Raw genomic sequence first — 420,391 nt, 5'->3', positions numbered from 1 at the left:
GGTCGCCTTCGCCACTGGTGTTCCTTCCTATATCTACGCATTTCACCGCTACACAGGAAATTCCACCACCCTCTACCATACTCTAGCTTGTCAGTTTTGAATGCAGTTCCCAGGTTGAGCCCGGGGATTTCACATCCAACTTAACAAACCACCTACGCGCGCTTTACGCCCAGTAATTCCGATTAACGCTTGCACCCTCTGTATTACCGCGGCTGCTGGCACAGAGTTAGCCGGTGCTTATTCTGTCGGTAACGTCAAAACACTTACGTATTAGGTAAATGCCCTTCCTCCCAACTTAAAGTGCTTTACAATCCGAAGACCTTCTTCACACACGCGGCATGGCTGGATCAGGCTTTCGCCCATTGTCCAATATTCCCCACTGCTGCCTCCCGTAGGAGTCTGGACCGTGTCTCAGTTCCAGTGTGACTGATCATCCTCTCAGACCAGTTACGGATCGTCGCCTTGGTGAGCCATTACCTCACCAACTAGCTAATCCGACCTAGGCTCATCTGATAGCGCAAGGCCCGAAGGTCCCCTGCTTTCTCCCGTAGGACGTATGCGGTATTAGCGTCCGTTTCCGAGCGTTATCCCCCACTACCAGGCAGATTCCTAGGCATTACTCACCCGTCCGCCGCTCGCCACCAGGTACAAGTACCCGTGCTGCCGCTCGACTTGCATGTGTTAGGCCTGCCGCCAGCGTTCAATCTGAGCCATGATCAAACTCTTCAGTTCAAACATCTTTGGGTTTTTAAGAAACCCTAAACTTGGCTCAGCAATCGTTGGTTACATCTTTGATTTCTCGCGGAGTAACTTGTGATGCTGATAATCTTTTTGACTATCAGTCTGACTCCACAAGCACCCACACGAATTGCTTGATTCAGTTGTTAAAGAGCGGTTGGTTAAGATCTTTCGTCTCAACCGAGGCGCGCATTCTACAGCGCATCCTTTCATATTGCAACCTTAAAAGTTTCTGATTTTACTAGGAAAATCAATTACTTAAACCAGAACAAGCATCAATATGCTCGTTAGCGGGAGGCGAATAGTACAGCATTGAAATACGTGGTCAACCCCCTCATCTAAAAATTCTGTTTTTCTTCATCAAGTGAGTGGCGATCGAGATCTCAGGGGTCCAGTTGACCTGTCATGCTTCAACACGCGCACCATTACAGTGCAGTTCACTGGCGCAAAGCCGTTTCCTCGACTAGGGTTTCTACCGAATTGAATGGCCCTGTTACCCCGCGGGTGTGTGATCAAGGAGGATAAATGACATCGATTCACAAAGCCGAGAAAACCTATCGCACCTGGTCCAGCCCTATCCTCCTTGAGCTCAAGGAAAGAGAGCATCAGTTGGACCCTGACGCCCGCCAGGCACTTCATAACGTCCTGGCAGAACGAAGGCTGATAAACATCGGCAACTCTTCTGGCGCCGATCGCCGCCGCCCGAATTCCTGATGGCTTCCCAGCCAGCAACTGTTTAGCAGACCGGCCTGTTCATCGGATACTTCAAACGCTCCCTTGCGGTGATGGCCAGTAGCCGCTACACGTTAAGGTGAATTCGGAAGGAGTACGCGAGGATGATTCCAAGATTCGTTGTGGTTCCTGCAATTCCCACGGAAACGGGATCAACGCGTAACGGAACGCGCTTCTACTGCAAAACCGCCCCCATAGGGTTCAACCTCTATGACAATGAAGAAAAGCGCAGGCTGCCCACAACCTACCCGACACGGACAGAGGCCGAGGAAGAATGTTTGCAGCTCAATAACGAATGCCTTCAATGCATGCTGGCTGAGCGCCCCCGCGTCAACATGCCCTGAGCGCGTGCAAGACTGAATGAAGGCAAAACATCGCTTATTTATTGAAGCAGACAAAAGTCCGAAAACAGAAGGAACTGGCACTACGCCATTAATGTCGTAGTGGCAGCACCTGGAGATTCGGATGACCCGCCCTCGATATTTTCAAATCACGTATGGCTTCAACAAGACTCGGCATATTTTTATTCAACCCGACGCCCACATGACTGAGGCAGACGCTTGGTACTACGCCTGCCTGCATTCGGGGATAGGGCTTTCGTATGGGGACAATCACGATCAACAAGACTTTGATGCGCTACAAAGCCACGCACAGGAAAATGGCTTGATGCAGGTTAGGTGGGAGGAGTTGCCGTAAATAACAGTGTGCGGCCCAGCTAAGTGCCGCCGCCCACGCCCTCTATCGCTTTTGCGAACGCAGTACCCGCCTCCTTCACTAACTTGCGCCATTCCGAACTGTTGATCAGCCCGGTACGTTCCATCTCGTCGGCGGCCTTGAGCAACTCGTCGTACTGTCCTTCAGCATCCATGCGAATTTCCGGTTCGTTCAGGAGCTTGTACCAGGCCGCCAGGGCTTGCTTCTTTTGATCATCATTCATCGCCAAACTTCCAAAGACAATTTTCACTTGGAAGTTTTCCAGCGAATGGCCGTTCCTCGATTCCGACATACGGCGCTTACACGACATTCACGGAGTGAGCTTTACAAGCAGCTGCGAACCGCTTTACGCATCGCGTCCGACTTGGCCCACGGCGGCCCCTGATATAGCGATACTCGACTGCCGTCCTTGTATTTCACGATGTCCAGAATCTCGTCAGCCGTAATAATGCTGGGAGCGTTGATCCGGTAGCCATTGGAAATCGCAGTCTGAGTCGTTCTTGAAACCTCCTGCTGCCACAGCGGCAACAGACACGCGGCGTATTCTTTGGGCGCCTTGTTACTGTACTTGCTGACGTTAGGCTCACCTGGAACCAGGGATGCCGGCAATGAACAACCCGCCAGCATCGCCATCGCTACTCCCCCAATCAACATCCGCATGGCGCTTCCTTATCCTGAAAAAACGGGAATGTAACGCGTAGCGATCCAGACATCCATCTATAGAATCAGCCCTCAGAGGGTTACGTTGTGATCGCCGGAGTCAGGATAAGACCGTTCGTTCAAATACGTCATCCATCGCTCATGCGCTTCATGTTGCCATTGAGTGACCCGTTCCCACTCCGGCCCGCTCAACTGATGGGCCGAAATCAGCGTCATCATCTCCGTAGTTGCTGCGTCCAGTTCAACCATCAGCTCATGCGCATGGAATCTGAAATCATCGGTGCTGGTCATTTGAAGTTGCCTCGCCCTAGCGAACATTCGCCACTTCGGTACGACATCACACCCGTTCGTTCGCGCTCACTCTCCCGACAAGCGGCGCACCTCCCATGCATTGGACAGCAGATGAGCAAACGCCCCACCCGTTAATTGGGACTACTCTTTTGTAGCGGGGTATCAGCAGGAGGTCATCATGTGGCTCAACGAAGATGAAAACGAACTTCGGCGTGATCTGCAAGGACTTGCGTCGGACCTGAGGTGGTCGGCAGTGGAACTCTTGCGCATCGCAGAGCAGCTACGCTTGGCCGGCAATGATGTGGATGCGCAAGCGGCCATGAAGTTGTGCAATCTATTTCAAGGCGATGAAGAGCGACTGGCGGGTTATGCAGAAGAAGTGAAGGCCAAAATCATCAGTCGGACGAAATCTCCGAAAGCTCACTAACGGGAGCCTTGGCATGAACACGCCTCTATTGGCGCTGGTCGTCGTGCTGGCGGCGACGGGTGGTTGCAGCACTGATTCACACGTTTATCGGGACCAGCCGCTGGTCGCCAAAGTCGAGACCGGCATGAGCAAGGATCAGGTTCAGCAGATTGGCGGTCAGCCTTTAACGATAACGGAGCGCACGGTGGTGCCTGGCACGTGCTTTGACTACAAGTTGACCCAGGCAGGCCAACAGAAGCCCTACAACATCAGCTTCGATGACCGGGGTAAGGTCGACCACAAAAGCTTCATGACCTGCGCGGAATGGAGTCACGCACAACAGAAAGCCAGGGAACCCTCTCGCAGTACGGGTGGCGGAGGTTACTAGCCAACAATGGGTGGCAAGCTAGCCGGAAGCGGGTTTGTTACACGTGTCCCGCCATTTATCCGCGAACATGTTAATAGCTTGGCTTTTGAGTTCTGGAGAATCGAGGACCGGCTGGTTGTACGCTTCGTTGATCAACATGGCGCCCAACTTGTCGTGATCAGGATTACCCGACTTCACGGCCAGCAGACTTTCTTCCGATTCGCCATTTTGCCGAGACTGCATGATCGATCCGGCCAATGTACGGAAAACATCGCAGACCTTTTGATTGGTGTGGATTTCGCCCTGCGTCTGGGCTTGAACCTGACCGACACCGGCAAGGTAAAGAGCAGACAACATTGCCAGAGCAGTCCAGCGACCTTTCAACATGCTTTCTTCCTTGAATTGAAAGCGGCCACCCTATCATCCAAATGTCACGTTTAAAATCTTCCCGCCCCTGGTTTCAAGACAAAAAAAGCCCCGGCATCCCAGGGCTTCAAGCTTGCGTTCATTCTGGTTTCTGGCTTGGAGTCGATCGAACCGCTCTTGCTCTGTAGGCTGGAAGCGCTGCCGCAAACGCCAGTGCCTCCTCTTTGCTGCCAAAAGCACCGAGACGGTCGCCTTTGGTGCACACCCGCCAGGGGCCGTTGTTTACGCTGAGTACGTCATAACCGTTCATGTGCATTTTATTCAGCATCGGAACGCTCATAGTCACCTCCTTTTCGGCAGTGATAAGCCACGATTGACCTGGTTACCTTACACCCGACCCTTACCCAAGTGCCGACCAGACGTCGTGTCAGATTTTCGACGCTCCTTTGCACTTTCTAGCGCCTCCTTGGCTCCAACCCTTTGAAACAGAAGCCTGGGCCTGAATATTGCATTTTCATGACTGTTTTATGACAGACGGCGGTTTAGTAACACATGAAAGTACGGGCAACAGTCATTTGCGAGCAGGATCGGCATGTTCTCCTGGTGCGCAAACCCAGGTGTCGCTGGACCTTGCCCGGAGGAAAAGTCGAGCGCGGCGAAACCACTGCGGGCGCCGCCATGCGCGAACTCCAGGAAGAAACAGGGCTGGGCGTCGACGGTTTGTTGTACCTGATGGAACTGGAAACGGGCAGCACCCGGCACCATGTGTTCGAGGCATCGGTCCTCAACTCGGACGAAGCCCGGCCACAAAATGAAATTTTCGATTGCATGTGGTATCCGCTGGACGCAGTCCAGAACCTGAACACAAGCGACGCCACGCTCAAGATCGTCAAAGCCTTTCAGCGTCGGCTGTAAGTTTGCGCAGTCGTCTCAGCCCAGGTCGCCGCCGCCCACCGGCATGATCATTCCGGTGATGTACGACGCCTCGTCGCTGGCCAGAAACAGAATAGCGCCGGCCTGCTCATCCAGCGTGCCATAGCGTTTCATTAAACTGCTGTCGAGCGTCTGGCCAACAACTTGCTGATACCAGACTTTCTCTTCGGCGCTCTGCTCTGCGCTGTTTCGCGGGATGACCCGCTGCGGTGCTTCCGTGCCACCGGGCGCGGTGGCATTCACGCGAATCCCACGACCGGCAGTTTCAAACGCCAGGCATGCGGTCAGCGCATTGACACCGCCCTTCGCCGCGCCATACGGCACGCGATTGATGCTGCGGGTGGCAATGGATGAAACGTTGACGATGGCACCGCTGCCTTGTTCAAGCATGAACGGCAGCGCGGCATGGCAGCACCATAATGTCGGAAACAACGAACGACGGACTTCGGCCTCGATCTGCTGTTCTTCGTAGTGCTCGAAAGGCTTCGCCCAGATCGTGCCGCCCACGTTGTTGACCAGCACATCCAGACGCCCAAAACGCTCGACGGCAGTGCGCATTACGCGGCTGCATTCGCTGTAGTGCTCAAGGTCGGCGGTCAAGGCCAGCACCTGACTGCCTGCCCCAATTGTTGCTGCACCTCGAACACCAGGTCCGAGCGATCAACCAAAATCAACCGCGCACCCTCAGCGGCCATGCGCTCGGCCACCCGCCGGCCAATGCCTTGCGCCGCGCCGGTGATCAGTGCGACTTTGTCTGTGAATCTGTTCATGTGTACCTCGTGACGAAGGATGCCGCTCCCACATGGGATCTGTGTTCGCGCACCGGCTGGACTCAAGCCGCGCTGGCAGCGAATTTTTCGTAGTAGAAGTTCGCAGGCGCGACGCCTTGTTCGCGAATGAACTGACTGACCGCTTCAACCATCGGCGGTGGGCCGCACAAGTAGACATCGACGTCGCCCTCGTTCAAATGCCGAGGCTCGATGTGCTGGGTCACATAACCCTTGAGCGGATGCTGGCTGTCGGGGTTGGCGACGCAGGCACTGAAGCTGAAATTCGGGATGCGCGCGGCAAACGCTTCGAGGCGATCCAGTTCCACCAAATCAAAATCGTTGGTCACGCCATAGATCAGATGCAGCGGATGCTCGCTGCCCTGCTCGGCTATTTTCTCCAGCATCGCGGTGAACGGCGCCAGACCAGTTCCACCCGCCAGCAGCAACAACGGCCGGCGAATGTCGCGTAGATAAAAGCTACCCAGTGGCCCGGCCAGACGCATGCTGTCGCCCGCCTTGGCCATACCGGTAAGGAAGCTGCTCATCAAGTCGCCGGGCACGTTGCGGATCAAAAAACTGACTTCGCCGTCACGCTGCAGCGAGCTGAACGAATAAGCGCGGGTCTGCTCGCTGCCGGGAATCCCGAGGTTCACATACTGGCCCGGCAGAAACGCCAGTTTGCTCAGGGCTTCGCCCTTGATCGACAGCGCGATGGTGCTGTCGGACAACTGCCGCACGGCGCTGATGGTGGCGTCGTAACTGGCCTGCTGGGTACGGCAGACTTGCGATGAGGTCGGCACTCGCACCACGCAATCGCTCAAGGCACGCATCTGGCAGGTCAGAACAAAGCCCTGCCGCGCTTCATCAGCGCTGAGCGCGTCGTCGATGTATTCCTCACCCAAGTCGTAACGGCCGGCCTCGGCGAAACACTTGCAGGTCCCGCAGGCGCCGTCGCGGCAATCCAGTGGAATGTTGATGCCTTGGCGGTACGCGGCATCGGCCACGGTTTCGCCCACGTTGGCGTCGATAAACCGGGTGACGCCGTCTTCAAAATTGAATGCAATGGAATGAGTCATGACGGCCGCCTCAGAGGTGGTAGACATCGATGACCTGGCGAACGTAATCGTTCTTCAGGATCACTTTCTTGGCCTTGATCAGCGGGTTTTCACCGCGCACATCGAGGGTGTAGAAACTGCTGCCGAAATAGCTGTCGACGGTCTTGTAGCGAAAGCTCAGGGTGTGCCAGTTGAAGCGCACTTTGCACAGGCCGTCGGCCTGCTCAAGCAGTTCGATGTTGCTGATGTTGTGCGAAGTGCGGGTGTCTGGAACGCTGGCGCTGGAGCGTTCGGTCTTGATGCGGAAGATGCGGTCTTCCAGACCGGTGCGGTGGCCGTACCAGATCAGCGATATTTCCCGCTGCGGGTCTTTGGTCAACTCGTCGTTGTCGTCCCAGGACGGCATCCAGAACGAGGCATCGGCGGCGTACATCTCCAACCAGTCGTCCCATTGCTTGTCATCGAGGTAGCGCGCTTCGCGGTAGAGAAAATCGCGCACGGCGTCATAAGTGAGGATCATTACACGGCCTCCACAGCAATCAATTCGGGCTGTTCGGTGGCCAGGGCCCTGAGCATGGTTTGCTGCCAATACTTGTGTTGCAGCACGAACAGGCCTTCGTCTTCGGTACGCACGCCGCTGAGCAGCGGGTGCAGATCAATTTCCTTGGCCGCCTCATCGGCACCTTCGACCCAGTGCTCGGCGCCGCGGGACATGTCATTCCACGTCGTGACGCTGCCTTGATAGCTGGTCTGGCACGAGCGAAACTCTTCCAGATCGTCCGGGGTGGCCATGCCGCTGACGTTGAAGAAATCCTCGTACTGACGAATCCGGCTCGAACGGGCGTGGTCGCTTTCGCCTTTGGGGGCGATGCAATAAATGGTGATTTCCGTGCGGTCGACCGAGATCGGTCGGGCGATGCGGATCTGCGAGCTGAACTGGTCCATCAGGTAGACGTTCGGGTACAGGCACAGGTTGCGCGAATTTTCGATCATCCAGTCGGCGCGCGCCTGGCCGAAGTCCCGGGACAACTCGTCGCGGCGCTCGTACAGCGGGCGATCCTCGGGGTTGGACCAGCGGGTCCAGAGCAGCATGTGGCCCTTGTCGAACGAGTAGAACCCCCCGCCCTGCTTGGCCCAGGCCCCGGCGCTCATGGTCGGATTGCTGTCGCCGGCCTCACGCTGTTTGCGCTGGTTCTGGGTGGCGGCGTAGTTCCAGTGCACGGAGCTGACGTGATAGCCGTCGGCACCGTTTTCGGCGGTGAGTTTCCAGTTGCCTTCGTAGATGTAGCTTGAGGAGCCGCGCAGCACTTCGAGGCCATCGGTGGACTGGTCGACGATCATGTCGATGATCTTTGCCGACTCGCCCAGGTGCTCAACCAACGGCACGACATCGGAATTGAGGCTGCCGAACAGGAAGCCGCGATAGGACTCAAAACGCGCAACTTTGGTCAGGTCGTGAGAGCCTTCGCAATTGAAACTCGCCGGGTAACCCGCGCCCGCCGGGTCTTTGACCTTGAGCAGTTTGCCGGAGTTGTTGAAGGTCCAGCCGTGGAATGGGCAGGTGTAGGAGCTCTTGTTGCCGGTCTTGTGCCGGCACAGCGTCGCACCGCGATGGCTGCAGGCGTTGATGAAGGCGTTGAGCACACCCTCCTTGTTGCGCGCGATGAAGATCGACTGCCGCCCCATGGTGGTGGAGTAGAAATCGTTGACGTTGGGGATCTGGCTTTCGTGCGCCAGGTACAGCCAGTTGCCTTCGAAGATGTGTTTCATCTCCAGGTCGAACAGCCGTGGGTCAGTGAACATCTCGCGCTTGCAGCGGTAGATGCCCTGTTCTTTGTCATCTTCAAGCAGGGAGTGAAGGTATTCGGGTCGCAGGGACATGGCCGCCGCCTCCATTGTTGTTATTCAGGCAGGGCCATGCTAGGTCGGGGGGATGGGGTGGACTATCCGATGGGTGCAGACGTGTATCCGGTTACTGCAAACGGCCCACTTCCCTGCAGCAGCTGTCTAGCCTGCGAGGCTGCGTCCGAGTGCGCAGCGCTCGCCAACAGGACCAGCGCGGTCTGTCTGAAATACGGCGTAAACCATTCTGCGAGCGCTGCGCACTCGGACGCAGCCTCGCAGGCTCGACAGCTGCTACAGGGATTTGTGGTGGGTCAGTGGCGGCGCTTGAGGGTGTCGGACGGTAATTCGCCGAACTGTTTGCGGTAGTTGTCAGAAAAGCGTCCCAAGTGCAGGAAGCCGTAGTCCATGGCCACCTCCGTGACATTTCGCACGTTGCAGGTCGGGTCGTTCAAGCACCGGTTGATGCATTCGAGCTTCTTATGCCGGATGTAGTTTTGCGGCGAGGTGCCGGCGTTGCGCTCGAACAAGCCGTACAGCGAACGCAGGCTCATCCGCGCCTGGCGCGCCAGCTCTTCACTGTCAATGTCCTGCTTGAGGTTGCGCGCGATGTAATCGGCAATCCCCTCGAACGTCGTCGTCGGCGAGCCGAGGCTGCCGCGGATGACGTTGGTTTTCATCAGGCTGAGCATCTTGCTGACGATGATCTGCGCGTAGTGCTCCTGCACCCTTGGTACCTGCTCGGTGGCCTCGGCTTCCTGGCAAATCATCGCCAGCAGACCAACGAAACCTTCCAGCTCATCGAGCTGATAACGGTTATCCAGAAACCGCACGCCCTGCCCCGGATAGCGCCAGCGTTGCTCCTCGCATACCGACTCGAACAGCCGAGTGGGCACCTTGAGGATGAATTTTTCGCAATCGTCGGAGTACGTCAGGTCCACCGGATCGTCGGGGTTGATCAGCAGCAATTCACCCGGCGCAAAGTAATGTTCCTGACCGTGACCGCGCCACAGGCAGTTGCCGCGCAGCAGCACTTGCAGGTGATAGATCGTTTCCAGCGCGCCCGAGGTCACCCGCACGCTGGCGCCGTAGCTGATGCGGCACAGGTCAAGGCTGGCGAATTTGCGATGATCGAGGCTGGCCAGCGGACGGCCGACCCTGGGCATCAGGATGCAATGATTGCCGACATGCTGATTGACGTAACCCGACACCGCGTAAGGGTCGGCTTGGTCGAATACTCTGCTGCGCTGACTCAACAGTTGCGCGTGCATCATCGGGTCACTCTCGTTGTTATAGGTGTTGTCGGGCCATTCTAAGGCAGTACCTGCAACGGTGTGTCAGTGGGCTGACTTGTGGAAGGTTCTGGCCCTATCGCGAGCAGGCTCGCTCCTACACTTGACCGCCTTAGCCCTGAATAAACTCGGTCAACTGTAGGAGCGAGCCTGCTCGCGATAGGGCCATCAGCCTCAACATCAACGTTGAATGACACTCCGCTTCCGTCGGAACGCCGCCCGGAGCAGGCTCGCTCTCACATGGAGAGGCGATCAATCCTCGAGTGCGCGAACCCGCTCGTGGCGTTGCTGCTCGTCAGGTTGCGCGGAGGCCTGCAAGGTGAAATCGAAGTCGATTTCGGCAAACCGGCCGCTCACGCCATGGGCCGCTGCTCGCTGCGGGTCGTCGCTGAAGGTGATGTGGGCGATCAGCTCGTCGCGGGTGGCGTAGGCGAAATCGTCGTGCAGGTACTGATCGCCATCGAGATTGATCTGGGTGGTCAAGTGACGATGGTCCGGCGCAGAGATAAAGAAGTGAATGTGCGCCGGACGCTGGCCATGACGGCCCAGTTGATCGAGCAATTGCTGGGTCGGGCCGTCCGGCGGGCAGCCGTAGCCCGACGGCACGATGCTGCGAAAACGATATCGACCCTCGGCATCGGTGACGATGCGGCGGCGCAGGTTGAACTCCGATTGCGTGGTATCGAAGTAGGAATAAGTACCGCCTGTGTTGGCGTGCCAGACATCCACCACCGCACCGGCCAATGGCTCGCCAGCGGTGTTGCGCACCTGGCCTTGCATGAACAGGACCACGCCCGGATCGACGCCGTCGTCGAGGCGCGCCTCACCCTCGGACAGCGGCGCACCCGCCACATACAACGGGCCTTCGATGGTCCGCGGCGTACCGCCCGCCTTCCCCGCCTGCTCGTCTTCGGCGTCCATCAGCAAGTCCAGGTAGTGTTCCAGGCCGAGCCCGGCCACCAGCAAGCCGGCTTCCTGACGCGCGCCCAGCACGTTGAGGTAATTGACCGTTTTCCAGAACTCTCCCGGGGTCACGGCGAGGTCTTCGATGATGTTCACCGAATCACGCAGAATGCGGTAAACCAAGGCTTTGACCCGAGGGTCGCCTGCGTCGTTGAGCAAACCGCTGGCGTCTTCGAGAAACTTCTGGGCACTGGCAGTGTGGGAAATCTTGACGTTCATGTTTTGGGGTTCCTCATCTTGTAATTATGGGCGTAGCGAACTGAACAGACTCGGTTCAGCGGTCATCCTCGCGAATGGACGAAGGATGCCGGCACATCGCGTCGATCTCGATCGACATGTACGGAAACAGCGGCAATTGCATCAGCAAGTCGTGCAGCTCCTGAACACTGTCAACGTCGAAGACGCTGTAATTGGCATAGTGCCCGGCGATGCGCCACAGGTGACGCCACTTGCCTTGCTCTTGCAGGCGCTGGGCCAGTGCTTTTTCATCGGCCTTGAGCTGAGCGGCGAGCTCCGGGTTGATGTCGACCGGCAGGTTCACGGTCATTTTTACGTGGAATAGCATGATGCTCTCCTCAGGCTTGATGAACAGAAGTGGAGGTTTTGTCGCGCCGGAAAAACGCCACGCGGTCTTCATCCAGGCTCAGGCCAAGGCCCGGTGTTTGCGGCACATGCAGCGCAAAATCGCGATAGACCAGCGGCTCGCTGAGCACGTCTTCAGTCAGTAGCAACGGGCCGAACAGCTCGGTGTCCCAGGCCAGTTTATTCAGGGTGATAAAGGCATGGGCCGAGGCCAGCGTGCCGATCCCTCCTTCCAGCATAGTGCCGCCGTACAGGCCGATACCGGCGGCTTCGGCGATGGCGGCGGTCCTGAGCACGGCCCGTGGCCCGCCGTTCTTGGCGATCTTCAGGGCGAACACCGACGCGGCGCCTTCGCGCGCCAGATTGAAAGCGTCTTCCACGCACTCGATGGATTCATCGGCCATGATCGGCGCCGGGCTCATGGCGTTCAGGCGCACCATGCCGGCGCGGTTGTTGCGCGAGATCGGCTGTTCGATGAGGTCGATGCCGTTGCTGCCCAGTATCCGGCAGGCGCGCAGTGCGACTGCCTCGTCCCAGGCCTGATTGACGTCGACCCGCACACTGGCGCGATCGCCCAGGGCTTTCTTGATGGCAATGACATGGGCCAGGTCGCCGTTGACTTCGCCGGCACCGATTTTCAGCTTGAAGATCCGGTGGCGGCGCAGGTCGAGCATTTTTTCCGCTTCGGCGATGTCCTTGCCAGTGTCGCCGCTGGCCAGGGTCCAGGCCACCGGCAGCGCATCACGAACGCGACCACCCAGCAACTCGCTGACGGGCAGCCCAACGCGTTTGCCCTGGGCGTCGAGCAACGCGGTTTCAATACCTGATTTGGCAAACGTGTTGCCACGGATGCTGCGCTCCAGGCGCAACATCGCCGCATTGATATTGCCGCTGTCCTCACCGATCAGCAGCGGCGCGAAGTGCTTGTCGATGTTGGTCTTGATGCTGTCCGGGCTTTCATTGCCATAGGCCAGGCCACCGATGGTGGTGGACTCGCCGATGCCTTCGATGCCATCGGCGCAGCGCACGCGGATGATCACCAGGGTCTGTTTCTGCAGGGTGTGCATGGCCAGCTTGTGCGGGCGAATGGTCGGCAGATCGACGATGATCGTCTCGATCGATTCAATGGCAGTTGCACGCATGTCGATACCCGTCAGGTTCTTGAAGTTCTGAAACGGATTCTCATACGGCTTTTTGCCTAGGGCCAATATAGAATTGGTCTGGCTCGATACCTTAAAGGTATCCAACTACTCAATGCCTGGAGGCACCATGGAATTGCGTCACCTGCGGTATTTTCAGGTCGTGGCTCAAACCCTCAACTTCACCCGCGCCGCCGAACGGCTGCACATTGCCCAGCCGCCCCTGAGCCGGCAGATCCAGCAACTGGAAGATGAACTCGGGGTGTTACTGCTCGAACGCGGCCGCCCGCTGAAGTTGACCGAAGCCGGGCGTTTCTTCCATGAACGCTCCACCGCCCTGCTCGAACAACTGGCCAAGGTTTGCGACAACACCAAACGCATCGGTCTAGGGGAAAAAACCTGGCTGGGCATCGGTTTTGCGCCATCAACGCTGTATGGCGTGCTGCCGGAACTGATTCGTCGCCTGCGCAGTGGCGAGCCTCTGGAGCTTGAGCTCGGGCTTTCGGAAATGACCACGCTGCAACAGGTGCAGGCGCTCAAGGCCGGGCGCATCGACATCGGTTTCGGGCGGATCCGCATCGATGACCCGGCGATCATCCAGACGGTATTGACCGAAGACCGGCTGGTCGCCGCCCTGCCCGCCGGCCACCCGCTGCTGGCCGGGCCGATCAGCCTGCGCCAACTGGCCAAGGAACCCTTTGTGCTGTACCCCGGCAATCCGCGCCCCAGCTACGCCGATCATGTGATTGCACTGTTCGAGTCCTACGGCGTGAGCATCCAAGTGGCGCAATGGACCAACGAACTGCAAACAGCAATCGGTCTGGTGGGGGCCGGGATCGGGGTCACGCTGGTGCCCGCGTCGGTGCAGTTGCTGCACCGCGACGACATCGGGTTCACGCCGTTGCTGGAAGACAATGCGACCTCGCCGATCATTCTCAGCCGACGGGTGGGCGATGTGACGCCGGGGTTGAATCATTGCTTGAAGATGATTGATGAGTTGCTGCCCCGCTAACCGGCAAAGGCCCGACGCCCGGCACGCAGTTCGGTGCGTAATTCGCCAACAAAGTCGGAGATCGCGCGAACGCTGGTCAGCTTGGCGGGCGATACGCAGGGAATCAGCAAATCGATGCGCCCGGTGGCCCGGTCGTACACCTTGATCCGCAACAATCCATTGGGACTCACTGTGCAATCGCAGGAAAGCGGCTTAAAACCGGACTCTACTATGTTGCAAAGGACTGAAATGGGAACCATGACTGACGCCTCCGTGGCGTGGGATCGTATTCGACCCGTTCAGGATAGATCCACTTTCGCCCGCCTGCGTCAGCCTCACCTCACAATATGTGTTAGCTGCTTCTCATTTTGCTGAGGTTTTAATCAGCATCAGCGTCCCAGAGCCAGTTCCATATGCCCGGTAACTTCACGGTTTGGTCACTGTCGGTCACGGTACGCGCCAATGCCGCCCGTTGCAGCGCCGCCGTGTCATCGTAAAACGGCTTTTGTGCCACCGTCACCCCGGTGGCACGCGCGCTGTCGAGCAGGATTTGCAGGTATTCGCGGGCATGCCGGGCGGTATAACGATTCAGGTCGTGGAAGGTCACCACGACAGGCACCACACCTTCCACCGTCGGCAGTTCGCCCAGCGCAATGCGTTCGCGAACTTCCGACAGTTGCCGCAGCATGTTGGCCCGCCGCCGGGGGCTGGCGTTGAAGCCCCAGATTTTGCCGTCATTGGCGCTCAGGTCGGTCAGCAACAGGTGCATGCCGTGCCGCTGATAGGCGGCGAACACACGTTTGTCGTAATTCCAGAACGGCGGGCGCACCAGGGTGGGCGGTGCGCCAGTGATTGCGGCAATGTCAGCACTGCCCTTGCTCAACGATTGCTCAAGTTCTTCCGGGCTCAGCGAGCGGTGATTGGTGTGCGAGTGGGTCGCGGTGTGGAAACCCAGCACATGTCCTTCAGCCTGCTCCCGGTGCATGACCCCGCGTCCGATGTCACTGTCACCGGCCCGTGGCGCGCCTGTCTGCACGAAGAACACCGCTTTGATCCCCGGTTGCACCGGGTTCTGCGCGAGGCTGTCGAGCACCGTCATGCTCGGGTTCCAGAAACTTGACGCGCTGGGACCGTCGTCGAAGGTCAGCACAAAGCGGATCGGTGGCTGCGTGCGCAGACGCTGCTCGGTCTGCGGGGTCAGTTCGATCGGTGAAGCGATGCAGCCCACCAGCCCGACAGCGATGGCGAGCGCAGTGAGAACCTTGAACAACTGTTTCATGGTTTGCCTTGGGCCAGACCGTAATGGTCATCACGTTAAAACGGCAAAAACCCTTCGCCCATTGATCCCTTGTCAGCCCGCAGGTTGCTGAGGCCGAGGTTGGATCAGGGTACACAGTGTTTGGTTCCAGCGCTCACCCTCGTGGCTTACTGCGCCAGCGACTGCTGGAACGAGCTGTCGATAATCGGCGCTGTCGCTAATGCCGTTGGCAGCGCCTTGACCTTGAACAGGAAGTCCGCGGTGCTCTGCAGATCCTTGGCCGCCTGCGCATCGACCGGGCCGACGGTCATGTGGGCCTGACGCAGCCAATGGCGCGACACGTTCTGGTCGAGGTTGGCCTTTTTCGCCCAGAGATCGGCGTATTCGTCGGTGTGGTTGTCGACCCAGGCCCGGGCTTTTTTCAGGCGCACCAGGAAGTCGGCAATGGCTTCGCGCTTGCTGTCGATCGACGGCGTCGAAGCAGCGATGGCGCTCAGGCCGGGCATGAGGTTTTTCGCCGTGAGAATCGGTCGGGCGCCGGAGAACAGAATCTGCTGGGAAATGTACGGTTCCCACACCGGGAAGGCGTCGATGCTGCCTTGCGGTAGCGCGGCGGCGGCATCGATGGGCATCAGTTTGATGAAGTCGACGTAGTCTTCCGGTAGATCGGCTTTTTCCAATGCGCGCAGGGTCAGCTGCTGGCTCCAGGCACCCGGCCAGTAAGCGACTTTCTTGCCCTTTAGATCGGCAATGGTTTTGACCGGTGAGTCCTTGGGCACCAGCAAGGCGATGGTGTCGGGGTTCTGCCGTGACACGCCGATCAACTTTACCGGTGCCTGTTTGGCTGCCAGGAACAGGAAGCCGGAATCACCGAGAAAGCCCAGATCCAGGGCGCCAGTGTTGAGTGCTTCGGCCAGCGGAGCGGCGGCCTGGAAGTGCTTCCAGTCGACGGTATAAGGCGCCCCTTCCAGCACACCCGACGCTTCCACCGAAGCGCGAACGTTGTAGTAGTTCTGATCCCCGACGTGCAACACGACGGGTTCTGCGGCGTAGCTCAGTGGCGCGGCAAACAAGGCGCTGGTCAACAGACCGCGCAAGAATCGGGACAGGTTCATCGGGGGCTCCAGGAACGTTATTTGTATAGACCCTAACGCTCTTACAGCTCAGATTATAAATTCGATTTATGCATAAGCTCATGACCAGCAAACAGCGCTGTTGGCACAGCAACAGTGACTCATCAGACTGTTTTCACCCGTACAGCCAATCCCCTTGTCCTCGCCGCCAAAGCCCTGGAAAACCTGCAACTGCAAGACATGGCACAGAGCCTGCAATATTCCTTTTATGCAGGAAGCATTGGTAAAAAATAATTATTTGGACATAAGAATCTCACCGCCTTGCCCGGAGCTGTGCCATGAAACTGACCTTCCGATTTCCTGACTTTAGGTACCTGCTGGGTGCCTGCGCCTTGACCCTGAGCCTGCAACCCGTGGCGCAGGCCGCCGAAAGCGTACCGGCAGAAGTGCACTTGGACTACGCCTATTACTCGCCGGTGAGCCTGGTGCTCAAGCACTTCGGTTTCCTCGAAAAAGCCCTGCCACAGACCAAGGTCAGCTGGGTGTTGAGCCAGGGCAGCAATCGCTCGCTGGAATACCTTAACAGTGGCGGCGTCGACTTCGCGTCGTCCGCCAGCCTGGCTGCTGTGCTCAGCCGCGCCAACGGCAGCCCGATCAAATCGGTCTATGTGTACAGCCGCGCGGAATGGACCGCCTTGGTGGTGCGCAAGGATTCGCCATACAAAACCGTGGCGGACTTAAAGGGCAAGAAAATCGCCGCCACTAAAGGCACCGACCCGTACCTGTTCACCTTGCGCAGCCTGCAACAGGCAGGCCTGAGCAAGGACGATGTCGAGCTGGTGCATTTGCAGCATCCGGACGGTCGCACCGCATTGGAGAAAGGTGACGTCGACGCCTGGGCCGGCCTTGATCCGCACATGGCGGCCAGCGAAGTCCAGGCCGGTTCGCGCCTGTTGTATCGCAACACCCACTTCAACAGCTACGGCGTGGTCAGCGTCACCGACACCTACGCCAAAGAGCATCCGCAGACCATCGAAACCGTCTTGAGCGCCTATGAAAAGGCCCGGGACTGGGCGGTGAAAAATCCTGAGGAACTGGCGAAGTTGCTCGCGAGCGAATCCGGTCTGCCGCTGGAAGTGGCCAAGCTGCAATTGTCCCGCACCGACCTCAGCAGCCCGCAATTGACCGCCAGGGATGTGATTGCCTCCAAAGCCGCCGCACCGATTCTGGTCTCTGAAGAACTGGTCCGCCGTGGGGTGAATGTCGATCAGGTGATCGATCAGTTGATCGACACCGGCTTCAAGGAAACCGTGGCCCGTCAGTAACCATTGCCACTGTTGAAACCGAACCCGCGCCCGTCGCGGATTCGTCGTGACCGGAGAACCCCATGACCAGCAAAAGCAAAGAACTGCCCGCGAGCCTGACATTGCCTGCACCCCGCCGACTGAACGAAGCCTGGCAATTACGCCTCAAGGGCCTGGCGCTGCCGGTGCTGATCGTTCTGGTGCTGGAATTCGTCGTGCGTATCGGCTGGTTGCCGTCCTATCAGATGCCGGCCCCAAGTGAGATCGCGTTGACCCTCAGTGACCTGGCCGAGGGCGCATTGTGGAAACACATCAGCGCCAGTCTGTTGCGGGTGCTGCTCGGTTTCGCCATTGGCGCCAGCCTGGCCCTGGTGTTCGCCGCGTGGGTCGGTTTGAGCCGCGAAGCCGAAGCCTGGCTGGAACCGACGTTCGCCGGATTACGCTCGATTCCGAGCCTGGCTTGGGTGCCGCTGTTGCTGCTGTGGCTGGGCATCGACGAGACCTCAAAAATCGTCCTGATCGCCATCGGCGCATTCTTTCCGGTGTACCTCAACGGCGTCGCGGCGATCCGCGACATCGACCGCAAACTGGTGGAAGTCGGGCAAATGTACGGCTTCAGCCGGTGGCGCCTGATCCGGCGAATCCTGCTGCCCGCCGCCCTGCCCGGCCTGTTTACTGGACTGCGCAGCGGTATGAGCCTGGCCTGGATGTTTCTGGTGGCCGCCGAGCTGATCGCCGCCACCAAGGGCCTGGGCTATTTACTCAGTGACGGTCGCGAGACTTCCCGCCCGGACATCGTCCTCGCCGCGATCATCGTTTTGGCGCTGCTGGGAAAACTCAGCGACGGCATCCTCGCCGGCCTGGAGAAACGCTTCCTGTCCTGGCGCGACACTTTCAACGGCCAAAGCGCAGAGGATTGAGGCATGACCGACCACCTGCTGGACATTTGCGTCGAGCGCAAAACCTTCGCCGCCATTACGGTCCTCAAGAACGTCCATTTACAATTGCAGCCCAGGGAAACCGTCAGCCTGCTGGGTCCCAGCGGCTGCGGCAAAAGCACCTTGCTGCGGATCGTCGCCGGTCTGGAAAAGGACTTTCAAGGTGAGCTTCGCAACAACGCCGGGGAAGTCGCCTTTGTGTTTCAGGAACCCCGGCTGATGCCTTGGCTGACGGTTGAGCAAAACATCGGTTTCAGCGCCGACAGCCATTACGACAAGGCCTGGGTCGCGCAATTGATCGAAGAAGTCGGCCTCGGCGGTTTCGCTCATGCGTTGCCGAAAGCCTTGTCCGGCGGCATGGCGCAACGGGTGGCGATCGCCCGCGGCCTCTACTCGCGGCCACAGGTTTTGTTACTCGATGAACCCTTCAGCGCAGTGGACGCTTTCACGCGAATGAAACTCCAGGACCTGCTGCTGCAACTGGCCGAGCGTCACGCCATCGCCTTGCTGCTGGTGACGCACGACGTCGATGAAGCGCTGTACCTCAGTGATCGCGTCTTGGTGATGGACAATCGCCCGAGCAGCATTCGCCAGGAACTGGCTGTGGAGCTGTCACATCCTCGTGATCGGCGGCACCCGTTGCTCGCGCAATTGAAGGCGTTGTCGCTGACCGAGTTGCAGCGTGCCCATGTGATTTGAAGACTAAGCTGAACGCTCCAGCCAGCGCTTTCCAGCCAGAGGTCAGCCGATGTGCGGACGACTGTCGCAATACCGTGGCATTCACGACTTTGTCGCGGTGCTGAGCATCCCCGACGCGCTGATCAACCATGTCGGTGATGAACCCCTGGCCCGCTACAACGCCGCGCCCACCACTCAGCTCGCCCTGCTGCACCTTGAGCCTGACGGGTTGCACGCCGATTCGGTGCGCTGGGGATGGCGGCCGCACTGGGCGAAGGACCGGGCGCCGCCGATCAACGCCCGGGTCGAGAAAGTCGCTCATGGCCCGTTCTTCCGGGCGATCTGGCCGCACCGTGCGATCGTGCCGATCGACAACTGGTTCGAATGGGTGGATGCCGGCGACGCGACACGGCAGCCGTGGCTGATTCGCCGACGGGATCGGGCGCCGATCTGCTGCGCGGCGATCGGCCAGTTTCCCTCTGGTGGGAATGAGCAAAAGGAAGGCGACGGTTTCGTCATCATCACGGCGGACAGCGCTGGCGGCATGCTCGACATACATGACCGGCGTCCGGTGGTGTTGTCTGCAGAACTGGCACATGAATGGCTGGACCCGGCCACGCCCAAAGAGCGTGCCGAGCAGATGGTGCTAATGCAGGGTGAAGTCAGCGAAGTGTTCGAGTGGTATAGGGTCGATAAGGCAGTGGGAAATGTCAGGAACCAGGGTGCAATGTTGATTAATGAGCTAATTTAAATTGGATCCATTCCCGCAACTAAGTAACCGAACGACCTAAACGTTACACCGACTGTTTCACCGCAGAAACACTTGCCGGCATTCGGCAAAACGACGTATTAACCGCTTGTCTGACAAATGAATCATCGTACATACATTTAGTAACGCTAAAGTTAGCATGCGCGCCGCATTTCCCCTGGCATTACTCAATTGACCAAAGAGTCAATAAACAAGGAAATCCCTAAATCTAACAAGCATTGCAGAGAACTAAGTTGCGCGACGATCTTGTAATTAATCAAGTCAGCGGTCTGGACTGCGTGTACCTGTCGCTGACAGAACGCTATCAACTTGACTGTTTTATCGGGCAATACATAAAGACCCGAAACCTGCGTTCCATCCCCAATATCAACGACATCCTGCGTTCAACCCTCGCAACCTATTCCGGCAAGCCGCCGGTGATGGTCAACGAACTGAATGCCTGGATCGACAAGACGTTGGGCTATCGGGCCTCCCACCCGGATTTTCCGTCACTGGACGATCTTTGAAGTGATGCGCGGATCAGATCACCAATAGCTGAACGATTCGTACATCGCTGCACTCTGAAGAAGAGACCCATCAGGGTCTCTTTCTTTTTCAGCCTTCTCAATTCTGGACAGCGCCTGCACCGCAGATCTCTCTGAATCTCCTATTCAACGACTGAGCCAATGCCTTGGCTGACCTCAGGAGGAATACATGAGCGAACTCGTTCCCTATGCCGTGCACTATCTGCTCGGCGGCGTTCGTCAGCACTTTTTCAAGCTGGCCGAACAGTTCTCCGATGTGGACGCGATTCGTTCAGCCTCGGCGCATGCGTTTCCGCAATCCGACCGAAAGATCGCCGCACACGCCTCCCCCGAAACGGCTCGCTTGAGTGCTCAACGATTGGGTATCACGCAGATACGCTGGAATGAGGCGATCTGACGGCCTCACCTGCCCCGTTTGATCGCGAATTACTGTTCAATCAAGCACAGTACTTCAGGCACACCTGCTTTCGTGGCGAGGGAGCTTGCTCCCGCTGCGCTGCGTAGCGGCCCCAAGAATGTGGCAACTAATGCCGATTTTGTGAGTGCTTCGCACTCAAGCGGGAGCAAGCTCCCTCGCCACAGGTTTCTTGCTCGACTGAAGATCGTCTTGAGCTTGATAGCGGTGGGATATGCGGACCAGTCAGGGCTACAGCGGCGGCTCTTGGTCACGATCTGACAGTTCTTTACCATCGTCGGGGTGCTTCCAGTCCGGCGTCGAGCGCCTTTGCCGCTCAAGCTCGTCTTCGCTGGGCTCATCCTCATCATCCAGACCAGGACGTTTTGGTTCATTGGCCATACTCACCTCGCTTCCTGAAGAAATCCCCTATAAGCGTAGAACAGTTTCCAAAGCGCGACTCAAAGCCACCAACGCAGCCAAAAGAAAAAACCCATGCTCAACAACATGCTGAGCAAAGTGTTGCGGGTGTACAGCACCAACCCCACGGCCACCAGCGAACTGATCAGGTACGGGTTGTCCCACTGCAGATTCAGCTGTTTGTCCGGCATGAACACAATCGGTCCGCAGATCGCGGTCAACATCCCCGGCACGGCAAACCCGAGGAACTGCCGGGCATTGCTGCTCAAGCGCAGCGGCAGTCGAGGTTCAAGGAACACGTAGCGGTTCAGGAAGACGAGCACGCCCATCCCGAGAATCACAGCCCAGACCATCATGTGCGCCCCCCATGGAATTTGTTGCAGATGAAGCCGGCGGTCATGCCCGCCAACCCCGAGAGCACCAGCGCCGAGCCCCATTGCCAGTAGCTGAACAACACCGAACAAAACAGCGAAACCGCGACGCAGACCACTGTTGGGACGTTGCGCACCACCGGGGTGATCAGGGCAATGAAGGTCGCGGCGATGGAGAAGTCCAGCCCCAGGTGTTCGAGGCCAGGAATGCTGCTGCCCAGGACGATGCCGGCCAGTGTGAACAGATTCCAGGCGATGTAAAACGTCAGGCCCACGCCCAGGGCAAACCAGCGATTGAACTGCTGTTTGTCATGCTGGCTGGTCAGGGCGAACAGCTCGTCAGTGAGCAAAAAACCCAGCCCCACGCGCCAGCGGCCCGGCAGCGGTGAAATCACCGAGCGCATGCTCATCCCGTACAGCAAATGCTGGGAGGTCAGTAACAGCGTGGTCAGCAGAATCGAAAAGATCCCGGCGCCGCCCTTCAGCATGCCAATAGCGACCAATTGCGCGGCACCGGCAAACACGATGCTCGACAACCCTTGACCTTGCAGGGGCGTGAGATTGGCCTCAATGGCCATGGACCCGGCCAATAGCCCCCAAGGCGCAGTCGCCAGGGACAACGGCATGATCGCTACGGCGCCGCGAAGAAAGGCGTTGCGCGGCATGAGTGAGTTCGACATAACGCTCTACAACCAGGGGAAGACGCCACACTCTGCCAGCCGCGACGTTCAATGGCTTGAACAATCTTGCGCACTTGCGGGCAGCGCACGCCGAAGGGTTCTGAACCGCTGTAAATACAGAGAACCCGAGTACCATGGAGCCATTCGCCTAACGCGTCAGGGAGTCGACATGCTTTACCGGATCGCCGCCGATGGGCTGGTGCTGTTTCATTTGCTGTTCATTCTGTTCGTGCTGTTCGGCGGGCTGCTAGTGCTCAAATGGCGCCCGCTGATCTGGTGGCACCTGCCCGCCGCTGCGTGGGGCGTGAGCGTGGAAGTCTTCCACCTGATGTGTCCCCTGACTCAATGGGAAAACGTCATGCGCCAGGCCGCCGGGCAAACCGGTTACGGCGGTGGTTTCATCGAGCACTACGTGTGGCCGGTCATCTACCCCGCCGGCCTGACACCGGCGATTCAACTGGCGCTGGGCAGCGTGGTGCTGGCAATCAACGTCGTGGTCTATCTTCGGCTGATCAGGCGGTGGAAATTACGCCGGGCCGCCTGAAACACCCGCCGAGGATAGAAAATGCTGTCGATTGAAGACCTGACGTTGCTCGAAGCCATCCGCGAAACCGGCAGCCTGTCGCGGGCCGCCGCTCACTTGGGCAAAGCGCCTTCAACCGTGTCCTACGCCGCGCGGCAACTGGAGGAGCGCTTCGATGCGCTCCTATTCGATCGGCGTCGTTACCGTTTGCAGCTCACCCCCGCTGGCGAGTTGCTGGTGAACGAAGCGGCGCGACTGATGCAGGATGTCGCCCGGCTGACCCAACGGGTGCAACAAGTGGCCAATGGCTGGGAGAGTCGGCTGTGGATCGTCACCGACGAATTGCTCGAGTTCGAAGCCCTGATTCCGGTGATTCACGAGTTCGATGCGCTGGAGTCCGGCGTACCGCTGCGCATCACCCACGAAGTACTCAAAGGCGTATGGGAAGCCCTGCGCGAAGGCCGCGCGGACTTGATCATCGGCGCTACCAATGAGCCGCCGGCCATTCCCAGCCTGCGCTGGATGCAATTGGGGCAAATGGAATGGGTGTTCGCGGTCTCGCCCAAACACCCGCTGGCCAAGGCCAGGGAACCGATTTCACGGGCGATGGTGGCGCAGCACCGAGCGATTGTCGTGGCCGATTCATCCCGGGCCACGGAAGGCAGCACGTATGGAGTCTCCGGCGGCCAACCGGTCCTCGCGGTGCCGACCATGCGCGCGAAGATTCTCGCCCAGTGCGCTGGACTGGGCGTAGGCTGGTTGCCCCGGCATCGGGTCGGCGCGTTACTAAAAGACGGAACGCTGATGGAAAAACAGATGGCTGATCCGCGAGAGCCCAACATCCTGTACGCCGGCTGGCGCGGCGATCATGACGGCCGTGCGCTGGGCTGGTGGCTGGAAAAACTCAAGCAATCGTACCTGTCCACCCAATTGGTCCAGGGCAGTGACCGCTTCGTTTGAAGTCAGTTTGCGATGACGCTCATGTTGCGCCCACTGGCCTTGGCCACATACAACGCTTTGTCCGCAGCGCTGACCAGGTCGTCGGGCTGATCCTGCGAGGCCGGGTTGTAAGCGCAAACCCCCACGCTGACGGTCACCGTACCCTCCGCGCATTCGCTGTGTTCGATCCCGGCCTGCTGGACCGCACGACGAATTTTTTCGGCGACCAGAAACGCCCCCACATAGTCGGTGCCGGGCAGCACCACCGCGAACTCCTCGCCACCATAACGGGCGGCCAGATCGCCAGGGCGTTTGATGTTGTCCTTGATGATCGCGCTGATTTTGCGCAGACACTCATCACCCGCCACGTGCCCATAACGATCGTTGAAGCTCTTGAAGTGATCGACATCGATCATCAGCATGGCGAGGTGGGTCACCGTGCGCCGGGCCCGGCCCATTTCCGCGAGAATGAACAGATCGAACTGACGCCGGTTGGAGAGCCCGGTGAGTGCGTCTTCGAGCGCCAGCAATTCAAGGCTGCGGTTGACCTCGATGAGCTTTTCCTGGGCATCGAGCAACACGCTTTGAATGTGGTTCTGCTGCTTCATGAAGCGAATGAGGCGATAGCCGAGCCCTACCAGAAACACCAGCAGCAACAGCACGATGGCGGCACTGAGGATTGACTCCTCACGCCAGCCGGCAAGGACATCATCCTTGTCCAGCGCGGCAAAGATAATCAGCGGATAACCGTCGACCCGCCGAAACCCCACCACTCGCTCGACACCATCCACATAAGACTTGACGGTTGCCGTGCCGGAACTGCCCTTGGGCAACAGTTGCGTGAACAGCGGCCCCTTCGCGACGCTGGTGCCGACTTCTGCTTCGTTGAATGGCCGGCGAACGACGATGCTGGCGTCGTCGGCGATCAGGTTGATCACGCCGTTTTTGCCCATGTCGATGCTGTCGTACAGCCCGAGGAAATGGTTGAGGTAGATCGTTGCCAGCGCCACACCGGCGAAGCTGCCATCCGGATGATTGATCCTGCGTGACACGGTCATGATCCATTCGCTGGTCGAACGACTTTTGATCGACGGACCGATATGCGGGCCGCGGTCAGGATGATCGCGATGGTAAATGAAATATTCACGGTCGGAATTGTTCGCGCCGGGTATATCCGCACCGTTGGAATTGGCGATCCACCCCCCTTTTTCGTCAAATACGAACAAGCCATGGAGCTGAGTCAGCTCACTGCGCTGGGCGGCGAGCAAACGTCTGAATCTGGGCAACTGCGCCGGGGCCACGCCCTCGTTTTCGACGCGGTCCACCAAGGCAAACAGCAGCGTATCGGCTTGTTTGATCGACGACTGCGCTTGTGACGCCAAGGTCTGGGCGAGGTTGGACATCGTCACTGCTTTGTCATGCAAGTGGTACTGACGCGAGTTCCAGACTTCCCAGATCACAATGGCCGTCAAAGACAGGCACACGGCCACGAGCAAAACAACCGCGTAACGGACCCTGAGCCTGGACTCAATCTGCTCCGGCACCCAAGGCGCGGTGGGCCGGGTGTGTTCAATACGGTCGTTGATGGACGGGTGTCCCATGACGCTCCCTGAATCGTTATGACATGGCGAATTTTCCCGTTCGCCCTTTTAGCGCCATCCAGTCGTGTTTGACACTCGGACCGCTAGGCCCCACCAGAAACAAGATAGGCGATTCGCTCGCGTTCTGACGGGTTTGTGTGGGGGTGTCGAGGCCGCCCCACGGGATTTACTTCGGCGGCTGCTTCACCGCTTCAAGCCAGGCGGGATTCAACTGCGTCTGTTCGGTGTCGAGGCCCAGCGCTTCCATCCGCGCCTTGTGTTGCTCCATTTCCCGGCTCAATTGCCCATGGTCGCTGGAGTTGCCGTCCAGTTCGTGCATCTGGCTCAAGCCCAGATGGTAGAAACGCAGCAACTTCATGGCCGTCGGATCACCCGTCTCCACCGCCGCTGTCACCTGATGCATCACATTGGTGATGCTCATCAGGCTGCGCTTGAGTTGCCAGCCGTACACCGCTGGCGCCATCCAGGCCTGAGACCAGAATGTGCCGCGCATCAGCGCCGCCATCAGCAGCACCGCGACAAACACGCCGCCAACATTAAATCGCAGGTTGTCGCCCCCTGGCTCGCCAAACAACGCCACCGCCGCGGTGGACAGCACCATCGCCAGCGCCAGGAATATCAGCGCAATAATGACCGTGCTGCGCCGCGTCTGCTTTCGAAAGAGTTCGGCGTTCATCGGCTGGATTTCGAACATCGTGACGGGGTTCCTTGCATCAATGGTAAAAGGATCGGTGAGCGAAAAGACTGCGGGGCATTATCGCCCCTGTGCAGGATTTAGCTATGCTGGGTGTCTCTTCATCTTTTCATCGTCACCTTGGAACATGGCGATACAGCGCAGTTCGTGCCATCTTCTTTCATGGATACACACTATTCGGATGCCATTCGCCTGTATGAACAGCATCGTTTTAAGGATCATTGAATGACCCAACGACAAGTAATCAACGCCTCCGTCAGCCCTAAAGGCAGCCTGGAAACCCTTTCTCAATGTGAAGTACAGCAACTGAGCGAAGCCGGATCCGGCAGCACTTACACCTTATTCCGCCAGTGCGCCCTGGCCATCCTCAACACCGGCGCCCACGTTGATAACGCCAAGACCATCCTCGAAGCCTACAAAGATTTCGAAATCCGCATCCACCAGCAGGACCGCGGTGTACGCCTGGAACTGCTGAATGCCCCGGCCGACGCCTTCGTCGACGGTGAAATGATCGCCAGCACCCGGGAAATGCTGTTCAGCGCCCTGCGTGACATCGTCTACACCGAAAACGAACTCGATGCCCAGCGCATCGACCTGAGCACGTCCCAAGGCATCAGCGACTACGTCTTCCACCTGCTGCGCAACGCGCGCACCCTGCGCCCGGGTGTCGAGCCGAAGATCGTGGTGTGCTGGGGCGGTCACTCGATCAACACCGAAGAATACAAATACACCAAGAAAGTCGGCCACGAACTGGGCCTGCGCAGCCTCGACATCTGCACCGGTTGCGGCCCTGGCGTGATGAAAGGCCCGATGAAAGGCGCGACCATCGCCCACGCCAAGCAACGCATCCACGGTGGCCGCTACCTCGGCTTGACCGAGCCCGGCATCATCGCCGCCGAAGCGCCTAACCCGATCGTCAACGAACTGGTGATCCTGCCGGACATCGAGAAACGCCTGGAAGCCTTCGTCCGCGTGGGCCACGGCATCATCATTTTCCCGGGCGGCGCCGGCACGGCCGAAGAGTTCCTGTACCTGCTCGGCATCCTGATGCACCCGGACAATGCCGGCCTGCCCTTCCCCGTGGTCCTCACCGGGCCGAAACATGCCGCGCCGTATCTAGAGCAACTGGACGCGTTTGTCGGCGCAACGCTGGGTGACGCCGCGAAACAACACTACGAGATCATCATCGACGACCCCGCAGAAGTCGCGCGCCAGATGACTCAAGGCCTCAAAGCGGTCAAACAGTTCCGCCGCGAGCGCAATGACGCGTTCCATTTCAACTGGCTGCTGAAAATCGACGAAGGCTTCCAGCGCCCGTTCGACCCGACCCACGAAAACATGGCCAACCTGAAACTCAGCCGTAACCTGCCACCTCACGAACTGGCGGCCAACCTGCGCCGCGCGTTCTCCGGCATCGTCGCCGGCAACGTCAAGGACAAGGGCATCCGCCTGATCGAAGAACACGGGCCTTACCAGATCCGTGGCGATGCAGCGGTCATGCATCCTCTGGATCAACTGCTCAAGGCCTTCGTTGCGCAGCACCGGATGAAACTGCCGGGTGGCGCGGCTTATGTTCCGTGTTATCAGGTGGTTGCATAACAAAGCTAATGTGAGCCGTAACCTCGCGAGCCGGCCTTGTGGGAGCGAGGCTGCTCGCGATGAGGCTGGCACATCCAACATTGATGCTGCTTGATCGACCGCCATCGCGAGCAGGCTCGCTCCCACAGGTTGACGGGTACATCGGGGGTAAACCTGGTCAGCCCGAAGGCCGCCAAGGTCAACCGCCCTGATTGCCACACGCCGCAAACTTGCTGTAATCCAGTACCTTCTGCGTACCACTCGAATCCAGATACGTCATCCGCGCATTCACAATTCCGCAATTCGCCCCGCCGTCTTCTACAGTAGAAATCACCTTCTTGATATCCAGCTGGGTACTGTGGGCCTGAGCATCCGCATGGGCCGAAAACGCTGCAACGTTCAGGACAGCAAAGAAGCCAGCGGCAACCCGTTTGTTCCAGTTCATGATGATGTCCTCTAAGTCGATGGGCAGTGGAGCGAGGCAAGTCGTCCTGTCTCGATGGAACCCATTTAATCGGCCTGAGGTATCCGCCATGTGTCCTAAAACCGGGACTATTAAGGCGTAAGGTGTCACACAAGGCACCCGATACAGTGAGATACAAAGGCCGGCAGGCAGGCAGGCAGGCAGGCAGGCGCGGCGCGGCGCGGCGCCCTAGAATGCGCGACAGGCGAATAACAAGAGGGTTGAGCAATGGAACACGTGAACCACATCCTGATCGTCGATGACGATCGCGAGATCCGCGAACTGGTCGGTAATTACCTGAAAAAGAACGGCCTGCGCACCACGGTGGTCGCCGATGGCCGACAGATGCGCAGCTTTCTTGAAACCAACACCGTGGACCTGATCGTGCTCGACATCATGATGCCCGGTGATGACGGCCTGCTGCTGTGCCGCGAGCTGCGCTCGGGCAAGCACAAAGTCACGCCGATCCTGATGCTCACCGCACGCAACGACGAAACCGACCGCATCCTCGGCCTGGAAATGGGCGCCGACGACTACCTGACCAAACCGTTCGCCGCCCGCGAATTGCTGGCGCGGATCAATGCCGTGCTGCGCCGTACCCGGATGCTGCCGCCCAACCTGCTCATCACCGAAAGCGGCCGGTTGCTGGGTTTCGGCCGCTGGCGCCTGGACACCACCGCCCGCCACTTGCTGGACGAAGACGACACGATGGTTGCACTCAGTGGCGCCGAATACCGCTTGCTCCGGGTATTCCTCGATCACCCGCAGCGAGTGCTCAGTCGCGACCAGTTGCTCAACCTTACGCAGGGCCGCGACGCCGACCTGTTCGACCGCTCCATCGACTTATTGGTCAGCCGTCTGCGCCAACGGCTGATGGATGATTCCAGGGAGTCGACCTACATCAAAACCGTACGCAGCGAAGGCTACGTGTTCTCCTACCCCGTGGAGTTGCTCGGCGCGCCGTGAAATGCTCCCTTTGATGACCATAGGGGTTTTTGTATCCGTCTGTATAAGAACCCCGATCCGATACGTAGATGCCGATTTCAGCGCGTTCAAACACACATCACCGATACACCCGAGCGTTTAACTGTGTTCACCGGATAGCAGCTGCTACCGCCCCACACACACTCAAGCGCTCGGAGAATCACCCATGTTCAACTTCTCGAAAGTCTCGTCCCTGGCACTCGGTCTGGCACTGGTTGGCGGCCTCGGTCTGTCGAACCTGGCATCGGCCAATACCGTCAACGTTGCGTCCCACAGCCAGATCCAGCAACTGTTGGTGGAAGGTGGCTCGGACCGGTTGCAACAGAATCGTGTGGCTGAAGGTGGTTCCGATCGCCTGATCGAGAACCGCGTCGCGGAAGGCGGCGCTGATCGTCTGCAAGAACAGCGCGAACGTGTCGCGTCGATCAGCCCGAAGAATGCCGTACAAGGGGGTGTGGTGGTCGCGGAGAATCGCCCTGAGTTCGGTTCGAAATATCAGCGCTACTGATCAAGCTCTACGAACCGGCAGAGATCAAATGTGGGAGCAGGCTCGCTCCCGCAGTTATTTAGTGTTTACAACGCCCCTAAATCCTCAAGTTTGACGAAATGGTCCGACAAATTCTCGGGACAGTTGAATGAGCGCGTACTAAGATTTGCACCTCATTCGATCAAGGACGATTCATGAAGCGCATTGCCGGTTGCCTGCTGTCTTTCCTGACATTCACTGCGGTGGCGGCCGATTTGAACCTGCTCACCGACAACCATCCGCCCCTGCATTTCCAGCAAGGCAACACAATGGTGGGGTTTGGTGTCGATGTGGTGCAGGCGCTGGCCGAAAGCGCCGGAGACCGGGTGCATCTCCAACAAGTCCCTTTGCTGCGCGCCTTGCGTGTCGCCACCACAGAGCCTGCCACTGGCGTATTTACTGTGTTGCGCACCGCCGAGCGCGATGGCCAATACCAGTGGGTCGGCCCGTTGATGGAAGTGGAAACGGCGCTCTATTCCGCCAACGGCACCCAAAAACCGGTGCACAACTTGCAGGACGCCGGCAGCCTGGGGCGCATCGTCGTCCCGCGAAAATGGCTGGTTTACAGCTATTTGCAGAAACAGGGTTTGAACAATTTATACGGCGTGGAAACGCCCGAACAAATGATGCGCCTGGCGCGCCTGGGTCGTACCGAATTCGTGGTGGCGGACACCCTCTCCATCACCACCCTGGCGCGGGAAGAAGGCCTGGCGCCCAGTCAGTTGCATTATCAAATGCCACTGATGAAGCAAGGCACCTACATTGCGTTTTCCCCGCTCACCGATGCTCATCAGGTGGCGCGCTGGCAGCAGGCGCTGGATGAGATGAGACGCGACGGACGGCTCGAACAACTCAAGCAGCGTTGGCTCAGCGACACCACACCCCGCTGACAGTGGATCAACGCGCTCGATATCAACTATGCGCAAGGGTGTTTTTTCATCGCGACGCTCCAGCACTACAGTGGCCACATCTTCTCCCCACACTACTGGAGCAACATCATGAAAAGCATCATTGGTCTTGGTTTCGCCCTGTCGGTTCTTGGCGCAGCATCCGCCATCGCTGCCCCACATGCCACCTCGCAAGTCGTTGCGGCAGCCAAAGTCAGCCAACCGGCAACACTGAACGTGAACACTGTCGGCGCTGATCACAAAGACAGCCAGGCCAGCAAACTCTACGTCGCTGAAAACCGCCCTGAGTTTGGCTCGAAGTATCAGCGTTATTGATTAACAGCTTTGCGCTGCTTGAAACAGGAAACCCCGGGTAGATCCGATCTACCCGGGGTTTCTTCGTATCAGGTAATCACCGCTACGGACGGGGGATTCAATAAGGTGACGATCCAGCACCGAGGTTTGTGACGCGCCCGCAGAAATCGGGATCTTTCGTCGTAGGGTTTTCTCGCAAGCACTGCTCTAAGCTCAAGCAAGCGTGTGCTTGCAGGCTGATTTTTTTACCGGCCAGGAGAATGGCGATGATGCTCGATACGATTAACTTCACCCCGTGGTCCGCGTTGGCCGGTGGTGCGCTGATCGGCTTGGCGGCGAGCGTGATGATCGTAGCCAATGGACGGGTTGCCGGGATCAGCGGATTGCTGGGCAGCCTGATGTCACCCGACGATTCCGGTCGAGGTGAAAAAGCCTTGTTCATCCTCGGGCTACTGGTCGCCCCCCTGCTATGGGCGTTGTTTCAGGTATGGCCGACCATTGAATTCAAGACGGGCGCCGTGGGGCTGATCATCGCTGGATTGTGTGTCGGGATCGGCACCCGATATGGCTCGGGATGCACCAGTGGCCACGGGGTGTGCGGCATCTCGCGACTGTCGCCCCGTTCCATCGTCGCGACGTTGAGCTTCATGTTCACAGGCTTTGTGACCGTGTTTGTGATGCGTCATCTGTTGGGATTTTGAGCATGAAAAAACTGACCGCTTTCCTCGCCGGCCTGGTGTTCGGCATCGGCCTGCTATTGGCCGGTATGGCCAACCCGGCGAAGGTGCTGGGGTTTCTCGATATCACCGGTCGATGGGATCCCTCCCTGGCACTGGTGATGATCGCTGCCATTGCGGTGGCCTGGGCGCCGTTTCATTGGGCGATGAAACACCCCACCTCTTTGCTGGGCGCTCCGATGCAATTGCCGGTCAGTCGTGAACTGGATCGACGCTTGATCGCTGGCAGCCTGCTGTTCGGGGTCGGTTGGGGCATTGCGGGCATCTGCCCCGGGCCCGCGCTGGTGTTATTGCCAACCGGGCATTGGCAAGCCTGGGTATTTGTCATCGCAATGTTCGCGGGGATGCTGATCTTCAAAGTGCTGCAGGCGCGCCACTGAGTCACCGTAGATCGTAGACTTTGGCGGCGCAGGTGCTGCCAAAGTCTACGATCGTGTTCGCGCTTCAGGCCGCCAACTGGCCGCTGGCAATCGCCGCCGACGCTGCCAGCATGGCTCGCAACAACACCGCACACCCAGCTGCCAGATCATCCGGCGCGGCGTTTTCGATTTCGTTGTGGCTGATGCCGCCTTCGCACGGTACGAAGATCATCCCGGCCGGGCCGAGTTCGGCGAGGAAGATCGCGTCGTGCCCTGCTCCGCTGACGATGTCCATGTGCGACAGCCCCAGGCCTTGGGCAGCCCCACGTACCGCGTCGACGCAGCCCTTGTCGAAGTACAGCGGCGGGAAGTCCGCGGTGGGTGTCAGTTCGAAGGTCAGGCCGTGTTCCTCGCAGGTGGTTTCGATGACTTCATGGACTTCGGCGATCATCGAGTCCAGGCGCGCCGGTTCCAGATGACGGAAGTCCAGAGTCATGCGCACTTCGCCGGGGATGACGTTGCGTGAGCCGGGATAGGCTTGCAGGCAACCAACGGTGCCGCAGGCGTGCGGTTGATGGCCGAGGGCAGCGCGGTTCACTGCGCCGACGATCACTGCGGCGCCAACCAAGGCATCCTTACGCAGGTGCATCGGCGTCGGGCCGGCGTGGGCTTCGACGCCACGCAGTTTCAGATCGAACCATTTCTGGCCGAGGGCGCCCATGACGATACCGATGGTTTTGTGTTCGTCTTCGAGGATCGGGCCTTGCTCGATATGCGCCTCGAAATAGGCACCGACGGCATGGCCGCTGACCTTGCGTGGGCCGGCGTAGCCGATGGCATTCAACGCTTCGCCAACGGTGACGCCCTCGGCATCGACCTTGGCCAGGGTTTCTTCGAGGGTGAATTTTTCCGCGAACACGCCGGAGCCCATCATGCACGGGGCGAAGCGCGAGCCTTCTTCGTTGGTCCAGACCACCACTTCCAGCGGCGCCTCGGTTTCCACGCCGAGGTCGTTGAGGGTGCGCAGCACTTCGACGCCGGCCAGTACGCCGAAGCAGCCGTCGAACTTGCCGCCGGTGGGTTGGGTGTCGATGTGGCTGCCGGTCATTACCGGCGGCAGGTTCGGATTGCGCCCGGGGCGACGGGCGAAGATGTTGCCGACGGCGTCGATGCTGACGGTGCAACCGGCCTCTTCGCACCAGTTGACGAAGATGTCCCGAGCCTGACGGTCCAGATCGGTCAGGGCCAGGCGACAGACGCCACCCTTGACCGTGGCACCGAGTTTGGCCAGTTCCATGAGCGACTGCCACAAGCGGTCGCGGTTGATGTGCTGATGGGTGGACTGCAGAACGTCTACAGCAGCGTTCATGGTGATCTCCTCAGGCAGTTCTTAGGAATTTTTTCAGGCAATTTTTGGGGCGTCTGGAAGGCCGTCTTCGCGAGCAAGCCCGCTCCCACAGGGGAATGCATTCCCCTGTGGGAGCGGGCTTGCTCGCGAAGGGGCCATCCCTCACACCGGAGATTTCGCGATAGACGGGTTAGGCCGCATCGAGCACAACCCGTAATAAATCAGCCCCCCCAGCGCCGAACCGGTAAACCAGCCGTAACTGTAAAACCAGCTGAACGCATCGCTGCCCAATGACAGCAGCGTCAACGCCACCGGCACGCCAAACGCGATAAACCCGAACCAGTTCCACGCCGGGTACACGTCATCGCGATACAACCCAGCCAGGTCCAGTTGCTGTTTCTTGATCAGGAAATAGTCCACCACCATGATCCCGGCGATCGGGCCCAACAGGCTCGAATAGCCCAGCAGCCAATTGGAGTACACCGTCTCCAGGCTCAAATCCGAGACGATCAACCCGAGCTTCTTCAACAACTCATGGGCCATCAGCGCCAGGCCAACCAGTCCGGTGAGGATCACCGCTTTCGTGCGGTTGATAAGCTTGGGCGCAACGTTCTGGAAGTCATTGGTCGGCGACACGATGTTGGCCGCTGTGTTGGTCGACAACGTGGCAATGATGATCAGCGCCATGGCCAACGCGACCCAGACCGGGCTCTGGATATGGCCGATCAGGGTGACCGGATCGGAGACGGTAACGCCCACCAGTTTGACCGAGGCGGCCGTCATTACCACGCCCAGCGATGCGAACAGAAACATGGTCAGGGGCAAGCCGATGATCTGCCCGACGATCTGATCCTTCTGGCTTTTCGCATAACGGCTGAAGTCCGGAATATTCAGAGACAAGGTGGCCCAAAACCCGACCATCGCGGTCAGCCCGGCGGCAAAGTAACTGACCACGCTTGCCCCTTCTGGGCGCTTGGGCGGGATCGCCATCAGTTCGGTCATCGACACGTTCGGCATGGCCCACACCAGCAGCCCCACGCCCACCAGCACCAACAACGGCGCCGAGAGGGTTTCCAGCCATTTGATCGAGTCCGCACCGCGAATCACCACCCACAGGTTCAAGGCCCAGAACACCATGAAGCCAATCACTTCACCGGTCCCGCCGAGGGCTTTCCAGCCGTCGAACACCGAGCCGAGAAACAAGTGAATGGCCAGCCCGCCAAACATCGTCTGTATGCCGAACCAGCCACACGCCACCAGCGCACGAATCAGGCAAGGAACGTTGGAACCGAGGATGCCGAAGGACGAACGCAGCAGCACCGGAAACGGAATGCCGTACTTGGTTCCGGGGAAGGCGTTCAGGGTCAGCGGGATCAATACGATGATGTTGGCGAACAGAATCGCCAGCAACGCTTCGCCGACGCTCAAACCGAAATAAGCGGTGAGCACGCCGCCTAGCGTGTAGGTCGGCACGCAGATCGCCATGCCAACCCACAGGGCAGTGATGTGCCATTTGTTCCAGGTTCGTTCACGCACCTTGGTTGGTGCCATGTCGTGGTTGTAACGGGGACTGTCGAGGACGTCGCTGCCGGCTTCGAGCTCAAACAAGCCGTCGCGCTCGGTCACTTGCGATCTGATCTGTTGCATGGCCGCTCCACTGTTCTTTGAATTATTTTTTGCTCATCAGGGGCTGGTGGCATCAATAAGCGTGCCGGGCACCCCGTTTGCGCATCGGGCAGTTCCACAAAAACTTCGCAACCAACTGATGTTTATCAGTTTTTATATATCGCGCCGATAAGTCCCCGATTACTTGCCTGTTCACTCAGGCCGAATGCCAGGCAAGTTGTCCGAACCGTCAGGACTCAATCTGGTGCATGGGTCCTTTTTTCAAAGTCGCGCATCAACCATAGACCATCCTCAAGCAGCTGATTTCACATAAGAAATCTCGTTCATTTTAAGAACCTGTCAAGTGCGTCAAAATGGTTCGAGGCCACACCATTTTGGTGATTATCAGTTTTAATCGTTATTTATCAACATGTTAAAACAGAAATAAGCTTATAAAAAATATTCTTGCTCATTCCATAAACTCAGACTAGTTTCTATTCCTGACAGCGCTGACAGGAATACACCTGTTTGCGCAGGCTTCATATAAAACATTTAGAACCGACATAAGTCGGTCATTGCCTGCGAGGAACTCGGAATGTCTCTGTTGATCCGTGGCGCCACCGTTATTACCCATGATGAAAGTTATCGCGCCGACGTCTATTGCGCCGACGGCGTGATCAAAGCCATCGGCGACAATCTTGATGTACCGGCCGGAGCCGAAGTGCTCGACGGCAGCGGCCAATACTTGATGCCCGGCGGCATCGACCCGCACACGCACATGCAACTGCCCTTCATGGGCACCGTGGCCAGTGAAGACTTTTTCAGTGGCACCGCGGCAGGCCTTGCCGGTGGCACCACGTCGATCATCGACTTCGTGATTCCCAATCCGCAGCAATCCTTGATGGAAGCCTTTCATCAGTGGCGCGGCTGGGCCGAGAAGTCGGCATCGGATTACGGTTTCCATGTCGCCATTACCTGGTGGAGCGAACAGGTTCGCGAGGAAATGGCGGAGCTGGTCTGCCAGCACGGGGTCAACAGCTTCAAGCATTTCATGGCGTACAAGAACGCGATCATGGCGGCCGATGACACCTTGGTGGCGAGTTTCGAGCGCTGCCTGGAACTCGGCGCAGTGCCGACCGTGCACGCGGAGAACGGTGAGTTGGTGTATCACCTGCAACGCAAATTGATGGCCCAGGGCATGACCGGGCCCGAGGCGCATCCCCTCTCCCGGCCCTCCCAAGTGGAAGGCGAAGCCGCAAGCCGGGCGATCCGCATTGCCGAAACCCTGGGCACGCCGCTGTACCTGGTGCATGTCTCGACCAAGGAAGCGCTGGACGAAATCACTTACGCCCGCAGCAAGGGCCAGCAGGTCTACGGCGAAGTACTCGCCGGGCATCTGCTGCTGGACGACAGCGTCTACCAACACCCGGACTGGCAGACCGCCGCCGGTTACGTGATGAGCCCGCCCTTCCGTCCTCGCGGCCATCAAGAGGCGCTTTGGCATGGATTGCAATCAGGCAACCTGCACACCACCGCCACCGACCACTGCTGCTTCTGTGCCGAGCAAAAAGCCGCCGGCCGGGATGACTTCAGCAAGATCCCCAATGGCACCGCCGGTATCGAAGACCGCATGGCTGTGCTTTGGGATGAAGGGGTCAACACCGGCCGTCTGTCGATGCAGCATTTCGTAGCGCTGACCTCCACCAACACCGCAAAGATTTTCAACCTCTACCCGCGTAAAGGCGCGATTCGCGTGGGTGCGGATGCAGACCTGGTGCTGTGGGACCCAGAGGGGACGCGGACTATTTCGGCCAAGACCCACCACCAGCAGGTCGACTTCAACATCTTCGAAGGCAAGACCGTGCGCGGCGTGCCGAGCCATACCGTGAGCCAGGGCCGGGTGGTCTGGGCCGATGGTGATCTGCGCGCTGAGCGTGGCGCCGGGCGGTATGTCGAACGGCCGGCGTATCCGGCGGTGTTTGATTTGCTGAGTAAGCGGGCTGAGTTGAACAGGCCGACGGCTGTGAAGCGCTGAGATCGAGGCCTTCGGCCTTCGCGGGCAAGCCTCGCTCCTACAGGGGAATGCATTCCAAAAAGTAGGAGCGAGGCTTGCCCGCGAAGAGGCCGGCCCAGACAACACGAATACCAATGCCCATCAGAGGCAGCACCTCAATAACCGTGAGGAAAAAAAACCGTGATCAAATCCCTGAACCACCTCCCGCATCCCTATGAGAATGCGGCCGCCCTCGACGGCCATTTCACCGACCTGGCACCACCACTCAATGACCGTCAGGCGCATCTGGAAGCCTCGCGCTGCCTGTATTGCTACGACGCGCCGTGCGTGAATGCCTGCCCGAGCGAGATCGATATCCCGTCGTTTATCCGCAATATCCATCAGGAAAACGTTCAGGGCGCTGCGCAGAAAATCCTCTCGGCGAACATACTCGGTGGCAGCTGCGCCCGGGTGTGTCCGACGGAAATCCTCTGCCAGCAAGCCTGCGTGCGCAACAACGACCACGAGTGCGCACCGGTATTGATCGGCCTGTTGCAACGTTACGCCGTCGACAACGCGCACTTCAGCGAACACCCCTTCCAGCGCGCCGCCGCCACCGGCAAACGCATCGCCGTGGTCGGTGCCGGCCCGGCCGGTTTGTCCTGCGCTCACCGCAGTGCGATGCATGGCCATGACGTGGTGATTTTCGAGGCCCGGGAAAAGGCTGGCGGCCTCAACGAATACGGGATCGCCAAGTACAAACTGGTGGATGACTACGCGCAGAAGGAGCTTGAGTTCCTGCTGCAGATTGGCGGCATCGAAATCCGCCACGGCCAGAAACTCGGCGAGAACCTGACCCTCAGCGAACTGCATCAGCAATTCGACGCGGTGTTCCTTGGCCTCGGCCTGGCCGCCAGTAAACAACTCGGCTTGCCTCACGAAGACGCACCCGGCCTGCTCGCTGCCACCGACTACATCCGCGAACTGCGTCAGGCGGATGACCTGAGCCAACTGCCGCTGGCGGACCATTGCATCGTCCTCGGCGCCGGCAATACGGCCATCGACATGGCCGTGCAAATGGCCCGCCTGGGGGCTCACGACGTGAATCTGGTGTACCGCCGTGGTGTCGAGGAAATGGGCGCCACCGGCCACGAGCAAGACATCGCCAAGGCCAATCAAGTGCGCTTGCTGACATGGGCACAGCCCGAAGAAGTGCTGCTCAATGACCAAGGCAAGGTGCGCGGCATGCGCTTCGCCCGCACGCATCTGGTAGAAGGCCGCCTGCAAACCACCGGCGAAACCTTCGAGCTGGCCGCCGACGCGATCTTCAAAGCCATCGGCCAGGCTTTCGATTCCAGCGCCCTCGCCGACCCTCTGGCACGTGAACTCAAGCGCCAGGGCGACAGGATCCAGGTCGATGAACAGCTGCGCACCAGCATCCCCGGCGTGTATGCCGGCGGCGACTGCACCAGCCTCGATCAGGACCTCACCGTGCAAGCCGTGCAGCATGGCAAACGGGCTGCCGAGGCCATCAACGCTCAACTGATGCTCAACGTGGAGGCTGCGTAAATGGCCGATCTTTCGATTGTCTTCGCCGGCATCAAGTCCCCGAATCCGTTCTGGCTGGCCTCCGCGCCGCCGACCGACAAGGCCTACAACGTGGTCCGAGCCTTCGAGGCCGGCTGGGGTGGCGTGGTCTGGAAAACCCTGGGTGAAGACCCGGCGGCGGTCAACGTGTCGTCACGTTACTCGGCGCACTTCGGTGCCAACCGTGAAGTGGTGGGTTTCAACAATATCGAGCTGATCACCGACCGCTCGCTGGAGATCAACCTGCGGGAAATCACCCAGGTCAAAAAGGACTGGCCGGACCGCGCGCTGATCGTTTCGCTGATGGTGCCGTGCGTCGAAGAGTCGTGGAAATTCATCTTGCCGCTGGTGGAAGCCACCGGCGCCGACGGCATCGAGCTGAACTTCGGTTGCCCCCACGGCATGCCGGAACGGGGCATGGGCGCGGCGGTTGGTCAGGTGCCGGAGTACGTCGAGCAGGTCACCCGCTGGTGCAAGACGTATTGCTCGCTGCCGGTGATCGTCAAGCTCACGCCGAACATCACCGACATCCGCGTCGCCGCCCGCGCGGCCCATCGCGGCGGCGCGGATGCGGTGTCGCTGATCAACACCATCAACTCGATCACCAGCGTCAATCTGGAGCGCATGGTCGCCAACCCTGCCGTCGGCAGTCAAAGCACCCATGGCGGTTATTGCGGTTCGGCGGTGAAGCCGATTGCGCTGAACATGGTCGCCGAAATCGCCCGTGATCCGCAGACTCAGGGCCTGCCGATCTCCGGCATTGGCGGCATTGGCAGCTGGCGTGATGCCGCGGAATTCATCGCCCTGGGCAGCGGCTCGGTGCAGGTGTGCACCGCGGCGATGCTGCATGGCTTCCGCATTGTCGAAGAGATGAAGGACGGTCTGTCACGCTGGATGGACAGTCAGGGTTACGCCAGCATCCCGGAATTTTCCGGCAGCGCGGTGGGCAATACCACGGACTGGAAGTACCTGGACATCAACTATCAGGTGATTGCGAAGATTGATCAGGACGCGTGCATTGGCTGCGGACGCTGCCACATTGCTTGCGAAGATACCTCGCACCAGGCAGTCGCCAGCCTGAAACAGGCGGACGGGACGCATAAGTACGAAGTGATTGAGGATGAATGCGTCGGCTGCAACCTGTGCCAGATCACCTGCCCGGTGGAGGATTGCATCGAGATGGTGCCGATGGAGAACGGCAGGCCATTTCTGGATTGGAATCATGATCCGCGAAATCCCTACCATGTAGCCGTCTGAGATCTGCATCGCCTGAGCCTACGCCTTCGCGGGCAAGCCTCGCTCCTACAGGTTTTGTGTCGATCCACGATTAATTAATCGACGCTGGCCCTGTAGGAGCGAGGCTTGCCCGCGAAGAGGCCGTCAGCTGCACCGCAAACCTCAAGGCTCCAACCCGATCCCCCGCAATATCACACTCGTCACCGTCTGCACCGCCCGCTCGAACTGCATGTCCGACAGCGGCTGATGGTCATTGAGGATATTCACCTGATGATCAAAGTCCGCGTAATGCTGGGTCGACGCCCAGATCATGTACAGCAGGCTTGAAGGCTCCACCGGCAGGATCCGTTTGTCGTCCACCCACTGGCGGATTTTCGCTTCTTTCATCTTGGCCCAGTCGTACAGGCTCTCGTCCAGCGCCACGCCCAGGGTGGGGGCGCCGTGGATGATTTCATTGGCCCAGACTTTCGACCCATAAGGCCGGCTGCGGGAGTGGTTCATCTTGGCGCGGATGTAGCTGCTGAGCACCACGCGCGGATCGTCGAACAGCTCGAAGCACAACGCGTCCTGCTTCCAGACTTCCAGCAGATCGAACAGCACTGCGCTGTACAGTTCGGTCTTGGTGCTGAAGTAGTAATGCAGATTAGAGCGCGGCAGTTGCACTTGCGCGGCAATGTCGGCCATGGCGGTGCCGCCGAAGCCTTTTTCGGCGAAGACCTTTTCGGCCCCCAGCAGAATTTTCTCGACGTTACTGCGACGAATCTCGATCTTGTGATTGCCCATGAGGGCTCCCTGACAACAGCGTTGGCCAAGACTAGCATCCGCTCTACCACGCGGCGACAAGGGAAACGGAAACTTCGTACACCCAGGTGCTCGCAAGTAAACTGACGCGCCTTTCGACCTGCCTCCGAGGTATTTACGATGCTGCTCAAGAAAGCGCTGACCACCGCCGCCCTGCTCGGCTCGCTGCTCACCGCATCCTCGGTGTTTGCCCACGCCCATTTGAAAGACCGGACCCCGGCTGCTGACAGCACAGTGGCCTGGTTTTTTTCTGCATCAAACCCGGTGAACGCACACCACATACCCGGCCGGCCGGGGTTGCGCCTGCTGGAGCAAGGTCAATCTGCCGAACTGGGTTTCAGCCTGCACTACCGCAAACTTGACTAGCCCAACATCTGACTCAGCACCGCACGCAACTTGCCGGGCTTTACCGGTTTATTCAGCAGCGGCGCGCCAAGTCGCTGCAACGAGCGCCGACATTGGTCGGTGCGGTCGGCGGTGATAATCACCGCTGGAATCGTCTGGCTGAAATGCTCGCGCAAATGCCGCACCACATCACTCCCCACCACCCCGTGATCGAGGTGGTAGTCGGCCAGAATCAGTTCCGGCGCCCGTCCCTGCAAAGCCGCCAGCGCTGAGTGCTCATCCGTGGCAATGACCACCTCGCAGCCCCACTGCCCGAGCAGCGCGTTCATGCTTTCAAGAATGCTCACTTCGTTGTCCAGCACCAGCAGGCGCCGGCCCGGCAACGGATTGCCGGTGCCCGGCAGCGGCGCTGCCAGGCTGATCGGCAACGGAATCTCATGGGAAATCGGCACGTCGATGCTGAACATCGAACCGCGTCCCGGCCGCGAGAAAACTCCGATTTTATAGCCGAGGATCTGGGCGATACGCTCGACAATCGCCAGCCCGAGCCCCACGCCCTTGCGGTCGGCGGCGCGCCCGACATCCAGCTGGTTGAATTCGAGGAAGATCGAGTCCAGCCGGTCCGCCGCGATCCCGCGCCCGGTGTCCCACACTTCCAGGCGCAGCATGTCGCCGCGCCGTCTGGCCCCCAGCAGAATGCTGCCCTCATCGGTATAACGGCAGGCATTGCTGAGAAAGTTACGCAGGATGCGTGTCATCAAGCGCAAGTCGGTATGAATGGCGTAGTCGCCCATGTGAACCCGCAGGTTCAACCCGGCAGCCTCGGCCACCGACTGGAATTCCGAGACCAGCGGCGCGAGCAATTCGTCGAGGCGGTACAACGCGACGTCTGGCTTGACGGCGGCCTGGTCGAGCCGGGAAATGTCCAGCAAGTCGGTGAGCAAATCTTCCGCGCCTTCCAGGGCCTGGTGCGTGCGCTCCACCAACACCTGCTCGACATCCGGCAATTTGCGCTCGCGCAACGTCGATATCAGCAAACGGGCGGCGTTGAGTGGCTGCAGCAAGTCATGGCTGGCAGCAGCGAGGTATTTGTCCTTGCTGCGATTGGCGGCTTCGGCGGCATCCCGGGCGTCGCGCAAAGCTTCTGCGATCTGTTTACGCTGGGTGATCTGCTGTTGCAGGTTGCGATTGGCTTCCAGCAATTCGTCGGTGCGCGCGGTGACCCGCTGCTCCAGTTCGTCATTGAGTTGTAGCAGGCGCTGCTGGGCTAGTTTGCGTTCGGTGATATCGGCGACGAAGCCCTCCACCAGCCCTTCCTGATCGGGCTTGAGCAGCAGGTTCATCAGCACATCGAGGCTACTGCCGTCCTTGCGCCGCAACTGGGTTTCATAACCGTGCAGGCTGCCCTGATGCCGGAGGATCTCGCCGATGTTCTCCAACTCCCGGGCACCGCCGACAAACAGGTTGCTCGCCAGGTCCGCCAGTGAAAACAGCACCTCTTGCGGGTCCTGATAGCCAAGCATCCGCGCCAGGGCCGGGTTGGCGGCGCGCATGCCTTCCATGAGGCTGGCCTGGAAGATCCCGTGCACGGCGTTTTCGAACAGCCATTTATAGCGATTGCGCTCGGCTTCCAACTCGTCCAGCCGTGCGGCGAGTTCCGGGTAATGGCTCTTGCGCGCCGAGTGGCGGCCTAATCCCAGTAGCCCGGCGAGCGCGCGTTGCTGCTCGTCAGAGGGCTTCGCCATAGACGACCTCGACATCACGCTGGCTGGATTCGCGCGGGTTGGTGAGGATGCACGGGTCGTGCATGGCGTGTTGCGACAGGAACGGAATGTCCGCCATGCTGACCCCGTGCAAACCCAGGGTTTCATGGAAGCCGATCGCGTGTTTCAGGGCGATCAGGTGTTCGACCAGACGCCCGCAGATCTGCCGGTGATTGAGGCCACGGCAATCGATGCCGAAGGTCTCGGCGATCACCTTGAAGCGATCCGGCGCTGAACTGTAGTTGAACGCCACCACGTGTTCGACCAGCACCGCGTTGCACAAGCCGTGGGGCAAATCGAGGAAGCCACCGAGGCTGTGGGACATCGCGTGCACCGCGCCCAGAATCGCGTTGGAGAACGCCAGCCCGGCCTGCATGCTGCCGAGCATGATTTTCTCGCGCAGGGCAATGTCCGTCGGGTTGGCGATCATCTGCACCAGGTTGCCGTTGATCAGGCGCATCGCTTCCAGGGCGTGCGGGTCGGTCAGCGGCCCGTGACCGGTGGAAACGAACGCTTCGATGGCATGCACCAGCGCATCGATGCCGGTACAGGCCGACAGGAACGGGTCCATGCTCAGGGTGGTTTCCGGGTCGATCAACGACACGTCTGGCACCACGGCTTTGCTCACGATGGAGAATTTCATGCGTTCTTGCTGGTTGGAAATGATCACGAATTGCGAGACATCGGCCGAGGTGCCGGCGGTGGTCGGTATCAGGATCAGCGGCGGGCTGGGCACGCGGATGGTATCGACGCCTTCGAACTCAAGGATGTTGCGCCCGTGGGCGACGACGATGCCGATGCCTTTGCCGCAATCCATCGGACTGCCACCACCGACCGCGACGATCACATCGCAGTGGTTTTCCTTGTACAACTCGGCGCCGAGCATGACCTCCTCGACCCGAGGGTTGGGCGACACGTCGCTATAGAGAAAGTAATCGATGCCCTGGGCTTGCAGGCTGGCTTCAACATCGGCCACCCAACCGGCGGCAATCACACCGGGGTCGCTGACCACCAGCACCTTGCGCGCACCAAAGGTCTTGGCGCAGTTGCCGACGTTGTGCCGGCAACCGGCACCGAAGATGATTTCAGGCGAAACGAATTTACGCAGCTGGCTGAGACTCTGGCTCATTGGAAAGCCTGTTTTTATTGTTTTGAAGGTAGAACCACACTAACCCATCCCGCCGCGAATGCAATCAGACCAATGGGTAGCGTTTGCCCGGGGATTTTGTGTCCACCGCAGATCCCTTGTAGGAGTGAGCCTGCTCGCGAAAGCGGTGGGTCAGGCAATGTAGATGTTGAATGTGCAGGCCTCTTCGCGAGCAGGCTCACTCCTACGGGGGATGTGTGTCGTCCTTGATTCAGCCGCGATAGATCAGCCGCGAAGCCTTCTCGTTACGCAATGTCAGGTGTTCCATGCCCTGCCCCGGCGCGTCCGCTTCGTCGCGGGCCTTGAGGATCACCCCGTGGTGCGCGGACTTGCTGCACACCGGGTCGGCGTTTTCGGCATCGCCGGTCAGCATGAACGCCTGGCAGCGGCAGCCGCCCAGGTCCTTGTGCTTTTCATCGCAGGAGCGGCACGGCTCTTTCATCCAGTCATCACCACGAAAGCGATTGAAGCCGAAGGATTCGGTCCAGATGTGCGAGACGCTGTGCTCGCGCACGTTGGGGAACTCCACCGGTAACTGGCGGGCGCTGTGACAGGGCAACGCCGTGCCGTCCGGGGTGATGTCGAGAAACAGGTTGGCCCAGCCGTTCATGCAGGTCTTGGGGCGCTCTTCGTAGTAGTCCGGGGTGACGAAAATCAGCTTGCAGGGATGGCCCTGCGCCTCAAGCCGCTCGCGATATTCGTTGGTAATGCGCTCGGCACGCTGCAATTGCTCGCGGGTCGGCAGCAGGCCGACGCGGTTGAGCTCGGCCCAGCCGTAGAACTGACACGTGGCCAGTTCGACGAAATCCGCTTCCAGCTCCAGGCACAGGTCGATGATCTGCGCGATCTGGTCGATGTTGTGCCGGTGGGTGACGAAATTCAGCACCATCGGGTAACCCTGGGCTTTCACCGCCCGGGCCATGGCCAGCTTCTGGGCAAAGGCCTTGCGCGAACCGGCGAGCATGTTGTTGACCTGCTCGTCGGCCGCCTGAAAGCTGATCTGGATGTGGTCCAGCCCGGCGACCTTGAAGTCGCGGACTTTCTGCTCGGTCAGGCCGATGCCCGAGGTGATCAGGTTGGTGTAGTAACCCATATCCCGCGCCGCTTTGATCAGCTCGGCCAGGTCCTGACGCACCAACGGCTCACCCCCGGAAAAGCCAAGTTGCGCCGCGCCCATCTCCCGGGCTTCGCGGAACACCCGAATCCATTCTTCGGTGCTCAATTCCTCGCCTTGCTGGGCGAAATCCAGCGGGTTGGAGCAATACGGGCATTGCAACGGGCAGCGATAGGTCAGCTCGGCCAACAGCCAGAGCGGCGGACCGGGATGTGTCACGATCTGGTTCACAACGCGATCCCCCTGTGCCAGACGTTCTCGGCGGTGACGGTGTGATACGGCGCACGGCCCAACTCGTAGGCCATGCTCATTGCGTCGAGCATGCTCCACAGCACGTCGAGCTTGAACTGCAGAATCTCCAGCATACGTTGCTGACCTTCGACAGTGACGTAGTGCGCCAGGGTGATGCGCAAACCATGCTCGACATCGCGCCGCGCCTGGCTCAGGCGCGTGCGGAAATAGTCGTAACCGGCCGGGTCGATCCACGGGTAATGCGTGGGCCACGCGTCGAGACGGGACTGGTGGATCTGCGGCGCGAACAGTTCGGTGAGCGAACTGCTGGCCGCTTCCTGCCAACAGGCGCGACGGGCGAAATTGACGTAGGCGTCCACGGCGAAGCGCACGCCGGGCAGCACCAGTTCCTGGGAGAGGATTTGCTCACGGTCCAACCCCACCGCTTCACCCAGCCGCAGCCAGGCTTCGATGCCACCTTCGCTGCCGGGGACGCCGTCGTGGTCGAGGATGCGTTGCAGCCATTCACGGCGCACGTCGCGCTCCGGGCAGTTGGCGAGGATGGCGGCATCCTTGAGCGGGATGTTCACCTGGTAGTAGAAGCGATTGGCGACCCAGCCCTGAATCTGCTCGCGGGTAGCGCGGCCGGCGTACATGGCTTGGTGGAACGGGTGGTGGATGTGGTAATAGGCGCCTTTGGTGCGCAGGGCTTGTTCGAATTCGGCTGTGGACATTGGTTGGTCAGTCATTGCGGTTCTCCGGATTTCGCGGTGTTACGGCTGACGCCTTCGCGGGCAAGCCTCGCTCCTACAAGGTTTCGCCGACCGCAGAAGTGGCGCACGCCACAAAACCTGTAGGAACGAGGCTTGCCCGCGAAGAGGCCATGAGCTACAGCACAAGACTCATCCCATCAAAAGCCACTTCAATCCCCCGCCGCTCCAATAACGCCCGCTCAGCCGAGTCTTCATCGAGGATCGGATTGGTGTTGTTAATGTGGATCAGCACTTTGCGCTGGCGTGTAAACCCCTCCAGCACTTCAAGCATCCCGCCAGCACCGCTTTGCGGCAGATGCCCCATTTCACTGCCCAGGCTATGGCCGACTTCGCACACGCGCATTTCGTCGTCGCGCCACAAGGTGCCGTCCAGCAGCAGGCAATCGGCGCGTTGCATCCAGCTCAGCACTTCGTCGTCGATTTGCCCAAGGCCCGGGGCATAGAACACGCTGGCGCCGCTGCGCCGGTCTTCGATAAACAAACCGATGGTGTCGCCCGGTTGCGGATTGCCGCGATTGGGCGAATACGGCGGCGCGTTGCTCACCAAGGGAATCGCGCGAAACTGCAGGTGCTCGCAGGCCGCAATGCTGAACGGTTCACGGTCCAGCCCGACCGGTTGCCACTGCAAGCCACCGTTCCAGTGCTCAAGCATGGTGAACAAGGGAAAGCCACTGCTGAGGTCTTGATGAACGCGTTCCGTGCACCAGACCGAATGCGGACACCCTTCACGCAAGCTCAACAGGCCGGTGCAATGGTCGATCTGGCTGTCCAGCAGGACGACCGCGGCGATGGCCGTATCGCGCAAGCGGCGGGCCGGTTGCATTGCCGGGAAACTTTCAAGCTGAGCACGAATGTCCGGTGACGCATTGCACAGCACCCACTCCACACCGTCGTCGCTCAGGGCAATCGACGACTGCATGCGCCGTTGCGCCCGCAGGCTGCCATTGCGCATCCCGGCGCATTGGCGGCAGTTGCAGTTCCATTGCGGGAAACCGCCACCAGCGGCGGAACCGAGAACACGAATGTGCATGGGAGGCTCCAGAAGGCAGGCCCGGCCAACGCGACGGCTGGCCGGGTGGACAATCAACGGTTGGCGAAATACATCGTCACTTCAAAACCAATGCGCAGATCGGTAAACGCGGGTTTATTCCACATGGGTCAATCCTCTTCTTGTGCCGGGACATTCCGGTAAAGCCATTAATGCACGTGGCGCCAAGTGATCGAATGCTACTTTGGAACGAGGTGGCGGCGTGCGTTGGTAGGGGGTGTTAGAAGGCGTAGGCATTACACAAAACAGTGTGGCGAGGGAGCTTGCTCCCGCTGGGTCGCGGAGCGACCCCATTCCCGACAACCCGGTGCATCAGGCACACCGGGGGGGCCGGGATTGCGACGGCTTCGCCGCCGAGCGGGAGCCAGCTCCCTCGCCACAGGTACCCGTGTATGTCTAGAAGAACCCCATCGGGTTGATGTCGTAGCTCACCAGCAGGTTTTTGGTCTGCTGATAATGGTCGAGCATCATCTTGTGGTTTTCACGGCCGACACCGGACTTCTTGTAGCCACCGAACGCCGCATGCGCCGGGTACAGGTGGTAGCAGTTGGTCCACACACGACCGGCCTTGATCGCCCGGCCCATGCGGTAGGCGCGGTTGATGTCGCGGGTCCACAGACCGGCGCCGAGGCCGAACTCGCTGTCGTTGGCAATCGCCAGGGCTTCGGCTTCGTCCTTGAACGTGGTGACGCCTACTACCGGGCCAAAGATTTCCTCCTGGAACACGCGCATTTTGTTGTGGCCCTTGAGCAGGGTCGGCTGGATGTAATAACCGCTGGACAAGTCGCCCTCCAGACGCTCGGCCGCGCCGCCGGTGAGCAGCTCGGCACCCTCCTCCTGGGCAATTTTCAGGTACGAGAGGATCTTGTCGTATTGCTGCTCGGACGCCTGGGCGCCAACCATGGTTTCAGTGTCCAGCGGGTTGCCGCGCTTGATCTTGACGATCTTCGTCATCACCACTTTCATGAAGTCGTCGTAGATCGATTCCTGCACCAGAGCCCGGGATGGACAGGTACAGACTTCGCCCTGATTGAAGAACGCCAGCACCAGGCCTTCGGCGGCTTTCTCGATGAACTGCGGCTCGGCTTGCATGATGTCTTCGAAGAAGATGTTCGGCGACTTGCCGCCCAGCTCTACAGTACTTGGAATGATGTTCTCGGCCGCACATTTCATGATGTGCGCACCAATCGGCGTGGAACCGGTGAAGGCGATCTTGGCGATGCGCTTGCTGGTGGCCAGCGCCTCACCCGCTTCGCGACCGAAACCCTGGACGATGTTCAGCACGCCGGGTGGCAGCAAGTCGGCGATCAGCTCGGCGAAGACCATGATTGACAACGGTGTCTGTTCGGCGGGTTTGAGCACCACGCAGTTGCCGGCAGCCAGGGCCGGGGCGAGTTTCCACGCGGCCATCAGCAGCGGGAAGTTCCAAGGGATGATCTGCCCGACCACGCCCAGCGGCTCGTGAAAGTGATAGGCGGTGGTCAGCTCGTTGATCTCGGCGGCGCCGCCTTCTTGAGCGCGGATGCAACCGGCGAAGTAACGGAAGTGGTCGGCGGCCAGTGGAACGTCGGCATTCAGGGTTTCGCGCACGGCCTTGCCGTTGTCCCAGGTTTCGGTGACGGCGAGGATTTCCAGGTTCTGTTCGATGCGGTCGGCGATTTTCAGCAGCACCAACGAACGATCCTGGGCCGAGGTCTTGCCCCAGGCATCCGCCGCCGCATGGGCTGCGTCGAGGGCTTTTTCGATGTCGGCGGCGTTGGAGCGAGGGAATTCGGCGATCACTTCACCGGTGACCGGCGAGGTGTTGGTGAAGTACTCGCCATTGACCGGGGCAACGAACTCGCCGCCGATGAAATTGCCGTAGCGCGCTTTGAAGGAAACGACGGCGCCGGGTGTTCCAGGTTGTGCGTAAATCATGGTGGGCCTCTGTCTGGGTCGATGCCTGTCGGGCAAACAGGCGATGAACCGATAGTAGAGAGCCCCGCGTGCCAGACGAATGCGCCGTTGGCAGGGGGATTCTCGTTATTTGGTAGTAGGTTTCACACAAATCCCCATGTGGGAGCTGGCTTGCCAGCGATGAGGCCAGAACATCCAACATTGATGTCGACTGTCAGACCGCTATCGCGGGCAAGCCCGCTCCCACAGGGTTATGCGGCGGATTCAGGTTAATCAGTGCTTGGCGACGAGGTCTTTGGGCAATTTGAAGGTCCAGAGCATCCCGCCCTGGTTGAAGTCCTTGATGCGCTTGGCCACTTCACCGCCCCACAGCGGCACAGCACCGCCCCAGCCGGACAGCACCGAGACGTACTGTTCGCCGTCCATTTCCCAGGTCACAGGCGAGCCGAGTACGCCGGAGCCGGTCTGGAATTCCCAGACTTTCTCGCCGGTCTTGGCGTTGAACGCCTGCAGGAAACCTTCCGGCGTACCAGTGAACACCAGGTTGCCCTTGGTGGTCAGCACGCCGCCCCACAGCGGCGCGAAGTTCTTGTGGCGCCAGACTTCCTTGCCGGTTTTCGGGTCGATGGCGCGCAGCACGCCGATGTAGTCTTCATTCAACGGCTTGATGGTGAACCCGGCACCGAGGAACGCCGCGCCTTTCTTGTAGGCGATGCCTTCGTTCCAGATGTCCATGCCCCACTCGTTGGACGGCACGTAGAACAGCCCGGTGTCCTTGTTGTAGGCCATCGGCATCCAGTTTTTCGCGCCGAGGAACGCCGGGGCAACGAACACCGAACTGCCTTTGGCTTCGGTGCCTGGCGCACCAGGGCGGCTGGCTTCGTTGTAGATCGGCCGGCCCTCTTTATCCAGGCCGGTGGCCCAGGTGATCTTGTCCACGAACGGGAAGCCGCGAATGAATTTGCCGTTGGTGCGGTCCAGCACGTAGAAGAAACCGTTACGGTCGGCGGTCGCAGCGGCTTTGATTTCTTTGCCGCCTTCGGTGTAGTTGAACGACACCAGCTCGTTCACGCCGTCATAGTCCCAACCGTCGTGGGGCGTGCTCTGGAAGTGCCACTTGATGGTGCCGTCGTCCGGGTTGAGCGCCAGGCGCGACGATGAGTAGAGGTTGTCGCCAGGACGCAGGTACGAGTTCCACGGTGCCGGGTTGCCGGTGCCGAACAGCAGCAGATTGGTTTCCGGGTCGTAGTAACCGCCGAGCCAAGGTGCCGCGCCGCCGGTTTTCCACAGGTCACCCGGCCAGGTCTTGCCGGCTTCGCCGCCGGAGATGCCGTTCTCTACCGCTTTACCGTCCTTGTAGGTGTAACCCATGTGGCCTTCCACCGTGGGTCGGGTCCACAGCAGGTCGCCGTTTTTCGGGTCGTAGGCTTCGATCTTGCCGACCACGCCGAATTCACCACCGGCCACGCCAGTGATCAGTTTGCCGTTGATCACCAGCGGCGCGGCGCTGATTGAATAGCCTTCTTTGTGGTCGGCAACTTTCTTGCTCCAGACCACTTTGCCGGTGTCCTTGTTCAGGGCCACAAGCTTGGCGTCGAGGGTGCCGAAGAACACCAGGTCGCCGTACAGCGCGACGCCACGGTTGATCACGTCGCAGCAGGGACGGATGTCATCGGGCAGGCGCGCATCGTATTGCCAGAGCTTCTTGCCGGTGCGCGCATCCACCGCAAACACCCGCGAATAGGAACCGGTCATGTACATCACGCCGTCCTTGATCATCGGCTGTGCTTGCTGACCGCGCTGTTTTTCCCCGCCGAAGGAGAACGCCCAGACCGGGCGCAAGTCCTTCACGTTGTCGACGTTGAGGGTGTCCAGCGGGCTGTAGCGCTGACCCTGGACGCCCAGACCGTTGGTGACGATCTGCTCCGGGTTCTTGGGGTCCTGGAGAATGTCCTGGTCGGTGACGCCGGCCAGCGCGGTGGCGGACAACAGCATGGCGCTGAGCAGTAAGCTCAAGACGAAGGGTTGGCGACGTGCGGGTTCGGTCATGACGGCTGCCTCTGCGGTTTTTGTTATACCCGGGAAATTTTCCCGGTCTGGTGCAGATTCTTCGGCGCCGCCGCCTTTGGAACAATTGCCCGCAGTGTTGAGATTGCTAGTTCCTTAGTACCGGGTCGGAGGAGATCAACACCGAATTGGGTGATCGACACCAGTCCCCTGTGGGAGCGGGCTTGCTCGCGAAGGCGGTGTATCAGTTGATATTAATATTGCCTGACACGACGCCTTCGCGAGCAAGCCCGCTCCCACAGGGATTTGTGTGAGTCATTTGTCGGCGGTGGAATCGACTCGGGTCATCTGTGCGCGCTCATAGCGCGGATACAGATGACTGACGCTGCGAATCAGCTCATAGCGACTCAGGCTGATGCCAGCAAACCGCTCGGGAATGGGACTGCGGATCATCTCGCTCATGTCGCTGCCATTGGAGGCGCCGTCGCGCATGATCTGATCGAGCCAGCCAAGATAGTCGCGCATTTGCTCGAACGGTTGCGGATCGCTGACCACTGGTCCATGGCCGGGCACGATCAGCGTCCACGGCAGGCCTTGAAGTGTGGCGATGTCCGCCAGCCACACGGACAGCCCGGGACTGTTGGGCGTGGTCAGCGCCCGTTGGTAAAACACCAGGTCCCCGGCAAACAGCACGCCGGTTTTCTGGTCGAGAATAGCCAGATCCGCACCGGTGTGCCCACCCAGGCTCAGCAGGCGCAGATCGTGATTCCCAAAATTCAATACGCCGGGGTTCAGCGTCCGGGTCGGTAGCACCACTTCGGTGCCGCGCATCCAGTCCCCCACCAGTCGATACATATTCTCGGCCATGGCGTCGCCCTGCCAATGCAACAGCTCGGTGGTGCCGGCCAATGCACCGATCGGCACATCACTGAAGGCCTGGTTGCCCAGCACATGGTCCGGGTGGTGATGGGTCAGCAGTACCTCAATCACCGGCTTATCGGTGGTCGCGGCAATGGCTTTGCGCATCGCTTCGCCATAGCGTCTGGACGGCCCGGTGTCGATCACCACCACCCCGCGTTCAGTGACGATAAACGCGGTATTGACGATGTTGCCGCCGTTGGCCTTGGCGAAATTGTCGGTGCTGCCTTCTAGCAGCCAGGTATCTTGGGCGATCTTTCGGGGCTTGAGCACGTAGTCGAGGTCCGCCAGTGCCGGCAGGCTCAGGCTCATGAACAACAGCAGCATCCAGCGCATCACGCGCTCCTTGGGGTCAGGGTATGGCCGCATCGAATTGATTGCCGCTGTTGTCACGCAGCAACAGACGCGTCTGCCCTGCCCCTTCGATGTCGAAGGCCAGGTTGGGGTTTTCGCTGACGGCGGGAAACAGCTCCAGTCGGGCCAGCAGCTGATCGTTCCCGTCGCGCAGCTCGGCATGGTTGATGAAAAATTCCGGGATGCCGCTGACCATGCCGTTGTCCATCGGGTGCGCCACTTGCAAGCGCACCCGGCTGAACTCACCGCGCGGATAACGACCGCCCAATACTTCGCCGAAGTGGTCTTCCCAGCCTGGCTCGGTGCGCACGACGCTGGGCGCGGTGCATCCGCCGCCCGCCGCATCGATCAACGTAGAGCCGACATGCCAGAGCCCATCGCGGGTCAGCACCGCCGCGCGCAACGGCGTGGCTTGCTCGATACGGATGCGGATCGACAGCCACGGCAGCACGCGGTCTATCGGTTGGAAATCGACAATCTTCGGCAGCGGATTGAGTTCCGCCCAAGCGAGGATTTTCACCACCTCGCCTTTGAACGCCCGGGCGTCGATTTCCAGCGGCACTTGCCGGGCATCTTCGGCGAACGGCGGCGCCAGCAGCTTGACCCGGTTATCGAACACGAACGGCGCATTGCCAAGTATTTGCTTGTGGTAGAAGGCCCACATCACCGAGGGCACCGGGTCTTTGCCCGGTTCGATATCGCCAGCGTGCGCCGCCAGGGGCAACCAGCAGAGCAACAGGCAACTCGCTCGCCAGTTCACGGTTGGTACATCTCGGGCACGTCATAGCGCAGGCCGTAATGACCATAAATGGTCTTGACCACCTCCTCGCGGATCAAGCCCTCCAGCGCCTCTTCCACGGCGTAGGCCAGTTGCCGGTTGCTTTCGTGCACCGCCATGCCGATCTCCCAGAGTTGCTTGCCCATGTTCGGGTAGGCGTTTTCCGCCAGCGCCACTTGCGGATCGTGGGCTTCGTGCACTTGCCAGTCGATCTCGCCACGCATGGCCATCACCGCATCGACTTCACCGGCCTTCATCGCCGCGAAGGCTTGGGGTACACCGGGATAGTGGTGGGTTTTGCCGGCGAGCATGCCGTTGAACACCGAGGTCAGGTAGAACGACGGCACGCTGTCGACTTCGACGCCAATCGGGTGGTGCTCGAACACCGCGACGCTGCCCACCTTGTCGAGACGGCGGCGATCATAGGCGACTTGCCATTGTTCGTTCTGGTACGGCCCGAACATCACCACATGACCGTTTTCCAGCTCACCCAGTTCGTTGCGTTTTTGCGCGTAATCGCGATCGTAGGGCACGCGCATCATCAGGTCGGCCAACTGCAAATCGTGCAGCTGACTGGCCCGCCAGATGTAGTCCCGCAGGTCGTCATCGAGCTTCTCGCCGGCGGGCGCCCAGATCAGCGTCAGGCGCACGCCAAGCGCTTTGGCCAAGGCTTCGGCGAGTTCGACATCAACCCCGCGAGGCCGGCCGGCATCTTCAAAACTGTAGGGAGCGAAGTCCTTGTAGACCGCCACTTTCAGCTCCCCAGCAGCGATCATTTCGTCATAGGTACGGACCTGCGCCTGCACGGCCTGGCAGCACAGCAACACGGCGCTGATCAACACAGCGAGCAGGCGCATGGATTACTCCTCGACGTGAACGGTGTCCAGGTAGGTGCGCACAGCCCATAACGCTTCCTGGCTCAAGTAATCCGCCATCTTCGGCATGTAGACCCGGCCATCTCGTACCGCACCGTTACGCACGCGTTCGACGAACCATTCATCACCCGCTTCACCGACATCGAGCATGCGCAAATCGGGGGCGATGCCGCCGGACTTGGCTTCCAGGCCATGACACGCGGCGCAGTTCTGGTTGTACGCCGAAGAGCCGATTTCCACGGCCTTATCGTGTTCCGGGGAGCTGCGATACGGGTTCACCGCCGCCCAACCATCGGCATCCACCTGCAAGCCGGCGTCCTTGATCGGGGTCAGCCCCTTGGTTTCGATGGCCTGGGGCACCACGTTGCCATGGGCCCAGACGGAGCCTGCACTGATAAAACCGGCCAGCAGTCCGGCAACGAGCAAGGCGTTGCGTTTTGTTGTCATTGTTATGCCCTCAAGATTGCACGCAAAACCTCGTTGAAGAGGCTATGGCACCTATCTTGGTACCGGCCTCGGACAATCCCCATGCTGCTTTGGTGGCCGCCGTCTAATCCCTTGGTAGCAGGGCTTGCGACGCACACCCAAATCAGGTGCCGTTCGGGAAGTCTTCCCGGCCACAGCGGGACTTTTTCCGTATCCGGCAACCGGCCGGGCGCACCACCCTGTGCAGGCCAAAACCTCCACAGGGAACTGCAACCATGACAATAAGATCGTTACCCGCCCTTTCCCCTCTGTCTATCGCCGTGCAGGCTTTTCTGCTGGTGGGCAGCCTGTCCCTGAGTACTGCAAGTTACGCCGCAACCGCACCTGCCACGCCCACCCGAAACGTGACGTGGGAAGACATTGCCAACGATCACCTGACCACCAAGGACGTGCTGCAATACGGCATGGGCACCAACGCTCAGCGCTGGAGCCCGTTGGCGCAGGTCAACGACAAGAACGTGTTCAAGCTGACGCCGGCCTGGTCCTATTCGTTCGGCGATGAGAAGCAGCGCGGCCAGGAATCCCAAGCCATCGTCAGCGACGGCGTGGTCTACGTCACCGGTTCCTATTCGCGGGTTTTTGCCCTGGATGCCAAGACCGGCAAGCGCCTGTGGACCTACAACCACCGCCTGCCGGACAACATTCGTCCGTGCTGCGACGTGGTCAATCGCGGCGCGGCGATCTTTGGCGACAAGATCTACTTCGGCACCCTCGATGCGCGCCTGGTCGCCCTGGACAAGAACACCGGCAAAGTGGTGTGGAACAAGAAGTTCGGCGACCACGCCGCCGGCTACACCATGACCGGCGCCCCGGTGCTGATCAAAGACAAGATCACCGGCAAGGTGCTGCTGATTCACGGCAGCTCCGGCGATGAGTTTGGCGTAGTGGGCCAGCTGTTTGCTCGCGACCCCGACACGGGTGAAGAAGTCTGGATGCGGCCCTTCGTCGAAGGCCATATGGGCCGGCTGAACGGCAAGGACAGCACCACCACCGGCGACGTCAAGGCACCCTCTTGGCCGGATGACCCGACCACCGAAACCGGCAAGTTCGAAGCCTGGAGCCACGGCGGCGGTGCCCCTTGGCAGAGCGCCAGTTTCGATCCGGACACCAACACCATCATCGTCGGCGCCGGCAACCCCGGCCCGTGGAATACCTGGGCGCGCACCGCCAAGGACGGCAATCCTCACGACTACGATAGCCTCTACACCTCCGGCCAGGTCGGCGTCGACCCGAGCACCGGCGAGGTGAAATGGTTCTACCAGCACACGCCAAACGATGCCTGGGATTTCTCCGGCAACAACGAACTGGTGCTGTTCGATTACAAGGACAAGGACGGCAAAACGATCAAGGCCACCGGCCACGCGGACCGCAACGGTTTCTTCTACGTAGTCGATCGCAACAACGGCAAATTGCAGAACGCGTTCCCCTTCGTCGACAACATCACCTGGGCCAGTCACATCGACCTCAAGACCGGCAAACCGGTGGAAAATCCAGGCCAGCGTCCGGCCAAACCTTTGCCGGGCGAGACCAAGGGCAAGTCGGTGGAAGTGTCGCCGCCCTTCCTCGGCGGCAAGAACTGGAACCCGATGGCGTATAGCCAGGACACCGGGCTGTTCTACATCCCGGGCAACCAATGGAAAGAGGAATACTGGACCGAAGAGGTCAACTACAAAAAAGGCTCGGCCTATCTGGGCATGGGTTTTCGCATCAAGCGCATGTACGACGATCACGTCGGCTCCCTGCGCGCGATGAATCCCACCACCGGCAAAGTGATCTGGGAACACAAGGAAGCGCTGCCCCTGTGGGCCGGTGTGCTGGCGACCAAAGGCAACCTGGTGTTCACCGGGACCGGCGACGGTTTCCTCAAGGCTTTCGACGCGAAAACCGGCGCGGAACTATGGAAGTTCCAGACCGGCAGCGGCATCGTCTCGCCGCCAATCACCTGGGAACAGGATGGCGAGCAGTACGTCGGCGTGACTGTCGGTTATGGCGGCGCGGTGCCGTTGTGGGGCGGTGACATGGCCGAACTGACCAAGCCGGTGGCTCAGGGCGGGTCGTTCTGGGTGTTCAAGATTCCGAGTTGGGACAACAAGACTGCGCAGAAGTAATTCGCTTGCCCCCTGTGGTCACAGGGGGTTTTCTGTTGCTCAACAAGCTTTTCTGTGGCGAGGGAGCTTTTGTGGCGACGGGGTTTACCCCCGTTGGGTCGCGAAGCGGCCCCCTACATTTTCCAGGGACACCAAGTTGCCTGAACTAACGACTGCTTCGCAGCCGAACGGGGGTAAACCCCCTCGCCACAGGAACTCAATTAACCACAAGTTTTTTGTGTATCCAGTCGCCCTCCACCTTTCGAGGACCTGCCATGAAGTATCTGTCTCTATTGCTATTGCTAACGGCCCTTCCAATCTACGCCGCCGACAACGGCGAAGACACCCCACTCATCATCAACGGCTGCACCATCGCCGATCACAGCCAATGCCCCGGCGCCAATCTAAAAGGCGCGAACCTGAGCAATCAGGACTTGCGCAACATGAACCTCAGCGGCGCCGACCTGCGCGATGCCGACCTGCGGCACGCCCGACTTGACCTCGCCAACCTGGAAAAAGCCCAACTGCAAGGCGCCAACCTGACCCGCGCCAGCCTGCAACAAAGCAACCTGCGCCTGGCGGATTTCACCGGTTCAACGTTGATGGCGATTCAGGGTTGGGGAATGTTTGCCCAAGGTGCGCAATTCCAGGACGCCAACCTGAGCGGGGCTTGCCTGCAATTCGCCCGCCTCTCCGGCGCGAGAATGCACAACGCCAATCTGCGCGCCGCAGACCTGGAAATGACCTGGCTGAGCAAGGCAGACCTCAAGAGTGCAGACCTCAGTGATGCCAATCTGCAAGAAGCCAAATTGAGTGAAAGCAATCTGGAGCAGGCCAACCTCAGTGGTTCGCGGCAGCATTATGCGAATTTTCAGGATGCGAATATGGAGGGCTGCACGGGTTGCCCGACAACCTGGAACAAATAAACTGAACACCACCCCCCTGTGGGAGCGAGCCTGCTCGCGAAAGCGGTATAGCCGTCAACTGAGAGGTTGAATGTGCCGGCGTAATCGCGAGCAGGCTCACTCCCACATTGGATATGGGTTGGTCGCACGACCGAGTCAGCCCGCCTTGCGCACCACCCCCATATCAATCCCCAAATGCACCAGTTCGGCATGGGACGTGACCTGCAATTTGCTCTTGAGCAAGGTCAGGTGGTTGGAGACGGTCTTGCTGCTGATGCTCAACTGCTCGGCGATCATTCGCGCAGGGGTGCCTTTGGCGAGCATCACGAAAATCTCCAGTTCGCGCTGGGTCATGCTCTGCAATCGCGGGTCGCTGGCGTCCTGTTGCGGGTGGCACGCCAGTTGGGTGGCCAGGGGCTGTTCGATGTAAGCATGGCCGGCGAGGATCCGCTGCACCGCCTCGATCAGCACTTGCGGCGCCGAGCTCTTGGTCAAGTAACCCGAGGCACCCGCGTCCAGCGCCTGGCGTACCAAGGGCAGTTCATCGTGCATGCTGAAAAACAGCACCCGCAGTTGCGGCAGTCGTTGACGCAAACGCCGGGTGGTTTCCAGCCCGCTGATCCCCGGCAAGCCGAAATCCATGATCACCAGGTTCGGCACGGCTTCTTGAACCCGGATCAGCGCTTCTTCGCCGGTGGCGGCTTCACGCACTTCCATGGCCGGCAACAACGCCCGCAACAAACTCGCGTAGCCCTGACGGACCACCGCATGGTCATCGACCAGCAGAATATTCATGACGCCTCCAAAGGCATGCTCAAGGCCAGCGCCCATCCGGCGCCGGGGTGGCTGATGATCCGCAATTCGCCGCCGAGGCTGCGGGCGCGTTCGCACATCGAATACAAACCGACGCCGGGCCGCTGTGGCTGCATTGCGCCGCGCCCGTTATCGCGAATCAACAGGTGCAGGTGCGCGCCGCGATGTTGCAGGCGAACCCGCACCCGGGTGGCCTGCGCGTGCCGGGCGACGTTGGTCAGCGCTTCCTGCAAAAGGCGATAGAGATGGGTTTTGTCCGACGCGGACAATGGCGGCAACTGCACGCCGATCCGCAGCTGGCAATCAATGCCGTGCCGCCCCTGCCATTGCTCCACCAGCAGGCCGAAGGCTTCGGCCAACGGCAGGTGTTGCAGCACCACCGGATAGAGGTCATGCACCAGCGCCCGGAAGCCCTGTTGCAGGTGCTCGCAATTGTGTTCCAGCTCGCGCATCGTGCGCGCCACTACCACGGGTTGATCCGTCACCAGCCGCAACAGGCAGGCCTGCGCGCGAATCCCTGCCAGGTACTGGCCGAGATCATCGTGCAGGGTCTGCGCCAGATGAGTGCGCTCCTGTTCCTGCACCGCCAATAACGTCCGGGTCAGATGCGTATTGTCGGCACGGGCCTGCTCCAACGCCGCGGTCATGCGATTGAAATGCACCGCCAGTTGCCGCGCCTCCGGCACACCTTCCGCGCGCAATCGCACCTTGAGCTGGCCGCCCGAGACCTGCTGCAACGCGCGCAACAATTCGTCGAGCAACCCCATGCCCCGGCGCACGGCCCAGCGGATGGTGAACAGACTCAAGACCAAGGCGAGGCCACACAGGCCCAGCAATTGCTGCAGCGAATCCCAGACTTCGTCGATTTCATCCCGCGGATCGACCGCAATCTGTACGCGCCGGCCATCGTGCAAACCCAGGACTCGCGCACTGTGCCGGGCATCGGCGAACAACAGACGCCCGAGCCACGCATCGAGCCCGTCCTGAACCGGCAGCCGTGCCGCTTCGCCGGGTTCCAGCCAGCGCACCCGCACATGCCGCAAACTGCCCGTCAACCGTGGTTGCAAACTGGTGGGATCACGCTCGGCGGTTTCGCTCAGGTACTCGACCACCGCCTCGGCGGATTTCAGCTCGCGCTCCACATCCGCCAGCGCCTGATGCACCAGCAACCCCATGCACGCCAGGGTGACCAGGGCGAAAAATCCGCAGACCCAAAGGTTGATCCGCCACAGGGCCGACACGGTTAGCGCCCCGGTGTCGCGGGCAAGATCAGCAACGGCGCCGGGCGGGGGCCATGGAGCTTGTCGACACCGATCAGGGTCAGGATCAACAACAACGGCAGGAGCAGCGCTTTGAGAATTCGCATGGTCGATCTCCTCCAGTGTGATGCCCGTGATTGCCCATGCTAAAACCGCGCCGCCCCGGGCGAGCTACTACCTTGGTACTGCCTGACTGGTACTTTCTGCATATTTCATTCTGCCTCGCAGGCTTCCTATGCTGGCACTACCTGTAATGGAGTGCCGTTATGCGAAAGCTTGCCCCTTACGCCCTGATCTACCTGCTGGCGATTGCCTGCGCCGCCGGGCTCGCGACGCAGAGCCAGGCGGCGGATGCGCCGTTGCAGGTGCAGATCGGCTACCTGGGCTATCGGCCTGACCCCGGCCCGCTGCTGTCCAACGTGATTCCCGAGCCGGTCGATGCCGGGCTTCGCGGCGCCGAACTGGCGATCACCGACAGCAACAGCACCGGTCGTTTTCTCAATCAGAGTTACAGCCTCGTCACCGCCAATGCCGACAGCCCGGATGCCCTGATCGAAGCGGCCAAGGTCCAGCATGCACAGGGTCTGCGCCTGTTTGTGGTGAATGCGCCGGTGGAGACACTGCGCCGGCTCAGCGCCGTGCTGCCCGACAGCTTACTGTTCAACGCCGGTAGCCCGGATGACAGCCTGCGCACCACCGACTGCCTGCCAAACGTGCTGCACAGCCTGCCGAGCCGGGCGATGCTCGCCGATGCCCTGGCGCAGTTTCTGGTGGTGCGTAAATGGCAACGGGCGCTGCTGATCGTCGGCCCGACCCCGGACGATCAGGCCTATGCCGCCGCCCTGCGCCGCGCCGCCAAACGCTTCGGGCTGAAACTGGTGGCGGAAAAAGCCTGGAGTTTTAACAACGATCAGCGCCGCAGCGCCCAGGCCGACATGCCGCTGTTCACCCAGACCGCCGAATACGACGTGGTGCTGGTGGCGGACGAACGCGGCGATTTCGGCGAGTACGTGCCCTACCAGACCTGGTACCCACGGCCGGTCGCCGGCACGCAGGGCCTGACCCCGGTGGGATGGCACAAAACCGTGGAAACCTACGGCGCCGCTCAATTGCAGAAACGCTTCGAAGCCCTGGCCGGGCGCTGGATGAATGACCGCGACTTCGCTGCCTGGATCGCCGTGCGCAGCATCGCCAGTGCGGTGAGCAAACTGCGGCAGGTCGATCCGCTGGCGATCCGCACGCTGGAAATCAGCGATCAATTGCCGCTGGACGGATTCAAGGGTCGCAAGCTCAGTTATCGCCCGTGGAACGGCCAGTTGCGCCAACCGATTCCCATCGTTCAGCCCCGGGCCTTGGTCAGCACGTCGCCGCAAGACGGTTTTCTGCACCCCGTCAACGAAATGGACAGCCTCGGCTACGACAAGCCCGAGGTCAGCTGCCGCTTCCCCTGATCCGCCACAACAACTACAACAAAAAAAAGGAATCCATCATGCGCCGCACCCTGCTCTCTTGCGCCTTGCTGCTCGCCGCCGGGCACGCCGCCGCCTCTACCGCCTGGGTCTCCAACGAAAAAGACAACAGCCTGAGCCTGATCGACCTGCAAACCCTGCAAGTCACCGACACCCTGCCCGTCGGCCAGCGCCCGCGTGGTTTGCTGCTGTCCCACGACAACAAGCTGCTGTACATCTGCGCCAGCGACTCGGACCGGGTCCAGGTGATGGACGTCGCCACGCGCAAGATCATCAAGGAATTGCCATCGGGCAAGGACCCCGAGCAGTTCGCCCTGCATCCCAACAATCGCTGGTTGTACGTTTCCAACGAGGACGATGCGCTGGTGACGGTGATCGACACCGAAACTTCCAAGGTGCTGGGCCAGATCAGCGTCGGCGTCGAACCCGAAGGCATGGCCGTCAGCCCCGACGGTAAGTGGGCGGTGAACACCAGCGAAACCACCAACATGCTGCACTGGATCGACACCAGCACCCAGACCCTGGCTGACAGCACCCTGGTGGATCAGCGGCCGCGTTTCGTCGAGTTTTCACCTGAGGGGTCGCAACTCTGGGCCTCGGCGGAAATTGGCGGGACAGTGACGATTCTCGACGTCGCCACTCGCAAGGTCCTCAAGACCCTGACCTTCCAGATCAAGGGCGTGCACCCGGACAAAGTCCAGCCGGTGGGGATCAAACTCAGCGCCGACGGCAAGTACGGTTTCGTCGCGCTCGGGCCGGCCAATCATGTGGCGGTGATTGACGCCAAGACCTTCGAGATTCTTGATTACCTTTTGGTTGGCCGGCGCGTCTGGCAGATGTCGTTTACCCCCGATCAAAAGCAGTTGTTGGCCACCAACGGCGTCAGTGGCGATGTGTCGGTGATTGATGTCGACAGCCTCAAGGTCACCAAATCGGTAAAAGTCGGGCGCTATCCGTGGGGCGTGGTGGTGACGCCATGAACGCACTGGAAGTCAGCGAACTGAGCTTCGCCTATGGCGCGCGAGAGGCCTTGCGGCAGGTGAGTTTCAGCCTGGCTCCCGGGCGATTCGCGGCGTTGCTGGGGCCGAACGGCGCGGGCAAATCGACGCTGATTGCCCTGCTCACTCGGCTCTATGATTTGCAGCGCGGAGACATCCGGGTTGGCGGCTGTTCGTTGCGCAACGCGGCACGTCCGGCGCTCAAGCAATTGGGTGTGGTGTTTCAGCAAAGCACGTTGGACCTGGACCTCAGCGTCGAGCAGAACCTGCGTTATCACGCCGCGCTGCATGGCATGTCCCGGCGTCAGACCGGCCTGCGGGTCGACGCCGAGTTGGCCCGCCAGGCGCTGACCGATCGCCGTCGCGAACGGGTCCGCGAACTCAATGGCGGTCACCGTCGACGGGTGGAGATCGCCCGTGCCTTGCTGCATGAGCCACGGCTGTTGCTGCTCGACGAGGCCAGCGTAGGCCTCGACCCGGCCAGCCGGCTGGCGCTCAATCAACACATTCGCGGTCTGTGCCGCGAGCAGCACATCAGCGTGCTCTGGACCACCCATTTGCTGGATGAAGTGCAGCCGAGCGATGACTTGCTGATTCTTCATCAGGGCCGCCTGGTGGCCAGCGGGCGAGCTGATGCCTTGAGCCAGGAACATGGCGGCGACCTCAGTTCAGCCTTCACCCGCTTGACGACATCAGGAGCCGCCCGATGAATGCGTATTGGCAATGCTTCAGCGGCATCGTGCTGCGTGAATGGCTGCGTTTTGTGTTGCAGCGCACGCGGTTTCTCAGTGCCTTGGTGCGGCCACTGTTGTGGCTGCTGGTGTTCGCCGCCGGTTTTCGCGCGGCCCTCGGGATCGCGATCATCGAGCCCTACGACACTTACATCCCCTATGAGGTCTACATCATCCCGGGGCTGGCTTGCATGATCCTGCTGTTCAACGGCATGCAGGGTTCGCTGTCGATGGTTTACGACCGGGAGATGGGCAGCATGCGAGTGCTGCTGACCAGCCCCCTGCCCCGGACTTTCCTGCTGTGCAGCAAGCTGTTGGCCACTTCGCTGATTTCGCTGTTGCAGGTGTATGCCTTTCTGGCCATTGCCTGGGTGTACGGCGTGCAGCCACCGGCCATGGGGCTGTTGCTCGCCTTGCCGGCGTTGTTACTGGTGGCGTTGATGCTCAGTGCGCTGGGCCTGCTGCTGTCCAATGCGATCCGGCAACTGGAGAACTTTGCCGGGGTGATGAACTTCGTGATCTTCCCGCTGTTTTTCCTGTCGTCGGCGTTGTATCCGCTGTGGAAGATGCGCGAGTCCAGTGAGTGGCTGTACTGGCTGTGCGCGCTGAACCCGTTTACCCACGCGGTGGAGCTGGTGCGGTTTGCCTTGTATGAGCGCTTCAATCCGCTGGCGCTGGCGGTGTGCGTGGGGCTGACGTTGCTGTTCGCCCTGCTCGCCGTCCTCACCTTCAACCCGCAACACGCCGCCCTGCGCAAAACCAACTGACACCAAAACCCTCTGTAGGAGCCGGTTTGCTGGCGATCCAGACAATGCGGTGTATCTGTCACACCGCCATCGCCAGCAAGCCGGCTCCTACAGGAAATTTGTGTTGAACACGGGGGGAAATTACTACTTTAGTACTGGTTTTCCTGTCTATCGTCGCATTCCCAATGCCCCGAGACTGGCATGTAATGGGTTCATAACTATAAGGATTGAACCCCATGCCGCGTGCCCAACGTTGTCTGTTGCGCCCTTCCCTTGCTGTGCTATCGCTGAGCCTGTTGCTGGGCGTCGCGCACGCCGATACGCCGCTGTTCTCCGCCGACGGCTATCGGATCAACCTCTATCGCAGCCCGACCCCGAATCAGCTTCAAGGCGCGGCCATCATCGACACCGCCGCCCTGCAAACCCTGCTCACCCAGACACCTCGTCCGGTGTTGATCGACGTCTACCGCCGCCAATGGCTGCAAGGACGTTTCATCGAAGACCAACCCCACGAGAACCTGCCCGGCAGCCATTGGCTGGCCAATACCGGCGACGGCGACCTGACAGCTGACTGGCAGGGCTATTTTGCGCGTAACCTGAAGGCATTGACGGCAGGAGACCATGCGCAACCGCTGGTCTTCTACTGCCGCGCCGACTGCTGGCTGAGCTGGAATGCGGTAAAACGCGCCGCGGCCATGGGCTATAAGACACTGTATTGGTATCGCGACGGTCTGGATGCCTGGCAAGGCGCCAATCTGCCCGTGACGCCCGCCCAGCCCGAGCCCTTCCCCTGACCTTTACGCGTGCGTGTTGTTGCCACACCATAATGAAAATAATGAGGTGAAAGGCTATGTACAAAATTCTGATCGCCGACGATCACCCGCTGTTTCGCGAAGCCATTCATAACGTCATCAGCGATGGTTTTCCGGGCAGCGAGGTGATGGAAACCGCCGACCTGGACAGCGCCCTGCTGCTGACTCAGGAACACGACGACCTGGACCTGATCCTGCTCGACCTGAACATGCCCGGCATGCACGGCCTCAATGGCCTGATCAACCTGCGCAACGAGGCGCCGACCATTCCGGTGGTGATCGTTTCAGCCGAGCAGGACAAGCAGATCGTGCTGCAAGCCATCACCTATGGCGCGGTGGGTTTCATCACCAAATCCTCGCCCCGGGTGCAGATGACCGAGGCCATCCAGCAGATCCTCAATGGCAATGTGTACTTGCCGCCGGACATCATCCGCACGCAAAAATGCGGCACCCACCGGCGCATGAATGACAACCCGAGTTTCCCGCCGGAACTGCTACAGGCCTTGACCCGCAAGCAGTTGCTGGTGCTCGAACGCATGACCAAGGGCGAATCGAACAAGCAGATCGCCTACACCCTGGAAATCGCCGAAACCACGGTCAAGGCGCATGTTTCGGCGATTCTGCGCAAACTCAACGTGCACAACCGGGTGCAGGCGATTCTGAGTGCCGGGGATATTGATTTCGGGTCTTATCTGCGGCGTTGAAACCGCGTCGATTTCATCGCGAGCAGGCTCGCTCCCACATTGAACTGCATCGGTCACAGAATCTGTGTACGACGCAGATCCACTGTGGGAGCGAGCCTGCTCGCGATGAGGCCAGCACAATCACCAGAAAATTCAGGGCCGGCCTAGCAGATGACTCATCGCGGTCTTGAGCTTCATCGGCCTTACCGGTTTGTGCATCAACGTGTGCCCCAACTCACGAATCTGCTGCTTCAGCTCATTGCTGTAGTTGGCGGTAATCATCATCGCCGGGATTGCTGAACCGCGCCGGGCGTTGATCCGGGCCACGGCATCGACGCCGTTCTGCTCGTCATCCAGGTGATAGTCGGCGATCAGCAGGTCGGCTTCCTCGTGATAGTTGTCCACCTGCCGCGCCAAGTCTTGCTCCGACAGGGCCGTGACCACCCGGCATCCCCACCCTTCCAGCAACGTGCGCATGCCCGCGCATATTGCCGCGTCGTTATCCAGCACCCACACCCGCGCCCCGCGCAGGCGTTCCAGCATCGGCTCACTCATCAGCAATGCCGGTTGAGCCTTGGGAGCGGTGGCGCTCAACGGCACTTCGACGGAAAACATCGAGCCTTTGCCCGGCCACGACCGCACGTGTATGCGGTGACCGAGAATCCCGGCAATTTTTTCGACAATGGCCAGCCCCAGACCCAACCCACGGTCCTGGTCCGGGCGCTGCACATCGCCGCGCTTGAACTCCTGAAAAATCTCTTCCAGCCGATTTTCGGCAATGCCCATCCCACTGTCCCAGACCTCGATCGTCAACCGCTGATGATGACGCCGACACCCGAGCACCACGCGACCGCTGTAGGTATAACGAATGGCGTTGCTCAACAGATTGCGCAGGATCCGCGCGAGCAACTGGATGTCGCTGCGCACCAGCGCCGAACACGGAATGAAATGCAGCTCCAGCCCTTCACTGCTGGCCACCTGGGTGTACTCGGCCGCGAGGTTTTCCAGCAGTTCGCTCAGGGCGAACGGCGCGATGTCGGCCTTGATCACCCCGGCATCCAGTTTGGAAATGTCCACCAGCGTGCCCAACAGGTTTTCCACGTCCTCCAGCGAATTGCTGACATTGCGCACCAAAATCGCATTGGCCACCGGCTCGCGCCGTTCCAGCAAAGCGCTGGTGAACAGTCGTGCCGCGTTCAGCGGTTGCAGCAGGTCGTGGCTCACGGCGGCAAGAAACTTGGTCTTCGACAGGTTGGCCTGCTCCGCCTCAAGTTTGGCCTCGCGCAAACGCGATTCCACGCGTCGGCGCTCGTCGATTTCGCGCAGCAATTGGTCATTGAGGGTGGTCAGTTCGGTGGTGCGTTCGCGCACCCGCAACTCGAGATTCTGATAGGCCTGGTGCAGCGCCTCGGCCGTGCGGCGGCGCTCGGTGATGTCGCGGATCAACACGAAAATCCCCACCACTTCCCCGGTGGCCAGGCGATTGGGCACGTAGGAGCGCAGCATGTAGCGTTCCTGATTGTTGATGTTGGTTTCGGCGAACTCGAAGGTCACGCTCTCACCGGCCAGGGCCCTGGCCACGTAGGCCTCGAGGCGCTGGTAATGCTGCTCGCTGTGAACTTCGCGCAGGCTCTGCCCGAGCATCACGCCGCGAGGCCAGCAGTACCATTCTTCGTAGACCTTGTTGGTGAATTCATAGACCAGATCGGCATTGAGGTAGGCAATCAGCGCGGGGACATGGTCGGTGATCAGGCGAATCCAGCGCTCGCTTTCGCTGAGGGCTTCGGCGTGCTGGTAGCGTTCGGTGATGTCGGTGAAGGTGTTGACGAAGCCGCCTGTGGGCAGCGGATGCGTGCGAATTTCCAGCACCCGGCCATCGTAGAGGCGCTGCTCGCATTCCTGCACGTGCCGCCCGTTGGCATCGCGACTGGCCGGGGTCAGCAGGTTCAACTCGCTGTCGGCAATCACTTCGGCAAACGGCCGATGGGCCGCCACCGGAGCCAGCCCGCTGAGTTCGAGGAAACGCCGGTTCCACAGTTCCAGGATGCCTTCGGCATTGACCATGGCCACGCCTTGGGACAGGTTGTCGACCGCCCGTTGCAGCAAGTGCGATTTCTGCGCCACGGCTTGCTCGCGGCGCATGGTTTCGCTGAGTTTGACGTCGGTTATGTCGGTAAAGAGGATCACCCGCCCACCTTCCTGGGTGGGCCGTTCGCTGACTTGCAGCCAGCGGCCGTCCTGCAAGCGATAGATGAGGTTTTCGTCAGCATGCCCGCGCGGTTCTTCAGTGAACAACCCGGTGACGGACATCAGGCGCTTGACCTCGACCAGGCGCATGCCGGCGTTGATGCGCACCCGGCTGTTGCTCCAGAACGCCTTGAAACGGCTGTTGAACAAGACGATGCGCTGGTCGGCATCGAACAGCACAAAGGCATCGGAGATGCTCTCGATGGCATCGATCAAATGCTGATGCGCGGTTTCCGCCCGCAGGCGCGCTTCGCTGAGCAAGTGATTGCCCGACTTGAGTTCGGCCATGGCCTGGTTCAAGGCGTCGGTGCGCTCACGCACCTGTTCGGCCAGCACCACCGAATGCTGGAACGCCGCGTAGGGATCATTGCCGCGCGTGACGCCGGATTCGATCCGTTCGATCAGCGCGCCGTTGATGCGCTGCAGTTTCTGATTGTCGTGGCGCAGGCTGGCGAGCTGCGCCTGGAGCTCAGCGATGTCCAGGGGACCGGCCTCGGGCAATGGCAACCCCGGTGAAGGTCTGGTTGATGTGCATGCCATTGAACTGTTCTCCGTAGGTGTTGAAACCCATCACCCGTTGGTCACGCAAAAACGTGCCGATCTGCTCCAGGCTGCCGCCGTCTTCCAGTTCCAGACGCCTGAGAAAGCAGTCGCAGCCGATGGTCAGCAGTAGATCGCCAAGACGCTCCTGCAAGCCTTCAAACAGGGTTTGCAGGTTCGGCAGCATCGGGCCGGGAGTCATGACGGTGAGGACGATGCCGTTTTCCACGGCGCAGTAAAAACTCAGGCTCAGGTCTGGATGGACCTGCTGGATCGCCCGCACGTAATACTGATCGTTGATCCGCACCGCCAAGGGGTGTGCGGCAAAGACCCGGTGATCGAGTTCGGCCACCGGCACGCCGATGTGTCGGGCGTACTCCTCGGCAGCCGGCTCGGCGTTCAGTTCAAAGACCCGGCGCGAGGCGCTGTCGGCTCCGGTGACCACCAGTTTCTCGGCTCTCGGCAAGATGTGGTGAGTGGTGAACACCTCGAAATCCAGCCAGGTGTTAACCAGCACCACCACCGCCGCGCCGCTGTGGAACTCGCCATTAAAATAGACGTGGGTGTGGGTCAGGTAGTTGTCGTCGCCGGCCGAACCGCCGAAATGCGGGATGTCGCCCAACGCCGCGCTCAACGCAGCGAGGACCATTTCTTCACGGCTGGACAGACCATCGAGCAAGGTCAGGGCAAAGCTGTTGCCCTTGATCGGCGCCAGGGTGTTGCTGCGACAGCCACTGACCAGGCGCTCGACCATTTGCTGGGCGTCGATCAGGCTGAAGCGTTCCATCTCGCAGATCAGTTCGGCGTCGATGGAAAAATGCCGATGGTCGAACCCCACCGCCGTCACGCAATTGCGGCCGTAGCCCAAGGGCGTGATTTCCCCGGCGCTGGTGCAACCCACCAGGCGAATGCCGCCGAAGCTCTGTTGCAAGGCCTGGCCCAGCGCCTGCAAGTCGTACTCGGCGGAGCAGAAGAACAGCACGAAACCCAGATGCGGGTGCAATAACTGCCGCGCGAGCTCCTGAGCCACTTCTTGGGCATCGGTGGCCTGGGACATGCCGCTGACCACCCCTTCACTCTGGACCTGCTGCATGACCACCCCCGCAGGTGCGCGTGTATGAGACACGAGTGTACGAAGCCTGCGGGCTGCGACGTATGCTACTTGGGTAGCGGTCAGGCGCTTCGATGGGATGAGAGTCGGCGGGGCGGGCGCTTGATGGCTGATGCTTTTGTGGCGAGGGAGCTTGCTCCCGTTAGACTGCGCAGCAGTCCCCCAACCGGCCGATGCGCGACCAGAATAGGGACCGCTACGCGCTCCAGCGGGAGCAAGCTCCCTCGCCACAGGGGTAGGGTTCGCAGATCAGCTTGTTACCAGTTCAACACCGCCCCCACCGCAAAGGTATCGGTGTCTTCGTTCTGGGCGCTGGTGTCGTGGCCGTTGATTTCGAACTGGTTGTACTCGGCCACGAGTTTGAGGTTGTCATTGACGTCATGGAACAACGCAATGCCGCGGGTTTCATAGTCCGCGCCGCTGCCGACCACACCATTGCCGTCGTCATTGGTCTTGCCGTAAGACAAGGCCAGGCGGTTTTTGCCCAGTTTGTACGAGCCCTGCAGCAAGTAACCGTCGCTGTCGACGTTGCGCAGGGTCGGTTCGCCGGCGTTGTTGGTGAAGAACGGATTGATGCCCTTGGCCTGGAAACCGGAACCGGTCAGCGACAACCCACCCATCTTCGCCTGCACACCGTAGCCGACGCCTTTGGAGGTGACGGACTGGACGGTGGAGTCGGTGTTGTCCGAGGTCTGGTAGCTGCCGTTGACCCAGCTGTAAATCTTCGCGCCGGCGACGTCGAACTGATAGGTGACCTCGCTCTCGGTACGCGGGTTCTCCTGGTACGCCTTGCCCAACGAGCTGCTGTCGTTGGTGTCCACCGGATCGAGAATCCCCACGGCCACCCGCAAACCCTCCATCACTGGGGTGCGATAGGTGATCTGCGAGGTCGGGAACGGGTACGGATAACCGGTGCCGATATTGCCGAACGACACGCCGCCACCATCTACCAACCCCAGGGTATCGCTGACCTGGCCGTAACCGGCGAGCATTTCATCGAGCAGAATGTTGGAGCGGGCGAACAGGCCAAAGTCCTTGCCGATCAGCACCTCGCCCCATTGCGGATTGGCCACGGTGCCGTAGAACTGCCGCACGTCGATGGCGGTGTCGGTGCCGTTGGTCTGGCTGTCGTTGATGGTCACCCAGAAGGAGGCCCGGGCGCCGAGCTTGAGGTCATCGACCTGCTTGCCCATGTTGAAGCCCAGGTAGTTGGGCAGATAGCCCATTTTCACCCGTGCCTGACGACGATCGTACTGGTCGCCGGCACGGTCTACATCGCTGTTCACGTAGAAGGCGTTGATGTAACCGTCGGTCGAGAACGTGGTCTGGTCCTTGTCGTACAGCACGATCTCGGCCTCGGCCATCGTGCTCAAACCGAGGGTCGACAGGCTGACGATAAAGGCAGGCAAGTAGCGATGCTTGAAGTTCTTATTGTTGTGCATGACGCGCTCCGCAGCGGGGGACTGGATGTCGGAGGCGATTATCGAAAGGTGACCGGCGGCGGCATACGCTGCCTTGGGGGCGGTTTTGAAGTGCTTTGGAGTGGCCGGTGATGCGCGGAAAATTCGGTGTAAGACCGGGTCGCGCCAAGACCCGGAACTTAGGATGTACGCCTGCCCGGCAGACTGGCGGCCACAGGAACCGGTACTCCCTAGGCGCCCGCTCTGAACAGCATGTAAGCGGCGACCACGACACACACGCTGGCGAAACCGACTTGCAGGGCCCGCGCCGGGACGCGCGCGCTCAGTTGTCGGCCGACGATCATGCCGATCACGCTGGCAACAATGAACGTCGCACCCAATGCATCAATCCTGACCCCGGCATGAAACGCGCCGATCACCCCGATGGCGGAAATCAGGCTGATCACCATCAAGGACGTGGCGACGATGCCGCGCATCTGCACATCGGTCAGTTGCTTGAACGCCGGGACGATCAGGAAGCCGCCGCCCACCCCCAGCAGCCCTGAGACCACACCGGTCACCGCGCCCAATGCCGCGAGGGTCGCGGTGCATTTGGCGGTCCAGGAAAAGCGCCCGGTCTGCTGATCGAGCATGCAGTTCTTCTGGCCCCAGTTGGCGTGGCCGTGGTCGCTCGGTCCTTCTTCCTGGCGCTCGCGACGCAACATCCGCCAGGCCACCATGACCATCAGCAGACTGAACAGAATCATCAGGATTTTTTCCGATAACTGATGAGCGAAGTAGATGCCCACCGGCGAAAAAATCGCCCCCAGCAGTGCGATCAACAACGCGGCGCGATAGCGCACCAGGCCATGGCGCAAACCATCAATGGCCCCGACCGCCGCCGCACTGCCCACCGCAAACAACGCCACCGGAGCGGCCTGAGTCATGGTCAAACCCAGCCCCAGCACCAGGGCCGGCACCGCCAGAATGCCCCCCCCTGCCCCGGTCAATCCCAGGACCAGGCCCATCACCACCCCAAAAAAACTTGCCAACAACATAAAACGCTCGAGATCTGTGAAAAATAGCCGGGAACGCCCGGTATCGATGACTGACAGGATAGAGCCCGTGCGGCTTTTTTCCTTCATCAATTAACACGGGGGCTGGTCAGCGCAGGGAAAATGACACTACCCTCATGCCTTGTCCTGAAAGAAGCGGCCACCATGCCTGCCTTGATTGAAGCTTTTTTAGACCCTGCCTCGTCGACCTACAGCTACGTGATTTACGAAGGTGACGGCGGCCCATGCGCCATCGTCGACCCGGTCCTCGACTACGACCCCGCTGCCGGGCGCACCGCCACCACCCAGGCGGATAAAATCATCGCCTTCGTTCGCGAGCATCAGCTGCACGTGCAATGGCTGCTGGAAACCCACGCCCATGCCGATCACCTGTCCGCCGCACCATATCTGCGGCGTGAGCTGGGCGGCAAAATCGCTATTGGCCAGTCGATCAGCAAGGTTCAGGGCGTGTTTAAGACCCTGTTCAACCTTGAGCCGGAATTTCGCAGCGACGGTTCGCAGTTCGACCATCTGTTCGCGCCGGACGAATCGTTCATGATCGGCAACCTCAAGGCCACGGCCCTGCATGTGCCCGGCCACACTCCGGCGGACATGGCTTATCTGATCGACGGTGATGTGATTCTGGCGGGCGATACCTTGTTCATGCCGGACGTGGGCACTGCCCGTTGCGACTTCCCCGGCGGCAACGCCCACCAAATGTTCGCCTCGATCCACAAACTGCTGGCCTTCCCCGCCAACGTTCGGCTCTACGTCTGCCACGACTACCCGCCCGAAGGCCGCGAATCCCGCTGCATGACCACGGTGGGCGAGCAACGCAAAAGCAATATCCACGTCCATGACGGCATCGATGAAACGGCATTCGTCGCCATGCGCACCCAGCGCGATGCCGGGCTGGGCATGCCGACGCTGCTGCTGCCGGCGATTCAGGTGAATGTACGGGCGGGGAATCTGCCGCCGGCGGAGGACAATGGCGTGACCTACCTGAAAATCCCTCTGAATAAACTCTGACTTCCCCCTCTGCAGCAGCTGTCGTTGTGGTGAGGGGGATTTCGCTTAGTTGTTGAGGGTCAAGCCGTTGGCGGGTAATGGCAGCGCGGTTTTGTAGCGCACCTGCTTGAGCGCAAAGCTCGAGCGGATGTTGGCCACACCTGGCACTTTGGTCAGGAAGTCCATCATGAAGCGTTCCAGCGACTGAATGGTCGGCACCAGCACCCGGATCAGATAGTCCGGGTCCCCCGCCATCAAATAGCATTCCATCACTTCCGGGCGATCCGAAATCGCTTCCTCGAAATGCTGAAGCGCCTCCTCTACCTGTTTCTCCAGGCTGACATGAATAAACACGTTCACGTGCAGCCCCAGCAGGTCGGCGTCCAGCAGCGTCACTTGCTCGCGAATCAGGCCCAATTCTTCCATTGCCTTGACCCGGTTGAAGCACGGCGTTGGCGACAGGTTCACCGAGCGTGCGAGGTCGGCATTGGTGATACGGGCGTTCTCCTGAAGGCTGTTCAAAATGCCGATATCGGTACGGTCCAGTTTGCGCATGAGACAAAACCACCTGTTTTTTATGTTTATGCAGGTTTTTTATCCTCAAATGATCTCCGGCGCAACGAAACAGAGATAAATATTCTTCTGCGCCGGGCCTATGATTGTTGTAGGACAAGATTTCTTTTATCGAAGAATGACGGTCAGCTCACTACAAGAAATTCACAAGATCGAGCGTAGAAGCCATGAACCAAGCGTATGAACCGCTGCACCTGCACGTTCCCGAACCTTCGGGCCGTCCTGGCTGCAAAACCGACTTCTCCTACCTGCGTCTGACCGATGCAGGCACGGTGCGCAAACCCCCAATCGACGTTGAACCCGCCGACACCGCCGACCTGGCCAAGGGCCTGATTCGCGTGCTCGACGACCAGGGCAATGCCCTCGGCCCATGGGCTGAAGGCGTGCCGGCCGAGATCCTGCGTAAAGGCATGCGCGCCATGCTCAAGACGCGGATCTACGACAACCGCATGGTCGTCGCCCAGCGTCAGAAAAAAATGTCGTTCTACATGCAGAGCCTCGGCGAAGAAGCCATCGGCAGCGGCCAGGCCCTGGCCCTGAACGTCGATGACATGTGCTTCCCGACCTACCGTCAGCAAAGCATCCTGATGGCACGCGATGTACCGCTGGTAGACCTGATCTGCCAACTGCTGTCCAACGAGCGCGATCCGCTCAAGGGACGTCAATTGCCGATCATGTATTCGGTCAAGGACTATGGCTTCTTCACCATTTCCGGCAACCTCGCCACCCAATTCGTACAAGGTGTGGGCTGGGGCATGGCCTCGGCGATCAAGGGCGACACCAAAATCGCCTCGGCCTGGATCGGCGATGGCGCCACCGCTGAATCCGACTTCCACACCGCCCTCACCTTCGCTCACGTTTACCGTGCGCCAGTGATCCTCAACGTGGTCAACAACCAGTGGGCGATCTCGACCTTCCAGGCGATTGCCGGTGGTGAAGCCACCACGTTCGCCGGTCGTGGCGTCGGCTGCGGCATTGCCTCCCTGCGGGTCGACGGCAACGATTTCGTCGCGGTCTACGCCGCCTCTGCCTGGGCCGCCGAACGCGCCCGCCGCAACCTCGGCCCGACCATGATCGAATGGGTCACCTACCGCGCCGGTCCTCACTCCACTTCCGATGATCCGTCCAAATACCGTCCTGCCGACGACTGGAGCTACTTCCCGTTGGGCGACCCGATTGCGCGCCTCAAGCAGCACCTGATCAAGATCGGTCAGTGGTCCGAAGAGGAACACGTCGCCGTCAGCGCCGAACTGGAAGCCGAAGTGATTGCCGCGCAAAAAGAAGCCGAGCAGTACGGCACCCTGGCCGGTGGCCAGATTCCAAGCGCCGCGACCATGTTCGAAGACGTCTATAAAGAGATGCCGGAGCACTTGAAGCGCCAGCGTCAAGAGTTGGGGATCTGACATGAACGACCACAACACTAATATTGAGCTGGAAACCGCCATGACCACGACCACCATGACCATGATCCAGGCCCTGCGCTCGGCCATGGATGTGATGCTTGAGCGTGACGACAACGTGGTGGTGTTCGGCCAGGACGTCGGTTACTTCGGCGGCGTGTTCCGCTGCACCGAAGGCCTGCAGACCAAGTACGGCACTTCCCGGGTGTTCGACGCACCGATCTCAGAAAGCGGCATCGTCGGCGTTGCCGTGGGCATGGGTGCCTACGGTCTGCGTCCGGTGGCCGAGATTCAGTTCGCGGATTACGTTTACCCGGCCTCGGACCAGATCATTTCCGAAGCTGCGCGCCTGCGCTATCGCTCGGCCGGCGAGTTCACCGCACCGATGACCCTGCGCATGCCTTGCGGCGGCGGCATCTACGGCGGCCAGACCCACAGCCAAAGTATCGAAGCGATGTTCACCCAGGTCTGCGGCTTGCGCACGGTCATGCCGTCCAACCCTTACGACGCCAAAGGCTTGTTGATCGCCTCCATCGAAAACGATGACCCGGTGATCTTCCTCGAGCCAAAACGCCTGTACAACGGCCCGTTCGACGGCCACCACGACCGCCCGGTAACCCCGTGGTCGAAACACCCGGCCGCCCAGGTCCCGGACGGTTACTACACCGTGCCGCTGGACGTTGCCGCCATCGCCCGTCCCGGCAAGGACGTGACCATCCTGACCTACGGCACCACCGTTTACGTGTCGCAAGTCGCGGCGGAAGAAACCGGGATCGACGCTGAAGTCATCGACCTGCGCAGCCTTTGGCCGCTGGACCTGGACACCATCGTCAAGTCGGTGAAGAAAACCGGCCGCTGCGTGATCGTTCACGAAGCGACCCGCACTTGCGGCTTCGGCGCCGAACTGGTCGCCCTGGTGCAAGAGCATTGCTTCCATCACCTGGAAGCGCCGATCGAACGCGTCACCGGTTGGGACACCCCCTACCCGCACGCGCAAGAGTGGGCGTATTTCCCTGGTCCGTCCCGAGTGGGCGCGGCGTTGAAACGGGTTATGGAGGTCTGAATGGGCACGCACGTTATTAAAATGCCGGACATTGGTGAAGGCATTGCAGAAGTTGAATTGTCGGTGTGGCACGTCAAGGTCGGCGACATGGTCGTCGAAGATCAGGTGCTGGCCGATGTGATGACCGACAAGGCGATGGTCGACATCCCTTCGCCGGTGCATGGCAAGGTGATTGCGCTGGGCGGACAGCCAGGCGAAGTCATGGCGGTGGGCAGCATCCTGATCAGCATTGAAGTCGAAGGCGCAGGCAACGTTAAAGAGTCGGCTCAGCCGGCACCTGTTAGAGAAGCACCGGTTGCGACGCCGAAGGTTGCAGCGGTGGTGGAAAGCAAGCCAGTCGCTGCTGCAGCGCCACGAGCTGCCGTTTGCCAAGGCCCAATGGTGGCTCGCGAGGCCGACGAGCGCCCGCTGGCCTCCCCGGCCGTGCGCAAACATGCGCTGGACCTCGGCATCCAGTTGCGTCTGGTCCGTGGCACCGGCCCTGTCGGTCGCGTACTGCACGAAGACCTCGATGCTTATCTGGCCCAGGCTCAGCAGCCGCAATCGACCGTGGCCGCCGCTTACGCCCAGCGTAACGACGAAGAGCAAATCCAGGTGATCGGCATGCGCCGCAAGATCGCCCAGCGCATGCAGGACGCTACGCAACGCGCCGCTCACTTCAGTTATGTCGAAGAAATCGACGTCACCGCCGTAGAAGAACTGCGCGCACACCTCAACGAAAAACACGGTGCAACCCGTGGCAAGCTGACGTTGCTGCCGTTCCTGGTCCGTGCCCTGGTTGTCGCCCTGCGCGACTTCCCGCAGATCAATGCCCGTTACGACGACGAAGCTCAGGTCATCACCCGCCTCGGCGCGGTTCACGTGGGCATCGCCACCCAAGCCGACATCGGCTTGATGGTGCCGGTGGTGCGTCACGCCGAAGCCCGCAGCCTGTGGGACAACGCTGCCGAAATCTCCCGTTTGGCCACGGCCGCACGGAATGGCAAGGCCGCCCGTGATGAACTGTCTGGCTCGAGCATCACCCTGACCAGCCTCGGCGCCTTGGGCGGCATCGTCAGCACCCCGGTGCTGAACCTGCCGGAAGTGGCGATCGTCGGCGTCAACAAAATCGTCGAACGCCCGATGGTGGTCAAAGGCCAGATCGTGATTCGCAAGATGATGAACCTCTCCAGCTCCTTCGATCACCGCGTGGTCGATGGCATGGACGCGGCGCAATTCATCCAGGCCGTTCGTGGCCTGCTCGAACAACCCGCCACCCTGTTTGTGGACTAATTTTAATGGAGCAGGCATGCAAACCTTGAACACCACGCTGCTGATCATTGGCGGCGGCCCTGGCGGTTATGTGACGGCGATCCGTGCTGGCCAGCTGGGCATCTCGACCATTCTGGTGGAAGGCGAATCGTTGGGCGGTACGTGCCTGAACATCGGCTGCATTCCGTCGAAAGCGTTGATCCATGTCGCCGAACAGTTTCACCAGACACAACACCACAGCCAGCACTCGGCGCTGGGCATCAGCGTCTCCGCGCCAACTCTCGACATCAGCAAGAGCGTCGAGTGGAAGGACGGCATCGTTGATCGCCTGACCACCGGTGTCGCGGCGCTGCTGAAAAAGAACAAAGTCCAGGTCATTCAAGGCTGGGCGAAAGTGATCGACGGCAAAACCGTTGATGTGGGCGACACGCGAATCCAGTGCGAGCACCTGGTGCTGGCCACGGGCTCGAAAAGCGTGAACCTGCCGATGCTGCCGATTGGCGGACCGATCATCTCCTCCACCGAAGCCCTCGCGCCAACATCCGTGCCGAAACGCCTGGTCGTGGTCGGTGGCGGTTACATCGGCCTGGAGCTGGGGATTGCCTATCGCAAACTCGGCGCTGACGTGAGCGTGGTCGAGGCGCAAGAGCGCATTCTGCCGGCCTACGATGCCGAACTGACCCAGCCGGTACACGACGAACTGAAAAAGCTCGGCGTGAAGCTTTACTTGAAGCACAGCGTCCAAGGCTTTGATTCTGCTAGTAATACTCTGAAAGTTCTGCAGCCGGGTGGCGATACCCTGAACCTGGAAACGGATCAGGTGCTGGTGGCCGTCGGTCGCAAGCCGAACACCCAGGGCTGGAACCTTGAAGCGCTGAATCTGGACATGAACGGCTCGGCGATCAAGATCGACAACCGCTGCCAGACCAGCATGCGCAACGTGTACGCCATCGGCGACCTGAGCGGCGAACCGATGCTCGCGCACCGGGCCATGGCTCAGGGCGAGATGGTGGCCGAACTGATCAGCGGCAAATCCCGCGAGTTCAACCCGACCGCCATCGCTGCCGTATGCTTCACCGACCCGGAACTGGTGGTCGTCGGCAAGACCCCGGACGACGTCAAGGCGGCGGGCCTGGACTGCATCGTTTCCAGCTTCCCGTTCGCCGCCAATGGCCGGGCGATGACGCTGGAATCCAAAAGCGGCTTCGTGCGCGTCGTGGCGCGGCGTGACAATCATCTGATTGTCGGCTGGCAAGCGGTGGGTGTGGGCGTTTCGGAGTTGTCGACGGCGTTTGGCCAGAGCCTGGAAATGGGCGCTCGGCTGGAAGACATTGCCGGCACCATCCATGCGCATCCGACGTTGGGTGAAGCGGTGCAGGAAGCGGCGTTGCGTGCCCTTGGCCATGCGCTGCACTTGTAACTGCGATCAACTGTGGCGAGGGAGCTTGCTCCCGCTGGGTCGCGAAGCGGCCCCTCGCTGACTTCCTGACACACCGCGTCGTCCGGATTTGCGGCTGCTTCGCAGCCGAACGGGAGCAAGCTCCCTCGCCACAGGATTTCGAACAATGAAGGATCGGAGGCAAACTTCATGAGCAAGCTAAGAAATCTGCCAATGATCCGATAGTCCGGGCTGCGAAACAGGCCCGGAATGAAGTATTGTTGTCCCCATCCAGAAAAACGTCAGAAGCCTTGAACCGTTTCGGCGGTTGTTAAGTGATAGAGGGTGTCATGGGTAACGAAAGCATCAATTGGGACAAGTTGGGTTTTGACTACATCAAGACAGACAAGCGCTATCTGTCGCACTGGCGTAATGGCGAGTGGGACGCAGGCACCCTGACCGAAGACAACGTGCTGCACATCAGCGAAGGCTCCACTGCCCTTCACTATGGCCAGCAATGCTTCGAGGGCCTGAAGGCCTATCGTTGCAAGGACGGTTCGATCAATCTGTTCCGCCCGGATCAGAACGCCGCCCGCATGCAACGCAGCTGCGCCCGCCTGCTGATGCCGCAGGTGTCCACCGAGCAGTTCGTCGAAGCGTGCAAGGAAGTAGTTCGTGCCAACGAGCGTTTCATCCCGCCTTACGGCACAGGCGGCGCGCTGTACCTGCGGCCATTCGTGATCGGCGTGGGTGACAACATCGGCGTGCGTACTGCGCCCGAGTTCATCTTCTCGATCTTCGCCATTCCGGTCGGCGCCTACTTCAAGGGTGGCCTGACCCCGCACAACTTCCTGATCTCCAGCTACGACCGCGCGGCCCCACAAGGCACCGGTGCAGCCAAGGTCGGTGGCAACTACGCGGCCAGCCTGATGCCAGGTTCCCAGGCCAAGAAAGCCCACTTCGCCGACTGCATCTACCTGGACCCGATGACCCACACCAAAATCGAAGAAGTCGGCTCGGCCAACTTCTTCGGGATCACCCACGACAACAAGTTCGTCACGCCGAACTCGCCGTCGGTACTGCCGGGCATCACCCGTCTGTCGTTGATCGAACTGGCCAAATCGCGTCTGGGCCTGGAAGTGGTTGAAGGTGACGTGTTCATCGACAAGCTGTCCGACTTCAAGGAAGCCGGCGCTTGCGGTACCGCTGCCGTCATCACGCCTATCGGCGGCATCAGCTACAACGACCACCTGCACGTGTTCCATAGCGAAACCGAAGTCGGCCCGGTCACCCAGAAGCTCTACAAAGAGCTGACCGGTGTGCAGACGGGTGACGTCGAAGCGCCAGCGGGCTGGATCGTCAAGGTTTGATCTGACATCCGTGGCATCGAAGCCCTCCATTGCCTTGGCGATGGGGGGCTTTTCTATGAACGATCCCCGGCTTCTCCCCGCGCAATACGTTTGCCTCCCCTGCCCTTGATTCCGCTCGCCTGGCCGTCCTGTTGCTTACCCGTGCGTGCCTGGGTGATCAGCCCCGGAATCAGCGCGCCTTCCGGCAGGTTTTTCCAGAACCGTGCCGGCAAGTGACCTTGCATGACCTTCGGATTCAGACGCGCAGGATTGAAGATGTGGCTGTAATAGGTCAACCACATCTCGCTGTGTGGGTCGTCGACGTTCTGTGCCAGCTGCTGCCATCCCACCGGGCACTGGCGTTGGTGGATCAACTGCTCACCGTCGTAGTAGACCCCGTCCCTGGGCGTCGCAATCAGCCAGCGATGCCGGCCCATGCGCCCGATAAAATGTTCACTGGCACTGTGCAGGATGTCGTGGGCCGGTTCATGCCAGGCGACGTATTGAGGGCCCTCACTTTCAGGCATCGCTACAAAACGCACAAATGCATGTAAGTGATGAGCCTCACGCTGTACCTGTTTGACTCTTCTATGAAATTCACTGCCTAGCTTATCGCCGGCCAGCATCGCGGTACGGTCACCATGACTGACCCGCCACAGCACTTCGTACAGCAGACTCCAGCGTTGATCACCCCGATAACGAGCGGCGCGCTCAAGGGTGTCCAACAGCGTTCGCGGTATTCGGGCGTGAAACGGACCCTGGGTTTGAGGTGGCGCATCGTCGCTGACGAACAGATCGGAGACGCCTTCACTGGCCCAACTCACGCGGCTCGGGTCGACCTCATGACTGAGCAGCCAGCGTGCCTGCTGACGCCAGGTGTCGAACAGGTCATCGCAATCCAGACTGATCATCCCCATAACCCCATTTGTTGCGGCTGCGGCCGGTCGCGCAATTGCTGATACAGCAAATGACTGGTGACCTCGGCCTGCTGCGGGTGGTAATCGCTGGTGATGAAGAACGGCTTGGCTTTGGCCAGCACGCAGCGCATTCGGGCCAGGTCTTCGTAGCGAATACGGCGCTGACGGCGCAACTCCACCAGCCGCTCGGTGGTGCGCAGGCCGATACCGGGAATGCGCGCGATCAACGAGGCCTCGGCGCGATTGAGGTCGAGCGGGAAGACCTCGCGGTTCTCCAGTGCCCACGCCAGTTTCGGGTCGATGTCGAGCGCCAGGTGCCCGGGCCCCTTGAACAACTCGCCTGCGGTGAAGCCGTAGCTGCGCAACAGGAAGTCCGCCTGGTACAAACGGTGCTCGCGCATCAGCGGCGGCGCGGCCAGCGGCACACTTTTCGGGCTGTTGGGGATAGGGCTGAATGCCGAGTAATAGACTCGCCGCAAACTGAAATTGCCATACAGCGCCTGGGCGCTGTGGAGAATAGTGCTGTCATCGGTGTCATCGGCGCCGACAATCATCTGCGTGCTCTGCCCGGCCGGGGCAAATTTCGGTGCGCGGGGCTCATTGAGCACGGTCTGGACACCGGTGTAGATGGTTTTCATCGCTTGTTTGATCGAGCCCAACTGTTTCTCCGGCGCCAGGGTTTGCAGGCTGGCGTCAGTGGGCAGTTCAATATTCACGCTCAAGCGATCGGCGTAGCGCCCTGCTTCTTCGATCAACGCCGGATCGGCTTCGGGAATGGTCTTGAGATGGATATAACCCCGGAACTCATGGTCTTCGCGCAGCAGTTTGGCCACGCGGATCATCTGCTCCATCGTGTAATCGGCCGAGCGAATGATCCCGGAACTGAGAAACAACCCGCTGACACAGTTGCGTCGGTAGAAATCCAGGGTCAGCGTCACCACTTCTTCCGGCGTGAAGCGTGCGCGCGGCACGTCGCTGGAACGTCGATTGACGCAATACTGGCAGTCATAGAGACAGAAATTGGTCAGCAGAACCTTCAGCAACGACACGCAGCGCCCGTCTGGTGTGTAGCTGTGGCAAATGCCCATGCCGTCGGTCGAGCCCAGTCCGCTCTTGCCCTCGGAACTACGCTTCGGCGCGCCACTGCTGGCGCACGACGCGTCATACTTGGCGGCGTCGGCGAGAATGCTGAGCTTATCGATGAGTTCCATGGGTCACGCCTTTTACTGTGTGGATATACAGTATAGGGTCGACCTTCAAGGCACAAGCTGTCAACGAACCCTTGGTCGGGTCAGATCACATCCTGTGCAGGCAGCGGTTGGCGTTGATCGCGGACGGGTTGCACGGTTGGCTGTGCCAGCGTCAGGTCGAACCGTGCACCAAATTCCTTGCTCCCCAGCGCCGTCAATGCCAGCGCCCGGCTGTCCAGATCCTGCGTCACCCATTTGCGCTTGATCGCCGTTTGCAGCACCGCCGCCCCCAGCGAACCGCCCAGATGCGGGCGGCGCATGCTCCAGTCCAGGCACGGGCAAGCAAAGCGGCGACGCAAGGTGCTCAGGTCGTTGACTTCGATACCCAGCCCTTGCATCAACATCTCGCCACTCTCACTCAGGCGATAAGCCTGCTCGTCGGTTTCCAGCAACCAGCCTTTTTCAAGCATCCGGTCATGCAGCAACACCGCCAGCGTCCCGGCCATGTGATCGTAGCAAGTGCGGGCGAATTGCAGCCGATCCGGTGTACGCGAGTTGAACGTCGGGGCAGTGTTCTGGCCGATCACCATCAGCGCCTCCAGCGCTTGGGCCACTCGCTTGTCGGCGAGGCTGTAATAGCGATGGCGGCCCTGCACGTGCAAACGCAGCAGCGCCAGCTCCTTGAGCTTGGCCAGGTGCGCGCTGGCGGTGGAAGCGCTGACTTCAGCAATCGCCGCCAGCTCGGTGCTGGTGCGCGCGTGGCCATCCATCAGCGAACAGAGGATTTTCGTCCGGGCCGGTTCCGCGATGGCCGCAGCCACTTGAGAGACGCCGATGTCGTGTTGTTCTACGTTCATATTTCGCTCCCGGACGAATCGAGACCCTGTCGAGCGGGAGATAGTAGCAACACTTTCCCCACCACGAACAAGGCTGCGACCCATGGACCCGATCATCGCTGCGACTCATGCCGATCCCTATCCCTATTACGCCCGGCTGCGCGCCGAGGGTGGGCTGGTGTTTCACCAAGCACTGAAATTGTGGGTGGCGAGCAGCGCCCAGACCGTTGCTGCGGTGCTGGCGCATCCGGATTGTCATGTTCGGCCGGCCGCTGAGCCGGTGCCCAAAGCGATTGCCGACGGCATGGCCGGCAAGGTATTTGGGCAATTGATGCGGATGAATGAGGGCGAGCGTCAGCGTTGCCCGAGGTCGGCGATTCAGCCGGGTTTGGCGATGATTGATGTGGACGAGGTCAATGCGCTGGTGAGCGCGCGGCTGATCACGCCGGATGCCGATGGACTGTACAACGCCATGTTCCGCGGGCCGGTTTGCGTGGTGGCGGCGTTGTTGGGGTTTTCACCGGCGCAGGGCCGGACGATCAGCGAATTGACGGCGGATTTTGTCGCGTGCCTGTCGCCGCTCAGCGATTCGCTGCAATTGGAGACTGCCCACGCTGCAGCGGAGCAGTTAAGGGGGTGTTTCATTGAGTTGCTGGATAATTCGGGCAATAAAAGCTCACTGCTCGCCGGGATTCGGGCGCGCTTCGAAGGCGATCCGCAAACGTTGATTGCCAATCTGATTGGACTGTTTTCCCAGGCATATGAAGCCACTGCCGGGCTGATTGGCAATGCGATATTGACACTGATTCGAAACACATCGTTATTACGCGATTCGACGCACGTTGACGACTTGATCGCCGATGTTCAGCGTTTCGACCCTCCGATTCAGAACACCCGACGGTTTGTTGCGGCATCGTGTGAGATCGCGGGTGTGAGCCTCAGTTCGGGCGATGTAATTTTGGTGTTGTTGGCCTCGGCGAACCGGGATCCGCAGCTCAATGATGATCCCGACGCGTTCATTCTGGATCGCCCGCAACGGCGCAGCTTTACCTTTGGCGCCGGACGGCATCAATGTCCGGGGCGGCAGTTGGCGTCAAGCATTGCCAGCGCTACGTTACGGGAGATCCTGGCGCATCACCCTGCGCTGGATCGATTGACCTGGGAGTACCGGCCTTCGCTGAATGGGCGTATTCCGGTCTTTCGCGACTTGCCGTAAGACCGCGTCATCGTTCTTCGCGAGCAAGCCCGCGCCCACAGGATTCTCTGTCGTTCACAACTATTGAGTCACCGGAGATCCCCTGTGTGAGCGAGCCTGCTCGCGATGAGGGCCTAAAAACCGCTACATCATCTGGATCCGCAGTTCACCGCCCTGTCACCCAATCGATCCGCAACAAACTCGACAAACGCCTTCAGCTTCGGCAGTGACTTCCTCGAGCGTGGATACACCATCTGCACCGGCTTGGGCGGCGGAACATAGGCGCCCATGATTCGAACCAACTCACCGCTCGCCAACGCCGCCGCCACCAGAAAATCAGGCTGCATCAAAATCCCCTCCCCGGCCACGGCCGCCTGCAACAACACCTGACCGTCATTGCTCTTCAACACCGCGCCTTCAGGCCAGGGCACTTCGCTGGTGCCGTTCCTCAGGGGCCAGGCAAACCGGTTGTTCCAGGACGTATGAGTGAGAATTCGGTGCCGGTGCAAGTCCTCGGGGGACTTCGGTTCCTGCCATTTTTCCAGGTACCGGGGCGAGGCGCAGATCACCATGCGATACGGCGGCAACGGCGTGGCCAGCAGGTTGACGCCAATCAGCTCGGAAATCCTGAACGCCAGATCGAATGACGTCTCGTACAGATCGATCACTTCATTGCTCAAAATCAGCTCGACCTGAATCTGCGGATAACACTGCATGAATTCGGCCACCAGCGGCCCGACCAGGGAAACGCCGAGACTCATCGGCGCGGTGATGCGCAGCAGGCCGCTGGGCTCCAGGTTGGACGCTTCCACCCGACTGAACGCGTACTTCACCTGTTCCAGGGCCAGTTTGGCTTCTTCGTAAAACAGCCGCCCTTCGGCCGTGATGGATTGCCGCCGGGTGGTGCGTTTAATCAGCTGGGTAGGTCGGGGAACGTCGATCGTCAAATCGTATTCGGTCTTGTCTGATCGGGACACGTCAGCGGACAGCACCGTACGATTGACCCAGGACGCACTGACGTTATTGGGTAGCAACGCCGTCGTTCACGCGTCAGAGATTGTGATTGACGGCAGTCAGCTGGGTGACGGTTACGGACTGCCGACGCCCGCCATGCTCGACGCGGTGCGCCTGATGGCTCGCGCTGAAGGCGTGTTGATTGATCCGGTGTATTCCGGGAAGGCGTTTGCCGGGCTGTTGGGTGATCTCAGGCAAGGACGCTTCCAGCGCGGTGACAATCTGCTGTTTGTGATGACCGGAGGAACGCCAGGTTTGTATGCGTATCGGGAGACGTTTCAGCTCTGATCCGAAAGGCTAGCGGGAATCTGTGGTGAGGGAGCCCTCCCTCATCATAATTTGCAACACCAATCCAATATTTCAGAAAAAACCTACATCCATTTAATGCCCATTGCTATAGCGTCCGCATCGTTTACAAAAGTTGAAACAAGGACGCTCATGACTAGCAAGACAGACACACCTGCAGCTCAACTCCCAGCGTCAGGCGACGGGCACCAGGCTTGCAACACCTGCCAGGACCCATCGGGAATAGATCTGCAGACCCACTATGTTTTTTGGATCAGTGGATTCTCAAAAGGTGATGATGAGGGTGACTTCTTAAGGTACGAACTGACCGTTCTGCCTGAATTTGAAGACGTGATAATGAGTGTACTTGGCTGGAACTGGACGAGCCCCATGAAAGACAGGACACCGTTTCCCCCTTAAGATAAGAGATAGGCAAACGGTTATGTATATGACTAATAGTAGTGATAAGGGTGGGGAGCTGCTGGGCCAGGAGCGTCGTCGCCGTTGGAGCCCAGAGCAAAAGCTGGCGATGGTTCGCGAGAGTCTGCAACCAGGACAAAGTGTTTCGGTCGTGGCCCGGCGCCATGGCGTGAATGCCAACCAACTCTTCCAATGGCGCAAGCTTTATCAGAATGGCAGCCTCTCGGCGGTCAGTGCCGGAGAGACCGTAGTGCCGGCTTCTGAATTGGCCGACGCACTCAAACAGATCCGTGAGTTACAACGGATGCTGGGCAAGAAAACCATGCAAGTCGAGATCCTTCAGGAAGCCGTGGAGATTGCTCGGTCGCGAAAATGGATTGCGCACTCACCCTTGTTGCCGGGGGACGACCTGTGAAGCTGATCAGTGAAAGTCTCGGTGTAGCGCGCTCGCAATTAACGGTTCGACTCAAGCCAGCTGCACGGCCCGCAAGGCGTCGTCCAAGAATGGACGATGCCGCTTTGGTCAAAGAGATTCAGTCTGAAGTCAGTGAGTTGCCCAGCTATGGCTACCGCCGTGTGTGGGGTTTGCTCCGTCGTCGGCGCGAACAACAAAGTCAGGCGCCAATCAACGTCAAACGGGTCTATCGCGTGATGCGCGATCATCAGTTACTGCTGGAGCGTCGAATTAAACAGCCCGGAGTGGCGCGCCGCCATGAAGGCCGCATCGCAGTGGCCACCAGCGATACCCGCTGGTGCTCTGACGGGTTTGAGTTTCGCTGTGAAGACGGCGACAAGCTGAGCGTGACCTTCGCCCTGGACTGCTGCGACCGCGAAGCCATCGGCTGGGTGGCCAGCCCGACGGGGTACAGCGGCGACGATATCCGCGATCTGATGCTGGAAGCGGTGGAAACACGCTTCGGTGAAGAACCGCCTGCCACCCCGGTGCAATGGCTGAGCGATAACGGCTCGGCCTACATCGCTGAACAGACACGCCAGTTTGCCCGACAGATCGGTTTACAGCCGGTGACGACACCGGTGCGCAGCCCGCAGAGCAACGGCATGGCCGAGAGCTTCGTTAAAACGATGAAGCGCGACTACGTCGCGCACATGCCCAAACCTGACCGGGAAACCGCCTTGCGCAACCTGACGGTTGCCTTTGAGCATTACAACGAGGAGCATCCGCACAGCGCTCTAAAATACCGTTCACCGCGGGAGTTTAGGCGTTTGGCAGCGGCATCAATTTAACGGGGTATTGGTGTCCGGTTTAGCAGGGGCCAGTCCAGGAACAATCTTGATGAAAGCGCCTATGGAGATTGTTTACTGACTGCCGAACAAATTATAAAAATCGCCATAGCCATTGATGTGCAGCTACCGACTGACCTGGACCTGTTCATAGGCGTGCGGGAATAGTGGGGAAAGCTGTTTGATTGCGGCGAGGGGCTTGCCTCCTCGCTGCACATGCCATTTCTGCCCACGCGCCAATCAATCATCCCGCGTCAGCACTTCCAGCAATTCGATCTCAAAAATCAAATTCGAATTCGACGTGATCGCCCCCATCGTCCGCTCGCCGTAGGCCAAATGCGCCGGCACCAGCAACTTGCGCTTGCCGCCGACCTGCATGCCCATGATTCCCTGATCCCAGCCTTTGATCACCCTCCCCGTGCCAATCACGCACTGGAACGGTTTGCCACGGCTGTAGGACGAATCGAATTCGGTGCCGTCTTCCAGCCAGCCGCGGTATTGGGTGGTTATCATTGCGCCTTTGACGGCGGCTTTGCCGTCGCCCACTTCAAGATCGATTACCTGCAATTCATCATTCATCACGTTCACTCTATTGTTCCCTCACCCGACAGGGTGTAATGGGCGCCGTTTTCCCAGAATTGTGCGCCATTGGCAACCCATACGAGCGGTTCCCGGCATTAACCTCAACTAAGATAAGCAACACCACGGCACACGGACCAATACGACACGATGGCAATTTTTGAATGAATGACGTCTGGCCCAGTGCGGCCATCGGCTCAGTGATGCTTGCCCTGATCATTGCGCTGATCTGCCGCGAGCGCTCGCTGCGAAAGCAGTTGGCCGAGCATCGCGCGCTGATTGCCAGCCTGTCCGAAGGCCTGCACATCCGCCAGGACGGCGACGCCGAGCGTTTCAAGCGCAGCCAATACTTCGCCCGCATCGGCACCTGGGACTGGGATGTCGACACCGACAAACTCTACTGGTCGGACGCGATCTACGGAATGTTCGGTTTCAAGATCGGCGAGGTGACGCCCTCCTACGCACTGTTCTGCGCCTGCGTACACCCGGACGACCGGGCCAACGTCCGGGCCGGGGAGTTGCGATGCCTGGAAACCGGTGAAAACCATGACGAGGAATACCGCGTGGTCTGGCCCGACGGCAGCATTCGCTGGCTGCGGGAAACCGGCAACGTGGTCAAGAACGACCATGACGCCACCATCAAGATGATGGGTGTGGTACGCGACATCACCGAGGAAAAAGCCTCGGCCAGTTACCTGCAACACCTCGCTCATTACGACCCGTTGACCGGCCTGCCCAATCGCCTGGTGCTTGAAGAGCGCCTGTGCGAAGCGCTCGAACAGGCACGCGTCAGCGCCACACGGGTGGCGTTGGTGTTTGTCGATCTCAACGGGTTCAAGGCAATCAACGACCACTACGGTCATGCGGCCGGCGACCGGGTGCTGATCACTACCGCTACGCGGTTGAAGAAAATCCTGCGCTCAACCGACACCGTCGCCCGGATCGGCGGCGATGAATTCGTGGTCATTCTGCAAGGGTTGCCCCAAGGCGTCAGCCTGCAAGACGAGGCTCGCACCATCTGCCAGAAAATCTTCGTTGAACTGTCACCGCCGATCACCATCGGCAACGACCAGCGCCACATCGGCACCAGCCTGGGGGTCGCGGTGTTCCCGGACCACGCGCCGAGCATGGACCGGTTGATTCATATTGCCGATCTGGCGATGTATGAGGCTAAGCGGAGCGGGAATAATCAGTACCGGTTGGGCACTGAAAGCCCGGTGCGCGCTCACAGCGAATAGTCCGTTCGACCTAACGCTCCACCGGCGTGATGTCCACAATCGTGCCGTTGGTGACCATCACCATCATGTATTTGTCATTGATCTGCACCCACTGCGCCTGTTCCTTCGGTGCTTTCAGGCCTTTCGCTTTCCAGTTACGCAGTGCTTTTTCAGTGCGTTGGTAGACGTCCGGCGCGCGGTCGCCGACCACCAGTTCGCGGGTGTTATTGACACCGGGCTGGACGGTTTTTGCGGGTGGGTCATCCGCCTGAACGAGGGGGCTGATACCGGCGAGGCCTGCGACAAGGGCGAGGCTGGCGATAAGGGTCTTGTTGTTCATCGATGAACCTCCAGTAAATTCGTGGCACCTGTACTCCGACTGCGCCTGTGTTGAATCATTCCTTACTGTCGGGATGATTCTGCAGTGGACTGAGCGTATGTAGCTCGGGGGATGGCGCATATTGAGGGGTTTATCTGAGTCACTGGTTGTCCATTCGGCCGCTTTCGCGAGCGAGCCCGCTCCCACAGTCGACCGAGTTGTCCAGACGAACACGGTCAAAATGTGGGAGCGGGCTTGCTCGCGAAAGCGACCTATCAGTCAACATCAATTCATGCCCATGGCTGACGCCCGAAGCCTCACCCTTTATCCTTGGCACTCCGCCGTACCGAGTAGATGGAGTTTTGTCATGCCCCATGAAGGCAACCTGTTGCAAGCCGCTGTCGTGTTTCTGTTCGCAGCAGTGCTCACCGTGCCCTTGGCCAAACGTCTGCAATTGGGAGCCGTGCTGGGTTATCTGTTTGCCGGGGTCATTATCGGGCCGTCCGTACTGGGTTTGATCGGCAATCCACAAAGCGTCAGCCACATCTCCGAGCTCGGCGTGGTGTTGCTGCTATTCATCATCGGCCTGGAATTGTCGCCGCGTCGCTTGTGGGTGATGCGTAAATCGGTGTTTGGCGTGGGCCTGGCGCAGGTGTTGCTGACCGCTTCGGTGATCGGCGTGCTGGCGCTGTTTGTCTTCGGCCAGCCGCTGAACAGCGCCATCGTCCTCGGCCTTGGCCTGGCGCTGTCGTCCACCGCGTTTGGCCTGCAAAGCCTGGCCGAGCGCAAGGAACTGACCAGCCCTCATGGACGCTTGGCGTTCGCGATTCTGCTGTTCCAGGACATCGCCGCGATCCCGTTGATTGCCATGGTGCCGCTGCTGGCGGGCGGCGATCACACCACCACGGCGGCCGAGGATTTGAATCACGGCCTGCGGGTGTTGGGCAGCATCGCGGTGGTGGTGATCGGCGGGCGGTATCTGCTGCGTCCGGTGTTTCGCGTGGTGGCCAAGACCGGTTTGCCCGAAGTGTCCACTGCCACTGCGTTGCTGGTGGTGATCGGCACGGCGTGGCTGATGGACCTGGTGGGCGTGTCGATGGCGCTCGGGGCGTTCCTCGCCGGGTTGCTGCTGGCGGACTCTGAATACCGTCACGAACTGGAAGCGCAGATCGAACCGTTCAAGGGCCTGTTGCTGGGGCTGTTTTTCATCAGCGTCGGCATGGGCGCCAACCTGAGCCTGCTGCTCAGCGCGCCGATCACGGTGCTGGGCCTGACCCTGTTGCTGATCGCAATCAAACTGCCGCTGCTGTTTGTAGTGGGCCGATTGGCCGGCGGGTTGGGCAAAGTCAGCGCAATACGCTTGGGCATTGTGCTGGCGGCCGGTGGTGAATTCGCGTTTGTGGTGTTCAAGATTGGTCGCGACCAGGGTTTGTTCGAGGCGCGCCTGTACGATTTGCTGGTGCTGACGATCACCCTGTCCATGGCCGTCACACCGCTGTTGCTGCTGCTGTGCGCCCGCCTGTATTCGCCGAAGGTGCAGCCCGTGGTGGTGCCGGAGAAATTCCGCGAAATCGACACCGACACCCCGCGCGTGGTGATCGCCGGCATGGGCCGGATGGGGCAGATCGTGGCGCGGATTCTGCGGGCACAAAACATCAAGTTCGTGGCGCTGGACACCTCGGTGGAAACCATCGAACTGTCCCGCAGCTTCGGCGGCGTGCCGGTGTTCTACGGCGATCCGATGCGCCCGGAAATCCTCAGCGCGGCCAAGGTCGAGCAGGCGGAATACTTTGTCATCGCCACCGATGACCCGGACACCAACATCAAGACCGCCGAGGTGGTGCACAAGCTCTATCCGCACATCAAAATCATCGCCCGGGCCCGTAACCGTCAGCATGTGCACCGGTTGGTGGACCTCGGCGCCGAGGCGATTCGCGAAACCTATTATTCGAGCCTGGAAATGAGCCGCCGCACCCTGGTCGGACTGGGCCTGACCCAGGCGCAAGCCGACGCGCGGATCAAGCGCTTCAAGCATCACGATGAACAGGTGCTGGAGGCTCAGCATGCGGTTTATGACGATGCGGCGAAGGTGCTGCAGACCGCCCAGGAAGCCCGGGCGGAGTTGGCGCGGTTGTTTGAGGCGGATCAGATGGAGGAGCGGGAAGCGGGTAAGGTTTGAGTTATTGGGTGATGGTGATGCCGCCTTCGCGGGCAAGCCTCGCTCCTACAGGGGGCACCGGACCTGTAGGAGCGAGGCTTGCCCGCGAAGAACGATAACGCGGTCTAATGTCAGGCCAACTTCTTCAGCTCAACGGTCTGCACCTCAAACCGATCCGCCAAAAACGGTGAGATATCCAGCGGCAGCGATTCGTTGTTAACCAGCTTATCCAGCAACACCCCGGTAATCGCCGACGTCAGAATCCCCGTGCGGAAATGCCCACAGGCATTGAGATACCCCTCCACCCCGTTCATCGGACCCAAGATCGGCAACTCATCCGGCGACCCCGGCCGCAGCCCTGCCCAGGTCCGTTTGAGGTTGACGTCCGCCAACTCGGGAATACACCGCACCGCCCCCTGCACCAGCCCGGCAATTTCCGGGTAGGTGGTGGTCACGTCGAAGCCTTTATCCTCCGTGGTGCTTCCAATCAGGATCTCGCCATTGTCCTTCTGCGCCACATAACAATCGCTGGTGGTCAGGCAGCCGTTGAGGATTTTCGGCAGGCGCTCGGTCAGCAGAATCTGCCCCTTCACCGGTTTCACCGGAATCCGGATGCCGGTGGCCTGCTCACTCAAATCCGCCGCCCAGGCGCCCGCTGCGTTAATCAGGGTGTTGCAGTGAAACACCCCGGCCTCGGCCGTTTGCACACCGCTGACCCGGGATCCATGGTGCAAGACCCCAGTGACGTTGGTGTTGAAATACAGGTCCACGCCGTTCTGCCGCGCGCCTTCGGTGTAGGCATCGGCCAGTCGGAACGGACTGACTTGGTGGTCGCAGAGAAATTCCAGCGCCCCGCTCGCCTCATGGCTGACACTCGGCTCGGCCTCGCGCAGCGCCGCCTGATCGAGCCAGCGCACCTGATCGGCCAGGTGCGGAATGCAGGCGACGATGTGCTCGGCGTAGAGGCGGTCCTCTTCGTCATAGATGACGAATTTCAGGCCGGTCTTTTCGAACTTGAAATCCATCCCGTGATGGTCTTTCAACTCCTGGTGCAGCGCCGGGTACATCGCGTTGGACTGCAAGGCAAAATCGAAGAACGACGGCGGCAGGATGTGCGGCGTGTTGGAATCCACCACCACCGCCGAACCCTGGGCTTCGCGCTTGCGGCTGGCCGACATCATGCGAAAGAAAATCACCCCGCAGCCCAGCCCCACTGACTCGCCAATCGCCCATAAGCCGCCGGCTGATGCGCGGGTTGCGTTGCCCGGGCGCTTGCAGTCGATCAAGGCGACCTTGAGGTTTTGGCGCTTGGACAACTGATAGGCGCAGGACGCCCCGATCACACCGCCACCGGCGATGACCACGTCATAAAACTTACTCATGATTGGCGGCCTCCATGCCGACGCAGGTGAATGCAGAAAAGGGAATCGGATCGATCGGGAAGCGCGGCCGCAACCAGCCCACATCCTGGCGGCCAGTGACTTCGCGCAAGCGGTCGGTGCAATAGCCGACGCACATCCGCCCCTGGCAATCGCCCATGCTCACCCGAGTGCGCATTTTCAGGCTGGCCAGGTCTTGCACGCCCTGCTCCAACGCCCGGTCGATGTCGGCGCGGGTCGCGTGTTCGCAACGGCAAATCACCGTGTCGGCGGCTGGCAGCGCGGTTTGCCCGGCGCCGCGCTCGGTGTAGCGATCGACCGCCGCGCGAAAGCGCACGATGGCCTTGAGTTTCGACAAATAACGATTGCGCCGTACCAGGGCCAATTCCGCGTCCAGCACGTCCCGTTGAAGCAGGATCGATGTGGCCGCAATCCGTCCCGCGAGCATCGCCGCTTCGCCACCGCGAATCCCGCCCATGTCACCGGCCAAGTGCACGTGAGGCTCACTGCTTTGCTGCCAGATATTGGCACTGGCCCGCAGGTAACCGTCATCGCTGAAGCCATGGTTCAGGCCCATCTGCTGACTGAGTTGGGTGCGCGGAATGAAACCGTAACCGACCGCCAGGGTTTGCGCAGCAACCTGCTCGGCACGGCTCAGGTCTGGCACCCAGGTGCTGGAGTACGGCGCCACGGTCACACCATTCAGCTCTCCTTCGCCCTGCGCCGCCACCACGCCCCAGCCGTAATGCATCGGTATGCCATGCAGTTTGAGGAACGCAAGCATGCTCAAGCCATCGAGGAACAACTGCGGTTTGTTCAGCAGTGACAGGCTTTCCCGAGCGATCTTGCCGAACGCGCAGGCCTCGTAAACACCGGCGACGGTCACGCCGGACGCGTGCAGCTGACAGGCCACCAACGGCAATAAAGGCCCCGTGCCGGCAATCACCACCGGTCCCTGAGGCTTGACCACCCCGCTCTTGATTTGTAATTGCAGGCCGCCCAGCAGGATCACGCCGGGCAAGGTCCAGCCAGGAAACGGCACGCTGCGTTCATGGCAACCGGCGGCGAGCAGCAATTGCGGATAGTCGACTTCCTGCAGCTGCTCCTCGCTGTCCAGCACCACCAACGCGCGCGTGCCTTCGGCGCCGACCACGCGGTGATTCAGGCGCACATCGATCAGCGATGCGTGCGCCTGAAATTCCCCATGCAAACTGGCCAGTGCTTCCGAGTAGCGCGGCCCCAGATAGTCGAGTTGCACGCCATCGCGCAACGGTCCGCGATAGACCACGCCGCCCAGCCGCGACGCTTCTTCAAGCAACGTGCAACGCACGCCGTGCCGGGCCAGTTCAATGGCCGCCGCCATCCCTGCCGGCCCACCGCCGACGATCACCGGAAGCAGGCTCATACACCCTCCTGCTCAACGAGGCGGTTGACTTGGGTTTCGACCCGCATGCCGTCACGCACCACGGTCTGGCAGGCGCGACGTTTGTGCCGGCCATTGATTTTCACCAGGCAGCATTGGCACACGCCCATGCCGCAATAAGCGCCGCTGATTTGATCGTGATCGTTTCGGGCCACCTGGCGCAGGCCAAGGGATTGAATGACCGTGAGAACGGTTTCACCGAGGGCGGCGCTGACCGGCTGGCCATTGATGTGCACAGTCATATCCGCACGCGACAGCGGCTGGATATCGAAGGTTCTTTCTAAACGTGGCATTGCGATGTTCATCCATGAGAGTTCAGGTGAGGTTCCACAGCTCCTTGCTGCACTACACCTTGCGGGCCAACGGCTAGGCAAAAAGCTCGCTCCGGTACTTCGACAGCGCAACAGGGTGCGCGTCAAAGCAATGTAGTCGAAGCCGCAGAAGGGGCTTGGATCTTTTACGGTAGGAGATATCGCGCAAGGGAATATTGATCCAGGCCAGTGAAAGACGCCGCACCCCAACCTGTCGATCAGTTGGAGAACACGTACTCGCCCTTGACCTTTTTCGAGCCCACGAAGCCCAGGTCCGGGAACAACAGGTTTTTCACCCAGGCGACGAAGATCACCATGCCCAGGGTGATTGCGACGCTGACCACCGTCATCACCGGGTCTTCTTCATAGCCTTTGAACATCCGCGAAATCTGGCTGACGGTCAGAATCGCGTAAATGGTGTACGCCTGTGCCACGTTCTTGTGGAAACCCCAGGCAAACGCCAGCGGCACCAACGCCGCAAACAGGGTAAAGAACACCACGGCACCGGGGCCGATCATCGCGCCCAGGTAAAACCCGGAGACCGCACCCAGCAATGCCTGAATGCAGGTCAGCGCGATCAGAAGGGTGACCTTGCGTGAATGCTTTTCCCGCAGGGCCGGATCCGGCCGGGCACCAATCCAGTAAGCCAGCACCCGATCCTTGACTGCCCCACCTGAGAACGCCTTGAACGTCTCGGTTTTGGAGCGCCCGGCGTCGAGCATCGCCAGCAGTTGCCGTTTGATTTCCTTCTTGTCCAACGTCCTTCTCCCCTTCTTGAATCAATGCAAAATAAATGTGGGAGCGAGCCTGCTCACGAAAGCGGTGCATCAGGCGACATCATCATCGACTGAAAGTCCGCTATCGCGATCAGGCTCGCTCTCACAGTGGTGCATCTTCGCTTTATTGGACGCCAGAAAGCAAAACGCCGCTTCCACCAGAGGCGGAAGCGGCAGAGGCATGAGCCTCAGTCGATCAATGCATGAACAGGGCGATCAGGATGATGATCGGGATGGGCACGCCAAGAAAGAACAGCAGTAATGAGCGCATGGTAATTCTCCTGGGTTAGCGAACAGGGGGCACCGAGGTGGTGGTCACATAAGCGTCAGTTTCCACATACTCCACGGCATCCCGACGACGACCGCCGAAGGTCGCGGCAAGGCTGGCGAAAAACGCGCCGATCAGCAGCGCAATGAACATCCACAACGAAGTCCAGGCAGCGACTTTGGCGGCGGTGTCAGCCGCTTGTTGCGCAGCGAGCTTGGCGTCGGCCACGGCTTTCTGGGTGCGCGCATAGACTTCATCGACACGGCGTTCGGCATCGGCCTGGGTCAGGTTGGTGCGCTGGGCGACCAATTGCGCCAGGTAAGTCCGGTCTTCGGCAGACAGTTGACCGTCGTTGCTCAGGGAGCGGACGAAGATGCGAGTCACGGTGCTACGGGCGGCGTCATCGCTGACGGCAGCCGGACGATCATCGCGAAACAGGCTGTCAACGAAGTAGCCATACTGGTCGCTGTCGGTATTGCCCGCAGCGGTGCCAGCGGCCTGAGTCGCGGCACTCGCCGCGCCACCGACCACACTCGCCCCGGCTTGCACGCCGCCGCTGACAATGCTGCTGACCGAGCCGACGACCAGCGTTGCGGTCACCAGCGTGGCCACGCACCAGGCCAGGAAGCCATGGGCCGTGTCACGGAAATAAACTTCATCGCCGTGCATGTTGGCCCACTTCACCCGCAGTCGACCGGCAATGTAACCACCGAGCCCGGACGCCACGATTTGCGTCACCGCCAGCCACACGATCGTTGAAATGCCCAGGCCCTTGGCACTCACGCCTTCGTTGGCCCACGGAGAAACGGCCGAGAATCCCAGGCCAAATCCCAGCAGCACCAGAATCAGCGACAACGCCGCCGCTGCAGCGGCACCGGCGAAGATCGCGCCCCAGGACACACCCGAGAGCGTGCTTGATTCTTCTGCGGCAGGATAGAAACCATCAGAGGATCTATTCATTGTTGTATCGCTCCAGGCAGGAAAGATGGTGTTACAACTCTTCAAAGAAGGAAGTGCAGTCACCGTGCCAGTCGCGACAATCCAATAAATTGTTTAATTTCAATGCCTTACAAAGTTTGAACTTCCAGTTTTCATGCAAATTGCAAGGAACGGGCAATAGCAGCGGGTTTTCTGCATTGAAGATCAAAAGCTCGCAGCCTCGTTTCACTCGACAGCTGCCACATAGAAATGCGTATCCCTTGTAGCAGCTGTCGAGTGAAACGAGGCTGCGATCTCTTGTCTTTCCTTTACGTGAAGTTTTATTTAGAAAGTCGGCAAGCATTTATGGGCAAAATGCCCCCTCACTCCGCCATGAACTGACTATCAGGCACGCCCTATGACCCGCATCTTGACCATCGAAGACGACGCCGTGACCGCCCGGGAAATCGTCGCCGAACTCAGTAGCCACGGCCTCGACGTCGATTGGGTCAACAACGGACGCGAAGGCCTGGAGCGTGCGGTCAGCGGCAACTATGACCTGATCACCCTCGACCGCATGCTGCCGGAGCTCGATGGCCTGGCGATTGTCACCACCCTGCGGACCATGGGCGTGGCCACGCCGATCCTGATGATCAGCGCCCTCTCCGACGTCGATGAGCGGGTGCGCGGCTTGCGCGCTGGCGGCGATGATTACCTGACCAAGCCGTTCGCCACCGATGAAATGGCCGCCCGGGTCGAAGTGCTGCTACGTCGCCAGAACACCGTGACCGCTCAGGCGACTACGCTGCGAGTCGCCGATCTTGAGTTGAACCTGATCAGCCACGAAGCCAGCCGCGACGATCAGCTGCTGACGCTGTTGCCCACCGAATACAAGCTGCTGGAATTCCTCATGCGCAACACCGGGCAGATTCTGTCGCGGATGATGATTTTCGAAGAGGTCTGGGGGTATCACTTCGACCCCGGCACCAACCTCATCGATGTGCACATCGGCCGGCTGCGCAAGAAGATCGACCCGCCAGGCAAAGTCCCATTGATTCGGACCGTGCGAGGCTCGGGTTATGTCATTGCTGAACCCCTCTAACGGCTGGCGTTCATCCAGCAGCCGCCTGCTCGCGCTCTACAGTTCGCTGTTCGTGATCTGGAGCGGGATTCTGATGGGGGTCATGTACTACGAGGTGTCCGCCTACCTGGACAACCTGGCCAAGCACTCGCTGATGCAGCGTCAGCACCTGTTTTCGCACTTTCAGGGCGAACAATTGGCCGACGCCCTCGCCGTCAGCATGACCTTCGATATTCGCGGTATCGACGCCTATGGCCTGTTCGACGCTCAACACCGCTACCTCAGCGGTGCGCTGCAGCGCATGCCCGAGGGCTTGCCGCTGGATGGCAAGATCCACATGCTCGGCGACTGTGCTGAATCTGACAGCCCGAGCCTGCCCGCCGACAGTTGCGACGCGGTCGCGACCCAGACCAAGGACGGTCGCTGGCTGGTGCTGGTGCGCGACAACGGTTCGCTGTTTGCGGTGACCCGGATCATTCTGCACGCGTTGTTCTGGGGCGTGACGCTGACCATCCTGCCCGGCATCGCCGGTTGGCATTTGCTGCGACGGCGCCCATTGCGGCGGATTCGTGCGATTCAGGCGAGCGCCGAAGCCATCGTCGCGGGTGACCTGACCCGGCGTTTGCCGCTGTCCAACCGCCGCGATGAACTGGACATGCTCGCCGCCATCGTCAACGCCATGCTCGAACGCATTGAACGGTTGATGAACGAGGTCAAGGGCGTGTGCGACAACATCGCCCATGACCTGCGCACACCGCTGACGCGCTTGCGGGCGCAGTTGTACCGGATCCAGCAGCAGGCGGATGACGGCTCGACGCTGGCCGTGCAGCTGGACTCGGTGCTCGGTGAAGCCGATACCTTGATGGCGCGGTTTCGTGGATTGCTGCGGATTTCCGAACTGGAGGATCGCCAGCGGCGTTCGGGTTTTGTGCAGCTGGATCCGGTGCCGTTGTTGCAGGAGCTGCATGACTTTTACCTGCCGCTGGCGGAGGAAGGCGAGCTGGTGTTCAAGCTGCAATTGCCGGCATCGTTACCGATGTTGAACGGCGATCGGGCGCTGTTGTTTGAAGCCGTGGCGAACCTGCTGAGCAACTCGATCAAATTTACCCCGCCCGGTGGCGAGGTGATCTTGCGCGGGGTCAATGACGCTGGGCACTCGCGAATCGAAGTGCTCGACTCAGGACCCGGCATCCCGGAAAGCGAACGTGAAGCGGTGTTCCAGCGTTTTTACCGTGCCGAAGGTGGTAATCAGAAAAGCGGGTTCGGCTTGGGCCTGTCGATCGTCGCGGCGATTGTCAGCATGCACGGGTTTGCGCTGGAAGTGGGCACCAGTGAACTGGGCGGCGCGAAGTTGGTACTCGATTGTGGGGAGAACCTGATTCCACAGACCTGAAGCCCCGCACCATTGCGTAGCAGCTGCCGAGCCTGCGAGGCTGCGTTCGGCGACGCAGTCGTCGTGAAATCAAACCCTGCGGTGTATCAGGAAAACCGCGTTCGCAGGTTTTACGACGACTGCGTCGCCGAACGCAGCCTCGCAGGCTCGGCAGCTGCTACAAAGGTTGCGTTGTACTGCTAGGTTGGGTAGTTCGCCCGCAGGGCCTCGAGCCCGCCCTGATAAATCCCGGCAAACAACGCCTCAACCTCTGCCTCACTGACACCGACGGGCGCAAACCGCCCCGACCACGTCACCCGAGCCCCCTGCCCTTGTGCCTCGACCTTGATCGTCGCCAGGTACTCCGTCGCCGGAAACGGCGCCTGCAAAATCGAGTAGCTGTAAGTCTTTCCGGCGTTATCAAACGTCTCCAACCGCTCAACCACCACCGCCCCGTCGGACGTTTGCAGGCTGCGCACCCGCCCGCCTTCACTCAGTTCGCTTTTCGGGATAAACGGCAGCCAGTCCGGTAGCGTGTCGAAGCCGCCAATCAATTGCCACACCTCATCGGCCGAAGCCGGAATGTCGATAAACGCTGATGCCTTTGCCATGTAACCCTCTCTCTCAATCAATAAATTCAGATAGCCATGCTGTCGACGACGCCGCCGTCGACCCGCAATGCCGCGCCCGTCGTGGCCGAGGACAGCGGTGAGGCGATGTAGGCCACCAGGTTCGCGACTTCCTCGACATTCGCCACACGCTGGATGATCGACGTCGGCCGGGCCTTGCGCACAAACGCATCGGCTTCTTCCCGGACGCTGCGCCCCGATTCGGCGGTGGCGTCCTTGAGCATCTGCTCCAGGCCATCGGTCAGTGTCGGGCCGGGCAGGATCGCGTTGACCGTCACGCCAGTCCCCGCCAGCCGCTTGGCAAGGCCGTGGGACACCGCGAGGTTGGCGCTTTTGGTCACGCCATAATTGAGCATGTCGGCCGGGATTGCGATGCCGGATTCCGAGGACAGGAAAATCACCCGGCCCCAGCCCTGCTTGACCATGTCCGGCACGTAATGCCGGGACAGGCGCACGCCGGAGATCACGTTGACCTCATAGAAACGCGTCCACTCACTGTCTGGCGTGTCGAAAAAATCCACCTCGTTGAAGATCCCGAGGTTGTTCACCAGGATGTCCGCTCGCGGTTCAGCGGCGAACAACTGCTCGGCACCTTCGGCCGTGCCGAGGTCGGCGGTCAGGCCACGCAGTTGCGCGCCCGGCACGCTCTGGCGAATGCTCGCCAGCGCCTGTTCGACCTTGGCCGTCTCGCGGCCGATCACCACCACCGTGGCGCCGGATTCGGCCAGCGCCTTGCTGATGCCCAAGCCAATGCCGGCGGTGCTGCCGCTGACAATGGCGAGTTTTCCAGTCAGATCGATCTTCATGCTCAAACTCCTCAGATTGGCAATGGAGCGCGTTCGCTCACCAATTTCGCATCGCGCATCGCCTGCCAGAACGCAGTGGGAATCACCGCCGTCAGAGCGGCAACGTCTTCAGCAATCCGGTCCGGACGGCTGGAGCCCGGAATCACTGCCGCCACGGCCGGGTTGGCCAACGAGAATTGCAAAGCGGCGGCCTTGATGTCGACACCGTGGGCAGCCGCAATGCGTTTGATCTGCTCGACTTTGTTGACGATTGCCGGGCTGGCTTTCTGGTACTCGAAATGGGTGCCACCGGCCAGAATGCCCGAGCTGTAAGGACCGCCAACCACGATTTCGACATTCTGCGCCAGGGCCGCGTCCATCAGACGTTGCAAGGCCCGGTCGTGGTCGAGAAGAGTGTAGCGACCCGCGAGCAGAAAACCGTCCGGCTGCGCTTCGGTCAGATCAAGAGTCAGTTCGCAAGGTTCGACCTTGTTCACGCCCAGCCCCCAGCCCTTGATCACGCCTTCTTCGCGCAAACGGGTCAGCACTTTGAAGGCGCCAGTGCGGGCCTGGTTGAAGTATTCAAGCCACTGGTCGCCGTAGAAATCCTGGGCGATGTCGTGCACCCAGACGATGTCCAGGCGATCGGTCTGAAGGCGCTTGAGGCTGTCTTCGATGGAGCGCATCGTCGCGTCGGCGCTGTAGTCGTTGACGATCTTGTTCGGGCGGCCGTGTTCGAACACCCCACTCTTCTCGCCCAGGTCACGGGCCGAGGCGTCTTCTATTTCGTCCAGGATGACGCGGCCGACTTTGCTGCTCAGCACGTAGTCGTCGCGGTTGTAGCGGGCCAGCGCGGCGCCCAGGCGAATCTCCGACAGGCCCGAACCGTAAAACGGCGCGGTGTCGAAGTAACGCACGCCAGCCTCCCAGGCCGCGTGCACGGTGGCCTGAGCCTCATCTTCAGGAATGGCGCGAAACATGTTGCCCAACGGGGCGGTACCGAAACCCAGCGCGCCGGGCAGTTTGTCTTTCAAGCTCATGGTTCAAATCCTCGTCAGTTTCAGAGGTCAGTTGAGTGACCGTTGGGCAGATCCTAGATTGCGATGATCGGACCGTCCAAGACATAATGTGCAGTACTTAAGTCCTGACAGGTCTGACATGATCGACATCCGCCAATTGCGCTACTTCGTCGCCGTCGCCGAAGAAGAACACGTCGGTCGCGCCGCCGAACGTTTGCACATCTCCCAATCGCCCCTGAGCCGGCAGATCGCCCAGCTCGAAGAACGCCTGGGCCTGACCCTGTTCGAACGCAGCCAGCAGCGCATCCGCCTGACCTGCGACGGCCAGACCTTCCTCGCCGAAACCCGCGCCCTGCTGACCCATGCCAGCCGCCTCGAATCCCTGGGCAAACGCCTCGGTCGCGGCGAAGAAGGCGGCCTGTGCATCGGCTACATCGAAAACGCCATGCACGCCGGCGTCTTGCCCAATGCCCTGCGGGTGCTGCGCGTCGACCGGCCGAACGTGCACGTTGCGTTGTACAACCTGCGCTCCGCCGAACAGCTCGAAGGCTTGCGCCAGCGTAGTCTGGATATCGCTCTGGTCAGTGAGCCGCCTGTCGCCGACGATCCGGATTTGTTGGGTTTCCAGGTACTGGATGACCCGATGTTGCTGGCATTGCCTGAGCATCATCCACTGGCTAACCAGACAATATTGACCCCGGCCGACCTCGCCAATCAGGAGTGGATCGGTGTGCAGCACCACCAGAATGTCACCAACCGCCAAGACTTCGTCAGCGCCTGCATCCGCGCCGGATTCACCCCGGATATCCGCATGGAAGCCACCGGCCCCTTCACTGCATTGGCTCTGGTCGCCTCGGGACTGGGCATCGCCATGATTCAGAAAGGCTTGAGCCGCAATGCACCGCCGGGCGTGGTCCTGCGGGAAGTGCCGTGGATTTGCTTCACAAGACCGCTGTGGGCGGCGTGGCACCGGATCAATTTGCGGCCGCTGGTGGAGACGTTCAGGAAGGTGCTGACGGAATCGGAGCCGGTTCACAGCAGCTAAATTTGCGCTGGGTCGACGGGCCTCTTCGCGAGCAAGCCCGCTCCCACATTTGGAATGCGTCCCCCTGTGGGAGCGGGCTTGCTCGCGAAGGGTCCGGCCCGAACAGCGCAAATCCCACGCATGAGATTTGTTCATCGCGGTTTTGTGCTTTGACCCACAGATGAAGTGGTGGTGACCTCTCAATCTGTGCAACCCACAAAGCTGGGTGGATGAATAGATGCTGTCGCGTTCGTCTGTTTAAGCCAGAAACGGTGCTTGTTTAAACACCCTCAAAGATACTTCCTGAAAGCTACAAATCCTTGCGCCGTTGCCTACGGCTACGCCAGAATCCGCCGGCTTGTGCGCCTAGGGGCCGCTTGGTAACTTGATTCCCGTCACTGCTCATCAGTGATCGGGTTTAGTCGCCCGCGTTAACTCAGTTGTGCATGCATCTGTCATGCAGGTCTTCGTTCCTGCACTTGATGGTGGCTGTACGCAGGGCGCCCTCGGGCGCGCCGGATTGCTGAGTTTCCCGGTCGACTAACCTGCGTGCAGCTGCCTCCCCTTACGTTTAGTCGCAAGAGGGGTGGCACCCAACCTGGAAACTCAGCATATGTTCAAAGTAACGCCCAACCCACCTGAAACCGACCCGGTCTCCCCCTACGAACCCGATTCAAAAAACTCAACGAGGCCGCCGAGCGCGCGCTCGACTTCCATTTCCCATCAAACGCCGACATCAAAGCCACCCCGCGAACCCGCAGCACTTTGTTCTCCGTAGACCCCGAGGCCACGGCCGAAACCCTGGCGGTTTATCTGGTCGAAATACTCGCCTCGGTCGACGTGATGGTCCACCAGTTGGTGGATCACTTGGAGGGAGAGTCGCGCTACGCCCTGCTGGGTATTTCCAACAGCATCATGATGGCCGAGATCACGGCGAATCGGGTGTTGGATACGATTGATCTGCCCAAATAAGTGCCGCTTGCTGTGGTGAGTGAATAACTGACGTTGAATTGTGCAGCGGTCCCTTTTTTTGGGACCGCTTCGCGGCCCAGCGGACAGATAAATAGATGCGTCCCCTTTTCTCGTGGAACTCACAAAACCCTGTGGCGAGGGAGCTTGCTCCCGCTGGGTCGCGAAGCGGCCCCAAAACCTGTAACCGCGATCAATCAGGTACACAGCATGCACAGGATTTGCGACTGCTGCGCATTCGAGCGGGAGCAAGCTCCCTCGCCCCAGGCTTTGGTGCTTTACTGAAAAGACCCCAAAACCCTGCGAGTAACCCCACATGAACCGCAACGACCTGCGCCGCGTGGACATGAACCTGCTGGTGATTTTCGAAACGTTGATGTTCGAGAAGAACCTGACCCGGGCCGGGGAGAAACTGTTCCTCGGTCAGCCTGCGGTCAGTGCTTCGCTGGCCAAGTTGCGCGATCTGTTCGACGACCCGTTGCTGGTGCGCAATGGCCGGGTGTTGGAGCCGACGCAGCGCGCCCTGGTGATTCTCAAGGAATTGCAGCCGGCGATGGACACCATCTCCGGCGCGGTCAGCCGGGCCAAGGATTTCGATCCATCCACCAGCCGCGATGTGTTTCGTATCGGCTTGTCCGACGACGCCGAATTCGGCCTGTTTCCGCCGCTGCTCAAGCAAATCCGCGAAGAGGCGCAGAACGTCGTGGTGGTGGTGCGACGGGTGAATTACCTGCTGATGTCGCCGATGCTCGCCTCCGGGGAAATTTCCGTCGGGATCAGCTACACGACGGAACTGCCGGCCAATGCCAAGCGCAAGAAACTGCGGGATCTGAGCGTGAAGATTCTGCGTGGCGATAACCGTCCCGGTCCCCTGACCCTGGATGCGTATTGCGAACGCCCTCACGCGCTGGTGTCGTTTTCCGGGGATTTGACCGGTGCCATCGACAACGATCTTGCGCGCATCGGCCGTTCGCGGCGCGTGGTGCTGGCGGTGCCGCAGTTCGCCGGACTGCGCGCCTTGCTGGCCGGCACCGATATGCTGGCCACGGTGCCAGATTACGCGGCGTGTGCGCTGATCGAAGGCAGCAACCAGTTGCGGGCCGATGACCCGCCGTTTGACATCGTGCTGTCCGAACTGTCCATGGTCTGGAACGGGGTCAACGATAACGATCCGGCAGAACGTTGGTTGCGCTCGCGAATTGCGCAACACATGTCGGCTGAACTGCCGGTGCTCTGAGCGCGTTGAAATCCGGGTCGGTCTCGCGCAGGAAGATCGGCATGTCGGTCATCGGTGGCATCGCCGGGATGTCGAAATACATCTGGATCACCCAGCCACGGTGGTAACTGGCGTGATTGACCACGTGCAGCAGCATCGCGCCGGCGCTCATGGTGCCGCTCTCGCCCGAGACAAACGTGAACTCGACGGGCTTATCCAGCGACCTCTCGGTCTGTCGGGCACTCCAGTTGCAATACCAGTGATCGATCTCCTTTTGCGCCATGCGCAAACCAGCCAGGTCGGGATGCAGCAGATCGTGTGAGGTTTTGAAGCCGTGCCCTCGGCCTTCGAGGTGAGCCTGCCAGATGCAGTCCACGACGTAGATGTGGTTCAGGGTGCCGATCATGTTTTTGAACACCGACACCCGCTCTTTGTTGACCTCCCCCGGCGGCAGCGCGGCCAGGCTGTCAAAGAGGCGCTGATCGGCCCATTGCTGGTAATCGGCAAGCATGCGGGCAGTGCGTATGTTGATCATCAGAGTTCTCCCATTACGATGGGCGCACTGGCAAGCATAGACCGCTCGGCGGGTGGCAGCGTGAACGCTGATAACCGGCACTTCACCGCAACGCGGCGGGTGTAGCAGTTGCTGCGTTCGACTTGTAGCAGCTGTCGAGCCCCGGCGAGGCTGCGTTCGGCAGCGCAGCTGTCGTGAAATCAGGCGACGCGGTTTTTCAGGAAGTCCCCATTCGCAGGTTTTACGACGACTTCGTCGCCGAACGCAGCCTCGCCGGGGCTCGACAGCTGCTACAAGGATTGCGGTGTCAGGCGTTGCACCAGCCGATCAGCCAGCGCCAGGCCGACCACTCCGGTGCCGACCACCACGCATTCGATATCGACGCTCACCTGCTTGCGCTCCTTTCAAGCCAAACAATCAGAACGTTCCCGGGTAACTGCCGCCGTCCAGCAACAGGTTTTGCCCGGTGAGGAAACCGGCCTGGGCGCTGCAAATGAACGCGCAATACGCACCGAACTCATCAGGCTGGCCGAAGCGCTGGGCTGGTACGTTTTTGCGCCGCTGTTCGCTAACGCTCTCGACGCTGGCGCCATTGGCCTCGGCGGCCGCGCTCAAGGTCTTGTGCAAACGCTCGGTCTCGAACGGTCCGGGTAGCAGGTTGTTGAGGGTCACGTTGTGCCCGGCCAGCCGCGACTGCCGTGCGAGCCCGGCGATGAATCCGGTCAATCCGCTACGGGCGCCATTGGACAGCCCCAGCACATCAATCGGCGCTTTGACGGCGCCCGAGGTGATGTTGACGATGCGTCCGAACCCGCGCTCGGCCATGCCGTCGACGCACGCTTTGATCAGCTCAATGGGCGTGAGCATGTTGGCATCCAGCGCCTTCAGCCAGTCTTCGCGCTGCCAGTCGCGGAAGTCCCCCGGCGGCGGGCCACCGGCGTTGTTGATCAGGATGTCGACCTGCGGGCACGCCGCCAGCACCTGTTTTCGCACCTGCGGATCACTGATGTCGCCGGTCACCGTGCGCACGTCAATGGACGGCGCCAGGCTGCGCAATTGTTCGGCGGCGACCTGCAAGGCTTCGCTGCCGCGCGCGTTAATCACCAGGTTGACGCCCTCCTTCGCCAAGGCGCGCGCGCAAGCCAGACCCAGCCCTTTGCTGGAAGCGCAGACAATCGCCCAGCGCCCCGATATAGCCAAATCCATGAGGGTGCTCCTGTGGTGTTGAGTGAATAAGTTGGTGGACGTTTCTACGTTACCACTGCTGATGTCAGTGAATTGCGACCGGGTTGATGTTGACCTGGGTCGAGCCTTTGTACAGTGGCTGTCCGAGGACGAACATGAATTCCCAGGCCTTGTCCTTCACTAGCGCGCGGCTGTCGATCAGCTCAAGGTTGTAGATGCCGTTCTTGGCCAGCATGAACTGGTTGACCGGGAATTCCTGGCCGTCTTTCGCCGGATAGATTTCCGAAGCCCAGGTGTCGCCGCCGAACGCAACGATCTGTTTGTCCGCCAGCCATTTTGCCGCCGCCATGCCGATGCCCGGCTCCACGGCGAGGAATTTCTCGTTGTCCTTGCCCAGCAGTTCAAGCCAACCGGTGTTGAACAGCACCACGTCGCCTTTCTGGATGCTGATGCCTTGCAGGTCCAGTGCCTTCTGAATGTCGGCCACGCTGAACTCGGTTTTCTCCGGCACGATGGCGCTGCCGTATACGGCGGTCATGTCCAGCACCACGCCACGGGTGACGATGGGCGGGACTTTTTCGATGCCGAGTTTTTTCACGCCTTCAACGGTGACGAAGTCCGCAGCACGGTTGCCGTTGTAGTAGACGTTGTCGATGCCGATGTGGCCGATACCGTTGAGTTGGGTACCGACACCGGTCCAGCCGACCACCAGTTCATCGTTGAAGGTGAATTTGTTCGGCCCCATCGTGGTGCCGCCCGCTTCGCCCGGCTGGATGTTGGTCAGGTGGAAGCTGCGATGACGGAAGGCTGGCAGGGTTTTGTCGATGGGCACGGCCAGCGGATAGGTTTTGCCGGTCTTGATCAGTTTGGAGGCGTTGATCACCGACTCGGCGTTCAGCAGGTTCAGCGCGCCGATTTCGTCGTTGGCGCCGTATTTCGAGGGATACCATTTTTCGCTATCCGCCGCGTGGGCGGCATGGAGGGTGAACAACAGGGCAAACGGCAGTACCAATCGGGTGAGCATGAGCGGGTCCTTGTGAGGTTGCAGTGGACCCAAGGTACGCAGCCCGTCTGCGCCGAAACAGACAGCTATCGACAATACAATTGTTCTGGATAGTCACGAGTGACACCTGTGGGAGTGAGCCTGCTCGCGATAGCGGTGGGTCATTCAGCATCGACGTTGGCTGACCGATCGCTATCGCGAGCAGGCTCACTCCTACAGGGAATGTTGTAAGCAGGAGGGCATTTAGGGGGTTGGTGGCCATTTCGTCGTTTGAAGGTTGAACTCAGTGCGGATTTGGCGATGAAGAACGCATGCGTTTTACCTTTCAGCGCAATCTCGGAATTTCGCCGAGGGATTATCGCAAACGTTTCTCTCGTTAATCACAGGTTGCAACTAACTGTCATTTAGCTGAACCGCTTTCAACTTCAATATAAAGATTCGACGTTTTTCCATTCAACTCGGCATTTAGCGGGCATTGAAGGTTGACTTCACCGACCTCCCTGAGTAAATTGCCCGGGCCTTCGACGAAGGCCTTTTTTCAACTCACAAAAGAATCCAATGGACACAGTATCTAGTCGCTGTCGGGTCACTGCGAATTCGCGGAACCTGGCACATAATCCGGTCAATGACGGGACTCGACTTATCGGTCGGGTGAGCTGCGCCAGAGCTTGATGCTCCTCCGTAACTTGCCTCACCGGCGTCCGTCCGGTCCAGAGGCATGTTATGAACTTCAAAACCACCGTAATGCCGGGCGTGCGCGCCTTTGCATCGACCATGCGGGTCAAGCTGTGCCGTGAGCGTCTGTTGACGACACGGGTCAATGCCCCGTTTTCCACCCCTTCTGCCCCTGCCAAGGCACACCCTCGTGCCAACTGGCGCGTCTGCCCGATGACGGGCCGGCTTCAGCAACGCTGGAACTTCGACGACAGCCAGGAACCACCGAGTCGGCGCATTGCGCGAATGCTCGGCCTGACCCGCGGAGCCCGCACATTCAGTTGACCTGAAGGCACTTCAAAGTCCTTCCAACAACGTTTTCCTTAATAGGGAATTCGGCAACTTCTTATTGCCTGTTAAAACACTAAGTTATCGGAGTTAGTTATGGATGAAGCCAGTAGACGGTTCGCTGCGTATCAACTTTCCATTGATACGCAGCGAACGTTAAAACACAAGAAAACAACACTTTCGAAATTGATCGCCTGTTTGCGACTCGACATACATTCGCTCGCCTATGAATAGATGAGCGGCCCGTGTGTCGTGCCGCAAGACGGCGGCAGGAGCACACACAATGACGACTGTAAAAACGCCGGATACTCGCGCCAAAGGCGCCAGCAGCGACAACGCCAAACTGTCGATGCGCGCCGCTCGGGAAGCGCAAAACGGCCTGGCCGTGACCCTCTCCAATCTCAACGCCACCCCTGACGGTTTGACTGAACTCGAGGCCGAAGGCCGGCTGGCCCGCGCAGGCTTCAACGAAGTCGCCCACGACAAGCCGCCTCACGCCCTCGCCCAACTGCTCAAAGCCCTGAACAATCCCTTCATCTATGTCCTGCTGACCCTGGCCGGCATCAGTTTCTTCACCGATTACTGGCTGCCGATCAGCCAGGGCGAAGGTGACGAGGCGGACCTGACCAAGGTCATCATTATCATGACCATGGTCACCCTGAGCAGCCTGCTGCGGTTCTGGCAGGAATACCGCTCGGCCAAATCCGCCGAAGCCCTCAAAGCCATGGTCCGCACCACCGCGACCGTGCTGCGGCGCGGACAAAAAGGCAACGGCCCGGTGCTGCGCGAAGTGCCGATGCGCGAACTGGTGGCCGGCGACATCGTCCAGCTCAGCGCCGGCGACATGATCCCGGCGGACATCCGCCTGATCGAATCCCGCGACCTGTTCATCAGTCAGGCGGTGCTGACCGGCGAAGCCTTGCCCGTCGAGAAGTACGACACCCTGGGCGACGTCGCACAGAAGTCGGCGACCCGCAGCGCCGCCGATCAATCCAACCTGCTGGACCTGCCGAACATCTGCTTCATGGGCACCAACGTGGTCAGCGGCACCGCCAAAGCGGTGGTGGTCGCGACCGGGCCACGCACCTACTTTGGCTCGCTGGCCAAAGCGATTGTCGGGTCGCGGGTGCAAACGGCCTTCGACCGCGGGGTGAACAGCGTCAGCTGGTTGTTGATCCGCTTCATGCTGGTCATGGTGCCGATCGTGTTCCTGCTCAACGGCTTTTCCAAGGGCGACTGGAGTGACGCGTTCCTGTTTGCGCTGGCAGTCGCGGTCGGCCTGACCCCGGAAATGCTGCCGATGATTGTCAGCGCTAACCTGGCCAAAGGCGCGATGGCCATGGCCAAGCGCAAAGTGGTGGTCAAGCGCCTCAATGCGATCCAGAACTTCGGTTCGATGGATGTGCTGTGCACCGACAAGACCGGCACCCTGACTCAGGACAAGATCATTCTTGAGCACCACGTCGACAGCAACGGCCGGCGCGACGACACGATCCTCGAACTGGCGTGGCTCAACAGCCATCACCAGAGCGGTCTGAAAAACCTGATGGACCAGGCCGTGGTGCAGTTCGCCAACGCCAATCCAAAATTCAGAGTGCCGTTCGCCTACAGCAAGGTCGATGAGTTGCCGTTCGACTTCGTCCGTCGGCGCCTGTCGATCATCGTCAAGGACAGCCGCGACGATCACCTGATGGTGTGCAAAGGCGCGGTCGAGGAAATGCTCAGCATCGCCAGCCACATTCACGAAAACGGCACGGTCGTGGCACTCGATGCACAGCGCCGCAAAGACCTGCTGGCCCTGGCCAACGAGTACAACGAGGACGGTTTCCGGGTGCTGCTGGTCGCCACCCGCGAGATCCCGAAAGCACAGAGCAAAAACCAGTACAACACCGCGGATGAGCGCGAGCTGGTGATTCGTGGCTTCCTGACCTTTCTCGATCCACCGAAGGAAACCGCGGGCCCGGCGATTGCCGCGCTGCGCGACATGGGCGTGACCGTCAAGGTGCTGACCGGCGACAACGCCGTGGTGACTTGCAAGATCTGCCGCGAAGTCGGGCTGGAACCCGGCACGCCGCTGCTCGGGCCAGACATCGAGAACATGGACGACACCACCCTCAAGCTGCGGGTCGAGGAGCGCACGGTGTTCGCCAAGCTGACGCCGCTGCAAAAGTCCCGGGTGCTCAAGGCGTTGCAGGCCAACGGTCACACCGTGGGTTTCCTCGGTGACGGCATCAATGACGCCCCTGCCCTGCGCGATGCCGATGTCGGCATTTCGGTGGACAGCGGCACCGACATCGCCAAGGAATCGGCCGACATCATTCTGCTGGAGAAGAGCCTGATGGTGCTGGAGGAAGGCGTGCTCAAAGGCCGCGAGACCTTCGGCAATATCATGAAGTACCTGAACATGACCGCCAGCTCGAACTTCGGCAACGTGTTCTCGGTGCTGGTGGCCAGTGCGTTCATTCCGTTCCTGCCGATGCTGTCGATCCACTTGCTGCTGCAAAACCTCATGTACGACATCTCTCAGCTGTCGTTGCCGTGGGACAAGATGGACAAGGAATTCCTGCGCAAACCGCGTAAGTGGGACGCGAAAAACATTGGCCGTTTCATGCTGTGGATCGGGCCGACCTCGTCGGTGTTCGACATCACCACCTTCGCCCTGATGTGGTACGTGTTCGCCGCCAACAGCGTAGAAATGCAGAGCCTGTTCCAGTCCGGTTGGTTCATCGAAGGGCTGCTGTCGCAGACATTGGTGGTGCACATGTTGCGCACCCAGAAGATTCCGTTCTTCCAGAGCACGGCGGCGTTGCCGGTGATCCTGATGACTGGATTGGTGATGGCGCTGGGTATCTACATTCCGTTCTCGCCACTGGGCACCCTGGTCGGCCTGCAACCGTTGCCGTGGGCGTACTTCCCTTGGCTGGTGGGCACCCTGCTCAGCTACTGCGTGTTCGCGCAGATCATGAAGACGATCTACATCCGCCGCTTCAAGCAGTGGTTCTGATGGCCTGAGCCCCCGAAGTGCGGGGGCAAACCCAAATCACCTGAACACCACAATCCCATTGTGGGAGCGGGCTTGCTCGCGAATGCGGACTGTCAGTCAACATCGATGCTGAATGACCCACCGCATTCGCGAGCAAGCCCGCTCCCACAGGGAGACGCGCTTAACCCTACTGATAAGGGAGAGTCCTGATGTCGGGAACGACTCTACTGATCAACCTCGCAGGCTCCATCGCACTCTTGCTCTGGGGCACTCACATGATTTCTTCGGCGTTGTTGCGCGGCTTCGGCACGCCACTGCGTCAGTGGCTGGGCCACAACTTGAACAACCGCTGGATGGCGCTGCTTTCGGGTATCGGCATCACCGGCATCCTGCAAAGCAGCACCGCCGTCAGCCTGATGGCGACGTCGTTCACGGCCGCCGGCACCCTGGGTCTGGCGCCCGCGCTGGCGGTGATGCTCGGCGCCAATATCGGTTCGACCCTGGTGGTGCAACTGCTCAGCGTCGACGTTTCAATCCTCACACCCATCGTGTTGCTCGCGGGTTTGATGGTGTTCCGGCTGCGCGATGACTCACGCTACGAAAGCGTCGGTTGTGCGCTGATCGGTCTGGGGCTGATGTTGTTGGCCCTGCGCATGCTCGGTTCAACACTGGCGGATGTCGAAGGCACACCGGTCTTCCAACTGATCATGCAGAGCCTGGACGGCGATCTGCTGATTGCATTGCTGGTGGCGCTGATCCTCACGTGGCTGTGCCATTCCAGCGTCGCCGTGGTGTTGCTGATCGTCTCGCTGGCCGCTACCGGTTTGCTGTCGGCCACCACCCTCGTCGCGCTGGTCCTGGGCGTGAACATTGGCGGTGCGCTGCCTTCGGTGATCAATGCCGGTTCCAGCGTCGGCCGACGCTTGCCGCTGGGCAATCTGCTGGTGCGTGCGGTGGGTGCCCTGGTGGTGTTGCCGTTTGCCGGGCTGCTGGCCGAGTTGAAGCTGGAGCCGTCGGTGCTGGTGGTGTCACTGCACACGGGTTTCAATCTGCTGCTGGCGCTGGTGTTCATCGGCCTGACCGATGTGCTCGCCAAAGGGCTCACCCATCTGCTGCCGGCACCTGAGCGGGATGTCGATCCGGGCATGCCGCACTACCTGGACGAAGCGGGCCTGGAAGTGGCCAACATCGGCCTGTCCAACGCGGCTCGGGAAGCGCTGCGCATGGCCGACATGCTCTCGGCGATGCTCGGCCGACTGGTGCAGCTGTTCCACACCTCGGCGCCCGCCTGTGCCGATGAAGTGCGGCGCATCGATCAGTCCCTGGACCTGCTGGGCGCAGCCATTCGCGCTTACCTGGCGGACATCGGCAAGGAAGGCATCAGTGACAGCGATGCCGATCGCTCCCAGGAAATCCTGCTGTTCGTGATCAACCTCGAACATGCAGCGGACATTCTTTCCAGCAGCCTGACGCAGTTGGCCATGCGCCGCTTGCGCCGTGGCGAACAGTTCTCGGCGTTCGAGCTGGGCAACATCGCGCCGCTGCACGACGCGCTGCTGGAAAGCCTGAGCCTGGCGATCACCGTGTTCCTGCGTGAAGACATTCCCACCGCGCACCACTTGATCCATCGCAAGGAGGCCGTCAGAAGGCTCGAAGCGCACGCCAGCCGCGAGCACTTTCGCAAGTTGCAGGAGGACAAAAACACCTGGGCCGAATCCGGCGACATCTTCCAGCGGGTCTTGCGCGATTACCGCCGCGTGCATCACCACATCGCCGCCTTGGGCTATCCGCTGCTGGAGCGTGCCGGCGAGCAACCGGTCGAGAGCACCGACCTGACCAAGGAGAATCCCTCATGCGCCTCTTGATCTGCGCGGGCCGCTATTACGCCGACAGCCGTCTGTGCCGACGGGTCCTCGACGCCTTCCAGCGCCTGCACCCGGTGCGGGTGCTGATCCATGGCGGCAATCAATTCCTGGGCGGCGATATCGAAGAGTGGGCCCGGGAGCACGGTGCCGACATCGTGCGCTACCCGCCCAACTGGCAGCGCCACGGCAAGTCGGCTGAACGCCTGCGCAACCACTTCATGTTGCTCGACAGCCGACCTGACGTGGTGATCGCCCTGCCCGGCGGCGAAGACACCGAAGAGCTGGTCGCCCAGGCCCGGACGGCCGGTTTGCAAACCTTATCGGTAGCGGATCGGGGCTGACCATTCTCAGCCACAACGCGATCGTGTAGCAGCTGCCGAGCTGCGCGAGGCTGCGTTCGGCGACGAAGTCGTCGTGAAATCAGCCCCCGCGGTGCGCCAGTAAAACCGCGTCCGCAGGGTTTACGACGACTGCGTCGCCGAACGCAGCCTCGCGCTGCTCGGCAGCTGCTACAGGACCGCGTTACGGGCTGATCGCTAACCAAAAAACTTCGAGGTAACACTTATGCAAAAACCTACTCACCTGTTTGCATCCTTCGTGCGCAGTCTGCCAGCCCCTCAAGGCCGGCGTCTGCGACGCAATTTGTTGTTCGTCAGCGTCACCGTGGGTCTGATTGCGGTGCTCAGCGTCATCTCCCGCGCCAACGCTGCCGGCGGTGCGTATGCGGTGGATGACGCCGGAATCAACGCGCCCGGAGAATGCAACATCGATGCTTGGTATCAAAACGGTCGGCACGGTTCATCCAGCACCAGCGTGGTGTCACAGGATTGCACGTTCAAGGGCCTGCCCAACGTGCAACTCGGCGCCGCCGTGCAGCACAGCCGCGATGACGGGGACTCGGAAACCCAGTTGAGCCCACAATTCAAGGCGCAAATATTCTCACGGGAAGACCTTGGCCTTGCATTGGCGCTGGCGGGTTCGACTCACTTTGCCTTCAATCGGGCCCACGCCTTCGATGGCGCCGACCTGAACCTGCCCTTCACCTACCAACCGATCGAAACCCTGCGCCTGAACCTCAATGCCGGCTGGACCCATGCCTATGACGATGGCGAGCACAACCATCGCTGGACCTGGGGCACCGGCGTCGAATACGACCTGGCCCGTTCCCTGACGCTGATTGCTGAACGCTACGGCCAGCAAGGCGGCGAACAGGCGTGGCAGGCCGGGCCGAGGCTGCATGTCGGTGAACGCATCGACGTGGATCTGGTGGTGGGCCGCAACCTGACCGGGGAACGAGATCAGTGGCTGACCACCGGAGCAACGCTGCGTTTTTGAACGATAGGGCGCGCAGAACGGATCGACAGGGAACTCCTGACGATCGCCGGGCATCCTAAATGATGAGGTACTTCCTTTTTTGCTTCACGCTTCAGAGGACATCGCTATGCGCCGTCTGATTATCATCTCCTCATTCATGTTGTGTTTGCCCGTCGGTTCGGCCTTCGCCAAAGTGGACGCAGGCGATGTCGCCACCTCTGCCGGGGTTTCCGCATCGCTGTATTCGACGTTCAAGGATAACAAACTGGCGATTCCCGCCCGTGATGACGCCTCCAGCTTCGTGGCCAGTGGCGGTACGATTCGCGGTGTGTACTTGGAGTCGGTGTTGAATCAGATTCGCCAGGAAAATCCCGGACTCAAAGCCAGCGACGAAGAGCTGGCCAGAGCCATCCTCATCCAGGAAGGCGCTGCTGCGGGCCAATGAAGGTTGAAAAGGTAACGGTGGGGCTCGCGACAGCCGGATAGTGTGCAGCCCTGCCTTGCTTCACCCCGCGGACAAGCGCGCCCATCCGGCCACCAACTGCGCGCTGATGCTGACCCCGCCACACACCACAATCACCACGTCATGGGCTTCGGCGATCGCCGGATGGTCCAGATACGCCACCGCCAATGAAACACCGCACGCCGGTTCGACCAACTGGCGCAGGTCGTTGGCGTAACGCACCACGCCCATGATTGCCTCGTCATCACTGAGCACCACACATTCGTAAGAAAAGTCGAGGAGGTGCTGCACCGGCCACGCGGCCACTTTGGCAGCGCCCAGCGATGTCGCGACGGTGTCGATACGCGCCAGCCTGACGGGATGTCCGGCCTCGATGGCGGCTGCAAAGGATGCCGCACCCTGGGTTTCACAGGTGATGATCCGGCAGTCCATGCGATGGTGGCGAATCAATCCGGTCAGCAGACCCGCCAGCAAACCGCCGCCGCCCACCGACGTCACCAACGCATCGACTTGAGGGCAATCCTCGAGGACTTCATCGATCAGGGTGCTGTGCCCTTCCCACAGCACAGGATGATCGAAGGCAGGCACGTACTCGGTATCCGCATCCTGTGAAAGCGCTTTGGCCCGTTGATTGGCCTCGTCCCAGACCTTGCCGTGAACGATCACCTCGGCACCGGTTTTACTGATTCTGGCGCGGGTGGTTTCCGGGGTGGTGTGCGGCACAATAATGCAGGCTTTCAGGCCTAGGGCAGCAGCGGCCATGGCGGTGGCAAAACCGGCGTTGCCACCGGACGGACAGACAACTTTACGTTTGCCCTGGGCCTTTGCCTGACTGCACAAAAGGCCCATGCCGCGCAATTTGAACGAGCCGCTGGGTTGCAGGTTTTCCAGCTTGAGCCAGATGCGCCGGGTCGGCGTTGACAAGCCTGGGTGCAGAATCAAAGGCGTTCTGATGTGAAGCATTGTGTGCTCCCTTTGGCAGCACCGGCTTGTCGAGGTTTCGACGAGCCGGTGATGAACGATCCTTATCCAAGCTTAGTTCACCCTGCCCCAGGGTTATCGGTTTACCGGTAACGCGGTGCCGCCGATGAGTGGCCGAACGAGCCTGACAGCACTTGGCGCTGGGCCTCGTAAGCGTCCCATTTGTCGCCTTCGTGCAGGCCCGGAATGGTCACCACTTCACCCTTCGCCAGGCCGACCAGCGCGGCATCGACCATGTCCTCGGCGGACATCACGATCTCTTGCGGCAGGTTTTCCACCGGGTTGCCCGCCTCGCTCCAGAAGTCGGTGGCGGTCGCGCCAGGCAGCACCGCCTGAACGCGAATGCCCTTGTCGGCCAGTTCGTGATGCATCGACTGACTCAGGCCCAGCACGAAGGCCTTGGTCCCGCCGTAAACGCCGTTGAGGATTTCCGGAGCGACGGCGACGATGGAGGAAATGTTGATAACGGTGCCGGTGCCCCGGTCGACGAAACCAGGCACCACGGCATAGGACAGACGCATCAGCGCGGTGACGTTGAGGGTGATCATGTCTTCCATGTCGTCCACCGGGCTGCCGAGCAACGGCATCACGCCGCCAACACCGGCGTTGTTGACCAACAAGGTGATGCTCGCGTCGTTGCGCAGAATGCTTTCAACCCGCAGCAGGTCGGCCTTGTCTTTGAGGTCGGCAGCGACCACTTCCACGGCGCGGCCGGTTTCGTTGCTCAGGTGGTTGGCCAGGGCATTGAGTTTGCCCTGGCTGCGGGCGACCAGAATCAGGTCGTAACCCTGCCGGGCGAGACGGTCGGCGTACACTGCGCCGATACCCGAAGAGGCGCCCGTGATCAGGGCAGTGCCTTTGGTTGAGAGAGCCATGTTCAATTTCCTTCACAGTGAGGCGATAAGGTCGCCGGGTGTGATCATTTATAAATGGACTGACACTCGTCTCAAATGACGTTTAAAGTACGTTTTTCGGACATTGGCTTTTGAGGGCACCAACATGACTTCCGTGGCGTTCGTGGTTTTCGAGGGGTTCCAGTCCATGGCGCTGGCGGCGATGCCGGTGTTCGAATACGCCAACTTCAGCGCTGGCGAAGCGCTTTACGAGGTCAGCGTGATCTCTGAGGAGGGGCGTTCCCTGCGGGCTTCCGGCGGTTTGAGTGTCGGCACCCAGGCGTTCGATGAGCGGGTGTTCGACACGGTGATCGTGGTCGGCGGCGATTCTATCCTCGAGCAGGCGCCCGAGGCTGTGCTGGCGTACTTGCGCGACAACGTGAAAACCGCCCGGCGCACGGCGTCGATCTGTTCGGGGGCATTCGTGCTGGCCCAGGCCGGTCTGCTCGACGGACGGCGGGCGACCACGCATTGGGCCTATGCGCGAGATCTGCAAGCGCGGTTTCCATCGATCAAAGTGGAAGAGGACCGTATTTACGTGGTCGACGGTTCCATCTGGACCTCCGCCGGCATGACCGCTGGCATCGACCTGGCGCTGGCCATGGTTGAAAAGGACCACGGCGCCGACCTGGCCCGTGCCGTGGCGCAGAAACTGGTGATGTACCAGCGCCGCGCGGGCGGCCAGTCGCAGCATTCGGCCTTGCTGGAACTGGAGCCCAAATCCGACCGCATTCAGACCGTCCTCGGCTACGCCCGGGAACACCTGACATCGGCGTTATCGGTGGAGCAACTGGCGGAAGTGGCACGCCTCAGCCCACGGCAATTCAGCAGGACCTTTCGCGCCGAGACCGGGCAGTCCCCGGCCAAGGCCATCGAAAACCTGCGCCTGGAGGCGGCACGGCAAATGCTCGAGCGCGGACGGCTGACCCTCGACCAGATCGCCGCCGAGGCCGGCTTCACCGACCGTCGCCGCATGCGCGAAGCCTTCCTCCGGGCGTTCGGCCAACCGCCGCAGGTGATTCGGCGTAATGCCAGGTCGCCGATGACGGCGTGAGCATTAGCGGTCAGGGGGCGGACGAGGGATTTCTTGAACCCGTTAAATGGTGTTGAGGCGGATTTGACCGCCGGAATCTACGTGCACGGTCATCAAGTCATAATTGACCAGCGTGGCATGCACCGTCTGAATCGGATGGTCATGAGTCGAGGTCATTATCACAAGATCCGCCCCTGCCGCCTCTGCCGCAAGAATCCCAACGGCGGCATCTTCAAAGATCAGGCAGTCAGTCACCTCGACACCTAACCGTTGAGCCGCCAGTCGGTAGCCTGCAGGATCCGGTTTGCCGGCACTGACATCTTCGGCGGTAACCATGACATCAGGCTCGGGAATCCCCGCCGCCGACATCCGCCGCAACGCCAGCGCCTTCGGTGCAGAGGTCACGATCGCCCATTGCTTGGCTGGCAAGGATCTGAGGAAGTTCGCCGCGCCGGACACCTCGACAATCCCTTCCACGTCTTCGATTTCCGCTTCGGTAATCCAGTTGGCTTCTGCCTCGGCATCCACCCCGGGCAACGCCAGACGGTTGATGGTGTCGATGGCGCGGGCGCCGTGAATGGTCGGCAGGAAGGACTCGACATCCACGCCGTGGCGCAGGGCCCAGGTGGTCCAGATCCGCTCGGCGGCGGCAATGGAGTTGAGGACGGTGCCGTCCATGTCGAACAGGAACGCGCGATACGGCGTACTAAAAACGGATTCGTGGGCAGACAAGGATGAGCTTCCTTCGTGTGTCAGGCAGGTCCGTCAATGTACACGACCTACACCGACCGCCGCGACTTGAAGGCCCCTTCAACACAATCCAGCAGTTGCCCCAACGCCCAGGGTTTCTTGATGAACGACACCGCATGCCGCACCCCGGCGGATTCGGGGGTTTCAAAACCGGACATGATCATGATCGGCTTCTCGGGCCATCGATCGCCGAACTCATTGGCCAGATCCGCGCCGTTACGCTTTCCGGGCATGGTGATGTCCGTGAGCAACAGACCCACCTCGTTCGCGTGCAACTCCAGGTAAACCGATGCGGCGTCCGCGCTAGCGTGCGGTTCAACCTTGAAACCTTCCTCCTGAAGAATTTCGCAGAGAAATTCCAGAATCAGCGGGTCATCTTCAACCACCAGAATCAACCCATCAGGAAGCTGCTCGCCCGCCATCGATATTGGACACATGACCTTGCCACTCCCTGATCGCATAAATGATTTCGCGGGCTCAAATCCGCTGCCTACAGGTATGAGCAGCGGACTCGGCGGAAATTCATTTTTGATACAGGAAGGTGATGAAATCAGGCGTCCTGCAGAATCAGATCGGCTCCTTTCTCCGCCACCATCAACACCGCCGCGTGGGTATTGCCGGAGGTTACGTTGGGGAAAATCGATGCATCGACAATGCGCAAACCGTCCAGACCATGGACCTTGAGACGCTTGTCGACCACCGACCGCTGCTCGTCCGCGCCCATCGCGCAGGAGCCGCACAGGTGATAAATCGAACCGCTGTTCTCCCGAAAATACTGCAGCATCTGTTCATCGCTTTCGATGGCCGGGCCGGGCAGCACCTCATCGACGGTGATGCGTTTGAGCGCCGGCGCCTGCATGATCTTGCGCATCAGGCGGCTGCCCTGGATCACTTCGTCGATGTCCTTTTGCGTGCTCAGGTAATTGGGGTCAATCAGTGCGGCGTCCCGCGGGTTTTTCGAGGCGATCTCGATGTGCCCGCGACTGGTTGGCCGGCACGGGTTGAAGCACAGCAGGAAGCCTGAGTACGGTTCGGGCTTGAGGCTGGCTTTGTTGTTTTTCGGGATCTGGTAAGACAGCGGGTTGAAGTAAAGCTGCAGGTTCGGATGGTGCTGCTGCTCGTTACCCCGGAAGAACCCGCCGGCCTGGTTGACGCTCATCGCCAGTGCGCCCTTGCGGGTGAACAGGTATTTGAGGCCCAGTTTGAACTGACCGAACAGCGAGCTGAGTTGGTCATTGAGCGTCGGGATGTTGGCCTTGTAGTAATAACTGGCGCACAGGTGGTCTTGCAGGTTCTGCCCCACCGCCGGCAGGTGTTTGACCAACGGGATGCTGTGCCTGGCCAGCAGCGCCTGATCGGCGACACCGGACAATTGCAGAATCTTTGGCGTGTCCACGGCACCGGCACACAGAATGACTTCCTTGCTCGCGGCGAAGGTGCGCACCACGCCGTGCTGGGTGATGGAGATCCCGGTCGCACGACCATTGTCGAACAGCACCCGGTCCACCAGCGCGTAGTGCTCGACCGTCAGGTTCGGCCGGCTCAATGCCGGATGCAGGTGCGCAAAGCTGCTGGAACAGCGTTGGCCGTTGCGGGTGTTGACATCGTAGATCCCCGAACCTTCGAATTTCGGCCCGTTGAAGTCGTCGCTGTGCGGGTAGCCGAGTTCGTCGCAGCCTTTGAGGAACACATCGCAGATCGGATGGGTCTGGCCCTTCATCGGCGTGATGCTGATCGGGCCGCTGCCGCCGTGGTATTCGCTGTCGCCCAGCGGATGGTTTTCCAGTTTGCGGAAGTACGGCAGCACATCCTTGAAACCCCAGCCATCGTTGCCGTTGGCGGCCCAATCGTCGAAGTCATGGGCCTGGCCGCGAACGTAGATCATCGCGTTGATCGAACCCGAACCGCCCTGGACCTTGCCACGCGGGGCATAGATTTCGCGGTTGCCCAGCTGCTTTTGCGGCTGGCTGTAGTACATCCAATTGAAGGTCGGGTTGTAATACATTTTGGCAAAGCCGACCGGGATCTTGAACCACAGGGAACTGTCCTTGCCACCCGCCTCCAGCAGCAGCACCGAGTACTTCCCGGATGCCGAGAGCCGATTGGCGAGAATGCAGCCCGCGGCGCCAGCGCCAGCGATGATGTAGTCGTAAGTCATGCACGGTTACCGCGTAAGTCGTTGTACAAAAAAAACCGAGCGCCCCTCCTGTAGGAGCGAAGCTTGCTCGCGAAGGCGTCGCATCAGTCAACATTGATATTGGCTGACCCACCGCTTCCGCGAGCAAGCTTCGCTCCTACAGAGGGATTGAGCCCTCTCCCGTCAGCCTCTGGCTGGCGATGTGTCTTTGACGTCTGCCGGGGTCGGTGTCATTTGCAAATGCAACCGCTCACCGGTGTACGGCGAATGCCGGCGCACCACGTCCATATTCAGCTCTACACCCAGACCCGGTTCGGTGGACGGAATGATGTAGCCGTCCTCCCATTGCAACGGTTTTGTCAGGACTTCGGCATGGAAACCGCCCCAGGTCATGATGCTTTCCTGAATCAGGAAATTCGGCGTGCAGGTGGCCAATTGGAAACTCGCCGCCGCGCCAATCGGCCCGTTGTAGAGATGCGGCGCGATCTGCGCGTAATAAGCCTCGGCCATGCTGGCGATTTTTTTCGCCTCCAGCAGACCACCGCAACGAGCGACGTTCATTTGCAGAATCGACGCGCCGCCAGCCTGCAGTAATTTGAAAAATTCGTACTTTGTGGTCAGCCGTTCGCCGGTGGCAATCGGGATGCTGGTCTTGGCCGCGACTTGCGCCATGGCTTCTTCCTGTCCCGGCGGCACCGGTTCTTCGAACCACAACGGATCGTATTTCTCCAGGCGTTTGGCCAGGCGAATCGCCGAGGACGGCACCATCTGCCCGTGCGTGCCAAACAGCAAATCGCACTTGTCGCCCACCGCTTCGCGGATCTTGCGGCAGAAGGTTTCGCAACGTTCCAGCACTTCCAGGGAAATCTGGTGCCCGGAGTACGCGGTGTACGGTCCGGCCGGGTCGAACTTCACGGCAGTGAAGCCTTTGTTCATGTTCTCGATGGCGCACTCGGCCGCCAGGTCCGGGTCGTCGTAGTCGTACTCCCCCTTGCTGTTGACCGGGTACAAATAGGTGTAGGAACGCAGGCGTTCATTGACCTTGCCGCCCAGCAATTCGTAGACCGGCTTGTTCGCCGCTTTGCCGATGATGTCCCAGCAGGCCATCTCCAGGCCGCTGACCACGCCCATCATGGTCAGGTCCGGACGCTGGGTGAAACCGCTCGAATAGGCCTGACGGAAGAAGCGTTCGATGTGGTGCGGGTCGTGGTTGAGCAGGTAGCGTTCGAACACGTCTTCGATGATCGGCAGCATGGCTTTGGGGCCGAAGGTCGCGGCGTAGATCTCGCCCACGCCTTCGATGCCGCAATCGGTCTTGAGCTTGACGAACAGCCAGTACATGCCGCCGATGTGCGGTGGCGGTACGGCGACGATATGGGTTTCAAGGGCGACGATTTTCATCTCAGGCACCTGTCTTGTTCAAAGATTGACGATTGATTCGAGCGCGCAGGGTCAGGGCCGCCAGGGTCCCGAGCAGGCCGACGAAAGCGATGTAACCGAAATACAGCTTGTAACCAAAGGCCCCCGGGAAATGTTCGGTGAGGTAGCCGTTGATCAAGGGAATGAAAGCGTCCGGCAGGTACCCGACGACCGAGACAATGCCGATGGCCAGGCCGGTGATGCGCAGCGGAATGTTGCAGGTGTCGAGGATCGCCCAGTACAAGCCGCGAATGGCATAAGTCATCAAACCAATGAAAATCACCGTGCCGATCAACAAGCCCATGCTGTTGAGTGCCGGGAACACGATCAGGCCGACCATCGCCAATGTTGCCAGGAACAGCGCCACGATCAGCACCGAGATGTTCGAGAACTTGTCACCGAGCCAGCCACCGCCGATCCCGCCAATCGGGCGCATCCACAACTTGATGGTGGTGATGGTGCCGGCCATGACCGCGGTCATGCCACCGCCCTGCAAGTAATCGGAGAAGCTGTAAGTGGCCCAGAAGATGTGATAACCGCAGAACACAATGGCCGTCACCAGCCACAGTTCAGGGATTTTCACCAAGGTGGTCAGGTCGCTGAGCAGGTTGTACTTGCCCTTCTCCACCGCCGCCGTGTCTTCCATCGACTTCGGGTCCTTGATCAGCACCAGCACACAGCCGATGGCGATACAGGTGAAGGCGTAGAGGTAGACCACGTGCTTGAAGCCTTCAGCGGCGGACTCGCCACGGGTTTCGGTGGCGAAGGCAAACAGCCCCAGCGCGACGGTCGCCAGCAAGGCTTCGACCAGTCCGCGACCGCCATCGAGGATGCCGAAGAAACGCCCTTGTTCAGTGTGATGAGCGATCATTTTCACGCGTTTGAGCACCGAGGCCCAGAACGTCAGGCCGGTGGTCAGGCCCCAGCAACCGAAGATGATCATCAAACCGGTCATCGACGGCGCGGTGGAATACCAAAGGCCCAGGGCGCCAGTGGCGACCAGCGAGAAGAAAATCAGGAATCGTGGGGCAATGCGATCCGCCAACCAACCGCTGGGCAGATACGACAACAGGAAAATCGTGCCGAGCATCGAGTACAGATAACCCAGTTCGCTGTGGTTGATCTGGAACACTTCGAGCATGGTGGTCTGGTAGACCTGGCGCAGGTACAGGATCGGATAGATCGCACCGGCGGCCAGCACTAATAGCATCAGTTGGAAATAGCGACTTCCCTTGTCACTGTGGACTTTTGAACCCGCGTTCGAACCCTGAACAGCGGCAGCAGTGGATGCATGCTTGGACATCTAGGAGACCTCGGGCAGCCCGGTGGTCCGGGCGCCCCTGATAATTGTTTTTATGGGTGCAGCGTGAGGCGTGTTGCGGGTGGATCAATACTTCATCACCACAAGACGGGTCTGGGTGAATTCGAGCATGCCGTGCTTGCCGTCATCGCCGCCCAGGCCCGAGCGTTTCCAGCCGGCGTGGAAGCCTTGGTACGGGTCCGCCGGGGTGCGATTGACGTACAACTCGCCGGCCTCGATGGCGTTGGCGACTTTCATCGTGGTGCGGTAGTTCTCGGTGTACAGCACCGAAGACAGGCCGAACTGATGGTCGTTGGCCATGGCCAGCGCTTCGTCGATGTCGCGGTACTTGAGTACCGGCAACACGGGGCCGAAGATTTCTTCCTGGATGATTTCCATGTCCTGACGGCAACCGCTGAGCAGGGTCGGCGGGTAAAAATGGCCGGGGCCTTGCGGGATAAAGCCGCCTGTTTCCAGTACAGCACCGTCGGCGACGGCGCGCTCGACCATGGCGTGGATGTTCTGTTGCGAGCTGGCGTTGACCAACGGCCCCATCAGGCCGGCATCGGTGGCCCGGTCGCCGAATTTCACAGCGCTGATTTTGGCTTTGAGCAGGGCGAGGAATTTTTCGTAGACGCTTTCCTGAACATAGACCCGCTCCACCGCCGTGCACAACTGGCCACAGTGGGTGGTCTTGGAGGCGACTATCGCGCTGGCGGCGGCTTCAAGATCGGCATCGGCCTCGATGATTGCCGGGGTTTTTCCGCCCAGTTCCAGCGACGGCTTGGCGATGTTGGCCTTGCAGTAGTCGAGCACGATGCGCCCGGCGTTGACGCTGCCGGTCAGGGTGATCAAGCCGACGGCTTTGTGAGTGCACACCGCAGCGGCGGTGGCGTGGTCCATGGTCAGGATGTTGACCACGCCGGCCGGCAAACCGGATTGCTGCACGGCTTTGGCGATTTCGAACGCAGAGGTCGGGGTGTTGTTGCTCGGACGCACCACCACGGTGTTGCCGGCAATCAGCGCCGGGGCGATTTTGCGCAGCAAGGTGTAGACCGGGTAGTTGAACGGGATCAGGCAGGCGACCACACCGATTGGCTCACGGTGCAGAAAGAGGTTTTCGTTGGGGGAGTCGCTGGGAATGATCTCGCCTTCGATCCGCCGCGCCCATTCGGCGTGATATCGGGTGATCTGCGCCGCGTAGCGGGCTTCGTTGCTGGCATCAGCCACGCTCTTGCCGGATTCGGCGGCGAGGGCTGCACCGATACGATCGGCACAGGCATCGAGGGCGTCGGCGAAGGAGCGCAGGTGTTCGGCGCGTTCGATACTGGTGAGTTTGCCCCAGACTTTCTGGGCTGCGGCGGCGGCTTCGACCGCATTGACCGCTTCATCGGCGGTCGCGGCCGAGACGTGGCCTACCAGCGCTTCGGTCGCCGGGTTGAAGACTGCGATCAGCGCTTCGCCGGCAGGTTCTATGAAGTGACCATTAACAAAATTTCGCTCGAGTCGCATGTGCATCGCCCATCGTTGTTTTTATCCAGTGAGACGCAGTCTTGGCATCTGGCATGAGTTGAACAAACGATTTATTGAGCGATGTAACATTCGAAAAATACAGGTTACCCCTGCAGCGTCATGATCAAATGTGGGTTGGGCGTGGTCAGTTGGCGGCGGTCGAGGGCTCTAGCTGCCGTTGCGCCAGCCAGATCTCTTCCTGCAACCACTGACTGAACACCTGCAACTGCGGCATCAATGTCTGCTCCGGCCGGGTCACCAGCCAATAGGATTGATGCCCTTCGACATGTACGTTCAGCACTTGGGTCAACTGCCCGCTGGCCAGCTCCGGGGCGACCATGTGCCAGTCGGCGATGGTGATGCCCAACCCGTCGACGGCCGCACGGATCGCCAGGTCCAGCAGGTCGAACTCGTAGCCGCCCTGGGTATCGACGCCGGTAATGCGCGCCGCGCCCAGCCAGTGTTTCCAGGTCAGGTAGCGCTGGTCTTCCCGGGCCAGGACGTGCAACAACGTCAGGCGATTGAGATCTATGCCCTGCCCGCTCCACTCCCGCGCATACAAGGACGGCGCGCACACCGCAATGTGCCGTTCCTGGATCAGCAGCGAACTGTCCAGCCCGTCCCATTCGCCGTCGCCGAAACGGATCGCGCAATCGAGCGTGCTGGTTTCGGCCAGGCTGTCCTGCAACCGTGTGGTGATGCTCAGTTCCAGTTCCGGATGCTTTTCCCGCAATCGCCCCAGCCGCGGCATCAGCCAGCGATTGGTGAAGGTCGGCGGCGCGTTGATGTGCAGGCGATTGGAATGGGTTTTCTGCTGGATGCTGCGCACAGTCAGTTCGATCTTGTCGAAGGATTGATGCAGTGCCCGCAGCAGAATTCGCCCGGCGCTGGTCAGTTCGAGGTGATGGTGGCGGCGTTCCAGCAGCGTCTCGTCGAGCTGTTCTTCCAGCTGACGCACCTGGCGGCTGACGGCGCTCTGGGTCACGTTCAACAACTCGGCAGCGCGGGTGAAGCTGCCCGTGCTGCCAGCCACTTCAAAGGCTTTCAGCGCGTTGAGGCCGGGCATTTTGCGTTTCATGGAGGGCTCTCAATAGGGGTTACAAGGCACAAAGCATCCCACGCTCGCCGTGTATTGTCCTACAGGATTTTCTAACTAACATGCATTTGACGAAGGTTCTATCGCGCTTTTTATCGTTTGTTCAACGCATCGCTGATCGCAAGACTGGCCGGCATCTCTAATAAAAATAACCGAGAGCTGCCCCATGCACTTCCCTGCTTCCCTGCGCCTTAGTCCGTCTTGCCTCGCTTTACTCTGCACCTTCGCAGCGCCTGCCATGGCGGTACAAGTGACCGACAACCTGGACCTCGGCGGTGCCATTCGTGCCCGCTGGGATTACGATCCGGACCGTGACATCCAGAAGTTCGGCCTGGACACCGTGTTCCTCAGCGCCAAGTACAACTCCGACACGTGGATCGGTGAGGCTCAATACCGTTTCTACGGGCGGTCCTACCCTTACCAGTACACCAAGAACTACGGTGACATCCAGTTCGCCAAGTTCGCGTGGGCCGGCTACAAGTTCAACACCGATCAGCAGGTGCAAGTGGGCCTGAACACGGTGCCATTTGGTTTGCAGCCGTACTTCGGCAGCACGTTCTACGAAACCCTGGGCAACGTCATCGGCCTGGAAGATGTGCAACAGGTTGGCGCCAAGTACATCCAGCAATCGGGCGACTGGAACCTCCAGGCCGGTTACTACCTGCGCCCGGCGTGGCAAGGCAAAGGCACCAGCAACGGGGTCACCTACTCCAGTGTGGTGTCCGAAGCCGACAGTTACGTCGCCGACGGCAGCGACAACCAGGAGCGCAACACCGTGGTGCTGCGCGTGGCCAAGGCGCTGGACCTGGGACCATGGAAGTCTGAAATCGGCCTTTCTGGCCTGACGTCGTCGCTTCAGAACAGGGACACCAATGACGATGGCCGGCGTAACGCCGTGGCCGTTCACTATTTGGGCAAGAACGGTCCCTGGGGTGTTCAGCTGCAAGCGGCGCGGCAACAGATGTCGCCGCGCAACGCCGGCACTGATGAACTGGTGACGCTGGGCGGTTACGACGGCACGTACAACGTCGCCAGTCGCGGCAATCTGTATGTGGCGGATGTGAGTTATGACGTGGCCGGCAAATACCTGTTCGATCAGGTCAGCGGCGTGAAGCTGTACGTCAACTACAGCGCCTTCGATAAATCCGCCAACGACTTCAAGACCTCGCAACGGATGATCCTCGGCACCTCGTTCTCGTTGAGCAAACTGTGGATCGCGACAGAATGGATCTACGGCAAGAACGATCCGTACATCGGCGGGAGCAGCTATACCCAGAGTCTGGGTGCGGGTGGTAGTGACCAGTGGGAAAACCAGTTGTATATGAACATCGGCTATTACTTCTGATCCGGCATTTTTGGCGTCCTTGAGGACGCCATCGCGGGCAAGCTCGCTCCCACAGGATCACCGAACCTGTGGGAGCGGGTTGCCCGCGAAGACGCCCGTCCAGACAACACTTGCATCAGCCCCTTCCTGATAGTCAGATAGGCACCACAAACCCATCCAAAAACAATAAGCCGACCCGACGCAACACCCGAGGCCGGTGCGGAGCCATCCTCCCATGCGTCAACTGCCCTCGCTCAACATGCTGCGTGTCTTCGAGGAAGTCGCGCGGCATCGCAGCTTCAGCCAGGCCGCCCTGGGCCTGAACGTCACTCAGGGTGCCGTCAGTCGCCAGATCAAACAGCTCGAAGACTACCTCGGCGTGGCGCTCTTCATACGGACGCCCCAAGGCTTGTCACTGACCGAAACCGGCACCGCCCTCTCCCCGCATCTGGCGGAGGCCTTCGACCACATCGAACGCGCCCTGCAAGCCGTGCGCGTGCCGAACCTGCGTCAGCGCTTGCGCATTCTCGCGCCACCAACCTGGGCCACGCGCTGGTTGTCGGCGCACTTGCGCGTGTTCTGCCAACGTTACCCGGACATCAGCCTGAGCGTGACCAACCAGGCCAGCCACGACAACCTCGCGGAAATTGATTGCCACATCCGCTTCGGCCTCGAAGCCGCCAGCCATTGCAGCAGTCAGTTACTGGTGATGGAACGGCACATCGCGGTGGCCAGTCCGGAACTGTTCAACGATGGGCAACCACCGGACCTGAGGCAGTTTCCGTTGCTGCACATTTTGCACGACGGCAAGCGCTTGAAAGTCTGGGAAAACTGGCTGGCGGCGATGGACCGCGACGATGTGGATGCCGGGCAAGGGTTGGAATTCAGCACACTGGATCAGGTGATCCATACCGCGCTGGCGGGGGGTGGATTGGCAGTGATTGATCGGCAGATGATCGAGAAGGAACTGGCCAATGGCAGTTTGTTGCCGATCACCCCGGTGGAAGTGATCGGACCGTATGGCTATTGGCTGGATGTGGCGAACGACAAGCAAGGGTTGTCGAAAGTGCGGTTGTTTACCGATTGGTTGGCATTGGTCAGTAATCCCTGATCACCCGCACCTGTAGCAGCTGCCGAGCCCGCGAGGCTGCGTTCGGCTGCGAAGCAGTCGTAAGATCAGGTTACTCGGTCCTTCAGGTTGACCGGGTTGTCTGGACTACGACTGCTGCGCAGCCGAACGCAGCCACGGCAGCTGCTACAGAAGACGGTGGTGAGGCTTGATTAGATCGGTGCCGCGACTTTTACTGCCCCCGTTGCACTCCCCTCCACCGGACTCTGCGCCTTGCACGCCTGGCTCAACGTCAACGATTTAGTCTCCGGCGCCCAGGCCCAGGACAGCAACGCCCCCAGCGCCAGGATCGCCGCCAGAATGCCCATGGTCGGGCTCAAGCCGATACCCGCCACGCTCACCGGCAACAGAAACGTACTCACCGCCGAGCCCAAGCGACTGACGGCTGTCGCCAGGCCAATTCCGCTGGCCCGCACTTCGGTCGGGAAGCTCTCGGCCGGGAATACCCCCACAAGGTTGCTCACCGCCGACAACACCAGGGTAAACAAACCAAACACCAACACCATCAGGAACGCCGCGCTGCTCGGCAACACGGCCAACATGAACAACGCGACCGCCAGAATGATGAACGAGTTGATCAAGAACCCGCGGCGGGAGAATTTAATCGTGCACCAGATGCCGATCAGCGCCCCGAGGATCAGCAGCATGTTCAGCATCAGCTCCGTGCCAAAGCCTTCGGCCAACCCCATCTTTTGCAGGATCGACGGCAGGAAGGTGTAAATGGCGAAGTACGGCATCACGATGCAGACGAAGAACAGGCAATTGAACGCGGTGCGTTTGCGGTATTCACGGCTGAACAGCACGGCGTAGCCGGAACGGGTTTCGGTGGATTGGGTTTCGTCGAGCTCGACGTTGTCACCCAGGTGTTTCTTGACGATCGCTCGCGCCTCGGCGATTCGACCCTGGTTCACCAGCCAACGCGGCGACTCCGGCGTGCCAATGCGGGCAATCAGGATCAGCGCCGCCGGGATGGCCGACGAGGCCAGCATCCAGCGCCAGGCATCGTCGCCGAGGCTGAGCATGGCGGTGCCGACGAACGTAGCGGCAACGTAGCCGAAGGTCCAGATCACGCTGAACGAACCGAGCAGCACACCGCGATGTTTCTTCGGTGCAAACTCGGCCAGCATGGCGTGACCGACGCTGAAATCACCGCCCAACCCGATACCGATCAACACTCGGCACAGGAACAGTCCCATGGCTGTCTCGGCGTAGAACTGCATCACCGAGGCAATGGTAATCAGCACGAAGCTGACCAGGAAGATTTTCTGCCGGCCGACCTTATCGGAGATCCAGCCAAAAAACAGACTGCCGAGAAACAGGCCGATCAGTGCCGAAGCGCCAATCAAACCTTGCCAGAACGCATCCAGCTGCATTTGCGGACTGAGCAACGTGAACGCGATACCGATCAGGCCGAGGATGTAGCCGTCGGTGAAGTGTGCGCCGAAGGTCAGTCCGGCGATTTTGAGGTGAAAGCGCCCGATGGGCAGGTCGTCGATTTTTACCGGTTGTACGGACATGTAAGTCTCCAATTGTTGTTATTGACGGAGAAATGAAACCGATAGCTTTTTGTGGGAGCGGGCTTGCTCGCGAAGAGGAAGTGTCAGTCGACATTTATGTTGCCTGACACGCCGCTGTCGCGAGCAAGCCTTCCCCCACAAGGTTTGGCGCCGTTACAGGCCGCCCATTAACAGGTATTTGATTTCCAGGTAGTCATCCAGACCGTACTTCGAACCCTCACGACCGAGGCCCGATTCCTTGATGCCACCGAACGGTGCCACTTCCGTGGAAATGATCCCTTCGTTGATTCCGACCATGCCTGCTTCCAGGCCCTCGGCCATGCGCCAGACACGGCCGATGTCACGACTGTAAAAGTAAGCAGACAAACCGTAGGGCGTGTCGTTGGCCTTTTGCAGCACTTCGGCTTCGTCCTTGAAGCGGAAGCACGCCGCCACCGGCCCGAAGGTTTCGTCCTGGGCGATCAGCATGTCGCTGGTGGCTTCGGCGAGGATGGTCGGTTCATAAAACGTACCGCCGAGTGCGTGGCGACGACCACCGCACAACAGCTTGGCGCCCTTCTCCAGCGCATCGCCGACATGCAGTTCAACCTTGGCCAGCGCCGCCGCGTTGATCAGCGGACCTTGCTCGGTTTCACCGTCCAGCGCACTGCCGACGCGCATCGCCGCCACGGCTTCAGCGAGCTTGCCGGTGAATGCTTCGTACACGCCGTCCTGGATAAAGAAGCGGTTCACGCAGACGCAGGTTTGCCCGGTGTTGCGGAATTTCGAGGCCATGGCGCCTTTGACCGCAGCGTCCAGATCGGCGTCGTCGAAGACAATGAACGGCGCGTTGCCGCCCAGTTCCAGCGAGACTTTTTTCAGGGTGTCGGCGGCCTGACGCATCAGCAATTTGCCGGTGCGCGTGGAACCGGTGAACGACAGTTTGCGCACGATGCCCGAGGCTTGTAGCGCCCCGCCAATCGCCACGGCATCACCGGAAACGATGTTGAACACACCGGCCGGAATGCCCGCCTGCTCGGCCAGCACCGCCAAGGCGAACGCGGACAACGGCGTCTCTTCCGAAGGTTTGAGAATCATCGTACAACCGGCCGCCAGCGCCGGGCCGACCTTGCGGGTAACCATCGCCAGCGGGAAGTTCCAAGGGGTGATCGCCGCAACGACACCGATGGCTTCCTTGACCACGATGATCCGCGCGTCAGCCTTGTGGCTTGGGATCACGTCGCCGTAAGCGCGCTTGGCTTCTTCGGCGAACCACTCCAGAAAACTCGCGGCATAAACCACTTCGCCCATGGCTTCGGCCAGTGGCTTGCCCTGCTCGCGGCTGAGCAGCGTCGCCAGATCCTTCTGGTTGCTCAGCATCAGCTCGCTCCAGCGCTTGAGCTTCTGGCTGCGTTCCTTGGCGGTCAACTTGCGCCAGGATGGCAATGCACGGTTGGCGGCATCGATGGCGCGGTTGGTTTCTTCGGCGCCTGCCTTTTGCACGTCGGTAATCAACTCACCGTTAGCCGGGTTGAACACCGGGTAGGTCGAGCCGGCGCAGGACCACTGACCATCGATGAAATTGCCATTGCGGATCAGCGCGCTCATGCCACAGCCTCGGTCAGGTTGAAGCGTTCAAGACCTGGACGGGCCGAACGCAAGATTCGTTTGCCGGCGGTGTAATCGTTGATCACGTCGCACGGGGTGTAATTGCGTTCCAGTTCATGCAGTTCTTCGGCATCGAGTCGGGTTTCCAGCGCCGCCAGCGCACTGTCGAATTGCTCGGTGGTGTCAGCGCCGACCAGCATGCAATCCACGCCCGGATGATTGGCGACCCAGGCCTGGGCGATCTGCGCATTCGACACACCACGGGCACGGGCCACGCGCTGTACCGAATGCGCGATCTGGAACGAGGCTTCGTCGCTGTACATCTGCTGGGTAAAGAAGTCGGTCTGGTTGCGGGTCGACTGCACGTCACCGGTCAACAAGCCACGGGCCAGCGGGCTGAACACCGAGACGCCCAAACCCTGGTCGCGGCAGAACGGAATCATCTCGCGCTCTTCTTCGCGGTAGGCGCAGTTCAGTTGCAGCTGCATGTTGATCGGCTTGACCCAACCATTGCGTTCGCAGGCCATGAGAATCTTCGCCAACTGCCCGGTGAGCATGGTCGACACGCCAATGTAACGGGCCTTGCCGGAACGCACGATGTCGTTCATGGCGCTCATGGTTTCTTCAACCGGCGTGTTCACGTCGAAGTAATGCAGCATGAACACATCGACGTACTCCATGTTCAGGCGCTTCAGCGAGGCGTCGATGCTGTCCATGATGTGCTTGCGCGAATGGCCGCTGGCGTTGATCCCGGTGCGGGTGCCGTAGCCGACCTTGGTGGTGATCACCAGGTCCTCGCGACGGGCCAGGCGCTTGACGATGCGCCCGACCACTTCCTCGCCGACGCCGGCGGAATAGAAGTCGGCGAGGTCGATGAAGTTCACACCGTTATCCAACGCGTGCGCGACGATCGGCTCGCTCTTCTTCTCATTGAAGATCCACGGTTTCCAGTCCGGGGTGCCCATGTTCATGGTGCCCAGGCACAAGCGGGAGACTTGCAGGCCGGAGTGGCCAAGACGAATGTATTGCATGGCGCGGACCTCAGGCTTTTGGCGTGTAGAAAGGGTTGCTGATGTGATCGACCACATCCGCCAGTTGCGCGGTTTCCGGTTTGCCGGTCAGCGCGGCACGGATGGCCGTGCGGCAGGCGTTGTAGTTGTTCAGGTAGACCGCATCCAGGTCATCGCAGGCCGGGTTGACCCAGTTCGCGGTGACGATCGCCCACTCATCCTCGGCTTCCGGCGGCAAGGTGCCGTCGAGCAGCGCTTCCAGAACAGCCTTGGCGATCCCGGCCTGCGACGCGCCCCAGGTAGCGTTGCCATGCAAGTCGCTGCTGATCGCAGCCTTGTTGACATAAAGGGTCATCGGCTTCACCGGAATGTTCGGCTGGGCGATCACCATGAACGGACAATGGCCCTGGCTCGGCGACGCCAGGCTATTGGCAAACGCCTGTCCCGCCGGACCGTTACGCGGGCCGATCAGAATGTTGATATGCGCGGCGTTTATGCCCGGGCCTTCGAAACCTTCACCGATGTACAGGTCGAGTTCTTTCATGGGTCATTACTCTTCAGTGATTTTTTGGATGATCAGAAATGCACGCAGACTGTGGAGGTCGCATGGCAAATGTCAGGGGGCGAAGAGCGCGGGTCGTGGCGTAGAGATTCAGTCATAGGTGCAAACGCTCTTTTTTGTTGTTGATGAGCTGTGTTTGCAATTTTTTAACATTGGGGGATTGAGGGGCTGTAACCATTAAATGTCATGGGGGCATGAGGTTTGGTAATGCCCCGCAGAAACCCGGCGCAATTGTGTTTAAAATGCCGCCCCCATCAAACTGCTGGCCCTGCCCGATGAACGCTGACGCTCTCTCCACCCTTCACGACCATTTGCTGAAAGCCCTGGCCGATGCACCCGCAGAAACCCGTCGGTTGTTCCATGGCCGGGGCCGGTGCTGGCCTGGGCTGGAGCAGTTGACCGTCGACTGGCTGGAGGGTATGGTGCTGGTGTCGCTGTTCAAGGAACCTGAAGCGGCGCAGCTGGAAGATTTGAAGCGGTTGCTGATGGCGGTCACTGAATCGGCGCAGTGGCAACAGTCAGGGGCGCAGACGCTGTTGCTGCAACACCGCTACCTGCTGCAAAGCACCACCGAATGGCTGCTTGGGGACGTGATCGAGGAATTGATCATCACCGAGGGCGGTCTGCGTTATCGGGTGGATCTGGGTCGCAAGCAGAACACCGGGTTGTTCCTCGACATGCGCTACGGTCGCGACTGGGTGCGGGCCAATGCCGACGGCAAGCGCGTGTTGAATCTGTTCGCCTACACCTGCGGCTTTTCGGTCGCGGCCATCGAAGGTGGCGCCGAACACGTGGTCAACCTGGACATGTCCAGCCCGGCGCTGAACCGTGGTCGTGACAACCATCGGCTCAATGGCCATGCCATGAGCAAGGTGAGTTTTCTTGGCCATGACTTGTTCAAGTCCTGGGGCAAGGTGATCGGCAAGGGCCCTTACGACCTGGTGATCATCGATCCGCCGTCCTTTCAGAAAGGCAGTTTTCTGCTGACCAAGGATTACCAGCGCGTGTTGCGTCGGCTGCCGGAGTTGCTCAGTCCCCAAGGGACGGTGCTGGCGTGCATGAACGATCCGGCGTTCGGGGCGGACTTCCTGATTGATGGCGTGATGCGTGAAGCGCCGGGTTTGCGGTTCGAGCGGCGGCTGGAGAATCCACCGGAGTTTCCGGATGCTGATATTGAATGCGGGTTGAAGGCGTTGGTGTTCACGCTGAAGGACTGAGTGCTCCTACAAGGGTTCTGGTGTGTGGCCACTGTTTGGGTCAACGCGGCTGTAACCGTGTTTTGCCGGCGTCCATGTGCTCAACGGCAACACGCCAATTGAGCAAGGCCCAGGGCGGTTGGACCGTCGGTGCGATCGTCCAGGCCAACCATGGCATTCGCAATGAGCTGCGCGTCGACGGTTACCCGGTCGGTCGCTATATGGAACAGGCTGACTCACCGTTCCTCAAGGCATCGCTGCCTTATCCGGGGATGGGCTCGATCGTCGTTTGCCTGGCCACCGATGCGCCGCTGCTGCCGCATCAATGCACGCGCCTCGCACAGCGTGCCAGCCTCGGGCTTGCCCGTACCGGCGGCGGCAACGAAGACCACAGCGGCGACATTTTCATCGCCTTCGCCACCGGCAACCAACACGTGCCACCGGCCGCTTACGAAGGGAAAGGTGCGCCCACCTGCAACAACCTGAGCATGGTCAACAATGACCACATCAGCGAGTTGTTTTTGGCCGCGACTGAAGCGGTGGAGGAAGCGATCATCAACGCCCTGTTGGCGGCTGAAACGACGGAAGGTAACGGCCACACCGTGCCGGGTCTGGACGCGAAAACACTGCTCAAGGCATTGAGTCAGGCCGGTTGGCCGGGGGAAACAGTCGGGATCTGAATACGCTTTAACGAAGACGCCCGATGCAGTGCATCGGGCGGCTATCGCTTATTTTTCCAGGATCAACAGCGGTGTGTCTTTTTTCACGAGGTACGTCGCCAGCTCCGAGGCTTTGCCGTCACCGACGTTCTTCGCGACATGCGCAGTGCCTGCGGGGATGTACAAGGAGTCGCCGGCTTTGAGAGTGATCGGCGCCCGCCCTTCGAGTTGATACTCAAACGTGCCCGAGATGACGTAAGCGACTTCCACGCCAGGATGTGAATGCTTGGGGGAAGTGACGCCCGGGTCGAAATCGACACGCACCTGAATCACCTCACCCTTGGAAATATCGAGGTCCTGGCGCACCAGGTCCGTGCGGTGCAGGCCTGTCTGCCAGCTTTTTGCCGGAGTGGCTTGCGCCGGCGCTTTGGCTTCTTCAGCCGCGAATGCGTTAAGTGATACGGCGGCAGCCAGGGCGATGCCGAGCAGGCCTGCGGTGTGACGGGATTTGATACGGGACATCGCAATTCTCCAATGATTGCCGCGGTTGCGGTGGCTTCATTAAGAGGTCGCGGTGTATCGCGCAAGTGTCGAGAACAGCATGGTTTTGTATGCCCAGGTAACTACCGGCGCCGGGGATACGTTCAGATACAAGCACGTGGGTGCTTCAGTGCGATACGCCCAGTTTGGTCACGATGTCTTCTGGCTTGAGACGTCGTCCGTCCGTTGAAACCAACTGCAGTTTCTGGATCGGCTGACGATCCTGTGCGTCGACCATGACGGATCCCGCTTCGCCGGGTTCGTACAAAAACTCGTTGCCCCACTGCGACAAGGCAATCAGGACGGTTTGCAAGGCCCTGCCCTTTTCAGTCAGCACGTATTCCTTGTAGATGCTTCCATCAGCCGCCGGCGCCATCCGCAACACACCTTCTGCCACCAGTCCCTTGAGGCCGGTGCCTCGATTATTTTGAACGGATCGGTGCATGCGGTCATGGGATGGCCGGGTTACAGCGCCTACGCAGCAAGCAAGGGCGCCGTTCGTTCCATGACACGGGTGATGGCCGCAGAATTTGCGCCGCGTGGCATTCGCGTCAACCAGATTACACCCGGGGCTGCACGCACACCGGTATGGAACCCCCACACGGTGAAAGTGGGTATGGATGCACTGGAGGAAAAACTGAACACCACGATCCCGCTCGGTCGCATTGGCGAAGCTGAAGAAGTGGCCACCGTCGCCTTGTTCCTTGCCTCCAGCGACTCTTCAAACGTCGTAGGCGCAGAGATTGTCGTCGACGGCGGTGCAACCAGTTCGCCATTGGGCGCACCGGCTCACCGAAAAAACTGGCAGGCGTAACGGGTTTGTATCGATGTGTATGTTCGCTGGCGATCTTACACAGCGATACACAACCACCGGATCAGGACACACAGGCACTACATAAAGGTGGAAAAGTGGGGCCTCTCCCGCTCGTCCGTAACGCGGCGACATAAACGGTGAGGCCCCCAACCCTTTAGCAGGAACCCGTCATGATCAATGAAATCGACACCGTGCTGTATACCGGCAAGACCCACACCACCGGCGGCCGCGACGGCGAATCGAAGAGTTCGGATGGACGTCTGGACATCAAGCTTTCCCCGCCTGGCTCTTCAGGGGCTGGGACCAACCCGGAACAGCTGCTGGCTGCTGGCTGGTCGGCCTGTTTCATCGGCGCGATAGGTAAAGCGGCTGCTGCGCTGAAGGTGACCTTGCCAAGCGGCGTCGCCGTTGATGCCGAAGTGGACCTGGGCAAGTCCGACAACGCTTTTTTCCTCCAGGCACGCCTCAATGTCAGCCTTCCTGGTCTCGATCCTGTCGTCGCACGGGCGTTAGTGGATGCCGCGCATCAAACCTGCCCGTACTCCAAAGCGACCCGTGGCAACATCGACGTCACCCTCAATCTGGTTTAAGCCAGGCCCACATTACGGCCTGCCTTCCCAGCAGGCCGTACCGGGTTGTTCGCTATAGCATTTATCCATCCTGCCGCCCTTGACCAAGGACGAAATCGGTCTAAAAAGTCCGGTTTGCGTTTCGCAGGCTTTGCTATTCTAAAACCTGTAGGTGAAGACGCAGACTGATGCGCAAGAGGATAGCGAGGAAGCGTGGGGCGCGCTCCTAAGGGTACACGGTTAGAAAGATCTCCGAGGTGAGGTCCAGCCCTTATGCCGTGTGAAGCAGGACAGCACAAAACTGTTCTGTCAGAAGCCTGATAAACCTTGTAAGCCAGAGACCAGCGCTGGCCACCTACTCGATTTCGAAGCCCGCCCTGTGCGGGCTTTTTCGTTGTGCGAAGAACCGGGAGCCAATACCACTTCCTTCCCATCCGACCGTTCGTCGCCAAGCAGGCCTCTCCCCTATTGACTTCAATGGGCGGCTGCGCGAGTATTATTTCAATCGCATACGATACAAACGTATACGCCATACAATCAAACCCTACTGCACCTTTGAGGATTCATCCCATGAGCAAGATCGAAAAAGTCCTGGCCTCCGGCAAAACCCACACCACCATGAGCAGCACCGGTACCACTTCGCGCGGCCATAACGGCAGCCTCGACATCGTGCTTTCGTCGCCCGGCAGCGACAAGCCCGTTCATGAATTCAAAGGCACCCAGCCACACCCGAAAGCCGAGCAACTGTTTGCCGGTGCCTGGTCGGCCTGCTACATCGCCGCCGTCGGTCTTGCCGCCAAGCAGCGCAACGTTGAGCTTCCCTCCGATTTGTCCGTCGATATCGAAGTCGACCTGGGTCAGACCGGCGACGCTTACTTCCTCCAGGCACGCCTGACGCTGCGCGCTCCAGGTCTGGATCAGGCCGTCGCGACAGAAATCGCCCACGCCGCCGACCAAATCTGTCCGTACTCCAAAGCAACACGCGGCAACATTGACGTGGCCCTGAACGTTCTCACGGCCTGATACAGCGGGAAGCGTTGATAACAATTGGCTTTCTAGAAACACCATATATGTCGTATGCGACTAAAGCGCATACGAATACAAACCTTATTGAAACATTCAGGTAATCATCCATGAGCAAGATCGAAAAAGTACTGGCCACCGGCAAAACCCACACCACCGCCAGCAGCACCGGCAACACCTCGCGCGGTCACAACGGCAGCCTCGACATCGCCCTCTCGTCGCCCGGCAACGCCCAGCCTGCGCACGTGTTCGCCGCCACCCAGCCGCACCCGGCCGCCGAGCAATTGTTCGCCGGCGCATGGTCGGCCTGCTACACCGCCGCTGTCGGGCTGGTGGCCAATGACCTGAACGTGGTGCTGCCGGCGGACATGTCCGTCGACATCGAAGTCGACGTCGGTCAGACCGGTGCGGAATACTTCCTTCAAGCTCGTTTGACCCTGCGCGTGCCCGGCCTGGCGGACGACGTTGCAAAGACATTGGCGCACACCGCTGACCAGATCTGCCCGTACTCGAAGGCAACCCGTGGCAACATCGACGTGGACTTGAACGTCCTCACGGCGTGATGCACCGCACGGCGGGTTCGACGTTGCCCCGCACGTCGACCCGCCGGAAGGCAGAAACGAGGTTCTCGGGCGCGACCGGTCTGATGCAGAATGAGTTCACGCCACTGCAGACCTCGATCGAGCCCCTGCGCACCAACCTGATCACATCAATGAACACTGAGGAGTAAGCGATGACCACGCAAACTGAAACCGCCCTTCTGGCCGGCGGCTGCTTCTGGGGCATGCAGGATCTGCTGAGGAAACAAAAAGGCGTGCTGTCGACGCGCGTGGGTTACTCCGGCGGCGACGTGCCCAATGCCACGTACCGCAACCATGGCACCCACGCCGAAGCGATCGAGATCGTATTTGACCCGGCCATCACCAGCTTCCGCCAGATCCTTGAGTTTTTCTTTCAGATTCACGATCCGTCGACCGCCAATCGCCAAGGTAACGACATAGGCCTCAGCTACCGCTCGGCGATTTTCTATCTGAACGAAGAACAGAAGGCAGTGGCCAAGGACACCGTGGCCGATGTGGATGCATCCGGTCTCTGGCCCGGCAAGGCAGTCACCGAAATCGCGCCCGCCGGCCCATTCTGGGAAGCAGAGCCGGAGCATCAGGACTACCTCGAAAGACTGCCCACCGGTTACACCTGCCACTTCATTCGGCCGAACTGGACACTGCCCAAGCGCGCATGACGCGGTAAAGCCAGGGTTCCGGCAGCGGAACCCTGGCAGCAGGGCCGTCAGGTATTGGTTTTCAGTTTGGTCCACAACCGTGTGCTCAACCGTGCAATCGCGGCGGGCAGGTCCTCGACGGTGAACAACTTGTCCATCACGTTTTTCGGCGGGTAAATCGCCAGGTCCTGCTTCACCGCCGGATTGACCAGCGCATCCGCTGCCAGGTTCGGGTTGGCATAGTGGATGCTGTTGCTGATGTTGGCGATGACGTCAGGCTTCAACAGATAGTTCATGTAGGCGTAGCCATTTTTCTCGTGGGGCGCACTCTTGGGCATGACTACCATATCGAGCCACAGGGTCGAGCCTTCGTCCGGGATCGAATAGGCGATCTCGATGCCGTTGTTGGCTTCCTTGGCACTGGCGGCCGCTTGCACCACATCACCGTTAAAGCCGATCACTGCACAGACATTGCCATTGGCCAGGTCGCTGACGTACTTGGACGCATGGAAATACTGGACGTAAGGCCGGATCTTGAGCAGCGCCTGCTCGGCTTTCTTGTAATCCGCCGGCTCGTGGCTATGCGGCGGTAATCCGAGGTAGTTGAGAGTGATCGGCAGGATTTGCGTCGGGTTATCGATAATCGCCACGCCACATTCACTCAGCTTTTTGATGTTGTTCTCATCAAAAATCAGGCTCCAGGAATGGGTGACGTCGGTGGTGCCGAAGATCGCCTTGATCTTCTCGACGTTGTAACCAATTCCCGCCGTGCCCCACATGTACGGATAGCCGTACTGGTTGCCCGGGTCATTGACCTCGAGCTTTTTCAGCAGCGCCGGATCGAGGTTTTTCCAGTTGGGTAGTTGGCTTTTGTCGAGTTTCTGAATCGCACCGGCCTTGATCAAACGCGACAGAAAATGGTTCGAAGGGCTGACCACGTCATAACCGGTATTGCCGGTCATCAGTTTTGATTCCAGGACTTCGTTGCTGTCGTGAATGTCGTAAGTCGCCTTGATCCCGGTTGACTGGGTGAAGTTGCTCAAGGTGTCGTCGGCGATGTAGCCGTTCCAGTTGGAAATATTGACCTCTTCAGCCGCGTAGCTGGCGGCCGAAAACGTCGTGAGCGCAACCATCAGGGAAATAGTAGGGGCCTGCATGTTCAATCACCTTTTTGTTCTTTTGGGGTAACCGGAATCTAGATTTCTGTCCTGGCCCGGATGGCTTCGACGCGCATGCGAAACATCGCGCCGATGTCGAGCAACGGGCGCGGCGGGAGCCAGCCGGGTTGGGCTCTCTCCATCACGGAATCGAGCAACGGCGAGCCAGCACCCGAGGCCAGTTCGGCGAGCAGTCGGCCCCAAAGGGTGCCGCGCGCCACGCCCGAGCCGTTGCAGCCGGCCACGGCAAACACGCCCTCTTCCACCCTGGAAAAAAACGGCTGCCCGGAGCGTGACGCACTCAGGTGTCCGGTCCAGGTGTGCTGGATATCCTGCTCGGTCAGCCACGGGAAACGTCGCTGCAAACCCAGCACATGGTGCTGGCGACGGATAGCCAGTTCATGGCCGGACAAATCCCGCGAACGGTATTCTGCGGTGTTGCGGATCATCACCCGGCGATCGGGTGTCAGGCGCACCGTGGCACCGAGCGGACGGGTGGACAGCACGCCCCAGGGCTCGACACTGCCGATGTTGCGAAACTCTTCGTCACTCAACGGCCGCGTAAGGCTGGCGCTGAGTTCCATGGCAAAGGTGCCACTGTCCTGGATACCCGCGCGCGGCACAAAGGCGTTGAGGCAGATCAGCACCTGCTTCGCCTCAATGCTGCCATCGATGCCGCTGGCCCGCACACGCCCTTTACCCAGACGATCGAGGCCGGTGATGTCGGTGTTTTCGTAGACGGTCACGGTCTCTGGCAGCGCTTCCAGCAAGCCCTTCACATATTTCGCCGGTTGCAGCAACGCGTTGCCCTTGCCGCACCAGATCGCGGCGCGGTAATGCCGGGTGCCGAGTTTCTGCTTCAGCTGCTCGCCTTCGAAATACTCCGCCGATGCGCCGAGCGCCCGCAGGGTGTGCAGCTTGGCGTCGATGTGGGTGAGCTTGGCGGGATCGCTGACGGCGAAGAAATAGCCCGAGTCCCGGAAATCGCATTCGATGCTGTGCCGGGCAATTACCTTGCGCACTTCCGCACTGGCGGCACGGGAAATCGTGGTGTCCACTTCAAACCCGGCAAACCCGGAGTTGCCGATCAATTCATCGTTGGCGGGGTGTTCGTGGGCCACCACAAATCCGGAATTACGCGCCGAAGCGCCTTGCGCCGCGCGTTGCCTGTCGACCACCACGATGCGCGCCTGAGGGTGCATCTGCGCCAGTGCATGGGCGGCACTGAGGCCGGTAATGCCGGCACCGATGATCAGCCAATCGGCTTTTTGCGCGCCGATCAGACCATCACGCGCCGGGGCACTTCCTGCTTGCGCGATCCAGCCACATTCATTATTCATGCGTCACCTGCCTAGACTGTCGTTCTGCTCGCCGGCACATGCGGTAATTGCATAGGCAATGTCTGATGGCGGCGGCTAGGGCTAGAATCTATTAGGTCTTCGGTGCTACAACCAACGTTATAAACTCATTGAGCCATTCATAAAACGCATGGATAAGATTCGTCACGTTCCTTCCCTGCAAGCCATGCAGGCCTTGGTGGAAGTTGCTGATTCGGGCAGCTTCACCCAAGCGGCGCATAAGCTCTGCCTGACCCAAAGCGCCGTCAGCCGGCAAATACAGCAGCTGGAAAGCCACTTTGGTGTGCCAATGTTTGTCAGGAGCAGCCGCAGCATTCGCCTGACACCGGAGGGCGAACAGGTGTTGGCCTGCGCACGCACTATTCTCGATCAACTGAAAACCCTTGAGGATCGGCTGTCTCCGCAAAAACGCCCGTTCCGCATCCGCATGCATGTGTCGCTGGCGGTGCGTTGGTTGTTGCCGAAACTGAGCGATTTCTATCGCTGTCACCCGGACATTTCCCTGTCGATCGAAACCGTTGCGACCGAGATTGTCGAGCCGGCCAGCGACAGCGACGCCTACATCCTCTACCTGCCCGAACCGTCCAGCGATTCCGCCTGCCTGACCCTGTTCGAGGAAGCGCTGGTGCCGGTGTGTGCACCCGGCCTGGCCAGCGCAACCCGGCCGCTGGCGTCGGTGGAGGACCTTGTGCGCTTCCCGCTGCTGCACCGTTCGGCTGACCAACAGGCCTGGATCGAATGGCTGGCCGCCAATGACGGCAAGCCGCTGGAGGACTATCGGCACATTCCCTTCAACCTCGACGAGTTGGCGCTTGATGCGGCAGCGCGTGGGCTTGGGGTGGCGGTGACCGATCTGACCCTGGCGCAAGAATCGATTGATCGCGGGGTGCTGGTCGTTCCGTTCGGCAGCCCGTTGAAGACCCGAGGCGTCTATTCGCTATGCCTGCAACCTTCGGCGGCGACTCATCCGGCGTGCGCGCAGGTCATGCAGTGGTTCGCAACTCAGGCTGAATGATGCAGGTATGGATACCTGTGGGAGCCAACCTGCAGGCGATGAGGGTGTGTCAGTCAAAGAATTGGTGACTGTCAGACCGCTATCGCGAGCAGGCTCACTCCCACAGGGTTTTTGTGTTTATTCAGGTTTCTGGCTGTACTTCACCGCGCTCTTCCAGCAAGCGCACAAACATGGTCAGGCTCTGGGACACCGTCCCTCTGCGCCACACCAACCAAGTGCGCAAATACCGGAAGGACGGCGACAATGGCCAGACACTCACCGTGGTGCAGCCCGGCATGCTTTCGAGCATGCTGCGCGGCATCAGCGCCAGGCCGGCTCCGGCGCTGACGCAGGCCAGCATGCCGTGATACGACTCCATTTCGAAGATTTTGCCGGGTACTGCCGAGTCCTTGGCGAACCAGCTTTCGAAGTGGTGGCGGTAGGAGCAATTGGAGCGGAACGCATAGATGTTTTCGCCGTTGACCTCCCGCGCGCGGTGGATCGGGGCATGGTTGAGCGGCGCGATCAGCACCATTTCTTCCTCAAATGCCGGCACGCCTTCCAGTGCCGGATGCAACACCGGTCCGTCGACAAACGCAGCGGCCAGTCGGCCCGACAGCACACCGTCGATCATGGTCCCGGACGGTCCGGTGGACAGGTCCAGCTCGACCTTGGCGTGCTTTTGGTTATACGCGGCCAGCAGCTCGGGGATGCGCACCGCCGCCGTGCTTTCCAGCGACCCTAGCGCAAAGGTGCCCTGGGGTTCCTCACCGGCCACCGTCGCCCGGGCTTCCTGCACCAGATCGAGAATCCGCCGGGCGTAATCGAGAAAACTCCAGCCCGCCGGCGACAGGCGCAGGCGGCTTTTCTCGCGGATAAACAGGTCCACGCCCAAATCTTGCTCCAATTGCTTGATCCGTGTCGTCAGGTTCGACGGCACTCGGTGGATGTGTTGGGCGGCCACGCTGATGCTGCCGTGTTCGGCCACTGCTTTGAAAATTTCCAGCTGAACCAGATCCAACGTCATTCTCCAAACGTGAACGATATGCTCAGCATTATTCAGTTTCAAGAAAACAAACGCCACCGTAACCTGAGCGTATTCCCACCTAGCAGGACGGTGCCATGACCAACGTTTCCAACCTCACCCACGCCATTTCGATCAACCCCGCCACCGGCGAGCAGATCGGCCACTACCCGTTTGGATCCGATTCGGCGCTGCAGGCTGCACTGTCCCGTGCCGCTGCCGGATTCCGCGTCTGGCGCAGCACAGCGGTTGCGCAACGCTCACAGCTTTTGATCGCTCTGGCGCAAGCGTTACGCGGTAACGCCGCAGCGATGGCGAACATGATTACCCTGGAGATGGGCAAGCCAATCACCCAGGCCCGCGGTGAAATCGAAAAATGTGCCCAGCTCTGCGAGTGGTACGCCGAACACGGCCCGGCCATGCTGACCGCCGAGCCGACCCTGGTTGAAGGTGGCAAAGCACGCATTGAATATCGTCCGCTCGGCCCGATTCTCGCGGTGATGCCGTGGAATTTCCCGATCTGGCAAGTGCTGCGTGGCGCCGTTCCTGCGCTGATCGCCGGCAACACCTACGTGCTCAAACATGCGCCAAACGTGATGGGCAGCGCTTACCTGCTGCTGGAAGCCTTCAAACAAGCCGACTTCCCTGAAGGTGTGTTCGAGGTCATCAACGTCACGCCGGAGGGTGTTTCCACGGCGATCGCCGATCCGCGCATCGCAGCGGTGACCCTCACCGGCAGCGTGCGCGCCGGCATGGCCATCGGCGCGCAGGCCGGTGCTGCGTTGAAGAAATGCGTACTGGAACTGGGCGGTTCGGATCCTTTCATCGTGCTCGACGATGCCGACCTCGACGAAGCCGTCAAAGCCGCCGTGATTGGCCGTTATCAGAACACCGGGCAAGTCTGCGCAGCAGCGAAACGCTTGATCATCGAGCAAGGCATCGCCGAGGAATTCACGCGCAAGTTCGTCGAAGCCACGCGCAAACTGGTGGTCGGCGATCCACTGGCTGCCGACACCTACATCGGCCCGATGGCTCGCTTTGACCTGCGTGATGAACTGGATCAACAGGTGCGCGACACCCTGGAAGAAGGCGCGACGTTGTTGCTGGGTGGCAAAAAGGCTGACGGCCCGGGCAACTTCTACGAGCCTACGGTCTTCAAGGATGTCACCGACCAGATGACCTCGTTCAAGCAGGAACTGTTCGGCCCGGTGGCCTCGATCATCACCGCGCGCGATGCCGCCCATGCGCTGGAACTGGCCAACGACAGCGAATTCGGCCTCGCCGCAACGATCTACACCGGCAACGTGGAACGTGCCCAGCAGATGGCCGGCGAACTGGAAACCGGCGGCGTGTTCATCAATGGCTACTGCGCCAGCGATCCGCGCGTCACCTTCGGCGGCGTGAAGAAAAGCGGATTTGGCCGCGAGCTGTCGCACTTCGGCGTGCGCGAGTTCTGCAATGCGCAGACGGTGTGGCTGGATCGCCGCTGATCGTCTCCAGCGATAACTTGCGCCTAACCGACGATATCGATCAATTGCTCGCGCTGCGCACCGGTCAGCATCGGCCCGAAACCGGCGCCGGCGTTGTCCGCCATGTAGCGCGGGTTGCCGGTGCCGGGAATCACGCAGGTCACCGCTGAATGCGACAGCAAGAACTTCAGCGTCATCTGCGCCCAGCTGTTGACCCTCACGTCCGCCGCCCAGCGCGGCAAGGGTTTGTCCTTCAATCGGGTAAGCAGGTTGCCGCCGCCAAACGGCCGATTGCAGATCACCGCCACGCCGCGCTCGCGACATAGAGGCAGGATGCGTTTCTCGACGCCACGGTCATCCAGCGCATAGTTGATCTGCAAGAAATCCAACGGTTCAGCCTTGAGCACCGCTTCCACCTCGTCATAGGCCGAGGCCGTGTAATGGGTGATGCCGATGTAGCGGATGCGCCCTTCTTCCTTCCATTTGCGCAAGGTCGGCAGATGGGTTTGCCAGTCCAGAAGGTTGTGGATCTGCATCAGATCGATGCGATCGGTTTGCAGCAGTTTGAAGGACTGCTCCATCTGCGCGATGCCTTCTTCGCGGCCACGGGTCCAGACCTTGGTGGCCAGGAAGGCCGGCGAACGCGGCTCATAAATCGACAGTAACTCACCGGTCGTCTGTTCGGCCCGCCCGTACATCGGCGAGCTGTCGATCACCGTTGCGCCTTTCTCGAACAACGCACGCAGAACGGCGGGCAACTGCTTGTAGGCGGGGCTCGACGGCTCGACATCAAACCCGCGATAGGTACCCAACCCGACAATGGGCAATGGCTCGGAGCTGGAAGGAATGGCGCGGGTCAGCATGTTCTTGCCTCCTGTGTCCTTCGACGGCGTGGTTGCAGCAAAGGCTGGGCCGAAGGTGAAAACCGCCGAAGCACCGGCAGCCAGCGTGAGTATTTGGCGACGCGTGTATCCATCAGTGTGGCTCATGGAATGGCCCTTCCACCTTTTTGCTGTCAGCCCGTTGTTCCTGGCGCCTGGCGAGCCACAGGCATAACCAGCCCCACAGCCCGGCAAACGGCACGATCACCAGCGCCACCAGACCAAAACCGGCGCCCAGTGCCGTCAAGCCGACCGACAACCAGCCACTGGCGGCGTCTCCACCGCGGTACACCAGGGTTTCGATCACATTCTTGGCCTTGTACTTTTCCTCGCGGCTGACCACGGTCCACAACACCTCCCGTGCCGGCCGCACGATGGCGAACTCGACCGCACGACGCAGCCCCTGCGCCAGGGCGACGGTGGCGGGCACGGGCGCCAGGGCCATGGCGGTAAACGCCACGATGGTCGCCAGCGGCAATGCCACCAGCGCCCCGCCGACACCGACCAAACGAATCAACGGTGCTGTCAGCAGCAGTTGAAAGATCAAGGTCAGCGCCGACACGATCAAATCGACCACGGCGAAGAATTGCGTCCGGCTGGCCACATCAGCATAGCTACCCGCCACAATCCGTCCCTGCTCGAAATACAACAAGGTCGCGGCGCTGGTGTGCAGCAGCATGAACAACACCAGCCCCAGCAGATAAGGCGAACGCACAATCAACGTGATCCCGGCCAGAATGCTGCCGCCCATGCGTCGATCATCCAGCAAGCGGCTGCCGGACTGCGATCGGGTCCGAGAGAGCAGCGCCCGATAGCAGCGCACCGCGACTTCCAGCAGTAGCGCCGCCGCGACGGTCAACGCCACCGGGCCCAGGCGCGCGGCCATGGTTGCCGCGAGCAACGGCCCGATGAACGTGCCCAGGGTGCCACCCGCCGCGATGAACCCGAACAGCCGTCGTCCTTGTTCGCTGGAAAACCGGTCGACCAGCACGCTCCAGAAAATGCTGACGATGAACAGGTTGTAAATACTGATCCAGACAAAAAACACCCGCCCGACGGCGACCGGCGCGATGTGATTGGCGATCAACACACCAAACACCAGCATCGACGCGGCGATCACGCGATAGATCAACGGCACGAAACGCGTGGCCGGCAGCCGCGACGCCAGCGCACCAAACACCGGGACCATCAACAGCATCACCACGAAGGTCGCCGTGAACAGCCACTGTAATTTGTCGGCACCGCCCTCAAGGCCCAAGGCATCGCGCAGCGGTCGCACCAGGTAATAACTGGCCAACACGCAGAAATGGAACGCAAACCCCAGCATCAGGGCGGTTCCTTCGCCGGGCTGGACGTCGAGCCACTTTGCAGCGATGGGCATGGGCGCCCTCCTCTGTAGCCGGGCTCTGTGCCCCGCTACCGATGAACTAAACTCTGGCACCGATCCAGTGGATTGGGTTCCTGAGCCCAGAGCCGTCAATGTCGCCCACTAAAGTTAGCCGAATGCCACGAACCCTGGTGTTAATCGTCGTCATCCTGGCCGCGTTGTACCTGGCGCTCTGTGCGGCGCTGTTCGTGTTTCAGCGCGCGTTGATCTACTTCCCGCAGCCCAGTGCCATCGAGACACCCGAAACGCTGCTCAAGCTGACGGTAGACGACGCGGACGTGCGGGTGTCGGTCAGGCCCCACGACGGGCCGAAGGCGTTGATTTATTTCGGCGGCAATGCCGAAGATGTCTCTCGCAACCTGCCCGGGTTCGCCCAGGCTTTCCCGGACCATGCGATCTATTTGCTGCACTATCGAGGTTTCGGGGGAAGCTCCGGCTCGCCTTCGGAGGAGTCGATTCAGCGCGATGCCATGACCTTGTTTGACAAGGTCTACGACGCTCATCCGCACATCGCCGTGGTCGGGCGCAGCCTCGGTTCGGGGGTCGCTGTGCGCCTCGCCAGCCAGCGCCCGGCCTCGAGCCTGATCCTGATTACGCCTTACAACAGCCTGGAAGATCTCGCCGTGCGCCAGTTCCCGTGGTTCCCGGTGAAGTGGCTGCTACAGGAGCGCTTTGAATCCTGGAAGTACGCGACGCACATCACGATACCCACGCTGCTGATCGCAGCAGAGCACGACGAAGTCATACCGCGCTCAAGCACGGAACAGCTCTACTCGCATTTTGCCAAGGGCGTGGCCACGCTGCGGGTCATCCCGGGCGTGGGCCATAATTCCATTTCCGAGAGCCCCGAATACCTGAAATTACTCGGCGATGAGTTGTGAACCTCGTATCTGCGCAGGCGGAACACCATGATAGTCAGACCCAAACCGACTTTTCTCAACGTAGCGAGTGCGATAGCGCTGGGAGAAACACAGCGACCTCCGGCACTCGAACCGGTGGATTTCGTGTTGGGGTGAAGCAACGACTCAGACCTGATAGAAGTCGCGATACCACTGCACAAATTGCCTCACGCCTGCATCAACCTCCGTGTGGGGCGAGAAACCGACCCAGTCTGCCAGCGCCGACACATCGGCCCATGTCTTGATGACATCGCCCTGTTGCATCGGCAAATAATTGCGCTGCGCTGTTATGCCCAACACCGTTTCCAGGCATTCGACAAAATCGAGCAACGCGACCGGTTTTCCACGCCCGATGTTGAAAATACGGTTGACGCCAATAGCCTCGTTGTCCGGGACCGGCGGCTTCGGAAGCAACCGGGCGATGCTTTCGACAATGTCGTCGACATAGGTGAAGTCACGCGCCATCTGGCCATGGTTGAAGATATCAATCGGCCGGCCCTTGAGCATCGCTTCGGTGAACGTGAACAGCGCCATGTCAGGACGCCCCCAAGGACCGTACACAGTAAAAAAACGCAGGCCGCTGGCGCGAATCCCATAGAGATGGCAGTAGCTGTAGGCAAGTAATTCATTGGCGCGCTTGCTGGCGGCGTACAGCGAAACCGGTTGATCCACCGGGTCGTCGACGCTGAACGGGAGTTTGCTGTTGGCGCCATACACCGAACTGCTCGACGCATAGATCAGGTGCGCAGGCCGATAGTGTCGGCAGGTTTCGAGCACGTTCAGGAATCCCACCAGATTCGATTGCGCATACACATCCGGGTTGTCCAGCGAATAACGAACCCCCGCTTGCGCCGCCAGATGCACGACCTCGGTGAACCCACTGTCTTTGAATAACGCCATCAAAGCCGGTTTATCGACAATATCCATCGGCTGAAAACGGAAACCGTGCAATTCGCTCAGTTGCTTGAGCCGAGCGTGTTTCAATTCCACGCTGTAATAATCGTTGAGGTTGTCGATACCAACAACTTCTCGCCCATCCAGGCACAATCGTTTGACCGTGTGATACCCGATGAAACCTGCCGCGCCAGTCACGAGAATAGTCATAATGCCGCCCCCTTGCCCAACTACAGGTAGTTAGTTATAGCGTTGCAATTACAATGGATCCAGATTTCATAACAGGCCCCATTATTGGGGTATCATCCCGGACTGCCCTGCCCCTCTGACGACTATTAATAGCTAAAAAAGTTTAATCCGCCCGGCGGAAATTAAATTGGCTTTAAAAACAATTGGTTGCGCAATAGCGGCCGCACTATTGGATGGAAGGCATGTTTTTTGACAAGGAACGTTTGACAGTTTGTCGAGAGTGGTCAATAAATACACGGCGTGATGAAACAGGATACGCGTGCAGTTTGTTCGTTTATCGCTGATCATCAGACAACTTCTGAAGTCTTTGTTTTTTGCGGCCCCTTCGTATGGACCGTGCGGTAGCTTTGTCTTCAGATTACGATTCAAGCTATATATCCGACAGGCTGTCAGATATAGCGCATAGTCATTACCCCAGTGTTACGCCCATGTAACACACCCTGACTCATTATTGACACACACCCCCGCACTACACACAAAAAAAATAACGCTGCCTGACCTAACTACTTCTCGGGTCTTAATAGAGCCACTGCCTGCCTAAACTTTCGATCTTTACGGAGTTTACCAGCATGCTAGCAATCCGTTCCGAACGCTCTAACTGGTACCTTCTGCAATGCAAGCCTCACCAGGATGAACGTGCCCATCTCAACCTGCTTCAACAAAACTATGTCGTCTTTCACCCCCAACTGTTGAGTGAACGCGTGATTCGCGGCAAACAACAGCAGGTGCGGGAATCCCTCTTTCCTGGGTATCTGTTTATCCATCTTGGCGGTAATGACAACTGGGCGCCCATACGCTCTACTCGGGGCGTCAGTCGTTTCGTCGAATTCAATCATGGTCCTGCGACGGTGGCCGAGAACGTCATCGAGCATCTGCGTGCGCGCTGTTTCGATTCAACGATATCCCACGATGACCCACCCCTTACGCCCGGCGACCACCTGCAAATAATCCGCGGCCCACTGTCGACACTCGAGGGGGTTTTCATCACCTCCCACGGGACTGAGCGCGTCATGATCCTGCTGCAGTTTCTAAATCGGGACCAGGCGATCTGCATGCCGTTAATTGATCTCGAACGTCAGCACCCCTCGCTTCAACCCAATATCTGACTGATAGCTTATTCCAGGAGCCATGACATGGCCTTGAATTCACGCTGCCCTTTTGCACTGATCATGGCCTCCCTCTACCCTGGATTGGCCTGGAGTATTGATCCGGCACCTATTGATGTTTACGGGTTCGATTTCACTCCCACCTTTCTGTTTTCAGAAAGCTATGACGATAACTTTCGAGAATTGGAGAACAACAAACAGTCCTCGATGATCACGAAGCTGGCGCCCTCCTTCGAACTCAAGGCCGAAGATCGCAACAGCGCCACCCGACTGACCTGGCAACCCACCCGTTACATTTACCACGACGAGTCGGATGCCTCGAACACCGCACAACGGGTGCGGGCGGACAGCATCATGGAGTTCACCGACCGGCACCGTCTGAAGCTCGACGCCGAGTATCGAAAATACGAGCGCACGGAATCGACGGCGGTCGAAGGCGTCAATGACAAGATCAACAACAAACGGGTGGGTGGCCTTTACACCTATGGCGCCAAGAGCGCTGACAACCAGATCGATTTCGGCGCGAGTTACGCGGAACTTCGCTACGACAACGCCGACGGCGTCAATGACGACAAAGAGCGCAATACCACCGCCCTGACCAGTACCTGGTATCACCGCATCGGTAGCAATACCCGTGGCCTGCTCGAGTACGACCACACCAATTTTGACTATCTGGAACCCAACAGCCCGCGCAGCAGCAAATCCAACGCGGTACTTGCCGGTGCCGTCTGGGACATTACCGCAAAGACCACCGGTAAAGTCCGTGTCGGTTATGAGAAAAAGGACTTCGACAGCAGCGAATCCAAAGACCTCGACAACCCCACGTGGCAAGTGGACTTGCAATGGAAGCCCCGCACTTATTCAACGTTTACCTTTGTGGCCCGCCAGGCCCTCGCCGAGGGGGACGATGGTGCCGATGCCGTCAAGTCCACCTTCACCCAGGTCGGTTGGCGCCATGGCTGGACCGAACGGATCACCACGGTGGCACAAGCCGGGTACGGTCGTTATGTCTACGAAGGCCAAAGCCGCACGGACAACTTACAGGACTACAACCTGGCCGTGGTGTACGCGATGCGTCGGTGGCTGGATATCGAACTTGGCTATCGGTTCCGCGATAACGACTCCGATGCCGACAACGAAAGTTTTACCCGCAACGTGGTTCAGATCAGTTTTAACGTAAGCCTCTAAGAGGGTTTCGACATGAACTCACATACGCTTGGCTTGTTGTTCGCACTGGCGGTTGTACCCAATACGTATGCAGCAGACCCCGGCACTCAATACAAACTGGCCGCTGGCGATGTCTTGCGCATCATCGTGTTCGGCGAGCCGGAGCTGAGCATTAAAAAAATCCGCCTCAGCGATGCCGGCACATTTTCGTATCCGTTCCTGGGTGAGATTTCCGCCAAGGGACTCACACCCGGCCAGGTCGAAAAGATCATCGTCAACGGGCTTAAACAAGGCTATCTGAACGACCCGAAAGTCAGCTTGAGCCAGATCGAATACCGCTCGTTCTATATCAACGGCGAAGTGAAAAAACCCGGCAGCTATCCCTTCATACCCGGATTGACCCTGGAAAAAGCCATCGCTCTGGGTGGTGGACTGACCGAGCGAGCCTCCATCAAACGCGTGACCATCTTGCGCGGTGATGACGGCCCGACCCTCACCGATGAGGTCACGCGAAACACCACGATTGCCCCCGGCGACACCATTTCCATTGCACAAGGCTTTTTCTAATCATGGACAACAGCCCTAGCACCTACGTCGAACGTCCTCTTCAAACGCATCTGCATCAGCAGTACAGCGAAGACAAGGACACCATTGATCTTCTCAAACTCTGGAGGGTGATCTGGCGTGCCAAATGGAGCATCGGCTGGCTGGTCCTGCTGAGCGGTTTGCTGGCGGCCGTTGTGGTCTCGAACATCACGCCGCAATACGTCGGCAGCACCACCTTGCTGTTCAATGATAAAACACCGCCGCTGATGTCCTTCCAGCAAGTCAAGGACTCAGGCAGCAACGCCACTGATTACTTGCAGACACAACAAGCGCTCCTGCAGTCGCGGGACCTTGCCGAACGAGCGGTGAAAAAACTCGAACTGACGACCAACCCGGTCACCGACCCGCGCCAGCAACCGAAGCCATGGTTCACGCCGCGCCAATGGCTGGCCGACCTTGACCTTGATCAATGGATCCCGGGACTGGGCCTGTTGATGCCGGTGAAAGATACGCCAAGCGAAGAAGATGTCTTCAATCAGGTCACGCAGAACCTCATGCTGCACACCAGCGTCAAGTTCGTCGGCAAGAGCCAATTGCTCGAAATCGAGGTCGAACTGCCAGACCCTGTTCTGGCGGCTGGGGCGGCCAACGCGCTGGCTCATGGCTTTACCGACAGCCAGCTCGACACCAGCGAAAAGTCCTCGCAGACCACCACCGCGTGGATGAACACACGACTGGTCAAGCTGCGCGACAACCTGCGTATTGCCGAGAAAAAGCTTCAAGGCTATCGGGAGGAGCAAGGCCTGGTGGACGTTGGCGGGGTTGCCACCATCAGCGCCAACGAACTGGAAATGACCGGCAATCGCATGGTCGACGCCCGTCGCAACCGCGCCGAAGCCGAGAGTGAATACCGGCAGGCGAAAGCCCTGAGTAACGGCGACCTGAGCCGACTCTCTAGCGTACCGGCGGTTTTGAGTAACCCGCTGGTCCAGCAATTCCAGGCGGATCGGGCCAAGGCGCAAGCCAAGGTCGATGAACTGTCCGGACGCTATGGTCCGAAACACCCCAGCCTGATTTCCGCACAGTCGGAATTGCGCGCCGCCACCACCAGCCTGCAATTGCAGGTGCAGCAGGTCGTCGCCGGGATCGAACGGCAATACCAGCTGGCCTCGGCCAGTGAAGCTTCGCTGCGCCAATCCTTCAACAGCAACAAGGCTCAGATCCAGGACATCGCCCGCAAGGAATTCCAGTTGCGCGAGTTCCAACGTGAAGTCGACAGCACCCGCGCACTGTATGAAACCTTCGTCACCCGCTTGAAGGAAACCGCGGCCACCGCCGACATGGACTCCACCAAAGTGCGCATTGTCGACCCGGCGATTGTGCCTGTGGAAGCGAGCAAGCCCCGTAAAACATTGATTGTGGGGATCGTCGGGTTAGTGGCAGCGGTGATCGGTGTCGCGTTGGCGCTGCTCTTCGACAGCCTGAGCAACACCTTTAAAACCGACGAGACGATTGAAAGCACGCTTAACATTCCTCTGCTCAGCGTGGTGCCGTTGGTGATGAAGAAAAGTCGTCGGCAACTGGCGCGCTTGTTCGAAGACAACGACAACCCGCGCTTTTCCGAGACCATTCGCAACCTGCGCACCTGGCTGATGTTGCAGAGCAGTGATATGCCGTCGCAAGTGGTACTCGTGACATCGACCGTCGCCGGTGAGGGTAAAAGCACCATTGCCACCAACCTGGCCAGTTCCCTCACTTCGCTGGAGCGAGTGTTGCTGATCGATGCTGACATGCGCCAGCCAACCCTTTCGCTGAACTTCGATTTTCCGCCTGACAGCCCGGGGCTGGCCAATGTCATTGCGGGCACCGCCAGGCTTGAAGACTGCATCGTTTCGGTGGGCAATCTGGACATGCTCCCGGCCGGCATGGTCATGCCCCCTTCGCGGGATCTGTTCACCGCGCCGCGCCTGCCTTCCCCCGCCGAATCGCTTAACCCGTCACGCCAGCCTCCGCCGCAGGATCTGCTCAGCTCGCCGCGCATGGCGCGCATGCTTGAGGCGCTGAAGTCGCGTTACCGCCACATCATTATCGACTCACCGCCTGCGGAAATGATCAGCGATGCACTGTTGCTGGCCCAGCATTCGGATGCGGTGATCTATGTGGTCAAGGCCGACAGCACGCCGATCAGTCAGGTGCAGAGGGGCATTGCCATGTTGCAGCAGAGCCATGTGTCGGTATTTGGCACCGTGCTCAACCAGGTAGACCTGCGCAAGGCGCGCAAGTACGGCTACCACCATTCCAAGACGTTTTATAACTACGACTTCGCCCCCCGGTAACGGCCGACGTTCGAGCCTGTCGCTACCCCTCTTTCTGCCACCACAACACGTTGCTTCACCTCTGCCGAGCTACGGAAAAGCCTGCGGGAGCCACGCCGTGCGCGTCCATCAGCGCTGATGCATTAATTCTGCCTTGAGGTTAAGCCCATGACACCGCTCTATACCGCTCACATGACACACCGCCGAGGCCTGACGTTCTGGGGCCAGTGGGTGTGTGCGTTGACGCTGGCGACCTCGTTGCTGATGCTACTTGTGTATTGGCGCGTCGGCAGCCTGACCAGCGAATACCGCATCCTGTTGATTCTGACCGTGCTCGGCTCGGTGCCGATCTACAGCGTGATGCAGGTTTACCACAAGCGTCATGGCCTGGTGGTCGGGCTCGGCCGCTTACTGGCCGGCTGGTTGATCCTGCTAGCCGTTCTGGCGGCTATTGCGTTCATTACCCAGACCAGCGCGATTTACTCGCGTCAGGTCATCGTGGTCTGGGCGGTGCTGGGTTTCCTCGTCCAGGCGATGAGTTTTCTGCCACTGCATTACTTCGCCCGACTGCACTCGCGGATGGTCTGCAACGAGCGTCGTTCAGTGATCATCGGAACCTGCCCGACCGCCCATGAGCTGGCGAAAAAACTCTCCAGACCGAACCGCGCGCTGGCACTGGGGTTCATCGCCGCCGCCGATGACAGCGGCCCGGCCCCCAGCATTCTGCCGCTGCTCGGCCACGTTGACGCCATCCGCGAAATCATCACGCGCCTGGAGGTACGCCGCGTCTACATTGTCCTGACGATGGCGCATGCCGCCACCATCGAAGCGCTGTACATCGACCTGCTGGACATGAATGTCGATGTGGTGTGGATCCCGGATTTCGGCAGCATGGTATTGCTCAACCATTCGATCTCGGAAATCGAGCGAATGCCTGCGATTTACCTTAACGAGAGCCTGATCAGCTCGCACCCCGCCAGCCTGTTCTGCAAGGACCTGTTCGAACGCAGCCTGGCCGCCCTGGCCATTATTGTGCTCAGCCCGTTGCTGTTGGTGGTGGCGGCTACCGTCAAGCTGACCTCCGCAGGCCCTGTGCTGTTCAAGCAGAATCGTCACGGTTGCAACGGTGAAGTGATCAAGGTCTGGAAGTTTCGCTCGATGCGCGTCCATGACGATCTCGACGTGCATCAAGCCACCCGTGACGATGAACGCGTCACACCGTTCGGCCGCTTTCTGCGCCGCAGTTCCATCGACGAACTGCCACAACTGTTCAACGTATTACTCGGCCAGATGGCCCTGGTCGGGCCTCGCCCGCATGCCGTCACCCACAACGTTTACTACACCGGCAAGGTGCGCGCCTACATGGCCCGGCATCGCCTCAAGCCGGGCATCACCGGGTTGGCCCAGGTCACCGGGCATCGCGGGGAAACCGAGACGGTGGAAAAGATGCAGCTACGCGTCGCCCAGGACCTCAACTACATCAACCAATGGTCGCTCTGGCTCGACATCAAGATCCTCATCAAGACCCCCTTCACGTTGTTCTCGAAAAACATCTACTGACCCCTGCCCCATCGTTGATCACTGTCACGCCGACCCGAGGTTTGATCATGAATGTGAGCGTATTTGGTATTGGTTACGTGGGCCTTGTCCAAGGCGCCGCACTGGCAGAGGTCGGGCACAGCGTGCTCTGCGTCGATATCGACGCTGCCAAGGTAGAGGCCCTGAAGGAAGGGACGCTGCCCATTTACGAGCCCGGCCTGAAAAACCTGGTCCGCGACAATTACCACAGTGGACGACTGCAGTTCGGCACCGACCTGGCGAGCGCTGTTCACCACGGCGATGTGCTGCTGATCGCTGTCGGTACGCCGCCTGACGAAGACGGCTCGGCCGATCTCAAATACGTATTGAGCGTGGCAAAAACCATTGCCCTGAACATGGACCGTCACCACATCATCGTCGACAAATCCACCGTGCCGGTCGGCACCGGTGACCTGGTGCGCGCATGCATCGAGCAGGTGCTGGCCGACAACGATCGCAGCGACCTGACATTCGACGTGGTCTCCAATCCGGAGTTTCTCAAGGAAGGCTGCGCGGTCGACGACTGCATGCGCCCGGACCGGATCATCATCGGCACCGACAGCCCGCACGCCGAAAGCGTCATGCGGGAACTGTACGAACCGTTCAATCGCAGCCGCGAAAAAATCATCGTCATGGATGTTCGCAGCGCCGAACTGACCAAGTACGCCGCCAATTGCATGCTGGCGACCAAGATCAGCTTCATGAACGAAATGGCCTGCCTCGCCGAAAAACTCGGTGCTGATATCGAGCGGGTGCGCCACGGCATCGGCTCCGACCCACGCATCGGTTATCAATTTATCTACCCGGGCCTCGGCTATGGCGGTTCGTGCTTTCCCAAAGACGTGAAGGCCCTGATACATGCCGCCACCCACGTCGATTTTGACGCCAGGCTGCTCAAGGCCGTCGAAGCGCGCAACCACGAACAGAAAGCCAGCCTGTACAGCAAGATTTTCAATCACTTTGACGGTGACCTTCGCGGCAAAACCTTTGCCCTGTGGGGGTTGAGTTTCAAACCTAACACCGACGACATGCGCGAAGCCCCCAGCCGGGTATTGATGGAGGCTTTGTGGCAGGCCGGCGCCAGCGTGCAGGCGTTCGACCCCAAAGCCATGGAAGAGGCCCAGCGCATTTACGGTTCGCGCGATGACCTGACGTTGGCCGGCACCAAGGAGGCCGCCCTGAAAAATGCCGACGCATTGGTCATCGTCACCGAGTGGCAATCGTTTCGGGCGCCGGACTTCGACTTGCTGAGTCAGCGACTCAAGCAACCGCTGATTTTTGACGGACGCAACCTGTTCGATCCGCAGCGTATGAGCACACGTGGCTTCACCTACGTATCCGTGGGCCGAAAGACCCTTCCAGCCCTTTGAACGGAGCCGCGCCATGATCAGGCTGGAATTAGTCGGGCAATTCTCACCGAAGTTACTGGAGGCCAACCAGGCCTATTCCTTCATCAACTTTGCGTCCATCGGCAGTGTCTTCGAGCAGGCCCCGGGCGCCGTCACTTATTTTTGCGACGGCATGCTGATGTCGACATTCATGTCGCGTGTCACCGGCAGGAGGATCGGACGGGTCAGCTTTGACTTCACGTCTATTGCCGACCTTGTACTCAGGGGCGCTGAGCAACTGGACAAGCGCGTCTATTTCGTCGGCGCCCGGCAAGCGGAACTGGACCTGTTCGTCAGCAAGATCAAGGCCCTTTACCCGCGGCTGGTCATCGCCGGTTACCACAACGGTTACTTCACAGCGTCCCAGGCCGAGGGCATTCGGGCCGACATCTGCCGCAGCGAAGCGGACATCCTGATCGTTGGCCTGGGTGCCGGACTGCAAGAGCAATTCGAGCAGGACGCCTTGCGCGCGGGGTTTCGCGGAGTCGCATTCACCTGTGGCGGGTTCATTCGCCAGGAAGCCCTGGCCACACGCAACTATTACCCGGCGCTGATCAATCGCCTGCATCTGCGCGCGTTTTATCGCATGTATCGCGAGCCCCATACGATCAAGCGCTACCTCATCGACTACCCGAACAACTTTGTGCACCTGTTGGCGCTCATCGCGTCACGCAAAGTCGCCATCAGCGTTGAGGAGTGACCATGCATATCCTGTTTATTCTCAAGGATTTCAAGTCGGGCGGCGGTGTCGAGCGCGTCCAGCAACGGCTGTCCGAGCAATTTCTCAAGGATGGCCAGCGGGTGAGCTTTTTCGTCATGAACGGTGAGACGCCGGACACTGAAGGCGATCAACGCCACAACAACGGCGGTGGGAACGGTATCGTCGGTCTGCTCAGATCGATCGTCCTGTTGCGCCGGCTCATTCGTCGCGAGGACGTCACCCACCTCATTTCCGCCAAAGAACAGGCCAATGTCTGCACCTGGTTCGCAACCTTGGGCAGTGCCTGCAAAGTCATCTATAGCCGGCACATAACGCTTAATTGCACTGAGCAGAAAACCGGCCCTTCAAGCCTGCGCCTGCTCTATGCCTTGTACCTCTGCGGCAGCGGAAAAGTGGTGACGGTCTCCACGGCATTGCGCCAGTCTCTCGTCGACTTACTCCCATGGGGTCAGCAACGAGTTACCTATTGCCCCAACGCGGTCATCACCGAACAACTGTTTCAAGCCTCACAAGCGCCGCTGCCCGCCGGGTTACCCGGCGACTACTGGTTGGGGCTGGGTCGGCTGACGGAACAGAAGGGTTTTCACCTGTTGCTCGATGCTTACGCCATGGCGTTGCACCGCCAGGCGCTGCCGGATTTGGTGATCGCCGGCGACGGCCCGTTGCGCGACGCACTGACCGCTCAGGCGCATCGCCTGGGCATCGCGCACCGGGTGCACTTTACCGGTTTCCTGAGTAACCCCTATCCACTGCTCAGGCATGCACGCCTGTTCATTCTGAGTTCCCTCCATGAAGGCATGCCGACCGTACTGATCGAGGCGTTGGCGCTGGGTACGCCCGTGCTGGCATGCGACTGCGAGACAGGCCCCAGAGAACTGCTGGACAACGGCCAGCTTGGCCAACTGGTCAAGGCCAACGACATACCGGCGTTGGCCAATGGAATGCTGCGAAGCCTGACATCACGGGATCACGTTGCTCCAAGCGAAAAAATGGTCACTGACGCCCTCCGCCCGTACACCAGCCAGCACGCGGCGCAGGCGTATTACCAGGTATGGAACCAATGAAAAAATTGCTGATTATCCTGCATGACCTCAGCGCGGGCGGGGCTGAAAAAATGATGACGCGCCTGGCCGGAGCGCTGGTCGACGCGGGCAATGACGTGACGTTATTGATGCTTACCGGCGGCGGCATCAATGCGGCGCACCTCGACCCACGCGTCAAAAAGGTTGAATTGCGCAGCCCGCGCAGCTTTCGTGCGGTGCCGGCACTCGCGCGATTTCTTCGCGCCAATCGCTTTGATGCGCAACTGGCGGCCCTCACTCACGTCAACGTGGTGGCGATCGCCGCAGCCGTGCTGTCCGGCACGCTGGCACGGCTGCACGTCAGCGAGCGCAATGCCTTTTCCCATGACAAACACGTTAACCCCGACTTCATGGTGCGGGTCGCGTATCTGGTGGCACCGCTGCTGTATCGGCTTATTCCCAACCCGGTGATCTGCGTTTCGCGCGGTGTCGCCCAGGACCTGATCGATACCACCCTTGCGCGCCGTCAGGACGTGACCATTGCCGACAACCCGGTACTCGACAACGACTTCCGCGACAAGACGCCGGGGCTGCCAAGCCACCGCTGGCTGTTGGAAAAGTCCAGCTTGGTGATTGTCGCCGTGGGTCGCCTGGCGCCGCAAAAAGGCTTCGACACCTTGATCACAGCGTTCGCCGCGCTGCCGGATAGTGACGTCCGCTTGATCATTTTTGGTGAAGGCACACTCAGGGTTCGATTACTTGATCAGGCACGCACATTGGGCGTCGCCGATCGCGTCGACCTGCCGGGTTACACCCATGATCCCCTGGCAGAAGTGGCGGCGGCCGATTGCTTTGTGCTGTCGTCACGCTTCGAGGGCAGTCCCAATGCGCTGGTAGAGGCGTTGTCCACGGGCACGCCGGTGGTGGCGACCCGCTGCCCTCATGGTCCCCAGGAAATTTTGATCGGCGGCTTGGTTGCGCCGCTCGTCGCCGTCGACGACCCGCTCGCACTGGCGCAGGCGATTGCCCTGCAACTTTCCACACCGCGGAATTTGCAGCGTCATTCCCGCGTTGAGGCGGCCGCCCGATTCATGAATGCCAGCGCGGTGCAGACCTACCTCGCCGCGATGCTCGGGAGTCCAGCATCATGAAACCACTGGAGATTAGATATTCGACGTTACGCGATGGCTTCACCTTGTTCGGCGTGCTGTTTTACATCCAGGTGATCACGTTTGTCCTCGGACTGGGTGGCGCATCCAGCTTCGGCGACGTCGGTAAAGACCTCGAAGGCAGCGTCGCCAACCAAGTCTGCGGCCTCATCACGCTGTTGGTGCCCTTGTTCTTCTTCATCCGCAACAAGGTGTTCCTCAGCAAAACCTTTTACCGCAGCAACTTCTTTCTGCTGGTGTTCATGCTCTGTGTGATCGCCTCGATTGGCTGGTCCTACGACCCGATGCTGACGTTCAAGCGGATTATCGCGATGCTCAGCGTGGTATTTTTCGCCGGTTTCATTGCCTATAACTACCCGCTTGAAAAAATCACCTTCATGCTCGGCTGTGCCATCGGCGTGGCGGCGTTGATCGGGTTGATACTCGCCGTGGTCATGCCTGGCGTCGCGTTCTTATCCGGAGGTATTCGCGACGGCGCATTCAAGGGGATCTTTACCGAAAAGAACGCCGGCGCACGGCTCAACGCGATCGCCATCCTGCTGTTGCTGCCGATGATCCGCCAAGGCAACCGCTGGGCCCTCTTCTGCTCGTTTTTTTCACTGATCGCCATCCTGCTCGCCCAGTCGGCGACCGGCGTGGCATTGATAGTTTCCGGTACGGTGAGCTACTGGTACTTCCTCACCCTGATCCGCTTACGTATCAACCGCTCGCAGTGGCTGTTCTTCGGTTGCACGCTGGTGTTCCTGCTGGTTTGCCTGTTGCTGTACAACCACATTGCGTGGCTGCTGGAGATCGCCGGCCGCGACCCGTCACTCACTGACCGCACGTTGATCTGGGAACTGCTCGCGCCTTTTATCGACCAGCAGTGGCTCAAGGGGTACGGCTTCGGTGCCTTCTGGGCCAGCCCCGACGCCGACGCTTTCATCACTCGCTGGGGCTACATCGGCAACGCCCACAGCGGCTACATGGAGACCCTGCTCAACGGCGGCTTTATCCAGCTGACCGCGCTGGTGCTGCTGCTGGGCGAAGCGCTGTTCAAACAGTACCGCGCCGTGACGGCGAACCAGTCGGCACAGTTTCGCGCCAGCGCACTAGTGATCATCGGTTTGTTCGTCGTCACCAACTATGTGGCTTACGTGATCCCCAACTACCGCTCTGCCGAGTTTCTGGTGTTTTGCACCCTCGCCCTGTCCTTTCGGCGTCACCACGCGACCTACCCCGAATTATCACCGACAACCCTGCGCCAGCGTTCGTCTGGTGAGGGATTACCGCGCGACTCAGCCCAGGCGTAACAAAAGGAGAAACACCCGTGCCCAATCAAACCTCCCCTTCACCGAGTTCAGTGTGCGTCGTGATACCGATGTACAACGGCGCCGACAGCATTGAGCAAACGCTGGCATCCCTGGCCGATCAAACCCGATTGCCCGATCACGTCATCGTTATTGACGATGGTTCCACCGATGAGGGACCACAACGGGTCAAAGACTTCGCCGCGCCGTTTCGCCTGACGCTGTTGCAGCAAGCCAACGAAGGTCAGGCCAGCGCCCGAAACCACGGGATTCGGCACTCTCAAGAGACGTTTGTGGCGATGCTCGATGCCGATGACCAATGGCGTCCGCAAAAACTGGAGCTACAACTGGCACTGTATGACGAACTCAGTCGTCAGGGACGGCCGGTGGGGCTGATCGACTGCTACACGCAGGTCAACTACAGCGACGGCAGGCGACAACTGGACAACATCCGCAAGAGCGGCATGCATTTTTACGATTTCATCCACGCCAACGTCCTCAATGGCGTATCCGCCGCGCTGGTCAAGCGTGACGTGATGATGCAACTCGGCGGCTTCGATGCCGGCCTGCGTTACTGCGAAGACCGCTTCATGTGGACCCGAATCGCCGAACACTGGGAGATCCACACGGTGCCCCAGGTGCTGCTCGAGCGCACGGTCAACAGCGGCAACATGACCGCGCAACCGAAAAAGCACTACCAGAACAAGATCCGGTTCATCGAAGTCTATCTCGCCCGCTATGGCGCTCAGCTCAGCAAGCAGCAACAGATCGATTTCGTGCTGGGCAACCACACCGACTTTCTCAATACCTTTTCCCGAGGCGGCTGGCATGTCGAGGTGATCGATGTGTACCAGCGAATGCTGAGACATTCCTGGCAAACGCTGTTCTTCGACCACGGCAAACCGACCTTGCGCTACCTCTATGCCCGCGCCAGATCATTGCGCAAGCCAACGGTGTCCACCACCGCTCATTGAACCGGTATCCGCCATGGCCAATCGACGACTCATTTCCCTGGGCTGGATCTTCACCGAAAAATTCGGCCTGATTTTCCTGTCGATGATTACCTTTGTCGTGTATGCCAGGCTGCTGTCGCCCGCCGAACTGGGGGTGGGCACGATCATCATTGCCATCGTCGAGTTGGTCGGTCTCATCTACTCCTCGGTGCTCGAAGATCCGCTGGTACGGCTCGAACGACTGGAAGATAAACACATCTCTACCGCGTTCTGGGCCGCGGTACTGGTCAGCCTGGCCTCCATCGTCGTCATCTCGGGGGCGGTGATGCTGTATACGCCCGACCCGATGCTGCAATGGATGACGGCGGTGGCCTCGGTGAAAATCCTGTTCACCATGATGGCGCGTGTCTATGTGGCGCAAATGCGCCGTAGCGGCAACTTCAGGATGCTGGCGTCACGCACGTTAATGGGCAAGGTGTTCGGCGGAGTGGCCGGCATTGCTGTCGCACTCTGGGGATTCGGGGCATGGGCAGTGATTGCCCAGGCGGTGATCATGGAGTGGGTGTCCATCATCGTGTTGATGCGCGGTGACCGGCGCCGCATTGCCTTTCTTATCGACGGTCCAGTCTTGCGCGAACTGTTGAAGGCCGGCGCACCGGTTGCAATCAACGCACTGAGTTCTCAAACACTTCAGCGCGGGGTCAACGTGGTGCTTGGGATGACGGCCGGCGCGAACGCGGTCGGCATGTTCAACATGGCGATGCGCATCATCGATCTGCCACGCACTGCGATATATAACGGCCTGCTGAGCTATGCGCTGCCGGTGTTCGCCCGGCGCAGCGCAGAGCCGTTGCGACTGCTCGGGATCATTGGCGACTCAACCGCCGTGAGCGGCTTTCTGTTGACGCCGCTGTTCATGGGTATCGCGCTAACGGCGAACGACCTCATCCTGTTGATATTCGGCGCCAAGTGGGCCGAAGCCATTCCCCTGTTGCAAGTGCTGGCCTGCACGGCGGCCATTGGCAACACCGCCATGTACGCCACCACCGCACTGGTAGCGGTCAACCGCAGCCACCTCACGATCAGGGCTGAAGTGGTAACCACAGTGCTGGCGCTGGCGCTGGTCTACTGCTTCGGCAACGTTTATGGCGGCATGGCCGCGGCCCTCGCTCTACTGGCCCGGATGTTGATCATCACACCGCTGCAAGTCCGCGGACTTAATGCGGCCATCGGTTACGGCTGGCGCCGGTTCTTCGACTCCAATTACCGCAGCGTGATTGCCTCACTCGTCATGGCAGCAACCGTCTTGTATGTGTCACCGCAGCTAGGTTTTCAAGGCTACCTGCACCTGATCTGCAACATCGTGGTTGGCGCGCTGAGCTATGCCGTGGCGTATAGCGTCATGCACCCGCGCTGGCCGCAAGAATTCAAATCGGTTTTCACCACCCGCTGAATTCAATCCCTGAGACAGGAAGACCTCACCATGCGCAAAACTACGTTGATTACTGGCGGGGCCGGCTACATCGGCTCCCATACCGCTTTGGCGCTCATCAATGCCGGACACAATGTGCTGGTGCTCGACAACCTGTGTAACAGCTGTCGAGAGTGCATCGCGCGCCTTGAGCAACTGACCCTGACCCGGGTCGATTTCATCAATGGCGACATCCGTGATTCGATCCTGCTAGACGACATCTTCAGCCGCTATGACATCGATGCCGTGGTGCATTTTGCCAGCCTCAAATCCGTTGAAGAAAGCGTGCGCAAACCACTGGACTACTACGCCAACAATGTCGCCGGCACGCTTAACCTGTGCCGGGCAATGGCTCGCAACGACGTATTCCAATTGGTGTTCAGCTCATCAGCCACGGTGTACGGCGAGCCCACACGAACACCGATTGCCGAAGATTTCGGCACCGGCAAACCGGTCAATCCCTATGGCCGCACCAAGCTCATGATCGAAGAGTTGCTCACCGATTTGTGCCACTCCGATCCACGCTGGAGCATCGGGTTATTGCGCTACTTCAACCCGATTGGCGCTCACGAAAGCGGGATGATCGGCGAAGATCCCAGAGGCCGACCCAACAATCTGTTGCCATGCCTGACACAGGTCGCCATTGGCCGGATACCCGAACTCACGGTGTACGGCAGCGACTATCCCACCGTGGACGGGACCTGCGTGCGTGACTACATCCACGTGGTCGACCTTGCCATCGGCCACCTCAAGGCGCTTCAGGTGTTGCAGCACCACAACGGCATCAATTTCTGGAACCTGGGCACTGGCATTGGCTACAGCGTGCTGCAGATCATCCATAGCTTCGAGGACATCACCGGCATCACCATTCCCTACCGCTTCGCCCCGCGACGCGAAGGTGACATTGCCAAATGCTGGGCCGATCCCAGCAAGGCCGGGCGGGAACTGGGCTGGAGCGCACAACGCGATCTTCAACAGATGATTGTCGATACCTGGCGGTGGCAGTCGTGTAATCCGCAGGGGTATCAGTCTTCATTCGAAATTCCAGCGCTGATTGCGGTCAAATGATGTTTAAAGGATCGCTGCTGGTACTGCTGCTGTCGATTTCGATGGCTTGCAACGCAGCACAAGCGTCCCCCGGTGCACCCAACACCGGGCTCGTGCTGTGGCTGGACGCGGCCGATGCGTCAAGCATGACCCTGGATGCGCAGAACCGCGTCCAGCAATGGAAAGACAAATCAGGCAAGTCCAATCACGCCACAGTCGACGATGCCGCCTCGCAGCCACAGCGGATGGCAAACGCCGTGAATGGTCATTCGGTTGTGCGATTCAGTGGCGTGTCGGCGTTTCTGGGTAAAACCATCCGCAGCGCCAAAGGCCCTGTGACGGTATTGATCGTGTCCCGTCGACCGCCCGAACAAGCCGAGGTTGATCCCTGGCAACGCTTGTTCAGCTCAAGCCCGCAAAACGCCCACAACGATAACGTCTTGCCGAATTTCGCCATCAGCCTGCAACAGACCACCGCGTATGAACCGACCGTTTCCGTTCTGGAGCTTTACGATGTGCCGATTGGTCCGTATGCAGTCGGGCGCAATGCCGTCGGCAATTCCGATAACTTTCGCGGCGACATCGCGGAAGTGTTGGTGTACGACCGTGCGTTTGCCTCCCTCGCAGAACGCCAGCATGCATTTCAGTACCTGGCGGATAAGTGGTCCGTTGCCATTCCCAAACAAGCCGATACCTGGACCCGTGTCGGACCACTAGGCACATTGCCGACCCGGACCAACGCCAATCTGCCGTTGTCCGATCAGGCCAATGCCGGTCAGTGGACGCTCAACACGACACTGTCCGACGACTTCAATGGCACAACCCTCGACCGCACACGCTGGCACGTTAACAACGCCATCGGGAACGAGTCGCTCGGACGTAAACCGGCGCTTTACACGCCGAACAATGCCACCGTCAACAATGGCAACCTGAACATCGTCTTTCGCAAGGAAACCTTGCCGCAGAAGTACGTCAAACTCGGTTTCAAGGACTACACCTCAGCGATGGTCCGGACCCTTGAACGCGGCTTTTACGGATACTACGAAGCACGTGCCAAACCCATGAACTCGGCAGGCTCCAGCGCATTCTGGCTCGCGTGGACAGGCATGGCCGACAACGCCACCGAAATCGACATCTTTGAAATCGCCGGCAAGACCAAAGACGCGGCCCTGGACCGTTCGTACAACATGAATGCCCACCTGTGGGCCACGCCGCAAAGCACCGAGCACATCGCCGATGGCAGCGTCTGGATCAGTCCGTGGCGCCTGGCGGATGCGTTCCATATCTACGGCTTCGACTGGCAGCCCGACACCCTGCGTTGGTACGTCGATGGCGTGCTGGTCAGGGAATCGAAGAACAACCACTTCTTCTTCCCCATGGAGATCGTCTTTGACAGTGAGGCCATGTGGAAATGGTTCGGCGTGGTCGACGATGCTGACCTGCCCTCTACCTTTAGAGTCGACTACGTCAAGGTGTGGCAACGGCGTCGATAGCCGTCCAACCGTCGCCTGACTGACGTCGGCTCAGGTGATAGATACGACCTGTTTATGCTGGCAGCGTCACCGTCCTGAACTTTCGTTCGACCGTATGGGTCGACCGAGTTCCAGCCCCCTGCGTGCAACCGACGATTCCCGTACCGGGCGTCTCAAACGGCTCACGGACGGCGGTTAAAAAACAAAAAATGGATGATCACGATGAATTGCCTTATCTGTGTCGGCGTGGCGGAACGCATTCAGTGTCTAGGCCCGTGGGAGGAAAGGGATTGCCCGGACTGCGGTCGCTATCGGGTTTGCGATGAGCTCCTTTTGTCCTTGATGGATCAGGGCCAGATCTTCGATATAGACAAAACCAGGCGCTGGCTCGACAGCCGACGCAAAAAAGGCATGACACCTTCAATTGAAGTCCACGAGGCGCTACTGCTGCTGTAGCGGTCGGCCAGGGTCAAATTTCAATCGGCAGCGTGGTCAGTTTCCAATTCGCGCTAACACGTCTGGAGCGCATCGACATGATCCAACGCCGGCTGAAAGAACTGGATTTGCTGCGTTTCCTCGCGGCAATTGCAGTCGTGTTTTTTCACTATGCTTTTCGCGGGTATGCAAAGGGCGACCTGTCTGTAATGCCCTACCCGTTATTGGCCGAACCTGCGAAATATGGTTATCTGGGCGTAGAACTTTTTTTCATGATCAGCGGATTCGTTATTCTGATGACCGCATCGAGCAATAATCTCAGGGTATTTTTTATATCCCGTGTCGTTCGTCTCTGCCCTGCATTCTGGGTGTGCTGCACCCTCACATTCCTGATCACTCTTGCCATCGGACAGCCGAGATTCACGGCTGATTTTTACCAATACATTATTAACATGACATTCCTTGGCGACTTGATGGGTGTGCCGCCGATTGACGGGGTCTACTGGTCCCTGTTTGTAGAAATAAAGTTCTACGTGATGATATCCATTGTGTTGGGCTTCAAGAAAATAGAAAAAATAGAGACTTACCTCGTGCTTTGGCTATTGGTCTCAGCCACCGCAGAAGTGCTCGCTTTTGAAAAACTGCGCTCGATATTAATTACCGATTACGCGGCCTATTTCATCGCGGGTGCGACGTTCTACATTATTTGGGCCAAGGGATTCACGACGACACGTGTGCTCCTGTTGGCAGGTGCATTGGCATTGGCCAACTACACGGCCATTGTCTGGGCCAAACTGCTCGAATCAAAATATTCAACCGAATTCGATCTCCTGATCGTATCCAGCATGATTATCTTGTTCTTCATGACGTTTCTTTTGATCGCAACGAATAAAACGGCAGCCATCGGAGCATTGAACTGGACTGCATTAGGCGCGCTCACTTATCCACTTTACCTGCTCCATCAAATGATCGGCTTTATGATCTTTAACGTTGCTTATCCGGCGATGAACCCGCACCTACTACTGTGCGGCACCATCGCCTTGATGATAAGTGCGTCTTATGTCGTCCACAAAAAGATAGAAACCCCCATGGCCAGGTACCTTAAAAAAATCCTTTCAGTGTCCTTCAAACGTGTCGAGGCTGATTAGCGCCGCATCTGGACGGCAGACCATCAGGCGTCAGGACCTTGTTCCCTGACGCCAGCCAACGCCCTTAAATCATCGGCGAACTGCTCACCACGCGCAGTGCCAATCCTTCGTAGGCATCCAGCGTAATGGTGAAATCACCCTCAGGGGTGAGATCACCTTCGACTCGCTCGTTGATGATGTCGACCACCGGCCCCGGCGCGATATTGGGCAGGTGCAAGGTTTCGGTGATCGGCGTCGAGCCAAAGTTCAGCGCGGTGATTTGCGTGCCTTTGCCGGCCGGCAATTCATGGACCATGACCAGCAGCCCAGGGTGCTGGACATCCGGAATCAGAATCTGCCGACTGGCGGCGATATCGTAGGCGCGGCGCGCGGCGAGGATTTTTCTGAGTTGCGAGACGAACGAATCCGGGTCTTTCAATTGGCTGGGCAGGCTGCCATACAACGTCTTCGGACGTGGCATCAGACCCGCGGACAGCGGCGCATCCGGATTGAGGTCCACCAGATCGTAGGCGCCACGATGAATCCAGCGGGTGTCGCCATCACCCATCAAGTGCTCGACCTGTTCAGCCGGCAACGGCAGCGCGCCGACCAGGTCCCAACCCGACAGCGCAAACACGCCCGGTTGCATGGCGTTGTACATCACCAACAGCAAATGCACCTGGCGGATCTGTTGAATGTCCGCCGCCGTCATCGCGTCGAGATCACGAATCCCCAGCGCTGCCGTGATGATGCTGGCGGTGGTGCAAGACACGCCGTTGGTGACAAATTTCAGATTGTAGGGCGCGTGCTCGCCCGCCAGACGTTCGTACATCTGCTCGCGAATGTGTTCGCGCAAGATGTTGCCCGGAAAGGTCTGGCCCTGGTAGAGGTAGGTGTCATGGGCATGCAGCGTCCAGAAATGCACCAGCTCCAGGGTCAGTTCATCGTGGTTTTGCAAGGCATGGATCAGCGAACCCGGGTCGATACCGAGGGTATGCATCTGGCGCAGCATCAAGCGCAGGAACTCGGTGTCGCCCATCAGCAACGCGTGCTGGTAGGCCGGTCGGGTGATGAAGTCATACGAGAGGTCGGCGCCACCGTGGGACATGTTGGCAATGTCGTCGACGGTCAGGTTGAGCTCCTGAAAACTGAAACCACCGGCCTTGCGGATAGCACCGGCCAGCAACTGGTTACCGGTGATCGATAACGGATGGCTTTCAGACCAGGCCGTGCCGTCGAGCGTGCGCTCCACGCCGAGGAATCCGTTGGCGTCCAGGCGCAGGATTTTCGCGCCCATGACGTCAATGGCGTGCAGCGCATCACCGATGATCATCTGCTGCGCGGCGAAGGTCGGGTCCAGCCAGTTCAGTGACGGCTGACCTTCCTTGAAGTAATGCAGATAGACCCAGCGTCGCGGCTTGCCATCGACGCCGATCACGACCGGCGTCGCGCTCCAGTCGGTCTCCTTGACTCCGGGTTCGAAGAAGATCACCCGCTGCAACTGGCCGACAATATAGTGCTTGTCCCGGAGCACGTCGACCTGCAGCGGACTGAGGTTTTGCGCATCACGACCGTCGGCAATGTCCGGCAGCAACGGCCAGTCCTCTTCGCGGATTTCGACCATGTGGTAGAGACCCGGATAGTCTTCATAGGCCATCTCGGCCAGGCGGAAATCCGCGCCTTTGCCGGTGTGCGAAGGGATCACGTCATCGATGATCACCGCATTGTGCGCGGCGGCCATGCGCACCAGTGCCTGGAGCTGCACCTCGGTGCCCAGTTGCGGGTCGATCTCGAAACTGATGCGGTCAAAATTGCCGTCAATGGTCGGTGTGCGTTGGGTGCCCGTCAGGCCGCCCGACATTTTCAGCGGCCCATTGTGAATGCCTTGAATGCCGATTTTCGACAGGGCATGCCATAAGGTTTCATCGCCCAGGGCTTCCAGCACGCTGCCGTCTTCACGGGTGACGATGGACGCCGGGTAGGCGGTGAACCACACCGAGGCCAGGGCTGACGCATCACGGGGCCGGGTATGGGCGTAAGGCTGTTGCCACAGCCGACCTTGCCCCGAATAGAGTTTGGCCCGTTGCCTGGCGGCATGCAGCATCGATTGCTCAACCAGCCAGGTCACATGGTTTTTGTCAGCTGCGGTCATAAAAGCAGTCACCTGTTGTCGGGGTAAATGTGCGCGTGGCCATCCCATGCATACCTGCAGCGGTGGACCCGTCCTTTTCATATGAGGCCCTGAGGCGGCATTCGTTGCATTGACGCATGACGAAGCAGCACCCGCCCCCAGTGGCAAGCCATACCTGGGGATTGTTGAAGTTGTCTCATACGCTGTTGATCGGCGGGCTGATCATGCGAGTGGTCGGGATCATCCTGGCCTACGGCTTTGACGCCTGGATTTACGCCACCACGCGTTCACTTTTCAAGGCGGGCAACGCGATGGCGAGCGCCAGGCCAATCACCCCCGCCGCGACCGCAAAGGTGATTGCCATGCCATGGGCGAGCGCTTCCGGGGCTGCGCGGGTGACGTCGGTTGTCGATGCCGCCAGCGCAAACACCGCGCCCATCACCGAGGCGCCGGTGATGAGCCCGAGATTGCGTGACAGGCTGAGCAGTCCGGCAATAACGCCGCGCTGATCCTGGCTCACGCCGGTCATGATCAACGTGTTGTTGGCCGCCTGAAACAGCGCATAACTGGCGGTGATCACGGTGATGGGTGCGAGGTAGCCGAGGACACCGAAACGCGTCGGCATCATCGACAGCACACAAGCGCCGAACGCCATCGCGACGAGCCCCAAAACGGTCATGCGCTGTGCGCCAAAACGGTCCACCAGATGGCCGGCGGGCACGCCAGTCAACGCGGCAACCAGCGGGCCGACGGACAACGTGAGCCCGACCAACACGGCATTCAAACCGAGTGCGCCCGAGAGATAAAACGGCCCGACCACCAGCGTCGACATCATCACCGTCGAGACGAGCATGCTCATGGCCAGGCTCGCGCTCAATCCCCGATCACGCAACAGCGCCAGTTTGATCAGGGGCGATGCAACCGTCGCCTCGACGAACAGGAAAACGCCTGCCCCGGCAACAGCGATCAACAGTAACGCGAGGTTGAGCGAACCCCAATCGCCTTCACCCCCTGTCATTGCCAGCGCATACGCACCGAGCGTCAGGGCCAGAACCAACGTGCCCGCCAGGTCGAAACCGCCGCGCAGAGCCTTCGGCATTTGGCGATCCGCAGGCAAGTAGAGATACGCGAGCACACCGTTCAAAACGCCCAGCGGCAGGTTAATCAGAAAAATCGCCTGCCAGCCGAAACCAGAGATCAACACGCCGCCGAGCGATGGCCCTAGCGTGGTGCCGATCGCCGACACCGTGCCGAGCAATCCCATGGCGCTGCCGGTCTGCGCCTTGGGCACCGTCTCACCGACCATCGCCACGGTGAGCGCCAACATGATTGCCGCGCCGAGGCCTTGCACCGCTCGCGCTGCGACCAGCCACCCCAGCGAAGGCGCGAGACCACAGGCCAGTGAAGCCAAGGTAAAGATGCCGATCCCGCTCAACAGCAAGCGACGGCGACCGACGATGTCGCCCAAGCGTCCAACGCTGACGATCAACGTGGTGATTGCGAGCAGATACGCGAGGACGATCCACTGGATTTGCTGGAAAGAAGCGTCGAGTGCCTGGGACACGACCGGCAAGCCAGCATTGGCGATGCTGGTGTCGAGTGAAGGCATCAACATCGACAGCGACAGGCTGGCGAGCGCCCAGCGAGCCGAGCCGGATGGCGTGGTGAGTTTCATGGTTGGGCCCTTGATGAAGTGTCGGCCTTCAGCGTATGCCCGCGCCGGGCATGGCGGAAGACGCACCACTTGCACTTGATACCTGCACGCAACGCCATGTCATCGCCCTGCCGTGCTAACGTTGAACCATGACGACTCCCGACCTGAACCTGCTGATCACCCTCGATGCGCTGCTCACCGAAGGCAGTGTGGCGCGTGCCGCCCAACGACTGCGGCTGAGCCCTTCGGCGATGAGCCGGGCGCTGGCTCGACTGCGTGAAACCACTGGCGATCCCCTGCTGGTCCGCGCCGGACGCGGCCTGGTGCCGACACCCCGAGCACTGGAACTGCGCGAACACGTCGCCCAACTGGTGCAGCACGCCGAAGCGGTACTGCGCCCCGCCGAGCAGCTCGACCTCAAGCAACTGGCGCGTACCTTCACGTTGCGTACCAGCGACGGCTTTGTAGAGAACTTCGGACCGGCGCTGATTGCCCGGCTCAGCGAAGTAGCACCCGGGGTACGGTTGCACTTTTTGCAGAAACTGAACCAGGACAGCACGCTGCTGCGTGACGGCACGGTCGATCTGGAAACCGGCGTTGTGGCGGACACCACCAGCCCGGAAGTGCGCACCCGCGCGTTGTACCAGGACCGTTTTATCGGCGTGGTACGCCCGGGGCATGCACTGAGCAAGGGCAAGATCACGCCCGCCCGGTATGCGGGCGGCAGGCATGTTCTGGTCTCTCGGCGTGGACGGGACCAAGGGCCGATGGATGATGCGTTGAACACGCTTGGACTGACCCGTGAGATCGTCACCATCGTCGGCGGTTTTTCCGCCGCGCTGGCGCTGGCGCGGGCCTCAGACCTGATCGCTACGGTGCCCGAACGCCACACCCACACGCTGCGCGCCGGCCTGCACAGTTTTGCCCTTCCGGTCGCCACGCCAGTGATCACCATTTCAATGCTCTGGCACCCGCGAATGGACGCCGATGCCGCGCACCAGTGGTTGCGCGGATGTCTTCGGGAGGTGTGTGCGGGGTCGCTGGATTAGCAAACTGATTTTTGTCGCCGCCGGGTCTAGACTCTATGCGTTGCTTCGGGCCACACCGGTCGGGCCAGCGATCTGGATAGAAGGGAACGTCATGAGCGACAAAGACAATTTGCGTAAGTACTCCTCTCAAGTGGTCGACGGCGTGGAGCGCGCGCCCGGCCGTTCCATGCTGCGGGCCGTGGGCTTCACGGATGAGGACTTCAAGAAACCGCAGATCGGCATCGCCTCGACGTGGGCGATGGTCACGCCGTGCAACATGCACATCGACAAACTCGCTGTTGAAGCGGAAAAAGGCGCGAATGCCGCGGGCGCCAAGGGCGTCATTTTCAACACCATCACCATTTCCGACGGCATCGCCAACGGCACCGAAGGCATGAAGTATTCGCTGGTGTCGCGGGAAGTGATCGCCGATTCCATCGAGGTGGTGGCCGGTTGCGAGGGCTTTGACGGCCTGGTAACCGTAGGTGGTTGTGACAAGAACATGCCGGGGTGCCTGATCGGCATGGCGCGGCTCAATCGCCCGTCGATCTTCGTCTATGGCGGCACCATTCGCCCGGGCGCTGGCCATACCGACATCATTTCCGTGTTCGAGGCCGTGGGTCAGCACGCCCGCGGTGACATCAACGAGATTCAGGTCAAGCAGATCGAGGAAGTGGCGATCCCCGGCCCCGGCTCCTGCGGCGGTATGTACACGGCCAACACCATGGCCTCGGCCATTGAAGCGTTGGGCATGAGCCTGCCCGGTTCCAGTTCCCAGGACGCCGTCGGCAGCGATAAAGCCTCAGACAGTTTCCGCGCCGGTCAGCAGGTCATGGAGCTGCTCAAGCTGGACCTCAAGCCGCGCGACATCATGACTCGCAAAGCTTTCGAGAACGCCATCCGCGTGGTGATCGCCCTCGCCGGCTCGACCAATGCCGTGCTGCACCTTTTAGCCATGGCGCATGCAGTGGATGTCGAGCTCACGCTGGACGATTTTGTCGAGCTGGGCAAGATCTCCCCGGTGGTGGCCGACCTGCGCCCCAGCGGCAAGTACATGATGAGCGAGCTGGTGGCCATTGGCGGCATCCAGCCGTTGATGAAACGCATGCTCGCGGCCGGCATGCTGCACGGCGACGTGCTGACGGTGACCGGCAAGACCCTGGCAGAAAACCTGGAAAACGTGCCCGACTACCCCGAAGGCCAGGACGTGATTCTGCCGTTCGACCGCCCCGTCAAAAAGGACTCTCATCTGGTGGTGCTGCGCGGCAACCTCTCACCGACCGGCGCGGTGGCCAAGATCACTGGCAAGGAAGGTTTGCGCTTTGAAGGCACGGCGCGCGTGTATCACGGTGAAGAAGGCGCGTTGGCCGGAATTCTCAATGGCGAAGTCCAGGCCGGCGACGTCATCGTCATTCGTTACGAAGGGCCCAAGGGTGGGCCGGGCATGCGCGAAATGCTCTCGCCCACGTCGGCGGTCATGGGCAAAGGCCTGGGCAAGGAGGTCGCGCTGATCACCGACGGTCGCTTCTCCGGCGGCTCCCATGGATTCGTGGTGGGGCATATCACGCCGGAAGCCTTTGAAGGCGGGCCGATTGCGCTGATTGAAGACGGGGACAAGATCACCATTGATGCTGAAACCCGGCAGATCACCGTGGACGTCTCCGATGCCGAACTGGCCGAGCGCAAGACCCGCTGGGTGCGCCCGCAATCCAAGTACAAACGCGGGGTGCTGGCCAAGTATGCGAAGACCGTGTCCAGTGCGTCGGAGGGGGCGGTTACAGATAAATATCTTTAAGGAATGGGTTCTGCGTTGTCTGATCTGGCGCATTCGCGAGCAGGCTCGCGAAGAGGCCCTTACAAATACCGAAAATCAATGGATCAGCACACAAGCCTCAAAGCCGAAACCGATCCACCGACTGCGACAACTTGCCCGCCAGGCTCGATAGTTCATCGGTAGTCGAAGCCGTCTGGCCAATAATCTTGCTGTTGCCCTCCGACATCCCGGCAATCATGTCCACCTGATGGGCAATTTCGTTACTGGCCAGGCTCTGCTCGCCGATTGTGCGGGTGATGTCATTCACCAGCTCAGTGGTATTGAGCGTGGCCTCGAGGATTTCGCGGATCGCGCGTTCGACGTCGGCGGTTACGGCCATGCCTTTGTCGACCTGCGCAACGCCCGCCTCCATGCTGGTCACCGCCTCGCGGGTGCTTTGCTGGATGCGCGAAACCATGCTGGCAATTTCCTGCGTGGAGGCGCTGGTGCGTCCCGCGAGACTGCGGACTTCGTCGGCCACTACGGCAAAACCACGGCCCTGTTCACCGGCGCGAGCGGCCTCGATCGCGGCGTTGAGGGCCAGCAGGTTGGTTTGATCGGCGATGCCCTTGATCACCTGAATGATGCTGAAAATCCCCTCGGACTCCTTGTCCAGCGTGCGGATCACCTGGGCTGACTGCTGCGCCGAACGCGCAATGCCGTCCATGTCATTGACCACCTGATGAATCACGCGACCACCATCCTTGGCCAGTGCCTCGGCCTGGTTGGCCATGTTCAGTGCGCGTTCCGCGTGACGGGTGATCTCCTCGATGCTGGCAGTCATTTCGCTCGCGGCAGCGGCCATGGTGCTGGCGGCGACGCTTTGCTGCTGGCTGCTGTCGGCGACCTGATGGCAGCCACTGCTTAACTGCACGCTCATGCCGCTGACGCCATGCGCATTGCTGCGAACCACCTCGATCATGCCGCGCAAGTCGCGCTGCATGGTCGCCAGACTGCGGATCAATGCGCTCGCTTCGTCATTGTGGGTCGGTTCGACGATCGGCTCGCTGAGGTTGCCGTGGGCGATGCTTTGGGCGATGCGGCTGGCGGTCTGCAACGGCCCCATGATGCTCAGAATCACCCAGCGTCCCTGGATAAGCAGTAACAACAGGCTGCTGATCAGCACGATACCCAGGGTGAAGTTGGCGCTGCTGATGGCCTGCTCGGTGCTTTTACTGGTCTGCTGGGTGTTGGTTTCGATCACCTCGCTGAGGGCCGCCATCTGGTCCTCCAGTTGGCTGAACGCGGTATTGAACGTGCCGAGTTCCTTTTGCGCGGAATCCGGATTTTCCAGCGCCAGACCGACAATGCGCTCGGCCGCGCTGATGTAGGTGTCGAGGCTCGGCTTGACCTTGTTCAGGCCGGCCTTGATGGTGTCGTTGACCGGCAGCTTGAGGTTTTCACCCAGCACTTCACGAAAATGCGCCGCATGCTCCTCGATGGAACTGCGCACGTCGGCTTTGCTGCTGGTGCTTTTGCCCAGCCCGACCACCATCGCGGACAGCACATCGGCGCGCAGCGCGTCGTGCATCATGTCGGCTTCGAGGTGATTGCGCAGCGCGGTCATGCTGACCTCGTTGTCCTTCACCGCTTCGGCCATCCGGGTGTTTCCCACGTAACTGACCAGGCTCACGATCAGCGCGGTGAGCAAGCTCGTACCAATCAGCAGCAACAAGCGTAATTTTATAGACATGGGGTAGCCCTCTCGGTACGTCGCTTTTATGAACACGTTATCGGCTGCGCCGGCCACTCTTTGAAGCCTGACGTCGGACTTTCGGTGTTTTGCGACATGCGGTAGGTGCCGCTGGTCCTCGGTGTGATTGCGCGCCGCCGCTTTCTGATCGCTGCAGCCATCGCCAAACCTTGAGCCAGACCGCTACAGTATCGCGACGAAAATCAAGGAACCTATGAACATGGATGAGCTTCACCAAGGCAGCTGCCTGTGCGGCGCCGTTGAATATCACGTATCCACAGAGCTGAAAGCCGTCACCCATTGCCACTGCAAACAATGCCAGAAGGGCCACGGAGCGGCCTTCGCGACGTATGCGAGCGCGCCCAGGTCGGCGGTTTCTGTCGTGGCGGGAGCAACGGCGCTCAAGGGTTACGAATCGTCCAAAGGTGTCACACGTCAGTTCTGCTCCCACTGCGGCTCGTCGCTGTTCTGGTCTGATTCGAAGGGGAAGTTTTCGGAGTGGGTTTCGATAGCGATCGGTACGCTGGATACGCCTTTTACGGCGTTGAAGCAGAAACATACCTGTATTGAATCCAAAGCGTGCTGGTACGAAGCCGATTCGCTATAGGACTAGCGCTTGCGCGCCAGACGTTGCTGCCAATTGCCGCCATTGGCGCGCTGGCATTGCTCTTCAGAATCAAACTGCACGAGGGCTGGGACCGACCTGACGTGAACATCCGCTTCGCTTAACGCTGTAGCCGTCAGTTCGACCATACGCTCGCCCTGCCCGCTGGCCAGCGCCTGATCCTTATTCGCCTGCGTATCGAAGACCCAAATCACCCTCAGGCTGGAAGGAAAATCGTGGTAATCGACTTCGTGGGTCAGCCATTCGAATCCGACGATTTGCGCTTTGGCCGTTTCACACGCTTCTGTCAGGGTGGCCACCAAACGACGCTCGATGCGTGCCTGATCGCGTTTGCTTAAACCCATGGGGGATCCTTGTGATGGTCGAAATTCTGGACTGGTTTCAATCGAGCACGCCTTCGGGCACTTGATGCTCCCTGCAAATCAAACCGATTTCGCCGGACTCCAGGGGTTCCTGAGTCAGCCCACAAAAGGCCCCGCCAGCCACTGTCTGATGGAAGCGACAAGATCGGCAAAGCCCGAAACCCGGTACATTTTCCCCTTGTTGAATAGTCCTCAACAACTCCAGCAGCAGCCCTTCCAGATCCTCTGAACGAGCGCCCATGCGCTTGGCGGCAGCGACCAGAAACTCCGGCGGCAGTACGTCGTCCAGCAGGGCTCTGGCCAGCGCGGTCAATTCCAGGTGCACGCTGCGTTTGTCTTTGGCGTCCGGAGTCTTTATCAGCAGCCCATTGGATTCCAGCGCCTTGAGCGATTGCGACACGGTGCCCTTGGTCAGTCCCAGGTACTCGGTGACCGCCAATGGCGTGTTGGAGTAACGATTGCAGCGGCCCAGATACATCAGCGCGCTTAATTGAATCGGCTGCAGATCCGTCAGTTTCGGGTGCTCGCGAAACCAGACGCGCGTCAGGCTCGACAGTCTTTCCAGCAGATCGAACAACACGGCAAATTCCATAATCGACAGGGGCGATAAATAGTATCGAATAAAAACCATATTGACAAAAAGCGGCCTTGTCGTAGGCTTGGTATCGATTCGAAACAAACCCACCCCTGACATCTGGAAACCTGAAGGAGAGCAAATCATGAGCGTCAAAGTGTTCGATACCCACGTGCGTACCAAAGACGGCCGCTACTTGCATTTCGATGTATTGATCGACAGCCACGACCCTGAACTGGCGAAGTCCTATGCCCGCCGCTTCCTTGATGAACAGGGCGTTCAGGACGAAGATATTTCCCAGAATGAATGCCGGTTCTGCCACGTTGAACCGAGCAATCCGGTCGTCGCTGAGGCGATCAGCAAGCAAGGTCACTTCATCATCAAACTGCAAGGTTGCCAGGAGTAACGAAATGAACGCGTATCAGCCTTTGAACTGCGATCTGCACGACTACCTGGAGATCGCCTGCCTGCGCGGTTATCGACTGGATATCGAGCTGAACGACGGCACACGCCTGGTCGCCAAAGCGCTGACGACGCGGACCTCCAGCGACAAGGAAGAGTTTCTCTGCCTTGAAACGGCTGACGGCCCGCAGGACATCCGTCTGGATCAGTTGCTGGCCGTCACGCCGCTGGACGCCAATGCACAGTTTGGGCGGGTAGTGTTCCAAGGTGCGGTGTGCATGTTTTGAGCGCCCACACGAGTGTTTCAACACAGCACGGCCCCGCATCACCCATGAAAATTTCAATGGTTTTGGGCCCTACCCCATCGAACGCCGCCAAGCGTTTCTCGGACGCCTGGCGGTTTTCACTGGCGCGCTGAATGTTGCCGATTCTCCCGCGTGGTCAGATCTGTGGCACTGATGGTTTTGTTCATGCGAGTAGAGCCCGAATAAATCAGGCGCTCACCCTTTTCAAGCGCTCGGTGATAATCCTCACCCGCGATGGCTCGCAGATACGCTTGATCGGCCTCCACCCTGAGGTCCCGCCATTCCTGCCAACTCACGATTCCCAGGCGATCCATCTCGTCAGACTGACGAATCAGTTCTTCGTGATAGGCATCGGGACACTCCATGCGCAGCTTCAAGTCCTCAAGGACGAGATGCCAGGCGTTGAGCGCACGCAGCTTTTGCTCTTGCGCCGGAGTCAGCAGATTGGCAAACGAGTGCATGGCAGCGCCCCTCGAAAGTTCTTTCAGAATGGATCAATCCATCGTGAATGCGGTTCAGGTACACCGACCAAAGGCAGGTTCTTAAATGCGACGCCACCAATGACGAGGCGCATCGCGATGCTGACTGAGTTTTCGTCAAGCAGCTCAAGCGTTTGCGCGGCACTCCACAAGGCATTGGCGATGTAGCGACAGTTGATCAGCGCGGCCAGGTAGCCAGCTCTTTCGGGCGTCGTCGGGCTAGTGGCGTAAATCGTTGCAATGCCGCTTAGAACTGTCACCAGGGCCGCAAGCGCCACGTTTCACGAAGCCAACCCCAACAACCCCCGCTTCATCGGTCGCTGGACGGCCGACTCCAGCCTGCTTTCGTTCACATTGGCTGACATGAAATCGATTCCCAAGTCTTACGTAATCAACGGCACAGCCATTGCCCCCTCGCTGGTTGCCAAGTTTGCCGGGCCTTCCATGCCTACCTTTAGCGACGGCTTAGCGTCCGGCGCTTCCGACGAACTCAAAATCCTGATGATCAAGGACAATGAGATAACGCTTGAGGGTAAAAGCCCGGCAGGGAATGCCTTCACCCTAAAGACGTACAGACAGCACTAGGTTCCAGGTGGGTTCTGGTCTGAAAGCTTCTGTGTCTGTGCTGCCGTATTCGCGGGCAAGCCACGCTCCCACAGGGGGATTTTGTCGATCACTCCTCATGTGAACGACGCAAGTCCTGTGGGAGCGTGGCTTGCCCGCGAAGAGGCCCAAACAAACAACCCACACCCCAATGACTCGACAGTGACAGCCCCGGCCTTTGCGACCAACGGCAAAATGTCTTACAGCCCGCCTCAAACCCTCTAGTCCGGCAGTTTCAGATACCCAATCAAACTCCGCGCCTCGACATGGACACACGCTACAAATACCTGCTTACAATTTAGCCAGTCATAAAACCCGATCCTGTACTAACGAGTGGTACGTTGGGCGCCTTATCGGGCCCGAGATGCCAACGTAGTCATGCGCATCAATCTTCCTAGTTTTCCTGCCTTCTGTGCTTACCTTCTACTGTCCTGCCTGTTTGCGACCGCGTGGATCATCAATCCTGCCAATACGCACTCTTCCTTTGCCCAGATCAGTCCCGTGATGGCAGTGGCCGGAAAAGTGGCCAAGCCCATCTATACCAGCCGTTTCGCCTCCTCCGGGCTGGTGGATTTCGTGCATTCCTCAGCGGTCACCGCACTGCCCGACGGCAGTCTGATGACGGTCTGGTTCGCCGGCTCCCGAGAAGGCGCAGCCGATGTGCAGGTGCGCTCCGCCCGGTTCGACTCGAAAACCGGCGAATGGGGGGCGGAAAAGGTCCTGGCGACGCGGGATTCGACCCAACAGGGCACTCGAAAATACATTCGCAAGCTGGGCAACCCGGTGGTGGCCCTCGCGCCGGATAATCGGGTGTGGTTGTTCTACGTGTCCGTGTCCATGGGTGGCTGGGCCGGAAGCGCGGTCAATGTGATGGTGTCCGACGACTTCGGTGAACATTGGTCCGCTCCGCGCCAACTGATCACCTCGCCCTTTCTGAACATCAGCACCCTGGTCCGGTCGGCACCGGTGTTTCATGCCGACGGTTCCATCGGCCTGCCGGTCTATCACGAGTTCCTGGGCAAGTTTGCCGAGTACCTCTACCTGAGCGCAGACGGCGATGTGATCGATAAATTCCGCATCAGCCACGGCATGAATTCATTGCAACCCACGGTGGTGCCGCTGGACGGCCAGCGCGGCATCGCCTTGCTGCGTTATGCCGGCAACACCCACCACCGTGTTCTGGCGACCCGCACTGAAGACGCCGGGCAAACCTGGAGCGAGCCTTATCCGCTCGACCCCTCGAATCCGAATTCCTCGCTGGCCGCCGTCGCAACACCCGAACACGGGTTGCTGGTGGCGCTCAACGACCTGCGTGAGGGGCGCTTCAAGCTGAGCCTGTATGGAACCGACGCCAAAATGGACGATTGGCGCTCGTTGCGGGACCTGGACAAATCCCCGGATCCACTGGGCGCGCCATTTTCTCCCGAAGCCTACAAGGAGATCATTGGCAGAGAATTCTGCGGGTCCAGCGGCGCACACCGCCAATCACTGGAAGCGGAGTTCCTGGATAACCTCGACAACCGTGTCTGTAAAAACCAGGAATGTGAATTCGAATACGAATACCCCTACTTCATCCGCAGTCCTGACGGCATGTATCACTTGGTTTATTCCTGGAACAACACCTTCATCAAGCACGTTACCTTTAACGATGCATGGCTTAACGAGCGTCTCAAATGATCAGCCTGTGGCAAGCCCATGTCAGCTTCGCAATGATCATCTTTCTGGTGCTGCCTTCGTTCGGCCTGCCCAGGACCTGGCGGATCGCACTGCTGGCCGCGTTGCTGGCCGTCAGCTTCATCTCGCTGGACGGGTTGTCGTTGGCCGCCTATTTGCGCAGCTACATTGATGACCTTGCGATTACCACCCTGGTGTTCATGGCGTGGGGCTGCTTGCGTCGGCTGAAGATGCTGCCACCGGCACGGGGCAAGACCGGCGTATTGATCCTCTTCGCCGCGATGGCCGTGGTGTTGTACCCGGCCACTCTGGGCATGAGTGATGTGGACCCCTATCGGTTAGGCTACAGCCCGCGCCCCATGTTGATTTTCTTCGCCGTGCTTACGCTGGGCCTGTTTTACCTGCGCAATGGCCTGGCCGTCTTGATGCTGGCCAGCGCAACCCTGGCCTTCATCGCCGGGATCAAACCTTCGCAAAACTATTGGGATTACCTGGTTGATCCGCTGCTGGGTCTGTACTGCTGCGGGGCACTGCTGACGCTTTCCCTGCGCTGGACGTATCGCCGCTCAAGCAAGCGGCGTGGTGCGGTGGCCGACGAATTCAAATCCGTTTGAGATTTAACGACTTTTTAACAGGGGAACAGGGATGGGTTGGCTGCACTCGAGACGTTTACATTATTGGCTAGGCGCTACAGCGATTGCGTTTGTGCTGTTTGCACTGCTGAGGGTGGTGTTCTTCTTCGGCTTTTCCGGGTTCGAACCCAAAGCCCTGATCGACACAAAGAGCGTCTGGGAAACCCTGAGCATCGGCTTCAGTTTCGATCTGCGCCTGGCTATTCTGACGATGTTGCCGTTGGCGTTGCTGGCCTGGATCCCTCGCTGGAACCTGCTCGGCAGCCGTCTGCTGCGCCGCATCGCACGCGTCTACCTGATCGCAGCCCTGAGCGTGCTGTTGCTGATCTACATCATCGACTTTGGCCATTACGCCTACTTGGGCGTGAGGATCAACGCCACCGTGCTGCGCTTCATCGAGGATGCGCAGATCTCCCGCGACATGGTTTGGCAGACTTACCCGGTGATCTGGATTTCACTGGGTTGGCTGGCGACGGTCGCGCTGGTGACACTGGCCCTGGTGCGTCTGGAACGCGTCACGCTGGACCGCCCTCGCAAGGCCATTCGCAAGCTCTCCGCGACGTGGGGCGGTGCGTTGATGGTCGTCTTGGTGCTGCTGGGCATTTTGGGTCGTGTCGAAAACATGAACCTTGAAAACCCCGTTCCGTTGCGCTGGAGCGATGCGTTCTTCTCGGGTAATAACCAAATCGCCGCGCTGGGCCTGAACCCGGTGCTGTTTCTCTACGATACGGGCAAAGTCGGGCAGTCGCGTTATGACGAGGCGCAGGTGCGCGAACATTACGCGGTCATGGCCAACTACCTGGGCGTCGACAAGCCCGACCCGCAGACCCTTGATTTCGTGCGGCACCAGGCGCCCCAACCGTATAAGATCCCGGGCTCGCGTCCCCCGAACGTGATGTTCATCATGCTTGAATCGCTGGGCACCAGTGCCGTCGGCGCTTATGGAAACCCGATCAATCCGACGCCCAATCTCGATCGGCTGGCCACCCAGAGCTGGTTCTTCGAGCACTTCTACGTGCCAGTGACGGGGACCGCGAAAACCGTCTGGGCCAGCATCAGCGGGGTGCCTGATGTCACTCGCCAGGAAACCGCGACGCGTAATCCGCTGATCACCCAGCAAAACACGCTGATCAATGCGTTCACCGGTTACGAGAAGATCTACACCATCGGCGGCAACTCCGGCTGGGCCAATATGAATGCCCTGATCCGCCAGAGCATCGACGGCGTGCGTTTGTTCGAAGAGCGGGACTGGAAATCGCCGGTGGTGGATGTCTGGGGTATTTCCGATCTGGACCTGTTCAAGGAAACCGACCAGATCCTGCAAGCACTGCCCAAGGACAAACCGTTCTTTGCCTATGTGCAGACGGCCGGCAATCACCGCCCGTTCACGATTCCAAAAAGCAATGACGGCTTCGAGGTCAAGCACCCTACCCTGGCCGAAGTACAGGCCGCTGGATCGCGCAGTGTCGAGCAGTACAACGCCGTGCGCCTGCTGGACTTCAACCTCGGCCGCTTGATGGAAATCGCCAAGGCCGGCGGTTGGTACGAAAACACCATCTTCGTGATGTTTGGTGACCACAACACCCGGATCGCGCAGATCCCGTTCCTGGCTCCGGCCTACGAGCAACTGGGCCTGGAAAGCAACGCGGTGCCGATGATCATCCACGCACCAGGCCTGATCGGAACGCGCGAGGTCAAGGAAGCGGTCGGCCTGGTGGACTTGCTGCCTACCGTGGCGGGGATGGCCGGTCTTGAGTTTCGCAACAGCGGCATGGGCCGTGATATCCAGCAGCCCGCGCCCGAGGGCGAGCGCGTGGTGCCACTGGTGTTGCGTGAGGGCACGTTCCCGCTGATTGCCGGCGTAACTCAACACTACATGGTGCAGATGGAGCACGACGGCAGCTCGCCGACCCTTCACGACCTGGCCTCGATGACACCACGGGACAACGTTGCCGAGAAAAACCCTGAAGAGTTCAAACGCCTGTCAGCGCTGACCCGGGCCATGCATGAAACCTCACGGTTGATGCTGTACCAGAACGTTCGAAAGTAACCGCTCAAGCCTGCAAACCCGCGTCTATGCTCCAGATAGACGCGGGCCTCCCCGCGACATCCGTAAAAGACTCTGCCTATCACTCCCCAATACTCCACCTATTAGCTGACTTCCCGAGTGGGGTCTAACCTGTATCCAGCGCTGGCGGAACAAGCTGGCCGGTTTAGTGCTGATAAGGAGACAGGAATGAGTCCGAAGCTTGACTAGGCCATCCGTGGGCCACCGCCGCAGTACAGAATCCCGTGTGGTCCAGACAATCAGTTGATCCAACTGTGGGTCCTGCAGCCTATGTCATTGAGTTCGCTCGTTGCTATCTCACGCCCACCCCGGGCCGATAGCCGGATGAAACACGACCAAAGGTAGCTCACACATGGCAAATGAATCGAAATGCCCGTTCAATCACGCCGCTGGCGGTGGCACGACGAACCGCGATTGGTGGCCGAACCAACTGAATCTGAAGATCCTGCACCAGCACTCGTCCCTTTCCGACCCCACGGATGAGGGTTTCAACTACACCGAAGCATTCAAGACCCTGGACTTTGAGGCGGTCAAGCGCGACCTGACGGCGCTGATGACCGATTCACAAGACTGGTGGCCGGCGGACTTCGGTCACTATGGGCCGCTGTTCATACGCATGGCCTGGCACGCCGCCGGCACGTACCGCACGGGCGATGGTCGTGGCGGTGCCGGCTCGGGTCAGCAGCGCTTTGCACCGCTCAACAGCTGGCCGGATAACGTCAGCCTCGACAAGGCGCGCCGGCTGCTCTGGCCGATCAAGCAAAAGTACGGTCGTAAAATCTCCTGGGCCGACCTGATCGTCCTCACCGGCAACGTCGCGCTGGAGTCCATGGGCTTCAAGACCTTTGGTTTTTCCGGTGGCCGTGCGGACGTCTGGGAACCGGATGAAGACGTCTACTGGGGCTCGGAAAACAAATGGCTGGGCGGCGACACCCGCTACGGCAAAGAAAACGCTCCCGTGGAAGCTCCCGGTGACGGCCCTCTCGTCGCCGAACCCGGTAAAAACGAGGAGAGCCGTACCGAGCACGGCCGCAACCTCGAAAACCCGCTGGCCGCCGTGCAAATGGGCCTGATCTACGTCAACCCCGAAGGCCCGGAAGGCGAGCCAGACCCGGTCAGATCCGCCTTAGACATCCGTGAGACCTTCGGCCGCATGGCAATGAACGACGAAGAAACCGTGGCGCTGATTGCCGGCGGCCACGCCTTCGGCAAAACCCACGGCGCCGGACCTGCCGACAACGTCGGCGCCGAACCCGAAGCGGCGGGCCTCGAAGCCCAGGGCTTTGGCTGGAAGAACAGCTTCGGCACCGGCAAAGGCCCGGACACCATCACCAGCGGCCTGGAAGTGACCTGGACCACCACGCCCACCCGGTGGAGCAACAACTACCTGGAAAACCTGTTCGGCTTCGACTGGGAACTGAGTAAAAGCCCGGCCGGTGCGCACCAGTGGGTCGCCAAAAACGGCGCCGGTGCCGGTACCATCCCGGATGCTTTCGACCCGTCCAAACGGCGTAATCCGACCATGCTGACGTCGGACCTGGCCCTGCGATTCGACCCGATCTACGAACCGATCTCGCGGCGTTTCCTGGCCAATCCGGATCAGTTGGCCGACGCCTTCGCCCGTGCCTGGTTCAAACTGATCCACCGCGACATGGGCCCCCTCTCCCGCTACCTTGGGCCAGAAATGCCCAGCGAAGAACTGCTGTGGCAGGACCCGATCCCGGAAGTCGACCACGCGTTGGTCAACGACAGTGATGTCGCAGCGCTCAAGAACAAAGTGCTTGCTTCGGGCCTGAGCGTCTCGCAGCTGGTATCGACGGCTTGGGCGGCGGCGTCCACCTTCCGTGGCTCCGACAAACGTGGGGGCGCCAACGGCGGTCGCCTGCGTCTGGCGCCGCAGAAATCCTGGCAAGCCAACCAGCCTGAGCAACTGGCGAATGTGCTGGCGAAACTCGAGAGCATCCAGAGCGAGTTCAACAACAGCGGCAAGAAAATCTCGCTGGCCGACCTGATCGTGCTGGCGGGTAATGCAGGTGTCGAACAGGCGGCAAAAAATGCCGGTCACAGCGTCACGGTGCCGTTCACACCAGGGCGGATGGACGCCTCGCAAGAGCAGACGGATGTCGAGTCTTTCGGTTTCCTCGAACCCATCGCCGATGGCTTCCGTAACTACCTCAAATCCCGCTACACCGTGTCGGCCGAGCATCTGTTGATCGACAAGGCGCAACAGCTGACATTGACCGCGCCAGAAATGACCGCGCTTGTGGGTGGCCTTCGCGTGTTGAACACCACCGTCGGGCAATCAAAACACGGCGTGTTCACCCAGCAGCCAGAGGCGTTGACCAACGACTTCTTCAAGAACCTGCTGGACATGGGGGTGGAATGGAAACCGACCTCGGAGGCTAACGAGGCGTTTGAAGCACGCGATCGCAAAACCGGTGAAGTGAAGTGGACCGGCACGCGAGTTGATCTGGTCTTTGGCTCTCATGCGCAATTGAGGGCGCTGGCTGAGGTTTACGCGAGCAGTGATGCTAAAGAGAAGTTCGTGAAAGACTTCGTGGCGGCGTGGACCAAGGTGATGAACCTGGATCGGTTCGATGTGAAGTGATGCAAACGTTAAATCCATGAGGCCTGGAATGGGCCACCTTGATCCGGTGATTCGGATGGGGGTGGCCCATGGTTTTTTGACTGGACTAGACGCCCTTTGCTTCAAGCGACACCCACCACCAGATGACGGATCAAACTCCACCTTCAATCGAACCCCTCCCAACCTGAAAGGTCTGCTGATTAGTACCTCTCTGGAATCAGATCCCATGTCTGCGCACCATAGCCTTGTCGTACTCGCTCGGGGCGGATATGCCGCTCGAGGCGTTCTTTACCTGATCATTGGCATCTTCGCGCTGCTGGCGGCTCAAGACTCGACAAAACCAAAGGACAGTCACCGGAGCCTAGAGGCCGTGTTAAGCCAGCCTTTCGGTTACGTTTTAGTCGGATTAGTGGTGGCAGGCCTGCTCGCCTTCGCCTGTTGGCGAGTGTTGCAAGCCCTGCGCGACGTCGATCATCACGGTAACAATATGAAGGGGCTGGTCATTCGGGCAGGACTGTTTGCAGGAGGTTTGGTCAACGGCGCGCTGGCGTTTTTTGCGCTGGGCTTACTCATCAGCGGCATCCAAAGCTCGGGCAAATCCGGCGGTGGGCAAACCAAGGATTTGCTGGCGAATCTGTTGTCCTGGGAACACTCAAATGTATTGGTGTACCTCGTCGCACTCATCCCTCTTGGCGTAGGCATCGCTCACATCATCAAGGGCTGGAAGTCGTCGTTCGAGAAATATTTTGAAGCGGACGAAGACGTCATGCGCTACGTCCGCCCAGTGTCTCGGTTCGGCCTGATCGCCCGGGGCATCGTCTTTATCGAGATCGCGCTGCTGCTGATCATCAGCGGCTCCCGCTATAAAGCCATGGATCCGCCCGGCATGAAGGAGGCCCTCGATGCGCTGCAGAATCTACCGGCCGGCGGCGTCATCTTGATGGTGATGGCCCTGGGGTTGATCGCCTTTTCGGTGTACAGCTTGTCCGAAGCCGTCTGGCGCAAGATCAACATGGATGTGCCTGGCGTACCGGGCGCCTAGCGGCATGAACGGCCGACAGGGTTTTGCCCCCCCCACACAGCGGACCTCAACCAAGGACTGATGATGACTTTTCTGATTTTTCTTTTAGCCTGCGGTGCTGCGGCCAGTACAGGCCTTCTTTTCAAACCGGGCCAGTGGTACGAATCACTCGTCAAACCGAGCTTCACGCCACCCAACTGGCTGTTTCCAGTCGCCTGGTCGATTATCTATCTGCTGCTCGCCTGGGCCGGGTACCGGTTGTCCCTGATACCTGGAAGCCAGGTGGTGCTGGCGTTATGGGCGGCGCAGATTGCCCTGAATACGCTGTGGACACCGGTGTTCTTCGGCGCGCACCGCCTTTTCGCCGGTATGGTGATCCTGACGCTGCTTTGGCTGGTGGTCGCAGCCATGGTGGTGATGGCGATGCGGCTAGATGTGATCACAGGCTTGATCCTGTTCCCCTACCTTGTGTGGCTTTGTGTGGCGGCGGCGTTGAATTTTTCCATCTTGCGCAATAACCGCTGATGACGAACTCCGAGTGGCCAACTCGACCGCTGTCGATTCACGACTCGCCGTCGACAAGTCTCACCCGGTGGCAGTCTGAGGGTCCCAGTTTTTGTCCGCTTGATGAACGAACATCCATCGGCATCAGGGTCTGGCCGGACGCGTTGTCCAACAGCACAGAACGCGTCTCCTGCGGCTCGAACAGGAAACGTTCGCCCCATTGCCTCATGCTGATCACCACTGGAAAGATCTCACGTCCTTTGTCCGTCAGGACGTACTCCTTGTAGGCGCTGCCATCTGACGCCGGTCGAACGTCGAAGACCCCGACTTCAACCAACGCTTTCAGTCGTGAGGCCAGAATATTTTTGGCCACGCCCAAGCTCTTCTGAAATTCGCTGAACCGGCGAATGTCGTCAAATGCGTCGCGAAGGATCATGAGCGACCAGCGATCCCCAATAACCTCAAGTGTTCTTGCTACCGGGCATTCGCTGCTTTGCGGTGAAGTGCCTTCGACCATCGTATTGACCTTTTGGATAACGGTTGCCAAGTCTGCCGACCAAGCTGGTTGCAATTTGAAACTTGATTCAGCAATAATCGAATCCAGTTGTTAATTGCAACCAGCTTAACGCCATGGAGGCGTTCATGACAGCAGATGCCGACACAATAGCCAAACGTAGCACCGGGCAGCCTGCAGGATTGCCGCCTGCGGAAACCGGAGAAAACAGTAGGACTGACCCTTCTTCGGGGCTTTCTCCGTCACTCACGTTATTGTTTTCTGTCACCTGCGCGCTGGCCGTCGCCAATGTTTACTTTGCCCAACCTTTGCTCGCTTCCATGGCTGAGAGTTTTGGCGTCACCTCAGGATTGATCGGGGTCGTGGTGACGGCCACTCAGGCTGGATACGCGCTGGGGTTGCTGTTCATCGTACCGCTGGGCGACAGGGTCAACCGTAAACGGCTGATTTTGACTCAAGTGATGCTGTCTGCCCTTGCGCTGGCGGCCGTCGGCGCTTCACAGCAGTGGCTGGCACTTTTGGGCGCCATGATTGTGATGGGCTTACTCGCCGTGGTGGTTCAGGTGCTTGTCGCCTATGCCGCCGCGCTCGCAACGCCCTCACAACGCGGGCAGGCCGTTGGGACCATAACGAGCGGAGTTGTCCTGGGCATTCTGCTGGCGCGGTTTATCTCTGGGCTGATTGCAGATCTAGCGGGCTGGCGCGCCGTCTATTTCGTGTCCTCAGGATTGATGCTGACCCTCGCGGCGGTCCTGTGGAAAGTGGTGCCCGCCACGGCGTTGCCACGTAATCAAGACACCTACCCCGCGCTGATCCGGTCGCTCTTCAAGCTGTTCATGACCGAACCGGTTTTGCGGATCAGGGGCCTGTTGGCCTTGTTGATCTTTGCCGCTTTTTCCGTGCTGTGGACCTCCATGGTGCTGCCGCTGAGCGCTCCGCCACTGTCGCTTTCACACACGGCCATCGGCCTGTTTGGCTTGGCAGGCGTCGCCGGTGCCCTGGCTGCCAGAAGAGCCGGCCAGTGGGCCGATCGAGGTTTGGGACAACGGGTGACCGGCCTTTCGCTGGGGCTCCTGACGCTTTCCTGGTTGCCCATCAGTTTTGCCCAGACGTCCCTGATCGCGCTGGTCTGCGGTGTGATCTTGCTCGACTTCGCGGTGCAAGCCGTACACGTTACCAACCAGAGCCTTGTTTTTGCCGCACGACCCGACGCCCAGAGTCGCATGGTCGGCGCCTACATGTGCTTCTACTCGGTCGGCAGTGCGCTGGGGGCGGTCGCCGCGACCCAGGTTTATGCGCGCTGGGGCTGGACGGCTGTGAGCCTGCTGGGCACATTAATCAGCGCTGCTGCTTTGGCGCTTTGGGTTTTTACGAGTCATCTATCACCGACCAATCAAGGACGATCAACATGAAAGCCAGACACCTGCTACTCGCCATCTCGATTACGGCCATTTGGGGTGTGAATTTTTCAGTGATCAAACTGGGCCTCACCACCATTGACCCGCTGATTCTTGCCGGCATTCGCTTCACGCTTTGCGCACTTCCAGCGATCTTTTTCATTCCGAAACCTGATGTGCAGTGGCGCTACATCATTGGTTACGGCCTGGTCTTCGGCATAGGACTCTGGGGCGTTGTCAACCTTGGCATCAAGTCGGGCCTCTCCGCAGGCATCGCTTCGCTGGTGCTTCAGTTCAGCGCGTTTTTCACGATCCTGCTGGGCTCATGGGTATTCAAGGAAACCATTTCCCGCTACCAACTGGCGGGCATGGGCATCGCCTTCTGTGGCTTGTTGAGCATCATCTCGATTGTTGACGGGACAGTGACGACGGCCGGGCTGATCCTGGTGCTGCTGGGCGCGGTGGCCTGGAGTGCGGCCAACGTAATCAACAAAAAAGCCAGGACCACTCAGGTCTTTGCTTTCCTGGTGTGGTCCAGTGCGTTTTCGCCCATCCCTCTTTTCGCGCTTGATTACGCGGTCAACGGCTCGACGGGTTACAGCGCATTGGTGAATCAACTCGACTACCGTGCCGTCCTGTCGATCCTGTTCCAGGTCTACCCCAACACCCTGTTCGGCTACTGGGTGTGGAATTCACTCCTGAAACGATACCCAGTGTCTACCGTCGCGCCGTTATCGTTATTGGTGCCGGTATTCGGACTGCTGGGTTCAGTCATGATTTTCAATGAGCCCCTGTCATTCAACAAAATCGTTGCAGTCGTTCTCATCGTATCGGGGCTTGGCGTCGGCTTATACGGACAGCGTTTCCTCAGCGCCGTGCTCAGGCGAGCAGACCGATGCCCGTCGTGAGAGTTAGCCACGCGCCCGTCGACGGAGATCGACCGTACTCGTCGCTGTACCTGGCATCAACCGGGTTGATTCACGACCGTAATCTGTGTCAGTCCCACCCACCCAGCCTGCTCCAGAATCTGCGCCGGCGTCGCGTCCGCGGTGGGCATGATCAGGCTGTTCTCACCGTCCCCATAATGCAGCTGGAGCAAGTGCATCGCTGCCTCATGGACGGGTAACTGAGGCTGCTCCAGTTCGAACAGGTGTGTGCGGGGTTCGCCGTTGAACAGGTAATCCAGGGTCCATTCATGCATGGTGGGATCCTCTTATGGAAAAAAGAACTGCTGATTATCCTGATCCGTTGGACAGCTCATGGTTCAACTGTTCGTCCACGAAACAGCCACACGAAAATTCTTCTAATGCTGAGGCAGCGGTCGTTACCATGAACACCGGTTCAACAGGAGGAACGCAATGGAGCTGAAGTTCAGTCACGTCGATGTACTGGTCAAGAACCTCGAAGAAGCCTGTACTTACTACGCACAGATACTGCAAGCCAGGATCTCTAAAACCCTTGTCTGGGAACGCGGTGGCCTACACGTGCGCTACGCGATTGCGTTGATCGGTCAGGAGCGATTCATGCTGGTTCAACCGCTGGCGGGGAACCTGAAGGCGCTTCTGGATTGCGCGGGCGAAGGCATGATTTACCGCCACTGCTACTCCACACCGGACATCGAGAAGGCCTATGACGAATTGATAGCCGCAGGTGTTCAGCCAGAAGACGAGAATGGAAAACCACTCGCCCGCGCGAACCTGCAATCTCCGTCCGGGACTCGCATCATCTGGCTGCCAAAGCGCTTCGGGCACTTCTCCATCGAGATATTGGAAGACAAGGCGTTGGAGGCCTTTATCGAGGATGCGTTTGCCTGAATGGGGCTGCGGTGAATGTCCGGTTTCGCCCGGGCGGGGCCTCGATTGTCCTTTCCGAGTTGACAGTCAAACCGTTTTCACCCTCTTTTTCCCTTTCCTGTAGATCATTAATCTGAGCCCATGTTGAACGAAGCCACTTCCCCCTCCCGAGAAAGGATTTCATCATGAGCAAAGCCACTTACAACCGCCTGAACAAAGACGACGCCGTAGTCCTGATGATCGACCACCAGACCGGTCTGATCTCGCTGGTGCAAGACTTCTCGCCGAACGAGTTCAAAAACAATGTGCTGGCCCTGGCTGACGTCGCCAAATTCTTCGAACTGCCGACCATCCTGACCACCAGTTTCGAACAAGGTCCCAATGGTCCGCTGGTCCCGGAGCTCAAGGAAATGTTTCCGGACGCGCCCTACATTGCCCGTCCTGGTCAGATCAACGCCTGGGACAACGAAGACTTCGTCAAGGCGATCAAGGCGACCGGCCGCAAACAGCTGATCATTGCCGGTGTCGTGACCGACGTGTGCGTGACCTTCCCGACGCTGTCGGCCCTGGCTGAAGGGTTTGAAGTATTCGTGGTCACGGATTCTTCCGGCACCTTCAACACCACCGTGCAACAGGCTGCGTGGAACCGCATGACGCAAGCCGGTGCGCAAATGATGAACTGGTTCTCGGTCGCCTGCGAGTTGCAGGGCGACTGGCGCAACGACATCGAAGGCTTGGGTAACTTGCTGTCCCAGCGCATCCCGAACTATCGCAACCTGATGAACAGCTACTCGGCATTAGCCGCCCGTCAGGCGTAAGACCTGACACGCAAAAACCAAGGCCCGCTTTTGCGGGCTTTGGCAATCTTTTGATATTTCATATCCGAAAATCGTGTAGGAAACCACCCACTGTGGCGAGGGAGCTTGCTCCCGCTGGGCGACGAAGCCGCCCCAAACCCCGCCAAAATTTTAAACATGCCCACATCCCGTAGCCGCTGGCGAAGCCTGCGTTCGGTTGCGCAGCAGCCGCAAATCCGGCACGCAAGGTCTACCGGACACTAAACAACCGCTGACGATGCGAGTGCCACGCAATTGAACGGAGGTTCGTTTTAGCAGCTACAAATACCCTAGCTCTCGTCCTACAACCCCATTTGCAGACATCCAAGTCGCCCCTTATAGTTCGCCCCGTCGCTGACAGCCGTCGCGATGGGATTCGCAGCCCTAAAAGAAGATCACCAATACCGTCAGACATGACACGGCCGGTTTCCGTCTGTGAATTGGTTATGACGACTTTGATTCATTTTTTTTAGGACTAAATCATGTCAACCCAAAACCCTCCCCGCCGTTTCACCCCCATGTCCCAACTCGCCACCGACTACCCCGTCCTGCTCATCGACTACGACGCCCCGCTGCGCGAACTCCACAACTGCCTCAGCGAACGCCTCAACGCGGTCCTCAAATACCTCAACCTCATGGCCTGCACCAGCCTCCCCGACTACGCCGAACACGACATAAACACCGTCACCAACATCGCCCGGATCATGATCCAGGATGTGAGCGATGTGTTCCGGGTGATTGAGCAGCGTGGGTTTGATGCGCCCAAGGGCCAGTGATCAACGTTGAGTCGTAAAAAAACCCGCACTGAGTTGCGGGTTTTTTGTGTTGTTCAGGCCTGTCGAGTTGGCGAGAGGATTGTCTTCTCTATCAGCGCGGCGATGTCCTTCGCACCAAAACACCGGAATTTAACGCTGCCAGCACCGGTATCCAGACGGATGATCTTCGTCATGAACCCGCCTTCAATAGTGACCTTTCGGATGAATGCCAGTGGAAGTTCAATATCCAGCGTCCCGCCCTGAACGAGGCGGTTCATGGCATTGGCACTCTAACGAACCATCGATTGGGTCAGCTCCATCTTTCCGCCAACCCAAAGTCCTCCGTATGCTTCCTTGAAGGCCTCCAGCACATCGCCCAACGCGTCCACATTGCCAGCCTCAGCCATGGAATATAAATCGTCCACGTTGTCGTAATTCACCTCGGCATCGGCGACCAGAAAATTCACCAACTTCGATTTCAAAACCTGTCCAGTCATCTTTGCCTCTCCATTATTGGAAAAGGCGACAGGTCTATTTATTCAAATAGTTCTATCACCTTTTTCCTGTCACCTTTTTTCTTGCCTTTTCTGCCTGGAACTTTACTACAAAATGATGTCGATATGATGGCGCACCACGACATCTTGTCAGTGGGGCTACCAGAGTCAGGCTGATTCCTGGCAAACCATGGACGCGTGTAATGAGACTAATCATTGCTGTGCTGTTGATGCTTAGCGGGTATGCCTATGCGGGTTGTGCCAACATCGATGACAGTGACCAACGTAACTACTGTAATGCCAAACAAAGTGGCGGCAGCTGCGCGATTATCAACAACGCTGACTTGCGCAATACCTGCTACGCGGAAACCGACGGTCGTAGTTGCGCCCTCATCAGCGACAGTGACCAGCGCAACTATTGCTATGCAAAACAAGATGGCCGTAGCTGCGCGATTATCAATAACGCTGACTTGCGCAATACCTGCTACGCGGAAACTGACGGCCGTAGTTGCGCCCTCATCAGCGACAGTGACCAGCGCAACTATTGCTATGCAACACAAGATGACCGTAGCTGCTCGATTATCAGCAACAGCGACCTGCGCAAACAATGTGAAGCCACGAAGCCATGAAGCCCGGCTCACAGAGCGAGTCTTGAGCCTATTCTTCAGCCACATAAAACCCGCATCACTGCGGGTTTTTCATAACCTGTTTTTACCCCTGCCCGCCTTCCCCAATCAAAGTAAAAGTCCCTTCACCATTGGCACACACGCCAACTGGAGCCCTGAAGGTGAATGGTAAATAGCAGGTTCGTCACCCACGAAACCGCAGCGCCGGTAAAAATCAGCCGCGTTCAACGTAGCGTCCAGATTGACCGCCTTCAGGCCCAACTCCCGCGCCAGGCATTCCAGATGGCTGAGCATCTTCAAGCCGATGCCTTGTTGCATGAAACCCGGCAGCACAAAGATCGCGCCGATTTCGCTGTTCTCCAGATCAAGCATTCCAGTCGCCACCGGCTCACCCTGAATACAGCCCAGGTAAAAGTGTTTGTCCATCAGGTCGCTGTAACCGTCCTTGGCCGCGCCTGCCGTCCAGGCAAGCATCTGTTCTGCGGTATAGGCGCCGATGCATTGGTGCCGTATCGCTTGAAGACGAATATCGAATGCCATTTGGGCATCGCTTGGCTGAGCGCGTCTGATCTCGAACATTTCATTCTCCTTTAGCCATCGGTGGACGGAGAACTAAAAAGCCCCGTCCATCTCTGGCGGGGCTTTGGGTAACTACGTCAATTCCGGTGAACGCGTGACCTCACGGCCCGCCAGCGGCGGTCATGGAGGTGCACATCATGTTCAAGCGGGGGATGTAGGTCATGGGGCGATAGTGTTTTGGATGAACGGGGTTGTCAATTTTGATGGGGAAATAAATGCGTCCCCTTTTACGCTTTTACTTTTTACCTAGAAACCAGCCTCCGTGGCGAGGGAGCTTGCTCCCGCTGGACGGCGAAGCCGTCCCTGCCTCCCCACCTCACGAATTTGTACTATTTTTATAGACTCTCTGGTTTGACCTGTTCCTGATCAGAACGGGCTGACGGTCATCAATGATCCGTAACAGGAGATCGCATCATGAAGCGCTTGCTTGGGGCTCTTGGATTCTCATCGTTACTGGTGGCATCGGCGGTGTTCGCTCATCACGGCTGGAGTGAGTACGACTCGAGCAAAGCCTTGCAGCTGGACGGAACGATCGAGGAGTCCGGTTATTCCCACCCGCACGGGTTCATTCGCCTGAAGACCGACGACAAGACTTGGAGCGTCGTGCTTGCGCCGCCATCGCGCATGGAAAACCGCGGTCTTTCCAGGGAAATGCTGAGTGTCGGCAAGCGGGCTACGGTGGTGGGCTATCAAAATCGCAACAACCCCGATGAACTGCGCGCAGAACGCATCACGGTCGACAACAAAACCACTGAGTTACGCTGATGCAGACAACCAGCACCAGCGGTGGATCGGGTCTGGACGGCTGGCTGGACTATGTGGGTGACTCGCCACTCGGGTCGGCCATGCGAAGCGAGTTATGGCTGTATCCGATCGTCGAGGTGGTTCACATCCTTGGCTTCGTGGTGCTTGTCGGCTCGGTCGTCATGTTCGATCTGCGGGTTCTCGGGCTGTCGAAAGGTCTTCCCGTGACGGCACTGGCTCGCCACCTCCTGAGATGGGGAGTCGCGGCCCTGCTGTTGATCGTCCCGGCGGGGCTGATGATGTTTTCAGCCCATCCGCACGACTTCGCATCCAACGGCGTTTTTATTCTGAAGCTGTGCTTGATCGGTATTGCGGGGCTCAATGCGGCTCTTTTTCATGTTGGTGTGTTCCGTTCAGTAGACCGGTGGAACACCGACACCGCGGCGCCTGGAATAGCAAAAATCCAGGCGATATTTTCGATTATGTTATGGATCAGCGTGGTGCTCTGCGGACGATTGCTGGCCTACACCTGACAGGACAACATGAAAAAAAGTACCAGATCTATGTATCAAATAGATCCGTCACCTTTTAACAAAAAGCTAAATCATGAACCCGTTCGAATGAATCCTGAGCCAAGGCCAGCGTGCCTGATAACTCTTCGCTTTCTGTTCGAATAAATCCGGCTGGGGAGTTTTCGGGTTGATACGAAGAATCCCCTGCTCCGTGTCGGCCAGACCGTTGGGTGCATAGACCTCACCCGTTTCGATATCCAGCCCGATACACGTGCCGGCGATCAGGTAGCGATCAATGCCGTCGGTAGTCGACTGAAGCCGAGGATAAGATCCGCCGAATCGCTGGCTGTACCAAAGGTGGACACGAGCCTGGTTCCTGATTTCGACGCTAACTCCGAGATCCTGAAAGAGGTGCTGAGCCGAGTTGATGACCTCATTCTCGGCCGCCCAGGACAAATCCTCATCGAAATAGAAAACGTCGTAATCCTTGATCCCCCACGCTGGCGGCAGGTTCGACTGATGATTCCAGACGGCCTGAAAAAGGCAGCCGGCCGTGAGCATGCATTGGTTCAAACCCAGTGAAGGCAAGCGCGAGGTGATTTCAGCGTTTACTGGATTGGTCATCGCGATGCTGACCAACTCGTCGGCAGTCAATGTCATTTTCGCTCCTTGAAAGGTAATCGCATCCTTGGCGATCAATACGTTAAACAGCGCCATTTCTAATGACCGAGCATCAGTCCAGCAGTGCGACTTTCTTCAGCAACTCGAATAGCCCAGCAGGAACCAGCGGCGTTTCGCCAGTAATACTGTCGAGCGCCAGCCACTTCGCAACAAAGGCAGCGCCATCGCTTTCTTGAGCATCCAGGTGAGGCAGCTCATAGACGCTGGCATCCACGAATTTCGCATCGTAGACCTGCACGATTTCGTGCCCGGGCGTACCGGCATACGTGAAGATGTTTTCGAGTGTGCCGAGCAGGCGAACATCGGTAACGGATAAACCGAGTTCTTCATCGACTTCACGTAGTACGGCTTGGGCGCTGGTTTCGCCAAACTCGATTCCGCCACCGATTGGGCGCAAGAATGGCTTTCCAGTAACGGGGTCGAGTGCTTCGTTGACCAGTATCTTGCCATCGTGATGGAAGATGCAGAGTGCGAGGGCTCGGATGCGGGGTGTAGTCATGAGGTGAAGTCCATTTGCTTTGATCAAACCCTGAAGCAGGTGCGTCCATTGGGCATGGGTGGTGGCAGCGAACGCAGCCTTCGACAGCGGCTACAGGGTATCCTTTTTGATATCAGAAGTTAGCCGGGGTGTTGGCGCTGATGATTTCCGCCTCATCCGCCCCAATATTCCGAAACCGATGCGGCAGCGTCGTCGGAAAGTAATACCCGTCGCCAGCATTCAGCACACTGATCTGCCCATCAACCGTCAACTCAACCGTCCCCCGCGTAACCAACCCACACTCCTCCCCTTCCGAATGCACAATCGGCTCTTCCCCCGAACTCGCCCCCGGCGCGTACTGCTCGCGCAAAAAGCGCATCTGCCGGCTCGGCACGGGCGCGCCAATCAGCAGCAATCGCAGCCCATGACGGCCAAGATCCGGCTGTTCATTAGCCCGAAACACGTATTGATGCTCGCGCGGCGGTTGGTCGAAGGTGAAGAAGTCCGCCAAAGACATCGGTATGCCTTCGAGCAGTTTTTTGAGGGAGCTGACGGAGGGACTGACGCGATTCTGTTCGATCAGGGAGATGGTGGCATTGGTGACGCCGCTACGCCGGGCCAGCTCGCGCTGGGACATTTTGTAGCTTTCGCGTACTAATTTGAGTCGTGAGCCCGTGTCCATGACAGCCTTATGCGAGAAATACTTAAGGGTTATGGGGGTGGATGGCGGGCGACTTTTGGCCGCGAAAGTACCGCTTCCCTGTCCCGGAAATGTGAAAGGCGGGTATTAAATCACGTTTGTTGGTGTTGCTCAGCAGGTTCGATAACTGGTTAGTGAAAAAGCTGAAGTTGCTCATGCCAGAACGTTTGGCGATGTAGGTTTTGGGGGTGTCAGGTGGCGATGATGGTGGCTGATTTGGCGTCATCGCGAGCGGGCTCACTCCTACAGTTTTGGCCGGGGCGTATGCACATTTTGTGCACGTCATAGATCTCCTGTAGGAGTGAGCCTGCTCGCGATGGCGGTGTGTCTGGCGACGTCGATGTTGACTTTGCCGCCGTCTTCGCCAGCAAGCTTGGCTCCTACAGGGATTGCGTTGGGCTTAGATACCGAACCGATCACGCAGTGCGTAGTACGCGGCGCCCATGGCGGTGAGTGGCGCCTGGAAGGTGCGGCCGCCGAGCATCGGCATGTGCGGGAGCGAGGCGAACGCGTCGAAGCGTTCGGCGTCGCCGCGGATCATTTCCGAGATCAGTTTGCCGGCCAGGTGCGAACAGGTGACGCCGTGTCCGCTGTAGCCTTGCATGTAGTAGGCGTTTTTCTCGATGCGGCCAAATTGCGGCATGCGCGACATGGTCAGCAGGAAGTTGCCGGTCCAGCGGTAGTCGATCTTCACGTCCTTGAGTTGCGGGAAGGTCTTGAGGATTTTCGGCTTGATCAGTTGCTCGATGTCGTCCGGTTCGCGGGCGCCGTAGACCACGCCGCCGCCGTACAGCAGGCGGTTGTCGGCGGTGAGGCGGTAGTAGTCGAGCAAGTAGTTGCAGTCTTCGACGCAGTAGTTGTTTTTGATCAGGCTGCGCGCAACCTTTTCCGACAACGGTTCAGTGACGACGATTTGCGAGCCGCACGGCATGCTTTTGCGCGTGACGCGGTTATCGAGGTCTTGCGGCAGGTAGGCGTTGCCGGCGATCAGCAGGTACTTGGCGCGCACAACGCCTTTGGCGGTGCGCACGGTGATCGGTTCGCCGTAGGTGATTTCCACCGCTGCCGATTGTTCGTAGATCTTACCGCCCAGGCCGATGATGGCCGAGGCTTCGCCGAGGGCCAGGTTCAGCGGGTGGATGTGACCGCCCTGCATGTCGAGCAGGCCGCCGACGTAGTTGTCGCAACCGACTTCGCGCTTGATGTCCGCCGCGTCGAGCATGGTCAGGTTTTTGTTGCCGTAACGCTCCCAGCTGTTTTTCTGTTCGGCCAGGCCTTTGAGCTGCTTTTTGTTCAGCGCGGCGAAGATGCCACCCGGCTTGTAGTCGCACTGGATGTCGTAGTGCTGTATGCGCTGACGGATGATGTCGGCGCCTTCGAAGATCATGCTGCCGAGGACTTCAGCGGTCTTGTCGCCGTAGCGCTCTTCGATGACATCGACGTCGCGGCTGTAGGAGTTGACCAGTTGGCCGCCATTGCGACCGCTGGCACCGAAACCGACTTTGGCGGCTTCGAGTACGGTCACGCTGTAGCCCGCTTCGCAGAGGAATAGGGCCGAGGACAGACCGGTGTAGCCGGCGCCAATGATGCAGACGTCGCAGTCCACTGCTTGTTCCAGGACGGGGAAGTCGCCGGTGAAGTTGCGGGTAGCGGCGTAGTAGCTGTTTACGTGCGTTTGTTTCATAGATTTCTCCGATGGCCACCGGCAGCGTGCCGGCGACCGTCGCTTTTTTTATAGGTATTAGAGCTTGATCCAGGTCGCTTTGAGTTCGGTGTATTTGTCGAACGCGTGCAGCGATTTGTCCCGACCGTTACCCGACTGCTTGTACCCGCCGAACGGCGCGGTCATGTCGCCGCCGTCGTACTGGTTGACCCAGACGCTGCCGGCGCGCAGGCCACGAGCGAAGGTGTGGGCCTTGCTCAGGTTGCTGGTCCACACACCGGCGGCCAGACCGAAGATGCTGTCGTTGGCGATGGCCAAGGCTTCTTCAGCGGTGTCGAAGGTGATCAGCGACAGCACCGGGCCGAAAATTTCTTCGCGGGCGATAGTCATGGCGTTGGTCACGCCGTCGAAAATTGCCGGTTCCACATACAGGCCGCCGGTGCTTTCAAGGGTGCGGCTGCCGCCAGCGATCAGTTGCGCGCCCTGGTCTTTGCCGACCTGGATATAGCGCAACACGTTATCCAGTTGACGCTGGTCGACGACTGCGCCGACGGTGGTTTCCGGATCCAGTGCGTGCCCCGGTTTCCAGGCTTGCAGGGCTTCCACCAGCAGCGGAATGAACTGCTCGCGGATCGAACGTTCCACCAGCAAACGCGAACCGGCGGTGCAGACTTCGCCCTGGTTGAAGGCAATCGCCCCGGCCGCTGCTTGTGCTGCCGCGCGCAAATCTGGCGCGTCGGCAAACACCACGTTTGGACTTTTTCCGCCGGCTTCGAGCCAGACGCGTTTCATGTTGCTTTGCCCGGCATAGATCAGCAATTGCTTGGCAATCGCGGTCGAGCCGGTGAAAGCCAGCACATCGACGTCCATGTGCAACGCCAACGCCTTGCCGACGGTGTGACCGTAACCCGGCAGGACGTTGAACACGCCTTTCGGGATGCCGGCGTCAAGCGCTAGTTGGGCGATGCGAATCGCGGTCAGTGGCGATTTTTCCGACGGTTTGAGGATGAACGAGTTGCCCGCCGCGAGTGCCGGGGCGAACTTCCAGCTGGCCATGATCAACGGGAAGTTCCACGGCACGATGGCGGCGACGACACCCGCAGGTTCGCGGGTGATGAGACCGAGTTGGTCGTGCGGCGTGGCGGCGACTTCATCGTAGATCTTGTCGATGGCTTCGGCGCTCCAGCGGATCGCGTTGGCGGTCGCCGGGATGTCGATGTTCATCGAATCGTTGATTGGTTTGCCCATGTCGAGGGTTTCGAGCAGGGCGAGCTCTTCCTGGTTGGCCAGGATCAGGTCGGCGAAGCGAATCAGGATGCGCTTGCGCTCGGCCGGGGCAAGGTTGGCCCAGATACCGGACTCGAAGGAGCGGCGCGCGACGGCGACGGCGGCATTGGCGTCGGCTTCATCGGTGCTGGCGACGTTGGCCAGGAAACGGCCATCGACCGGGCTCATGCACTCAAAGGTGGCGCCGCTGAGTGCCGAGCAGTACTGGCCGTCGATGAATGCGCGGCCTTCGATAGTGAGGGACTGGAAGCGTTGTTCCCAGTCGCTGCGAGTGTTTGTCATGGTTGTGACTCGACGCAGAGGAATAGTTGATCGTGTTAACTGCTGGCATGAGCGATGAGCAACCTGTGGCGAGGGAGCTTGCTCCCGCTGGGTCGCGAAGCGACCCCTCTTTCTACCTAAAAAGAAGGGGACTGCTGCGCAGTCCAGCGGGAGCAAGCTCCCTCGCCACAGGTTTAGTGTCAGCCCGTTAAACGGTGTGCAAGTACCAGTTGTACTCAAGGTCCGAGATGGAGTTCTCGAACTCGGCCAGCTCGCTTTCCTTGCACGCCACGAATACGTCGATGTACAGCGGGTCGATGTATTTGGCCATGACTTCGCTGTCGTCCAGTTCGCGCAGTGCATCGCGCAGGTTGTTCGGCAGGCTCTGCTCGTTCTGCTCGTAGCTGTTGCCTTCCACCGGGGCGCCCGGTTCGATCTGGTTGGTCAGGCCGTGGTGAATGCCAGCCAGTACAGAAGCCATCAACAGATACGGGTTGGCATCGGCGCCGGCGACGCGGTGTTCGATGCGTACCGAATCCGCGGAACCGGTCGGCACACGCACCGCCACGGTACGGTTGTCGATGCCCCAGCTCGGCGAGTTCGGTACGTAGAACTGCGCACCAAAACGGCGATACGAGTTGACGTTCGGGCACAGGAAGGCCATCTGCGCCGGCAGGGTCTCGAGCACACCGCCGATTGCGTGTCGCAGCGCGGCGTTCTGCTCGGGATCCTCGCTGGCAAAGATGTTGTTGCCTTCTTTGTCGAGAATCGAAATGTGCACGTGCAAACCGTTACCCGCCTGGCCCGGATACGGCTTGGCCATAAACGTGGTGTCCATCTCATGGTCGTAGGCGATGTTCTTCACCAGACGCTTGAGCAACACCGCGTAGTCGCAGGCCTTGATCGGGTCGTTGACGTGATGCAGGTTCACTTCGAACTGCGCCGGGGCGCTTTCCTTGACGATGGCGTCGGCAGGAATGCCCTGCTCTTTCGCGCCTTCGAGGATGTCTTGCAGGCAATCGACGTATTCGTCCAGGTCGTCGATCAAGTACACCTGGGTCGACACCGGACGCTTGCCCGAGACCGGCGAACGCGGCGATTGCGGACGACCGTTCACGTTGTCCTGGTCGATCAGGTAGAACTCCAGTTCGAACGCGGCGCAGATAGTCAGGCCAAGTTCGTCGAACTTGCGCACCACATTGGCCAGCACTTCACGCGGGTCAGCGAAGAACGCCTCGCCTTCCAGTTCGTGCATGGTCATCAGCAACTGCGCGGTTGGACGCTTTTGCCACGGCTCAATGCTCAGAGTGCCGGGGATGGGAAAGCAGATCCGGTCAGAGTCGCCGATGTCCAGACCCAGGCCGGTGCTTTCCACCGTGGAGCCGTTGATGTCCAGAGCAAACAGAGACGCCGGCAGGTTGATGCCTTTTTCGTAAACCTTATGAAGACTGGTGCGTTCGATGCGCTTGCCGCGCACCACACCGTTCATATCCGCAATCAGAAGGTCGACGTACAAAACCTCAGGATATTTCTTAAGGAATGCGTTTGCTTCGTTGAGTTGAACGGTACGCAGAGGGACCGACATGATGCACCTATTAGCTGTTAATTATTATGTTCACTACCTTGTTGCGAGCCCAGTCAACCCGAACGGCAAAGTGAAGTCAATAGCGAACACCTGGCCTTTCCACCTATATTTTCTGGCCTTTTTGGGGGGCTTGAGTGCCAGAACGGTCTTGAGCGCCGTGTAAACCCTCAGGATCGGACGATCGGCGTTTAGAATTTTTTACATGAGAGTTGTTAATTAAAATCAACAAGGCTAAGCTCCGGAAAAGCTCGTTCAAGTGTGAAACTTCGAGGTGATAAAAATGGCATTCAAGCCATTGATCGGCGTTACAGCGTGCGTCAAACAGATTGGCCTGCACCCCTACCACATCAGCGGCGACAAGTATTTGCGTGCTGTCTGCGTTGCGGCTTTGGGGCTGCCTGTGATCATTCCATCCCTAGGCGAATTGACTGAAATCGAGGATGTGCTCGCGCATCTCGACGGTCTGCTGCTGACCGGCTCTCCCTCGAATGTGGAACCCTTCCACTATCAAGGCCCGGCCAGTGCCCCCGGCACGGATCACGATCCGGCGCGGGACGCCACCACCCTTCCTTTATTGCGTGCAGCCATTGCGGCGGGCGTGCCGGTGCTCGGCATCTGCCGCGGTTTTCAGGAAATGAACGTGGCGTTCGGCGGCAGCCTGCACCAGAAGGTGCACGAACTGCCGGGCATGCTCGATCACCGGGAAGCGGACAGCCCCGAGCTGGCGGTGCAATACGCCCCGGCGCATGCGGTGACGGTGCAACCGGGTGGCGTGTTCGAAGCGCTGGAGTTGCCGACCGAGTTCATGGTCAATTCGATTCACAGCCAGGGCATCGACCGCCTCGCGCCAGGCCTGCGCGCCGAAGCGATTGCGCCGGACGGTTTGATCGAGGCGATTTCGGTGAAGCACAGCCAGGCGTTTGCCGTCGGTGTGCAATGGCACCCGGAATGGCAGGTCCTGTCGAACCCGCCCTACTTGAGCATTTTCCAAGCGTTCGGTGATGCGTGCCGGCGACGGGCCGCGTTGCGTAAAACCCGCTGAGTCAAAACCCGTTTACTGCCCCCGCGAGTCAGGCGGGCGTGTCTTTGCGCGCCCGTGACTTGCGACAACAACACACTGCGATAACAACAAGTACCACCAGGCAGCCAGGACGGCGGCGCCGAATAAGCCCGAGCGGTATGGATCAGGCGAGCGCAATCCTTGTAGGAGCGAGGCTTGCCCGCGAAGGCGGTGTATCAGGTAACGATGATGTCGACTGACACTCCGTCTTCGCGGGCAAGCCTCGCTCTTACAGGGTTCGCGCTTCGACTGAAACTATCCGGGCTTGCAATCAACTATTAAGTCAGGCCGCGTTGGCCCGACGACTGAAACCTGTTGGGAGTTTCACATGGCAAACGCCTCCAGCATCTACAGGAAGGCTCTTGAAGGTCACCAGACACCAAAAAAGGTGCTGGTGAAAGTCGACCGCGTCACCAAGAAGTTCGACGAAACCACCGCAGTGGATGATGTCTCGCTTGAGATCCATCAAGGTGAAATCTTCGCCCTGCTCGGTGGTTCCGGCTCCGGCAAATCGACCCTGCTGCGCATGCTCGCAGGTTTCGAGCGCCCGACCGATGGCCGGATTTTCCTCGACGGTGTCGACATCACCGACATGCCGCCGTATGAACGGCCGATCAACATGATGTTCCAGTCATACGCCTTGTTCCCGCACATGACAGTGGCGCAGAACATTGCCTTCGGCCTCAAGCAGGACCGTTTGCCCGCCAGCGAAATCGACGCCCGCGTTGAAGAGATGCTGCGCCTGGTGCACATGACCCAGTACGCCAAACGCAAACCCCATCAATTGTCCGGTGGCCAGCGTCAGCGCGTGGCCCTCGCCCGCTCCCTGGCCAAACGTCCGAAGCTGTTGTTGCTCGATGAACCGATGGGCGCACTGGATAAAAAGCTGCGTTCGCAGATGCAACTCGAGCTGGTGGAAATCATCGAGCGGGTCGGCGTGACCTGCGTGATGGTGACCCACGACCAGGAAGAGGCCATGACCATGGCCGAGCGCATCGCGATCATGCACCTGGGCTGGATCGCGCAGATCGGCAGCCCGGTCGACATTTATGAAGCACCGGTCAGCCGCATGGTCTGCGAGTTCATCGGCAACGTGAACGCCTTCGAAGGCACGGTGGTGGAAGACCTTGAAGGTCACGCGATCATTCACAGCCCAGACCTGGAACAGAAGATTTACGTCGGTCACGGCGTCAGCACCTCGGTGCAGGACAAGTCGATCACCTACGCGATCCGCCCGGAAAAAATGCTGGTCAGCACCCTCAAGCCGGACACTCGCTACAACTGGTCCCAAGGCAAGGTGCATGACATCGCCTACCTCGGCGGTCACTCGGTGTTCTACGTGGAGTTGCCTGGCGGCAAAGTCGTGCAATCGTTCATGGCCAACGCCGAACGCCGTGGCGCGCGACCGACCTGGGACGACCAAGTCTACGTGTGGTGGGAAGACGACAGCGGCGTGGTACTGCGCTCATGAAAACACTCAATCAGCAGTTCATGCGGCTGATGCCGAGTGGTCGAAAGCTCGTCATCGGGATTCCTTTCCTGTGGCTGTGCCTGTTTTTCCTGTTGCCGTTCTTCCTGGTGATGAAGATCAGCTTCTCGGAAGCGGCGCTGGCCATTCCTCCTTACTCCGAGATCTACACATTCGCCGAGCAGAAATTCCAGCTGCTGCTGAACATCGGCAACTACTCGCTGCTGACTCAGGATGAGCTGTACATCTCGGCCTACTTCGGCTCGTTGAAGGTCGCGTTTTTAAGTACGTTGATGTGCCTGGTGATCGGTTTTCCGATGGCCTACGCCATCACCAAGGCCAGCAAGGAAACGCAAAACGTTTTGCTGTTGCTGATCATGATGCCGACCTGGACCGCGATCCTGATCCGCGTCTACGCGTGGATGGGCATCCTCAGCAACAACGGTTTGCTCAACGGGTTTTTGATGTGGACCGGGCTGACGGATCACCCGATCGAGATCCTCAACACCAACACAGCTGTTTATATCGGTGTGGTTTACGCCTACTTGCCGTTCATGGTGCTGCCGCTGTACGCCAACCTGGTCAAGCACGATCAAAGCCTGTTGGAAGCGGCGTCTGACCTGGGCTCAAGCAACTTCAACAACTTCTGGAAAATCACCGTGCCGCTGGCCAAGAACGGCATCATTGCCGGCTGCATGCTGGTGTTCATTCCGGTGGTCGGTGAGTTCGTGATTCCGGAGCTGTTGGGCGGCCCTGAGACACTGATGATCGGTCGCGTGCTGTGGCAAGAGTTCTTCAATAACCGCGACTGGCCAGTGGCATCTGCCCTGGCGGTAGTGATGCTGTTGATCCTGATTGTGCCGATTCTGCTGTTCAACCGCAGCCAGGCCAAAGAGATGGAGGCACGGGGATGAAACGTTTCGGATTTTCAAAGTTCATGCTGATTTTCGGCCTGTCGTTTATCTACCTGCCGATGTTGATTCTGGTGATCTACTCGTTCAACGCTTCCAAACTGGTCACTGTCTGGGGTGGCTGGTCGTTCAAGTGGTACGCCGGCCTGCTCGACAACACGCAACTGATGGGCTCGGTGGGGCGCTCGCTGGAAATCGCCTGCTACACGGCGATTGCGGCGGTGGCGTTGGGAACGTTGGCGGCATTCGTACTGACTCGCGTGACGCGCTTCAAGGGTCGCACCTTGTTTGGCGGTCTGGTAACCGCGCCGTTGGTGATGCCGGAAGTCATCACCGGTCTGTCGCTGTTGCTGCTGTTCGTGGCGATGGCGCAGTTGATCGGCTGGCCGATGGAGCGCGGCATCGTCACCATCTGGATCGCCCACACCACGTTCTGTGCGGCGTATGTCGCGGTGGTGGTCTCGGCGCGTTTGCGTGAGCTGGATTTGTCCATCGAAGAAGCGGCGATGGACCTTGGGGCGAAGCCGTTCAAGGTGTTTTTCCTGATCACCATTCCGATGATCGCGCCGTCACTGGCGGCCGGCGGCATGATGTCGTTTGCCCTGTCGCTGGATGACCTGGTGCTGGCGAGCTTCGTGTCCGGACCGGGTTCGACGACGTTGCCGATGGAAGTGTTTTCGGCGGTGCGTCTGGGGGTGAAGCCTGAGATTAACGCCGTGGCCAGTCTGATTTTGTTGGCCGTATCGATCGTGACCTTCATGGTCTGGTACTTCAGCCGCCGCGCCGAAGCCTCCCGCAAACGTGCGATCCAGGAAGCGATGGACCAGACCGCGAGCGAATCGTGGCAGCAACCTGAAAAGCGAATGGTGGAAGCCACGGCGTAATGCCGTTGTTGATGAGGTAACTGAACTTCATCCTGTGGCGAGCGAGCTTGCTCGCGCTGGGCTGCGAAGCGGCCCCAAGATTTCTGGCAACCCTGCCAATTTGTGAGTGCTGCGCACTCAAGCGGGAGCAAGCTCCCTCGCCACAGGTTTTGCGTGTACTCCATAGGTTTTGTATTTGCTGCACTGGTTTTATGTTCACTGCATGTTTGCTGTGTGTTTTTGAATAAAAAGAGAATGGAGTTGTACCGATGAAAATGTTTGGCAGGACTCTGCTGACACTGTCCTTATTGGGCGCGATTGCCACCGTTGCCCAGGCCAATGACAAGGTTCTGCGCGTCTATAACTGGTCGGATTACATCGCCCCGGACACGGTCAAGAAGTTCGAAGACGAGACCGGCATCCGCGTGACCTACGATGTGTTCGACAGCAATGAAACCCTCGAAGCCCGCCTGCTCGCCGGAAAATCCGGCTACGACATCGTGGTGCCGTCCAACAGTTTCCTGGCCAAGCAGATCAAGGCCGGGGTCTATCAGGAACTGGACAAGTCGAAGCTTTCGAACTGGAAAAACCTCAATCCTGTGCTGCTGAAAAACGCTTCCGCCAGCGACCCGGACAACGGCCACGCGTTCCCGTACATGTGGGGCTCGATCGGCATTGGCTTCAACCCGGCCAAGGTCAAGGAAGTGCTCGGCGCCAATGCACCGACCAATTCCTGGGACTTGCTGTTCAAACCGGAAAATGCGGAAAAGCTGAAAGCTTGCGGCATCAGCTTCCTCGACTCGCCTACCGAGATGATCCCGGCGGCCCTGCACTACCTGGGTTACCCGGTGAACTCGCAGGACAAGGCTCAGATCGCCGAAGCCGAAGCACTGTTCATGAAGATTCGGCCGTCGGTGGCGTATTTCCATTCGTCGAAATACATCTCCGACCTGGCTAACGGCAACATCTGCGTCGCGGTCGGTTACTCCGGCGACGTGCTGCAAGCCAAGGCGCGTGCCCAGGAAGCGGGCGATAAAGTGAAGATCGATTACAGCATTCCGAAAGAAGGGGCCGGCAGTTTCTACGACATGGTCGCGATCCCGAAGGACGCGGCGAACGTGGAAAACGCCTACCTGTTCATGAACTTCCTGATGCGCCCGGACATCATCGCCGAGATCACCAATAACATCGGCTACAGCAACGCCAATGCGGCGGCCACGTCGTTGGTGGATGAGGCGATCCGGGATGATCCGGGGTCGTATCCGCCGCAAGCGGTGATGGCTACGCTGTATGCGATTCCGGATATGCCGATCGGCGTTCAGCGCGTCATGACCCGGGGCTGGACGCGGGTGAAACTCGGGAAATAATTGCGCGCGCGTCTGTAGGAGCGAGGCTTGCCCGCGAAAGCAGTGTTCCAGTCACCAACAATGTTGAATGTGACGGCCTCTTCGCGGGCAAGCCTCGCTCCTACAGGGACACAGCATTGACCCAAAATATGGGGTGATCTCTCGATTTCCGTTCACGCAGCGCCTTACCACCGCTGCACTCCTCTCTGACGAACGGCCTCACCTGGCTTCCTCGGTTAAGGTGAATTTAGGCGCCCTCCTCGGGCGCCTTTTTTTATGCGGGGACGAGCGGCCATTCGGCCAGCGCTCGATACCGTCCTTTGTGGGACTCAAACAGGACAAAGCGATCAGCCCGCAGAGAGAATTCAGGCGGTGTCGCGGACTCAGGCACCGGCATTCGATAATCACGCATCAACGTCAGGTGCGGCCGAAACGCCTTCGGCGCCTCCTCAACGCCAAACGGCAACATCGCCTGCTCCAGCGCATACACCAGCCGCAACAACTGCGGCGGTGCCTGCTCCGGCGCCAGGACCAGCACCCCTGCCCTGCGCCAGACCTCCATTCGATCCAGCGCCAACCTCAGCGGAGTACCCGGTATGCGAACCTTTCCGGCCGCCGTGCAGATCTCGCCAATCTGCGCCACCGCCACAGCCCCCAAGAACAACAACGTCAGGTGAAAGTTTTCCGCTGGCACCGGACGCCCGCTGCGCAGCTCAAGGGCGCTGCGCCACTGGGCAATGACCTTGCGTTGCGCCGGCGGGCAGTTGAGTGCGAAAAACAGCCGCTTGAACGGTTCACGGGATTCGTCAGTCATGCCTGGCAGCTCCTGACATGCACGTTATAGTTGAACCAACCGAATCAACGGGAGGGGGCCATGCGACAGATCATCAGCAAAGAGCCATGGTGGGCAATGCCACCGAAACCGGGGCAGGATGAGTCCGAGCTGGAATGGGGCTGGCTGGTTCACTATAGCGAGGGTGAGCCGCGCTTCGAATTCGTCAGGGAGCGGCCGACGGACAGCGAGATCCGCAACCGCAAAAGTTGCAGGATCACCCCGACGCCGGAGTGATCCTTTCGTCGGGATCAGGCCTTCACGATCATTTCAAAACCACCAAAGACCAGGCGCTGGCCATCGAAGGGCATCGGATTGACGTCCGGCTGCATCCGCGGATCGTTCATCATTTTGTCCATGCCCGCATTACGGGTGGCCTTGTCCGGCCAGATAATCCAGCTGAACACCACGGTTTCGTCTTCCTTGAGTTTCACCGCCATGGGAAACGACGTTACTTTGCCGTCCGGCACATCGTCACCCCAGCATTCGGTGACGCTGAGCGCGCCGCATTCCTTGAAAATAACCGCAGCGGTTTCGGCGTGTTTCTTGAATTTTTCGCGATTGACGGTGGGGACGGCAGCGAGGAAGCCATCAACGTAGGACATGGTGTTTCTCCTTCGGTTATGGAACGGTCTGCTGGGTAGTCGTTTCCATCGGGCTCCAATCGACAGCGCCGCCGCCCGAACTGACCGACGGCACGTCGGCGCTCCCCGCCAGGTTGCCCTCGATCTGCGCCGCCATGTACAGCGTCCCCGCCATAACACCGGTGGTCGGGTTCTGCACCAGTTTCATCCAGGCCTTGTCGAACGTGTTGCCCAGGCTGCTGCGAATCAACGCTTCGCTGTCCGGCCGGTCGTTGGCCTGAATGATCGCCCGAACGCCTGCTACCCCTACCGAAATCAGGGCGCCGGCCAGTTTACCGGCTACCGCGGCCACCGCACTGGCCGCCCCTCGCGGGGCCATCTCGGCCTCCATCCGCTGGCTGGCGCGCTTGGCCACCGGTGCCATCGCCGTATCGGTCGAATCAACGCCCTTGTCGCCGCCTGCCTTGTGGATTTTCTCGATCAACGCCGCGTACGCCGGCAACGTATTCAGCGGTTGGGTGTGCACGACCTGATACAACGAAGCATCGCGCGCAGGCGGCGGTCCCAGTGCAATCGCGGGGATTTTCTGGATGCGGCCATTGAGCTGGGCCATCGGCACGCCGTGGCGCTGGGAGATTCGCTGCAATTCTTCCTGAATAATGTCCACGTAGAAGGCTGTTGCCAGGCCGAGGATTGCGTCGGGATCGATCTCTACTGCGACCGGCGCCAGCACGCGCTCCTGATATTGCTCCAGCAGGTAGGCCGCCAGGCGCTTGGCCGAGGCATCCTGCTCGCCCTTGGCGCTGAGGCTGTACCAGCTGACCTTCACCGATAGCCATTCCTGGGTCCAGTAACTGCTGAACCAGGGAATGAAGTTCTCTTCGGTCAGTTGATAGACCCGCGTGCGCCAGTAATCCATGGCGCCGCGAGCGTAGATTTTGGTCTGTTCGGTGGCGGACTGCGACGCGGCGACAATCTCCTGGTCCACCTGGCGCCAGGTGCTCTCGGACACCACCACGATCGGCGCCACCACCGGGGCACGCACGGGCGTGGCGCAACCCGCCAACACCACCATCACGGCGACGATCAGCGAACGCAGGTTCAAGATCGCGGTTCCTACAGAGTTCCCCGGACGGTATGTCCGGTGTTCAAAAGCGTATTTATTTGAGTATAGGCGGCGGTAATTGTTCGCTTGGGATTGGGGGTGTTTTCAAGGGCCTCATCGCTAGCAGGCTCGCGCCTACAGTGGATCGCGGTGAACTCAACATTGTGGGAGCGAGCCTGCTCGCGATGGAGCCCTGAAGATCACCATCAACGGCGTCGATACTCACCATCGCGACGATTGCCTTCCGCTAAAAAACCGCCAAGCGCAGGATCACCCCATCCCAAGGCAAAACTTCACACAGGAGGGGAAAATCATGTTGATCCATCTACTGACCTGCCTGGCCCTGACGGGCGTAACGCTGACTGGTTTTTCCTACATCGTCCTCGCCGAGGAGCGCAGATCATGATCCACGCCATCAGCCTTTCCGTAAGCTTCCCGGTGTTCGGCAACAACTTCTATTCGCAGGCATTCGTCTCTCGCAAAGAGCTGTCACTGGTGTTCGACAAAAACTTCGAGGCGTTGCTGATACCGGCAGCCGCGAACCACTTCAATAACGAAGTGGTCGGGCTCAACGATCAGTTCCGGTTTCTCAATGACATATTGGTTGAACACCTGCTGGAGATCGAACTGGCCCAGAGCGCACCCCGGTCTTCGCGTCAGTTCACGTTTTAGGATGAGGCGGGCCGACGAACGGCCCTCACTTTCCCGCTATTGCCTCCGCCACAGAAAAACCGGTCCGCGCCATCGGATTCAAGCCCCGATACGCCGACACCGGCTGGCAGCGTGACACTTTCCAGCACCTCCCCGGTGTTCGGATCTACCCGCCGCAATTCACCTTCCTCACCTTCCCAAGTGCCGTGCCACAGCGCGCCGTCAACCCAGGTCACGCCGGTGACGAAGCGGTTGGATTCGATTGTGCGAAGAATCTTGCCGGTGTCAGGGTCGATTTGATGGATCTTGCGTTCGCGATACTGGCCCACCCAAAGCGTTCCTTCAGCCCAGGCGAGCCCTGAGTCGCCACCGCCGCCGGGCGCAGGAATGGTGCCGAGTACACGGCCATTCAAAGGATCGATCTTCTGAATGCGATCCTCGGCGATCTGGAACAGGTGCTGGCCGTCAAAGGCCGTTCCCGCATGCGCGGCGACATCGATGGAACGAGGTGTCTTACCGCTTGCCGGGTCGAGGGCGTTGAGTTTTTCTCCAGAGGCGAACCAGACGTGCTGACCGTCATAAGAAACGCCATGCACGGTGTCGACGCCCGGAAAGGGTCCGTATTCGCGGATGATCTCGGCAGATGATTGCTTCATGGTTGCATCCTCTTCATTGGGTGGTGGGATGGATCCTAGTCACCCGGCACCCAAGCTGTGAGTAACAAAGTCGTCGCGAATCCCGGCAGCGGCGGCGCCATCCAGCGCCGGGCGCGCCCACGGCCAAACGACTGCACTTTGCCCGCCGCCGCTAGCGAATCAAGGGCCCGTTGCACAGTGCGCTGACTGGCCTTCAGCGCCAGGGCGAGCGCCGAACTCGACCATGACTCGCCATCGGCCAGGAACGCGAGCAGCGCCGCCTGCGGCTCTTCGACGGGCCGCGCCAGCACCACAACGTCGTCAGCACCCTGTGGCTGCAGTGCAAACCCGCGCTTCGTCGCACTGATACCGGCCAGAGGCTTCAGCGCTGTGCGAAGCCGACCGATTTCGACGCGCAGCCTTGCTCGATGGGATTCATCGGTGAGCTTCAAGCGAAAGGCCTGGGTGATCAGTGTTTCCCTCGCCACGTCCGCGGGCCAGGCTTCGGCCAATGCCCGCACGAGGGTGAACAACACCGGGCGTTTGGACAGGGATATCGACATTCCCGCGCCGCGCACGCCGTATCGGCACGCGTCCACTACCAGTGACGGCGAACCAAGCAGCGCTTCCACCTCATCCAGCAACAGGGGTCGCTCCTTGCCACGGGCTATCAGCCGCGCAGCGGGCGTGTTGAGCACATGAACGGCGTGTGCAACCTCGGCAGTCAGCGCAGGAATGCCGGCGTCGCACGCAGCGCGTTGAGCCCTTTCGAGCGCAGACCGCGCCCTGTTTGTTTCGAGTCGCCGCACGGCGATCCCGGCCACCACCAATTCATGAACAACGCGTAATGCCGGTGGCAGCGGCGCAGGGTCGAGCTCTGCGAGCAAACTGTCGACCTCATCAAGACGCCCGATCAACAACAAACGGCGAATCTGCAAATACCGCGCATGGGCCGCATTCAGGCCGTCGCCATGCGCCTGCAAGGTCACTCGCGCCGCTTCGAGCGCCTTCACCGGCCAGCCGAGATCCCGTGAAGCCAGGGCGATTTCGGCCTCGGCCACCACGCACCGCGCCCGTGCCACCGGCGCTTTCGCACCGAAGGCGCGTGCGGCGCTGCGCACCAATGCCTTGGCCCGGACCAGATCGCCCAACTGCGCCATGGCGATGCCGCGAAGCGCCAGCGCAGGTGCATCGTCGCGCAAGGCAACCCGGTTCAACGCACCGAGGGGATCGCCCGCCGCGAGTGCGTGCGCTGCGGCGGTGATCAGTGAGTCCATTTGAATTGCGCCACAGGTGTCACTCCCACGGTCGGTGCCCGTAAATGAGTCTATCTCACCGCCACCAAACCTGTGGGAGCGAGCCTGCTCGCGAAAGCGGTGGGTCAGTCGCTATCGATGTTGGATGTACCGGCCTCTTCTCGAGCAGGCTCGCTCCCACAGGGAATGTGCTTGACCGACGGGGGTGGTCATCGCGGACGCTTGACGTCTTGCAACCACTCGCGCGGGCTGGCACCGGTTTTGCGCCGGAACGCCCGGGCCAGCGCCGAGGGGCTTTCGTAGCCGACTTCATCGGCGATCAGCGCGATGGACTTGCCTTCACGCAAGCGTTTTTGCGCCAGGCTGATCCGCCAGCTCACCAGATAGTCGACCGGCGTCTGCCCCACCACCGAGCGAAAGTAGTCGGCGAAACTGGCCCGGGACATGTTGGCCGCCGCCGACAGTTCGGCCACGGTCCAGGCCTTGCCGGGCGAATCGTGCATCAGGCTCAAGGGGCGCGCCAGGCGTGGGTCGGCGAGACCGGCCATCATCCCGGGGGTCTGGTCACGACTGGTCAGGATGTGCCGCAACAACTGAATCACCAGCAGTTCGAACAGCCGATCCATCATCGCTTCGCGACCACAAATGCCGCCGAAAGCCTCGCGGAACAGCCAGTCCAGCGTGCCGGCCAGGGTCGGGATGCTGTCGAGTTTGAGCACCATGTAATCAGGCAGTGCCGCCGCCAAGGCATTGCCCGCACCGCCGTCGAATTCCAGGGACGCGCACACCAGTTGCGTGCCCGAGGCTTCGCTGGCGAACAACCGATGACGATAAGGTCGCGGGAAAAAAATCAGCGTCGGCTCATTGAGCTGCAGGTCTTTCTCATCAGCCAGCTTGAGCGTCAGTTCGCCGGCCTGAAGCAAATGCAGGTGCCCGGTGGCCTGTTCGCCATCAAAGGACGTGACGCCGCAAAAATCCCCACTGTGAAAGGTGCCGGCACTGACACCGAAATGCGTGAGCAAGGTGGACAAGCGATCCATGGAACGACTCCCCCGGGGACAAATCTGGACGATCTGTCGCATATCCTCGACGATTTGCACCCTCAAGGCCAGCAATGATCCATAGCATGGACCCCGTACCCAGCGCACACCGCGCTTGAATCGACGGAGTCTCACCATGAGCCGCATCGCCCCCCTGAACCTTGAACATGCCACCGATACCACTCGCCCGTTGCTGGAAGGCGTGCAGAAAAAAATCGGCTTTTTGCCCAACGTCTTCAAGACGCTGGCCCATGCCCCCGCCGTACTGTCTGCTTACCTGCAACAGTCGGTGGCGCTGGGCAAAACGTCCCTGAGCGCCCCTGAAAAAGAAGCCATTTTTCTGGCCACCTCTCAGGTCAACGGCTGCGACTACTGCCTGGCGGCGCACACGCTGTTCGCCGGCAAGGCCGGGTTGTCGGCGCCAGACATTCTCAGCGCCCGGCAGGGGCAACTCAATGCATTCGCCACCCTGGCCCGACAAATCACCGAAAGTCGTGGCCACCTGAGCAACGAGCAGATTGAAGCGGCGCGTGCAGCCGGCATCACCGACGCCAAGATCATCGAGGTGGTCGCCCACATTGCGTCGCAGACGCTGACCAACTACCTCAACAATCTGGCCCTGACCGAGATCGACTTCCCTGCCATCGATGCTTGAGGCGGATGTCTGACCCGAGGAGTACACCCCATGAGTACCGTGACGCTTTACACCACTGACACCTGCCCTTATTGCCGCAATGCCAAGACGTTGCTGGCCAGCAAAGGCATCGCCACCCGGGAAATCAACGTTCAGTCGGACCCCGGAAAATTCCAGGAGATGCTCACCCGCAGCGGTCGTCGCAGCGTGCCGCAAATATTCATCGGTGACACCCATGTCGGAGGCTTCGACGACCTGGCCAAACTGGACCGCCAAGGTGCCTTACTGTCGATGCTGGCCTGAACCAGTCTCGGATGATGAGCGCGGGTTCGCCATCATTTTTCGGCACAGGCGATCAAGGGCACCGAGCGGGCCCCGACTGAAATCGACAACTTGCAGATCTGGCAAAAGAAGGCTGGCAAATGGTTGCTGGTCGGTCGGCAAGCCTTGCGCACGGGAATAAAAAATCCCGCTCAAGATGATTTGAGCGGGATTTTTTACGCAAGCAGTCTTATCGAGACAGCACTGCCAATCTCTTAGGCAACAACCGGAATCATCGGATCCGCAGCCGCCAGTGCGGTGGCACGGTCAGCGGCCGGCGGATAGATCCAGAGCGTGTTGATCTGGGTCTTGAGCGACTTGCCTTCCTGCTTGACCAGTTTGACCTGGCGATCCCAGCCCTCGGTGTAAACCGCGCCCCAGGCACCCAGGTCCAGACAGGTGACGTACTTGGGCTGACTGTACGCCGTCGGGTCCACGCCCAGGATCTGCGCAGCGACGTTGTTGCCAGCGTGACGCCCCAACGAGATCGCGTGTTGGCAGGTCATCATGGCGTAGTTGCCGATGTCATCCGTGGCGGCATAAGCCACATCGCCGGTGGCGAAAATATCGTCCTGGCCGATGACTTTCAGATGCGCATCGACGTGCAGGCGACCGAGGTGATCGCGTTCGGCCGGGATCTGCTCGGTCAGCGAGCTTGCCCGTACACCGGTGGTCCACACCACGGTCTTGGCGTCGATGCGCTGGCCATCGGCCAGGGTCACACCGTTTTCATCGACGGCAACGACCGACGACTTCAAGCGCCATTTCACGCCCAGCTCAGTGCTGGCTTCGGCGATGGACTGGCTGATTTCGCTGCCCAAGGACGCCCCGACTTTTTCACCGCGATCGACGATGATCACTTCGATGTCGGCCTCTTCACCGAGGATGGCCCGCAGGCGCGCCGGCATTTCCGTCGCTGTTTCAATCCCGGTAAAGCCGCCACCGGCCACCACGACTGTGTTGCGCGCTTTGCTTTCTGGCAGGTTGACCAGGGATTTCAGATGGTTTTCCAGGCGCACGGCTTGTTCGATCTGGTCCACGTCGAACGCGTGTTTGGCCACGCCCGGGGTGTTGGGCAGCGCAAGACCACTGCCGGTGGCCAGAACGAGTTTGTCGTAGCTGCACACCTGTTCGGCACCCGATGCATCGGTGTAGCCGACTTGTTTTTGCTGCACGTCGATGGATTGCGCTGCGCCCTGAATGAACTTCACACCGACGGCCTCGAACAGATCGCCCAAGGGTGCGGCCAGTTGATGAGCATTCGGTTCGTAGAAACGCGGACGTACACGCAGCTCGGCCTGAGGCGCCAGTACCGTGACTTCCACGTCGTTTTGATTGTGGATGTCCAACAGGCGCGTGGCGCTCAACGCCGTCCACATGCCACCGAAACCTGCGCCGATAACCAGAATGTGCTGTTTCATTGTTTTAACTCCGAGGAAGACCAAAGATTGAACTCGCTGCCGAGCTGACAACGGCGACTATAGTGATCCTAGTTACTAGAAGCAACGCCCTTCTATCGATGGTTATCATCACAAATACAGACACCTCGAAAGTCTACACAAAAGCTTCTATATATAAGAAGCACGGGACAGATAGACGATTTAGGCCATGCCGATGGTTCGTTGCGCCCCCGACCATCGGCTGGTAACATTGGCGACTCATTCAGTCGGAGATAACCATGTCTCTTTACAGCGCGGGCGTTGAGTACGGCATTCACTGCCTGCTTTTTCTGGTGGGCGATTACGGCGACAGCCGTGAGGCAAGCGTGCGCGACCTCGCTGAGCTGCAAGGCGTGCCGCTGGACTACCTGGCGAAAATCTTCACTAAGCTGGCCAAGGCCAAACTGGTCGTCGCGACCGAGGGCGTGCGCGGCGGGTTCAAGCTGGCGCGGCCGGCGGACGAAATCAGCGTGCTGGACATCGTCAACGCCATTGATGGCCAGAAGCTGATCTTCGATTGCCGTGATATCCGTGGGCGTTGTGCGCTGTTTGAGGGCTCCCCGCCGACGTGGGCAGTGGAAGGTCATTGCTCGGTTCACGCCGTCATGATGACCGCGCAGCAACGCATGGAAGACGCCCTCGCCCAGCAGACCATTCTCGACCTTGCCCGCAGGGTCGGACGTAAAGCCCCGGCCGAGTTCGGCGCCCAGGTGGACAACTGGATCAATGATCGTCGGGAAAGGAAAACCGTGACCGGCACTCAGCCCGATGGCGAACAGATCATCCCGGTGACCGATATTTCCGACTGACGATTCGCCTGGGGCGCTCTATGATTAAGGCCAATGACGACCTCTGCTCCGATTCGCTCACCCTGCCCGCCCGGCGCCTGCATTTGCGGGCGAGACCCGTTGCTGGAAACACCGGGCGCGGACGTGCGCATCCTGTTTCTGACCCGGCAGGAAGAAAAGCGTCTGCTCGATCGTCTGGAAAACCTGCAAAGCCTGGCTGACCTCGAACGCTTGCAAAACCGCATGTACGCACAACTGGGCATCCGCGTGGACATCGTCCCCAGCTTCAACGAAGTGCGTACCATGCGCGGCATCGGCATCACCCTCGGCGAGTTGCCGGGCTTGTGCCGCAAGACCCGCCAGTCGATCCCGGCCGCGATTCGCCGCAGTCTGGAGAAACGCCCGGAGATCGCCTTCGAGATCCTCAACGCCAATGACCTGTTGCGCGACGCCTGAGGTCCGAACCGATGAATCCCCTTCTCGAATTCCCCGTTACCGACGAAATACTGACGTCCTACGCACTGGCGATCGGTACCGATTTGTCGGGTTATCGCAATCACATTTACCGGGTGCTGAACTTCTACCGCGCGATCAGCGGCATTGAAGGCCTGCCCTCCGAAGCCGTGCAGATCGCCGGGGCGTTTCACGACCTGGGCATCTGGACCGATCAAACCATCGATTACCTGGAACCCTCGGTGCGCCTGGCCACCGACTACCTCGCCAATCGGCAACTGTCGCACTTGAGCGGCGAAGTGACGGCACTGATCCTGGAACACCACAAAGTGCGGCCCTACGGTGCCGACCATGCGCTCAGCGTCGAGCCCTTCCGGCGCGCCGATGTCATTGATGTGTCGCTCGGACTGCTGACGTTCGGCCTGCCACGGGCCTACATCAAAACGGTGAAGGCGGCGCTGCCCAATCATGGCTTTCACGGGATGCTGCTCCGGCAAACCGCACGGCAATTCCTGCGCTCCCCGCTCAAGCCGCTGCCGATGTTTCGCTGGTGAAACAGGCGTTGACGGCGGCGTCGTTCAATCCTTGAAAAGGCCATTAAATAGGATCAGCGGTCATACGCGAACGACAGGGCGCTGCTATGCCTTCTCATGGGAGAAAGGGTTTTACACCAGCCAGAATAGAGCGCTGGGAACAGAGGCGTAATCGTGGCCCCGGCACCAGCCAGGTGCGCGAAGACAAACAGGTGCCAATCCGTAGCAGGAGGTGGCAGATGTTATTCATAGTCAAATGGTCGATCAGTGCGGACAATCGCAACAAAGCCATCGAGCGTTTCCTCAAGACCGGGGGCGCCCCACCGGCCGGCGTCAAAATGCTCGGACGCTGGCATGCCATAGGCGGTTCGAGCGGTTTTGGCGTGGCGGAGGCGAACGATCCTATAGCGATTCAAAAGTGGGTGCTGGAGTGGAACGACCTCATGAAGATGGAAGTTCAGGCCGCACTGACCGATGAACAAATGGCGCCGCTGCTGGCAGCCGCTACCGGCAAGTAACCGTCAGGGGGCGACGAGCGCTGCTCGCCGCCCCTGGAGTGAATTCGATCAACGGCGATCATTGCCGAGGCTACTGAACTATCACTTTTAATCGATGATCCTGCCTATCGCACTTTGCGCAACAGGAAGTGCGATAGCGCCGGAATCAGCACCAACGCCCCGATCATGTTCCAGATGAACATGAACGTCAGCAGGATGCCCATGTCCGCCTGGAACTTGATTGGCGACCAGGCCCAGGTGATGACACCGGCGGCGAGGGTAATCCCGACCAATGCCACCACTTTCCCGGTGAACGCCACGGCGTTGCGGTAGGCCTCGGTCAGCGACAAACCGGCACGTTGCTGCGCCAGTTGCACGCTCAACAGGTACAACGCGTAATCCACGCCAATCCCCACGCCGAGGGCGATCACCGGCAACGTGGCGACTTTGACGCCCATACCGAGCCAGACCATCAAGGCCTCGCAAAGTATTGAAGTCAGCATCAACGGCACCACCGCCACCACCACCGCGCGCCAGTTGCGGAAGGTGATGAAGCACAGCACAATGACAGCGCCGTACACGTACAACAGCATCGTGCGGTTGGCGTCGCGCACAACGATGTTGGTCGCCGCTTCAATCCCGGCGCTGCCGGCGGCGAGCATGAACTGACGCTCGCCGTTGCTGTGTTCACGAGCAAACGTTTCGGCCACTTGCACCACGCGGTCGAGGGTTTCGGCCTTGTGATCCGACAGATACGCCACGATCGGCATCATCGAGCAATCATTGTTGAACAGGTCCGGACTGCTGACCGACGCCTGCTGCGCGCCGTAGTTGAGCACGTCCTGGTTGCGCGCGATGGTCAACATCTTCGGGTTGCCTTCATAGGAACCCGCCGTGATCTGGCGCACCGCATTGACCAGCGACACCGTGGTTTGCACCCCCGGTTGCTGCTGCAACAGCCAGGCCAGACGATCGGCTTCCACCAGGGTTTCGTATTTCAGGCAGCCTTCACTGGGGGTCTTGAGCATGATCGCGAACTGGTCGCTGGACAGAGAATAGTTGGCCGTGATGTAAGCGTTGTCACGGTTGTAGCGCGAGTCAGAACGCAGTTCCGGGGCGCCAGGATCGAGGTCGCCGATCTTTAGATGTTGGCTGACAACAATTCCGCCCACCGCCAACAAACCCGAGATGACGACGGCAACGGTGGCCCAGCGGCGTTCGGTGAACTTGTCGAGGAAACTCCAGAGCGCCCCCATGCCTTTGCCGCGCAGTTCCTTGTTCTCTGCACGCAGACTGCGCTCGGCCGCCTTGCGGCTCACGCCCCAATACGACAGCAACACCGGCAGCAACACCAGGTTGGTGAAGATCAGCACCGCGACACCGATGCTGGCGGTAATCGCCAGGTCCTGAATCACAGGGATATCGATCAGCATCAACACGGCAAAGCCCACGGCGTCGGCCAGCAACGCGGTCAGCCCCGCCAGGAACAGACGGCGGAAGGTGTAACGTGCAGCAACCAATTGATGAGTGCCGCGACCGACGTCCTGCATGATCCCGTTCATCTTCTGCGCGCCGTGGGAGACGCCGATGGCGAACACCAGAAACGGCACCAGAATCGAGAACGGGTCCAGCGCAAAACCAAACAGTGCGACCAGGCCCAATTGCCAGACCACTGCAATCACGGAACAGAGGATCACCAGCGCCGTACTGCGCACACACCGGGTGAAGTAGAAAATGATGGCCGTGGCAATCAGCGCGGCGGCGCCAAAATACAGCATCACTTGCATCAAGCCATCGATCAGGTCGCCGACCAGTTTGGCGAAACCGATGACGCGGATCTTGATCGGGCCTTTGCCCTCCTCGCCCACAACGCGAACGCCACCTTCATACTCGTACTTGTTGCGCAGCTTTTCTTCGAGGGTTTTCGAGAACTGGTGGTAGTCGATGCCCTGCCCGGTGACCGGGTCTTTCTCCAGCAGCGGCACGAAGATCATGCTCGATTTGAAGTTGTTGCCGATCAAACTGCCGACGATGCCCGAACGGGCGATGTTCTGCCGTAACTGCTGAACGCTCTGCGCCGAACCGTCATAGGAGTCGGGCATCACCGGGCCGCCCTGAAAGCCTTGCTCGGTGACTTCGGTCCAGCGCACCGCCGGTGTCCACAGTGACTTCATCCACGCACGATCGACACCCGGGGTCACGAACAGTTCGTCGTTGATCTCTTTCAAGGCGTCCAGATAGTGCGGATCGAAAATGTCGCCATTGCTGCTTTCAACCACAACCCGCACGGCATTGCCCAGACCGCGCAAGGCCTGGCGGTTCTCCAGGTAGTTTTTAATGAAAGGCTGGCTCTGCGGGATCATCTTTTCGAAGCTGGCATTGAGCGTCAGCCGGGTCATGGCGAAAAAGCTCAGCGCCACCGTCACCATCAGGCAGGCCAGCACCACCCACAAGCGGTTGTTGAAAATCAGCCGTTCCAGGGCGTTACCAGAGCGTGCGTCGAAGCCCTTGAGCTCGCGGATGACCGGCATTGTTTCAAGTTCGTAGTGACCCATCATGGAGTTCTCTTTGTAATGCCGGGCTTATTCAAGGGGAAACTGCCGCAGGCCACGGGTGCCTGCGAGCACCAGCGAGCTGCCAGTGGCCACTTGCGCGGCGGCCACCGGGGCCAGCGAGGTGTTCGGTTTGATCTGGAAGCTTGCGCCGTCATCGACACTGACCAGCACGTGGCCGGCCTGGCTGACCAGCACAATCCGGCCATCGGCAGTGACGCTGCTGGCGGTAATGCTCAGAGGTAGACCGAGGTCGATTTTGCTCCAGCTCGCTCCACTGTCAGTGCTGCGAAAGACATTGCCACGCAGACCGAAGACCAGCGTGGCTCCCGGTTTGCCGGTAATGCCGAAAAAGCTGCCGTTGTACGGCGTAGGGGTAGCGTTGAAGCGGCCACTCGCGCGGTCCAGCTTCATCACCAGGCCTTGTTCGCCGACCACGAACAAATCGGCACCCACCGGGCGTAGGGCGTAGAGATTCAGGGCACTGGGGTTGTCGGTGTGTTCGAGCAACGGTGTCCAGCTGCGACCGCCATCGTCGGTGCGGAAAATCAGGTTGAAGGCGCCAATGATGTAACCGACCTGTTCGCTTTCGAACCAGACATCAAGGAAAGGTTTGTCGGCACCGTCCTCGACCATGCGTTGAGCGTCGCTGACCCGAGCTTGCAGGTCTGCGTTGTCGGGTTGGTTGGCCAGTTGATACTGGTAGTAATCAAGCAGAATCGGCCCGACCTGACGCCCGTCCAGTTGTCGGCTCCAAGTCTGGCCGGCGTCGATGCTGTGCAGGACCACGCCATCGTGCCCGACTGCCCATCCTTGTCGAGGGCTTGGAAAGTGCACGGCAACCAAATCCGAACTGACCGGCACCTGTGCCTGCTGCCAGTGCTGGCCGGCATCATCGGAATATAAAATGTGCCCGCGTTGGCCCACGGCAACCAATCGCTCGCCGGCCAGGGTCAACCCGGTCAACGTCGACTGCGCGGCCAGATCGCTATGCAGTGCAGGCGTATCGAGCACACCGGCAAACTCGCCAGCGATCACCGGCCGGGTAAAAGGCACGGCCAGGGAAGCTGACAGCGCGGCAAGCAAAAACCACTTGATCATCGTCATTATTATTTTCTCAGTGCACACCACAGTTCCCTTGTGGGAGCGAGCCTGCTCGCGATGAGGCCAGTACATTCAACGCAGAGGTCGACTGTCAGACCGCTATCGCGAGCAGGCTCGCTCACACAGGGGGGATTGCAGGGTTTAACGGATGCCGGTGCCGGCCAGCGACTCGGCGGACCATTGCGCCTTGGACAGCGGATCGATGTACTTCAGGCCACCGTAAGGGCCGTAGAAACCGTTGACGTTGTAGGCGCCGGAAATCAGGTCATAGAGCATGTGGTTGATCGTGTCCGGGGCCTGCACGTCATAGCTGTAAGTCAGGTGCGAGAAGCCGCCACGGTAGAGCTGGCCACGGGCGTCATACTCGTCGGAGGCCAAAGCGATCCAGCTGTCTTCGTCGAGGTAGAACGTGCGCTTGCTGTAGATGTGGCGCTTGCCCGGTTTAAGCGTGGCTTCGACCACCCACACGCGGTGCAGCTCCCAACGCAGCAGGTCGGGGTTGACGTGATTGGCCTTCATCACATCGGCCGCGTCCTTGTGGTAGCTCAGTTTGTAGGTGTTGTACGGCACGTAGAGTTCTTTCTTGCCGACCAGTTTGAAGTCGTAACGGTCCATCGCGCCGTTGAACAGGAAGGCGTCGTCGTAAGTCGCGGCGCCGACGGTGCCGGGGTTTGGCGTGTCGTAGGCCAGGTCCGGCGCCAGCTTCACCCGACGTTGCCCCGGCAAGTATTGCCAGGCGCGACGCGGCTGAGTCAGCGGGTTGACCGAATCCATGAGCAACAGCGCTTCACCGGCACGGCGAGCCGGGCCGGAGTACGCGAGTTTGATCTTGTAGAACACTTCATCGGCCGACACTGGACCGACCGGGCGTACCGGCGAGTACAACGGGTATTCGATAAAGAAATTACCGGTGGAACTCAGGGACGCCGCGCCGGAGGAGTCAACGTTCCAGGAATCGTACTTGTTGGTCATGGCCACGCCTTGATAACGCAGCAAGTGGTTCCACATCGCTTCGTTACCGTCGGCCGGGATCGGAAACGGCACACCCGGCAGGACGTTTTCCAGTGACAGGCCACCGTCGGTGGTCTTGGCGGTCACGGCATTTTTAGCGGTGTTGTCCAATACCCCTTTGGGCAGTCCAACGCTGCGATGGGTCGGGTACACGTCGAGACGATAGGACGGATAACGGCTGAGCAACGCCTGGGCCGTCGCGGTCAGTTTGTCTTTTTGCTCGGCGAGGTTCTGAGCAGTGATCACCAGGCGCGGCTTTTCCGCCGCAAACGGGTCCGGGCGGAACGAGTCGCCGGTTTTGAAATCGGCTGGAATCGTCGTCAGCCCGCCCGTGTAAGCGGGAATGCTGCCATCGGCGTTGGCGGCTTTGTCAGCCCCTACCGGCGTCAGGCTGGTGCCGAGTTTCGCAGCCTGGTCGGCGCTGACGGCCGCATGGGCGGACCCTGCGACGGCCAGCGCCAGTGCGGTAGCCAATACTGATTTGATGAAATTCATGAGTGTCTCCTGTTAACGCACAGCTCGAAGATCAGAGGGTGGTTTTAAAAGTGAAAGTGACCATGCCGCGATCCTTGAGCTGGGCCACGGTACCGGCAAACGCAGAGGTCTGGCCGGGAACGCAGTTGTATTGACCGTTGGCACCCGGAGCCGCCCCATCGCCTTGCGTACCGGCGTTGCCGGCAGAACCGCAGGTGTCGAAGTCGCCAAAGTTATCGACGTACTTGAGGTCGAAACGGTACTGGCTGCGCACATCCATGCCGACGCCGACCGAGTAGCTGCCGGTGCCTTTGTTGCCGCCCAGTTGCACGGCGGACTGGCCCGCGAGGCCGACGTTGTAGCTGACCGGCATGAACATATCGATGCCGGGGAACACCTGATACCAGGTCGGGTTGAAGTTCATGCCGAGGATGTAGTTGTCCTTGGACACCTTGTCGACACCGCGGTACCAGTCTTCGCCCTTGAACAGTTGCTTGTTCTCGGTCACGTCCAGCCAGCGGCTATAGCCGAGCTCGACCAGCAATGAAGAGGAATCCCAGAACGGGGTATCGCCGAAGGTCGTCAGGCCGTTTAAAACCGCATGCACGGTATTGCCGCGAGCCACGCCATTTTCACCATCAAAGCTGCTGATGAAACCCGGGCGCCCTGCTGCGCCCAGCGTTGGGTTGACGGTGGCCGGAACGCTGGACAGCGGCATGTTTTGGCGGTAGTTGAGGTCGAAACCGACGCTCACGCCTGCGATGCTTTTGGCCAGGCTGAAACCGTAGACGTCGATGTCGTCGACGTAGAACTGGTTGTAACTGCCAGCGTTGCCGGAAATCAACTGCGCCGGCCCGACGGCGGTCGGTTGCAGCACCAGATTGGGCAGGATGTCCGAGGTTTTTCGGTAGTAAACACCCAAGGTGCCATCGAGCCACGCCGGGCTCCACTTGGCCATCAGACCGAAGTCACCGTGGTTGTCAGGCGTGTACGTGTGGCCATTGGTGAGTCGCAGGAACTGATTGGCGCCCAACGGACCGGGTGTACCGAAACGAGGATTCTGCGCGGCGATCAGCGACAGGTTGTGGCCGCCGCTCTGGATCCCGTCGTTGAAGCCCAGGTACGTGCCTGACTCTGGCAACCGCGCGGCGTCCCAGTCGAGGAAATATTGCGCGGCCAAGGTCAACTCCTGGTTGACGGTGAGGCTGGTGGACAACTGGTTTCGCGGAATGAACAGCTCTTTGGCTTCAGTGCCCGGCACGGCAAGGGCCTTGGACAAATCCAGACCCGACTGGCCATAACTGTTGCCGTGGGCAAAAGCCAACACGCTTTCGCCCCAATAAAGGGTGTGCTTGCCGGCCTTGCCGCTCAGCAACGACTCGTCGCCGACCTCGGTGCTGCCGAACACGAATGCGTCGAGGATTTCCGCCGAAGGACCGTTGTAGTAACGGTCGGCATAACCGCTCTGGTGACGCGAATCGGGTCTGCCGTCATTCAGTTGATTGGTCGAGGGGTTGAAACTGCCGATATCGTCATACGCATGGTCGTACCAGCTGTTGGCACTGACCCGAAAACCCATCTGTTTTTTGTACACCACATCCAGCTCCGAGAGGATGTCGAGGCGCTGGGCGACAGGGCTGCCGGACGAAAAATTGCGATCGCCGTCGTTGTTGTTCCACGAGTTGGCAAGTTTGGTATTCGGCGCTTCGACCCGCTGGGCGTAGTTGAACTTGAAGGTGTTGTCGAAACGTACCGACAGGTCCTCGTTCCCCGTGTCGAACTCGAATGCCTGCACTGGCGTCATTCCCAACCCGGCGAGAACCGCCGAGGCCAGAAGCCCGCGTCGCAGATTGGTTGGGCAGATCTTATTGTTGTTATTCATCTAGCGTGCTCGCCTTCTCTGTGGTTTCACGAAAAGTCATTCAAGAAAGTGCCGGATCCAGGGGTGCGTTCTGCTCTATGGAACGCAGGCCGGATCGGTCGAGACTGTTGTATCGCGAGCAGTCGGGGGGGTGCCGGTCAATTGGGCCAAATCATCGGTCAGCTAAACAATTTCAGCGGTAAAGCAATTTTTGTAGCAGCTGGCGAAGCCTGCGTCCGGCTGCTACGGATCGCGTTATGACTTAGCTGATCGACGTTGCGGAGCCTGGGGAGTTTTTTGTGCAGGAAGGATGTTTCAGGGTTGCTGGCGATAATCCGTCGGCGACAACCCGGTCCAGCGTTTGAAGGCGCGGGTGAAGTTACTGGTGTCACTGAAGCCCAGCAGGAAGGTGATTTCGGTCACCGGGCGTGATGCCTGGCTCAGATAGCTGCACGCCAGTTCCTTGCGGGTGTCATCAAGCAGTTGCTGGAAATGAGTGCCGCGCTGGGAGAGCTTGAGCTGCAATTTGGTCGGGCTCATGCACAACGCGCTGGCGACCTTGTCTCGAGTGCAGTCGCCGTTGGGCAGGAACTCGATGATTTTCTGGGTGACCCCGGTGATCACATCATGCTTGTCCAGGCGCGCCAGATAGCCAATCACGATGTTGTCATTGACTTGAGCCAATTCTGGACAGGACCCGGTCAGCACTTGCTGCAGGTCTATCTTGTCGAACACCAGCAGGCTGGACGGCTGCTTGAACAACACCGGCGCACGGAACAATGCTTCATACGGGGCCGCGCCCTCATGCGGCATCGGCCGGCGCATTTCCACGCGCACGGGCTTGAACTCTTGCTTGTAGAGCAAGCGCATCACCCGGATCAGAAAGGCGAAGAACGCATCTTCCGTCTCGCCGCAGAGCTCGACCAAGTGGTCGAAACGCAGCAAGACGTGCTCGTCGGTCTGGCTGACGTTGGCCTTGGCAACCTGGGACACCAAACGGAAATAGCGCTCCAGGCGTCGGCAGAAATCCATCAGGGACCCGCTGGCAGCCAAGGAATAACCCAAGGCGTGCAAGTGGGTGAGATGGATATGCTTGGCCACGGTCAGGCCAAAATACGGGTTGTTGGTCACATCGACACAGGCGCGATACAAACGCGTCATGGTAGTGGCCGGCAAGCGGGTCATCGGATCGGTGGACAGGCCCAGCGGGATGCCCGTGGCGGTGAAAATCCGTTTGCTGTCGATGCCACTGGCGTCCAGCGCCCGCGCAATAGCCACGGTATAGCTGCCGATGGTGGAGGGTTGCAGCGCGTCTTCTTGCAACGGAATTTCGGTACCGAACGTATCCATTTTCGAACCTGACATGGGCCTGACTGCTGGGGATGCGAGAACCGATACTCGCCCCCGGATCTGTATCGGTCAATCACCGGCATGGCGCTTCTGCGTGATGTTCCAATGCTTGGCGCGATAGTCACCTTTCCCAGTGACCGTTGAATTCATTCTATTGACCGGTGTCGACCCGGCGTTCTGCACACAATGCGTTGAGTTGTGCATCGAACAAAGAGAATAACGCATGAACGAGAACACGCATTTCGATTACATCGTTGTGGGCGCGGGTGCTGCCGGCTGCGTGGTCGCCAGTCGCTTGTCGGAAGATCCGAACAGTTCCGTCTGCCTGCTGGAAGCCGGTGGCCCCGACACTCATCCGCTGGTGCACATGCCGGCCGGTGTCGCGGCGATGGTGCCAACCTCGATCAACAACTGGCAATACCAGACCGTGCCGCAAACCGGCTTGAACGGCCGCACCGGTTATCAACCACGGGGCAAGACCCTGGGCGGCAGTTCTTCGATCAATGCCATGGCCTATCACCGCGGTCACCCGCAAGACTTCGACCGCTGGGCCGCCCTGGGCAATCCTGGCTGGAGCTATCGCGAGGTGCTGCCGTTCTTCAAGCGCGCCGAGCACAACGAACACTTCAAAGACGAATTGCACGGCCAGAACGGCCCGCTGAATGTGCGTTTCCACTCCTCGCCCAATCCCTTTGGCGAAACCTTTGTCGAGGCCGGCGTACAGGCGGGTTACCCGGCCTGCCCCGATCAGAACGGCGCGAGCATGGAAGGTTTCGGTCGTGTGCAGGTCATGCAAAAGGACGGACAGCGTTGCAGCGCGGCCAAGGCCTACCTGACGCCAAACCGCCACCGGGCGAACCTGCACATCGAAACCCACGCACACGCCACTCGTCTCTTGTTCGACGGCAAGCGCGCGGTGGGCGTCGAGTTCATCCAGAACGGCGTCAAGCGCACCTTGCACGCGCGTCACGAGTTGATTCTGAGTTCCGGGGCCTTCAATTCGCCGCATCTGCTGCTGTTGTCTGGCGTGGGGCCGATTGGCGAGCTGCTGAAGTTCGACATCCCGGTGGTCCATGAACTGCCGGGCGTAGGCCAGAACCTGGTGGATCACATCGATTACGTGCATTCATACCGTGTGAAATCCCGTCACCTGATCGGCCTGTCACTGGCGGGAGCCTGGGACATCGCCAAAGCGGCGATCCGTTACTGGCGGCGACGCAGCGGTCCGCTGACCACCAACTTCGCCGAGGCCTGTGCCTTCGTCCAGACCTCTGCTGAGTTGCATCAGGCGGACATCGAACTGGCCCTGACCATCGCCATGTTCGCCGACCACGGTCGCACGCTGTATCGCGGTCATGGCCTGAGTATTCATGCTTGCCTGCTGCACCCGAAAAGCGTCGGGCAACTCAGCCTGGCCAGCGCGGACCCCATGGTCCCGCCACTGATCGACCCGGCCTTTCTCACCCACCCGGACGACATCAAGACATTGATCAAAGGCTATCGCATCATCCAGAAGGTGATGGCGACTCCGGCCTTCAAGGCATTCAACCCAACAGATGTCATTGATGAGCCGATGTTCACCGACGCCGAAGTCGAAAGCGTCCTGCGCAACCGGTCCGACACCCTCTATCACCCGGTGGGGACTTGCAAAATGGGCAGCGACGCCATGGCTGTCGTGGATGCACGCTTGAAGGTGCACGGGCTGGAAGGCCTGCGTGTGGTCGATGCCTCGATCATGCCGACTATCATTGGTTGCAGCACCACCGCCGCCACGGTAATGATCGGCGAGCAAGCCGCCGAATTCATCCGACAGGACCGCGCAACCAGCGCCTCTCTTTCCTCAAAGGACGATCATGAATCCAGTACCCGCCCTTACCCCGCATAAGCTTCTTGTAGTTTCTGCGGTTATCGAACTGGCGACCGGCGCGGCGCTGCTGCTCACGCCGGGCCTTGTCTGCAACCTGTTGCTGGGGATGACCGCGACGGACGCGACCGACCTGGTCGCCCGCTGTTTCGGCATCGCGCTGATTGCGCTCGGCATCGCGTGTTGGCCCAAAGCGGCCAACCCGGCCGCGCTGCGTTCGATGCTGTTCTACAACGGGGCGATTGCGTTGTACCTAGCGTACATCGGCGTGTGGGTCGGCGGCGGGTTATTACTGTGGCCTGCGGTGGTGTTGCATGCCGTGATGACCGCGTTGTTTCTACGTCGTTAACCTCCCCCACCTCTAAATTCATCCAAAGGAGTACGCACATGGGCGTATTGGACGGCGTTCGTATCGTCGAAATCGCCGGCATCGGCCCGGGGCCGTTTTGCGGCATGTTGTTGGCGGACATGGGCGCCGAGGTGATCCTTGTCGAGCGCTCGGTTACCAAGGGCGCTGACATGCTCGACCTTGGCAAGCACGCTATCGTCAATCGCGGCAAACAATCGATTGCCCTGGACCTCAAAGACCCTGAAGCCGTCGACGCGGTGTTACGCCTGATCGAGGGTGCCGACGCATTGATCGAAGGCATGCGCCCCGGTGTCATGGAGCGCCTGGGCCTGGGCCCCGACGTGTGCCTGGCGCGCAACCCACGGCTGGTCTACGGGCGCATGACCGGCTGGGGCCAACACGGTCCACTGGCGCAGGCCGCCGGCCACGATCTCAACTACATCGCGCTGTCCGGCGCCTTGTGGTTCAGTGGCGAGGCTGGTCAGCCACCGATGGCGCCTCCTACGTTGGTGGGCGATCTGGGTGGCGGTGCGCTGTACCTGGCGATGGGCATTCTGGCCGGGATCATCAACGCCAGCACCAACGGTGTCGGTCAGGTGGTGGATGCGGCGATTGTCGATGGCAGCGCCAACCTGATGAACCTGTTGCTGTCGGCGCACGCTGCCGGTCAGCAGCCACTGGAGCGCGGTCGCGGGCTGCTCGATGGCGCGCACTGGGCGCGTACCTATGCGTGTGCCGATGGATTGTTTGTCAGCGTGCAAGCCCTTGAACCGCAGTTCAATGCGCTGCTGTTCAGCAAGCTCGGACTGGGGGACGACCCGGACTTCAAGAGCCCCTACGATCCACGTTTGTGGGGGCCATTGCGTAAGCGACTGGAAGCCGTGTTTGCCAGCCAGCCACGCCAGCACTGGATCGATCTACTGGAAGGCACCGATGCCTGCTTCGCCCCGGTATTGACGCCGGTCGAAGCCCTGCACCATCCGCATATGGCCGAACGTGGCGTGTACTCGCGTGAGAACGGCGTGTTGCAGGCGGCACCAGCGCCACGGTTTTCAGCGACGCCTTCGGCGGTTGGCAAGGTGCCGACCCGAGGGGAACACAGCACAGGCATTCTGCGCAAAGCAGGCTTGAGTGAAGAGCAGATCCATCGACTGATCTGACCTCTGTAGCAGCTGGCGCAGCCGAACGCAGCCTTCGGCAGCTGCTACAGGTCGCGTTCACCGCCACGGGATTTTTGTCGTGCAACGCATGTGTAGCAGGCATGCTTTTGTGGCGAGGGAGCTTGCTCCCGCTGGGCTGCGCAGCGGCCCTAAAAAGAGGGACTGTTACGCAGCCCTACGGGGTGATGCGGCGTTCCGACAAGCCCCCTCGCCACAAAAGCCCCTCGCCACAGGGTGTTCTTCAAAGGTTCGCCTCAGTCTTTCAGGAACACCGCCACAGGACTGTCTTCGCGTAAGGCATGACAGGTGTTGAGCAACTGGCCCCTGGCGTTGCGATACGCTTCGACGTCGGCGGGGGTGCGCGGCGCGACCAGGGAGCGGGCCATGGGGATGGTCTGAAACGCCGTCGTAGCCATCGGCAGCAACAACTCTGTCAAATGCACACAGCCACCGACCCCGCCAAACAGCTCTTTGATCCGACGCGAAAACCCCGGCCCGACCCGCTCGCCGAGCAATTTTTGATAGCCCGGCATTGCCCCGCGACATTGGCTGGTGGGAACGTCAGGCATGGCCACATTTACCTCACGCACAATAAAGTCATCGTTCAGGGTCAGACGAATCAGCATCCCATGATAGGTCTGCCCCGCCGCCACGATCTGGCCTTCCGCCAGGGCCACGGGATGAGTCTTGCTGTCGTTCAATCGCCCTTCGATATCCCACAGGCCATCCGCACGCAAATAGCCCAGGCACTCAACCTTGCGCCGATGAATCAACCGGCGCCCCCACTCGTCGACCTCGTCAATCATCATTCAAGCCGCCCTCTTGCGACGGCGATGCCATACCAACGCGCCCACCAGCAACGCGATGATCGCAACGACCGGCGGCGCGGCAGCCTTGAGCTTGGGCATGACCACGTGCTTCAAGGCATACAGCTGCCCCTGGTGCATGTAGTCATAACCCTCGGGCATCGGCAGCACACCGTTGGCGCGGGCGTATTCAGCGTAGTCGGCCTGCATGCTCTGGAAGCGTTCCGGCATCTGCTGCTGCAAGTCGATCACTTCGCCGGGGTCGGTGGCGATGTTGTAAAGGTGCCATTGCTCGTTGCCCACCGGCTTCAGGCTTTTCACCAGTTTGTAATCGCCTTTGAATAGCGCTGCACTGCCGGACAGTTCATAACCAATGGCCTGATCCTCGGGATGCACGCGCTCGGCATTGCCTTGCAGCACCGGTACCAGACTGCTGCCAATCAACGGTTCGACGGCTTTACCCTGGTAATGGCCGCCGTGGGGTTGGATACCGGCCACCTCCAGCAGCGTCGGGACAATGTCGGTGACATGGGTGAAGGTTCTGGCAATGTGATTGGCCTGGATGCCAGGCACCCCTGAAACGATCAACGGGGTGCGCAACCCGCCCTCGCCCGCAAAGAATTTGTAGCCGCTCAAGGGCGAGGCCGCCGCGCTGGCCCAACTTGGACCGATGCTGGTGAAGGCGCCCTTGCTGCCCAGGCGATCAAGTTGACGGGTGTAGTTCATTTCCAGCCACACCCGCAGTGCTGGAAGGGTGTAAGGGTCGGTGGGTTCACTGCCGTTATCGGACAGGAACACAAACACAGTGTTGTCGTACTCGCCGGTGGCTTTGAGGTGAGCGATCAGGCGGCCGATCTCCCGATCCATGGTCTCGCCCATACCGGCATAGACTTCCATGCGTCGTGCTTCGTAGCGTTTTTCCTCCTCGCTCAGAGCATCCCAGTCCGCCGTACTGGCCATCGTCTGCAGGCCGACATTCGCGGGCATCAACCCCAGTTCCACGGCGCGGTCGCGACGGGCCTTGCGCAAGGCGGTCCAGCCTTCGTCATAGCGACCGCGGTAGTTGTCGATGACGTCCTTGGGCGCCTGGACGGGAACGTGATTGGCCTGAAAGCCCAGATAGGCGAAAAACGGTTTGCCGTCCTGTCGATCCGCGGCGATGTAATCCATGGCTTTATCGACGATAAAGGTCGAGGAGTAATAGTCCTTGGGCAGGTGCGCCGGCTGCCCGTTCTCGAACCAGGCGGCCTTGTCGTAAAGCGGTGCGTAGGGTCGTTCTTCCCAGTTGTCGGAACCACTGTCGGCCTGGATGAACGAGCGATCGAAACCACGATTGCCCGGCAAGGTGTCAGGGGTTTTGCCCAAATGCCATTTGCCAGTGATGTAGGTGTGATAGCCGCCATCCCTTAGCAGGCTGGCCACGGTGATCGCATTGTCGTTGAGTACGCCGCTGTAACCGGGCTTGCCCAGGTGTTCATCGGGCATGGTTTCCGGCATGTTGCCGACGCCGTTGCGGTGGTTGTCGACGCCGGTCAACAGCATCGAGCGCGTGGGCGAACAGGAGGCCGTGACGTGAAAATCCGAGAAGCGCACACCTTCGCGGGCAAGGGTGTCGATGTTGGGCGTGGCGATTTCGCCCCCGAATGCGCCCACATCGCTGTAGCCCCAATCGTCGGCGACCAACACGACGATGTTCGGGCGTTTGGGCGATGCGAAACTTTGGGTGGCGAACGTTAGGCAACACATGGCCAGGGCGAGCGGCTTCAACGGGAGCATTCAAGGTTTCCTTGTTTTTGTGGGAGCGGGCTTGCTCGCGAAGAGGCCCTTACATTCAACATTGATGTTGGCTGACATACCGCTTTCGCGAGCAAGCCCGCACCCACATTTTTTGATCTGTGTGTGGCTCGATTCAGGGTTTCAAAAGAGCGCCGATGACCCGACGAAACAGCTGTCCGTAGGGCGGGCGCAAAACGCCCATCACGTCCCATAGCGGTGGCTTGAACACCGAGCGCTCCAGGCTGAACGCCTTGAACCCGTACCCGCCCCGGTAACGACCAAATCCCGAGTGACCACAGCCCCCAAACGGCAAATCCGTCTGGAACAGGTGCTGCATGACTTCGTTGATACACGCGCCGCCCGAATGGGTACGCTCCAGCACATGCCTGGCTTCGGCGCGGTTGTTACCGAAGTAATACAGCGCCAGGGGACGCGGGTGCGCATTGATGTAATCGAGTGCTTCGTTGATATGACGGTAGCAGCGAATCGGCAGCAACGGGCCGAAGACTTCCTCTTGCATCACCAGCGTCGTGTCCGGCGGATCAACCAGCAAAGTCGGTGCGATCTTGCGCGAAGCGCTCAAGTCTTCGCCGGCCGGATTGACCTCTATCACCCTGACGCAGTGTTCACGGGCATCTTGCAGACAGGCTTGCATGCGCCGGTATTGCCCGGGCGTCGCCATGGCCGTGTAGTCCGGATTGTTCAGCAGGGTCGGGAACAGGCGCTGCAATTCAATCTGCATGAAGCTCATCAAGCGCTCGAGGTCATCTTCGTGCACCAGCACATAATCCGGCGCGATACAGGCTTGACCGCTGCTGACGCCCTTACCGCCCCAGATGCGTCTGGCGGCGTTTTCCAGGTCAGCGCCGCGACCAATGATGGTCGGCGATTTACCACCGAGTTCCAGCGTCAATGGCGTCAGGTGTTCCGCTGCAGCGCGCATCACCAGGCGCCCGACCCGAGGGCTGCCGGTAAACACCAGATGATCGAGCGGCATCGCGGAAAACGCCGCGCCCAATTCAGCACCGCCGATAAAACCGGCGACTTCGCTGTCATCGAACTGCTCCGCCAGCAGCTCGATCAGCAGGCTTGCCGTGGCCGGTGACTGGTCGGAAAACAGAAGAATCGCCCGGTTACCGGCTGCCAGTGCTTCGGCCAAGGGTCCCAGCGCGATGGCAATCGGGAAATTCCACGGAGAAATAATGCCGATCGTTCCCAATGGCTGGAAATGAATTTCAGCCCTGGCACCCAGCCAGCCGCTGCCCAGTTCGGCTTTGCGGCGCTGCGGCCGCATCCAGCGGTGAACATGGTCGCGGGCGTACTTGAGCCCCTGGACCGGCAACAGAACATCGGCCATTAAGGATTGGTCATGGCTGCGCCAAGTGAAGTCACTGGCCAGCGCCTCGCACAACTGCTGCTGATTTTTCAGCAACAGATTGATGACCCGGTTGATGCGTTCGATGCGCAACTCAGCCGACGGTGGGCCTTCGGCCAAAGACGCGACTTGCTGGCGGGCGAGAACAGCACGGACCCGCTCGGACGCATTACCGACGTGGGTGAGTGCATCGGCAGGCAGGTTGCCGTCGTGCAGCGCAGAGTGCATGTTCGGACTCCTATCGTGCGGGGTCATTGGGACCGACCAGTTCGAAGTCTGGAGAGAACTTGTCGAGCGAGCCGAGCGCGTCATAGACCGCTATTTTGCTGCCGTCGATCTTCAGATCCCCTTTGAATACCGCCTCGATCGGCGACACTTTCTCCGCGAGAATGGCGTTCAGTGTCTCGCGTGTCAGGGTCAGGGTGGCGTCGGCCTTGTCGGCGTTGTAATCGGCGATATAGGTCAAGGCCGAGTTCTCCAGATTGAGCGTATAACGCGTGCCAGACGAGCCGACATCCGTGAAGTTCCAGTTGAGGACAATGTGCTTGCCCTCGACATCACGGGCCTTCAGTCGCACCCCCAGGTAATCGAAAATATTATCGAGGGTCAGCGCCCGAAGCATGTCAGGGCTGGCGGTACGCAGTGGCGAAGCGAGTTTTTTGCCACCGCTGCGATGCTCCATGGCGGCGGCCAGGTAGCTGTTGCGCTCGACCGCCGACTCCGCCTGGTAGCCCAACTGCTCCAGGGCATCGGCCGCCAACTCGCGCGCCGCCGTGTTGTTCGGTTCGGCATAGATCAAATGACTCATGGCTTGTGCCACCCAACGGTACTGACCGTTGGCAAAGTCCGTGCGAGCACGGTCCAGCACGGCTTGCGCGCCGCCGCCGTACTCGACGAATTTCTTGCCGTAATCACCGTCGGACAACGCGTCGAGATTGGCCGGATTGGCGTCATACCAGCCCATGTATTGCTGGTACACAGCCTTGGCGTTGCGCTGCACCGAACCGTAGAAACCATGGGTAAAGGTTTCGTTGGCCAGGCTCACCGGGACGTTATTGCGCATGTATTCGGCAATTTCGACGGGCTTGTAGCCCTTGTTGATCAGGCGCAACGATTGGTCGTGCAGCCACTTGTACAGGTCCCGTTGTTTGGACAAATAGTTGACCACACGCTCATGCCCAAACACCGGCCATCCATGTTGGCCCACCAGGATGTCGGAACCCGGGGCGAACCGATGCAGGGCCTCATTGAGGTATTTCGACCAGGCCAGGCCATCACGGATTGTCGCCCCACGCAGCGTGAGTAACTGATGCTGGGTCGGCAGCGCCAACTCACCGGTATCGAGCACTTTGAACTGCGGGAAATAATGGATGAACTCCGCTGGCGCCTCGGTGCCGGGAGCCAGCATGTTGACGATCTCTACGCCATCGATGGTCAGGGTTTGAATCGGCTGGCTGAGCTCGAGGGTTGGCGGGATCAGGGTGATGGTGCCGTTGGACAAGGCCTTGGCTCCGCCCAGGTCGATCTGGCCCTGGGCACTGCGGGGCAACGTCGTACCAAACTGGTATTCGGCGCGTCGGCTCATCGCGTTGCCGGCCATCACGTTTTCGGCCACCGCCGTTGCCATGAACCCCGCCGGAGCGATGATCTGCACCTTGCCCGACTTCACGTCCGCTTCATCGACGATGCCGCGAATCCCGGCGAAGTGATCGACGTGACTGTGGTTGTAGAGCACCGCCACCACCGGTTTTCTCGGGCGATGCTGGTAATAGAGCTCAAGCGAGGCACGGGCCACTTCAGTGGCCAGGTTGCAGTCGACGATGATCAGGCCGGTCTTGCCTTCGATGATGGTCATGTTGGTCAGATCAAGACCGCGCACCTGGTAAAAACCGTCGGTGACCTTGAACAACCCGTTAGCCATGCTTTTGCGCGCCTGCTGCCACAAGCTCGGGTTGACCGTGGCTGGCGCATCGGCGCTGCCGAGAAATTCGTAGCCCTTGAGGCTGTACACCACGTGACCGTCGGCGGCGGTGGTTTCGGCGTCGGGCAGGCTGGCGATAAAACCGCGCTGGATGTCGTCTTCCACCTGCGGGTCAACGGCCGGCATGGTGCGTGCCGTGTTCGCATTGGCAGCCATGGTGGCCGCCGTCGCGGCTTTCTGGCCACCCTGCCCTGCGCTGTTGTCGACCGCTTGCAGATGAATGCCGCTTTGACCTCGCGACCATTGCAGCCCCCCGACAATGCTGGCGGTCAACACTGACACCGTCAGCACTACACGGATTTTCTTCATCGCACGATCTCTCTCTGATTGTTGTTCGAATATCGTTTCGATGGTGCAAGCAAGTGCGCCCGGGCTGCTGGTCTTCTCGATCAATTCGTCTGTCTTCACAGGGTCGGACAAGCACACATGACCCTGTGGCGAGGGAGCTTGCTCCCGCTGGGCTGCGAAGCGGCCCCCTCTTAGCCCTAAAAAAGAAAGGGACTGCTGCGCAGTCCAGCGGGAGCAAGCTCCCTCGCCACAGGTCAACACCAGATCTGATTCATAGCCATCCCCCTGCGGACAACCGCTTTCGTTGCAATGACCTGCGACAGCGCCGCGTGCGTTCCTACTATCGGCCCATCAACGACGCCAACAGAGCGCTAACAATAAGGGGAGTTGTCATGAGTGAAGATGTCTTGCTGTATGAAATCGTCGGCCCGGTGGCGCGCCTGACGCTCAACCGGCCACGGGCCATGAATGCGCTGAACCTGGCAACACTCACCGAGCTTGAACACTGCCTCAACGACATTGCGAACAATGACGAACTGCGGGTGGTGATCCTCACCGGCAATGGCCCGGCCTTCTGCGCCGGTGCCGATCTGAAGGAAGTCCTGGCCGGCGCCACGCTGCCTGCGGGCGAAGCCGACTTTCTCGACCGTGCCAATCAAGTCTTCGGGCAATTGCGCAATTTCCCCAAACCGGTGATCGCCGCGCTCAACGGCGTGACCATGGCCGGTGGCCTGGAACTGGCCATGTGTGCCGACATCGTGGTCGCGGCGCAAACCGCCACCCTCGCCGACGCCCATGCCAACTTCGGCGTCTACCCCGGTGCGGGCGGCGCGGCGGTCCTGCCGCGCCTGATCCCGCTGAACATCGCCATGTACCTGCTGATGACCGGCAAATCGCTCTCGGCCACCGAAATGAAAGGCTACGGCCTGGTGTGTGAAGTCCACGCCGACGCCGAACTCGCCGACGCCACCCTGGCCTTGGCCAGCCAGATCGCGAAAAAGAGCCCTATTGCCCTGCGCCGCATGAAAGAAGTAGCCCGCGCCTCGGCTGACAAGTCCCGCGACGACGCCTTGCAGCACGAGCAAGTGATGTTGCGCCAGCACCTGCGCACCGCCGATTTCCAGGAAGGCTTACAAGCCTTCAGCGAAAAACGCGCACCGAATTTCAAGGGCCGCTAGGCCGCCACGCCCCCCCGAACCAACAGGAACAGACAATGAACGATATCTACGTAGTGGGCGTTGGCATGACGCCGTTTGGGCGGTTGCTGGAGCGCAGCGTCTACGACATGGTCGACGAAGCGGTTGGCCTTGCGTTAAAGGATGCCGGCGCCACCACCTCTGACGTCGGCTCGGTGTATTACAGCACCATGACCAATGGCATGTTGCAGGGGCAGACCGGTATTCCGGGCCCGATCGCCATGCGCCGCATCGGCATCGAAGGCGTGCCGGTGTTTTCGGTTGAGAACGCCTGTGCGTCCGGCTCCTCGGCGTTCAACCTCGCCACGCTGGCACTGCGCGCCGGCCAGTGCGACATCGCACTCGCGGTGGGCGCCGAGAAAATGAATATCCCCGACAAGGCCAAGATGTTCGCCGTGTTTGATGGCGGCTGGGATGTATCCACCGTCGAGCAGAACAAATACATCCTGCTGGCCATGGGCGAAGGCATCGAGCCGCCGCCGGGCACCGTTTCCGAACGTCCTTACAGTGTGTTCATGGACGTGTATGCCGCGATTTGCCGCAACCACATGTTGCGTTACGGCACCACTCAGCGGCAGATCGCTGCCGTCGCGGCGAAAAACCATCAACACTCGGTACACAACCCGCTGGCACAGTTCCAGCAGGCCTTCAGCATCGACGAAGTCCTCGCCTCGCCGCCGATCTGCTACCCGCTGACCACCCTCATGTGTTCGCCGATCAGCGACGGTGCCGCCGCCGTATTGTTGTGCAACGCCGACGGTCTCAAACGTTTGAAAAACGCCGGCGACCGCGCCGTTCGCGTGCTCGCCAGCGTGGTCCAGACCGGCACCAACCGTGGCCTGGACGAACCGGAAAAAATCGTCGCCCACCTGGCCGCGAAAAAAGCCTACGCCATGGCCGGCGTCAACCCATCCGACGTTGACGTCGCGGAAGTCCATGACGCCTCGGCCATCGGTGAAATCCTCAATGCCGAATCGCTGATGCTGGTGCCCTTCGGTGAAGGTGGCCCGGCCGCCGAACGCGGTGATTTCACCGTCGGTGGCCGTATGCCGATCAACCCGTCCGGCGGCCTCGAATCCAAGGGCCATCCGATTGGCGCCACCGGTCTGGGCCAACTCCATGAACTGGTCACGCAACTGCGCGGTGAGGCCGGCAAGCGCCAGGTCGAGGGTGCCCGCATTGCCATTCAGGAAAACGGCGGTGGCCTGTTCGGCATCGAAGAAGCCGTGGTCGCCGTCAACATTCTCGCCAACAAAAACATTTAAGGAGAACCCCATGGGACACGTCATGCGCACCCCGGAACAACTCGAAGCCGTCGAGAGTTTCCGCCGTTTCCTGGCCGACAAGATCGACCCGGTGTTCAACAAGGAATACCGCGACAAATTCATGCCCAAGGAGAAAATGGCCGAGATGATGCGCCAGCTCTCCGAGTTCGGCATGGTCTCGGGTGCGGTCAGTGAAGCCAATGGCGGTTTGGGCCTGGACTGGCCGACCATGACCATGTTGTTCGAAGAAGTTGCCGCCTGCTCGGTAGACCTGTCGACGCCGGTGGTCATCAACTCCTTCGGCGCACAGATGCTGGAAAAACTCGCCCCGGATCATCTGCGCGAGCGTTACCTGCCGGGCCTGATCAGCGGCGATTCGTTCGTCAGCGTCGGCATTTCGGAACCGGATGTCGGGTCCAACGTGCTGGAAATCAAGACCCGCGCCCGTCGCGACGGTGACGACTACATCATCACCGGCGAGAAAACCTGGATCAGCAACGGCTCCTATTCGGATTTCCTGATTTGCACCTGCCGCACCGGCGAAGACCCGCGCAAGGGCCTGACGCACTTCCTGCTGGACCGCAAAGAACACCCGTATGAAGTGCAGAACATCCACAAGATGGCCTGGAACAGCCAGTCCACCGCGCAGATCTTCCTCAACGACGTGCGCGTTCCGGCCAGCAACATCATCGGCGGCGAAGGCCAGGCACTGAAAAACACCCTGTCGTTCTTCGAACGCTCACGGGTATTTGTGGCGGCTCAGGGCCTGGGCATCGGCCGTCGCGCGCTGGAAGAAGCCGTGCGTTACGCCAAGGAGCGCAAGCAGCACGGCAAGGTGATCGCTGGCCACCAGTTGATCAGCGCGATGCTCGCGGAAATGGCCACCCATGTTGACGCTGCACGCCTGCTGACCTACCGCGCCGCCGAGATGATCGGTGCCGGCATCCCGGCAGAAATGGAAGCGGCCATGGCCAAGTATTTTGCCTGCGAGGCGGCGGTGACCATCGCCCGCCAGGCCGTGCAGATTCATGGTGGCGCCGGTGTCACCACCGACTTCCTGGTCGAGAAACTCGCCCGTGAAGCCATCATCGTGCCGATCCCGGAAGGCACCACGCAGATCCAGCAACTGATCATTGGCCGCGCCCTGACCGGGGTCAACGCGTTCTGATCAACCGTTTGTTCGACACCCAACAATAACAACCCGGCACCCATGGTGCCGGGCAACGAACAAGGACACTTTCATGCGTATTCAAGACAAAGTCGTTGTGATTACTGGCGGTGCATCGGGCCTGGGCCTGGCGACCGCTCACTACCTCGTAACAGAAAAAGCCGCTTGCGTGGCGATTTTCGACCTGAACATCGAGGCCGGGGAAAAAGCCGTGGCCGACATTGGCGCAGATCGGGCGATGTTTGTGCAGACCGACGTCAGCGACGAAGCCTCGGTGCAAAACGCGGTCAATGCGGTCATCGCCCGCTTCGGTGCCATTCACGTGTGCATCAATGGCGCCGCCGTACCCAACGGTTTCAAAGTGCTGGGCAAGGAAGGCAAGGCAGCGCCCCTTTCGCGCTTCGCCCTGGCCACCGCGATCAACCTCAACGGCGTGTTCAACGTCATGTCCAAGTGCGCCGAGCACATGGCCAACAACGAGGCTGAAGCCGGCGAAGAGCGCGGCGTGGTGATCAACGTATCGTCCGGTGCCGCCTATGAAGGCCAGGTCGGTCAGTGTGCTTACGCCGCGACCAAGGCCGGCGTGATAGGCATGAACATGCCTGCGGCGCGCGAGTTGGGTGAGATTGGGGTGCGCGTCAATGCCATCGCACCAGGTCTGTTCCTGACCACCATGGTGGCCGGTCTCGACGAGAAAATCCTCGACTCCCTGAAGGCCCAGATGGAAGCACCCAAGCGCCTGGGTGACATGCGCGAGTTTGCCCATTGCTGCGCCTTCCTGATCGAGAACGCCTACATCAACGGCGAAACCATTCGCCTCGATGCCGCGTCGCGCATGCGTGCCCGGTAAACGCCTCGATTTATTGCGTCAGTCATACAGGGCCAACACGCCATGAAAATGAATTTCAGCCGAATCATGCGCCTGCTCGCGCTGCGTCATCGCGACCAAGAGGCGATCGTCAACGTAGAGCGCAATCGGCGTTTCACCTATGAGCAATACCATTTGCTGACCAACCGCGTGGCCGATGTGCTGCGCAACGTGCTGCAGGTTCGCACGGGCGAACGCTTCATGCTGATCCTGGAAAACGACAACCTCAGCCTGATGATGTTTCCCGTCACGTTCAAGCAGGAAGGCACAGTGGTCATGACCAACCTGCGCGATCCGCTCGACGAACATGCGCGACAGATCGATCTGGTCAGACCGCGAGTGGTATTTCTCGAAACCCGCTTGCTCGACAGCTACTACGGCATGCTGCGCAGCCGGGGTTGCGACATCGTCGTGATGGACCCGCCCACTGCCGAGCAAGCCGACCTCCCCGGCGTTCACAACTTCTGGCCAATGGTGGAAGCAGCCTCCGATCTGGACACCGACGTCACCCTGGATACCGACCAGCACATCTGCATGTTGCGCTTCACCGGTGGCACCACCGGCAAAGGCAAGTGCGCGATGTACTCCATCGACAACTGGATGGCCTGCCGCGACGCGGCGTTCATCAATACCGATCTGGGCTTGTCCAGCGCGACACGACTGCTGCACGTCTCGCCGTTGTCACACGGTACCTTGATGCTGTTCTTCCCTACGGTTTATGGCGGTGGCACCAACATCACCCTGAATCAGCTGGACATGGAAAGCTGGCGGCAGATTGTAGAAAGCGAGCGCGTCACCCATTCCTTCCTGGTACCGACCGTGCTGTATCGCTTGCTGGAGCTGCAACGGGCCGATCCGAAAGACTTCTCGTCGCTGACAACGCTGATCTATGGCGCCGCACCGATGAGTCCGGACAAGCTGGGTGAACTGGTGGAGTGTTTCGGGCAGATTTTCGTGCAGGGTTACGCCGCCACCGAGTCACCGATGATTATTGCGGCGCTGGACAAGGCTGCGCATCAACCGGGTGATGCTACCGCCCTGCGCCATCTGTCCTCGGCAGGCCGACCCACGCCTGGCGTTGAAGTGTTTATCGCCGACCCGGACGGTCAACCGCTACCCGTTGGCGAAACCGGAGAAATCCGTATCCGGTGCAAAGCCATCATCAAGGGTTATTACGAAAACCCGGAAGCCACGGCGGCGGAGTTCGACGATGGCGCGTGGAAGTCCGGTGACTTGGGCTATATCGACAGCGACGGCTTCCTGTACATCGTTGACCGGCTCAAGGACATGATCATCAGCGGTGGTTTTAATGTGTATGCAGTGGAAGTCGAGGCCGCACTGGCAGCGCACCCGTCGGTGCTGATGGCGGCAGTCGTCGGCATTCCGCACCCTGAATGGGGTGAAGCGGTGCATGCCGAAGTGATCCTGCGTCAGGGTGAATCGGTCACTGCAGAACAATTGATCGCACAAACCCGTACCCGGCTGGGTGGCTACAAGGCGCCGAAGTCGCTGGTGTTTGTCGATGAACTTCCGACCTCGGTGGTCGGCAAGGTTTTGCGGCGGCAGGTCAGGGAAAAGTACTGGCAGGGTTCGTTGCGCAAGATCAGCTGAGGTTCGGTGCAGCGCTTGTTCTGTGGAGCAGGCGCTGCACCGCGCGCAGCATTCACTTGGGGAACAAAAACGTGACCGCCGCCCTTACGCCCCATCCCCGGGCCCCGTCTTCCGGGCTGTCGGCCCAGTAGCGTGGCCCGACCTGGATCGTAAACGGTTGCCCCGCCACTTTCAGCAGTTGGGTGACCGTCGCATTCACCGGGACAGCCCACTCCTTGGTTTGCCAGTTATAAATCGACTCGGTGTTGACCCCGAAGGTGGTGTAGGTGGCAGTGGTGTATGACAGGAACGGCTGCAGGAACGTCTGGTTGACCTTCTGTGCACCATTCGATCCTTCACCGTTCAGGCTCCAGACGTGATTGGCCAGAATACCTCGGGTCCATCCGTTCGATTGCTTCAGTGCCACCCCTGTGGGGCCAAGCCCCCATTGGCGACTGCTTAACAGACTGTCGCTGCCGCTGGGAATCAGAATCGCCGGCCCGCCCCCGAGGATCCAGCCACTGTGCGTCGGCGCCTTGGGAGAGAAGAAAAAGCTCTGAGTCACGTCGCCGATACCCGACTTGTCCGCAGCGCCATTCGGGGCCAGGCCATGCTGATCAATTATCGGCAAAATCGTGCGCGAGATCAGGTTCCATTCGTTGTTCAATTCGAAGGGCAACACCGGCTGAATGTTGGTCACGCTGTGCATGCCCTCGCCCGATGCACCCATCTTCTGGTCCCAGGTGTACTGGATCGGCAGGCTGTACATCGCCGCAATCGGGTTGAGGGCCTTTTTGGCAAGTTCGGCAGAATCTTCCGCCTGTGCCAGCCCCAAGGGTGCCATGCAGACACTGCAACAGCACAGCAAGTAATTCGGTTGCTTGATCAACATGTCTCAACTCCGGATTACGGCATCGGTACCACGGTGTAGAACACGCCATTGGCACCGTAGGCAGGCCGCACCCACGAATTACCGCACTGATAAAAAGTCCCGCCTGAGACCGTCCTCAGCCCACACCCGGAAGGAAGGCTGACGAATGTGGTTCCCATGGGCATGGTCGGCGGCGCGGAGGCCGTCATTCCCGCGTTATAGCCAGCACCGTAGGCGTTGTTGTTGGCATTCTCATTGGCCGCAGTGGCGACGGCGGCTCCAGCCACCACCCCTACAGCAGCTGCGGCAGCGGGGTTCACACCTTGGTTGTAACCGCAGTTGTAGCAACCACTGCTGGCATAAACAGCGGTCGGCGGATGGTAGTAACTGGTGCCGTAGGTCGCCGGATGGTAGACCGTCGTACCCTCTCCGCCGGCATGGTAACCACTGGCACTGGCGCCATACTCACCCTGAGCATGCCATGCACCCTCGCCCCCGGAAGCCGTGCCGCCTTCGGCTCCGGTGCCGTGCCACGAACCCTCGCCGCCGGAGGCGTTTCCACCATTCTCGTCGTGGGCGTTCCAGCTACCGCCACCGCCCGAAGCCGAGCCACCGCGATAGCCTGAGCCACTCCAACTGCCACTGCCGCCGGACGCCGTCCCGCCTCGATTACTCGATCCACTCCAACTACCACTGCCACCCGACGCCGAGCCATAGTCACCGGAGTGACTCCAGGAACCACCGCCACCGGATGAATGACCGAAGCTGGACGCGTGCGACCAGGCCGCGGCTTGATTGCACGTGAGTGCCGCAACCAACAGGCCGGCGAACTTAAAGGTCGATCTGTTCATGTTTCAGTCTCCTCGCTCAGGGTGTTGCGACCGGTGGTTTGACCCCTTGCGGGGCACGTAGGTCGGGCGGTGGAGCAAACTGAATCCTGTGCGCATCCTCGATATGCTCGGGCTTGAAAAAATCCGCAGGCAGCGACGATTCAAGTTTCCAGTCGCTGAACGCGACCTGATGCCGGGATTGAGTGGGATCATCACGAAACACCGCACGCAACAAGCGCGGCAGCTTGTCCTGCGCGCCGATCCAGGCTTGGACGAACACCACATCGTTGGCGTAAGCAATGACATCCGTCGTGGTATCGCCTACCACTGTGGACTGACCGATGTAAAACGCCAGGCGCATATCCCTTTTCAGATCCTTGTAGGGATCGGCAACGATGACATCGGTAAAAGGAAAATAGATAGCCGCACGCTGGTAGGCGGCCTCAAGGGTTGCATCGATGGTGGCAGGCGCCTGCGCTTGTGCCAGCAGTTTTTCTTTCGGCTCAAAGGCATAGGCTCGCTTGCCGTCGTAATAGAACTCGGTCGCAGGGCCATCACCCGAGGTCAACACGCGCAGGCGATCGGGGCGCTGCACGTTCACGAGTGCCACGGTGTTGTAGGCCAGGGGTGGCCCCAGACGGCTGGGTTTCTCGTAAGTGGTGACGGCTTTGAAGCTTAAGCCTCGGGTGCCCGCAAGCCTGGCGCTCATGGACTTCAAGACCTCCAGCGCCTTGGGCTCCAGTTGCCCCTCCGGGGAACCGGCTGCCAGGGTTTGGGCCGCGTACAAGGGGGGGACGAACACGCCCATGATCAGGCCGAAGGAGAACAACCGGAAAAGATGCAGGTGGTGTGACATCGCTTGCTCTCCATAGAGGTCGTGTCAGGGATTAAAGCGTAGCAACGGTGTTTGCGCTGCAACGGATTATTTTCCGTTCCTTGCGGACATCTGAGCTGAAACCCGGTGTGATGACGCGGGCACTTTCATGAATTAGATGTCACCTGCCATTCGAATAGCCGACCACGCTGTAAAGCCCATGAGACAAGTGCTTACGGTCGGCAGTTTTTTACTGGAAGTTTCCCAGTACATACCTACTCTCTTGCGGGGGATACGCATTTAAGAAAGGTCGGGGACCTGTCTTTGATATTTACGCCAGTACGCAGGAGCTGCTCATGAACCAGACCAAATTATCTCGGTTGTTTGCTGTTTCGATGTTGTTGTCTGCAATAGGTCTACCTGGCATCACCCAAGCGGCCGACAAACCCGCTCCTAACATCGTGGTCATCATGGGCGACGATATTGGCTGGTCCAATATCGGCGTTTACAACCAGGGCATGATGGCCGGCCGGACCCCCAACCTCGACCAGCTCGCCGCTGAAGGCATGCGGTTTACCGACTACTACGCCGAAGCCAGTTGCACCGCCGGGCGTGCCAATTTCATTACCGGTGAACTGCCGATCCGCACTGGCATGACCACGGTCGGCCAGGCAGGTTCTCCGATTGGTATTCCCGCTGAAGCCGTCACCATTGCCACTGCACTCAAGGCCATGGGTTACTCCACCGGCCAGTTTGGCAAAAACCATTTGGGCGACTTGAACGAGTTCCTGCCGACCGTGCACGGGTTCGACGAGTTCTTCGGTTACCTCTATCACCTCGACGCCATGGAAGACCCGGCGCACCCCAATTATCCGCAAGAACTTCTGGCCACCGTTGGCCCGCGCAACATGGTCCACAGCTGGGCCACCGCCACCGACGACGCCACGGTGATGCCGCGCTGGGGCAAGGTCGGCAAACAGAAAATCGAAGACGCTGGCACGCTCTATCCCGAGCGGATGAAAACCGTCGACGACGAAATCCGCGACAAGGCCTTTGCCTTTCTCGACAAGGCCAAACAGGACAACAAACCGTTCTTCCTGTGGCTCAACCCGACCCGCATGCACATCGTCACGCACCTGTCCGACAAGTACGAAGCGATGCGCAATTCGCAGAATGGCTGGTCGGAGCAGGAAGCCGGCATGGCGCAGCTCGATGACATCGTCGGCGACGTCATGGCCAAGCTGAAAAAAGACGGCATGGATGACAACACCATCGTGATTTTCACCACTGATAATGGCGCGGAAAACTTCACCTGGCCGGATGGCGGCACCACACCGTTTGCCATGGGCAAGGGCACCATCATGGAAGGTGGATTCCGGGTTCCGGCTATCATCCGTTGGCCTGGCAAGGTGCCGGCCAATCAGATTGCCAACGGCATCATGTCCGGGATGGACTGGTTCCCGACCCTGGTCGCGGCGGCCGGCAACCCCAACATTACCCAGGAACTGCTCAAAGGCAAACAACTGGGCGACCGCACCTACAAGGTGCACCTGGACGGCTATGACCAGACGCCGATGATCACCGGCAAAGGTCCGTCGACCCGTAACGAAATCTTCTACTTTGGTGAGAGTGCGCTGGGCGCGGTGAGAATCGGCGACTACAAATATCGCTTTATCGACCAGCCAGGCGGGTGGATGGGCGCCAAAGTGGCGGTCGACGTGCCGATCCTGACCAATCTTCGCCTCGACCCGTTCGAGCGTATGGGCTGGCCGGAAAACCAGGCGGCTCAAGGCTCCCAACAGTACTTCGACTGGTTCAAGTACCAATTCTGGCGCTTCGTGTTCGTTCAGCAACAGGTCGCCAAACTGGCTGAAACAGCGATTGAATACCCACCGATGCAAAAAGGCGCGAGCTTCAACCTCGACTCTGTCAAAGCCAAAATCGCCGCGGCTCGGGCGGAAATGGCCAAGTAGGCCGTCGATAGACGGGTGGCCAACAGCGGCCACCCGCGTTCGTGAAGGACATTTGCCGAGGTAGCGCCATGCAGCTAAAAACAGCCACCCTGCCGACCCTCACCCTGCTTGCGCTGTGCTGCCAGCAAGCCCAGGCCGGCGGCATCATGCTCTATGAAATCGGCACAGATAACGCCGGCCTGGCCAACGCCGGTGCCGCCGCCCGGGCCCAGGGCCCCTCAACAATTGCCAGCAACCCGGCGGGCATGAGTTATCTGCCAGGTACGCAAATTACCGGCGGATTGCAGGTGCTCTATGGCGACCTGAGCTTTGATCGCGACTCAAACACCAACGGCACGGGCAACGGCAGTGGCAACGGCAGTGGCAACGCCCTCGACCCGATTCCCGGCGGCAGTTTTTTCATCAGCCATCAACTCGATGACCACTGGAGCGTCGGTTTTGGCAATTACGGCGACTTCGGCTTGGCGGCCAATTACGACAACGATTGGTCCGGGCGCTATTTTGCGCAGAACGTCAGCCTCGCCGGTTTGTCGTTTGTGCCCAGCGTGGCGTATCGCTTCAACGAGCAATGGTCCGTCGGCGTCGGTGTGAAAGCCATGTACGGCATGCTGCAAGCGCAAACCGCGATTGATCGCTCGCCCTTCGGATTCACCGACCGCAGCGACGGCCAGTTCAAATACAAGGACAACGATTGGGGTTTTGGCGCGAATGTGGGGGTGATCTACGCCCCTCAACCCGCCACGCGTATCGGCCTGGCCTACACCAGCAAGGTCGATCTGGACTTCGAGGACGGTCTGGATATCAAAGGCAATGGCCCGGGGCTGGATCGTCTGGACGGCCTGAACACCCAGCTCGACATGACCGTGCCACAAACCTTCACCCTGAGCCTGTTCCAGCAACTTGACCCGCAATGGGCATTGCTGGCCTCGGTCAACTGGCAGGACTGGTCTGAGTTCGGTGAAGTCGCCGTGCAGGTCGACACCACGGCAGCCGGCGCCCGATCAACCACGATCGACGCCGACTACAAAGACACCTGGCAACTCGCCTTGGGTGCCCAATACCAGGCCACTGCGCAACTGTTATGGAACGTCGGCGTGGCGTATGACAGCAGCGCCGTTTCAGACAACAACCGTACATTTTCCGCACCCATGGGCGAATCCTGGCGCATTGCGACCGGGGCCACCTATGCTCTGAACAAGGTCACCGACATTAACGTCAGTTGGGCCATGGTCTGGCTTGGCGACATGCCGGTGGACCAGACCAAGTCCACGTCGGGCGTTCGAACTTCCGGTCAGTTCGACAATGCCTGGATTCAAGCGGTGACCGGAAACATGACCTGGCGCTTTTGATGCCCTGCAATCGAAAAAAAACGACTACATCCATGGAGTGAACACCACAATGAATCTGTCCCGGAAATTGTTCATCGGCGTTGCATTGACCAGCCTGCTACTCAGTGGCTGCACCTCGAAAGTCACCGAAAAGGACCAGTACTCAGGCTTCCTGTCCAACTACAACAACTTGCAGCAAGTCACCACCACCAGCGGCGAAACCGCGATGCGCTGGGTGAGCCCGTCGTGGAATCCGAATGCTTATGACACGGTGGCGTTCAACACGCTGGAGCTCTACCCGGCGCCACAGCCCAACGAGCGGGTCAACCAACAGACGCTGAGCGATATACAGGGCTACATGACCAGCAAGGTCAAAGGCATTCTGGGCCAGAAATACCGGGTGGTATCGAGCGAAAAATCAGCGCCTAAGGGTTCAAAAACGCTGGTCATGCGCGCGGCTATCACCGGGGTGAATGCCGAAAACGAAGGCATGAAGTGGTACGAAGTGGTTCCGGTCGCCGCCGTTGTGGGTGGTGTTTCCGCTGCCACTGGCCACCGTGATCAGGACACCACACTGTTCATCGAGGCGGAGTTAATTGACGCCAGCAACAACCAGACCGTGGCCAAGGTTGTGCGCAAAGTCTTCGGCAGCACACTGTCGAATGCTAGCCAGCAAATCACTGCCAAGGACTTCAAAGCGGCGATCGATAAACTCGGTACCGATTTGCAGGCGTTCATCAGGTAATCACCGCTCCACTGTAGGCGCTGGAGAAACCTCGGGCCGCGCTCGCCAGCGCCTACATCGACCGCTTAGCTTTCATCCCGACCCGCCGACGCATGTCGGCGGTGACGGTTTGCCGGGTTTTCTTCAGGTCCGCCCAAGGTTCATCACCCACTTCGACCAGTCGCTCGAGCACGTTGTGGATGTTCCACTGATTGCCGCCCTTAAGCTGCGCCACCTCTTCCCGAAAAATCGGCACTGACACCGGCATCCCCTCGCGGGTGCGCACGGCGTAGGCGCAAATGGTCGTGGCGCCAAGGCCATTGCGCAGGTAATCGATGAAGATCCGTCCGACGCGATTCTTCGGTCCCGACACCGCCGAAAAGCGCTCCGGCAGCAACGTCGCCATGTGGCTGACAATCGCGTGACTGAAGTCCTTCACCTCGTCCCAACCGAGCTTGCGGGTCAGCGGTACCACCAGGTGAATTCCCTTGCCGCCGCTGGTCTTGAGGAAGGCCTTGAGCCCCAGTTCATCCAGCACCGACAGCGTCAGCTGAGTCGCCTCGACCATGCTTTTCCACGGCAGCGCCGGATCCGGGTCGAGGTCGAGGACGAAGCGGTCAGGTTTGTCGAGATTCTCCGTGGTGGCGTTCCAGGTGTGCAGTTCCACGGTGCTCATCTGCACGGCGCCAATCAGCGCTTCGGCGTTGTTGATGATCATCACCGGTTGGCCGGTGACATCCTTGTCCAGTGTCGTGATGCCCGGAATGGCCAGGCGCTCGGCGTTTTTCTGGAAGAACAGTTCGCCGGCGATGCCGTCCGGGGCGCGCACCAGCGCCACGGGCCGATCCTTGAGCTCGGGCAGAATCCATTCGGCGACGCTGGCGTAATATTCCGCCAGCTGCACTTTGGTGGTGCCGCTGCTCGCATCGATCACCCGGTCCGGATGGGTGATACGCACCTTGCCGTCGCCGAGGCCGATTTGTGAGGGCGCGGGCGCTGCCTTGGCCGGTTTCTTTTTCGCAACGGCGGCCGGTTTGTCCGCGGCGGCTTTCCTGCTGGTCTGGGCTTTCACGGCTTTCGGACGCTCCTCGGTGATGCCTTCAGCAGGCTTGTCATCGCGCAAGCCATGGAATACGGCATGGCGCACCGACCCGTCCTTGGTCATCTCGGCGAATGCGACTTCGGCGAGCAACACGGGTTTGAGCCAATGCACACCCTTGGCGTCGAAACCGGTCGGCGGGTTGACCACCGTTGGTTTTTTCACCTGCAAGGGTTTGAGCTGTTCGTAAATGCGCTTGAGCGTGGTCTCGTTGAAACCGGTGCCGACCTTGCCGGCGTAGCGCAACTCGCCGCTGTCGCGGTCATGCAGGCCCAACAGCAACGCGCCGAAGGCATTGCGCGCGCCTTTGGGATCGGTGAAACCGACCACGACGAATTCCTGCCGATGCTTGCACTTGAGCTTGATCCAGTCACTGCTGCGCCGGGACACGTAAGGCGACCCCAGGCGCTTGCCGATCAGCCCTTCCATCTGCATTTGGCAGGCGCTGTTGAGCAGCGCTTCCGGCTCTTCGCCGAACGCATCGGAGAACCGCAGCAGCGGGTCTTGATTGGGTTTGAGCACCGTCGCCAGCGCGACCCGCCGCTCCTCGACCGGCACCTCGCGAAGGTCCACGCCATTGAGGTAGGGCATGTCGAACAGGTAATAAAGGATGTTGCCGCTGCGGTTGGATTCAAAGGCATTTTGCAGCGCCTGAAAGTCCGGCACGCCCTGTTCGTTGGCCACCACCATTTCACCGTCGAGCCAGGCGGATTCGAGGCCCAGAGCGGCCAGCGCCTCGGTCTGTTTTGGCAGTTTGTGGGTCCAGTCGTGGCCGTTGCGGGTAAAGAGTTTCACTTCGTCGTGGTCGATGCGGGCCATGATCCGGTAGCCGTCGAACTTGATCTCATAACTCCACTCGCCCTGCGGGGCTTTTTCCACCAGCGTCGCCAGTTCCGGTTTGAGCTGGTCGGGCAGCTTGGCCTTGTGAGCGCCGGTGAGTTGCGCTGACGGCTCTTTAGCCACGACCTTGCGCACCGGCTTCTTCACCGGTTTGGGTTTGTCGGCGGTCTTCGCCTTTCTGGGGACAATGGTGCGGTCACTGAGCACGCTGTCGGGCTCGGCGGCGACCACGTCGTAATCGCTCTCCGGTTTCGCAGCGCTGTCCTGATGCTTGATCAGAAACCACTGCTCCTGCTTGCCCGGCATGTGCGTGCGCACCAGGTTCCACAAGCCGCCAAGTTTCTCGCCTTGCAGCTCGAACTTGAGCTTACCCTTGGCATAGGCCTTGGCCGGATCTTCCTGGGGGATCCACACGCCCCGGTCCCAGACAATGACGTCGCCGGCGCCGTAATGCCCTTCGGGAATGCTGCCCTCGAACGTGGCGTAATCGATCGGATGGTCTTCAACGTGGACCGCCAGGCGCTTGACCTTGGGGTCCAGCGAAGGGCCTTTCGGCACGGCCCAACTTTTCAGTGCGCCATCGAGTTCCAGGCGAAAGTCATAGTGCAACCGCGAGGCATCGTGCTTCTGGATACAGAACTGCAAGGCATGGTCTTTCGCGGTTTTCTTGCCCGAACGTTTCGCGGCGGGTTCAGAGGTCGCCGAGAAATCGCGCATGCGGTTGTAATCGTCCAGATTCTTGTTCATGGCGCACCTGCTGGCTCGACGCGTCCCCCAATGCCTGGGCCGATGCGCGTGACGATCAAGGCCACGACCGCAATCCGCTCCACCCGTTGATAGCCCGGTGTCAGCAACTCTTCACCGAACACATCCGGGTCGAGTTCGCGATAGGTCCAGCCGAACATCGGCGATTCGAGGCGCGGGGTCAGTGCCTCGAGAAACGGATCCTGGCCATCGATCATTGCCACCCCGGTGTACAGCACCAAAGAGCCACCGGGTGCCAGTCGATACAACGCTTGCTCGACAATGCGCAATGACAACTGCGCACCGAGCGCGCCGCCGCCATGGCGATAAGCACGTTCGGCGGGATCGGCCATGTAGGGTGGATTGGCGACGATCAGGTCAAAATTGCCATCGACATCCTGCAGCACATCGCTGGCCTCGACCGTGACGTTAGCAACTTCGGCAAGCGCCGCGTTGACCGCCGTCAGGCGCAATGCTGCGGGATTGATATCGACGGCCAGCACCTCGGCATCGCGGCGTGCACGGGCAATCACAATCGCCCCGACACCCGCGCCGCAACCAATGTCGACGGCACGCCGGATCGGCGCGAAGGTTTGTTGAAGATGGGCATGGATCAGCTGCGCGAACCGGTAGCTGTCCGGCCCGAAAAACACCGCGTCCGCCGCGTCGGTGGGGAACCCCGAGTGCACGAACAGCAAATCATCGAGGCTGGACCAGCGCACGCGGCTTTTCAGTCGGCCGTTGCTTTCTTGCAGCACTCCCGCCTCCTGCAACTGCCGCTGTTCATCGGTCGACAGCAGATCCGGTTCAAACGAGCGGGACCAGCCGAACACATCGCGCAAGGTCCGGGCGTTTTGTCCGAAGGCGCGGTCATTGACCCGCTGGTGGGTGAGCGGCGTCGGGGTGATAAACCGGTAACCATCGGCCTGCAAACGGCGCCCCAGCTGCACCAGCGCCAGATCGGCAGCGCCCAGTTGCTCTTCCTGATTCATGCCGTGCTCCTATCGCAGGCTGGATTTGAGTTCGATGAACCGTCGCGTGGCCATCAGGCCGGCCGGGTGGGAATGCCGATGGGCCGACAGCCACGGGATCAGCACCGGCATCTGCTCGTGCGCGGCGAGCCCGTCCAACGCGGTTTGCAGGCTTTGGATATCCGGGTCGTTGTCGGGCACTGCCGGTTCTGTCGCGACAGTCGTGCCTCGGCGAACCGCTGGGGCTGAGCGCTCAGGCGTCCAGTCGCCGGCAATCCAGTCATGCAGCAGCTGTTTTTCATAAGGACTGAACACACCGAACATGGCGGCGCCGTCACCCTCGATCAATTGCCAGAAACGGCTGGATTGAGGGTCCTGCCGGCGCTTGATCCAGCCCTTGTTTTCCATGGCGGCAAGGAACCCTGGTAACTGCTCCGGCGCCGACAGCCATTGGTTGACAGTCTTGCCTTCAAAACGGCAGTAGTCGGAATGCATGTGCTGGCCGAACGGGCGCTTGCGCTCAAGCATGTTGAGCAACTCGGCGTCGAGGTCGAACGATTCGATGATCGCGCGACTGCCCTGCCCCAGATCATTGAGCCGATAACCCAGCGCGACCCGGCGCAGAAAGTCTTCGCGATCGCCTTCCACCGGCAACAGTTGCAGCACCGACTGCACGGCTTTTTGCGCATGGCCGGTGCTGGCATTGTCGATGGTGACGTGCAGAGTGAAATAGTACGGATCGATGCCCAATTCGCTGAGTTCGTAGGCGCTGATCAGCAAATGCAGCGGAAGTTGTTCGTAGCCGAGGTTGTAGCCGATCACCTCGGGCAAAAACTCGTCAGCGGATTCGCCCAGTGCCAGTTGTATCGCGCCTTGCAGGTAATGCTCGTCGGCAATCACCCCGGTGTCTAGCAGGCCATGTTCGGCGAGCAGCTTGCGGTAAATCACCACATGATTCTGCGCCGGGTTGCCGTCGCCGAGCTCTTCCAGATAGGTGCAGATCAGCCCTTCGAAACGCGGGTCGCGCCACTGACGCAACAGGCCATACAACCAGGCGCCGTCGACCAGCTTGGTCGGGGCAACGGCGTGCAGGAAAAACAGCGCGTGCGCCTTGTTGGTAAAGAACTGCCGGGGCCCGCCTTCCTTGCGTTGTCGCAGGTAGTCGGCGTATTGGCGGGCGACGTCGACGCTGTGTTGTTCGACGAACGATTGCAGGGCCGACAGGTCCGTCGGCATCTCTTGAGGCAAGTGAGTGGCGTGTTCGAGCTGCGCCTCGAGAAAGCTTCGGGCGAGTGCGCGCCGTTGCTCGGGGTCGTCGCCCAGTAGCAGGTGTTCATAGGCTTGTTTCAGGCTCCCGGCGGCCGGGATCGGGTGTTCGTGGGCGGGCCGCGATTCAAGTCGTGTCAGGGCAGTCATGGGCGCATCTCTCGGTCTGAGGCCAGTGGCAGGACGCTGAATCAACACGTCTCTACATCAGCAGAGCGATATTCGCGGAAAAAAATTCAATCGGCGTTGAAATCGCCCTGACGGACGGGCCTGTGCAGCGGCGCCCGGCTGGCGCACCAGGCATATACTCAGCGGGTGTTGACTCATCTTCGGAGAGCAATCATGCGAACGGTGCACGTCATCGAGCAATCGCCGGCGCCGGTGAACGTCGTGGGCGAGGCGATCACCATCCTCGCGGGCGGCGACCTCAGTAAGCCCTTTGAAATGCATATCCAGGAAGGCGTGCAAGGCGGTGGTCCGCCACCGCACTTTCATCCGTGGGACGAAGCGTTTTATGTGGTCGACGGCCAAGTCGAAGTGACCGTGGCGGGCAAGTCCACCACCGTCTCGGCCGGGGGTTACGTGCATATCCCCGGGGGTTCGATCCACGCCTACAAGAACATCAGCCCTACCGCGAAGATGATCGGTGTGGTGTCGGATCCACGCGGCGGGCAGTTTTTTGCGGCGGTGGATCAGCTACGGGTGCCGGAGGATTTGCCGCGGATACTGGTGATTGGCGAAGCGCACGGGGTTATTTTCCTGGTACCCAAACCTGCTGTTTGACCGCGTTATCGTTCTTCGCTAGCAGGCTAGCTCCCAAAGGGATCTAGCGCACACCGCAGACCCACTGTGGGAGCTAGCCTGCTAGCGAAGGCGGCCTGAAAGACAACCCGATGTTTGCGGGCACACGTTACGCCACGCCGCCCTTGGCCTGCTGCTCCAGATGCACTTGCAACTCAGGATCAATCTTCAGCGCCGCAGCCAGCTCATCCAGATAGCTGCGCTCGGCAACCTGCTGATCGTCTACCAGCATCACACTGGCCAGGTACATTTCCGCCGCCATCGCCGGATCCGTCGCCGATTGCGCGACATCGGCTGCATCCAGCGGCCGGTCAACTTCGGCATCCAGCCATTGTTGCAATTGCGGGTCATCGGTATGGCGGCCGATTTCGGTACTGATCATGTGTTTCTCAGCGTCGTCGATCCGTCCATCGGCCTTCGCTGCCGCGATCAACGCCCGCAGCACAGCATGACTGTGGTCCTCCACTTCCGGGCCAGATAACAAGTCGACCGTGCGCGGTGCCTGTTGCGGCGCAGCCGCCTGACTGCGTTGCCACGCCTGATACGCCTGGAACGCCATCATCCCCAGTGAAGCCAGGGCCGTATAGTTGGTGCCGCCACCCGAGCGGGTCCGGGTCGAGCCGCCCATGGGTGAGCCGCCGCCGAGCAGGCCACCGAGCAAGCCACCCAATCCGCCGCCGCCCGCACTTGAGCCCGCGCCACCGCCCAACAAGCCGCCGAGCAATCCACCCAGACCGCCGCCGAGGCCTCCCTGAGCGGATGCGCCACCCTGTTGCGCCCCGGGGCCCTGGCCGGCCCGCAGGAGTTGTTCGAGCAAATCGCTGGTGTTCATGACGACGTCCTCATCGATGGGAGTGACCCGGTCAGGCAACAATAGTCCTCGCCGGCAAATGCGCCACCACCGTCGGGCTTGTGGCGAGGGAGCTTGTCGGAACGCCGCACCGTCCCGCTTTAGTCCGTAGCACTCACAAAAACCGGCGTTGTTGTACATTTTTTGGGGCCGCTTCGCAGCCCAGCGGGAGCAAGCTCCCTCGCCACTAAAACGGGTGTGACTGAAACACCGCGCCTGAGTGAACAGCACTACAGATTAATCCGAAGTATTTTTTGCCGGCCCAGCTAAGATTTACAGACGGTGAACCTTATTCCCGGATTTCCGGTCGATACCTGCAACCGAACCGCTTTGCCGCCGCCCTTGATAACGAGGGTGATGACTGGCTTGCTTCACTTTCTGGAGAACGCCCCCGTGATATCCACCCTACACATCGCCAGGCTCAAAGCATGGGGCGCCCATGGTTTTACCGCCACCGGCGTGGTCACTGCCTTCCTCGCCACCCTCGCCTTGCTGGAAAACCAGGCCACCAATTGCTTGCTGTGGCTGGGCGTGGCCCTGATCGTTGATGGCCTGGACGGTGCCCTGGCGCGCAAGGTCAATGTGCAGTCGGTGCTGCCGAGTTTCGATGGATCGATCCTCGATCTGGTAATCGACTACCTGACGTATGTGTTTATCCCCGCGCTGTTCATCTATCGCTACATCCCGTTGCCGGACTACACGCTGCTGCTGACCGTGTCGCTGATTCTGGTTTCGTCGCTGTTTTGCTTCTGCAACGTCAACATGAAGAGCAAAGACAACTACTTCCAGGGCTTCCCCGCCGCTTGGAACGTAGTGGCCCTGTGCCTGTACATCATCGCCCCGTCGCCGTGGATTACCTTCCTGACCGTCATCGGCCTGGCCTTGCTGACCGTGACCCGAATGAAGTTCCTGCACCCGTTCCGCGTGCGCAAGTTCATGCCGATCAACATCGCCGTGACCGCCATCTGGCTGCTGTGCAGCTTGTCGCTGGTGGTCAACCATCCGGTCGTCAACCCGATGGTCATGGGGCTCTGGCTGCTGATGTCGGCTTACTTCCTGGGGATCTGCATCTGGCGCACCGCCATGGAGTGGTTCGACGGATCGCGCCACAAGTAACGCGGCATGGCCATCCGTATCGTTCGACTCGGCTCGCCGCACTTGCCTGATGAAGGCTTGCGGATCGGCACGGTACGCCGCCCACCTCGCGGTGTACCGAAGGCCGAGTTCGCCCGTCGGGACTTTTATGATGTGTGGCAGCCACTGCTGTCGCCGAGCGCTGAATTGGTGGCCGAAGCCAAAGCGGCCGAGGATGACAAAGCCTGGGAGGCCTTTCGGCGCAAGTTCAAGGCGGAAATGAACCAGCCCGCAGCCAGTCAGTTGCTGGATCTGCTGGCTGCCCTCTCCCATCAAACCTCGCTGGCGGTTGGGTGTTATTGCGAGGATGAAGCGCATTGCCATCGGTCTGTGTTGCGGGAGCTGCTGGCAGCACGCGGTGCCCGGATTGCCTAGTTCCCCCTGTGGGAGCGGGCTTGCTCGCGAAGGCGGCGTGTCAGTCGATAATGATGTTGACTGACACGCCGCCTTCGCGAGCAAGCCCGCTCCCACAGGGTTTTCAGGGTGTTCAAAGGACTGAGGTAGCACTATGAAACCGCAAATACGGCCCGCCACCCCGGCTGACGCGTCCGCCATCAGCCAGGTCATCATCCGGTCGCTACGCCAGTCCAATGCCCTGGACTACCCACACGACATCATCGCGCAGGTGGAAAAAAGCTTTTCCACCGAGTCCATTCGCGCGTTGTTGAGCCAACGCCAGGTCTTCGTCGCAACAATCGACAATCGTGTCGTGGCCACGGCCAGCCTTGATCGCGATGTTGTACGCAGCGTGTTTGTCGACCCCGCTCAACAAGGACGCGGCCTCGGGAGGCAATTGATGGCCACGATCGAGTCCATCGCCACAGAAGCGAAAATCGAAATATTGCGTGTCCCCTCTTCCATCACCGCAGAAGCCTTCTACTTCAAGCTGGGCTTTCGAAAAGTCCGCGACGAATTCCACGGTGCCGAGCGCACGATCATCATGGAACGGCGTCTGTCCTCCCTCTGACTGGCACGCCCACCCAACCTGCACCAGTCTGACGGACGGGAGGTCGATCATGGTCAATACTTAAAGACTGCTATCTCTTCGTTCACCCACGGGAGGTTTGCCATGTCTGGTCAATCACGCTTCATGCTGGTCGCCTCGCCACTGATGGAACACAGCCCCGCCTTCGACAGGGCTGCGGCGCTGGCCAAGGCCGAAGACGCGGCGTTGCACATCGTGGCGTTCGATTACCTGGAAGGCCTGGCCACCGCCAGCCTGGTCAACGAAAAGGCCCTGGAACAGATGCGTCTGGGCTACGTCGATCGACACCGCCAGTGGCTCGAAGAACAGGCCCGGCCCTTGCGCAAGATTGGGGTGCACGTCACCACGGAGGTGGCGTGGGTCGAACGCCCGCTGGAAGAAATCCTGATTCACCTCAAAGAACAGCCGATGGACGTGCTGATTAAGGCGTTGGAGCATGAATCGCTGCTGTCGCGGTTGATGTTTACCCCGCTCGACGTGCATTTGCTGCGTGAATGCCCGGTGCCGCTGCATTTTGTCAGCCATGCGGTTCACGCCCTGCCACGTAGGGTCGTCGCGGCGGTCGACCCTTTTCATCGCGACGATCACTACAAAACGTTCAATGACCGGATCCTGCACGAAGCGTCGAAACTGGCGAGTGCCTGTAACGCCGAGCTGGACGTGGTGTACGCCTACGACCTTTCCTCCATCAGCGCAGACGAATTCGGCTTCGACAACGGCTCGGCGTTTTTCAATTCCGGCAAGGCCAAGACCCTGTTCGACTACCAGGAAGACGCCTTCAATGAATTGGCCGAGCGCAACGGTATAGCGCCCGAGCAGCGGCACATGATCATGGGCAACCCGGCCAAGGTATTGACCCGCTATGCCGATGCTTATGACGTCGACGTGATTGTCATGGGCCGGGTCGGCCATCGCGGCCTGGGCCGGTTGATCGGCAGCACGGTGGAGCACCTGCTGTACAAAATGCCCTGCAGCGTGTGGGTGGTGTACACCGAGCGGGTGGATGAGTGACCGCCCCCTGCAAAACACCGCATATCCCCTGTGGGAGCGGGCTTGCTCGCGAAGGCGTCGTGTCAGTCGATACGAATGGTGCCTGACACACCGCTTTCGCGAGCAAGCCCGCTCCCACATTGGGATTGTGTTGATAGGTCAGCGCCGGGTGATGACGACCTCCAGGTATTCACTCGGCACCACCAGCGACTTCTCTCCCGCCCGGTTCATCTTGTTGATCAGTCCGGTCAGGTCGCTTTCCAAGGCCTGGCCACTCTCGGGAGGCAGCGCCGCGAAGGCTTTGTGGACCGGGCCGTACCAGGTGCGGAATGTGTCGATGAAGTGCGCCGCCGAGCGATAGCGGAAGTTGAAGGTGCGGCGCGTCACCTGCACCTGGAAATCGCGCTCATCAAAGTGCGTGTGCAACCAGGCTTCGGTTCCCCAGTTTGAAGGCGGTTGCGCGCCTGCCGGTGGCGGCAGATGCTTGGCCAGGGTCTTGAACATCTGGCCGACAAAACCTTCAGGCGTCCAGTTGGCCAGGCCGATGCGACCGCCGGGGCGGCAGACCCGCGCCAGTTCTGAAGCCGCTTTGGCCTGGTCCGGCGTGAACATCACACCGAAGGTCGAGAGCACGGCATCGAAGCTGGCGTCCTCGAACGGCAGCGCCTCGGCATCGGCGACCTGGAAGGTCACCTCCAGGCGCTCGGCCCGGGCCCGGTCTTCGCCGCGCTCCAGCAGCGCCGCCACGTAGTCGGTCGAGGTAACGTTGCACCCTCGGCGTGCGGCGGCGAGCGTCGCATTGCCGTTGCCGGCGGCCACGTCCAGCACAAGCTCGTCGCAGAGCAAGTCACAGGCTTCGGCCAGTTGCTCGCCGACGATCTGCAGGGTGGTGCCGATCACGGCGTAGTCGCCGCTGGCCCAAGAAGCCATCTGACGGTTTTTCAGGGCAGTGAGATCAACGGGGGTACTCATTAAATCTGCTCCGTAAGGATTGGAACGCAGGCCCGGCTTACTCCGCCGTGGTCGGATCAATGATGTTCGTGACCTGGGAAATGCGGTTGGCCGGGAAACCGCTCTGCCTGGCGTGCTCCTGAATCAGCGCTTCGCTCGGCGAGATGTACACGCAGTACAGCTTGTCGCCCGTGACATAACTCTGCAGCCACTGCACCTCCGGCAAATCGCGCAACGCCCGGCAGGACTTTTGCGAAGCCGCTTTCAAATCCCTTTCTGACAGTGTTCCAGCACCCGGGATCTCGCGTTCTATGACGAACTTTGGCATGGCAACCTCTCATTGTTGTTATTGATGACAGGGTCGGCAGTGGCCCTGTAGGCAAACTATCGCTCCGGCGCGGGCCGGCGTCCTGCCCGATCGTCGGGCAACACTGCCCGATCGTCCGGAGAATTCACGTTACGCGGCAACGCGCTCACAATCAGAAAGCCCTCAGCCGCACGGGAAGCCACCATGGACGCCCTGTCCCAAACCCTGCGCGTCGTTCGCCTGGTCGGTGCGATTTTCATCAATGCCAGGTTCACGGCGCCCTGGTGCTACCAGTCGCCCAGCGCCGACACGGCCGCCCCCTTTCTGGAGCCCGGTGCCGAGCGGGTGGTGATTTTTCACTTGATCACCGAAGGCGAGTGCTTTGTCGAGATGGGAAACGATCCGCCGCTGCGCCTGACCGCCGGCGATGTGGTGGTGTTCCCTCAGGGCGACGCCCATCGCATGAGCTCGCAACCGGGGCTGACGCCGGTCACGGGCAAGCGGCTGGACGTGGTGCTGGCGCGCCGTCCCCGGCAACTGAGTTACGGCGGTGGCGGCGCGGTCACGCGGCTGGTGTGCGGTTATCTGGCGTGCGATACGCGGTTGGCGGGCATGTTGCTGACGGGGTTGCCGGCGGTGGTCCGGGTCAATGTGCGCGGCTCAAATGCCGGAATCTGGCTGGAATCATCGGTCCGTTATGCGCTGGCCGAAGCACGCTCGCCCAGGCCCGGCGGCGAAGGTGTGCTGGCGAAACTGGCCGAGGTGTTGTTCATCGAGGTGTTGCGCCTGTACATGAACGAACACGGTGAAGGCCGGACCGGTTGGCTGGCGGGTGTGGGCGACCGGATTGTCGGTGCTGCCCTGAATGCGCTGCACAAAAAACCCTGTCACGCCTGGACCCTGGATGAACTGGCGCGGACCGCCGGCACGTCAAGGTCGGTGCTGGCGGAACGCTTTGCGCAATTGGTTGGGAGTTCGCCGATGCAGTACCTGACGCAATGGCGGATGTTGCTGGCGGCCAACCTGTTACGCAGCAGTAACCGTTCGTTGATGTGGATTGCCGAAGAGGTGGGCTACCAGACCGACACGGCCTTCAGCCGTGCCTTTCGTCGAGAGTACGGCGCGCCACCGGCGGCGTGGCGGCGCAATCAGGAAAAAAAACCAATGGCCCACGGCGCGCAGCCTATGAGCCATTGATGTCAAGGGTTACGCCGAAGGTGCCTTGGCCTCTTCCAGCAGTTGCTGAATCATCTTTTCCTGGGTTTCGTAGGCGCCTTCACCGAAGTGGGTGTAACGCACTTGGCCCTTGGCGTCGATCAGGTAGTGAGCGGGCCAGTACTGGTTGTCGAAGGCGCGCCAGATCGCGTAGTTGTTGTCGATGGCCACCGGGTAGGTAATCCCGAGCTCTTTGACCTGATCCTTGACGTTGTCGATGATGCGCTCGTAACCGTATTCAGGGGTGTGGACGCCGACGACCACCAGGCCATCCTTCTCGTATTTCTTCGCCCAGTCCTTCACATACGGCAAGGTGTGCTGGCAGTTGATGCAGTCGTAGGTCCAGAAGTCCACCAGCACCACTTTGCCTTTGAGCGAATCATTGCTCAGCGCTGGCGAGTTCAGCCACTGAACGGCACCGGACAGCGACGGCATGGCGCCTTGGGCGTTGTCCATGGAGTCGGCCTTGGCCTTGCTGACGAAGTAGTCGACGATTTTCGGCACGGTTTCCAGCACGCCTTTCTCGAGGGTGCTGACGCCTTCGGACGAGGTGCCGGCCAGCAGTGTCCGGTCGGCACCGGTGGAAATCACCGCCACGGTGGCCAGCACGGCAACACCGGCACCACGACGCAGCCAACCGGTGACCGGGATCGACGCCTTCAAGCGATTGACCAGGCCGCGACCGGCGAAGATCAAGGTGCCCAGGGACAGCGCGCTGCCCAGGCCGTAGGCCAGCAGCAACAGGCTGGTCTGTGCGTTCGCACCCTGGAGCATGGCACCAGTGAGAATCACCCCGAGGATCGGTCCGGCACACGGTGCCCAGAGCAGCCCTGTGGCCACACCGATCATGACCGAACCCAGCGGGCCAGACATTTTGCGGGTGTCGGGATCAAGGCGATTGCCCAGCGCCACGAAGGGACGGGCCATCCAGTCACCGACACGGGCGGAAATCAGCGACAGGGCGAACAACGCCATGACGATGAGGGCGACGTGGCGACCGGTGTTGTTGGCTTGCACCACCCATTCGCTGCTGACCACGGCCAGGCTGGAGATCAGGGCAAAGGTCAGGACCATGCCGCCGAGGGTGAGCAGGATGGATGAACGCGTGCGTTTGACACCGGCGAACAGGAACGGCACAACCGGGAGGATGCAGGGGCTGAGGACGGTCAATATGCCGCCCAGGAAAGCGATGAGAAACATGGGATCACCTAAACATGAGAGGGGGTGGGCGATTCACACCAATCCCCTGTGGGAGCGGGCTTGCTCGCGAAGAGGCCAGTACATTCAAAATTAATGTTGACTGACACTCCGCTTTCGCGAGCAAGCCCGCTCCCACAAGGATTGATGGTGGGCTCAAAACAGTGTTCAGACCGCTTGGTTATCCAGCAACTGCCCCTGTGGCGTGCGGCTAGCGCCGTTCTCTGCCACCAACTGACCTTGCGGCGTGCGGCTTGAACCGTCCTGTGCGAGGAAGGCATGACCGCCCTGCTCCGCCACCGGCGTCAGCTGGAAGCAGGTCGCGCTGCCACAGCTTTTCTGTTCAACAGCGGCATTGGCATGGGCCGCCGCGCCGGCTACGGAGAAAGCAACAGCGGTCAAAAAGCGGGTGACGTTATTCATGGTGTTCTTCCTGTTTCAAAGGGGGTTGGCAATTGGTCAGCGAAGGACTCAGTTGTCCGCGTTGCAGCCGTCGGCAAATTTGCGGTAATCCAGCACCTGGGTTTTGTGCTGGGAGTCCAAGTAAGTCAGCTGGGCATTCACAACCCCGCAGGAAGGCGTGGCGTCCTCTTTCAACGACACCACTTTCTTGATGTCCAGGTGGGTGCCGTAGGTGTAGGTTTTAGCGCTGACATCGGTGGCTTCGGCACGGGCCGACAAGGTGCAGATGTTCAGGGCGGCAAACAGGCAAGCGGCGTAGATGGCTTTGGTGTTCATGGTGATGTCCTCAAGGCTTCAATGGCTAGGTCGTTCAATTGAGCCGAGGCGGTGTGGGTTGCCTCGATGGAACCCATTAGAAGCTCGCGAGGTATCTCGTCTGTGTCGAAAACAGCCGCGTGTAAATCGGTACGTATCAAAGTCGGCCCCTGATACAGAGCGATACAAAACCCCTGGAAAATCGTATTTTTGCGTTCGCGTGTATCCGCCGCTACGCCAGATACACTGCAATACAAAGGGCTGCGGGCGAGCGGGCCAAGGCTCGATAGACTGCGCAACATCCCCCATTGATAGAGGCCTGGCCCCATGGAACACGTCGATCACATTCTCATCGTGGACGATGACCGCGAGATCCGGGAACTGGTAGGCAACTACCTCAAGAAGAACGGCCTGCGCACCACGGTCGTCGCGGATGGACGCCAGATGCGCAGCTTCCTTGAGTCCACGCCGGTGGACCTGATCGTGCTCGACATCATGATGCCGGGCGACGACGGCCTGATGCTCTGCCGCGAATTGCGCGCCGGCAAACACAAGGCCACGCCGGTGCTGATGCTCACTGCCCGCAACGACGAAACCGACCGCATCATCGGCCTGGAAATGGGCGCCGACGATTACCTGGTCAAGCCGTTCGCCGCCCGTGAACTGCTCGCCCGAATCAACGCCGTACTGCGCCGCACGCGGATGCTGCCGCCAAACCTGGTGGTCACCGAAAGCGGTCGTCTGCTGGCGTTCGGGCGCTGGCGCCTCGACACGTCGGCCCGGCACTTGCTGGATGAAGACGGCACCATGGTCGCGCTCAGCGGCGCGGAATACCGTTTGCTGCGAGTGTTCCTCGATCACCCGCAGCGGGTGCTCAATCGCGACCAACTACTCAATCTGACCCAGGGCCGCGACGCCGACCTGTTTGACCGTTCCATCGACTTGCTGGTCAGCCGCTTGCGCCAACGCTTGCTGGACGATGCCCGGGAACCGGCCTACATCAAAACCGTGCGCAGTGAGGGCTATGTGTTTTCCCTGCAGGTGGAAGTGCTCGGTGCGCCGTCATGAACGTCACCCTTCGTTGGCCCCGCACCCTCGCCTCGCGCCTCTCGCTGATTTTTCTGATCGGCCTGATCCTTGCGCAGGCGCTGTCCTTCGGTGCGCAGTATTACGAACGTTACGAAAGCGCAAAAAACACCATGCTCGGTAACCTGGAAACCGACGTCTCGACCTCCATTGCCATCCTTGACCGCTTGCCGGCCGAAGAACGCATGAGTTGGCTGCAACAACTGAACCGCCGCAACTACCGTTATTTGCTCGACGAGGGTTCGCCGGGCGTGGCCATGAGCGATACGCCCATCGCGATGACATCGATCAAGGACGCCATCGGCAAGGATTACCCGATGACCGTGACGGACATTCCCGGCGAGCAGAAGCATTTTCAGGTGCACCTGAAACTGGCGGACGGCAGCCCGGTGACCATCGACGTCAGGCCATCGATGGTGCCGTTGTCGCCGTGGTTGCCCATCGTTCTGCTGGGCCAATTGGCGCTGATGATTATCTGCACCTGGCTGGCCGTCAAAATCGCCATCCGCCCCCTCACTCGCCTTGCCGAAGCGGTGGACAACCTTGATCCCAACACCCATGCGGTGCTCTTGGACGAAAAAGGCCCGACCGAAGTCGCCCACGCCGCCATCGCCTTCAATTCGATGCAGGCTCGCATCGCCGCGTACTTGAAGGAGCGCATGCAACTGCTGGCGGCGATTTCCCACGACCTGCAAACCCCGATCACCCGCATGAAGCTGCGTGCCGAATTCATGGACGACTGCAGCGAGAAAGACAAACTGTGGAGCGACCTCAGTGAGATGGAGCATCTGGTGCGCGAAGGCGTGGCGTATGCCCGCAGCGTTCACGGCGCCACTGAGGAGAGCCGCCGCACCGACCTTGACTCATTCCTCGACAGCCTGGTGTTTGACTATCAGGACGTGGGCAAGGACGTGCAACTGGGTGGCAAAAGTGCTGCGGTGATCGACACCCGGCCGCATGCCTTGCGGCGGGTTTTGGTGAACCTGACGGATAACGCACTGAAGTTCGCCGGGGCCGCCGAGTTGTGGGTGGAAGCGAAAAACGGCCTGCTCTCGGTGAAGGTCATGGATCGCGGACCGGGCATTTCCGAAGAGGACCTGGCCCACGTAATGGAACCGTTTTATCGGGTAGAGAATTCGCGCAACCGCAGCACCGGCGGAACCGGTCTGGGGCTGGCAATAGCGCAGCAATTGGCGTTGGCGATCGGGGGATCGTTGACGTTGAGCAACCGTGATGGCGGTGGGTTGTGTGCGGAGTTGAAGTTGCCGATTTAGCTTTTGTAGGAGCGAGGCTTGCCCGCGAAGGCCGTTAAGCGGTTCCACTTGAGAAACGAGTTATCGTTCTTCGCGGGCAAGCCTCGCTCCTACAAACGGCCCAATGGCGCAGGAAAGCCTTTATATTGTCGGGCACCGTCGCGCAACGTGCCGCGGTGGCGCACCCGATAGCAACCGACACTTATATGGATATTGGCAAATGGATGACAACCGAAGGCCCATCAAGACGCGCTCTGCGGGCTGGGCGAAACACATCACCGACCTTCTGGTGAAACGAGACATTTCCCCCAATCAGATCTCCGTCGCCAGCATCGCCTTAGCGCTCGCCGGGGCGGTGGCACTGAATATCGATAACGGGCTCATCGGCTCGATCCTCTGCGCCGTCGGCATTCAATTGCGCCTGCTGTGCAACCTCTTCGACGGGATGGTCGCGATCGAGGGCGGCAAGAAATCCGACATCGGCAGCCTCTACAACGAGTTCCCCGACCGCATTGCCGACAGCCTGCTGATCGTCGCGCTGGGGTATGCCATCGGGTACGCCGATCTCGGCTGGTTTGCGGCGCTGGCCGCGGCACTGACGGCTTACGTCAGGGTGTTTGGCGGCTCGATTGGCCTGAAGCAAAGCTTCATGGGCCCCATGGCCAAGCAGCACCGAATGGCCGTGATGACCGCAGGACTTCTGTTGAATGCCGTCGAGGCCACCGTTTATGGCACTCACTACGTGCTGTTGATCGCGCTGGTCATCATCGCCGCCGGATCCGCCGCGACCTGCGTCACGCGAACTTTGGCCATCTCGCGCCAGCTCAAGGGGACTCACCATGTGGATCAGTAACGCGCTGATTTCTGTTCTTAGATTCCTCATCGGCGTCACGGCCCGATGGGAAAGCCCGCCGGACCTGACGCGCCAGCGCATCTATTTCGCCAATCACTCCAGCCACATGGACACCCTGGCAATCATCGCCGCCCTGCCACCGGAAGCCCGCGTGAACGTGAAACCGGTCGCGGCGGCGGACTACTGGGGCAAAAACCGGTTTCTGTCGTACATCTCGCAGAAAGGCCTGAATGCGGTGCTGATCGAGCGCAACCCGGCGCCCGGCGTCAACGTGCTGGAGCCGATTTTCGACGTGGTGCGCGCGGGCCATTCGATCATCATCTTTCCGGAAGGCACGCGCGGCAGCCAGGCGTTGCCCGGTCCTTTCAAATCGGGGCTGTACCGCTTGGCCGAGGCGTTCCCCGAGGTTGACCTGGTGCCGATCTACCTGGAAAACCTGCATCGCTCCATGCCAAAAGGCAAACACGTCCCGCTGCCCATCATCTGCACGATCCGTATCGGCGACCCGCTGCAACGGATCAGCGGCGAGGAAAAACAGGTGTTTCTGGACCGGGCGCGTGACGCCATCGTGAGGCTGTCGGAATGAATCTTGATGAAAAGTTTTTGTGGTTCTTCGGCGCCATTGCCGGCCTGTTGGCCGTTGCTTCGATCATCGGCCGGATACTGGCCAGGCGCGCGACAACGGAAGGCTCGATCTCGACCATCGAAAACCTCAACCAGCGCGTGAATGCCTGGTGGGGCATGGTCATCATCTTCTTCGTGTCCTACCTGCTGGGCGGGAACGCTACAGTCATCCTGTTCGGCTTCATTTCACTGTTCGCGCTCCGGGAGTTCATCACCCTGACGCCGACCCGACTGGGCGACCATAACGCGCTGTTTTCGGCGTTTTTCATTCTGATCCCGCTGCAATACGTACTGATCGGCACGCACTGGTATTCGCTGTTCACGCTGTTGATTCCGGTGTACGCCTTCCTGTTGTTGCCGGCGATTGCAGTGCTGAGTCAGGACACGGACGCGTTTCTGGAACGAGCGGCCAAGATCCAGTGGGGGGTGATGATTTGCGTCTACTGCATCAGCCACGCGCCGGCCCTGTTGCTGCTGGACCTGGAAGGGTTCAAGGGGCAGAACGCGCTGCTGTTGTTTTACCTGGTGTTTGTCGTGCAGTTGAGTGACGTGTTGCAGTACGTATTCGGCAAACTCTTCGGCAAGCACAAGGTTGCGCCGCTGGTGAGTCCGTCGAAAACCGTGGAAGGATTGGTCGGTGGCGGCCTTTCGGCAACGCTGATTGGCGGGTGCATGTTCTGGATGACCCCGTTCAGTTTCTGGCAGTCGCTGATGATGTCGTTTGTCATCGTGGTGATGGGTTTTCTGGGTGGGCTGGTGATGTCCGCCATTAAACGCAGCCTGAGCGCCAAGGATTGGGGGACCATGATCAAGGGTCATGGCGGCATGCTGGATCGGATGGATTCGATTTGCTTTGCGGCGCCGATTTTCTTTCACCTGACGCGCTACTTCTTTTCCGCCCCATAAAATAGACACCACTTGACCCTGTGGGAGTGAGCCTGCTCGCGATAGCGGTGTGTCAGATTACGCTGACGTCGACTGACACTCCGCTATCGCGAGCAGGCTCACTCCCACAGGGTCAAGTGGTGATTGGGAGATTGTGGTGTGTCAGGCTTTTATGCCAATCACCCCTTCCCCATGCATCTGCCGCAACAACGCCGCCCCGCTCTCCATGAACACTGGCGAGCCGGCAGCACCCGCCTCCACCGCCAATGCTTCCAGCTGTGCCTGCCCGTCCAGCTCGGGAAATTCCTCGACCCGCTGCAACAACCGCCACGCCAGCGGGCTCAACTCGGAAAACTTCACACTCCAGTCTTCAGCCCGACGCACCAACAATAACGTGGGTTGAGGCGGTGCACTGTCCGGCTGATGATCCGGCCCCACCAGCTGCACCGGCCAGGCATAGGCCAACGGCCACGCCAGCGGCGATACCTGCAACGGTCGCTCCAGAATCAACGCCACATCACTCGACGCCAACGGCTCGGCTTCGGACTGTTGCAACGCCATTTCAACCCACTCGTAATGCGCCAGTTCCACCATGAACGGCGGCCACTCGCCCTCGCTCAACGCCTGCGGACCGGAGGCCAGGTGTTCGACAAACTCCTTGGCGATTTCACCGAATTTCGGCGTGCGCGCGCGGTAATCCCGCAGGAAGATCCGTACCAGCGAACGCCAGCGCTCATCACCGAGAATCTTGATCAGCACCGGGAAGGTCCCGCTGAGCAGCAACGACAGGTTGGAAAAAATCAGGTCGCGGTAAACCTGTGCCCGCGCCACATCCATCCCGGCTGGCGGCGCGTGGTGATCGGGATCTCGCAGGTACAGGCCCAGCGTGGATTGCTGTTGATGCAGCGAGTGCTTATCCACGGTTCACCCCCTCGGTCTGCAGCCGGCGAATGGTCTGCAATTCAGCCACCAGTTCAGAAAACCCGGGGAAGTTGAAGTCCCGTTCCAGCAGCGTCGGTTGTGCGCCAAACCGGGCGTAGGCCTGGGCCAGCAACGACCACACCACCGGTTTCACCGACGCGCCATGGGTGTCGATTTTCAACGTGTCGGACTCATCGAAGTGCCCGGCCACGTGCATCGCCACCACCCGCCCCGAATCGATGCCCGCCAGAAAGGTCTGCGGATCGAAGCCGTGATTGATCGAGTTGACGTAGACATTGTTGACGTCCAGCAGCAGGTCGCAATCGGCTTCACGCAACACCGCGTTGGTGAACGTCACTTCGTCCATGTCCTGCTGCGGCGCGGCATAGTAGGACACGTTCTCCACCGCCAGACGCCGGCCGAGAATGTCCTGGGCCTGGCGGATCCGCGCGGACACGTGGTGCACCGCTTCTTCGGTAAACGGCAACGGCAACAGGTCGTAAAGGTGACCGTCATCGCTGCAATAACTCAGGTGCTCGCTGTACAGCGGCACGTAGTAATGATCGAGGAACACCCGCACTTCCTGCAAGAACCCGACGTCCAGCGGTGCCGGCCCACCCAGCGACAGGGACAAACCGTGACAGGACAACGGAAAACGCTCGGCCAGGGCACGCAACGCATGACCATGGGCGCCACCGATGCCGATCCAGTTTTCCGGCGCGACTTCCAGAAAGTCGAAATCGCCGGTACGGGCGGCCTGAAGGTCCTTCATTAAACCGCGACGCAAGCCAAGCCCGACGGTCGCGTTCGTTGAGGTGATGGGGGTCTGCATGGTGTCGGTCTCATGGTTGCCAGTACGGAATCACAGTTAACCGAAGCGATGTATCAGCCCTGTGTTCCGGTCCGGCAGAAAATCGCAGCGCTTGTATCGCCGGCGGGTCTGTACACACTTGGGTACAGACCCTTGTCAGGCGTTACGCCAGGTCGTATTTCTCGCGCACCAGATGGCCGATGCCGATGCGATCGAGCACGTTCATCGGGCACAGGAAGGTCACGCGCACGGTGCCTGGCAAACGGCTGATGTCGATCGAGCCGGTGATGGTCGCGCGGTTGAGCACTTCGTCATACGGCAAACCGGTGACCGACGCGGCACGTTTCAAGCCGTTCTCGACGGCGACGTTGAGGTTCTCGCCGCTGCCGATAAAGGTGATCGGGCCGCTCTGCTCGATTTCATGCTGACCCCAGCGCTCGCCCAGTTCACGGACTTTCTGCCGCTGTTCGGCATTCATGGGCCGCGCCATCGGCGGCAGATCGTCGAGGTTTTGCAAGAGGATCGGCCCTTCCAGCGTCAGGTTTTTTACCACTTGCACCACCACTTCGGTTTCCCCGGAGCAATCGGTGGCGTGCCCGGCGATCTCGCCGTTGCCCTGCTGGGCGTGCATGTCGCCCATGTACACACCGGCCCCCGGCACTTTCACCGGGCAGATCAACACGCAGCCTTCGCGGATCGAGTTGGTGTCCATGTGGCCGTCGGTCTTGGCCGCGTGCAGCTCTTCGCGGGTCATGCCGAAACGGTGCGGTGCATTGATCAGGTATTGGCCGAAGTCGGCGCAGTTGTGCGAGTCGGGCAAGTCACGGGACGGCGTGGTGCCGATGTTGCCGAGGAACGGGCGCATGTGCGCGGCAACCCCGGGAATGTCGGCGCGGGCCAGGGACAGGATCGAATGCTGGGCTGCGAACTCCGGCAGCGCCGACATTTGCGAAGCATTGCCGGCCAGTCGGTTGGCGACGTCCTGATTGACGGTCAGGCTGACCTGATTCTGCGCATCGAACACGATCACGTAGCCATGGCTGAAGCGAAATGCGCTGACCTCGGCGCCGCATTCATTACAGCGAATCGACTCCTCGCCAATGCCTTCGACATGGCTGGCCGGATGGTCGGTGCCGCATTTGGAGCAGAACTTGGCGACGAACGGGTCGCCGTTGTAGCGGCCCTCAACGAAGCTCATGACGCCGGACGACGTCGCCAGCGAGGTGACGCGCATGCTTTTGATCTTGATCGCCACCGCGTCGCCGACTTCCGCTCCGGCGATGGCCACCGGTTGCGTCACTTCGTGGCCGCCCTCGAAGGCGGGCGTGATCATCGGGCCCCAGCAACCCGGCGGTGTACCGGTGATCAGGGTGCCGCCGTCGGCCAGAGGGCCGAGCATCGGCTGGCTGGGGCCGATGATGCCCTGGGTGTAGTGATCGACGCGCAGGTGGTTGACGGGAGCGGATTTCAGGTCGGTTTCAGGCACGAGCGTGGTCATTGTTGTTCCCTTCACGGAGTCACGAGCGAAGATGGCCGCCTGTTGCGACGACCCTGAAAAGTGCCTCGACAGCCCCGGGTTTCGGGCGCTGGGTAGCCTTTACAGTTCATCGCAGGTTTGTATCTGGTCTGTGTTCGGTGGGAGCCGCGAATGAAGTGGAATGTATCGGGACGGCGGTTGGATACAGTGCGATACACACCGCAAATCCTTGTAGGAGCGAGGCTTGCCCGCGAAGACGGAGTGTCAGGCAATACTTTTGTCGACTGACACTGCGCCTTCGCGGGCAAGCCTCGCTCCTACAGGGGATTTGTGTCGGTCTGGGGAATGGGGCTTTCGTCGCTCCAGGCCGCGACGCACGGGGCTCGGACTAAACTTGTTGCACGCGGGACGTGCACAGCGTCCTGTTCATTCCCACGACCACCGCCCAGAGGTACACGCCTCGATAAACAAGGCCTCTGGACCGTGATCCTGCTGAAGGAGCACACGTGATGGACGAGGCCCGACTCAATGATTTCATGGGCAAACTGGTAAACGACATGGGCGGCGCGGCGATGCTTGCCAACGTCATCCTCGGCGAAGAGCTCGGCCTGTACCGGGCCATGGCCGACAGTCAGCCGATCACCCCTGAAGCACTCGCCGACAAGACCGGCTGCAATCCCCGCCTGCTGCGCGAATGGCTCAGCGCCCACGCCGCTTCCGGTTACATGGAACACGAGGGCGGCCAGTTCCGCCTGCCCGAAGAGCAAGCCCTGGCGCTGGCGATCGAAGACTCGCCGGTCTATATCGCCGGCGGTGTCGGGGTGGTCGCGTCGTTTTTCCATGACAAAGACAAACTGGTCAACGCCATGCGCGGCAACGGCGCCCTGGCCTGGGGCGACCACCATCCGTGCATGTTCAGCGGCACGGAGCGATTCTTCCGCCCCGGGTACAAAGCGCACCTGATCGCCGAGTGGCTGCCGGCCCTCGACGGCGTGGTCGCCAAACTGCAGGCGGGGGCCAAAGTGGCGGACATCGGCTGCGGCCACGGTGCCTCCACGGTGATCATGGCCCAGGCGTTCCCGGACTCGCGGTTCGTCGGCTTCGACTACCACGCACCCTCCGTCACCGTTGCCACCCAACGCGCTGAAGAAGGCGGCGTTTCCGGGCGCGCGAGGTTCTTTCAGGGCACCGCGAAAAGCTTCCCCGGCGACGACTATGATCTGGTCTGCTATTTCGACTGCCTGCACGACATGGGCGACCCGGTGGGCGCGGCAAAGCACGCTTATGACGCACTGAAACCGGACGGCACGGTGCTGCTGGTGGAACCGTTTGCCAACGACTCGCTCGACGACAACGTCACCCCGGTTGGGCGGTTGTTCTACGCTGCGTCGACTTTCATTTGCACACCGAACTCACTGTCCCAGGAAGTCGGCCTTGGGCTCGGCGCCCAGGCGGGTGAAGCGCGGTTGCGCAAGGTGTTTACCGAGGCGGGATTCAAGAGTTTCCGGCGGGCCACGGAAACGCCGTTCAACCTGATTCTGGAGGCGCGCAAGTAACCACGCCGCTCACTGCCCCCCTGTAGGAGCTGTCGAGTGAAACGAGGCTGCGATCTTTTGACTTTGATTGTTTAAAAACAAGATCAAAAGATCGCAGCCTCGTTTCACTCGACAGCTCCTACAAGGGATCGCGTTCGGCGGGTTAGCAAGTGCTACGCTGCAAACACTCAAGATACCCGGAGTGTTGAACATGCTCGACCGCCGCATCCGCGAACAACTCGATCGGCTCCAGCAACTGATGGCCGAGCAGCCGTTCATGGTCCTGACCGGCGCCGGCATCAGCACCCCGTCGGGCATTCCGGACTACCGCGACAACCAGGGCGTGCGGCGTGGCCGGCAACCGATGATGTACCAGGAGTTTCTCTCGGCCCCGGAATCACGGCGCCGCTATTGGGCACGGGCGATGCTCGGCTGGCCGCGCGTACGCCAGGCTCAGCCGAACGTGGCCCACGAAGCCCTGGCCAGTCTGCAAAGCAGCCGGCAGATCAGCGGGCTGATCACTCAGAACGTCGACACCTTGCACGATCAGGCCGGCAGCCATGACGTGATCGAACTCCACGGCAGCCTGCACCGGGTGCTGTGCCTGGACTGCGGACAGCGCAGCGAGCGCGATTCGATCCAGCAACTGATGGAAGCGCAGAACCCCTATCTGGCCGGGGTCGATGCGGTGCAAGCGCCGGATGGTGACACGCTGCTGGATCCGGCGTTCGAAGCGCGGTTCCAGGTGCCGCACTGCCCCCACTGCGCGGGCGAGCGGATGAAACCGGACGTGGTGTTTTTTGGCGAGAACGTCGCGCAGGTGACGGCAGCCAAGGCCATGGCGGCGGTGGAACAGGCGGCGGGATTGTTGGTGGTGGGGTCGTCGCTGATGGCGTATTCGGCGTTTCGCTTGTGCCGGGTGGTGGCGGATCAGGGCAAGCCGTTGATTGCGATCAATTTGGGCAAGACTCGTGCGGATGACCTCCTGGAGATGAAGATTGAGGCGTCGTGCGAACAGCTTTTGCCCTTGCTGGCCCAGCGCTTCTCTTCCTGATCAACCCAAAACCCTGTAGGAGCGAAGCTTGCTCGCGAAAGCGTTGTGTCAGTCGACTTCAATGTTGAATGTGCCGGCCTATTCGCGGGCAAGCCTCGCTCCTACAGGGCGATGATCAGGGCATGGACACTTGTTGTCTCAGGTTTTCGGCTTTGAGAATATCGAACAACGCCTGCGCCGCCGCCGACAGTTCAACTCCAGGCTTGGTCAGCACCCCGATCGCCCGTTCCACCACCGGGTCGCGCAAGGTAATGCAGCGTGCGCCCAACTCGCGCATCTGCCCGGCGCACAACGCCGGCACGGCGCTGACGCCCAATCCGCTGGCGACCATTCGCCCGACTGTCGCCAACTGATGGCTTTCAAACTCCACCGGCAACTTCATCCCCCGGGCCTGCAAGTGTTCTTCCAGCATCACCCGCACCGTCGACGGACGCTGCAAGGTAATGAACGGTTCCTTGAGCAAGGTCTGCCAATCAATGTCGTGCCGTTGCGCCAAGGGCGAATCATCCGGCACCACGGCAACGAAACGGTCCATATACAACGGAGTGAATGCCAGCGATGAACTCTGCGTCGGCTCAAACGCCACCCCCAGCTCCACCTGCCGGTCGCGCACCATTTCCAGCACTTGCTCGTTGATTACATCGTTCACCGTGACGTTGACCTTGGGATAACGGGCGCGAAAGGTCTTGAGGATCGGCGGCAGCAGATTGCCGGCAAAAGATGGCATTGCCGCCAGGGTCACGCGTCCGCGCTGAAGGGTGAAACGCTGGCGCAGTTCATCCTCGGCATTGTCCCAATCCGCAATCAGCCGGCGAGCCAGGGGCACCAGCGATTCGCCTTCCGCCGTGAGCGCCACATTGCGCGTGTTGCGCGTGAACAACCGCCCACCCAACCCCTCCTCCAGGGCCTTGATGGTCAGGCTCAAGGCCGATTGCGACAGGTGCAACCGCTCGCACGCCACGGCAAAGCTCAGGCTCTGGGCCACGGCCAGGAATGCGCGGATCTGCTTGACTGTCATGGGCGCCGGCTCCAACGTATTACAGATGAGTGATTGGTGAGTTTTATCTATCAATCAACCTTAAAAATCAACTTAACAAATGAATCCTTCAGCGAGACACTCCTACCCCATACGGCTAGCCAGCCGCCCACAAAGAATAAAAGAGGTGCATATGGCAGGTTTCGACAAGCGCGTGAGTTCCTATGAGGAAGCTCTGGCAGGTCTTGAAGACGGCATGACCGTGATCGCCGGCGGCTTCGGCCTGTGCGGGATCCCGGAAAACCTGATCGCCGAGATCAAGCGCAAAGGCACCCGTGACCTCACCGTCGTTTCCAACAACTGCGGCGTCGACGGTTTCGGCCTCGGCGTGTTGCTGGAAGACCGGCAGATTCGCAAAGTGGTGGCCTCCTACGTCGGTGAGAACAAACTGTTCGAAGACCAACTGCTCAAAGGCGAAATCGAAGTCGTCCTGACCCCCCAAGGCACCCTCGCCGAAAAAATGCGCGCAGGCGGTGCCGGCATCCCCGCTTTCTTCACCGCCACCGGCGTTGGCACTCCGGTTGCCGACGGCAAGGAAGTGCGCGAATTCCATGGCCGCCAGTACCTGATGGAAGAATCCATCACCGGTGACTTCGCCATCGTCAAAGGCTGGAAAGCCGATCACTTCGGCAACGTGATCTATCGCCACACCGCCCAGAACTTCAACCCGCTGGCCGCCACTGCCGGCAAGATCACCGTGGTCGAAGTCGAAGAAATCGTCGAACCCGGCGAGCTGGACCCGTCGCAGATCCACACCCCTGGCATCTACGTCGACCGGGTCATTTGCGGCACGTTCGAGAAGCGCATCGAACAGCGCACCGTGCGTAAGTGATCCCCTGCCCCCGGACCTGAAGGAAAAATAACAATGGCACTTTCCCGCGAACAAATGGCTCAACGCGTCGCCCGCGAAATGCAGGACGGCTTTTACGTGAACCTGGGCATCGGCATTCCGACCCTGGTGGCCAACTACATCCCAGAAGGCATGGAAGTCATGCTGCAGTCGGAAAACGGTCTGCTCGGCATGGGCCCCTTTCCTACTGAAGAAACCATCGATGCCGACATGATCAACGCTGGCAAACAAACGGTGACCGCACGTATCGGCGCTTCGATCTTTTCCTCGGCCGAGTCCTTCGCGATGATTCGCGGTGGTCATGTCGACCTGACCGTGCTGGGCGCCTTCGAAGTCGACGTGCAAGGCAACATCGCCTCGTGGATGATCCCCGGCAAACTGGTCAAGGGCATGGGCGGCGCCATGGACCTGGTGGCCGGTGCCGATAACATCATCGTCATCATGACCCACGCGTCCAAGGACGGTGAGTCCAAACTGCTGTCCAAATGCAGCCTGCCGCTGACCGGCGCCGGGTGCATCAAGCGTGTGCTGACCGACCTGGCTTACCTTGAAATCGAAAACGGCGCGTTCATTCTCAAAGAACGTGCGCCGGGCGTCAGCGTCGAAGAGATTGTCGCCAAGACCGCCGGTAAACTGATCGTGCCGGATAACGTTCCGGAAATGCAGTTCGCTGCCCAGTGAGGAATCATTCCATGCAAGACGTCGTTATTGTTGCCGCCACCCGTACCGCCATCGGCAGTTTCCAGGGTGCGTTGGCCGGTGTTTCCGCTGTTGACCTCGGTGCTGCGGTGATCCGTCAGCTGCTGGCGCAAACCGGCCTGGACGTTGCCGAAGTCGATGAAGTCATCATGGGCCAGGTGTTGACCGCCGGTGCCGGGCAAAACCCTGCACGCCAGTCCGCGATCAAGGCCGGCCTGCCGTTTACCGTGCCGGCGATGACCCTGAACAAGGTCTGCGGCTCGGGCCTCAAAGCGTTGCACCTGGCCACCCAGGCGATTCGCTGCGGCGATGCCGACGTGATCATTGCCGGCGGCCAGGAAAACATGAGCCTGTCCAACTACGTCATGCCCGGTGCCCGCACCGGTCTGCGCATGGGTCACGCGCAAATCGTCGACACCATGATCAGCGACGGCCTGTGGGATGCGTTCAACGATTACCACATGGGCATCACCGCCGAGAACCTGGCGGACAAGTACAACCTGACCCGCGAGCAACAGGACGCCTTCGCTGCGGCCTCGCAGCAGAAAGCCACGGCCGCCATCGAAGCCGGGCGTTTTGTCGATGAGATCACGCCGATCCTGATCCCGCAGCGCAAGGGCGATCCGCTGTCCTTCGCCACCGATGAACAGCCTCGCGCCGGCACCACCGCTGAAGCGCTGGGCAAACTGAAACCGGCCTTCAAGAAGGACGGTTCGGTGACGGCCGGCAATGCCTCGTCACTGAACGACGGCGCCGCCGCCGTGATCCTGATGAGCGCTGAAAAAGCCAAGGCCCTGGGCCTGCCCGTGCTGGCGAAAATCGCCGCTTACGCCAACGCGGGCGTCGACCCGGCAATCATGGGCATCGGCCCGGTATCGGCCACTCGTCGTTGCCTGAGCAAGGCCGGCTGGTCCATCGACCAACTGGACCTGATCGAAGCCAACGAAGCCTTCGCCGCGCAATCCCTGGCGGTGGCCAAGGACCTGGAATGGGACTTGAACAAGGTCAACGTCAACGGCGGCGCCATTGCGTTGGGCCACCCGATCGGTGCGTCGGGCTGCCGGGTGCTGGTGACCTTGCTGCACGAAATGATCAAGCGTGACGCCAAGAAAGGCCTCGCCACCTTGTGCATCGGTGGTGGTCAGGGCGTAGCGCTGGCGATCGAACGGGCGTAAAGCGTTCAACAGACTGCGCGGGGACCCACGAAGAACCGCGCGGCCTGGTAACACCCTCGGTGTTCCTGTGTTGCATGTTTTGTGGCGAGGGAGCTTGCTCCCGCTCGAGTGCAAAGCGCTCGCAAGATCTTCGACAGTTGCTGATATTTTGGGGCTGCTTCGCAACCCAGCGGGAGCAAGATCCCTCGCCACGGTCAGTGTCTGCATGAGCTGACTGTCATCAGAAGCACCGGGGTCTTCTTTGCCCAGCCGTCAGGCAAATTTCACCAGATTCAGGGCTGGCAACGGGCCGCCTGGAAACTGCACCAGCTTCGCTCCCACACTCAGCGCCCCAAGATCAATCCCGAAGAACCCCAACTTCTCGATCAGCGCTGCCACTTGAGCTTTCGCCTCGGCGTCATCACCCGAAACAAACAGCACCCGCTGCCCGCCCTCCGCTGCCGGATCGCTCTCCAGCAAACGCGCTTGCAGATGATTGAACGCCTTGACCACCCGCGCACCGGGTACCCATTCGGTAAACACTTCGCTGGACATACGCCCCTGCAAATCCACGGCTTTGAAGGACGGCGCCTCAATCGAGTTATTGGCATCGATGACGATCCGCCCGCCAAAATCCGGCAGACCGGCCAACGCTGTCGGCAATTTCGACCAGTTCACCGCCACCAGCACAATCGGCTGCGCGGCCGCTTCTTCACGGGTGCCAGCGCGTGCCGATGGCCCGAGTTCTTCCACCAGTGAAGCGAGCGTTTCTGGCCCACGGCTGTTGGCGATCACGATCTCAATGCCTTTGCGTGAAAGCGCCCGGGCAAAGGCTGAGCCAATGGCGCCGGCGCCGATGATTCCAATTTTGATCATGATGGTTCACTCCGAGGGGGTTGTCGTTGGAGTGAATACTGCGCTTGCCATTAGGGCTTGATTAGACGGTAATGCCTTGAATCATCTTCAAGCATTGCTAGCAGGTGCCAGCCATGGAAACCCTTGCCAACCTTGAGTCGTTTGTCCGCAGCGCCGAGACCGGCAGCTTTTCTGCGGCGGCCCGCGTGCTCGCGCTGACACCTGCCGCTGTCAGCCGCAACGTGGCGATGCTCGAACGCAACATCGGTGTGCGGCTGTTCCAGCGCTCGACCCGCCACCTGTCGCTGACCGAGGCTGGCGAGCGTTTTCTGGCGAGCATCGGTGGCAATCTGCAGGCGTTGCAGTCGGCGATCAGCGCGGTGAGCAGCGATCAAGGTGAACCTGCCGGGGTGCTCAAAGTCAGCCTTGCGCCGACGTTTGGCATCGGTCATGTGCTGCCGTTGCTGCCGCAATTCCTCAGGCGCTACCCACTGATCAAACCCGAATGGCACTTCGAAAACCGCCAGGTGGACCTGATTGCCGAAGGCTATGACGCGGCCATCGGCGGCGGTTTCGAGCTGACACCCGGGGTCATCTCTCGAACATTGGCGGCGGCGCATGTGGTGGCGGTGGCCTCACCGGACTACCTCGCAGGGCACAGCCTGCCCGCCAACCCGACCGACCTGGCCCGATTGGAGGGCATCGTGATGCGCGGCACCCGCACCGGACGGATCCGGCAGTGGGTCATGCAGGACGGCGCAGGCAATGAGGCGCAGGCGATTCTCAACGAAAACATCGTGCTCAACGACCCGGCCGCCATGCGTGAAGCGGCGATCCTTGGGCTGGGCGTGTCGCTGCTGGTGTTGCCGGACGTGGCCGCGAACATCCAGCGCGGCGAACTGGTGCGCCTGCTGCCCGACTGGCATGCCGATGCGGGGCCGATTTCGTTGTACTACCCGAGCCGGACGTTGATGCCGGCCAAGACCCGGGTGTTTATTGATTTTGTGGTGGATGCATTCCAAATGAAGACCGAGTAATCGTTCATCGCGAGCAGGCTCGCTCCCACAGGGGTTTGTGCTCACCGCAGATCCACTGTGGGAGCGAGCCTGCTCGCGATGAGGCCAGCCCAGTCACCCCAAAAACTGGAAGATTAACCAACTATTCGCCCCACTGATCACCCCAAACAACCCCCACGCCAACACCCGCGTCGGCCAGCGATTCACAAACGGCCCCATCAATTTGTGATCGTTGGTCATGCGAATCAACGGGTACAACGCAAACGGCAACTGCAAACTCAACACCACCTGACTCAACACCAGCAACTTGCCGATTGCGTTATCGCCCATCAGCCAGACGCCGATGAACGCCGGGATCAACGCCAGCCCCCGGGTAATCAGCCGCCGTTGCCAGCAGGGAATCCGCAGGTTCAGATAACCCTCCATGATCACCTGCCCCGCGATGGTCCCGGTAAACGTCGAACTCTGCCCCGAAGCCAACAGCGCCACGCCAAACAACACACTGGCCAAGGCGCCGCCCACCAGCGGGTCGAGCAAGTGATAGGCGTCCTGGATGTCCACCACATCGGTATGCCCGCTCTTGTGAAACGCCGCCGCGGCGAGGATCAGGATCGCCGCATTGACCAGCAGCGCCAGCGCCAGGGAGCCAATGGTGTCAATTCGCGCCAGTTTGACCGCGTCCTGCTTGCTGGCCAGGTCCTTGCCGATCATTCGGGTCTGTACGATCGAGGTGTGCAGGTACAAGTTATGCGGCATCACCGTGGCCCCGAGAATGCCGATGGCCAGGTACAGCGGCGCGGCATCGCCAATGGCTGACAGGGACGGCGTGAAACCACGGGCCACGTCCGGCCAGTACGGCTTGATCAGCAGCAACTCGACGAAGAAACACACGCCGATGGTGCTCACCAGCACCAGCATGATCGCTTCCAGGCGGCGGAAACCACGGTTTTGCAGGGCCAGCACCAACAGCGTGTCAAACGCGGTCAGCGCGATGCCGACAGTCAGCGAACAACCCAGCAGCAAGTGAAAGGCCAGCGCACAGCCGAGCACTTCAGCCAGATCGGTGGCGATGATCGAGATTTCCGCCAGCACCCACTGGGTGCGGGCAGTCCGCGTGCTGTAGCGCTCCCGGGACAGTTGCGCCAGATCACGACCGGTGGCGATGCCCAGGCGCGAACACAGACACTGCACCACCATCCCCGCCAGACTCGCCAGCAGCACCACGAACAACAGGCTGTAACCAAAACGCGAACCCGCCTCGATGGCGGTCGCCCAGTTGCCCGGGTCCATGTAGCCGATGGACACCAGTAAGCCAGGACCGGCAAAGCGCAGCATTCGCTTGAAGAATGAGGCGCGAGGATCAACGGCCACGCTGCCCGCCACTTCCGGCGGGCAAAACGGCGCCGTGGCGACTTTAGGCAAACTGAATTTCACGCAAACATCCGTCGACAGGTGGAAAAGCGCAGCTTAGACGTTTCAGCCCACGCGCCCAAGGGGCAGATGCCCGGGTATCAGGCGCCGTGGCGGCGGAAGAACAAGGTCACCTGGCCCAACTCAACACCGAACTTGGTCATGGCTGAGCGATTGGCCATGGTGTTTTCGTCCAGCAAGTACATCCAGTCGTCGAAATGCACCTGGTAGACCTTGTCGTCCACCGGCAGGCTGAGTTCATAGCGCCAGTGCAGCGCGTTGCCGGCGACCTCACCGCGGGACTCGCCGACCACATCGCCCGCCGTACCGCGCCAACGGCCGGGGCCGTCAGGGTACAACGTCCAGACACGGGTCTGCTTCGTACCGTCGCTGTAGGTAAAGGCTTCATGCATGATCAGGTTCTGGCCGTCCATTCGGCTGTTGATCAGCACATGAAAGCGCTTGATCACCTCGCCCGAGCGCTTCTGGAACATTCCCCAGCCATCCACTCGCCCGACGAAGAACCCGGGTAGATCGAGCTTGGGGTTTTGCTCGCTGTAGCGCTGCACATCGACGCTGCAACCGGCCAGGCAGACGCACAACACCAACAGCAGATTCTTCAGCATGTCATGCACCTCAAGGCTTGGCGCTGCCCAGCAACTGCTGGCGCAACTCGGGATTACGTGTACGTGGGTCGAGCCAGATATCGAAAAAGGCCCGGGCGAATTGCGGGTCTTTCACTTCGTGTTGCGGCTGCTGGCCGACAAAGAACCGCGCGCCCTGCCCCGGCAAATAAACGCCGGTAATGCGGGTGCCAGCTTTTACATCGACGAACGACTGTTGCATCTGCACCTTCCAGCGCTCGAGTTGCTCGGCGCTGACCGAGGCGCCGGACAACCGCTTGATTTCATCGACACTGGCCTGCACCAGATCATCGCGGGAAATGCTGCGCTGATAGATCAGTTCCAGGGCAAACGGCTGGTCCGGCGCCAAGGGCCGGGCCGCACTCCAGAGCCGAGCGTTGTAAACATCGAACCCGAACACCCGAAACTCGCCGGTGCCGATGATCTGCGCACCGGGCAATGCCTCCTGCCAATTGGCCAAGGCCTGGGTGCCTAACAATCCCAGCAACAACACACCGTGGTGCAGGCGTAATCGAGGTCTGTTCATCGCGTTCTTTTCACCTTGGGCATCTGCTAAAAACTTATACGCAAAGTATGATTTTGTACAATTATTTGAGCCGCAAGCTTTGTATACAAAAGCTCCTCATTCCTAGAGCAATCCACCGTCCGCAGTGCTAACGTTAGCCCACACTCAGGTCGGAGACGTGTGCGTGTTGATGCTTAAACTGCTGGTGATTCCTGGTTTTCTCTTGTTGATTTCACTGGCTGGCAAACGCTGGGGCCCGAGCGTGGCCGGTTGGCTGTCGGGATTGCCGGTGGTGGTCGGGCCGATTCTGTTCTTCCTTGCCATCGAACAAGGTCAGGTGTTCGCCGCTCAATCAGCGACGGCGGCGTTGTCGGCGATGTTCGCGATGATTGCCTTCTGCGTGACCTACGCCCAAGTCGCTCAACGGGCGGGATGGCCATGGGCGTTGACGATTTCACTGCTGGTCTGGGCCGCCGTGGCCGTGGTGCTCTCGATGATTCCACCCTCGCTGGTGTTCTCGGTGATTGCGGCCGCCACCGCGCTGCTGGCGGCGCCGTACCTGTTTCCCAGCGCGCAACCCATCGTTACAGGCCCGGCGCCGAAGTCCGACAGACTGCTGCTGCGCATGATTGCCGGCGCCCTGCTCACCCTCGCCGTAACATTACTCGCCAGCACCGTCGGCGAAGGCTGGAGCGGTCTGCTCGCAGTGTTTCCGGTGCTCGGCAGCGTGATGGCGGTGTTTTCCCAGCAAACCCGCGGCCCGGCGTTTACGGCCGCATTGCTGCGGGCGACGGCGACCGGCATGTATTCGTTCGCGGCGTTTTGCCTGGTGTTGGCGCTGGCGTTGCCCGACATGGGCATGAGCGCGTTTGCACTGGGTGTGGCGGTATCAGTGGGAATGTTGGGCATCACCCGGCGCTTGCTGGCGCGACCGGCCCACCCGACGACCGAGACTGGACGATCAGCGATCAAACGCTAAGCTCCTTCACATCCAGAGGGCCAGGATGTCGCCCGCTACGTGCTGAAGGAACAGACATGAGTCTCGCATCGTCCCTCGTCCGTACTCCCCACTCAGCCACCGCCGTTGGCGTGATCGCGATAGTTCTCTGGTCCTGTCTCGCGCTGTTGACCACCCTCACCGAAGGCATTCCCCCCTTTGAACTGCTGACGCTGAGCTTCGGCATAGCGTTTGCGGCGAGCCTGGTCATTCTCGGTCGACGCGGGCTCGCCGGCTTCAGTAGCTGGCGACAGCCCTGGGCCGTATGGGTGACCGGGTTCGTGGGCATTTTCGTTTATCACGCGCTGTATTTTTTCGCGCTAAAAGTCGCCCCGGCGGCCGAAGCCAGTCTGATCAACTACCTGTGGCCGCTGTTGCTGGTGCTGCTCTCGGCGTTCTCGGCCGGGGAAAAGCTGCACAAACGACAAATGCTCGGCGCACTGCTGGGACTGGCCGGCACCGCGTTCATCATGCAACAACATGGCCCGGAAGCTGGCGCATCGATGCCCATCGCCGGTTATCTTGCGGCCTTCGGCTGTGCGTTGATCTGGGCCGGTTACTCGGTGATCAACCGACGGTTCAACGACGTGCCCAGCAGCATTATCGGTGGGATCTGCGGTATGTCGGCCGTGTCCGGCCTGATCTGTCACCTGGCCTTCGAAACCACGGTGCAGCCTGATCCCGGCCAATGGACCGCGATTGTGGTGCTCGGCCTCGGGCCGGTGGGAATGGCGTTTTTTGCCTGGGACCACGCCACCAAACACGGCAGTCTGGCGACACTGGGGGCGCTTTCCTACCTGGCGCCGTTGATTTCGACGTTATTGCTGCTCGCCGTGGGACGCAGCCATGCCGGTCCGATCCTGATCGTCCCTGCCGTGTTGATTATCGCCGGGGCGGTGATCGCCACGTCGAGAGCAAGCGATAGAACCTCCGCAACTCGTTCGATCGTTCCGAACGAGTAGAGCAATAACCTTGTACGTCAATCGAACAGGTTTGCCCCACCATCAGCCTCAGTTCCTAACCCACTGACTGAGGCCTACACTATGAAATTCTTTTTCCACCCTTCGCCGAACCCGATGAAAGTTGCTCTGTTGCTTGAAGAACTGCAAACGCCCTACGAATTGATCGGCGTTGATACGTTCAAGGGCGAACAACATCTGGCGGCTTTTATCGCAATCAACCCGAACGCCAAGGTTCCGGCCCTGATCGACGGTGAGGCCACTGTGTGCGACTCCCAGGCCATCATGCTGCACCTGGCGCAAAAGCATCAGCGTTTCCTGCCGAGCTCCGTCGCTGGCCAAGCCGAACTGCTGTCCTGGCTGATGTTCATCGCCACCGGCCTGTCGCCGTTCTCCGGTCAAGCCGTGCATTTCCTGCACCACGCGCCGGAAGACCTGCCCTACGCGAAAAACCGCTACCTCAAGGAAGTCGAACGCCACTACCGCGTGCTCGACCAGCGTCTGGCCGATCATCAATACCTGGCCGGCGACACTTACAGCATCGCCGACATGGCACTGTGGGGCTGGGCCAGCTACGCGCATTACATCCTCGGCGAGAACGGCCTGGCGGCCTACCCGAACGTCCAGCGTCTGTTCGATGAAATCAGCGCCCGCCCCGCCGCCCAGCGTGCGCAGGGTTTGAAGGAGAAGCTGGTGCTCAAGGCCGAATTCGACGAAGAAACCCGTCGTAACCTGTTCCCGCAGAATCAGGCGTAAGAATGTTTGGAGGTGAATATTTGTGGCGAGGGAGCTTGCTCCCTCGCCACAGGGGAGCCTACAACCGTTATTGCGCGCTGGAATGCATTACAGCCTCCATGGGATGATCGCACCCAAAGCGCGATCATCCCTGGAGTTTTTGAATGTCATTGTTGAGTAAAAAAGCCGTTGTCCTGTTACTGACGGCGGCCGCCAGCCTGGGGGCTTTGAATGCCTATGCCGCCAAGGCCACTGCCAGCGACAAAGCGCCTGTACAAGAGGTCTCGATGCTCGGTGGCAAGTTCAAGTTCACCCTGCCCAAGGGCTTCATCGCCAACCCGCTGCCGGCCGGCGACGCGGCTGCCGGTACTGCCGGGGCAACGGGCACCATGTACACCAACCAAGCCACCAAAACCGTGGTAATCGCCGCCGAAAACACCATTCCCGGTGGCGCCAACGTCAAGGACAACGACGGCCAGTTCCTCGATTCCGCAGCGGCCGACTTCGCCACTGAGCAAGCCAAGGCGCTGCCCGACTTCACCAAGCTCAGCGAAAAAAGTCTGACCCAGAAAGGCACCGGCCTCGGGTTGCGGCAGATTGACAGCACCGCCACCCAGGGCGGCGGCAAAACCCTCGGCACCACACTGATGGCCGCGTCCAACACGCGCATGGCGATCGTTCAGGTGATTTCCCGCCTCAGCGACAATGGCGGCCACGAGACGCTGGTCAAACAGATCGTCAGCGGCAAATAAGATTCAAGGGTTGAGGCGCTGCAACCAGGCGCTCAAATCCTGTATTTCGGTGGCACTGATGCTGTGACCGACACCCGGGTAGGCATGAAACTCAGGCTTGAGTGACAGGCTCTGCAACAGGCTGTCGGCCTCGGTGCCGTCGATGTACGGCAAGCGTTTGTCTACCGTGCCATGACCGATGAAGATCGCCAGCTTCTGGCGTTTTTCATCCGGTTTCAGTTCGGATTTCAGCACCGGCAGAATCCGCCCGCTCAGGGCCGCAATGCCGCCAACCGCTTCGGGATGACGCAACGCCACCTCGTAGGACATGATCGCGCCCTGGCTGAAACCCACCAGGAACACCTTGTCGGGTTCGGTGTGATATTTCTTCGCCGCCTGTGCGATGAAATCCAGCAGCACCTGGCCGCTGGCCTTCAAATCATCGGTCTCACCGTTGTAAGCAGCGTTGCCCTTCTCGCGAAACCACTTGTAACTACCCTCTTCCATCGTCATCGGTGCCCGCACGGACAGGAAGTTGTAGTGCGCCGGCAACTCATCCTTGATGTCGAACAGATCCTGCTCGTTACTGCCGTAACCGTGGAGGAAAATCACCAGGGGCTGGTGGCGGGATTCGGGGTTGGCCTGCTCAAGATATTTGAGCGGCAGATCAGTGTGCAGCGGGGTTTCAGCGTGGACGGTGGTGCAGGACAGCAACGTCAGCAGAGCGAGAAACTTCAACATAAACCTTCCTTCACGGAGCGCAGGATTCGGGGCAGAGCCTAACACCGTGAAGCTTGCCGGGGGATTTTCGGTGTGGCTGATGCCGCCTTCGCGAGCAAGCCCGCTCCCACAGGGGAATGCATTCCAAATGTGGGAGCGGGCTTGCTCGCGAAGAGGCCCGGCAAGGCACCGAAGATTCTGCAACTAATCGTTGACCAGTTTCCCCACTCGAATCGGCTCACGCCCCGCCACTTTCGCCTGCCACGTTCCCGGCTGTGTATACCGCCCGCGATCAATCGCAAACAACACACCGCTGGTGCCGGCGCGCACGGTGGTCACGCGGTCGCTGAGCGGATCAACCACCTCAAACAGCGCATCGCCCTTTTCCACCCACTCACCTGAATCACGCAGAAAACTGACGACTCCGTGATGCGGTGCAAACAGGTATTCGGTGCCCTCGAACGGCATGCCTTCGCAGCACTCGCTCGGTGCCGCAGGCCAGGTGCCGGTGATGAAACCCTGCTCGGCGAGGAACCCGAGAATCGCCTCGCAATTGGCCTGGGCCTGATCGACCCGCGTATCGCCCATGCTGCCCAGTTCCAGCGTCGTCGCCAGGTTGGCCGGCGGAATCGCCGCCTCGGGGAAGGCCCGCGCCAGGCGCAGCCACGGCGACGAACAGGACTCATCAAATGAACTGCCACCGGAATCTTCACAGAGCAACGCCACCCCGGCCTTCAGACGCGCGGCCAGGGATTGCCACTGCGGCCAGTGTTGCGGCAAGGCGTACAAATGAATGGCCGCGTCGAAATCACAATGCAGATCCAGCGTGATGTCGGCGTCGCAAGCGTGGCGAAGCAACAGGCGGTGCATGGCTTCCAGTTGCGAGGCCGGTGCCGGCAAGTCGTCGAGGACCCGACCCATGGTCTGGCGAATCAACGCGATGTTGGCCTGCGCATCTTTACCCAACTGGTCGCCAATCAACGCGGCCACCGGAGCGCTGAGTTCAACGAAGGCGCGGTTGAAGTTCTTGCCGCTGCCCAGCTCGAAGCGACCCATGTGACTGCCTTGCAGGTGCTGGTCAAGGCCGATTGGATTGGCTACCGGCACCAGCTCGATCACGCCCTGCAACTGGCCCTGGGTTTCGAGTTCGGCCAAGCGCTTCTTCAGCTCCCAGGCCGTGCGCATGCCGGGCAACTCGTCAGCGTGCAGGCTGGCCTGGATGTAGACCTTGCGAATGCCCGCGCCGTAACGAAACACGCTGAGGGTGCGTTCGGTACCCAGGTGGCTCCAGGGCAAAGGATGGTCGATGCGGTGCATGGGAACTCCTGAATGGCTGAACGGCGAAAATCACCTGTGGGAGCGGGCTTGCTCGCGAAGGCGTCGTGTCAGGCAATATCAATGTCGACTGACACGACGCCTTCGCGAGCAAGCCCGCTCCCACAAGGGGACTTATTTCAACAGAGAGAGCGCATAAAAAAAGTGGCAACCGCGTCAACGGTTGCCACTTTTTTAAACGGCTTGATTACTTGCCGTAAACGTCAAAGTCAAAGTACTTGTCTTGCACTTGCTTGTACTTGCCGTTGGCGCGGATTTCGGTGATGGCGGTGTTGAATTTGTCCGCCAGCGCGGTATCGCCCTTGCGCACAGCAATACCGGCGCCGCCGCCGAAGTACTTGGCGTCTTCGTAGGTCGGGCCGACGAAAGCGAAGCCTTTACCGGCGTCGGTTTTCAGGAAACCGTCGTCCAGGTTGACCGAGTCGGCCAGCAGCGCGTCAACGCGACCAGACACCATGTCCAGGTTGGCTTCCTGCTGGGAGCCGTAGCGAACCAGGTTGATACCGGCCGGCACCAGCACTTCAGTGGCGAAGCGATCGTGGGTACTGGCGCGCAGCACACCAACTTTCTTGCCCTTGAGTTCGGTCAGCGGGTCCTTGATGTCGGTGCCTGCCTTCATCACGAAACGAGCCGGGGTGTGGTAGTACTTGATGGTGAAATCGACGTTCTTCTTGCGATCGTCAGTGATGGTCATGGACGACAGGATCGCGTCGATTTTCTTCACTTTCAGTGCCGGGATCAGGCCGTCGAACTCTTGCTCGACCCAGGTGCACTTCACTTTCATCTGCTCGCACAGTGCGTCGCCGATATCGACGTCGAAACCGGTGAGTTTGCCGTCAGGGGTTTTCATCGAGAATGGCGGGTAACCGGCTTCGATACCGATGCGGATCGGCTTTGCGTCATCAGCCACGGCGGTCAGGGACAACATCGACAGTGCCAGAGCACCAAACATCACTAGCTTCTTCATTTATAACTCCTGTGTGCGGAGGCTTTTATTGGCAGCTTTCGAATGACTTTCGGTCGGTGACGATCGAAGTGGCCGGCAGTCTAGAACGGCTTACGGAGGGCCAATTGTGTATAAGCGACAAATATTTATAGAAAAGTTGCCACCCCATTCAAAGCCCTTGAAGCGTGCGCCAAGTCGGTGCAAGGACTGTAGGACAAGCGCTTTTTTCAGACAAAACCTACACGCAAAAACTACAAGAGAGCCCCGATGCCCACATTGAATCTGATCCAGCACCACCCCGCCGAAGGTCCTGGCGCCATTGCCGATTGGGCCAGGTCCCGAGGATTGACGCTGGACATCTTTCGCGCCGATCTCGGTCAGTTACCGTCGGTAAGTGCGGCACCCGTGATTGTGTTGGGCGGACCTTATGAATCCAACGCCGGGCCGGCATGGCTGGAAGCAGAACGGCAGTGGCTGGCGGCAAGCCTGGATCAGGGCGCTGCAGTGTTTGCGATTTGTCTGGGGGCGCAGTTACTGGCGTTGACTCTGGGTGGGACGGTGCGGCGGATGGATCGAACCGAAACCGGCTGGACCATCGTGACGTTCGTCGATGGCCGGACGCTGAAGGTGCTGGAGTGGCACGAAGACGCAATCGACTTGCCGCCTGATGCGCAGGTGCTGGCCAGCAGTGATCAATGTGAACAGCAGATGTATCGCGCGGGGCCGACTCGGGTGGGCTTGCAGTTTCATCCGGAGTGGGATGCCGAGTCAGTGGCGACGCTCAATGCGCACTTTGGAAATGAGTCGCCGTTGCCCCGGGGGGAGCAGGACAGCGCCGCCCATGCCGCCGTGTTCGAGTGGTTGCAGGCGACGCTGGATGAGTGGTGGGCAGCGTCCTCAAGCAGTCGCTGAACTTAACGATTGATGGGGTTCTATGGCGAAGTAGGGCTTTTGTGGCGAGGGAGCTCGCTCCCGCTGGAGTGCGAAGCGCTCCCAAAATCTTCGAAAGTTACCGAGATTTTGGGGCTGCTGCGCAACCCAACGGGAGCAAGCTCCCTCGCCACAGAAGCTCCCTCGCCACGATGGTTCAGCGGTGTCTGAATATCAGCATTCGCAACCGATGGCGGTGGCAGGCCGTTGCACCACAGCACTCAATTCCAACCCCTCATCCAGCCACCCGGTCACGCCGCCGATCATCTCCTTGACCGGGTAACCCAGCGCCGCCAGTTTCACCGCCGCCTTGTGCACACCGTTACAGTGCGGCCCGGCGCAATAGACCACGAACAAAGTGGAGGTCGGGTAGTGCACCAGGCCCTCGGCGGTGAGCAGGCGTCCAGGAATGTTGATCGCGCCGGGCACATGCCCGCGTTCAAACGCCAACGGTCCGCGCACATCCACCAGGACAAAATCCACATCGCCGGCCTGTTGACTGCTGTACACGTCGGAACAGTCGGTTTCATAGGTCAGACGGTTACTGAAGTGCATCAGGGCAATGGCCGAAGGGGCTGCGGGAATGGCGCGGACCAGGCTGGTCATGGGCGGTACTCCAAAGTCTTGAGTGGGTGTGAGAAGACTTTATCCACCCGACGCTTGCGGCTACAGTGGCGTACAAGACACTTACCGGGAACTTTCCGCCAAATGCAACCGAACCCTGGATTGGTCGCGATCCTGGCCTACGACGGCCTCTGCACCTTTGAATTCGGTATCGCCGTGGAGATCTTTGGCCTGGCGCGGCCGGAGTTCGACTTCCTTTGGTATGAGCATCGTATCGTCGCTGTGGATCAGGGCCCGATGCGTGCCATGGGCGGCATTCAGGTGCTGGCCGATGGCGGCATGCAACTGCTCGAAGACGCCCGCACAATCATCATTCCCGGTTGGCGCGACCGCAGCGCGCCGGTACCGGAGCACTTGCTCGCCGCCCTTCGACAAGCACATGCGCGGGGCGCACGATTGCTGTCGATCTGCTCCGGCGTGTTTGTGCTGGCGGCGACCGGTCTGCTGGACGGTCACGGCGCCACCACGCATTGGCGCTACGCCGCTGAGTTGGCCGACCGTTTTCCGAACATTCTGGTGGACCCGGATGTGCTCTACGTCGATTCCGGCCAACTGATCACCTCGGCGGGCAGCGCGGCGGGGATCGATGCGTGCCTGCACCTGGTGGCGCGGGATCTAGGTACGCAAGTGGCGAACTCGGTGGCGCGCCGCTTGGTGATGTCGCCGCAACGCACCGGCGGGCAGGCGCAGTTTATTCCTACGCCCGTCAGCCCGACGCCGCGCAGCGATTTGTCCCGTGTCATGCAGTGGGCGCGGGAGCGTTTGCACGAACCGCTGGAGGTTCGCGAACTGGCGAACGAGGCGGCCATGAGTGAACGCACGTTCCTGCGCCGGTTTACCGAGGCCACGGGCCTGCCGCCCAAGGCGTGGTTGCAGCATGAACGGCTGGGGCGGGCGCGGGAGTTGCTGGAGAGCACCGGGCAAAACACCGAGCAGATTGCCGAGCAGTGTGGGTATCGCTCGGTGGAGAGCTTTCGCGTGGCGTTTCGGGGGGTGGTCGGCGTGCCGCCGTCGGTGTATCGGGAGCGGTTTGGGCGTGGGGGCAAGGCAGTTTTTTGAGGTGCGCTTGAGGGCCTCTTCGCGGGCAAGCCTCGCTCCTACAAAGGCGACGCAATACCCGTAGCGAAGACGTCAGCCCAGACACCGCTGTCCTCAGGGCTTACGCAACAGGTAGGTATCCATAATCCACCCATTCGCCACCCGCGCCGCCTTGCGTACCCGCTCAATCTCCGGCGCCACGTCCTTGAGCTTGCCGCTGATCAAAACCTCATCCGGCGTCCCCAGGTAAGCCCCCCAATAAATCTCCGTCTCCTGATCCGCCACCTGATGGTAGGAATCTTCGGCATCGAGCATCACCACCAAGCTGTCGGCATCGCTCACCTGCCCCGCCGCCAGCCGACGGCCGGTGGTGATTTCAATCGAGCGGCCAATGCGATTCAGTGGCACTTTGTGCTGCGCCGCCAGCGCCTGAACGCTGGTGATACCGGGGATTACCTCATACTCGAACGCACAGCGGCCCGAAGCCAGGATCGCCTGCAAAATCCGCAGGGTGCTGTCGTACAACGCTGGATCGCCCCACACCAGAAAACCGCCGCACTGCTCGTCGGATACTTCCTCATTGATCAGCCGCTCGAAGGTCTGCTGCTTGGCGAGGTTCAGATCGTCGACACTGGTCTTGTAGTCCACCTCCCCGCGCTCGCGCTCCGGGCTGTGGGCTTCGACGAAGCGGTAGTCGTGATCGGTGATGTAGCGCTCGCAAATCTCACGGCGCAGGTCGATCAGTTTGTCCTTGCTCTGGCCCTTGTCCATCAGGAAAAACACGTCGACGAGGTTCAGTGCCTTCACGGCCTGCATCGTGATGTACTCGGGGTTGCCGGCGCCGATGCCGATGACCAGAAGCTTTTTCATCACATTGCTCCTTCAAGCAAACGCAGGCGCCAGCGGCCGGTGAACCGCAACTCGATGGCCGACAACGGTTCGACGTCAATCAGGTTGAATGCCTTGGCCTGCAACACCTGCGTAAGTGCCGCGCGAATGACAAAGGGATGGGTGATGGCAAGGAAATGCCCCGGTGTTGCCTCAAGGGACTGGAGCCACTGCGCCACGCGCTCAGCGAGTTGCGCAACCGACTCACCGCCATGGGGCGCCGAGGTAGGATCGTCGAACCAGGCCTGCAGCGCCACGGGCTCGGACTTTTGCAGGTCTTTGATCCGCACCCCGCTCCACCGTCCGAAGTCGCAATCCCTCAGTGCCGAGACGATTTCAACGTCATTGCCAAACAATTCGGCCGTCTGCTGCGTCCGTAACTCCGGCCCACAAAGCAAGCGTGGAACCCCCTCGAACTGGCCGCTACGCGAACCCTTGGCCGATTGGTCATAAAACTCCAACGGCTCATTTGTAGGAAAACGCGCCAATTTTTGTGCGACGGTTCGAGCGTGGCACATCAGGGTCAAACGGGTTGCCTGCACGGTTTATCACCCTGTCGATGAAATGGAAAACGGCTCGATGCCGCCGATAATGACGCAATTGTGCCCCAAGAAGCGCGATCCAGGGCGTTTCCTTTGAACCAGCAATCACGGGACACAGGCAAGTTGAATGGTTGAAATTCGGCAATCTCCGACAACCTTATGGGCGATGGACTACAAATCCAGTCGACTTCCTCGTAGCCCTCAGCGCACGGGCTTTTCGCCCCATTTTGGGGCCTGGAAAAACCACGGAAAAATTCACTAGACATGTAGCATGCGCTACATAAATACTGTTTTAGCGATTTATGAAACAAAACCGACATACCCATCCAGCAGGAGCCCGGATGCCCTCTCTCAGAGACCTGATCACCGATCCCGGCCTGGACCTTACGCCGGCAGAACGCAAAGTCATCCGTGCCTTGCTGGACCAGTACCCGCGTAACGGACTGGGACCGATGTCACGCTTGGCCGAACATGCCGGTGTCAGCGACCCCACCATTGTGCGGATGGTGAAAAAACTGGGTTTCGGCGGTTATGCCGATTTCCAGGATTCCCTGCTCAGCGACATGGATCACCGCCTCCGCTCCCCCAGCGCCTTGTTGCAGCTTCGCTCTCATCAGAAAGGCGACGCCTGGAGCCATTATCTGGCGGACGCTCATCGGGGGCTGGTGGACACCCATGCGCTGACCCAACCTGAGGATGTGCGAATTCTGGTGGAGTGGCTGCTCGAAACCCGCCATCAGGTTCACTGCTTTGGCGGGCGCTTCAGCAGTTTCCTCGCCAGTTATCTGCTCAACCATTTGCGCCTGCTGCGCCCTGGCTGTTTCGCCCTGGAAGACAACGCGCAACTGCCGGACCGGCTGTTCGACGTGCAGCGTCAGGACGTGGTGCTGGTGTTCGACTATCGCCGCTATCAGTCACAAGCCCTGCGCGTGGCCAATGCGGCGAAAAGTCGATACGCCCGGGTGGTGTTGTTCACGGACATCTATGCTTCACCGCTGCGGGAAATGGCCGACCTGATTATCAGTGCGCCGGTGGAATCGGTGTCGGCCTTCGACACCATGGTCCCGGCGCTGGCCCAGGTCGAGGCGCTGATTGCCTGCCTGACCCTGCGCAGCCCGGAGCTGGCCGATCGCCTGGAAGGCATCGATGCCCTGCGAACCGATTTCGACACCCACCTGCTGGAGGATAAATAAGGATGTTCACGTTCCCCCATCACTCGCCCCGGGACTTGCCGTTCACTGCCGATCACACCGCGCTGTTGCTGGTGGACATGCAGCGTGCCTGGCTCGAACCGCAGTTCGACCCGCACCTCAACGGACCGGACGGCGAGTACTTCCTGACCCGCACCCACATGCAGGTGGTGCCCAATCAACGCCGATTGCTCAGTGCCTTTCGCAGCGTGCGGCAAAACGTGCTGCACACGATCATCGAAAGCCTGACCGCCGATGGCCGCGACCGCTCGCTGGACCACAAACTCTCGGACATGCACTTGCCCAAGGGCAGCCCCCCGGCGCGGATCATCGACGACCTGACGCCGACAGAAAACGAAATCGTTCTGCCCAAGACCTCCTCCGGGGTCTTCAATTCCACCAACATCGACTACGTGCTGCGCAACCTTGAAACGCGGCACTTGATCATCGCCGGCATCGTTACCGACCAGTGCGTCGACATGGCGGTGCGTGATGCCGCCGACCGTGGCTACCTGGTGACGCTGGTGGAGGATGCCTGTGCGACCTACACGCCCGAGCGTCATCAAGCCTGCCTGAACGCGATCAAGGGTTACTGCTGGATCACCGACACCCAGACCGTGCTCGGCCGGTTGCAGGAGATGCAACCATGAGCGAACGCCTGTCGCCGCTGCCCATGACCACCCTCGTCACCACCGACCTGATCGGCGTGACCCGTGGCCGCTCGTTCCCGACCGACGAACTCGAACATTACCTGGCGACAGGTTGCGGCTGGGTGCCGGCCAACAGCGCCCTGACCCCGCAAGACATCATCGCCTCCACCAACCCGTGGGGCGCTTATGGCGATTTGCGCCTGATTCCCGATCTGAGCAGCCGGGTGACGGTCAGCAATGGCCCGGATGCCACGGCTCCGGCGCTGGACTTCATCCACAGCGACATTCACGAAACCGATGGCCGCCCGTGGGGCGCCTGTCCACGCACGTTGTTGCGCAATGAAGTGGAGCGTTATCGCGCCGAGCTCGGTTTGCAGGTCAACGCCGCGTTCGAACACGAGTTCAACCTGAGCATCGACGCGGCCGATCAGTTGGCGTTCTCCCTTGAGGCTCAGCGCCAGGGCGCCGAGTTCGGTGGCTGGCTGCTCAGCGCCCTGCGCGCTGGCGGTGTCGAACCGGAAATGTTCCTGCCCGAATACGGCAAGCATCAATACGAAATCACCTGCCGCCCTGCTATCGGTGTGGCGGCGGCGGACCGTGCGGTGAACGTGCGTGAAATCACCCGCGAGATCGCCCGGCAGATGGACCTGGACGTGAGCTTTGCGCCGAAGACGTCCGAGCATGCCGTGTGCAACGGCGTCCATCTGCATGTCAGCCTGCTGGACCTGGACGGCCAACCGCTGATGTACGACGCCGGCACGATCAATGGCCTGTCGACCCTCGGCCAGCACTGGGCCGCCGGCATCCTGCATTACTTGCCGGCTCTGTGCGCGTTTACCGCACCGACACCGGTGTCCTACGAACGCTTGCAGCCGCATCACTGGAGCGCGTCCTACGCCTGCCTCGGCCAACGCAACCGCGAAGCGGCGCTGCGGATCTGCCCGACCGTGAGCCTGGGCGGAAAATCGGTGGCGGCGCAATACAACCTGGAATTTCGCGCCATGGATGCCACGGCGTCGCCGCACCTGGCCATGGCCGCACTGCTGATCGCCGGTCGCCTGGGCATCGAGCAACGCCTGGCCTTGAACGCGATCACCGATGAAATCCCCGACTCCCTGAACGAAGAACAACGCCAGGCCCGTGGCATCGTCGCCCTGCCCGCGTCCCTTGCCCAGGCGCTCGAGTGCCTGCGCAACAGCGAGGCGCTGATCGAAGCCCTGCCGAGCGCGTTGATGGACACCTGGTTCGCCCTTAAAACCGAGGAGTTGACGCTGACGGAACAGCTGTCGCCCGCCGAACGCTGTGAGCACTATGCACGCCTGTACTGAATCCGCTGAACTCGGTCTTTTTACCGAGCCCGCGTACACCCTGAGTCGCGAAGACTCAGCGCACCCGTTGATTCTGGTGTGCGAACACGCCAGCCGTTTTATTCCACCCGGTTTGAATGACCTGGGTTTGAGTCACGACGCGGCTCGCGAGCATATCGCCTGGGACATTGGCGCGCTGGCGCTGGCTGAAGGTTTGTCCCAGGCACTGGGGGCGACGTTGCTGGCGGCCAATTACTCGCGACTCTTGATTGACCTCAACCGCCCGCGCCATGCCCCGGACAGCATTCCGTCGCAGAGCGAGATGTATCAGATACCGGGCAATCAGGATCTGGACGAGGCCGCGCGCGAGTACCGCCGCGAATGCCTGTTCAAACCGTTTCATGCCCGGCTGCAAACCTTGATCGACCAACGTATCGCCCAAGGGCGGCCGGTCCGGGTGGTCGGCATTCACAGCTTCACACCGATTTACCATGGCCAGCCCCGCGCGCTGGAAGTCGGCGTGCTGTTTGGCGAAGCCAAGGGCTACGCCCAACGATTGATTGACGGGTTGAGCCAGCACCCCTTGAAGGTCGCCGGTAATGAGCCGTACAAAATCAACCCGCTGGGCGACATGACCGTGCCGGTGCACGGCGATGCACGGGGACTGGAATCGGTATTGATCGAGGTGCGCAACGACCTGTTGCGCAGCCCTGAAAACGTCCGTCGTTGGGCAGGTTATCTGGCTCCGCTGTTATAAATAATCGTGTCAAACCCGCAGCGTGCAGCTGCTTTCATCCCAAGGAGTAGGGCTTCATGGAAATAGAAGAATTCGGCTACAAGCAAGAGTTGAAACGTAGCCTGTCGCTGACCGACCTGGTGGTGTACGGGATGATCTTCATGATCCCCATCGCCCCGTTCGGGGTATACGGTTACGTCAACGCCGAAGCGCCCGGGATGGTGCCGCTGGCCTACATCATCGGCATGGTGGCGATGCTGTTCACCGCCCTGAGTTACGGCAGCATGGCGCGGGCCTTTCCGATTGCCGGCTCGGTGTATTCCTACGCGCAACGCGGCCTCAACCCGCACGTCGGGTTTATCGCCGGTTGGCTGATGCTGCTCGATTACCTGCTGATTCCGCCGCTGCTCTACGTGTACGCGGCCATGGCGCTGAATCACCTTTACCCGGACATTCCCAAAGTCGGTTTTATCCTGGCGTTTCTGGTCAGCGCGACCTTCGTCAATCTGCGGGGCATCACCTTCACCGCCCGCATGAACATTGTCTTTCTGCTGGCGCAACTGGTGGTGCTGGGGATCTTCCTGTTCTACGCCTGGAATGCGCTGCACAGCGGCGGCGGCAACGGTCAACTGACCCTGGCGCCGTTGTATAACCCGGACACCTTCAATTTCGCCCTATTGATGCAAGCCGTGTCGATTGCGGTGCTGTCCTTCCTGGGTTTCGATGCGATCTCCACCCTCGCCGAAGAGATCAAGGGCGACCCGGGGCGCAGCGTCGGCAAGGCAGCGCTGATTACGCTGCTGGTGATGGGCGTGATCTTCGTCGTGCAAACCTGGATTGCCACTGACCTGGCGGCCGGCATGGGCTTCACCTCCGCCGACACCGCGTTCTATGAAATCGCCGAAATCGCCGCCGGCAGCTGGCTGGCAACCCTGACCGGCGTGGCCACGGCCCTGGCCTGGGGCGTGGCGGTCGCCATCACGTCGCAAGCGGCGGTATCGCGCCTGCTGTTCGGCATGGCCCGGGATGGCAAGCTGCCGAAAGTGTTGGCGAAGGTTCACCCGAAACACAACACCCCTTACCTGAGCATCTATCTGGTGGCCGTGCTGTCGCTGGTGATCTGCTACCTGTTTATCAACTCGGTAGACACCCTCACCTCGCTGGTGAACTTCGGCGCGCTGAGCGGTTTCATGTTGCTGCACCTGACCGTCATCAATTACTACTGGCGTCGGCAGAAGTCCGGCCAGGTGATCCGTCACCTGGTCTGCCCGGCGATTGGCTTCATCATCGTCGCGGCCATCATGTACAACATGGGTGTCGATGCACAAAAACTCGGTCTGATCTGGATTGCCTTGGGCCTGGTGTATCTGTTTTTCCTCAACAAGCTGGGCGCCAGCACGGCGTTGCCCGACCCGAGCAACGGCTGACAAGAAAAAGAGCGGCGTCTGACAGGAAATCAGGCGACCGCCGATTTAATGCGTGGAAACCGACAGTGATAGTCAGGTTCGGCACACAGCGCCGAACCCTTTGATACAGGAGTACATCCATGCTGGTCTTACGCCCAGTCGAGTTGACCGACCTGCCCCAGTTACAGCAACTGGCGCGCGACAGCCTGGTCGGTGTCACGTCCTTGCCGGACGATACTGAACGCCTGCGCCTGAGGATTCTCGACTCCTGCGCCTCGTTCGACCAAGACGTGAAGGCTCATGGCCCGGAGAACTATTTCTTCGTGCTGGAGGATCTCGCGGCCCGGCGTCTGGTGGGGTGCTCGGAAATCCTTGCCACCGCCGGCTTCAACGAACCGTTCTACAGTTTGCGCAACCGTCACTTCACCAGCACCTCCCGAGAGCTGAACATCGAGCACGGCGTACCGGCGTTGTCGTTGTGTCAGGACCTCAGCGGCCACACCTTGCTGCGGGGCTTTCATATCGACACGGCGCTGGTTCGCACAGCGTTTTCGGAGTTGCTGTCCCGGGCGCGCCTGTTGTTCATCGCCGCCCATTCGCAGCGTTTTGCGCAAGCGGTGATCACCGAGATCGTCGGTTTCAGCAGCGATGAAGGGCAGTCACCGTTCTGGGATGCGCTGGGCAAGCATTTCTTCGACTTGCCCTACGCCGAAGCCGAACGGCTCTGCGGTCTGGAGAGCCGGACCTTCCTCGCCGAATTGATGCCGCAATACCCGATCTACGTGCCGATGTTGCCCCAGGCTGCACAGGACTGCATCGGCCGGATCCACCCCGATGGCCAGGAGGCCTTCGATATCCTTGAGCGCGAGGGATTTGAAACCAACAGCTACATCGACCTGTTCGACGGCGGCCCGACGCTGTACGCGCGCACCTCGAACATTCTCTCCATCGCCCAAAGTCAGACCGGTACGGCGCAACGGACTTCGCCGATCGATGCGCGCGGCCGTTACCTGGTCAGCAACGATTCGCTGAAGGATTATCGCGCGATCGTCGCCGAGCTGAATGTCCAGGCCGGGCAACCGGTGGGGTTGAGCGCCGAGATGTGCGCCGCTCTGAACGTGACCGATGGCAGCCCGATCCGGCTGATTGCCCTGTGAGCATCACCCGGCCCCGTGCCCAACGACAGCGCCCGAACTGGCGCGAAGAAGGAGCTGCATCATGATTGTCCGCCCGGTTCGCGTCACCGACCTGCCCGCCTTGATGGATCTGGTGCAACAGGCCGGCCCCGGCTTCACCACCCTGCCAGCCAACGAAGAACGCCTGGTGCACCGGGTGCGCTGGGCCCAACGGACCTTCGCCGAGCAGGTCGAGCGTGCGGATGCCGATTACCTGTTCGTGCTGGAAGATGACGATCAGCAAGTGATCGGCATCAGTGCGCTGGCCGGTGCCGTTGGCATGCGTGAGCCCTGGTACAACTATCGGGTCGGGCTGACGGTCAGTTCGTCGCCGGACCTGGGCATTCAGCGGCAGATTCCTACGCTGTTCCTGAATAATGAAATGACCGGCCAATCGGAAATCTGCTCGCTGTTTCTGCGCCCCGACCAACGCCACGGCAGCAACGGTCGGTTGCTGTCCCTGGGGCGTCTGCTGTTCGTGGCCGAGTTCCCGCACCTGTTCGGCGACAAGCTCATCGCCGAACTGCGCGGCAGCGCCGACGAACACGGCTGTTCACCGTTCTGGGACAGCCTGGGCCGGCACTTCTTCAAGATGGATTTCAGCCACGCCGATCATCTGTCGGGGCTGGGCAGCAAATCGTTCATCGCCGAACTGTTGCCGCGCCAGCCGCTTTACACTTGCCTGCTCACCGAACAGGCCCAGGCTGTCATCGGCAAGGCGCACCCAAATACCGAACCGGCGTTGAAGATCCTCAAGGCCGAAGGTTTTGTGCATCAGGGTTACATCGACATCTTCGACGCAGGCCCGGTGATCGAAGCCCCGGTCGCGAAAATCCGCACCGTGCGCGACAGCCAACCGCTGGTTTTGGCCATCGGCACGCCTGACGAGCAGGCCCCGGTGTGGCTGATCCACAACCGCCGCCTGGAAAACTGCCGCATCACCACCGCCCGGGCCAGGCTGGTGGGCAACAGCCTGATCGTCGACCGACTCACGGCCAAACGCCTGCAACTGCAACCGGGCAACTCTGTGCGGGCGGTGCCGCTGCCCAATCAACAGCAGCAGGCGGTGGCGGCGTGAACGGCCGTTGCCCAGCCGGTCTGTAAATTCGTCATCATCTTCCCCTCGTCCGCGTGATAGCCTTTTGTTCCTTCGGCGTTGACACCTTTGCTCAAGCCTTTCCATTCCTTTGTATTGGTGGAACTCATATGTCCAGGCTTTCTCATCAAGATTTACGCCGTAACTTCCGCGAGCTGTTTGCTTCCAACGCCTGCTATCACACGGCGTCGGTCTTCGACCCAATGTCGGCCCGCATTGCCGCTGACCTCGGTTTTGAAGTGGGAATCCTGGGTGGCTCGGTCGCGTCGTTGCAGGTGCTGGGCGCCCCCGACTTTGCCTTGATCACCCTCAGCGAGTTCGCCGAACAGGCCACGCGCATCGGCCGTGTTGCTCAATTGCCGGTCATCGCCGACGCCGACCACGGCTATGGCAACGCGCTCAATGTGATGCGCACCATCGTCGAACTGGAACGCGCCGGCATCGCCGCCCTGACCATCGAAGACACCCTGCTGCCGGCGCAATTCGGCCGTAAATCCACCGACCTGATCGGCGTGGCGGAAGGGGTTGGCAAGATTCGCGCAGCTCTGGAAGCCCGGGTCGACTCGGAAATGGCGATCATCGCGCGTACCAACGCCGGGATCCTGCCGGTTCAGGAAGTCATCAGCCGCACCTGTCATTATCAGCAGGCCGGTGCGGACGGGATTTGCATGGTGGGCGTGCGGGACTTCGATCACCTCGAACAGATTGCCGAACACCTGAGCGTGCCACTGATGTTGGTCACCTACGGCAACCCGGCGCTGCGCGACGACAAACGCTTGGCCGAACTGGGCGTGCGGGTGACCATCGACGGTCATGGCGCGTACTTTGCGGCGATCAAGGCGACTTACGACAGCTTGCGCGAACAGCGTCAGATCTTTGCCCAGGCCTCGGATTTGAGCGCTACCGAACTGACTCATACCTATACGCAGCCTGAGGAATATATCCGTTGGGCGGAAGAGTTCATGAGTGTGAAGGAATAGCGCTGCAGCAGGTGCACCGCGACAGTCACGCGCGCTGTAAGAACTCGATTTTCACCAACACCAAAAACCGCTGTGGCGATCCGACAAGCCCCCTCGCCACAGGGGACCATCGAGCCGCTTTAGTGCTTCGCCAACTCCATAATCATCCGCGACAGCAGGTAAATCCGCGGCGCCACACTCTCCACCTCCGCGTACTCTTCAGGCGTATGAATATTGCCGCCAACAATCCCGAACCCATCCAGCGTCGGCGTGCCCACACCGGCCGAGAGATTGGCATCCGCCGCTCCGCCGCTGCCTTCTTCCGTCAATTTTCGGCCAATCTCCCCGTAAATCCCCTGCGCCATGGCCATCAATCGATCCGATTCCGCCGTCTGCGGCATCGGTGGCAAACCGCGCTGTAGCGTGGTCGTGACTTCGGTTTCAGGAATCAGCTTGTCCTTGGATACCCGCGCCAGGTCCTTCTCGATCCGGTCGAACTCTTCCGGCACCGCCGCCCGCACGTCAGCCTTGGCCGTGGCCTGGTCCGGAATCACGTTGGTGCGGTCGCCCGATTTGATCACGGTGAAGTTGATGGTGGTTTTCTTCTCTGCATCGCCCAGTTTGCCGAGCTGCAGAATCTGGTGCGCCGCCTCCATCGCCGCGTTGCGTCCCAGCTCTGGTGCAACACCGGCATGCGCGGCTTTGCCTTTGACTTCCACCACCGCCGTCGCGCTGCCTTTGCGCCACACCACCAGGCCATCCGCCGGGCGGCCTGGTTCTAGGTTGAGGGTCACGTCGTGGGCCTTGGCGGTTTTCTTGATCAGGTCGGTGGCGATGTCCGAGCCGGTTTCTTCGCTGGCGTCGAGCAGGAAGGTGATTTGCGCGTAGTCCTTGAAGTCAAGGTTTTTCAGGACTTTCAGTGCGTAGATCCCGGCGACGATGCCGCCCTTGTCGTCCATCACGCCCGGCCCGTAGGCGCGGCCATCCTTGATGTGGAACGGGCGTTCGGCGGCCGAGCCTTCCTTGAAAACCGTGTCCATGTGCGCCATCAGCAGGATTTTCGCCTTGCCGGTGCCTTTGAGAGTCGCGATCACGTGGCTGCTTTTGTCCGGCGTGTTGGGCACGAGTTCGATGGTGGCGCCGAGTTTTTTCAACTCGTCGATGCCGATGTCGCGCACTTGTGTCAGGCCGGGGTCATAGCCGGAACCGGAGTCGATGTTTACCAGCCGCTCCAACAGTTTCAGGGCTTCACCCTTGTACTGCTCGGAATCGGCGAGGACTTGTTTGTGGGGTTCGGCAAAGGCTGCAGAGGAGAATGTACTGAGGGCGAGGGTCAGGCCAAGGCTGGTGGCCAGCAGGGAACGAGGGAGATTGAGCGTCATGAATCGATCCTTGTTTCGTGTCGGAGGGCAAAAACACCCTACCTGACTGCGACGCAAGGCTCTAGACCGAATGCGACACACACAAACCTGAGGCCGATGATTACTGGTGGGAGCGAGCTTTTGTGGCGAGGGGACTTTTGCAGGCCCTCAGACCGGGTCGAGCAGTTCGTGATGGGGTTTGCCGTCTATGCGGCAGATAACGCGGTTGCGGCCGGTGGTCTTGGCTTCGTAGAGCGCCTGGTCGGCATCGTTGAGCCACAGGGTGGCGTCGGTGTGTGACGGGTCGAATGCCGCCAGGCCAATGCTTAGACTGACTTTCAGCGCCGGGTTCTGCTCGTAGCCCAGGGTCGCGAAGCGATCACGCAAGGCGTCCATGGCAGCCGCAGCGCTATCGAGGGGCAAATCCGGGAGGAGCACGCAGAATTCGTCGCCGCCATAGCGCCCCGCCACATCAGTCGCCCGCAAGTTCTGCTTGAGCATTTTGCTCAGCTGTCGCAGCACAATGTCCCCGGCGACGTGGCCGTAGGTGTCATTGATGGTCTTGAAATGATCGATGTCGATCAACGCAATCGCCCCGCCCTGCTGCTGGCGTTGGCAACGCTGGAATTCAACTTCCAGCTGGTCTTTCCAGGCGCCATGGTTCAGCAGGCCGGTGAGGCTGTCGGTACGGCTCAGGGCCAGCAGTTCGCGTTTTTGGCGGCCCAGGGTGGTGGCCTGTTGAAAGCAGATCCAGCCTAGCGCCAGTGGATACAGGATCAGCAGGGGCAGGCAGGCGTACAGCTGCAACGGGCTGGTTTGCGTGACGAAGGCCGGTGTGAATACCAGCAGGCCGACACCGATCCCGAGAATCTGCGCGACCGTGCCCACCAGCAGGAACCGCAAACCACCGATCGCCACGTTGTTCATGGCCATCATCGACAGCGTCGCCGCGCTCGGCAGCGGATTGAACTGCATGGCGGCGACCCAGAATCCACCGAGAAAGGCATCGACCAGGATGTTGCGATGTTCGGCGTGAAAGGGCACCTTCGCCCGACGCGCCCATTGATAGGCAACATGTGGCCAGAGCACGCCATTGAACAGCATCAGCCCCCAAACCCACGGCGCCGGGTTGAGTGGATACATCGCCGCGCCTACGCACAACAGCCCCAGGGCCAGGCCCAGGGTTCGCGATGTATAGAGCCTTCTGGCCAGTGAAAGCCCTTTTCCTCCCGTTTTTCCCATAAGGGCCTCTGCGTCACACAACGGAACCTGACCACACAAGGGTTGCGGGTGTGCTGGGAGTCTATCAGGGCAACGTTAAATAGCCATCACCGGCGGGCAGCCTGAAAACCAAGCGCTCGGTCCTACAGGTTATGTGTGCAGTGTTTGGGCTATACATGAAGGGAGAGTCGGATAAACAACGATAAAGGAGGCCCATGCAGACCTTTCAGGTGTTGATCATCGGCAGCGGTTTTGGCGGTCAGTGCGCGGCGATCAATTTGCTCAAGGCAGGCATCGACGATTTTCGTCTGCTGGAACGACGGGACTTTTTTGGCGGCACCTGGTGCCAGAACACCTACCCCGGCGCGGCCGTCGATGTGCCCTCGCCGCTCTATTCGCTGTCCTTCGCCCCTTACCGCTGGACGCAAATGTTCGCCGATCAGGCTGAACTGCACCACTACACCCAGTACGTAGTGGAGCACTTCGGCCTGCGGGACAAGGTCGAATTGCAAGCCAATGTCGAGCACATCGAATGGGACGCCGACGGCCAGCACTGGGCTGTCCACACCGGTGCCAAAGGCACGTTTTACGCGCAGTTCCTGATCAACGCGACGGGGCCGCTGAGTCAGCCGGTGGTGCCTCATTTCGAAGGTCTGGAACGCTTCCAGGGCAAGACGTTTCACACCAATAATTGGGATCACACCTTCGACTACCGGCACAAACGCGTCGCCATCGTCGGCAGCGGCGCCAGTGCGGCGCAGGTGATTCCGGCCATTGCCCCCGATGTCGAACACCTGCATGTGTTCCAGCGCACGCCGCATTGGGTATTGCCACGGGCCGACCGCACCTTCGGGCCTTTCCAGCGTTGGCTACTGGGCCTCAAACCGGCGTACAAACTGCTGCGCTGGATGCTCTACTGGCAGTTCGAAACCCGGGTGATTGCCTTCAAATACTCGAAACCGGCAATCCGTATGGTCCAGCAACACGCCCTGCGCTTCCTCAAACGCCAGGTGCCCGACCCCGAATTGCGCCGCAAACTGACACCGGACTTCACCATCGGCTGCAAGCGAGTGATCGTCTCAAGCACCCTCTACCCGGCGCTCGGCCGCAGCAACGTGACGCTGCACAGCCGCGAGCAAGGCATCGCGTCCATCGACGAAACTGGCATCGTCACCCAGGACGGTCAGCACATCGACCTGGACCTGATCGTCTGGTCTACCGGGTACGACGCCACCGACGGGGTGATCTCCTACCCGGTCACCGGTAAAAACGGCACCCGGCTCAAAGACGTCTGGGCCCAGTACCCACGGGCGTATCTGGGCACCAGCCTGCCGGACTTTCCCAACCTGTTTATCGTCACCGGGCCCAACACCGGCATCGGCCACACCTCGGCGCTGTTCATCATCGAATCCCAGATGAATTACATCCTCGACTGCATCCGCACGCTCAAAGAACACGGTTTACGCAGCATCGAAGTACGCCCCGAAGCAGAACGTACCTACACTGAGATGATCCACCGTGAAATGGAGCGCACCGTCTGGAAGTCCGGGGGCTGCCACAGTTGGTATCAAAGCAAGAGCGGTCATGTGATCGCCATGTTCCCGGGGTTCAGTTTCAGCTATCACCGGTTGACCCGGGCGCTGAAACCCGCAGACCACATTTTGTCCTGATCACGTAAAAGGAAGATGCCTGATGCTTGTGTTGGTTGTCCTTATCGCGGTTTTTGTGGCCTGGAGCTGGCTGAGTTACCCGGCCATCGGCTACTGGCTCTATGACCTGAATATGGCCCTGGAAGCCAAGCTGTATCGCCTGCACAAAATCGTCGTACCGATCACGGAAATGACCGTCTCGACCTGGCAAGGTGGGCCATACGAAGCGTCCAGCAGTGTGTTGATGCTGCACGGCTACAGCGCCGACAAGAACATCTGGCTGCGCTTCGCCCGGCACTTTGTCGGCAACTATCGGGTGATCATCCCCGACATCGCCGGCCACGGCGAAACCGGGTTCAAGGCCGGTGGCGGCTACGACATCCCGCTGCAGGCCAAGCGGATGATCCAACTGCTGGACGTTTGCGGAGTCGAAAAAGTCCATGTGATCGGCAACTCGATGGGCGGTTACATCGCGGCGTGGCTGGCGGCGACTTACCCGGACCGGATTGCCTCCGTCGCCCTGATCGACCCGGCCGGCGTCACGGCCCCCGAGGCCAGTGACCTGGAGCGACATCTGGCCAAGGGGCACAACCCGTTTTTGATTCATTCACGGGAAGAATTCCGGCACTTCTACGCCATGACCATGGCGGAACCGCCGTGGGTGCCGGGCGTGGTGCTGGACGCCATCGCCCAGCGATATGAACAGAGTCGCGATGAGCTGGAAGAAATCTTCAACGACTTTCGCGCCAGCCCGCCGATGGAACCGAAACTGCCCGACATCAAGTGCCCGGCGCTGCTGCTGTGGGGGCGCAAGGACCGTCTGATCGATGTCAGCAGCGTGGCCGTCTGGAGCAAAGGCATTGCTGATTTGCGCGTGGACATCTGGGACCACATTGGCCATATGCCGATGGTCGAACAACCGGCCAATACCGCGCGGTTGTATCGGGAGTTCCTCGGATCGCTGCGCTCGGAAAGCCGTTCGCACCTGTAATCCCGGCCCCAATGTAGCTGCCCTGTGGCGAGGGGGCGGCTACAGATCGGTTGTGCGTCAGTCCTTGGCAGAATGAAGTCCGTAAGATTCTTCGTTTGTCGGCGTTGCAGAAGGCTGCGATCTTTTCCTACATCCTTCACGTCACCGCGCCAGGAATTTTTTTCATGAGCCACCCAAGCTTCGTCAGCCCTGACCTGATCCGCCAACGCTTTTCCAAAGCGATGTCCGACATGTACCGCGAAGAAGTGCCGCTGTACGGCGCGTTGATGAAACTGGTGGAGCAGACCAACCGTCACGTGCTCGACAGCGATCCGCAGGTGGCCCGCCAGCTGAACAGCACCGGCGAAATCGAGCGGCTGGACCTGGAACGTCACGGCGCAATCCGCGTCGGCACCGCTGGCGAACTGGCCACCCTCGCCCGATTGTTTGCGGTCATGGGCATGCAACCCGTGGGCTATTACGACCTGACCCCGGCCGGTGTCCCGGTGCACTCCACCGCGTTCCGCGCCGTGCACGAAGCCGCCTTGCAAGTCAGCCCGTTCCGGGTGTTCACCTCCCTGCTGCGCCTGGAACTGATCGAAGACCTGGAACTGCGAGCCTTCGCTCAATCGGTGCTGGATAAACGCCAGATCTTCACCCCGACAGCCCTTGCCCTGATCGACCGCGCCGAAACCGCAGGCGGTCTGACCGAACAAGAGGCCCAGGACTTCGTCGAGCAGGCGCTGGAAACCTTCCGCTGGCACCACAGCGCCACGGTCACCGCCGAGCAGTACCAGAAACTCAGCGCACAGCATCGCCTGATCGCCGACGTAGTCGCGTTCAAAGGCCCGCACATCAATCACCTGACGCCGCGTACCCTCGACATCGACATCGTCCAGGCGCAAATGCCCGCCCACGGCATCACGCCCAAAGCTGTCATCGAAGGCCCGCCTCGCCGCCAGTGCCCGATCCTGCTGCGCCAGACCAGTTTCAAGGCGCTCGACGAGCCGATTGCCTTCACCGACCAAGCCGGGACACGCGGCAGCCACAGCGCACGCTTCGGCGAAATCGAACAACGCGGCGCGGCGCTCACGCCGAAAGGCCGGGCACTTTACGACCGCCTGCTTAACGCAGCCCGTGATGAGTTGCAGGACTTCCCCAACGAAGCCAATGCCGCACGTTACAACGCGCTGATGACGCAGCACTTTGCAGAATTCCCTGACACGTATGAAGGCATGCGCCAACAGGAACTGGCGTACTTTCGCTATTTCATCACGGAAAAAGGTCTGGAGGCGGATGAGCTGAAATCCTTGACCCTGGACGACCTGCTCAGCGGCGGGTATTTGCGGGTCGAACCGTTGGTGTATGAAGATTTTCTGCCGGTCAGCGCGGCGGGGATTTTCCAGTCGAACCTGGGGGATGCTGCGCAGGTGAATTATGGCGTGCATTCGAACCAGCAGGCCTTTGAACAGGCGCTGGGGCGGCCGACCAGTGATGAATTGGGGTTGTATGCCGAGACGCAGCGGCGCTCGATCGAGCAGTGTTTTGCCGCGTTGACTCCCGCTATCTAAGGCGCGACACGGACCTGTAGCAGCCTGCGTTCGGCTGCGCAGCAGTCGTGAAATCAGGCGCTGCGGTTTGTCAGATAAACCGCGTTTACCGGTTTACGACTGCTTCGCAGCCGAACGCAGGCTTCGCCAGCTGCTACAGGTCCGGTGTTTAGGCTAGTTTTGCCAACAACGCCTCAGCCGCAGCCTCGGACGACGCAGGGTTCTGGCCGGTGATCAGCAGGCCATCGGTGAGCACATAACTCGCCCAATCCGCGCCCTTTGAATACTCGCCCCCCTTCTCCTTCAGCATGTCCTCCACCAGAAACGGCACGACCTTCGTCAGTTGAACCGCCTCTTCCTCAGAATTGGTGAAACCCGTGACTCGCTTGCCTTTGACCAATGGCTGGCCATCCGCACCTTTGACGTCACGCAACACACCCGGTGCATGGCAGACCGCCGCGACCGGCTTGCCCGCCTTGATGAACGCTTCAATCAGCGAGATCGAATAGCTGTCTTCGGCCAAGTCCCACAATGGACCGTGACCGCCGGGATAAAACACGGCGTCGTAATCTTCGGGTCTGACGGTGCTCAGTACAGCCGTGGAAGCCAATGCGGACTGCGCCGCGGAGTCTTTGCGAAAGCGATCAGTGGCAGCCGTTTGCGCATCCGGCTCGTCGCTTTTCGGGTCCAGCGGCGGCTGGCCACCCTTGGGCGAGACCAGGGTCAGTTGTGCGCCAGCATCCTTGAACGCAAAGTACGGTGCGGCGAATTCTTCCAGCCAGAAGCCGGTTTTCTTGCCCGTGTTACCCAATTGATCGTGGGACGTTAAAACCATCAGGATTTTCATGTCGTTCACACTCCACTTCCAGGTTGTTCGGACGCTCGACGGCGCTGTTTTTATGGACCACCCGGCCCGTCGATTCGTTGCACCGGATGCCACATGCCTTTCAGTGATGGCGCAAAGCCTTGCTGCGCAAGAAGTTGCGCACCCCTTGTGTCGAATGGCCCTCGCGAGGCGCTGATCGCCCGGCCTGTCAGGCCTTCCAGTCAAGTGCGCAAGAAGTTGCGCAGTGGTGCGCAAGTTCTTGCGCACATTCCTTCGTATTGCTGATTGGCCATCTTTCCAAGGATCTACAAACAACCGCAAACACTTGATTTACTTAGCTTTGTCCATTTCTGGCACGGACCTTGATTACAGTCAGGCACCCACCGGGCGATACCGCCTCCCGGGCACCTCACTTTATTCAGCAAGGAGCACATCCATGGCTACTCCAGCGTACATGTCCGTCACTGGCGAAAAACAAGGTCTGATCACTGCCGGCGCGTTCACCGCCGACTCGGTTGGCAACACTTACCAAGAAGGTCACGAAGACCAGGTCATGGTTCAGGCTTTCAGCCACGACGTGATCATCCCGCGTGACCCACAGTCCGGCCAACCGACCGGTCAGCGCGTTCACAAGCCAGTCGTGATCACCAAGGTCTACGACAAGGCTTCGCCACTGCTGCAAGCCGCTCTGACTTCCGGCGAGCGCATGAGCGAAATCGTTATCCAGTGGTACCGCACTTCGGCTCAAGGTACCCAAGAGCACTACTACACCACCAAACTGGAAGACGCGATCATCGTCGCCATCAACAACAAAATGCACAACTGCCAGGATCCGTCGAACTCGCACTTCACCCACCTGGAAGAAGTACAGTTCACCTACCGCAAAATCACCTGGACCCACGAAGTATCCGGTACTTCGGGTTCCGATGACTGGCGTCAGCCGGTCGCCTAAGTCAGGCCGACCGTCACAAGCATCGGCCAGCTCTGCTGGTCGATGTTGTTTCCGCCCTTCCAGAATTTCGCGTCCGTTGACCCGGTTTCCGGGTGTCAGCGCATGCCGCAGCACTGCACGAGGAACAAGGGATGTTCGCGCCGGCCAATCAGACTCACTTTGCCCTGACCATCGAAGGTCTTTCCAGCGACTTCCAGGTCTTTTCCCTGCAAGGTCGGGAAGCCATCAGCCAGCCTTTTGTGTTTGAGGTGGAGCTGGTCAGTGAACAGCCGTCCCTGGACCTCGAAACGCTGCTGCACAAACCGGCCTTTTTGCAGCTCTCGCCTGACGGCAGCGGCATCCATGGCCAGATCTATCGCGCCGCCCAGGGTGATTCCGGCAAACGCCTGACCCGCTACGCGGTGACCCTGCGCCCGCAACTGTCCTACCTCGCGCACCGCATCAACCAGCGCATCTTCCAGAACCTCAGCGTGCCGAAAATCATCGGCATGGTCCTTGAAGAGCACGGCATCCAAAGCAATGCCTATGAATTCAAAGTCGGGGCGATCTATCCCGAGCGCATTTACTGCGTTCAGTACGATGAATCGGACCTGCAGTTCATCCAGCGCCTGTGCGAGGAAGAAGGTATCCACTACCACTTCCAGCACAGCGCCACGGCCCACAAGCTGGTGTTCGGCGATGACCAGACGGTGTTCCCGAAACTCGCACCCGTGGCCTACCAGCAAGACTCCGGCATGGTCGCCAACGACCCGGTGATCAAGCGCTTCGACCTGCGCCTGGAAACCCGCACCAGCCGCACCACCCGCCGCGACTACGACTTCGAAAAACCGCGCATCACCCTCGAAAGCGAAAACCGTGGCGACGCCCTGCCCGACCTCGAAGACTACGACTACCCCGGTCGTTTCATCGACCGTGAGCGCGGCAAACACCTGGCCAAGCGCAACCTGGAACGTCACCGCAGCGACTTTCAACTCGCCGAAGGCAAAAGCGATCAGCCGTTGCTGGTCAGCGGCCATTTCCTGGCCCTGACCCAACACCCGAAAGCCAAATGGAACGACCTGTGGCTGCTGACTGAAGTCCTGCACGAAGGCAAACAGCCGCAGGTGCTGGAAGAGTCGGTAACCAGCGACACCACTAGCCTCAAGGGCGATTTCCACCAGGGTTACCGCAACCGCTTCCAGGCCACCCCGTGGGACGTGCCAAACCGCCCGCCGCTAACGCAGAAAAAGCCGCGCATCCTCGGCAGCCAAAGCGCCGTGGTCACCGGGCCCAAGGGTGAAGAAATCCACTGCGACCAGTACGGTCGGGTCAAAGTGCAATTCCACTGGGACCGCGAAGGCCAGGCCGACGACAAAACCAGCTGCTGGCTGCGCGTCTCCTCCGCCTGGGCCGGCGCCCACTACGGCGGCATCGCCATCCCGCGGATCGGCATGGAAGTCCTCGTCACCTTCCTCGAAGGCGACCCCGACCAACCGCTGATCAGCGGCTGCCTGTACCACAAGGAAAACGTCGTCCCCTACCCGCTGCCGGCGAACAAAACCCGCAGCACCTTCAAAACCCTGAGCTCCAAGGGCGGTGGCGGCTTCAACGAACTGCGCATCGAAGACAAAAAGGGCCAGGAACAGATCTTCCTGCACGCCCAGCGCGATTGGGACGAAAACGTCGAGCACGACCAGAAAATCCGCGTCGGCAACGAACGCCACGACACCGTCGAGCAAAACAGCTACAGCGAATTCAAGGCCGAAGAACACCACACCGTCTACGCCGACCGCAAAGTCGAGGCCAGGGCGAACGACCACCTGACCGTGGGCGTCAATCAGCACATCAAGATCGGCACCGGGCAATTCATCGACGCGGGTCAGGAGATTCACCTGAGCAGCGGCATGAAAGTCGTGTTGGAAGCGGGCAGTGAACTGACCCTGATCGGGGGTGGCAGCTTTATCAAGATCGATGCTGGTGGCGTGACCCTGAGCGGGCCGGTGATCAACATGAACTCGGGGGGTGGGCCGGGTAGCGGGACGGGGGCTGCGCCGTTGTTGCCGGGGGTGTTGAAGCAGGCGGATGCGGATAAGGCTGGGCAATTGTTGGTGCCGGCACAGCGGCAAGCGCTGATGCAGAAGAAGCCAATTTGCGCGATTTGCGAGAAGGCCAAATTGGAGGCGCAAAATGCTTAAGTCCGAGTGGCCACTGGAAAATGGGTTGCCTCAAGGATTGCCGTGGAATGGCACGGTCGGTTTGCTGCTGGATGGCGTCAGCGTCGAAAAACTGCCCCAGCACCTTTATCAATGGTCGGACGATCCGGTGTTCGAGCCCCTCTATCTCGGCACCCAATGGGCTGCATTGGGCGACGTTTCGCCGTGTCTGGTTCAGATAAAAGCGCAGAACAATCCCATCCTCGCGAAATTTCTGGCAGAGCCCCGCCAGGAATGGGGCTACCTGGTGTTCAGCGATCAACCCTGGGCACAAATGGTCGAGCACTTTCGCTGGCTGACCAGCGTCATGCACCCTCAGGGTGAAGAAGTCCTGCTGCGCGTCGCCGACCCTGCCGTAACCCACGCATTGCTCAGCCACGCCGAGAGCATCAAGGCCCCTACCCTGTTCGGTCCTTGTTCGCAGATCGTCTCCGCCGACGCGGCGCTGGGGTGCTGGCACATCAACCAACGACCGGGCAAAGCAGCCGAGCCGAATCACAGCAAACGCTACCGCTTGAGCAACGAACAACTCAGCCAGCTGGATGAAGTAAATTTCCGCAGCATCGTCCTGCGCCTCGACGCGCACATGCGCGAATACTTTCCGTCCTATCAGTCGCAATCGACGCCGTTGCAGCGTTGGGAACACCTGCACGCTTTGGCTTCGACCTCGTATGATCACGGCTTCAACACCGAACTCGACATCACACTTTATGCCAACATTCACGGGTTTCTCGGTGAGCGAGCGCTGGAGGAGCATCCAGATCTGGATGCAATACTGAAGACCCCTTCGGAACAAACGCCCGCTCAGCGACTCGAACGGGTCGCTGATATTGCCCAGGAACGGGCTGAAACCCCGCTAAGGAGCCAAGGATGACAACGCCAACATCAACCGGCAAAAGCCCGAACCACGTTGCGAAAAGCCGGGACGACGGCAAGTGTGCCATGGGCGGCTGCTCGCTGATGAAGGCTAAAATCCAGCTCATCCCACTGCGTTACGGTCTGGTCGAACGACTCGACCCGTCCAGCGCACTGGCGATGCCGTACATAACAACTTCTCGCCCACTAGGCATTCGCTTGATGCGCGACGGATGGCTCTACGTCATCGTCGACAAAAAACCTCAAGCCGTCATGCACGAATACCGAATCCAGAACGGCATCGTGACCCAACTGCTATGGGAAAAAGGCGAAATCACCGCCAACACACGCGAAAGCAACGTGGGCGAAGCCGTGCTGGTCTTCCCGCGTTTGAGCAAGCTCTACGTCAACTACTCCGAAGTGCAATGGACCGCCGCCAAATGCGCGCAGGTCATCAAGCACAAGTCTGAACGTGAGTACTTCATGCAAAAGGTCGATCTCACCAATGCAGACCCTGAGAAAGGCGCCGCTAATCTACTGACTCCAAGTCAGGCGGAAAAGTGGATTGCGGAGATTGCGGAACAGCCGAGTAAAGATCCAGCGGCCACGGGCGCTAAGCCTGAGGAGAACAAAGACTATCTCTGGGAGCAAGCGTCGCACTTCAAAAAGACTCAGCTGGGTGCGCTGAAAAAACAGGTCAAGGCAGAAAACGAGCGTGACCATCTTTATATGGTCATACAGGATGACATCGGCGTGCTGCGCGATCTCGCTGAGCATCAGGATTTGGTCACTGGCTGGATCAGTGACTGGAGTGACGCTGAGGCCAATCAAAAGAAGTATGTGTTTGGTTGCTACATCGAAACGTTGTACACCGTAACCGGCGAAACCATTCTGAATGCCGCCCAAGGCGACCCACGTTTTGCCAAACTCAAGGACGAAACAAGCGAAGAGCAACGGCAATCCATCGTCGACTACGTCAACGTTAAAAATCAAACCCAGTACTCAGGCGCTGGTACGCATCGTGGGGCTATTGCAGCTTCAAAGTCGCGGATGCGTACGAGTCTTGGACCTTTGCATTCCAAGTACGAAGACCTGATCGAGACTATCGAAGAAAATGCGGATGACGCGCTCGACGGCGCGAAAATGGGGCAACAGGGCATCAACGATCTGATTGATCGGCCCGCTATGGAAGCCTTTCTGAAACAGCAACGCGCCCAACTCAGTCGTTGGAACAAACGGCTGGACCTGATCAGTGACGATCGAGCAAATCTGATCAGTGAAGAACGCTTCCAACGCTCAGCCTGGTATTTCGATCCCAAATTTGGCGATCAACTCGACACAACTCTCGCTACTGAATATGCCTGTATGAGAGACATTTGCCGGACAGACAAAGCGACTGAAAAGCTTGCCGATCTGATCGAGAAACAGCCGGGTTTTACCGTACCAACCTTCTTCACATTGAGCTTGACTGATCAGAAGGATATGCACGCAAAGGTCACATCGTTCATCAAGTCCCTGCGCGATACCTATATGGCCAAGGACGACTATCAGGGTGCGCAGGCACTCAGCGGAAAATTTGGCAATTTGCTCACGCAGAATCTCGCAGCAGCAATGCAATTGAGTGAAAACGGCATTGTGCTCGGTCAGTTGCGCGACACGGCGTATGAGCCGGCAAAGCAATTGCGCCTGGCAGGAGCGCTGGATGAGGCCATGCAAGCGCTACGCAGTGGCCAGCCGCTAGATCCATCAAAAGTATTGCGCCGAATTCCTGGTTCGGCCTGGATAGATGTTCTGCGAGCCTTCGGTAAGGGAGGTATTACGTTGGAGTTTGCCTCTGCGAATCAAATTGCCACGTTCAAAGCTGATATAGCCAAACTGACAGATCTGCGCCAGCAAATGACCTCGCTGAAAAATCAGATTCGGCAAACCCTGGCTGATGAACGTAAAGGAAGGTCACCAAAAGGCGGTTACAAAACCTTGGTATCTCGCCGCAAAGCCATTCAACAGACTGTCGCTCCCCTTGAAGGGCGGATAGCTCAGGCCATGAGTCCCGTTGGTGACGGACCGGGCAAGGCGGCCTTCAAGATCAAAGGGCTTAACAATGCTCAGGTGCTTGAGTTTGAGCGGATGGCCGATGACTATCGGCTCAAGCGTCCGTATAAAGGTTTGACTGGAGAAGTTTTCAAATCAGTGGGTGGCGATGTGTTTGCTTCGGCTGCATTTGTCATGCAAACGATAAATTTCTACCAAGTTTTTATCGAAGCACGTTCTAAAGCCGTGTGGGATACCGCAGATACTCTATCTTTCTTTAACGCCCTATTTTCTACGGTAGGAGGCGGTTTGGCTGCTGCACAGGGTATTGCCATTACAAGTCTTTCTGTCGCTATCAAAAATTACACAAGCGCCGCCGGCAAAATCAAATTGGCCGCCAAATTAGGGAAAATCACCGGAGCATTGAGCCCATTTGCCTACATATTCAGCGCAGTTGCCGCAGGAACAGGTATGTATGGTGAAAAAGGATCGGCTGCCAAATGGACAGAGGCGTTACGTTCAGGGAATGGTGCCAAGTTGACAGGCGCCAGCATGACATTAGCTGGTGACTCTGGACAACTTGCGCTCAATGGTTGGGCCTTCGCCAGGAGTGGCCAATCAATTTATGAGGCGTTTACCACTGTAAATCAAGCACGTGCGCTGGTTTGGGTCAAAGCGGGTGGTCAACTGTTGAGCATTGCTGCCAAAGCCAACTTGATTGGCCTGGTGCTTACTGGTCTGCAATTGGGCGGAGAGTGGCTGTACAACCGAAACAACAAAACAGCTTTGGATACTTGGTTGCAAAAAGGCCCTTGGGGTAAGCAGAGCGCCAACCGCAGTCTGATTGAGGAGCGCCTACTGCTTGCCGACATAACGGCAGCACCGCAGGTAGCGTTGCAGACGATAAACAACAAGCCTATGGCGGTACTGCGCATACCGGGAATTACGGCTCGTGAACTAAATGATGTAGAGTTTGGCGTGAGCGCTTACTGGCTGACAAACCACCAACGTAATGATTGGGAGGCATGGAGCGAGCCGCTGCTTTATCAATTCAACTTGCTCAGTGCTCCGGATGAACCGCTTAGATTAGGCATGGACATTTTCCAACACGAAGCCAATGCCCAACATGGTTTGGCTATCGCCCTACGCTATCACCCCGTTGCTGGCGATAAATCCTTCCGAGAGAAACGCTTCGAAACTACGACGTTGAACGCGCAAAATGGCAAACTATTTTCGGCTGTCTCTGTTTTGAAGTCGCGCACAACCGATGCCCCATGGCTATTGGTCAACAGCGACTTCCTGTAGCTGCCCGACTCACCACTTTCCGGTTGAATAACATGCCATCCAAATCAATGAATAACGATGAATTTAATCTCAAGCACCAGCGCCCCGTCGCTGGTGAATCTCGACGTTTTATTACTGGCGAAGCAGTGTTTTTCTCGCCACTCCCCGTCCCTACCGGCCAAATGCCAATGGATTTGGGGGGAAGCTTCCTTGATGTCAACGACACTTACCTGGACGTAGGTAGCAGTAACGTCAATAAGGCATTCCAAACCAGGGTTATGATCGCAAGCAGCATGCTCATACTGATTGTGGGTTTAATAATCGGCCCCTTCATCGCCGGGCTAATGAGTTTCGGTGATCCCTATGGCAGATCATTTACACATATTTTCATAGAATTTTTTCCTACCGGCGCTGCAATCGGCGCTTGGGGAGCAGCAGGAGCCACAGTTCTGGGGCTCTACGTTGTCATCAGCACTACCCTAGCCAAAGTCCATACCCGTCCGATACGCTTCAATAGACAACGCCGCGAAGTCTGTTTTTTTGCTAATGGTTCTGACGAGCCGGTCATCCAACCTTGGGAAGAAATGGTGTCCTGGCTTTCTGTCAGTACTGGTGTGACTGGGGTCGGCGTCATGAGTACTTATACTTTTGGCATGGCATTTGACGACCCTAAAACAGATACCGTCCATTTTGTGAACCAGGGAGTAATGACTCCAGTTCATGGTTTGGGTAAATGGGAGGCGATACGTGTTTACATGGAAAGAGGGCCACAACACTGTCCCGGTAAAGCACCGTACGAAGGCCGGCATACGTTTGATAAAGAGCGCGGAGATATGATTGAGGAGTACCAACATAATGAGCGCTCCGCGTTAGGTGTTGGCTGGTGGTATTTCACTCATGTAATCACCTTATGGCGCTTTCCGTATTGGGTTGCTGAATGGGATCATCGTTTCAGTATGAAATCTCTGCCGGACTCCATTGCTGAGTGGTCAAAGTCTATACCGACTGAGCAATGGGCCAAGCCGAGCCATGCATTGAAAGAGCAAAGTGCCATGATCGAAAAGGCTTTTGCTCAGGGACAAGATTTCATGACGTACTTCAAAGCGAACCTAAATGAAATCAAGACAGAAGAATCGATAAATAATTGAATGGTATCGATGAGTCGCGTCCTTGATGCTTAAATATAATCGACTACCTCATGCCGGACATGCATTTTATGGTTATCCGGCATGACACCTACTTCTCCACAGTACGACAAGTTCGATATTCGACAGCAGCGCCCCATCGCTGGTGAATCTCGACGCTTTACTAATGGCGATGCGGTGTTTTTCTCGCCACTACCCGTTCCGACCGGACAAATCCCAATGGATCTCGGCGGAAGTTTTGTTGAAGTCAACGACACCTATCTGGACTTGGGTAGCAGCAATCTCACCAAGTCTTTCCAAGCACGATTGGCGGTGTCACTCCCTACAGTCGTAGTTATTGTTTGTCTATTTGTTCTCCCAACTTTGATGGGCTTCGCTGCATTCATAAATCCCTTCGGCAGAAGCTTTTGGTTTTACTTCAATGATTTTTTTGAGTTCGGAATATCACTAGCGCTCTGGTGTGGAGGGGGAGCAGCGCTGATCGGCCTGTACGCGATTATCAGCACCACAAGAAACAAAGCCCGCGCCCGCCCCATCCGATTTAACCGTCAACGCCGAGAAGTCTGTTTCTTCCCGAATGGCTCCGACGACCCCGTGATCCAGCCTTGGGAAGACACCGTTGCATGGATCTCTGTCAGCACCGGATTCACTGGAGCAGGCGTAATCAATAGCTACACCTTTGGAATGGCCATAGATGATCCCAAGGCCGATACGGTGCACTTTCTCACACAGGAGGTCATGACTCCTGTTCATGGAATAGGCAAATGGGAAGCCATACGTGCTTACACGCCTAGAAGCCCACTTGCAGGTAATGAAAAATTTGAAGGCCCAGGAAATCATCTACCGGGAGGGGCGCCAGAGATGGTGATCGATTCTATCCCTACTACCGATGCGCCTGGTGTGTCTACCATGACAGAGATTTTACTGAAATGATTACAATCCATGCTTATGTCACAAAATCCGACAGCGATTTTGTTAGAGTTAAGATTCTAGACGCAAAAACCAAAGAAAAACTTATCGATATTGGCTTCACAAACGATATCGATCTTAACGAATATAAAATCAACACACCAACCGATGAAAAAAAATCTGACGTATTTAACAAACTTAGAGAACTTGATTTTTATTTTTCTGATGGTAGAGAGTGGTGTCCTGCAGAAGTATTTGAGAGACAAGGGACTTTTAAAAGGAACTTTTAAAATGATTAGCTGGACTAGCCCTGACAAATACATTATCACAGTCGACAAATGAACCGCAAAAATGCAAAAAAAACAAACAGACGGGAAGCCCAAGATAAAAGCAAAAAGATTTATTTTCGTGAAAGAAAATAAATTCTTCCACTTTTGAGAGGATGACTGGGGAAAAACCCAATGAAAACCATGTTCGAGACTGCCCTAGATCAACATGAAATCTCCGAATTCTTCAAAGGAAATGGTATCTATTTTGCTAGAGGATCCGACTGGGGTGATCATCTACATGTAAGTAACTGGGCAGAAATATGCAATGTACTTAAAACCCAGAAAGCTACACGAAACTTACTGACGACTATATTTGAAGAGTACGCAAGATACCTCAATGAAAATTACGAAGATGCTGAAGGTCTACTTTCGAATATAACAGCCTATTACATAATAAAAACAAGGCATCCATTTCTATCCGACGACAACTACGACCTGATCAAAAGCATCGACAACAAAAGCAAAGAACAAATAGGCCGCCTATTTAGACTCCTAAGAAAAGAGCACGATATAAAAACCAAAGAGTTACAAATGCTTTCATTCGAACAACGGCTTCAAAAACTAAAAATAAACGGCTGCCCCATTGATCTTGAAAGTCTTTGAATGGCAGAAATCCGCCATTTTTTTTAGATTAGCCCACTTTTAAGTTGGAACCAATCTTATGACTGGAAACATCCTCAGTGATCAGCAATTTTGAAAAAGCATTAGACAGAGATGAATTCCCAGACTACTTCAGAGGATCCGGCATCTATTTCACAAGAGATCCTGACTGGGGTAATCAACTACACATCATCAACTGGCAGGGGCTTTGCGGCTTTCTCAAGACACAAAAAAATCCCGTCTCTATTCTAAAAACCGCGTTTGAAAAATACGTAACTACCGTAACAAACAGTCTAGAGGACGCAAACGACCTTCTCGAAAATATAGGGTGCTATTACTATATGCGAAAAAAGGCCCCAGTCTTATCTGAAAATGGTTTTGACCTAATTCTGAATATGCCTAGCAATGAAAAACAAATAATATCTAAACCCATGAAATTCCTGCATCAAGAAATAAGTAAAACGACGGACATACAGGACATCGAACTCTACAACAGTCGACTATCAAAGCTTATTCATGATGGCGGCCCTTGCGATATAGAAAGTCTTTAGAGATAAAATGAAACTCTATGACACGCTAACAAACATTTCCGAACGTTTCTCTATCGGTATAGAACTGGAAACTGAAAGGCTCTATGTCTCGATACCCGTCAGTAATCGCCTGGTGGATTACGAAGAGTATTATCAGATAGATAGAGTTGCTTATGATCTCTATATGTCTAATCCAACTGCAGCTTTAGATTTTGTTAAGCTCTGCAGGAACCGGGAAGTCGATAACCTGCTCATCTTTGCGCCTGGCACAGATCGTGGAGAGACTACATAAGTTCTGAATAACTCAAAAAAAGCCCCATAACCCACGTCTAAAATGGTTTCACACATGACAGGAGCCTTCCGATGCCTTTTGCGGATCTGCAAAATGCGGTTAAGTTTGCCGGGTTCACCGTAATCGGGTTCTCGGACCAGCGCGCATTTTTCGGCTGCTGGTCGTTGACTGTCGAAGGCCATGGAACAACCTACCTGATCGTCAATGAAGGACGCGATGGTTGGATGATTTGTTATCGCGCTAGTGCGGTGGGAACACTTACAGAGCTGGACAAGAAAGAATCGGCTTGGATGGACGATACCGATAAGGCAGCCCAATGTCTGACTTGGCTCTCTGGCCTTCCGTAACCCACAAAACGCCAAGATCCCGAAAAATCAGAAAAAGTTAGACAGTCGCCACTCGCAGAACATCTACCCTATAAATCAAACAAGCAGGATCTCTCGTGAATAAACACCAGATCAGTCTTTCAAACGGTTGGATTGCCGAATTCGAGAATCAGGGTGAATTTCGAATGTCAGCTGAAGGCTGGAATTTGGTTCTGCAGGGACCGGATCAGCGAAGCATCCAGTACTTCAGAGACAAGATCATTGTCGTGAATGATGACGATGGTACTCAGGCAAAATCATGTATTCGCCTCTCTGACGATGGCGTTTACGGTTATTTGAGCACTGGGCTGGATCAAGGTTGGGTGATTGATTTTGCACGAGGCATGATCGCTCCGCACAGGGTAAGCATCTCCCACAGCCATGACGGATATGATGAAAGCATCTCAATGTTCGAACAACCTGCCTTCAAACGTGCACGCGAGTATATAAGTGTGACCGGCAAGTATATTTATCTGACCTTCCCCCTCACTAAAGATGAAGATTTCCCTAAGGTATGGGAGGAATATCTGCGGATTCGGCGACGTCAACTGGACGAGCTTTACTTCAGGAATTGATCCGAAAGTACTGACTCAACCCTTATAGACCCGTGCTTTGGAAATCCCCCGAAAACTCTATCGACTTTCGAAAAAAATCGCGATCTTATGGTCTCCCGTATTTTTATCCATTCACGGTCAGCAAACTTTCCTCAACCTCATACTTAACAACCACCCGATTCTTATAAAGCCGCTCATTCTCCAACACCTCACTCCCCTGCCCCTTACTCCTGACCTCCCGCCAAATCTCGTTCTCCCGAAACACCCGCCCACCCTCGCGCAAAAATCGATGCCCAACCTGATAAACGTGATACCGAAACTCCCGCACCCGATCACACAACAATTCCCCCTCCAACTGCTGCTCGCCCACCTTCAACTTCAACTGAAAATGCCGATCCGTCGGGTTATGCAGCACCAAATCAACGTAGTTATAAAAAATCGCCGCCCCTGACCCAAACGGCAGCACCCGTCCTTCATCAGGAAACGGATCGAAGCTGTGGTTCGAGCGTTCAACCACCACCAGCGGCGAGTGAATGGCCATCCAGTGGATCAGGTTGCTCAGTTGGCAGATGCCGCCGCCGATGCCGCTGCGTGCTTCACCAAATGACAGTTCCATGCCTTCGACGTAACCGCGTTTACGGGTCGGTCGGCCCACCAGGCGGCAGAAGGAAAAGTATTCGCCGGGTGCGATGACTATGCCGTTTATCGATGACACGGCCAGTTTGAGGTTGATGACTTTGTTGTGTTGCAACGCAATATCGGAGTTGCCGAGTTTACGAATCAGCTTGGAGGTGTGTTTGAGGTAGCGAAACGGCAAGCGGGATTCGGCGTTGATCGATACGGCGTATTGCCGGCTGGAGAAGCGCCAGGCTATTTGCCGAAAAAGTCTTTTTTGCCACACGCGCAGCCAGTAGAAGACTGGGTGATAGAGGGAGAGTGGTTTCATCCGTGTCAGAACGGCGGTAGCCGTTTTCATCCTTGATCTGAAAAATGCCGCGCATCTTAACGTATCGCACCAATAAGGTGTTCGCCCAGTGTAATGGCCTCGGCAATCCATGCACTGGTAAAGAGCCCTGCCACTGGGCGAACGGGAAGTATTTTAATAGAAGTCGGGGAAGTTGTCCGCATACATAATCATGAAATTTATCGATACAACATTAATTAAATGTCATCTTAAATATTATTTGTACGACAACCAAAACTCACCAGTTCGACCATAAAAACTGATTGTTCTTATACAAAAAAAATGTACAAGAACAATCAATATATAGAGCTAATACTCAACTTCAGTGTTTGCTGGTCACTGTGAGGATGTCGGTGTAGGTCACGACGACACTCTGTCCAACTTTCAGGTCTTTCAATTTTGCTTGAACTTCGGGCCGTACAACGTCGATGGTCTTGGACTGGCCAGCAGGATTTTCGAAGGTCAGTTGGTTTTTCTTCACATCGATTTTTGTGATTTTCAGCTGAACCTGCACCTGACGATAGGCTTCGCCGCCCGGGTTGTCGCTGCCGGGGGCGGCGCGGACTTCGCCGGTGCGCTCGACACTGCCTGGCAGGCCTTTATCGATGTCAGTGTCGAGGTAGGCGGCGACGGCGCTGGTGACTTTCACGTCGACTTGATCGCCGACTTTCAGGTTATCGAGGTTTTTGGCCTTCTCGGTCAGTTGCACATGGACCTGACGACCTTCAGGCCCTTCCAGGACGACCTGGCGTTTAGCCGCATCGACCGAGACGACTTTGGTGGTGACCTCGTCCGCTTCCACAACGGCAGACAGCGGAATGTCCGCAGCCATAGCGCCAAGGCTGGTGGCAGACAGCAAGGTAGCGAGGGTGATGGCTTTAGTCAGTGCGTGGAGTTTCATAAGCATACTTTCCCTTCGATTGGGTGGCAGCAGACGGCTCTGGCCCGAAGGTCAGCGCCGACTGTGCAACTCAGCATAGACGCAGTTCAGGGAGTTTTTGCAGTTTCTTGAGCGGTGGATTCGCCGCTGTCGGTGCCCTTGCCGCTTTCCTTGCGCCGGGTCGGGTCGGTGGGGCGCAGGGCGTCGTTGTCGCGCTCGACTTCGCCTGGTGGTCGTGGTTCGTCGGGGTGTTTTTCGGTGTCGGGTGATGGGGGGTTCATGATGGTTCTCCTCAGGCTTCGGGATCATCGACTTCTTGTGCGACGTTCACCGCAGGCGAGTCTTTGTGGGATTGCTCGGCCTTGGCCTTTAAGGCCTGCCACTGCTCCAGATCAATGGCGCCCTGACCCAGCAAATCGTCGGCCACCCGCAGCAGTTCGCTGTAATGGGCGTCGGGGGATTGCTGCCAGTAGGCCTTGTCTTCGAACAGGCGCTGCCAGGCATCGAGGTCGGGTGGTTTGAGGTCTTCGCTCATGGGTGAGTTCCTGCGAGGCGTTCAAACGGTAGAGGCTTGCGCAACGGTTGGAGTTCCGGGGGATTTGGTGGGGAGCTAGATCAAGAGATCGCAGCCTCGTTTCACTCGACAGCTGCTACAGGGGGGTCAGTAGCCGGTCATTTCGAGATATCCGGTGCCGCCGTTGAATTGCACGGGGCCTTCCCAATAGGGAATGCGCAAATCCATCCAGGCATTGGGGTTGAGCGCCGAGATGGAGATGTCGAGATGTTTGGAGGGGATTTTAATCGCCCAGCGCACCGGCATTTGACGCCCGGCGACTTTTGCGGTGTCTTGCGGTGTGAGGCTGATGTCGGAGGCGTGCAATGACTGAGTCTGGCCTTGAGCGTCGATCCAGGTGCCTGTGAGATAAGGCGCGCCGTCCTTTTGCCGCATGCGATAAAGCATGACCTGTTCGCCGCTGTCCAGGTGCAGCGAAAACCAATCCCAACCCGTTTGATTGGCCGTCAACGGCTGGCTGCTCCATTCCCGATCAAGCCAGGCTGGACCGCTGACCTGATAAGTCTTGCCATCGATTTCCAGCGCGCCACTGGCCTGGAAAAACGGCTGGCTGTAGTAATACGACGCCTGCCCTTGTTCGGATTTCTGACTGAAACCCTTGTCGCCCTGAAGCACCAGCGGACGAGTAGATGTCAGCCGCAATTGGTAGCTGAAGCCCTTGTCCCGCGCGCTGAGTTGCAAGTCCGCCAAGGCGTCGGCACCTTGGCTGCTGAAGCGCCAATCGTCGATCCAGGCATTGAACGGCGCCAGACTCACCCCCGCCTGACCTACCCCGCCACGGGCATAGCGTTCGGCAGCGTGATGGGCCGTTGCCGACGTCACGGCCGCGTGCCCCAGCCAGATGGTCTGATTGCCCCAACCCGACTGCTCCGGCACAGCTTTCAACGCGCTGCGAAACAACGTCCATTGCACGCCAAACTCGCGCCCTTGATCGTCCTTGAGGTTGGCGGTGACGTACCACCATTCGATGCGGAAACCATCGTGGGGACCGTGGTCTGCCGGAAAGCTGAACACCCGCCCGGGCACCACCGGTGTGAATACGGAAGCCTCACCACCAAGACCTGCGAAGCCCTTCTCTTCAGGCACCGAGTTATCGCAGCCGCTCAGCAACGCCAATAACAAAAGGCCGACCTTAATCCTCATGAGCAAACGTCCTCAGCAAGTCCGCCGGCTGCGTGCGATACAGCGAATACAGCGGCCACGCCGACGCCAGTAACGTTGCGAGCAACGCCAGCCCCATCAACTGCACCAGTTGCAATGGAAACACCCGCAACGGCAATCGCCAGCCAAATGCCTGCACGTTGATCACCGTGTCCAGGCACCACGCCAACGCGATCCCCAACGGCAACGCCAGCACCAGCGTCAGCACCGCCAGCAACCAGGTTTGCCCGAGGTTGAGCAGCATCAATTGCCGCCGCGTCACGCCCAGCGCCCACAGCGGCGCGAGTTGGCCGAGGCGGCTCTGGCTCTGGGTCAGCAGGCTGATGAACAGCGCCACACCGGCGACGGCCAGGGTCAGGCTGTTGAGCGCGGCGGTGGCGGCGAAGGTGCGTTCGAACACTTGCGTGGACCAGCCCTTGAGCCGTGCCTGATCGACGATCCGGCTGTCGTCCAGGGCGAAACGTGTTTGCAGCGTTTTGAGGAATGGCGCAATCAACGCTGGCTCGATGCGCAGGTTGAAGCGATTGGGCGTGAGTTGCGGCCACCCGCGTAACAGATGGTTGCCGTTCACCAGGATGTGGCCCTTGGGATTGCCGTAGTCGGCGTAAATCCCGATGATCCGTGGCGACCACGGACCGCCCGGCGTGGGGATGGTCAGGTGATCACCGAGCCGCACCTTCAAGCGCCGGGCCAGTTGTTCGCTGAGCATCAGCGCATCGTCCTTGGCCAGGTGGTCCCAGGGGTTGTCGCCCAAAGCTTCCAGCAGCGGCCAATGCTGGCGGTAGGTCGGGTGATCGATCACGCCGAAGATATCCGCCGGCCAGCCTTGTAGCTGGATCGACACCTGCCAGTTGGGCAGCACGGCGGTCAGTGAAGGTTGCTGTTTGAGCCAGCTGTGCAGCTCTCGGGACTGGGCCGGGTTTTGCGGATTGACGTAGAGTTCGGCGATCAGGCGTTGTTCGAGCCAGTCGTTGAAGGTCTGGCGGAAACCGGCGGTCATGCTGCCGGCGCCGATGTTCGCCGCCAGCGCCAACAGCAGCGCCATCAGGGCCAGGCTCAGCGCCGGCAGTTGCTGACGGCAGTCGGCGAGAAACCATTGGCCGAGCACCGAATGACTGCGGCTCAACGCCAGGTTCAAGACCAGATTCAGCAGCACCGGCAAGGCCAGTGCGGCGCCGATCAACAGCGCCGCCATCAGCACAAAACCACTGGCCAGGCTGTCACCCCGGAACCAGGCGATGAGCACGATGACCGCGGCCAGTGCCGCGACCCAACCCTGACGCCGTAACCAGCGCGCGTGCGCCTGATGCCAGGCTTGCGGATCGGCCAGGGCCAGCAACGGCAGGCGTGCCGCCCGCAACAGACTGTTGGCACCAGCCAGCAACGCGCCGAGCAGGCTCAGGCCTACACCGCTGAACCACCACCACGGACTGAGGCTCAACTGCCCCGCCACTTCGGCGCCGTACAAACCGCGCAGGCTGGCAGCCACATCCGGCAACAGCACGCTGGCCAGCAGGTAGCCGCTGGCGACGCCGGCAATGCCGCCGATCAGCGCCAGCGCTCCCAGTTCAACCACCAGACACGTGATCAGCATTCGGGCGCTGACCCCGCAGGCGCGCAGGGTTCTGAGCAAACCTCGACGTTGCTCCAGCGCCAGCCCGATCGCGGCGTGAACGATGAACAGGCCGACCACGAAGGACAGAAACCCCAGGGCATCGAGGTTCAAGTGAAAGCTTTCAGTCAGCCGCGATAGGTTGTTTTCTTCACCGCTGGTTTTGAGCTGCAACTGGCCTTTGTATTGATCGGGCAGTGCGGCGCTGAAATCCTTGGGCAACAACAGGCGCGACAGTTGCTCCGGCAAACCAAGAATCTGCTGGGCGAAGCCGATGTCGACCAGCAACATGCCAGGGGCCATATCGGGTTGAACATGCAGCGGCGGCAGAATCTCGCCATTAGAACTCACTGGCCGTTCACCTTCGTGCAGACCCAACGCCTGCAAGGTTTGCGGCGAGATCCAGGTACGGCCCGGCGGGGTGAAAAACTCGACAATCTGCTCGATCGCCAAGGATCGCCCCGCCACCGCCGAGCCGGCCGGCAGCGACACCGGTTCGATGCCCATCAGCTGCAGACGTTGGTCCTCATGGCCCTTGAGCGTCAACCGCCCTTGCAGCACGGGCGATACCGGCCAGCCCGCGCGGCGCAGGTCGACAAACACTTGCTGGGAGAAGGTCGCACCACTGGGCGCAATGAGGCTGGCTTGCGGTTCGCCGCCGATCAACTGACTGGCTCGAGCATAGCTGTCACGCGCCTGGCTGTTCAACGCCTCTACGCCGGTCAGCAGGCTGGTGGCGAGCCAGAGCCCGGTCAGCACACTGAAAAATTGCACTGGGTGTTGCCACCAATGGCTGAGCAGCGCCCGCAGCGTTTCGCGAAAGACGCGCACCTCAGTGCTCGTCCGCGCCAGCCAGACGGCCGCGGTGCAGCACCACTTTTTCCGCCAGCCGTGCGGCAACCCGATGACTATGCGTAACCATCAACAAGGTGGTCGGACTGTCGTCGAGCAATTCCAGTAGCAACTTCAATACTTCATCGCTGGTGGCTTCATCGAGGCTGCCGGTGGGCTCGTCGGCCAGCAACAATTTCGGCTTCGACGCCAGGGCGCGGCCCAAGGCGACTCGCTGCTGTTGCCCACCGGAGAGCTGCTCCGGATAACGCCGCAGCAAATCACTCAAGCCCAGTCGCTGGACCAGGTGCGCCTGCCAGCGCGGATCATGCCGCCCGGCCAGGCGCGCCTGAAACGCCAGATTGTCCTCGACGCGCAGGCTGCCGATCAGGTTGAACTGCTGGAACACCAGGCCGATTTCGGTCCGCCGCCAATTCGCCAGTTGCCCTTCGTTCATCTGGTCCAGCCGATGTCCGCCGCTTTGAATACTGCCGCGATCGACCTTGTCCAGGCCGGCGATCAAATGCAGCAAGGTGCTCTTGCCACTGCCCGACTCACCCATCAGTGCCAGGCTACTGCCGGGTTTCAATTTCAGGTCGACACCTTGCAGCACCGGCAGCGGACCTTGCGCAGTGGCGTAGCTTTTGAAGACGCCCTGGACCTGAAGCATGAGCAAACCTGTTTGATGAACGTGGAGGCAAGGATAGCGGCCTTGCATGATTTTTGTCCGGTGCGTATCGCAGGGCTGACCGCGTCCTCAGTCTCGCAAGAGACCCGGCCAGTTTCCGTCATTCACCGGAATGGGCCCCTCCAGTAATTTGTGTGTGGTAAGTCTGTATCGGAGATACTCGTTGTTAGTCAGAAAAATATAGTAATAACTATCGAGAATTGTCCGGTCATTTTGCACCGCTGTAATCAGTCGATTCTTGTAAGGCGCAAGCCCAGGCCAGGTCGCTTCGGAAATCGGTTCGTAAACCACCCTTTTTTTATTAAGGTCAAACTCAAGGCAACAACCGTTGTTTAACAGAAAATCAAATTTTCGAGGAAACAAGGCCGTCGGATTCAAAGTCCCGGCGACAATCCGAGAGAAGTAGGGAAGTAGCGGGTGCCAGATCGAGTCGTACACAGGCTCTATACTGATCACCCGGTCAGCGTCCTGATCGTATTTGCAAAACGTTGGAACATTACCCTCATAGTAGAACAACCATAATATGTCTAAATCAAAGCCGAAGACCCCGGAGGAAGCCACACCAGCGGTGGAAAACCCGAAAATCAGCTTCTTGGCATGAAGATGGAAGTCATGCCAGTTGTCACTGGTAATGTCACGTGGGTACCCGTCAAGGACCTTGTTCTCGCTAATTACAAATCGTGAGTAAGTGTTCGTATCCTTGAAGAAAAAATAAATCTGATCTTTCCCGGCGCGCCAATCGACGGCAACAAAATTTTTGAGTAATGGCATATAAGCGTGTCTTTAATTAGTGGGTGTTAGATGCGACCAACACTAACGCAGAGCAGTACTTTTTTTATAATGCTTTTATCATCCAGATTGTTTCAATAAAGAACAAAACAGTGAGCCGCGCTTTCAGAGCCGGATCTAATGGTCTGACGCCTTATCGAGCAGTCTCCGGGCGGCGATCCGACGAAGAGACTCGTCCTCCCAACCAAAATCCTCACTGCCCCACCGCCACACTCGTAGCCGCCTGCCCCGGCGTCACAATCCTGTTCAGATCAATATGCTTCCACTCCGGCTTCGCCCCCAGCCGCGCGTTGAACCGATAGTTGAACGTAAAGTCGTCCGCAGTTGGCACGCTCAGTGGCTTGCCATAAACCGCCTCAATCCCCGCCAGGTCATACCCCATCAACTGCAGCAGCGTCGGAAAGATGTTGTAGTGACTCGACCGATCCTTGTTCGCGGCCAGCGCCTTCTGCCAATCCAGTGTGCGCAACTGATCGCCTTGAATCACCACCAGCGGCACCAGGCCCTCCTCCGCCACCGGATCACCGCCGCAGTGCAAATTCAACCCGGGATTGCCCCGTTCATGCAGGTCCTGCCCATGGTCCGAGGTGTAGATCAGCAGCGCATTGCTCATGTCTGCCTGGGCAAACACCCGTGAGAAAAACTCCCCGACGTTCCACAGCAAGGTGTTCTTGTAGGCATTGCGATAGAGCACCCAATCGTCCGGCTGACCGTTGAAACCATCGCGCTTGCCGGTGTCCGCGATCTCGACAAATTGACCACGAGGCAAGGTCGGACGATAGGCCATGAACGCATCCGGGTATTTGTCGTGCACCGGGAAATGCGCGCCCACCTTGTTGACCACCACCAGCTCGGGCTTGCCGTCATTGAGCAAATCGATCAGTTTCGCCGCGGCCGCCATGTCGCGATCACGCACGCTGGTCTGGTCGAATTGCACAAACTCGTCGATGTCCTTTTTTTCGTTCTCGTTCATCAGGTTCTGCAAGTTGCCACCGGTGCGCTGGGCATCGATGTACACGGTGCGCAGACCAGCCTTCTTCGCGTACTGCCAGATCGACGGCATCGTGCTGTTGATGCGCATGTAGTCGGCGCGAGTGCCGCCGTAGCGCAGGGTGATGTTGGTGTCGGCGCTGCAATTGGCGATGGACGCGGCGTAACCGTAATTGAAGATCGCGACGCCTGGGCGCGGTTCCTTGAGGTTGCTGTGCACACCGAACGGGGCGTTGATGTCCAGGTAGTTGCCGGAAATGCTTTCGTCGATGACCAGCACGATGTCGTGGCCCAGCGGTGCGTCGTTGCGTGCCAGGCTCACAGGCTCGCGCGGGCCGACGGTGTTGTGCAGGGCTTCATAGGTGAACAGGTTCAAATAGGCCAGCGGCGTGTACATGATCGGCAGGCCACGGGCGCCTTCGCCCGCTCGCACGAACAACACCGCACTGAGCAGCAGCACCCCGAGCACCGGCGCCGCCACCAGCAACGCACCGGGCAGCGGCATTCGCCGACGCGGCTTGAGCCCGATACCAAACAGCAGCAGCAAGCCGCCGACCACCCCGCTGATGATCGCGTCGCGGTACTGGTACGCCGCCTCCTGAATGAATCCGCCGGAATACACCAGCGACACGAAGCTGCTGTAGGTCAGGTAGTCGGCCGTAACGCGGGTATAGACATCAAAAAATACCGCCGACATAAACATCGCCAAGGCAAATAGATGACGGATCAGTGTCTGGCGAATGTACGCGGTCATGAACAGTGCCACGGTCAGCACGATAAACATCCCGCCAAACAGCAGCACCGGGAAACCCATTCCCATTGCGCTCAGGCGTTCCAGGTAATAGTCGTAGTTCTTAACTAAATAGAGAACTAAGAGCAGTTCTTTGAGGTATCGAATCATAGTATTTCCGATGCTCGAGGCCGTCCGTTGGCCAATAGATTGTCGGCCATTTTTTGACACTAGCACCGGGCCATCAAAGCGCAAGAAATGTCGGGTTTTTTCACAAAGCGTCAAAAAAACGTTGACTCAAATCTGACACACTCGAACGGCTACAACCCTTGTGTTTCATGCCCTACGACCGTTTATCGTTTTCTTCAGAATGTGAAAAACCCGTCAAAACCGCGGCAAATCCAGCAGCGGCAAGCACTTGATGGCAAAACGCCCCAAAAATGGGGCTGTTATAGCAGTGCAACATGTCATTTTGCTGACACGTTTTCCCAGTGCTGGGCTATACCCCTTTTGACAGTCTTATTTAAGTTCTTTCAACCGTCTTACGAGGCACGCCAATATGGACGTGAGCGTATTTGGTACGGGCTACGTCGGCCTGATACAAGCAGCGGCACTGGCCGATGTCGGACATCGTGTCTTATGTGTCGACATCGATCCGAACAAGATCAAGCAATTGCAACAGGCCGTGCCGCCGATCAGCGAACCGGGGTTGTCCGGCACGCTGGAAGAGAACATCAAGGCCGGCCGTTTGCTGTTCACGACCCAGGCCAGCGATGCGGTCGAACACGCCGAGCTGATTTTCATCGCCGTCGGCACGCCCGCCGATGAAGACGGGTCGGCCGACCTCAGTCACGTACTGAATGTGGCCCGCCAGATCGCCAGTTACATGGAAGCCGATCGCACCCTGATCATCAAGTCCACCGTGCCGGTCGGCACCGCGGACCAGGTGGCCGCCAGCGCCAACGAAGAACTGCTGCGCCGTGGCAAGAGCGCCCTGAACGTGCGGGTGGTGTCCAACCCCGAGTTTCTCAAGGAAGGCAGTGCCCTCGCCGATTGCATGCGCCCGGACCGGATCATCGTCGGCACCGACGACGAGGAAGCCCGCGGCCAGCTCAGCGAGCTCTACGCGCCGTTCTGCCGCAACCATGAAAAGATCATGTTCATGGACAACCGCAGTGCCGAGCTGACCAAGTACGCGGCCAACGCGATGCTCGCCACGCGCATCAGTTTCATGAACGAACTGGCTAACCTCACCGAGTTGCTGGGTGCTGACATCGAAGCGGTGCGCAAAGGCATCGGTTCGGACCCGCGCATCGGCTACCACTTCATCTACCCGGGTTGCGGCTTTGGTGGTTCGTGCTTCCCCAAGGATCTGCGCGCCCTGCTCCATACCGCTGAACACAACGGCATGCCCTTGCGTCTGTTGCGCAGTGTCACCGACGTCAACGACACTCAGCGCCACATCCTCTTCAGCAAACTGAAGGCGCAATTCCCCAACGGGCTGGCCGGCAAATCCATCGCGATCTGGGGCTTGGCGTTCAAGCCTAACACCGATGACATGCGCGAAGCCCCCAGCCGTTACCTGATGGAAGCACTGTGGGCCGAAGGCGCGAGCGTACAAGCCTATGACCCGGAAGCCATGTCCGAATGCCGACGCATTTACGGCTACCGCAATAACTTGCACCTGTGCGCCACCCGCGACGACACGCTGGAAGACGCCGACGCCTTGGTGATCTGCACCGAGTGGAAGAACTTCCGCGTGGTCGACTTTGACCTGCTGGCAAGCAAACTGCGCTCACGGGTCATCGTCGACGGTCGCAACCTCTACAACCCGGAACAGGTGGCGGCGGCCGGGTTGCACTACAGCGGCATCGGCCTGCGGCACATCGTTCCCGAGGCGCCGCGGCCATGAAGATTCTCGTCACCGGCGCGGCCGGTTTCATTGGTGCCCATTGCGTGTTGCGGCTGATCCGTGACGGGCACCAGGTGTTCGGCCTCGACAATTTCAATGATTACTACGACCCGCAACTCAAACACGACCGCGTGGATTGGGTGCAGGAGCAGGTTGGCGCTTTCCAGCTCGCGACGGTTGACCTGGCCGACGGTCCGGCCATCGAGGCCCTGTTTGTCCGTGAAAAACCCGAAGTGGTGATTCACCTCGCGGCTCAGGCCGGGGTGCGTTACTCGCTGGAGAACCCGCGGGCTTACCTCGACAGCAATTTGAGCGGGTTTCTCAACATCCTCGAAAGCTGTCGCAACCACCCGGTCAAGCACTTGATCTATGCCTCGTCCAGTTCGGTGTATGGCGCCAACCAGCACACGCCTTATTCGGTGAAGGACGGCGTCAACCATCCGCTGTCGCTGTACGCCGCGACCAAGAAAGCCAACGAGCTGATGGCCCACAGCTACAGCCACCTGTTCGGCATTCCCTGCACCGGCCTGCGTTTTTTCACCGTATACGGGCCTTGGGGCCGGCCGGACATGTCGCCGATCCAGTTCGCCCGGGCGATTGCCGAAGGGCAGCCACTGAAGTTGTTCAACTACGGCGAACACCAGCGCGACTTCACCTACATCGACGACATCATCGAGAGCATCGCGCGGCTGATCGACCGTCCACCGCAAGCCAACGCCGAATGGGACCGTGAACAACCGGACCCGGCCAGCAGCATGGCGCCGTGGCGGATCTTCAACATCGGCGGGCAACACCCGGTGGAGCTCAAGGATTACCTGGCGCTGCTGGAAAAACACCTTGGACAAAAAGCCCTCGTCGAGTTGCTGCCGCTGCAGCCGGGCGACGTGCTCAACACCTGCGCCGATGCCAGTGACCTGGCTCGGGCAACCGGATTTCAGCCTTGTATCGAGCTGGATGAGGGACTCGGGCGCTTCATCGCCTGGTTCCGCGATTACTACCCACTGCCTATCGCCCACGCGCCGCTTGCGGCTGAACTTCAGCGGAGGATTCTATGACTAGACATGAAAAAACGGTGCCCCTGCAACAGATGCGCCGAGACAAACGTCTGGACCCGGAGCATCGAATGCGCCTCGATACCGCGATCCATATGCAGGGTCGTGGCTGGATGACCGGTCGTGACGGCGGTCGGCCGTGGACGCTGTCACGTACCAACCGCGTTGTCGCCTGCTTCGGTGCGCTGGTGATTCTGGTGCTGATCTCGCCCCTCCTGCTGGGCTTGGCACTGGCGATCAAATTCAGCAGTCAGGGACCGGTGATGTTCGTGCAAAAACGCACGGGCTACCGCGGTCGCAAATTCGGCATGTACAAGTTCCGCACCATGGTGGCCAACGCCGAGGAGCTCAAGGAGTCCCTGCGTCATCTGAACAAGCACGGGGCCGACGCAATCGATTTCAAGATCGACAAGGACCCGCGCATCACCGGCATCGGTGGTTTCCTGCGGCGCAGCAGCCTGGATGAGCTGCCGAACCTGATCAATGTGGTGACGGGCGACATGCGCCTGGTGGGCCCGCGCCCAACCTCGTTCAACACCTACCGCTACAAGGACAATCACCTTGCACGCCTGAGCATCTACCCCGGCATGACCGGCCTGTGGCAGATCTCCGGGCGCAGCAATATCGACTTCGACCAGCGCGTTGAGTTGGACCTCAGCTATATCGCCGAGCAGAGCCTGTTGCTTGATCTGAAGATCCTGTTGAAAACCCCCTTCAAAGTATTCAGCGGCCACGGAGCGAGTTAAATGGACGGTTCATCAGCCAAAAGCCTAAGCATTGCCAACCCGAGCGAGTCCAACCTGACGTCGACCGTGCTCGATCAAGATCTGCGGATCCTATTCCTCACCGCCGCCAACCCCGGCGCAGGCACCACCACCAGTGCCCTGGCGCTGGCCAGCCAACTGGCGCAAATGAGCAGCGGCGAGGTGCTGCTGGTCGATGCCAGCCAGTCATCGACCAACCTCACGCAGCAGATGGGGCTGAGCAAGGAGCGCGGGTTTCGCGACTTGCTGTTCAACACCCAGAGCCCGCCACTGCTGCAGGACTGCGTGGTGAACGTCTCCAGCCTGCCCTTCCACATCCTGCCCAACGGCCGGTTTGTGCGCGGCACCGAACACCTGACACCTGAACGCCTGGGCCCGTTGCTCGATCAGCTCGGCAGTCAGTATCGCTTTGTGGTGATCGACGGCGACGCGGTGTATTCCGCCGCCGACACCATGATCATCAGCACCCAGGTGGACGGCGTGATCATGGTCGTGCGCTCCGAAGACACGCGCTGGGAAGTGGCCCAGGCGGCGGTTCAGCGCCTGACCCAGGCCGGGGCAAAACTGGTGGGCAGCGTCTTCAACCGGCGCAAGTACTACATGCCCAAATGGCTCTACAAAAACCTGTGAGCAATCAGAAAAGGATGACGACATGAACGCCAAAATGCTTGTCCTGCTGTTGCTGCCGCTTGCAGGTTGCTCCAGCACTTCCGAAACCCAGAACATGCCGGTGAATATCCTCACGGCCTCACCGGCCAACGCCCAGGCCACCGACATGCCCAAGGTCGAACAGACCTTGCGGCCACAGGATGTGCTGGACGTGATCTTCCACATCAGCACCAGCGGCTCGGACGCCTACCGCATCCAGTCCGGTGACCAGATCGGCCTGAACTTCACCGCCGCCAGCCAGCTCAACGGCAATCAACTGGTGCTGCCCGATGGCAGCATTGAACTGCCGGGCGCCAATACTTCGGTGAAAATCGCCGGGCTGACGTCCGAACAAGCACGTGAGGAAATCCAGCGTGCCTACCAGCGCAAACAGCTGTTCCAGCCTAACCGCAACCAGCTGTCCGTGCAGATCATCAGCCCGCTGAGCAACGAATCTAACCTCAAAAGTGCCCTGAACCACCCCGCTACCGGCATGAGCCGGGAGATCACCGTGGGCACCGACGGCTACGCCAGCTTCCCGGAAATCGGCGCCGTGCCGCTGCAAGGCATGACCGTCAATCAACTGGAAACCTTCCTTAATAAACGCTACGCACAGCTGCCGGGGCGGATGACCGTCGATGTGCTGCTGAAGTCCACGGCGGGTAACGAAATCTACGTGCTGGGCGAAGTCGGTCAGCCAGGTTCCTACCCGATCCGCCGGCCGGTCTCGGTGCTTGAAGCGCTGACCCTGGCCCGTGGCAGCAACACCAAGGCGCGGCTCGATTCGGTGATGATCATGCGCCGCAACGGTAACCAGGTGCAGGCCGTGCGCTATGACGTCGAAAAAGCGCTGGCCGGCGATGCGTCACAGATCGCCTACCTGCAACCGGACGACATGCTCTATGTGCCGAAGACCAAACTGGCCAGCGCCGGTGAACTCGCAAGGCAACTGGCAGACGTGGTGTTGTTCCAGGGCGTGGGCTTCAGCTTCGGCTACCGCGTCGACAACAAAGACAGTGACAGCAACTAACTCTCAGGTGACCGACCATGAATCCAAAGGAAAACTACCTGCACGAGTTCTTCAGGATCTTCTTCGCCAACAAGCAGTTGGTGAAACGAGTCTTCCTGCTCTTTGCAGTGATCGCCCTGGTCTTGCCGCTGATGCTCAAACAGAGCTTCGATATCACCGCCCAGGTGATCGTGCAGTCCAAAAAACTCTCACAGGGAGACGCCACGACGTCCCTCAACCAGGAGAACGCCTCATTCATTCCACCGTCCCTGGCGGACATGGAAACCGAGAGCAATATCCTGCGCTCGCCGGCGTTGATTCGGCAGACCATCAGCGAGTTGCGCGACAAGGGTGAGTACACGCTCACCCCTGGCGTCTTCAACAAACTGGTGACCCAGCCGTTCAAACAGTACGTGACCACGCCGCTGCGCGAATACGTGATCAACCCGATGAAAACCACCCTGGGCCTGGAAACCGATCCGGTGCGCGACACCACGCTGGATGCACTGACCCAAGAGGCAATCGACAGTCTGAAAATCGAAACCCTGCCGGGCTCCAACGTGATCTCCATCATCTACAGCTTCGACAATCCAACCCAAGGCACCAATTTCGTCGCAGCCTTGCTGCAGAACTACCTGACGAGCCGTCAGGCACTGCAATCGATCGACTTGCCGCAGTCGTTCTACGAAACCAAGAAGAAGCAATACCAGGTGCGTCTCGATGGCCTGGAAGGCACTCGGTTGGGCTTGCTTGAAGCGGTTGGTTCGTCCGATCCGAAGGAAGAAATCACCTTCCGCCTCAACGCCATCAACACCGAGGAGCAAGCGCTCAACCTGTACCGCGATCGCCTGCTGCAAAGCCAACGCTGGCTCGACTACCTGAAAACTAGCCTGGCTGCGGCGAGCAATTCGAAACTCAACGACTACACCTTCCCCTACACCTTCACCACCACCGTGGACAACGTGGCGTTTGAAGACCGCGAGATCAAACAGATGGGTGAGGCCCTGACCACACAGGTCAGCCGCTACATGAACGACCTGGCGATCTTCCAGCCAAGCAGCGAACCGATGTTGCTGACCCGCGAGCAAATCGCCCGTACCCGTCAGCAGTTTCTGAAAGTGGTCAGCAACCGGATTCAGGAGCGCAACACTGACCTGGCGATTGTCAGCTCGGTGATCGACCAGAAAACCAAGCGCATTGCCGAGTTCAAGGACCGCATCCACCAGTTGCAGGAAACCCAGAGCAAACTGCGGCAGATGGACACCGAGATCAACGCGTTGCACGCGGCGTTCTCGACCTATGCCCAGCGCTTCGCCGAAAGCAGCAGCGCACGCTCGCTGGACAACGACCTGTCCAACGCACGGGTGCTCAGCCCGCCGTATGAGCCCACCGAAGCAGCGTTCCCGAAACCGATGCTGATCATTCCGTTCGGATTGTTCACCGGTCTGTTGCTGGCGATTGCCCTGGTCTACGTGCGTGAGTTCTTCGATCACCGTTTCAAACACCCAGCGCAAATCACCCACGAACTGGGCTTGCCGGTGCTGTTGGTGATCAACGATCAAAACGTGGAACCAACCAATCCACACAGCAACTGGTCCGTGCCTGGCCTCGTGCATTGGGTGCGCAATTGAACGCGCCGCTCATCCCTTCCCTGCCGATCATTCATTTGCTCAGCAGCGGTGGCTTCTACGGGGCTGAGCGGATGCTGCTGGACCATTGCCTGGCGACGCCGGGGCAGCACCAGGTGCTGTTTCTCGATGCGCCGCCAGACTTGATCGCGCGGTTTCGCCAGGCGGGGGTCGACTGCCGGGGTTGCGCGGGGTTGGGGGAATTACTGGCGCATTTGCGCCAGCGCCGGGCGGAACGGCCGTTGATCAATACGCACAACTTCAAGGGCCTGTTGTTTGGCTGGGTGGGCGCCACGTTGTTGCGCCTGCCGCTGGTGATTACCCAGCACGGTTTCACACCGCGCAGCCGCAAACAGAAGTTCTACACCTGGCTGAGCCTGCAACTGTGCCGCACCGCGTCGGTTACTCGCGTGGTCTGCGTTGCCGAAAGCATCGCCGTGCTGTGCCGTCAGGCCAGCGTCCGGGCGGAAAAGCTGCAGGTGATTCCCAATGGTTTACCGGCGGCTACCGGACTGTTGCCGCACAACGTGGGCCGCCAGCGTTGGCTGGCCGGTTACGTCGGGCGGCTGAGCAGTGAAAAGGGCCCGGACTTTTTTCTCGATGCGCTGATTCCACTCTGCCGGCAACACCCGCAACTGGACGCCGTGATGCTCGGCGACGGCCCGGAACGGGAGACGCTGCTGGCGCGTATCAACGAAGCGGGTTTACAGGACCGCATCACCCTGCCCGGTTACCAGACCGACATGAGTGTGTGGTGGCGACAACTCGATGCGCTGGTGATCAGCTCGCGCACCGAAGGCACGCCGATGATTCTGCTCGAAGCGATGCAAGCCGGCGTGCCGGTGGTGGCGTTTGGCGTCGGAGGGATTCCCGATGTGCTGCAAGACCGGCACAACGGCCTGCTGGCGACACCCGCTGACAGCGCCGCCCTCGCCCGCCAGATCGGCTCGTTGCTGACTGAACCGGCCATGGCCCGCGACCTGATCGACAACGCAAAACGAACGCAATTGGACCGTTACGACCTCAAGGCCCTGGCCGAACGCTGGTCGCAACTTTATCTCCGTACTGCACGGGAGGCACGCGCGTGATCTTTCCGCTCTCGATCGTCAGTTTGTTTGGCCTGGTCTGCCTCGGTTTGTTGGCCAGCCCTTATCCGTATCTGGCGCCGGGGGCGGTGCTGGGCCTGGTCGGTGTCGCGCTGCTTTACCGAAAACCCTCTTGGGGTTTGCTCGGGATCGCGGCGCTGGTGCCGTTCGAAGGTTTCTTCAAGGACAGTTCGCTGTCGGGCACCAAGTTCCTCGGCGCGTCATTGGCCGTGATCCTGATGCTGCAACTGGCCATCCACCAGATTCCCTCCGAACGCCTGCGCAGCAACATCTGGCGCTACCTGATCTGGTTCATGGTCTTGTACCTGCTGAGCGTGCTCAACACCGATAACATGGGCATGTCGTTGGGGCATCTGCGAGAACTGAGCGTCGGCCTGGTGCTGTTTGTGATCACCTTGCTGATCGGCCGCGAGCTGAACATGGACCTGTTCGCCAAAATGGTCACCCTCAGTGTCACGGCGACCTGCGTGCTGGCGATGTTCTCCAGCAAATACCAGGACCAGGGGCGCGCCGCCGGCCTGCTGGAAGACCCGAACGCCTTTGCCATGCTGATCGCCTTCGCCGTGCCACTCGCCTTGCTGCTGGTGGTTCGCAGCCCGCACTTCCTGCATCGGTTGTTCTGGGTCGGTTGCTGCATTTTGCTGCTGGGCGGCATGACCAAGACTGAATCCCGTTCGGGCCTGGTGGTGCTGTTCCTCAGCCTGATGATCGGCGTCTGGCACTACCGCCTCGAGCTCAAACGCATCCGTCCACGGCATCTGGGGTTCGCCATGCTGGGCCTGGTGATCGTGATTCCGCTGGCCCTTTATGCGATGCCGAAGGGCTACATCGAGCGCATTCAGTCCTTGAGCATTTTGAGCGCCGGCGCCAAGAGCCAGGACCAGTCCCTGGGCCGTCGCGCCTCATACATTGTGGTCGGCAGCGAGATGATCCGCGAGAACCCGTTGCTGGGCACCGGGCCCGGAACGTTCCCGCTGCACTACGCCACCACCGGTTATGCCAAGGCGTTTTCGGCCAACCGCAAAATCGGCGACCTCTACCGTCGCGCCCACAACACCTACTTGGAAATCTTCAGTGAGCTGGGGATTCCCGCCGGCCTGTTGTTCGTCGGCATGCTCGGCCTCGGTTTGTACAACCTGGTCCGCGCCCGTCGTGCGTGGATGCAGCGACGCAACCGCGAACAGGCGGATTTGCTGACGCACCTGAGCATGAGTTTTCTGTCGCTGGCGCTGTTTTTGATGTTCCTCAGCGCCCCCAACCAGAAGTACGTGTGGATCATGCTCGCCCTGACCAGCGTGCTGCGTTTGAAAGCCGAAGAAAGCCCGCACCTGGAGGCCAAGGCATGAGCCGCATCAGCATTGTCATCCCGATGTACAACGAAGCCCGCCACATCGCCCGGACCCTGCTGGCTGCGCAACGCGCCGCCATCGCCGCCGGGCTGGAGTGCGAGCTGATCGTGGCCGACAACGGCTCGGAGGATCAGGGCCCGCACATTGCCCGTCAACTGGGCGCGCAGGTGCTGGTGCTGCCGGGCTTGATGATCGGCGCCTTGCGCAATCGCGGCGCCGCTGTCGCTACCGGAGAATGGCTGGCCTTCATCGATGCCGATGTCGAGTTGCCCGAGGACTGGCTCACGCTGTTGTTGAAAATCGAGCCCGCTGTTCAGGTCGACGTCCTCGGGCTGGATTTGCACACACCGGCCGAAGCCCCGTGGTACGCCAACGCCTGGCAACGTCGCACCTTGCGCCCGAACAACGAGACGGTGCAGACGGTGCGCTGGCTGCCCAGTTCCAACCTGTTGATGCGCCGCCCCTGGTTCGACAAGGTTGGCGGCTTCGATGAAACCCTGCGTACCGGCGAAGACAAGGATTTCACCATGCGCCTTTCCCATGCGGGCGCCCGTCTGCTCTCGGTCAATCAGACCGTCGCCTTGCATTGGGGTTATGAGGGCAGTTGGCGAGAATGGATGGGCAAGGAATTCTGGCGTCAGGGCAGCCATCTGCAGCTCCTGCGCAGCCACGGGATGAGCATTCGATTGCTGCGCTTCCCGTTGATGTCACTCGCCGCCTGGTTCCTGGATTTCCTGGCAATCTCCGCACTGCTCGATGGCTTCCCTCATCATGCGGCGCTGATGTTGTTGCTGACCAGCATTCCGGCGCTCGCCTTGAGCATGCGTCAGACCCTCAAACACCGCGATCCGCTGTTGACCCTGCAACTCTGGGGCCTGCACTGGGTGCGCCTGCACCTGGCCGGCGCCGCGTTCATCCTCAGTCTTTGCCACTGGAAAGCAAGGAGGCCTGCCCGTGCCTGAATTCATTTTCTGGTTGTGCCTGTTGTTGCCGGTCTACGCCTACCTGGGTTATCCGCTGCTGCTGACTTTGCTGGCGCCGTTGTTTGCGGCGCGACCTCCTGCAATCGCTGAACCGCTGAACATCAGCATCGTGATTGCCGCGCACAACGAGGCGCGGCACATCGAACACAAGTTGCGCACGTTGCTTGCTCAGGATTATGAGCCGGCCTCGCTGCAGATCATTCTGGCCAGCGACGGTTCGACCGATGACACCGTGGCCTGTGCGCACAAGGTCGTCGACCCGCGCATCACCATTCTCGACCTGCCTCGCCAGGGCAAGGCCGCGACCCTGAATGCCGGCGTGGCGTTGAGCACCGGAGACATTCTGGTGTTCACCGATGCCGACAACCAATGGTCCCGCGACACCCTCGGCCATCTGCTGGCGCCGTTGTGCGATCCGCAGGTTGGCGCTTGCGCCGGGCACATGGTGATCCCGGTTACCGGCGGCGGTCTAAGCATCGGCGACAGTATCTATCGGCATTACGAAGGCTGGCTACGCAGGGTGGAAAACCGCACCGGCTGCATGGTCTCCGCCGACGGCGCCCTGCTCGCCCTGCGCCGCGAGTTGTTCCAGGAAGTGCCCGCCGAGGTCAACGATGACTTCTTCATCAGCACCTGCGCGCCGGTGGCGTTCAAGCGCATTGTCTATGTGCCCGAGGCGCAGGTGATCGACCATGGCGTCGATGAAGCGGATAAACAATTCCGCCGTCGTCAGCGGGTCACTGTCGGGGGGCTGCAAAGCCTGGCCCAGCGCAGCGAGCTGCTCAATCCGCTGAAGCATGGCCTGTATTCGATTGCCTTGATCAGCCACAAGTTGATCCGCCGTCTGGCGCCGATCCTGTTGCTGCCGCTGTTGCTGAGCAATTTCTGGCTGTGGGAAGAACACGGTTTCTATCGCCTGAGCCTGGTCGCGCAACTGCTCGGTTACGCGGTGGCCATCGCCGGCCTGCTGGATTCGCAACACCGGCTGCCCAAACCTTTCCGCCTCGCCGCGTTCCTGCTAGTGACCCTGGCCGGGATGAGTATCGGTTTGTGGCAGTTCCTGCGGGGGCAGCGGTACGCCCAGTGGAACCCTGAGCAAAACCGTTGAGAGGATTGAGCCATGGCGATCAAACAATTATTAAAACGCACCAGTGGCTGGCTGTATCTCAACTCGCCGGTAGGCCGCAATCAACTGCAAGGCGCCGGGGTGATCCTGATGCTGCACCGGGTGCTGGCCAGCGACCACGCCGCCGACCTGCCCCATCGCAATGAGCTGTGCGTCGGGCCGAAGGCCTTCGAACACTTGCTGGTGTGGCTGAAAAAACACTTCGATTGCGTGTCGTTGATGGACATCTTGCAACCCGGCACGGTGAGATCGGATCGCCCGAAAATCACCCTGACCTTCGACGACGGTTGGCGCGACAACGCCTTGAACGCCTTCCCGTTGCTGCAAAAATACCAGGTGCCAGCGAGCATTTTTCTCTCCACCGATTTCATCGGCAGCCGCCAGCGGTTCTGGTGGGAGAGCATTGGTGAAACCCTCTGGGGCAGCCACGGTGAACGGGCGCGGATGCAATTGATCGACTGCCTGCGACAGGTCGGTCGGCCATTGCCGGTGGCCTTCGATGAACTGGATGTGGAGCGTCGCAGCCTGGCCTTGCTGCACTTTCTGCACAGCCTGAAATCCCTCAGCCCTGCTGATTTGAATCGCCTGACCGACGAGTGCCCGGACGAGTCATTGCCCCAGGCGCTGGACTGGCATCAGGTGCGCATGCTGGAAGCCTCGGGGCTGGTGCGGTTCGGCCCGCACGGTGCAAGCCATTCGATACTCACCGGTCTCGACGATCAGCGTCTGCATGAAGAACTGAGCCGCAGCCGCGACGCCTTGCACAATGGCTGTAACCGGCCGCTGCCGGTCTACTGCTACCCCAACGGCGACAACGATGCGCGGGTGCGCGAACACGTTGCCGATCATGATTACCCGTTCGCCCTGGGCACAGGCACCGGGATTTATCGGGGCACCGACGACCCCTTCAACCTGCCCCGCTTCGGCGTCAGCCAACGGGTGGCGCGTAATCCGCAGCTGTTGTCCTGGCGCCTGTACCGCGGGGCCCGCGCATGAACCGCAGCCATTACCTCAAGCATCTGGCCCTGAGCATGGGCACCAAACTGGCGATGATCAGTTTGCGACTGATGCGCAACGTGTTGCTCGCACGGATCCTCGGGCCGAGCGAACGGGGTTTGTTTGCCCTGCTCAGCACCCTGCCCGACCTGATCAGCGCCGCCACCAGTGGCGGGCTGAATTCGGCGGTGGGCTTTCAAGCGGCCAAGCAGCGGCCCATGGGTTTGCTACTGAGTCAGGTGCTGGTATTTGGTTGCTTGTTGGCGGGTCTTTTGACCTTGCTGGTGGTTGCCCTGGTGCGTGAGTTCGGCACTGAACTCGACATCACCACGCAACTGGGCCTGCTCGCCTGGCTGTTGCTGCTGGCGGTGCCGCTGACCGTACTGAAAAGTGGCCTGCTGACGTTGCACAACGCTTCCGGTGGCGTGGTGGCATTCAATGCGTTGCGCCTGGTGGAATCCCTGGCGCCGCTGCTGCTGTTTCTCGCCTTGTTCTGGATGTGGAAAGACTCCGCGCTGGAAGCGGCGCTGATCAGTTGGCTGGCAGGCATCAGCCTGGTGGTGCTGGCGGGCTGGTTCTGGCTCAAACGTGCTCAGCCCCTGAAACTGCAATGGGACCGCGCCAGTCAAAATGAACTGCTGCGCTACAGTGCCCGCAGCCATCCGGACCTGTTGTTCCAGCAAGTGATCCTGCGCTCCGATTACCTGTTCATCGGCGCCCTGCTCGGCAGCACCGCGCTCGGGCATTACGCCATGGCCAGCGCCGCCGCCGAGTTGCTGCTGATCGTCCCGGAAGCCGTGACCACGCCGTTGATGAAACGCCTGCTGCAACAAGAAGAAGGCATCGATAAAGTCACGCCGCTGGCCCTGCGCCTGACCGCCACGGTGATGCTCGGCGCCTGCGTGACCATGGCCATGATCGGTGAATGGCTGATCGTGACGTTGTTCGGCGTTGCCTATCAACCTGCCTACCCCGCCTTGTTGGCGCTGCTGCCGGGCCTGTTGGGTCTGTGCTACGCGAGCATCCTGCGCCTGGACTTGCTGGGCAAAAACCGTCCCGGCTCGATTTCGCTGTTGATGGGCCTGGGCGCCTTGCTGAACCTGGCGCTGAACCTGGTGTTGATTCCGGCCTACGGGATCGTCGGCGCGGCGGCGGCATCGTCCATCGCCTACGTCGCGGTGACCCTCGCGCTGTTGGTGATGTACTGCCGGTTGAGCGGCGTGCCGGTCTGGCAAACCCTGATCATCCTGCCCAGCGATGTAGCGCCGATGCTGCACATGCTGCAACGGAAGTCGGCATGAAACGCCTGGTCCTGCTGTTGAGCCTAGGCCTCGCGCTGAGCGCCCAGGCGGCGCCCATGCGTTGGGCCGACATTCGCGATGGCAGCCTGTACCTGCAACCGGATCGCCCCGACACCCTGACCATTCGCTGGGCGCCAGCGTGGCAGGCGGACGCCAACGAAGAACGCCTCTACCTGCTCGATGGCCAAGGCAAACTCCAGGGCGAGCGCCTGATCGCCGCCAGTGAATCGCGCGGCAGCCAGAGCTGGTCGTTGGCCCCGAGTGCCTCAAGCTATCAACTGGAAATTCCGGGCTACAGCTTCCGTCGCTATCGGGTTGAACACGACGAACGCACGGTGGCGCTGTTCGCCCCGGCCAAGGTGCATTTCAGCGCCGAAACCCACAATGGCGATGAGCTGTATTTCAAGGTGGCGCCGGGTGAACACGCGGTGCTGGCCGGCAAGTTCCACGGCGGTGTCAGCGGCCTGCAAGCGCAGCGCGTGGGCGACGGCAAACAAGTGGCGCTGACGCTGAAACCGTATCGAGGCTATTGGCAGTTCGACAAGGTCGAGTTGCCCGTCGCCACCGAACCACAGGTCTGGCGCCTGCGCCTGCAAGGCAGCGGCAAAGCGGCGTTCTGGCTCGACGGCACCGCCAACCTCTTCGCCCAAAATCCGCAGCAGCTCAAGCCTCTACGCGAGGACGATGGCCAGGTCCGACTGACGTTGCACAATAAAATGCTGGGGCCGACCCCGAACCTGGGCATCGCCCTGCCCTACGTCAAGGTGCCGGAATCGAGTTATGCAGTGCTCGATGCACTCAAGCCACAGGCGGGGACTTATTACAGCTTCGTCGACATCACGGCGAAGAATCCGCACTACGAAGATGATTTCCGTCGGCTGTATCAGGACCGTTTCGGCATCACCCAGGACATCACCTTGTTGGCCGGGAGCCAACGCCAGGCTGACCTGCGCGCCGACACCCAGAGCAACGCCGGGCTCGACGCCTGGCTCGCAGCGACCCGCGCCCTGGGCGGCAAAGGCACGCACTACATCGGTTTCGCCGACGAGCCGAACCTCAATTACCCGGACTACGCCAACTACCAAAGCATCTTCAACAGCATGGCCCGGCAAGTGCGCAGCAATCCCGCCAATGCCAAGGCTGGCGTGCGCATCGCCATGCCCGCCAGTTCGCGGCTGGTAAACGGCCCGTTTGCCGACAACGCCGCCGACAAGCGCGGCATCGATTGGGCTAAACGCTTGCTGGCCGAATCCGGCGACAACATCGACGCCCTGGCCTGGCACGAATGGATGATTCGCGACCTGCTGGCAACACGGGTCTACCGTGACAGCGTGCGCCGCGCCGCCGAGCTGGTCGGCCTCGACGCCCAGGGCCGGCCGCGCAAAGCCTTGCTGCTGGACCAGACCAACATGTCCAGCGGTTCCAGCCTCAGTCCTTACGATCAGGAAACCCACTTCGCGTCGTTGTGGTGGGCGTCGGTCGTCATCAATTCGTCCCAGGACGGTTTGCTGGAAATGCTGAGTTGGTTCCAGGCGGCTGACGAACCGAACTACCCCAAAGGCATGTTGCGTGTCCTCGGCGACGATCGCTTCGAGCTCAAGCCCGTGGGCCTGGCTCAGCAGTTCATCCGTGAAAATTGGCTGCACAGCGTGATGCTCCTCAGTAACGACGCCTTCGAGGTCGACGTGCTGGCCATGGCCGAGGACCAGAAGCGCAGCCTTCTGGGCGTCAACAAAGCCACACGCTTGCAACGTGTGGCCCTGACTGGGGCCCAGTGTCCGCTGGCCAACGGTTCATTACGCTATTTCGGTGCCGACAACCGCGCGCGCGACGCACCCTTCAATTGCCAGGACGGTCGCGTCAGCTTCGAGCTGCCAGGACGGACCCTGTTCAATCTCAGCTGGAGCGACTCATGAATTGCCAACTATTGCATTGCGACCCCGGCCATTGGCCGCGCCTCGCATCACTCCATTCACGGCCGAGACCGTCAGGAGTCAATAACATGAGCGTTTTGCAGAAACTCAGCCAACACATCAGACAAAAAGGTTGGCGCGCCACCCTCAATAAAATCTGGAAGCACTACGTGTTTTCCCACCAGGAACTGTTGTGGATGGAGCGCGACCTTGTCAGTCCGGTGCCGCCGCACAAACTCAGGCCCTACCCAACGCTGCAGGTCGTCAGCATCACCCCGGAGAACGCCGTGGCGTTCACCCGTTACTTCGGTGACCGCGTGGACACCATGGCCGAGCTGGCCCGCGAAGGTTATACCGGACAGATGCATCTGGACGATCAAGGCGACGCCGTGGCCTTCATCTGGGGCGCGGCACGCAATTATTACGACAAGCACTATTACGGCTGCTGGTTCCCGGTGAAAGAAGGCGAGTTCTTCGAATTCGGCGGCGAGCTGACCCGTGCCTACTGGGGAACGGCGCTATCGATGGACCTGCAGACCGAACTGTGGAAAACCATGCACGCCCAAGGCTGCAACAAGGTGGTGGACGTGTGTGAATGGCACAACGTGCCAGCCCAGAAATTGCACATACGCACGGGGTACAACGAGCAAGGGCGGATCATGAACGTCTACGAGCTGTTTGGTCGCTGGCGCTTCTACCGCGAAACCCATTACAGCGGCTCACGCCTGGATGCATTGCGCAAACCGGCACGTGAATCCGCCACAGCAGCGGTGACCTGACCCTATGGCAGCACGATTCGAATGGCGCACTTCACTGTGCGCCGCTGACTTCCCGGAAACGGCTTATGAAGCGTTGCGCCTGCGAGTATCGGACCACACGCCGTTCAACGCCCTCGCCTGGATGCGTGCGTCCGAACAGGCCCTGACCACCGGGCAACGCTTGCATGTGTTGCTCGGCTGGCAGGGTCATGAGCTGGTCTTGTGTTTGCCGTTGGTGGCCTCTGTCGAGCGTTTCGCCAGGCTGCCGTTTCGCGTGCTGCATCACCTTGGCTACCCCCTCGCCGACCGCCTCGCGCTCCTCGCAAAAACGGACTCGGAGAATATCCGCAAGGCACTGATCGAGATCCGCCGACAGCTTCCCCATGCCCTACTGCAACTCAACGAGTTGCCAGAACCGGTCGGCGAAGAAAGCGCACTGACCGAGTGGATGACCCACAGTTCGACCGGTGAACGACGCCTCAGCTGTCGGGTGCCGGTGCACGTAATCAGCGACGCGGACCACCAGGAGGTCTCGGGGGACCCGCGTTATAAACTGCGCCGCGCACGCAAACGCATCGCGGCGTGTGGCGCCCAGGTTCGGCGGATCACGCCCGACGCGTCGACCATGGGCCCGTTGTTGCAGGCCATCAGTGAAGTCGAAGCGGTCAGCTGGAAAGGCGATGAAGGCGTCGGGATTTTTTCCGATGAACGCCACCGACAATGGATGGACCGGGCCTTCACTGCCCTCGCCGAACAGGGACTGGTGCGGGTCGTGGTGCTGGAGCTGGACGGGCGCTGCATCAGCTACCGCCTCGGGTTGCTGGAGCAAGGTCGGTTGTACGATTACAACCTGGCGTTCTTGCCGCAATACGCCGATCTGGGCAGCGGTCGGGTGCTGCTCGACGAGTGGATTCGCTGGGGGCTGGACGAGCACTGGCGCTGGATCGACGCTTCGCGGGTGAGCCTGGAAAACTCCAGCCATCAACTGCACGAACGCATGACCGGGCAACTGGAACACTGGCGCTGGAGTTTCTATTCCTGGCGCCCCAGCGGCCTGGCGTTGGGCCTGGGCCTGAGACTTTGGCAGCGGCTCAAACCCTTGTTGCAGAAATGGCGAGCCAAACGTGCCGCAGAGACCATTGCCGCTGCACCGGCGCCCCTTGCCGCGGTGGTCAAAGCAGCGAAGCCAACCGACACAAACAGGGAGAGCGACCATGCCTCGCCAAGTCATAGTCAACGCTGACGATTTCGGTCTCAGCCCGTGCGAAAACGCGGTGATCCTCGGTGCCTTCCAGGCCGGGGTGATCAGTTCCGCCACGGCCATGGCGAATATGCCGGCCTTCGAAGCGGCATGCGTCATGGCCCAGCATCCGTTGCTCAAGGACCGGATCGGCCTGCATTTCAACCTCACGTATGGGCGTCCGTTGAGTCAGTCGATTCTGGGTCGAAGGAACTTCTGTGACAGCAACGGGGTTTTCGATCTCAACCTGTCCCGCCATCGCCTCTGGCTTAGCCGGGGGGACCGCGACGCGGTGCTGGAGGAGCTCAAAGCGCAATGGCAACGCTGCGTGGACAACGGTGTACGGCCCAGCCACATCGATTCCCATCAACACGTTCACAACATCTGGCCCATCGGTGAAATCGTCGCCCGCTTCGCCGCGAGCCAAGGGGTGGCCGTGCGCCTTGCACGCAATCTGGGGCAAAACCTGAGTGTGCCCAAGCGCGTGTTCAAATCCTTGCTCAACAGTCGTTTGCAGAGTCTGGCCGGTGTGACCGCGGATTATGTGTGCACGCCAGTGGACCTGCGCAATGACGCCATGCCGACCGACGGCGTGCTGGAAATCGTGGCTCATCCGACTCAGCTTGGCGCTGATTTCGGTGATGCCTATTTGCAGCCAGCAGAGTCACTGACCCTTGTTATAGAGCGGCGCCTTCAAGGTGTGCCGCGGGTTTCCTATGGCGCTGTAAACAGCCATTTGGTGACCGGTGAAGCAGCGCTCGAATGAGTTACATACGTTGCAACATATTCAAAGCTGGCGCTTTGATATGAACTTTCAAGCTTGATCTATACCCATCAAAAGCGTTTCCACCCACACCCTGGCCTTGGCTAAGGAGAGCGTCATGAGCATCATCGAAAAGCTTCGCGAACGCATAAAACAAAAGGGCTTGAGCCGCACGTTCAACACGCTGTGGAAACGCTACGTGTTCTTCCACTGGGAGCTTTTATGGATGGAGCGCGACCTGATCAGCCCGGTACCGCCGCACAAATTGCGTCCCTATTCGGGACTGCGCAGGGTGACCATCACCAAGGAAAACGCCACGGCCTTTGGCAAGCATTTTGGTGACCGCGTCGAGACCATGGCCGAACTCGCCACCGAGGGTCACACCGGGCACATGTATCTGGACGAAGAAGACCACGCTGTTGCGTTCATCTGGGGCAGCACCCGCGACTACCACGACCGTCACTATTACGGCTGCTGGTTCCCGGTCAAACCTGGTGAGTTCTTCGAGTTCGGCGGCGAAATGACCCGCCCCTACTTCGGCACCAGCCTGTCGGTGGATGCTCAGGTAAACCTCTGGGCGGCAATGGCGGCCAAAGGCTGCAACAAGGTGGTGGACGTCTGCGAAACCCACAACATCCCGGCCCTGAAGCTGCACATCCGCATGGGCTACCACGAACAGGGTCGCGTCACCCACGTCTACGGCCTGTTCGGCCGCTGGCGCTTCTACCGCGAAACCCGCTACACCGGCTCACGCCTGGATCCGCTGCGCAAACCGGGACGGCCGGTGGTGACGGGAGCGGCGAACGCCTGATTACCGGACCAGAGACCGAGTCGCGGCCTTCGCGGGCAAGCCTCGCTCCTACAGGAGATCTCCAGAACACACAGATTTTGTGCTCGACGGGATTCAAATGTGGGGAGTGAGCCTGCTCGCGATAGCGGTGGCACATACAGCATTGAGGTGACTGACAGATAGCTTTCGCGAGCAGGCTCGCTCCTACAGTGGATCTTCAGCGCATGCGAATTTTGTGTTCGCCGACGATCCAATGTGGAAGTGAGCCTGCTCGCGATAGCGGTGGCACATACAGGATTGAGGTGACTGACAGATAGCTTTCGCGAGCAGGCTCGCTCCTACAGTAGATCTTCAGCGCATGCGAATTTTGTGTTCGACGACGATCCAATGTGGGAGTGAGCCTGCTCGCGATAGCGGTGGCACATGCAGCATTGAGGTGACTGACAGATAGCTATCGCGAGCAAGCCCGCTCCCACAGTGGATCTCCAGCGCACACCGATTTTGATTTCCACGACGATCAACTACAGGAGGACCGGGTGATTTCGCTCGCGAGAGCGTGATACGTCCCACACATCTCTGGGAAAAGCCATCCGTAGTGAAGGAAGCGCCTGACTGCTCATTCGTATCCAAGTGGATACATTTGAGCAATGAATTATATTGTTCAACAAACTAGATCTTCGTGGCATCGCATACCTCAGTTCTTGACTTGCGGGCGAAGGTTGCTATCGCTCGTCGCATTGATCGTGCCTCTGCAGGTAACCTGGATGATATCAAGCCGGTGGGAGATGGCGTTTCCGAAATGCGCGTGGACGTCGGTGCCGGCTATCGGGTCTACTTCACTTTGCGAAACAGTGTCGTCATTGTGCTTTTGGCTGGTGGTGATAAATCTTCGTAAACCGCCGATATCAGGCGGGCGAAAGAATTGGCAAAGGAGGTTTTAACATGAGCCAGACTTTGACTGCTTTTGACATGGCGGCGCTGCTGGACAGTGACGAAGCCATTAGCGAGTATCTTTCACAAGTACTCGCAGATGGCGATAACGAGGAATTTCTTCGTGCTATCGGCTACGTGGTGAAAGCGCGCGGAATGACACAGATAGCCAGAGATTCAGGTATGGGCCGCGAAAGCCTGTACAAGGCTTTCGCGCCAGGTGCAAAACCACGCTTTGATACAGTTTTGAAGGTCATCCATGCCCTCGGCATTGATCTCTGTGCGCAGCCAGGTCATTCGATAAATCACTCGGTACTTTGAGAGATTGTTCTGGCTAGGCTGCTCGCTTCACCCCCACCCACGTAAAACACAACGGCATCTGCGCCGGCTGCCGCTCATACCGGTCATAGAGGTCCTCGCGGTTGGAATGCGGGTACTCCTTGAAGTGGCTGATCTGCAGCCCCGCCTCGATGGCACCGGTGAAGATGGCGCCCAGAGTGTGGACGAACCAGTAGGACGACGCGGCTTGCTGGTCGACTTTGCCTTCGTAGACGATCGGCTGGTCCTGCACGAACGGCTCGCTGCGAAAGTATGAGCTGTCCAGACGATAGGGATCCGCGGCCTCGGGATCGACCATTTCCAGGAAGGGGTGGGTTTCGTACACCACCAACGCACCGCCGGGCTTGAGGGTCTGCGCGACATGGTGGAAGAATTCGCCGATGTCGGGCATCCAGTTCAAGACGCCGATGGTGATCAGCGCCACGTCGAAACGGTCATGCAGATCAGCCGGCAGGTGATGAATGTCGGCCTCGATGAATTCGGGCTCATGCGGCGAGCGGGACGCCAGTTCCCGCGCCTGATCGAGAAACGCCTCGGACTGATCGACCCCCACCACGCTGCGAGCGCCCAGCGCAAACAGCGAAATACTCTCCCGCCCGTTGTTGCAGCCCAGTTGCACCACGTCCTTGCCATCGACGCCGACCTGCTCCAGCACACCGCGAAGTGTGTCATCGATGCAGCTAAAATCGCGATGACTGACCGCCTTCACCAGGGCCTGCCAATCGGGGGCATCCTTGTGGTGTCGGGCGGAGTCGTTCCAGGCATCGCGGTTGCTGGCGATGGCATTTTCTTTGGTCGGCATTTCCATTGCACTCCAGAATCCGGGTCTTTGTTGACCGGCACGAGTCTAGATCAGGGTGCTGAAAAACCCCATTGGGTGTTTGTTGGAATGTTGTAATCCGGGCATCGCGAACGCGTGCCCGTAGGGCAGCTATAGTTAATGGCCTTGGGGAAGTGCGGGAAAACCGATTTCGCAGGTGTTGCCATGAAAAAAACTGATCTGACGCTGTTGTTCGCCCTCAGTCTGACCGCCATCACCGGCGCCCAGGCGGACGATACTCTGACACCCACCACTGACTACAGCAGTGAGTTCAATTATTACGGCGCCGACCAGCCCTTCGCCCACCCGGTGCCACCCTCCCTGAGCTCCGTGCCACCTCGGTCGTACATCCCGACAGCGCCTCGGGACTTCATCCCGATTGCCAGCCAGCATGACTTCTCCGACTCACGATTGCCGACCGTCGCGGATGCGTCCGTTCGAGTCTTCATCCGTTCCTACGATGCGGAACGCGGTGTCTACGTCAACGAAGAAATCCTAGACCCCACGTGCGTGCTCGAATGCCTCATCCGTCAGGGAGCTACGTTGCAGTGAAGGCTGCAACAAGACTCACCACTGACGTTTGTCCGGGCGCGCGAGACCGAGTTTCTCGATCCGGTAACGCAGCATGTCGCGGCTCAGGCCCAGCAAGCGTGCGGACTTGGTGACGTTCCAGTCGGTCTTGTCGAGCATCTTGCGCACCATGTCGCGCTCGACTTCCGGCAGGTTCATCGACTCGGTGCCGTTGTAGACCGGACGCGGCTCGTGGTGCTGCGGCTCCTGCTGAAACATTTGAGGATCATCCACCAGGCTCAGGCAGACATTGAGCTGATGGGAAGCAATCGTATCGCTCTGTGCCAACAGCACGGTTTGTTCGAGCATGTTGCGTAATTCGCGCACGTTGCCCGGCCAACTGTAGCTGAGCAGCAACTCTTCAGCCTGATCGCTGAAATGCAGGTTCGGCTTGCCATAGCGTTTGCCGTGGATCGCCAGGAAGTGCCGGGCCAGCAACAAGATGTCTTCGCCACGGGCATACAGACGCGGCACCTTGATCGAAATAATGCGCAAACGGAAGAACAGGTCACGACGAAACTTGCCCTGTTGCACCATTTGTTCAAGGTTGCAGTTGGTCGCGCTGATCACCCGCAAATCGACCTTGCGCTCCTTGACCGAGCCCACGCGGCGGATGGTCCGGTCTTCCAGCAGCTTCAGCAGCTTGGCTTGCAGCAGCAGGTCCATTTCCCCTACTTCATCGAGAAACAACGTGCCGCCATCGGCTGCTTCGACCAGGCCGGTACGACGGTCCTTGGCGTCGGTGAAGGCGCCCTTCTCGTGGCCGAACAGTTCCGATTCCACCAGGTTGGACGGGATAGACGCGCAGTTGAATTCGATGAATGGGCCCTTTGCGCGCGGGCCGTCAAAGTGCAGCGCCCGGGCCACCAGTTCCTTGCCGGTACCGGTTTCGCCTTCCACCAGAACAGGCGGCAGGTCGGCGTTGGCCATGCGCCGCTCGGCGTCGAGCAACTGGGCGATGGTGTTTTTCAAGTAGTGCATCGGAGCCGACTCGCCGATCAATGCCTGTACGCCTGACTTCTGCGCCTCGCGCTCCTGATAAAACGAGAGCGTGCGCTCCATTCGATCAGTGGCCAGGGCCTTGTCCAGCAGCAGCTTGAGCTCCGGCAAGGCCACCGGTTTGGTGACGTAATGAAAAGCGCCCTCTTTCATCGCGACCACGGCATCTTCGACGTTGCCGTAGCCGGTCATCATGATCACTTTCAGATCCGGCGCGCTGATGCGCAGCTTCTGGATCAGGTCGTGACCGCTCATGCCCGGCAGCGAGTTGTCGGTCAACACCACATCCGGGGTGAACGTACCCAGTTTATCCAACGCCTCTTCAGCCGAGTGGCAGACCGTCACCTCGAAGTCTTTGCGCTCCAGGTAGGTCTGAATATTCTCGGCCAGGAGTTCATCATCCTCGACCAGCAGTATGCTGTGCTCCATATTCCCCTCCGGTTGCCACTTTAAAATTGAGACAAACGCGGGTTCCTTCCTGCTCCTGGCTGGTCAGTTCGACCGAGCCTTCGAAACGCTCCATTATTCGTTTGACGAGGGCCAGGCCAACGCCCAACCCTCCCTGTTTGGTGGTGAAAAACGGCTTGAAGACCATCTGTTGCTGCTGCTTGGTCATGCCTTTGCCGGTATCACCCAAGGTCATCCGCACCTGTCCCGACCGGGGCTGTTCAATATCGACGCTGAGCATGCCGCCCTTGGGCATGGCCTCCAGGGCGTTGGCAAACAGGCTATTGAGAATCTGGGTCAGCAGCACCTGTTGACTGACGACCGGGGGGCAGGTCTGCGGTGTAAAGCGCACCTCCACGTTCGAGCGTCGGATCAGCGCATCGAAAGCGCTCAGGGTGTCATCGATGGCCAGCACCAGGTCCACCGGTTCGAAATCGTCGTTCATGGGCCGCAACGACACCAGCAGCTCCCGGACCCAGCGTGACATGCGATCGACCTGGTTGATGATGTCGCCGATGTTCTTCTGCGCACTCTGGCTGGCGATTTCCTGGGCCAGTTCGGCGCTGGAGCGTATGTTCGCCAGCGGATTGCGCAAACTGTGGGCGACGGCCGAGGACATTTCCCCCAAGGCGACAAAGGTCTCGTTAGTGATCAATTGCTTTTGCTGGCTCTGCAGCAACATCGACGCACGCCGCACGATCCAGAACAGCCCAAGGTAGATGACCAGGCCGCCGAGCAGGGTCGCCAGCCAGATCGCCTTGAAGCCACGCTGGATGCGCGCCACAAGGTCCGCCGGTTCCTTGTAGATCTCGACCATGGCGATGACTTTGCTCTTGTCGGCATTGAACATCGGGATGTAGTTCTCGATGAACAGGTACTTGGGCTCGCGCAACAGCATCTGTTCGGGACGCTCCTCGTCGATCTGGTGATAGCTAGTGGAGACCGGTTCTTTCATTTCAAAGGATTCGTCCAGTTCTTCATCGCCTTCGACGCGCATGCCGATCATCTGTGGATTGGTCGACCAGACCACCGTGCGATCCAGGGCGTACACCACCGCCAGCAGCGAGTCCGGCAAGTGTTCGACGTGATCGAGAAACTCAATGCGGGCAGCGGCACGGGCACCCGGGTCGACGTCGGGATAGGCGTTGTCATCGCGCGGATCGAGCATCTCGCCCATGGTTCTAGTGGGCGTGATGCCGGCATGACGAATTTCCCCGTCACCGATGGCCTGGATGAATTGCGCAGTGAGCAAGGAGTCCCGCTCGACGCTCTCTTCGACAACAAAACGCGTGGACACATAACCCAACCCCAGCGCCACGGCGGCGATGATGAAAAAACTGCCCAGGGAAAACCAGCGCAGCAGATTGAACTGTCCACTTCGACCCTGGCCTTCTGCTGCCGATGAGTCCGGCGCAGGTACTTTTTGTTGTTTCAGTATCTGCATGGGTATTGTCCAGAATGCTTGCATCAAGCCTTTTCAGTTGAGTCTCGGATCAGTGTAGGTCGCATTGATCGTGGTTGACGGCTGCACTGATAGTATTTCGCCGCTATTGCACTTGCGCCGCCTGCAGCGGCTGCTGGCGCTCAGTTTCTTCCTGCAAAAACCCCATAATTGATTGCGCAGCGTTCTCATCCAGGCGCAAGTTGGGCATCGGGCGTGTCGCTGAGCGGATCAATGCTGATGGAGTAGAAGAAGACGTCCTTCCCGACCCTGTCCCCCAGCAACTTCTGCACCTGACGCAGGCGCGCGGTTTCCAGCGGGCAGGAGTCGCTGCACGAAGTAAATATGAAATTGATCACCACCACCTTGTCCTTGATCAGGTCATCGAAGAAACGCACCTGCCGACCGTCCTGATCGGTCAGCAGGGTGTTGGGGAAGTAATCGCCGCCCCAGGGTGTCGCCGATTCCGTCGGCGACAGCACCCCTTCGTGAGCGAGCAGCACCTGACTGGCCAACAAACAGGTCACCAGGACCAGAATCAGGTGCATGCCCAAGGCGCGGGAGCGCGGCGTATGCGCTGGTGTGTCGGCTCCCCTCCTCTTCATGGCTTGACCACCACTTTAGGGCCGAAACCATCGCCATTGCGGAAGGTTGGCAGCGCGGCAGAGTTGACGTAGCGCACCCCATCCCAGCTCGGCAGCGGTGTCGGCATCAACTGGAATTGCCCGGGCTTCTCAATGTCCCAGCGCAGCAGCATCGAGTTGTCTTCATGCTGAGTGTTGTGACAGTGCTCCATGTACGTCCCGGCAAATTCGCGGAAGTTGATCGCCACCTCGACGCTGTCCAGGCCATCCTTTTCCGAGCCGATGCGGTACACGTCCTTGCGTGCCCATTTTTCCCATTCCGGTGGTGCCTTGCCGCCGCGGCTGAGGATGATGCCCTCCTCGAAGTGCACATGCACCGGATGGCTCCAGCCGATACCGCCGGCCTTGATGTTCCACACTTCCAGGGTGCCGAAACCGCTAACACCGGCATCGGTCGGGCCGCTGGCCAGTTTGGTCGCGGTGTTCAAGCGTCGCGGGTCCATGTGGAAGCCGAAACCGCCATCGGTCTTGACCGTCCACGGCGCTTCATCGGTGCCGTCGGAACGGCCGAAGGTGAAGGTGCGGTGGCGCGCCTGGGCCAGCAGAACCTTGTCGGCCGCATTGTCGCGATGGATTTTCAGCGGGATCATCACCAGTCCCTCGGCTTTACCCGGCTTGGCCGGTTCGTAGGCCGCCGGGTCCATGGCCAGGTCCTGACCGGTGTAAGCCTTGACGTTCAGTTGCAAGACCTTGCCCACGCCCGGATCACCCTTGTCCCACTGCGGTCCCTTGCTCGATGGCTTGATCACCGCCAGGTATTTCTGCGACAGCACATCGGCCAATGGCACAGGTTCTTTCGGGCCTTTGCCGTCGTCATGCACCAGCAGGTTGACCACGAACACCTTGTCACCAGGCTTGATGCCGTTTTTCGCGAAGTTGACGAGGATGTCGAAGCGCTCGGCGATGCCCTGGGTCGGAAGGATCGCGTTGTGATTCTGTTTATCGCCGTCGGCATCCAGGTCCATGGTGCCGTCGAACGGCACGCTGTGTTCCATGATGTTGCCGTCGTTGGCAATCATGTGGAACGGCACGCGGGCATAGGACACACCGGAGTTTTTCGGGCCGGGAAACTCGCCGCTGCTGCCCTTTACCTCACGGACAATGGCGAACTTGAAGTACCGCGACACCGAGCCGTTGAGGATGCGGAACCGATAGCTGCGGGCGCGAACGTCCAGCGTCGGTTTCCACTGCCAGTTGACCAGCACCTGGTCACCGAGGAAGCCGTCGGTGTTGAAGGGGTTGAACCACAGCTGCCCGGCCTGATCCCAGGCCTTGTCGGCGAACACCAGGTTGACGTCGTAGTCGCGGTTGCCCCACGGCAGCGCGCTGCCGCTGGGGAGACGCAGGTTGACGCCGTCGTTCACCGATTCGTTGCCACGGTCCAGGGCGCTGTAGTAATTCATCATCGCCGCGTTGCCCTTGTAGACGTTCTGCGCGGTGAAATCGAGCATGTGGTCGTGGAACCAGTGGGTGCTCATGGTTTCGCGCCAGTCGCCGCGAATCTTGATGGTGCCGTGGTCGCAGGTCTTGCGACTGGGGCTGACGTCGTTGGTCCACAGGGTTTCCCCCGGCGAGCAAGGGAACGCCGCGCGCGGATCATGGGCGTCGGTGTTGATGCTGTCGTAACCGGCCAACTGGATCGGCCAGCGATAGTCGTAATACTGCCCCGGGAAGAAAAAAGCGTTGGCATAGCCGTCGCTTTCCGCCGGTGCGTGACCGTTGTGTTCATGGGTGCTGATGGTGTGCAGGCCGAAGCCCATGTTGGCCGACGGGTCGATCGGCAGACCGTTGTAATGGCGCATCAGCACCGGCTGACCGTAACGCACCATCAGCAGTTTTGGCGGCAAGGTGCCGTCGAAGGTCCAGACTGAGTTGTGGTTCTGCACCGGCATACTCGGGTGAAAACGCGGGTCGACGCCTTTGGCCGTGCCATCCGTGGCCGGCACACCGGCGACGTTGTGGTAGAGGCCACCGGGGCCGAACTCACCCAGCGCATAGCCGTGCATTTGATGGCTGTCACGCCAGCCGCTGTTGAGCCTCGCCCCGGTTTGCACGGTTTTGTAGGCCGTTTGCGGGTAGAACTCGTTCCAGCGCTGATGCGACCAGCCTTTTCCTGGCGGACGACCTTCAGCAGAAGAACCGATATGGCGGTTGAGAAAATACTCGATCTGCGCCTGCCAGGGGTTGCGGTCCACCACGTTCGAGAACTGGCTGGGGAACGGCGTCAGCCCCGGTTGACGCATAAAGGCGTCGAGCGCCGCGCTCGGTGGCGCACTGCGCGCTGCGTTGGTGGGGTCCTGCTGTGGCAACGGGCCAACGGCCGCCGGTGGAAAGCCCAACGGCGCCGCCGGTGTGGTGGGGTCGAGTTTTTCCGGGCCGAACTCTTCGAACAGCAACAATTGCTGAGTGAACGGCTGAGCGCCGAACAGCGGGCTCGGCTTGCCATTGGTGGGGTAATTGAAACTGGTCTGCACCGTCGGCGGCAGGACGTTTTCCTGACGCGTCGTGTCGCGGCTGCCTTTGACGCCATCGGGCAAATCGAAGGAATCCTTGTTGGCCTCGGGCATGGTCAAGATGGCGCTCAACGCCGCCGCTTCGTCAGTCGGTTCGTCGTAATACCTCGAAGGATCGTTCGGCTCGGGCTCTCGTTCGTCATCGATGGGGCTGGCACGCAGAGTCGCTGTGCCCAGTGTCATTGTCAGAAGGACGCTTAGAGGCGTTATCAGGCCGAACCATTTGAAGGGGAACCGCGCTTTTCTGTCCATCACCAGCCGCCTCGAAGTCGTGAAGGGGGTAGTGGTGGAGTTGCAAGGACCTCGCCAAATTTGTAACAGTTTTATACAAAAGTATTAACGACAAATAAAACAATGGCTTATCAGCATCAATATGCCATGACCTGGCAAAACGACTGGGGCTTGACACCCGGTAACGGGGAAAGTTCACACCCGGTTTCAGGGAATCCGCTTGAACGACAGGCGGACACTCGTGCCCTCGCCTTCCCGACTACCGAGTGTCACCGCGCCGCCAAAACGCTCCATGATCCGTTTCACCAGCACCAGCCCGACACCCAGTCCGCCTTGCTTGGTGGTGAAGAAAGGCCGGAACGCCATGCTGCGCTGTTCTTCGTTCATGCCCTTGCCGGTGTCGCTCACGACAACGCAAATCCCCCGCGTATCGGTCGGCTCCAGGGTGATGGTCAGCGTACCGCCCCGGTCCATCGCTTCCAGGGCATTGGCCAGCAAACTGTTGAGGATCTGTGTGAGCTGCACCTGCTGGCTCAACACCATTGGCGTCTCTTTCGGCTCGAACACCACCTGCACCCCGGCCTTGGCAATCTGATACTCGAAGGCCATGAGGCTGTCATGCAACGCCGCCACCAGGTTCACCGGCTCGGCCTCGTCGTTGAGCGGGCGTAGCGACTGCAGCAATTCCCTGACCCACTTCGACATGCGATCCACCTGACCGATGATGTCGTTGATGTTTTTATGGGCCGGGCCACTGTCGAATTCCAGGGCCAGTTCGGCGCTGGAACGGATGGTCGCCAACGGGTTGCGCAGGCTATGGGCAACCGCTGAGGACATCTCCCCGAGCGCGACGAAGGTTTCGTTGGTGATCAATTGTTTTTGCTGCTCCGCCAGCAGGATCGCCGCCCTCCTCACGATCCAGTACAGCCCCAGATAAATCAGTCCGCCGCCCAGGGCCGTGGCCAGCCAGATCAGCACCAGCCCGCGCTCCATGCGGTCGATCAGGTCCTTGGGTTCCTTGTAGATCTCGACCATCGCCGTGACCGTATCGCCATCGGCATCGAACAGTGGAATGTAGTTCTCAATGAAGATGTAGTTCGGTGACGTGACGAACTTCTGCTCCATGCGGCTTTTGTCGATGCTGTGATAGCTGGCTGAAACCGGAGTCTTCGAGGAAAAGGCCTGGTCCAGATCGTCGTCGGCATGGATCGTGGTGCCCATCAGCGCCGGGTTGGTGGACCAGATCACCATGCGGTCAGGGGCATAAATGTTGGCCAGGATCACGTCCGGCAAGTGCTCGATATGGTCGAGGAATTCGCCACGGGCACTGGCTCGGGCCAGTGGGTCAACGTCAGGGAAGTCCCGGTCTTTGCGCGGGTCCAGCAATTCGCCCATGGTCCGCACGTTGGGGATCGAGACATGGCGCACCTCGGCCGAGGCAATCGCCTGGATGAACTGAGACGTGAGCAACGCATCGCGCTGCACGCTTTCGGTAACCACGAAACGCGTGGACACCGCCCCCAGTGCCACGGCCACCGTGCCGATCACCGCCATGCTGATAAGCGAGAACCAGCGCAGCAGATTGAACGACTGATTGCGCGAGCTCAGGCGGATATCGCCCTCTTCTTTCTGGAGGGTTGTGGTCTGACTGGTCATGGACGTTGTTCCCGGAAACTCCCTATAGGGTTATAGCCCACTGCTCGATGTTTGCCCGGAATCGGGTGTTGTCCCCCCCACCGATTCCCCGCATACCCCACTGCCCCCATCTACCCCCAATGCTGGGGACAGTCGCCCGCTTCCACCCTCAGCCCCGTGAAACCGTTTGCGCGCTCCACGCCTTCACTGCGGGCCTCTGCCGGGCGTTTTGAAAGATTGGTATGGAAGTTGCCAAAACCCACACAACTGACCCATCCCTACGGGGCAGGTACTCTGATAGAGGGAATACTCATGCACCCTTTACTGTCCAAAACGGCGGCCGCCCTGGTCGTCAGCGCTCTCGCCCAAAGTGTTGCCCTGGCAGCGCTGTTTGCCGTCGACCCCGGCCCCTATGTACCCGCCAACGGCTCGTTCGCCGCCTGGTATCAGGACTCCCATGGTCGAACCCTTGATCTATGCCTGTCCAAGGCGCTCAGTTCGCGAGTCCCGAGTGCTCCCGGCGCTCCCTCGTACATGTGCCTGCTGGGGGCGACCCCCGGCGTTTTCGACGACACGCAGCCGATCGTTTTCCCGAGCAACTTTCCCGATGAGGCGTTCTGGTTTACCGGCGACGGAGCAATCGTCGATGCCGCACGGGGCATCGACCTGACCTATGTCAGCGCCGTGGAAGCCGCCTTCGCCGCTGAAGAACCGGTAGAAGGCGACCAGGTCAGTTTTGGCCGCATCCGCATTCGGGTGGACGTGCCCACGGCCGGTGTCTACACCATCACGCACCCCTACGGCGTCGACATCTTTGACGTTCCCGCCGGTGGAACTCGCGCCATCAACATGACCCGCGACATCGGCATCGGCACGCCGAAAACCTACGACGGCGCCCTCAAGAGTGACATCGGCCCATTCCTGCGCAGCGTCAACGGCCCCTACACCGAAACCAACCCGGTCACCGGGGCGGCCGAGCGATTCGTTGGCGATCCGAATCTGGAAGAAGCCTTCACCGGCAGTCCTTTCAATACCAACTACATCCGCATCGAAGGGCCTAACGGTCTGGACTTGCGCACAACGGTCATGGCCATTTCCGGCAAGTTGTCGACCGTGGTCCGGCCAACTCCAATGATCACCGAGCGCAGCACTTACTCGCGCAAGGCCGGTGAAAGCGCACCCGTGGCGCAGCAGGACGTGTTCGTCATGGCCCCGCCGCCTCCGGCCACCGTGACCCTGGACAGCAACAGCCCGGCGCTGCACCTGACCGAGGCTGATACCTCCGGCCACTGGTACGCCCAGTCCTCAACCAACCCGACATTACCCAGCAACCTGGTGGTGACAGCCGACAACCACCTGGCCATTCCCAGCAGCACCCCGACCACGCTGTCAATGCCACTGACGGACCTGGTGGTAATCCAGACCGCCCAGTACAGCTTGAGCACCGCGCAAATCACGGTAGTGGCTTCGACCAGCGATGAAACCTCGCCACCGGTACTCACCGCCACCACCGGCACCGGTGTCGCCATCGGCGCCCTGAGTGGCGATGGCGCAGTGAAATCCCTGGCGACCGGCATCTCGCCGATTCCACCAGCCAAGGTTCGAGTGACGTCATCCAATGGCGGCAGCGACATCGAAGAAGTGGTCATCGTGCAATGAACGCACACATGCCCGGATCCTCATCAGGAGGCATCATGAACAAATTGCCACGCCTGGCGCTCAACGCCTTGGGACTGACTTTATCGCTGTCCGGCAGCGCTTTCGCGCAGCTCAATGCCGTCGACCCCGGCCCTTACACCTTCGCCACCGGGAAATTCCCGATGTGGTATCAGGACAACAATCTGCTGTCGCTGGAACTGTGCCAGTCGCGGGCAACCAGCTCACGGTCGCCTGGGGCACCGGGCGCGCCTTCCTACATGTGCATCCTCAATCCGGAACCCGGGGTTTTCGACGACACCCTGCCGATGGTGTTTCCGGATAACTGGCCACCGGAAGCGTTCTGGTACCTCGCCGAAACCACCATCGCCGATGTCGGAGGCTATGGCGTGGATGCCTACGTGGCCGGCATCGAAGCGGCCTTCGCTGCGGAAAACCCTGTCGACGGCGATCAGGCAAGCTTCGCGCGGATTCGTCTGCGGGTGAACGTGCCTGTCGCCGGGACCTACACCATCACCCACCCGTATGGCGTGGAAACGGTCAACGTCACCACACCGGGCCGTCGGGCGATCAACATCACCCGCGACATCGGCATCGGCGTACCGGGCAACTTCTCGGGTGCCCTCAACGGGGAGGTCGGGCCATTCCTGCGCAGCGTCAACGGCCCCTACACCGAAGTGAATCCGGACACAGGATCCATCGAGACTTTCGTCGGCGATCCGAACCTCACCGAAGCGGTCACCGGCAGCCCGTTCAATAACAACTTCCTGCGTGTGCAGGGGCCTGCCGGGACCATCCAGACCACCCTCTTTACCGTGTCCGGCAAAGTCCTCGACAACCGGGCGCAAACCCCGGTGGAAATCGGCCGCGCCACTTACCGCCGCACCTCGTCAGGCCCGGGCAACAGCAGTACCCGGGTAGAAGTGTTTGGCAAATCGACCAACGGTTCGAGCCTGTGCTTCCGCGAAACCGTGGCTCTGGTGGTCGGACCACCGCAGAGCCCTTGCCTGACCAACATGCTCGGCGACAACAATGGCCAGTTCTTCGGCCAACGCCTGACGGGTACCACCGTGCCTCCGGTGGTGGTGGTCACCGCCACCAACCCGGCCGGCACCACCCGGCCGACGGCGGTGTCGAGCAAGCTCACTGACCTGGTGAAAATCCAGACTGCTCGCTACAACTGGAGCAATCACAGCCTGCTGATCGAGGCCACCTCCACCGATGAAGTGGCAGTGCCAGACATGGTCGCGCAGGGATACGGACGCCTGTCGAAGTCCGGCACCCTGCAACGACTGACCATTGCAGATCTGACTCAGCCACCGGCTACCGTCACGGTCAAATCGGCCGCAGGCGGCAGTGATACCGAGCTGGTCGTAGTGGTCGGGACTGCGCCGGATACCGGTGAGAACCAGGCGCCGCTCTCGGTAGCCGACACCGGCAACACCAGCTTCGGCGTGCCGATCACCCTCAACCTGCTGGCCAACGACAGTGATCCCGACGGCAACACGCCGCTGAGCATCACCGCGCTGACCCAACCGGCTGCCGGGCAAGGCACCGTGGCATTGAGCGGCAGCACGGCGGTGGTCTATACCCCACCGGCTGTGGTCAATGCGCCGCTGACCACGACCTTCACCTACAAGGCTCAAGACGTCAAAGGCCTGGCCTCGACCGCTCCGGCGACCGTGACCATCACCGTGGCGCCGAACCAGCCTCCAGTGGCCGTCGCCGACAGCATCGCGACCCTGGGCGTGGCGATACCGATCAACGTGCTGGCCAACGACACCGATCCGGAAGGCAACGTGCCGCTCGCCGTCGCCAGCGTGACCCAACCGGCAACCAATCGCGGCTCCGTCAGTTCCAACGGCACCGTCATCACCTACACCCCACCGGCCACGGTCACCACGGCCTTCACCACGACCTTCACCTACGTCGCCCGGGACAGCTTCGGCGCCCTGTCGACACCGGCGACGGTCACGGTGCAAGTCTCGCCACGGCCTGCTGCGGAAACTTTCACAGTGACCGGCGCCACGGTATCGGCCCGCTCCAATAACCGCTTCACCTGGGACTTTGCGGGCACCTCATCGGTGATCACCGGCAACACCATCACCGTGCAGGTCACCACCCCGACCGGGCTGGTCACCCTGGGCACCACCACGGTGCCGGTGACCGGTCGCTGGCGGTTGACGGTGAACAACAGCACCACGGTGATCCCGTCGGCTAATCCAACGGCGACCATCCGCTCGTCCCAAGGCACCGTGCGTACCGTGACGGTCATCGCCAACTGAGCCCTCGCCCCACCCGCCGATTCGGTGGGTGGGGCCGGCCTCTTCCCACAGGACAACGCCATGAAAACGCCGACCGCCGCCCTGCTCTGCCTGCTTCTGCTTTGCAGCAGTGTCGGCGTGCGCGCCGACGATTTGATGGAGAACGACGACCTGGCACCCTCCGCCGACCTCGGCGAATTGCCTCCACTGGTTGGCCAGCACGCGCTGATCGACCAGAACGGCCAGGCCAACGTGGCGCTGGTGCAACAGAACGGCCAGTCGTTGCTCGGCACCATCGTCCAGTCGGGCAGTAACCAGGAAGCCTGGATCCTGCAACAAGGCAGCGACCTCATGGCAATGATCACCCAGCAAGGTTCCGGCAACGCCGCCTCAATCACGCAAAACGGCAGCCACAACCGCGCGCAGATTTCCCAGAATGGCAATAACAACGACGCCAGCATCGACCAGGCCGGTACGGGGCTTTCAAGCGCCGTGACCCAGTCGGGAAATGGCATGAGCGTTTCGGTCAAACAATATCGCTAAAGCACTGCACCACTTGGAGGTTTCATCATGTTCAAACTGACGCCCCTCACCGCCGCCATACTGGTCATTGTCAGTGCCCAGGCGATGGCCGACGACAGCGTTTCCACCCAGGATCAGGTCGGCACCGCAAACATTGCCGAAGTGAAACAGACCGCGGCCCCGTTCAGTACCGCAGCCCAACAGCAACTCGGCCAGGGTAACGATGCCATGGCGGTGCAAGACACCGCCACCGGCACCATCAACCAGGATCAGGTCGGCGACTTCAACGCCAGTTACGGTGAGCAACTGTTCGAGAACGGCAGCACCATCGTCCAGCAACAGGTCGGCAGCCTCAACACCAGCCATGCCAGCCAGTCGATCGGCATGGGCGAAAACCAGGCGCTGCAACAACAGGCGGGCAGTGGCAACTTCTCTTTCCTCTATCAGGACAGCCAGGAAGCCACCAAAGGCCAGACCTTCCAGTTCGGTGACGCCAACGAGGCCAATATCGAGCAGATTCAACTGGGCATCGCCAACAACGCGACGATCATCCAGTACGGCACCGCCAACTACGGCACCGCCGAACAGATCGCGCACATGGGCGGCGAGATCGGCATCAACCAGGCCGGCGAAGGCAACTATGCCTATGGCGACCAGCGCGACGGCAATGGCGGCGTCGTGACCATCAACCAGTTCGGCGACTTCAACGCCACGGAAGTCTGGCAAGGCGGGCAAACCGCCAGCGAAGCCACCGTCAACCAGTACGGACAAACCAACGAAACCGTGGTCGACCAGAGCTTCGGCCAAAACAACAACGCCCAGGTCCTGCAAGTCGGCGACGTCAACGCCATCTACGCCGACCAGTTCGACTCCGTCGGCTCGGTGCTCGCGCTGTACCAGCAAGGCACCGGCAACGTGCACTTCACCTACCAGAGCGGCGACAGCCATGTGCTGAACGCCACCTCCGTGGGTACCGAAAACAAGGTCTACGCCAGCAACTGGAAAGGCCCGCAACTGGGCGGCCAATTCGGCAGCAACCAGCGCGCGACCGTCACCCAGGCGGGCAACGGCAACATCGCCAGCTTCAACCAAGATGGCGTCGGCCACATCATGACCACCAACCAGACCGGCACAGGCAACAAAACCACCATCAGCCAGGCCGATTCCTACAACGAGCTGTACTTCGACCAGAACGGCAGCGACAACATCCTGATCGCCGACCAGCGCGGCACCACCAACCTGGCCCAGGGCACCACCAACGGCACGGGCAACACCACCGAGTTCGACCAGTCCGGCACGGGCAACCAGGCGTTCACCACGCAACTGTATGGCAGCGACAACATGATTACCGTCAAACAGGCTGACACCATGAACGTGGCGTATGTGACTCAAGGGGGTACCGGGAACACGGCCAGTGTTGATCAGAGTGGCGTGACCCAGATGGCGACTGTCCAGCAGTTGGGCAGTGACAACCGGGCGACTGTGTTGCAGCAGTAATCGCGAGGCATAAAAACCGCGGCCCTTGGGGGAGGGTCGCGTTTTTTTTTCGGTACGTCTGTGGCGAATTGGATGCCTGACAAGCCGCTTTCGAACGATTACGCGGCCCATCTGATGAACTCAAACTGTGGCGAGGGAGCTTGCTCCCGCTGGGCTGCGCAGCAGACCCAAACCCAGCAACCACATGTCCACTGACACACCGCATTCACCGGTTTTACGACGGCTTCGCCGCCGAGCGGGAGCAAGCTCCCTCGCCACAGAAACCCTCTCACCACAGACTTAGCGTTTACGCCTGCGGATCAATGTTATCCAGCGCTCGGTTCACCGCCAGCTCGCCCAGCATGATGATTTGCTGAAGGGCGAGCATTGTGTTCCGTTGCGGGCCTTGCAACTGGCTTGCGAAATCACTCGCCATCACACTGGCCGAGGCCAGAGATTCGCAAGCGTTGACCAACAGGGTTTCGGAGTCGATATCCGGGGCGATGAGGTAAATGGTGCTGGGCTTGTGTGGTGGGATCGCGTTTTTCAGCGGATTGAGATAGTGATCCAGCGCACGGTCGGCAGCTTCGTTGAGCTTTTTGGGATCGAGGGGATCGTAGGGGGAAACGTCGTCGGATTGCGGGGGATTGGGTGTGGCTTTGAACATGGTGAATCTCCTTTGGAAAATGGCGCCACCAGAACCTGTCGCTAAACAAGTAAGGGTGGCGACTGTATGCAGGTTAGCGAACCGGTCAAAGGCACCCGGTAGACCCGAAGGTCTCCCGCACACAGTCACCATGACGAAATTGCAGACGTCAAAAGTCTGCTAGAAAGTCTGGAGCACTGATGCACTTTGAATGGTCCGAGTCGCTAAACCCGACCGCTGATTGGCAGCGATACGGAAACGATAAAGACCAGGGCCAAAGCGCACAAGCCGGCGGATTCTGGCGCAGTCGTAGGCAACGGCGCAAGGATCTGTAGCTTTCAGGAAGTAACTCTAAACACTATTAAACACACCCCTCAAATCCACACACATATCCCCCTGTGGGAGTGAGCCTGCTAGCGAAGGCGGTGTGTCATTCAGCATTGATGTTGGCTGATACGCCGCCATCGCGAGCAGGCTCACTCCCACAATAAAATTGGGTACATCAGCAAAATATGGGTCGGCTGTCAGGCCGCCATCGCGGGCAAGCCCGCTCCCACAAAGTTCTGTGTACACCCGCAAGAAAATGGTCGGCTGTCAGGCCGCCTTCGCGGGCAAGCCTCGCTCCTACAGGGATCAGCGTGCACCATCCGCTTCTCACCACTCATTAGGCCGAGCGTTAGCTCGCCTGCTCTTGATCTACCCGCCCCTTCGGGAGGCCGAGTGGAGGCGTTCATCTGGGGGGGGTGTAGTGGTCAACTAATCCCGGACACGACGTTAAGTTTTTCCTCGGCCCGAGCTGGCGCCAGCCCACCGTTGAATTGGTGAGGCCGAATCCAGTTGTAACGATGCATCAAGAAATGGCTGATATCCCGCTGAGCTTCTTGAGCAGTTCGATAGCCTAGGGTCGGTATCCATTCTGTTTTCAAGCTGCGAAATACTCGTTCCATCGGTGCGTTGTCCCAGCAATTTCCCCGGCGACTCATGCTCTGACCTATGCGATATCGCCACAACCGCTGACGAAACAGTCGGCTTGCATATTGCGACCCTTGATCCGAGTGGAATAGCAGACCCGGAGGCCTGCCACGCTGCTCGTAGGCCATATCCAGTGCCTTGATCACCAGTTCGGCGTCCGGCTTATCCGACAGTGCCCAGCCCACTATCCGCCGAGTGCACAGATCCAGAACGACAGCCAGGTAATGCCATTTTCCTTGCGCCCAAATATAGGTAATGTCGCCGCACCAGACTTGATTGGGCGCGAGCACATCAAATTCACGGTTCAAGGTATTCGGGATATCGAGTCTTTCTACTGTCGCTCGTTTATAGGCATGTGAGCCTGGTTGTTTGCTGACTAAATCAAGCTCGCGCATCAAGCTGCGCACTTTAAATCGCCCGAGTTGCTCACCGTCTTCACGCATCAATGCCAGGATGCTGCGACTGCCCGCAGCACTACGGCTTTGCGAGAATAATTCACTGACCCGGCTGCGCAATCGAAGCCGATCAACGTCGGGCGTGCGGCGCCGCAGGCGCCGGGCGTAGTAGCACGAGCGGGGCACATCGAGCACCTTGCACAGCCAGTCAATCGGCTCATGGGTACTCAGCTGGTCAATCAGCGCAAACGCTCGTGATCTTCCGACATCAAGAGCGCGGTAGCCTTTTTTAGTATGGATTTTTCTCGCTCAAACCGCGCGATCCGGGCTTCCAACTCCTGAATTTTCTGCTGCTCTGGGGTCAGCGCCTTGCTTTGCGGAGTGACGCCTTGGCGCTCTTTCTGAACCTGGTCAACCCAGCGGCGCAGCGCTGACTCACCAATGCCGAGTGAGCGGCTGGCTTCGATGTAGCTGTAGTTTTGCTTGAGCACGAGGTCGGCAGCCTCGCGTTTGAATTCAGCCGTAAAGGAGCGGCGTTGTTTGGTCATCTGACACCTCGATCTGGCGAGCATTCTCGCCTAAATAGGTGTCCGGTTTCATTAGACCACTACAGGGCGCGTAGCGCCGTGCGGCGAAGCCGCACACATCGAGAGGAGGTCGAAGCGAAGCCGACCGGAGGCGATGCCCCCAGATGAATGCCGGAGCGAGGGTACGCCGAGCCTAGGCGAGGGGCCGGACGTTGGGGCGAAGACCTTTGCTTCCTTTGGGGCGTTTGCCAAAGGGAGTCGCCGTAAGGGCGAAACCATAAGCAGCCGTTACCGCAGCAATGGATATGTACTCAGTCAACAAGAACCAGGTCGGCCCGAAGGCCGCCTCGGCTCACTCTTCCTCACCCTCCGGCACAACCTTGTTCTGAGTCAGATAACGATCCAGCGTCGCATTGTTGTCAGGTGAAGAATTATCCCCCGCCACCTGCCACAAACGCCGTTCGATCCCCTGGGCCAAAAGGTGCCCGACGGCCGCCTCGATCGCCGACAACACACACAACTGCGCCGGCTCGTTGGTGGTGTAACCCACCTCAGCCTCTAGCAACTTCTTGAACTCGATAAACTTGAACACCCCGGCACTGCGGCCCACGGAGTAAATCGTCTTGCTGGTCATGACGTTGGCCAACACCTGACCACTGCGCACATCCACTGCCCGCAAGTTGACCGTGACCTGATCGACCCGATACTCCCGGGAAATATCGATCCCCAAGTAGCGCGCCCCTTCCCCGCCACTGCGCACATTGGTGTCGTAGGCGATGATCCCGCCTTCGAGCATCATGTTCGCCGCTTGCAGCGGTGGCAGTTCACCCTGGATGTTCACCGGCGTATTGGCCTTCTTCTGCGAGGCGCGGATGATCTTGCGCTCGGTCAGCAAGTTCTGCAGCCCTTCACGTTCCAGCACCACAAACCAGCCACTGGCCTGCAACGCATCCATCAACATGCTCGCCGCGCCCTGGGTCACGCTGGTCGAAAACGAACTGGCCGGGGTCGGTTTGTACTGCCCGGTCTGATCCCGGAAGCCGTACACCACCGCCATCAACCGGCCCTTGGGTCGCGGCATGTTGATCAAGTCGTAATAGGTCGACGCCCGAGGTGTCAGGGTCGGTGATTCGGTGTCCTGCTCGGCACCCACGTTCTCGCGCAAACTGCACCCTTGCAATGCCGCCAACATCAGCCCCAGCGCAATTATTTTTTTCATGTCCGTCTCTCCCCATCGACCCGAATCCCCGTCAAGGGGCGAGGCCATTCACCTGGATTTCCGAAATTTCACCGGTCGCTCGGTCGGTCACTTCAATGGTCAGTGCGCCCGAGTCGTCGACGACGTTGACGATAAAAGCATCGGTAGACAGGCTCCCGGTATTGCCCGTGGAGATGTTGTCCAGCAACTGCCCCAGCAGCCGTGATTGCAACTGGCTGGTGAAGCGTTCGAGGGCCGAAGTCCCGGCCACCGACGTGCGGTTTTTCAGGTCAGGATCGTCGTAATCGTTTTGCGCCTGGGCGTTGTTCAGCAACCAGGTACCGTTCAACGGGTTGCCGCCGAACGAGGGGTTGATGGGCGTGTAAACCAGCTCCGTGGCCTGCACCAGGCTGCAACTTCCCAGCCCGATCAACCAGAGCCCGAGGTTCCGTGAGACAGTTTTCGTTTTCATAATTCGTCCCTCTCAAGGTCCGTAGTGTCCTGTAACAAGGCTTCCAGCTTGCGCTGAACAATCTGCCCGCGAACCCAGTCGGCGGCGTCATAAGCCTCGTCCTTGAGTTCCACGGTGTTCGGCGGCAGGAAGCGCCGATAAACCAGTCGCTGCTGATATTCCACGGTCACCAGGCTGCCCCAGCGTGCCGAAGGTCGTTCGCGTACCACCAGGTTGAAATCCATCGGGCTGGTGGCGCGCAAGCGTTCACTGAACGAGTAGTAAAAGTCGTGGCCGATGTGCGAAATCGTGTCATCGACGATAAAGCCCAGCATCTCGTCCTCCTCGCCGGCACTAGCGAAGGACGCTACACACGCCAGGATCAAGGCCGGCAGCCAGTGTCTGTTCAAGGCATCACCGTTCCAGTGCCTGAGGCGTGGAGGACTGGTTTTTCGCCGGGCCCGAAGCGCCATCCAGGAAGGCCTTCTCGGCCACAAACTGCCAGTCCTTGTAGCTCGCCATGCCGGTGAAATCCGACCACTGGCTGGGAAAGTCCGACTGCTTCAGCGGCGTGTCCGTAGAGGGGCTGTTGATGCCTGTGATGCGTCCGTCGAAACCGCGCATCAGCGTCCATTCACCGCCACCGATCGGGTCCGGGTACAACTGGCGAATATGGTGTTTGGCGTTAGGAAAACGCTCGTCCTGCAACAGGTCTTCAAGCTCTTTCGGGTACTGCGCCAGGCCCGGCGAACTGCGGTAATAACTGCGCAACGCCTGGGCGTATTGGGTGCCGACCCAGAGCAACTGGCGCTCACGGTCACGGCGCGAGGCGGTCGACCACAATTCGCCGGCACTGGCCAGGCCCATGCCCATCAACATGATCAGGAAGAGCACGCCCAGGTAAGTGAACCCGGCCTCGTTGGCGGGCTTACCACTCGGAATAAAGGCTGCCATCACGCGCCCTCCCTGTGGCACCGCTTTTGATATCGGCGACCCCGCCCGGTACGCCGTCAGGCGGCGCGACCAGCACCCAGAGGTCCTTGCGTTCGGAAATCGGGTCCATCGGCGGGTTGCGCAGGTAACGCTGCTCCACCAGTTGTTCGAGGGAATCGGGATAGCGTCCGGTGTCGCCGTAGTAGTGATCCAGAGCCTCGCGCATAGCCGACAGGCTCTGGCGCAGTGTGGTTTCTTTCGAGGCCTCGAGGCTGTTGAAATAGCGTGGCAAGGCGATGGTCATCAGGGTCGCGATGATTGCCATGACCACCATCAGTTCCAGTAGGGTAAAACCCTTTTCCCGACGCATGATTCACCACTCCTTGTACGCGATGCCGTTGAGACCCTTGCCGCGTGCATGGGAGTAAACGTCGAAGACGTCTACGCCCTCCCGCGGGTTTTGAGCCGTGCTGTCGTAGGAGCGCAAGCCCCAGCCACCGTCGTCGTCACGCTTGACCGGCGTCAGCGGGTCATGGGGCACGCGCCGTAAAAAGTAGAACTTGGCACCCTTGGCGCTGCGCACATCACGCACGCCTTCCACCAGCACTTGCAGGTCCGGTGGATAGCCGCTGCTGTTCAGCGACTTCTCGATGTAGCCGGCATCGAAGGCGCGTTTGTAGGCGTCGATGGCGTCGCGGATCTGGTACAGCGCCGTGCGCAATTCCTGTTCTTTGCCCCGGCGCACCACGGTCTCGGTCAGCGGCGCGGCCATGCCGGCCAGCAGGCCGATCAGGGCCAGCGTCACCACGACTTCGATCAAGGTAAAACCACGTTGCGAGGCGTTCATGATCAAGGCTTCTCGATAACGACTTGGGTGGTGGAAGCGACCGGCCGATCGATGTGTTCATTCTGAATCGGCGTCTGCATCCGGCGGTCAGGCGCCTGGATGTGCATGCTGGTTTCGGTGCCGGTGGGGAATTCCATGTCCGACGGGCTTTGGTACGGCAGGTTGCGCACGATCCGCGGCGTGATCGACAACACCAGCTCCGACTTGCCGACAGTGTCCTTGTTGCTGCCGAACAATCGGCCAAGACCTGGAATGTCGCCAAGGCCCGGAATCTTGTTGCCGGTGGCGCCATGGTCGTTACGCACCAGGCCAGCAAGGATCTGGGTTTCGCCGTCATGCAAACGCAGCGTGGTCTGGGCGTTGCGGGTGTCAACCTGAACCGGAATCGTGCCCTGGCGAGTCGGCTCCAGTGGTGTGGCGTTACTGACTTCGAGTGCGATCTTGATCGCCACTTCGTTGTTCAGATGGATGGTCGGCTGCACTTCGAGCTTCAGACCGACGTCCAGATAGGTGACGCTTTCGGTGATCACCGGACCTTGGGTCGACGGCACGGAGGTGGCGCTGATGATGGGCACACGCTGTCCAATGTGGATGCGCGCCTGTTCACGGTTACTGACGCGAATCACCGGGCTGGCCAGGGTGTTGATGTCATTGTCCTGAGCGTTGATCTTGGCCTGAGGCGACGGCGAGATGGTGATCCGGCTGGAGTTGATGCCTTTTAGTTGATCGAGCAGGGTCACGGCCGAGCCGTCGCTGTTGACCACGCCAAAGGTGTTCGGCCATTGCAGACCCAGGTCGAGAATGCGTTGGGTGGCGACTTCCATCACCTCCACTTCCAGCACCACTTCCGGGTTGGACTGGTCCTGGGATTGCAGGAGTTTCTCGGCCATGCGCACGGCGTCTTCGGTGTCGCGCATGGTCAGGGTGTTGAGGCGTTCATCGACGAACACGTCACGGGTCTTGAGCATGGTTTTGATCATGTTCAGCGCGGTGTTGGCGTCGATGCTGGTCAGGTAGAACGTGCGCATCACCAGTTCTTGATAATCCTTGAGCTTTTGCGGCGAGTCGGGGTAGATCAGCAAGGTGTTTTCGTTCACCACTTTCTGATGCAACTGGTTCTGTTGCAGCAGCAATTCCACGGCGTCTTCGATGCGCACGTCACGCACGAAGATGGTGGCTTTCATGTCCGGGCGCAGGTCCTTGTCGAAGATGAAGTTCAAACCGGCGACTTGGGACAGCACTTCGAAGATGGTTTTCAGGTTGGCATCGCGAAATTCCAGGGTCACCGGCCGGTCGAGGCGGGTGCGCAGTTGCGGATAAGGAATCACGTTGCGGCTTTGCACCAGACGGATATTGTCTTGCAACTCCAGGGCGCCGCCATTCTTGGGGTCCAGTTCGAGGATCTGTTTCACCTGACGGTCGGCGCCGTAGATGTCGCCGCGACGCAGGTCACCCCGGGCCAGTTCAAGTTTGTCATCGAGACTGCGCATGTGCTCAAGTTGGCGCATTGAATCCTGGGCGCGGCGGTTGTTGGGTTCGATGGTCAACACCCGGCCATACTCCAGGCGTGCCGAAGCGAAATCACGCTGGGCGCGATCCATGTCGGCCTGGGTCAACAATGCCGTCACCGCACGCGCACGGCCGCTGGTCAGGGCCAGGTGCAGTTCGGTATCCCGAGGGTTTTCCTTCAGCCCTTCCTCAATGCGCGCCAGGCCGGCTTCGTACTGCCCCGACTCCATCAGGTCGGTTGCTTCCTGCTTGGCGACCTGCGCCGAACTGCACGCAGCCAGCCCTACGCATATACAAAGGTTCATCAACAAACGGGAACTGTTCATTGCGTGCTCCCCACAGACAAGGTCTGGGACAAATGCAGAGGCAGGTAGACAAAGCTGAGTTCCACATCGGAAATCCCTTCGATCCGCCAGGTGTCGTCGATCACATCCCCTTTGCGCACGACGTATATTTTTTCGCCGTTCTGCAAAAACACTTGCAGGTCAGAACGGTCATTCAGCTTGCCGACGAACTGGAAAGGCATCGGCGGTGCGCTGGGGACTTGCACCACCGGGGTCTGGTTGACGGGTTGTTCGGTGACGCTGGCAAGCTTGGGCGCCACCTTCCAGCTGCGGGCCGCGAACAGGTCGCCAGACGGGGTCAGGTCTTTGATCACGGCGGGTTTGCCAGTGGCCGCGGCGGCTGGAAGCGCGCCGCGGATTTTGCTTTTGGCGGGCGTTGCCACGGCCGCGTCTGAAGCGTCGCCGTCGTCCGCCGGCATGAAGTAATCAGGCCCCCAGGTCAGCGCCGCGGCCACGCCGAAGAACGCCACCCAACCCACTACGCGCTTGGTATTCATCATGACCTCGACAGGTAAAGGGTCATGCGGATCCGCCCGGTCAGGTCGGTGTCGGCGATTTTTTTACGCTGAAACTCCACGTCCTCCACCACCACGGCCGGCAACTGGCCGAGCAACGCGTGCAGGAAGCGCCGCAGTTGCGGGTAGCTGCCACGCACCGGCAGCAGAATCTGATAACGGGCCAAGTGGGTCTTGGGGTCGATGCCCAGCGAGTATTCACCGCGCGCCAAGGTGATGTGCTCCTGGGCCGCCAGCGCGTAGATCTTGTCGATGGCCACGGTGGCTTGGGGCTGCGACGGAAGCTTGCTGCGGAAGTCGTCGAGCTGACGTTGCGGCACCACCGGGGCGGCGACACTGCCGTCTTCAACCTTGGCCAGGTACTCGCCGGCTTCGCGGGTCTGCTGGCTGAGGGTTTGCAACGAATTCCAGTCCGGCATCAGGCCACCCAGGGCCCAGGCCAGCGCCAGCAGCAACATCGCCAAGCCAGCCAGGCCGGGCACGCCCAGGCCTTGGAGGTATTCGTGGACGATCAATCTAGGGATTTGCATCGCCGATCTCCCAGCTAGCCGACAGGTTGAATTGCACCGGTTGTTCCGGCGATTTCACGACAATTTCGTGGCTGAGCAGCGACACATCGGAGAGCTCGTCGCTGGCTTCGAGACGGCGGTGGAAGTCGAGCATCGCTTCCAGGTCCCGTGCTTCGGCGCTGATGCGCACTTGGCCCTTGCGGGCATCCGGGGTCAGGGTCAGCAAGGCGATGTTGTCTCGGGGCATCGCTTCGAGCATGGCGAACAGACGTTCCCAGGGCCGGCGCAGTTGCTGCGAGACCTTGCGCATTTCCGCCAGGTTCTGTGCCTGTTCGCGGGTTTCGGCTGGGCTCAGGGTGACTTTGCTGCCGGTATCGCCGGTGAGTTCGCGCTGGGCGTTTTGCAAATGGCCTTGCTGTTGCGAGGCCTGTTCGGCTACGTGCTGCTGGGCGACAAAACAGGTCACGACCAGCACCACGCCACCGGCCAGCAGGCTCCAACCCAATGGGCCCGAGCGGCGGCGTGGCTGGAAGTCGAGCGTCAGGGCGCGCAAGTCAGGCCACCGCCCGAGACATCACGTACAAACAATCGTGTACGGCTGTCCGGTCTTCTTCGAGGGTGCGCAAGTGCACACCGGGTACGTCAGGCTGCACCTCGATGCGCGCCGGTGCGTGCAAGTAAACGTTCAGCGGCCGCTCGCTGGTGGAGGCCTGCAACTGGTTTTCCCGGCCGATCAGCGCGGTCAGTGCGGCATCGCTGTCGCTGCTGCCCACCGAACGCACCGAGGTCCAGCGCCCTTCCCTGGCCAGCAGCAAGACACTGCGCACCGGCTCGGCGACCACGAACAGGAAGTCACCGGCGTCGAGGCTTTTATCGAAGTGATTGAACGCCGCCATCAGGTACGGCTGCACCGAACGAAGGCGCAGGCCGCGACCGCTGACCAGGCTGCGCAGACGCGTCAGCAAGTCTTGCGGCAGCGCGGTGGCGATCCGGTCGTAGCCCGCAGGTTCGGCCGACAGCACCATGCTCCAGGGTTGGGACGGCACGCCGTAGAGGTCTTCGAAACACAGTTGGGCAAACCCGAGCAATTCGTCGGGACTGCTGATTTGTTCGCTCCAGGGCACCAGGCAGAAGCGGCTGAAGTGACCGGAGACCACCACGCTCAATTCCGCACCGGCTGGCGCGTGTTCGCCCAGCAAGCGGTCGAGGGTTTCGAGGGCGACGGTCCAGGCATGGAAGCCTTCGTCGATAAAGCCGACGCTGCCCAGCCACAAGGTGTCGCTACCCTTGCGCTGTCCCAGGCCGACACCACTGGCGCCGAGCACGGCGACATAACGATCACGAGACAAAAGTGACACGATTGATCTCCTCGAGCGTGGTCCGCCCCTCAGCAACCAGTTCCAGAGCGGACTCGCGCAACAAGCGCAAGCCACGTTTGCAAGCGTGTGCCTTGATTTTCGCAACGGGTTGGCGCTCGACGATCATCTGCCGCAGTTCGTCGTCCAGGTGCAGCAGCTCGGCAATCGCGGTCCGCCCGCGATAACCGGTGCCCCGGCAATGGCCGCAGCCTTTGCCGTGAACGAAGTGGTAATGATCGACTTTTTGCGGATCGAGCCCGGAGAGGCGCAGCTCTTCATCGGTCGGGTTGCTCGGCGCGCTGCAACTGGCGCACACCAGGCGGATCAACCGCTGGGCCAGTACGGCATTGAGTGCAGAGACGAGACTGTAAGGGTCGATTTCCATCTGGGTGAACCGACCGATTACGTCGAACACGTTGTTGGCGTGAATGGTGGTGAACACCAGGTGCCCGGTCAGGGCTGATTGCACGGCGATCTGCGCGGTGTCTGGGTCGCGGATCTCACCGACCATGATCTTGTCCGGGTCATGGCGCAGGATCGAGCGCAGACCACGGGCAAAGGTCAGGCCTTTCTTTTCATTGACCGGGATTTGCAGCACGCCCGGCAGTTGATATTCCACCGGGTCTTCAATGGTGATGATCTTGTCCACGCCGTGGTTGATCTCGGTGATCATGGCGTAGAGCGTGGTGGTCTTGCCGCTACCGGTCGGGCCGGTCACCAGGACCATGCCGTAGGGTTCGGCGGCCAACCGGCGCAGCTGGCGCAGGGTGTCTTCTTCAAAGCCCAAGGCCTGCAATTGCACGCCGCTGACCTTGTCCGCCAGGTCCTGTTTGTCGAGCACTCGCAGCACCGCGTCTTCGCCAAAAATGCTCGGCATGATCGAGACCCGGAAGTCGATCTGCCGGCCGCTGATGCCAATCTTGAAGCGACCGTCCTGAGGCACGCGTTTTTCGCCGATGTCCAGTTCGGCCATGACTTTGACCCGGGAAATCACCTGCTCGGCGAACTCGCTGCCCTGGATTTTGCTGATGTTGTTCAGCACGCCGTCGATCCGGTACTTGATCACCAGGCCGCTGCCGGTGGTGCCCAGGTGGATGTCGCTGGCGTGCATTTTCAGCGCGTCGTAGAGGGTCGAGTTGACCAGCTTGACCACCACGCTGGCGTCTTCGCTGATGCTGGTCAGGGACAGGCTTTGCAGGGTATCGATTTCGACATTGGCGTCGGCCTGGGCGTTGAGCGATTCCACCGCGTGGAAGCTCTCTTCATGACGGGCCAGGTAGGCTTTCAGGTCGTCGGCGTGCACCAGATACAGCGGCGCGCCGTGCAGGCAGTCGTCGATCCAGGCCAGACGAGCCGTGTCGAACGGGTCGGCGAACACGCCAATGACCGCATCGTCGTGACGCAGCAGGATGAATTCGCGCTTGAGGCATTGGGCCAGGGTGACCCGGTCGAACACCGGGGTGGCTTGAAACAGGGTGTCGGTGTCGAGCACCGGATAATACAGGGTAGCGCCGAGGCACTGGATGAAGGGCATGGGGGCCAGTTCGCACAACACCCCGAGGGCCTCCAGAACCCGCTCGCCGGTACTGGTTGCCCGGGCCCGGGCCTGGGCCAGTTGTTCACTGGAAAAGCGAGACGGTACACATTCCAACAGCGCCGGTTCTACGGCAAGGGATAGACGGTCCATGGCATGCTCTCCAACGCCGGGGGCTTTGAGCCCTGTCGACGCGGCAGGCCATTGCGGCGTATGCCGGAACGTCTTGTCGCGCCACTACTCCCCGGTGAGCAATTGTTGGTCGTCTGGTGCCTTGGAGGTCGATGAACTTCGTCGACGATCTGCCAGCACCCAACTGCCGTCGTACAACTGCAGCGGGAAGCTTTCGGTCCTGCTCTGGCGTCGTTCGACGAATCCTTCGGATGGGCTCGCGCCTGCTCGGTATTCGCGCTTCATCCCTAGAAGATCACAGACTGCACGGGCCAATTCCGCCAACGGAAACGGTTTGAACAGGATATGGCTGACGCCCAGTTGCCGGGCCCGCTCACAGACTTCAGCGGTTGGGTGCCCGGTAATCAGCACAAAATGGCACTTCCTGTTCTGGCGGACGGCATCGAGCACCTGAAAGCCTTCCATATCGGGCAAGCGGTAATCGAACACCATCACATCGGGTGAAAAACGTTCGGCTTCGCCGATGGCTGTTTCACCGTTGTGAGCTATCCGGACTTCCAGCGCTTGCGCCTGCAGGTAACCCTGGAGGTTTTCCGCAAGAAGCTGTTCGTCTTCAACAACCAGTACTTTGTTTAACAAGGTGGACTCCTTGAAACCGCAGGTCCGATATTCGTGCCTGGGAGTACGCGCCTCACTTAGGCTAACGCACACTTCATGCCAGACTGAGCGCCGGTTTTCGACCGCTTCATCTCTATGATTTTCATGAAAAAATCTTTTCGTTCAGGAACCCCGTCCCCCAAAGGCGGGGAAGCGTCCGGATTTGCCCTGAAGCTTTCCCCACATTTGGGGGGGAACCTTCAATCGTCGTCAATCCGCTCGATTCGATTGCTTGATCGCAACTGCCCCAGAACCTGTAGACGAGCCTGGGACTTTTGCTGTCGGGCAAGGTAAGCCCGAACCATTTCAAGTCCCTGAACTTCTGAGACATCGGCCGCCTCCTGGTGGTTCTGCAGGTAAATCAAATGCCAGCCCAACGGTGTGCGCACTGGCGCGCTGACGGCCCCCGGCGTCAGGGCAAACGCCACTGCTTCGAACTCCGGCATCATGCGCCCACGAGGAAAATAGCCCAGATCTCCGCCTTCGGCGGCGGAGGCATCTTCGGAGCCGGCCCGGGCAACGCTGGCAAAGTCCTCGCCCCGGCTGATTTTCACCCGCATCTCTTCTAAGCGTAGCCGGGCTGCTTCAACTGTGGCGGCATCGGCCCCCTGAGGCACTTTGACCAGGATGTGCCGCGCCTGGATCTGCTCAGGCCGGTTCATCTCGGCACGGTGTTCCTCGAAGAACGCGCGGACCTGTTTTTCGTCCGGCTCAGCGACATTTACGAGGTCGGCAAAGACTTGCTGGGCGGCGAGCTCGCGGCGTGTGTACTCGGTAAAACTGGCTTCATCGAAACCGGCGTCTTCGAGCCGGCGGGCGAACACTTCGGCACCGCCAATCGCTTGCCGGGTCTGCTCGACCTGGCTTTTTACCACTTCATCGTTGATCACCACCCCGCGCTTGACCGCTTCCTGCCACAGCAACTCCTTGTCGATCAGCACGTCGAGTGCTTTCTGGCGCAATTGCTTGTACGCCGTGGGATTGCGAATGCTACCGACTGCGCGGCCCTGGTCCTCCAGGTATTCGGCGAAATAGCGCTCGAGGCGGAACTCGGAAATTTCCTCGCCATTGACCCGCGCGGCAGCCGGACCGTTGTTGCAGAAGGCCACGGGGACCCACAACGTCAACAGGATCAGCAGTGTCTTGAGTTTCATTATCAAGTCTCCCGTCAGGGTGTCGCGGCAATGGGTTTGTACGGTGCGACCAGAAAGAAGCGCTGGTCGGGCAAATCTACGGTGACGATATGGGCACCTCTCAAGCCCAGTCGGCGGCCCGGACCGAAGCTGAGCAGCGGGGTCAGCCCGGTGTCGAAATCGTGCAAACCTTCCAGGGCACTGATGAGTTTTTCGCGGCTGGCGTCGCGTCCGGCCTGCTTCATGCCTTCGCTGAGCAGCAGCATCGAACTGTAGGCGCCGACTTGCAGCACCGCGTGCTCACCACCGAGCCCCTGGTGCTCGCGCAGTTGCGTCAAGGCCAGGCGCCCGGCCAGCGTCCAGTCACTGGGGACGAACGGATAGGCCAGAAACACCCGCCGGGAAAAACCGCTCGGCAATTGAAACAGGTCGCCTGCCACCTGATTCGACGCGGCGAACAGGTAAGGCACCTGCCCCGCCGTTTGCAGGCGCTCGGCGAGTCGACTGAAACCGACGCCGCTGCCCAGGTAAAACACCGATCGCGAGCCCAGCGGCAACTCGTCCTGCACCAAGTTGTAGGCCTGCAGGCGCACTTGCTGCCAGGCGTTCTCTTGCAGGTACTGGCCGAGGTTCTGCGCCGCCAGCCGTTGGCCCGGTTCGTCCGGGTAGACGATCAGCGTCGGTCCCTGGAGCAAGCGCAAATTGGCGGCACCGTAGTCGGCCAAGGCAATCAGTTGCTCGCGCAGCCCTGACAGCGGTTCGAAAATCTGCCGGCTGGCCGGGGCCATGCCCTGCAGCGAGAGCGGCCCGATCAGCGGAATACCGGCGCGTTCCAGCCGCGTGACCAGCTCCGTGTCGAGCGCAGGTGCCAGTGGTGCGATCAGGGCGAACACCTGTTCCTGCTCAATCAAGCGGTCCAGCGCCTGTTCGGCACTGGCGCGGTCCGGGCCCGGATCGAGGATGGTCAGGCGCAATTGCCGACCATGAATCCCACCCGCCTCGTTAATCCGCGCCACGCTGCCCTTGAGCACCGCCGCCATCGTGGCGCCCTCCGTGCTCAACGGTCCCTGTCTGGGCAACAAGGTGCCCAAGTGCAGGCTGTCGGCGGTCAACCCGGGGTCGCGGTCATCGGCCACGCGTTTGAGGTAGGCCGTGAGGTTGCGCTGATCATTCATCGACAGCACGAACCGGGGCATCGCCGGGTCGAGCCGATTATTCGCCGAATCGCGCCCCTCTTGGATTGCCCGGGCCAGTGTGCCCTCCGTGTAGGCCGGGTAATTGCGACCGTTGATCTGCTGACCGTAACTGCTGGAGAGCCGCGACCAGCTGATGTCCGGCGGCCGTACCCCGCCTTCGGGTCGCCCTTGGGCATCGGCGCCATGGCAATTGGCGCATGGCAGGCTCGTGGCGGGCAGCAGCATGTCCGCCGCGCCCACCCGAGCCATGACCGGCTCGCCGCTTGCGGACACGCCCTCGCGATACAACCGTTTACCGGCGCTTTCGCTGGGGTTCAGCGGCAACGCATTAGCGGTGAAGCTGATGCCGCCAATCAGTAGCAGGCCGAGGACGAGGGCAATTTTCATGGCGCGTGCTCAACGACCGGCCACGGGCATTGTCAGCAACTGCAAGCGCTGGGCAATGGCGGCGGCCGGTGCATCGGGACGGATCTTGCTCCAGCGCTTGTTGGCCACGTCACCGACAATCAGCTGCGTCGAGTGCTGCTCGGGGGTCGGCACAATCTGGCCGATGCGCCCCAGTACAAGGTCCATTTGCGCCTTGTCGCCGGTGAGAAAAAGCCAGTGGGGGCCATCGACGCCCTGCTTCAAGGTGTAAGCCTTGAGTACCGCCGGCGTATCGCGCAGCGGATCACTGGTAAGGGAAATAAAGGTAATGCCATCGGCCTTGTCGCCCAGCACTTCACGGACTTCCTTGAGCTTTTGGGTGATCAGCGGGCAGGCATCGTTGCAACTGGTGAAAATCACGTTCAGCAGCACCACGCGGTTTTCCAGCGCGTCACTGTAAAAACGCAGCGTGTTGCCGTTCTGGTCCTGCAACGGTGTGTCGGTGAACCAGGTTTTCGCATCCCGGGTACCGGTTGCCGGTTGCGCGGCGGCCACGGTAGGTGCGGGCTCTGTGTGGCCTTCATGGGAAAACGCCATGAAGCTGATCACACAAAAACACATCGTAAGGAAGATCAAGGCGAGCGCTTTCATGGCTGGTGCTCCATGGCAATGGCGGTGCGTTTGGCGTGGGCGTTGCGCTGGCCGCTGAGTTTCTCGACCTGGCGGGTCAGCACGGCCGGATCGGTGAAGCCGTAATAGCGAGTCCAGTGGCGGCTGTTGCCGTCCCCCACCAGAATCAGCGGTTGATGACTTTTGAAGTCACCGCTGAACGAACCGAGGCCCTTGAGGGTTTCGTTGATCGACTGCGAGCTGCCGGTCAGCCAGCTCCAGCCCGGCCCCTTCTGGAAACTGCGGGCGTAGTCATTGAGGCGCTTGGCGTCGTCGCGCTGCGGGTCGATGCTTATGGATACCAGCTGCACTTCGTCACCGACCCGGGCGCCAAGTTGCTTCTGCACCTTGCCCATGATCGAGGACACCACCGGGCACACCGTGGTGCAACTGGTGTAGATGAAACTCATGACTACGATCTTGTTAGTCACCAGGTCCTTTTCCAGACGCACCGGCTTGCCATTCTGGTCCACCAGCGCGACGTCGGCGAATTTGACCTGGGTGCTCTCCGAACTGGCGCTTTTGGCCGGCATGTCGTGCCCGGCGTGTTCATCCGCCGAGTGCGCCAGGGCTTGGCCGATGCCGACGGCCAACAGGCAGAACGTCAGCAGTCCACGGTGTGCGAATCGGTTCATGTCGGTTTCCTCTTCAGTGGGCATCGCCGGGAATCACCCGAACGCTGGCAAAGGTCTTGTCATCGAAACTCGCGCCAAGGGACGCCGCGCGAACGTGCAGGTACCAGGCGCCGTTCTGGTCGAGGGTCACCGGGGCTTCATAGATGCCGTTGCCCACTTCAAGGGCCGCGACCTGTTGGGCCCGGGAAGTCGGGGCGCGGAAGTAGCGCACCTGAACGTCCTTGACCCCGCTGCGCTGTGCCTTCTGTTTGCCCTGGACGATGCGAAACCGCACGGTGTAGGGGCTGCCGAGGGCGGCCGTGGATTTATCGAGCATGAACTCGACCTTGGGCACGCCGGGAAGCGTGGCAAGGTTCGGGTCCGGCTCAACCAGCGCCGTGAAGCAATGGATGATGTTCGGCTGGTTGAGCAGGAACGCCACGTCGAAACGCCCGGCGGCTGGCAGCTTGATCCGCGAACTGTAGAGCCCTGGCTCGACCTCGCGCAGGCTGCGGTTAATGACCATGGCCGCCCGCGCCACCTGTCCGCGATTGGGGTAGCCGGACATCGGCGCGTTCATGCCTTCGGCGTAGAAATAGGTGGTGTTGTCCACCGGGTTGACCACGAACACCGCGTTGTCGTCCCGCGACACCGCCAGGCTCGAGGCCAGCGGCAAATCACCGGCCAACCGTGGCACCTGAGGCCCGGCCTCGAAGCCCTGGCTGATCGGCGTGCGGCCTGCCCCCAATGACGACAGGTTAATCATGGTGACCTTGGCCGAGGCCAGTCCGCGTATGTAGGCGTAGGCCTTGGTGAACACCACTTGGTAGGGTTCGGCGGACACGTCCAGCTCGTGGATCATCGAATCGGTGGCCGCGTCGATCACCGCCACCTGGTTTTCCAGGGTATTGAGGACGATGCCAAAACGCCCGTCCGCGCTGAACCCCATCGGGCCCAGGCCCTGTTTCATCTTGATCACCCGCCGTACCGCGAGGCTGGCGGTATCGATCACGGTCACGCTACCGTCCTTGCCGTCGGCGACATACACCGCCTGTGACAGCGGCGAGTACGCCACCGACAGCGGGTGCGAGCCGGTCTTGAGTTGCTTGCTGATGGTCAGGCTGGCGATGTCGATGATGCTCAGGGTGCCGTCGTCGCGGTTGCTGACGAAGGCAAAACGGCTGTCTTTGCTGAAGGCGATTTCATGGTGCCCGGCCCCGGTGGCCAGATGTTTGAGTGGTTTAAGGCTGCGGGTGTCGATCACCGTGACCCCGGACTGCTCGGCGGTCTTGGCATTGTTGCCGACCCACAGCAGGCGCTCGTCCGGTTGCAAGGCCACGCGCACCGGGTTGCTGCCGGCGGCGACCGAGTCGACCAGTTTGAACTGCTCGCTGTCGATCACCGCCACTGCATCGGCGGTCGGCATGGAGACGAACACCCGTTTGTTGTCCTTGGGCGTGACCCAATCCATCGGCGGTTGCTTGATGTCAATCCGCGACATGGTGCTGGTAATGCCGCCCACCGAAACCGACGGGTCGACCACCGAGACGCTGGCGTCGCGGTTCATCACCAGCAGGAAGTAGCTGTTCAGATCCAGCATTGGCCGCGCGCCGATGCTCGATTTCAGGAAGACCCCGACCCGGGATTTGCAGCTTTTCTCCCGACCCTGGGCCTGGTCGGCGGCAATGGTTTCCGGGTCCAGCCAGGCGCCGGGATTGATGCCCGACAACGGCTGACCTGAAGCACTGTCGCTGACGCGGAACTGCACGTCGGCAAACTCGCCTTCACGCAACACGCCGTCCTGGGCCAATGACTTGACCTCAAGCGCCACCGAAATCCCGTCACGGGAGAGGTTCTGACTGCTCCAGGTGTCCGGCAGTGCGACTTCGCTCAGCAGGTTGGGCGGCGCGGTGCGCCAGACGCCGAAGCTGATGAGTGCCACCGCAACGACCAGCGCGCAACCGGCGATTTTTGTAGTCCTGCTCATAACCCTCTCCCCTTACAGATCTGTGCCTGCCTTGTCCCTTGTAGGCGCGAGCGGTGCGGCGATCCGACTTGCCCGCGAAGGCGTCATCTGTGACACCACCTACACCGAGGTGAACCCTTCGCGGGCAAGCCTCGCTCCTACAGGGATTGGGGGGTGTCAGCCACCCCCCAATCCCTGGCTTTACGGTGCCGGTGCCGGTTCTGGCTCGTTGGTTACCCGCAGCAACCCCCAAAGCCCGGCGGTGTTGCCGTAGGCGCCGTAGTCGCGGAACAGGTAGTCGCCCGGTATTGCGTTGCTGCCCCCGGCGCTCGGGAGCATGAAGCTGAAGTGCGCCGCCGGCAGGATGCTTTCACGAGCGCCGATGTACATCGACATCGGGTTGTAGCCGAACCGCACCGAACCCACCCCTGGTGTCATCATCGGATAGCCACCGGAGTCGCTCTTCTCTGACTGGAACGGGTTGACCGACCAGACGTGACCGTCCAACTGAAAGGTCGAGCCACGGCTGCCACCGGTCGGCATCAGAATGTGGGTGCGGAACGGTTGTCCCGGTTTCACATACAGCACCGGTGTCTGAGGATCGCCCCCGATCAGCGCATTGCTGTACGCCATATGCGCGTTAGGCACGTCCCCGTAACCGGCGCCATCGGCGTGCCCGAACGGCGCATCCGGCGCCAACCCGAAGCGGAACCAGATCGGCTCGGCCTTGTAGTTGATGGCCATGCTCGAGTTGTCCTGCGGATCGGTCGGTACACCAAAGCCTTCGGCGGCAATGCCTTCCACCGGCCGACCGTTGGCCCAGCGGATGTTCAACGCTTTCTGCCAGACCATCGCAAAGTCGCGGTAAGTGGTCTGCCCTGGCGCCGTGACCGTTGCGTTGGTTTTACGCGCATCCTCAACCCAGGTCGCGCCGGCTGGCAGGATGGTCATCGCCCCACCCAAGCCTTTCTGCGGTTGTTTGATGAGGTCCGCCGGCGTGATATTCAGTCCGCCGAACTCCACCGCCGTGGCGTTGATGTTGTCGACACTGCGGCCCAGTTGCGAGATCGGTTTGCCTTCACGCTCCAGGTGCCCGGCGTAGTACTGATAGGTACGCGTCGGGTACGCGCCGACATTCCCAACACGCGGTGGCACGGTCTGGATCGGGTTGGCGCCGACGTTGGTGCCATCGGATTTGGTGATGTCATACGCCAGCAGTTGCGCATGCAGACCAACGTGGCTCGACGGCCGCAGCAGGTTGTTGGTGAAGATGGTCGAGCCCTGGCCATTGTTGCGATCTCGCTTGACCAGCCCTTGCATCACGGCAGTCTGGGTCAGGTCGGGCATGATCACAGGCAAGCGGTTTTCCAGGGTGACGTTGATGCAGTCACCCGCCGCCGCGCGCAATACCAGCGGCTCTACCGGTACACCGGGTTTCATTTTTCCGGTGACCGGATCGAGGTCGGATTTGCGCACGTACAGGATCGCAGTCGGATCATGCAACGGGCCGCTTTGACCGCCGATGGTAATGGTTTCGCCATCTTCAGGATCGACCACGGTGACCTGAGGGATATTCACTGGCCGCGAGTTGAACACCAGGGTGCCACCCGCCGGATTCAACGGCCCACCCACGTGTTGCCCGATACCGGCCGGATCGCCGATGGTCAGGTTCAACGGATTGCGCAGGATGTCGTTGGCCAGCGCCGCAACCACTTCATAGTTGCGTTGCACGGTCGGCCGGGTGCCGATGCCGTTGGGGTTGGCACTGATCCGTGGGCAGGAGCCATCGAATGCCACGGTATTGCGCATACCCATCGGCTTGGGGTTGTTAGGCACGGCGAACAGATCGCTGCGCTGGGCCGTGTAGTTGCGCATCACGCCCCAGATACCGTTCCAGTAACCTTCAATCGAAGCGTCCATCGAGTACAGGTAATCCCCCGTGGTCGCCGCCGAACTGGAGAGCATCGAGACCGGCGCGTTGAAGCCCATCTGTTCGGAGATACCGACCATCTGCGACGAGCGCCAGCCGGAGTTGGAGCTGTTGCCGAAGCCGGAACCACTTTGCAGCCATTTCACGCCGTGCAGGGTCACGTTGTGCTCTTCTTCGTGACCGCCGGCATGCACCCGCAGCCGCACGTTATCACCGGTGTAAGTGCGCAACATTGGAGTGAACGGGTCACCCGGTTCCGCGCCGCCACGGTTGACGTGTGGCGGGAACAGCGTGGTGCCGCCGGTTGGACCGGTGGCCGAGGTGACCAGGTTAGGTGCCAGGTTCATCGCCGGGATGGCGCGGTCGGTACGGCTTTGCATGGCATACGCCAGGTCGCCGCCGAGGCCGTCGGCCTGCATGCCGCGCTTGCCGTCCGGGCCGACCTTGTTCGGGTCGTACACCCGCAGGGCCAGCGGTTCGTTGCGGTAGTTGACCACGAACATGCCAGGGTCATCGACCGAGATCGCCTGTGGGCATGGCCGAGTCGGACAACCCGGCACCATGCCGCCCTGCACTTCAATGATGCCGTCGAGCAAGGTGCTGGCGTTGTTGCGCACCGGCGGGTTGATCGCGTAGCGGAAGCTGTCCGCGGTGGCCGGGAAGGCTTGCGGATTAGGCACGCCGTTAGGACCGGCGCCCACATACACCCCGGCTTCATAGGCGTGCTGGAAGTCGCTGTATTCGAGGAAGAACTCACGGAAGCTGTCGTTCTTGCCGTCGCCGTCGATGTCCCCGGTGGACACCACCGCCTGCCACGAAGTCGGCCCGCCGTCCTGGCGCGCGCCGCTGTACAACGGCTCGCCGGTTTCAGCGTGGAACCAGGTGGAACCGGCCGGTTCAGCCAGCACGGTGGCGTACAGGCCAATCTGCTGGTGCGTCGATGGGCCCAGGTGGTCGTGGGTGAAAATGGTCCCCAGGCCACGGTCGACACCTTTGGCGTTCACCACCGGATCGACGAACCAGCGCTGCATCGCCGTGCGCGCCCCGACCCAATCCGCCCGGCCAAACTGACCGAAGTACGGGTGATTCTTGGCTTTCGGGCAGGCCGGTGTGCCGTCCCGTGGGTCGGTGCCTTCGCACTGGTTGAACTCGCGAATGGCGTGGATGCGTTCTTGCACGGCACCTGGGGAGAGGACGCCGTCTTCGTAGTTCCAGCCGTTGGAAGAACCGTCGGCAGACACCAGGTCCCATTTCGGCAGGTGAATGTGCTGACCGATCACGTCAGTCGGTGTGCGCACCTGATAGTCGTCCATCTCATAGATGGCCGGCACCAGGTTGGTTTGCTGGTACTGCACGCAGTCGAAGGTGTTCATGCGCATCACCAAAGGCTCTGGCGGACGCTGCTTGGTGATGACCGGCCAGGCGTCTTCCCACAGGGCCAGGATGCGCGCTTGCGGGAAGTGGTAGCCGACCTTGTTGTACACCGCATCGAACTGGATGTTCGCCGCTTTGTAGACCCGTGGACGGTCGGCGGTGAAGGTCGAGGAGCCTTTGTAGGACATGCCGTCGATGCGTTCACCGCTGGCGAACTCGCCGGTGCCGGCGCTGCTGGTCAGGCGTTTTTGCCGGTCATCCATGCAAGGTTCGAAGTAAGGCGCGCCTGCCGTTGGCAACGCGCCGTTGGTGCGGAAGTTACGCGCCACGATTTGACTCCCGGGCAGCACCGCGAAGCTTGGGTGGTCTTTTTTGGCATGGAAGGCCATGGCCGCCTGTTCGACTTCGGTGCCTTCTTCCGGCATGTAAATCGGTTTCGCCCGGGTCACTTCTTTGGAAAAATCCAGAGACGTAGTAATGGTATTCGCCGCGCCACCAGCGGAGACGCCGTCCAGGGTATGGCGTCCCAGGCCGCCGTCCCAGCCACCGGACTGAGCCGGGTCGAGATTAGCCCACAAGGCATTGCCGCTGGACTTCAAGGCCTGAGCCTTGGCGGCGTCGAGCATGTCCAGAGGCGGGGTTGGTGGACGTTGGCCGACCGAACTTTCCATGCCGCCAATCCAGAACGGGTAGCCAGGGTTTTTCAGGCTGCCGTCGGCATTGCGGTTGGCTTCGCTGCGATCCACCAAGGCCAGGGAACCGATGGCCTGAGCGCCGCCGCTGCCGCTGCCGCTGTCATCATCGTCATCGTCATCGTCATCACCACCGGCCACCAGGGTTTCACCGATTTTCGGTACGACCGCGACTTTGCCTGGCATCGGTGCCATGGCTTTGCCCGGCAGCGGCACGACAGCGGGAATTGGTGTGCCTGCAACGATCTCGCCATCGGGTAAGGCCCGCGCACCGGTTGCCGGTTTACCGCTGCGTAGCGCGTAAGGCTCACTGTGAAAACCGTCGGCGCCCTGTTCGGAAACCTCAAGTCTGGTGCCTTCTTCAAACACGTCGTGCACCCGCCACATGCTCCACATACCTTGTGCGAAGTGCGGATAGAAGTGGCAGTGGTAAATCGCATCGCCCGCTACGCGGTTGCGGTTGCCCGAACCACCATTGGCGATTTCATAGGTGTAACCGGCGCCCGGGCCGATGCCTTGGGCATCCACATAGTCGGAGTTGTCGTCGTTGGGGTTGAACAACCATTGATGGCCGTGCAGGTGAAAGACGTGCTGCTCGTGGCCGTTGTGGGTGTTGCGGAACTTGATGAAGTCACCGATGTAGCTGTGGTTGACGTTGGACGGCTCGGACGGATACAGCGCCATGGTCGCCTTGACCCCGATCTGATCGGCGCGCGGTACCTGCCCTGGAAGAATGCCTTCCAGGCCAGCGTTCGCCGGCACGTCCACCAGCATCGCGACGTCGCCAACGGTGTGCGAGCTAAGGAAGAATTCTTCATAGGCGCAGGACAGGCAATCGTGCATCGGCCCTACGCCTAAACGGTTGGCCACCACCTCGGCGCCCATGCCGCCGGAGCCATAGTTGATCATGAACGAGTCGCGGGTCGGCTCCAGCACGTGGGCCATGACCGGGTCTGCCCAATAAGCGGGGAATGCCTGGGTCGCGGCGGTTTCATCCTGGAACTGCGAGGCGAAATCGCGGAACGGTTCCAGCCGGTTCGGAATCGCCGGGTTGCGTTTACCGATGGCTTCCAGCGGATAGGTCGACGGAGGGAAGCTGCCGTCGGCGTTGCTGCCCATCACGATCGCGTCGCTTTCGCTGGAGATGATTTCATTGCCGTCGACCATGTTGATGATCGGTGTGCCGGCCTTGCCTTCACGGATCCATGGTTCGCGTTGCGGGTAGCGTGCCTGGTAATCGACGATCGGTTGACCGGCCGGGGTGCGGCCGGCGCTGGCCAGGCGCATTTCTTCTTCGGTTATGGTGTTGCGGTAGCTGCGCCTGCCCTTGGGCACCACCACGACCTGACCGAACAGGCCATTGGCAACGTTGCCCGCATCGCCTTCGCCGCCGAAGGTGGCGCCACGGCTGCTGGCGGCGAACGCCCCTTCGCGCTCGGCGAACAAGGTGTAGGAACGGGTGCCGCCGGGGGCGACCAGCGAATTGCCGTTGCGCCCGGTGTACGAGGCGATGTCGTCGATGCTGTTGACCGCTTGCAGGCCGTTGACCTGGAAGCCGACATGGCGGTCGGTGACCTGCTCATCGACTTTGAATTCGTCCACGTTTCCGATTTCGACTTCACCCTCGATCTCGCCCTCTTCTTCCTCGCCATCGTCGTGCGAGCCGGGGTTAGCCTGATACGCCAACAGGTTCTGCAGGTTGATCGTCAGGCAGTCACCGGCGGCAACCCGCAACACCAAGGGGCGCGGACGCTTGTCGGGCCGCAGCGAGACTTTGCCCGGCACTGCCGCGCCGCCCTGGGCCAGGGACACACTGTGGTCGTCGACCACGTCGCGGCGCAGGGCGAACATCATGCCGTTAACGTTTTGCGCGCCGAGGCGGTTGAACATCAGCGGCTGATCCAGCGCTACGACGTTCGCCACCAGATTGCGCTCGCAGCGCAAGGCCGCCTCGGCCATCTCAATGCCGAACATCGACACCACCAACAGCGCAAATTTAAACAAGGACGACGCGTAAGGTATGCCGGTCATTATAACGGGCCTCGCTGTGGGTGCTCACAGGGAACAATTCTCGACAAATCCCCTTGAGCAATCCGCATGCCATAAAAAATTCAGTTAGTTTTCAGCCGCTTGAAGCAACCATTTGATAACTCGGGGGATATTCCCCACTTATTCCCCACTTTTCGGCCCAGTCTTTGTTGCCCCACTATTGGGGGACGTTCCCCACACTCGCCAATCACAGCGGTGCATCCACGGCCAGCCCCTGCAAGCGGCGGTATTGGCGTAAGACACTGGGCACATAACGCTGGGTTTCAGCGAACGGAGGGATCACCCCGCCACGGCTCAACACCGCTTGTGGCCCGGCGTTGTAGGCCGCCACGGCGAGGGTGATGTCGTTGTCGAAGAGGGTCAGCAGGCGCTTGAGGTATTTGGCACCACCCTGGATGTTCGCCTTGGGGTCATAGACGTTTTTCACTCCCATCTCCCGCGCGGTATCGGGCATCAATTGCATCAGCCCACCGGCGCCTTTAGGGGACGTCGCATCCGAGTTGTAGCGGGACTCTTCGCGGATGACAGCGTGCAACAGCGCCGCCGGCAATTCATTGGCCGTGGCGGCCGCCGACACCAGCTCTGCATAAGGTTGCCTGGCAATCATCTGGGGCTGCTGATCAAGACCGACCAGCGAGGATTGGGGCTCGTGAATGACCCGTTCATAGGTGCGGCCGGGACGGTGAACATTGGACAGTACGTAGCTGCCCTTGGCGTCCACGGATACGAACACATCGGCCTGTGCGACGCTCGTCAGCAGCAAACAGCCGAGCAGTCCTGTGGTGAGTGTTTTCATTATTGTGCCTCCCCTGCCCGGCCCCGAAAAATGGGGGTAATGCCCCAATGGCCGGTAGTAAACAAGCCATACGCAAGCACTGTGCCGGAAGCGCAAAGGCCCGCAATACAGGGGTTGTGGAAGAATGACTGGGGGTGAGCATGGCAATTGCATACGCCTTCAGGGCGACCCTTCTGCCGACTGTGTGAGGTCATCATGAATCAGCGTTTGTGTTCCGCCCCGCGTACTCAAAGCGGGTTCACCCTGCTCGAACTGTTGGTGGTGCTGGTGGTGCTGGGGCTGTTGGCCGGCATCGTCGCGCCGAAGTACTTCGCCCAACTGGGCCGCTCCGAAGTGAAGGTGGCCAAGGCGCAAATCGAAGGCCTGGGCAAGGCGCTCGACCTATACCGCCTGGAAGTCGGCCATTACCCGTCGACCGAACAGGGTTTGCAGGCGCTGGTCACTGCGCCAAGCGATGAAACCAAATGGACCGGTCCTTATTTGCAGAAAAAACTGCCGCAGGATCCGTGGGGCCGCAACTACAACTACCGCTACCCCGGCGAAAACGGCGAATACGATCTGCTGTCCATGGGCAAGGACGGCCAACCCGGCGGCGAAGGCGAGAACGCCGAAGTCACCAGCTGGCAATGACGGGGGTGGCGACCATGCGCTTTCATCTCAAGGCAGTGGGCAAGGCCGGCGTGGTCTCGATGACCGTAGAGGCCCCCGGCCACAGCGAAGCCCGGCGCATCGTCGAAGACCAGGGTTTGCGCGTGGTCAGCCTGCACGTCGAGCGGCACTGGCGCGCGTTGCGTTTGCAGAAGCGCGAGACCTTCAACCTGGTGTTGTTCAGCCAGGAACTGACCACCTTGCTCAATGCCGGCCTGCCGTTGATCGATGCGCTGGAAAGCCTGGCGGAAAAAGAGAACGCGCCACAGGCCCGTAAAACCTTGAGCGAACTGGTGCGCCTGCTTTATGAAGGCAAATCGTTCTCCCAAGCGCTGGCCCAGTTGTCGGCTGTGTTCCCTCCGCTCTACGTGGCGCTGGTGCAATCCAGCGAGAAGACCGGCGCCGTGGGCGATGCCCTGGGCCGCTATGTCAGCTATCGCCAGCGCATGGACGAGGTTCGGCAAAAAATCGTCAGCGCTTCGATCTACCCCCTGCTGTTGCTGGTAGTGGGTGGTGGCGTGGTGTTGTTCCTGATGGGTTACGTGGTGCCGCGCTTCAGCCTGGTGTTCGAAGGGCTGGGGTCGAATCTGCCGTGGCTGTCGCAAGTGCTGATGAGCTGCGGGATGTTCCTTCACGCCCACCAGGGTGAATTCTTCGGCACATTGGCGGCGATCATCGTCGCCCTCGGCTTTCTTCAGCGACAACCGGCCTTTCGTCGGGGCGTCGACCGTGTGATCGAAAAACTCCCGGCGGTCCACCAACGCATCTTCATGTACGAACTGGCGCGCTTCTATCGCTCCCTGGGAATCCTTTTGCAGGGCGGCATCCCTCTCGTCACCGCCATGGGCATGGTTCGCGGCCTGCTCACCCCCGCCTCCCGCGTGCGCCTGGACCAGGCCTGCGAACGGGTACGCGAGGGGCAATCGCTGTCGACCGCGCTGGAACTCAATCACCTGGTGACCCCGGTGTCCCTGCGCTTGCTTCGAGCGGGCGAACAGTCCGGCAACCTCGGCCAGATGATGGAGCGCAGCGCTGACTTCTACGACGAAGAAATCAGCCGCTGGATCGAATGGTTCGTGCGGCTGTTCGAACCCTTGCTCATGACCTTCATCGGCCTGCTGATCGGGGTCATCGTGATCCTGATGTACATCCCGATTTTCGAGCTGGCCTCGAGTATTCACTGACCTTCTGGAACAGGGTCGAGTTGTACCGTTCATCGTTCATCCACGTTGCACCTGAATTAATCAGCGCGCTGCGGTGTTCACCCATTGAATCGAGCAGCAAGTTGCATTGTTCATCAACGTTCCAACCTGAGTAACAAGACGGAGAACGACATGCACATCAACAAGCTTTTACTTGCAGTAGCTATTGGCGCAGTTCTGTCGGCGTCTACCGTATTGATTCCGGACAGTTTGTCCGGGGTGTCAAGTGCCCAGGCCAAGGATGGTGGTAGTGGTGGCGGCGGCGGATCGGGCGGCGGTGGGGGTGGTTCTGGCGGTGGCGGTTCTGGCGGTGGTGGCGGTGGTCACGGCGGCGGTTCTGGTGGCGGCGGCGGCGGTCACGGCGGCGGTGGTTCCGGTGGCGGAAGCGGTGGCGGCGGCAATGGCGGTGGTCACGGTGGCAGCGGCGGCGGTAGCAATGGCGGCGGCCATAGTGGAAACGGCAGCGGCGGCAACAGCGGCAGCGGTCACAGCAGCGGCGACCATGGTTCGGGACACTCCGGCAGCACAGCCTCCTCCGGACGCAGTGGCACTCACGCCGAACCCGGTGACGACCACGGCGTGCATCGTTCCGGCGAAATCGGTGATGACCACGGCGTACATCGCTCCGGCGAAATCGGCGACGACCACGGCGTACATCGCTCCGGCGAGATCGGTGACGACCACGGCGTGCATGTCGGTGGCGAGCCAGGCGATAACAAAAGAACCTGACAAACACTAACCTCAAAAACGCCACAAATCCCCTGTAGGAGCGAGGCTTGCCCGCGAAGGCGTCGTATCAGTCAACGCTTGTTTTGAATGTCACGACGCCTTCGCGGGCAAGCCTCGCTCCTACAAGGGATGGTGGGAGCCGGTGTGCTACAACCCACACTCAACCCGATCCAGCCGCTCGCGCAAAAACTCAATCAACGCCTGCACCGGCCGCGAACTCTGGCGATGCTGCGGATACACCGCCGACAACGTCAGCGGTTGAGGACGAAACTCATCCAGCACCGGCACCAGCCGACCCTCCTTCAGCGCCGAACCGACAATGAACGTCGGCAAATACGTAATCCCCATCCCGGCCACCGCCGCGTCCTTGAGCAACTCCCCGTTATTGACCCGCATCCTGCCCGTCACGTTGACGCTCAGCGGCTTGCCCTGCCCTTCGAAACGCCATTGCACCTGACGACCGTGGCCATAAGGCAGGCAGTCATGATTGTGCAAATCTTCGGGTTTGAGTGGCGTACCACGCTCGGCCAGATAAGCCGGGCTAGCGCAGTACACCCGCTGGATGGAGGCGATGCGGCGGGCGATCAGGGTCGAGTCCTCCAGGATGCCGATGCGCAACGCCAGGTCGTACCCCTCGCTGAGCAAGTCCACCGGCCGATCGCTCAAGTCCACTTCCACCGTGACATCGCGGTAGCGCTGTAAAAACAACGGCAGCAGACACCCCAGGTGCGCCAGCGCAAACGACAACGGCGCACTCACGCGAATGGTGCCGCGCGGCTCGGTGGTCTGGCCGGCGATGCCCTGCTCCACTTGCTCGACTTCACCGAGCAAGCGTAACGCCGACTCGTAATAGCTCTGACCCAGCGGCGTGACGTCCAGGCGCCGCGTGGAGCGGTTGAGCAAGCGCACCCCCAAACGCTCTTCGAGTTGCATCAGGCGACGGCTGACGAACTGCTTGGACAGGCCCAATTGATCGGCTGCCGAGGTGAAGCTGCCGGAGTCCATGACCTGGCAAAAAATACGCATATCTTCGAACGGGTTCATTGTCACGCCCTGGTTGACAGTCAGACACTTTATAGCCGCTTTTTCCCTTTGGGGCGACCTATTAATCTGTGTCCACGGTGTTGCTGAGGCCTGGACCCCAGCGCCAGCAGCGACCCGACCTCAGGTCATCAAACTCTAATTAATTAAAAAGGATTTGCCCCATGAACATCGTCAACAAAACCCTGACCGCGTCCCTTCTCGCCCTCTCCATCGGCAACGCATTCGCCGCCGGCAGCCCGGGTGTCGAACACACCACCCAGGCTTTCCTCGAAGCCCTCGCCGCCGGCGGTGGCAAGCCGCTCGAGCAGTTGAGCCCGAAAGATGCCCGTGCGGTACTGACCGGAGCGCAAAACTCGGTGAAGGTTGATCTGTCGGGTGTAGACGTCAGCGACCGTGCGATCAAGGTCGATGGGCAAACCATCAACTTGAAAATCGTCCGGCCGGCCAAGGTCAAAGGTGAATTGCCGGTGTTCATGTTCTTCCACGGTGGCGGTTGGGTGTTGGGCGATTACCCGACTCACCAGCGTCTGATTCACGACCTGGTGGTGGGCTCCGGCGCGGTCGCGGTGTATGTCGATTACACGCCATCGCCGGAAGCGCACTACCCGACCGCGATCAACCAGGCTTACGCCGCGACCCGTTGGGTGGCCGAGCATGGCAAGGACATCGGCGTCGATGGCCAGCGCCTCGCGGTGGCCGGCAACAGTGTCGGCGGCAATATGGCGGCGGTCGTCGCGTTGATGGCCAAGGAACAGAAAACCCCGGCGCTGCGCTTCCAGTTGTTGATGTGGCCGGTGACCAATGCGCAGTTCGACAGCGGCTCGTACCAGCAATTTGCCGAAGGCCACTTCCTGACCAAGAGCATGATGAATTGGTTCTGGGACAACTACACCACCGACCAGGCCGAGCGTGCGCAGATTCATGCCTCGCCGTTGCAAGCCAGTGCCGAACAGCTCAAAGGCCTGCCCGCCGCCCTGGTGCAAACCGCCGAATTCGACGTGTTGCGTGACGAAGGCGAAGCCTATGCCCGCCACCTCGACGCGGCCGGTGTGCCGGTCACGGCTGTGCGTTACAACGGCATGATCCACGACTTCGGCCTGCTCAACCCGCTGAGCCAGATTCCGGAGGTGAAAGCGGCGGTTCGCCAGGCGGCACTGGAGCTCAAGACTCACTTGAACTGAGTCACCTCGCCTCGCCACACAACCAAGTGTGGCGAAGCTGCTTGCCCTTGTAGCAGCTGTCGAGCCCGGGCGAGGCTGCGTTCGGCTGCGAAGCAGTCGTGAACCCTGTAGGCGTGATTTTCCTGAAAAAACGCATCGCCTGATTTTACGACTGCTTCGCAGCCGAACGCAGCCTCGCCGGGGCTCGACAGCTGCTACATGAATCGAAAGTGATCCTTAGTCGGAGTTCCCCATGTCCTTTGTCCTCGCTCACCTGCTGTCCTGGAGTGCCCTGCTGCTGGTGATCGACGCCGTGCTCTGGCACCTCGCGCCGTTCAAGCATCGCGTCACGCGGGTTGGCGTGCGGTTGACGCTGTTTGTGATGTTCAGCGCACTGGTCATCAATGCCGGTGTGAGCCCGTTGCAGGCGCCGCTGTTCGCCGAGGATCGCGTCGCGCAATTGGGCGCCACGGCGTTGGGGATTCTCTGGTGGCTGTACGCCGCGCGGGTGCTCACCGAAGTCATCGGCCTGGTGCTGATGCGCCGCATCGGTCACAGCGGTCGCTTGTTGCAGGACGTCATCGGCGCGCTGGTGTTCCTGATCGCCATCGTCGCGGCGGCCGGTTACGTGCTGGAGCTGCCGGTGAAAGGCTTGCTGGCGACATCCGGTGTCGTGGCCATCGTCGTCGGCCTAGCGCTGCAAAGCACCTTGAGCGACGTGTTTTCCGGGATCGTGCTCAACACCACCAAGCCGTATCAGGTGGATGACTGGATCATGATCGATGGCGTCGAGGGCAAAGTGCTCGACATTGACTGGCGCGCCACGCACCTGCTGACCAGCGCCGGCAGCACCGCGGTGGTGCCGAACTCGGTGGCGGCCAAAGCGAAGATCGTCAACCTCAGCCGGCCGACCAACATGCACGGCGTGTCGATCAGCATTCAAGTGCCCAACCACATTCGCCCGCGTCGGGTGCTGGATGCGCTGGAGCGCACGCTTCAAGGCAGCAGCAGTTTGCTGCTCACCCCTGCGCCGAAAGTGGTGCTCAAAGAGGCTGGCGAAACCCTGTCCGAATACGTGGCCAGCGGTTTTATCGCCGAGCTCGGCAAGAAGAGCGACGTGCGCAACCAGCTGTTCGACCTGGCGCACCGGCACCTCGAAGCGGCGGGGATATCTCGGCAGATCGATGGTGTGATTGAACCGACGACCCGTGCGCGGGCGTTGCTGGATGAAGTGAAGGTCTTCCGTTCCTTGAGTGAGGACGAGCGCGATCAAATGGCTCAGTCGATGGTGGCGCAGCAGTACGCGGCCGGCCAGGTGGTATTGGGATTGGGCGAAGTGCCGGACAGCCTGATGGTGATTGCTACGGGGGTGGTCAGCGCTACCGTGCCCGACGGCACCGGGCAAACCGAAGCCGGGCGCATGGGGCCGAGTGAGGTGATGGGTGAACAAAGCATCCTGACCGATACGCCGTCCCAGGCGACGTTCACAACGCTGACCTCGTGCATCATTTACCGGATCGACAAAACCCTGACCCGTGGTTGCATGGAGCAACGGGTTGAAGTGGGTCGGGCGTTGAACAAGCTTCAGGCAGTGCGGCAGCAGAACAGCCGGTTGGCGTTGATGGCCAAACCGGTGCAAATCAAGAAAAGCGGCTTCCTCAGCTGGCTGCAGAAGCGCCAACAGGCCTAGTTTTTGTGGCGGCCTGAATGTTGTGGTGGAGTGCTTTTGTGGCGAGGGAGCTTGCTCCCGCTGGGCTGCGAAGCAACCCCTTTTTGGTGAGCGCTGCGCGCTCAAGCGGGAGCAAGCTCCCTCGCCACAAAAAACCTCACCACAAAATGGTGTTGTGCCAGACAAAAAAATGCCCGCACAGTCGCGGGCATTTTTATGGATCGCCGAGCTTACTTCGAAGTCAGCGCCACGTAGCTGTTCATCAAGTTGCGATAGTTCGGAATGCGCGGCGACAGCAGGTTCGCCAGGCCTTCCATGTCGTTGCGCCAGTCACCCTGCAGCTCGCACGCCACCGAGAACCAGTTCACCAGTTGTGCACCGGCCGCCGACATGCGTGCCCAGGCCGCTTGCTGCACGGTTTCGTTGAAGGTGCCCGAGGCATCGGTCACCACAAACACTTCAAAGCCTTCCGCCAGTGCCGACAGCGTCGGGAAGGTCACGCAAACGTCGGTCACCACACCGGCGATGATCAGTTGCTTGCGGCCAGTGGCTTTAACGGCTTTGACAAAATCTTCGTTGTCCCAGGCATTGATCTGGCCTGGACGCGGGATGTACGGCGCGTCCGGGAACAGTTCCTTGAGCTCAGGTACCATCGGGCCGTTCGGGCCGTTTTCGAAACTGGTGGTGAGGATGGTCGGCAGTTTGAAGAACTTGGCCAGGTCCGCGAGGGCCAGCACGTTGTTCTTGAATTCGTTCGGCGAGAAATCCTGGACCAGCGAGATCAGGCCGGTCTGGTGGTCGACCAACAGGACTACGGCATCGTCTTTGTTCAGGCGTTTGTACGGAACGTTGCTCATGTGAAACTCCTCGATGGATGGGTATTACGCAAGGCGCCGACGCGGTACATCGGCGCGTTTTGTGATCGTCAGAACGCGAAGCACGAACAACCGAACGCACCCCAGAAACCCGCAAAATCACTGACCGGCGCGTTCGACAAACGGGCCTTTTCATGGCTGTGGGCATGCACGCCGCACGGCCCGCTGCAATGGTGGACCTGCGCCTGCATCGGCGACGTCGGACGCCAATGACCCGGCACCTTGACCACCGGCGACCAGTCCGGCAGCACCGGCACGCTGGCTGGTCCGAGTTTTTCGAAATCACCGGCGGCGTACACCACCTTGCCGCCGACCACGGTCAACACTGACTCGATCCACTTGATCGCTTCCTCATCGACGCTGAAAAAGTCCGCGCTGAGCGCCGCGACATCCGCCAGTTGGCCGACCTTGATCATGCCTTTTTTGCCCTGTTCGGAAGAGAACCAGGCGCTGCCGTGGGTGAACAGCTCCAGCGCGGTCTGCCGGGACAGGCCCTCGGCGTGCAGTTCCAGGCCGCCGACGGTGCGACCGCTGACCATCCAATACAACGAGGTCCATGGATTGTAGCTGGACACCCGCGTGGCATCGGTGCCGGCGCCGACCGGTACACCTTCGGCCAACATGCGCTTGATCGGCGGCGTCGCTTCGGCCGCTTTGGCGCCGTAACGCTCGACGAAATACTCGCCCTGAAACGCCATGCGATCCTGAATCGCGATACCGCCCCCCAGCGCCCTCACCCGCTCGATGTTTTGTGGCGTGATGGTTTCAGCGTGGTCGAAAAACCATGGCAAACCGTTGAACGGAATGTCGCGGTTGACCTTCTCGAACACGTCGAGCATGCGGCTGATGGATTCGTTGTACGTGGCGTGCAAGCGGAACGGCCAGCGCTGCTCGACGAGGTGACGGACCACCGGTTCCAGCTCGTCTTCCATGGTTTGCGGCAGGTCTGGACGCGGCTCGAGGAAATCCTCGAAATCTGCCGCCGAAAACACCAGCATTTCCCCGGCGCCGTTGTGTCGCAGGTAATCGTCGCCCTGATGCAGGGTCACGCTCGACGTCCAGTTTTTGAAGTCGGTCAGCTCTTCTTTCGGCTTCTGCGTGAACAGGTTGTAGGCGATGCGAATGGTCAGCTGCTGGTCCTTGGCCAACTGCTCGATCACCTGGTAATCGTCGGGATAATTCTGGAAACCACCGCCGGCATCGATGGCGCTGGTCAGGCCCAGGCGATTGAGTTCACGCATGAACTGGCGGGTCGAGTTGACCTGATACTCCAGCGGCAACTTCGGCCCCTTGGCCAGCGTCGAGTACAAAATCATCGCGTTCGGACGCGCCACCAGCATGCCGGTCGGCTCACCGTTGCTATCGCGCACGATCTCGCCACCCGGCGGGTTCGGCGTGTTGCGGGTGTAACCGGCCACGCGCAAAGCGGCGCGGTTGAGCAAGGCGCGATCGTACAAATGCAGGACAAACACCGGGGTGTCCGGCGCGGCCTGATTGAGTTCTTCGAGGGTCGGCATGCGCTTTTCGGCGAACTGGAATTCGTTCCAGCCACCGACCACCCGCACCCATTGCGGCGTGGGCGTGCGATCGGCCTGATCCTTGAGCATGCGCAAGGCATCGACCACCGACGGCACGCCTTCCCAACGCAGTTCGAGGTTGTAGTTCAAGCCGCCGCGAATCAGGTGCAAGTGCGAGTCGTTGAGGCCGGGAATGACGCAGCGACCCTTGAGGTCGATGACCTGCGTGCCCGACCCGCGCATGGCCATCGCTTCGGCGTCGGTGCCGACCACGACGAAGCGACCTTCGCTGATCGCCACCGCGCTGGCGCGTGGGTTTTCACGGTCAACGGTATGAAACTGGCCATTGAATAAAATCAGATCGGCGTTCATCGCGTTTCCTTGGACGGAGTGGATTGAGACAGCCAGGGCGCGAACAGACGCGTCGCCATCGGCATGAACAGGTAAACCACCGAGAGGACGATGGTCAGCGTGATCAGGAACGTGGCGACCACGTAATTGGACAGGATGGCGTTGAGTTGCAGCAGCGGGCCCCAGAGCAGCGGCACCAGCAAGGTGTGCGGCAGAATCACCAGCAACGTCACCACGGCCTGCTTCCAGCGCGGCGGTGGCGGCGAAGCGGCTTCGGCTTGCGGCGCGAACCAGAATTCATTGACCGGGTTGACCTCGGTCTGGTCGCCATCGGCGAGCATCGGCGTGGCTTCGTTGACCAGAACTTGCCGTTGCGGCGAGTCGAGCCAACGCTGCATCGCGTCAGTCGAGCAAAAGCGCAGCACGCAGGTGTACATGTCCAGGCCCGCGTTTTTACCGCGCATCACGTCCACGCCCAAGTGCCCGTCCTGCTGCCCGGCGATGCTGACAATGTTGCGCAACCAGGCTTCGTAGGGCACTTCAAAACCGGCCTTGACCCGGTGCTTGATCACCAGGGTCACGACTTCCTCGAAACGATTGGATTCAGGCATAACGCAAAGCTCCGGCAAGTCGGACATTGAGCGCCAGCCGTCCCGGCCCGGCGATAAGAAGGCTGGTGAACACAATCAACAGCAGCCAACCGAACTGCCCTTCATCGAGACTCCATTGCGCGTGCACCACCAGCAGCGCAATCAACAGCACCGCCAAAATCGGCAGGCACGCCAGACGCACCAACACCCCGGCGATAATCAGCAACGGGCACAGCACCTCGGCAAAAATCGCCAGCATCAGCGTGACGTTCGCACCCAGGTGAAATGGGTCTTCGATGACTTGCAGTTGAGCGCTGTAGTTAAGCAGCTTCGGCAAACCGTGCACCCACAGCAGAAACACACCGCCACTGACCCGCAAAAACAACAGTCCGAGATCCTGCGCCCGCTCATCCCATCGCGACGTATTCATGGGCTACCTGCACAAATGAAAAACCACCGGCGTTCATGCGCCGGGACCTGGTTTGATAGTGCCGGGACCGGAGCGGGGGAAATTGGATGTGTGTGCTGTTTTTGTGGATGAGCCGGATCTTCATCGTTCGGCAGATTTATGCCGGGCACAAAAAACGGCCTCAATAGAGGCCGTTACTTATCATCTAATCCATGGCCGTGATGCTGGCCCCTTCAAGGCGTGGCCCGGACGATATATTCACGGACATCAAAGACCACCACCCTCGCGGGATCAGGGACCTGATCCATATTGATCCGGAAGCGAATGGACAATGTGCTGCCATCCCTCAAGTGCTGCAGATAGCTGTACGCAATAGTGAGGCTGTAGCTATTGGACGTGGCCCAACTTCGGTAAACCGTGTTGTTCGTGCCGATCCATGGGGTGAGATTGTGACTGGTGCCGCTGCCGTTTTCGCCCTCCAGATCCAGCCAGACTCGCTGTCCAGTGGCAATATGCGGCCAGCCGCCGAACAGGAGAGTCGCCCCGGCCATTACATCTTGCAGAATCAAAACGTTTGTCCCGTTCGCCTGGGTTATCACCGGAGCAATGAACACAGCAGCCGGGAGAGGCCGCACATTAATAGGAAACGGTTGTGAGGTCACCGGAGGCGATACCCCACGTTCATAGGTGTAGGTAATTTCCACCGTTTTACCCAGACTAAACGCCACCAGTGGAACGCGCAGCGCTATTTCTATCGGCCCGGTGCTGACGGCCACGAAGGTGTTTGTCGTCTGCGAACCCGCCGCTGGCGTGCCTTGCGCAGCAGTCCAGGTCACCCTGATCCTGTCGTTGACTCGAATGTCGTAATTCACGATGGCGGTCAGACTTCGCGTTACTGCCAGAGGATCCAGATCGATGTTATCGAGCGCTTCTTTGATCCTCAACTGTCGATCGTCCCTCAACACGTTGATCGTCCATCGGTTGGACACATCACCATTGCCGTACAAGGCTTGGGCCTTGAATTCGTGTGATCCTTCAGTCAATGCGGCCACTCGGTATTCCCAACGGCCGGCATCGGCCCTGACCGTACCTATGGGTGTTTGCCTGTCAAAGACTTCCACCTCTTCACCCTCCATGGCGGTACCGTCGATCGTCACGGTGGTGTGCACGGTGTCCTGCCCATCGGCAATGTCCTGACCGAGTGGATTTTTCACTGACTTGATCAGGGGTGCTTCCGGCGTGATCGTTGAGTCTGTCCTGACGATGTAATGTCGCGGAGCAAACCTCATTGCGACCGCTTCATCCTGACTTCGACCCAGTGTCGCCATAAGCTCTAACGTCAGAATACTGAGATTCCTCAGCCCCTTGAGTGGGGCGGCGTCATGGTTTTGCGCATGAAAGCCTCTCAAGATAAAGGACTCGTCGACAACGATGCCTGGCCAATACATGACTTCGAAAGCACTGCCGTTGGCATTAGTCCCTCTGAGCCGTAACCAGAAGGTTTGATTGTAAGCAATCAGAGGCCATCCGTTTATTCGCAGGGTGAATTCGGTCAGATTATTCACATCCAATTTCAAACCTTCACCACCGTTGTCCGCCTGCGGGATAAACGGTCTGGGCAAATCACCTTGCGCCAATGGCAGCACATACAAAATCAGTGGTTGCGAGGTTTTGGGCTCCAAGTCGCCGCTGATGACGGTGTAAGTCAGCGTAATCGTTTGGCCCAGATTGTATGTCACCAGCGAATTGGGGATTCTAAGCTCCACAGGGCGTGCATTACCGACCAGGACGAAGTCCGAGGTATATGAACCCTCCGCCGGCGTCCCCGGCGCCCCCTGCCACTTCACGCTAAAACGGTCCGTGGGTTGCATTTCATCGTTCAGGACGACAGTAAGGGTATGCCTGACCGGTACTGGATTCAGGAGGGTGAAGGCCGGGTTTTCCTTGATGTACGGGGGCGGCAGGTCGTCGGTGACTAAGCTAGACGGACTCTTCATCATTCGCTCTCTGTGCGGGATTGACCTAGCCCCCGCTTTCGGGGGTGCGAGCCTATCTCACATCGGATAGAGACCAATGGCTACTGTCAGAACTTACAGGTCGACAGCTTTTACAGACGAATGGCATGTGTGCCAGACATAAAAAACGGCCCCTGCCGAGACCGTTTTCAATCGACGAAGCTACCGCGGATCAACACCGTCCAGCGCCCGATTCACCGCCAGCTCGGCCAGCATGATGACCTGCTGAATCGCCAACACCGTATGCCGCTGCGGACCCTCCAGATGCCCGGCAAAATCACTGGCCAGCACACTCGCCGATGCCAGGGATTAGCAAGCGTGGGCCAGCAGGCTTTCGTTATCGATATCAGGGGCGACGATGAACATTGTGCTGGGCTTGCGGATGACGGGGGCTTTGAGGGCAGTCGGATTGAGGTAGTGATCCAGTGCGCGGTCGGCGGCTTTGTGAAGCTTTTTCGGATCGAGGGGATCGTAGGGGGAAACGTCGTCGGCTTCCGCGGGATTGGGTGTGGCTTTGAACAGGGTGAATCTGCGTTATACCTGATGGAACCACCAGCACCTGTCGCTAAACAAGTAAGGGTGGCGGCTGTACGCAGGTTAGCGAACCGAGAGGTATAAGACCCGGCAGACCCGAGGGTCTCCCGCGCACAGCTACCCTATCGAAACTGCAGACATGCGCCTGCAATAAAGATGGAGCGTTGTTGCGCTTATACCTGATCAGGTCGCTAAACCCGATCGCTGATTGGCAGCGATGCGGAAACGATAAAGACCAGGGTCAAAGCGCACAAGCCGGCGGATTCTGGCGCAGTCGTAGGCAACGGCGCAAGGATCTGTAGCCTTCAGGAAGTAACGTTAAACACTATAAAACACACCCCTCACATCAACACACGTTCCCCTTGTGGGAGTGGGCTTGCTCGCGAAGGCGGTGTGCCATTCAGCATTGATGTTGACTGGCACTCCGCCTTCGCGAGCAAGCCCGCTCCCACAGTGGAATGATGTGTACCAGCAAGAGACTGGTCGGCTGTCAGGCCGCCTTCGCGGGCAAGCCTCGCTCCTACAGGGATCAGCGTGCACCATCCGCTTCTCACCACTCATCAGGCCGAGCGTTAGCTCGCCTGCTCTTGATCTACCCGCCCCTTCGGGAGGCTGAGTGGAGGCGTTCATCTGGGGGTTGGGCGCGTAGCGCCGTGCGGCGAAGCCGCACACATCGAGAGGAGGTCGAAGCGAAGCCGACCGGAGGCGATGCCCCCAGATGAATGCCGGAGCGAGGGTACGCCGAGCCTAGGCGAGGGGCCGGACGTTGGGGCGAAGACCTTTGCTTCCTTTGGGGCGTTTGCCAAAGGGAGTCGCCGTAAGGGCGAAACCATAAGCAGCCGTTACCGCAGAAATGGATATGTACACAACCACCAAGAACCTGGTCGGCCCGAAGGCCGCCACGTTCAAGCCGAAACCGGCAAAGGCCTCGACATGAACTCACTGATCCGCGACCGCAACCACCGCTCCGCCGGATCATTGTCATGCACCCCGCTCCAGGCCATCGACAACTGCGCCGCATCAATGGGAAACGGCGGATCCTCCGCCCGCAACGCACACCCCTCAACCAGCGCACACGCCGCATAATCCGGCACCGTGGCAATCATTTCAGTACCGGCCAGTAACGCCCGCAAGCCACTGAATTGCGGCACGCCCAACACCACCCGGCGGCTGCGGCCGACTTTGGCCAGATCCAGATCGATGTTGCCGCTCAAGTCGCCGGAAAACGACACCATGGCATGCGGTCGTTCGCAATACTCGTCGAGCGTCAGTGTCCCCGGTCGCTTGTCCCCGCGCAGCACTTTGCAGGGGATGTCCCGCAACTTCTTGCACTTGGCATTCGCCGGTAAATCCGTGGTGTAGCTCACCCCCACGGAAATTTCTCCCGACGCCAACAATGCCGGCATCAGCAGATAGTTGGCGCGACGCACCACCACGACGATCCCCGGCGCCTCTTCCTGCAGTTGCCGCAACAACGGCGGAAACAAACCGAACTCGGCATCGTCCGACAGCCCGATGCGAAACACGTCGCAGCTGGTCGAGGGATCAAATTCCTTGGCCCGGCTCACCGCCCCGGAAATCACATCCATCGCCGGTTGCAGCTCCTTGAGAATCGCCAGTGCCCGCGCCGTCGGCTCCATGCTACGGCCATTGCGCAGCAGCAACGGATCGTCGAACAGATCCCGTAACCGCCCCAGCGCCGCACTCACCGCCGGTTGCCCCATGAACAATTTTTCGGCCACACGGGTGAGGTTCTTCTCGAACATCAACGCTTCGAAAATCACCAGCAGGTTCATGTCGACACGGCGCAGATCGTTACGGTTCATAGGCACGGTTTCCTTGTGTGTTCAGCCAGGCATGAGCGCTTGAGACTTTACTCGATCAAAGGCACTTTCGCCGCACGTTTGTAAGGCCCGTATTCGACCGGCACCCACTGGAAGTGCTTGCCCTCTGCTGCGATGTGACCGATGCCCGGAAACGGCAAGTGCGCCGCCGTCACCCAGGTCTTACTCGCCGCCGCCTCACTGAACACCTTGGCGCGACTCTTGATCGCCTGCTGGCTGTTGACGTCAAAACCGATCGACACTTGCGGGTGCTCGAACTGCACGGCGAGGTTATGCACCAGATCGCCCATGAACAGAATGCTTTGCCCCTGCGAGGTAAAGCGGTAAGTAGTGCTGCCCGGCGTGTGCCCGGGTTCCAGCTCGGCCTCGACCACGCCCGGCACCGGCGACTGACCGGCGGCGAAAGTCTTGAAACGGCCTTCGGCCACATACGGTGCGGTCGAGTCCTGGGCAATTTTGAAATACGGCTTGGCGCCCTCGGGCGCCTTGGCCAGGGCTTGCGGATCAAGCCAGTAATCGGCCTCTGCCTTCGCAGCAAAGACCGTGGCGTTGGCGAAAACCGGCTTCTGCTGGCCGTCGACCAGCCCGCAGACGTGGTCCAGGTGCAAGTGGGTCAACAGGATGGTGTCGACTTGCGCGGGCTCATAACCGGCGGCTTTCATGTTGTCCGAGAGCTTGCCGGCCGTTTCGCCGATGCACTGGCCGGCGCCGGTATCCACCAGGATCAGTTGCTTGCCGGTGTTGATCAGAAACGCGTTGAACGCGGTCTGCACCCCCGGTGTTTCAATCGAGCGACGGGCCAGCAGCGCGCGGATCTGACTCTGGGTCAGGCCCTTGAGCAGTTTGGACGACAGGTCGTTGTAGCCATCGAACAGTGCCGTGACTTCGTAATCGCCCACCGCCAGGCGGAAGTAGCCCGGCACTTGTGTGCCGATCTGCGCCGGTGCCTGCGCCGAGGCAATACCGGACGCCAGCGCGACCGCGAGCCCCAGTGCGCAAACCAGAGAATGTTTCATGCCTTCACCCTTGATCGAGTCAGAAAAGCGGCGATGTGAACGCCACCGGATGAGGGCGATTTTGCACGGATCGTGCCCGTGGAAATTGCAGCAATGTGCTGAGTTAGCGCCGTTGCCCCGCCAGAGCACCGATGGAAATTAACAACGTTTAACTCGCCTGCCAGAGCCCTGCGCCCAAGAATGAAGCTCACCGACACGGACATCTGTCATGGCCTCTTCTCAGCAAAACCTCGCCTGCGCGACTGTCACTGAAACGCGAAAGAAAACCACCGGCGGCCTGACCCCGTGGCGCGAAAGCCTGGTCAAGCAACTGATCCTCGAACGCCTTGGTGAAACCGTTGAAGTGACCGAACTGGCCCGCGCCTGCGCCCTGTCGCGCAGTCATTTCTCCCGCGCATTCAAGTGCAGCACCGGGCTTTCGCCGCAAGACTGGATTCGCCACCAACGGATCGCCCGGGCCAAGCAGTTGATCCAGAGTACCGACCTGACACTGACGCAAATCAGCCTCGAATGCGGCTTCTGCGATCAGGCGCATTTCTGCCACATCTTCACCCGCAGCGAAGGGATCAATCCGTTTGCGTGGCGATGCCGTGTTGTGCGCGCCCTCTCTCGCGGGCCGTTGTAGCAGCGAGCGGTGCGGCGATCCGACTTACCCGCGAAGGCGCCCGTAAAATCGTCTTCGCCGGCAAGCCTGGCTCCTACAAGTCTCATGTGAATCCACACCTCGCCCCCCCCCAAAAACCTGTAGGAGCGAGGCTTGCCCGCGAAGGCGTCCGTAAAATCGCCTTCGCCGGCAAGCCTGGCTCCTACGGATCGCAGGGATTTCAGCCCAACGGGGTCAGGCGCTCCAACGCCTCGACCACGCCAAACCCATACGCCGGATCAGCCTTGGTGCAGTTGTCGATATGGCGCTGACGAATCGCCTGCGGTACGCCGTTCATGGCCCGCGCGGTGTTGTCGAACAGCAGCTGTTTGCGCACCGGGTCGAGCAAGCGGAACAGGTTCCCCGGCTGCTCGTAATGGTCCTCTTCCAGCCGATGATCATAGTGCTGCGCGAAGCCTTCCAGCGGCAGCGGCGGCTCGGCCAATTCCGGTGAATCCTGCCACTCGCCCAGGCTGTTGGGGAAGTAACTGGCGGTGCCTCCGAGGTTGCCGTCGGTGCGCATGGCGCCGTCGCGGTGGTAGCTGTGAGCCGGGCAGCGCGGTGCGTTGACCGGGATGTGATTGAAGTTCACCCCCAGGCGATAGCGCTGGGCATCGCCATAGGAAAACAGCCGCGCCTGAAGCATGCGGTCCGGCGAGAAGCTCACCCCCGGCACGACGTTGGCCGGCGAGAACGCCGCTTGTTCGATTTCGGCGAAGTGGTTTTCGGCGTTGCGGTTGAGCTCCATGACGCCAACTTCGATCAGCGGAAACTCGCCGTGCGGCCAGACTTTGGTCAGGTCGAACGGGTTATGCCGATAGTTGAGCGCCTGCGCTTCTTCCATCACCTGGATGCACAGTTTCCAGCGCGGAAAATTGCCCTGCTCGATGACTTCGTAGAGGTCGCGCAGATTGCTTTCGCGGTCCTTGCCAACCACCGCGGCAGCCTCAGCGTCCGAGAGGTTTTCGATACCTTGCTGGCAGACAAAGTGAAACTTCACCCACACCCGCTGGTTGTCACTATTGATCAGGCTGAAGGTGTGGCTGCCGAAGCCGTGCATGTGGCGGAAACTGGTGGGAATCCCGCGATCGCTCATGACGATGGTCACCTGGTGCAGCGCCTCCGGCAGCAGGGTCCAGAAGTCCCAGTTGCTGGTGGCATTGCGCAGGCCGGTGCGCGGGTCGCGCTTGACCACGTGGTTGAGGTCGGAGAAACGCAGCGGGTCGCGGAAGAAAAATACCGGCGTGTTGTTGCCGACAATGTCCCAGTTGCCTTCGTCGGTGTAGAACTTCACCGCGAAGCCACGGATGTCGCGCTCGGCATCCGCCGCGCCGCGTTCGCCGGCCACCGAAGAAAAGCGCACGAACAACGGCGTTTGCTTGCCCACTGAACTGAAGATATCGGCTTTGGTGTAACGCGTGATGTCATGGGTGACGCTGAACGTGCCGTAGGCGCCCGCGCCCTTGGCGTGCATGCGCCGCTCCGGGATCAGCTCGCGGTCGAAGTGGGCGAGTTTTTCCAGCAACCAGATGTCTTGCAAGAGCGCCGGCCCACGAGGGCCGGCGGTCTGGATATTGAGGTTATCGACCACTGGGGCGCCAGTGGCGTTGGTAAGCTTTTTCATGAACTGGACCTCGACGGTTATCGGCGCTCATCAGGAACAAAAACCGGCGCGGATCTATGCCCGCGCCGGGGAACATCAACCCTTGAGAAACGCCAGCAGATCAGCGTTGAGCTGATCCTTGTGAGTATCAGTCAAGCCGTGAGGGGCGCCGGGGTAGACCTTCAACGTAGAACCTTTCACCAGTTTTGCTGAGGCGATGCCTGCCGCTTCGAACGGCACCACCTGGTCCGCATCGCCGTGCACCACCAGTGTCGGGATGTCGAACTTATTCAGGTCTTCGGTGAAGTCGGTTTCCGAGAACGCCTTGATGCAGTCGTAGGCGCTCTTGTGACCGGCCATCATGCCTTGCATCCAGAACCAGTCGATCATGCCCTGGGACGGCTTGGCGTCCGGTTTGTTGAAGCCGAAGAACGGTCCGCTGGCGAGGTCGATGTACAGTTGCGAACGGTCGACCAGGGACGCCTGACGAATGCCATCGAACACTTCGATCGGCAGTCCGCCAGGGTTGGCTTCGGTCTTGAGCATCAGCGGCGGCACTGCGGAAATCAGCCCGGCCTTGGCCACGCGGCCGGTGCCGTGGCGACCGATGTAGCGCGCCACTTCGCCGCCGCCGGTGGAGAAGCCGAACAGCACGGCGTCTTTGAGGTCGAGCAACTCGATCAACTGCGCCAGATCATCGGCGTAGGTGTCCATGTCGTTGCCGCTCCACGGCTGACTGGAGCGGCCATGACCACGACGGTCGTGGGCGATCACCCGGTAGCCTTTGGAGGCCAGGAAGATCATCTGCGATTCCCAGCTGTCGGCGTTCAGCGGCCAGCCGTGGCTGAAGACGATGGGTTGGCCGGTGCCCCAGTCCTTGTAGTAAATCTCGGTGCCGTCTCGGGTCGTGAACGTACTCATGCGATGTCTCCTTTGCGAGTGTTGGGGGTGTATCAAAGCGGTGAAGGGTTCATTCGTTCAGCCAGCCGCGCCACCCGCTCGCCCAGGTGCGCGGCGGTGCAACGGTCTTCGGCAGGTGGGGCGAGGTCCGGGGTCTGTTCGACATTCGACTGGGCCATGGCGCCGAGTGAACTGCCGAGGCGATTCATTTGCCCGTCGAAGGCGCCGATGCTGGAGCGCGCCGGCAGCAGGTCGAGGCCGACCCAGATCATCGAGTGCTGCGCGGCGAACACCGTCATCTGCAGCAAGGTGTTGAGTTTGTCGCCGCACAGGCAGCCGGAATTGGTGAAGCCGGCAGCCAGCTTGTCGCGCCACGGCTGGGCGAGGTAGAACGCCGCCGTGGACTCCATGAAGCCTTTGAACGGTGCAGACGCGCTGCCCATGTAGGTCGGCGCACCGAAGATGATGGCGTCGGCGCTATGCAACCGTTCCCAGTGCTGGTCCACTTCATCGACCGGAACCAGCAGGCAGGTGCTGCCCACGTGCCGTTCCACACCCAGGGCCACGGCTTCGGCCATGACCCGGGTGTGCCCGTAGCCACTGTGATAGACCACCACCACGTTGCTCATTGCGGTGTCCTCATGACAAGTTGATCCCTTTGCAACACCGCCGCCCTCTGTAGGAGCGAGCCTGCTCGCGATGGCGGCGGCACATCCAACATAGATGCAAGCTGACCCACCGCTATCGCGAGCAGGCTCACTCCCACAGGTTTCGTGGCACATTCAATTTCGATGCAAGCTGACCCGCCGCCTTCGAGAGCAGGCTCGCTCCTACAGACCAGCGGGTGTTGAAGCAGCAGAGTTTTGGGCGTAGACCAGACGCAGGACGAGTTAAACGTTGTTAATTTTCATTGGCGCGCCAAAAGCCTGAACACCTGCTTTGCTGCGGTTGCACCCAGTAAACACGGCACCCGCCCGTGGCGCCGGGTGCGGGCAGTCGCCGCGAACACCCGACAGTCACTCGAACCCTCGTTGCGTTGCCGGAAAAACCTGACGAATATGCTCGAAAACCGCGAACCAGACGGCTGCAAGCAGGAGCGACACGTTGACCCTTTCCCCCGAGCAGGCCATCCATTTCGGCCCCTACCGGATCTATCCCGGACAACGCCTGGTACTGGAGGCCGACCAGCCCCTGCGTCTGGGCCGGCGCGCCATGGATATTCTGCTGATCCTGCTGGAGCACGCCCCAAACGTGGTCAGCAAACAGCAACTGATCGCCGGGGTCTGGCCCAAAAGCGTAGTCGAAGACATCAACCTGCGCGTGCACATGGCGGCGCTGCGCAAAGCCCTCGGCGACGGCCAGGCCGGCCAGCGCTATATCGTCACCGTCGCCCAGCGCGGCTACAGTTTTGTCGCGCCCTTCTCGCTGGAACCGATCCATCAGCACCCCACGAGCGAGAGCCTAGAGCCGAGCGCCCATAACCTGCCCATCCGCCAGACGCGCATGATCGGCCGTCAATCGCTGGTCGAGAGCCTGGTCACGCAGCTGCCACGCCAGCGCTTCATCACCCTCGTCGGCCCCGGTGGAATCGGCAAGACCACCGTGGCGTTGCGCGTCGCCGAACTGTTGATCGGTCGCTATCGGGACGGCATTCGCCTGCTGGACCTCGCGCCGATCAACGACCCGTCGCTGATCACCGCCCATCTGGCGACGCTGCTGGATTTGTCCCTGCACGACGCCGAACCGATGAGCAGCCTTGCCGCGTTCCTGCGCGAGCGGCGGATGCTGCTGGTGATCGACAACTGCGAGCACCTGATCGACGCCGTCGCGCTGCTCTGCGAAAGCATCCTGCGCGCCGCGCCGCACGTGCACATCCTGGCCACCAGCCGCGAGAGCCTGCGGGCCGAAGGTGAGTTCGTCCAGCGTCTGGAATCGCTCGATTGCCCACCGCCCATCGCTGTTCTGGACCGCGCTCAAGCGCTGACCTTTTCTGCGCTGCAACTGTTCGTCGAGCGGGCCATGGCCAGCCATGACAGTTTCGAGCTGAGCGATCACGAACTGCCGCTGTTGATTGAAATCTGCCACCGTCTGGACGGCATTCCGCTGGCCATTGAACTGGCGGCAGCGCAAGTCGGCCACTTTGGCCTGAGCGGTTTGCTGACCCAGCTGCAAGGCAGTTTTCGCCTGCTCACCCAGGGCTGTCCGTCGACGCTGGGCCGACACCAGACCCTGCGCGCAACGCTCGACTGGAGTTTCGAACTGCTGAACGCCTGCGAGCAAACCTGCCTGCGCCGACTGGGCGTGTTCAGGGGCGGCTTCACGCTGGAGTCGGCCGCGGCGGTGATCGTCGGCGAGCACATCGAGCCCGGCGAGGTGTTCGGATCTATCACGCAACTGGTGGCCAAGTCGCTGCTGAACGTGGAAGTGGGCGACGAAGCAGTGTTCTACCGCTTGCTCGACACCACCCGCAGCTACGCCCTGGAAAAACTCGACCAGACCGTGGATCTGCCGGACACGCGAAAACGCCACGCTGAACGTTGCCTGGCCTTGATGCACCAGGCGCAAACCGACTGGGAGCTGATTTCCACGGGCCTGTGGATCGAGCGTTACGCCCGCAGTCTGGATGACATTCGTTCGGCCCTCGACTGGGGCTTGAACGCTCAAGGCCCGCAGGCGCTGGCGATCCGGCTGACCGCGACCTCGACGCCACTCTGGCAGGAATTGTCGCTGCTCAAGGAGCATGGCGTTTACGTGCGCAAAGCGCTGGCCTTGCTTGAGGCAGCCCCCACGCCCTGCACTCACTTGCAGATGTCCCTCAAGCTCGCCCTTGGCAGTTCCTGCTACCACACCCAGGGCGGCACGGACGAAACCATCGCCGCGTTCGTCAGCGCCAGAACCCTGGCCAGGCACAACAACGACATGGCCGGTCAACTGCGGGCGGTGTCGGGGCACATGGCGGTCAACCTCAGTTGCGGCCATTACCAAATGGCACTGGAGCAGAGCCAGCTGTTCGACCGTCTGGGTGCAGAGGGCGACGCCGTGTTGTCGCTGAGCACGCATCGCTTGCGCGTCCTGGCCCTGCACTTTGCCGGCAATCAGCAACTGGCCCGGGTGAATGCCGAACAGGTCATCCAGCGCATGGCCCACAGCGGACACCTCAACCGCTTCACCCACGGTTTCGGCGTGCAATACGATCAGAGCGTGGCCGCCCTGACGATTCTGGCGCGCATCCTCTGGCTGCAAGGTCACCCGGAACAAGCCTGGCGCACGGCCCGCCAGGCACTGGACATCGCGCTCCAGATCAACCACGGCACCTCCATTTGCTACACCCTGGCGCTGGCCGGCTGCCTGATCGCCCACTACAACGGCGACAACAAAACCGCCCGCAAGCTCTTACGGCTGCTGCTGGAGCAGGCGCAGAAACATTCGGTGCTGCTGTTTTATACGTGGGCGCAACACTATGCGCAGGTGATTGACCAGGCTGAAGCACCGTCAGCTCCACCACCGGGCGCCGGGCTGATCAAGGAAATCATGGTCACGCTGGACACCGCGTTCGTCGATGAAGCCTTGTTGCAACGGGCCGATACGGGGGCGGCGGGATGGAGCACGGCGGAGATATTGCGGGCCAGGGCTGATGCGTTGCTGGCCGATGACAATCCGCCACAGGTGGATTGTTTGAGCGGACGCTATCGCGAGCAGGCTCACTCCCACACAAGCGCGGTGGCGGAAGAAGTATTGGTTCGGGCGTTGAATGTGGCCAGGCATCAGGGCGCCCTGGCTTGGGAACTGCGCAGCGCCACCTCGCTGGCGCAACTGTGGCAGCGCCAGGGCTTGTACCGGCAAGCCCATGAACTGCTGGCGCCGATCTACAACCGGTTCACCGAAGGTTTTGCCACGCCGGACTTGAGCAAAGTCCGTTGGCTACTCGACGAGCTCCATGGGCAACTGCACGCCTGAGACCCAGCGCGCACGGCTGATGTAATGCGAGTAGCGCCGCTCGAACGTGCGCAGGTGGCCGCTGTGCTCGAGCTTCTCCAGCGCATAGGTGCGCGTGGTGTTGAGCAATCGATAACGCGTCGTGCCGTTGACCTGATCCATCGAGAGCAACGACTTGGCGACCAGCCGCTGTACCAGCGTCGCCAGTTGATTGGGCTTGAGCACCTCGCAACTGCTCACGCCAATCGCCGCTTCGAGGGTGAAGGACATCTTGAAGACCGAGAGGCGCTGCAACACGATTTGCTCCAACGGGCTCAGCCGTTCATAGCTCCAGTCCAGCGTCGCCTTGAGGGTTTGATGCCGGGGCACGGCCGTGCGCCGGCCCTGGGTCAGCAGTTGAAAACAGTTATCCAGTTGAGCCTGCAAACCGACCAGCGCCAGCGCATCGATCTGCGCCGCTGCCAGTTCAATGGCCAGCGGCAAGCCGTCGAGCCGACGGCAGATTTCCCGCACCGCCTTGAGGTCCTGTTCGCGCAAGGCAAACCCTTGTTGAAGGGCTCGGGCGCGACTGACGAACAACTGCACCGCCGAGTAGCCCATGGCCTCGGCCACGCTGTGCAACGCCGACCCGGGTGGCACGGCCAGGGACGGCAAGCGCTGAACCGTTTCCCCCGTCGCCATGAGCGGTTCACGACTGGTGACGAGGATCGACAGCCGAGGCGCCGACGCCAGCAAATCGTCGACCAATGTCCGGCAGCGTTCCAACAGGTGTTCGCAGTTGTCGAGCACCAACAACATATGCCGATTCGCCAATACATCCAGGGTCGTGCCGACTTCCAGCTCAAGGGTTTGAGTCAGATGATCGACCACTTGCGCGGGGTCATCGAGCGCCGCGAAATCAACCAGCCACACGCCATCCTGATAGTGCTGCAACAGCAGTTCGGCCACGCGTAGCGCCACGGTGGTTTTGCCGATACCGCCGGGACCGACCAGGGTCATGAGGCGCCGAACCGGCAACTGCCGGACCAGGCTGCCGACCATCGAGTCTCGACCGGTCACGGGGGTGAGCCGTGCCGGCAAATTGTGTTGATTTTTTTGTGCGCTCTCAAGCGAGACCAAAGTACCCGCAGGCACCCGCTCCACCGGGGCAATAAAGCTGTAGCCGCGCTGGGGAATGTTGACGATGTAGCGCTCACCATCCTGGCCGTCGCCAAGGGCCCGACGCAGCGCCGCAATGTGCACGCGCAGGTTGATTTCTTCGACCACGGACGTCGGCCAGACATGGGCAATCAACTCGTCCTTGCTGACCACATGGCCGGCGCGCTCGACCAGCACCTGGAGGATATCCAGTGCCCGACCGCCCATGCGCAGCGGCCGATCACCGTCCAGGATCAGCCGTTGCCGCTGGTGGAATGCGTAGGGGCCGAACCGCAGCACCGTATCGCTGTTTAAATCTCTGAGGCTGTTCATGCACGTTTGCGTGCTGAAAACCTGGCTCGGCTCACAGTGCAGAAATATCCATCGCACCCACCTTCCAGGCTCCCGCACCTCCATTGCAAAGAGTTCATGGCTATCTTGGCAGGCCTCGGTGACGGTACAACTGCCACGGGGGGAGCGTCACGGCCATTGCGGTGCGCACCACGGCCAAGAACGCTCTAACTGAACTGTTCGCGGTATTGCGTCGGGGTCAGTCCGAGCTTTTCGGCGAACAGGAATCGCATGTGCCGCACGCTGCCAAAGCCACTTTTGAAGGCCACGGTCTTGAGTGGCAAGTCGCTGGTTTCCAGCAGATTCCTGGCGCAATCGATGCGCGCGCTTTGCAAAAACTCCATGGGCGTCATGTTCACGTCCCGGGCAAACATCCGGGCGAAGTGCCGCGTGCTCATGTTCGCCAGGCTGGCCATGCGTTCGATGCTGAAGGCTTCGTCGAGGTGTTCGAGCACATGGTTCTGCACGCGGGTGATCGGCGTTTCATGCGGCGCGACAGCGGCCATCAACGGGCTGAACTGCGCTTGCCCGCCCTGGCGCTTCATGACCACCAGCAACACCTTGGCCACGTCCTGGGCAACTTTCTTGCCGTGGTCTTCAGCGACCACCGCCAGTGCCAGGTCGATGCCGGCGGTGACGCCGCCGGAGGTGATGAGGTTGCGGTCCTGAACGTAAATCTGATCGGTTTCCACCGTCGCCTTGGGGAAACCTTTGATCAGTCGCTCGGTGTAATGCCAGTGGGTGGTGACGCGATAGCCGTCCAGCAGACCGGCATGCCCCAACACGAACGCGCCGGTGCAAATCGAGCCGTAGCGCCCGGCGCGATTTACAGCGTCTTTGAGCCAACACAGCAACGGTGGATGTTTTTCGTTGTAGGCACCCGGGCCGCCCGGTACGAGCAACAGGTCATAGGCTTGATCGGCCTGATCGATGTGCAGATCGGCCTGCACGATGACGCCGTTGGAAGCGCGCAGTGCGCCATGCTCAGTGCCAATGGTCGCCAGCTCATAACGGTCATCCGCTGCCAGGTATCGATTGGCGATGGAAAACACTTCCATGGGCCCGGCCATGTCGAGCAGCAGAAAGTCCGGAAACAACACCATAGCCACGGTTTTCATGGGTTCACAATCACTGAAGTCAAAAGAAGATCCATCTGCCAACACCCATCCCTGTAGGAGCGAGGCTTGCCCGCGATAGCGGCGTGTCAGTCAGCATAAATGTTGAATGTAATGACGCCTTCGCGGGCAAGCCTCGCTCCTACAGGGTTTGGTGCAGGCAGCGTGTGCATTATGGCCAATGTACGGCGCCAGCGTCGGAGAAGATTACCTGATTACACGCTCAGCACTGTCAACCCATACGAGACAGTATTTCTATTTCCATCTACTTATTGCACCAGCCAGTAACCATTAACCTTCTCCTCACTCGGACGAATCAACGTCCCCACAGGAGATTTCATCATGCTGACCCTTCGCAAAGCCTCGGATCGCGGCGCCGCCAATCACGGTTGGTTGAAGTCGTTCCACACCTTTTCCTTCGCCAATTACCGCAACCCGAAAGAGCAGGGCTTTTCCGACCTGCTGGTGATCAACGATGACCGCGTGGCGGCCGGTAAAGGTTTTGGCCAGCACCCGCACCGCGACATGGAGATTTTCTCCTACGTGCTCGAAGGTGCGCTGGAACACAAGGACACCCTGGGCACCGGTTCGGTGATCCGTCCCGGCGACGTGCAATTGATGAGCGCCGGCAGCGGCGTGGCCCACAGCGAGTACAACCATTCGGCCACGCGGCCGGTGCACTTCCTGCAAATCTGGATCGTGCCGGAAGTCAGTGGCGCCAAACCGCGTTATCAGCAAGAGCATTTCAGCACCCAGAAAAAACGCGGGCGCCTGCAACTGATCATCTCCCCCGACGGGGCCAAGGGCTCGCTGAAGGTGCGTCAGGATGCTCGGGTGTATGCCGCGCTGATCGACGGCAAGGAAAGCGCCACCCTGGAACTGGCCGCCAACCGCTACGCCTATGTGCACGTGGCCCGTGGCAGCGTCGAACTCAATGGTGTGCAGTTGCAAGAAGGCGATGGCGTGCGGGTTCGTGATGAGCAGGTGCTGGCGTTGAGCAACGGCGTGGATGCCGAAGTGCTGGTGTTTGACCTGCGCCCGCAGGAACTGCCGGAAATGCCATGACCTTCACGCGATCCCTGTAGCAGCTGGCGAAGCCTGCGTCCGGCTGCGCAGCAGTCGTAAACCCTGCACATGCGGTGTGTCATGAAGACCGCAGTGTCTGGTTTTACGACTGCTGCGCAGCCGGACGCAGGCTTCGCCAGCTGCTACAGGGTTTCGCGTTTTATTCGCCGGTACCGGAAAACACCGCGACAATTTCATCGATGACCGCACGGACGCTGGCGGTGTGCCGTAAGTCCGCGTGGGTCACCAGCCAGACGTCATACGGCACCGGTCGTGTGCGCTCCGGCCATAGCCTGACCAGCCCGTCCCTCTCCCCCATGTACACCGGAATTTCCCCGACCCCAAGCCCCGCCGCGATGGATCGGCGCACCAGCAGACTGGAACTCAGACTCGCCACAATCCGCCCGCGCCCCAACGGTTCCGAGACCAGGGTCATGTCTTTGTTGCCTTGCAGGTACGGCTGATACACCACCAGGTCATGCCCTTCGAACGCCGAGCCTGGCGCTGGCACGCCATGGGCATCCACGTAATCCCGAGAAGCAAACAAGCCCACCGGCCAGCGTGCGATGCGACGGGCGATCAGGTCCGGGTTGTCCGGCCGGGTGTTGCGCACGGCGATGTCGGCTTCGCGTTTGGCCAGGCTGAGGATCTGCGTGGAGGCGTCCAGTTGCACGCGCACGTCGGGGTGCTGTTCATGCAAGTGGGCCATGGCCGGGATCAGAAAATCGATGGCCAGGGAATCGGTGGTGCTGACCCGCACCAGCCCGGTCAGTCGATCGTCGAGCCCTTGAATCCGCCGCTCCAGCTCCATCGCTGAATGCTCCATTTTTTCCACGGCCGTCAGCGCCGCCTCCCCCACTGCCGTCAGCGCATAGCCTTCATAAGTGCGCAGAAACAGCGTCGCACTCAATGACTTTTCCAGCGCCGTGATCCGTCGGCCGACCGTGGCCTGATCGACCCCCAGCACCCGCGCCGCGCCCCGGAGCGTCGACGCTCGGCACACCGCCAGAAACACCCGTGCGTCATCCCAATTCATACCGCTCCCCCACTGATGCACAATTGCATCACCATAGCGCAAACACGCTGCGTTATTACATCAATTGATCGGGATAGTCTTGAGGCCAGCTTAAACCTTTCAGGACCTTTCCCATGCACAGCACATCGACCACCCCGCGCAGCGCGATCTGGCTGCCGATCTTCGCCGGCCTCAGCGCCAGCCTGGTCAGCATCGGCCTGGCGCGGTTTGCCTACACGCCACTGATTCCCTCGTTGATCCAGGCGCACTGGTTTTCCGCCAACGACGTGGTTTACCTCGGCGCCGCCAACCTCGTCGGTTACCTGATCGGTGCGCTGATCGGCCGGCCATTGGCAAACCGCACCTCGAACAAAACCGCGTTGCGCCTGATGATGCTGGCCGTGACCTTGTCGTTTTTCGCCTGTGGTTTTCCGTTGTCGGTGAGCTGGTTCTTCGGCTGGCGTTTGCTGTCCGGCGTTGCCGGCGGCGCGATCATGGTGCTGGTGGCGGCGACGGTGTTGCCCCATGTGCCGACGTCCCGCCGAGGTCTGGCCAGCGGTGCGATTTTCCTGGGCATCGGCCTGGGCATCGCCGGCTCGGGGACGATTGTGCCGCCGCTGCTGAGCCTTGGTTTGCAGCAAACCTGGTTTGGCCTGGGTCTGCTGTCACTGCTTCTGACGGCCACGAGTTGGTTCGGCTGGCCAAAAGAGGCGCATCATCAAGCGGTTGAGGTATCGATCGAGCAACCCACCACGCCGACCGACACAGGGGTTTACCTGTTGTTCGCCCAATACGCCTTCATGGCCGCCGGGCTGGTGCCGGCCATGGTGTTCCTGGTCGATTACGTGGCCCGCGGCCTCGGCGCCGGGCCGCATGTCGGCGCGCTGATCTGGGTGATATACGGACTGGGTGCGATCATCGGGCCGGTGAGTTACGGTTTTCTGGCCGATCAACTCGGTGCGAAATTGAGCATCCGCCTGGTGCTGGTGGTGCAGGCGATTGCCGTTGGCCTGCTGTCGATTTCCAGCTCGTTCACGGCGCTGGCCTTGCTGGCCGTGATCCTCGGTTCGTTCCCGCCGGGCATCGTTCCTCTGGCGCTGGCCCGGGTTCACGAACTGCTGCCGAACCATCACCAGCAGCAGATTGCCTGGAGCCGCGCGACGGTGTCGTTCGCCACGTTTCAAGCGATTGCAGGGTTTGCGTATTCGGCGCTGTTCAATGCCAGCGGCGGTCAGCATGGGTTGTTGTTTGTGATTGCGGCGGGCGCGATTGTGGTTGCACTGTTGCTGGAACAGGCCACTCGGTTGCTGAAAATCAAACAATGTGCGGGCTTGCTCGCGAAGACGTAGGCAGATCCAGCATCAATGTGGCTGACACACCGCTATCGCGAGCAGGCTCACTCCTACAGGGGGTCGGTGGTTTGGACTGAATTATTGGTTCACTGATGCGATCCCATTTACAGATGCTTTCCCGACAGGACTCCAACATGACTTTGCCCCACACCATGACCCTGATTGAAATCACCGAACCCGGCGGCCCTGAGGTGTTGAAGCCGCGCCAGGAACCGGTGCCCACGGCCGGCGCAGGCGAAGTGCTGATTCGTGTGCACGCCGCCGGGGTCAACCGCCCCGATGTGATTCAACGCGCCGGCAAGTACCCGATGAAACCCGGCATGAGCCCGATTCCCGGGCTGGAAGTGGCCGGTGAAGTGGTCGCCATCGGCACCGGCGTCAGCGAATTCATCGTCGGCGACAACGTCTGTGCGCTGACCAACGGCGGCGGTTACGCGCAGTATTGCGTCGCACCGGCCAGCCAGACGCTGCCGATCCCTGAAGGCATGGATTGGGTGCATGCAGCGGCCGTCCCGGAAACGTTCTTCACCGTGTGGGCCAACCTGTTCGATATAGGCGGCGCCAGCAAAGGCCAGCGCGCGTTGATCCACGGCGGCACCAGCGGCATCGGCACCACGGCGCTGATGCTCTGCCGCGAGTTCGGCGTCAA

The 420,391-nt window shown here is 59.9% G+C and carries 397 protein-coding genes, 1 rRNA gene and 12 pseudogenes (2 of these 410 cut by a window edge); 209 read left to right on the top strand and 201 right to left on the bottom strand.

The features are described 5' to 3' along the window. Positions 1-732, bottom strand: a 16S ribosomal RNA gene (locus ACA068_RS13695) (it extends 807 nt beyond the left edge of the window). 531 nt (positions 733-1,263) lie between these two features. On the opposite strand from ACA068_RS13695, the gene ACA068_RS13690 reads away from it, so the two are divergent. Together ACA068_RS13690 and ACA068_RS13685 are read left to right on the top strand one after the other, a co-directional pair. Next, positions 1,264-1,452, top strand: a complete 189-nt coding sequence (locus tag ACA068_RS13690) for a hypothetical protein (RefSeq protein WP_497310302.1) — start codon at positions 1,264-1,266, stop codon at positions 1,450-1,452. Between the two features lie 483 nt (positions 1,453-1,935). After that, positions 1,936-2,166: a DUF6555 family protein gene (locus ACA068_RS13685; RefSeq protein ID WP_497310301.1), complete on the top strand. Its 231-nt coding sequence runs from the start codon at positions 1,936-1,938 to the stop codon at positions 2,164-2,166. Positions 2,167-2,185: 19 nt separating this feature from the next. Here ACA068_RS13685 and ACA068_RS13680 read toward each other — a convergent pair whose 3' ends face one another. From ACA068_RS13680 to ACA068_RS13670, 3 genes are all read right to left on the bottom strand, one after another. Continuing rightward, a complete protein-coding gene (locus ACA068_RS13680; RefSeq protein WP_497310300.1) occupies positions 2,186-2,407 on the bottom strand; it encodes a hypothetical protein in 222 nt (73 codons plus the stop codon). Positions 2,408-2,508: 101 nt separating this feature from the next. After that, positions 2,509-2,844, bottom strand: coding sequence for a hypothetical protein (locus ACA068_RS13675; protein ID WP_497310299.1), 336 nt, complete (start codon positions 2,842-2,844; stop codon positions 2,509-2,511). A 72-nt stretch (positions 2,845-2,916) separates the two neighbouring features. Then, on the bottom strand, positions 2,917-3,135 hold the full coding sequence (locus ACA068_RS13670; protein ID WP_497310298.1) for a hypothetical protein: 219 nt from the start codon (positions 3,133-3,135) through the stop codon (positions 2,917-2,919). Between the two features lie 178 nt (positions 3,136-3,313). Here ACA068_RS13670 and ACA068_RS13665 point away from each other — a divergent pair, with 178 nt between their 5' ends. After that, positions 3,314-3,562 (top strand): hypothetical protein, encoded by a 249-nt coding sequence (locus tag ACA068_RS13665; protein WP_497310297.1) that lies wholly within the window; start codon positions 3,314-3,316, stop codon positions 3,560-3,562. 13 nt (positions 3,563-3,575) lie between these two features. Continuing rightward, complete coding sequence (osmE, locus tag ACA068_RS13660) at positions 3,576-3,929, top strand: osmotically-inducible lipoprotein OsmE (RefSeq protein ID WP_497310296.1); 354 nt, start codon at positions 3,576-3,578, stop codon at positions 3,927-3,929. An 18-nt stretch (positions 3,930-3,947) separates the two neighbouring features. Here the strand turns inward: osmE and ACA068_RS13655 are convergent, their stop codons facing one another. Together ACA068_RS13655 and ACA068_RS13650 are read right to left on the bottom strand one after the other, a co-directional pair. Next, on the bottom strand, positions 3,948-4,295 hold the full coding sequence (locus ACA068_RS13655; RefSeq protein ID WP_497310295.1) for a hypothetical protein: 348 nt from the start codon (positions 4,293-4,295) through the stop codon (positions 3,948-3,950). Between the two features lie 118 nt (positions 4,296-4,413). After that, positions 4,414-4,614: a DUF2188 domain-containing protein gene (locus tag ACA068_RS13650; protein ID WP_497310294.1), complete on the bottom strand. Its 201-nt coding sequence runs from the start codon at positions 4,612-4,614 to the stop codon at positions 4,414-4,416. Positions 4,615-4,826: 212 nt separating this feature from the next. On the opposite strand from ACA068_RS13650, the gene ACA068_RS13645 reads away from it, so the two are divergent. Continuing rightward, entirely contained in the window at positions 4,827-5,189 is a 363-nt protein-coding gene (locus tag ACA068_RS13645; protein WP_497293893.1) for an NUDIX hydrolase, read from the top strand. 15 nt (positions 5,190-5,204) lie between these two features. Here the strand turns inward: ACA068_RS13645 and ACA068_RS13640 are convergent. The 8 genes and pseudogenes from ACA068_RS13640 to ACA068_RS13605 form a co-directional block, all read right to left on the bottom strand. Beyond that, a pseudogene (locus ACA068_RS13640) lies at positions 5,205-5,977 on the bottom strand (1,6-dihydroxycyclohexa-2,4-diene-1-carboxylate dehydrogenase). 62 nt (positions 5,978-6,039) lie between these two features. Beyond that, positions 6,040-7,053, bottom strand: a complete 1,014-nt coding sequence (gene benC / locus ACA068_RS13635) for a benzoate 1,2-dioxygenase electron transfer component BenC (protein WP_497310293.1) — start codon at positions 7,051-7,053, stop codon at positions 6,040-6,042. 10 nt (positions 7,054-7,063) lie between these two features. Next, positions 7,064-7,552 carry a benzoate 1,2-dioxygenase small subunit gene (gene benB, locus ACA068_RS13630; RefSeq protein WP_497310292.1) on the bottom strand — a complete coding sequence of 163 codons (489 nt, stop codon included), beginning with the start codon at positions 7,550-7,552 and terminating at the stop codon, positions 7,064-7,066. Beyond that, positions 7,552-8,913 (bottom strand): benzoate 1,2-dioxygenase large subunit, encoded by a 1,362-nt coding sequence (gene benA / locus ACA068_RS13625; protein ID WP_497310291.1) that lies wholly within the window; start codon positions 8,911-8,913, stop codon positions 7,552-7,554. The genes benB and benA overlap by 1 nt, the downstream gene beginning before the upstream one ends. 275 nt (positions 8,914-9,188) lie before the next feature. After that, positions 9,189-10,148: an AraC family transcriptional regulator gene (locus ACA068_RS13620; protein ID WP_497310290.1), complete on the bottom strand. Its 960-nt coding sequence runs from the start codon at positions 10,146-10,148 to the stop codon at positions 9,189-9,191. 270 nt (positions 10,149-10,418) lie between these two features. Further along, complete coding sequence (catA, locus tag ACA068_RS13615) at positions 10,419-11,348, bottom strand: catechol 1,2-dioxygenase (protein WP_497310289.1); 930 nt, start codon at positions 11,346-11,348, stop codon at positions 10,419-10,421. 55 nt (positions 11,349-11,403) lie between these two features. Further along, positions 11,404-11,694, bottom strand: coding sequence for a muconolactone Delta-isomerase (gene catC, locus ACA068_RS13610; protein WP_497310288.1), 291 nt, complete (start codon positions 11,692-11,694; stop codon positions 11,404-11,406). Between the two features lie 10 nt (positions 11,695-11,704). After that, complete coding sequence (locus ACA068_RS13605; RefSeq protein ID WP_497310287.1) at positions 11,705-12,853, bottom strand: muconate cycloisomerase family protein; 1,149 nt, start codon at positions 12,851-12,853, stop codon at positions 11,705-11,707. A 127-nt stretch (positions 12,854-12,980) separates the two neighbouring features. Here ACA068_RS13605 and ACA068_RS13600 point away from each other — a divergent pair, with 127 nt between their 5' ends. Next, on the top strand, positions 12,981-13,862 hold the full coding sequence (locus tag ACA068_RS13600) for a LysR family transcriptional regulator (RefSeq protein WP_497310286.1): 882 nt from the start codon (positions 12,981-12,983) through the stop codon (positions 13,860-13,862). On the opposite strand, the gene ACA068_RS13595 is transcribed toward ACA068_RS13600, so the two are convergent. The 3 genes from ACA068_RS13595 to ACA068_RS13585 all read right to left on the bottom strand — a co-directional run bounded on the left by ACA068_RS13595 (position 13,859) and on the right by ACA068_RS13585 (position 16,214). Next, on the bottom strand, positions 13,859-14,101 hold the full coding sequence (locus ACA068_RS13595) for a DUF1652 domain-containing protein (protein WP_497310285.1): 243 nt from the start codon (positions 14,099-14,101) through the stop codon (positions 13,859-13,861). The two genes, ACA068_RS13600 and ACA068_RS13595, sit on opposite strands and share 4 nt — an antisense overlap. Before the next feature lie 119 nt (positions 14,102-14,220). Beyond that, positions 14,221-15,120, bottom strand: coding sequence for a polysaccharide deacetylase family protein (locus ACA068_RS13590; RefSeq protein ID WP_497310284.1), 900 nt, complete (start codon positions 15,118-15,120; stop codon positions 14,221-14,223). Between the two features lie 146 nt (positions 15,121-15,266). Continuing rightward, positions 15,267-16,214 (bottom strand): ABC transporter substrate-binding protein, encoded by a 948-nt coding sequence (locus ACA068_RS13585; protein WP_497310283.1) that lies wholly within the window; start codon positions 16,212-16,214, stop codon positions 15,267-15,269. A 296-nt stretch (positions 16,215-16,510) separates the two neighbouring features. On the opposite strand from ACA068_RS13585, the gene ACA068_RS13580 reads away from it, so the two are divergent. From ACA068_RS13580 to ACA068_RS13555, 6 genes are all read left to right on the top strand, one after another. Continuing rightward, positions 16,511-17,497 carry an aliphatic sulfonate ABC transporter substrate-binding protein gene (locus ACA068_RS13580; protein WP_497310282.1) on the top strand — a complete coding sequence of 329 codons (987 nt, stop codon included), beginning with the start codon at positions 16,511-16,513 and terminating at the stop codon, positions 17,495-17,497. Positions 17,498-17,559: 62 nt separating this feature from the next. Continuing rightward, positions 17,560-18,396 (top strand): ABC transporter permease, encoded by an 837-nt coding sequence (locus ACA068_RS13575; RefSeq protein ID WP_497310281.1) that lies wholly within the window; start codon positions 17,560-17,562, stop codon positions 18,394-18,396. 3 nt (positions 18,397-18,399) lie between these two features. After that, positions 18,400-19,113: an ABC transporter ATP-binding protein gene (locus tag ACA068_RS13570; RefSeq protein WP_497310280.1), complete on the top strand. Its 714-nt coding sequence runs from the start codon at positions 18,400-18,402 to the stop codon at positions 19,111-19,113. Positions 19,114-19,162: 49 nt separating this feature from the next. Beyond that, complete coding sequence (locus ACA068_RS13565) at positions 19,163-19,843, top strand: SOS response-associated peptidase (RefSeq protein ID WP_497310279.1); 681 nt, start codon at positions 19,163-19,165, stop codon at positions 19,841-19,843. Positions 19,844-20,094: 251 nt separating this feature from the next. Beyond that, positions 20,095-20,367: a hypothetical protein gene (locus tag ACA068_RS13560; protein ID WP_497310278.1), complete on the top strand. Its 273-nt coding sequence runs from the start codon at positions 20,095-20,097 to the stop codon at positions 20,365-20,367. Between the two features lie 187 nt (positions 20,368-20,554). Beyond that, positions 20,555-20,782, top strand: a complete 228-nt coding sequence (locus ACA068_RS13555; RefSeq protein WP_497310277.1) for a DUF6555 family protein — start codon at positions 20,555-20,557, stop codon at positions 20,780-20,782. A 249-nt stretch (positions 20,783-21,031) separates the two neighbouring features. Here the strand turns inward: ACA068_RS13555 and ACA068_RS13550 are convergent, their stop codons facing one another. Genes ACA068_RS13550 through ACA068_RS13540 form a run of 3 tightly spaced genes read right to left on the bottom strand, consistent with a single transcriptional unit; the run spans position 21,032 to position 22,250 of the window. Next, entirely contained in the window at positions 21,032-21,181 is a 150-nt protein-coding gene (locus ACA068_RS13550) for a hypothetical protein (protein WP_497310276.1), read from the bottom strand. 59 nt (positions 21,182-21,240) lie between these two features. Next, the gene (locus ACA068_RS13545) at positions 21,241-21,552 is read right to left on the bottom strand and encodes an AzlD domain-containing protein (protein WP_497310591.1); all 312 of its coding nucleotides are present in this window, start codon (positions 21,550-21,552) and stop codon (positions 21,241-21,243) included. Next, a complete protein-coding gene (locus ACA068_RS13540) occupies positions 21,552-22,250 on the bottom strand; it encodes an AzlC family ABC transporter permease (protein ID WP_497310275.1) in 699 nt (232 codons plus the stop codon). Before ACA068_RS13540 ends, ACA068_RS13545 begins: the two co-directional genes overlap by 1 nt. Before the next feature lie 169 nt (positions 22,251-22,419). On the opposite strand from ACA068_RS13540, the gene ACA068_RS13535 reads away from it, so the two are divergent. Both ACA068_RS13535 and ACA068_RS13530 read left to right on the top strand, forming a co-directional pair. After that, on the top strand, positions 22,420-22,794 hold the full coding sequence (locus ACA068_RS13535; RefSeq protein ID WP_497310274.1) for a DUF2784 domain-containing protein: 375 nt from the start codon (positions 22,420-22,422) through the stop codon (positions 22,792-22,794). A gap of 21 nt (positions 22,795-22,815) precedes the next feature. Further along, the gene (locus ACA068_RS13530; RefSeq protein WP_497310273.1) at positions 22,816-23,733 is read left to right on the top strand and encodes a LysR family transcriptional regulator; all 918 of its coding nucleotides are present in this window, start codon (positions 22,816-22,818) and stop codon (positions 23,731-23,733) included. 2 nt (positions 23,734-23,735) lie between these two features. Here the strand turns inward: ACA068_RS13530 and ACA068_RS13525 are convergent, their stop codons facing one another. Both ACA068_RS13525 and ACA068_RS13520 read right to left on the bottom strand, forming a co-directional pair. Continuing rightward, positions 23,736-25,313, bottom strand: a complete 1,578-nt coding sequence (locus ACA068_RS13525; RefSeq protein WP_497310272.1) for a sensor domain-containing diguanylate cyclase — start codon at positions 25,311-25,313, stop codon at positions 23,736-23,738. A gap of 166 nt (positions 25,314-25,479) precedes the next feature. Next, positions 25,480-26,007, bottom strand: coding sequence for a DUF3087 domain-containing protein (locus tag ACA068_RS13520; protein WP_497310271.1), 528 nt, complete (start codon positions 26,005-26,007; stop codon positions 25,480-25,482). Positions 26,008-26,232: 225 nt separating this feature from the next. Here ACA068_RS13520 and ppnN point away from each other — a divergent pair, with 225 nt between their 5' ends. Then, positions 26,233-27,606, top strand: coding sequence for a nucleotide 5'-monophosphate nucleosidase PpnN (gene ppnN, locus ACA068_RS13515; protein ID WP_497310270.1), 1,374 nt, complete (start codon positions 26,233-26,235; stop codon positions 27,604-27,606). Between the two features lie 178 nt (positions 27,607-27,784). On the opposite strand, the gene ACA068_RS13510 is transcribed toward ppnN, so the two are convergent. Continuing rightward, positions 27,785-28,030, bottom strand: coding sequence for a DUF2790 domain-containing protein (locus ACA068_RS13510; protein WP_497310269.1), 246 nt, complete (start codon positions 28,028-28,030; stop codon positions 27,785-27,787). Between the two features lie 246 nt (positions 28,031-28,276). Between ACA068_RS13510 and ACA068_RS13505 the strand changes: the two genes are divergently transcribed. From ACA068_RS13505 to ACA068_RS13480, 6 genes are all read left to right on the top strand, one after another. Then, a complete protein-coding gene (locus ACA068_RS13505; RefSeq protein ID WP_497310268.1) occupies positions 28,277-29,014 on the top strand; it encodes a response regulator in 738 nt (245 codons plus the stop codon). 184 nt (positions 29,015-29,198) lie between these two features. Beyond that, positions 29,199-29,540, top strand: coding sequence for a hypothetical protein (locus ACA068_RS13500; protein ID WP_497310267.1), 342 nt, complete (start codon positions 29,199-29,201; stop codon positions 29,538-29,540). Positions 29,541-29,713: 173 nt separating this feature from the next. Next, positions 29,714-30,448: a substrate-binding periplasmic protein gene (locus tag ACA068_RS13495; protein WP_497310266.1), complete on the top strand. Its 735-nt coding sequence runs from the start codon at positions 29,714-29,716 to the stop codon at positions 30,446-30,448. Positions 30,449-30,556: 108 nt separating this feature from the next. Further along, positions 30,557-30,781 (top strand): hypothetical protein, encoded by a 225-nt coding sequence (locus tag ACA068_RS13490; protein WP_497310265.1) that lies wholly within the window; start codon positions 30,557-30,559, stop codon positions 30,779-30,781. 245 nt (positions 30,782-31,026) lie between these two features. Further along, complete coding sequence (locus ACA068_RS13485; protein ID WP_497310264.1) at positions 31,027-31,461, top strand: YeeE/YedE family protein; 435 nt, start codon at positions 31,027-31,029, stop codon at positions 31,459-31,461. A 2-nt stretch (positions 31,462-31,463) separates the two neighbouring features. Beyond that, positions 31,464-31,877: a DUF6691 family protein gene (locus ACA068_RS13480; protein WP_497310263.1), complete on the top strand. Its 414-nt coding sequence runs from the start codon at positions 31,464-31,466 to the stop codon at positions 31,875-31,877. A 64-nt stretch (positions 31,878-31,941) separates the two neighbouring features. Here the strand turns inward: ACA068_RS13480 and ACA068_RS13475 are convergent, their stop codons facing one another. Further along, positions 31,942-33,225: a Zn-dependent hydrolase gene (locus ACA068_RS13475; RefSeq protein WP_497310262.1), complete on the bottom strand. Its 1,284-nt coding sequence runs from the start codon at positions 33,223-33,225 to the stop codon at positions 31,942-31,944. 141 nt (positions 33,226-33,366) lie between these two features. Continuing rightward, positions 33,367-34,851, bottom strand: a complete 1,485-nt coding sequence (locus ACA068_RS13470; RefSeq protein WP_497310261.1) for an NCS1 family nucleobase:cation symporter-1 — start codon at positions 34,849-34,851, stop codon at positions 33,367-33,369. A gap of 553 nt (positions 34,852-35,404) precedes the next feature. On the opposite strand from ACA068_RS13470, the gene hydA reads away from it, so the two are divergent. The 3 genes from hydA (at position 35,405) to preA (ending at position 39,646) form a co-directional block, all read left to right on the top strand. Further along, complete coding sequence (gene hydA / locus ACA068_RS13465) at positions 35,405-36,844, top strand: dihydropyrimidinase (protein WP_497310260.1); 1,440 nt, start codon at positions 35,405-35,407, stop codon at positions 36,842-36,844. A gap of 159 nt (positions 36,845-37,003) precedes the next feature. After that, a complete protein-coding gene (locus tag ACA068_RS13460) occupies positions 37,004-38,371 on the top strand; it encodes an NAD(P)-dependent oxidoreductase (RefSeq protein ID WP_497310259.1) in 1,368 nt (455 codons plus the stop codon). Further along, the gene (preA, locus tag ACA068_RS13455; RefSeq protein ID WP_497310258.1) at positions 38,372-39,646 is read left to right on the top strand and encodes an NAD-dependent dihydropyrimidine dehydrogenase subunit PreA; all 1,275 of its coding nucleotides are present in this window, start codon (positions 38,372-38,374) and stop codon (positions 39,644-39,646) included. It begins immediately after the preceding gene. A gap of 141 nt (positions 39,647-39,787) precedes the next feature. Here preA and ACA068_RS13450 read toward each other — a convergent pair whose 3' ends face one another. Further along, on the bottom strand, positions 39,788-40,408 hold the full coding sequence (locus ACA068_RS13450; protein WP_497310257.1) for a TetR/AcrR family transcriptional regulator: 621 nt from the start codon (positions 40,406-40,408) through the stop codon (positions 39,788-39,790). 273 nt (positions 40,409-40,681) lie between these two features. Between ACA068_RS13450 and ACA068_RS13445 the strand changes: the two are divergent. Next, positions 40,682-40,792: pseudogene (locus ACA068_RS13445) on the top strand (aldose 1-epimerase); the annotation flags it as partial. Here the strand turns inward: ACA068_RS13445 and ACA068_RS13440 are convergent. The 12 genes from ACA068_RS13440 to pedF all read right to left on the bottom strand — a co-directional run bounded on the left by ACA068_RS13440 (position 40,789) and on the right by pedF (position 54,122). Further along, on the bottom strand, positions 40,789-42,516 hold the full coding sequence (locus tag ACA068_RS13440; RefSeq protein ID WP_497310256.1) for a hybrid sensor histidine kinase/response regulator: 1,728 nt from the start codon (positions 42,514-42,516) through the stop codon (positions 40,789-40,791). The pseudogene ACA068_RS13445 and the gene ACA068_RS13440 sit on opposite strands and share 4 nt — an antisense overlap. Continuing rightward, positions 42,500-43,663 carry an alcohol dehydrogenase-like regulatory protein ErcA gene (ercA, locus tag ACA068_RS13435; protein ID WP_403098548.1) on the bottom strand — a complete coding sequence of 388 codons (1,164 nt, stop codon included), beginning with the start codon at positions 43,661-43,663 and terminating at the stop codon, positions 42,500-42,502. The genes ACA068_RS13440 and ercA overlap by 17 nt, the downstream gene beginning before the upstream one ends. Positions 43,664-43,892: 229 nt before the next feature. Continuing rightward, entirely contained in the window at positions 43,893-45,026 is a 1,134-nt protein-coding gene (gene pqqE, locus ACA068_RS13430) for a pyrroloquinoline quinone biosynthesis protein PqqE (RefSeq protein WP_497310255.1), read from the bottom strand. Beyond that, the gene (pqqC, locus tag ACA068_RS13425) at positions 45,023-45,775 is read right to left on the bottom strand and encodes a pyrroloquinoline-quinone synthase PqqC (protein WP_497310254.1); all 753 of its coding nucleotides are present in this window, start codon (positions 45,773-45,775) and stop codon (positions 45,023-45,025) included. The genes pqqE and pqqC overlap by 4 nt, the downstream gene beginning before the upstream one ends. A gap of 139 nt (positions 45,776-45,914) precedes the next feature. Further along, a complete protein-coding gene (gene pqqB, locus ACA068_RS13420; protein WP_497310253.1) occupies positions 45,915-46,829 on the bottom strand; it encodes a pyrroloquinoline quinone biosynthesis protein PqqB in 915 nt (304 codons plus the stop codon). A gap of 53 nt (positions 46,830-46,882) precedes the next feature. Then, entirely contained in the window at positions 46,883-46,954 is a 72-nt protein-coding gene (pqqA, locus tag ACA068_RS13415) for a pyrroloquinoline quinone precursor peptide PqqA (protein ID WP_010455123.1), read from the bottom strand. Between the two features lie 289 nt (positions 46,955-47,243). Then, positions 47,244-48,764 carry an acetaldehyde dehydrogenase ExaC gene (gene exaC / locus ACA068_RS13410; RefSeq protein WP_497310252.1) on the bottom strand — a complete coding sequence of 507 codons (1,521 nt, stop codon included), beginning with the start codon at positions 48,762-48,764 and terminating at the stop codon, positions 47,244-47,246. A gap of 252 nt (positions 48,765-49,016) precedes the next feature. Further along, a complete protein-coding gene (locus ACA068_RS13405; RefSeq protein ID WP_497310251.1) occupies positions 49,017-50,792 on the bottom strand; it encodes a PQQ-dependent methanol/ethanol family dehydrogenase in 1,776 nt (591 codons plus the stop codon). Between the two features lie 273 nt (positions 50,793-51,065). Continuing rightward, a complete protein-coding gene (locus tag ACA068_RS13400) occupies positions 51,066-52,004 on the bottom strand; it encodes a quinoprotein relay system zinc metallohydrolase 1 (protein ID WP_497310250.1) in 939 nt (312 codons plus the stop codon). A gap of 16 nt (positions 52,005-52,020) precedes the next feature. Continuing rightward, the gene (locus tag ACA068_RS13395; RefSeq protein ID WP_497310249.1) at positions 52,021-52,782 is read right to left on the bottom strand and encodes a quinoprotein dehydrogenase-associated SoxYZ-like carrier; all 762 of its coding nucleotides are present in this window, start codon (positions 52,780-52,782) and stop codon (positions 52,021-52,023) included. Further along, positions 52,779-53,657, bottom strand: a complete 879-nt coding sequence (locus ACA068_RS13390; RefSeq protein WP_497310248.1) for a substrate-binding periplasmic protein — start codon at positions 53,655-53,657, stop codon at positions 52,779-52,781. Before ACA068_RS13390 ends, ACA068_RS13395 begins: the two co-directional genes overlap by 4 nt. Before the next feature lie 3 nt (positions 53,658-53,660). Further along, on the bottom strand, positions 53,661-54,122 hold the full coding sequence (gene pedF / locus ACA068_RS13385) for a cytochrome c-550 PedF (RefSeq protein WP_497310247.1): 462 nt from the start codon (positions 54,120-54,122) through the stop codon (positions 53,661-53,663). A 254-nt stretch (positions 54,123-54,376) separates the two neighbouring features. On the opposite strand from pedF, the gene exaA reads away from it, so the two are divergent. Together exaA and ACA068_RS13375 are read left to right on the top strand one after the other, a co-directional pair. After that, entirely contained in the window at positions 54,377-56,269 is a 1,893-nt protein-coding gene (exaA, locus tag ACA068_RS13380) for a quinoprotein ethanol dehydrogenase (RefSeq protein ID WP_497310246.1), read from the top strand. 254 nt (positions 56,270-56,523) lie between these two features. Then, positions 56,524-57,174 carry a pentapeptide repeat-containing protein gene (locus tag ACA068_RS13375; RefSeq protein WP_497310245.1) on the top strand — a complete coding sequence of 217 codons (651 nt, stop codon included), beginning with the start codon at positions 56,524-56,526 and terminating at the stop codon, positions 57,172-57,174. Positions 57,175-57,309: 135 nt separating this feature from the next. Here the strand turns inward: ACA068_RS13375 and ACA068_RS13370 are convergent, their stop codons facing one another. Genes ACA068_RS13370 through ACA068_RS13360 form a run of 3 tightly spaced genes read right to left on the bottom strand, consistent with a single transcriptional unit; the run spans position 57,310 to position 59,332 of the window. Next, positions 57,310-57,948, bottom strand: coding sequence for a response regulator (locus tag ACA068_RS13370; protein WP_497310244.1), 639 nt, complete (start codon positions 57,946-57,948; stop codon positions 57,310-57,312). Further along, positions 57,945-59,207, bottom strand: coding sequence for a sensor histidine kinase (locus ACA068_RS13365; protein ID WP_497310243.1), 1,263 nt, complete (start codon positions 59,205-59,207; stop codon positions 57,945-57,947). Before ACA068_RS13365 ends, ACA068_RS13370 begins: the two co-directional genes overlap by 4 nt. Positions 59,208-59,209: 2 nt before the next feature. Further along, positions 59,210-59,332, bottom strand: coding sequence for a hypothetical protein (locus tag ACA068_RS13360; RefSeq protein ID WP_497310242.1), 123 nt, complete (start codon positions 59,330-59,332; stop codon positions 59,210-59,212). A gap of 159 nt (positions 59,333-59,491) precedes the next feature. On the opposite strand from ACA068_RS13360, the gene ACA068_RS13355 reads away from it, so the two are divergent. The 6 genes from ACA068_RS13355 to ACA068_RS13330 all read left to right on the top strand — a co-directional run bounded on the left by ACA068_RS13355 (position 59,492) and on the right by ACA068_RS13330 (position 64,685). Continuing rightward, a complete protein-coding gene (locus ACA068_RS13355; protein WP_497310241.1) occupies positions 59,492-60,676 on the top strand; it encodes an ABC transporter substrate-binding protein in 1,185 nt (394 codons plus the stop codon). A 38-nt stretch (positions 60,677-60,714) separates the two neighbouring features. Continuing rightward, positions 60,715-61,674 carry a YVTN family beta-propeller repeat protein gene (locus tag ACA068_RS13350; RefSeq protein ID WP_497310240.1) on the top strand — a complete coding sequence of 320 codons (960 nt, stop codon included), beginning with the start codon at positions 60,715-60,717 and terminating at the stop codon, positions 61,672-61,674. Continuing rightward, positions 61,671-62,402 (top strand): ABC transporter ATP-binding protein, encoded by a 732-nt coding sequence (locus ACA068_RS13345; protein WP_497310239.1) that lies wholly within the window; start codon positions 61,671-61,673, stop codon positions 62,400-62,402. Before ACA068_RS13350 ends, ACA068_RS13345 begins: the two co-directional genes overlap by 4 nt. Then, positions 62,399-63,190, top strand: a complete 792-nt coding sequence (locus tag ACA068_RS13340; protein WP_497310238.1) for an ABC transporter permease — start codon at positions 62,399-62,401, stop codon at positions 63,188-63,190. The genes ACA068_RS13345 and ACA068_RS13340 overlap by 4 nt, the downstream gene beginning before the upstream one ends. Before the next feature lie 215 nt (positions 63,191-63,405). Beyond that, on the top strand, positions 63,406-63,963 hold the full coding sequence (locus tag ACA068_RS13335; protein ID WP_497310237.1) for a PQQ-dependent catabolism-associated CXXCW motif protein: 558 nt from the start codon (positions 63,406-63,408) through the stop codon (positions 63,961-63,963). A gap of 56 nt (positions 63,964-64,019) precedes the next feature. After that, positions 64,020-64,685 (top strand): response regulator transcription factor, encoded by a 666-nt coding sequence (locus ACA068_RS13330; RefSeq protein WP_094471953.1) that lies wholly within the window; start codon positions 64,020-64,022, stop codon positions 64,683-64,685. A gap of 132 nt (positions 64,686-64,817) precedes the next feature. Here ACA068_RS13330 and nahK read toward each other — a convergent pair whose 3' ends face one another. The 4 genes from nahK to ACA068_RS13310 form a co-directional block, all read right to left on the bottom strand. Next, a complete protein-coding gene (gene nahK / locus ACA068_RS13325; RefSeq protein WP_497310590.1) occupies positions 64,818-67,412 on the bottom strand; it encodes a hybrid sensor histidine kinase/response regulator NahK/ErcS' in 2,595 nt (864 codons plus the stop codon). Beyond that, positions 67,381-68,544 carry a nitric oxide-sensing protein NosP gene (gene nosP / locus ACA068_RS13320; protein ID WP_497310236.1) on the bottom strand — a complete coding sequence of 388 codons (1,164 nt, stop codon included), beginning with the start codon at positions 68,542-68,544 and terminating at the stop codon, positions 67,381-67,383. Before nosP ends, nahK begins: the two co-directional genes overlap by 32 nt. A 275-nt stretch (positions 68,545-68,819) precedes the next feature. Next, positions 68,820-70,004: a porin gene (locus ACA068_RS13315; protein ID WP_497310235.1), complete on the bottom strand. Its 1,185-nt coding sequence runs from the start codon at positions 70,002-70,004 to the stop codon at positions 68,820-68,822. Between the two features lie 209 nt (positions 70,005-70,213). Beyond that, on the bottom strand, positions 70,214-71,020 hold the full coding sequence (locus ACA068_RS13310; protein ID WP_497310234.1) for a sulfite exporter TauE/SafE family protein: 807 nt from the start codon (positions 71,018-71,020) through the stop codon (positions 70,214-70,216). A 162-nt stretch (positions 71,021-71,182) separates the two neighbouring features. On the opposite strand from ACA068_RS13310, the gene ACA068_RS13305 reads away from it, so the two are divergent. After that, a complete protein-coding gene (locus tag ACA068_RS13305; RefSeq protein WP_497310233.1) occupies positions 71,183-72,046 on the top strand; it encodes an MBL fold metallo-hydrolase in 864 nt (287 codons plus the stop codon). Between the two features lie 45 nt (positions 72,047-72,091). Here ACA068_RS13305 and bkdR read toward each other — a convergent pair whose 3' ends face one another. Continuing rightward, positions 72,092-72,580 (bottom strand): Bkd operon transcriptional regulator BkdR, encoded by a 489-nt coding sequence (gene bkdR / locus ACA068_RS13300; RefSeq protein ID WP_008005367.1) that lies wholly within the window; start codon positions 72,578-72,580, stop codon positions 72,092-72,094. Between the two features lie 185 nt (positions 72,581-72,765). On the opposite strand from bkdR, the gene ACA068_RS13295 reads away from it, so the two are divergent. From ACA068_RS13295 to ACA068_RS13275, 5 genes are all read left to right on the top strand, one after another. After that, complete coding sequence (locus tag ACA068_RS13295; protein ID WP_497310232.1) at positions 72,766-74,001, top strand: 3-methyl-2-oxobutanoate dehydrogenase (2-methylpropanoyl-transferring) subunit alpha; 1,236 nt, start codon at positions 72,766-72,768, stop codon at positions 73,999-74,001. A gap of 1 nt (position 74,002) precedes the next feature. Then, positions 74,003-75,061, top strand: a complete 1,059-nt coding sequence (locus ACA068_RS13290) for an alpha-ketoacid dehydrogenase subunit beta (protein WP_497310231.1) — start codon at positions 74,003-74,005, stop codon at positions 75,059-75,061. Next, positions 75,062-76,333: a dihydrolipoamide acetyltransferase family protein gene (locus ACA068_RS13285; RefSeq protein WP_497310230.1), complete on the top strand. Its 1,272-nt coding sequence runs from the start codon at positions 75,062-75,064 to the stop codon at positions 76,331-76,333. It abuts the gene before it with no gap. A gap of 16 nt (positions 76,334-76,349) precedes the next feature. Then, positions 76,350-77,732 carry a dihydrolipoyl dehydrogenase gene (lpdA, locus tag ACA068_RS13280; RefSeq protein ID WP_497310229.1) on the top strand — a complete coding sequence of 461 codons (1,383 nt, stop codon included), beginning with the start codon at positions 76,350-76,352 and terminating at the stop codon, positions 77,730-77,732. A 308-nt stretch (positions 77,733-78,040) separates the two neighbouring features. After that, on the top strand, positions 78,041-79,060 hold the full coding sequence (locus tag ACA068_RS13275) for a branched-chain amino acid aminotransferase (protein ID WP_497310228.1): 1,020 nt from the start codon (positions 78,041-78,043) through the stop codon (positions 79,058-79,060). A 53-nt stretch (positions 79,061-79,113) separates the two neighbouring features. Here the strand turns inward: ACA068_RS13275 and ACA068_RS13270 are convergent, their stop codons facing one another. The 3 genes from ACA068_RS13270 to ACA068_RS13260 all read right to left on the bottom strand — a co-directional run bounded on the left by ACA068_RS13270 (position 79,114) and on the right by ACA068_RS13260 (position 82,003). Next, positions 79,114-79,950 carry a TIGR03915 family putative DNA repair protein gene (locus ACA068_RS13270; protein ID WP_497310227.1) on the bottom strand — a complete coding sequence of 279 codons (837 nt, stop codon included), beginning with the start codon at positions 79,948-79,950 and terminating at the stop codon, positions 79,114-79,116. After that, positions 79,947-81,167, bottom strand: coding sequence for a putative DNA modification/repair radical SAM protein (locus ACA068_RS13265; RefSeq protein WP_497310226.1), 1,221 nt, complete (start codon positions 81,165-81,167; stop codon positions 79,947-79,949). Before ACA068_RS13265 ends, ACA068_RS13270 begins: the two co-directional genes overlap by 4 nt. Before the next feature lie 80 nt (positions 81,168-81,247). Continuing rightward, positions 81,248-82,003 (bottom strand): ArsR/SmtB family transcription factor, encoded by a 756-nt coding sequence (locus ACA068_RS13260; RefSeq protein ID WP_497310225.1) that lies wholly within the window; start codon positions 82,001-82,003, stop codon positions 81,248-81,250. 82 nt (positions 82,004-82,085) lie between these two features. Here ACA068_RS13260 and ACA068_RS13255 point away from each other — a divergent pair, with 82 nt between their 5' ends. Beyond that, entirely contained in the window at positions 82,086-83,198 is a 1,113-nt protein-coding gene (locus ACA068_RS13255; RefSeq protein WP_497310224.1) for a cytochrome P450, read from the top strand. Positions 83,199-83,326: 128 nt separating this feature from the next. Here the strand turns inward: ACA068_RS13255 and ACA068_RS13250 are convergent, their stop codons facing one another. Further along, positions 83,327-84,154 (bottom strand): LysR substrate-binding domain-containing protein, encoded by an 828-nt coding sequence (locus ACA068_RS13250; protein ID WP_497310223.1) that lies wholly within the window; start codon positions 84,152-84,154, stop codon positions 83,327-83,329. Here ACA068_RS13250 and ACA068_RS13245 point away from each other — a divergent pair. The 4 genes and pseudogenes from ACA068_RS13245 to ACA068_RS13230 all read left to right on the top strand — a co-directional run. Further along, positions 84,099-84,479, top strand: a pseudogene (locus tag ACA068_RS13245) (pyridoxal-phosphate dependent enzyme); the annotation flags it as partial. The gene ACA068_RS13250 and the pseudogene ACA068_RS13245 overlap by 56 nt on opposite strands. Before the next feature lie 96 nt (positions 84,480-84,575). Then, positions 84,576-84,896: a pyocin S6 family toxin immunity protein gene (locus ACA068_RS13240; RefSeq protein WP_497310589.1), complete on the top strand. Its 321-nt coding sequence runs from the start codon at positions 84,576-84,578 to the stop codon at positions 84,894-84,896. A gap of 28 nt (positions 84,897-84,924) precedes the next feature. Beyond that, a protein-coding gene (locus ACA068_RS13235; protein ID WP_497304932.1) for an IS3 family transposase occupies positions 84,925-86,141 on the top strand; the annotation gives its coding sequence in 2 pieces (ribosomal slippage) (positions 84,925-85,270 and positions 85,270-86,141; 1,218 coding nt in all). A 6-nt stretch (positions 86,142-86,147) separates the two neighbouring features. Next, complete coding sequence (locus ACA068_RS13230) at positions 86,148-86,306, top strand: pyocin S6 family toxin immunity protein (protein WP_497310588.1); 159 nt, start codon at positions 86,148-86,150, stop codon at positions 86,304-86,306. A gap of 72 nt (positions 86,307-86,378) precedes the next feature. Here ACA068_RS13230 and ACA068_RS13225 read toward each other — a convergent pair whose 3' ends face one another. Beyond that, positions 86,379-86,717, bottom strand: coding sequence for an FKBP-type peptidyl-prolyl cis-trans isomerase (locus ACA068_RS13225; RefSeq protein ID WP_497310587.1), 339 nt, complete (start codon positions 86,715-86,717; stop codon positions 86,379-86,381). A gap of 164 nt (positions 86,718-86,881) precedes the next feature. Here ACA068_RS13225 and ACA068_RS13220 point away from each other — a divergent pair, with 164 nt between their 5' ends. Beyond that, positions 86,882-87,955, top strand: coding sequence for a diguanylate cyclase domain-containing protein (locus ACA068_RS13220; protein ID WP_497310222.1), 1,074 nt, complete (start codon positions 86,882-86,884; stop codon positions 87,953-87,955). Between the two features lie 10 nt (positions 87,956-87,965). Here ACA068_RS13220 and ACA068_RS13215 read toward each other — a convergent pair whose 3' ends face one another. Beyond that, a complete protein-coding gene (locus tag ACA068_RS13215; protein ID WP_497310221.1) occupies positions 87,966-88,274 on the bottom strand; it encodes an RcnB family protein in 309 nt (102 codons plus the stop codon). 346 nt (positions 88,275-88,620) lie between these two features. On the opposite strand from ACA068_RS13215, the gene ACA068_RS13210 reads away from it, so the two are divergent. After that, a complete protein-coding gene (locus tag ACA068_RS13210; protein WP_497310220.1) occupies positions 88,621-90,432 on the top strand; it encodes a monovalent cation:proton antiporter-2 (CPA2) family protein in 1,812 nt (603 codons plus the stop codon). Between the two features lie 110 nt (positions 90,433-90,542). On the opposite strand, the gene hcnC is transcribed toward ACA068_RS13210, so the two are convergent. The 5 genes from hcnC to ACA068_RS13185 form a co-directional block, all read right to left on the bottom strand. Then, positions 90,543-91,793: a cyanide-forming glycine dehydrogenase subunit HcnC gene (hcnC, locus tag ACA068_RS13205; protein ID WP_497310219.1), complete on the bottom strand. Its 1,251-nt coding sequence runs from the start codon at positions 91,791-91,793 to the stop codon at positions 90,543-90,545. Continuing rightward, positions 91,786-93,195, bottom strand: coding sequence for a cyanide-forming glycine dehydrogenase subunit HcnB (hcnB, locus tag ACA068_RS13200; RefSeq protein WP_497310218.1), 1,410 nt, complete (start codon positions 93,193-93,195; stop codon positions 91,786-91,788). Before hcnB ends, hcnC begins: the two co-directional genes overlap by 8 nt. Next, complete coding sequence (hcnA, locus tag ACA068_RS13195; RefSeq protein ID WP_497310217.1) at positions 93,192-93,506, bottom strand: cyanide-forming glycine dehydrogenase subunit HcnA; 315 nt, start codon at positions 93,504-93,506, stop codon at positions 93,192-93,194. Before hcnA ends, hcnB begins: the two co-directional genes overlap by 4 nt. Positions 93,507-93,742: 236 nt before the next feature. Continuing rightward, positions 93,743-94,282: a hypothetical protein gene (locus ACA068_RS13190; RefSeq protein ID WP_497310216.1), complete on the bottom strand. Its 540-nt coding sequence runs from the start codon at positions 94,280-94,282 to the stop codon at positions 93,743-93,745. A gap of 304 nt (positions 94,283-94,586) precedes the next feature. Continuing rightward, positions 94,587-95,528 carry a hypothetical protein gene (locus ACA068_RS13185; RefSeq protein WP_497310215.1) on the bottom strand — a complete coding sequence of 314 codons (942 nt, stop codon included), beginning with the start codon at positions 95,526-95,528 and terminating at the stop codon, positions 94,587-94,589. 376 nt (positions 95,529-95,904) lie between these two features. Here ACA068_RS13185 and ACA068_RS13180 point away from each other — a divergent pair, with 376 nt between their 5' ends. Both ACA068_RS13180 and ACA068_RS13175 read left to right on the top strand, forming a co-directional pair. Then, positions 95,905-96,588, top strand: a complete 684-nt coding sequence (locus ACA068_RS13180; protein ID WP_010455216.1) for a response regulator transcription factor — start codon at positions 95,905-95,907, stop codon at positions 96,586-96,588. After that, positions 96,566-97,960, top strand: coding sequence for a sensor histidine kinase (locus ACA068_RS13175; protein ID WP_497310214.1), 1,395 nt, complete (start codon positions 96,566-96,568; stop codon positions 97,958-97,960). Before ACA068_RS13180 ends, ACA068_RS13175 begins: the two co-directional genes overlap by 23 nt. 179 nt (positions 97,961-98,139) lie before the next feature. Here the strand turns inward: ACA068_RS13175 and ACA068_RS13170 are convergent, their stop codons facing one another. The 3 genes from ACA068_RS13170 to ACA068_RS13160 are packed head-to-tail and all read right to left on the bottom strand — an operon-like array spanning position 98,140 to position 100,393. Then, entirely contained in the window at positions 98,140-98,550 is a 411-nt protein-coding gene (locus tag ACA068_RS13170) for an SRPBCC family protein (RefSeq protein ID WP_497310213.1), read from the bottom strand. 26 nt (positions 98,551-98,576) lie between these two features. Then, entirely contained in the window at positions 98,577-99,374 is a 798-nt protein-coding gene (locus ACA068_RS13165) for an SDR family NAD(P)-dependent oxidoreductase (protein WP_214384449.1), read from the bottom strand. Positions 99,375-99,385: 11 nt separating this feature from the next. Beyond that, positions 99,386-100,393: an aldo/keto reductase gene (locus ACA068_RS13160; RefSeq protein WP_497310212.1), complete on the bottom strand. Its 1,008-nt coding sequence runs from the start codon at positions 100,391-100,393 to the stop codon at positions 99,386-99,388. Between the two features lie 118 nt (positions 100,394-100,511). Here ACA068_RS13160 and ACA068_RS13155 point away from each other — a divergent pair, with 118 nt between their 5' ends. The 3 genes and pseudogenes from ACA068_RS13155 (at position 100,512) to ACA068_RS13145 (ending at position 103,602) form a co-directional block, all read left to right on the top strand. Further along, entirely contained in the window at positions 100,512-101,417 is a 906-nt protein-coding gene (locus ACA068_RS13155; protein WP_497310211.1) for a LysR substrate-binding domain-containing protein, read from the top strand. Positions 101,418-102,009: 592 nt separating this feature from the next. After that, positions 102,010-102,368 (top strand): annotated as a pseudogene (locus ACA068_RS13150) (DUF6124 family protein). Between the two features lie 313 nt (positions 102,369-102,681). Beyond that, positions 102,682-103,602, top strand: a complete 921-nt coding sequence (locus ACA068_RS13145) for a LysR substrate-binding domain-containing protein (RefSeq protein ID WP_497310210.1) — start codon at positions 102,682-102,684, stop codon at positions 103,600-103,602. Here the strand turns inward: ACA068_RS13145 and ACA068_RS13140 are convergent. The 3 genes from ACA068_RS13140 to ACA068_RS13130 all read right to left on the bottom strand — a co-directional run bounded on the left by ACA068_RS13140 (position 103,523) and on the right by ACA068_RS13130 (position 106,304). Continuing rightward, the gene (locus ACA068_RS13140) at positions 103,523-104,116 is read right to left on the bottom strand and encodes a DinB family protein (protein ID WP_497310209.1); all 594 of its coding nucleotides are present in this window, start codon (positions 104,114-104,116) and stop codon (positions 103,523-103,525) included. The genes ACA068_RS13145 and ACA068_RS13140 overlap by 80 nt on opposite strands. A 396-nt stretch (positions 104,117-104,512) precedes the next feature. Next, positions 104,513-105,301, bottom strand: a complete 789-nt coding sequence (locus ACA068_RS13135; protein WP_497310208.1) for an SDR family oxidoreductase — start codon at positions 105,299-105,301, stop codon at positions 104,513-104,515. A gap of 64 nt (positions 105,302-105,365) precedes the next feature. Further along, complete coding sequence (locus ACA068_RS13130; RefSeq protein WP_497310207.1) at positions 105,366-106,304, bottom strand: cyclase family protein; 939 nt, start codon at positions 106,302-106,304, stop codon at positions 105,366-105,368. Between the two features lie 702 nt (positions 106,305-107,006). Here ACA068_RS13130 and ACA068_RS13125 point away from each other — a divergent pair. The 6 genes from ACA068_RS13125 (at position 107,007) to ACA068_RS13100 (ending at position 113,892) form a co-directional block, all read left to right on the top strand. Next, positions 107,007-107,282, top strand: coding sequence for a hypothetical protein (locus ACA068_RS13125; protein ID WP_497310206.1), 276 nt, complete (start codon positions 107,007-107,009; stop codon positions 107,280-107,282). A gap of 286 nt (positions 107,283-107,568) precedes the next feature. Continuing rightward, positions 107,569-110,289 carry a magnesium-translocating P-type ATPase gene (gene mgtA / locus ACA068_RS13120; RefSeq protein WP_497310205.1) on the top strand — a complete coding sequence of 907 codons (2,721 nt, stop codon included), beginning with the start codon at positions 107,569-107,571 and terminating at the stop codon, positions 110,287-110,289. 188 nt (positions 110,290-110,477) lie between these two features. Continuing rightward, positions 110,478-112,133, top strand: a complete 1,656-nt coding sequence (locus ACA068_RS13115) for a Na/Pi cotransporter family protein (protein WP_497310204.1) — start codon at positions 110,478-110,480, stop codon at positions 112,131-112,133. Then, positions 112,121-112,474 carry a DUF2493 domain-containing protein gene (locus ACA068_RS13110; protein WP_497310203.1) on the top strand — a complete coding sequence of 118 codons (354 nt, stop codon included), beginning with the start codon at positions 112,121-112,123 and terminating at the stop codon, positions 112,472-112,474. The genes ACA068_RS13115 and ACA068_RS13110 overlap by 13 nt, the downstream gene beginning before the upstream one ends. Before the next feature lie 223 nt (positions 112,475-112,697). Beyond that, entirely contained in the window at positions 112,698-113,468 is a 771-nt protein-coding gene (locus tag ACA068_RS13105) for a PA4824 family protein (RefSeq protein ID WP_497310202.1), read from the top strand. A gap of 106 nt (positions 113,469-113,574) precedes the next feature. Then, on the top strand, positions 113,575-113,892 hold the full coding sequence (locus ACA068_RS13100) for a DUF2388 domain-containing protein (RefSeq protein ID WP_403101891.1): 318 nt from the start codon (positions 113,575-113,577) through the stop codon (positions 113,890-113,892). 60 nt (positions 113,893-113,952) lie between these two features. Here the strand turns inward: ACA068_RS13100 and ACA068_RS13095 are convergent, their stop codons facing one another. Together ACA068_RS13095 and ACA068_RS13090 are read right to left on the bottom strand one after the other, a co-directional pair. Continuing rightward, complete coding sequence (locus tag ACA068_RS13095; RefSeq protein ID WP_497310201.1) at positions 113,953-114,873, bottom strand: pyridoxal-phosphate dependent enzyme; 921 nt, start codon at positions 114,871-114,873, stop codon at positions 113,953-113,955. 101 nt (positions 114,874-114,974) lie between these two features. After that, positions 114,975-115,766 carry an SDR family NAD(P)-dependent oxidoreductase gene (locus ACA068_RS13090; protein WP_497310200.1) on the bottom strand — a complete coding sequence of 264 codons (792 nt, stop codon included), beginning with the start codon at positions 115,764-115,766 and terminating at the stop codon, positions 114,975-114,977. Between the two features lie 124 nt (positions 115,767-115,890). On the opposite strand from ACA068_RS13090, the gene ACA068_RS13085 reads away from it, so the two are divergent. Beyond that, positions 115,891-116,838 carry a GlxA family transcriptional regulator gene (locus tag ACA068_RS13085; RefSeq protein ID WP_497310199.1) on the top strand — a complete coding sequence of 316 codons (948 nt, stop codon included), beginning with the start codon at positions 115,891-115,893 and terminating at the stop codon, positions 116,836-116,838. Between the two features lie 42 nt (positions 116,839-116,880). On the opposite strand, the gene ACA068_RS13080 is transcribed toward ACA068_RS13085, so the two are convergent. The 7 genes from ACA068_RS13080 to ACA068_RS13050 form a co-directional block, all read right to left on the bottom strand. After that, positions 116,881-117,549: an HAD family hydrolase gene (locus ACA068_RS13080; protein ID WP_497310198.1), complete on the bottom strand. Its 669-nt coding sequence runs from the start codon at positions 117,547-117,549 to the stop codon at positions 116,881-116,883. 47 nt (positions 117,550-117,596) lie between these two features. Next, positions 117,597-118,004 carry a response regulator gene (locus ACA068_RS13075; protein ID WP_497310197.1) on the bottom strand — a complete coding sequence of 136 codons (408 nt, stop codon included), beginning with the start codon at positions 118,002-118,004 and terminating at the stop codon, positions 117,597-117,599. Between the two features lie 113 nt (positions 118,005-118,117). After that, complete coding sequence (locus ACA068_RS13070; protein ID WP_497310196.1) at positions 118,118-119,725, bottom strand: GMC family oxidoreductase; 1,608 nt, start codon at positions 119,723-119,725, stop codon at positions 118,118-118,120. 162 nt (positions 119,726-119,887) lie between these two features. Further along, positions 119,888-121,105 carry a mandelate racemase/muconate lactonizing enzyme family protein gene (locus ACA068_RS13065; protein WP_497310195.1) on the bottom strand — a complete coding sequence of 406 codons (1,218 nt, stop codon included), beginning with the start codon at positions 121,103-121,105 and terminating at the stop codon, positions 119,888-119,890. 1 nt (position 121,106) lies between these two features. After that, positions 121,107-122,426 carry an MFS transporter gene (locus ACA068_RS13060; RefSeq protein ID WP_497310194.1) on the bottom strand — a complete coding sequence of 440 codons (1,320 nt, stop codon included), beginning with the start codon at positions 122,424-122,426 and terminating at the stop codon, positions 121,107-121,109. Between the two features lie 84 nt (positions 122,427-122,510). Beyond that, a complete protein-coding gene (aldA, locus tag ACA068_RS13055) occupies positions 122,511-123,935 on the bottom strand; it encodes an aldehyde dehydrogenase (protein WP_497310586.1) in 1,425 nt (474 codons plus the stop codon). Positions 123,936-124,080: 145 nt separating this feature from the next. Beyond that, entirely contained in the window at positions 124,081-125,013 is a 933-nt protein-coding gene (locus ACA068_RS13050) for a LysR substrate-binding domain-containing protein (protein WP_497310193.1), read from the bottom strand. A 184-nt stretch (positions 125,014-125,197) separates the two neighbouring features. Here ACA068_RS13050 and ACA068_RS13045 point away from each other — a divergent pair, with 184 nt between their 5' ends. Together ACA068_RS13045 and ACA068_RS13040 are read left to right on the top strand one after the other, a co-directional pair. After that, positions 125,198-126,376, top strand: a complete 1,179-nt coding sequence (locus tag ACA068_RS13045; RefSeq protein WP_497310192.1) for a hypothetical protein — start codon at positions 125,198-125,200, stop codon at positions 126,374-126,376. A 214-nt stretch (positions 126,377-126,590) separates the two neighbouring features. After that, positions 126,591-127,466, top strand: a complete 876-nt coding sequence (locus tag ACA068_RS13040; protein WP_497310191.1) for a LysR substrate-binding domain-containing protein — start codon at positions 126,591-126,593, stop codon at positions 127,464-127,466. Positions 127,467-127,636: 170 nt separating this feature from the next. Here the strand turns inward: ACA068_RS13040 and ACA068_RS13035 are convergent, their stop codons facing one another. The 4 genes from ACA068_RS13035 to fae form a co-directional block, all read right to left on the bottom strand. After that, entirely contained in the window at positions 127,637-129,001 is a 1,365-nt protein-coding gene (locus ACA068_RS13035; RefSeq protein WP_497310190.1) for an MFS transporter, read from the bottom strand. A 153-nt stretch (positions 129,002-129,154) separates the two neighbouring features. Continuing rightward, a complete protein-coding gene (locus ACA068_RS13030) occupies positions 129,155-130,588 on the bottom strand; it encodes an NAD-dependent succinate-semialdehyde dehydrogenase (RefSeq protein WP_497310189.1) in 1,434 nt (477 codons plus the stop codon). Beyond that, entirely contained in the window at positions 130,585-131,619 is a 1,035-nt protein-coding gene (locus ACA068_RS13025; protein WP_497310188.1) for an aldo/keto reductase, read from the bottom strand. The genes ACA068_RS13030 and ACA068_RS13025 overlap by 4 nt, the downstream gene beginning before the upstream one ends. Positions 131,620-131,629: 10 nt before the next feature. Further along, positions 131,630-132,142: a formaldehyde-activating enzyme gene (gene fae / locus ACA068_RS13020; RefSeq protein ID WP_403101851.1), complete on the bottom strand. Its 513-nt coding sequence runs from the start codon at positions 132,140-132,142 to the stop codon at positions 131,630-131,632. Between the two features lie 293 nt (positions 132,143-132,435). On the opposite strand from fae, the gene ACA068_RS13015 reads away from it, so the two are divergent. Together ACA068_RS13015 and ACA068_RS13010 are read left to right on the top strand one after the other, a co-directional pair. Continuing rightward, positions 132,436-133,377, top strand: coding sequence for a class I SAM-dependent methyltransferase (locus ACA068_RS13015; protein WP_497310187.1), 942 nt, complete (start codon positions 132,436-132,438; stop codon positions 133,375-133,377). Positions 133,378-133,460: 83 nt separating this feature from the next. After that, positions 133,461-134,036 (top strand): annotated as a pseudogene (locus ACA068_RS13010) (P1 family peptidase); the annotation flags it as partial. 48 nt (positions 134,037-134,084) lie between these two features. Here the strand turns inward: ACA068_RS13010 and ACA068_RS13005 are convergent. Further along, a complete protein-coding gene (locus ACA068_RS13005) occupies positions 134,085-134,537 on the bottom strand; it encodes a cupin domain-containing protein (RefSeq protein WP_497310186.1) in 453 nt (150 codons plus the stop codon). A gap of 145 nt (positions 134,538-134,682) precedes the next feature. Then, complete coding sequence (locus ACA068_RS13000) at positions 134,683-135,000, bottom strand: winged helix-turn-helix transcriptional regulator (protein ID WP_497310185.1); 318 nt, start codon at positions 134,998-135,000, stop codon at positions 134,683-134,685. Between the two features lie 6 nt (positions 135,001-135,006). On the opposite strand from ACA068_RS13000, the gene ACA068_RS12995 reads away from it, so the two are divergent. The 5 genes from ACA068_RS12995 to msrA all read left to right on the top strand — a co-directional run bounded on the left by ACA068_RS12995 (position 135,007) and on the right by msrA (position 138,201). Beyond that, the gene (locus ACA068_RS12995) at positions 135,007-135,369 is read left to right on the top strand and encodes an SDR family oxidoreductase (protein WP_497294105.1); all 363 of its coding nucleotides are present in this window, start codon (positions 135,007-135,009) and stop codon (positions 135,367-135,369) included. A gap of 170 nt (positions 135,370-135,539) precedes the next feature. After that, on the top strand, positions 135,540-135,959 hold the full coding sequence (locus tag ACA068_RS12990) for an organic hydroperoxide resistance protein (protein ID WP_497294106.1): 420 nt from the start codon (positions 135,540-135,542) through the stop codon (positions 135,957-135,959). Positions 135,960-136,508: 549 nt separating this feature from the next. Next, complete coding sequence (locus ACA068_RS12985) at positions 136,509-136,961, top strand: Ohr family peroxiredoxin (protein WP_497310184.1); 453 nt, start codon at positions 136,509-136,511, stop codon at positions 136,959-136,961. A 110-nt stretch (positions 136,962-137,071) separates the two neighbouring features. Beyond that, positions 137,072-137,524 carry an Ohr family peroxiredoxin gene (locus tag ACA068_RS12980; RefSeq protein WP_497310183.1) on the top strand — a complete coding sequence of 151 codons (453 nt, stop codon included), beginning with the start codon at positions 137,072-137,074 and terminating at the stop codon, positions 137,522-137,524. Positions 137,525-137,694: 170 nt separating this feature from the next. Beyond that, positions 137,695-138,201 (top strand): peptide-methionine (S)-S-oxide reductase MsrA, encoded by a 507-nt coding sequence (gene msrA / locus ACA068_RS12975; RefSeq protein ID WP_497310182.1) that lies wholly within the window; start codon positions 137,695-137,697, stop codon positions 138,199-138,201. Between the two features lie 47 nt (positions 138,202-138,248). Here msrA and ACA068_RS12970 read toward each other — a convergent pair whose 3' ends face one another. Both ACA068_RS12970 and ACA068_RS12965 read right to left on the bottom strand, forming a co-directional pair. Beyond that, positions 138,249-139,337 carry a polyamine ABC transporter substrate-binding protein gene (locus ACA068_RS12970; protein WP_497310181.1) on the bottom strand — a complete coding sequence of 363 codons (1,089 nt, stop codon included), beginning with the start codon at positions 139,335-139,337 and terminating at the stop codon, positions 138,249-138,251. 38 nt (positions 139,338-139,375) lie between these two features. Then, positions 139,376-140,677, bottom strand: coding sequence for an NAD(P)/FAD-dependent oxidoreductase (locus tag ACA068_RS12965; RefSeq protein WP_497310180.1), 1,302 nt, complete (start codon positions 140,675-140,677; stop codon positions 139,376-139,378). A 148-nt stretch (positions 140,678-140,825) separates the two neighbouring features. Here ACA068_RS12965 and ACA068_RS12960 point away from each other — a divergent pair, with 148 nt between their 5' ends. After that, positions 140,826-141,710, top strand: a complete 885-nt coding sequence (locus tag ACA068_RS12960; protein ID WP_497310179.1) for a LysR substrate-binding domain-containing protein — start codon at positions 140,826-140,828, stop codon at positions 141,708-141,710. A gap of 121 nt (positions 141,711-141,831) precedes the next feature. Here ACA068_RS12960 and ptrR read toward each other — a convergent pair whose 3' ends face one another. Further along, positions 141,832-142,710, bottom strand: a complete 879-nt coding sequence (ptrR, locus tag ACA068_RS12955) for a putrescine utilization regulator PtrR (protein ID WP_497310585.1) — start codon at positions 142,708-142,710, stop codon at positions 141,832-141,834. A 101-nt stretch (positions 142,711-142,811) separates the two neighbouring features. On the opposite strand from ptrR, the gene ACA068_RS12950 reads away from it, so the two are divergent. Next, complete coding sequence (locus ACA068_RS12950; protein WP_497310178.1) at positions 142,812-144,203, top strand: aldehyde dehydrogenase family protein; 1,392 nt, start codon at positions 142,812-142,814, stop codon at positions 144,201-144,203. A 23-nt stretch (positions 144,204-144,226) separates the two neighbouring features. On the opposite strand, the gene ACA068_RS12945 is transcribed toward ACA068_RS12950, so the two are convergent. Beyond that, positions 144,227-145,171 carry an aldo/keto reductase gene (locus tag ACA068_RS12945; protein WP_497310177.1) on the bottom strand — a complete coding sequence of 315 codons (945 nt, stop codon included), beginning with the start codon at positions 145,169-145,171 and terminating at the stop codon, positions 144,227-144,229. Then, positions 145,158-146,444 (bottom strand): NTP/NDP exchange transporter, encoded by a 1,287-nt coding sequence (locus ACA068_RS12940; protein WP_497310176.1) that lies wholly within the window; start codon positions 146,442-146,444, stop codon positions 145,158-145,160. Before ACA068_RS12940 ends, ACA068_RS12945 begins: the two co-directional genes overlap by 14 nt. A gap of 98 nt (positions 146,445-146,542) precedes the next feature. On the opposite strand from ACA068_RS12940, the gene ACA068_RS12935 reads away from it, so the two are divergent. Continuing rightward, complete coding sequence (locus ACA068_RS12935; RefSeq protein ID WP_497310175.1) at positions 146,543-147,331, top strand: alpha/beta hydrolase; 789 nt, start codon at positions 146,543-146,545, stop codon at positions 147,329-147,331. 144 nt (positions 147,332-147,475) lie between these two features. On the opposite strand, the gene ACA068_RS12930 is transcribed toward ACA068_RS12935, so the two are convergent. Continuing rightward, entirely contained in the window at positions 147,476-148,453 is a 978-nt protein-coding gene (locus tag ACA068_RS12930) for an NAD-dependent epimerase (protein WP_497310174.1), read from the bottom strand. Positions 148,454-149,061: 608 nt separating this feature from the next. On the opposite strand from ACA068_RS12930, the gene rfaH reads away from it, so the two are divergent. The 15 genes from rfaH to ACA068_RS12855 all read left to right on the top strand — a co-directional run bounded on the left by rfaH (position 149,062) and on the right by ACA068_RS12855 (position 167,319). Continuing rightward, positions 149,062-149,598 carry a transcription/translation regulatory transformer protein RfaH gene (gene rfaH / locus ACA068_RS12925; protein ID WP_497310173.1) on the top strand — a complete coding sequence of 179 codons (537 nt, stop codon included), beginning with the start codon at positions 149,062-149,064 and terminating at the stop codon, positions 149,596-149,598. A 27-nt stretch (positions 149,599-149,625) separates the two neighbouring features. After that, positions 149,626-150,786, top strand: coding sequence for an outer membrane beta-barrel protein (locus tag ACA068_RS12920; protein WP_497310172.1), 1,161 nt, complete (start codon positions 149,626-149,628; stop codon positions 150,784-150,786). Between the two features lie 12 nt (positions 150,787-150,798). Next, on the top strand, positions 150,799-151,332 hold the full coding sequence (locus ACA068_RS12915; RefSeq protein ID WP_403101796.1) for a polysaccharide biosynthesis/export family protein: 534 nt from the start codon (positions 150,799-150,801) through the stop codon (positions 151,330-151,332). Positions 151,333-151,334: 2 nt separating this feature from the next. Then, on the top strand, positions 151,335-153,647 hold the full coding sequence (locus tag ACA068_RS12910; protein WP_497310171.1) for a GumC family protein: 2,313 nt from the start codon (positions 151,335-151,337) through the stop codon (positions 153,645-153,647). 147 nt (positions 153,648-153,794) lie between these two features. Next, complete coding sequence (locus ACA068_RS12905; RefSeq protein WP_497310170.1) at positions 153,795-155,186, top strand: undecaprenyl-phosphate glucose phosphotransferase; 1,392 nt, start codon at positions 153,795-153,797, stop codon at positions 155,184-155,186. Positions 155,187-155,233: 47 nt separating this feature from the next. Continuing rightward, complete coding sequence (locus ACA068_RS12900; protein ID WP_497310169.1) at positions 155,234-156,574, top strand: UDP-glucose dehydrogenase family protein; 1,341 nt, start codon at positions 155,234-155,236, stop codon at positions 156,572-156,574. Between the two features lie 13 nt (positions 156,575-156,587). After that, complete coding sequence (locus ACA068_RS12895; protein ID WP_497310168.1) at positions 156,588-157,292, top strand: WecB/TagA/CpsF family glycosyltransferase; 705 nt, start codon at positions 156,588-156,590, stop codon at positions 157,290-157,292. A 2-nt stretch (positions 157,293-157,294) separates the two neighbouring features. Next, the gene (locus tag ACA068_RS12890; RefSeq protein ID WP_497310167.1) at positions 157,295-158,377 is read left to right on the top strand and encodes a glycosyltransferase; all 1,083 of its coding nucleotides are present in this window, start codon (positions 157,295-157,297) and stop codon (positions 158,375-158,377) included. Continuing rightward, positions 158,374-159,486, top strand: coding sequence for a glycosyltransferase (locus ACA068_RS12885; protein WP_497310166.1), 1,113 nt, complete (start codon positions 158,374-158,376; stop codon positions 159,484-159,486). The genes ACA068_RS12890 and ACA068_RS12885 overlap by 4 nt, the downstream gene beginning before the upstream one ends. After that, entirely contained in the window at positions 159,483-160,796 is a 1,314-nt protein-coding gene (locus ACA068_RS12880; protein WP_497310165.1) for an O-antigen ligase family protein, read from the top strand. The genes ACA068_RS12885 and ACA068_RS12880 overlap by 4 nt, the downstream gene beginning before the upstream one ends. A gap of 17 nt (positions 160,797-160,813) precedes the next feature. Then, positions 160,814-161,767: a glycosyltransferase family 2 protein gene (locus ACA068_RS12875; protein WP_497310164.1), complete on the top strand. Its 954-nt coding sequence runs from the start codon at positions 160,814-160,816 to the stop codon at positions 161,765-161,767. Positions 161,768-161,780: 13 nt separating this feature from the next. Next, complete coding sequence (locus ACA068_RS12870) at positions 161,781-163,199, top strand: oligosaccharide flippase family protein (RefSeq protein ID WP_497310163.1); 1,419 nt, start codon at positions 161,781-161,783, stop codon at positions 163,197-163,199. Between the two features lie 30 nt (positions 163,200-163,229). After that, entirely contained in the window at positions 163,230-164,285 is a 1,056-nt protein-coding gene (gene galE / locus ACA068_RS12865) for a UDP-glucose 4-epimerase GalE (protein ID WP_497310162.1), read from the top strand. After that, positions 164,282-165,757 (top strand): family 16 glycosylhydrolase, encoded by a 1,476-nt coding sequence (locus ACA068_RS12860; protein ID WP_497310161.1) that lies wholly within the window; start codon positions 164,282-164,284, stop codon positions 165,755-165,757. The genes galE and ACA068_RS12860 overlap by 4 nt, the downstream gene beginning before the upstream one ends. Before the next feature lie 512 nt (positions 165,758-166,269). Continuing rightward, positions 166,270-167,319 carry an acyltransferase family protein gene (locus ACA068_RS12855; RefSeq protein WP_497310160.1) on the top strand — a complete coding sequence of 350 codons (1,050 nt, stop codon included), beginning with the start codon at positions 166,270-166,272 and terminating at the stop codon, positions 167,317-167,319. Between the two features lie 64 nt (positions 167,320-167,383). Here ACA068_RS12855 and treS read toward each other — a convergent pair whose 3' ends face one another. Together treS and ACA068_RS12845 are read right to left on the bottom strand one after the other, a co-directional pair. Next, positions 167,384-169,450, bottom strand: coding sequence for a maltose alpha-D-glucosyltransferase (treS, locus tag ACA068_RS12850; protein ID WP_497310159.1), 2,067 nt, complete (start codon positions 169,448-169,450; stop codon positions 167,384-167,386). Between the two features lie 250 nt (positions 169,451-169,700). Beyond that, positions 169,701-171,104 (bottom strand): MFS transporter, encoded by a 1,404-nt coding sequence (locus tag ACA068_RS12845; RefSeq protein WP_497310158.1) that lies wholly within the window; start codon positions 171,102-171,104, stop codon positions 169,701-169,703. A 128-nt stretch (positions 171,105-171,232) separates the two neighbouring features. Here ACA068_RS12845 and ACA068_RS12840 point away from each other — a divergent pair, with 128 nt between their 5' ends. Both ACA068_RS12840 and ilvD read left to right on the top strand, forming a co-directional pair. Next, complete coding sequence (locus ACA068_RS12840) at positions 171,233-172,132, top strand: LysR family transcriptional regulator (RefSeq protein ID WP_497310157.1); 900 nt, start codon at positions 171,233-171,235, stop codon at positions 172,130-172,132. A 91-nt stretch (positions 172,133-172,223) separates the two neighbouring features. After that, positions 172,224-173,906, top strand: coding sequence for a dihydroxy-acid dehydratase (gene ilvD / locus ACA068_RS12835; protein ID WP_497310156.1), 1,683 nt, complete (start codon positions 172,224-172,226; stop codon positions 173,904-173,906). Positions 173,907-174,003: 97 nt separating this feature from the next. Here the strand turns inward: ilvD and ACA068_RS12830 are convergent, their stop codons facing one another. Continuing rightward, a complete protein-coding gene (locus ACA068_RS12830; RefSeq protein ID WP_438269360.1) occupies positions 174,004-174,729 on the bottom strand; it encodes a methyl-accepting chemotaxis protein in 726 nt (241 codons plus the stop codon). 132 nt (positions 174,730-174,861) lie between these two features. Continuing rightward, positions 174,862-175,617, bottom strand: a pseudogene (locus tag ACA068_RS12825) (MCP four helix bundle domain-containing protein); the annotation flags it as partial. 220 nt (positions 175,618-175,837) lie between these two features. Between ACA068_RS12825 and ACA068_RS12820 the strand changes: the two are divergent. Further along, on the top strand, positions 175,838-176,224 hold the full coding sequence (locus ACA068_RS12820; protein ID WP_497310155.1) for a GFA family protein: 387 nt from the start codon (positions 175,838-175,840) through the stop codon (positions 176,222-176,224). A 2-nt stretch (positions 176,225-176,226) separates the two neighbouring features. On the opposite strand, the gene ACA068_RS12815 is transcribed toward ACA068_RS12820, so the two are convergent. Together ACA068_RS12815 and ACA068_RS12810 are read right to left on the bottom strand one after the other, a co-directional pair. Next, the gene (locus ACA068_RS12815; protein WP_497310154.1) at positions 176,227-176,586 is read right to left on the bottom strand and encodes a hypothetical protein; all 360 of its coding nucleotides are present in this window, start codon (positions 176,584-176,586) and stop codon (positions 176,227-176,229) included. Between the two features lie 37 nt (positions 176,587-176,623). Beyond that, positions 176,624-177,196, bottom strand: coding sequence for a MarR family winged helix-turn-helix transcriptional regulator (locus tag ACA068_RS12810; protein WP_497310584.1), 573 nt, complete (start codon positions 177,194-177,196; stop codon positions 176,624-176,626). Positions 177,197-177,323: 127 nt separating this feature from the next. Here ACA068_RS12810 and ACA068_RS12805 point away from each other — a divergent pair, with 127 nt between their 5' ends. Continuing rightward, entirely contained in the window at positions 177,324-177,584 is a 261-nt protein-coding gene (locus ACA068_RS12805; RefSeq protein WP_497310153.1) for a DUF2024 family protein, read from the top strand. Between the two features lie 4 nt (positions 177,585-177,588). Continuing rightward, complete coding sequence (locus ACA068_RS12800) at positions 177,589-177,867, top strand: Rho-binding antiterminator (RefSeq protein ID WP_497310152.1); 279 nt, start codon at positions 177,589-177,591, stop codon at positions 177,865-177,867. On the opposite strand, the pseudogene ACA068_RS12795 reads toward ACA068_RS12800, so the two are convergent. The 3 genes and pseudogenes from ACA068_RS12795 to ACA068_RS12785 all read right to left on the bottom strand — a co-directional run. Next, positions 177,800-178,015, bottom strand: a pseudogene (locus ACA068_RS12795) (hypothetical protein); the annotation flags it as partial. The gene ACA068_RS12800 and the pseudogene ACA068_RS12795 sit on opposite strands and share 68 nt — an antisense overlap. Before the next feature lie 85 nt (positions 178,016-178,100). Then, positions 178,101-178,346: pseudogene (locus tag ACA068_RS12790) on the bottom strand (hypothetical protein); the annotation flags it as partial. A 23-nt stretch (positions 178,347-178,369) separates the two neighbouring features. Continuing rightward, positions 178,370-178,642, bottom strand: coding sequence for a hypothetical protein (locus ACA068_RS12785; protein ID WP_497310151.1), 273 nt, complete (start codon positions 178,640-178,642; stop codon positions 178,370-178,372). A 703-nt stretch (positions 178,643-179,345) separates the two neighbouring features. On the opposite strand from ACA068_RS12785, the gene ACA068_RS12780 reads away from it, so the two are divergent. From ACA068_RS12780 to tspO, 6 genes are all read left to right on the top strand, one after another. Further along, positions 179,346-180,644: a sialidase family protein gene (locus ACA068_RS12780; protein WP_497310150.1), complete on the top strand. Its 1,299-nt coding sequence runs from the start codon at positions 179,346-179,348 to the stop codon at positions 180,642-180,644. Continuing rightward, a complete protein-coding gene (locus ACA068_RS12775) occupies positions 180,641-181,255 on the top strand; it encodes a hypothetical protein (RefSeq protein WP_497310149.1) in 615 nt (204 codons plus the stop codon). The genes ACA068_RS12780 and ACA068_RS12775 overlap by 4 nt, the downstream gene beginning before the upstream one ends. A gap of 31 nt (positions 181,256-181,286) precedes the next feature. After that, the gene (locus tag ACA068_RS12770; RefSeq protein WP_497310148.1) at positions 181,287-183,323 is read left to right on the top strand and encodes an LTA synthase family protein; all 2,037 of its coding nucleotides are present in this window, start codon (positions 181,287-181,289) and stop codon (positions 183,321-183,323) included. Between the two features lie 370 nt (positions 183,324-183,693). Then, positions 183,694-185,949 (top strand): catalase/peroxidase HPI, encoded by a 2,256-nt coding sequence (gene katG / locus ACA068_RS12765; protein WP_497310147.1) that lies wholly within the window; start codon positions 183,694-183,696, stop codon positions 185,947-185,949. Between the two features lie 205 nt (positions 185,950-186,154). Further along, the gene (locus ACA068_RS12760; RefSeq protein WP_497310583.1) at positions 186,155-186,970 is read left to right on the top strand and encodes a DUF1206 domain-containing protein; all 816 of its coding nucleotides are present in this window, start codon (positions 186,155-186,157) and stop codon (positions 186,968-186,970) included. Positions 186,971-187,033: 63 nt separating this feature from the next. Continuing rightward, complete coding sequence (gene tspO, locus ACA068_RS12755) at positions 187,034-187,474, top strand: tryptophan-rich sensory protein TspO (RefSeq protein ID WP_497310146.1); 441 nt, start codon at positions 187,034-187,036, stop codon at positions 187,472-187,474. A 37-nt stretch (positions 187,475-187,511) separates the two neighbouring features. Here the strand turns inward: tspO and ACA068_RS12750 are convergent, their stop codons facing one another. After that, positions 187,512-187,970, bottom strand: a complete 459-nt coding sequence (locus tag ACA068_RS12750) for a winged helix-turn-helix transcriptional regulator (RefSeq protein ID WP_497310581.1) — start codon at positions 187,968-187,970, stop codon at positions 187,512-187,514. Between the two features lie 125 nt (positions 187,971-188,095). On the opposite strand from ACA068_RS12750, the gene ACA068_RS12745 reads away from it, so the two are divergent. Both ACA068_RS12745 and ACA068_RS12740 read left to right on the top strand, forming a co-directional pair. Continuing rightward, entirely contained in the window at positions 188,096-189,379 is a 1,284-nt protein-coding gene (locus ACA068_RS12745) for an MFS transporter (protein ID WP_497310145.1), read from the top strand. Beyond that, positions 189,376-190,272, top strand: coding sequence for an EamA family transporter (locus tag ACA068_RS12740; RefSeq protein ID WP_497310144.1), 897 nt, complete (start codon positions 189,376-189,378; stop codon positions 190,270-190,272). Before ACA068_RS12745 ends, ACA068_RS12740 begins: the two co-directional genes overlap by 4 nt. A 56-nt stretch (positions 190,273-190,328) precedes the next feature. Here the strand turns inward: ACA068_RS12740 and ACA068_RS12735 are convergent, their stop codons facing one another. Further along, positions 190,329-190,565, bottom strand: a complete 237-nt coding sequence (locus tag ACA068_RS12735; RefSeq protein ID WP_497310143.1) for a hypothetical protein — start codon at positions 190,563-190,565, stop codon at positions 190,329-190,331. Between the two features lie 157 nt (positions 190,566-190,722). On the opposite strand from ACA068_RS12735, the gene ACA068_RS12730 reads away from it, so the two are divergent. From ACA068_RS12730 to ACA068_RS12720, 3 genes are all read left to right on the top strand, one after another. Next, positions 190,723-191,178, top strand: coding sequence for a VOC family protein (locus ACA068_RS12730; RefSeq protein ID WP_497310142.1), 456 nt, complete (start codon positions 190,723-190,725; stop codon positions 191,176-191,178). A gap of 164 nt (positions 191,179-191,342) precedes the next feature. Further along, complete coding sequence (gene ycaC / locus ACA068_RS12725; RefSeq protein ID WP_219094879.1) at positions 191,343-191,975, top strand: isochorismate family cysteine hydrolase YcaC; 633 nt, start codon at positions 191,343-191,345, stop codon at positions 191,973-191,975. 500 nt (positions 191,976-192,475) lie between these two features. After that, complete coding sequence (locus ACA068_RS12720) at positions 192,476-192,769, top strand: fructose-bisphosphate aldolase (protein WP_497310141.1); 294 nt, start codon at positions 192,476-192,478, stop codon at positions 192,767-192,769. 53 nt (positions 192,770-192,822) lie between these two features. On the opposite strand, the gene ACA068_RS12715 is transcribed toward ACA068_RS12720, so the two are convergent. After that, positions 192,823-193,026 (bottom strand): hypothetical protein, encoded by a 204-nt coding sequence (locus ACA068_RS12715; protein WP_497310140.1) that lies wholly within the window; start codon positions 193,024-193,026, stop codon positions 192,823-192,825. Between the two features lie 12 nt (positions 193,027-193,038). Further along, positions 193,039-193,245, bottom strand: coding sequence for a hypothetical protein (locus ACA068_RS12710; RefSeq protein WP_497310139.1), 207 nt, complete (start codon positions 193,243-193,245; stop codon positions 193,039-193,041). Positions 193,246-193,445: 200 nt separating this feature from the next. On the opposite strand from ACA068_RS12710, the gene ACA068_RS12705 reads away from it, so the two are divergent. After that, positions 193,446-193,871 (top strand): hypothetical protein, encoded by a 426-nt coding sequence (locus tag ACA068_RS12705; RefSeq protein WP_497310138.1) that lies wholly within the window; start codon positions 193,446-193,448, stop codon positions 193,869-193,871. 105 nt (positions 193,872-193,976) lie between these two features. On the opposite strand, the gene ACA068_RS12700 is transcribed toward ACA068_RS12705, so the two are convergent. Further along, entirely contained in the window at positions 193,977-194,447 is a 471-nt protein-coding gene (locus tag ACA068_RS12700; RefSeq protein WP_497310137.1) for a GNAT family N-acetyltransferase, read from the bottom strand. A 414-nt stretch (positions 194,448-194,861) separates the two neighbouring features. On the opposite strand from ACA068_RS12700, the gene ACA068_RS12695 reads away from it, so the two are divergent. Continuing rightward, positions 194,862-195,212, top strand: a complete 351-nt coding sequence (locus ACA068_RS12695) for a DUF6152 family protein (protein WP_497310136.1) — start codon at positions 194,862-194,864, stop codon at positions 195,210-195,212. Further along, positions 195,212-195,724, top strand: a complete 513-nt coding sequence (locus ACA068_RS12690; RefSeq protein WP_497310135.1) for a DUF6644 family protein — start codon at positions 195,212-195,214, stop codon at positions 195,722-195,724. Before ACA068_RS12695 ends, ACA068_RS12690 begins: the two co-directional genes overlap by 1 nt. Positions 195,725-195,790: 66 nt before the next feature. Here ACA068_RS12690 and ACA068_RS12685 read toward each other — a convergent pair whose 3' ends face one another. The 6 genes from ACA068_RS12685 to ACA068_RS12660 all read right to left on the bottom strand — a co-directional run bounded on the left by ACA068_RS12685 (position 195,791) and on the right by ACA068_RS12660 (position 202,358). Further along, positions 195,791-196,363, bottom strand: a complete 573-nt coding sequence (locus tag ACA068_RS12685) for a nucleotidyltransferase family protein (RefSeq protein ID WP_497310580.1) — start codon at positions 196,361-196,363, stop codon at positions 195,791-195,793. A 73-nt stretch (positions 196,364-196,436) separates the two neighbouring features. After that, entirely contained in the window at positions 196,437-196,883 is a 447-nt protein-coding gene (locus ACA068_RS12680) for an NUDIX hydrolase (RefSeq protein ID WP_497310134.1), read from the bottom strand. 112 nt (positions 196,884-196,995) lie between these two features. Next, positions 196,996-197,544, bottom strand: coding sequence for a cupin domain-containing protein (locus tag ACA068_RS12675; protein ID WP_497310133.1), 549 nt, complete (start codon positions 197,542-197,544; stop codon positions 196,996-196,998). 418 nt (positions 197,545-197,962) lie between these two features. Then, entirely contained in the window at positions 197,963-199,246 is a 1,284-nt protein-coding gene (locus tag ACA068_RS12670; protein ID WP_497310132.1) for an NAD(P)/FAD-dependent oxidoreductase, read from the bottom strand. A 57-nt stretch (positions 199,247-199,303) separates the two neighbouring features. Beyond that, positions 199,304-200,794, bottom strand: a complete 1,491-nt coding sequence (locus tag ACA068_RS12665) for an aldehyde dehydrogenase (protein WP_497310131.1) — start codon at positions 200,792-200,794, stop codon at positions 199,304-199,306. A 187-nt stretch (positions 200,795-200,981) separates the two neighbouring features. After that, on the bottom strand, positions 200,982-202,358 hold the full coding sequence (locus ACA068_RS12660; RefSeq protein ID WP_497310130.1) for a glutamine synthetase family protein: 1,377 nt from the start codon (positions 202,356-202,358) through the stop codon (positions 200,982-200,984). A 280-nt stretch (positions 202,359-202,638) separates the two neighbouring features. On the opposite strand from ACA068_RS12660, the gene ACA068_RS12655 reads away from it, so the two are divergent. The 5 genes from ACA068_RS12655 (at position 202,639) to ACA068_RS12635 (ending at position 208,027) form a co-directional block, all read left to right on the top strand. Then, positions 202,639-203,400: a gamma-glutamyl-gamma-aminobutyrate hydrolase family protein gene (locus ACA068_RS12655; RefSeq protein ID WP_497310129.1), complete on the top strand. Its 762-nt coding sequence runs from the start codon at positions 202,639-202,641 to the stop codon at positions 203,398-203,400. A 346-nt stretch (positions 203,401-203,746) separates the two neighbouring features. Continuing rightward, positions 203,747-204,889 carry a polyamine ABC transporter ATP-binding protein gene (potA, locus tag ACA068_RS12650; protein ID WP_497310128.1) on the top strand — a complete coding sequence of 381 codons (1,143 nt, stop codon included), beginning with the start codon at positions 203,747-203,749 and terminating at the stop codon, positions 204,887-204,889. Between the two features lie 29 nt (positions 204,890-204,918). Beyond that, a complete protein-coding gene (locus ACA068_RS12645) occupies positions 204,919-205,800 on the top strand; it encodes an ABC transporter permease subunit (RefSeq protein ID WP_497310579.1) in 882 nt (293 codons plus the stop codon). Then, positions 205,797-206,681 carry an ABC transporter permease subunit gene (locus tag ACA068_RS12640; protein WP_497310127.1) on the top strand — a complete coding sequence of 295 codons (885 nt, stop codon included), beginning with the start codon at positions 205,797-205,799 and terminating at the stop codon, positions 206,679-206,681. The genes ACA068_RS12645 and ACA068_RS12640 overlap by 4 nt, the downstream gene beginning before the upstream one ends. Before the next feature lie 248 nt (positions 206,682-206,929). Then, positions 206,930-208,027, top strand: coding sequence for a polyamine ABC transporter substrate-binding protein (locus tag ACA068_RS12635; protein WP_497310126.1), 1,098 nt, complete (start codon positions 206,930-206,932; stop codon positions 208,025-208,027). Between the two features lie 253 nt (positions 208,028-208,280). Here the strand turns inward: ACA068_RS12635 and thpR are convergent, their stop codons facing one another. Continuing rightward, entirely contained in the window at positions 208,281-208,820 is a 540-nt protein-coding gene (thpR, locus tag ACA068_RS12630) for an RNA 2',3'-cyclic phosphodiesterase (RefSeq protein WP_497310125.1), read from the bottom strand. A gap of 60 nt (positions 208,821-208,880) precedes the next feature. Between thpR and ACA068_RS12625 the strand changes: the two genes are divergently transcribed. Further along, positions 208,881-209,075 (top strand): hypothetical protein, encoded by a 195-nt coding sequence (locus tag ACA068_RS12625; protein ID WP_497310124.1) that lies wholly within the window; start codon positions 208,881-208,883, stop codon positions 209,073-209,075. Positions 209,076-209,089: 14 nt separating this feature from the next. Here ACA068_RS12625 and ACA068_RS12620 read toward each other — a convergent pair whose 3' ends face one another. Beyond that, the gene (locus ACA068_RS12620) at positions 209,090-209,443 is read right to left on the bottom strand and encodes a DUF1428 domain-containing protein (protein ID WP_497310123.1); all 354 of its coding nucleotides are present in this window, start codon (positions 209,441-209,443) and stop codon (positions 209,090-209,092) included. Between the two features lie 16 nt (positions 209,444-209,459). After that, a complete protein-coding gene (locus ACA068_RS12615; RefSeq protein WP_497310122.1) occupies positions 209,460-210,527 on the bottom strand; it encodes a hypothetical protein in 1,068 nt (355 codons plus the stop codon). Between the two features lie 402 nt (positions 210,528-210,929). On the opposite strand from ACA068_RS12615, the gene ACA068_RS12610 reads away from it, so the two are divergent. Beyond that, entirely contained in the window at positions 210,930-211,199 is a 270-nt protein-coding gene (locus tag ACA068_RS12610) for a hypothetical protein (RefSeq protein WP_497310121.1), read from the top strand. Here ACA068_RS12610 and ACA068_RS12605 read toward each other — a convergent pair. The 3 genes from ACA068_RS12605 to ACA068_RS12595 form a co-directional block, all read right to left on the bottom strand. Further along, on the bottom strand, positions 211,196-211,834 hold the full coding sequence (locus ACA068_RS12605) for a Vgb family protein (RefSeq protein WP_497310120.1): 639 nt from the start codon (positions 211,832-211,834) through the stop codon (positions 211,196-211,198). The genes ACA068_RS12610 and ACA068_RS12605 overlap by 4 nt on opposite strands. Positions 211,835-211,869: 35 nt before the next feature. Next, positions 211,870-213,090, bottom strand: a complete 1,221-nt coding sequence (locus ACA068_RS12600; protein WP_497310119.1) for a helix-turn-helix domain-containing protein — start codon at positions 213,088-213,090, stop codon at positions 211,870-211,872. Positions 213,091-213,278: 188 nt separating this feature from the next. After that, positions 213,279-214,109, bottom strand: coding sequence for an AraC family transcriptional regulator (locus ACA068_RS12595; RefSeq protein WP_497310118.1), 831 nt, complete (start codon positions 214,107-214,109; stop codon positions 213,279-213,281). Positions 214,110-214,245: 136 nt separating this feature from the next. Between ACA068_RS12595 and ACA068_RS12590 the strand changes: the two genes are divergently transcribed. The 3 genes and pseudogenes from ACA068_RS12590 to ACA068_RS12580 all read left to right on the top strand — a co-directional run. Continuing rightward, a complete protein-coding gene (locus ACA068_RS12590) occupies positions 214,246-214,764 on the top strand; it encodes a carboxymuconolactone decarboxylase family protein (protein ID WP_497310117.1) in 519 nt (172 codons plus the stop codon). Positions 214,765-214,794: 30 nt separating this feature from the next. Beyond that, positions 214,795-215,046 (top strand): glutaredoxin 3, encoded by a 252-nt coding sequence (gene grxC, locus ACA068_RS12585; protein WP_497310116.1) that lies wholly within the window; start codon positions 214,795-214,797, stop codon positions 215,044-215,046. Between the two features lie 18 nt (positions 215,047-215,064). Beyond that, a pseudogene (locus tag ACA068_RS12580) lies at positions 215,065-215,196 on the top strand (nuclear transport factor 2 family protein); the annotation flags it as partial. 83 nt (positions 215,197-215,279) lie between these two features. Here the strand turns inward: ACA068_RS12580 and ACA068_RS12575 are convergent. Beyond that, positions 215,280-216,485, bottom strand: coding sequence for an NAD(P)/FAD-dependent oxidoreductase (locus ACA068_RS12575; RefSeq protein WP_497310115.1), 1,206 nt, complete (start codon positions 216,483-216,485; stop codon positions 215,280-215,282). Positions 216,486-216,742: 257 nt separating this feature from the next. Between ACA068_RS12575 and ACA068_RS12570 the strand changes: the two genes are divergently transcribed. From ACA068_RS12570 to ACA068_RS12555, 4 genes are all read left to right on the top strand, one after another. Further along, positions 216,743-217,312 carry an RrF2 family transcriptional regulator gene (locus ACA068_RS12570; protein ID WP_010455470.1) on the top strand — a complete coding sequence of 190 codons (570 nt, stop codon included), beginning with the start codon at positions 216,743-216,745 and terminating at the stop codon, positions 217,310-217,312. Between the two features lie 33 nt (positions 217,313-217,345). Continuing rightward, on the top strand, positions 217,346-217,747 hold the full coding sequence (locus ACA068_RS12565; protein ID WP_077749108.1) for a hypothetical protein: 402 nt from the start codon (positions 217,346-217,348) through the stop codon (positions 217,745-217,747). Between the two features lie 11 nt (positions 217,748-217,758). Then, entirely contained in the window at positions 217,759-218,298 is a 540-nt protein-coding gene (locus tag ACA068_RS12560) for an HD domain-containing protein (RefSeq protein WP_497310114.1), read from the top strand. 218 nt (positions 218,299-218,516) lie between these two features. Then, positions 218,517-218,795, top strand: a complete 279-nt coding sequence (locus tag ACA068_RS12555; protein ID WP_497310113.1) for a DUF3303 domain-containing protein — start codon at positions 218,517-218,519, stop codon at positions 218,793-218,795. 104 nt (positions 218,796-218,899) lie between these two features. Here the strand turns inward: ACA068_RS12555 and ACA068_RS12550 are convergent, their stop codons facing one another. The 5 genes from ACA068_RS12550 to ACA068_RS12530 form a co-directional block, all read right to left on the bottom strand. Then, complete coding sequence (locus ACA068_RS12550; protein WP_497310578.1) at positions 218,900-221,329, bottom strand: efflux RND transporter permease subunit; 2,430 nt, start codon at positions 221,327-221,329, stop codon at positions 218,900-218,902. 27 nt (positions 221,330-221,356) lie between these two features. Continuing rightward, positions 221,357-222,433 (bottom strand): WD40/YVTN/BNR-like repeat-containing protein, encoded by a 1,077-nt coding sequence (locus ACA068_RS12545; protein ID WP_497310112.1) that lies wholly within the window; start codon positions 222,431-222,433, stop codon positions 221,357-221,359. 138 nt (positions 222,434-222,571) lie between these two features. Further along, on the bottom strand, positions 222,572-223,936 hold the full coding sequence (locus tag ACA068_RS12540) for a DUF1329 domain-containing protein (RefSeq protein ID WP_497310111.1): 1,365 nt from the start codon (positions 223,934-223,936) through the stop codon (positions 222,572-222,574). Between the two features lie 31 nt (positions 223,937-223,967). Continuing rightward, positions 223,968-225,797, bottom strand: coding sequence for a DUF1302 domain-containing protein (locus ACA068_RS12535; protein WP_497310110.1), 1,830 nt, complete (start codon positions 225,795-225,797; stop codon positions 223,968-223,970). Positions 225,798-226,091: 294 nt separating this feature from the next. Continuing rightward, positions 226,092-227,141: an AraC family transcriptional regulator gene (locus ACA068_RS12530; RefSeq protein ID WP_497310109.1), complete on the bottom strand. Its 1,050-nt coding sequence runs from the start codon at positions 227,139-227,141 to the stop codon at positions 226,092-226,094. Between the two features lie 208 nt (positions 227,142-227,349). Here ACA068_RS12530 and ACA068_RS12525 point away from each other — a divergent pair, with 208 nt between their 5' ends. From ACA068_RS12525 to ACA068_RS12515, 3 genes are read left to right on the top strand one after another with little or no spacing between them, the layout of a single operon-like run. Then, positions 227,350-229,011, top strand: a complete 1,662-nt coding sequence (locus tag ACA068_RS12525) for a GMC family oxidoreductase (RefSeq protein WP_497310108.1) — start codon at positions 227,350-227,352, stop codon at positions 229,009-229,011. Next, positions 228,980-229,339, top strand: coding sequence for a hypothetical protein (locus ACA068_RS12520; RefSeq protein ID WP_497310107.1), 360 nt, complete (start codon positions 228,980-228,982; stop codon positions 229,337-229,339). Before ACA068_RS12525 ends, ACA068_RS12520 begins: the two co-directional genes overlap by 32 nt. A 38-nt stretch (positions 229,340-229,377) precedes the next feature. Continuing rightward, positions 229,378-230,499, top strand: a complete 1,122-nt coding sequence (locus tag ACA068_RS12515) for a CaiB/BaiF CoA transferase family protein (protein WP_497310106.1) — start codon at positions 229,378-229,380, stop codon at positions 230,497-230,499. 254 nt (positions 230,500-230,753) lie between these two features. On the opposite strand, the gene ACA068_RS12510 is transcribed toward ACA068_RS12515, so the two are convergent. The 4 genes from ACA068_RS12510 to ACA068_RS12495 all read right to left on the bottom strand — a co-directional run bounded on the left by ACA068_RS12510 (position 230,754) and on the right by ACA068_RS12495 (position 236,746). Continuing rightward, positions 230,754-231,308: a DUF2889 domain-containing protein gene (locus ACA068_RS12510; protein ID WP_497310105.1), complete on the bottom strand. Its 555-nt coding sequence runs from the start codon at positions 231,306-231,308 to the stop codon at positions 230,754-230,756. Continuing rightward, positions 231,309-233,081: an arylsulfatase gene (locus tag ACA068_RS12505; protein ID WP_497310104.1), complete on the bottom strand. Its 1,773-nt coding sequence runs from the start codon at positions 233,079-233,081 to the stop codon at positions 231,309-231,311. It abuts the gene before it with no gap. A gap of 133 nt (positions 233,082-233,214) precedes the next feature. Then, positions 233,215-234,684, bottom strand: coding sequence for a coniferyl aldehyde dehydrogenase (locus ACA068_RS12500; protein WP_497310103.1), 1,470 nt, complete (start codon positions 234,682-234,684; stop codon positions 233,215-233,217). Between the two features lie 10 nt (positions 234,685-234,694). After that, positions 234,695-236,746 carry an alkyl/aryl-sulfatase gene (locus ACA068_RS12495; RefSeq protein ID WP_497310102.1) on the bottom strand — a complete coding sequence of 684 codons (2,052 nt, stop codon included), beginning with the start codon at positions 236,744-236,746 and terminating at the stop codon, positions 234,695-234,697. A gap of 371 nt (positions 236,747-237,117) precedes the next feature. Between ACA068_RS12495 and ACA068_RS12490 the strand changes: the two genes are divergently transcribed. The 5 genes from ACA068_RS12490 to ACA068_RS12470 all read left to right on the top strand — a co-directional run bounded on the left by ACA068_RS12490 (position 237,118) and on the right by ACA068_RS12470 (position 242,833). Continuing rightward, the gene (locus ACA068_RS12490) at positions 237,118-237,903 is read left to right on the top strand and encodes an enoyl-CoA hydratase/isomerase family protein (RefSeq protein ID WP_497310101.1); all 786 of its coding nucleotides are present in this window, start codon (positions 237,118-237,120) and stop codon (positions 237,901-237,903) included. 35 nt (positions 237,904-237,938) lie between these two features. Beyond that, the gene (locus ACA068_RS12485) at positions 237,939-239,186 is read left to right on the top strand and encodes a thiolase family protein (RefSeq protein ID WP_497310100.1); all 1,248 of its coding nucleotides are present in this window, start codon (positions 237,939-237,941) and stop codon (positions 239,184-239,186) included. A 10-nt stretch (positions 239,187-239,196) separates the two neighbouring features. Then, a complete protein-coding gene (locus ACA068_RS12480) occupies positions 239,197-240,354 on the top strand; it encodes an acyl-CoA dehydrogenase family protein (protein WP_497310099.1) in 1,158 nt (385 codons plus the stop codon). 73 nt (positions 240,355-240,427) lie between these two features. Then, positions 240,428-241,204, top strand: coding sequence for an SDR family NAD(P)-dependent oxidoreductase (locus ACA068_RS12475; RefSeq protein WP_497310098.1), 777 nt, complete (start codon positions 240,428-240,430; stop codon positions 241,202-241,204). Between the two features lie 42 nt (positions 241,205-241,246). Further along, positions 241,247-242,833: a class I adenylate-forming enzyme family protein gene (locus tag ACA068_RS12470; protein WP_497310097.1), complete on the top strand. Its 1,587-nt coding sequence runs from the start codon at positions 241,247-241,249 to the stop codon at positions 242,831-242,833. A 52-nt stretch (positions 242,834-242,885) separates the two neighbouring features. On the opposite strand, the gene ACA068_RS12465 is transcribed toward ACA068_RS12470, so the two are convergent. From ACA068_RS12465 to ACA068_RS12455, 3 genes are all read right to left on the bottom strand, one after another. Further along, a complete protein-coding gene (locus ACA068_RS12465; RefSeq protein WP_497310577.1) occupies positions 242,886-243,656 on the bottom strand; it encodes a transporter in 771 nt (256 codons plus the stop codon). Positions 243,657-243,718: 62 nt separating this feature from the next. Further along, on the bottom strand, positions 243,719-244,534 hold the full coding sequence (locus ACA068_RS12460; RefSeq protein ID WP_497310096.1) for a hypothetical protein: 816 nt from the start codon (positions 244,532-244,534) through the stop codon (positions 243,719-243,721). A gap of 16 nt (positions 244,535-244,550) precedes the next feature. Further along, on the bottom strand, positions 244,551-245,369 hold the full coding sequence (locus tag ACA068_RS12455) for a DUF2092 domain-containing protein (protein ID WP_497310095.1): 819 nt from the start codon (positions 245,367-245,369) through the stop codon (positions 244,551-244,553). Positions 245,370-245,683: 314 nt separating this feature from the next. Here ACA068_RS12455 and ACA068_RS12450 point away from each other — a divergent pair, with 314 nt between their 5' ends. The 3 genes from ACA068_RS12450 to ACA068_RS12440 all read left to right on the top strand — a co-directional run bounded on the left by ACA068_RS12450 (position 245,684) and on the right by ACA068_RS12440 (position 249,373). Continuing rightward, positions 245,684-247,300 carry an arylsulfatase gene (locus ACA068_RS12450; protein WP_497310094.1) on the top strand — a complete coding sequence of 539 codons (1,617 nt, stop codon included), beginning with the start codon at positions 245,684-245,686 and terminating at the stop codon, positions 247,298-247,300. Positions 247,301-247,368: 68 nt separating this feature from the next. Then, positions 247,369-248,649, top strand: a complete 1,281-nt coding sequence (locus tag ACA068_RS12445) for an OmpP1/FadL family transporter (RefSeq protein ID WP_497310093.1) — start codon at positions 247,369-247,371, stop codon at positions 248,647-248,649. Between the two features lie 49 nt (positions 248,650-248,698). Further along, positions 248,699-249,373 (top strand): DUF3313 domain-containing protein, encoded by a 675-nt coding sequence (locus tag ACA068_RS12440; RefSeq protein WP_497310092.1) that lies wholly within the window; start codon positions 248,699-248,701, stop codon positions 249,371-249,373. Between the two features lie 52 nt (positions 249,374-249,425). On the opposite strand, the gene ligD is transcribed toward ACA068_RS12440, so the two are convergent. Genes ligD through ACA068_RS12425 form a run of 3 tightly spaced genes read right to left on the bottom strand, consistent with a single transcriptional unit; the run spans position 249,426 to position 254,422 of the window. Continuing rightward, entirely contained in the window at positions 249,426-252,038 is a 2,613-nt protein-coding gene (gene ligD, locus ACA068_RS12435; RefSeq protein WP_497310091.1) for a DNA ligase D, read from the bottom strand. Continuing rightward, on the bottom strand, positions 252,035-253,027 hold the full coding sequence (locus ACA068_RS12430; protein ID WP_497310090.1) for a methyltransferase: 993 nt from the start codon (positions 253,025-253,027) through the stop codon (positions 252,035-252,037). Before ACA068_RS12430 ends, ligD begins: the two co-directional genes overlap by 4 nt. Positions 253,028-253,036: 9 nt before the next feature. Next, entirely contained in the window at positions 253,037-254,422 is a 1,386-nt protein-coding gene (locus ACA068_RS12425; RefSeq protein WP_497310089.1) for an iron-containing redox enzyme family protein, read from the bottom strand. A gap of 192 nt (positions 254,423-254,614) precedes the next feature. Here ACA068_RS12425 and ACA068_RS12420 point away from each other — a divergent pair, with 192 nt between their 5' ends. Then, the gene (locus ACA068_RS12420; RefSeq protein WP_497310088.1) at positions 254,615-255,055 is read left to right on the top strand and encodes a cupin domain-containing protein; all 441 of its coding nucleotides are present in this window, start codon (positions 254,615-254,617) and stop codon (positions 255,053-255,055) included. Between the two features lie 127 nt (positions 255,056-255,182). Here ACA068_RS12420 and ACA068_RS12415 read toward each other — a convergent pair whose 3' ends face one another. Further along, complete coding sequence (locus tag ACA068_RS12415) at positions 255,183-255,905, bottom strand: tellurite resistance TerB family protein (protein ID WP_497310087.1); 723 nt, start codon at positions 255,903-255,905, stop codon at positions 255,183-255,185. Positions 255,906-256,316: 411 nt separating this feature from the next. On the opposite strand from ACA068_RS12415, the gene pcsA reads away from it, so the two are divergent. From pcsA to ACA068_RS12395, 4 genes are all read left to right on the top strand, one after another. Continuing rightward, entirely contained in the window at positions 256,317-257,039 is a 723-nt protein-coding gene (gene pcsA, locus ACA068_RS12410; RefSeq protein WP_109636136.1) for a phosphatidylcholine synthase, read from the top strand. A gap of 6 nt (positions 257,040-257,045) precedes the next feature. Further along, complete coding sequence (locus ACA068_RS12405) at positions 257,046-257,432, top strand: DUF488 domain-containing protein (protein WP_497310086.1); 387 nt, start codon at positions 257,046-257,048, stop codon at positions 257,430-257,432. Between the two features lie 133 nt (positions 257,433-257,565). Then, a complete protein-coding gene (locus ACA068_RS12400) occupies positions 257,566-258,024 on the top strand; it encodes a GNAT family N-acetyltransferase (protein WP_497310085.1) in 459 nt (152 codons plus the stop codon). A 102-nt stretch (positions 258,025-258,126) separates the two neighbouring features. Continuing rightward, the gene (locus ACA068_RS12395) at positions 258,127-259,053 is read left to right on the top strand and encodes a universal stress protein (protein ID WP_497310084.1); all 927 of its coding nucleotides are present in this window, start codon (positions 258,127-258,129) and stop codon (positions 259,051-259,053) included. A 138-nt stretch (positions 259,054-259,191) separates the two neighbouring features. Here ACA068_RS12395 and ACA068_RS12390 read toward each other — a convergent pair whose 3' ends face one another. Continuing rightward, a complete protein-coding gene (locus ACA068_RS12390; RefSeq protein ID WP_497310083.1) occupies positions 259,192-260,004 on the bottom strand; it encodes a class I SAM-dependent methyltransferase in 813 nt (270 codons plus the stop codon). A gap of 37 nt (positions 260,005-260,041) precedes the next feature. Then, positions 260,042-260,311 carry a DUF4242 domain-containing protein gene (locus tag ACA068_RS12385; protein ID WP_094471809.1) on the bottom strand — a complete coding sequence of 90 codons (270 nt, stop codon included), beginning with the start codon at positions 260,309-260,311 and terminating at the stop codon, positions 260,042-260,044. A 183-nt stretch (positions 260,312-260,494) separates the two neighbouring features. On the opposite strand from ACA068_RS12385, the gene ACA068_RS12380 reads away from it, so the two are divergent. Next, positions 260,495-261,487, top strand: coding sequence for an AraC family transcriptional regulator (locus ACA068_RS12380; RefSeq protein WP_497310082.1), 993 nt, complete (start codon positions 260,495-260,497; stop codon positions 261,485-261,487). Positions 261,488-261,496: 9 nt separating this feature from the next. On the opposite strand, the gene ACA068_RS12375 is transcribed toward ACA068_RS12380, so the two are convergent. The 3 genes from ACA068_RS12375 to ACA068_RS12365 all read right to left on the bottom strand — a co-directional run bounded on the left by ACA068_RS12375 (position 261,497) and on the right by ACA068_RS12365 (position 263,440). After that, positions 261,497-262,705, bottom strand: coding sequence for a cytochrome c biogenesis protein DipZ (locus ACA068_RS12375; RefSeq protein ID WP_497310081.1), 1,209 nt, complete (start codon positions 262,703-262,705; stop codon positions 261,497-261,499). 165 nt (positions 262,706-262,870) lie between these two features. Further along, complete coding sequence (locus tag ACA068_RS12370) at positions 262,871-263,125, bottom strand: hypothetical protein (protein ID WP_497310080.1); 255 nt, start codon at positions 263,123-263,125, stop codon at positions 262,871-262,873. Positions 263,126-263,173: 48 nt separating this feature from the next. Further along, positions 263,174-263,440: a DUF2790 domain-containing protein gene (locus ACA068_RS12365; RefSeq protein WP_497310079.1), complete on the bottom strand. Its 267-nt coding sequence runs from the start codon at positions 263,438-263,440 to the stop codon at positions 263,174-263,176. Between the two features lie 306 nt (positions 263,441-263,746). Here ACA068_RS12365 and ACA068_RS12360 point away from each other — a divergent pair, with 306 nt between their 5' ends. From ACA068_RS12360 to ACA068_RS12340, 5 genes are all read left to right on the top strand, one after another. Then, on the top strand, positions 263,747-264,487 hold the full coding sequence (locus ACA068_RS12360; RefSeq protein WP_497310078.1) for a response regulator: 741 nt from the start codon (positions 263,747-263,749) through the stop codon (positions 264,485-264,487). Further along, positions 264,484-265,779, top strand: coding sequence for a sensor histidine kinase (locus tag ACA068_RS12355; protein ID WP_497310077.1), 1,296 nt, complete (start codon positions 264,484-264,486; stop codon positions 265,777-265,779). Before ACA068_RS12360 ends, ACA068_RS12355 begins: the two co-directional genes overlap by 4 nt. 199 nt (positions 265,780-265,978) lie before the next feature. Then, positions 265,979-266,611: a CDP-alcohol phosphatidyltransferase family protein gene (locus tag ACA068_RS12350; RefSeq protein ID WP_497310076.1), complete on the top strand. Its 633-nt coding sequence runs from the start codon at positions 265,979-265,981 to the stop codon at positions 266,609-266,611. Continuing rightward, positions 266,598-267,197, top strand: coding sequence for a lysophospholipid acyltransferase family protein (locus ACA068_RS12345; protein ID WP_497310075.1), 600 nt, complete (start codon positions 266,598-266,600; stop codon positions 267,195-267,197). The genes ACA068_RS12350 and ACA068_RS12345 overlap by 14 nt, the downstream gene beginning before the upstream one ends. After that, positions 267,194-268,141: a phosphatidate cytidylyltransferase gene (locus ACA068_RS12340; protein WP_497310074.1), complete on the top strand. Its 948-nt coding sequence runs from the start codon at positions 267,194-267,196 to the stop codon at positions 268,139-268,141. The genes ACA068_RS12345 and ACA068_RS12340 overlap by 4 nt, the downstream gene beginning before the upstream one ends. Positions 268,142-268,282: 141 nt before the next feature. Here ACA068_RS12340 and ACA068_RS12335 read toward each other — a convergent pair whose 3' ends face one another. The 3 genes from ACA068_RS12335 to ACA068_RS12325 all read right to left on the bottom strand — a co-directional run bounded on the left by ACA068_RS12335 (position 268,283) and on the right by ACA068_RS12325 (position 271,350). After that, complete coding sequence (locus tag ACA068_RS12335) at positions 268,283-269,041, bottom strand: HvfC family RiPP maturation protein (protein WP_497310073.1); 759 nt, start codon at positions 269,039-269,041, stop codon at positions 268,283-268,285. Further along, positions 269,034-269,873: an HvfB family MNIO-type RiPP peptide maturase gene (locus ACA068_RS12330; RefSeq protein ID WP_497310072.1), complete on the bottom strand. Its 840-nt coding sequence runs from the start codon at positions 269,871-269,873 to the stop codon at positions 269,034-269,036. The genes ACA068_RS12335 and ACA068_RS12330 overlap by 8 nt, the downstream gene beginning before the upstream one ends. Positions 269,874-270,015: 142 nt before the next feature. Then, the gene (locus ACA068_RS12325) at positions 270,016-271,350 is read right to left on the bottom strand and encodes an acetamidase/formamidase family protein (protein WP_497310071.1); all 1,335 of its coding nucleotides are present in this window, start codon (positions 271,348-271,350) and stop codon (positions 270,016-270,018) included. 488 nt (positions 271,351-271,838) lie between these two features. Between ACA068_RS12325 and ACA068_RS12320 the strand changes: the two genes are divergently transcribed. Together ACA068_RS12320 and ACA068_RS12315 are read left to right on the top strand one after the other, a co-directional pair. Then, positions 271,839-272,885, top strand: a complete 1,047-nt coding sequence (locus tag ACA068_RS12320) for a class I SAM-dependent methyltransferase (protein ID WP_497310070.1) — start codon at positions 271,839-271,841, stop codon at positions 272,883-272,885. Positions 272,886-273,075: 190 nt separating this feature from the next. Then, on the top strand, positions 273,076-273,918 hold the full coding sequence (locus ACA068_RS12315) for an NAD-dependent protein deacetylase (RefSeq protein ID WP_497310069.1): 843 nt from the start codon (positions 273,076-273,078) through the stop codon (positions 273,916-273,918). 115 nt (positions 273,919-274,033) lie between these two features. Here ACA068_RS12315 and ACA068_RS12310 read toward each other — a convergent pair whose 3' ends face one another. Continuing rightward, complete coding sequence (locus tag ACA068_RS12310) at positions 274,034-274,936, bottom strand: LysR family transcriptional regulator (RefSeq protein ID WP_497310068.1); 903 nt, start codon at positions 274,934-274,936, stop codon at positions 274,034-274,036. A gap of 151 nt (positions 274,937-275,087) precedes the next feature. Between ACA068_RS12310 and ACA068_RS12305 the strand changes: the two genes are divergently transcribed. From ACA068_RS12305 to ACA068_RS12295, 3 genes are read left to right on the top strand one after another with little or no spacing between them, the layout of a single operon-like run. Further along, a complete protein-coding gene (locus tag ACA068_RS12305) occupies positions 275,088-275,786 on the top strand; it encodes a CoA transferase subunit A (protein ID WP_309675526.1) in 699 nt (232 codons plus the stop codon). A 33-nt stretch (positions 275,787-275,819) separates the two neighbouring features. Further along, complete coding sequence (locus ACA068_RS12300; RefSeq protein WP_497310067.1) at positions 275,820-276,485, top strand: CoA transferase subunit B; 666 nt, start codon at positions 275,820-275,822, stop codon at positions 276,483-276,485. Positions 276,486-276,496: 11 nt separating this feature from the next. Beyond that, positions 276,497-277,678, top strand: coding sequence for an acetyl-CoA C-acetyltransferase (locus tag ACA068_RS12295; protein ID WP_497310066.1), 1,182 nt, complete (start codon positions 276,497-276,499; stop codon positions 277,676-277,678). 252 nt (positions 277,679-277,930) lie between these two features. Here the strand turns inward: ACA068_RS12295 and ACA068_RS12290 are convergent, their stop codons facing one another. Beyond that, the gene (locus tag ACA068_RS12290) at positions 277,931-278,533 is read right to left on the bottom strand and encodes an NADPH-dependent F420 reductase (protein WP_497310065.1); all 603 of its coding nucleotides are present in this window, start codon (positions 278,531-278,533) and stop codon (positions 277,931-277,933) included. 113 nt (positions 278,534-278,646) lie between these two features. Between ACA068_RS12290 and ACA068_RS12285 the strand changes: the two genes are divergently transcribed. Then, entirely contained in the window at positions 278,647-279,549 is a 903-nt protein-coding gene (locus ACA068_RS12285; protein WP_497310064.1) for a LysR family transcriptional regulator, read from the top strand. Between the two features lie 93 nt (positions 279,550-279,642). On the opposite strand, the gene ACA068_RS12280 is transcribed toward ACA068_RS12285, so the two are convergent. The 3 genes from ACA068_RS12280 to ACA068_RS12270 form a co-directional block, all read right to left on the bottom strand. After that, the gene (locus ACA068_RS12280; protein ID WP_497310063.1) at positions 279,643-280,962 is read right to left on the bottom strand and encodes an Nramp family divalent metal transporter; all 1,320 of its coding nucleotides are present in this window, start codon (positions 280,960-280,962) and stop codon (positions 279,643-279,645) included. A gap of 77 nt (positions 280,963-281,039) precedes the next feature. After that, positions 281,040-281,564, bottom strand: coding sequence for a DUF3833 domain-containing protein (locus ACA068_RS12275; RefSeq protein WP_497310062.1), 525 nt, complete (start codon positions 281,562-281,564; stop codon positions 281,040-281,042). Positions 281,565-281,574: 10 nt separating this feature from the next. After that, complete coding sequence (locus ACA068_RS12270; protein ID WP_497310061.1) at positions 281,575-282,108, bottom strand: chalcone isomerase family protein; 534 nt, start codon at positions 282,106-282,108, stop codon at positions 281,575-281,577. Positions 282,109-282,271: 163 nt separating this feature from the next. Here ACA068_RS12270 and ACA068_RS12265 point away from each other — a divergent pair, with 163 nt between their 5' ends. From ACA068_RS12265 to ACA068_RS12250, 4 genes are all read left to right on the top strand, one after another. Further along, positions 282,272-283,066, top strand: a complete 795-nt coding sequence (locus ACA068_RS12265) for a hypothetical protein (protein ID WP_497310060.1) — start codon at positions 282,272-282,274, stop codon at positions 283,064-283,066. 56 nt (positions 283,067-283,122) lie between these two features. Then, positions 283,123-284,046, top strand: coding sequence for an aromatic amino acid exporter YddG (gene yddG / locus ACA068_RS12260; RefSeq protein WP_497310059.1), 924 nt, complete (start codon positions 283,123-283,125; stop codon positions 284,044-284,046). Positions 284,047-284,127: 81 nt separating this feature from the next. Then, positions 284,128-284,799, top strand: coding sequence for a glutathione S-transferase family protein (locus tag ACA068_RS12255; RefSeq protein WP_497310058.1), 672 nt, complete (start codon positions 284,128-284,130; stop codon positions 284,797-284,799). Between the two features lie 143 nt (positions 284,800-284,942). Continuing rightward, a complete protein-coding gene (locus ACA068_RS12250; RefSeq protein WP_497310057.1) occupies positions 284,943-285,530 on the top strand; it encodes a hypothetical protein in 588 nt (195 codons plus the stop codon). Positions 285,531-285,533: 3 nt separating this feature from the next. Here ACA068_RS12250 and ACA068_RS12245 read toward each other — a convergent pair whose 3' ends face one another. The 3 genes from ACA068_RS12245 to ACA068_RS12235 form a co-directional block, all read right to left on the bottom strand. After that, positions 285,534-286,250 (bottom strand): alpha/beta hydrolase, encoded by a 717-nt coding sequence (locus ACA068_RS12245; protein ID WP_497310056.1) that lies wholly within the window; start codon positions 286,248-286,250, stop codon positions 285,534-285,536. A 183-nt stretch (positions 286,251-286,433) separates the two neighbouring features. Next, positions 286,434-287,546, bottom strand: coding sequence for a succinylglutamate desuccinylase/aspartoacylase family protein (locus tag ACA068_RS12240; protein ID WP_497310055.1), 1,113 nt, complete (start codon positions 287,544-287,546; stop codon positions 286,434-286,436). Positions 287,547-287,751: 205 nt separating this feature from the next. Next, complete coding sequence (locus ACA068_RS12235; RefSeq protein ID WP_497310054.1) at positions 287,752-288,531, bottom strand: ABC transporter substrate-binding protein; 780 nt, start codon at positions 288,529-288,531, stop codon at positions 287,752-287,754. 246 nt (positions 288,532-288,777) lie between these two features. Between ACA068_RS12235 and ACA068_RS12230 the strand changes: the two genes are divergently transcribed. Further along, on the top strand, positions 288,778-289,422 hold the full coding sequence (locus ACA068_RS12230) for a type 1 glutamine amidotransferase (RefSeq protein ID WP_497310053.1): 645 nt from the start codon (positions 288,778-288,780) through the stop codon (positions 289,420-289,422). Positions 289,423-289,614: 192 nt separating this feature from the next. On the opposite strand, the gene ACA068_RS12225 is transcribed toward ACA068_RS12230, so the two are convergent. Beyond that, positions 289,615-290,046, bottom strand: coding sequence for a rhodanese-like domain-containing protein (locus ACA068_RS12225; RefSeq protein WP_497310052.1), 432 nt, complete (start codon positions 290,044-290,046; stop codon positions 289,615-289,617). A gap of 102 nt (positions 290,047-290,148) precedes the next feature. Between ACA068_RS12225 and ftrA the strand changes: the two genes are divergently transcribed. After that, positions 290,149-291,123 (top strand): transcriptional regulator FtrA, encoded by a 975-nt coding sequence (gene ftrA, locus ACA068_RS12220; RefSeq protein WP_497310051.1) that lies wholly within the window; start codon positions 290,149-290,151, stop codon positions 291,121-291,123. A 93-nt stretch (positions 291,124-291,216) separates the two neighbouring features. Here the strand turns inward: ftrA and cobF are convergent, their stop codons facing one another. Then, positions 291,217-291,972 carry a precorrin-6A synthase (deacetylating) gene (gene cobF / locus ACA068_RS12215; RefSeq protein ID WP_497310050.1) on the bottom strand — a complete coding sequence of 252 codons (756 nt, stop codon included), beginning with the start codon at positions 291,970-291,972 and terminating at the stop codon, positions 291,217-291,219. Beyond that, positions 291,972-292,532 carry a histidine phosphatase family protein gene (locus ACA068_RS12210; protein ID WP_497310049.1) on the bottom strand — a complete coding sequence of 187 codons (561 nt, stop codon included), beginning with the start codon at positions 292,530-292,532 and terminating at the stop codon, positions 291,972-291,974. The genes cobF and ACA068_RS12210 overlap by 1 nt, the downstream gene beginning before the upstream one ends. Before the next feature lie 341 nt (positions 292,533-292,873). On the opposite strand from ACA068_RS12210, the gene ACA068_RS12205 reads away from it, so the two are divergent. The 8 genes from ACA068_RS12205 (at position 292,874) to ACA068_RS12170 (ending at position 301,072) form a co-directional block, all read left to right on the top strand. Continuing rightward, positions 292,874-293,725, top strand: a complete 852-nt coding sequence (locus ACA068_RS12205; protein ID WP_497310048.1) for a MurR/RpiR family transcriptional regulator — start codon at positions 292,874-292,876, stop codon at positions 293,723-293,725. Between the two features lie 2 nt (positions 293,726-293,727). Continuing rightward, positions 293,728-294,372 carry a cysteine hydrolase family protein gene (locus ACA068_RS12200; protein WP_497310047.1) on the top strand — a complete coding sequence of 215 codons (645 nt, stop codon included), beginning with the start codon at positions 293,728-293,730 and terminating at the stop codon, positions 294,370-294,372. Then, a complete protein-coding gene (locus tag ACA068_RS12195; RefSeq protein WP_497310046.1) occupies positions 294,369-295,700 on the top strand; it encodes a glutamine synthetase family protein in 1,332 nt (443 codons plus the stop codon). Before ACA068_RS12200 ends, ACA068_RS12195 begins: the two co-directional genes overlap by 4 nt. Beyond that, the gene (locus tag ACA068_RS12190) at positions 295,684-296,436 is read left to right on the top strand and encodes an N-formylglutamate amidohydrolase (protein ID WP_497310045.1); all 753 of its coding nucleotides are present in this window, start codon (positions 295,684-295,686) and stop codon (positions 296,434-296,436) included. Before ACA068_RS12195 ends, ACA068_RS12190 begins: the two co-directional genes overlap by 17 nt. Before the next feature lie 56 nt (positions 296,437-296,492). Next, positions 296,493-297,842, top strand: a complete 1,350-nt coding sequence (locus ACA068_RS12185; protein ID WP_497310044.1) for an APC family permease — start codon at positions 296,493-296,495, stop codon at positions 297,840-297,842. A gap of 119 nt (positions 297,843-297,961) precedes the next feature. Beyond that, positions 297,962-298,978 carry an arginine N-succinyltransferase gene (locus ACA068_RS12180; RefSeq protein ID WP_497310043.1) on the top strand — a complete coding sequence of 339 codons (1,017 nt, stop codon included), beginning with the start codon at positions 297,962-297,964 and terminating at the stop codon, positions 298,976-298,978. A 61-nt stretch (positions 298,979-299,039) separates the two neighbouring features. Next, the gene (astA, locus tag ACA068_RS12175; RefSeq protein WP_497310042.1) at positions 299,040-300,074 is read left to right on the top strand and encodes an arginine N-succinyltransferase; all 1,035 of its coding nucleotides are present in this window, start codon (positions 299,040-299,042) and stop codon (positions 300,072-300,074) included. Between the two features lie 128 nt (positions 300,075-300,202). After that, on the top strand, positions 300,203-301,072 hold the full coding sequence (locus ACA068_RS12170) for an isocitrate lyase/PEP mutase family protein (RefSeq protein WP_497310041.1): 870 nt from the start codon (positions 300,203-300,205) through the stop codon (positions 301,070-301,072). 119 nt (positions 301,073-301,191) lie between these two features. Here ACA068_RS12170 and ACA068_RS12165 read toward each other — a convergent pair whose 3' ends face one another. Continuing rightward, positions 301,192-302,433, bottom strand: a complete 1,242-nt coding sequence (locus ACA068_RS12165; RefSeq protein ID WP_497310040.1) for a M20/M25/M40 family metallo-hydrolase — start codon at positions 302,431-302,433, stop codon at positions 301,192-301,194. Between the two features lie 147 nt (positions 302,434-302,580). Further along, on the bottom strand, positions 302,581-303,654 hold the full coding sequence (locus ACA068_RS12160; RefSeq protein WP_497310039.1) for a diguanylate cyclase: 1,074 nt from the start codon (positions 303,652-303,654) through the stop codon (positions 302,581-302,583). Positions 303,655-303,848: 194 nt separating this feature from the next. Here ACA068_RS12160 and ACA068_RS12155 point away from each other — a divergent pair, with 194 nt between their 5' ends. The 3 genes from ACA068_RS12155 (at position 303,849) to hglS (ending at position 307,823) form a co-directional block, all read left to right on the top strand. Then, positions 303,849-305,303 carry a flavin-containing monooxygenase gene (locus tag ACA068_RS12155; RefSeq protein WP_497310038.1) on the top strand — a complete coding sequence of 485 codons (1,455 nt, stop codon included), beginning with the start codon at positions 303,849-303,851 and terminating at the stop codon, positions 305,301-305,303. A gap of 22 nt (positions 305,304-305,325) precedes the next feature. Continuing rightward, the gene (locus tag ACA068_RS12150) at positions 305,326-306,273 is read left to right on the top strand and encodes an alpha/beta fold hydrolase (RefSeq protein WP_497310037.1); all 948 of its coding nucleotides are present in this window, start codon (positions 305,326-305,328) and stop codon (positions 306,271-306,273) included. A gap of 164 nt (positions 306,274-306,437) precedes the next feature. Then, the gene (gene hglS, locus ACA068_RS12145; RefSeq protein ID WP_497310036.1) at positions 306,438-307,823 is read left to right on the top strand and encodes a 2-oxoadipate dioxygenase/decarboxylase HglS; all 1,386 of its coding nucleotides are present in this window, start codon (positions 306,438-306,440) and stop codon (positions 307,821-307,823) included. A gap of 148 nt (positions 307,824-307,971) precedes the next feature. Here the strand turns inward: hglS and ACA068_RS12140 are convergent, their stop codons facing one another. After that, on the bottom strand, positions 307,972-308,649 hold the full coding sequence (locus ACA068_RS12140; protein WP_497310035.1) for a type 1 glutamine amidotransferase domain-containing protein: 678 nt from the start codon (positions 308,647-308,649) through the stop codon (positions 307,972-307,974). A gap of 415 nt (positions 308,650-309,064) precedes the next feature. Here ACA068_RS12140 and ACA068_RS12135 point away from each other — a divergent pair, with 415 nt between their 5' ends. The 12 genes from ACA068_RS12135 (at position 309,065) to ACA068_RS12080 (ending at position 320,687) form a co-directional block, all read left to right on the top strand. Further along, positions 309,065-309,580, top strand: a complete 516-nt coding sequence (locus ACA068_RS12135) for an Hcp family type VI secretion system effector (protein ID WP_054051032.1) — start codon at positions 309,065-309,067, stop codon at positions 309,578-309,580. Between the two features lie 131 nt (positions 309,581-309,711). Continuing rightward, complete coding sequence (locus tag ACA068_RS12130; RefSeq protein ID WP_497310034.1) at positions 309,712-311,754, top strand: type VI secretion system Vgr family protein; 2,043 nt, start codon at positions 309,712-309,714, stop codon at positions 311,752-311,754. Beyond that, entirely contained in the window at positions 311,747-312,646 is a 900-nt protein-coding gene (locus ACA068_RS12125) for a DUF4123 domain-containing protein (protein ID WP_497310033.1), read from the top strand. The genes ACA068_RS12130 and ACA068_RS12125 overlap by 8 nt, the downstream gene beginning before the upstream one ends. After that, entirely contained in the window at positions 312,643-315,963 is a 3,321-nt protein-coding gene (locus ACA068_RS12120; RefSeq protein ID WP_497310032.1) for a toxin VasX, read from the top strand. The genes ACA068_RS12125 and ACA068_RS12120 overlap by 4 nt, the downstream gene beginning before the upstream one ends. Next, positions 315,933-317,090 (top strand): DUF6708 domain-containing protein, encoded by a 1,158-nt coding sequence (locus tag ACA068_RS12115; RefSeq protein ID WP_497310031.1) that lies wholly within the window; start codon positions 315,933-315,935, stop codon positions 317,088-317,090. The genes ACA068_RS12120 and ACA068_RS12115 overlap by 31 nt, the downstream gene beginning before the upstream one ends. 81 nt (positions 317,091-317,171) lie before the next feature. Then, the gene (locus ACA068_RS12110; RefSeq protein WP_497310030.1) at positions 317,172-318,020 is read left to right on the top strand and encodes a hypothetical protein; all 849 of its coding nucleotides are present in this window, start codon (positions 317,172-317,174) and stop codon (positions 318,018-318,020) included. Continuing rightward, on the top strand, positions 318,017-318,286 hold the full coding sequence (locus ACA068_RS12105; RefSeq protein ID WP_497310029.1) for a hypothetical protein: 270 nt from the start codon (positions 318,017-318,019) through the stop codon (positions 318,284-318,286). The genes ACA068_RS12110 and ACA068_RS12105 overlap by 4 nt, the downstream gene beginning before the upstream one ends. A gap of 171 nt (positions 318,287-318,457) precedes the next feature. Beyond that, positions 318,458-318,928, top strand: coding sequence for a hypothetical protein (locus ACA068_RS12100; protein WP_497310028.1), 471 nt, complete (start codon positions 318,458-318,460; stop codon positions 318,926-318,928). Between the two features lie 77 nt (positions 318,929-319,005). Continuing rightward, positions 319,006-319,476, top strand: coding sequence for a hypothetical protein (locus tag ACA068_RS12095; RefSeq protein WP_497310027.1), 471 nt, complete (start codon positions 319,006-319,008; stop codon positions 319,474-319,476). A 7-nt stretch (positions 319,477-319,483) separates the two neighbouring features. Continuing rightward, positions 319,484-319,747, top strand: coding sequence for a hypothetical protein (locus tag ACA068_RS12090; protein ID WP_497310026.1), 264 nt, complete (start codon positions 319,484-319,486; stop codon positions 319,745-319,747). A 71-nt stretch (positions 319,748-319,818) separates the two neighbouring features. Beyond that, on the top strand, positions 319,819-320,094 hold the full coding sequence (locus ACA068_RS12085) for a hypothetical protein (RefSeq protein WP_497310025.1): 276 nt from the start codon (positions 319,819-319,821) through the stop codon (positions 320,092-320,094). Between the two features lie 95 nt (positions 320,095-320,189). Then, a complete protein-coding gene (locus tag ACA068_RS12080; RefSeq protein WP_497310024.1) occupies positions 320,190-320,687 on the top strand; it encodes a hypothetical protein in 498 nt (165 codons plus the stop codon). Positions 320,688-320,790: 103 nt separating this feature from the next. Here ACA068_RS12080 and ACA068_RS12075 read toward each other — a convergent pair whose 3' ends face one another. The 9 genes from ACA068_RS12075 to ACA068_RS12035 all read right to left on the bottom strand — a co-directional run bounded on the left by ACA068_RS12075 (position 320,791) and on the right by ACA068_RS12035 (position 330,056). Continuing rightward, positions 320,791-321,612, bottom strand: coding sequence for a VanW family protein (locus ACA068_RS12075; protein ID WP_497310576.1), 822 nt, complete (start codon positions 321,610-321,612; stop codon positions 320,791-320,793). A gap of 340 nt (positions 321,613-321,952) precedes the next feature. Next, positions 321,953-322,531: a hypothetical protein gene (locus tag ACA068_RS12070; RefSeq protein ID WP_497310023.1), complete on the bottom strand. Its 579-nt coding sequence runs from the start codon at positions 322,529-322,531 to the stop codon at positions 321,953-321,955. Between the two features lie 86 nt (positions 322,532-322,617). Then, a complete protein-coding gene (locus ACA068_RS12065) occupies positions 322,618-322,791 on the bottom strand; it encodes a hypothetical protein (protein WP_497310022.1) in 174 nt (57 codons plus the stop codon). Between the two features lie 11 nt (positions 322,792-322,802). After that, positions 322,803-323,045, bottom strand: a complete 243-nt coding sequence (locus tag ACA068_RS12060) for a hypothetical protein (RefSeq protein WP_109632873.1) — start codon at positions 323,043-323,045, stop codon at positions 322,803-322,805. Between the two features lie 126 nt (positions 323,046-323,171). Further along, positions 323,172-324,227, bottom strand: coding sequence for a lipocalin-like domain-containing protein (locus tag ACA068_RS12055; protein ID WP_497310021.1), 1,056 nt, complete (start codon positions 324,225-324,227; stop codon positions 323,172-323,174). Further along, on the bottom strand, positions 324,217-326,688 hold the full coding sequence (locus tag ACA068_RS12050; RefSeq protein WP_497310020.1) for an FtsX-like permease family protein: 2,472 nt from the start codon (positions 326,686-326,688) through the stop codon (positions 324,217-324,219). Before ACA068_RS12050 ends, ACA068_RS12055 begins: the two co-directional genes overlap by 11 nt. Position 326,689: 1 nt before the next feature. Next, positions 326,690-327,358 (bottom strand): ABC transporter ATP-binding protein, encoded by a 669-nt coding sequence (locus ACA068_RS12045; RefSeq protein ID WP_497310019.1) that lies wholly within the window; start codon positions 327,356-327,358, stop codon positions 326,690-326,692. Positions 327,359-327,445: 87 nt separating this feature from the next. Further along, positions 327,446-328,147 carry a hypothetical protein gene (locus ACA068_RS12040; protein ID WP_497310018.1) on the bottom strand — a complete coding sequence of 234 codons (702 nt, stop codon included), beginning with the start codon at positions 328,145-328,147 and terminating at the stop codon, positions 327,446-327,448. Between the two features lie 211 nt (positions 328,148-328,358). Next, on the bottom strand, positions 328,359-330,056 hold the full coding sequence (locus ACA068_RS12035) for a sulfatase-like hydrolase/transferase (protein WP_497310017.1): 1,698 nt from the start codon (positions 330,054-330,056) through the stop codon (positions 328,359-328,361). Between the two features lie 388 nt (positions 330,057-330,444). Here ACA068_RS12035 and ACA068_RS12030 point away from each other — a divergent pair, with 388 nt between their 5' ends. The 19 genes and pseudogenes from ACA068_RS12030 (at position 330,445) to ACA068_RS11940 (ending at position 350,474) form a co-directional block, all read left to right on the top strand. Then, complete coding sequence (locus ACA068_RS12030; RefSeq protein ID WP_497310016.1) at positions 330,445-331,797, top strand: UDP-glucose dehydrogenase family protein; 1,353 nt, start codon at positions 330,445-330,447, stop codon at positions 331,795-331,797. Beyond that, positions 331,794-332,852: an NAD-dependent epimerase gene (locus ACA068_RS12025; protein WP_497310015.1), complete on the top strand. Its 1,059-nt coding sequence runs from the start codon at positions 331,794-331,796 to the stop codon at positions 332,850-332,852. The genes ACA068_RS12030 and ACA068_RS12025 overlap by 4 nt, the downstream gene beginning before the upstream one ends. Further along, positions 332,849-333,595, top strand: coding sequence for a sugar transferase (locus ACA068_RS12020; RefSeq protein WP_497310014.1), 747 nt, complete (start codon positions 332,849-332,851; stop codon positions 333,593-333,595). The genes ACA068_RS12025 and ACA068_RS12020 overlap by 4 nt, the downstream gene beginning before the upstream one ends. Continuing rightward, entirely contained in the window at positions 333,596-334,243 is a 648-nt protein-coding gene (locus tag ACA068_RS12015) for a CpsD/CapB family tyrosine-protein kinase (protein WP_497310013.1), read from the top strand. It abuts the gene before it with no gap. A 22-nt stretch (positions 334,244-334,265) separates the two neighbouring features. After that, on the top strand, positions 334,266-335,291 hold the full coding sequence (locus tag ACA068_RS12010) for a polysaccharide biosynthesis/export family protein (RefSeq protein WP_497310012.1): 1,026 nt from the start codon (positions 334,266-334,268) through the stop codon (positions 335,289-335,291). Positions 335,292-335,308: 17 nt separating this feature from the next. Then, complete coding sequence (locus ACA068_RS12005; RefSeq protein WP_497310011.1) at positions 335,309-336,901, top strand: GumC family protein; 1,593 nt, start codon at positions 335,309-335,311, stop codon at positions 336,899-336,901. Then, positions 336,898-337,986 carry a glycosyltransferase family 4 protein gene (locus ACA068_RS12000; RefSeq protein ID WP_497310010.1) on the top strand — a complete coding sequence of 363 codons (1,089 nt, stop codon included), beginning with the start codon at positions 336,898-336,900 and terminating at the stop codon, positions 337,984-337,986. The genes ACA068_RS12005 and ACA068_RS12000 overlap by 4 nt, the downstream gene beginning before the upstream one ends. Then, positions 337,983-339,350, top strand: coding sequence for an O-antigen ligase family protein (locus tag ACA068_RS11995; protein ID WP_497310009.1), 1,368 nt, complete (start codon positions 337,983-337,985; stop codon positions 339,348-339,350). Before ACA068_RS12000 ends, ACA068_RS11995 begins: the two co-directional genes overlap by 4 nt. After that, complete coding sequence (locus ACA068_RS11990; RefSeq protein WP_497310008.1) at positions 339,347-340,315, top strand: glycosyltransferase family 2 protein; 969 nt, start codon at positions 339,347-339,349, stop codon at positions 340,313-340,315. The genes ACA068_RS11995 and ACA068_RS11990 overlap by 4 nt, the downstream gene beginning before the upstream one ends. Further along, positions 340,308-341,444, top strand: coding sequence for a glycosyltransferase (locus tag ACA068_RS11985; protein ID WP_497310007.1), 1,137 nt, complete (start codon positions 340,308-340,310; stop codon positions 341,442-341,444). Before ACA068_RS11990 ends, ACA068_RS11985 begins: the two co-directional genes overlap by 8 nt. A 12-nt stretch (positions 341,445-341,456) precedes the next feature. Next, complete coding sequence (locus ACA068_RS11980) at positions 341,457-342,458, top strand: polysaccharide deacetylase family protein (protein WP_497310006.1); 1,002 nt, start codon at positions 341,457-341,459, stop codon at positions 342,456-342,458. After that, positions 342,455-343,759, top strand: coding sequence for a lipopolysaccharide biosynthesis protein (locus tag ACA068_RS11975; RefSeq protein WP_497310005.1), 1,305 nt, complete (start codon positions 342,455-342,457; stop codon positions 343,757-343,759). Before ACA068_RS11980 ends, ACA068_RS11975 begins: the two co-directional genes overlap by 4 nt. Beyond that, on the top strand, positions 343,756-345,675 hold the full coding sequence (locus tag ACA068_RS11970) for a hypothetical protein (RefSeq protein ID WP_497310004.1): 1,920 nt from the start codon (positions 343,756-343,758) through the stop codon (positions 345,673-345,675). The genes ACA068_RS11975 and ACA068_RS11970 overlap by 4 nt, the downstream gene beginning before the upstream one ends. A gap of 86 nt (positions 345,676-345,761) precedes the next feature. After that, positions 345,762-346,451, top strand: a complete 690-nt coding sequence (locus ACA068_RS11965; protein ID WP_497310003.1) for an N-acetyltransferase — start codon at positions 345,762-345,764, stop codon at positions 346,449-346,451. 4 nt (positions 346,452-346,455) lie between these two features. Further along, complete coding sequence (locus ACA068_RS11960; protein ID WP_497310002.1) at positions 346,456-347,673, top strand: GNAT family N-acetyltransferase; 1,218 nt, start codon at positions 346,456-346,458, stop codon at positions 347,671-347,673. Next, positions 347,645-348,436, top strand: a complete 792-nt coding sequence (locus ACA068_RS11955; protein ID WP_497310000.1) for a ChbG/HpnK family deacetylase — start codon at positions 347,645-347,647, stop codon at positions 348,434-348,436. The genes ACA068_RS11960 and ACA068_RS11955 overlap by 29 nt, the downstream gene beginning before the upstream one ends. Positions 348,437-348,551: 115 nt before the next feature. After that, a complete protein-coding gene (locus ACA068_RS11950) occupies positions 348,552-349,244 on the top strand; it encodes an N-acetyltransferase (RefSeq protein WP_497309998.1) in 693 nt (230 codons plus the stop codon). Between the two features lie 626 nt (positions 349,245-349,870). Continuing rightward, positions 349,871-350,118, top strand: a pseudogene (locus ACA068_RS11945) (type II toxin-antitoxin system RelE/ParE family toxin). A gap of 47 nt (positions 350,119-350,165) precedes the next feature. Further along, positions 350,166-350,474, top strand: coding sequence for an addiction module antidote protein (locus tag ACA068_RS11940; protein ID WP_497309997.1), 309 nt, complete (start codon positions 350,166-350,168; stop codon positions 350,472-350,474). 13 nt (positions 350,475-350,487) lie between these two features. Here ACA068_RS11940 and ACA068_RS11935 read toward each other — a convergent pair whose 3' ends face one another. Beyond that, complete coding sequence (locus ACA068_RS11935; RefSeq protein ID WP_497309995.1) at positions 350,488-351,300, bottom strand: class I SAM-dependent methyltransferase; 813 nt, start codon at positions 351,298-351,300, stop codon at positions 350,488-350,490. Between the two features lie 177 nt (positions 351,301-351,477). Here ACA068_RS11935 and ACA068_RS11930 point away from each other — a divergent pair, with 177 nt between their 5' ends. After that, the gene (locus tag ACA068_RS11930) at positions 351,478-351,864 is read left to right on the top strand and encodes a hypothetical protein (protein WP_497309993.1); all 387 of its coding nucleotides are present in this window, start codon (positions 351,478-351,480) and stop codon (positions 351,862-351,864) included. Positions 351,865-351,879: 15 nt separating this feature from the next. Here the strand turns inward: ACA068_RS11930 and ACA068_RS11925 are convergent, their stop codons facing one another. The 5 genes and pseudogenes from ACA068_RS11925 to ACA068_RS11905 form a co-directional block, all read right to left on the bottom strand. Next, entirely contained in the window at positions 351,880-353,310 is a 1,431-nt protein-coding gene (locus tag ACA068_RS11925; protein WP_497309991.1) for a sigma-54-dependent transcriptional regulator, read from the bottom strand. Continuing rightward, positions 353,279-354,772 (bottom strand): sensor histidine kinase, encoded by a 1,494-nt coding sequence (locus tag ACA068_RS11920; protein WP_497309989.1) that lies wholly within the window; start codon positions 354,770-354,772, stop codon positions 353,279-353,281. Before ACA068_RS11920 ends, ACA068_RS11925 begins: the two co-directional genes overlap by 32 nt. A 206-nt stretch (positions 354,773-354,978) precedes the next feature. Continuing rightward, positions 354,979-355,374: pseudogene (locus tag ACA068_RS11915) on the bottom strand (SCO family protein); the annotation flags it as partial. After that, complete coding sequence (locus ACA068_RS11910) at positions 355,371-358,178, bottom strand: multicopper oxidase domain-containing protein (protein ID WP_497309987.1); 2,808 nt, start codon at positions 358,176-358,178, stop codon at positions 355,371-355,373. The gene ACA068_RS11910 and the pseudogene ACA068_RS11915, both read right to left, overlap by 4 nt. A 186-nt stretch (positions 358,179-358,364) precedes the next feature. Continuing rightward, complete coding sequence (locus ACA068_RS11905; protein ID WP_497309985.1) at positions 358,365-359,813, bottom strand: sensor histidine kinase; 1,449 nt, start codon at positions 359,811-359,813, stop codon at positions 358,365-358,367. A 291-nt stretch (positions 359,814-360,104) separates the two neighbouring features. Between ACA068_RS11905 and ACA068_RS11900 the strand changes: the two genes are divergently transcribed. Genes ACA068_RS11900 through ACA068_RS11885 form a run of 4 tightly spaced genes read left to right on the top strand, consistent with a single transcriptional unit; the run spans position 360,105 to position 365,731 of the window. Continuing rightward, entirely contained in the window at positions 360,105-361,451 is a 1,347-nt protein-coding gene (locus ACA068_RS11900) for a hypothetical protein (RefSeq protein ID WP_497309983.1), read from the top strand. Positions 361,452-361,486: 35 nt separating this feature from the next. Next, positions 361,487-363,733 (top strand): Ig-like domain-containing protein, encoded by a 2,247-nt coding sequence (locus tag ACA068_RS11895; protein WP_497309981.1) that lies wholly within the window; start codon positions 361,487-361,489, stop codon positions 363,731-363,733. 60 nt (positions 363,734-363,793) lie between these two features. After that, positions 363,794-364,255: a curlin gene (locus ACA068_RS11890; RefSeq protein ID WP_497309979.1), complete on the top strand. Its 462-nt coding sequence runs from the start codon at positions 363,794-363,796 to the stop codon at positions 364,253-364,255. A 27-nt stretch (positions 364,256-364,282) separates the two neighbouring features. Further along, complete coding sequence (locus tag ACA068_RS11885) at positions 364,283-365,731, top strand: curlin (RefSeq protein ID WP_497309977.1); 1,449 nt, start codon at positions 364,283-364,285, stop codon at positions 365,729-365,731. A 286-nt stretch (positions 365,732-366,017) separates the two neighbouring features. Here ACA068_RS11885 and ACA068_RS11880 read toward each other — a convergent pair whose 3' ends face one another. The 22 genes from ACA068_RS11880 to ACA068_RS11775 all read right to left on the bottom strand — a co-directional run bounded on the left by ACA068_RS11880 (position 366,018) and on the right by ACA068_RS11775 (position 391,022). Then, positions 366,018-366,377 carry a DUF6124 family protein gene (locus ACA068_RS11880; protein ID WP_497309975.1) on the bottom strand — a complete coding sequence of 120 codons (360 nt, stop codon included), beginning with the start codon at positions 366,375-366,377 and terminating at the stop codon, positions 366,018-366,020. A gap of 731 nt (positions 366,378-367,108) precedes the next feature. Further along, positions 367,109-368,271, bottom strand: a protein-coding gene (locus ACA068_RS11875; protein WP_497309973.1) for an IS3 family transposase whose coding sequence is annotated in 2 segments (ribosomal slippage) — positions 367,109-368,016 and positions 368,016-368,271 — 1,164 coding nt in all. Because the reading frame shifts where the segments join, the coding sequence is not laid out codon by codon here. A gap of 331 nt (positions 368,272-368,602) precedes the next feature. After that, positions 368,603-369,469 (bottom strand): CsgG/HfaB family protein, encoded by an 867-nt coding sequence (locus ACA068_RS11870; RefSeq protein ID WP_497309971.1) that lies wholly within the window; start codon positions 369,467-369,469, stop codon positions 368,603-368,605. Positions 369,470-369,500: 31 nt separating this feature from the next. Further along, entirely contained in the window at positions 369,501-369,920 is a 420-nt protein-coding gene (locus tag ACA068_RS11865) for a curli assembly protein CsgF (protein WP_403105729.1), read from the bottom strand. Then, on the bottom strand, positions 369,917-370,309 hold the full coding sequence (gene csgE, locus ACA068_RS11860) for a curli production assembly/transport protein CsgE (protein ID WP_497309969.1): 393 nt from the start codon (positions 370,307-370,309) through the stop codon (positions 369,917-369,919). The genes ACA068_RS11865 and csgE overlap by 4 nt, the downstream gene beginning before the upstream one ends. A gap of 4 nt (positions 370,310-370,313) precedes the next feature. Further along, a complete protein-coding gene (locus ACA068_RS11855) occupies positions 370,314-370,853 on the bottom strand; it encodes a type II secretion system protein (RefSeq protein WP_497309967.1) in 540 nt (179 codons plus the stop codon). After that, complete coding sequence (locus ACA068_RS11850) at positions 370,828-371,202, bottom strand: type II secretion system protein (RefSeq protein ID WP_042932745.1); 375 nt, start codon at positions 371,200-371,202, stop codon at positions 370,828-370,830. The genes ACA068_RS11855 and ACA068_RS11850 overlap by 26 nt, the downstream gene beginning before the upstream one ends. Before the next feature lie 3 nt (positions 371,203-371,205). Further along, the gene (locus ACA068_RS11845) at positions 371,206-371,679 is read right to left on the bottom strand and encodes a type II secretion system protein (RefSeq protein WP_497309965.1); all 474 of its coding nucleotides are present in this window, start codon (positions 371,677-371,679) and stop codon (positions 371,206-371,208) included. 2 nt (positions 371,680-371,681) lie between these two features. Then, complete coding sequence (locus ACA068_RS11840; RefSeq protein WP_497309963.1) at positions 371,682-373,514, bottom strand: type II secretion system protein GspD; 1,833 nt, start codon at positions 373,512-373,514, stop codon at positions 371,682-371,684. Beyond that, complete coding sequence (locus tag ACA068_RS11835; protein ID WP_497309961.1) at positions 373,511-374,029, bottom strand: hypothetical protein; 519 nt, start codon at positions 374,027-374,029, stop codon at positions 373,511-373,513. The genes ACA068_RS11840 and ACA068_RS11835 overlap by 4 nt, the downstream gene beginning before the upstream one ends. Further along, on the bottom strand, positions 374,029-374,577 hold the full coding sequence (locus ACA068_RS11830; RefSeq protein ID WP_497309959.1) for a GspMb/PilO family protein: 549 nt from the start codon (positions 374,575-374,577) through the stop codon (positions 374,029-374,031). The genes ACA068_RS11835 and ACA068_RS11830 overlap by 1 nt, the downstream gene beginning before the upstream one ends. Then, positions 374,564-375,109 carry a PilN domain-containing protein gene (locus ACA068_RS11825; RefSeq protein WP_497309957.1) on the bottom strand — a complete coding sequence of 182 codons (546 nt, stop codon included), beginning with the start codon at positions 375,107-375,109 and terminating at the stop codon, positions 374,564-374,566. The genes ACA068_RS11830 and ACA068_RS11825 overlap by 14 nt, the downstream gene beginning before the upstream one ends. Position 375,110: 1 nt before the next feature. Continuing rightward, positions 375,111-375,914 (bottom strand): hypothetical protein, encoded by an 804-nt coding sequence (locus tag ACA068_RS11820; protein WP_497309955.1) that lies wholly within the window; start codon positions 375,912-375,914, stop codon positions 375,111-375,113. Beyond that, the gene (locus ACA068_RS11815) at positions 375,895-377,601 is read right to left on the bottom strand and encodes a GspE/PulE family protein (protein WP_497309953.1); all 1,707 of its coding nucleotides are present in this window, start codon (positions 377,599-377,601) and stop codon (positions 375,895-375,897) included. Before ACA068_RS11815 ends, ACA068_RS11820 begins: the two co-directional genes overlap by 20 nt. Before the next feature lie 84 nt (positions 377,602-377,685). Further along, positions 377,686-378,219: a response regulator gene (locus ACA068_RS11810; protein ID WP_497309951.1), complete on the bottom strand. Its 534-nt coding sequence runs from the start codon at positions 378,217-378,219 to the stop codon at positions 377,686-377,688. A 218-nt stretch (positions 378,220-378,437) separates the two neighbouring features. Beyond that, positions 378,438-379,391, bottom strand: coding sequence for a peptidylprolyl isomerase (locus ACA068_RS11805; protein WP_497309949.1), 954 nt, complete (start codon positions 379,389-379,391; stop codon positions 378,438-378,440). Positions 379,392-379,405: 14 nt separating this feature from the next. Continuing rightward, positions 379,406-380,953 (bottom strand): cytochrome c/ABC transporter substrate-binding protein, encoded by a 1,548-nt coding sequence (locus ACA068_RS11800; protein WP_497309947.1) that lies wholly within the window; start codon positions 380,951-380,953, stop codon positions 379,406-379,408. A gap of 9 nt (positions 380,954-380,962) precedes the next feature. Further along, positions 380,963-381,583, bottom strand: a complete 621-nt coding sequence (locus ACA068_RS11795; protein ID WP_497309945.1) for an SCO family protein — start codon at positions 381,581-381,583, stop codon at positions 380,963-380,965. Continuing rightward, positions 381,580-382,236, bottom strand: a complete 657-nt coding sequence (locus tag ACA068_RS11790; protein WP_497309943.1) for an SCO family protein — start codon at positions 382,234-382,236, stop codon at positions 381,580-381,582. The genes ACA068_RS11795 and ACA068_RS11790 overlap by 4 nt, the downstream gene beginning before the upstream one ends. Positions 382,237-382,249: 13 nt before the next feature. After that, positions 382,250-384,202, bottom strand: coding sequence for a cytochrome D1 domain-containing protein (locus ACA068_RS11785; RefSeq protein WP_497309942.1), 1,953 nt, complete (start codon positions 384,200-384,202; stop codon positions 382,250-382,252). 180 nt (positions 384,203-384,382) lie between these two features. Then, positions 384,383-390,208, bottom strand: coding sequence for a manganese-oxidizing multicopper oxidase MnxG (gene mnxG / locus ACA068_RS11780; RefSeq protein ID WP_497309940.1), 5,826 nt, complete (start codon positions 390,206-390,208; stop codon positions 384,383-384,385). Positions 390,209-390,413: 205 nt separating this feature from the next. Further along, positions 390,414-391,022, bottom strand: coding sequence for a lytic transglycosylase domain-containing protein (locus ACA068_RS11775; RefSeq protein ID WP_497309939.1), 609 nt, complete (start codon positions 391,020-391,022; stop codon positions 390,414-390,416). Positions 391,023-391,217: 195 nt separating this feature from the next. Here ACA068_RS11775 and gspG point away from each other — a divergent pair, with 195 nt between their 5' ends. The 3 genes from gspG (at position 391,218) to ACA068_RS11760 (ending at position 393,601) form a co-directional block, all read left to right on the top strand. Next, entirely contained in the window at positions 391,218-391,652 is a 435-nt protein-coding gene (gene gspG, locus ACA068_RS11770; RefSeq protein WP_497309937.1) for a type II secretion system major pseudopilin GspG, read from the top strand. Positions 391,653-391,666: 14 nt separating this feature from the next. Then, positions 391,667-392,854: a type II secretion system F family protein gene (locus ACA068_RS11765; protein WP_497309935.1), complete on the top strand. Its 1,188-nt coding sequence runs from the start codon at positions 391,667-391,669 to the stop codon at positions 392,852-392,854. 150 nt (positions 392,855-393,004) lie between these two features. Further along, entirely contained in the window at positions 393,005-393,601 is a 597-nt protein-coding gene (locus ACA068_RS11760) for a hypothetical protein (RefSeq protein ID WP_497309933.1), read from the top strand. A 147-nt stretch (positions 393,602-393,748) separates the two neighbouring features. Here the strand turns inward: ACA068_RS11760 and ACA068_RS11755 are convergent, their stop codons facing one another. Continuing rightward, a complete protein-coding gene (locus ACA068_RS11755; protein WP_497309931.1) occupies positions 393,749-394,645 on the bottom strand; it encodes a LysR family transcriptional regulator in 897 nt (298 codons plus the stop codon). Positions 394,646-394,806: 161 nt separating this feature from the next. On the opposite strand from ACA068_RS11755, the gene ACA068_RS11750 reads away from it, so the two are divergent. Continuing rightward, complete coding sequence (locus ACA068_RS11750) at positions 394,807-395,826, top strand: alpha/beta hydrolase (RefSeq protein ID WP_497309929.1); 1,020 nt, start codon at positions 394,807-394,809, stop codon at positions 395,824-395,826. A 232-nt stretch (positions 395,827-396,058) separates the two neighbouring features. Beyond that, positions 396,059-397,495: a mechanosensitive ion channel domain-containing protein gene (locus tag ACA068_RS11745; protein WP_497309927.1), complete on the top strand. Its 1,437-nt coding sequence runs from the start codon at positions 396,059-396,061 to the stop codon at positions 397,493-397,495. A 209-nt stretch (positions 397,496-397,704) separates the two neighbouring features. Here ACA068_RS11745 and ycaC (ACA068_RS11740) read toward each other — a convergent pair whose 3' ends face one another. The 8 genes and pseudogenes from ycaC (ACA068_RS11740) to ACA068_RS11705 form a co-directional block, all read right to left on the bottom strand. Then, positions 397,705-398,331 carry an isochorismate family cysteine hydrolase YcaC gene (gene ycaC, locus ACA068_RS11740; RefSeq protein WP_010455729.1) on the bottom strand — a complete coding sequence of 209 codons (627 nt, stop codon included), beginning with the start codon at positions 398,329-398,331 and terminating at the stop codon, positions 397,705-397,707. Positions 398,332-398,399: 68 nt separating this feature from the next. Beyond that, a complete protein-coding gene (locus ACA068_RS11735) occupies positions 398,400-400,238 on the bottom strand; it encodes an amidohydrolase (protein WP_497309925.1) in 1,839 nt (612 codons plus the stop codon). Beyond that, positions 400,235-400,828, bottom strand: a complete 594-nt coding sequence (locus tag ACA068_RS11730; protein ID WP_497309923.1) for an antibiotic biosynthesis monooxygenase — start codon at positions 400,826-400,828, stop codon at positions 400,235-400,237. The genes ACA068_RS11735 and ACA068_RS11730 overlap by 4 nt, the downstream gene beginning before the upstream one ends. Then, the gene (locus ACA068_RS11725) at positions 400,821-401,237 is read right to left on the bottom strand and encodes a DoxX family protein (RefSeq protein WP_497309921.1); all 417 of its coding nucleotides are present in this window, start codon (positions 401,235-401,237) and stop codon (positions 400,821-400,823) included. The genes ACA068_RS11730 and ACA068_RS11725 overlap by 8 nt, the downstream gene beginning before the upstream one ends. A gap of 212 nt (positions 401,238-401,449) precedes the next feature. Then, positions 401,450-403,216, bottom strand: coding sequence for a hypothetical protein (locus ACA068_RS11720; protein ID WP_497309919.1), 1,767 nt, complete (start codon positions 403,214-403,216; stop codon positions 401,450-401,452). 177 nt (positions 403,217-403,393) lie between these two features. Continuing rightward, positions 403,394-403,753: pseudogene (locus ACA068_RS11715) on the bottom strand (DUF6124 family protein). A gap of 917 nt (positions 403,754-404,670) precedes the next feature. Then, entirely contained in the window at positions 404,671-405,591 is a 921-nt protein-coding gene (locus tag ACA068_RS11710) for a LysR family transcriptional regulator (protein WP_497309917.1), read from the bottom strand. A gap of 47 nt (positions 405,592-405,638) precedes the next feature. Beyond that, entirely contained in the window at positions 405,639-406,625 is a 987-nt protein-coding gene (locus tag ACA068_RS11705) for an MBL fold metallo-hydrolase (RefSeq protein WP_497309915.1), read from the bottom strand. Between the two features lie 208 nt (positions 406,626-406,833). Here ACA068_RS11705 and ACA068_RS11700 point away from each other — a divergent pair, with 208 nt between their 5' ends. Then, on the top strand, positions 406,834-407,250 hold the full coding sequence (locus ACA068_RS11700; protein WP_497309913.1) for a helix-turn-helix domain-containing protein: 417 nt from the start codon (positions 406,834-406,836) through the stop codon (positions 407,248-407,250). A gap of 199 nt (positions 407,251-407,449) precedes the next feature. Here ACA068_RS11700 and ACA068_RS11695 read toward each other — a convergent pair whose 3' ends face one another. The 3 genes from ACA068_RS11695 to ACA068_RS11685 all read right to left on the bottom strand — a co-directional run bounded on the left by ACA068_RS11695 (position 407,450) and on the right by ACA068_RS11685 (position 410,400). After that, the gene (locus tag ACA068_RS11695) at positions 407,450-408,892 is read right to left on the bottom strand and encodes a catalase (RefSeq protein WP_497309911.1); all 1,443 of its coding nucleotides are present in this window, start codon (positions 408,890-408,892) and stop codon (positions 407,450-407,452) included. A gap of 75 nt (positions 408,893-408,967) precedes the next feature. Then, positions 408,968-409,792 carry an alpha/beta fold hydrolase gene (locus tag ACA068_RS11690; RefSeq protein WP_497309910.1) on the bottom strand — a complete coding sequence of 275 codons (825 nt, stop codon included), beginning with the start codon at positions 409,790-409,792 and terminating at the stop codon, positions 408,968-408,970. A gap of 32 nt (positions 409,793-409,824) precedes the next feature. Next, entirely contained in the window at positions 409,825-410,400 is a 576-nt protein-coding gene (locus ACA068_RS11685) for a flavodoxin family protein (protein WP_497309908.1), read from the bottom strand. Between the two features lie 475 nt (positions 410,401-410,875). On the opposite strand from ACA068_RS11685, the gene ACA068_RS11680 reads away from it, so the two are divergent. Next, positions 410,876-413,728, top strand: a complete 2,853-nt coding sequence (locus ACA068_RS11680) for an ATP-binding protein (protein ID WP_497309906.1) — start codon at positions 410,876-410,878, stop codon at positions 413,726-413,728. Here the strand turns inward: ACA068_RS11680 and ACA068_RS11675 are convergent. Both ACA068_RS11675 and ACA068_RS11670 read right to left on the bottom strand, forming a co-directional pair. After that, the gene (locus ACA068_RS11675) at positions 413,693-415,177 is read right to left on the bottom strand and encodes an ATP-binding protein (protein ID WP_497309904.1); all 1,485 of its coding nucleotides are present in this window, start codon (positions 415,175-415,177) and stop codon (positions 413,693-413,695) included. The two genes, ACA068_RS11680 and ACA068_RS11675, sit on opposite strands and share 36 nt — an antisense overlap. Before the next feature lie 185 nt (positions 415,178-415,362). Further along, positions 415,363-416,313 (bottom strand): GlxA family transcriptional regulator, encoded by a 951-nt coding sequence (locus ACA068_RS11670; protein ID WP_497309902.1) that lies wholly within the window; start codon positions 416,311-416,313, stop codon positions 415,363-415,365. Positions 416,314-416,652: 339 nt separating this feature from the next. Between ACA068_RS11670 and ACA068_RS11665 the strand changes: the two genes are divergently transcribed. Then, on the top strand, positions 416,653-417,375 hold the full coding sequence (locus tag ACA068_RS11665) for a pirin family protein (protein WP_497309901.1): 723 nt from the start codon (positions 416,653-416,655) through the stop codon (positions 417,373-417,375). Between the two features lie 160 nt (positions 417,376-417,535). Here the strand turns inward: ACA068_RS11665 and ACA068_RS11660 are convergent, their stop codons facing one another. Continuing rightward, on the bottom strand, positions 417,536-418,411 hold the full coding sequence (locus ACA068_RS11660; RefSeq protein WP_497309899.1) for a LysR family transcriptional regulator: 876 nt from the start codon (positions 418,409-418,411) through the stop codon (positions 417,536-417,538). A 113-nt stretch (positions 418,412-418,524) separates the two neighbouring features. Between ACA068_RS11660 and ACA068_RS11655 the strand changes: the two genes are divergently transcribed. Both ACA068_RS11655 and ACA068_RS11650 read left to right on the top strand, forming a co-directional pair. Further along, the gene (locus ACA068_RS11655; protein ID WP_497309897.1) at positions 418,525-419,739 is read left to right on the top strand and encodes a YbfB/YjiJ family MFS transporter; all 1,215 of its coding nucleotides are present in this window, start codon (positions 418,525-418,527) and stop codon (positions 419,737-419,739) included. Between the two features lie 137 nt (positions 419,740-419,876). Next, positions 419,877-420,391, top strand: partial view of an NAD(P)H-quinone oxidoreductase gene (locus ACA068_RS11650; protein WP_497309895.1) — the 5' portion only. The gene runs 484 nt beyond the window's last position; only the first 515 of its 999 coding nucleotides appear in the window; the start codon lies at positions 419,877-419,879; the stop codon falls past the right edge of the window.

The sequence above is a fragment of the Pseudomonas sp. LBUM1660 genome (assembly GCF_059695935.1).
This window is presented reverse-complemented; position numbering and strand designations above follow the sequence as displayed.

What these genes read in the sequence shown, in the direction of transcription:
- ACA068_RS13690 (WP_497310302.1), top strand. Translation starts at nt 1,264, where the DNA reads ATGACATCGATTCACAAAGCCGAGAAAACCTATCGCACCTGGTCCAGC.
- ACA068_RS13685 (WP_497310301.1), top strand. Translation starts at nt 1,936, where the DNA reads ATGACCCGCCCTCGATATTTTCAAATCACGTATGGCTTCAACAAGACT.
- ACA068_RS13680 (WP_497310300.1), bottom strand. Translation starts at nt 2,407, where the DNA reads ATGAATGATGATCAAAAGAAGCAAGCCCTGGCGGCCTGGTACAAGCTC.
- ACA068_RS13675 (WP_497310299.1), bottom strand. Translation starts at nt 2,844, where the DNA reads ATGCGGATGTTGATTGGGGGAGTAGCGATGGCGATGCTGGCGGGTTGT.
- ACA068_RS13670 (WP_497310298.1), bottom strand. Translation starts at nt 3,135, where the DNA reads ATGACCAGCACCGATGATTTCAGATTCCATGCGCATGAGCTGATGGTT.
- ACA068_RS13665 (WP_497310297.1), top strand. Translation starts at nt 3,314, where the DNA reads ATGTGGCTCAACGAAGATGAAAACGAACTTCGGCGTGATCTGCAAGGA.
- osmE (WP_497310296.1), top strand. Translation starts at nt 3,576, where the DNA reads ATGAACACGCCTCTATTGGCGCTGGTCGTCGTGCTGGCGGCGACGGGT.
- ACA068_RS13655 (WP_497310295.1), bottom strand. Translation starts at nt 4,295, where the DNA reads ATGTTGAAAGGTCGCTGGACTGCTCTGGCAATGTTGTCTGCTCTTTAC.
- ACA068_RS13650 (WP_497310294.1), bottom strand. Translation starts at nt 4,614, where the DNA reads ATGAGCGTTCCGATGCTGAATAAAATGCACATGAACGGTTATGACGTA.
- ACA068_RS13645 (WP_497293893.1), top strand. Translation starts at nt 4,827, where the DNA reads ATGAAAGTACGGGCAACAGTCATTTGCGAGCAGGATCGGCATGTTCTC.
- benC (WP_497310293.1), bottom strand. Translation starts at nt 7,053, where the DNA reads ATGACTCATTCCATTGCATTCAATTTTGAAGACGGCGTCACCCGGTTT.
- benB (WP_497310292.1), bottom strand. Translation starts at nt 7,552, where the DNA reads ATGATCCTCACTTATGACGCCGTGCGCGATTTTCTCTACCGCGAAGCG.
- benA (WP_497310291.1), bottom strand. Translation starts at nt 8,913, where the DNA reads ATGTCCCTGCGACCCGAATACCTTCACTCCCTGCTTGAAGATGACAAA.
- ACA068_RS13620 (WP_497310290.1), bottom strand. Translation starts at nt 10,148, where the DNA reads ATGATGCACGCGCAACTGTTGAGTCAGCGCAGCAGAGTATTCGACCAA.
- catA (WP_497310289.1), bottom strand. Translation starts at nt 11,348, where the DNA reads ATGAACGTCAAGATTTCCCACACTGCCAGTGCCCAGAAGTTTCTCGAA.
- catC (WP_497310288.1), bottom strand. Translation starts at nt 11,694, where the DNA reads ATGCTATTCCACGTAAAAATGACCGTGAACCTGCCGGTCGACATCAAC.
- ACA068_RS13605 (WP_497310287.1), bottom strand. Translation starts at nt 12,853, where the DNA reads ATGCGTGCAACTGCCATTGAATCGATCGAGACGATCATCGTCGATCTG.
- ACA068_RS13600 (WP_497310286.1), top strand. Translation starts at nt 12,981, where the DNA reads ATGGAATTGCGTCACCTGCGGTATTTTCAGGTCGTGGCTCAAACCCTC.
- ACA068_RS13595 (WP_497310285.1), bottom strand. Translation starts at nt 14,101, where the DNA reads ATGGTTCCCATTTCAGTCCTTTGCAACATAGTAGAGTCCGGTTTTAAG.
- ACA068_RS13590 (WP_497310284.1), bottom strand. Translation starts at nt 15,120, where the DNA reads ATGAAACAGTTGTTCAAGGTTCTCACTGCGCTCGCCATCGCTGTCGGG.
- ACA068_RS13585 (WP_497310283.1), bottom strand. Translation starts at nt 16,214, where the DNA reads ATGAACCTGTCCCGATTCTTGCGCGGTCTGTTGACCAGCGCCTTGTTT.
- ACA068_RS13580 (WP_497310282.1), top strand. Translation starts at nt 16,511, where the DNA reads ATGAAACTGACCTTCCGATTTCCTGACTTTAGGTACCTGCTGGGTGCC.
- ACA068_RS13575 (WP_497310281.1), top strand. Translation starts at nt 17,560, where the DNA reads ATGACCAGCAAAAGCAAAGAACTGCCCGCGAGCCTGACATTGCCTGCA.
- ACA068_RS13570 (WP_497310280.1), top strand. Translation starts at nt 18,400, where the DNA reads ATGACCGACCACCTGCTGGACATTTGCGTCGAGCGCAAAACCTTCGCC.
- ACA068_RS13565 (WP_497310279.1), top strand. Translation starts at nt 19,163, where the DNA reads ATGTGCGGACGACTGTCGCAATACCGTGGCATTCACGACTTTGTCGCG.
- ACA068_RS13555 (WP_497310277.1), top strand. Translation starts at nt 20,555, where the DNA reads ATGAGCGAACTCGTTCCCTATGCCGTGCACTATCTGCTCGGCGGCGTT.
- ACA068_RS13550 (WP_497310276.1), bottom strand. Translation starts at nt 21,181, where the DNA reads ATGGCCAATGAACCAAAACGTCCTGGTCTGGATGATGAGGATGAGCCC.
- ACA068_RS13545 (WP_497310591.1), bottom strand. Translation starts at nt 21,552, where the DNA reads ATGGTCTGGGCTGTGATTCTCGGGATGGGCGTGCTCGTCTTCCTGAAC.
- ACA068_RS13540 (WP_497310275.1), bottom strand. Translation starts at nt 22,250, where the DNA reads ATGTCGAACTCACTCATGCCGCGCAACGCCTTTCTTCGCGGCGCCGTA.
- ACA068_RS13535 (WP_497310274.1), top strand. Translation starts at nt 22,420, where the DNA reads ATGCTTTACCGGATCGCCGCCGATGGGCTGGTGCTGTTTCATTTGCTG.
- ACA068_RS13530 (WP_497310273.1), top strand. Translation starts at nt 22,816, where the DNA reads ATGCTGTCGATTGAAGACCTGACGTTGCTCGAAGCCATCCGCGAAACC.
- ACA068_RS13525 (WP_497310272.1), bottom strand. Translation starts at nt 25,313, where the DNA reads ATGGGACACCCGTCCATCAACGACCGTATTGAACACACCCGGCCCACC.
- ACA068_RS13520 (WP_497310271.1), bottom strand. Translation starts at nt 26,007, where the DNA reads ATGTTCGAAATCCAGCCGATGAACGCCGAACTCTTTCGAAAGCAGACG.
- ppnN (WP_497310270.1), top strand. Translation starts at nt 26,233, where the DNA reads ATGACCCAACGACAAGTAATCAACGCCTCCGTCAGCCCTAAAGGCAGC.
- ACA068_RS13510 (WP_497310269.1), bottom strand. Translation starts at nt 28,030, where the DNA reads ATGAACTGGAACAAACGGGTTGCCGCTGGCTTCTTTGCTGTCCTGAAC.
- ACA068_RS13505 (WP_497310268.1), top strand. Translation starts at nt 28,277, where the DNA reads ATGGAACACGTGAACCACATCCTGATCGTCGATGACGATCGCGAGATC.
- ACA068_RS13500 (WP_497310267.1), top strand. Translation starts at nt 29,199, where the DNA reads ATGTTCAACTTCTCGAAAGTCTCGTCCCTGGCACTCGGTCTGGCACTG.
- ACA068_RS13495 (WP_497310266.1), top strand. Translation starts at nt 29,714, where the DNA reads ATGAAGCGCATTGCCGGTTGCCTGCTGTCTTTCCTGACATTCACTGCG.
- ACA068_RS13490 (WP_497310265.1), top strand. Translation starts at nt 30,557, where the DNA reads ATGAAAAGCATCATTGGTCTTGGTTTCGCCCTGTCGGTTCTTGGCGCA.
- ACA068_RS13485 (WP_497310264.1), top strand. Translation starts at nt 31,027, where the DNA reads ATGATGCTCGATACGATTAACTTCACCCCGTGGTCCGCGTTGGCCGGT.
- ACA068_RS13480 (WP_497310263.1), top strand. Translation starts at nt 31,464, where the DNA reads ATGAAAAAACTGACCGCTTTCCTCGCCGGCCTGGTGTTCGGCATCGGC.
- ACA068_RS13475 (WP_497310262.1), bottom strand. Translation starts at nt 33,225, where the DNA reads ATGAACGCTGCTGTAGACGTTCTGCAGTCCACCCATCAGCACATCAAC.
- ACA068_RS13470 (WP_497310261.1), bottom strand. Translation starts at nt 34,851, where the DNA reads ATGCAACAGATCAGATCGCAAGTGACCGAGCGCGACGGCTTGTTTGAG.
- hydA (WP_497310260.1), top strand. Translation starts at nt 35,405, where the DNA reads ATGTCTCTGTTGATCCGTGGCGCCACCGTTATTACCCATGATGAAAGT.
- preA (WP_497310258.1), top strand. Translation starts at nt 38,372, where the DNA reads ATGGCCGATCTTTCGATTGTCTTCGCCGGCATCAAGTCCCCGAATCCG.
- ACA068_RS13450 (WP_497310257.1), bottom strand. Translation starts at nt 40,408, where the DNA reads ATGGGCAATCACAAGATCGAGATTCGTCGCAGTAACGTCGAGAAAATT.
- ACA068_RS13440 (WP_497310256.1), bottom strand. Translation starts at nt 42,516, where the DNA reads ATGGCGAAGCCCTCTGACGAGCAGCAACGCGCGCTCGCCGGGCTACTG.
- ercA (WP_403098548.1), bottom strand. Translation starts at nt 43,663, where the DNA reads ATGAGCCAGAGTCTCAGCCAGCTGCGTAAATTCGTTTCGCCTGAAATC.
- pqqC (WP_497310254.1), bottom strand. Translation starts at nt 45,775, where the DNA reads ATGACTGACCAACCAATGTCCACAGCCGAATTCGAACAAGCCCTGCGC.
- pqqB (WP_497310253.1), bottom strand. Translation starts at nt 46,829, where the DNA reads ATGCACATTCGTGTTCTCGGTTCCGCCGCTGGTGGCGGTTTCCCGCAA.
- exaC (WP_497310252.1), bottom strand. Translation starts at nt 48,764, where the DNA reads ATGATTTACGCACAACCTGGAACACCCGGCGCCGTCGTTTCCTTCAAA.
- ACA068_RS13405 (WP_497310251.1), bottom strand. Translation starts at nt 50,792, where the DNA reads ATGACCGAACCCGCACGTCGCCAACCCTTCGTCTTGAGCTTACTGCTC.
- ACA068_RS13400 (WP_497310250.1), bottom strand. Translation starts at nt 52,004, where the DNA reads ATGCGCTGGATGCTGCTGTTGTTCATGAGCCTGAGCCTGCCGGCACTG.
- ACA068_RS13390 (WP_497310248.1), bottom strand. Translation starts at nt 53,657, where the DNA reads ATGCGCCTGCTCGCTGTGTTGATCAGCGCCGTGTTGCTGTGCTGCCAG.
- pedF (WP_497310247.1), bottom strand. Translation starts at nt 54,122, where the DNA reads ATGACAACAAAACGCAACGCCTTGCTCGTTGCCGGACTGCTGGCCGGT.
- exaA (WP_497310246.1), top strand. Translation starts at nt 54,377, where the DNA reads ATGACAATAAGATCGTTACCCGCCCTTTCCCCTCTGTCTATCGCCGTG.
- ACA068_RS13375 (WP_497310245.1), top strand. Translation starts at nt 56,524, where the DNA reads ATGAAGTATCTGTCTCTATTGCTATTGCTAACGGCCCTTCCAATCTAC.
- ACA068_RS13370 (WP_497310244.1), bottom strand. Translation starts at nt 57,948, where the DNA reads ATGAATATTCTGCTGGTCGATGACCATGCGGTGGTCCGTCAGGGCTAC.
- ACA068_RS13360 (WP_497310242.1), bottom strand. Translation starts at nt 59,332, where the DNA reads ATGCGAATTCTCAAAGCGCTGCTCCTGCCGTTGTTGTTGATCCTGACC.
- ACA068_RS13355 (WP_497310241.1), top strand. Translation starts at nt 59,492, where the DNA reads ATGCGAAAGCTTGCCCCTTACGCCCTGATCTACCTGCTGGCGATTGCC.
- ACA068_RS13350 (WP_497310240.1), top strand. Translation starts at nt 60,715, where the DNA reads ATGCGCCGCACCCTGCTCTCTTGCGCCTTGCTGCTCGCCGCCGGGCAC.
- ACA068_RS13345 (WP_497310239.1), top strand. Translation starts at nt 61,671, where the DNA reads ATGAACGCACTGGAAGTCAGCGAACTGAGCTTCGCCTATGGCGCGCGA.
- ACA068_RS13340 (WP_497310238.1), top strand. Translation starts at nt 62,399, where the DNA reads ATGAATGCGTATTGGCAATGCTTCAGCGGCATCGTGCTGCGTGAATGG.
- ACA068_RS13335 (WP_497310237.1), top strand. Translation starts at nt 63,406, where the DNA reads ATGCCGCGTGCCCAACGTTGTCTGTTGCGCCCTTCCCTTGCTGTGCTA.
- ACA068_RS13330 (WP_094471953.1), top strand. Translation starts at nt 64,020, where the DNA reads ATGTACAAAATTCTGATCGCCGACGATCACCCGCTGTTTCGCGAAGCC.
- nosP (WP_497310236.1), bottom strand. Translation starts at nt 68,544, where the DNA reads ATGCAGCAGGTCCAGAGTGAAGGGGTGGTCAGCGGCATGTCCCAGGCC.
- ACA068_RS13315 (WP_497310235.1), bottom strand. Translation starts at nt 70,004, where the DNA reads ATGCACAACAATAAGAACTTCAAGCATCGCTACTTGCCTGCCTTTATC.
- ACA068_RS13310 (WP_497310234.1), bottom strand. Translation starts at nt 71,020, where the DNA reads ATGTTGTTGGCAAGTTTTTTTGGGGTGGTGATGGGCCTGGTCCTGGGA.
- ACA068_RS13305 (WP_497310233.1), top strand. Translation starts at nt 71,183, where the DNA reads ATGCCTGCCTTGATTGAAGCTTTTTTAGACCCTGCCTCGTCGACCTAC.
- bkdR (WP_008005367.1), bottom strand. Translation starts at nt 72,580, where the DNA reads ATGCGCAAACTGGACCGTACCGATATCGGCATTTTGAACAGCCTTCAG.
- ACA068_RS13295 (WP_497310232.1), top strand. Translation starts at nt 72,766, where the DNA reads ATGAACCAAGCGTATGAACCGCTGCACCTGCACGTTCCCGAACCTTCG.
- ACA068_RS13290 (WP_497310231.1), top strand. Translation starts at nt 74,003, where the DNA reads ATGAACGACCACAACACTAATATTGAGCTGGAAACCGCCATGACCACG.
- ACA068_RS13285 (WP_497310230.1), top strand. Translation starts at nt 75,062, where the DNA reads ATGGGCACGCACGTTATTAAAATGCCGGACATTGGTGAAGGCATTGCA.
- lpdA (WP_497310229.1), top strand. Translation starts at nt 76,350, where the DNA reads ATGCAAACCTTGAACACCACGCTGCTGATCATTGGCGGCGGCCCTGGC.
- ACA068_RS13275 (WP_497310228.1), top strand. Translation starts at nt 78,041, where the DNA reads ATGGGTAACGAAAGCATCAATTGGGACAAGTTGGGTTTTGACTACATC.
- ACA068_RS13270 (WP_497310227.1), bottom strand. Translation starts at nt 79,950, where the DNA reads ATGATCAGTCTGGATTGCGATGACCTGTTCGACACCTGGCGTCAGCAG.
- ACA068_RS13265 (WP_497310226.1), bottom strand. Translation starts at nt 81,167, where the DNA reads ATGGAACTCATCGATAAGCTCAGCATTCTCGCCGACGCCGCCAAGTAT.
- ACA068_RS13260 (WP_497310225.1), bottom strand. Translation starts at nt 82,003, where the DNA reads ATGAACGTAGAACAACACGACATCGGCGTCTCTCAAGTGGCTGCGGCC.
- ACA068_RS13255 (WP_497310224.1), top strand. Translation starts at nt 82,086, where the DNA reads ATGGACCCGATCATCGCTGCGACTCATGCCGATCCCTATCCCTATTAC.
- ACA068_RS13240 (WP_497310589.1), top strand. Translation starts at nt 84,576, where the DNA reads ATGCCCATTGCTATAGCGTCCGCATCGTTTACAAAAGTTGAAACAAGG.
- ACA068_RS13225 (WP_497310587.1), bottom strand. Translation starts at nt 86,717, where the DNA reads ATGAATGATGAATTGCAGGTAATCGATCTTGAAGTGGGCGACGGCAAA.
- ACA068_RS13220 (WP_497310222.1), top strand. Translation starts at nt 86,882, where the DNA reads ATGAATGACGTCTGGCCCAGTGCGGCCATCGGCTCAGTGATGCTTGCC.
- ACA068_RS13215 (WP_497310221.1), bottom strand. Translation starts at nt 88,274, where the DNA reads ATGAACAACAAGACCCTTATCGCCAGCCTCGCCCTTGTCGCAGGCCTC.
- ACA068_RS13210 (WP_497310220.1), top strand. Translation starts at nt 88,621, where the DNA reads ATGCCCCATGAAGGCAACCTGTTGCAAGCCGCTGTCGTGTTTCTGTTC.
- hcnC (WP_497310219.1), bottom strand. Translation starts at nt 91,793, where the DNA reads ATGAGTAAGTTTTATGACGTGGTCATCGCCGGTGGCGGTGTGATCGGG.
- hcnB (WP_497310218.1), bottom strand. Translation starts at nt 93,195, where the DNA reads ATGAGCCTGCTTCCGGTGATCGTCGGCGGTGGGCCGGCAGGGATGGCG.
- hcnA (WP_497310217.1), bottom strand. Translation starts at nt 93,506, where the DNA reads ATGCCACGTTTAGAAAGAACCTTCGATATCCAGCCGCTGTCGCGTGCG.
- ACA068_RS13185 (WP_497310215.1), bottom strand. Translation starts at nt 95,528, where the DNA reads ATGAATAGATCCTCTGATGGTTTCTATCCTGCCGCAGAAGAATCAAGC.
- ACA068_RS13180 (WP_010455216.1), top strand. Translation starts at nt 95,905, where the DNA reads ATGACCCGCATCTTGACCATCGAAGACGACGCCGTGACCGCCCGGGAA.
- ACA068_RS13175 (WP_497310214.1), top strand. Translation starts at nt 96,566, where the DNA reads ATGTCATTGCTGAACCCCTCTAACGGCTGGCGTTCATCCAGCAGCCGC.
- ACA068_RS13170 (WP_497310213.1), bottom strand. Translation starts at nt 98,550, where the DNA reads ATGGCAAAGGCATCAGCGTTTATCGACATTCCGGCTTCGGCCGATGAG.
- ACA068_RS13165 (WP_214384449.1), bottom strand. Translation starts at nt 99,374, where the DNA reads ATGAAGATCGATCTGACTGGAAAACTCGCCATTGTCAGCGGCAGCACC.
- ACA068_RS13160 (WP_497310212.1), bottom strand. Translation starts at nt 100,393, where the DNA reads ATGAGCTTGAAAGACAAACTGCCCGGCGCGCTGGGTTTCGGTACCGCC.
- ACA068_RS13155 (WP_497310211.1), top strand. Translation starts at nt 100,512, where the DNA reads ATGATCGACATCCGCCAATTGCGCTACTTCGTCGCCGTCGCCGAAGAA.
- ACA068_RS13145 (WP_497310210.1), top strand. Translation starts at nt 102,682, where the DNA reads ATGAACCGCAACGACCTGCGCCGCGTGGACATGAACCTGCTGGTGATT.
- ACA068_RS13140 (WP_497310209.1), bottom strand. Translation starts at nt 104,116, where the DNA reads ATGATCAACATACGCACTGCCCGCATGCTTGCCGATTACCAGCAATGG.
- ACA068_RS13135 (WP_497310208.1), bottom strand. Translation starts at nt 105,301, where the DNA reads ATGGATTTGGCTATATCGGGGCGCTGGGCGATTGTCTGCGCTTCCAGC.
- ACA068_RS13130 (WP_497310207.1), bottom strand. Translation starts at nt 106,304, where the DNA reads ATGCTCACCCGATTGGTACTGCCGTTTGCCCTGTTGTTCACCCTCCAT.
- ACA068_RS13125 (WP_497310206.1), top strand. Translation starts at nt 107,007, where the DNA reads ATGAACTTCAAAACCACCGTAATGCCGGGCGTGCGCGCCTTTGCATCG.
- mgtA (WP_497310205.1), top strand. Translation starts at nt 107,569, where the DNA reads ATGACGACTGTAAAAACGCCGGATACTCGCGCCAAAGGCGCCAGCAGC.
- ACA068_RS13115 (WP_497310204.1), top strand. Translation starts at nt 110,478, where the DNA reads ATGTCGGGAACGACTCTACTGATCAACCTCGCAGGCTCCATCGCACTC.
- ACA068_RS13110 (WP_497310203.1), top strand. Translation starts at nt 112,121, where the DNA reads ATGCGCCTCTTGATCTGCGCGGGCCGCTATTACGCCGACAGCCGTCTG.
- ACA068_RS13105 (WP_497310202.1), top strand. Translation starts at nt 112,698, where the DNA reads ATGCAAAAACCTACTCACCTGTTTGCATCCTTCGTGCGCAGTCTGCCA.
- ACA068_RS13100 (WP_403101891.1), top strand. Translation starts at nt 113,575, where the DNA reads ATGCGCCGTCTGATTATCATCTCCTCATTCATGTTGTGTTTGCCCGTC.
- ACA068_RS13095 (WP_497310201.1), bottom strand. Translation starts at nt 114,873, where the DNA reads ATGCTTCACATCAGAACGCCTTTGATTCTGCACCCAGGCTTGTCAACG.
- ACA068_RS13090 (WP_497310200.1), bottom strand. Translation starts at nt 115,766, where the DNA reads ATGGCTCTCTCAACCAAAGGCACTGCCCTGATCACGGGCGCCTCTTCG.
- ACA068_RS13085 (WP_497310199.1), top strand. Translation starts at nt 115,891, where the DNA reads ATGACTTCCGTGGCGTTCGTGGTTTTCGAGGGGTTCCAGTCCATGGCG.
- ACA068_RS13075 (WP_497310197.1), bottom strand. Translation starts at nt 118,004, where the DNA reads ATGTGTCCAATATCGATGGCGGGCGAGCAGCTTCCTGATGGGTTGATT.
- ACA068_RS13070 (WP_497310196.1), bottom strand. Translation starts at nt 119,725, where the DNA reads ATGACTTACGACTACATCATCGCTGGCGCTGGCGCCGCGGGCTGCATT.
- ACA068_RS13065 (WP_497310195.1), bottom strand. Translation starts at nt 121,105, where the DNA reads ATGAAAATCGTCGCCCTTGAAACCCATATCGTCGCCGTACCGCCACCG.
- ACA068_RS13060 (WP_497310194.1), bottom strand. Translation starts at nt 122,426, where the DNA reads ATGTCCAAGCATGCATCCACTGCTGCCGCTGTTCAGGGTTCGAACGCG.
- aldA (WP_497310586.1), bottom strand. Translation starts at nt 123,935, where the DNA reads ATGCGACTCGAGCGAAATTTTGTTAATGGTCACTTCATAGAACCTGCC.
- ACA068_RS13050 (WP_497310193.1), bottom strand. Translation starts at nt 125,013, where the DNA reads ATGAAACGCAAAATGCCCGGCCTCAACGCGCTGAAAGCCTTTGAAGTG.
- ACA068_RS13045 (WP_497310192.1), top strand. Translation starts at nt 125,198, where the DNA reads ATGCACTTCCCTGCTTCCCTGCGCCTTAGTCCGTCTTGCCTCGCTTTA.
- ACA068_RS13040 (WP_497310191.1), top strand. Translation starts at nt 126,591, where the DNA reads ATGCGTCAACTGCCCTCGCTCAACATGCTGCGTGTCTTCGAGGAAGTC.
- ACA068_RS13035 (WP_497310190.1), bottom strand. Translation starts at nt 129,001, where the DNA reads ATGTCCGTACAACCGGTAAAAATCGACGACCTGCCCATCGGGCGCTTT.
- ACA068_RS13030 (WP_497310189.1), bottom strand. Translation starts at nt 130,588, where the DNA reads ATGAGCGCGCTGATCCGCAATGGCAATTTCATCGATGGTCAGTGGTCC.
- ACA068_RS13025 (WP_497310188.1), bottom strand. Translation starts at nt 131,619, where the DNA reads ATGCAATACATTCGTCTTGGCCACTCCGGCCTGCAAGTCTCCCGCTTG.
- fae (WP_403101851.1), bottom strand. Translation starts at nt 132,142, where the DNA reads ATGAAAGAACTCGACCTGTACATCGGTGAAGGTTTCGAAGGCCCGGGC.
- ACA068_RS13015 (WP_497310187.1), top strand. Translation starts at nt 132,436, where the DNA reads ATGAACGCTGACGCTCTCTCCACCCTTCACGACCATTTGCTGAAAGCC.
- ACA068_RS13005 (WP_497310186.1), bottom strand. Translation starts at nt 134,537, where the DNA reads ATGTCCCGTATCAAATCCCGTCACACCGCAGGCCTGCTCGGCATCGCC.
- ACA068_RS13000 (WP_497310185.1), bottom strand. Translation starts at nt 135,000, where the DNA reads ATGCACCGATCCGTTCAAAATAATCGAGGCACCGGCCTCAAGGGACTG.
- ACA068_RS12995 (WP_497294105.1), top strand. Translation starts at nt 135,007, where the DNA reads ATGGGATGGCCGGGTTACAGCGCCTACGCAGCAAGCAAGGGCGCCGTT.
- ACA068_RS12990 (WP_497294106.1), top strand. Translation starts at nt 135,540, where the DNA reads ATGATCAATGAAATCGACACCGTGCTGTATACCGGCAAGACCCACACC.
- ACA068_RS12985 (WP_497310184.1), top strand. Translation starts at nt 136,509, where the DNA reads ATGAGCAAGATCGAAAAAGTCCTGGCCTCCGGCAAAACCCACACCACC.
- ACA068_RS12980 (WP_497310183.1), top strand. Translation starts at nt 137,072, where the DNA reads ATGAGCAAGATCGAAAAAGTACTGGCCACCGGCAAAACCCACACCACC.
- msrA (WP_497310182.1), top strand. Translation starts at nt 137,695, where the DNA reads ATGACCACGCAAACTGAAACCGCCCTTCTGGCCGGCGGCTGCTTCTGG.
- ACA068_RS12970 (WP_497310181.1), bottom strand. Translation starts at nt 139,337, where the DNA reads ATGCAGGCCCCTACTATTTCCCTGATGGTTGCGCTCACGACGTTTTCG.
- ACA068_RS12965 (WP_497310180.1), bottom strand. Translation starts at nt 140,677, where the DNA reads ATGAATAATGAATGTGGCTGGATCGCGCAAGCAGGAAGTGCCCCGGCG.
- ACA068_RS12960 (WP_497310179.1), top strand. Translation starts at nt 140,826, where the DNA reads ATGGATAAGATTCGTCACGTTCCTTCCCTGCAAGCCATGCAGGCCTTG.
- ACA068_RS12950 (WP_497310178.1), top strand. Translation starts at nt 142,812, where the DNA reads ATGACCAACGTTTCCAACCTCACCCACGCCATTTCGATCAACCCCGCC.
- ACA068_RS12945 (WP_497310177.1), bottom strand. Translation starts at nt 145,171, where the DNA reads ATGAGCCACACTGATGGATACACGCGTCGCCAAATACTCACGCTGGCT.
- ACA068_RS12940 (WP_497310176.1), bottom strand. Translation starts at nt 146,444, where the DNA reads ATGCCCATCGCTGCAAAGTGGCTCGACGTCCAGCCCGGCGAAGGAACC.
- ACA068_RS12935 (WP_497310175.1), top strand. Translation starts at nt 146,543, where the DNA reads ATGTCGCCCACTAAAGTTAGCCGAATGCCACGAACCCTGGTGTTAATC.
- ACA068_RS12930 (WP_497310174.1), bottom strand. Translation starts at nt 148,453, where the DNA reads ATGACTATTCTCGTGACTGGCGCGGCAGGTTTCATCGGGTATCACACG.
- rfaH (WP_497310173.1), top strand. Translation starts at nt 149,062, where the DNA reads ATGCTAGCAATCCGTTCCGAACGCTCTAACTGGTACCTTCTGCAATGC.
- ACA068_RS12920 (WP_497310172.1), top strand. Translation starts at nt 149,626, where the DNA reads ATGGCCTTGAATTCACGCTGCCCTTTTGCACTGATCATGGCCTCCCTC.
- ACA068_RS12915 (WP_403101796.1), top strand. Translation starts at nt 150,799, where the DNA reads ATGAACTCACATACGCTTGGCTTGTTGTTCGCACTGGCGGTTGTACCC.
- ACA068_RS12910 (WP_497310171.1), top strand. Translation starts at nt 151,335, where the DNA reads ATGGACAACAGCCCTAGCACCTACGTCGAACGTCCTCTTCAAACGCAT.
- ACA068_RS12905 (WP_497310170.1), top strand. Translation starts at nt 153,795, where the DNA reads ATGACACCGCTCTATACCGCTCACATGACACACCGCCGAGGCCTGACG.
- ACA068_RS12900 (WP_497310169.1), top strand. Translation starts at nt 155,234, where the DNA reads ATGAATGTGAGCGTATTTGGTATTGGTTACGTGGGCCTTGTCCAAGGC.
- ACA068_RS12895 (WP_497310168.1), top strand. Translation starts at nt 156,588, where the DNA reads ATGATCAGGCTGGAATTAGTCGGGCAATTCTCACCGAAGTTACTGGAG.
- ACA068_RS12890 (WP_497310167.1), top strand. Translation starts at nt 157,295, where the DNA reads ATGCATATCCTGTTTATTCTCAAGGATTTCAAGTCGGGCGGCGGTGTC.
- ACA068_RS12885 (WP_497310166.1), top strand. Translation starts at nt 158,374, where the DNA reads ATGAAAAAATTGCTGATTATCCTGCATGACCTCAGCGCGGGCGGGGCT.
- ACA068_RS12880 (WP_497310165.1), top strand. Translation starts at nt 159,483, where the DNA reads ATGAAACCACTGGAGATTAGATATTCGACGTTACGCGATGGCTTCACC.
- ACA068_RS12870 (WP_497310163.1), top strand. Translation starts at nt 161,781, where the DNA reads ATGGCCAATCGACGACTCATTTCCCTGGGCTGGATCTTCACCGAAAAA.
- galE (WP_497310162.1), top strand. Translation starts at nt 163,230, where the DNA reads ATGCGCAAAACTACGTTGATTACTGGCGGGGCCGGCTACATCGGCTCC.
- ACA068_RS12860 (WP_497310161.1), top strand. Translation starts at nt 164,282, where the DNA reads ATGATGTTTAAAGGATCGCTGCTGGTACTGCTGCTGTCGATTTCGATG.
- ACA068_RS12855 (WP_497310160.1), top strand. Translation starts at nt 166,270, where the DNA reads ATGATCCAACGCCGGCTGAAAGAACTGGATTTGCTGCGTTTCCTCGCG.
- treS (WP_497310159.1), bottom strand. Translation starts at nt 169,450, where the DNA reads ATGACCGCAGCTGACAAAAACCATGTGACCTGGCTGGTTGAGCAATCG.
- ACA068_RS12845 (WP_497310158.1), bottom strand. Translation starts at nt 171,104, where the DNA reads ATGAAACTCACCACGCCATCCGGCTCGGCTCGCTGGGCGCTCGCCAGC.
- ACA068_RS12840 (WP_497310157.1), top strand. Translation starts at nt 171,233, where the DNA reads ATGACGACTCCCGACCTGAACCTGCTGATCACCCTCGATGCGCTGCTC.
- ilvD (WP_497310156.1), top strand. Translation starts at nt 172,224, where the DNA reads ATGAGCGACAAAGACAATTTGCGTAAGTACTCCTCTCAAGTGGTCGAC.
- ACA068_RS12830 (WP_438269360.1), bottom strand. Translation starts at nt 174,729, where the DNA reads ATGGCCGCTGCCGCGAGCGAAATGACTGCCAGCATCGAGGAGATCACC.
- ACA068_RS12820 (WP_497310155.1), top strand. Translation starts at nt 175,838, where the DNA reads ATGGATGAGCTTCACCAAGGCAGCTGCCTGTGCGGCGCCGTTGAATAT.
- ACA068_RS12815 (WP_497310154.1), bottom strand. Translation starts at nt 176,586, where the DNA reads ATGGGTTTAAGCAAACGCGATCAGGCACGCATCGAGCGTCGTTTGGTG.
- ACA068_RS12810 (WP_497310584.1), bottom strand. Translation starts at nt 177,196, where the DNA reads ATGGAATTTGCCGTGTTGTTCGATCTGCTGGAAAGACTGTCGAGCCTG.
- ACA068_RS12805 (WP_497310153.1), top strand. Translation starts at nt 177,324, where the DNA reads ATGAGCGTCAAAGTGTTCGATACCCACGTGCGTACCAAAGACGGCCGC.
- ACA068_RS12800 (WP_497310152.1), top strand. Translation starts at nt 177,589, where the DNA reads ATGAACGCGTATCAGCCTTTGAACTGCGATCTGCACGACTACCTGGAG.
- ACA068_RS12780 (WP_497310150.1), top strand. Translation starts at nt 179,346, where the DNA reads ATGCGCATCAATCTTCCTAGTTTTCCTGCCTTCTGTGCTTACCTTCTA.
- ACA068_RS12775 (WP_497310149.1), top strand. Translation starts at nt 180,641, where the DNA reads ATGATCAGCCTGTGGCAAGCCCATGTCAGCTTCGCAATGATCATCTTT.
- ACA068_RS12770 (WP_497310148.1), top strand. Translation starts at nt 181,287, where the DNA reads ATGGGTTGGCTGCACTCGAGACGTTTACATTATTGGCTAGGCGCTACA.
- katG (WP_497310147.1), top strand. Translation starts at nt 183,694, where the DNA reads ATGGCAAATGAATCGAAATGCCCGTTCAATCACGCCGCTGGCGGTGGC.
- ACA068_RS12760 (WP_497310583.1), top strand. Translation starts at nt 186,155, where the DNA reads ATGTCTGCGCACCATAGCCTTGTCGTACTCGCTCGGGGCGGATATGCC.
- tspO (WP_497310146.1), top strand. Translation starts at nt 187,034, where the DNA reads ATGACTTTTCTGATTTTTCTTTTAGCCTGCGGTGCTGCGGCCAGTACA.
- ACA068_RS12750 (WP_497310581.1), bottom strand. Translation starts at nt 187,970, where the DNA reads ATGGTCGAAGGCACTTCACCGCAAAGCAGCGAATGCCCGGTAGCAAGA.
- ACA068_RS12745 (WP_497310145.1), top strand. Translation starts at nt 188,096, where the DNA reads ATGACAGCAGATGCCGACACAATAGCCAAACGTAGCACCGGGCAGCCT.
- ACA068_RS12740 (WP_497310144.1), top strand. Translation starts at nt 189,376, where the DNA reads ATGAAAGCCAGACACCTGCTACTCGCCATCTCGATTACGGCCATTTGG.
- ACA068_RS12735 (WP_497310143.1), bottom strand. Translation starts at nt 190,565, where the DNA reads ATGCATGAATGGACCCTGGATTACCTGTTCAACGGCGAACCCCGCACA.
- ACA068_RS12730 (WP_497310142.1), top strand. Translation starts at nt 190,723, where the DNA reads ATGGAGCTGAAGTTCAGTCACGTCGATGTACTGGTCAAGAACCTCGAA.
- ycaC (WP_219094879.1), top strand. Translation starts at nt 191,343, where the DNA reads ATGAGCAAAGCCACTTACAACCGCCTGAACAAAGACGACGCCGTAGTC.
- ACA068_RS12720 (WP_497310141.1), top strand. Translation starts at nt 192,476, where the DNA reads ATGTCAACCCAAAACCCTCCCCGCCGTTTCACCCCCATGTCCCAACTC.
- ACA068_RS12715 (WP_497310140.1), bottom strand. Translation starts at nt 193,026, where the DNA reads ATGAACCGCCTCGTTCAGGGCGGGACGCTGGATATTGAACTTCCACTG.
- ACA068_RS12710 (WP_497310139.1), bottom strand. Translation starts at nt 193,245, where the DNA reads ATGACTGGACAGGTTTTGAAATCGAAGTTGGTGAATTTTCTGGTCGCC.
- ACA068_RS12705 (WP_497310138.1), top strand. Translation starts at nt 193,446, where the DNA reads ATGAGACTAATCATTGCTGTGCTGTTGATGCTTAGCGGGTATGCCTAT.
- ACA068_RS12700 (WP_497310137.1), bottom strand. Translation starts at nt 194,447, where the DNA reads ATGTTCGAGATCAGACGCGCTCAGCCAAGCGATGCCCAAATGGCATTC.
- ACA068_RS12695 (WP_497310136.1), top strand. Translation starts at nt 194,862, where the DNA reads ATGAAGCGCTTGCTTGGGGCTCTTGGATTCTCATCGTTACTGGTGGCA.
- ACA068_RS12690 (WP_497310135.1), top strand. Translation starts at nt 195,212, where the DNA reads ATGCAGACAACCAGCACCAGCGGTGGATCGGGTCTGGACGGCTGGCTG.
- ACA068_RS12685 (WP_497310580.1), bottom strand. Translation starts at nt 196,363, where the DNA reads ATGACATTGACTGCCGACGAGTTGGTCAGCATCGCGATGACCAATCCA.
- ACA068_RS12680 (WP_497310134.1), bottom strand. Translation starts at nt 196,883, where the DNA reads ATGACTACACCCCGCATCCGAGCCCTCGCACTCTGCATCTTCCATCAC.
- ACA068_RS12675 (WP_497310133.1), bottom strand. Translation starts at nt 197,544, where the DNA reads ATGGACACGGGCTCACGACTCAAATTAGTACGCGAAAGCTACAAAATG.
- ACA068_RS12670 (WP_497310132.1), bottom strand. Translation starts at nt 199,246, where the DNA reads ATGAAACAAACGCACGTAAACAGCTACTACGCCGCTACCCGCAACTTC.
- ACA068_RS12665 (WP_497310131.1), bottom strand. Translation starts at nt 200,794, where the DNA reads ATGACAAACACTCGCAGCGACTGGGAACAACGCTTCCAGTCCCTCACT.
- ACA068_RS12660 (WP_497310130.1), bottom strand. Translation starts at nt 202,358, where the DNA reads ATGTCGGTCCCTCTGCGTACCGTTCAACTCAACGAAGCAAACGCATTC.
- ACA068_RS12655 (WP_497310129.1), top strand. Translation starts at nt 202,639, where the DNA reads ATGGCATTCAAGCCATTGATCGGCGTTACAGCGTGCGTCAAACAGATT.
- potA (WP_497310128.1), top strand. Translation starts at nt 203,747, where the DNA reads ATGGCAAACGCCTCCAGCATCTACAGGAAGGCTCTTGAAGGTCACCAG.
- ACA068_RS12645 (WP_497310579.1), top strand. Translation starts at nt 204,919, where the DNA reads ATGCCGAGTGGTCGAAAGCTCGTCATCGGGATTCCTTTCCTGTGGCTG.
- ACA068_RS12640 (WP_497310127.1), top strand. Translation starts at nt 205,797, where the DNA reads ATGAAACGTTTCGGATTTTCAAAGTTCATGCTGATTTTCGGCCTGTCG.
- ACA068_RS12635 (WP_497310126.1), top strand. Translation starts at nt 206,930, where the DNA reads ATGAAAATGTTTGGCAGGACTCTGCTGACACTGTCCTTATTGGGCGCG.
- thpR (WP_497310125.1), bottom strand. Translation starts at nt 208,820, where the DNA reads ATGACTGACGAATCCCGTGAACCGTTCAAGCGGCTGTTTTTCGCACTC.
- ACA068_RS12625 (WP_497310124.1), top strand. Translation starts at nt 208,881, where the DNA reads ATGCGACAGATCATCAGCAAAGAGCCATGGTGGGCAATGCCACCGAAA.
- ACA068_RS12620 (WP_497310123.1), bottom strand. Translation starts at nt 209,443, where the DNA reads ATGTCCTACGTTGATGGCTTCCTCGCTGCCGTCCCCACCGTCAATCGC.
- ACA068_RS12610 (WP_497310121.1), top strand. Translation starts at nt 210,930, where the DNA reads ATGATCCACGCCATCAGCCTTTCCGTAAGCTTCCCGGTGTTCGGCAAC.
- ACA068_RS12605 (WP_497310120.1), bottom strand. Translation starts at nt 211,834, where the DNA reads ATGAAGCAATCATCTGCCGAGATCATCCGCGAATACGGACCCTTTCCG.
- ACA068_RS12600 (WP_497310119.1), bottom strand. Translation starts at nt 213,090, where the DNA reads ATGGACTCACTGATCACCGCCGCAGCGCACGCACTCGCGGCGGGCGAT.
- ACA068_RS12595 (WP_497310118.1), bottom strand. Translation starts at nt 214,109, where the DNA reads ATGGATCGCTTGTCCACCTTGCTCACGCATTTCGGTGTCAGTGCCGGC.
- ACA068_RS12590 (WP_497310117.1), top strand. Translation starts at nt 214,246, where the DNA reads ATGAGCCGCATCGCCCCCCTGAACCTTGAACATGCCACCGATACCACT.
- grxC (WP_497310116.1), top strand. Translation starts at nt 214,795, where the DNA reads ATGAGTACCGTGACGCTTTACACCACTGACACCTGCCCTTATTGCCGC.
- ACA068_RS12575 (WP_497310115.1), bottom strand. Translation starts at nt 216,485, where the DNA reads ATGAAACAGCACATTCTGGTTATCGGCGCAGGTTTCGGTGGCATGTGG.
- ACA068_RS12570 (WP_010455470.1), top strand. Translation starts at nt 216,743, where the DNA reads ATGTCTCTTTACAGCGCGGGCGTTGAGTACGGCATTCACTGCCTGCTT.
- ACA068_RS12565 (WP_077749108.1), top strand. Translation starts at nt 217,346, where the DNA reads ATGACGACCTCTGCTCCGATTCGCTCACCCTGCCCGCCCGGCGCCTGC.
- ACA068_RS12560 (WP_497310114.1), top strand. Translation starts at nt 217,759, where the DNA reads ATGAATCCCCTTCTCGAATTCCCCGTTACCGACGAAATACTGACGTCC.
- ACA068_RS12555 (WP_497310113.1), top strand. Translation starts at nt 218,517, where the DNA reads ATGTTATTCATAGTCAAATGGTCGATCAGTGCGGACAATCGCAACAAA.
- ACA068_RS12550 (WP_497310578.1), bottom strand. Translation starts at nt 221,329, where the DNA reads ATGGGTCACTACGAACTTGAAACAATGCCGGTCATCCGCGAGCTCAAG.
- ACA068_RS12545 (WP_497310112.1), bottom strand. Translation starts at nt 222,433, where the DNA reads ATGACGATGATCAAGTGGTTTTTGCTTGCCGCGCTGTCAGCTTCCCTG.
- ACA068_RS12540 (WP_497310111.1), bottom strand. Translation starts at nt 223,936, where the DNA reads ATGAATTTCATCAAATCAGTATTGGCTACCGCACTGGCGCTGGCCGTC.
- ACA068_RS12535 (WP_497310110.1), bottom strand. Translation starts at nt 225,797, where the DNA reads ATGAATAACAACAATAAGATCTGCCCAACCAATCTGCGACGCGGGCTT.
- ACA068_RS12530 (WP_497310109.1), bottom strand. Translation starts at nt 227,141, where the DNA reads ATGTCAGGTTCGAAAATGGATACGTTCGGTACCGAAATTCCGTTGCAA.
- ACA068_RS12525 (WP_497310108.1), top strand. Translation starts at nt 227,350, where the DNA reads ATGAACGAGAACACGCATTTCGATTACATCGTTGTGGGCGCGGGTGCT.
- ACA068_RS12520 (WP_497310107.1), top strand. Translation starts at nt 228,980, where the DNA reads ATGAATCCAGTACCCGCCCTTACCCCGCATAAGCTTCTTGTAGTTTCT.
- ACA068_RS12515 (WP_497310106.1), top strand. Translation starts at nt 229,378, where the DNA reads ATGGGCGTATTGGACGGCGTTCGTATCGTCGAAATCGCCGGCATCGGC.
- ACA068_RS12510 (WP_497310105.1), bottom strand. Translation starts at nt 231,308, where the DNA reads ATGATGATTGACGAGGTCGACGAGTGGGGGCGCCGGTTGATTCATCGG.
- ACA068_RS12505 (WP_497310104.1), bottom strand. Translation starts at nt 233,081, where the DNA reads ATGCTCCCGTTGAAGCCGCTCGCCCTGGCCATGTGTTGCCTAACGTTC.
- ACA068_RS12500 (WP_497310103.1), bottom strand. Translation starts at nt 234,684, where the DNA reads ATGCACTCTGCGCTGCACGACGGCAACCTGCCTGCCGATGCACTCACC.
- ACA068_RS12495 (WP_497310102.1), bottom strand. Translation starts at nt 236,746, where the DNA reads ATGAAGAAAATCCGTGTAGTGCTGACGGTGTCAGTGTTGACCGCCAGC.
- ACA068_RS12490 (WP_497310101.1), top strand. Translation starts at nt 237,118, where the DNA reads ATGAGTGAAGATGTCTTGCTGTATGAAATCGTCGGCCCGGTGGCGCGC.
- ACA068_RS12485 (WP_497310100.1), top strand. Translation starts at nt 237,939, where the DNA reads ATGAACGATATCTACGTAGTGGGCGTTGGCATGACGCCGTTTGGGCGG.
- ACA068_RS12480 (WP_497310099.1), top strand. Translation starts at nt 239,197, where the DNA reads ATGGGACACGTCATGCGCACCCCGGAACAACTCGAAGCCGTCGAGAGT.
- ACA068_RS12475 (WP_497310098.1), top strand. Translation starts at nt 240,428, where the DNA reads ATGCGTATTCAAGACAAAGTCGTTGTGATTACTGGCGGTGCATCGGGC.
- ACA068_RS12470 (WP_497310097.1), top strand. Translation starts at nt 241,247, where the DNA reads ATGAAAATGAATTTCAGCCGAATCATGCGCCTGCTCGCGCTGCGTCAT.
- ACA068_RS12465 (WP_497310577.1), bottom strand. Translation starts at nt 243,656, where the DNA reads ATGGCACCCTTGGGGCTGGCACAGGCGGAAGATTCTGCCGAACTTGCC.
- ACA068_RS12460 (WP_497310096.1), bottom strand. Translation starts at nt 244,534, where the DNA reads ATGAACAGATCGACCTTTAAGTTCGCCGGCCTGTTGGTTGCGGCACTC.
- ACA068_RS12455 (WP_497310095.1), bottom strand. Translation starts at nt 245,369, where the DNA reads ATGTCACACCACCTGCATCTTTTCCGGTTGTTCTCCTTCGGCCTGATC.
- ACA068_RS12450 (WP_497310094.1), top strand. Translation starts at nt 245,684, where the DNA reads ATGAACCAGACCAAATTATCTCGGTTGTTTGCTGTTTCGATGTTGTTG.
- ACA068_RS12445 (WP_497310093.1), top strand. Translation starts at nt 247,369, where the DNA reads ATGCAGCTAAAAACAGCCACCCTGCCGACCCTCACCCTGCTTGCGCTG.
- ACA068_RS12440 (WP_497310092.1), top strand. Translation starts at nt 248,699, where the DNA reads ATGAATCTGTCCCGGAAATTGTTCATCGGCGTTGCATTGACCAGCCTG.
- ligD (WP_497310091.1), bottom strand. Translation starts at nt 252,038, where the DNA reads ATGAACAAGAATCTGGACGATTACAACCGCATGCGCGATTTCTCGGCG.
- ACA068_RS12430 (WP_497310090.1), bottom strand. Translation starts at nt 253,027, where the DNA reads ATGAATCAGGAAGAGCAACTGGGCGCTGCCGATCTGGCGCTGGTGCAG.
- ACA068_RS12425 (WP_497310089.1), bottom strand. Translation starts at nt 254,422, where the DNA reads ATGACTGCCCTGACACGACTTGAATCGCGGCCCGCCCACGAACACCCG.
- ACA068_RS12420 (WP_497310088.1), top strand. Translation starts at nt 254,615, where the DNA reads ATGCGAACGGTGCACGTCATCGAGCAATCGCCGGCGCCGGTGAACGTC.
- ACA068_RS12415 (WP_497310087.1), bottom strand. Translation starts at nt 255,905, where the DNA reads ATGAACACCAGCGATTTGCTCGAACAACTCCTGCGGGCCGGCCAGGGC.
- ACA068_RS12405 (WP_497310086.1), top strand. Translation starts at nt 257,046, where the DNA reads ATGGCCATCCGTATCGTTCGACTCGGCTCGCCGCACTTGCCTGATGAA.
- ACA068_RS12400 (WP_497310085.1), top strand. Translation starts at nt 257,566, where the DNA reads ATGAAACCGCAAATACGGCCCGCCACCCCGGCTGACGCGTCCGCCATC.
- ACA068_RS12395 (WP_497310084.1), top strand. Translation starts at nt 258,127, where the DNA reads ATGTCTGGTCAATCACGCTTCATGCTGGTCGCCTCGCCACTGATGGAA.
- ACA068_RS12390 (WP_497310083.1), bottom strand. Translation starts at nt 260,004, where the DNA reads ATGAGTACCCCCGTTGATCTCACTGCCCTGAAAAACCGTCAGATGGCT.
- ACA068_RS12385 (WP_094471809.1), bottom strand. Translation starts at nt 260,311, where the DNA reads ATGCCAAAGTTCGTCATAGAACGCGAGATCCCGGGTGCTGGAACACTG.
- ACA068_RS12380 (WP_497310082.1), top strand. Translation starts at nt 260,495, where the DNA reads ATGGACGCCCTGTCCCAAACCCTGCGCGTCGTTCGCCTGGTCGGTGCG.
- ACA068_RS12375 (WP_497310081.1), bottom strand. Translation starts at nt 262,705, where the DNA reads ATGTTTCTCATCGCTTTCCTGGGCGGCATATTGACCGTCCTCAGCCCC.
- ACA068_RS12370 (WP_497310080.1), bottom strand. Translation starts at nt 263,125, where the DNA reads ATGAATAACGTCACCCGCTTTTTGACCGCTGTTGCTTTCTCCGTAGCC.
- ACA068_RS12365 (WP_497310079.1), bottom strand. Translation starts at nt 263,440, where the DNA reads ATGAACACCAAAGCCATCTACGCCGCTTGCCTGTTTGCCGCCCTGAAC.
- ACA068_RS12360 (WP_497310078.1), top strand. Translation starts at nt 263,747, where the DNA reads ATGGAACACGTCGATCACATTCTCATCGTGGACGATGACCGCGAGATC.
- ACA068_RS12355 (WP_497310077.1), top strand. Translation starts at nt 264,484, where the DNA reads ATGAACGTCACCCTTCGTTGGCCCCGCACCCTCGCCTCGCGCCTCTCG.
- ACA068_RS12350 (WP_497310076.1), top strand. Translation starts at nt 265,979, where the DNA reads ATGGATGACAACCGAAGGCCCATCAAGACGCGCTCTGCGGGCTGGGCG.
- ACA068_RS12345 (WP_497310075.1), top strand. Translation starts at nt 266,598, where the DNA reads ATGTGGATCAGTAACGCGCTGATTTCTGTTCTTAGATTCCTCATCGGC.
- ACA068_RS12340 (WP_497310074.1), top strand. Translation starts at nt 267,194, where the DNA reads ATGAATCTTGATGAAAAGTTTTTGTGGTTCTTCGGCGCCATTGCCGGC.
- ACA068_RS12330 (WP_497310072.1), bottom strand. Translation starts at nt 269,873, where the DNA reads ATGCAGACCCCCATCACCTCAACGAACGCGACCGTCGGGCTTGGCTTG.
- ACA068_RS12325 (WP_497310071.1), bottom strand. Translation starts at nt 271,350, where the DNA reads ATGACCACGCTCGTGCCTGAAACCGACCTGAAATCCGCTCCCGTCAAC.
- ACA068_RS12320 (WP_497310070.1), top strand. Translation starts at nt 271,839, where the DNA reads ATGGACGAGGCCCGACTCAATGATTTCATGGGCAAACTGGTAAACGAC.
- ACA068_RS12315 (WP_497310069.1), top strand. Translation starts at nt 273,076, where the DNA reads ATGCTCGACCGCCGCATCCGCGAACAACTCGATCGGCTCCAGCAACTG.
- ACA068_RS12310 (WP_497310068.1), bottom strand. Translation starts at nt 274,936, where the DNA reads ATGACAGTCAAGCAGATCCGCGCATTCCTGGCCGTGGCCCAGAGCCTG.
- ACA068_RS12305 (WP_309675526.1), top strand. Translation starts at nt 275,088, where the DNA reads ATGGCAGGTTTCGACAAGCGCGTGAGTTCCTATGAGGAAGCTCTGGCA.
- ACA068_RS12300 (WP_497310067.1), top strand. Translation starts at nt 275,820, where the DNA reads ATGGCACTTTCCCGCGAACAAATGGCTCAACGCGTCGCCCGCGAAATG.
- ACA068_RS12295 (WP_497310066.1), top strand. Translation starts at nt 276,497, where the DNA reads ATGCAAGACGTCGTTATTGTTGCCGCCACCCGTACCGCCATCGGCAGT.
- ACA068_RS12290 (WP_497310065.1), bottom strand. Translation starts at nt 278,533, where the DNA reads ATGATCAAAATTGGAATCATCGGCGCCGGCGCCATTGGCTCAGCCTTT.
- ACA068_RS12285 (WP_497310064.1), top strand. Translation starts at nt 278,647, where the DNA reads ATGGAAACCCTTGCCAACCTTGAGTCGTTTGTCCGCAGCGCCGAGACC.
- ACA068_RS12275 (WP_497310062.1), bottom strand. Translation starts at nt 281,564, where the DNA reads ATGCTGAAGAATCTGCTGTTGGTGTTGTGCGTCTGCCTGGCCGGTTGC.
- ACA068_RS12270 (WP_497310061.1), bottom strand. Translation starts at nt 282,108, where the DNA reads ATGAACAGACCTCGATTACGCCTGCACCACGGTGTGTTGTTGCTGGGA.
- yddG (WP_497310059.1), top strand. Translation starts at nt 283,123, where the DNA reads ATGAGTCTCGCATCGTCCCTCGTCCGTACTCCCCACTCAGCCACCGCC.
- ACA068_RS12255 (WP_497310058.1), top strand. Translation starts at nt 284,128, where the DNA reads ATGAAATTCTTTTTCCACCCTTCGCCGAACCCGATGAAAGTTGCTCTG.
- ACA068_RS12250 (WP_497310057.1), top strand. Translation starts at nt 284,943, where the DNA reads ATGTCATTGTTGAGTAAAAAAGCCGTTGTCCTGTTACTGACGGCGGCC.
- ACA068_RS12245 (WP_497310056.1), bottom strand. Translation starts at nt 286,250, where the DNA reads ATGTTGAAGTTTCTCGCTCTGCTGACGTTGCTGTCCTGCACCACCGTC.
- ACA068_RS12240 (WP_497310055.1), bottom strand. Translation starts at nt 287,546, where the DNA reads ATGCACCGCATCGACCATCCTTTGCCCTGGAGCCACCTGGGTACCGAA.
- ACA068_RS12235 (WP_497310054.1), bottom strand. Translation starts at nt 288,531, where the DNA reads ATGAAGAAGCTAGTGATGTTTGGTGCTCTGGCACTGTCGATGTTGTCC.
- ACA068_RS12230 (WP_497310053.1), top strand. Translation starts at nt 288,778, where the DNA reads ATGCCCACATTGAATCTGATCCAGCACCACCCCGCCGAAGGTCCTGGC.
- ACA068_RS12225 (WP_497310052.1), bottom strand. Translation starts at nt 290,046, where the DNA reads ATGACCAGCCTGGTCCGCGCCATTCCCGCAGCCCCTTCGGCCATTGCC.
- ftrA (WP_497310051.1), top strand. Translation starts at nt 290,149, where the DNA reads ATGCAACCGAACCCTGGATTGGTCGCGATCCTGGCCTACGACGGCCTC.
- cobF (WP_497310050.1), bottom strand. Translation starts at nt 291,972, where the DNA reads ATGAAAAAGCTTCTGGTCATCGGCATCGGCGCCGGCAACCCCGAGTAC.
- ACA068_RS12205 (WP_497310048.1), top strand. Translation starts at nt 292,874, where the DNA reads ATGCCCTCTCTCAGAGACCTGATCACCGATCCCGGCCTGGACCTTACG.
- ACA068_RS12200 (WP_497310047.1), top strand. Translation starts at nt 293,728, where the DNA reads ATGTTCACGTTCCCCCATCACTCGCCCCGGGACTTGCCGTTCACTGCC.
- ACA068_RS12195 (WP_497310046.1), top strand. Translation starts at nt 294,369, where the DNA reads ATGAGCGAACGCCTGTCGCCGCTGCCCATGACCACCCTCGTCACCACC.
- ACA068_RS12190 (WP_497310045.1), top strand. Translation starts at nt 295,684, where the DNA reads ATGCACGCCTGTACTGAATCCGCTGAACTCGGTCTTTTTACCGAGCCC.
- ACA068_RS12185 (WP_497310044.1), top strand. Translation starts at nt 296,493, where the DNA reads ATGGAAATAGAAGAATTCGGCTACAAGCAAGAGTTGAAACGTAGCCTG.
- ACA068_RS12180 (WP_497310043.1), top strand. Translation starts at nt 297,962, where the DNA reads ATGCTGGTCTTACGCCCAGTCGAGTTGACCGACCTGCCCCAGTTACAG.
- astA (WP_497310042.1), top strand. Translation starts at nt 299,040, where the DNA reads ATGATTGTCCGCCCGGTTCGCGTCACCGACCTGCCCGCCTTGATGGAT.
- ACA068_RS12170 (WP_497310041.1), top strand. Translation starts at nt 300,203, where the DNA reads ATGTCCAGGCTTTCTCATCAAGATTTACGCCGTAACTTCCGCGAGCTG.
- ACA068_RS12165 (WP_497310040.1), bottom strand. Translation starts at nt 302,433, where the DNA reads ATGACGCTCAATCTCCCTCGTTCCCTGCTGGCCACCAGCCTTGGCCTG.
- ACA068_RS12160 (WP_497310039.1), bottom strand. Translation starts at nt 303,654, where the DNA reads ATGGGAAAAACGGGAGGAAAAGGGCTTTCACTGGCCAGAAGGCTCTAT.
- ACA068_RS12155 (WP_497310038.1), top strand. Translation starts at nt 303,849, where the DNA reads ATGCAGACCTTTCAGGTGTTGATCATCGGCAGCGGTTTTGGCGGTCAG.
- ACA068_RS12150 (WP_497310037.1), top strand. Translation starts at nt 305,326, where the DNA reads ATGCTTGTGTTGGTTGTCCTTATCGCGGTTTTTGTGGCCTGGAGCTGG.
- hglS (WP_497310036.1), top strand. Translation starts at nt 306,438, where the DNA reads ATGAGCCACCCAAGCTTCGTCAGCCCTGACCTGATCCGCCAACGCTTT.
- ACA068_RS12140 (WP_497310035.1), bottom strand. Translation starts at nt 308,649, where the DNA reads ATGAAAATCCTGATGGTTTTAACGTCCCACGATCAATTGGGTAACACG.
- ACA068_RS12135 (WP_054051032.1), top strand. Translation starts at nt 309,065, where the DNA reads ATGGCTACTCCAGCGTACATGTCCGTCACTGGCGAAAAACAAGGTCTG.
- ACA068_RS12130 (WP_497310034.1), top strand. Translation starts at nt 309,712, where the DNA reads ATGTTCGCGCCGGCCAATCAGACTCACTTTGCCCTGACCATCGAAGGT.
- ACA068_RS12125 (WP_497310033.1), top strand. Translation starts at nt 311,747, where the DNA reads ATGCTTAAGTCCGAGTGGCCACTGGAAAATGGGTTGCCTCAAGGATTG.
- ACA068_RS12120 (WP_497310032.1), top strand. Translation starts at nt 312,643, where the DNA reads ATGACAACGCCAACATCAACCGGCAAAAGCCCGAACCACGTTGCGAAA.
- ACA068_RS12115 (WP_497310031.1), top strand. Translation starts at nt 315,933, where the DNA reads ATGGCTATTGGTCAACAGCGACTTCCTGTAGCTGCCCGACTCACCACT.
- ACA068_RS12110 (WP_497310030.1), top strand. Translation starts at nt 317,172, where the DNA reads ATGACACCTACTTCTCCACAGTACGACAAGTTCGATATTCGACAGCAG.
- ACA068_RS12105 (WP_497310029.1), top strand. Translation starts at nt 318,017, where the DNA reads ATGATTACAATCCATGCTTATGTCACAAAATCCGACAGCGATTTTGTT.
- ACA068_RS12100 (WP_497310028.1), top strand. Translation starts at nt 318,458, where the DNA reads ATGAAAACCATGTTCGAGACTGCCCTAGATCAACATGAAATCTCCGAA.
- ACA068_RS12090 (WP_497310026.1), top strand. Translation starts at nt 319,484, where the DNA reads ATGAAACTCTATGACACGCTAACAAACATTTCCGAACGTTTCTCTATC.
- ACA068_RS12085 (WP_497310025.1), top strand. Translation starts at nt 319,819, where the DNA reads ATGCCTTTTGCGGATCTGCAAAATGCGGTTAAGTTTGCCGGGTTCACC.
- ACA068_RS12075 (WP_497310576.1), bottom strand. Translation starts at nt 321,612, where the DNA reads ATGAAACCACTCTCCCTCTATCACCCAGTCTTCTACTGGCTGCGCGTG.
- ACA068_RS12070 (WP_497310023.1), bottom strand. Translation starts at nt 322,531, where the DNA reads ATGAAACTCCACGCACTGACTAAAGCCATCACCCTCGCTACCTTGCTG.
- ACA068_RS12065 (WP_497310022.1), bottom strand. Translation starts at nt 322,791, where the DNA reads ATGAACCCCCCATCACCCGACACCGAAAAACACCCCGACGAACCACGA.
- ACA068_RS12060 (WP_109632873.1), bottom strand. Translation starts at nt 323,045, where the DNA reads ATGAGCGAAGACCTCAAACCACCCGACCTCGATGCCTGGCAGCGCCTG.
- ACA068_RS12055 (WP_497310021.1), bottom strand. Translation starts at nt 324,227, where the DNA reads ATGAGGATTAAGGTCGGCCTTTTGTTATTGGCGTTGCTGAGCGGCTGC.
- ACA068_RS12045 (WP_497310019.1), bottom strand. Translation starts at nt 327,358, where the DNA reads ATGCTTCAGGTCCAGGGCGTCTTCAAAAGCTACGCCACTGCGCAAGGT.
- ACA068_RS12040 (WP_497310018.1), bottom strand. Translation starts at nt 328,147, where the DNA reads ATGCCATTACTCAAAAATTTTGTTGCCGTCGATTGGCGCGCCGGGAAA.
- ACA068_RS12035 (WP_497310017.1), bottom strand. Translation starts at nt 330,056, where the DNA reads ATGATTCGATACCTCAAAGAACTGCTCTTAGTTCTCTATTTAGTTAAG.
- ACA068_RS12030 (WP_497310016.1), top strand. Translation starts at nt 330,445, where the DNA reads ATGGACGTGAGCGTATTTGGTACGGGCTACGTCGGCCTGATACAAGCA.
- ACA068_RS12025 (WP_497310015.1), top strand. Translation starts at nt 331,794, where the DNA reads ATGAAGATTCTCGTCACCGGCGCGGCCGGTTTCATTGGTGCCCATTGC.
- ACA068_RS12020 (WP_497310014.1), top strand. Translation starts at nt 332,849, where the DNA reads ATGACTAGACATGAAAAAACGGTGCCCCTGCAACAGATGCGCCGAGAC.
- ACA068_RS12015 (WP_497310013.1), top strand. Translation starts at nt 333,596, where the DNA reads ATGGACGGTTCATCAGCCAAAAGCCTAAGCATTGCCAACCCGAGCGAG.
- ACA068_RS12010 (WP_497310012.1), top strand. Translation starts at nt 334,266, where the DNA reads ATGAACGCCAAAATGCTTGTCCTGCTGTTGCTGCCGCTTGCAGGTTGC.
- ACA068_RS12005 (WP_497310011.1), top strand. Translation starts at nt 335,309, where the DNA reads ATGAATCCAAAGGAAAACTACCTGCACGAGTTCTTCAGGATCTTCTTC.
- ACA068_RS11990 (WP_497310008.1), top strand. Translation starts at nt 339,347, where the DNA reads ATGAGCCGCATCAGCATTGTCATCCCGATGTACAACGAAGCCCGCCAC.
- ACA068_RS11980 (WP_497310006.1), top strand. Translation starts at nt 341,457, where the DNA reads ATGGCGATCAAACAATTATTAAAACGCACCAGTGGCTGGCTGTATCTC.
- ACA068_RS11975 (WP_497310005.1), top strand. Translation starts at nt 342,455, where the DNA reads ATGAACCGCAGCCATTACCTCAAGCATCTGGCCCTGAGCATGGGCACC.
- ACA068_RS11970 (WP_497310004.1), top strand. Translation starts at nt 343,756, where the DNA reads ATGAAACGCCTGGTCCTGCTGTTGAGCCTAGGCCTCGCGCTGAGCGCC.
- ACA068_RS11965 (WP_497310003.1), top strand. Translation starts at nt 345,762, where the DNA reads ATGAGCGTTTTGCAGAAACTCAGCCAACACATCAGACAAAAAGGTTGG.
- ACA068_RS11960 (WP_497310002.1), top strand. Translation starts at nt 346,456, where the DNA reads ATGGCAGCACGATTCGAATGGCGCACTTCACTGTGCGCCGCTGACTTC.
- ACA068_RS11955 (WP_497310000.1), top strand. Translation starts at nt 347,645, where the DNA reads ATGCCTCGCCAAGTCATAGTCAACGCTGACGATTTCGGTCTCAGCCCG.
- ACA068_RS11950 (WP_497309998.1), top strand. Translation starts at nt 348,552, where the DNA reads ATGAGCATCATCGAAAAGCTTCGCGAACGCATAAAACAAAAGGGCTTG.
- ACA068_RS11940 (WP_497309997.1), top strand. Translation starts at nt 350,166, where the DNA reads ATGAGCCAGACTTTGACTGCTTTTGACATGGCGGCGCTGCTGGACAGT.
- ACA068_RS11935 (WP_497309995.1), bottom strand. Translation starts at nt 351,300, where the DNA reads ATGGAAATGCCGACCAAAGAAAATGCCATCGCCAGCAACCGCGATGCC.
- ACA068_RS11930 (WP_497309993.1), top strand. Translation starts at nt 351,478, where the DNA reads ATGAAAAAAACTGATCTGACGCTGTTGTTCGCCCTCAGTCTGACCGCC.
- ACA068_RS11925 (WP_497309991.1), bottom strand. Translation starts at nt 353,310, where the DNA reads ATGGAGCACAGCATACTGCTGGTCGAGGATGATGAACTCCTGGCCGAG.
- ACA068_RS11920 (WP_497309989.1), bottom strand. Translation starts at nt 354,772, where the DNA reads ATGCAGATACTGAAACAACAAAAAGTACCTGCGCCGGACTCATCGGCA.
- ACA068_RS11910 (WP_497309987.1), bottom strand. Translation starts at nt 358,178, where the DNA reads ATGGACAGAAAAGCGCGGTTCCCCTTCAAATGGTTCGGCCTGATAACG.
- ACA068_RS11905 (WP_497309985.1), bottom strand. Translation starts at nt 359,813, where the DNA reads ATGACCAGTCAGACCACAACCCTCCAGAAAGAAGAGGGCGATATCCGC.
- ACA068_RS11900 (WP_497309983.1), top strand. Translation starts at nt 360,105, where the DNA reads ATGCACCCTTTACTGTCCAAAACGGCGGCCGCCCTGGTCGTCAGCGCT.
- ACA068_RS11895 (WP_497309981.1), top strand. Translation starts at nt 361,487, where the DNA reads ATGAACAAATTGCCACGCCTGGCGCTCAACGCCTTGGGACTGACTTTA.
- ACA068_RS11890 (WP_497309979.1), top strand. Translation starts at nt 363,794, where the DNA reads ATGAAAACGCCGACCGCCGCCCTGCTCTGCCTGCTTCTGCTTTGCAGC.
- ACA068_RS11885 (WP_497309977.1), top strand. Translation starts at nt 364,283, where the DNA reads ATGTTCAAACTGACGCCCCTCACCGCCGCCATACTGGTCATTGTCAGT.
- ACA068_RS11880 (WP_497309975.1), bottom strand. Translation starts at nt 366,377, where the DNA reads ATGTTCAAAGCCACACCCAATCCCCCGCAATCCGACGACGTTTCCCCC.
- ACA068_RS11870 (WP_497309971.1), bottom strand. Translation starts at nt 369,469, where the DNA reads ATGAAAAAAATAATTGCGCTGGGGCTGATGTTGGCGGCATTGCAAGGG.
- ACA068_RS11865 (WP_403105729.1), bottom strand. Translation starts at nt 369,920, where the DNA reads ATGAAAACGAAAACTGTCTCACGGAACCTCGGGCTCTGGTTGATCGGG.
- ACA068_RS11855 (WP_497309967.1), bottom strand. Translation starts at nt 370,853, where the DNA reads ATGGCAGCCTTTATTCCGAGTGGTAAGCCCGCCAACGAGGCCGGGTTC.
- ACA068_RS11850 (WP_042932745.1), bottom strand. Translation starts at nt 371,202, where the DNA reads ATGCGTCGGGAAAAGGGTTTTACCCTACTGGAACTGATGGTGGTCATG.
- ACA068_RS11845 (WP_497309965.1), bottom strand. Translation starts at nt 371,679, where the DNA reads ATGAACGCCTCGCAACGTGGTTTTACCTTGATCGAAGTCGTGGTGACG.
- ACA068_RS11840 (WP_497309963.1), bottom strand. Translation starts at nt 373,514, where the DNA reads ATGAACAGTTCCCGTTTGTTGATGAACCTTTGTATATGCGTAGGGCTG.
- ACA068_RS11835 (WP_497309961.1), bottom strand. Translation starts at nt 374,029, where the DNA reads ATGAATACCAAGCGCGTAGTGGGTTGGGTGGCGTTCTTCGGCGTGGCC.
- ACA068_RS11830 (WP_497309959.1), bottom strand. Translation starts at nt 374,577, where the DNA reads ATGCAAATCCCTAGATTGATCGTCCACGAATACCTCCAAGGCCTGGGC.
- ACA068_RS11815 (WP_497309953.1), bottom strand. Translation starts at nt 377,601, where the DNA reads ATGGACCGTCTATCCCTTGCCGTAGAACCGGCGCTGTTGGAATGTGTA.
- ACA068_RS11805 (WP_497309949.1), bottom strand. Translation starts at nt 379,391, where the DNA reads ATGAAACTCAAGACACTGCTGATCCTGTTGACGTTGTGGGTCCCCGTG.
- ACA068_RS11800 (WP_497309947.1), bottom strand. Translation starts at nt 380,953, where the DNA reads ATGAAAATTGCCCTCGTCCTCGGCCTGCTACTGATTGGCGGCATCAGC.
- ACA068_RS11795 (WP_497309945.1), bottom strand. Translation starts at nt 381,583, where the DNA reads ATGAAAGCGCTCGCCTTGATCTTCCTTACGATGTGTTTTTGTGTGATC.
- ACA068_RS11790 (WP_497309943.1), bottom strand. Translation starts at nt 382,236, where the DNA reads ATGAACCGATTCGCACACCGTGGACTGCTGACGTTCTGCCTGTTGGCC.
- ACA068_RS11785 (WP_497309942.1), bottom strand. Translation starts at nt 384,202, where the DNA reads ATGAGCAGGACTACAAAAATCGCCGGTTGCGCGCTGGTCGTTGCGGTG.
- mnxG (WP_497309940.1), bottom strand. Translation starts at nt 390,208, where the DNA reads ATGACCGGCATACCTTACGCGTCGTCCTTGTTTAAATTTGCGCTGTTG.
- ACA068_RS11775 (WP_497309939.1), bottom strand. Translation starts at nt 391,022, where the DNA reads ATGAAAACACTCACCACAGGACTGCTCGGCTGTTTGCTGCTGACGAGC.
- gspG (WP_497309937.1), top strand. Translation starts at nt 391,218, where the DNA reads ATGAATCAGCGTTTGTGTTCCGCCCCGCGTACTCAAAGCGGGTTCACC.
- ACA068_RS11765 (WP_497309935.1), top strand. Translation starts at nt 391,667, where the DNA reads ATGCGCTTTCATCTCAAGGCAGTGGGCAAGGCCGGCGTGGTCTCGATG.
- ACA068_RS11760 (WP_497309933.1), top strand. Translation starts at nt 393,005, where the DNA reads ATGCACATCAACAAGCTTTTACTTGCAGTAGCTATTGGCGCAGTTCTG.
- ACA068_RS11755 (WP_497309931.1), bottom strand. Translation starts at nt 394,645, where the DNA reads ATGAACCCGTTCGAAGATATGCGTATTTTTTGCCAGGTCATGGACTCC.
- ACA068_RS11750 (WP_497309929.1), top strand. Translation starts at nt 394,807, where the DNA reads ATGAACATCGTCAACAAAACCCTGACCGCGTCCCTTCTCGCCCTCTCC.
- ACA068_RS11745 (WP_497309927.1), top strand. Translation starts at nt 396,059, where the DNA reads ATGTCCTTTGTCCTCGCTCACCTGCTGTCCTGGAGTGCCCTGCTGCTG.
- ycaC (WP_010455729.1), bottom strand. Translation starts at nt 398,331, where the DNA reads ATGAGCAACGTTCCGTACAAACGCCTGAACAAAGACGATGCCGTAGTC.
- ACA068_RS11735 (WP_497309925.1), bottom strand. Translation starts at nt 400,238, where the DNA reads ATGAACGCCGATCTGATTTTATTCAATGGCCAGTTTCATACCGTTGAC.
- ACA068_RS11730 (WP_497309923.1), bottom strand. Translation starts at nt 400,828, where the DNA reads ATGCCTGAATCCAATCGTTTCGAGGAAGTCGTGACCCTGGTGATCAAG.
- ACA068_RS11725 (WP_497309921.1), bottom strand. Translation starts at nt 401,237, where the DNA reads ATGAATACGTCGCGATGGGATGAGCGGGCGCAGGATCTCGGACTGTTG.
- ACA068_RS11720 (WP_497309919.1), bottom strand. Translation starts at nt 403,216, where the DNA reads ATGATGAAGAGTCCGTCTAGCTTAGTCACCGACGACCTGCCGCCCCCG.
- ACA068_RS11710 (WP_497309917.1), bottom strand. Translation starts at nt 405,591, where the DNA reads ATGAACCGTAACGATCTGCGCCGTGTCGACATGAACCTGCTGGTGATT.
- ACA068_RS11705 (WP_497309915.1), bottom strand. Translation starts at nt 406,625, where the DNA reads ATGAAACATTCTCTGGTTTGCGCACTGGGGCTCGCGGTCGCGCTGGCG.
- ACA068_RS11700 (WP_497309913.1), top strand. Translation starts at nt 406,834, where the DNA reads ATGGCCTCTTCTCAGCAAAACCTCGCCTGCGCGACTGTCACTGAAACG.
- ACA068_RS11695 (WP_497309911.1), bottom strand. Translation starts at nt 408,892, where the DNA reads ATGAAAAAGCTTACCAACGCCACTGGCGCCCCAGTGGTCGATAACCTC.
- ACA068_RS11690 (WP_497309910.1), bottom strand. Translation starts at nt 409,792, where the DNA reads ATGAGTACGTTCACGACCCGAGACGGCACCGAGATTTACTACAAGGAC.
- ACA068_RS11685 (WP_497309908.1), bottom strand. Translation starts at nt 410,400, where the DNA reads ATGAGCAACGTGGTGGTGGTCTATCACAGTGGCTACGGGCACACCCGG.
- ACA068_RS11675 (WP_497309904.1), bottom strand. Translation starts at nt 415,177, where the DNA reads ATGAACAGCCTCAGAGATTTAAACAGCGATACGGTGCTGCGGTTCGGC.
- ACA068_RS11670 (WP_497309902.1), bottom strand. Translation starts at nt 416,313, where the DNA reads ATGAAAACCGTGGCTATGGTGTTGTTTCCGGACTTTCTGCTGCTCGAC.
- ACA068_RS11665 (WP_497309901.1), top strand. Translation starts at nt 416,653, where the DNA reads ATGCTGACCCTTCGCAAAGCCTCGGATCGCGGCGCCGCCAATCACGGT.
- ACA068_RS11660 (WP_497309899.1), bottom strand. Translation starts at nt 418,411, where the DNA reads ATGAATTGGGATGACGCACGGGTGTTTCTGGCGGTGTGCCGAGCGTCG.
- ACA068_RS11655 (WP_497309897.1), top strand. Translation starts at nt 418,525, where the DNA reads ATGCACAGCACATCGACCACCCCGCGCAGCGCGATCTGGCTGCCGATC.